General features: G+C 71.5%; 439 protein-coding genes, 1 other RNA gene and 4 pseudogenes (1 of these 444 only partly in view). 203 read left to right on the top strand and 241 right to left on the bottom strand.

Going from position 1 to position 450,432, the window contains the following annotated elements; translation table 11 throughout:
* The 8 genes and pseudogenes from ACLJQE_RS11580 to ACLJQE_RS11615 all read right to left on the bottom strand — a co-directional run.
* Positions 1 to 603 (bottom strand): annotated as a pseudogene (locus ACLJQE_RS11580) (ATPase); the annotation flags it as partial.
* Between the two features lie 3 nt (positions 604 to 606).
* Complete coding sequence (locus ACLJQE_RS11585; protein ID WP_410639184.1) at positions 607 to 1,140, bottom strand: hypothetical protein; 534 nt, start codon at positions 1,138 to 1,140, stop codon at positions 607 to 609.
* A gap of 12 nt (positions 1,141 to 1,152) precedes the next feature.
* Positions 1,153 to 1,419: a hypothetical protein gene (locus tag ACLJQE_RS11590; RefSeq protein WP_247061182.1), complete on the bottom strand. Its 267-nt coding sequence runs from the start codon at positions 1,417 to 1,419 to the stop codon at positions 1,153 to 1,155.
* 457 nt (positions 1,420 to 1,876) lie between these two features.
* The gene (locus ACLJQE_RS11595) at positions 1,877 to 2,731 is read right to left on the bottom strand and encodes an SCO6745 family protein (protein ID WP_410639185.1); all 855 of its coding nucleotides are present in this window, start codon (positions 2,729 to 2,731) and stop codon (positions 1,877 to 1,879) included.
* 225 nt (positions 2,732 to 2,956) lie between these two features.
* An RNA gene (rnpB, locus tag ACLJQE_RS11600) (RNase P RNA component class A) lies at positions 2,957 to 3,351 on the bottom strand.
* Between the two features lie 20 nt (positions 3,352 to 3,371).
* Entirely contained in the window at positions 3,372 to 4,607 is a 1,236-nt protein-coding gene (locus tag ACLJQE_RS11605) for an NAD(P)/FAD-dependent oxidoreductase (RefSeq protein WP_410639186.1), read from the bottom strand.
* Positions 4,604 to 5,416, bottom strand: coding sequence for a ferredoxin (locus tag ACLJQE_RS11610; protein WP_410639187.1), 813 nt, complete (start codon positions 5,414 to 5,416; stop codon positions 4,604 to 4,606). Before ACLJQE_RS11610 ends, ACLJQE_RS11605 begins: the two co-directional genes overlap by 4 nt.
* An 8-nt stretch (positions 5,417 to 5,424) precedes the next feature.
* Positions 5,425 to 6,093: a DUF4142 domain-containing protein gene (locus ACLJQE_RS11615; RefSeq protein WP_410639188.1), complete on the bottom strand. Its 669-nt coding sequence runs from the start codon at positions 6,091 to 6,093 to the stop codon at positions 5,425 to 5,427.
* A gap of 248 nt (positions 6,094 to 6,341) precedes the next feature.
* On the opposite strand from ACLJQE_RS11615, the gene ACLJQE_RS11620 reads away from it, so the two are divergent.
* Genes ACLJQE_RS11620 through ACLJQE_RS11630 form a run of 3 tightly spaced genes read left to right on the top strand, consistent with a single transcriptional unit; the run spans position 6,342 to position 10,208 of the window.
* A complete protein-coding gene (locus ACLJQE_RS11620; protein WP_410639189.1) occupies positions 6,342 to 6,920 on the top strand; it encodes a sigma-70 family RNA polymerase sigma factor in 579 nt (192 codons plus the stop codon).
* A complete protein-coding gene (locus ACLJQE_RS11625) occupies positions 6,917 to 7,324 on the top strand; it encodes a hypothetical protein (protein WP_410639190.1) in 408 nt (135 codons plus the stop codon). Before ACLJQE_RS11620 ends, ACLJQE_RS11625 begins: the two co-directional genes overlap by 4 nt.
* A gap of 31 nt (positions 7,325 to 7,355) precedes the next feature.
* Complete coding sequence (locus tag ACLJQE_RS11630; RefSeq protein WP_410639191.1) at positions 7,356 to 10,208, top strand: AAA family ATPase; 2,853 nt, start codon at positions 7,356 to 7,358, stop codon at positions 10,206 to 10,208.
* Positions 10,209 to 10,279: 71 nt separating this feature from the next.
* Here ACLJQE_RS11630 and ACLJQE_RS11635 read toward each other — a convergent pair whose 3' ends face one another.
* Positions 10,280 to 11,734 (bottom strand): glycoside hydrolase family 43 protein, encoded by a 1,455-nt coding sequence (locus ACLJQE_RS11635; protein WP_410639192.1) that lies wholly within the window; start codon positions 11,732 to 11,734, stop codon positions 10,280 to 10,282.
* Between the two features lie 433 nt (positions 11,735 to 12,167).
* Here ACLJQE_RS11635 and ACLJQE_RS11640 point away from each other — a divergent pair, with 433 nt between their 5' ends.
* Positions 12,168 to 13,409, top strand: coding sequence for an SLC13 family permease (locus ACLJQE_RS11640; RefSeq protein WP_410639193.1), 1,242 nt, complete (start codon positions 12,168 to 12,170; stop codon positions 13,407 to 13,409).
* Here ACLJQE_RS11640 and ACLJQE_RS11645 read toward each other — a convergent pair whose 3' ends face one another.
* The 4 genes from ACLJQE_RS11645 to ACLJQE_RS11660 all read right to left on the bottom strand — a co-directional run bounded on the left by ACLJQE_RS11645 (position 13,410) and on the right by ACLJQE_RS11660 (position 18,057).
* Complete coding sequence (locus ACLJQE_RS11645) at positions 13,410 to 15,152, bottom strand: hypothetical protein (protein ID WP_410639194.1); 1,743 nt, start codon at positions 15,150 to 15,152, stop codon at positions 13,410 to 13,412.
* A gap of 184 nt (positions 15,153 to 15,336) precedes the next feature.
* Positions 15,337 to 16,482: a bifunctional RNase H/acid phosphatase gene (locus tag ACLJQE_RS11650; protein ID WP_410639195.1), complete on the bottom strand. Its 1,146-nt coding sequence runs from the start codon at positions 16,480 to 16,482 to the stop codon at positions 15,337 to 15,339.
* Complete coding sequence (locus ACLJQE_RS11655) at positions 16,479 to 17,216, bottom strand: zinc ribbon domain-containing protein (protein WP_410639196.1); 738 nt, start codon at positions 17,214 to 17,216, stop codon at positions 16,479 to 16,481. The genes ACLJQE_RS11650 and ACLJQE_RS11655 overlap by 4 nt, the downstream gene beginning before the upstream one ends.
* 10 nt (positions 17,217 to 17,226) lie before the next feature.
* On the bottom strand, positions 17,227 to 18,057 hold the full coding sequence (locus ACLJQE_RS11660; RefSeq protein ID WP_410639197.1) for a Nif3-like dinuclear metal center hexameric protein: 831 nt from the start codon (positions 18,055 to 18,057) through the stop codon (positions 17,227 to 17,229).
* A 31-nt stretch (positions 18,058 to 18,088) separates the two neighbouring features.
* Between ACLJQE_RS11660 and ACLJQE_RS11665 the strand changes: the two genes are divergently transcribed.
* From ACLJQE_RS11665 to ACLJQE_RS11675, 3 genes are all read left to right on the top strand, one after another.
* The gene (locus ACLJQE_RS11665) at positions 18,089 to 18,661 is read left to right on the top strand and encodes a chorismate mutase (protein WP_410639198.1); all 573 of its coding nucleotides are present in this window, start codon (positions 18,089 to 18,091) and stop codon (positions 18,659 to 18,661) included.
* A gap of 222 nt (positions 18,662 to 18,883) precedes the next feature.
* Positions 18,884 to 19,345: a low molecular weight protein-tyrosine-phosphatase gene (locus ACLJQE_RS11670; protein WP_410639199.1), complete on the top strand. Its 462-nt coding sequence runs from the start codon at positions 18,884 to 18,886 to the stop codon at positions 19,343 to 19,345.
* Positions 19,346 to 19,405: 60 nt separating this feature from the next.
* On the top strand, positions 19,406 to 20,242 hold the full coding sequence (locus ACLJQE_RS11675) for an SURF1 family protein (RefSeq protein WP_410639200.1): 837 nt from the start codon (positions 19,406 to 19,408) through the stop codon (positions 20,240 to 20,242).
* Positions 20,243 to 20,315: 73 nt separating this feature from the next.
* On the opposite strand, the gene ACLJQE_RS11680 is transcribed toward ACLJQE_RS11675, so the two are convergent.
* Positions 20,316 to 21,200 (bottom strand): cobalamin biosynthesis protein, encoded by an 885-nt coding sequence (locus ACLJQE_RS11680; RefSeq protein WP_410639201.1) that lies wholly within the window; start codon positions 21,198 to 21,200, stop codon positions 20,316 to 20,318.
* A 40-nt stretch (positions 21,201 to 21,240) separates the two neighbouring features.
* Positions 21,241 to 21,954 carry a FadR/GntR family transcriptional regulator gene (locus tag ACLJQE_RS11685; RefSeq protein WP_410639202.1) on the bottom strand — a complete coding sequence of 238 codons (714 nt, stop codon included), beginning with the start codon at positions 21,952 to 21,954 and terminating at the stop codon, positions 21,241 to 21,243.
* Between the two features lie 101 nt (positions 21,955 to 22,055).
* On the opposite strand from ACLJQE_RS11685, the gene ACLJQE_RS11690 reads away from it, so the two are divergent.
* The 4 genes from ACLJQE_RS11690 to ACLJQE_RS11705 all read left to right on the top strand — a co-directional run bounded on the left by ACLJQE_RS11690 (position 22,056) and on the right by ACLJQE_RS11705 (position 24,847).
* The gene (locus ACLJQE_RS11690) at positions 22,056 to 22,550 is read left to right on the top strand and encodes a gluconokinase (protein ID WP_410639203.1); all 495 of its coding nucleotides are present in this window, start codon (positions 22,056 to 22,058) and stop codon (positions 22,548 to 22,550) included.
* Positions 22,547 to 23,914, top strand: a complete 1,368-nt coding sequence (locus ACLJQE_RS11695; protein WP_410639204.1) for a gluconate:H+ symporter — start codon at positions 22,547 to 22,549, stop codon at positions 23,912 to 23,914. The genes ACLJQE_RS11690 and ACLJQE_RS11695 overlap by 4 nt, the downstream gene beginning before the upstream one ends.
* Positions 23,915 to 24,023: 109 nt before the next feature.
* Complete coding sequence (locus tag ACLJQE_RS11700) at positions 24,024 to 24,347, top strand: ArsR/SmtB family transcription factor (protein WP_410607879.1); 324 nt, start codon at positions 24,024 to 24,026, stop codon at positions 24,345 to 24,347.
* Positions 24,344 to 24,847: an SRPBCC domain-containing protein gene (locus tag ACLJQE_RS11705; protein ID WP_410639205.1), complete on the top strand. Its 504-nt coding sequence runs from the start codon at positions 24,344 to 24,346 to the stop codon at positions 24,845 to 24,847. The genes ACLJQE_RS11700 and ACLJQE_RS11705 overlap by 4 nt, the downstream gene beginning before the upstream one ends.
* A gap of 53 nt (positions 24,848 to 24,900) precedes the next feature.
* Here ACLJQE_RS11705 and ACLJQE_RS11710 read toward each other — a convergent pair whose 3' ends face one another.
* From ACLJQE_RS11710 to ACLJQE_RS11760, 11 genes are all read right to left on the bottom strand, one after another.
* Positions 24,901 to 25,869 carry an N-acetylglucosamine kinase gene (locus ACLJQE_RS11710; protein ID WP_410639206.1) on the bottom strand — a complete coding sequence of 323 codons (969 nt, stop codon included), beginning with the start codon at positions 25,867 to 25,869 and terminating at the stop codon, positions 24,901 to 24,903.
* Positions 25,866 to 27,131, bottom strand: coding sequence for a 6-phospho-beta-glucosidase (locus tag ACLJQE_RS11715; protein WP_410639207.1), 1,266 nt, complete (start codon positions 27,129 to 27,131; stop codon positions 25,866 to 25,868). Before ACLJQE_RS11715 ends, ACLJQE_RS11710 begins: the two co-directional genes overlap by 4 nt.
* Positions 27,128 to 28,018 (bottom strand): carbohydrate ABC transporter permease, encoded by an 891-nt coding sequence (locus ACLJQE_RS11720; protein ID WP_410639208.1) that lies wholly within the window; start codon positions 28,016 to 28,018, stop codon positions 27,128 to 27,130. Before ACLJQE_RS11720 ends, ACLJQE_RS11715 begins: the two co-directional genes overlap by 4 nt.
* 70 nt (positions 28,019 to 28,088) lie before the next feature.
* Complete coding sequence (locus tag ACLJQE_RS11725) at positions 28,089 to 29,081, bottom strand: carbohydrate ABC transporter permease (protein ID WP_410639209.1); 993 nt, start codon at positions 29,079 to 29,081, stop codon at positions 28,089 to 28,091.
* Positions 29,078 to 30,436 carry an extracellular solute-binding protein gene (locus tag ACLJQE_RS11730; RefSeq protein WP_410639210.1) on the bottom strand — a complete coding sequence of 453 codons (1,359 nt, stop codon included), beginning with the start codon at positions 30,434 to 30,436 and terminating at the stop codon, positions 29,078 to 29,080. The genes ACLJQE_RS11725 and ACLJQE_RS11730 overlap by 4 nt, the downstream gene beginning before the upstream one ends.
* A gap of 11 nt (positions 30,437 to 30,447) precedes the next feature.
* Positions 30,448 to 31,665 carry an ROK family transcriptional regulator gene (locus ACLJQE_RS11735; protein ID WP_410639776.1) on the bottom strand — a complete coding sequence of 406 codons (1,218 nt, stop codon included), beginning with the start codon at positions 31,663 to 31,665 and terminating at the stop codon, positions 30,448 to 30,450.
* Positions 31,666 to 32,049: 384 nt separating this feature from the next.
* Positions 32,050 to 33,069, bottom strand: coding sequence for an NAD(+) diphosphatase (gene nudC / locus ACLJQE_RS11740; RefSeq protein WP_410639211.1), 1,020 nt, complete (start codon positions 33,067 to 33,069; stop codon positions 32,050 to 32,052).
* On the bottom strand, positions 33,069 to 34,448 hold the full coding sequence (locus tag ACLJQE_RS11745) for a M16 family metallopeptidase (protein WP_410639212.1): 1,380 nt from the start codon (positions 34,446 to 34,448) through the stop codon (positions 33,069 to 33,071). Before ACLJQE_RS11745 ends, nudC begins: the two co-directional genes overlap by 1 nt.
* Entirely contained in the window at positions 34,445 to 35,737 is a 1,293-nt protein-coding gene (locus ACLJQE_RS11750; RefSeq protein WP_410639213.1) for a M16 family metallopeptidase, read from the bottom strand. The genes ACLJQE_RS11745 and ACLJQE_RS11750 overlap by 4 nt, the downstream gene beginning before the upstream one ends.
* A gap of 9 nt (positions 35,738 to 35,746) precedes the next feature.
* A complete protein-coding gene (locus tag ACLJQE_RS11755; RefSeq protein ID WP_410639214.1) occupies positions 35,747 to 37,351 on the bottom strand; it encodes a DUF2207 family protein in 1,605 nt (534 codons plus the stop codon).
* A gap of 2 nt (positions 37,352 to 37,353) precedes the next feature.
* Complete coding sequence (locus ACLJQE_RS11760) at positions 37,354 to 39,063, bottom strand: DUF2207 family protein (protein ID WP_410639215.1); 1,710 nt, start codon at positions 39,061 to 39,063, stop codon at positions 37,354 to 37,356.
* 650 nt (positions 39,064 to 39,713) lie between these two features.
* Between ACLJQE_RS11760 and ACLJQE_RS11765 the strand changes: the two genes are divergently transcribed.
* Positions 39,714 to 40,691, top strand: a complete 978-nt coding sequence (locus tag ACLJQE_RS11765; protein WP_410639216.1) for a neutral zinc metallopeptidase — start codon at positions 39,714 to 39,716, stop codon at positions 40,689 to 40,691.
* A 138-nt stretch (positions 40,692 to 40,829) separates the two neighbouring features.
* On the opposite strand, the gene ACLJQE_RS11770 is transcribed toward ACLJQE_RS11765, so the two are convergent.
* On the bottom strand, positions 40,830 to 41,813 hold the full coding sequence (locus tag ACLJQE_RS11770; RefSeq protein WP_410639217.1) for an RDD family protein: 984 nt from the start codon (positions 41,811 to 41,813) through the stop codon (positions 40,830 to 40,832).
* A 34-nt stretch (positions 41,814 to 41,847) separates the two neighbouring features.
* Between ACLJQE_RS11770 and ACLJQE_RS11775 the strand changes: the two genes are divergently transcribed.
* Positions 41,848 to 42,855, top strand: coding sequence for a stage II sporulation protein M (locus tag ACLJQE_RS11775; RefSeq protein ID WP_410639218.1), 1,008 nt, complete (start codon positions 41,848 to 41,850; stop codon positions 42,853 to 42,855).
* Between the two features lie 19 nt (positions 42,856 to 42,874).
* Here the strand turns inward: ACLJQE_RS11775 and ACLJQE_RS11780 are convergent, their stop codons facing one another.
* Genes ACLJQE_RS11780 through ACLJQE_RS11800 form a run of 5 tightly spaced genes read right to left on the bottom strand, consistent with a single transcriptional unit; the run spans position 42,875 to position 48,086 of the window.
* A complete protein-coding gene (locus tag ACLJQE_RS11780) occupies positions 42,875 to 44,167 on the bottom strand; it encodes a DUF58 domain-containing protein (RefSeq protein WP_410639219.1) in 1,293 nt (430 codons plus the stop codon).
* Position 44,168: 1 nt separating this feature from the next.
* Positions 44,169 to 45,140 (bottom strand): AAA family ATPase, encoded by a 972-nt coding sequence (locus ACLJQE_RS11785; RefSeq protein WP_285988507.1) that lies wholly within the window; start codon positions 45,138 to 45,140, stop codon positions 44,169 to 44,171.
* Positions 45,137 to 46,276, bottom strand: a complete 1,140-nt coding sequence (locus tag ACLJQE_RS11790) for a DUF4350 domain-containing protein (RefSeq protein WP_410639220.1) — start codon at positions 46,274 to 46,276, stop codon at positions 45,137 to 45,139. The genes ACLJQE_RS11785 and ACLJQE_RS11790 overlap by 4 nt, the downstream gene beginning before the upstream one ends.
* Positions 46,273 to 46,914, bottom strand: a complete 642-nt coding sequence (locus ACLJQE_RS11795) for a DUF4129 domain-containing protein (protein WP_410639221.1) — start codon at positions 46,912 to 46,914, stop codon at positions 46,273 to 46,275. The genes ACLJQE_RS11790 and ACLJQE_RS11795 overlap by 4 nt, the downstream gene beginning before the upstream one ends.
* Complete coding sequence (locus ACLJQE_RS11800) at positions 46,908 to 48,086, bottom strand: hypothetical protein (RefSeq protein WP_410639222.1); 1,179 nt, start codon at positions 48,084 to 48,086, stop codon at positions 46,908 to 46,910. The genes ACLJQE_RS11795 and ACLJQE_RS11800 overlap by 7 nt, the downstream gene beginning before the upstream one ends.
* Before the next feature lie 251 nt (positions 48,087 to 48,337).
* Between ACLJQE_RS11800 and ACLJQE_RS11805 the strand changes: the two genes are divergently transcribed.
* Positions 48,338 to 49,360, top strand: coding sequence for a neutral zinc metallopeptidase (locus ACLJQE_RS11805; protein WP_410639223.1), 1,023 nt, complete (start codon positions 48,338 to 48,340; stop codon positions 49,358 to 49,360).
* On the opposite strand, the gene ACLJQE_RS11810 is transcribed toward ACLJQE_RS11805, so the two are convergent.
* Positions 49,353 to 49,778 (bottom strand): hypothetical protein, encoded by a 426-nt coding sequence (locus ACLJQE_RS11810; protein WP_410639777.1) that lies wholly within the window; start codon positions 49,776 to 49,778, stop codon positions 49,353 to 49,355. The two genes, ACLJQE_RS11805 and ACLJQE_RS11810, sit on opposite strands and share 8 nt — an antisense overlap.
* Positions 49,779 to 49,963: 185 nt before the next feature.
* A complete protein-coding gene (locus ACLJQE_RS11815) occupies positions 49,964 to 51,043 on the bottom strand; it encodes a potassium channel family protein (RefSeq protein WP_410639224.1) in 1,080 nt (359 codons plus the stop codon).
* A 79-nt stretch (positions 51,044 to 51,122) separates the two neighbouring features.
* Between ACLJQE_RS11815 and ACLJQE_RS11820 the strand changes: the two genes are divergently transcribed.
* Positions 51,123 to 51,491 carry a hypothetical protein gene (locus ACLJQE_RS11820; RefSeq protein WP_410639225.1) on the top strand — a complete coding sequence of 123 codons (369 nt, stop codon included), beginning with the start codon at positions 51,123 to 51,125 and terminating at the stop codon, positions 51,489 to 51,491.
* Positions 51,492 to 51,690: 199 nt separating this feature from the next.
* Here the strand turns inward: ACLJQE_RS11820 and ACLJQE_RS11825 are convergent, their stop codons facing one another.
* Positions 51,691 to 54,930 carry an ATP-dependent helicase gene (locus tag ACLJQE_RS11825; RefSeq protein WP_410639226.1) on the bottom strand — a complete coding sequence of 1,080 codons (3,240 nt, stop codon included), beginning with the start codon at positions 54,928 to 54,930 and terminating at the stop codon, positions 51,691 to 51,693.
* A 115-nt stretch (positions 54,931 to 55,045) separates the two neighbouring features.
* The gene (locus ACLJQE_RS11830) at positions 55,046 to 58,219 is read right to left on the bottom strand and encodes an ATP-dependent helicase (protein WP_410639778.1); all 3,174 of its coding nucleotides are present in this window, start codon (positions 58,217 to 58,219) and stop codon (positions 55,046 to 55,048) included.
* 172 nt (positions 58,220 to 58,391) lie between these two features.
* Between ACLJQE_RS11830 and ACLJQE_RS11835 the strand changes: the two genes are divergently transcribed.
* A complete protein-coding gene (locus ACLJQE_RS11835) occupies positions 58,392 to 58,715 on the top strand; it encodes an MGMT family protein (RefSeq protein ID WP_410639227.1) in 324 nt (107 codons plus the stop codon).
* A gap of 28 nt (positions 58,716 to 58,743) precedes the next feature.
* Positions 58,744 to 59,601: a siderophore-interacting protein gene (locus ACLJQE_RS11840; protein ID WP_410639228.1), complete on the top strand. Its 858-nt coding sequence runs from the start codon at positions 58,744 to 58,746 to the stop codon at positions 59,599 to 59,601.
* A gap of 17 nt (positions 59,602 to 59,618) precedes the next feature.
* Here ACLJQE_RS11840 and ACLJQE_RS11845 read toward each other — a convergent pair whose 3' ends face one another.
* Complete coding sequence (locus ACLJQE_RS11845; protein WP_410639229.1) at positions 59,619 to 60,431, bottom strand: uroporphyrinogen-III synthase; 813 nt, start codon at positions 60,429 to 60,431, stop codon at positions 59,619 to 59,621.
* Positions 60,424 to 61,392 (bottom strand): helix-turn-helix transcriptional regulator, encoded by a 969-nt coding sequence (locus ACLJQE_RS11850; RefSeq protein ID WP_410639230.1) that lies wholly within the window; start codon positions 61,390 to 61,392, stop codon positions 60,424 to 60,426. Before ACLJQE_RS11850 ends, ACLJQE_RS11845 begins: the two co-directional genes overlap by 8 nt.
* 62 nt (positions 61,393 to 61,454) lie before the next feature.
* On the opposite strand from ACLJQE_RS11850, the gene ACLJQE_RS11855 reads away from it, so the two are divergent.
* Together ACLJQE_RS11855 and ACLJQE_RS11860 are read left to right on the top strand one after the other, a co-directional pair.
* Positions 61,455 to 61,850, top strand: a complete 396-nt coding sequence (locus ACLJQE_RS11855) for a DUF3224 domain-containing protein (RefSeq protein ID WP_410639231.1) — start codon at positions 61,455 to 61,457, stop codon at positions 61,848 to 61,850.
* Positions 61,851 to 61,859: 9 nt separating this feature from the next.
* Positions 61,860 to 62,963: a DNA glycosylase AlkZ-like family protein gene (locus ACLJQE_RS11860; RefSeq protein ID WP_410639232.1), complete on the top strand. Its 1,104-nt coding sequence runs from the start codon at positions 61,860 to 61,862 to the stop codon at positions 62,961 to 62,963.
* Between the two features lie 168 nt (positions 62,964 to 63,131).
* Here ACLJQE_RS11860 and ACLJQE_RS11865 read toward each other — a convergent pair whose 3' ends face one another.
* The 11 genes from ACLJQE_RS11865 to ACLJQE_RS11915 all read right to left on the bottom strand — a co-directional run bounded on the left by ACLJQE_RS11865 (position 63,132) and on the right by ACLJQE_RS11915 (position 77,767).
* Complete coding sequence (locus tag ACLJQE_RS11865) at positions 63,132 to 63,794, bottom strand: DUF4097 family beta strand repeat-containing protein (protein WP_410639233.1); 663 nt, start codon at positions 63,792 to 63,794, stop codon at positions 63,132 to 63,134.
* Positions 63,795 to 63,890: 96 nt separating this feature from the next.
* Positions 63,891 to 64,994, bottom strand: a complete 1,104-nt coding sequence (locus ACLJQE_RS11870; protein WP_410639234.1) for a uroporphyrinogen-III synthase — start codon at positions 64,992 to 64,994, stop codon at positions 63,891 to 63,893.
* Positions 64,991 to 65,335: a nitrite reductase small subunit NirD gene (gene nirD, locus ACLJQE_RS11875; RefSeq protein ID WP_410639235.1), complete on the bottom strand. Its 345-nt coding sequence runs from the start codon at positions 65,333 to 65,335 to the stop codon at positions 64,991 to 64,993. The genes ACLJQE_RS11870 and nirD overlap by 4 nt, the downstream gene beginning before the upstream one ends.
* Positions 65,332 to 67,839: a nitrite reductase large subunit NirB gene (gene nirB, locus ACLJQE_RS11880; RefSeq protein ID WP_410639236.1), complete on the bottom strand. Its 2,508-nt coding sequence runs from the start codon at positions 67,837 to 67,839 to the stop codon at positions 65,332 to 65,334. The genes nirD and nirB overlap by 4 nt, the downstream gene beginning before the upstream one ends.
* A gap of 1 nt (position 67,840) precedes the next feature.
* Positions 67,841 to 69,235: a nitrate/nitrite transporter gene (locus tag ACLJQE_RS11885; protein ID WP_410639237.1), complete on the bottom strand. Its 1,395-nt coding sequence runs from the start codon at positions 69,233 to 69,235 to the stop codon at positions 67,841 to 67,843.
* The gene (locus tag ACLJQE_RS11890; RefSeq protein ID WP_410639238.1) at positions 69,232 to 70,659 is read right to left on the bottom strand and encodes an FAD-dependent oxidoreductase; all 1,428 of its coding nucleotides are present in this window, start codon (positions 70,657 to 70,659) and stop codon (positions 69,232 to 69,234) included. The genes ACLJQE_RS11885 and ACLJQE_RS11890 overlap by 4 nt, the downstream gene beginning before the upstream one ends.
* 73 nt (positions 70,660 to 70,732) lie before the next feature.
* Positions 70,733 to 72,781 (bottom strand): molybdopterin oxidoreductase family protein, encoded by a 2,049-nt coding sequence (locus ACLJQE_RS11895; RefSeq protein WP_410639239.1) that lies wholly within the window; start codon positions 72,779 to 72,781, stop codon positions 70,733 to 70,735.
* 455 nt (positions 72,782 to 73,236) lie between these two features.
* Positions 73,237 to 74,034: a TIGR02569 family protein gene (locus tag ACLJQE_RS11900; RefSeq protein WP_410639240.1), complete on the bottom strand. Its 798-nt coding sequence runs from the start codon at positions 74,032 to 74,034 to the stop codon at positions 73,237 to 73,239.
* 174 nt (positions 74,035 to 74,208) lie between these two features.
* A complete protein-coding gene (moeZ, locus tag ACLJQE_RS11905; RefSeq protein ID WP_410639241.1) occupies positions 74,209 to 75,384 on the bottom strand; it encodes an adenylyltransferase/sulfurtransferase MoeZ in 1,176 nt (391 codons plus the stop codon).
* 109 nt (positions 75,385 to 75,493) lie between these two features.
* Positions 75,494 to 76,648: a DUF3152 domain-containing protein gene (locus ACLJQE_RS11910; RefSeq protein ID WP_410639242.1), complete on the bottom strand. Its 1,155-nt coding sequence runs from the start codon at positions 76,646 to 76,648 to the stop codon at positions 75,494 to 75,496.
* A gap of 81 nt (positions 76,649 to 76,729) precedes the next feature.
* Positions 76,730 to 77,767 carry an alpha/beta hydrolase gene (locus tag ACLJQE_RS11915; RefSeq protein WP_410639243.1) on the bottom strand — a complete coding sequence of 346 codons (1,038 nt, stop codon included), beginning with the start codon at positions 77,765 to 77,767 and terminating at the stop codon, positions 76,730 to 76,732.
* Between the two features lie 113 nt (positions 77,768 to 77,880).
* On the opposite strand from ACLJQE_RS11915, the gene ACLJQE_RS11920 reads away from it, so the two are divergent.
* Positions 77,881 to 78,507, top strand: coding sequence for a TetR/AcrR family transcriptional regulator (locus ACLJQE_RS11920; protein ID WP_410639244.1), 627 nt, complete (start codon positions 77,881 to 77,883; stop codon positions 78,505 to 78,507).
* Positions 78,508 to 78,520: 13 nt separating this feature from the next.
* On the opposite strand, the gene ACLJQE_RS11925 is transcribed toward ACLJQE_RS11920, so the two are convergent.
* Positions 78,521 to 79,504 carry an alpha/beta fold hydrolase gene (locus tag ACLJQE_RS11925; protein WP_410639245.1) on the bottom strand — a complete coding sequence of 328 codons (984 nt, stop codon included), beginning with the start codon at positions 79,502 to 79,504 and terminating at the stop codon, positions 78,521 to 78,523.
* Positions 79,501 to 80,409: an AurF N-oxygenase family protein gene (locus ACLJQE_RS11930; protein ID WP_410639246.1), complete on the bottom strand. Its 909-nt coding sequence runs from the start codon at positions 80,407 to 80,409 to the stop codon at positions 79,501 to 79,503. The genes ACLJQE_RS11925 and ACLJQE_RS11930 overlap by 4 nt, the downstream gene beginning before the upstream one ends.
* Before the next feature lie 55 nt (positions 80,410 to 80,464).
* Here ACLJQE_RS11930 and ACLJQE_RS11935 point away from each other — a divergent pair, with 55 nt between their 5' ends.
* Both ACLJQE_RS11935 and ACLJQE_RS11940 read left to right on the top strand, forming a co-directional pair.
* Complete coding sequence (locus ACLJQE_RS11935) at positions 80,465 to 81,232, top strand: TetR/AcrR family transcriptional regulator (protein ID WP_410639247.1); 768 nt, start codon at positions 80,465 to 80,467, stop codon at positions 81,230 to 81,232.
* A complete protein-coding gene (locus tag ACLJQE_RS11940) occupies positions 81,229 to 81,546 on the top strand; it encodes a DUF4873 domain-containing protein (RefSeq protein ID WP_410639248.1) in 318 nt (105 codons plus the stop codon). Before ACLJQE_RS11935 ends, ACLJQE_RS11940 begins: the two co-directional genes overlap by 4 nt.
* Before the next feature lie 3 nt (positions 81,547 to 81,549).
* Here the strand turns inward: ACLJQE_RS11940 and ACLJQE_RS11945 are convergent, their stop codons facing one another.
* The 3 genes from ACLJQE_RS11945 to ACLJQE_RS11955 form a co-directional block, all read right to left on the bottom strand.
* Positions 81,550 to 81,999, bottom strand: coding sequence for a pyridoxamine 5'-phosphate oxidase family protein (locus tag ACLJQE_RS11945; RefSeq protein ID WP_410639249.1), 450 nt, complete (start codon positions 81,997 to 81,999; stop codon positions 81,550 to 81,552).
* A gap of 110 nt (positions 82,000 to 82,109) precedes the next feature.
* Positions 82,110 to 82,340 carry a DUF3107 domain-containing protein gene (locus ACLJQE_RS11950; protein ID WP_013223016.1) on the bottom strand — a complete coding sequence of 77 codons (231 nt, stop codon included), beginning with the start codon at positions 82,338 to 82,340 and terminating at the stop codon, positions 82,110 to 82,112.
* 119 nt (positions 82,341 to 82,459) lie between these two features.
* A complete protein-coding gene (locus ACLJQE_RS11955) occupies positions 82,460 to 83,113 on the bottom strand; it encodes a ferritin-like fold-containing protein (protein WP_410639250.1) in 654 nt (217 codons plus the stop codon).
* A gap of 554 nt (positions 83,114 to 83,667) precedes the next feature.
* On the opposite strand from ACLJQE_RS11955, the gene ACLJQE_RS11960 reads away from it, so the two are divergent.
* Together ACLJQE_RS11960 and ACLJQE_RS11965 are read left to right on the top strand one after the other, a co-directional pair.
* Entirely contained in the window at positions 83,668 to 85,143 is a 1,476-nt protein-coding gene (locus ACLJQE_RS11960; protein WP_410639251.1) for a DEAD/DEAH box helicase, read from the top strand.
* 26 nt (positions 85,144 to 85,169) lie between these two features.
* Positions 85,170 to 86,483: a hypothetical protein gene (locus ACLJQE_RS11965; RefSeq protein ID WP_410639252.1), complete on the top strand. Its 1,314-nt coding sequence runs from the start codon at positions 85,170 to 85,172 to the stop codon at positions 86,481 to 86,483.
* A 262-nt stretch (positions 86,484 to 86,745) separates the two neighbouring features.
* On the opposite strand, the gene ACLJQE_RS11970 is transcribed toward ACLJQE_RS11965, so the two are convergent.
* From ACLJQE_RS11970 to ACLJQE_RS12000, 7 genes are all read right to left on the bottom strand, one after another.
* Positions 86,746 to 87,201 (bottom strand): hypothetical protein, encoded by a 456-nt coding sequence (locus tag ACLJQE_RS11970; RefSeq protein WP_410639253.1) that lies wholly within the window; start codon positions 87,199 to 87,201, stop codon positions 86,746 to 86,748.
* Between the two features lie 129 nt (positions 87,202 to 87,330).
* Positions 87,331 to 88,182, bottom strand: a complete 852-nt coding sequence (locus ACLJQE_RS11975) for a RecB family exonuclease (protein WP_410639779.1) — start codon at positions 88,180 to 88,182, stop codon at positions 87,331 to 87,333.
* An 80-nt stretch (positions 88,183 to 88,262) separates the two neighbouring features.
* On the bottom strand, positions 88,263 to 90,725 hold the full coding sequence (locus ACLJQE_RS11980; RefSeq protein ID WP_410639254.1) for an alpha-L-rhamnosidase C-terminal domain-containing protein: 2,463 nt from the start codon (positions 90,723 to 90,725) through the stop codon (positions 88,263 to 88,265).
* A 123-nt stretch (positions 90,726 to 90,848) separates the two neighbouring features.
* Positions 90,849 to 91,478, bottom strand: a complete 630-nt coding sequence (locus ACLJQE_RS11985) for a MarC family protein (protein ID WP_410639255.1) — start codon at positions 91,476 to 91,478, stop codon at positions 90,849 to 90,851.
* A 1-nt stretch (position 91,479) separates the two neighbouring features.
* Positions 91,480 to 92,343, bottom strand: a complete 864-nt coding sequence (locus tag ACLJQE_RS11990; protein WP_410639256.1) for a PHP domain-containing protein — start codon at positions 92,341 to 92,343, stop codon at positions 91,480 to 91,482.
* A 47-nt stretch (positions 92,344 to 92,390) separates the two neighbouring features.
* Positions 92,391 to 92,951, bottom strand: coding sequence for a PH domain-containing protein (locus tag ACLJQE_RS11995; protein ID WP_003095467.1), 561 nt, complete (start codon positions 92,949 to 92,951; stop codon positions 92,391 to 92,393).
* 21 nt (positions 92,952 to 92,972) lie between these two features.
* On the bottom strand, positions 92,973 to 93,137 hold the full coding sequence (locus ACLJQE_RS12000; RefSeq protein ID WP_410639809.1) for a hypothetical protein: 165 nt from the start codon (positions 93,135 to 93,137) through the stop codon (positions 92,973 to 92,975).
* Between the two features lie 196 nt (positions 93,138 to 93,333).
* On the opposite strand from ACLJQE_RS12000, the gene ACLJQE_RS12005 reads away from it, so the two are divergent.
* Positions 93,334 to 93,747 (top strand): NUDIX domain-containing protein, encoded by a 414-nt coding sequence (locus ACLJQE_RS12005; protein WP_410639257.1) that lies wholly within the window; start codon positions 93,334 to 93,336, stop codon positions 93,745 to 93,747.
* Between the two features lie 415 nt (positions 93,748 to 94,162).
* Here the strand turns inward: ACLJQE_RS12005 and ACLJQE_RS12010 are convergent, their stop codons facing one another.
* Both ACLJQE_RS12010 and ACLJQE_RS12015 read right to left on the bottom strand, forming a co-directional pair.
* Entirely contained in the window at positions 94,163 to 95,257 is a 1,095-nt protein-coding gene (locus tag ACLJQE_RS12010) for a DUF2332 domain-containing protein (protein ID WP_410639258.1), read from the bottom strand.
* Positions 95,258 to 95,264: 7 nt separating this feature from the next.
* Entirely contained in the window at positions 95,265 to 95,768 is a 504-nt protein-coding gene (locus ACLJQE_RS12015) for a MaoC family dehydratase (RefSeq protein ID WP_410639259.1), read from the bottom strand.
* Between the two features lie 318 nt (positions 95,769 to 96,086).
* Between ACLJQE_RS12015 and corA the strand changes: the two genes are divergently transcribed.
* From corA to ACLJQE_RS12045, 6 genes are all read left to right on the top strand, one after another.
* The gene (gene corA / locus ACLJQE_RS12020) at positions 96,087 to 97,169 is read left to right on the top strand and encodes a magnesium/cobalt transporter CorA (RefSeq protein ID WP_410639260.1); all 1,083 of its coding nucleotides are present in this window, start codon (positions 96,087 to 96,089) and stop codon (positions 97,167 to 97,169) included.
* A 181-nt stretch (positions 97,170 to 97,350) separates the two neighbouring features.
* On the top strand, positions 97,351 to 97,998 hold the full coding sequence (locus tag ACLJQE_RS12025) for a metallophosphoesterase family protein (RefSeq protein ID WP_410639261.1): 648 nt from the start codon (positions 97,351 to 97,353) through the stop codon (positions 97,996 to 97,998).
* A complete protein-coding gene (locus ACLJQE_RS12030; protein WP_410639262.1) occupies positions 97,998 to 98,837 on the top strand; it encodes a chromosome partitioning protein ParB in 840 nt (279 codons plus the stop codon). The genes ACLJQE_RS12025 and ACLJQE_RS12030 overlap by 1 nt, the downstream gene beginning before the upstream one ends.
* Before the next feature lie 136 nt (positions 98,838 to 98,973).
* The gene (locus ACLJQE_RS12035) at positions 98,974 to 99,807 is read left to right on the top strand and encodes a CPBP family intramembrane glutamic endopeptidase (RefSeq protein WP_410639263.1); all 834 of its coding nucleotides are present in this window, start codon (positions 98,974 to 98,976) and stop codon (positions 99,805 to 99,807) included.
* The gene (locus ACLJQE_RS12040) at positions 99,804 to 100,943 is read left to right on the top strand and encodes a sensor histidine kinase (protein WP_410639264.1); all 1,140 of its coding nucleotides are present in this window, start codon (positions 99,804 to 99,806) and stop codon (positions 100,941 to 100,943) included. Before ACLJQE_RS12035 ends, ACLJQE_RS12040 begins: the two co-directional genes overlap by 4 nt.
* Entirely contained in the window at positions 100,940 to 101,599 is a 660-nt protein-coding gene (locus ACLJQE_RS12045) for a response regulator (RefSeq protein WP_410639265.1), read from the top strand. Before ACLJQE_RS12040 ends, ACLJQE_RS12045 begins: the two co-directional genes overlap by 4 nt.
* Before the next feature lie 46 nt (positions 101,600 to 101,645).
* Here ACLJQE_RS12045 and ACLJQE_RS12050 read toward each other — a convergent pair whose 3' ends face one another.
* On the bottom strand, positions 101,646 to 103,145 hold the full coding sequence (locus tag ACLJQE_RS12050; RefSeq protein WP_410639266.1) for an MFS transporter: 1,500 nt from the start codon (positions 103,143 to 103,145) through the stop codon (positions 101,646 to 101,648).
* Between the two features lie 117 nt (positions 103,146 to 103,262).
* Here ACLJQE_RS12050 and ACLJQE_RS12055 point away from each other — a divergent pair, with 117 nt between their 5' ends.
* Positions 103,263 to 103,928, top strand: a complete 666-nt coding sequence (locus tag ACLJQE_RS12055) for a TetR/AcrR family transcriptional regulator (RefSeq protein ID WP_410639267.1) — start codon at positions 103,263 to 103,265, stop codon at positions 103,926 to 103,928.
* 35 nt (positions 103,929 to 103,963) lie between these two features.
* On the opposite strand, the gene ACLJQE_RS12060 is transcribed toward ACLJQE_RS12055, so the two are convergent.
* Positions 103,964 to 104,158, bottom strand: a complete 195-nt coding sequence (locus ACLJQE_RS12060) for a PspC domain-containing protein (RefSeq protein ID WP_410639268.1) — start codon at positions 104,156 to 104,158, stop codon at positions 103,964 to 103,966.
* Between the two features lie 285 nt (positions 104,159 to 104,443).
* On the opposite strand from ACLJQE_RS12060, the gene ACLJQE_RS12065 reads away from it, so the two are divergent.
* Positions 104,444 to 105,319 (top strand): hypothetical protein, encoded by an 876-nt coding sequence (locus ACLJQE_RS12065; RefSeq protein WP_410639780.1) that lies wholly within the window; start codon positions 104,444 to 104,446, stop codon positions 105,317 to 105,319.
* A gap of 43 nt (positions 105,320 to 105,362) precedes the next feature.
* Here ACLJQE_RS12065 and ACLJQE_RS12070 read toward each other — a convergent pair whose 3' ends face one another.
* From ACLJQE_RS12070 to ACLJQE_RS12095, 6 genes are all read right to left on the bottom strand, one after another.
* Positions 105,363 to 106,544, bottom strand: coding sequence for an ABC transporter ATP-binding protein (locus ACLJQE_RS12070; RefSeq protein WP_410639269.1), 1,182 nt, complete (start codon positions 106,542 to 106,544; stop codon positions 105,363 to 105,365).
* A 4-nt stretch (positions 106,545 to 106,548) separates the two neighbouring features.
* The gene (locus ACLJQE_RS12075; RefSeq protein WP_410639270.1) at positions 106,549 to 107,388 is read right to left on the bottom strand and encodes a carbohydrate ABC transporter permease; all 840 of its coding nucleotides are present in this window, start codon (positions 107,386 to 107,388) and stop codon (positions 106,549 to 106,551) included.
* Positions 107,388 to 108,356: a carbohydrate ABC transporter permease gene (locus ACLJQE_RS12080; protein ID WP_410639271.1), complete on the bottom strand. Its 969-nt coding sequence runs from the start codon at positions 108,354 to 108,356 to the stop codon at positions 107,388 to 107,390. The genes ACLJQE_RS12075 and ACLJQE_RS12080 overlap by 1 nt, the downstream gene beginning before the upstream one ends.
* Positions 108,353 to 109,675 (bottom strand): ABC transporter substrate-binding protein, encoded by a 1,323-nt coding sequence (locus tag ACLJQE_RS12085; RefSeq protein ID WP_410639272.1) that lies wholly within the window; start codon positions 109,673 to 109,675, stop codon positions 108,353 to 108,355. Before ACLJQE_RS12085 ends, ACLJQE_RS12080 begins: the two co-directional genes overlap by 4 nt.
* A 243-nt stretch (positions 109,676 to 109,918) precedes the next feature.
* The gene (locus ACLJQE_RS12090; RefSeq protein WP_410639781.1) at positions 109,919 to 110,443 is read right to left on the bottom strand and encodes a general stress protein; all 525 of its coding nucleotides are present in this window, start codon (positions 110,441 to 110,443) and stop codon (positions 109,919 to 109,921) included.
* A 163-nt stretch (positions 110,444 to 110,606) separates the two neighbouring features.
* Complete coding sequence (locus ACLJQE_RS12095; RefSeq protein ID WP_410639273.1) at positions 110,607 to 111,803, bottom strand: acyl-CoA dehydrogenase family protein; 1,197 nt, start codon at positions 111,801 to 111,803, stop codon at positions 110,607 to 110,609.
* Positions 111,804 to 111,943: 140 nt separating this feature from the next.
* Here ACLJQE_RS12095 and ACLJQE_RS12100 point away from each other — a divergent pair, with 140 nt between their 5' ends.
* Together ACLJQE_RS12100 and ACLJQE_RS12105 are read left to right on the top strand one after the other, a co-directional pair.
* Positions 111,944 to 112,345: a DUF4190 domain-containing protein gene (locus tag ACLJQE_RS12100; protein ID WP_410639274.1), complete on the top strand. Its 402-nt coding sequence runs from the start codon at positions 111,944 to 111,946 to the stop codon at positions 112,343 to 112,345.
* A gap of 46 nt (positions 112,346 to 112,391) precedes the next feature.
* Positions 112,392 to 113,087, top strand: coding sequence for a DUF4190 domain-containing protein (locus ACLJQE_RS12105; RefSeq protein ID WP_410639275.1), 696 nt, complete (start codon positions 112,392 to 112,394; stop codon positions 113,085 to 113,087).
* Here the strand turns inward: ACLJQE_RS12105 and ACLJQE_RS12110 are convergent.
* Positions 113,084 to 113,962: an SPFH domain-containing protein gene (locus ACLJQE_RS12110; RefSeq protein WP_410639276.1), complete on the bottom strand. Its 879-nt coding sequence runs from the start codon at positions 113,960 to 113,962 to the stop codon at positions 113,084 to 113,086. The genes ACLJQE_RS12105 and ACLJQE_RS12110 overlap by 4 nt on opposite strands.
* A gap of 95 nt (positions 113,963 to 114,057) precedes the next feature.
* Between ACLJQE_RS12110 and ACLJQE_RS12115 the strand changes: the two genes are divergently transcribed.
* From ACLJQE_RS12115 to ACLJQE_RS12130, 4 genes are read left to right on the top strand one after another with little or no spacing between them, the layout of a single operon-like run.
* Positions 114,058 to 114,966, top strand: coding sequence for an aminoglycoside phosphotransferase family protein (locus ACLJQE_RS12115; RefSeq protein ID WP_410639277.1), 909 nt, complete (start codon positions 114,058 to 114,060; stop codon positions 114,964 to 114,966).
* Between the two features lie 10 nt (positions 114,967 to 114,976).
* On the top strand, positions 114,977 to 116,254 hold the full coding sequence (locus ACLJQE_RS12120) for a magnesium transporter MgtE N-terminal domain-containing protein (protein WP_410639278.1): 1,278 nt from the start codon (positions 114,977 to 114,979) through the stop codon (positions 116,252 to 116,254).
* Entirely contained in the window at positions 116,247 to 116,747 is a 501-nt protein-coding gene (locus ACLJQE_RS12125) for a DUF1003 domain-containing protein (protein ID WP_410639279.1), read from the top strand. The genes ACLJQE_RS12120 and ACLJQE_RS12125 overlap by 8 nt, the downstream gene beginning before the upstream one ends.
* 10 nt (positions 116,748 to 116,757) lie before the next feature.
* Positions 116,758 to 117,903, top strand: coding sequence for an Mrp/NBP35 family ATP-binding protein (locus tag ACLJQE_RS12130; protein ID WP_410639280.1), 1,146 nt, complete (start codon positions 116,758 to 116,760; stop codon positions 117,901 to 117,903).
* A gap of 266 nt (positions 117,904 to 118,169) precedes the next feature.
* Here ACLJQE_RS12130 and tatB read toward each other — a convergent pair whose 3' ends face one another.
* From tatB to sigE, 4 genes are all read right to left on the bottom strand, one after another.
* Positions 118,170 to 118,592, bottom strand: coding sequence for a Sec-independent protein translocase protein TatB (tatB, locus tag ACLJQE_RS12135; RefSeq protein ID WP_410639281.1), 423 nt, complete (start codon positions 118,590 to 118,592; stop codon positions 118,170 to 118,172).
* Positions 118,593 to 118,669: 77 nt separating this feature from the next.
* A complete protein-coding gene (locus ACLJQE_RS12140; RefSeq protein ID WP_410639282.1) occupies positions 118,670 to 120,187 on the bottom strand; it encodes a S1C family serine protease in 1,518 nt (505 codons plus the stop codon).
* A 458-nt stretch (positions 120,188 to 120,645) separates the two neighbouring features.
* Complete coding sequence (locus ACLJQE_RS12145) at positions 120,646 to 121,296, bottom strand: anti-sigma factor family protein (RefSeq protein ID WP_410639283.1); 651 nt, start codon at positions 121,294 to 121,296, stop codon at positions 120,646 to 120,648.
* Entirely contained in the window at positions 121,293 to 121,904 is a 612-nt protein-coding gene (gene sigE, locus ACLJQE_RS12150) for an RNA polymerase sigma factor SigE (protein WP_410639284.1), read from the bottom strand. The genes ACLJQE_RS12145 and sigE overlap by 4 nt, the downstream gene beginning before the upstream one ends.
* A gap of 190 nt (positions 121,905 to 122,094) precedes the next feature.
* On the opposite strand from sigE, the gene ACLJQE_RS12155 reads away from it, so the two are divergent.
* Positions 122,095 to 122,739, top strand: coding sequence for an O-methyltransferase (locus ACLJQE_RS12155; protein ID WP_191314133.1), 645 nt, complete (start codon positions 122,095 to 122,097; stop codon positions 122,737 to 122,739).
* Between the two features lie 135 nt (positions 122,740 to 122,874).
* On the opposite strand, the gene ACLJQE_RS12160 is transcribed toward ACLJQE_RS12155, so the two are convergent.
* The gene (locus ACLJQE_RS12160; RefSeq protein ID WP_410639285.1) at positions 122,875 to 124,062 is read right to left on the bottom strand and encodes an MFS transporter; all 1,188 of its coding nucleotides are present in this window, start codon (positions 124,060 to 124,062) and stop codon (positions 122,875 to 122,877) included.
* A gap of 62 nt (positions 124,063 to 124,124) precedes the next feature.
* Between ACLJQE_RS12160 and ACLJQE_RS12165 the strand changes: the two genes are divergently transcribed.
* Entirely contained in the window at positions 124,125 to 125,024 is a 900-nt protein-coding gene (locus ACLJQE_RS12165; protein WP_410639286.1) for a LysR family transcriptional regulator, read from the top strand.
* Positions 125,025 to 125,087: 63 nt separating this feature from the next.
* On the opposite strand, the gene ACLJQE_RS12170 is transcribed toward ACLJQE_RS12165, so the two are convergent.
* On the bottom strand, positions 125,088 to 125,645 hold the full coding sequence (locus ACLJQE_RS12170; RefSeq protein ID WP_410639287.1) for a GNAT family N-acetyltransferase: 558 nt from the start codon (positions 125,643 to 125,645) through the stop codon (positions 125,088 to 125,090).
* Positions 125,642 to 126,688: a helix-turn-helix domain-containing protein gene (locus tag ACLJQE_RS12175; protein ID WP_410639288.1), complete on the bottom strand. Its 1,047-nt coding sequence runs from the start codon at positions 126,686 to 126,688 to the stop codon at positions 125,642 to 125,644. The genes ACLJQE_RS12170 and ACLJQE_RS12175 overlap by 4 nt, the downstream gene beginning before the upstream one ends.
* Before the next feature lie 272 nt (positions 126,689 to 126,960).
* Here ACLJQE_RS12175 and ACLJQE_RS12180 point away from each other — a divergent pair, with 272 nt between their 5' ends.
* Both ACLJQE_RS12180 and ACLJQE_RS12185 read left to right on the top strand, forming a co-directional pair.
* Positions 126,961 to 127,344, top strand: coding sequence for a hypothetical protein (locus tag ACLJQE_RS12180; protein ID WP_410639289.1), 384 nt, complete (start codon positions 126,961 to 126,963; stop codon positions 127,342 to 127,344).
* Positions 127,345 to 127,351: 7 nt separating this feature from the next.
* Complete coding sequence (locus ACLJQE_RS12185) at positions 127,352 to 127,945, top strand: hypothetical protein (RefSeq protein ID WP_410639290.1); 594 nt, start codon at positions 127,352 to 127,354, stop codon at positions 127,943 to 127,945.
* Here ACLJQE_RS12185 and ACLJQE_RS12190 read toward each other — a convergent pair.
* Both ACLJQE_RS12190 and ACLJQE_RS12195 read right to left on the bottom strand, forming a co-directional pair.
* Positions 127,870 to 129,321 carry a leucyl aminopeptidase family protein gene (locus tag ACLJQE_RS12190; protein WP_410639291.1) on the bottom strand — a complete coding sequence of 484 codons (1,452 nt, stop codon included), beginning with the start codon at positions 129,319 to 129,321 and terminating at the stop codon, positions 127,870 to 127,872. The genes ACLJQE_RS12185 and ACLJQE_RS12190 overlap by 76 nt on opposite strands.
* 90 nt (positions 129,322 to 129,411) lie before the next feature.
* Positions 129,412 to 129,579, bottom strand: coding sequence for a DUF3117 domain-containing protein (locus tag ACLJQE_RS12195; RefSeq protein ID WP_013222969.1), 168 nt, complete (start codon positions 129,577 to 129,579; stop codon positions 129,412 to 129,414).
* Positions 129,580 to 129,777: 198 nt separating this feature from the next.
* Here ACLJQE_RS12195 and ACLJQE_RS12200 point away from each other — a divergent pair, with 198 nt between their 5' ends.
* A complete protein-coding gene (locus ACLJQE_RS12200) occupies positions 129,778 to 130,572 on the top strand; it encodes an enoyl-CoA hydratase-related protein (RefSeq protein ID WP_410639292.1) in 795 nt (264 codons plus the stop codon).
* Between the two features lie 20 nt (positions 130,573 to 130,592).
* Here ACLJQE_RS12200 and ACLJQE_RS12205 read toward each other — a convergent pair whose 3' ends face one another.
* The 5 genes from ACLJQE_RS12205 to ACLJQE_RS12225 are packed head-to-tail and all read right to left on the bottom strand — an operon-like array spanning position 130,593 to position 132,906.
* Entirely contained in the window at positions 130,593 to 131,156 is a 564-nt protein-coding gene (locus ACLJQE_RS12205) for a DNA-3-methyladenine glycosylase I (RefSeq protein WP_410639293.1), read from the bottom strand.
* Entirely contained in the window at positions 131,149 to 131,607 is a 459-nt protein-coding gene (locus ACLJQE_RS12210) for an SRPBCC family protein (protein WP_410639294.1), read from the bottom strand. The genes ACLJQE_RS12205 and ACLJQE_RS12210 overlap by 8 nt, the downstream gene beginning before the upstream one ends.
* A complete protein-coding gene (locus tag ACLJQE_RS12215) occupies positions 131,604 to 131,927 on the bottom strand; it encodes a DivIVA domain-containing protein (RefSeq protein WP_410639295.1) in 324 nt (107 codons plus the stop codon). Before ACLJQE_RS12215 ends, ACLJQE_RS12210 begins: the two co-directional genes overlap by 4 nt.
* Positions 131,924 to 132,592 (bottom strand): permease prefix domain 1-containing protein, encoded by a 669-nt coding sequence (locus ACLJQE_RS12220; RefSeq protein WP_410639296.1) that lies wholly within the window; start codon positions 132,590 to 132,592, stop codon positions 131,924 to 131,926. The genes ACLJQE_RS12215 and ACLJQE_RS12220 overlap by 4 nt, the downstream gene beginning before the upstream one ends.
* Complete coding sequence (locus ACLJQE_RS12225) at positions 132,589 to 132,906, bottom strand: helix-turn-helix transcriptional regulator (RefSeq protein ID WP_410639297.1); 318 nt, start codon at positions 132,904 to 132,906, stop codon at positions 132,589 to 132,591. The genes ACLJQE_RS12220 and ACLJQE_RS12225 overlap by 4 nt, the downstream gene beginning before the upstream one ends.
* 60 nt (positions 132,907 to 132,966) lie before the next feature.
* On the opposite strand from ACLJQE_RS12225, the gene ACLJQE_RS12230 reads away from it, so the two are divergent.
* The 4 genes from ACLJQE_RS12230 (at position 132,967) to cydC (ending at position 138,781) form a co-directional block, all read left to right on the top strand.
* Positions 132,967 to 134,133 (top strand): cytochrome ubiquinol oxidase subunit I, encoded by a 1,167-nt coding sequence (locus tag ACLJQE_RS12230; RefSeq protein WP_410639298.1) that lies wholly within the window; start codon positions 132,967 to 132,969, stop codon positions 134,131 to 134,133.
* 3 nt (positions 134,134 to 134,136) lie between these two features.
* The gene (locus ACLJQE_RS12235; protein ID WP_410639299.1) at positions 134,137 to 135,123 is read left to right on the top strand and encodes a cytochrome d ubiquinol oxidase subunit II; all 987 of its coding nucleotides are present in this window, start codon (positions 134,137 to 134,139) and stop codon (positions 135,121 to 135,123) included.
* 9 nt (positions 135,124 to 135,132) lie between these two features.
* Positions 135,133 to 136,683 carry a thiol reductant ABC exporter subunit CydD gene (gene cydD, locus ACLJQE_RS12240; RefSeq protein ID WP_410639300.1) on the top strand — a complete coding sequence of 517 codons (1,551 nt, stop codon included), beginning with the start codon at positions 135,133 to 135,135 and terminating at the stop codon, positions 136,681 to 136,683.
* Positions 136,684 to 137,143: 460 nt separating this feature from the next.
* A complete protein-coding gene (gene cydC / locus ACLJQE_RS12245; protein WP_410639301.1) occupies positions 137,144 to 138,781 on the top strand; it encodes a thiol reductant ABC exporter subunit CydC in 1,638 nt (545 codons plus the stop codon).
* On the opposite strand, the gene ACLJQE_RS12250 is transcribed toward cydC, so the two are convergent.
* Complete coding sequence (locus tag ACLJQE_RS12250) at positions 138,717 to 139,619, bottom strand: glucosyl-3-phosphoglycerate synthase (RefSeq protein WP_410639302.1); 903 nt, start codon at positions 139,617 to 139,619, stop codon at positions 138,717 to 138,719. The two genes, cydC and ACLJQE_RS12250, sit on opposite strands and share 65 nt — an antisense overlap.
* Before the next feature lie 51 nt (positions 139,620 to 139,670).
* Here ACLJQE_RS12250 and ACLJQE_RS12255 point away from each other — a divergent pair, with 51 nt between their 5' ends.
* Positions 139,671 to 140,345 carry a lysophospholipid acyltransferase family protein gene (locus ACLJQE_RS12255; protein ID WP_410639303.1) on the top strand — a complete coding sequence of 225 codons (675 nt, stop codon included), beginning with the start codon at positions 139,671 to 139,673 and terminating at the stop codon, positions 140,343 to 140,345.
* Here the strand turns inward: ACLJQE_RS12255 and ACLJQE_RS12260 are convergent.
* From ACLJQE_RS12260 to ACLJQE_RS12280, 5 genes are all read right to left on the bottom strand, one after another.
* Positions 140,342 to 141,427 (bottom strand): response regulator, encoded by a 1,086-nt coding sequence (locus ACLJQE_RS12260; protein ID WP_410639304.1) that lies wholly within the window; start codon positions 141,425 to 141,427, stop codon positions 140,342 to 140,344. The two genes, ACLJQE_RS12255 and ACLJQE_RS12260, sit on opposite strands and share 4 nt — an antisense overlap.
* A gap of 138 nt (positions 141,428 to 141,565) precedes the next feature.
* Positions 141,566 to 141,790 carry a hypothetical protein gene (locus tag ACLJQE_RS12265; RefSeq protein ID WP_410639305.1) on the bottom strand — a complete coding sequence of 75 codons (225 nt, stop codon included), beginning with the start codon at positions 141,788 to 141,790 and terminating at the stop codon, positions 141,566 to 141,568.
* 181 nt (positions 141,791 to 141,971) lie between these two features.
* Entirely contained in the window at positions 141,972 to 142,556 is a 585-nt protein-coding gene (locus ACLJQE_RS12270) for a TIGR00730 family Rossman fold protein (RefSeq protein WP_410639782.1), read from the bottom strand.
* Positions 142,556 to 143,341, bottom strand: a complete 786-nt coding sequence (locus ACLJQE_RS12275; RefSeq protein ID WP_410639306.1) for a TIGR00730 family Rossman fold protein — start codon at positions 143,339 to 143,341, stop codon at positions 142,556 to 142,558. Before ACLJQE_RS12275 ends, ACLJQE_RS12270 begins: the two co-directional genes overlap by 1 nt.
* A gap of 9 nt (positions 143,342 to 143,350) precedes the next feature.
* On the bottom strand, positions 143,351 to 145,186 hold the full coding sequence (locus tag ACLJQE_RS12280) for a glycoside hydrolase family 9 protein (protein WP_410639307.1): 1,836 nt from the start codon (positions 145,184 to 145,186) through the stop codon (positions 143,351 to 143,353).
* Between the two features lie 119 nt (positions 145,187 to 145,305).
* On the opposite strand from ACLJQE_RS12280, the gene ACLJQE_RS12285 reads away from it, so the two are divergent.
* The 5 genes and pseudogenes from ACLJQE_RS12285 to ACLJQE_RS12305 all read left to right on the top strand — a co-directional run bounded on the left by ACLJQE_RS12285 (position 145,306) and on the right by ACLJQE_RS12305 (position 153,937).
* The gene (locus tag ACLJQE_RS12285; protein ID WP_410639308.1) at positions 145,306 to 146,592 is read left to right on the top strand and encodes a helix-turn-helix domain-containing protein; all 1,287 of its coding nucleotides are present in this window, start codon (positions 145,306 to 145,308) and stop codon (positions 146,590 to 146,592) included.
* A 633-nt stretch (positions 146,593 to 147,225) separates the two neighbouring features.
* Positions 147,226 to 148,491 (top strand): helix-turn-helix domain-containing protein, encoded by a 1,266-nt coding sequence (locus ACLJQE_RS12290; RefSeq protein WP_410639309.1) that lies wholly within the window; start codon positions 147,226 to 147,228, stop codon positions 148,489 to 148,491.
* A 310-nt stretch (positions 148,492 to 148,801) separates the two neighbouring features.
* Positions 148,802 to 151,066 carry a M4 family metallopeptidase gene (locus ACLJQE_RS12295; RefSeq protein ID WP_410639310.1) on the top strand — a complete coding sequence of 755 codons (2,265 nt, stop codon included), beginning with the start codon at positions 148,802 to 148,804 and terminating at the stop codon, positions 151,064 to 151,066.
* 78 nt (positions 151,067 to 151,144) lie between these two features.
* Positions 151,145 to 152,749, top strand: a complete 1,605-nt coding sequence (locus tag ACLJQE_RS12300; protein ID WP_410639311.1) for a M28 family peptidase — start codon at positions 151,145 to 151,147, stop codon at positions 152,747 to 152,749.
* 144 nt (positions 152,750 to 152,893) lie between these two features.
* Positions 152,894 to 153,937, top strand: a pseudogene (locus ACLJQE_RS12305) (chitinase).
* Here ACLJQE_RS12305 and ACLJQE_RS12310 read toward each other — a convergent pair.
* Both ACLJQE_RS12310 and dapE read right to left on the bottom strand, forming a co-directional pair.
* Positions 153,934 to 154,749: a DUF3152 domain-containing protein gene (locus ACLJQE_RS12310; RefSeq protein WP_410639312.1), complete on the bottom strand. Its 816-nt coding sequence runs from the start codon at positions 154,747 to 154,749 to the stop codon at positions 153,934 to 153,936. The pseudogene ACLJQE_RS12305 and the gene ACLJQE_RS12310 sit on opposite strands and share 4 nt — an antisense overlap.
* A 259-nt stretch (positions 154,750 to 155,008) precedes the next feature.
* Positions 155,009 to 156,079 carry a succinyl-diaminopimelate desuccinylase gene (gene dapE, locus ACLJQE_RS12315; protein ID WP_410639313.1) on the bottom strand — a complete coding sequence of 357 codons (1,071 nt, stop codon included), beginning with the start codon at positions 156,077 to 156,079 and terminating at the stop codon, positions 155,009 to 155,011.
* Positions 156,080 to 156,102: 23 nt separating this feature from the next.
* Here dapE and ACLJQE_RS12320 point away from each other — a divergent pair, with 23 nt between their 5' ends.
* The 3 genes from ACLJQE_RS12320 to ACLJQE_RS12330 are packed head-to-tail and all read left to right on the top strand — an operon-like array spanning position 156,103 to position 158,516.
* On the top strand, positions 156,103 to 156,534 hold the full coding sequence (locus tag ACLJQE_RS12320) for a hypothetical protein (RefSeq protein WP_410639314.1): 432 nt from the start codon (positions 156,103 to 156,105) through the stop codon (positions 156,532 to 156,534).
* Positions 156,535 to 156,562: 28 nt separating this feature from the next.
* Complete coding sequence (dapD, locus tag ACLJQE_RS12325) at positions 156,563 to 157,555, top strand: 2,3,4,5-tetrahydropyridine-2,6-dicarboxylate N-succinyltransferase (protein WP_410639315.1); 993 nt, start codon at positions 156,563 to 156,565, stop codon at positions 157,553 to 157,555.
* A 28-nt stretch (positions 157,556 to 157,583) separates the two neighbouring features.
* Positions 157,584 to 158,516, top strand: a complete 933-nt coding sequence (locus ACLJQE_RS12330; RefSeq protein WP_410639316.1) for a CHAD domain-containing protein — start codon at positions 157,584 to 157,586, stop codon at positions 158,514 to 158,516.
* Positions 158,517 to 158,542: 26 nt separating this feature from the next.
* Here ACLJQE_RS12330 and ACLJQE_RS12335 read toward each other — a convergent pair whose 3' ends face one another.
* The gene (locus ACLJQE_RS12335) at positions 158,543 to 159,949 is read right to left on the bottom strand and encodes an FAD-dependent monooxygenase (RefSeq protein WP_410639317.1); all 1,407 of its coding nucleotides are present in this window, start codon (positions 159,947 to 159,949) and stop codon (positions 158,543 to 158,545) included.
* Between the two features lie 81 nt (positions 159,950 to 160,030).
* Here ACLJQE_RS12335 and ACLJQE_RS12340 point away from each other — a divergent pair, with 81 nt between their 5' ends.
* On the top strand, positions 160,031 to 160,648 hold the full coding sequence (locus ACLJQE_RS12340) for a TetR/AcrR family transcriptional regulator (RefSeq protein ID WP_410639318.1): 618 nt from the start codon (positions 160,031 to 160,033) through the stop codon (positions 160,646 to 160,648).
* Here ACLJQE_RS12340 and dapC read toward each other — a convergent pair.
* The 3 genes from dapC to ACLJQE_RS12355 all read right to left on the bottom strand — a co-directional run bounded on the left by dapC (position 160,642) and on the right by ACLJQE_RS12355 (position 162,357).
* Positions 160,642 to 161,733: a succinyldiaminopimelate transaminase gene (gene dapC, locus ACLJQE_RS12345; protein ID WP_410639319.1), complete on the bottom strand. Its 1,092-nt coding sequence runs from the start codon at positions 161,731 to 161,733 to the stop codon at positions 160,642 to 160,644. The genes ACLJQE_RS12340 and dapC overlap by 7 nt on opposite strands.
* Positions 161,730 to 162,050: a ferredoxin gene (gene fdxA / locus ACLJQE_RS12350; protein WP_003083029.1), complete on the bottom strand. Its 321-nt coding sequence runs from the start codon at positions 162,048 to 162,050 to the stop codon at positions 161,730 to 161,732. The genes dapC and fdxA overlap by 4 nt, the downstream gene beginning before the upstream one ends.
* A 124-nt stretch (positions 162,051 to 162,174) precedes the next feature.
* Complete coding sequence (locus ACLJQE_RS12355; RefSeq protein ID WP_410639320.1) at positions 162,175 to 162,357, bottom strand: hypothetical protein; 183 nt, start codon at positions 162,355 to 162,357, stop codon at positions 162,175 to 162,177.
* Positions 162,358 to 162,415: 58 nt separating this feature from the next.
* Here ACLJQE_RS12355 and ACLJQE_RS12360 point away from each other — a divergent pair, with 58 nt between their 5' ends.
* From ACLJQE_RS12360 to ACLJQE_RS12390, 7 genes are read left to right on the top strand one after another with little or no spacing between them, the layout of a single operon-like run.
* Positions 162,416 to 163,207 carry a GNAT family N-acetyltransferase gene (locus ACLJQE_RS12360; RefSeq protein WP_410639321.1) on the top strand — a complete coding sequence of 264 codons (792 nt, stop codon included), beginning with the start codon at positions 162,416 to 162,418 and terminating at the stop codon, positions 163,205 to 163,207.
* The gene (gene cofD, locus ACLJQE_RS12365; RefSeq protein WP_410639322.1) at positions 163,204 to 164,193 is read left to right on the top strand and encodes a 2-phospho-L-lactate transferase; all 990 of its coding nucleotides are present in this window, start codon (positions 163,204 to 163,206) and stop codon (positions 164,191 to 164,193) included. The genes ACLJQE_RS12360 and cofD overlap by 4 nt, the downstream gene beginning before the upstream one ends.
* Positions 164,129 to 165,532 carry a coenzyme F420-0:L-glutamate ligase gene (locus ACLJQE_RS12370; protein ID WP_410639323.1) on the top strand — a complete coding sequence of 468 codons (1,404 nt, stop codon included), beginning with the start codon at positions 164,129 to 164,131 and terminating at the stop codon, positions 165,530 to 165,532. Before cofD ends, ACLJQE_RS12370 begins: the two co-directional genes overlap by 65 nt.
* Complete coding sequence (locus tag ACLJQE_RS12375; RefSeq protein ID WP_410639324.1) at positions 165,529 to 166,074, top strand: NUDIX hydrolase; 546 nt, start codon at positions 165,529 to 165,531, stop codon at positions 166,072 to 166,074. Before ACLJQE_RS12370 ends, ACLJQE_RS12375 begins: the two co-directional genes overlap by 4 nt.
* Positions 166,075 to 166,101: 27 nt before the next feature.
* Positions 166,102 to 166,599: a hypothetical protein gene (locus ACLJQE_RS12380; protein ID WP_410639325.1), complete on the top strand. Its 498-nt coding sequence runs from the start codon at positions 166,102 to 166,104 to the stop codon at positions 166,597 to 166,599.
* Entirely contained in the window at positions 166,596 to 166,961 is a 366-nt protein-coding gene (locus ACLJQE_RS12385) for a GntR family transcriptional regulator (RefSeq protein ID WP_410639326.1), read from the top strand. The genes ACLJQE_RS12380 and ACLJQE_RS12385 overlap by 4 nt, the downstream gene beginning before the upstream one ends.
* The gene (locus tag ACLJQE_RS12390) at positions 166,961 to 167,290 is read left to right on the top strand and encodes a hypothetical protein (RefSeq protein WP_410639327.1); all 330 of its coding nucleotides are present in this window, start codon (positions 166,961 to 166,963) and stop codon (positions 167,288 to 167,290) included. Before ACLJQE_RS12385 ends, ACLJQE_RS12390 begins: the two co-directional genes overlap by 1 nt.
* Before the next feature lie 25 nt (positions 167,291 to 167,315).
* Here ACLJQE_RS12390 and ACLJQE_RS12395 read toward each other — a convergent pair whose 3' ends face one another.
* Positions 167,316 to 168,212, bottom strand: a complete 897-nt coding sequence (locus tag ACLJQE_RS12395) for a DNA-3-methyladenine glycosylase family protein (protein WP_410639328.1) — start codon at positions 168,210 to 168,212, stop codon at positions 167,316 to 167,318.
* Between the two features lie 4 nt (positions 168,213 to 168,216).
* Positions 168,217 to 169,305, bottom strand: coding sequence for a sugar phosphate nucleotidyltransferase (locus tag ACLJQE_RS12400; protein ID WP_410639329.1), 1,089 nt, complete (start codon positions 169,303 to 169,305; stop codon positions 168,217 to 168,219).
* 141 nt (positions 169,306 to 169,446) lie between these two features.
* Here ACLJQE_RS12400 and ACLJQE_RS12405 point away from each other — a divergent pair, with 141 nt between their 5' ends.
* On the top strand, positions 169,447 to 169,947 hold the full coding sequence (locus tag ACLJQE_RS12405; protein WP_410639330.1) for a hypothetical protein: 501 nt from the start codon (positions 169,447 to 169,449) through the stop codon (positions 169,945 to 169,947).
* Here ACLJQE_RS12405 and ACLJQE_RS12410 read toward each other — a convergent pair.
* Positions 169,944 to 170,804 carry a glycosyltransferase family 2 protein gene (locus ACLJQE_RS12410; RefSeq protein WP_410639331.1) on the bottom strand — a complete coding sequence of 287 codons (861 nt, stop codon included), beginning with the start codon at positions 170,802 to 170,804 and terminating at the stop codon, positions 169,944 to 169,946. The two genes, ACLJQE_RS12405 and ACLJQE_RS12410, sit on opposite strands and share 4 nt — an antisense overlap.
* A gap of 243 nt (positions 170,805 to 171,047) precedes the next feature.
* On the opposite strand from ACLJQE_RS12410, the gene ACLJQE_RS12415 reads away from it, so the two are divergent.
* Positions 171,048 to 171,581 carry a DUF3800 domain-containing protein gene (locus ACLJQE_RS12415; RefSeq protein ID WP_410639332.1) on the top strand — a complete coding sequence of 178 codons (534 nt, stop codon included), beginning with the start codon at positions 171,048 to 171,050 and terminating at the stop codon, positions 171,579 to 171,581.
* Positions 171,582 to 171,694: 113 nt separating this feature from the next.
* Here the strand turns inward: ACLJQE_RS12415 and ACLJQE_RS12420 are convergent, their stop codons facing one another.
* Together ACLJQE_RS12420 and ACLJQE_RS12425 are read right to left on the bottom strand one after the other, a co-directional pair.
* On the bottom strand, positions 171,695 to 172,825 hold the full coding sequence (locus ACLJQE_RS12420) for a glycosyltransferase family 4 protein (protein ID WP_410639783.1): 1,131 nt from the start codon (positions 172,823 to 172,825) through the stop codon (positions 171,695 to 171,697).
* 76 nt (positions 172,826 to 172,901) lie between these two features.
* On the bottom strand, positions 172,902 to 173,978 hold the full coding sequence (locus ACLJQE_RS12425; protein WP_410639333.1) for a glycosyltransferase family 4 protein: 1,077 nt from the start codon (positions 173,976 to 173,978) through the stop codon (positions 172,902 to 172,904).
* Positions 173,979 to 173,987: 9 nt separating this feature from the next.
* Here ACLJQE_RS12425 and ACLJQE_RS12430 point away from each other — a divergent pair, with 9 nt between their 5' ends.
* The 3 genes from ACLJQE_RS12430 to ACLJQE_RS12440 are packed head-to-tail and all read left to right on the top strand — an operon-like array spanning position 173,988 to position 178,596.
* Entirely contained in the window at positions 173,988 to 174,923 is a 936-nt protein-coding gene (locus tag ACLJQE_RS12430; protein ID WP_410639334.1) for a glycosyltransferase family 2 protein, read from the top strand.
* A 33-nt stretch (positions 174,924 to 174,956) separates the two neighbouring features.
* The gene (locus tag ACLJQE_RS12435; protein WP_410639335.1) at positions 174,957 to 177,518 is read left to right on the top strand and encodes a glycosyltransferase; all 2,562 of its coding nucleotides are present in this window, start codon (positions 174,957 to 174,959) and stop codon (positions 177,516 to 177,518) included.
* On the top strand, positions 177,511 to 178,596 hold the full coding sequence (locus ACLJQE_RS12440; RefSeq protein ID WP_410639336.1) for a glycosyltransferase family 4 protein: 1,086 nt from the start codon (positions 177,511 to 177,513) through the stop codon (positions 178,594 to 178,596). Before ACLJQE_RS12435 ends, ACLJQE_RS12440 begins: the two co-directional genes overlap by 8 nt.
* Before the next feature lie 112 nt (positions 178,597 to 178,708).
* On the opposite strand, the gene rfbD is transcribed toward ACLJQE_RS12440, so the two are convergent.
* Positions 178,709 to 179,596, bottom strand: a complete 888-nt coding sequence (rfbD, locus tag ACLJQE_RS12445; protein WP_410639337.1) for a dTDP-4-dehydrorhamnose reductase — start codon at positions 179,594 to 179,596, stop codon at positions 178,709 to 178,711.
* 9 nt (positions 179,597 to 179,605) lie between these two features.
* A complete protein-coding gene (gene rfbB, locus ACLJQE_RS12450) occupies positions 179,606 to 180,595 on the bottom strand; it encodes a dTDP-glucose 4,6-dehydratase (RefSeq protein WP_410639338.1) in 990 nt (329 codons plus the stop codon).
* 139 nt (positions 180,596 to 180,734) lie between these two features.
* Between rfbB and ACLJQE_RS12455 the strand changes: the two genes are divergently transcribed.
* Positions 180,735 to 182,273 carry an LCP family protein gene (locus ACLJQE_RS12455; RefSeq protein WP_410639339.1) on the top strand — a complete coding sequence of 513 codons (1,539 nt, stop codon included), beginning with the start codon at positions 180,735 to 180,737 and terminating at the stop codon, positions 182,271 to 182,273.
* 151 nt (positions 182,274 to 182,424) lie between these two features.
* A complete protein-coding gene (locus ACLJQE_RS12460) occupies positions 182,425 to 183,645 on the top strand; it encodes an LCP family protein (protein ID WP_410639340.1) in 1,221 nt (406 codons plus the stop codon).
* A gap of 8 nt (positions 183,646 to 183,653) precedes the next feature.
* Here ACLJQE_RS12460 and ACLJQE_RS12465 read toward each other — a convergent pair whose 3' ends face one another.
* The gene (locus tag ACLJQE_RS12465; protein WP_410639341.1) at positions 183,654 to 184,490 is read right to left on the bottom strand and encodes an NAD(P)H-binding protein; all 837 of its coding nucleotides are present in this window, start codon (positions 184,488 to 184,490) and stop codon (positions 183,654 to 183,656) included.
* 107 nt (positions 184,491 to 184,597) lie between these two features.
* Here ACLJQE_RS12465 and ACLJQE_RS12470 point away from each other — a divergent pair, with 107 nt between their 5' ends.
* Positions 184,598 to 185,302 carry a TIGR03089 family protein gene (locus ACLJQE_RS12470; RefSeq protein ID WP_410639342.1) on the top strand — a complete coding sequence of 235 codons (705 nt, stop codon included), beginning with the start codon at positions 184,598 to 184,600 and terminating at the stop codon, positions 185,300 to 185,302.
* A gap of 47 nt (positions 185,303 to 185,349) precedes the next feature.
* Here ACLJQE_RS12470 and ACLJQE_RS12475 read toward each other — a convergent pair whose 3' ends face one another.
* Both ACLJQE_RS12475 and ACLJQE_RS12480 read right to left on the bottom strand, forming a co-directional pair.
* On the bottom strand, positions 185,350 to 185,790 hold the full coding sequence (locus tag ACLJQE_RS12475; RefSeq protein WP_410639343.1) for a DoxX family protein: 441 nt from the start codon (positions 185,788 to 185,790) through the stop codon (positions 185,350 to 185,352).
* Between the two features lie 114 nt (positions 185,791 to 185,904).
* The gene (locus ACLJQE_RS12480) at positions 185,905 to 186,720 is read right to left on the bottom strand and encodes a DUF1206 domain-containing protein (protein ID WP_410639344.1); all 816 of its coding nucleotides are present in this window, start codon (positions 186,718 to 186,720) and stop codon (positions 185,905 to 185,907) included.
* 80 nt (positions 186,721 to 186,800) lie between these two features.
* On the opposite strand from ACLJQE_RS12480, the gene ACLJQE_RS12485 reads away from it, so the two are divergent.
* Positions 186,801 to 187,202 carry a hypothetical protein gene (locus ACLJQE_RS12485; protein ID WP_410639345.1) on the top strand — a complete coding sequence of 134 codons (402 nt, stop codon included), beginning with the start codon at positions 186,801 to 186,803 and terminating at the stop codon, positions 187,200 to 187,202.
* Here ACLJQE_RS12485 and ACLJQE_RS12490 read toward each other — a convergent pair.
* Positions 187,199 to 187,624 (bottom strand): hypothetical protein, encoded by a 426-nt coding sequence (locus tag ACLJQE_RS12490; RefSeq protein ID WP_004560633.1) that lies wholly within the window; start codon positions 187,622 to 187,624, stop codon positions 187,199 to 187,201. The genes ACLJQE_RS12485 and ACLJQE_RS12490 overlap by 4 nt on opposite strands.
* 828 nt (positions 187,625 to 188,452) lie before the next feature.
* Positions 188,453 to 188,617, bottom strand: a complete 165-nt coding sequence (locus ACLJQE_RS12495) for a hypothetical protein (protein WP_410639346.1) — start codon at positions 188,615 to 188,617, stop codon at positions 188,453 to 188,455.
* Positions 188,618 to 188,832: 215 nt separating this feature from the next.
* Between ACLJQE_RS12495 and ACLJQE_RS12500 the strand changes: the two genes are divergently transcribed.
* From ACLJQE_RS12500 to ACLJQE_RS12580, 17 genes and pseudogenes are all read left to right on the top strand, one after another.
* The gene (locus ACLJQE_RS12500; protein WP_410639347.1) at positions 188,833 to 190,011 is read left to right on the top strand and encodes a helix-turn-helix domain-containing protein; all 1,179 of its coding nucleotides are present in this window, start codon (positions 188,833 to 188,835) and stop codon (positions 190,009 to 190,011) included.
* Between the two features lie 61 nt (positions 190,012 to 190,072).
* Entirely contained in the window at positions 190,073 to 190,294 is a 222-nt protein-coding gene (locus ACLJQE_RS12505; protein WP_410639348.1) for a hypothetical protein, read from the top strand.
* The gene (locus tag ACLJQE_RS12510; protein WP_410639349.1) at positions 190,291 to 190,644 is read left to right on the top strand and encodes a hypothetical protein; all 354 of its coding nucleotides are present in this window, start codon (positions 190,291 to 190,293) and stop codon (positions 190,642 to 190,644) included. Before ACLJQE_RS12505 ends, ACLJQE_RS12510 begins: the two co-directional genes overlap by 4 nt.
* The gene (locus ACLJQE_RS12515) at positions 190,631 to 190,885 is read left to right on the top strand and encodes a hypothetical protein (RefSeq protein WP_410639350.1); all 255 of its coding nucleotides are present in this window, start codon (positions 190,631 to 190,633) and stop codon (positions 190,883 to 190,885) included. Before ACLJQE_RS12510 ends, ACLJQE_RS12515 begins: the two co-directional genes overlap by 14 nt.
* 1,136 nt (positions 190,886 to 192,021) lie before the next feature.
* The gene (locus ACLJQE_RS12520) at positions 192,022 to 193,260 is read left to right on the top strand and encodes a helix-turn-helix domain-containing protein (protein WP_410639351.1); all 1,239 of its coding nucleotides are present in this window, start codon (positions 192,022 to 192,024) and stop codon (positions 193,258 to 193,260) included.
* A 4-nt stretch (positions 193,261 to 193,264) separates the two neighbouring features.
* Positions 193,265 to 193,825 (top strand): flavoprotein, encoded by a 561-nt coding sequence (locus tag ACLJQE_RS12525; RefSeq protein ID WP_410639352.1) that lies wholly within the window; start codon positions 193,265 to 193,267, stop codon positions 193,823 to 193,825.
* 114 nt (positions 193,826 to 193,939) lie between these two features.
* Entirely contained in the window at positions 193,940 to 194,236 is a 297-nt protein-coding gene (locus ACLJQE_RS12530) for a hypothetical protein (RefSeq protein WP_410639353.1), read from the top strand.
* Positions 194,237 to 194,268: 32 nt separating this feature from the next.
* Entirely contained in the window at positions 194,269 to 194,730 is a 462-nt protein-coding gene (locus ACLJQE_RS12535; protein ID WP_410639354.1) for a hypothetical protein, read from the top strand.
* A gap of 546 nt (positions 194,731 to 195,276) precedes the next feature.
* The gene (locus tag ACLJQE_RS12540; RefSeq protein WP_410639355.1) at positions 195,277 to 195,549 is read left to right on the top strand and encodes an AMED_5909 family protein; all 273 of its coding nucleotides are present in this window, start codon (positions 195,277 to 195,279) and stop codon (positions 195,547 to 195,549) included.
* Positions 195,546 to 195,866 carry a helix-turn-helix domain-containing protein gene (locus ACLJQE_RS12545; RefSeq protein WP_410639356.1) on the top strand — a complete coding sequence of 107 codons (321 nt, stop codon included), beginning with the start codon at positions 195,546 to 195,548 and terminating at the stop codon, positions 195,864 to 195,866. The genes ACLJQE_RS12540 and ACLJQE_RS12545 overlap by 4 nt, the downstream gene beginning before the upstream one ends.
* Before the next feature lie 342 nt (positions 195,867 to 196,208).
* Positions 196,209 to 197,764, top strand: a pseudogene (locus ACLJQE_RS12550) (FtsK/SpoIIIE domain-containing protein).
* Positions 197,761 to 198,150: a hypothetical protein gene (locus ACLJQE_RS12555; protein WP_410639357.1), complete on the top strand. Its 390-nt coding sequence runs from the start codon at positions 197,761 to 197,763 to the stop codon at positions 198,148 to 198,150. The pseudogene ACLJQE_RS12550 and the gene ACLJQE_RS12555 overlap by 4 nt, the downstream one beginning before the upstream one ends.
* Positions 198,150 to 199,781: a replication initiator gene (locus ACLJQE_RS12560; RefSeq protein ID WP_410639358.1), complete on the top strand. Its 1,632-nt coding sequence runs from the start codon at positions 198,150 to 198,152 to the stop codon at positions 199,779 to 199,781. Before ACLJQE_RS12555 ends, ACLJQE_RS12560 begins: the two co-directional genes overlap by 1 nt.
* Positions 199,782 to 199,794: 13 nt before the next feature.
* The gene (locus ACLJQE_RS12565) at positions 199,795 to 199,983 is read left to right on the top strand and encodes a helix-turn-helix transcriptional regulator (RefSeq protein WP_410639359.1); all 189 of its coding nucleotides are present in this window, start codon (positions 199,795 to 199,797) and stop codon (positions 199,981 to 199,983) included.
* On the top strand, positions 199,983 to 201,245 hold the full coding sequence (locus ACLJQE_RS12570) for a tyrosine-type recombinase/integrase (protein ID WP_410639360.1): 1,263 nt from the start codon (positions 199,983 to 199,985) through the stop codon (positions 201,243 to 201,245). The genes ACLJQE_RS12565 and ACLJQE_RS12570 overlap by 1 nt, the downstream gene beginning before the upstream one ends.
* Before the next feature lie 140 nt (positions 201,246 to 201,385).
* A complete protein-coding gene (locus ACLJQE_RS12575; RefSeq protein ID WP_410639361.1) occupies positions 201,386 to 202,495 on the top strand; it encodes a DUF262 domain-containing protein in 1,110 nt (369 codons plus the stop codon).
* 11 nt (positions 202,496 to 202,506) lie between these two features.
* Entirely contained in the window at positions 202,507 to 203,148 is a 642-nt protein-coding gene (locus tag ACLJQE_RS12580) for an MAE_28990/MAE_18760 family HEPN-like nuclease (RefSeq protein WP_410639362.1), read from the top strand.
* Positions 203,149 to 203,320: 172 nt separating this feature from the next.
* Here ACLJQE_RS12580 and ACLJQE_RS12585 read toward each other — a convergent pair whose 3' ends face one another.
* Positions 203,321 to 204,478: an acyl-CoA dehydrogenase family protein gene (locus tag ACLJQE_RS12585; RefSeq protein ID WP_410639363.1), complete on the bottom strand. Its 1,158-nt coding sequence runs from the start codon at positions 204,476 to 204,478 to the stop codon at positions 203,321 to 203,323.
* 106 nt (positions 204,479 to 204,584) lie between these two features.
* Here ACLJQE_RS12585 and ACLJQE_RS12590 point away from each other — a divergent pair, with 106 nt between their 5' ends.
* Positions 204,585 to 206,258, top strand: a complete 1,674-nt coding sequence (locus ACLJQE_RS12590) for a class I adenylate-forming enzyme family protein (protein WP_410639364.1) — start codon at positions 204,585 to 204,587, stop codon at positions 206,256 to 206,258.
* Here the strand turns inward: ACLJQE_RS12590 and ACLJQE_RS12595 are convergent.
* The 7 genes from ACLJQE_RS12595 to ACLJQE_RS12625 form a co-directional block, all read right to left on the bottom strand.
* Positions 206,255 to 206,980 carry a hypothetical protein gene (locus ACLJQE_RS12595; RefSeq protein ID WP_410639365.1) on the bottom strand — a complete coding sequence of 242 codons (726 nt, stop codon included), beginning with the start codon at positions 206,978 to 206,980 and terminating at the stop codon, positions 206,255 to 206,257. The two genes, ACLJQE_RS12590 and ACLJQE_RS12595, sit on opposite strands and share 4 nt — an antisense overlap.
* Before the next feature lie 122 nt (positions 206,981 to 207,102).
* Positions 207,103 to 208,368: a hypothetical protein gene (locus tag ACLJQE_RS12600; RefSeq protein ID WP_410639366.1), complete on the bottom strand. Its 1,266-nt coding sequence runs from the start codon at positions 208,366 to 208,368 to the stop codon at positions 207,103 to 207,105.
* A gap of 99 nt (positions 208,369 to 208,467) precedes the next feature.
* Positions 208,468 to 208,965, bottom strand: a complete 498-nt coding sequence (gene purE / locus ACLJQE_RS12605) for a 5-(carboxyamino)imidazole ribonucleotide mutase (RefSeq protein WP_410639367.1) — start codon at positions 208,963 to 208,965, stop codon at positions 208,468 to 208,470.
* 14 nt (positions 208,966 to 208,979) lie between these two features.
* Positions 208,980 to 210,164, bottom strand: a complete 1,185-nt coding sequence (locus ACLJQE_RS12610; RefSeq protein ID WP_410639368.1) for a 5-(carboxyamino)imidazole ribonucleotide synthase — start codon at positions 210,162 to 210,164, stop codon at positions 208,980 to 208,982.
* 13 nt (positions 210,165 to 210,177) lie between these two features.
* Positions 210,178 to 211,386: a glycosyltransferase 87 family protein gene (locus tag ACLJQE_RS12615; protein WP_410639369.1), complete on the bottom strand. Its 1,209-nt coding sequence runs from the start codon at positions 211,384 to 211,386 to the stop codon at positions 210,178 to 210,180.
* A complete protein-coding gene (locus ACLJQE_RS12620) occupies positions 211,361 to 212,710 on the bottom strand; it encodes a glycosyltransferase 87 family protein (RefSeq protein ID WP_410639370.1) in 1,350 nt (449 codons plus the stop codon). The genes ACLJQE_RS12615 and ACLJQE_RS12620 overlap by 26 nt, the downstream gene beginning before the upstream one ends.
* Before the next feature lie 71 nt (positions 212,711 to 212,781).
* Entirely contained in the window at positions 212,782 to 213,615 is an 834-nt protein-coding gene (locus tag ACLJQE_RS12625) for a GGDEF domain-containing protein (RefSeq protein ID WP_410639371.1), read from the bottom strand.
* Positions 213,616 to 213,884: 269 nt separating this feature from the next.
* Between ACLJQE_RS12625 and ACLJQE_RS12630 the strand changes: the two genes are divergently transcribed.
* From ACLJQE_RS12630 to ACLJQE_RS12660, 7 genes are all read left to right on the top strand, one after another.
* Positions 213,885 to 216,116 carry a sigma-70 family RNA polymerase sigma factor gene (locus ACLJQE_RS12630; protein WP_410639372.1) on the top strand — a complete coding sequence of 744 codons (2,232 nt, stop codon included), beginning with the start codon at positions 213,885 to 213,887 and terminating at the stop codon, positions 216,114 to 216,116.
* A gap of 10 nt (positions 216,117 to 216,126) precedes the next feature.
* Positions 216,127 to 216,636, top strand: a complete 510-nt coding sequence (locus ACLJQE_RS12635; protein ID WP_410639373.1) for a GtrA family protein — start codon at positions 216,127 to 216,129, stop codon at positions 216,634 to 216,636.
* 37 nt (positions 216,637 to 216,673) lie between these two features.
* Positions 216,674 to 217,201, top strand: coding sequence for a GtrA family protein (locus tag ACLJQE_RS12640; RefSeq protein WP_410639374.1), 528 nt, complete (start codon positions 216,674 to 216,676; stop codon positions 217,199 to 217,201).
* 244 nt (positions 217,202 to 217,445) lie between these two features.
* Positions 217,446 to 218,741, top strand: coding sequence for an MFS transporter (locus tag ACLJQE_RS12645; protein WP_410639375.1), 1,296 nt, complete (start codon positions 217,446 to 217,448; stop codon positions 218,739 to 218,741).
* A 14-nt stretch (positions 218,742 to 218,755) separates the two neighbouring features.
* Positions 218,756 to 219,604 (top strand): NAD(P)H-binding protein, encoded by an 849-nt coding sequence (locus ACLJQE_RS12650; protein ID WP_410639376.1) that lies wholly within the window; start codon positions 218,756 to 218,758, stop codon positions 219,602 to 219,604.
* A gap of 19 nt (positions 219,605 to 219,623) precedes the next feature.
* Positions 219,624 to 220,268: a response regulator gene (locus ACLJQE_RS12655; protein ID WP_410639377.1), complete on the top strand. Its 645-nt coding sequence runs from the start codon at positions 219,624 to 219,626 to the stop codon at positions 220,266 to 220,268.
* Positions 220,269 to 220,371: 103 nt separating this feature from the next.
* On the top strand, positions 220,372 to 221,004 hold the full coding sequence (locus ACLJQE_RS12660) for a LuxR C-terminal-related transcriptional regulator (protein WP_410639378.1): 633 nt from the start codon (positions 220,372 to 220,374) through the stop codon (positions 221,002 to 221,004).
* 25 nt (positions 221,005 to 221,029) lie between these two features.
* On the opposite strand, the gene ACLJQE_RS12665 is transcribed toward ACLJQE_RS12660, so the two are convergent.
* Entirely contained in the window at positions 221,030 to 222,313 is a 1,284-nt protein-coding gene (locus tag ACLJQE_RS12665) for an ATP-binding protein (protein WP_410639379.1), read from the bottom strand.
* A gap of 3 nt (positions 222,314 to 222,316) precedes the next feature.
* The gene (locus ACLJQE_RS12670) at positions 222,317 to 223,012 is read right to left on the bottom strand and encodes a response regulator transcription factor (protein ID WP_410639784.1); all 696 of its coding nucleotides are present in this window, start codon (positions 223,010 to 223,012) and stop codon (positions 222,317 to 222,319) included.
* Between the two features lie 42 nt (positions 223,013 to 223,054).
* On the opposite strand from ACLJQE_RS12670, the gene hisN reads away from it, so the two are divergent.
* On the top strand, positions 223,055 to 223,840 hold the full coding sequence (gene hisN / locus ACLJQE_RS12675) for a histidinol-phosphatase (protein WP_410639380.1): 786 nt from the start codon (positions 223,055 to 223,057) through the stop codon (positions 223,838 to 223,840).
* Positions 223,841 to 223,936: 96 nt separating this feature from the next.
* Here hisN and ACLJQE_RS12680 read toward each other — a convergent pair whose 3' ends face one another.
* From ACLJQE_RS12680 to ACLJQE_RS12700, 5 genes are all read right to left on the bottom strand, one after another.
* A complete protein-coding gene (locus tag ACLJQE_RS12680; protein WP_003105220.1) occupies positions 223,937 to 224,197 on the bottom strand; it encodes a hypothetical protein in 261 nt (86 codons plus the stop codon).
* A complete protein-coding gene (locus ACLJQE_RS12685) occupies positions 224,197 to 225,168 on the bottom strand; it encodes a TNT domain-containing protein (protein WP_410639381.1) in 972 nt (323 codons plus the stop codon). The genes ACLJQE_RS12680 and ACLJQE_RS12685 overlap by 1 nt, the downstream gene beginning before the upstream one ends.
* Before the next feature lie 167 nt (positions 225,169 to 225,335).
* Entirely contained in the window at positions 225,336 to 226,265 is a 930-nt protein-coding gene (locus ACLJQE_RS12690) for a hydroxymethylglutaryl-CoA lyase (protein ID WP_410639382.1), read from the bottom strand.
* The gene (locus tag ACLJQE_RS12695) at positions 226,265 to 226,855 is read right to left on the bottom strand and encodes a PH domain-containing protein (RefSeq protein ID WP_410639383.1); all 591 of its coding nucleotides are present in this window, start codon (positions 226,853 to 226,855) and stop codon (positions 226,265 to 226,267) included. The genes ACLJQE_RS12690 and ACLJQE_RS12695 overlap by 1 nt, the downstream gene beginning before the upstream one ends.
* Before the next feature lie 84 nt (positions 226,856 to 226,939).
* A complete protein-coding gene (locus ACLJQE_RS12700) occupies positions 226,940 to 227,737 on the bottom strand; it encodes a biotin--[acetyl-CoA-carboxylase] ligase (RefSeq protein WP_410639384.1) in 798 nt (265 codons plus the stop codon).
* An 81-nt stretch (positions 227,738 to 227,818) separates the two neighbouring features.
* On the opposite strand from ACLJQE_RS12700, the gene ACLJQE_RS12705 reads away from it, so the two are divergent.
* Positions 227,819 to 228,847 carry a C40 family peptidase gene (locus ACLJQE_RS12705; RefSeq protein ID WP_410639385.1) on the top strand — a complete coding sequence of 343 codons (1,029 nt, stop codon included), beginning with the start codon at positions 227,819 to 227,821 and terminating at the stop codon, positions 228,845 to 228,847.
* Here ACLJQE_RS12705 and ACLJQE_RS12710 read toward each other — a convergent pair.
* Genes ACLJQE_RS12710 through ACLJQE_RS12720 form a run of 3 tightly spaced genes read right to left on the bottom strand, consistent with a single transcriptional unit; the run spans position 228,820 to position 231,247 of the window.
* Positions 228,820 to 229,497 carry a DNA alkylation repair protein gene (locus tag ACLJQE_RS12710; protein ID WP_410639386.1) on the bottom strand — a complete coding sequence of 226 codons (678 nt, stop codon included), beginning with the start codon at positions 229,495 to 229,497 and terminating at the stop codon, positions 228,820 to 228,822. The two genes, ACLJQE_RS12705 and ACLJQE_RS12710, sit on opposite strands and share 28 nt — an antisense overlap.
* Positions 229,494 to 230,144: a response regulator gene (locus ACLJQE_RS12715; RefSeq protein WP_410639387.1), complete on the bottom strand. Its 651-nt coding sequence runs from the start codon at positions 230,142 to 230,144 to the stop codon at positions 229,494 to 229,496. Before ACLJQE_RS12715 ends, ACLJQE_RS12710 begins: the two co-directional genes overlap by 4 nt.
* Positions 230,141 to 231,247: a sensor histidine kinase gene (locus ACLJQE_RS12720; RefSeq protein WP_410639388.1), complete on the bottom strand. Its 1,107-nt coding sequence runs from the start codon at positions 231,245 to 231,247 to the stop codon at positions 230,141 to 230,143. Before ACLJQE_RS12720 ends, ACLJQE_RS12715 begins: the two co-directional genes overlap by 4 nt.
* A 192-nt stretch (positions 231,248 to 231,439) precedes the next feature.
* Between ACLJQE_RS12720 and ACLJQE_RS12725 the strand changes: the two genes are divergently transcribed.
* Genes ACLJQE_RS12725 through ACLJQE_RS12735 form a run of 3 tightly spaced genes read left to right on the top strand, consistent with a single transcriptional unit; the run spans position 231,440 to position 232,577 of the window.
* Entirely contained in the window at positions 231,440 to 231,775 is a 336-nt protein-coding gene (locus tag ACLJQE_RS12725; RefSeq protein WP_410639389.1) for a DUF6223 family protein, read from the top strand.
* Positions 231,776 to 231,784: 9 nt separating this feature from the next.
* Positions 231,785 to 232,123, top strand: a complete 339-nt coding sequence (locus tag ACLJQE_RS12730) for a VOC family protein (RefSeq protein WP_410639390.1) — start codon at positions 231,785 to 231,787, stop codon at positions 232,121 to 232,123.
* A gap of 55 nt (positions 232,124 to 232,178) precedes the next feature.
* The gene (locus tag ACLJQE_RS12735; RefSeq protein WP_410639391.1) at positions 232,179 to 232,577 is read left to right on the top strand and encodes a nuclear transport factor 2 family protein; all 399 of its coding nucleotides are present in this window, start codon (positions 232,179 to 232,181) and stop codon (positions 232,575 to 232,577) included.
* On the opposite strand, the gene ACLJQE_RS12740 is transcribed toward ACLJQE_RS12735, so the two are convergent.
* Positions 232,535 to 233,584, bottom strand: a complete 1,050-nt coding sequence (locus tag ACLJQE_RS12740; protein ID WP_410639392.1) for an alkene reductase — start codon at positions 233,582 to 233,584, stop codon at positions 232,535 to 232,537. The genes ACLJQE_RS12735 and ACLJQE_RS12740 overlap by 43 nt on opposite strands.
* A gap of 65 nt (positions 233,585 to 233,649) precedes the next feature.
* Between ACLJQE_RS12740 and ACLJQE_RS12745 the strand changes: the two genes are divergently transcribed.
* The 3 genes from ACLJQE_RS12745 (at position 233,650) to ACLJQE_RS12755 (ending at position 236,109) form a co-directional block, all read left to right on the top strand.
* Entirely contained in the window at positions 233,650 to 234,504 is an 855-nt protein-coding gene (locus ACLJQE_RS12745; RefSeq protein WP_410639393.1) for a sigma-70 family RNA polymerase sigma factor, read from the top strand.
* Positions 234,505 to 234,618: 114 nt separating this feature from the next.
* Positions 234,619 to 235,437 (top strand): class I SAM-dependent methyltransferase, encoded by an 819-nt coding sequence (locus tag ACLJQE_RS12750; protein ID WP_410639394.1) that lies wholly within the window; start codon positions 234,619 to 234,621, stop codon positions 235,435 to 235,437.
* Positions 235,438 to 235,452: 15 nt separating this feature from the next.
* Positions 235,453 to 236,109, top strand: a complete 657-nt coding sequence (locus tag ACLJQE_RS12755) for a TetR/AcrR family transcriptional regulator (RefSeq protein ID WP_410639395.1) — start codon at positions 235,453 to 235,455, stop codon at positions 236,107 to 236,109.
* A 58-nt stretch (positions 236,110 to 236,167) separates the two neighbouring features.
* Here ACLJQE_RS12755 and ACLJQE_RS12760 read toward each other — a convergent pair whose 3' ends face one another.
* Positions 236,168 to 236,551, bottom strand: a complete 384-nt coding sequence (locus ACLJQE_RS12760) for a nuclear transport factor 2 family protein (protein ID WP_410639396.1) — start codon at positions 236,549 to 236,551, stop codon at positions 236,168 to 236,170.
* Between the two features lie 96 nt (positions 236,552 to 236,647).
* Here ACLJQE_RS12760 and ACLJQE_RS12765 point away from each other — a divergent pair, with 96 nt between their 5' ends.
* On the top strand, positions 236,648 to 237,550 hold the full coding sequence (locus tag ACLJQE_RS12765; protein WP_410639397.1) for a LysR family transcriptional regulator: 903 nt from the start codon (positions 236,648 to 236,650) through the stop codon (positions 237,548 to 237,550).
* On the opposite strand, the gene ACLJQE_RS12770 is transcribed toward ACLJQE_RS12765, so the two are convergent.
* The gene (locus ACLJQE_RS12770) at positions 237,507 to 238,391 is read right to left on the bottom strand and encodes a transglutaminase domain-containing protein (protein ID WP_410639398.1); all 885 of its coding nucleotides are present in this window, start codon (positions 238,389 to 238,391) and stop codon (positions 237,507 to 237,509) included. The two genes, ACLJQE_RS12765 and ACLJQE_RS12770, sit on opposite strands and share 44 nt — an antisense overlap.
* Positions 238,392 to 238,413: 22 nt before the next feature.
* Entirely contained in the window at positions 238,414 to 239,412 is a 999-nt protein-coding gene (locus ACLJQE_RS12775) for a GlxA family transcriptional regulator (RefSeq protein ID WP_410639399.1), read from the bottom strand.
* A 70-nt stretch (positions 239,413 to 239,482) separates the two neighbouring features.
* Here ACLJQE_RS12775 and ACLJQE_RS12780 point away from each other — a divergent pair, with 70 nt between their 5' ends.
* Entirely contained in the window at positions 239,483 to 240,259 is a 777-nt protein-coding gene (locus ACLJQE_RS12780; protein WP_410639400.1) for an NAD(P)H-dependent oxidoreductase, read from the top strand.
* Here the strand turns inward: ACLJQE_RS12780 and ACLJQE_RS12785 are convergent.
* Positions 240,243 to 240,992, bottom strand: a complete 750-nt coding sequence (locus ACLJQE_RS12785) for an SDR family NAD(P)-dependent oxidoreductase (protein WP_410639401.1) — start codon at positions 240,990 to 240,992, stop codon at positions 240,243 to 240,245. The two genes, ACLJQE_RS12780 and ACLJQE_RS12785, sit on opposite strands and share 17 nt — an antisense overlap.
* On the bottom strand, positions 240,989 to 241,846 hold the full coding sequence (locus ACLJQE_RS12790) for an NAD(P)-dependent oxidoreductase (protein ID WP_410639402.1): 858 nt from the start codon (positions 241,844 to 241,846) through the stop codon (positions 240,989 to 240,991). Before ACLJQE_RS12790 ends, ACLJQE_RS12785 begins: the two co-directional genes overlap by 4 nt.
* 82 nt (positions 241,847 to 241,928) lie before the next feature.
* On the opposite strand from ACLJQE_RS12790, the gene ACLJQE_RS12795 reads away from it, so the two are divergent.
* Positions 241,929 to 242,294, top strand: coding sequence for a winged helix-turn-helix transcriptional regulator (locus ACLJQE_RS12795; RefSeq protein WP_410639403.1), 366 nt, complete (start codon positions 241,929 to 241,931; stop codon positions 242,292 to 242,294).
* Here ACLJQE_RS12795 and ACLJQE_RS12800 read toward each other — a convergent pair.
* Positions 242,260 to 242,844, bottom strand: coding sequence for a flavodoxin family protein (locus tag ACLJQE_RS12800; RefSeq protein WP_410639404.1), 585 nt, complete (start codon positions 242,842 to 242,844; stop codon positions 242,260 to 242,262). The genes ACLJQE_RS12795 and ACLJQE_RS12800 overlap by 35 nt on opposite strands.
* Positions 242,845 to 242,922: 78 nt before the next feature.
* Here ACLJQE_RS12800 and ACLJQE_RS12805 point away from each other — a divergent pair, with 78 nt between their 5' ends.
* Genes ACLJQE_RS12805 through ACLJQE_RS12840 form a run of 8 tightly spaced genes read left to right on the top strand, consistent with a single transcriptional unit; the run spans position 242,923 to position 248,760 of the window.
* Positions 242,923 to 243,339: a MarR family winged helix-turn-helix transcriptional regulator gene (locus ACLJQE_RS12805; RefSeq protein WP_410639405.1), complete on the top strand. Its 417-nt coding sequence runs from the start codon at positions 242,923 to 242,925 to the stop codon at positions 243,337 to 243,339.
* Positions 243,340 to 243,393: 54 nt separating this feature from the next.
* Positions 243,394 to 244,191 carry an SRPBCC family protein gene (locus ACLJQE_RS12810; RefSeq protein ID WP_410639406.1) on the top strand — a complete coding sequence of 266 codons (798 nt, stop codon included), beginning with the start codon at positions 243,394 to 243,396 and terminating at the stop codon, positions 244,189 to 244,191.
* A gap of 34 nt (positions 244,192 to 244,225) precedes the next feature.
* Positions 244,226 to 245,332, top strand: coding sequence for a sensor histidine kinase (locus tag ACLJQE_RS12815; protein WP_410639407.1), 1,107 nt, complete (start codon positions 244,226 to 244,228; stop codon positions 245,330 to 245,332).
* Entirely contained in the window at positions 245,329 to 245,976 is a 648-nt protein-coding gene (locus tag ACLJQE_RS12820; protein WP_410639408.1) for a response regulator, read from the top strand. Before ACLJQE_RS12815 ends, ACLJQE_RS12820 begins: the two co-directional genes overlap by 4 nt.
* A 34-nt stretch (positions 245,977 to 246,010) precedes the next feature.
* Entirely contained in the window at positions 246,011 to 246,172 is a 162-nt protein-coding gene (locus tag ACLJQE_RS12825; RefSeq protein WP_410639409.1) for a hypothetical protein, read from the top strand.
* Between the two features lie 6 nt (positions 246,173 to 246,178).
* Complete coding sequence (locus tag ACLJQE_RS12830) at positions 246,179 to 246,880, top strand: DUF6338 family protein (protein ID WP_410639410.1); 702 nt, start codon at positions 246,179 to 246,181, stop codon at positions 246,878 to 246,880.
* A gap of 15 nt (positions 246,881 to 246,895) precedes the next feature.
* Entirely contained in the window at positions 246,896 to 248,533 is a 1,638-nt protein-coding gene (locus tag ACLJQE_RS12835; RefSeq protein ID WP_410639411.1) for an acyl-CoA carboxylase subunit beta, read from the top strand.
* Positions 248,530 to 248,760: an acyl-CoA carboxylase subunit epsilon gene (locus tag ACLJQE_RS12840; protein WP_410639412.1), complete on the top strand. Its 231-nt coding sequence runs from the start codon at positions 248,530 to 248,532 to the stop codon at positions 248,758 to 248,760. The genes ACLJQE_RS12835 and ACLJQE_RS12840 overlap by 4 nt, the downstream gene beginning before the upstream one ends.
* Here the strand turns inward: ACLJQE_RS12840 and ACLJQE_RS12845 are convergent.
* Together ACLJQE_RS12845 and ACLJQE_RS12850 are read right to left on the bottom strand one after the other, a co-directional pair.
* A complete protein-coding gene (locus ACLJQE_RS12845) occupies positions 248,751 to 249,209 on the bottom strand; it encodes a MarR family winged helix-turn-helix transcriptional regulator (protein WP_410639413.1) in 459 nt (152 codons plus the stop codon). The genes ACLJQE_RS12840 and ACLJQE_RS12845 overlap by 10 nt on opposite strands.
* Positions 249,210 to 249,218: 9 nt before the next feature.
* Positions 249,219 to 249,770 carry an LLM class flavin-dependent oxidoreductase gene (locus tag ACLJQE_RS12850; RefSeq protein ID WP_410639785.1) on the bottom strand — a complete coding sequence of 184 codons (552 nt, stop codon included), beginning with the start codon at positions 249,768 to 249,770 and terminating at the stop codon, positions 249,219 to 249,221.
* 475 nt (positions 249,771 to 250,245) lie between these two features.
* On the opposite strand from ACLJQE_RS12850, the gene ACLJQE_RS12855 reads away from it, so the two are divergent.
* The 3 genes from ACLJQE_RS12855 to ACLJQE_RS12865 all read left to right on the top strand — a co-directional run bounded on the left by ACLJQE_RS12855 (position 250,246) and on the right by ACLJQE_RS12865 (position 254,181).
* The gene (locus ACLJQE_RS12855) at positions 250,246 to 251,820 is read left to right on the top strand and encodes a TROVE domain-containing protein (RefSeq protein ID WP_410639414.1); all 1,575 of its coding nucleotides are present in this window, start codon (positions 250,246 to 250,248) and stop codon (positions 251,818 to 251,820) included.
* 140 nt (positions 251,821 to 251,960) lie between these two features.
* On the top strand, positions 251,961 to 252,587 hold the full coding sequence (locus ACLJQE_RS12860; RefSeq protein ID WP_410639415.1) for a PadR family transcriptional regulator: 627 nt from the start codon (positions 251,961 to 251,963) through the stop codon (positions 252,585 to 252,587).
* Positions 252,568 to 254,181: a DHA2 family efflux MFS transporter permease subunit gene (locus ACLJQE_RS12865; RefSeq protein WP_410639416.1), complete on the top strand. Its 1,614-nt coding sequence runs from the start codon at positions 252,568 to 252,570 to the stop codon at positions 254,179 to 254,181. Before ACLJQE_RS12860 ends, ACLJQE_RS12865 begins: the two co-directional genes overlap by 20 nt.
* 70 nt (positions 254,182 to 254,251) lie before the next feature.
* Here the strand turns inward: ACLJQE_RS12865 and ACLJQE_RS12870 are convergent, their stop codons facing one another.
* Entirely contained in the window at positions 254,252 to 256,102 is a 1,851-nt protein-coding gene (locus tag ACLJQE_RS12870; protein ID WP_410639417.1) for a glycoside hydrolase family 3 protein, read from the bottom strand.
* 119 nt (positions 256,103 to 256,221) lie between these two features.
* Here ACLJQE_RS12870 and ACLJQE_RS12875 point away from each other — a divergent pair, with 119 nt between their 5' ends.
* Both ACLJQE_RS12875 and ACLJQE_RS12880 read left to right on the top strand, forming a co-directional pair.
* The gene (locus ACLJQE_RS12875) at positions 256,222 to 256,851 is read left to right on the top strand and encodes a Maf family protein (protein WP_410639418.1); all 630 of its coding nucleotides are present in this window, start codon (positions 256,222 to 256,224) and stop codon (positions 256,849 to 256,851) included.
* Between the two features lie 100 nt (positions 256,852 to 256,951).
* Complete coding sequence (locus ACLJQE_RS12880) at positions 256,952 to 258,304, top strand: dicarboxylate/amino acid:cation symporter (RefSeq protein ID WP_410639419.1); 1,353 nt, start codon at positions 256,952 to 256,954, stop codon at positions 258,302 to 258,304.
* Positions 258,305 to 258,402: 98 nt separating this feature from the next.
* On the opposite strand, the gene ACLJQE_RS12885 is transcribed toward ACLJQE_RS12880, so the two are convergent.
* Positions 258,403 to 259,125 (bottom strand): hypothetical protein, encoded by a 723-nt coding sequence (locus tag ACLJQE_RS12885; protein WP_410639420.1) that lies wholly within the window; start codon positions 259,123 to 259,125, stop codon positions 258,403 to 258,405.
* A gap of 112 nt (positions 259,126 to 259,237) precedes the next feature.
* Between ACLJQE_RS12885 and ACLJQE_RS12890 the strand changes: the two genes are divergently transcribed.
* The 6 genes from ACLJQE_RS12890 (at position 259,238) to ACLJQE_RS12915 (ending at position 264,136) form a co-directional block, all read left to right on the top strand.
* Complete coding sequence (locus ACLJQE_RS12890; RefSeq protein WP_410639421.1) at positions 259,238 to 259,513, top strand: SAV_915 family protein; 276 nt, start codon at positions 259,238 to 259,240, stop codon at positions 259,511 to 259,513.
* A 106-nt stretch (positions 259,514 to 259,619) separates the two neighbouring features.
* Positions 259,620 to 261,413: an acetyl/propionyl/methylcrotonyl-CoA carboxylase subunit alpha gene (locus ACLJQE_RS12895; protein ID WP_410639422.1), complete on the top strand. Its 1,794-nt coding sequence runs from the start codon at positions 259,620 to 259,622 to the stop codon at positions 261,411 to 261,413.
* 58 nt (positions 261,414 to 261,471) lie between these two features.
* On the top strand, positions 261,472 to 262,008 hold the full coding sequence (locus tag ACLJQE_RS12900) for a DUF1707 domain-containing protein (RefSeq protein ID WP_410639423.1): 537 nt from the start codon (positions 261,472 to 261,474) through the stop codon (positions 262,006 to 262,008).
* 7 nt (positions 262,009 to 262,015) lie between these two features.
* Complete coding sequence (locus tag ACLJQE_RS12905) at positions 262,016 to 262,411, top strand: DUF1707 domain-containing protein (RefSeq protein ID WP_410639424.1); 396 nt, start codon at positions 262,016 to 262,018, stop codon at positions 262,409 to 262,411.
* 105 nt (positions 262,412 to 262,516) lie between these two features.
* Positions 262,517 to 263,545, top strand: coding sequence for a hypothetical protein (locus ACLJQE_RS12910; protein WP_410639425.1), 1,029 nt, complete (start codon positions 262,517 to 262,519; stop codon positions 263,543 to 263,545).
* Positions 263,546 to 263,605: 60 nt separating this feature from the next.
* Complete coding sequence (locus ACLJQE_RS12915) at positions 263,606 to 264,136, top strand: GNAT family N-acetyltransferase (RefSeq protein WP_410639426.1); 531 nt, start codon at positions 263,606 to 263,608, stop codon at positions 264,134 to 264,136.
* A gap of 216 nt (positions 264,137 to 264,352) precedes the next feature.
* On the opposite strand, the gene ACLJQE_RS12920 is transcribed toward ACLJQE_RS12915, so the two are convergent.
* Positions 264,353 to 266,086, bottom strand: coding sequence for a glycerol-3-phosphate dehydrogenase/oxidase (locus ACLJQE_RS12920; protein ID WP_410639427.1), 1,734 nt, complete (start codon positions 266,084 to 266,086; stop codon positions 264,353 to 264,355).
* Between the two features lie 247 nt (positions 266,087 to 266,333).
* Here ACLJQE_RS12920 and ACLJQE_RS12925 point away from each other — a divergent pair, with 247 nt between their 5' ends.
* Positions 266,334 to 267,083, top strand: coding sequence for an MIP/aquaporin family protein (locus tag ACLJQE_RS12925; protein ID WP_410639428.1), 750 nt, complete (start codon positions 266,334 to 266,336; stop codon positions 267,081 to 267,083).
* Positions 267,084 to 267,117: 34 nt separating this feature from the next.
* The gene (gene glpK / locus ACLJQE_RS12930) at positions 267,118 to 268,632 is read left to right on the top strand and encodes a glycerol kinase GlpK (protein ID WP_410639429.1); all 1,515 of its coding nucleotides are present in this window, start codon (positions 267,118 to 267,120) and stop codon (positions 268,630 to 268,632) included.
* A 48-nt stretch (positions 268,633 to 268,680) separates the two neighbouring features.
* Here the strand turns inward: glpK and ACLJQE_RS12935 are convergent, their stop codons facing one another.
* The 4 genes from ACLJQE_RS12935 to ACLJQE_RS12950 all read right to left on the bottom strand — a co-directional run bounded on the left by ACLJQE_RS12935 (position 268,681) and on the right by ACLJQE_RS12950 (position 272,336).
* Positions 268,681 to 269,484, bottom strand: a complete 804-nt coding sequence (locus tag ACLJQE_RS12935; protein ID WP_410639430.1) for a VOC family protein — start codon at positions 269,482 to 269,484, stop codon at positions 268,681 to 268,683.
* A gap of 80 nt (positions 269,485 to 269,564) precedes the next feature.
* Positions 269,565 to 270,212: a class F sortase gene (locus ACLJQE_RS12940; RefSeq protein WP_410639431.1), complete on the bottom strand. Its 648-nt coding sequence runs from the start codon at positions 270,210 to 270,212 to the stop codon at positions 269,565 to 269,567.
* 183 nt (positions 270,213 to 270,395) lie between these two features.
* On the bottom strand, positions 270,396 to 270,863 hold the full coding sequence (locus ACLJQE_RS12945) for a hypothetical protein (RefSeq protein WP_410639432.1): 468 nt from the start codon (positions 270,861 to 270,863) through the stop codon (positions 270,396 to 270,398).
* Positions 270,864 to 270,935: 72 nt separating this feature from the next.
* Positions 270,936 to 272,336 carry an NAD(P)H-quinone dehydrogenase gene (locus ACLJQE_RS12950; RefSeq protein WP_410639433.1) on the bottom strand — a complete coding sequence of 467 codons (1,401 nt, stop codon included), beginning with the start codon at positions 272,334 to 272,336 and terminating at the stop codon, positions 270,936 to 270,938.
* 126 nt (positions 272,337 to 272,462) lie between these two features.
* On the opposite strand from ACLJQE_RS12950, the gene ACLJQE_RS12955 reads away from it, so the two are divergent.
* Complete coding sequence (locus ACLJQE_RS12955; protein ID WP_410639434.1) at positions 272,463 to 272,915, top strand: gamma-glutamylcyclotransferase; 453 nt, start codon at positions 272,463 to 272,465, stop codon at positions 272,913 to 272,915.
* 62 nt (positions 272,916 to 272,977) lie between these two features.
* Here ACLJQE_RS12955 and ACLJQE_RS12960 read toward each other — a convergent pair whose 3' ends face one another.
* The 6 genes from ACLJQE_RS12960 to ACLJQE_RS12985 form a co-directional block, all read right to left on the bottom strand.
* Entirely contained in the window at positions 272,978 to 273,811 is an 834-nt protein-coding gene (locus tag ACLJQE_RS12960) for a DUF559 domain-containing protein (RefSeq protein WP_410639786.1), read from the bottom strand.
* A gap of 201 nt (positions 273,812 to 274,012) precedes the next feature.
* Positions 274,013 to 275,314 carry an amidohydrolase gene (locus ACLJQE_RS12965; RefSeq protein ID WP_410639435.1) on the bottom strand — a complete coding sequence of 434 codons (1,302 nt, stop codon included), beginning with the start codon at positions 275,312 to 275,314 and terminating at the stop codon, positions 274,013 to 274,015.
* 197 nt (positions 275,315 to 275,511) lie between these two features.
* Positions 275,512 to 275,814 (bottom strand): hypothetical protein, encoded by a 303-nt coding sequence (locus ACLJQE_RS12970; RefSeq protein WP_410639436.1) that lies wholly within the window; start codon positions 275,812 to 275,814, stop codon positions 275,512 to 275,514.
* A gap of 50 nt (positions 275,815 to 275,864) precedes the next feature.
* Positions 275,865 to 276,860 carry a methylmalonyl Co-A mutase-associated GTPase MeaB gene (gene meaB, locus ACLJQE_RS12975; protein ID WP_410639437.1) on the bottom strand — a complete coding sequence of 332 codons (996 nt, stop codon included), beginning with the start codon at positions 276,858 to 276,860 and terminating at the stop codon, positions 275,865 to 275,867.
* A 3-nt stretch (positions 276,861 to 276,863) separates the two neighbouring features.
* Complete coding sequence (scpA, locus tag ACLJQE_RS12980) at positions 276,864 to 279,032, bottom strand: methylmalonyl-CoA mutase (protein ID WP_410639438.1); 2,169 nt, start codon at positions 279,030 to 279,032, stop codon at positions 276,864 to 276,866.
* The gene (locus ACLJQE_RS12985) at positions 279,029 to 280,873 is read right to left on the bottom strand and encodes a methylmalonyl-CoA mutase family protein (RefSeq protein ID WP_410639439.1); all 1,845 of its coding nucleotides are present in this window, start codon (positions 280,871 to 280,873) and stop codon (positions 279,029 to 279,031) included. The genes scpA and ACLJQE_RS12985 overlap by 4 nt, the downstream gene beginning before the upstream one ends.
* Positions 280,874 to 281,059: 186 nt before the next feature.
* Here ACLJQE_RS12985 and ACLJQE_RS12990 point away from each other — a divergent pair, with 186 nt between their 5' ends.
* On the top strand, positions 281,060 to 282,742 hold the full coding sequence (locus ACLJQE_RS12990; RefSeq protein ID WP_410639787.1) for a serine/threonine-protein kinase: 1,683 nt from the start codon (positions 281,060 to 281,062) through the stop codon (positions 282,740 to 282,742).
* Here the strand turns inward: ACLJQE_RS12990 and ACLJQE_RS12995 are convergent.
* Positions 282,739 to 283,365 carry a MerR family transcriptional regulator gene (locus tag ACLJQE_RS12995; RefSeq protein WP_410639440.1) on the bottom strand — a complete coding sequence of 209 codons (627 nt, stop codon included), beginning with the start codon at positions 283,363 to 283,365 and terminating at the stop codon, positions 282,739 to 282,741. The two genes, ACLJQE_RS12990 and ACLJQE_RS12995, sit on opposite strands and share 4 nt — an antisense overlap.
* 113 nt (positions 283,366 to 283,478) lie before the next feature.
* On the opposite strand from ACLJQE_RS12995, the gene ACLJQE_RS13000 reads away from it, so the two are divergent.
* The 3 genes from ACLJQE_RS13000 to ACLJQE_RS13010 are packed head-to-tail and all read left to right on the top strand — an operon-like array spanning position 283,479 to position 285,612.
* Positions 283,479 to 284,420, top strand: a complete 942-nt coding sequence (locus tag ACLJQE_RS13000) for a hypothetical protein (RefSeq protein WP_410639441.1) — start codon at positions 283,479 to 283,481, stop codon at positions 284,418 to 284,420.
* On the top strand, positions 284,417 to 284,836 hold the full coding sequence (locus ACLJQE_RS13005; protein WP_410639442.1) for an ABA4-like family protein: 420 nt from the start codon (positions 284,417 to 284,419) through the stop codon (positions 284,834 to 284,836). Before ACLJQE_RS13000 ends, ACLJQE_RS13005 begins: the two co-directional genes overlap by 4 nt.
* Entirely contained in the window at positions 284,833 to 285,612 is a 780-nt protein-coding gene (locus ACLJQE_RS13010; protein WP_410639443.1) for a purine-nucleoside phosphorylase, read from the top strand. Before ACLJQE_RS13005 ends, ACLJQE_RS13010 begins: the two co-directional genes overlap by 4 nt.
* 92 nt (positions 285,613 to 285,704) lie before the next feature.
* On the opposite strand, the gene ACLJQE_RS13015 is transcribed toward ACLJQE_RS13010, so the two are convergent.
* Positions 285,705 to 286,868, bottom strand: a complete 1,164-nt coding sequence (locus ACLJQE_RS13015) for a glycosyltransferase (RefSeq protein WP_410639444.1) — start codon at positions 286,866 to 286,868, stop codon at positions 285,705 to 285,707.
* A gap of 30 nt (positions 286,869 to 286,898) precedes the next feature.
* Between ACLJQE_RS13015 and ACLJQE_RS13020 the strand changes: the two genes are divergently transcribed.
* The 9 genes from ACLJQE_RS13020 (at position 286,899) to ACLJQE_RS13060 (ending at position 295,693) form a co-directional block, all read left to right on the top strand.
* Positions 286,899 to 288,530: a phospho-sugar mutase gene (locus ACLJQE_RS13020; protein ID WP_410639445.1), complete on the top strand. Its 1,632-nt coding sequence runs from the start codon at positions 286,899 to 286,901 to the stop codon at positions 288,528 to 288,530.
* Positions 288,530 to 288,982 (top strand): flavodoxin family protein, encoded by a 453-nt coding sequence (locus tag ACLJQE_RS13025; protein ID WP_410639446.1) that lies wholly within the window; start codon positions 288,530 to 288,532, stop codon positions 288,980 to 288,982. Before ACLJQE_RS13020 ends, ACLJQE_RS13025 begins: the two co-directional genes overlap by 1 nt.
* A 309-nt stretch (positions 288,983 to 289,291) precedes the next feature.
* On the top strand, positions 289,292 to 289,696 hold the full coding sequence (locus tag ACLJQE_RS13030; RefSeq protein WP_410639447.1) for an XRE family transcriptional regulator: 405 nt from the start codon (positions 289,292 to 289,294) through the stop codon (positions 289,694 to 289,696).
* Entirely contained in the window at positions 289,693 to 290,214 is a 522-nt protein-coding gene (locus tag ACLJQE_RS13035) for a hypothetical protein (RefSeq protein WP_410639448.1), read from the top strand. Before ACLJQE_RS13030 ends, ACLJQE_RS13035 begins: the two co-directional genes overlap by 4 nt.
* Entirely contained in the window at positions 290,211 to 291,335 is a 1,125-nt protein-coding gene (locus ACLJQE_RS13040; RefSeq protein ID WP_410639449.1) for an MAB_1171c family putative transporter, read from the top strand. The genes ACLJQE_RS13035 and ACLJQE_RS13040 overlap by 4 nt, the downstream gene beginning before the upstream one ends.
* Position 291,336: 1 nt before the next feature.
* Positions 291,337 to 292,512, top strand: coding sequence for an amidohydrolase family protein (locus tag ACLJQE_RS13045; protein ID WP_410639450.1), 1,176 nt, complete (start codon positions 291,337 to 291,339; stop codon positions 292,510 to 292,512).
* A 112-nt stretch (positions 292,513 to 292,624) separates the two neighbouring features.
* Complete coding sequence (locus ACLJQE_RS13050; RefSeq protein WP_410639451.1) at positions 292,625 to 293,014, top strand: hypothetical protein; 390 nt, start codon at positions 292,625 to 292,627, stop codon at positions 293,012 to 293,014.
* A 23-nt stretch (positions 293,015 to 293,037) separates the two neighbouring features.
* Complete coding sequence (gene hisS / locus ACLJQE_RS13055; protein WP_410639452.1) at positions 293,038 to 294,327, top strand: histidine--tRNA ligase; 1,290 nt, start codon at positions 293,038 to 293,040, stop codon at positions 294,325 to 294,327.
* A gap of 55 nt (positions 294,328 to 294,382) precedes the next feature.
* Positions 294,383 to 295,693: a hypothetical protein gene (locus ACLJQE_RS13060; RefSeq protein ID WP_410639453.1), complete on the top strand. Its 1,311-nt coding sequence runs from the start codon at positions 294,383 to 294,385 to the stop codon at positions 295,691 to 295,693.
* 116 nt (positions 295,694 to 295,809) lie between these two features.
* On the opposite strand, the gene ACLJQE_RS13065 is transcribed toward ACLJQE_RS13060, so the two are convergent.
* The 8 genes from ACLJQE_RS13065 to ACLJQE_RS13100 all read right to left on the bottom strand — a co-directional run bounded on the left by ACLJQE_RS13065 (position 295,810) and on the right by ACLJQE_RS13100 (position 304,382).
* The gene (locus ACLJQE_RS13065) at positions 295,810 to 297,003 is read right to left on the bottom strand and encodes a sensor histidine kinase (RefSeq protein ID WP_410639454.1); all 1,194 of its coding nucleotides are present in this window, start codon (positions 297,001 to 297,003) and stop codon (positions 295,810 to 295,812) included.
* Positions 297,000 to 297,647 (bottom strand): response regulator transcription factor, encoded by a 648-nt coding sequence (locus tag ACLJQE_RS13070; protein ID WP_410639788.1) that lies wholly within the window; start codon positions 297,645 to 297,647, stop codon positions 297,000 to 297,002. The genes ACLJQE_RS13065 and ACLJQE_RS13070 overlap by 4 nt, the downstream gene beginning before the upstream one ends.
* Before the next feature lie 63 nt (positions 297,648 to 297,710).
* A complete protein-coding gene (locus ACLJQE_RS13075; protein WP_410639455.1) occupies positions 297,711 to 298,991 on the bottom strand; it encodes a cation:proton antiporter in 1,281 nt (426 codons plus the stop codon).
* Complete coding sequence (locus ACLJQE_RS13080) at positions 298,988 to 300,217, bottom strand: cytochrome P450 (protein ID WP_410639456.1); 1,230 nt, start codon at positions 300,215 to 300,217, stop codon at positions 298,988 to 298,990. The genes ACLJQE_RS13075 and ACLJQE_RS13080 overlap by 4 nt, the downstream gene beginning before the upstream one ends.
* Positions 300,214 to 301,338 (bottom strand): alpha-hydroxy acid oxidase, encoded by a 1,125-nt coding sequence (locus ACLJQE_RS13085; protein ID WP_410639457.1) that lies wholly within the window; start codon positions 301,336 to 301,338, stop codon positions 300,214 to 300,216. The genes ACLJQE_RS13080 and ACLJQE_RS13085 overlap by 4 nt, the downstream gene beginning before the upstream one ends.
* Positions 301,338 to 302,873: an NAD(P)-binding domain-containing protein gene (locus ACLJQE_RS13090; RefSeq protein WP_410639458.1), complete on the bottom strand. Its 1,536-nt coding sequence runs from the start codon at positions 302,871 to 302,873 to the stop codon at positions 301,338 to 301,340. Before ACLJQE_RS13090 ends, ACLJQE_RS13085 begins: the two co-directional genes overlap by 1 nt.
* A 133-nt stretch (positions 302,874 to 303,006) precedes the next feature.
* Complete coding sequence (locus tag ACLJQE_RS13095) at positions 303,007 to 303,930, bottom strand: aldo/keto reductase (protein ID WP_410639789.1); 924 nt, start codon at positions 303,928 to 303,930, stop codon at positions 303,007 to 303,009.
* A 50-nt stretch (positions 303,931 to 303,980) separates the two neighbouring features.
* Positions 303,981 to 304,382: a MerR family transcriptional regulator gene (locus ACLJQE_RS13100; protein ID WP_410639459.1), complete on the bottom strand. Its 402-nt coding sequence runs from the start codon at positions 304,380 to 304,382 to the stop codon at positions 303,981 to 303,983.
* Positions 304,383 to 304,466: 84 nt separating this feature from the next.
* Here ACLJQE_RS13100 and ACLJQE_RS13105 point away from each other — a divergent pair, with 84 nt between their 5' ends.
* Positions 304,467 to 305,084, top strand: a complete 618-nt coding sequence (locus ACLJQE_RS13105; protein ID WP_410639460.1) for a TetR/AcrR family transcriptional regulator — start codon at positions 304,467 to 304,469, stop codon at positions 305,082 to 305,084.
* Here the strand turns inward: ACLJQE_RS13105 and ACLJQE_RS13110 are convergent.
* Genes ACLJQE_RS13110 through ACLJQE_RS13130 form a run of 5 tightly spaced genes read right to left on the bottom strand, consistent with a single transcriptional unit; the run spans position 305,057 to position 308,996 of the window.
* Positions 305,057 to 306,331: a hypothetical protein gene (locus ACLJQE_RS13110; RefSeq protein WP_410639461.1), complete on the bottom strand. Its 1,275-nt coding sequence runs from the start codon at positions 306,329 to 306,331 to the stop codon at positions 305,057 to 305,059. The two genes, ACLJQE_RS13105 and ACLJQE_RS13110, sit on opposite strands and share 28 nt — an antisense overlap.
* Complete coding sequence (locus ACLJQE_RS13115; protein ID WP_410639462.1) at positions 306,328 to 306,912, bottom strand: RNA polymerase sigma factor; 585 nt, start codon at positions 306,910 to 306,912, stop codon at positions 306,328 to 306,330. Before ACLJQE_RS13115 ends, ACLJQE_RS13110 begins: the two co-directional genes overlap by 4 nt.
* A 32-nt stretch (positions 306,913 to 306,944) precedes the next feature.
* Positions 306,945 to 307,898 (bottom strand): pentapeptide repeat-containing protein, encoded by a 954-nt coding sequence (locus tag ACLJQE_RS13120; RefSeq protein ID WP_410639463.1) that lies wholly within the window; start codon positions 307,896 to 307,898, stop codon positions 306,945 to 306,947.
* A gap of 34 nt (positions 307,899 to 307,932) precedes the next feature.
* Positions 307,933 to 308,556, bottom strand: a complete 624-nt coding sequence (upp, locus tag ACLJQE_RS13125) for a uracil phosphoribosyltransferase (RefSeq protein WP_091304537.1) — start codon at positions 308,554 to 308,556, stop codon at positions 307,933 to 307,935.
* Positions 308,557 to 308,561: 5 nt separating this feature from the next.
* Positions 308,562 to 308,996: a protein-tyrosine phosphatase family protein gene (locus ACLJQE_RS13130; protein WP_410639464.1), complete on the bottom strand. Its 435-nt coding sequence runs from the start codon at positions 308,994 to 308,996 to the stop codon at positions 308,562 to 308,564.
* 85 nt (positions 308,997 to 309,081) lie between these two features.
* On the opposite strand from ACLJQE_RS13130, the gene ACLJQE_RS13135 reads away from it, so the two are divergent.
* The 4 genes from ACLJQE_RS13135 (at position 309,082) to ACLJQE_RS13150 (ending at position 313,187) form a co-directional block, all read left to right on the top strand.
* Complete coding sequence (locus tag ACLJQE_RS13135) at positions 309,082 to 309,696, top strand: DUF1707 domain-containing protein (protein ID WP_410639790.1); 615 nt, start codon at positions 309,082 to 309,084, stop codon at positions 309,694 to 309,696.
* A 209-nt stretch (positions 309,697 to 309,905) separates the two neighbouring features.
* Positions 309,906 to 310,880, top strand: a complete 975-nt coding sequence (gene deoC, locus ACLJQE_RS13140; protein ID WP_410639466.1) for a deoxyribose-phosphate aldolase — start codon at positions 309,906 to 309,908, stop codon at positions 310,878 to 310,880.
* Entirely contained in the window at positions 310,880 to 312,313 is a 1,434-nt protein-coding gene (locus ACLJQE_RS13145; protein ID WP_410639467.1) for an aldehyde dehydrogenase family protein, read from the top strand. Before deoC ends, ACLJQE_RS13145 begins: the two co-directional genes overlap by 1 nt.
* Positions 312,306 to 313,187: an aldehyde dehydrogenase family protein gene (locus ACLJQE_RS13150; RefSeq protein ID WP_410639468.1), complete on the top strand. Its 882-nt coding sequence runs from the start codon at positions 312,306 to 312,308 to the stop codon at positions 313,185 to 313,187. Before ACLJQE_RS13145 ends, ACLJQE_RS13150 begins: the two co-directional genes overlap by 8 nt.
* A gap of 33 nt (positions 313,188 to 313,220) precedes the next feature.
* Here ACLJQE_RS13150 and ACLJQE_RS13155 read toward each other — a convergent pair whose 3' ends face one another.
* Both ACLJQE_RS13155 and ACLJQE_RS13160 read right to left on the bottom strand, forming a co-directional pair.
* Complete coding sequence (locus ACLJQE_RS13155; RefSeq protein ID WP_410639469.1) at positions 313,221 to 314,063, bottom strand: GH12 family glycosyl hydrolase domain-containing protein; 843 nt, start codon at positions 314,061 to 314,063, stop codon at positions 313,221 to 313,223.
* A gap of 85 nt (positions 314,064 to 314,148) precedes the next feature.
* Positions 314,149 to 314,787, bottom strand: coding sequence for a TetR/AcrR family transcriptional regulator (locus ACLJQE_RS13160; protein WP_410639470.1), 639 nt, complete (start codon positions 314,785 to 314,787; stop codon positions 314,149 to 314,151).
* A gap of 179 nt (positions 314,788 to 314,966) precedes the next feature.
* On the opposite strand from ACLJQE_RS13160, the gene ACLJQE_RS13165 reads away from it, so the two are divergent.
* From ACLJQE_RS13165 to ACLJQE_RS13180, 4 genes are all read left to right on the top strand, one after another.
* Positions 314,967 to 316,190, top strand: a complete 1,224-nt coding sequence (locus tag ACLJQE_RS13165; protein WP_410639471.1) for a cytochrome P450 — start codon at positions 314,967 to 314,969, stop codon at positions 316,188 to 316,190.
* Positions 316,191 to 316,201: 11 nt separating this feature from the next.
* Positions 316,202 to 317,392 (top strand): cytochrome P450, encoded by a 1,191-nt coding sequence (locus ACLJQE_RS13170; protein ID WP_410639472.1) that lies wholly within the window; start codon positions 316,202 to 316,204, stop codon positions 317,390 to 317,392.
* A gap of 35 nt (positions 317,393 to 317,427) precedes the next feature.
* The gene (locus ACLJQE_RS13175; protein ID WP_410639473.1) at positions 317,428 to 317,622 is read left to right on the top strand and encodes a ferredoxin; all 195 of its coding nucleotides are present in this window, start codon (positions 317,428 to 317,430) and stop codon (positions 317,620 to 317,622) included.
* Between the two features lie 174 nt (positions 317,623 to 317,796).
* Entirely contained in the window at positions 317,797 to 318,486 is a 690-nt protein-coding gene (locus ACLJQE_RS13180) for a hypothetical protein (protein WP_410639474.1), read from the top strand.
* 160 nt (positions 318,487 to 318,646) lie between these two features.
* Here the strand turns inward: ACLJQE_RS13180 and ACLJQE_RS13185 are convergent, their stop codons facing one another.
* Positions 318,647 to 321,151 (bottom strand): DEAD/DEAH box helicase, encoded by a 2,505-nt coding sequence (locus ACLJQE_RS13185; protein ID WP_410639475.1) that lies wholly within the window; start codon positions 321,149 to 321,151, stop codon positions 318,647 to 318,649.
* A gap of 152 nt (positions 321,152 to 321,303) precedes the next feature.
* Between ACLJQE_RS13185 and ACLJQE_RS13190 the strand changes: the two genes are divergently transcribed.
* Positions 321,304 to 322,563: a primosomal protein gene (locus tag ACLJQE_RS13190; RefSeq protein ID WP_410639476.1), complete on the top strand. Its 1,260-nt coding sequence runs from the start codon at positions 321,304 to 321,306 to the stop codon at positions 322,561 to 322,563.
* Between the two features lie 172 nt (positions 322,564 to 322,735).
* Here ACLJQE_RS13190 and ACLJQE_RS13195 read toward each other — a convergent pair whose 3' ends face one another.
* Both ACLJQE_RS13195 and ACLJQE_RS13200 read right to left on the bottom strand, forming a co-directional pair.
* On the bottom strand, positions 322,736 to 323,938 hold the full coding sequence (locus ACLJQE_RS13195; protein WP_410639477.1) for an MFS transporter: 1,203 nt from the start codon (positions 323,936 to 323,938) through the stop codon (positions 322,736 to 322,738).
* A 100-nt stretch (positions 323,939 to 324,038) separates the two neighbouring features.
* Entirely contained in the window at positions 324,039 to 325,133 is a 1,095-nt protein-coding gene (locus ACLJQE_RS13200; protein ID WP_410639478.1) for an adenosine deaminase, read from the bottom strand.
* A gap of 212 nt (positions 325,134 to 325,345) precedes the next feature.
* Here ACLJQE_RS13200 and ACLJQE_RS13205 point away from each other — a divergent pair, with 212 nt between their 5' ends.
* Together ACLJQE_RS13205 and ACLJQE_RS13210 are read left to right on the top strand one after the other, a co-directional pair.
* Entirely contained in the window at positions 325,346 to 326,470 is a 1,125-nt protein-coding gene (locus ACLJQE_RS13205; protein WP_410639479.1) for a PA containing protein, read from the top strand.
* 217 nt (positions 326,471 to 326,687) lie between these two features.
* The gene (locus ACLJQE_RS13210; protein ID WP_410639480.1) at positions 326,688 to 327,215 is read left to right on the top strand and encodes a hypothetical protein; all 528 of its coding nucleotides are present in this window, start codon (positions 326,688 to 326,690) and stop codon (positions 327,213 to 327,215) included.
* Here ACLJQE_RS13210 and ACLJQE_RS13215 read toward each other — a convergent pair.
* From ACLJQE_RS13215 to ACLJQE_RS13240, 6 genes are all read right to left on the bottom strand, one after another.
* Complete coding sequence (locus ACLJQE_RS13215; protein ID WP_410639481.1) at positions 327,212 to 328,489, bottom strand: thymidine phosphorylase; 1,278 nt, start codon at positions 328,487 to 328,489, stop codon at positions 327,212 to 327,214. The two genes, ACLJQE_RS13210 and ACLJQE_RS13215, sit on opposite strands and share 4 nt — an antisense overlap.
* Positions 328,486 to 328,875: a cytidine deaminase gene (locus ACLJQE_RS13220; RefSeq protein ID WP_410639791.1), complete on the bottom strand. Its 390-nt coding sequence runs from the start codon at positions 328,873 to 328,875 to the stop codon at positions 328,486 to 328,488. The genes ACLJQE_RS13215 and ACLJQE_RS13220 overlap by 4 nt, the downstream gene beginning before the upstream one ends.
* A 9-nt stretch (positions 328,876 to 328,884) precedes the next feature.
* Positions 328,885 to 330,114 carry an ABC transporter permease gene (locus tag ACLJQE_RS13225; protein ID WP_410639792.1) on the bottom strand — a complete coding sequence of 410 codons (1,230 nt, stop codon included), beginning with the start codon at positions 330,112 to 330,114 and terminating at the stop codon, positions 328,885 to 328,887.
* 32 nt (positions 330,115 to 330,146) lie between these two features.
* Positions 330,147 to 331,238 carry an ABC transporter permease gene (locus ACLJQE_RS13230; RefSeq protein WP_410639482.1) on the bottom strand — a complete coding sequence of 364 codons (1,092 nt, stop codon included), beginning with the start codon at positions 331,236 to 331,238 and terminating at the stop codon, positions 330,147 to 330,149.
* Positions 331,235 to 332,815, bottom strand: coding sequence for an ABC transporter ATP-binding protein (locus ACLJQE_RS13235; protein ID WP_410639483.1), 1,581 nt, complete (start codon positions 332,813 to 332,815; stop codon positions 331,235 to 331,237). Before ACLJQE_RS13235 ends, ACLJQE_RS13230 begins: the two co-directional genes overlap by 4 nt.
* An 80-nt stretch (positions 332,816 to 332,895) precedes the next feature.
* A complete protein-coding gene (locus ACLJQE_RS13240; RefSeq protein WP_410639484.1) occupies positions 332,896 to 334,038 on the bottom strand; it encodes a BMP family lipoprotein in 1,143 nt (380 codons plus the stop codon).
* 857 nt (positions 334,039 to 334,895) lie between these two features.
* On the opposite strand from ACLJQE_RS13240, the gene sdhC reads away from it, so the two are divergent.
* From sdhC to ACLJQE_RS13265, 5 genes are all read left to right on the top strand, one after another.
* Entirely contained in the window at positions 334,896 to 335,339 is a 444-nt protein-coding gene (sdhC, locus tag ACLJQE_RS13245) for a succinate dehydrogenase, cytochrome b556 subunit (protein WP_410639485.1), read from the top strand.
* Between the two features lies 1 nt (position 335,340).
* Entirely contained in the window at positions 335,341 to 335,754 is a 414-nt protein-coding gene (locus ACLJQE_RS13250; RefSeq protein WP_091304567.1) for a succinate dehydrogenase hydrophobic membrane anchor subunit, read from the top strand.
* Positions 335,755 to 335,774: 20 nt separating this feature from the next.
* Positions 335,775 to 337,529: a succinate dehydrogenase flavoprotein subunit gene (sdhA, locus tag ACLJQE_RS13255; RefSeq protein WP_410639486.1), complete on the top strand. Its 1,755-nt coding sequence runs from the start codon at positions 335,775 to 335,777 to the stop codon at positions 337,527 to 337,529.
* Entirely contained in the window at positions 337,529 to 338,299 is a 771-nt protein-coding gene (locus ACLJQE_RS13260; protein ID WP_410639487.1) for a succinate dehydrogenase iron-sulfur subunit, read from the top strand. Before sdhA ends, ACLJQE_RS13260 begins: the two co-directional genes overlap by 1 nt.
* Before the next feature lie 129 nt (positions 338,300 to 338,428).
* Positions 338,429 to 339,343: a hypothetical protein gene (locus tag ACLJQE_RS13265; protein WP_410639488.1), complete on the top strand. Its 915-nt coding sequence runs from the start codon at positions 338,429 to 338,431 to the stop codon at positions 339,341 to 339,343.
* 269 nt (positions 339,344 to 339,612) lie between these two features.
* Here ACLJQE_RS13265 and ACLJQE_RS13270 read toward each other — a convergent pair whose 3' ends face one another.
* Both ACLJQE_RS13270 and ACLJQE_RS13275 read right to left on the bottom strand, forming a co-directional pair.
* Positions 339,613 to 341,010 (bottom strand): S8 family peptidase, encoded by a 1,398-nt coding sequence (locus ACLJQE_RS13270; RefSeq protein WP_410639489.1) that lies wholly within the window; start codon positions 341,008 to 341,010, stop codon positions 339,613 to 339,615.
* A 70-nt stretch (positions 341,011 to 341,080) separates the two neighbouring features.
* Positions 341,081 to 341,320, bottom strand: coding sequence for an SCO4848 family membrane protein (locus ACLJQE_RS13275; RefSeq protein WP_410616209.1), 240 nt, complete (start codon positions 341,318 to 341,320; stop codon positions 341,081 to 341,083).
* 43 nt (positions 341,321 to 341,363) lie between these two features.
* Between ACLJQE_RS13275 and ACLJQE_RS13280 the strand changes: the two genes are divergently transcribed.
* Positions 341,364 to 342,608, top strand: coding sequence for a D-alanyl-D-alanine carboxypeptidase family protein (locus ACLJQE_RS13280; RefSeq protein ID WP_410639491.1), 1,245 nt, complete (start codon positions 341,364 to 341,366; stop codon positions 342,606 to 342,608).
* On the opposite strand, the gene ACLJQE_RS13285 is transcribed toward ACLJQE_RS13280, so the two are convergent.
* From ACLJQE_RS13285 to ACLJQE_RS13315, 7 genes are all read right to left on the bottom strand, one after another.
* The gene (locus ACLJQE_RS13285) at positions 342,605 to 343,042 is read right to left on the bottom strand and encodes a winged helix-turn-helix transcriptional regulator (RefSeq protein ID WP_410639492.1); all 438 of its coding nucleotides are present in this window, start codon (positions 343,040 to 343,042) and stop codon (positions 342,605 to 342,607) included. The two genes, ACLJQE_RS13280 and ACLJQE_RS13285, sit on opposite strands and share 4 nt — an antisense overlap.
* Positions 343,039 to 344,148 carry an acyl-CoA dehydrogenase family protein gene (locus tag ACLJQE_RS13290; protein WP_410639493.1) on the bottom strand — a complete coding sequence of 370 codons (1,110 nt, stop codon included), beginning with the start codon at positions 344,146 to 344,148 and terminating at the stop codon, positions 343,039 to 343,041. Before ACLJQE_RS13290 ends, ACLJQE_RS13285 begins: the two co-directional genes overlap by 4 nt.
* Before the next feature lie 57 nt (positions 344,149 to 344,205).
* Positions 344,206 to 345,216, bottom strand: coding sequence for an inner membrane protein YhjD (gene yhjD, locus ACLJQE_RS13295; RefSeq protein WP_410639494.1), 1,011 nt, complete (start codon positions 345,214 to 345,216; stop codon positions 344,206 to 344,208).
* 306 nt (positions 345,217 to 345,522) lie between these two features.
* Positions 345,523 to 346,023: an AAA family ATPase gene (locus ACLJQE_RS13300; RefSeq protein ID WP_410639495.1), complete on the bottom strand. Its 501-nt coding sequence runs from the start codon at positions 346,021 to 346,023 to the stop codon at positions 345,523 to 345,525.
* Complete coding sequence (trpS, locus tag ACLJQE_RS13305; RefSeq protein ID WP_410639496.1) at positions 346,020 to 347,054, bottom strand: tryptophan--tRNA ligase; 1,035 nt, start codon at positions 347,052 to 347,054, stop codon at positions 346,020 to 346,022. The genes ACLJQE_RS13300 and trpS overlap by 4 nt, the downstream gene beginning before the upstream one ends.
* A 46-nt stretch (positions 347,055 to 347,100) precedes the next feature.
* Complete coding sequence (locus ACLJQE_RS13310; protein WP_410639497.1) at positions 347,101 to 347,463, bottom strand: hypothetical protein; 363 nt, start codon at positions 347,461 to 347,463, stop codon at positions 347,101 to 347,103.
* Positions 347,464 to 347,772: 309 nt separating this feature from the next.
* Positions 347,773 to 348,591: an exodeoxyribonuclease III gene (locus tag ACLJQE_RS13315; protein WP_410639498.1), complete on the bottom strand. Its 819-nt coding sequence runs from the start codon at positions 348,589 to 348,591 to the stop codon at positions 347,773 to 347,775.
* A gap of 285 nt (positions 348,592 to 348,876) precedes the next feature.
* Here ACLJQE_RS13315 and ACLJQE_RS13320 point away from each other — a divergent pair, with 285 nt between their 5' ends.
* The gene (locus ACLJQE_RS13320; RefSeq protein WP_410639499.1) at positions 348,877 to 349,680 is read left to right on the top strand and encodes an MBL fold metallo-hydrolase; all 804 of its coding nucleotides are present in this window, start codon (positions 348,877 to 348,879) and stop codon (positions 349,678 to 349,680) included.
* Positions 349,681 to 350,105: 425 nt separating this feature from the next.
* On the opposite strand, the gene ACLJQE_RS13325 is transcribed toward ACLJQE_RS13320, so the two are convergent.
* Positions 350,106 to 350,402, bottom strand: a complete 297-nt coding sequence (locus ACLJQE_RS13325) for an SH3 domain-containing protein (RefSeq protein WP_410639500.1) — start codon at positions 350,400 to 350,402, stop codon at positions 350,106 to 350,108.
* Positions 350,403 to 350,588: 186 nt separating this feature from the next.
* A complete protein-coding gene (locus ACLJQE_RS13330) occupies positions 350,589 to 351,812 on the bottom strand; it encodes an NADP-dependent isocitrate dehydrogenase (protein ID WP_410639501.1) in 1,224 nt (407 codons plus the stop codon).
* A gap of 257 nt (positions 351,813 to 352,069) precedes the next feature.
* On the opposite strand from ACLJQE_RS13330, the gene ACLJQE_RS13335 reads away from it, so the two are divergent.
* From ACLJQE_RS13335 to ACLJQE_RS13345, 3 genes are read left to right on the top strand one after another with little or no spacing between them, the layout of a single operon-like run.
* The gene (locus tag ACLJQE_RS13335; RefSeq protein ID WP_410639502.1) at positions 352,070 to 352,579 is read left to right on the top strand and encodes a hypothetical protein; all 510 of its coding nucleotides are present in this window, start codon (positions 352,070 to 352,072) and stop codon (positions 352,577 to 352,579) included.
* Positions 352,580 to 352,604: 25 nt separating this feature from the next.
* Positions 352,605 to 352,985 (top strand): DUF2203 domain-containing protein, encoded by a 381-nt coding sequence (locus ACLJQE_RS13340; protein ID WP_410639503.1) that lies wholly within the window; start codon positions 352,605 to 352,607, stop codon positions 352,983 to 352,985.
* Positions 352,986 to 352,994: 9 nt separating this feature from the next.
* Positions 352,995 to 353,609, top strand: a complete 615-nt coding sequence (locus tag ACLJQE_RS13345) for a class I SAM-dependent methyltransferase (protein ID WP_410639504.1) — start codon at positions 352,995 to 352,997, stop codon at positions 353,607 to 353,609.
* Between the two features lie 17 nt (positions 353,610 to 353,626).
* Here ACLJQE_RS13345 and ACLJQE_RS13350 read toward each other — a convergent pair whose 3' ends face one another.
* Positions 353,627 to 354,040, bottom strand: coding sequence for a DUF2000 family protein (locus ACLJQE_RS13350; protein ID WP_410639505.1), 414 nt, complete (start codon positions 354,038 to 354,040; stop codon positions 353,627 to 353,629).
* A 50-nt stretch (positions 354,041 to 354,090) separates the two neighbouring features.
* Here ACLJQE_RS13350 and ACLJQE_RS13355 point away from each other — a divergent pair, with 50 nt between their 5' ends.
* The 3 genes and pseudogenes from ACLJQE_RS13355 to ACLJQE_RS13365 all read left to right on the top strand — a co-directional run bounded on the left by ACLJQE_RS13355 (position 354,091) and on the right by ACLJQE_RS13365 (position 355,984).
* Positions 354,091 to 354,867, top strand: coding sequence for a helix-turn-helix domain-containing protein (locus ACLJQE_RS13355; protein ID WP_410639506.1), 777 nt, complete (start codon positions 354,091 to 354,093; stop codon positions 354,865 to 354,867).
* A 21-nt stretch (positions 354,868 to 354,888) separates the two neighbouring features.
* Positions 354,889 to 355,398: pseudogene (locus ACLJQE_RS13360) on the top strand (DUF2165 domain-containing protein).
* A gap of 4 nt (positions 355,399 to 355,402) precedes the next feature.
* Positions 355,403 to 355,984, top strand: coding sequence for an HhH-GPD-type base excision DNA repair protein (locus ACLJQE_RS13365; protein WP_410639507.1), 582 nt, complete (start codon positions 355,403 to 355,405; stop codon positions 355,982 to 355,984).
* On the opposite strand, the gene ACLJQE_RS13370 is transcribed toward ACLJQE_RS13365, so the two are convergent.
* Positions 355,981 to 356,541 (bottom strand): hypothetical protein, encoded by a 561-nt coding sequence (locus ACLJQE_RS13370; protein WP_410639509.1) that lies wholly within the window; start codon positions 356,539 to 356,541, stop codon positions 355,981 to 355,983. The two genes, ACLJQE_RS13365 and ACLJQE_RS13370, sit on opposite strands and share 4 nt — an antisense overlap.
* A 143-nt stretch (positions 356,542 to 356,684) precedes the next feature.
* Here ACLJQE_RS13370 and ACLJQE_RS13375 point away from each other — a divergent pair, with 143 nt between their 5' ends.
* On the top strand, positions 356,685 to 356,873 hold the full coding sequence (locus ACLJQE_RS13375) for a DUF1918 domain-containing protein (RefSeq protein ID WP_410639510.1): 189 nt from the start codon (positions 356,685 to 356,687) through the stop codon (positions 356,871 to 356,873).
* On the opposite strand, the gene ACLJQE_RS13380 is transcribed toward ACLJQE_RS13375, so the two are convergent.
* Positions 356,870 to 358,048, bottom strand: coding sequence for an MFS transporter (locus ACLJQE_RS13380; RefSeq protein WP_410639511.1), 1,179 nt, complete (start codon positions 358,046 to 358,048; stop codon positions 356,870 to 356,872). The two genes, ACLJQE_RS13375 and ACLJQE_RS13380, sit on opposite strands and share 4 nt — an antisense overlap.
* A gap of 109 nt (positions 358,049 to 358,157) precedes the next feature.
* Here ACLJQE_RS13380 and ACLJQE_RS13385 point away from each other — a divergent pair, with 109 nt between their 5' ends.
* Positions 358,158 to 358,481, top strand: a complete 324-nt coding sequence (locus tag ACLJQE_RS13385; RefSeq protein ID WP_410639512.1) for an ArsR/SmtB family transcription factor — start codon at positions 358,158 to 358,160, stop codon at positions 358,479 to 358,481.
* A 183-nt stretch (positions 358,482 to 358,664) separates the two neighbouring features.
* The gene (locus tag ACLJQE_RS13390; RefSeq protein ID WP_410639513.1) at positions 358,665 to 359,849 is read left to right on the top strand and encodes an MFS transporter; all 1,185 of its coding nucleotides are present in this window, start codon (positions 358,665 to 358,667) and stop codon (positions 359,847 to 359,849) included.
* Positions 359,850 to 359,930: 81 nt separating this feature from the next.
* Here ACLJQE_RS13390 and ACLJQE_RS13395 read toward each other — a convergent pair whose 3' ends face one another.
* On the bottom strand, positions 359,931 to 360,254 hold the full coding sequence (locus ACLJQE_RS13395) for a DUF3017 domain-containing protein (RefSeq protein ID WP_410639514.1): 324 nt from the start codon (positions 360,252 to 360,254) through the stop codon (positions 359,931 to 359,933).
* Entirely contained in the window at positions 360,251 to 361,108 is an 858-nt protein-coding gene (locus tag ACLJQE_RS13400; protein ID WP_410639515.1) for a bifunctional methylenetetrahydrofolate dehydrogenase/methenyltetrahydrofolate cyclohydrolase, read from the bottom strand. The genes ACLJQE_RS13395 and ACLJQE_RS13400 overlap by 4 nt, the downstream gene beginning before the upstream one ends.
* A gap of 223 nt (positions 361,109 to 361,331) precedes the next feature.
* On the opposite strand from ACLJQE_RS13400, the gene ACLJQE_RS13405 reads away from it, so the two are divergent.
* Positions 361,332 to 364,394 carry a glycohydrolase toxin TNT-related protein gene (locus ACLJQE_RS13405; protein ID WP_410639516.1) on the top strand — a complete coding sequence of 1,021 codons (3,063 nt, stop codon included), beginning with the start codon at positions 361,332 to 361,334 and terminating at the stop codon, positions 364,392 to 364,394.
* Between the two features lie 45 nt (positions 364,395 to 364,439).
* On the opposite strand, the gene ACLJQE_RS13410 is transcribed toward ACLJQE_RS13405, so the two are convergent.
* Positions 364,440 to 365,027, bottom strand: coding sequence for a pentapeptide repeat-containing protein (locus ACLJQE_RS13410; RefSeq protein WP_410639517.1), 588 nt, complete (start codon positions 365,025 to 365,027; stop codon positions 364,440 to 364,442).
* A gap of 24 nt (positions 365,028 to 365,051) precedes the next feature.
* Positions 365,052 to 365,519, bottom strand: a complete 468-nt coding sequence (locus ACLJQE_RS13415) for a VOC family protein (RefSeq protein ID WP_410639518.1) — start codon at positions 365,517 to 365,519, stop codon at positions 365,052 to 365,054.
* 79 nt (positions 365,520 to 365,598) lie between these two features.
* Here ACLJQE_RS13415 and ACLJQE_RS13420 point away from each other — a divergent pair, with 79 nt between their 5' ends.
* Positions 365,599 to 366,327, top strand: coding sequence for a class I SAM-dependent methyltransferase (locus ACLJQE_RS13420; RefSeq protein WP_410639519.1), 729 nt, complete (start codon positions 365,599 to 365,601; stop codon positions 366,325 to 366,327).
* Here ACLJQE_RS13420 and ACLJQE_RS13425 read toward each other — a convergent pair.
* From ACLJQE_RS13425 to ACLJQE_RS13440, 4 genes are all read right to left on the bottom strand, one after another.
* Complete coding sequence (locus tag ACLJQE_RS13425) at positions 366,320 to 369,625, bottom strand: error-prone DNA polymerase (protein ID WP_410639520.1); 3,306 nt, start codon at positions 369,623 to 369,625, stop codon at positions 366,320 to 366,322. The genes ACLJQE_RS13420 and ACLJQE_RS13425 overlap by 8 nt on opposite strands.
* Positions 369,626 to 370,120 (bottom strand): hypothetical protein, encoded by a 495-nt coding sequence (locus tag ACLJQE_RS13430; protein WP_410639521.1) that lies wholly within the window; start codon positions 370,118 to 370,120, stop codon positions 369,626 to 369,628.
* Positions 370,121 to 370,122: 2 nt separating this feature from the next.
* A complete protein-coding gene (locus ACLJQE_RS13435; RefSeq protein ID WP_410639793.1) occupies positions 370,123 to 371,685 on the bottom strand; it encodes a DNA polymerase Y family protein in 1,563 nt (520 codons plus the stop codon).
* A 391-nt stretch (positions 371,686 to 372,076) separates the two neighbouring features.
* The gene (locus ACLJQE_RS13440; RefSeq protein ID WP_410639522.1) at positions 372,077 to 372,772 is read right to left on the bottom strand and encodes a hypothetical protein; all 696 of its coding nucleotides are present in this window, start codon (positions 372,770 to 372,772) and stop codon (positions 372,077 to 372,079) included.
* A gap of 240 nt (positions 372,773 to 373,012) precedes the next feature.
* Between ACLJQE_RS13440 and ACLJQE_RS13445 the strand changes: the two genes are divergently transcribed.
* Together ACLJQE_RS13445 and ACLJQE_RS13450 are read left to right on the top strand one after the other, a co-directional pair.
* Positions 373,013 to 373,501: a GNAT family N-acetyltransferase gene (locus ACLJQE_RS13445; RefSeq protein WP_410639523.1), complete on the top strand. Its 489-nt coding sequence runs from the start codon at positions 373,013 to 373,015 to the stop codon at positions 373,499 to 373,501.
* Positions 373,502 to 373,545: 44 nt separating this feature from the next.
* Entirely contained in the window at positions 373,546 to 374,283 is a 738-nt protein-coding gene (locus ACLJQE_RS13450) for a hypothetical protein (protein WP_410639524.1), read from the top strand.
* On the opposite strand, the gene ACLJQE_RS13455 is transcribed toward ACLJQE_RS13450, so the two are convergent.
* The 9 genes from ACLJQE_RS13455 to ACLJQE_RS13495 form a co-directional block, all read right to left on the bottom strand.
* Positions 374,280 to 375,035: a hypothetical protein gene (locus ACLJQE_RS13455; protein WP_410639525.1), complete on the bottom strand. Its 756-nt coding sequence runs from the start codon at positions 375,033 to 375,035 to the stop codon at positions 374,280 to 374,282. The genes ACLJQE_RS13450 and ACLJQE_RS13455 overlap by 4 nt on opposite strands.
* 71 nt (positions 375,036 to 375,106) lie before the next feature.
* On the bottom strand, positions 375,107 to 376,675 hold the full coding sequence (gene purH, locus ACLJQE_RS13460) for a bifunctional phosphoribosylaminoimidazolecarboxamide formyltransferase/IMP cyclohydrolase (RefSeq protein ID WP_410639526.1): 1,569 nt from the start codon (positions 376,673 to 376,675) through the stop codon (positions 375,107 to 375,109).
* On the bottom strand, positions 376,665 to 377,282 hold the full coding sequence (purN, locus tag ACLJQE_RS13465) for a phosphoribosylglycinamide formyltransferase (protein WP_410639794.1): 618 nt from the start codon (positions 377,280 to 377,282) through the stop codon (positions 376,665 to 376,667). The genes purH and purN overlap by 11 nt, the downstream gene beginning before the upstream one ends.
* A gap of 78 nt (positions 377,283 to 377,360) precedes the next feature.
* Entirely contained in the window at positions 377,361 to 378,869 is a 1,509-nt protein-coding gene (locus ACLJQE_RS13470) for a DUF6350 family protein (RefSeq protein WP_410639795.1), read from the bottom strand.
* Positions 378,870 to 379,004: 135 nt separating this feature from the next.
* Positions 379,005 to 379,790, bottom strand: a complete 786-nt coding sequence (locus ACLJQE_RS13475; protein ID WP_410639527.1) for a DUF5336 domain-containing protein — start codon at positions 379,788 to 379,790, stop codon at positions 379,005 to 379,007.
* Positions 379,791 to 379,997: 207 nt separating this feature from the next.
* Positions 379,998 to 380,888, bottom strand: a complete 891-nt coding sequence (gene sucD, locus ACLJQE_RS13480) for a succinate--CoA ligase subunit alpha (protein ID WP_086843519.1) — start codon at positions 380,886 to 380,888, stop codon at positions 379,998 to 380,000.
* A gap of 1 nt (position 380,889) precedes the next feature.
* Positions 380,890 to 382,059, bottom strand: a complete 1,170-nt coding sequence (sucC, locus tag ACLJQE_RS13485) for an ADP-forming succinate--CoA ligase subunit beta (protein WP_410639528.1) — start codon at positions 382,057 to 382,059, stop codon at positions 380,890 to 380,892.
* Between the two features lie 118 nt (positions 382,060 to 382,177).
* Entirely contained in the window at positions 382,178 to 382,570 is a 393-nt protein-coding gene (locus ACLJQE_RS13490) for a hypothetical protein (RefSeq protein WP_410639529.1), read from the bottom strand.
* Complete coding sequence (locus tag ACLJQE_RS13495) at positions 382,560 to 384,218, bottom strand: hypothetical protein (RefSeq protein WP_410639530.1); 1,659 nt, start codon at positions 384,216 to 384,218, stop codon at positions 382,560 to 382,562. Before ACLJQE_RS13495 ends, ACLJQE_RS13490 begins: the two co-directional genes overlap by 11 nt.
* 1,335 nt (positions 384,219 to 385,553) lie before the next feature.
* Here ACLJQE_RS13495 and ACLJQE_RS13500 point away from each other — a divergent pair.
* Positions 385,554 to 386,234: a M23 family metallopeptidase gene (locus ACLJQE_RS13500; RefSeq protein ID WP_410639531.1), complete on the top strand. Its 681-nt coding sequence runs from the start codon at positions 385,554 to 385,556 to the stop codon at positions 386,232 to 386,234.
* A gap of 954 nt (positions 386,235 to 387,188) precedes the next feature.
* Here ACLJQE_RS13500 and pcrA read toward each other — a convergent pair.
* Positions 387,189 to 389,603 (bottom strand): DNA helicase PcrA, encoded by a 2,415-nt coding sequence (pcrA, locus tag ACLJQE_RS13505; protein WP_410639532.1) that lies wholly within the window; start codon positions 389,601 to 389,603, stop codon positions 387,189 to 387,191.
* 162 nt (positions 389,604 to 389,765) lie between these two features.
* Between pcrA and ACLJQE_RS13510 the strand changes: the two genes are divergently transcribed.
* The 7 genes from ACLJQE_RS13510 (at position 389,766) to ACLJQE_RS13540 (ending at position 396,966) form a co-directional block, all read left to right on the top strand.
* Positions 389,766 to 390,191: a DUF1707 domain-containing protein gene (locus tag ACLJQE_RS13510; RefSeq protein WP_410639796.1), complete on the top strand. Its 426-nt coding sequence runs from the start codon at positions 389,766 to 389,768 to the stop codon at positions 390,189 to 390,191.
* Between the two features lie 161 nt (positions 390,192 to 390,352).
* Positions 390,353 to 390,649 carry a chorismate mutase gene (locus ACLJQE_RS13515; protein WP_013222709.1) on the top strand — a complete coding sequence of 99 codons (297 nt, stop codon included), beginning with the start codon at positions 390,353 to 390,355 and terminating at the stop codon, positions 390,647 to 390,649.
* 65 nt (positions 390,650 to 390,714) lie between these two features.
* Positions 390,715 to 391,029 (top strand): hypothetical protein, encoded by a 315-nt coding sequence (locus ACLJQE_RS13520; RefSeq protein WP_086844131.1) that lies wholly within the window; start codon positions 390,715 to 390,717, stop codon positions 391,027 to 391,029.
* Between the two features lie 805 nt (positions 391,030 to 391,834).
* On the top strand, positions 391,835 to 392,881 hold the full coding sequence (locus ACLJQE_RS13525) for a hypothetical protein (protein ID WP_410639533.1): 1,047 nt from the start codon (positions 391,835 to 391,837) through the stop codon (positions 392,879 to 392,881).
* A gap of 260 nt (positions 392,882 to 393,141) precedes the next feature.
* Entirely contained in the window at positions 393,142 to 393,999 is an 858-nt protein-coding gene (locus ACLJQE_RS13530; protein ID WP_410639534.1) for a hypothetical protein, read from the top strand.
* Positions 394,000 to 394,214: 215 nt separating this feature from the next.
* Positions 394,215 to 395,840 (top strand): protein kinase domain-containing protein, encoded by a 1,626-nt coding sequence (locus ACLJQE_RS13535; protein WP_410639535.1) that lies wholly within the window; start codon positions 394,215 to 394,217, stop codon positions 395,838 to 395,840.
* A gap of 16 nt (positions 395,841 to 395,856) precedes the next feature.
* The gene (locus ACLJQE_RS13540) at positions 395,857 to 396,966 is read left to right on the top strand and encodes a serine/threonine-protein kinase (protein ID WP_410639536.1); all 1,110 of its coding nucleotides are present in this window, start codon (positions 395,857 to 395,859) and stop codon (positions 396,964 to 396,966) included.
* On the opposite strand, the gene ACLJQE_RS13545 is transcribed toward ACLJQE_RS13540, so the two are convergent.
* Complete coding sequence (locus ACLJQE_RS13545) at positions 396,963 to 397,871, bottom strand: LysR family transcriptional regulator (protein WP_410639537.1); 909 nt, start codon at positions 397,869 to 397,871, stop codon at positions 396,963 to 396,965. The genes ACLJQE_RS13540 and ACLJQE_RS13545 overlap by 4 nt on opposite strands.
* Before the next feature lie 103 nt (positions 397,872 to 397,974).
* Here ACLJQE_RS13545 and ACLJQE_RS13550 point away from each other — a divergent pair, with 103 nt between their 5' ends.
* Positions 397,975 to 398,886, top strand: coding sequence for a DMT family transporter (locus ACLJQE_RS13550; protein WP_410639538.1), 912 nt, complete (start codon positions 397,975 to 397,977; stop codon positions 398,884 to 398,886).
* On the opposite strand, the gene ACLJQE_RS13555 is transcribed toward ACLJQE_RS13550, so the two are convergent.
* Positions 398,883 to 399,563 (bottom strand): response regulator, encoded by a 681-nt coding sequence (locus ACLJQE_RS13555; RefSeq protein WP_013222701.1) that lies wholly within the window; start codon positions 399,561 to 399,563, stop codon positions 398,883 to 398,885. The genes ACLJQE_RS13550 and ACLJQE_RS13555 overlap by 4 nt on opposite strands.
* 7 nt (positions 399,564 to 399,570) lie before the next feature.
* Positions 399,571 to 400,878, bottom strand: coding sequence for a PspC domain-containing protein (locus ACLJQE_RS13560; protein WP_410639797.1), 1,308 nt, complete (start codon positions 400,876 to 400,878; stop codon positions 399,571 to 399,573).
* 120 nt (positions 400,879 to 400,998) lie between these two features.
* Between ACLJQE_RS13560 and ACLJQE_RS13565 the strand changes: the two genes are divergently transcribed.
* Together ACLJQE_RS13565 and ACLJQE_RS13570 are read left to right on the top strand one after the other, a co-directional pair.
* Positions 400,999 to 402,279 carry a PspC domain-containing protein gene (locus tag ACLJQE_RS13565; RefSeq protein ID WP_410639539.1) on the top strand — a complete coding sequence of 427 codons (1,281 nt, stop codon included), beginning with the start codon at positions 400,999 to 401,001 and terminating at the stop codon, positions 402,277 to 402,279.
* A complete protein-coding gene (locus tag ACLJQE_RS13570) occupies positions 402,272 to 402,511 on the top strand; it encodes a hypothetical protein (protein WP_410639540.1) in 240 nt (79 codons plus the stop codon). The genes ACLJQE_RS13565 and ACLJQE_RS13570 overlap by 8 nt, the downstream gene beginning before the upstream one ends.
* 62 nt (positions 402,512 to 402,573) lie before the next feature.
* Here the strand turns inward: ACLJQE_RS13570 and guaA are convergent, their stop codons facing one another.
* Positions 402,574 to 404,130, bottom strand: a complete 1,557-nt coding sequence (gene guaA, locus ACLJQE_RS13575) for a glutamine-hydrolyzing GMP synthase (protein WP_410639541.1) — start codon at positions 404,128 to 404,130, stop codon at positions 402,574 to 402,576.
* Positions 404,131 to 404,237: 107 nt separating this feature from the next.
* Between guaA and ACLJQE_RS13580 the strand changes: the two genes are divergently transcribed.
* The 3 genes from ACLJQE_RS13580 (at position 404,238) to ACLJQE_RS13590 (ending at position 407,420) form a co-directional block, all read left to right on the top strand.
* A complete protein-coding gene (locus ACLJQE_RS13580) occupies positions 404,238 to 404,786 on the top strand; it encodes a DinB family protein (RefSeq protein ID WP_410639542.1) in 549 nt (182 codons plus the stop codon).
* A 98-nt stretch (positions 404,787 to 404,884) separates the two neighbouring features.
* Complete coding sequence (locus ACLJQE_RS13585) at positions 404,885 to 405,919, top strand: zinc-dependent alcohol dehydrogenase family protein (RefSeq protein WP_410639543.1); 1,035 nt, start codon at positions 404,885 to 404,887, stop codon at positions 405,917 to 405,919.
* 55 nt (positions 405,920 to 405,974) lie between these two features.
* The gene (locus ACLJQE_RS13590; protein WP_410639544.1) at positions 405,975 to 407,420 is read left to right on the top strand and encodes an aldehyde dehydrogenase family protein; all 1,446 of its coding nucleotides are present in this window, start codon (positions 405,975 to 405,977) and stop codon (positions 407,418 to 407,420) included.
* On the opposite strand, the gene ACLJQE_RS13595 is transcribed toward ACLJQE_RS13590, so the two are convergent.
* The 3 genes from ACLJQE_RS13595 to ACLJQE_RS13605 all read right to left on the bottom strand — a co-directional run bounded on the left by ACLJQE_RS13595 (position 407,417) and on the right by ACLJQE_RS13605 (position 411,440).
* Positions 407,417 to 408,922, bottom strand: coding sequence for an FAD-dependent oxidoreductase (locus ACLJQE_RS13595; RefSeq protein WP_410639545.1), 1,506 nt, complete (start codon positions 408,920 to 408,922; stop codon positions 407,417 to 407,419). The two genes, ACLJQE_RS13590 and ACLJQE_RS13595, sit on opposite strands and share 4 nt — an antisense overlap.
* A 72-nt stretch (positions 408,923 to 408,994) precedes the next feature.
* A complete protein-coding gene (locus ACLJQE_RS13600) occupies positions 408,995 to 409,702 on the bottom strand; it encodes a maleylpyruvate isomerase family mycothiol-dependent enzyme (RefSeq protein WP_410639546.1) in 708 nt (235 codons plus the stop codon).
* 10 nt (positions 409,703 to 409,712) lie between these two features.
* Positions 409,713 to 411,440, bottom strand: a complete 1,728-nt coding sequence (locus ACLJQE_RS13605) for an FAD-dependent oxidoreductase (protein WP_410639547.1) — start codon at positions 411,438 to 411,440, stop codon at positions 409,713 to 409,715.
* A gap of 153 nt (positions 411,441 to 411,593) precedes the next feature.
* Between ACLJQE_RS13605 and ACLJQE_RS13610 the strand changes: the two genes are divergently transcribed.
* On the top strand, positions 411,594 to 411,788 hold the full coding sequence (locus ACLJQE_RS13610) for a DUF397 domain-containing protein (RefSeq protein WP_410639548.1): 195 nt from the start codon (positions 411,594 to 411,596) through the stop codon (positions 411,786 to 411,788).
* On the opposite strand, the gene ACLJQE_RS13615 is transcribed toward ACLJQE_RS13610, so the two are convergent.
* The 4 genes from ACLJQE_RS13615 to guaB form a co-directional block, all read right to left on the bottom strand.
* Positions 411,772 to 412,905: a GuaB3 family IMP dehydrogenase-related protein gene (locus ACLJQE_RS13615; RefSeq protein WP_410639549.1), complete on the bottom strand. Its 1,134-nt coding sequence runs from the start codon at positions 412,903 to 412,905 to the stop codon at positions 411,772 to 411,774. The genes ACLJQE_RS13610 and ACLJQE_RS13615 overlap by 17 nt on opposite strands.
* A gap of 76 nt (positions 412,906 to 412,981) precedes the next feature.
* Positions 412,982 to 413,467, bottom strand: a complete 486-nt coding sequence (locus ACLJQE_RS13620; protein WP_410639550.1) for a hypothetical protein — start codon at positions 413,465 to 413,467, stop codon at positions 412,982 to 412,984.
* A 4-nt stretch (positions 413,468 to 413,471) separates the two neighbouring features.
* Positions 413,472 to 414,002, bottom strand: coding sequence for a hypothetical protein (locus ACLJQE_RS13625; RefSeq protein WP_410639551.1), 531 nt, complete (start codon positions 414,000 to 414,002; stop codon positions 413,472 to 413,474).
* A gap of 211 nt (positions 414,003 to 414,213) precedes the next feature.
* Entirely contained in the window at positions 414,214 to 415,725 is a 1,512-nt protein-coding gene (guaB, locus tag ACLJQE_RS13630; RefSeq protein ID WP_410639552.1) for an IMP dehydrogenase, read from the bottom strand.
* 129 nt (positions 415,726 to 415,854) lie between these two features.
* Here guaB and ACLJQE_RS13635 point away from each other — a divergent pair, with 129 nt between their 5' ends.
* Entirely contained in the window at positions 415,855 to 416,250 is a 396-nt protein-coding gene (locus ACLJQE_RS13635; RefSeq protein ID WP_003073549.1) for a DUF5319 domain-containing protein, read from the top strand.
* A gap of 62 nt (positions 416,251 to 416,312) precedes the next feature.
* Here the strand turns inward: ACLJQE_RS13635 and ACLJQE_RS13640 are convergent, their stop codons facing one another.
* The 5 genes from ACLJQE_RS13640 to ACLJQE_RS13660 form a co-directional block, all read right to left on the bottom strand.
* On the bottom strand, positions 416,313 to 417,248 hold the full coding sequence (locus tag ACLJQE_RS13640; protein WP_410639553.1) for an anti-sigma-D factor RsdA: 936 nt from the start codon (positions 417,246 to 417,248) through the stop codon (positions 416,313 to 416,315).
* Complete coding sequence (locus ACLJQE_RS13645) at positions 417,249 to 417,821, bottom strand: sigma-70 family RNA polymerase sigma factor (protein ID WP_026468912.1); 573 nt, start codon at positions 417,819 to 417,821, stop codon at positions 417,249 to 417,251. It abuts the gene before it with no gap.
* A gap of 433 nt (positions 417,822 to 418,254) precedes the next feature.
* Positions 418,255 to 418,851 carry a response regulator transcription factor gene (locus ACLJQE_RS13650; RefSeq protein WP_003073605.1) on the bottom strand — a complete coding sequence of 199 codons (597 nt, stop codon included), beginning with the start codon at positions 418,849 to 418,851 and terminating at the stop codon, positions 418,255 to 418,257.
* 131 nt (positions 418,852 to 418,982) lie between these two features.
* Entirely contained in the window at positions 418,983 to 419,837 is an 855-nt protein-coding gene (locus ACLJQE_RS13655) for a hypothetical protein (RefSeq protein WP_410639554.1), read from the bottom strand.
* 86 nt (positions 419,838 to 419,923) lie between these two features.
* The gene (locus ACLJQE_RS13660) at positions 419,924 to 420,829 is read right to left on the bottom strand and encodes a MerR family transcriptional regulator (RefSeq protein ID WP_410639798.1); all 906 of its coding nucleotides are present in this window, start codon (positions 420,827 to 420,829) and stop codon (positions 419,924 to 419,926) included.
* A 248-nt stretch (positions 420,830 to 421,077) separates the two neighbouring features.
* On the opposite strand from ACLJQE_RS13660, the gene ACLJQE_RS13665 reads away from it, so the two are divergent.
* Entirely contained in the window at positions 421,078 to 421,380 is a 303-nt protein-coding gene (locus ACLJQE_RS13665) for a WhiB family transcriptional regulator (protein ID WP_033261506.1), read from the top strand.
* A gap of 195 nt (positions 421,381 to 421,575) precedes the next feature.
* Here the strand turns inward: ACLJQE_RS13665 and groL are convergent, their stop codons facing one another.
* Positions 421,576 to 423,189 (bottom strand): chaperonin GroEL, encoded by a 1,614-nt coding sequence (gene groL, locus ACLJQE_RS13670; protein WP_410639555.1) that lies wholly within the window; start codon positions 423,187 to 423,189, stop codon positions 421,576 to 421,578.
* Positions 423,190 to 423,287: 98 nt separating this feature from the next.
* Positions 423,288 to 423,581, bottom strand: a complete 294-nt coding sequence (groES, locus tag ACLJQE_RS13675; RefSeq protein WP_004559922.1) for a co-chaperone GroES — start codon at positions 423,579 to 423,581, stop codon at positions 423,288 to 423,290.
* Positions 423,582 to 423,944: 363 nt separating this feature from the next.
* On the opposite strand from groES, the gene ACLJQE_RS13680 reads away from it, so the two are divergent.
* Complete coding sequence (locus ACLJQE_RS13680) at positions 423,945 to 425,813, top strand: N-acetylmuramoyl-L-alanine amidase (RefSeq protein WP_410639556.1); 1,869 nt, start codon at positions 423,945 to 423,947, stop codon at positions 425,811 to 425,813.
* Between the two features lie 21 nt (positions 425,814 to 425,834).
* On the opposite strand, the gene ACLJQE_RS13685 is transcribed toward ACLJQE_RS13680, so the two are convergent.
* Together ACLJQE_RS13685 and xrtP are read right to left on the bottom strand one after the other, a co-directional pair.
* The gene (locus ACLJQE_RS13685; protein ID WP_410639557.1) at positions 425,835 to 427,211 is read right to left on the bottom strand and encodes a glycosyltransferase; all 1,377 of its coding nucleotides are present in this window, start codon (positions 427,209 to 427,211) and stop codon (positions 425,835 to 425,837) included.
* Entirely contained in the window at positions 427,208 to 427,696 is a 489-nt protein-coding gene (gene xrtP, locus ACLJQE_RS13690) for an exosortase P (protein WP_410639558.1), read from the bottom strand. The genes ACLJQE_RS13685 and xrtP overlap by 4 nt, the downstream gene beginning before the upstream one ends.
* A 383-nt stretch (positions 427,697 to 428,079) precedes the next feature.
* Between xrtP and ACLJQE_RS13695 the strand changes: the two genes are divergently transcribed.
* The 4 genes from ACLJQE_RS13695 to ACLJQE_RS13710 all read left to right on the top strand — a co-directional run bounded on the left by ACLJQE_RS13695 (position 428,080) and on the right by ACLJQE_RS13710 (position 430,809).
* On the top strand, positions 428,080 to 428,850 hold the full coding sequence (locus ACLJQE_RS13695; RefSeq protein ID WP_410639559.1) for a choice-of-anchor P family protein: 771 nt from the start codon (positions 428,080 to 428,082) through the stop codon (positions 428,848 to 428,850).
* A gap of 11 nt (positions 428,851 to 428,861) precedes the next feature.
* Positions 428,862 to 429,041 (top strand): LPXTG cell wall anchor domain-containing protein, encoded by a 180-nt coding sequence (locus ACLJQE_RS13700; protein WP_410639560.1) that lies wholly within the window; start codon positions 428,862 to 428,864, stop codon positions 429,039 to 429,041.
* Between the two features lie 100 nt (positions 429,042 to 429,141).
* The gene (gene wecB / locus ACLJQE_RS13705; protein ID WP_410639799.1) at positions 429,142 to 430,287 is read left to right on the top strand and encodes a non-hydrolyzing UDP-N-acetylglucosamine 2-epimerase; all 1,146 of its coding nucleotides are present in this window, start codon (positions 429,142 to 429,144) and stop codon (positions 430,285 to 430,287) included.
* A gap of 42 nt (positions 430,288 to 430,329) precedes the next feature.
* Positions 430,330 to 430,809, top strand: a complete 480-nt coding sequence (locus ACLJQE_RS13710) for a GNAT family N-acetyltransferase (RefSeq protein ID WP_410639561.1) — start codon at positions 430,330 to 430,332, stop codon at positions 430,807 to 430,809.
* A 176-nt stretch (positions 430,810 to 430,985) separates the two neighbouring features.
* On the opposite strand, the gene tsaD is transcribed toward ACLJQE_RS13710, so the two are convergent.
* Genes tsaD through tsaB form a run of 3 tightly spaced genes read right to left on the bottom strand, consistent with a single transcriptional unit; the run spans position 430,986 to position 433,173 of the window.
* Positions 430,986 to 432,032, bottom strand: coding sequence for a tRNA (adenosine(37)-N6)-threonylcarbamoyltransferase complex transferase subunit TsaD (gene tsaD, locus ACLJQE_RS13715; protein ID WP_410639562.1), 1,047 nt, complete (start codon positions 432,030 to 432,032; stop codon positions 430,986 to 430,988).
* Positions 432,032 to 432,511, bottom strand: a complete 480-nt coding sequence (gene rimI, locus ACLJQE_RS13720) for a ribosomal protein S18-alanine N-acetyltransferase (protein ID WP_410639563.1) — start codon at positions 432,509 to 432,511, stop codon at positions 432,032 to 432,034. The genes tsaD and rimI overlap by 1 nt, the downstream gene beginning before the upstream one ends.
* Positions 432,508 to 433,173, bottom strand: coding sequence for a tRNA (adenosine(37)-N6)-threonylcarbamoyltransferase complex dimerization subunit type 1 TsaB (gene tsaB, locus ACLJQE_RS13725; RefSeq protein ID WP_410639564.1), 666 nt, complete (start codon positions 433,171 to 433,173; stop codon positions 432,508 to 432,510). Before tsaB ends, rimI begins: the two co-directional genes overlap by 4 nt.
* Positions 433,174 to 433,272: 99 nt before the next feature.
* On the opposite strand from tsaB, the gene ACLJQE_RS13730 reads away from it, so the two are divergent.
* From ACLJQE_RS13730 to ACLJQE_RS13740, 3 genes are all read left to right on the top strand, one after another.
* Positions 433,273 to 434,697, top strand: coding sequence for an acyl-CoA synthetase (locus ACLJQE_RS13730; protein WP_410639565.1), 1,425 nt, complete (start codon positions 433,273 to 433,275; stop codon positions 434,695 to 434,697).
* The gene (locus tag ACLJQE_RS13735; protein WP_410639566.1) at positions 434,690 to 436,018 is read left to right on the top strand and encodes a carboxyl transferase domain-containing protein; all 1,329 of its coding nucleotides are present in this window, start codon (positions 434,690 to 434,692) and stop codon (positions 436,016 to 436,018) included. The genes ACLJQE_RS13730 and ACLJQE_RS13735 overlap by 8 nt, the downstream gene beginning before the upstream one ends.
* Before the next feature lie 96 nt (positions 436,019 to 436,114).
* Positions 436,115 to 437,077, top strand: coding sequence for a serine hydrolase (locus tag ACLJQE_RS13740; RefSeq protein ID WP_410639800.1), 963 nt, complete (start codon positions 436,115 to 436,117; stop codon positions 437,075 to 437,077).
* Between the two features lie 33 nt (positions 437,078 to 437,110).
* On the opposite strand, the gene tsaE is transcribed toward ACLJQE_RS13740, so the two are convergent.
* The 8 genes from tsaE to glmS are packed head-to-tail and all read right to left on the bottom strand — an operon-like array spanning position 437,111 to position 446,532.
* Positions 437,111 to 437,572: a tRNA (adenosine(37)-N6)-threonylcarbamoyltransferase complex ATPase subunit type 1 TsaE gene (gene tsaE / locus ACLJQE_RS13745; RefSeq protein WP_410639567.1), complete on the bottom strand. Its 462-nt coding sequence runs from the start codon at positions 437,570 to 437,572 to the stop codon at positions 437,111 to 437,113.
* Positions 437,569 to 438,666 carry an alpha/beta fold hydrolase gene (locus ACLJQE_RS13750; RefSeq protein WP_410639568.1) on the bottom strand — a complete coding sequence of 366 codons (1,098 nt, stop codon included), beginning with the start codon at positions 438,664 to 438,666 and terminating at the stop codon, positions 437,569 to 437,571. The genes tsaE and ACLJQE_RS13750 overlap by 4 nt, the downstream gene beginning before the upstream one ends.
* Positions 438,663 to 439,778 (bottom strand): alanine racemase, encoded by a 1,116-nt coding sequence (gene alr, locus ACLJQE_RS13755; RefSeq protein WP_410639569.1) that lies wholly within the window; start codon positions 439,776 to 439,778, stop codon positions 438,663 to 438,665. The genes ACLJQE_RS13750 and alr overlap by 4 nt, the downstream gene beginning before the upstream one ends.
* Before the next feature lie 29 nt (positions 439,779 to 439,807).
* Entirely contained in the window at positions 439,808 to 440,899 is a 1,092-nt protein-coding gene (locus tag ACLJQE_RS13760) for an ABC transporter ATP-binding protein (protein ID WP_410639570.1), read from the bottom strand.
* 3 nt (positions 440,900 to 440,902) lie between these two features.
* A complete protein-coding gene (xylB, locus tag ACLJQE_RS13765) occupies positions 440,903 to 442,333 on the bottom strand; it encodes a xylulokinase (RefSeq protein ID WP_410639571.1) in 1,431 nt (476 codons plus the stop codon).
* On the bottom strand, positions 442,323 to 443,156 hold the full coding sequence (locus ACLJQE_RS13770) for a DeoR/GlpR family DNA-binding transcription regulator (protein WP_410639572.1): 834 nt from the start codon (positions 443,154 to 443,156) through the stop codon (positions 442,323 to 442,325). Before ACLJQE_RS13770 ends, xylB begins: the two co-directional genes overlap by 11 nt.
* Before the next feature lie 56 nt (positions 443,157 to 443,212).
* Entirely contained in the window at positions 443,213 to 444,652 is a 1,440-nt protein-coding gene (locus ACLJQE_RS13775) for an NAD(P)H-hydrate dehydratase (RefSeq protein WP_410639573.1), read from the bottom strand.
* A gap of 17 nt (positions 444,653 to 444,669) precedes the next feature.
* Positions 444,670 to 446,532 carry a glutamine--fructose-6-phosphate transaminase (isomerizing) gene (glmS, locus tag ACLJQE_RS13780; RefSeq protein ID WP_410639574.1) on the bottom strand — a complete coding sequence of 621 codons (1,863 nt, stop codon included), beginning with the start codon at positions 446,530 to 446,532 and terminating at the stop codon, positions 444,670 to 444,672.
* Positions 446,533 to 446,946: 414 nt separating this feature from the next.
* On the opposite strand from glmS, the gene ACLJQE_RS13785 reads away from it, so the two are divergent.
* Complete coding sequence (locus ACLJQE_RS13785; RefSeq protein WP_410639575.1) at positions 446,947 to 447,771, top strand: dienelactone hydrolase family protein; 825 nt, start codon at positions 446,947 to 446,949, stop codon at positions 447,769 to 447,771.
* 34 nt (positions 447,772 to 447,805) lie between these two features.
* Here ACLJQE_RS13785 and ACLJQE_RS13790 read toward each other — a convergent pair whose 3' ends face one another.
* Entirely contained in the window at positions 447,806 to 448,279 is a 474-nt protein-coding gene (locus ACLJQE_RS13790; protein WP_410639576.1) for a hypothetical protein, read from the bottom strand.
* 19 nt (positions 448,280 to 448,298) lie between these two features.
* A protein-coding gene (locus ACLJQE_RS13795; RefSeq protein WP_410639577.1) for a WXG100 family type VII secretion target crosses the window boundary here: on the bottom strand, positions 448,299 to 450,432 show its 3' portion. 389 nt of this gene lie beyond the right edge of the window; only the last 2,134 of its 2,523 coding nucleotides appear in the window; its start codon lies beyond the right edge, outside the window — the gene reads right to left on this strand; the stop codon is at positions 448,299 to 448,301.

Genomic DNA, 450,432 nt, shown 5'->3' on the forward strand with positions numbered 1-450,432 from the left:
GTCCAGCGCGGTCAGCTCGGCGTCGACGGCCTCGGGCAGGATCTTGCGCAGCACCGGCGCGGCCCGCTCGACCGCGCGGTCGACCATCCGCCGGGTCTGCACCTGGACCCCCAGGTAGACCTCTTTTTCGGCCATCGAGCGGCCCATCAGCTGCTGCTGCTCGCCGATCAGGTAGTCGTCGAACGACAACGCGCCCGGGACGTCCTGCGGGCGGCCGTGCGCGTTGTAGACGTGCGCCTCGGCCCACATCCGGATCGGGTACGGGCGGTTCGTCACGCGCAGGTGCAGCCAGCGGCCCTGCAGTTCGGCGTACTGGCCGGCGATGGCGGCGATCAGGTCGCGCCGCTGCGAGTCCGAGCGGAACGACCACCGCTGGGGCGCCAGCCGGTACCAGGCGTAGACCTCGACGCCGGTGCGGACCAGGTGCCCGTCGATGCTTCGCACGGCGATCGACGGGGTATACGCCGGGATCGCCTGCTCACCGGGCAGGCGTGCCTTGTTCCCCGAGCCGTTCCGCGACGCGCGGACCTGCTCGGGCGGTTGCCATGCGCCCGAGTGCGAGTCCCGACCCCGTTTTCCTCGGCTACCGCCGCGACCGAACAACGACTACCTCCCGGCCCGAGCCGCGTTGCCGCGGCTCCGGCGCGCTCGTGGTGTTCCCTGGAAATCCGGCGCAGTGGCGCGCTGCGCCCCCGTCGAGAGCGGCGGGGGCAGGGGTGGAGCGGCGCCCGGCGGGCCGCCGTGGTGCTGGTACTGCCGCCTTCGCCGGTGCTTAGGCAACGGGCGCTCGGCCCGCACCCGGACACGGCTGGCGCTGACCGCGCCGCCGGTGCCCGTGGTCCGTTCTCTCGGCGTGTTGAGCTCGCGCCCGGCCATCGCGACCACGGTGCCGAGCGGGCGCTCGTGGCTGATCTTGGCCGTGAGCAGCCGGGTGATCACGATGGTGGCGACGAACGCCCACGCCGTCGAGAAGAACCCGAAGCTCCACCCCGCCCAGCGTTCGACGCCGAGCACGACGAAGAACGTCGGGATGCCGATGAGCCAGGCGACGTACCGGGCTCTCCAGGGAAAAGTCGCTTTCGGCGGGCCGAGCCACACGGCGTCGACCCGGTAAACCTCGTCATCGGTCCTGATGCGCACGCGGGCCCCGCCTCAGCCGGTGAACAGGCCGGCGATCCACTGGCCCACGTTCACGCCCGCGCCGCTGACCGCGAGACCGATGATGGCGAGCGCGATGACCACGCCGGCGAGCCGGCGCATGACACCGGCGTTGTCGCCCTTTCCGCCGCCCAGCCACAGGAGCAGGAGCGCGACGGACAGCAGCACCAGGGGGATGACGTTGTCAAGCAGCCACTGGCGCACGTTCCCCGTGCCCAGTTCGCCGGCGGCCAGCGTGTCGAGGGTGGTCAAGGTCATCATCGCGATACTCCCGGTGCGCGGTGGGGGCCGCGCGGTTCTGGCTCAGGCGGTGCTTCGAACAACATCATGGGGGCTACGAGGGGTAGTGGTCAAAGTGCACAGCGTAGAGACCGGCTGGCTCGTCAACCGGCGTGGTGCGGATGGCACGCGAAAACTCCACGCCCACCATCATCGCGGCAAGGGCGCTCGGGTTGAACCCCGGCCACCCATACTTCTCAGTGTGCTGACGAACTCACCCCATTGCCCGGGATTTGCTCACTCTGGGTACCGACAGCGGAGCCGTTGTGCGGCCTGGAACAGTGTTGCATGACCCGAACGGCCGCGTCCCGCGAGTCCGTTCCGTGACAGCCGCCCGCCGGTCGGCGCCCATGTCGATCTTGAGCCTGAGTGCTGTCCGTCACGGGGGGCGCGATACTTCACAACTTTTTCACTACATAGCGTGATCTTGATCCGCCGGTCAGGTGGTGGGCCGTCGGAAAACACCCTCCGGGAAGGCGCCCGCCTCGACGATCCGGCGGCTCAGCCCGCGGCACAGTTCTTCGAGCCGGGCCGACCGCTCCGCACCGAGGTGCAGCCACGGTCCCCGCGCCGCGGCCTCGGTGGCGACCTCGACGCGGTCGCGGACGGCGACGCCCGCCTCCGTGAGCCGGCCGTCGGCGCCGAGGATCCCGCGTTCGGTGAGCGCGGCTTCGGCGGCCGTCCACTGCTCGTCGCTCCAGCCGCGGGTCAGCTTGGCCGCGTCGGCGGCGAACCCGCGGCCGGTGGCGACGTGGGTGATCAGGGCGTCCAGGCCGCCGAGGCCGTTCAGGACCAGGGCGGCGATGTGGCCGTCGCCGCGGTATTCGCGGAGCAGGGTGATGGCGTGCCAGAGGACGAGGTGCGGCTCCCCCGGCCAGCCGAGCCCCGCGTGGGCGGCGTACAGCGGACGTCCTTCACCGGTGCACCCGGCGGCGGCTTCGCGCGCGAGTTCGGCGGCCTCGGCGACTTCGTCGCTCTTCACGTGGTCGCCGAGCAGGCGGGTCAGCGCCTTGCCGGTGCCGTCGAGCCGCGCTTCGAGGACCTGCTCCGGCGTCGCCAGGGTCCAGGCGCGCGGGATCACGCGGGCGACGACCTCGGGATTGAAGTTGTAGAAGGTGGCCGCGACGACCTCGGGCCCGACCGCGCCCATGGCCGCCGACCGGCTCGCGAAGTACGGCATCCGGCCCGGCCGGAGACCGGCGCCGGTGAGCGCGGCATCAACTTCGGGCACGAAGTACACGAAGGCGTGCAAGGAATCGAATGCCGACTTGAACCGCTTCTCGTCACCCGCCATGCCCGCACCCTACTACCGGGTAACCAAGCACGGGAACCACGAACCCGGCACCCGGAGGGTCGGCTCGCGTACCCGAAGAGTCGGCTCGCGTACCCGGAGGGTCGGCTCGCGTACCCGAAGGGTCGGCCGGTGAGCCGACCGGCTGGGTACGCGGGCCGACCTTCGGGGTACGCGGGCCGACCGGCTGGGTACGCGGGGCGACCCCCGGGGTCCGGGTTGGTGGGGCGGACGAGCCGGCATGTAAGCCGGATCCTGTTCCCCGGTCGCCTTGCGGCTTCCGGGGCGGCGGCCATCCATCTCGGCCTGCCGTCACCGGCAGGCTCCAGCGGCCTACCCGCAGGCTCGGACGGGCCGTCCTCGAACGCCTGCGCAGGAGCCCGCAGGCTCCCTCTTGGCCTTGCTCCGGGTGGGGTTTACCTAGCCGTCCCGGTCACCCGGGACGCTGGTGGTCTCTTACACCACCGTTTCACCCTTACCCCCGTCCAGGACGGGGGCGGTCTGTTTTCTGTGGCACTTTCCCGCGGGTCACCCCGGGTTGCCGTTAGCAACCACCCTGCCCTGCGGAGTCCGGACTTTCCTCGGGCCGGGTCGCCCCGGCCCGCGACCGCCCTGCCAGCTCGTCCGCAGGCTGGATGGTAGCTCAGTAACCGGCCACCGCCTCGGTGTGGTGGCGGGGCCGGGCTGCGGGCGGCGACTCGGCGGGCACCGGGTGCTGGCGGGCCAGTTCGGCGGTCCAGTGGAGGACGGCGGCGGGGCTGTCGAGGCCGATCAGGCCGACGAGCCTGCCCTGGCGGACGAAGCCGGTGATGGGCCGGGTGCCCGGGACCGGCGATTCGAGCAGCACGGTGTCACTCGCGAGGGACGGCCGGCCGGCCACCTGGATGCGGACGCCGTGCTGTTCGGACCAGTAGCGCGGCACCGGCGTGTAGGACGGCGACCCCTGGGGGCCGGCGAGGAGGTTCTCGGCGGCGGCCCGGCTCATCTCGACGGCGTTGAGCCAGTGTTCCTCCCGGTGGGGCGCGGGGTCGAAGCGGAGGTTGGGCCAGCGGGCGACGTCGCCGGCCGCGACGATCGTCGACGAGCCGACGACGTGGCAGGTGGGCCCGCAGACGACGCCGTCGTCGAGCGGCAGCTTGGCGCCGCGCAGCCAGGACACCGCCGGGACGCTGCCCACGGCGACGACGACGCAGGCGACGTCGAGGGCGCGGCCGTCGGCGAACTCGAGGCCGACGTGCGTGGGCGCGGGCCGCCAGCGGCGGATCGTGGTGCCGAGTTCGAGGTGGACGCCGCGGGCGGTGTGCAGCGCCGTGAGCCAGTCGCCGATGTCGGGCCCGAGGACGTCGGCCAGCAGGGCCCGCGCGCGGCCGAAGAGGACGACCTCGCGGTTCATCTCGCGGAGGCTGGAGGCGACCTCGCAGCCGATGAAGCCGTCGCCGATGACGGCGACCGGGCCGGGGCTGGTGGCGAGGGCGCGCTGCAGCGCGATCGTGTCGGCGAGGGTGCGGACGACGACCACGCGCGGGTGGCCGTGCGGCGCGCCGGGCATCCGGCGCGGTTCGACGCCGGTGGCGATGATCAAGCCGTCGTAGGGGAGTTCTTCGTCGCGGAGGTGGACGACCTGCCGGTTCGGCGAGACCGCGGTGACCGGCGTGCCGAACCGCCATTCGGCGTCGACTTCGAGGGGGTCGGCGAGCAGGGTGTCGGCGCGGCTCACCGCGCCGGTGAGCAGCTGCTTGGACAGCGCCGGGCGGTGGTAGGCGATGTCGGGTTCGGCGCCGAGGACGACGACTTCGCCGTCGAACCCGAGTTCGCGCAGCCGTTCGGCGGCGCGCAGGCCGGCCAGGCCGGCTCCGGCGATGACGATGCGTTCGCTCATCGGGTGGCTCCCAACAGGTGGATGGCTCGCATGGGGCAGGCGCGCGCGGCGGCCTGGACGTGCGGGACCAGCTGGGCACCCGGGCGCCGCTCGTAGGCGAGCTGCCCGTCCTGGCCGAGCTGGAAGACCTGGGGTGCCTCGGACTGGCAGACCCCGTAGGCGTGGCAGCGCTGGCTGTCGACGTCGACGCGCACGGTGGCCGGTTCCGGGTCGTCGCCGGCGGGCGGCGGCGCGACCAGCCCGGCGCGGGCGAGCACTGCCGCGGGCAGCACGCGCAGGACCGACAGCAGCACCGGCGGGACGAGCAGCGTGATCCCGGCGAGCCAGACGACGGACAGGTGCCCGCTCGCGATGGCGCCGAGCCAGGCGTGCCCGGCGAGCAGGCCGATGGCGAGGTACCCGGCCTGGTGGAAGCGCAGCCACCGTCCTTCGCGGGCACTGCGGCGCAGCCCCGCGGTCACGGACACGGCGATGACGAGTTCGAGGCCGACGATGCCCAGTGCGTGCCGCGGGGTGCCGTCGTAGAAGGGGACGAGCAGGTCGGCGACGCCGAAGGGATCCTCCTCCAGGAAGAGGAAGGTCAGCCCGTGCAGGGTGCCGGTGGCGAGGGTGAACGCGGCGAGCACGACGTGCCCGGTGCGGATCGCGTCCTGGCCGCTGAACCGGCGGACCCAGCCGGTCGCGGCGAGGACGCCCCAGCACAGCGTCAGGCACATGCAGAGGTAGGTGAGGCGGCCGGACAGCGCGGCGGCCTCGGCGATCCCGGTGTCGTGCGGCGACACCGGGATCAGCGCGGCGGAAAGGGACATGGGGCGGCTTACCTCCGGGTGCGCGGCGAGGTCCTGCCGGGGGTCCCGAGCAGGCGGAGCAGGCCGAACGTGGCGACGGCGGCGAGGGCCACGAGGACGGCGCCGGCGGCGATGGCGCCGCCGCCGAGGGTGTCGTCCTCGGTGGCGGAGACGAGCAGGGACGTGGTTTCGGCGAGGCCGGTGCTCTCGAGGAGCGTCAGGTGCCCGAGTGAGGTGTCGACGGCGGTCTGGGCGAACGCGCGGACGTCGTCGTCGCGGGTGCCCGCGCGGACGTCGGAGGCGAGCCCGAAGAGCGTGCCGTATTCGGCGCGGAGGCGGTTGACGTAGGTGCGGTCGAACGCGTCGCCGGAGCCGGCGGCGATCTCGTCGGCCCAGTCGCGCTCCTGGCCGGTCGGCTCGCCCGGGAGGGTGACGGCGAGCCGGTCGGCGACCGCGCGCAGGGCGACGTCGAGCCGGGCCTGGTCGTCGGCGATGCGGACGGCGACGGCACGCACGCGCCGGTTGGTGGCCCGCTCGACGGCGAGCCTGCTCGACGGCACGGCCCACAGCGTGTGCTGCTTGAGCCGGGTCAGCAGGGCGCGGTCGGTCTGCTGCAGTTCCCCGGCCGACGCCGGCAGTGCGCAGCCCAGCACGAGCACGGCCGTGGCGGCCAGCAACGCCACGAATCGGAGCGGCATCCCCGTTGTCCCTTCGCAAAGAAGTCTTCACCTCCTGGTACGGGGAGAAGGTGTGATCCGGTTCTCGTCGTCACCCTTTAGTGACCTGTGACGTACATCACAAGTCACATTGTGAACCAGTTCGCGGCGTTCGTGGACGGCACGACGTCGAATTGAGGGGGAAAACTAATGCATATGGCCTATTAAGTCGTTTTGCGCTACGCTCCGATGACCCCACGATCCGTCAGTCAGGTGAGGTTGCGAGCTTTATGGAAGCACCGGGAAGAGAAAGTCGCGGCCACGTCGGCTACGCGTCGTCCGCCACTGCGGTCGACACCGGCCTCGCCGCGGGAGACGACCTCGTCCCCCTGCTCTACAAGGACTTCCGCGCCACCCTGTTTGCGCAGGTACTGGCCTTGACCAACCATGACCGGCAGTGGACCGAAGACGTGGTGCAGGAGACCATGATCCGCGCCTGGCAGCACTCCGACACGCTCGAGCGCGAGCCCGGAATGCTCCGCGGATGGCTGCTCACGGTGGCCCGGCGGATCGTCATCGACGGCTGGAGGAATCGCCGCGTCCGCCCGCAGGAGGTCGCTCTGGAGATCCCGGAAAACGCCGAGTCCAAAGATCGCGCGGACAGCTCGTTAGCGGCGCTAACGATTACTCGGGCATTGCGGGAACTGGACGCCAAATATCAGTCCGTCATCTATGAGACATATCTCGCCGGAAACACCGTTCGGCAAGCGGCGGAAATTCTCGGAATTCCGGAGGGAACCGTTAAATCGCGGTTGTACACGGCGATGCGGCAATTGCGGAAGGCGCTCGGGGAAGTGACGATCCGATGAAGGGCCGGAGGGGCGACGCCGCGGCCTACGGGCTCGGTGTCCACGACGATCCGGAGGGGTTCGAGGCCCACCTGCTCGGCTGCGCCCGCTGCCGGAGCCGGGTCGCCGGGTTCACCCCGGTGACCGGTGCGCTGGCGGAGGCGGTGCGGCTGGGCTACCTGCCCCCGGGTGACGGTGCGGCCCGGCGCCGGAAGCCGGCCGGGCCGGCGGCCCTGCGGGGGCCGGCGGCGGGCCCGCTCCTGCTGCTCGCGCTCGGCGTGGCCGCGATGGCCCTCTGCGCGCATCGGCCGGCCGTCGGGAAGATCGGGTTCGCATCCGCTGCGTCCATCGTCTCCCCTGGTCAGGTCGTCGCCGGTACCGGCCGCGCTCCGCGGTGTCTCCCGTGGTCGGCCGGTTTCCAGTAGTCTGCCCCAACCCAACATGAAAGTCCTTACGGTGGATACCGAAGTAAATCCCGAGCACCCCGCCAGCGGGGCTTCGGTACCGAAGCATCCCGCCCCGCGGCTCCCCGGCCGCGAGCCCGAGCTCGGCCGCCTGACCGGTCTTTTCCCGGTCGTGCTGGACGGCACGGCCGCCAGTGCGGTGGTGGCCGGCGAGTTCGGCATGGGCAAGAGCGCCACCCTGCGGACCGCAGGGGCGCTGGCCGCGGACGCGGGCTTCACCGTCGCGACGGCCACCGGGTCGCGGCTGGAGAGCCACCTGCCGGGCGGGCTCGTCCGCCAGCTGGCCGACGCGCTCGAGGAGCCGGGGGCGCCCCCGCGCCCGCCCGTCACCGAGCTGTGCGGGACGGCGGGCGAGAGCGAAGCGCTCGACCTCTTCTTCCGGATCGTCCGCGACGCCACCGAGCGCGGTCCGCTGTTCCTCGGCATCGACAACATCCACCTGGCCGACGCCTGGTCCATGCGGTGCCTGGCCTACCTCCGCAACCGCGTGCTCGAGCTGCCGGTGCTGCTCGTCCTGACGTCGGTCATCGGCTATCCCCCGCACCGCGAGGTCGCGCTGCTGGACATGGTGGGCAGCACGCCGGTCACGATCACGCTGAACGGCCTCGGCGCCGCGGCCGCGGCGGAGATCCTCGGCCTCGCCCCCGGGGAGCTGGCCTCCGCCTGCCGCGAGGCGACCGGCGGCAACCCGGTGCTGCTGCAGGCGCTGCGGCCGCGGCTGCTGCCCGGCGCGGACCCGCACGAGCTCGGCTCCTCGCTGATCGGGCAGGTGCTCACCACCCGGATCCAGGAGTTCCCGCACGCGCCGGCCATCCTGCACGCGGCGGCGATCCTCGGCGAGGACGCCGGCTTCGACCTGCTGGCCCGGCTGGCCGGCGTCGACGAGCTCGACGCGTTGCAGGCGATCGACACCCTGGTCCGGCTGCACGTGCTGAACAACAGCGACCAGCCGACGCTGACCTACTCGTTCGTCCGCAACTCCCTGCTGAAGGACATGCCGCAGACCACGCGGGCGGTCAACCACTCCCGGGCGGCGAAGCTGCTGACCGAGGCGGGGGCGCCACCCGAGCGCGTGGCCGCCCACCTGCTGGAAGCGACGTCGATCCGGATCCCGTGGGCCGTGGACGTGCTGCGGCTGAGCGCGCGCGACGCGGTGTTCTCCGGACGGCCCGAGCTGGCCGCGCGGCACCTGCGGCGGGCGCTGGAGGAGCGGCTGACGTCCGGGCGCCGGATGGCCGTGCTGCTGCAGCTCGCGCACGCGGAGTTCCAGTTCGACCCGCCCGGCGCGGCGAAGCGGGTGCGGGAGGCCGTCGACACGGTCGGCAACCGCGAGACGGCCGCGTACATCGCCACGGCGATGCTGCTGTCGCTCTGCGGCGGCCAGGACGCCCGGCTCGGGATCAGCGCGGCGGGCCAGATCGCGGCGCGGCTCGACGCGGGCGGCCCGGACGCCGTGTGGCCGCTGCTGTGCATGACCTACCTCGCCGAAGCCGGCAGCAGGCTCGGCCCGCCCCCGGAGTTCCGCGACTTCGAGGAGCAGTGGGCCCCGCTGACCGACCCGGCGGCCCAGCGGAGCCGCTCGGCGCTGCTGGCGCTGGACGCCGTCCGCAGCGGCGAATCGGCGCAGGACGCCGTCGGGCACTTCGCGGACGCGCTGAGTCAAGCCGGGGCTCCGCCCCGCGCCGAGGCCCCCGCTACCCGGAACCCCCGGGAGCTGGTCGGCGACGACGGCGAGCTGTTCGAGCAGCACTACTTCTTCACACTGGCGACGGCGGTGCTCGCGGACGAGCCGGCCCACGTCGACCGGCTGTGCCGGGTCCTCGACGTCGAGCGCGAGCCGTGGGACGTGCACGTCCCGCACGGCGCGCTGCCGACCCTGGCCCGCGGGATCGCGCTGCAGGCCAGCGGCGACCTGCAGCGCGCGAGCGTCCACTTCGAATCGCTGCTGCGCCGCTTCGACGAGCGCGGCGGCACGACGACCTGCCCGGTGGGCGTGCTGTGCGCGGCGAAGCTCGTCGAGTGCTGGGTGGACCTGGGCCGGTTCGAGGCGGCGACGTCGCTGCTGGACCGGATGGACTTCGTCGCCAGCCAGGGCCTGTTCACGCACACGTACCTGCTGTACGCGCGCGGGCGCCTGCGGGTCGCGACGGGGTACACGCGCTTCGGGTTCGAGGACCTGCTGAGCTGCGGGCGCCGGCTGGCGCACCACGGCATGCGGTTCCCGGGGTTCGTGCCGTGGCGCGCGCACGCGGCCCGCGCGGCGCTGGCCCTCGGCCAGACCGACGACGCGGCCCGCCTGGCCGAAGAGGACATGAACGCCTCGGCCCGCTGGGGCGCGGCCCGGCCGCTGGGCACGGCGCTCACGACGCTCGGGCTGGTCCGCGAGGACGACGAAGCGGAGCGAGCACTGCAGAAGGCGATCGCGACACTGCGGTCGTCGCCGTCCCGCCTGCAGCTGGCCACGGCCCTGACGGAGCTCGGCACGCTGCAGGCCCGCCACGGTCAGTCCGAAAAGGCCATCGAGACGCTGCGGCAGGCGGTGGAGCTGAGCGAGCAGTGCGGCGCCCGCCCCCTGGCCCGCCGCGCGGCGGAGGAGCTGCGCTCGTCCCGGCGTGCGTTGACGCCGGCGAAGGACAACGAGCACGGGCTGACCCGCCAGGAGAACCGGATCGCGGTGATGGCGGCGCAGGGGCTGACCAACCGCGAGATCGCCACGGCCCTGCACCTGACGCGGCGGACGGTGGAGCTGCACTTGTCCGGGGCGTACCGGAAGCTCGGGATTCCCGGGCGGGCGGAGCTCGGTGGGGCGCTGGCGAAGTCTTCGCAGCGGGTGGAAGGTCGTTGAGCCGGGGTCGTTGAGCCCTGCCAAAGGGGTGGACGCTGGTGCGTCCACCCCTTTGCCGCTGTTCGGCTTGGTCAGCTGGTCAGGCGGAACGTGGCGTCGCTGCGCGCGATCGCGGTGGTGATCGGGTCGAGCTTGAGCTGGTGGTCGTAGTGGCGGAGGTAGCGGTCGGGGTAGTTGTAGGACTGGAAGGAGCTCCACGTCGAGGACGCCAGCCCGGTGACTTGGCGGAACGTGGCGTCGGCCTGGAACTGCGTGGTGCCGTCGTAGGAGGCGAGCACGAAGTCGTAGTTGAAGTGCCGCAGGTAGTGGCCGGGGTAGTTGACCGACTCGAACGACACCGCCGAGGAGTCGGCCAGGCCGGGCGTGATCCGGAACTGGGAGTCCTGCAGCGGGCTGACGTTCGGGTCGATGCGCACGTCGAAGTTGGCGTGGCGCACGTAGCGGTCCGGCAAGTTGAACGACTGCAGGCGGTTGACCGGCCTGGTCACGCCCCACTTGGCCAGCACGCGGCTCTCCTCGGCGGCGGTCAGGCTCATGATGCCGCCGTGGCGCTTGAGGGTGCTGCCCAGCGCGTAGTCCGACACCGTGCGGAAGTTGTTCGTGCTGCCGAGGTTGGCCGACGTCAGCGGCATGTACCCGCGGCCGGTTTTGAACTGGTCCAGCCACAGGCCCCATTCGGTGCGGCCGTTGATCGGCATCCACATCGGGCCCTCGACCACGTTGCCGTCGTCCGCCCAATCGTTGGAGATGCCCATGTGGGACAGGTCGCCGATCCGCGTCCACGTCCCGAGGATCGCATTGCTGCCCTCGATGGTGATCTGCCCGTCGGCGGAGGCGCGGTAGTAGCGGAAGCCGCCGACGCTGGTGGGCGACTCCACGATCTGGGTGTCGATGATGCCCTGGCCCGCACCCCGGTCGATGTAGAGCGTCGGCGCGGTGACCGTCCGGAAGTCACGGGTCCGCGTGTAGTAGATGCGGTGCTTCTTGACGCCGCCGAGGGTGGCGTTCGTCGCCCAGTAGACAACGTAGTCGCCGGTCGCCGGGTCGAAGATCGCCTCCGGTGCCCACGCGTCACCCGCGCCGGAGATCGCGCCGGCCACGTCGAGCAGGCGCGGCGCGGACCAGTTCACCAGGTCCGCGGACTCCCACACGACGAGCTGCCTGCTGCCCCGGTCGGCCGCGTCGCTCCACGACGTGCCGCTCGCGATGCGCAGGTCGGTCGCGATGATCCAGAACTTGTCGCTGTTGGGCGAGCGGACGAGCGCCGGGTCGCGCACCCCGCCGGTGCCCACGGTGGACAGCAGGACCGGAGCGCCGTTGTTCAGGTCGTTCCAGTGCAGGCCGTCGCGGCTGTGGGCGAGGTAGATCTGCTCACCGGTAGTGCTTTCCCCGGTGAAGTGCACCATCAGGTAGCCGGTGAACGGGTCCGCGGCGGCCGCGCGGTCCACGGCGAACAGGACCTGGGCGCTGATCACCATGAGGATCGCACCCAGCATCGCGCCGATCCGCGACAGTGTTCGTTTCACTGGTTCTTCTCCTCGAACTGCGTTGGTCGGGGCGATCAGCTACGTGCGCCGGAGCGTCACGGGGAGTCTGCGGTTACGCTGGGCGACGACAGAGAGTCGATTCGGGGCCGTTAAGTGAGCGCTAACATCGGTGTCGCGACGGGCACGTGACCACATTGCGTTCATGCCGTCGACTCCTCGCGCCGCTGCGGTTCGCCAGAGTATGCGTGGTGTTCGCGTTAACATCAAGGGGTCGTCACGGCACGGTCCTGGCAGCGCGCAGGACACAGGACCAACCGGACTGCAGACGCCACCCGCGTTTCCGGCGGGCAAACCGCCGCACTCCGCGGCCCGGTCCCGAAGTCCACTTCGGACTCCCGCCCGCGGGGGCGCCCCCCGTTTTCCACGCTACCCGGAGGCACCGACAAGATCGGGGCGCGGTTAGCGTGAACGCGTGAACTTCCTCGCGGGCGCGGCAAGCCTGGCGCTCCTGGCCGGTGTGCTCGTCTTCGCCATTGTCCGGCCGCGGGGCTGGCCGGAAGCGGTCGCCGCCGTTCCTGCCGCGGGGGTTGCTCTGCTGCTGGGGCTGGTTCCGCCGGCCGCGGCCGGGGAGCGGGCCGTGGAAATCCTGCCCACTCTGGGTTTTCTCGCCGCCATTCTGCTTTTGTCCTTTTTGGCCAGTGTCGACGGGGTCTTCGCGTGGCTCGGCAACCGGCTCGCCGAGGCGTGCCACGGCCGGCCGCGGCGGCTGCTGATCCTGACCTTCGCCGCCGCGGGCGGGGTTACCGCGGTCCTCAGCCTCGATGCCACCGTCGTGCTGCTCACCCCCGTCGTCCTCGCCACTGCCGCCAGTCTCGAACTGCCCGCGCGGCCGCACGTCTACGCCTGCGCGCACCTGGCCAACTCGGCGTCGACGCTGCTGCCGGTGTCCAACCTGACGAACCTGCTGGCGTTCGCCGCGTCGGGGCTGACCTTCGCCGGGTTCACCGCGCTGATGGCGTTGCCGTGGCTGGTCACGCTCGCCGTCGAACTGGTCGTGTTCCTGCGGTTCTTCGCCGCCGACCTGCGGCCGCGCGAAACGCCCGAACCGCGGCAGCACCTCGAGCCGCCGACGTTCGCGCTCGTCGTCCTCGGTTTGACGCTCGCCGGGTTCGCGGTCGGGCAGCTCGGGCACGTCGAGCCGGTCTGGATCGCCGCGCTGGCGGCGCTCGTCCTCGGCGTGCGGGCGCTGGCGCGCGGCAAGATCCGGCCGTGGCAGCTGGTCACCGAGGCGGCGCCGCAGCTGTGCCTGTTCGTGCTGGGACTGGCGGTCGTCGTCGAGGCGGTTTCGGAGCACCTCCTCGGCGGCGTGCTGCGCGAGGTCCTGCCGACGTCGACGGGCCTGGCCGACCTGCTGGTGGCGGCCGGGGTGGCCGCCCTGCTCGCCAACCTGGTCAACAACCTGCCGGCCACGCTCATCCTGCTGTCGGTACTGGGCCCGCACCCGGCGCCGGGTGTGCTGCTGGCCGTGCTGCTCGGCGTCAACATCGGCCCGAACGCGACCTACCTCGGCTCACTGGCGACCCTGCTGTGGCGCCGGACACTCCCGGAGCCACCCTCCCCCAGGACGTTCCACGCACTGGGGGCGCTCACCACCCCGCTGAGCCTGGCGGCGGCGACCGTCGCGCTCTGGCTCAGCCTCGGGGTGGCGTCATGATCATTCGGGCAGCTTGATCGTCTGACCCGGGTGCATCGTCGCGCCGCAGTCGTCCAAGGGGCCACCGAAGCGGTCCGCGGCCACCGCCGGGATCGTCTTCGCCGCGTACTCCTGGGCCGCCTTCAGCTTGGCCGGGTCCGGCACCGCGTCGCGGCGGACCCAGTCGCCGTTGCGGAGGCCTTCGATCGGGGAGCTGTAGATCAGCAGGTAGTCGCGGTCGAGACGCGGGTCGAGAGCGATCCCGTTGCCCGCCGCCCAGGGGCCCCACGAGTGGATGAACGTCGGCTTGACCGTGTCGAACACGTAGTCGCGCAGACCGGCGAGGTCGTTGTCGTGCACCAGGTCGGCGATCGGCTTGTTCACCAGGCCGGCCATGTCGACCAGTTCGAGCCTGCTGGTCATCGACGAGCCGCCGAGGTCCGGCAGCAGCAGCGACGCCTTCTGCAGGCCGAGGATGTCGGCGTAGGTGTTGAAGCCGCGGCCGAAGCGGTCGGCCACCAGGCACGCTGTGATGTTCGGGTTCTTCGCGAACTTGTCCGCCGCGGCCGCGAAGCCGACGGCCGACGGGACGAACGCGCCGACCAGCACCACGACGATCCCGGCGCGCAGCAGCGCCCGCCGGTGGCGCAGCAGCTCACCGGCCGACAGCGTGCCCGCGATGACCGCCAGCGCCCAGATCGGGCTGGCGAACCGGTGCTGGTACATCCAGTCGGCGACCATCACGCCGTACGCGACGATCCCGAGCCCCAGCGGCACGAGCAGCGCGATCAGCGGCCGCCGCCAGGGCGCCTTGGCCAGCGCGAACGCGATCACCAGCGCCAGCACGATCACGCCGGCCCAGCCCGCGTAGCCGACCAGCTCGAACGGCCGCTTCACCGCGTCGAACCCGGGCAGGCCCTGCTGCTTGGCCACCGACGGGTTGGCCAGCAGCCGCCCGAACTCCGCGTACCGCCAGACGACGTACGCGCCGAACGGCACGGCGAACGCCGCCACCGACAGCAGCGCGAGCCGGAAGCTCTTCCAGAACAGCCCGGACCGCAGCAGGAACAGCGCCGCGAGCGGGTACGCGCCCGCGTAGATCAGGCCTTCGGGGCGGGTCAGCGCGGCGAACGCCACCATGACCCCGCACCACAGCGCGACCTTCGGCGTCAGCAGCACGTCTCGCTTGACCGAGACGAACAGCGTCACGCCGAGGGTGACGACCGCGAACGCGAACAGCGAGTTCTCCAGGCCGGAGACGACCCAGATGACGTACGACGGGATCGTCGCCAGCGTCAGGCCGGCGATCAGCGTCGCCAGCCACGCGAAGCGGGTGAAGATCTGCTTCGCGGCGATGTGGCAGGCCGTCAGGACGCCGCCGGTGAACAGCAGGCCCAGCGCCTTCGGGAACAGCACGTAGTCCGGGATGCCGAACAGCGCGCCGTGGTCGAAGAGGCCGACGAGCTTGCCGAGGCCGAGCAGCACCATCCACGTCGGGTCGGAGAAGCCCTCGACCGGCGGGGCGCCCGGCTGCAGCACCGGGCCGAGGCCGTCGGCGAAGCTGCGGGCGTAGGCGAAGGTGATGGCGGCGTCGTCGACGATCCAGTGGCCGTAGCGGGTGGCGTGGACGGCGACCGCCGCGACGCCGGCGAGCACGGCCAGCACCGGCGCCAGGCGCGCGCCCCAGCCGCGGGCGGCCGTGGTGGCGGCCGGGTCCTCGGGCACGTCGCTGGGAGAGGTCTCGGTGAGTGCGCTAGCCGTCATGTCCTCGTCACTGTTCCGCCCGCAGGCTTCTGCCGGTGGGATACGCGCGAGCCGGCGCCCCCTGACGGGACCCGGGAGCCGGGTCCGCCACCGCGGCGACGCGGTCGAGACACTGTAGCCAATACCCCATCCGGGGTCCGCCAGGCGTCGGGGTTGAGCGTGATCCGCCCCACATTTCCGCCGGTCAGACCAGGTGCGAGGTGTCGTTGACCAGCCGGACCGAAGCGTTCCCGTCCGGGTAGAACTCGACGATCGACAGCGCCGCCAGGTCCAGGTGCAGCCGGAACAGCAGCTGCGGGCCGGCGTCGAGGCCCATCCGGAGCAGGGTCTTGATCGGCGTCACGTGGCTGACCAGCACCAACGTCCGGCCGCCGTGCTCGGCGATGAGCTCGTCGCGGGCCTTGCGGACGCGCCGGTGGACGACGTCGAAGCTCTCCCCGCCGGGCGGCGGCACCGAGCTGTCGCCCAGCCAGGACCGGTGGAGCTCGGGGTCGCGGTCGGCCGCTTCGGCGAACGTCAGGCCTTCCCACTCGCCGAAGTCGGTCTCGATGAGCCCGGGGTGGGTCTCGACGCGGCCGCCGAGCGCGTCGGCGACGGCCTGCGCGGTCTGCTTCGTGCGGGTGAGCGGCGAAGAGATGATCGGGACGGCCTCGCCGTCGACCACCAGGCCCTCGGTCTCGGCGAGCCGCTTCGCCGCCGCGGCGGCCTGCGTCCGGCCCAGTTCGGTCAGCGGGACGTCGCCGCGGCCGGAGTAGCGGCGCAGCGCCGACATCTCCGTCTGGCCGTGGCGGAGCAGCAGCAGCCGGGTCGGGGTGCCGCGGGCGCCGGTCCAGGCCACCGCCGCGCGGTCGGGTTGCCGGGTCGGCAGCTTCGGCTTTTCGGTCTTCGCGGCCTTGCCCGGCCGGCCGGCGGCGGGCTTGCCGGTGGCCGCGTCCATGGCCTCGTTGGCCAAGCGGTCGGCGTGGGAGTTCTCCGCCCGCGGGATCCACGCGTACTTGACGCGGGAGAAGCCGGAAGCCAGCTCCTTGGCCCGCTCGGCCAGCGGCTGCATGTCCGGGTGCTTGATCTTCCAGCGCCCGGACATCTGCTCCACCACGAGCTTCGAGTCCATCCGGACGTCCACAGTGGACGCTCCGAGCTCGGCCGCGGCGGCGAGACCGGCGATCAGCCCGCGGTACTCGGCGACGTTGTTGGTGACGACGCCGAGGCTTTCCTTGCGCTCGGCGAGCACCTCGTCGGTGACCGCGTCCTTGACGACCGCGCCGTAGCCGGCCGGGCCCGGGTTGCCCCGCGAACCCCCGTCGGCTTCGACCACCACATGCGACGTCACAGACCCGACTCCAGGGTCCGGACCAGGATCGCCCCGCAGTTCTCGCACTGGATGACCTCGTTCTCCGGCGCGGCCTTGATCTCGTTGACGGTGTTGCGGTCCAGCTCCAGCTGGCACGCGCCGCAGCGCCGCGCCCGCAGCAGCGCGGCGCCGATGCCCTTGTGCTCGCGGACGCGCTCGTACAGCTTGAGCAGCGGCTCCGGGAAGCGCGGCAGCAGCTTCACGCGGTCTTCGTCGCGGCGCGCGCGGGTGGTGTCGAGGTCCTTGAACGCCTCGTCGCGGCGGGCGATCGCGGCGGCGACCTCGGCTTCGGCCTTGTCGACCTCGGCGCCGGTGCGCTGCGCGTCCAGGCCGAGGGCCTCGCGCTGCTCCATCAGCTCCAGCAGGTCGTCCTCCAGCGCGCGCTGACGGCGTTCCAGCGAATGCAGTTCGTGCTCGATGTCGGTCATCTGCTTGGAGTTGACCGAGCCGGAGGCCAGGAGCTTGCGGTCGCGGTCCTCGCGGGCGCGCACCGACTCGATCTCCTTCTCCTGGCGGGCGATCTCGCGGTCGAGGTCGGAGGCGGCGGTCTCCACCGACACGAGCGCGTCGCGGCGCTCGCGGGCGGTCTTCTCCCCCGCGTCGATCTCGGCCAGCTCGGGCAGGGTGCGACGGCGGTGCGCGGTGCGCGAGAGCTCGGCGTCCACCTTCGCGAGCTCGAGCAACTGGCGCTGCACGGCGGGTTCGGCCTTCACGGTGCTCCTCTTAGATCGATGTGCGCTCGGCGCGGACGTTCCACGGGTCGGTGCACCGCGTGGAGACGTGAACGTCGACGTTACCCGCAAACGCCTGCGCCACGACCGCCGAGGCTTGCCCGCACCAGGGCCACTCGCTGGCCCAGTGGGTCAGCCCGACCAGCGCGGGGACCGGGCCGCGGCCCGCGAGGTGCTCGCCGGCGGGGTGATGCCGCAGGTCGGCGGTGACGAAGGCGTCGACGCCGGCGTCGGTGGCCTGCTTCAGGTAGGAGTCCCCGGCACCGCCGGACACCGCGACGGTGCGGATCGGGCGGTCCGCGTCGCCCGCGCCGAGCACGCCCGGCACGGTCGCGGGCAGGGCGTCGGCGACGCGCTGGACGAACGCCGCGAACGGCTCGGCCTCGGGCAGTTCGCCGAGGCGGCCGATGCCGGTGACGCCGTCGGCCTTCGGCTCCAGCGGGCCGGTGACGCGCAGCCCGATCGCCTGCGCGAGGGCGTCGGAGACGCCGGGGTCGGCGGAGTCGGCGTTGGTGTGCGCGCAGTAGAGGGCGATGCCTTCGCGGATCATCCGGTGCACGAGCGCGCCCTTGGCGGTGTCGGCGGGCACGCCGTGCACGCCGCGCAGCAGCAGGGGGTGGTGCGCGACGATCAGCTGCGCGCCGAGTGCGGCGGCTTCGTCGACGGTCTCGGCGACGGGGTCGACGCAGAACAGCACCCGGCTCACGGGTTCGGCGGGGTCGCCGCAGACGAGGCCGACGGCGTCCCACGACTCGGCGAGCTCGGGCGGGTAAGCCCGCTCCAGCACGGAGATGACTTCGGAAAGGGCGGAGGGCGCGGACACGCGGTGATTTTCGCATGTACCTTTCCGGATCATGCGCCTTCGGTCCTTGCTCGTCTCGGTGACGGCGGTCCTCGCCGGGTCCCTGCTCTTCGCCGCGCCCGCCTCGGCGTCGGACACGTCCACGTCGTTGTGGCGGCTCACCGATCTGGCGGCGCAGCGCGTCGCGATCGCCGACCAGGTGGCCGCGGCCAAGTACGGCACGCCGTCGCCGATCGACGACCCGGCGCGGGAGCAGCAGATCTACGACTCGGTCGCGGCGCGGGCCCCGCAGCTGGGCCTCGCCCCGGCGGACGCGGTGCGGTTCTTCCGCGCCCAGATCGAGGCGAACAAGCTGGTGCAGCGCGGCCTCTACGCACGCTGGGACGCGCACCCCGCGGAGGCGCCGTCGACCCGCCCGGACCTCGGGCAGATCCGCCCGGTGATCGACGGGCTCAACACGGGCCTGCTGACCGAGCTGGCGGCGACGATCCCGGTCCGGGCGGCGCGATCGTGCCCGCTCCGGCAGCTGGTGACGGCGAGCATCGTGGACGGTTTCCACCGGTTCGGCGCACTGCACGCGCGCGCTCTCGGCGAAGCGACGTCGGCGACCTGTACGGCGGGTTAGGGGCGCCCCGGCGGCGTCGAGCCGCCGCGGGCGCCGGAGCCGGTCAGTTGCAGTTGCCGCAGCAGCCGCAGCCCAGGCCGGTGCACTTCGAGCAGCACCCGTGCATGATCGCTCTCCTTCCGGTTCGCGTCCTCGCCCGATCGACGCTAAGTGCGTGCCGCGCGCCGCGGATACCGCCGAGCGGGCGGGTGACCGGGTGAACCCGCTGGTTACGCTCGGGGCGTGACGCACATCGTCTTCGTCTGCTCCGGCAACATCTGCCGCTCCCCGATGGCCGAGCTGGTGTTCCGGGCCAAGCTCGCCGACGCCGGTCTCGACGGCGCCGTCCGGGTGACCAGCGCGGGCACCGGCCCGTGGCACGCCGGGGAGCCCGCCGACAAGCGCGCCCGCGCGACGCTGAAGGCGCACGGCTACCCGGCCACGCACGTCGCGTCCGAGGTGTCGGACGAAGACCTCGCCGCCGACCTGCTGCTCGCCGCGGACGAGGGACACCTCGATTTCCTGCGGTCGCGGGCCGGCGACCCGGCGAAGGTACGGCTGCTGCGGTCGTTCGACCCGTCGGCACCCGAGGGGGCCGAGGTCCCGGACCCGTACTACGGCGGCGACGAGGGCTTCGAAGACGTCCTCGGCATGATCGAGCGCGCGGTGCCCGGTTTGCTGGATTGGGTGCGTGCACGCGGGTAGGAGTCACCGGTGACGGAGGTCGGCGGGCGGCCCGGACGGGGCACGCCTTACCGTGGTGGGGTGCGGTTGCGGTTCCTGCTCCGGCCCGGCTGGCTGGCTCTGACGGCGGTGGTGTTCACCTTCGCCGTCTGCTGCTTCACGCTGCTTTCACCGTGGCAGTTCAGCCGCAACACCGAGCGCGAGCAGCAGAACGCCTCGCTGGAGACGTCGTTCACCGCGGCGCCGGTGCCGCTGCCGCAGCTGCTGCCGCCGGGGAGCGTGCCCGACCAGCGCACCGAGTGGCACCTCGTCTCGATCACCGGCCAGTACCTGCCGGACAAGGAGGTCATCGCGCGGTTGCGGACGGTCCAGGGCGAAGGGGCCTTCGAGGTGCTGACGCCGATGCGGACCACCGACGGCACGATCGTGCTGATCGACCGCGGCTACGTCCGGCTGGACAGCAAGTCGGCCGCGCTGCCGTTCGCGCCGCCGCCGGCCGGGACCGTCACCGTGACGGCTCGCGTGCGCGCCGACGAAAACGACCCGAAGCACCGCGACGCCTTCGCCGACGCCTCGACCGGCGGGCGGCTGCAGAGCTACGTCGTCGACTCCCGGGTGGTGGCGCGCGCGGGCGGCCTCGACATCCGGCCGGGCTACTTCCAGCTCGACGTCGGCCAGCCCGGCGTGCTCGGCGCGTTGCCGCTGCCGCAGACGGATTCGGGACCGTTCCTGTCGTACGCGCTGCAGTGGATCGCGTTCGGCGCGATGGCGCTGCTCGGCTGGCTGTACTTCACGGTCCGCGAGCTGAAGCCGGGCGGAGCGCTGGACGCGTCCTCCTCGGCGGCCCCTTCGCGCCGGAAGTCGGTCGCGGAGATCCTCGCCGACGACGAACTCGCCGAAAGTGGCCATCAGAAGTAGGCCGGAAATGGCCCTGGGGTGAGGCCACTTGCCGTGGCGACACTGGGGCCAACGACGTCATGAACGGCGAGTGTCAGCGGCGCCCGAAACCCGCCACCACGGCGACCACCACCGCGGTCGCTCCCGCCAGCCAGCCGACCACGCGGGACAGCTCCACCGCGCGCGTCACGTGGCCCGCGTCCGGATTCCGCCCGACGCCCAGCACCGGCAGCTCCAGCACGCCGTGCGGGTACACCGTGCGGCCGCCGACCCGGATCTCCAGCGCTCCGGCGAACGCCGCCTCCACGCGGCCCGCGTTCGGGCTCGGGTGGGCGATCGTGTCGCGGCGCCAGGCCCGCCAGGCGCCGCCCGCCGAGCCGCCGACCACCGGGGCCGCCAGGACCGTCAAGGCCGCCGCCACGCGGGTGGGCACCAGGTGGACCAGCTCGTCCAGTCGGTCCACCGCCCAGTGGCCGGGGCGGCCCGCTCGCGACCGGCGCAGCAGGCTCACCGCCCGCGCGCCCAGCAAGCCCGGCACGCCCGCGAGGGCGCCCCACACCAGCGGGGCCACCACCGCGTCGGACGTGTTCTCCGCCAGCGTCTCCACCGAGGCTCGGGACAGCGCGATCGCGCCCAGGCCGTCGGCCACCCGGGGGTCCAGTTCGGACAGTGTGGTCCGGGCCGGCTCGAAGCGGCACTCCTCCAGGTCGCGGGCCAGTTCCGTGCCCTGCTGAGCCAAGCCCGCCGCGCCGAGGACCGCCCACGTCGTCACCGCCGTCGCCGAGGCCTGCACCAGCGGGCGGCCTCGGCCGGCTCGCTCCAGCAGCGCGCCGCCGACCACCGCCGCGGCCGCGACCAGGACGCTCGAGCGGTGCGGGAGACGGCGGAACGCCGTCACCGGGAGGCGACGGCGGGGGTCGCCGAGGGCGCCGTCGGCCGCCACGCCCAACACCAGTCCGATCGCGCGCGCCGCGCTCACCCGTGCCCCCCGGCGGAAGTAAGTCCAGTTCCCCAGGAGGCTACTCGACCTCGGCCCCCTCCTCCGCCACCAGGGCGGCGATCTCGTCACGGGCCTGGACGACGATGTCGCGCATCGCCCGCTCCGCCCGGTCGGCGTCGCCGTCGGCCACCGCCGCGGCCACCGCGACGTGCAGCGCGACGGCCTCGGGCTGCGGCTCCGGCGGCATCAGGCCGTGCCCGGTCCGCCCGGTGAGCACCTCCGCGACGACCTCCGACAGCTGCCCGAACATCGGGTTCCGGGACGCGGTCAGCAGCAGGTCGTGGAAGGCGATGTCGAACCCGAGGAACGACGAAAGGTCACGCGCCCTGGCCGTCCGCGCCAGCCGCTCCGCCAGCGCACCGAGGCGGCCGCGTTCCTCCGGCGTCGCGCGCAGGGCCGCGAACCGCGCCGCGCACGGCTCGATCGCCGAGCGCAGCTCGTTCAGCGTGGCGAGCGCCGCCGGGCGGGCCGGGCCGTCGAGCTGCCAGCGGATCAGCCGCGGGTCGTAGTGGTTCCACTCCGCCGGCTCCCGGACGGTCACCCCGACCCGGCGTTTGCTGGTGGTCAGCTGCATCGTCTCCAGCACGCGCACGACTTCGCGGGCCACGGTCCGCGAAGCGCCGAAGCGTTCTTGCAGCTCTTCGGAGCGCAGCACGGTGCCCGGCGCCAGCGATCCGTTCGCGATCGCCGCACCCAGCGCGTCCAGCACCTGTTCGTGCCTGTCGGTCCCCACTCCGCGAGGCTAACGTCTGATTCGATTAAGTAGTACTTCATCTTGAATAAGTAGTACTTTTGAGTTTCACTCGCCTGGGCACAACGAAGTGGGAGGTGCGGATGACCGTCATCGTGGTGATGGGGGTGTCAGGCTCCGGGAAGACGACGATCGGCACGGCGCTCGCCGAGGCCCTCGGTGTCGAGTACGCGGAAGCGGACACGTTCCACCCGAAAGCCAACATCGACAAGATGACCGCCGGCACGCCGCTGACGGACGAGGACCGCGCGCCGTGGCTCGAAGCCATCGCCGGCTGGATCCGCGAGCACCAGGCCGCCGGCGGCGTCGTGACGTCGTCCGCGCTCAAGCGCCGGTACCGCGACGTCCTGCGCAGCGGCGGCGACGTCTGGTTCGCCCACCTCGACGGCCCGCGCGAACTGCTGGCCGAGCGCATGAAGACCCGGTCGGGCCACTTCATGCCGGTGTCGCTGCTGGAGTCGCAGCTGGCCACCCTCGAACCCCTGCAGCCGGACGAGCCCGGCGCGATCTTCGCCATCACCGGCACTCCGGAGGAGATCACCGAAGCCGCGCTGGCCGCCTTCCGGGAGCACGCGTGAACGCCGTCCTCGCCGCCGGCTGGACCGGCCACTCCACGCGCCTGATCGTCGCGACCGTCGTCGCGATCGCCGTCATCGTCGTGCTGATCACGAAGGTGAAGCTGCACCCGTTCCTGTCGCTGGTGCTCGGTTCGCTCGCGCTCGGGCTGACCGCCGGGATGCCGGTCGACAAGCTGCTGAAGAGCTTCACGACCGGCGTCGGCAGCACGGTCGCGTCCGTCGGCATCCTCATCGCCCTCGGCGCGATGCTCGGCAAGCTGCTGGCCGACTCCGGCGGCGCCGACCAGATCGTCGACACCGTGCTCGGCAAGGCCCGCGACAAGAGCCTGCCGTGGGCGATGGCGCTCGTCGCGGCCCTGATCGGGCTGCCGATGTTCTTCGAGATCGGGCTCGTGATGTTGATCCCGGTGGTGCTGCTGGCGGTCAAGCGCACCGGGAAGCCGTTGATGCTGCTGGGCATTCCCGCCGTGGCGGGGCTTTCGGTGCTGCACGGCCTCGTCCCGCCGCACCCCGGCCCGCTGGCCGCGGCCGGCGCGCTCAACGCGAACGTGGGTGTCACGCTGGCGTTCGGCCTGCTCGTCGGCATCCCGACGGTGGTCGTCGCGGGCCCGCTGTTCGGACGGCTCGCGGCCCGGCTGGTGCCGGACGCCGTGCCGCCGGAGCGGCTGATCCCGGAACGCGCCGACACGAGCAAGCCGCGGCCGAGCTTCGCCGCGACGCTCACGACGGTGCTGCTGCCGGTCGTACTCATGCTGGCGAAAGCCCTGTCGGACATCCTGCTGGCCAAGGACAACCAGGCCCGCAAGATCCTCGACTTCGCCGGCGACCCGCTGATCGCGCTGCTCGCGGCGGTGCTGGTGGGCATGGTGCTGCTCGGCCGCCCGGCCGGGCTCGGCCGGGACAAACTGTCCACTGTGGTCGGTGATTCGCTCGGCCCGATCGCCGGGATCATCCTCATCGTCGGCGCGGGCGGCGGGTTCAAGCAGACCCTGGTCGACGGCGGCGTCGGCGACGTCATCACCGGCCTGGCCGAGGACGCGAACCTGTCGCCACTGCTGCTCGGCTGGCTGGTCGCGGTGGCGATCCGCCTGGCGACGGGCTCGGCCACGGTCGCGACGGTCTCGGCGGCGGGCATCGTGGCCCCGCTCGCGGCGACCATGGACCCGTCACAGAGCGCCCTGCTGGTCCTGGCGATCGGCGCCGGCTCACTGTTCTTCTCCCACGTCAACGACGCCGGGTTCTGGCTGGTCAAGGAGTACTTCGGGCTCTCGGTCGGCCAGACGCTGAAGAGCTGGTCGGTGATGGAAACCCTGATCTCCGTGGTCGCCATCGCCCTGATCCTCCCCCTCTCCCTCCTCGTCTAAGACGGAGCTTTCGCCGTGAAAGTGTTCCGGAGGACACACCTCCGGAACACTTTCACGGCGAAAGTGACGTCTGTTGACATGTGACCTTTTGGTCACCTATCTTGGGTGGGTGCCCGACGACGACCTGGTGTTCAAGGCGCTGGCGGATCCGACCCGCCGGTTCCTGCTCGACCTGCTCTTCGAGCGCGACGGCCGCACGCTCACCGAGCTGGAGACCCAGGTGGAGATGACCCGCTTCGGCGTCATGAAGCACCTGAAGCTCCTGGAAGAGGCCGGGCTCGTCGTCGCGCGCAAGGAAGGCCGCGAGAAGCGGCACTTCCTCAACCCCGTCCCGATCCGCCAGATCCACGACCGGTGGATCGACAAGTACACCGAGCGCCAGGTCACCGCGCTCCTCGACCTCAAGAACGAGCTGGAAGGCGAAGACCCATGACGAACACCGTGCAGGTCCACCGCGTCTACATCAAGGCCACCCCGGAGCGCATCTGGGAAGCCATCACCAAGCCCGAGTGGACGCAGAAGTACGGCTACACCGGCCTCGTGGACTTCGACCTCAAGCCCGGCGGCAAGCACCGCACCCGGCCGACGCAGGACTTCATCGACGCCGGGTTCACCGGCGACCTCGTCGACGGCGAAGTCCTCGAAGCCGACCCGCCGCGCAAGCTCGTCGTCACCTGGAAGCTGCTGATGGGCCAGGAGGTCGCCGAGGAGCCCTACAGCACCCTCACCTACGACATCGAGGAGACGAAGACCGCGGGCACCCGGCTCACGGTCACCCACGACCTCACCGGCGCCCCGAACACCGCCGCGCTGGTCAGCGGCGAGCTGGAGGACATCAACGCCGGCCCGGGCGAGAACGCGGGCGGCGGCTGGGCGTGGATCCTGTCCGACCTCAAGTCGCTGCTGGAGACCGGCGAGATCCTGGTGCCGTAGGGGTCTGGCGGAGCCTGTCCCGCGCCGCTTCGGGACAGGCTCCGCCAGAGTCTTCAGACGCGCTGGGTCGCCGCCTTGAGTGCCGCCTTCGCGGCCTCCGGCGCCCCCAGCGCGTCGAGGCCGAACAGCGCCGCGCCCACCACGGGGTTGACGTCGACCACCCGGACCACCGCGCGCGGCGCCACCTTGAGGCACCGGCGTTCGATCTCCGCGATCACCGTGGCGCCGACCCCGGTCAGCACCCCGCCGCCGAGGACGATCTCGGGCGCGTCCTCGGTCAGGTCCAGCTCGCGGAGGATCACCGCGGCGAACACGCTGACCTCCTCGACGAACCGCGTCACGATGTCCTGCGCGACCTCGTCCCCCGCCGCCGCGACTTCGAACAGCAGCGGGCACAGGCCGTGGATCGAGGCGGGGTCGATCTCCTCGAAGTGCAGGCCCTGCACCACGTCCAGCAGGGTCGGCTTGGCGAAGTACGCCGCCACCGCCGGCCTCAGTGCCGTCCGCGGGCCGCGGCCGTCCTCGGCGCGCACGGCCCACCACAGGGCCTCTTCGCCGAGCCGGTAGCCGCCGCCCCAGTCGCCGGAGATCTTGCCCAGTGCGGGAAAGCGGTGCACGCGGCCGTCGGGGCCGACGCCGGCGCCGTTGATCCCGGCGCCGCAGACGACCGCGACGCCCACCCCCGCGCTGCCCGCCCGGAGCAGCGCGAGGGTGTCGTTGCCGACGGTCAGCGTGTCGCTCCAGCCGCGGGCCGCGAGGGCCGCGTGCAGGGCTTCCTCCTCGCGCGGGAAGTCGAGCCCGGCCAGGTAGGCGGAGGTGTGGACCGCGTCCGGCCGGGTCCCGGACGCCGGGTACGCCTCGAGCACCAGTTCTTCCAGCGCCGCAACACATCCTGCGACGCCGATGTTCTGCGGCGAAGCGCCGGGACCGCGGGACGACCCGAGCACCACGCCGTCTCCCGAGATCACCAGGACCTCGGTCTTGCTGTTGCCGCCGTCGATCGCGATGACTGCAGGCCTCATCCGCGCGCCCAGGGCAGGTACTCGCGGTTGATCTGCACCAGCGAATCGGCCAGCGTGTCGGCCTTCGTGTACTGCCCGACCAGCGGGTGCGCCAGCAGCGCGTCGGCCACCCGGTCCCGGCCGCCCTTCACCGCCGCCTCCAGCGCCAGGAACTCGTACGCCGTCGTCGCCGCGATCAGCCCGGCGAAGTTCGGCTCCACCGGCGGTTGCGGGATCGGCGTGGCCCCGGAGGAATCCACAGTGGACCGCGTCTCGATGACGGCGTCGTCCGGCAGGAACGGGAAGGTGCCCCCGTTGCGGACGTTCACCACGTGCTCCTCGGCCGGGCCGTCCGCGGTCAGCGCGTGCACCAGCTGCACGGCGGCTTCGGAGTAGTACGCCCCGCCGCGCTTTTCGAGGGACTCCGGCTTGGTCACCTGCTCCGGGTCGAGGTAGATCTTCAGGAGCTCTTCCTCGACGTCGGACACGACGTCCGCGCGCGGCCGCTCGGTGCGCTGCTTGGTGACCTGCTCGTCGTGCGCGTAGAAGTACTTCAGGTAGTACGACGGCACGACGTTCAGCCGCCGCAGCCACTTCTCCGGCACGCTGACCTCGTTGGACAGGTAGTCCAGGTGCTGCTCCAGCAGCTCGGGCAGGCGGTCGACGCCGTCGACGAGCGCGCCGCGCTCCCAGCTCAGGTGGTTCAGCCCGGTGTGGACGAGCTTGACGTCGTCCGCGCCGACACCGAGCAGCTTCCCGAACTGCCGCTGCAGGTTGATGGCGACGTTGCACAGCCCGACCGCGCGGTGGCCCTCGTTGAACAGCGCCCGCGTGACGATGCCGACCGGGTTGGTGAAGTTGACGATCCACGTGTCGTCGCCGGCGATCTTGCGGACGCGCTCGGCGATGTCGAGCACCACCGGCACCGTGCGCAGCGCCTTCGCCAGCCCGCCCGCGCCGGTCGTCTCCTGGCCGACGCAGCCGCAGACGTGCGGGAACGTCTCGTCGGAGCGCCGCGCCCGCTGCCCGCCGACGCGCAGCTGGATCAGCACGGCCGACGCGCCGTCGACGCCTTCCTCCAGCGACTGCGTGGTCCGCACCTCCGCCGGGTGCCCGGCGTGCGCCAGCAGCCGCCTGCTGAACCCGCCGACCGCCTCGACGCGGTAGGCGTCCGGGTCGACCAGCACGATCTCGTCGACGTCCAAAGTGGATCGGCGGCCGGCGATCCCGTCGATCAGCTCCGGCGTGTAGGTGGACCCGCCACCGACGACAGCCAGCTTCATCCCTTGACCCCCGTGAATGTGATGCCCTTGACGAACGACTTCTGCGCGAAGATGAACAGCACGATCACCGGCGCCATGATCAGCGCGGTCGCCGCCATCGTCATGTTCCACTCGACGTGGTGCATGCCGCGGAAGGACGCGATGGCCAGTGACAGCGGCCAGTGGTCCTGGTTTTCGCCGGTGTAGAGCAGCGGCCCGAAGTAGTCGTTCCAGGTGAACAGGAAGCAGAACATGGCGGTGGCCGCGATCCCGGGCTTGGCCATCGGGATCAGCACGCGGTACATCGCCTGGAACTCGTTGCAGCCGTCGATCTTCGCCGCTTCGAGGTAGTCCTTCGGAATGGTGAGGAAGAACTGCCGGAGCAGGAAGATCGAAAACGCGTCGAAGAAGAAGTACGGCACGATCAGCGGAACCAGCGTGCCGGTGAGGCCCATCCGGACCCACAGGTCGTACAGCGGGACGACGGTGACCTGCGGTGGCAGCAGCATCGCCGCCACCGTCAGCATGAAGAACAGGTTCTGCCCGCGCCACCGCAGTTTGGCCAGCGCGTACGCCGCCGGGATCGCCGAAAGCAGCGCGCCTGCCGTCGCCAACGCCGAATACAGCAGGCTGTTGCCGAAGTATTCGAGCAGCGGCGCCTTCTGGAACACCTTGACGAAGTTCTCGAAGTGCCATTCGCTCGGCCACAGGCTCGCCGTCATCGCCTGGTCGCTCTTCATCACCGCGGTGAGGAACACGAACAGCAGCGGCAGCATGAAGATCACGCCGAGGGCGATGCCGATCGCGTGGGTGGCGATGAAGGACAGCCGCTTGTCCCAGGTGCGCTTGAACTTCACCTTCGGTGGCACGCCCGCCGGTTTCTGCGGCGCTTCGGCCAGTGCGGTCATGCCCCCACTCCGATCTTGCGGGACACCCGCACCCGATCGGGGGCATGAACAGGCTGTCGCAAGGGTATGTTCATGCCCCCTCCTCCTGGTGCTGGGACTTCCGGAGCTGCCGCACGAGAATCCACGTGAAGCCCGACGAGACGATGAACAGCAGCACCGCCATCGCCGCCGCGTAGCCCATGTTGAAGTAGCGGAAGCCCTGGACGTACAGCCAGATCGGGTAGGTCAGCGTCGAGTTCTGCGGTGCGCCGATGAGCTTCGAGTTGCCGGCGACGTCGGCTGTTCCCGCCGACGCGGACGCGGCGACGATCGCCTGGGTGAAGAACTGCAGGGCGTAGATGATCGAGTTGACCACGCCGAACAGCAGCACCGGTGAGATCGACGGCAGCGTGACGTGCCAGAACTTGCGCACCGCGCCGGCGCCGTCGAGCTCCGCAGCCTCGTACTGCTCGGCCGGGACGTCCAGCAGCGCGGCGAGGATGATGATCATCAGCTCGCCGGAGCCCCACAGCGCCAGCAGCGTCAGCGCGGGCTTCGACATCTCCGGGCTGTTGAACCAGAGCCCGCCGTCGATGCCGACGAACCGCAGGAACCGGTTGACCGGGCCGAACTCCGGGTTGAACACGAAGACGAACGCCAGCGTCGCGGCCGCGGGCGGGGCGAGCGTCGGCAGGTAGCAGAGCGTCCGGACCAGCCCGACCCCCGACTTGAGCCGCGAGATCACCGACGCGATGCCGAGGGCGAACGTCACCCGGCAGACCGTCAGGACGACCACCAGCCACAACGTGTTGTACGCGGCCGTGCCGACCAGCGGCTCGGTGGTGAACATCCGGACGTAGTTGTCGAACCCGATGAACTGCGGCGGGTTGATCAGGTCGTAGCGGGTGAAGGAGTAGTAGACCGTGGCGATCAGCGGGTAGCCGAAGAAGATCAGGAACCCGAGGAACGCCGGGGCCATGAAGAACAGGACGGTCCGGCGGCGCTTGGCCCGGCGGGCCCCCGCCCGCGCCTTGTCCGGCGCAGGCGAGGAACCGTCGGTTTTCGCAGCAAGAGTCGAGGTCATCCGCCCGCGCCCTTTTGCTTCAGTTCGTCGTCGATCTGCGCGTCCACCTTCTTCAGGCCCTCGGTCAGGTCGGGCACCGAGCCGGCCTGCCACTTCTCGGCGAAGTCGTTGACCGCCTTGAGGTGCGCGTCGCCGATCGGCGTGGTCTGGTTGGCCACCAGCTTGCCGCTGTCGTAGATGTCGAGGAACGTCTTGAACTGCGGCTGCAGGTCCAGGCGCGGCGAGGTGAGCGCCGCCTTGGTGCTGGGCACGTTCTTCAGGCCGTTGGCCATGTCCACCAGGGTGTCGGTGTCCAGGGTGACCTGCTTGATGAGCTCCCAAGCGGCGCCGGGGTTCTTGGCGCCCTTGGGGATCGCGATGATCGTGCCGGTGGTGAAGCCGCCGCCGTAGTGGCCGGCCATGGTGTCGAGCACCGGTGCGGGTGCAGTGGCGTAGTTGAGGCCGGGTGCCTGGTCCTTGAGGAACGCGGTGCGGAACTCGCCGTCGTAGATCATCGCCAGCTTGCCCTTGTGGAAGCCGTTGTCGGCGGAGTACTCGTCACCGAGGCCGGCCTTGAACTGCTCGACCTTGTCGTGGCCACCGAGGAAGTCGATCATCTTCTTCTGGAACTCGAACATCGCCTTCCAGCCGGGGTTGGCGGCGAGGTCCGACTTGCCGTCCGGGCCGAGGAACGGCGCGCCGAAGTTCGGCGCCCAGTACTGGGCCTGGTTGGCGTAGAACGGCATCGAGGGCAGGAAACCGGCGACCTTGATCGAGCCGTCCGGGTTGAACTCGGTGAGCTTCTTGGCGTCCTCGAACCACTCCGTGGTGGTCTTCGGCGGCGAGGTGATGCCCTTCGCCGCGAACATGTCCTTGTTGTAGTAGAGCCCGTAGACGTCGGCGAGCATCGGCATCGCGCACCGCTTGCCCTGGTACTCGGTGTAGTTGCGGACCGCGTCCGGGATCTGGGTCAGGTCGATCTTGTCCCGGTCGATGTAGGGCTTGAGGTCCTGGAAGCTGCCGGTGGAGCACCAGGCACCGAGGTTGTCGGTGTAGAAGGAGATCGCGACGTCAGGCGGGTTGCCGCCGCGGATCGACTGGGTGAGCTTGTCGTCGTCCTGGTTGCCCTCGTGCTTGATCTCGATGTTCGGGAACTTCGCCTTGAGCTTGTTGAGGCCCGCGGTGACCACGCCGTACTCGCGGTCGGTGAACTTGGAGTAGACGGTGAGCGTGAGCTTGTCGTCCTTGCCGGGCGCGGCCGCCGCGTCCGTCCCGCTCGGGGCGGCGGCACCGGAGCAGGCACTGGTCAGCAGGACAGCTGCCGCGGCTGCGACGGCCAACAGGGAGCCGCGGCGGATCCGGGTGGTAGGGGGCATGGCCCTCCTCCTCATCGGTTGGGGCTACTCGGTCGGGGACGGGTGCTGCCGCCCTCGGGCCGGCGCGACCCGAGGAGCGTGGGGGTGACGACGCCGAAGACGTCCTCACGGGTGGTGGCGAGCGCCGACTGGAGCGCGCCCGCGCGAACGGCGTTGCCCTGCACGGACGCGCAGCCGACGGGTGTGCGCGGCAGGACCAGTTCGTGCAGCTTTTCCTGGACGAGCGCGGCGAACTCCTCGCCGCCGGCCCGGCTGGTGTCGCCGCAGAGGAGCACGAGCTGCGGGTCGGCGACCGCGACGAGGTTGGCGACGCCGCCGGCGACCCTTCTGGCGAGATCGTCGAGGAAGTCCGGATTCCCGGCGGCTTTCGCTTGGGTGACGGCATCCCAGGCGGTTTCCGCCGCGATGCCGTGCGCGGCGGCGAGGCGGCAGATGGCGGGCGAGTCGACCAGGTTGCCGAAGCGGGCGCCGGCCTCGGGCCAGACGTCGCCGGTGTCCACAGTGGCCGGATCGGGCACGCGCATCCAGTCGATCTCGCCGCCCCCGCCGGTGGCGCCGCGCAGCAGCCGCCGTCCGATCACGACGGCACCGCCGACGCCCTCGGACAGCCACACCATGACGAAGTCGTCGACGTCCTGGGCCAGCCCGGCGGTCATCTCCTCGACGGCGACGAGGTTGACGTCGTTCTCGATCAGGACGTCGACGCCGAGTTCGTCGCTGAGCTTCTGCGGGACGTCGAAGCCGAGCCAGCCGGGGATGTGCGGGGCGGAGGAGAGCAGGCCGGTCCGCGGATCGAACGCCCCCTGCGCGCCGATCACCACGTGGGCCAGGTCCTCCCGCTTGATCCCGGCTTCCCCGGCCACTTGGCTGAGGGCTTCCCCGAAGGTCCCGACGACGTCGGCACCGGCGTGCACGGGCAGCGGCGTCCGGTGTTCGGCGAGCACGACCCCGGCAACGTCGGCGACGACGAAGTCCGCCACGTGCGGCGTGAGATCGACGGCGGCGACGAAGGCGAGGCCGCCGTTGGCCGCCCAGAGCTGGGCCCGCGGCCCGCGGCCACCACCCCGCACCCCGGCTTTGACGACGAGAGCGTCCTCTTCGAGCCGGGTGAGCAGCTGCGCGGTGGCGGGCTTGGAGAGCCCGATGGCGAGCTCGAGTTCGGCCCGCGTGAGCGGGCCCTCCCGCAGGAGGACCTCGATGGCGGCGCGATCGTTGAGTTCGCGCAGCATCCGCGGGCTACCGGCTCGCACTCGTTCCTCCGGGCTTAATTAGGATACTTTACAGACGGTTTCCGGCGACTGTAGTGAGCCGGGGCACAGCCGTCAACACGGTCCCGCGAAACGGCCAGGTAACGCTTGGGCCGACGTTGGACCAGGTGGCAGGCGTACCGGTGAACGAGTTACGCCGCGGTGCCGGACCCGGCCAAGAATCCCCGCTCCTCTCCAGCGCCCCAATGTGGCCTTGGTTGCGTTGAACGCACCGAAGGCCACCTTGGGTGCGTTCAACGCACCGAAGGCCACATTGGGGCGCTTGGGCCGGGGCACAGGGCGCAACGGAAACGGCCCCGGCGGGTAGCCGGGGCCGTTCTTCGTGGTCGCGCTCGGTGGCGGCGGTTACTCCTCCGCGTCCGCCCAGGCCTTGAGCATCACGCGGGCGATGGACGAATTGCCCGGCAGGATGATCTCCGCCGCGCCGTTCGCGATCGGGGTCGGGCGTGCTCCCTCACCGCGGGCCGAACTGTTCTCGAACGCCGCCCGGACCTCCGCGCGCGAGACCCACAGCGCCTCTTCGATCTCGCCGTCCGCCGGGACCAGCGGCAGAAGCCGGTCCGCCCGGGCCGTGAACCCCAGCATGATCGAGCGCGGGAACGGCCACGGCTGGCTTCCCAGGTACCGCACGTCCGAGACGTCCGCACCCACCTCTTCGCGGATCTCGCGGACCACGCACGCCTCGAGGGACTCCCCCGCCTCGACGAACCCCGCCAGCACCGAATACCGGCCCGACGGCCAGATCGGCTGGCGGGCCAGCAGCACGTGGGAGCCGTTCGTCCCCTCGAGCGAGTGGACCAGGCAGATCACCGCCGGGTCCGTGCGCGGGTACTCCTCGCGCCCGCAACCCGTGCACTTGCTCGCCCAGCCGAACTGGATCAGCTCCGTCGGGTTGCCGCAGCGGGTGCAGAACTTGGCCTGGCGGCGCCAGAACCGCAACGCCTGCGCCGTCGTGAACAGGCCCGCCGACGTGTCGTCCAGCAGGTCGCCGTACCCGCGCAGCTCGACCCAGATCTCGCCGTCCGCGCGCGGGACCTCCTCGACGAAACCCCAGCTGCCCGCCATCTTCACCGTGTCGGCTTCACCCGACGGGCCGCCCGGCAGCGACCAGTAGTCGACGTCCTGCCACTCGCCGAGGAACACCGCGTCCGCGGGCGGGGAAGCCCCGAAGTCGACGGCCTTCCGGAACGCCAACGTCGACGCGCCTTCGACGACCGGCGTGCGCCCGGTGTCGTCCAGGAGGACGACCCGGGCGTCGGCCCACCGCGACGACAGCCGCGACGGGTTGGTGCGCAAACCTTCCTGACGGTCCACTGTGGACCGCGAGAGGGTCGGCAGGGCACCGAGGGAGAACGGGACGGACATCAGGCCGGCTCGCCCACGACGACGTCGCCGAGCGCCAGCAGCTTCCGCTCCAGGATCGCCGCGTCACCGACCACCACGCCCGTGAACCGCTTGGGGGCGAAGTACTTCAGCGCCGCTTCGGCCACGTCGTCGGCGGTGACGGCGGCGACGCGCGCCGGGTGCTCGTTCAGCCACTCCAGGCCGAGGCCCGTCGACGCCAGCGCCAGCACCTGGCCGGCCAGCCCGGCCTGCGACGACGTCGAGGTCAGCAGCGAGCCGATCGCGTACTGCCGCACCGACTCCAGCTCGTCGCCGGACGGCGGGACCTGGCCGAGGCGGCCCAGCTCGTAGCGGGTCTCCAGCAGCGCCGGGGCCGTCGCATCGGTCGCGGTGTCCGCGTCGACGTTGACCACCGCGGTGCCGTCGGTGAACTCGAACCCGGAGTGCGCGGAGTACGTGTACCCCTTGTTCTCGCGGATGTTCTCCACCAGCCGCGACGAGAAGTACCCGCCGTAGGCCAGGTTCGCCAGCTGCAGCGCCGCGTACCCCGGGTCGGTGCGCGGCACGGTCTGCGCGGAAAGGCGGATCTGCGACTGGACGGCGCCGGCGCGCGGCACCAGCAGCACGTCCGGCCCGGTCAGGTCGGGCAGCGGCGGCAGCCGCACGGCGGAGCGGTCCGACGCCCAGCCGCCGAGCACCTTCTCCAGGTCGCCGACGACACCGGCCGGGTCGAGGTCGCCGACCAGCACCATGACCGAACCCCGCGGCAGCACCGACGCCTGGTGCAGCGCCCGGACCTGCTCGGGGGTCACGACGGCGACGTCTTCGGCGCGCGGGACCTCGCGGGTCGCCGGGTGGTCGCCGTAGCGGTGCTTCTGCAGGGCCTCCCGCGCGATCGTGCGCGGCTGGGTGCGCGAGACGGCGATCCGCTCGACCAGCCGCTCCTTCTCGCGCGCGATCTCCTCGTCGGCGTAGGTCGCCCCGGTGAGGACGTCGCCGAGCACGTCGAGGAACGTCGGCAGCTTGTCGGCCAGCGCGGACCCGGTGAGCACCAGGCGCTCCGGGTCGACGCCGGCGCCGATGTCGCCGCCGATGAGCGCCAGCTCGGCGTCGATCTCGATGCGGTTGCGGCGGGCGGTGCCGGTCAGGAGCGTCTCGGCGAGCACCTCGGCGGTCGCCGGGTGCAGCGCGTCGTCACCGGCGAACGGGATCCACAGGCGCGCCTCGACCATCGGCACGGTCGCCTTGCGCACGGCCACCACGCGCAGGCCGTTCGCCAGCTGGGTGTCCACATGGGACAGATCGCCGGCGGCCCGCTGCTCGCCGAGCGGCGGCAGCGGCCGCGGCCCCCGCGCGGTGCGGCCGATCTCCTCGGCGCTGCGGTGCGTTGCTGAAGTCACTGCTCGTTGTTCCCTTCCGAAGCGGGCTTGACCACCAGCACGGCGCGCGCGTCCGGGCGCAGCGCCTTCGCCGCCGCCGACACGGCTTCCGCGGTGACGGCGGACATCCGGTCCGCGAGCCGGTACACCAGCGACGCGTCGCCGTAGAGCAGTTCGAACGAACCGAGGGCCAGTGTCCGGGAGACCAGCCGGTCGTGCTCCGAGTGCAGGCTCGCCGTCCAGCGGGCGGTGACCTTGCGCAGGTCTTCCTCGCTCGGCGGGGTCTCGGCGAGCTTCTCGAGCTCGTCGTCGAGCGCGGCGAGCACGCGCTCGCGGGACACCTCGTGCGGGTGGATCAGGGTGATGGTGAACGTGTCGGGGTCGCGGGCCTCGAACGGGCCGAACAGCCCGGCGCCCGCGCCGATGTCGACGACCAGGGGCTCGCGGTGCACCAGCCGCTGCTGCAGGCGGGAGCCGTCGCCGTCGGTGAGCACGCCGGCCAGCACGAGGTAGGCCAGGTAGCTGTCGACGTCGTTGATCGGGTCCGGCATCCGGTAGCCGATGCCGAGCGCGGGCAGCGGGGCGTGCGCGTCTTCGATCTCGTCGCGCAGCTCGGTGGTCGGCAGCGGCTCGGCGAAGGACGGCCGCTGCGGCGCCGGCCGGTGCGGGACGTCGCCGAAGTGGTCCTCGATCAGCTTCTTGGCGTTGTCCACTTCGAAGTCGCCCGCCACCGTCAGCACGGCGTTCGCCGGCGAGTAGTAGGTGTCGAAGAACGCCGCGCAGTCGTCCACCGTGGCGCTTTCGAGGTCCTCGAAGCCGCCGTAGCCGTTGTGCGCGTTGGGGAACGTCGAGTACAGCACCGGCGGCAGGGTGATCCACGGGAACCCGCCGTACGGCCGGTTCAGCACGTTGAGCCGGATTTCTTCCTTGACGACGTCGATCTGGTTCGCCAGGTTCTCCGCCGTCAGCTTCGGCGCGCGCATCCGGTCGGCTTCGAGGAACAGCGCACGCTCGAGCGCGGCGCTCGGGAGCACCTCGAAGTAGTCGGTGTAGTCGGGGTGGGTGGACCCGTTGAAGGTCCCGCCGCTGGACTGCACGTGCCGGAAGTGCGCGAGTTTCTCCAGGCTCTCGGAGCCCTGGAACATCAGGTGCTCGAAGAGGTGGGCGAAACCGGTGCGCCCCTCCGGCTCGGAACGGAAACCCACGTCGTAGTGCACGCTGACGCCGACCACCGGCGCGGTCGCGTCGGGGGCGAGAACCACGCGCAGACCGTTGTCTAGGGTGTATCGGACGAGCTCGGGATCGGCCATGACCCCACCCTACGACGGCGGGGCGGTCGTCTGCGTCTCGGCTGGCTGGTGAGAACGGGTGTCCCGGCCGACGTCGTCGAGGAGGCGGCCGCGGCGGGTGGCGGCGAACGTCCCGGCCAGCGCCGTCGCGAAGGCTCCGGCCTGGTCAGGCGTGCCGTCCCCGGCGTGCCAGTAGATCGGCGGGGGGTGTTCGAGCCCGTCGAACGCGGCCACCCAGGGCGCCAGTTCGCCCAAAGCGAGCGCGTACGGCAGGCCGCGGGAGAAGACCTGCTCGCGCTGCGGCTTGTCCAGGTCCTTCGCCTTCACCGACGCGAGCATCTCGCCGACGCCCCGCAGACGTCGCGCCACGTCGGCGCCGGCCCGCCGCCGCGCGGGCAGGGCGGCCGAAGTGGCGACGGTGGCGGCCCCGGCCAGCACGACCACGACGCCGAGCTGGGCGTAGCCGACCGTCAGGGCCAGCAGGACGGTGAGGAACACGCCGTAGCAGACGATCCGGACCCCGGCGCGGCCGAGGCGCCGGGGCCGCGGGGCGAGCCAGCCGCGGCGGACGGCGTCGGCGTACAGCTCGGCCGGGCCGACGGTGACGTGCCGCTCCCGCAGTTCGGCGAGGGTCACCGGCTCGTCCGGGACGACGGCCGCGTAGACCGCACGCTCGAAGACGGTGAGGTGCTCGTCGGGCGGGTTGCGGCGGGCCAGCCGCCAGCCGCCGTCCTCGGCGCTCACCCAGAGGTAGTTGCGGACGGCGAGGTCGAGCACGGTGGCGGCCAGGTCGGCGGCCCCGGGGCGGCCGTGCAGGAGGACACCGGTGTGCCCGGGCAGCACGCCCTCGGGCGAGGCGAACTCACCCGTGGCTTTCACGTGAAAGCTCCCACCTGGGCGGGGCACTTTCACGTGAAAGTGCCGCCGGCGGGCGAGGAGGACCAGCGCGGTGAGGGTCAGGAGCAGCGCGGCGAGGGCCGCCCAGGCCCAGCCGACCGGGGCGGTGAGCACGAACGCGCCGGCGATCGTCTTCGACGGCACCAGGACTTCGTTGGCGGGAACCGTGCCCGCGGGCAGCTCGACGGTCGCCGTCATCCGGTCGCCCGCGGCGAGGTTCTGCTGGCTGAACCGGGTCAGCCCGGCGTGGTCGATCTGCGCGGCCCCGCACCGGAAGTCGGAGTCCGGCGGGCCGGCGAGGCAATCGACGGCGGTCGGGATCTCCGGCGCCGCGAAGGAGGCGCGGAGGAACTTCAGCTCGGTGTTCCAGCCGCCGGCCAGCTCCCAGGTGACGCGGTCCCCGGCCACCGCACCGTCCACTGTGTACCGGACGATCGAGGTGCCGGACGGGAGGTGGACGGTGAAGGCGTCTTCGTCGACACTCGCCGTCCCGCGGCCTTCCAGGACGACGTCGCGGATGCCGTAGACGCGGTCTCGGTGGTGCGGTGCCGCGGCCCGCAGCGCGATCCGGCGGTCCATCGTGACGCCGCCGGGGACCGAGATCGCTTCGACGACCGACAGCGAGCCGTCGCGCTGGACCTTCAGCTGGATCTCCGCGCTCTGCGGCACGGTGGGGAGAGGCGGCTGGTCCGCGGGCCCGGCGGTCAGCGCGAGCGCCAGCAGCGCCCCCGCGAGCACGGTCAGCGGGCCGCGGCGGCGGTGAGCACGCCGTCGAGCGCGGTCAGGAAGGACGGGAAGCGCGCGCCGAACCGGCGCAGGTCGGGGTCGGCCTCCATGCCGCCGTACCAGTACAGCCCGGCCGAGCCGTCGGCCGACGGGTTGAGCCCGGCGAAGGCGCCGAGCCAGCGTTCGGTGTCGCCCAGCACCACCGCGTACGGCAGCGAGCGGGAGAACACGAGCTCGCGGTCGGCGGGCGGGATGTCCTCGGCCCTCGCGGTGTGCAGGTAGTCGAGCAGGCCGCGGACCTGGCCGGCCAGCGCCCGGCCGCGGGCGGTGCGGGACGGCAGCAGCGCGGCCACCGCGGCGACCGCGAGCCCGGCGAGCGCGACGGCGACGCCGAGCAGCGCGTACCCGGCGGTGAAGGTGAGCACCGCGGTGGCGACCAGGCCGAGGGTGAACAGGCCGGCGCCGAGCCAGGTCAGCCGGCCGCGGGCGGTGTCCGGGCGGCGGGAGAACCAGCGCTTGGTGACGACGTCGGCGTACATCGCGTCGCTGATCCGGCGGAGGTCGAGGCCGCCGCGGACCCGCAGCTGCGACACGAGCACGGTGTCGGTGCCCGGCGGCAGCAGGGTTTCGCAGACGGCGCGCTCGAAGTCGTGGAGGTGCTCGTCGGGCGGGTTGCGGCGGGCGAGCTGCCAGTCGGGTCCCGGTACTTCCGCCAGCCACAGGTAGTTGCGGACGGCCAGGTCGACCACGGTGGCGCTGATGTCGACGACGTCGACCGTCTCGTCGACGACGGTGCCGACCTGGCCGGGCAGCACGCCGTCGGGGCTGGCGAAGACGACACGGTCGCCGTCGCGCAGGAGGACCTCGACCGGGCCGGTGGCGGTGCGCAGCGCGCCGGCGTCCTGCGTGCGGCGCCGCCACACGAAAAGGGCGGCGGCGACGAGGAAGGCGAGCAGGACGGCGAAGGCGATTCCGATCGGCGGCGTCAGCGCGAAGGCGTTGGCGAGCAGGCCGATGCCGGCGAACTTCGCGTTCGCGGGGGTGGTGCCCGCGGGCAGGCCGACGAGGAGGTCGACGCGGTCGCCGGGGCGGACGTCGTTCTGTTCGAGCCGGACGACGCCGGTGTGGTCGAGCTCGGCGAGGGTGCAGCGCTGGTTCGAACCGACCGGGCCGGCCAAACAGTCCACAGGGGACAATTGGGGCGTCGGGGCGAGCAGCGACGCGGTGAGCTTGGCCAGCGGCGTGTCGAAGCCGCCGGCGACCTGCCAGCGGGCCTGCTGGCGGCCGTTCTGGTCGGCGATGGCGCCGTCGACGGTGAAGGTGACGCGCGCGGTGCCGCCGGTGAAGGTGAGGACGAGCTGGTCGCCGGTGAGCTCGCTGGTGGCCGCGCCTTCGGTCTTGACGTCGCGGACGGCGAAGACGCGGTCCTGGTCGTCGCTCGCGGGCACCCGGAGGGGAACGCGCGAGACGAGCCGCTGCCCGCCGGGGACGGTGACGTGTTCGGTGACGGAGAGGGTGCCGTCGCGCAGGACCTTGAGGGCGACGTCGGCGGTGGGTCCCGCCGGGGGCCGGACGTCCTGCCCGGTGAGCAGCTGGGGTTTCTTGGCCTGGTCGGCGGGCAGGTTCGGCAGGACGGGCCCGGCCGACGGCCCCTGCGCGGCGGCGGGCCCCCCGGTCACCAGCACGGCCGCGACGGCGATCGCGGCGGCGGCCCCCCATTTCATCGACACAGCACCACACCCTAGAGCACTCGATCTATGCTGACGCCCGGAACGGCGCGATCACCGCAGGTACGCCGCTTCCGACGGGGAAATCGCACGGGGGGTTCCACTCGATGACGCACGGCCCGCAGGGTCCCGGTGCCGGGCCTGGTCCTGGTCCTGGTTCTGGCGCTGGTCCGCACGACCCGCGCCGCCCGCAGCCGCCGGGCCGGCCGCAGCCGCCGGGCCGGCCGCCGTTGCCGCCACCGGGCGCGCGGCCGTTGCCACCACCGGGTGTGCGGCCGCTGCCGGGGCGGGGTGGGCCTTCACGGCAGGGTGGGCAGTCCGGCCCGTTCGGCGCGCCCCCGCAACCGCCGCAAGTTCCCGGCGGCACCGGCACTTCCGGGCCGCCGAACCCCTTCGGTGCACCCGCACCACAGCCGCCCGGTTCTCGCGGCGCAGGCCGGCCGGCCCCGGGTGTCCCGCAGCCGCCGCGCGGTCCCTACGGCCCGCCGACCGGGCCCTACGGCCGTCCTCTTCCACCGCCCGCGCGGGCTCCTCTGCCCGCCACCGTCCCGCCCGGATTCACCCCCGGTTACGCCGGGCCGCCGGGTTTCGGTCCGCGGTTCGCGCCCGGCTACACCCCTTACGTCGCCAGGAAGTCGAACGCCGGGGTGATCGTCGCCGTGGCCATCTTCGCGATCGTCGCCGTCGCCGGTGGGCTCGTCGCCGCCGTTGCGCTGTCCGGGAACCACCAGCGGCACGTGGCCGACGCCGGGTACTCCAGCACCTACCCGACCACCACCGAAGAAACCGAAGCGACCATCGCCACCACCTCCTCGGCCGAGGAAACGACCACGCGCCCGAGCCGCACCACCACCGCGCGCGAGACACCGACGTCGCCACCACCGGCCGGGCCCCGCCCGGTCGCCGCCACCGGGAACAACCCGCTCTTCGGCCGCGCGGACTACGGCCTGCAGAACATCCCGTGCTCGCTGAGCCGCTGGGCGACCGACCAGAACAGCGTCACGCGTTTCTTCCAGTCCGGCATCGGCTGTCTCGACGCGATGTGGTCACGCATGCTCGGCGCCGTCGACCTGCCGTTCCGGACACCGAACCTGTCGGTGCCGCGGTCGTTGTCGGAATCGTCGACGCCGTGCGGCAGCGGCGGCACCACCACCGGCGTCACGCCGTTCTACTGCTCGGCGAACAACACGATCTACATGCCGATGGACCGGATCGAGCTCGACGTGTGGGGCAACCACCCCGGCCCGTACCTGTCGATCCTGGCCCACGAATACGGCCACCACGTGCAGAACCTGTCCGGCATCACGGAGGCGTTCGCCGGCCAGCGCTACGACGCGGGCGCCGACTCGGCGGCCGACCTGGAACTGTCGCGGCGGATGGAACTCGAGGCGCAGTGCTTCTCCGGCATGTTCCTCGGCTCGGCCTCGGTCTCCGGCGGCTCGGTCGACAAGAACGTCTACAACGAAGCCTGGAACGCCCAGGACCGCGGCGACGACTACGCCCGCAACGGAAAACGCGACCACGGCAGCGCCAAGCACAACATCAGCTGGTGGCAGCACGGCGCCACGAAGAACCGCAACCAGCAGTGCAACACCTGGCTTTCGCCTTCGGCCGACGTCTCGTAGCGCCTGCCCCAGCGCCCCAATGTGGCCTTGGGTGCGTTCAACGCACCGAAGGCCACATTGGGTGCGTTCAACGCACCGAAGGCCACCTTGGGTGCGTTCAACGCACCGAAGGCCACATTGGGGCGCTCGGGGTGACCGTCAGCTGGGTGGGGTGAACGGGTTGTCGTCGGGTACCGGTGTTCCGGACGGCGGGGTCGGCGGTTCCGCCCCGCCCGCGGCAGCCGGCCAGGGCGGCGGCGCGGCGGGCGGCCCACCGGTGACCATCGCCGACTGAGCCGCGTAGCCCGCCCGCAGGAATCCCGGCTGGTCCGGCCCCGGGGTCTGCGGCAGGTAGCCGGGACGCTGCTGCGCCGCGTACGCCTGGAACGCCCGGGCGTGGTCGCGGTTGCGCCGCTCCGCCAGCACCGCCGCCAGGAACGCCCACGGCGGCACCCCGGGCGGCACCGGCGTGCCCAGCGCGTTGCCCATCTGCTGCGCGAGTCCCCACCCGAGCGCGTGCGACGCCTCCGGCCGCAGTTCGCGGAACCGGGCGAGGAACTGGCGGCTGGCCAGTGCGAGGTCGTCCGGCAGGCGGGTCAGGTCGAGCTGCGCCGCCCAGCCCTCGAGGCCCGGTGGCATGCCGACGGCCGCATACGCGGGGCCCTCCGGGGCGCGCTCGCGGATCACCAGCGTGCCGGCCAGGAAGTCGCCGACGCGGCGGCCGTTCGACGAGCACAGCGACACGATCACCGCGACCGCGCCGAACAGCCCGAGTGCCCAGAAGTCCACGACGAAGCCGGCGAGCCCGCGCACCAGCGCGTGCCGGAACCGGATCGGGCCGCCGTCGACGCGGACCACCCGCAGCCCCACCGCCATCTTGCCCAGCGAGCGGCCGCGCGAGAGCGTCTCGAACACGACCGGGTAGCCGACCATGATCAGCACCACGAACACCAGCATCAGCGCGAGGAAGAGCGACTCGTCGGCGAACGGCACCGCGAACGACAGCACCACGGCCGCCCCCAGCAGCAACGCGAACTGCAGGACCACGTCCAGCGCCATCGCCAGCGCGCGGCTGGCGAGCTTGGCCACGCGCAGGTCGAGAACGACCGCTTCGCCGGTGACCAGCTCCGATTCCTCGTGCACGATGTCCAGCGTATAGACCGATAGGGTGGTCGGCGTGGATGTGGACGTCTTCGTCGCTGCACACGCGGCGGAGTGGAACCGGCTCGGCGAGCTGACCCGGCGCGGCGGCAAGCTGACCGGGCCGGAAGCCGACGAGCTGGTGACGCTCTACCAGCGGACCGCGACGCACCTGTCGATCGTGCGGTCGGTCGCGCCGGATCCGGCGCTGCTCGGCAGGCTCTCGGATCTGGTCGCCCGCGGCCGGTCGGCGGTCTCCGGGTCGCACAACCCGGCCTGGCGCGAGGTCGCCCTGTTCTTCACGCGCCGGTTCCCCGCCGCGGTCTACCTGTCGCGGCGCTGGTGGATCCCGGCCGCGCTGGTGTCGATCGCGGTGATGGCGGTGATCGCCGTCTGGGTCACGCGCGACCCGCTCGTCCGCGCCTCGCTGGGGACCCCGGACGAGCTGCGCGAGCTGACCAAGCCCGGCGGCGAAGCGGAAACCTACTACTCGACCGGGCCGGCGGCGTCCTTCGCGGCGCGCGTGTGGACGAACAACGCGTGGGTGGCGGCGACCTGCCTGTTCCTCGGCGTCGCGCTGGGCCTGCCGGTGATCGCCGCGCTGTGGCTGAACTCGCTCAACGCCGGGGTGATCATCGGCGCGATGAGCGCGGCCGGCCGCGGCGACGTGATGATCGGCCTCCTGCTGCCCCACGGCCTGCTGGAGCTGACGGCGGTGTTCGTCGCGGCGGGCACGGGGTTGAGACTCGGCTGGACGGTGATCGACCCTGGCCGCCGCTCCCGCACGGCGGCGCTCGCCGAGCAGGGCCGGTCGGTGGTGGTGATGGCGCTCGGGCTGACGTGCGTGCTGCTCGTGTCCGGGGTGATCGAGGCGTTCGTGACCCCGTCGGGCTGGCCGACGTGGCTGCGGGTGGGCATCGGCGTGGTGGTCGAGATCGCTTTCCTGGGTTACGTCTTCACGCTCGGCCGGCGCGCGGCGAAGGACGGCGAGGTCGGCGACCTCGACGCCCGTGACGCCGGCGACGCCCTCCCCGAGTCGGGGTGAACCGAAGGCGGCCGACGCGCTACAGCCGGCCGGCGGCTTTCAGGGCCAGGTAACGGTCCGCCAGTGCCGGGGGCAGTTCCTCCGGGACCGCGTCCACCACGCTCACCCCGTGCCGCACCAGCCGCTCGGTCACCCGGAGCCGCTCGGCCGTCGTCCGGGTGGCCGCCGCCGCGTCGTAGACGGCTTCCGCGTTGCCGCGGGCCGTCAGCATCTCCGCCACCCTGGGGTCCGCCACCGAAGCCACCACCAGCTCGTGGCGTCCGGTCAGCGAGCTCAGCACCGGGAACAGGCCCTCTTCCATCGGCGCCGCGTCCAGCCCGGTCAGCAGCACGACCAGCGCCCGGCGGCGGGTCCGCTGCAGCACCTCCGCGATCATGCCGCGGGCGTCCGTCTCGACCAGTGACGGCTCGAGCGGCGCCATCGCGTTCACCAGCGACGTCAGCAACGACGCCCCGGACGACCCCTGCACCGCCGCCCGCAGGCGCCGGTCGTAGGCCAGGAGGTCGACGCGGTCGCCGGCCCGGGACGCCAAGGCCGCCAGCAGCAGGGCCGCGTCCATCGCCGCGTCGAGGCGGGGTGCGTTGCCCACCCGGCCCGCCGAAACGCGGCCCGTGTCGAGGACCAGCACCACGTGCCGGTCGCGCTCGGGGCGCCAGGTCCGGACCATGACGTCCGCCGCCCGCGCCGTGGCGCGCCAGTCGATGGACCGGACGTCGTCGCCGATGACGTACTCGCGCAGCGAATCGAATTCCGTGCCCTGGCCGCGGATCAGCACCGCGTTGCGGCCGTCGAGCTGCTGCAGCCGCGCCAGCCGCGACGGCAGGTGCTTGCGGCTGTGGAACGGCGGCAGCACCCGGACCGTCCACGGCACCGCGTGCGAACCCTGGCGGGCAGCCAGGCCCAGCGGCCCCACCGACCGGACCGTCACGCGCGCCGCCGTCCGGTCGCCCCGCCGGGACGGCCGCAACGCGGTCACCAGCGCCCGCCGCTCCCCCGCCGGGACGCGCACCGGATGCCGGTCGAGCGCGCCCGCGCTCGGCGGCCACGCGTCCCGCAGCTGCCCGCGCACGGCCCGCCGTCCCGGGTTGGCCACCACGAGCGTCACCTCGCACGGCTCGCCGAGCCGGACCGACGTGTCCCCCGAGCGCGCGAACGTCAGCGACCGCACGCTGCCCGCGAGCGCCAGGTCGGCCACGACGAGCACCAGCAGCACCGCGCCGACCGCCAGCACTCCGGCCGCGGACGGCAGGAGCAGCCCGACCACCAGCGCGCCGAACAGCGCCAGCAGCCCGAGCCTTCCGGTGACGGCCATGTCAGCGCGGCACGGGCACGGAGGCGAGCACGCGGTCCAGCACGCCGTCCGCGGTGACGCCTTCGAGCTCCGCCTCCGGCCGCACGTCGAGGCGGTGCCGCAGCGCGGGCCGGGCGAGGGCCTTGACGTCGTCGGGGGTCGCGTAGTCGCGGCCCGCGAGCCACGCCCAGGCCCGGGTCACCGCGAGCAACGCCGTCGCACCACGGGGGGAAACGCCGATCCGCACCGACGGCAGCTGCCGCGTCGCCCGGCACAGGTCGACGACGTACCCGATCACCTCGGGCCCGATCGTCACGCGGGCCACGGCTTCGCGCGCCGCCGCGAGTTCCGGGGCACCGGCGACCGCGCGCAGGCCCGCCGCCGCGAGGTTGCGCGGGTCGAAGCCCTGCGCGTGCCGCCACAGGATGCCGATCTCGTCCTCGCGCGAGGGCGCCGGCATGGTCAGCTTGAGCAGGAACCGGTCCAGCTGCGCCTCCGGCAGCGGGTAGGTGCCCTCGTACTCCACCGGGTTCTGGGTGGCGATCACGATGAACGGGTCCGGCAGCGGCCGCGACTTGCCGTCGAGCGAGACCTGCCGCTCCTCCATCGCCTCCAGCAGCGACGACTGCGTCTTCGGCGGCGTCCGGTTGATCTCGTCGGCGAGCAGCAGGTTCGTGAACACCGGCCCCTCGCGGAAGGAGAATTCGCCGCTGTGCGCGTCGTAGACGATCGAGCCGGTGACGTCGCCGGGCATCAGGTCCGGCGTGAACTGCACGCGGGTGGTCTCCAGGTCCAGCGCCGCGGCCAGTGCCCGCACCAGCAGCGTCTTCGCCACGCCGGGGACGCCTTCGAGCAGCACGTGCCCCCGGCAGAGCAGCGCCAGGATCAGGCCGGTCACGGCGGCTTCGTTGCCGACGACGGCCTTGCCGACCTCGGCGCGCAGCGCGATCAGCGCGTCGCGGGCCCCGGTCGCGTTCTCGGTACCGCTGGTCAAGTTCGCCCTGCCTCTCGTTCCACCTGATCGAGTTCGCCCGCCAGCCGGACCAGCGCGGGGTCGTCCGGCACCGGCGGGCCGTAGAGGACCGCGCCGACGTCGTTCGCCGCCCGGCCCGTCCGCGTGCTCACCGACGCCACCAGGGCCGCCGGATCGGCGTCGCGCGGCAGGCCCAGCGCGGTCCGCAGCCGGGTGCGCGTGCCCTCCCGCAGCGTCTCACCCGCGTGCCCGGCCGCCTTCGCCCGCCGGTAGAGCCGGGCGCGGCCCTCGGCCGTTTCGGCCGCGCGGACGACGATCGGCAGCGGCTCGGTGACCACCGGGCCGAGCCGGCGGGCCCGCCACAACGCCAGCAGGGCGACGGCGACGAACGCCTGCGCGGCCCCGTAGTACCAGCCGTCCGGGATCAGCTCGAAGATCGACCGGCGGGAGTCGTCCAGCGCCGGGTCCGACGTGGTCGGCAGGTACCAGACGAGCTTCGGGTGCGCGCCGAGCAGGCGCAGCCCCAGCGCCGCGTTGCCCTGTTCGGCGAGCCGGGCGTTGGTCAGCGGCGCCGGCGAGCCGAGCAGCGTCGTCGTGCCGCCCCCGTCGGCGAGCTGCAGCAGCGTGCCGCCACCGTCTTCACCCGGGTAGCACGAGCGCGCGCCGGGCGAGGAGTAGCCGATCCCGCCGAGCGTGACCTCGCCCGCCGCGACCGCCGCGGCGACCGTGCACTGCGGCTTCAGGGTTCCGACGTCGCTGCGGCCGGCCGGGCGCACGAGCGGCAGCGAATCACGCAGCGTCGGTTCCCCCGGCGCCACCAGGACGACGTCGGCGGCGCGCTCCCGCAGCGCGTCGAACCGCTTCACCGGGGCCAGATCCGGGGCGGTCACGAGCAGCGTCGCGTCGTCGCCGACTTCGGCGTCCGCTTCGGCGGCCGTGTGCGCGGTCCGGACGTCCACGCCCTGGTCCTTCAGCAGCTGCGCGAGGGCGTGCGCACCGCCGGGTTCGTACGAGCCGGGTTCGAGGGCGCCGTGGGCCTGTTCGCCGCGGCCGAGCAGGAGCAGGGCACCGGCGAGGAAGATCAGGACGAGCAGGGCGAGGGGAATCCGGGCACCGCGCCAGATCCGGCGCAGGTCGGGCGATACCGAGGTGCTCACGGGCCCGCCATCGCGACCGGCCGCTCCCGGCGGCAGCGTTCGTCCAGCTCGGTCAGCGCCTGGTACGCCGCCTCGGAGCCTTCGCGGCCGCCGTAGTGCACGTCGTCGAAGAGCCGCGCCCCCTGCCGCAGCCGGTCCGCGACGTTCGGCAGCAGCAGCCCGGCCTCGGCGGCGGCCTCGTCCGCCGTCCGGCCGGAACGGGTGTCGAGCAGCGCGCGTTCCTCCAGGGCCCGCACGACGGCGCGGAACCGGTCGCGGACGGCGTCGTCGAACCGGCCCGCGGCGGCGGCTTCCGCGGCCGACCGGCGGTAGTCGGCGGCACTCCGGCGCTGCCCGCCGAACACGACGCGATCGGCCCGCGCCGCGCGGGCGATCTTGCCCGTGCGCAGCCGGATCACCACGACCAGCACGATCAGCAGCACGACGATCAGCAGCACCCCGAAGATGCCGCCGGGGACGTCCGAGGACAGGCTGTTCAGCAGCTTGTCCAGCTGCTCTCCAAGCCACCGGCCGATCTCCTGGAGGAGGCTCGGCCGGGCGTCCCGGTACTTCGGGTCCGACAGCTCCTCTTCGGCCGCGCGGCGGGCCGCGTCCCGGTCGATGCCGACCGGGACGTCTTCGAGCCGGAAGGTCACCATGCCTGCGGCGGCTGGACCCCCGCGGCGCGGGCCAGCTCGATGTCCATGCCTTCGCGGCGCATCCGCTGGTCGAGGTAGACGATCACGGTGACCAGCGCGACGAACGGGATCGCGATGGTGCCGGCGATGATCTGCCCGGCCGACGCCAGCAGCAGGTCACCGGTGCTCGGCACGGTCACCTTGCTCGGGTTGAACATCTGGCTGAACGCGCCGCTGCCCAGCGTGAACGGCAGCTGGATGATGTTCTGGAAGAAGCCCTCGATGATCCGCGCCAGCAGCAGCACGCCGAGCACCCGCCAGAACGCGCCGCCGACCAGCTTGACCGAACGCGCGAACGCCGCCCGGAACGTCCCGCGCTCGAGCACGAGCGCCGGCGCGGCCAGCGCCCAGAACACCCACGCGAGCACGCCCGGGATGATGCAGAGCAGGACGCCGATGGTGCTGAGGAGCGCGTAGACGAACGCGAGGCCGAGCAGCGGCAGCAGCCGGGGCTGCACTTCGCGCCAGGCGATGCCGAAGGTGACCTCGCGGCCCAGCGCGGCGCGGCCCATCACCGCGGCCATCAGGCCGGTGGTGACGGTCAGCAGGAACGTCGAGACCAGCGTCGAGGAGATCAGCACGATGAAGACGTCGCCGAACGTGCCGAAGAGAGCGTTGCGCAGCTCCGCTTCGGTCGCCGCGGGGCCGAGCTCGATCGTCGAAGCGAAGCTCTCCAGGTCCGTGAGGATGTACTTCTGCAGGACGAACGTGATCGCGGCGCTGATCACCGCCACCACCGCGCCGATGCCGAGCACCAGCAAGGCGTGCCGGCGGATCGCGGTGATCGCGCCGTCGAGGATGTCGCCGATGTTGAGCGGCCGCAGCGCGATCACGCCGGGCTTGCCGAGCCCGTGCGGGTTCCAGCGCGGCGGCTGGTACTGCGGCTGGTACTGCGGCTGCTGCCCGGTGAACGGCGGCGGGGCGTCCGGCCGGTGGCCGGGCCCGTGCTGCCAGCCCGGGGGCGGTGCCGGCGGGGTCGCCTGCGCGTCCGGCGCCTGCCAGCCCCGCGGCGGCGTCGCTGGTGACGCCGCGTGATCGGGCCGCTTCGGCTCACCCGATCCGGGAGGGGAAGCCGAGGGCACGCCCTGGCTCGGAGTCGGCGTGTCGGCGCCATTGCCGCCGGTGTCTGTCATCGAAGCCCCTCGCCTGCGTCACCTATCTTGACCACACTCTTCCAGAGCCGGTTGCACCCGGCCAGAGCTGGGGTGACGTCGCTGCGCCGTGACACCGCGCGCACGGACGGGTGCGAGACGACCCGTTCCCCCGATATGCTGAATGGCGGGATCGGGTACCCCCGGTCCGTACCGAGACCCTTCGGGACTGCCTAGTGACGCAACCGCCCCCCGGCCAGGTACCGCCTCGCGGAACCGTCCAGCCGCCGCCGGTGCCGGATGCGCAACCGGATCTCCCGTGGCTGGGCCGCCCCCACACCGTGTCCGCACCGAGGCGCCGGTCGCCGGCCGCGGTGATCGGCGTCTGCCTCGGCGCGGTGGCCGTGCTGGTGCTCGGGCTGGTCGCGATCGTGGCCCTCAACCGCGACAACACCCCGCTGGCCAACCCGAACCTCCGCGACGTCCCGTCGTCACAGGACGTTCCCCCGCAGCAGCTGCCGCCCGGCGGCGCGGGTGCCCCGGCGTCGGCGTCGAACCCGCCGGCCGAGCTGTCGACACCCAGCCCCACCGGCCCGCAGAAGGTCCTCAAGCTGGCCGACCACCCGATCCTGCAGGACCCGAACGCCGGCCTGCAGAACCGCGTCTGCACGCTGCCGGCCTGGCAGAGCACGCAGGCCGGCGCGGAAGCGTTCTTCACCTCGGCCAGCAAGTGCCTCGACGCGGCGTGGGGCCCGTTCCTCGCGGCCTACCGCCTGCCGTTCACGCCGCCGTCGCTGCACTTCCCGACGGGCGCGAGCTTCGAGACCGAGTGCGGCACGATCCAGGTCGGCATCGCGACCGCCGCGTACTACTGCGAAAACAACCTGTACGTCCCCTTCCGCGGCCTGCAGACCGACCAGTACGGCAACAACCCCGGCGTCTACCTGGCCCTGTTCGCCCACGAGTACGGCCACCACGTGCAGGAGGTCGCCGGGCTGATGGACGCGGCCTGGCAGAAGATCTACGAGGCGGGCCAGAACAGCCCGGCCGGGCTCGAGATGTCGCGGCGCAAGGAACTGCAGGCCCAGTGCTTCTCGGGGATGTTCCTCGGCGCGCACGTCGACCAGGGCGGCACGATCACCCGCGACATGTACAACAAGGCCTGGAACGACCAGGAGACCCGCGGCGACAACACCTCCCGCAGCCACGACCACGGGACGAACGCGCACTACGCGTCCTGGTGGCGGGCGGGCGCGACGAGCAACCGGATCGCCGACTGCAACACCTTCTCGGCGCCGTCGTCCGAGGTCAGCTAGCCGGTTTGGGTTGGGGACGCAGCGGGATGCTCAGCCAGAGGTAGGCGAACATCCCGCCGGAGAAGCACGCGAACACCAGCAGCGCCAGGCCGAGCGGGCGCCGGGCGTCCGACGCTCCCATCGACGTGTCCGCGACGTGGACGGCGACCGGGCCCTGGTCCGGCAGCACCTCCGGGACGGCGACCTCGACGCGTTCGCCCTGGCCGTGCCCGCAGCCGTCGAGGGTGCCTTCGTGGACCTTGCCGGTGACGGTGAACTTCACGGTTTCCTTGGTGTCCGCCCCGCCGCACGGCGCCGGCTTGGTCACCTCCGCCTGCACCGGCGCACCCAGGACGTCGTTGCCGATGCCCAGCAGCCCGGGCCCGGCCAGCCAGGCGAGCAGCACGACGAGCACACCCGCCGCGGCGGGGATCGCCACCGTGGGCCACTTGAGGGCGAGGGATCGCGGGGGCACCCGGTCATGCTTCCAGATCCCGGGGGCAAAACCCAGGTCCCCTGGTCAGTCCCCCCGAGCGCCCCAATGTGGCCTTCGGTGCGTTCAACGCACCCAAGGTGGCCTTCGGTGCGTTGAACGCAACCAAGGCCACCTTGGGGCGCTGGGGCCTAGCGCTCGATCTTCTCCGCCTGCGTCACCTTCTTGACGTACAGCAGCTTGTCGCCCGGTTCGATGGCGTCGGCCTGCGGGGCGTCGACGCGGTAGAGGACGCCGTCGCGGACCACGCCGAGCACGAGGTCGGACAGGTGCCGCGGCGACCCGCCCTCCTCCGACGGCTCGACCGCCCGCTCGGCGATCGCCAGACCCGATTCGGGGGTCAGCAGGTCCTCCATGATGTCCACGACCAGCGGCGTCGACGTCGCCATGCCGAGCAGCCGCCCGGCCGTCTCGCTGGAGACCACGACCTGGTTGGCGCCCGACTGCTTGAGCAGGTGGACGTTCTCCGCCTCCCGCACCGACGCGACGATGTGCGCCTTCGGCGCCAGCTCGCGGGCGGTGAGCGTGACGAGCACCGCCGTGTCGTCGCGGTTCGGGGCGACCACGACCGCCCGCGCGTGCTGGACCGCGGCGACGCGCAGGACGTCGGAACGAGTGGCCGAGCCGTACACGGCGACGAGGCCGAGCGCGCTCGCCGCGTCGAGGGCCGCCTGGTCGGTGTCGACGACGACGATCTGCTCCGGGGCGATGTTCTCGTCACCGAGCAGCGCGTTGACGGCGGACCGGCCCTTGGTGCCGAACCCGACGACGACCGTGTGGTCGCGCACCTTCGACCTCCACTTCTGGATCTTGAACGCTTGGCGGGAGCGCTCGGTGAGCACCTCCAGGGTGGTCCCGACCAGGACGATGAGGAAAAGCACCCGCAGCGGGGTGATCACCAGGACGTTCACCAGGCGCGCGGACGACGTGGCCGGCGCGATGTCGCCGTAGCCGGTCGTCGACAGCGAAACCGTGGCGTAGTACAGGCTGTCCAGCAGGGACAGGCCGTCGCCGTTGGCGTCGCGGTAGCCGTCGCGGTCGAGGTAGACGATGATCACGGTGGCCAGCAGCGCCAGCGTCGCGCCGATGATCCGCTTGACGATCGCGCGGAGCGGGCTGGTCGTCAGCTCGGGCATCCGCAGGATGCCGACGAGCTCGTGGTCGGGCCGATCGGTGAGGCTGCCCAGCGGCAACCGCCTGAGGGCCTTCATGCTGGCTCGTGTCGAGCGTCACTCACGCCCGGAGGATAGCCGAACCGGACACCGCGCCGCCGCGTGAAACGATGAGTTCATGGCAACCTCGCAACGGCCCGCGCACCTGCTGGCGGGCGCGCTGGGCTTCATGGGCGTCCTGCACTTCGCCGTCCCCAAGCCCTTCGACGGCCTGATCCCCGCTTCGCTGCCGGGGTCCCGGCGGGCGTGGACGTACGGATCGGGGGTGGCGGAACTGGCGGTCGCGGCCGCGGTGGCCACCCCGCGCACCCGTCGTCTCGGCGGGCTGGCGGCGGCCCTGCTGTTCCTGGGCGTGTTCCCGGGGAACGTGAAGATGGCGGTGGACGCCCGCCGCGCCCCGCTCCCGAAGCGCGCGATCGCCTGGGCGCGGCTGCCGCTGCAGTGGCCGCTGATCGCGTGGGCGCTGAAGGTCCGCGACGCCGCCTGATCGTCGGCGGGCGCCACGGTCCGGGCCCACCGCAGCCCCGAACTCCAGCTCCGCAGCACGTGACCGAAGGGTCGGCACGCGTGTTTGGAGCGCCGACTCACGTGATTGACGAGTCGACACGACGCCACCCCGAAGTTCCGTCGTGTCGACCCTCGAATCACGCGTGTCGGCTGTTCAATCACGCGTGTCGGCTGTTCCGTCACGCCTCGGGGATGTCGCGGAGCAGCCCGCGGAGGGCGTCCGGGTCCAGGAGGTCCGCCGGGCGGATCGTGCGGTTCGCGCGGACGTAGTGGAACGCCGCGCGGACCCGCTCCACCGGGACGCCCTTCAGCGCCGCCCAGGCCATCCGGTACGCCGCCAGCTGGACCGACAGGGCCGGGATCCGGGACTCCGGCGGGACCGAGCCGGTCTTCCAGTCGACCACCGTCCAGCCGCCGTCGGGGTCGGCGAAGACCGTGTCCATGCGGCCGCGCAGGGTGATGCCTTCGACGTCGGCCGAGAACGTCACCTCCACCGCCACCGGGACCCGCGACGCCCACTCGCTCTTCTCGAACTCCGTCTGCAGTTCCTCGAAGTCCGCGTCGGGGGCCTCGCCGAAGTCGGCGGCGCCCGGGAGGTCGTCGATCTCGATAAGCTGGTCGCCCGCGAACCGGCGTTCCAGCCAGCCGTGGAACTCCGTGCCGCGGCGGGCGAAGCTGTTGGGCGCCACCGGGAGCGGACGGCGCAGGTCGGCGGCGAGGCGGGCGGCGTCGTCGGCCAGTGCGACCAGCTGGCTCACCGAAAGCCGCGAAGGCAGCGGGACCCGCTTGACGTGGTCGTCCTTGCGCGCCCACTCCTCCAGCAGGACGTCGGTGTCGGTCGTCCACCCGTCCGGGTCGTCCTCTTCGGGCTCTTCCTCGTCCGGTGGTGCGGCGAGCGCCTCGGTCACCAGCTCCACGCCGGTCTGCACGCCGGTGCGCCGGTCGGCCAGCGGGTCGACCGGCCAGCGCCCCGCCCGCGAGTCCGACACCAGCGGGTTTTCGTCGTCCTCGGTGGGTTCCGGCGCCCACTCGGCGAGCTGCCCGGCGCCGGACTCGCGCACGACGTCCGCGATCTCCGTGAGGAACTCCGACGGCCCCTTCACCCGGCTGCTGCTTTCGTTCCACCAGTGCCCGGAGACGATCAGCGCGTGCTCGGACCGCGTCAGCGCGACGTAGCAGAGCCGCCGTTCCTCCGCCTGCTCCCGCTCGACGAACCCGGCCTCGTGCAGCTCCAGTCCTTCTTGGACTTCCTTGCGGTCGTAGCCCTCGGCGATCCGCAGCTCGGGCAGGTCCTCGGCGTCGCCCCGCAGCTTCGCCGGCAGCGACGTCGCCGTCCGCAGCCACGACGACGACCGCCGCCGCCCGGGGAACACCTCGTGCACCAGGTGCGGCACGGCGACGACTTCCCACTCGAGGCCCTTCGCCGAGTGCACGGTCAGCACCTGCACCCGGTCCGGCACCACCTCGACCTCGCCCGGGGTGAGCCCGTCCTCGGCGTGCGCGGCGGTGTTCAGGTAGTCCACAAAGGACAGCAGGGTCGCCGTCGGCGCCGTCTCGGCGTAGTCGGTGACGACCTCGGCGAACGCGTCCAGGTGCGCCCGCCCCGCGGAACCGGGCCGGGCCAGCGATTCGACGTCCAGGAGCATCGTGCGTTCGACGTCGGCGACGAGCTCCGGCAGCGACTGGTCGAGCCGCCGCCGCAGCGCGGCCAGCTCCCAGCCGATCCGCCGGATCCGCTGGTAGCCCTCCTCGGAGTACCGCGCCGGGTCACCCGGCTCGTCGATGGCGTCGATCAGCCCGGCCTGCTCGACGCGCTCGACGACCAGCTCCGGCGTGTCCGCCTTTTCCGGGCTGGACAGCTCGCCGGCGCGCCGCCACAGCGCGGCGACGTCGGCGGCCGAGAGCCGCCAGCGGGCCCCGGTCAGCAGCCGGGCCGCCGCGCTGCCGGACAGCGGGTCCGCGAGCACCTTCAGCGTCGACACGAGGTCCGCGACCTCGGGCTCGTCCAGCAGCCCGCCGAGCCCGACGACCTCGACCGGCAGCCCGCGCGCCCGCAGTTCGGCGGCGATCGGGGCCATGTCGGCGCGGCGCCGCACCAGCACCGCGGCGGTGGGCGGCTTGCCGGCCTGTTCCTGGTGGACGTACCACCGCCGGGCGAGGGCGTCGGCGACCCACGCGCGTTCGGCGCGGATGTCCGGCAGCAGCGCGCACGCGATGTCCGCGGGGCCGGCGCCTTCGCGGGCCCGCAGCCGTTCGACGCCGAGGCCGCGGGCACGCAGTGGTTCGGCGATCGCGTTCGCGAGCTCGAGGATTTCCGGTGGGTTGCGGAAACTGGTCAGCAGCCCGAATTCGTGCGCGGGGACGAGCCGTTCGCCGTCGAAGCGCGGGAAGTCCGTGGTGAACCGGGGCAGGTTCGCCGCGCTGGCGCCGCGCCAGCCGTAGATGGCCTGCGCGGGGTCGCCGACCGCGGTGACCGGCATCGGCGGGTTCTCGACGCCGCCGAACAGTGCCCGCAGCAGCACGCGCTGGGCGTGTCCGGTGTCCTGGTATTCGTCGAGCAGCACGGCGCCGAAGCGGTCCCGCTCACCGCGCACGACCGACGGGTACCCGCCGGCCAGCTGGGCGGCGAGGGACATCTGGTCGGCGAAGTCCAGCGCGCCTTCGTTGCGCTTGCGGCGGTGGTAGTCGTCGACGAGCGGCAGCAGCGCGAGCCGGAAGTGCTGCGCGGCCATGATTTCGGTGAGCTTCTGCGGCAGCGCGGCCCGCTGTCCCTTGGCACGCGGCGCGTTCTCGATGACGCGGCACAGCCACGTCGTGTATTCGGCGAGCTCCTCGGTGGAGACGAGGTGCTCGCCCAGCTCCCCGGCCAGCTGCAGGACGTCCGCGGTGACGGTCGGCGGGACGCGGTCGGTGTCGAGATCGTTGTCCCAAGTGGACACCACGCGGTGCGCGATCTGCCACGACGAGGTCTCGGAGAGGAGCCGGACGCCGGGCTGGACCGGGAGGCGCAGGCCGTGTTCGGACAGCAGCCGGCCGGCGTAGGCGTGGTAGGTCAGGACGGTGGGTTCGCCGGCGACCACGGTGGACCGCAGGCCGCCGGTCGGGTCCAGGCGGTCGAGCAGCCCGGACCCGGCGAGGCGGCGCAGCCGGGCGCGGACGCGTTCGCCGAGCTGGCGCGCGGCCTTGCGGGTGAAGGTGAGGCCGAGGACGCGGTCGGGGCTGACGATCCCGTTGGCGACGAGCCAGACGACCCGCGCGGCCATGGTTTCGGTCTTCCCGGCCCCGGCCCCGGCGACGACGAGCGAGGGTTCGACGGGCGCGGCGATGACGGTGGCCTGTTCGGGCGTGGGCCGGTGCAGCCCGAGCGCATCGGCGAGTTCGGCGGGCTCGACGGGGTTCGCGATGAGGAGCGGGCTCACGGGCGCGCTCCACGGACCCCGCGCACCCACAACGCGGCGACTGAACTCACCAGGTAGTTCACAAACCCACCACCCGGCCACCGCCCCACAGCACCGACCGAACTCACCAGGTAGTTCACGGGCCCGGCACCTGCCGCCCCTCGGGCCGCAGCGGGCAGCACCCCCGCGCCGGGCACCGGTCGCAGTCCGGGTTCTCCTGGGCCTGGTAGTCCGGCCCCGCCGCGGAGGCCGCCGCCTTCTGGACCAGCTCCAGCCACTGCTTGCCGCCCACCTCGTCGAGCGGTGGCTGCGACCGTTCCGTCGATCCCGTCTTGTTGTTGGCCTTCGCGACGTACACCAGCCGCGCGCCGCCCGCCTCGGTGCGGCCCTCGATCGCCCCCAGCAGCACCGCCAGCTGGTACGCCGCCAGCTGCGGGTGCGCCTCGGCCTCCGCGCCGGACACCGGGACCTTGCCCGTCTTGATGTCGACGATCACCGGCCGCCCTTCGGAATCCAGCTCCACCCGGTCGACCCGGCCGCGCAGCAGCACCCGGACCTCGTCGGCACCTCCCGCGGGCAGCTCGACCTCGATGTCCTGCTCGACCCCGGCTTCCTTCAGCTCCGCCCGGCTGCGCTCCAGCCACGTCGTGAAGTTGCGCAGCATCTGCTCGACCCGGCGCCGCTCACGCCGGGAGAACCACGGCGCGCCCGCGTCGACGCGCACCCAAGCCTCGTCCAGCGCCGTCTGCAGCTCGGCGCCGGTGCTTCCCGAAGCGACCGCCTGGGCGAGCCCGTGCACCAGCGTCCCCGTCACCGCCGCCAGCTGGGCCGGGTCGCTGCCGCCGTGGCGCTCGATCATCCAGCGCAGCGGGCACTTCGTCAGAATCTCCACTGTGGACGGTGAGATCCGGATGAGGTCGCCCGGCGGGTGCACCGGCTCGTCGCTCGACGCCGGGAGCAGGCCGTACCACGTGGCGGGGTGCGCGCCGGGCACACGAGCCTCGGCCAGCCGGGCCAGCTGCTTCGCCGCGCGGCGACGGCGCGCCGGGTCGGCCTTGTCGTCGCAGACGACTTCGCGCAGCTCCCCGACCAGTTCGGCGAGCACCAGCGACCGGCCCGGCGGCTTCATCCGCGAGTCGAGGCCGCCGTCGTCGGCGCCGTTCTCCTCCAGGTCGTCGAGGAACCGGGACGGCTGCTCGTCCTCCCCCGACACCGCCGTGACCAGCAGCGTCTGCTTCGCCCGGCTCATCGCGAGGTAGAACAGGCGCCGCTCCTCGGCGAGGATCGGCGCGGTCTGGGAGACGGCGTCGTCGTCGACCCCGGCCATCAGGTCCTTGAGCCGCTCCACGCCCAGCACGGACCCGCGCAGCCGCAGGTCCGGCCACGCGCCCTCCTGGACACCGGCGACGGCGACGACCGTCCACTCGCGACCGGCGGCGGCGTGCGCGGTGAGCAGCGAGACGCCGTCGGCCGGGACGGCCGCCGGGGCCAGGGTGTCGCCCGCGATCCGTTGCGCGCCCAGGTAATCCGCGAAGGAGGCGACGCTCGCGCGGGGCAGCCGGTCGACGTACCGGCCGGCGGCGTCGAACAGCGCGACGACGGCGTCGAGGTCGCGATCGGCCTGCGCGCCCAGCGACCCGCCCCGCTCGGCCTGCTTCAGCAGCTTGTCCTGCAGCCCGCTTTCCCGCCACAGCTGCCACAGCACCTGCTCGACACCCTCGCCGCGGGTCACGGCCTGGTGCGTGATGCGCAGCAACCCGCCGACGCGCCGCACCGGCTCGGCCTCGGCGTCGGCCAGTCCGACGAGGATGTCCCCGCCGCGCAACGCTTCCACGAGCAGTTCGTCGCTCGACCGCTGCCCGCCGCCGGCCAGCTCGAGCCGACGGAGACCGCGCCGCAACCGCCGCAGCGCCAAGGGATCCGCGCCGCCGAGCGACGACGAAAGCAGCATTTCCGCGAGGTCGATGTCGAGCAGTTCGGGTGACGGCGCCAACTTCAGCACGGCCAGCAGCGGCCGCACCGCGGGCTGCTTGGCCAGCGGCAGCTCTTCGGTCGCCGACCCGATCGGGACGCCGGCCGCGCGCAACGCGCGTTGCAGCACCAGGAAAGTCCGCGCGGGCGACCGGACGAGCACCGCGATCTCCGACCACGGCACGCCGTCGACGAGGTGCGCGCGGCGGAGCTGGTCGGCGATCCAGCTCGCCTCGGCGGCCGGGGTCGGCATCACGCGGACGCGGACGTTCCCCCCGGAAGCACCCGCGGGCGGGACGATCTTGCGGTGCGGCGACGCACCCGGCAGCGTCGCCCCGATCTTGGCCACCGCGAGCCGCACGGCCGGGGCCAGCCGGTGCGCGGTGGTGAGCGTGACGGTCCGGCTGCCGTCCGGGTCGGCGTCGGCGAACAGGCTCGCGTCGGCACCCCGGAAGGAGAACACGTTCTGGTCGGGGTCGCCGGCCACGACGAACTCGGCGGCGGTGTGCCCGACCATCCGGACCAGGCCGGTCTGCAGCGGATCGAGGTGGTGGGCGTCGTCGACGAACAGGTGCCGGACGCGGGTGCGTTCGCGTTCCCGCAGCTCGTCGTCGTCCTCCAGGGCGAGCAGCGCGGAGGTGACCAGCTCGGCGGCGTCCAGCGCGGGCGCGCTCGCCACGCCCAGCGCGTTGCCGCCCGCGCCCTGCAGCTGCGTGACCTCTTCGTACTGCGCCCAGAACTGCCCGGCGGCGATCCACTCCTCGCGGCCGCGGCGGCGGCCCAGCTCGGCGAGGTCCTCGGGGCCGAGCCCCCGCTCGGCCGCGCGCATCAGCAGGTCGCGCAGCTCCTCGGCGAAGCCGGGGACCATCAGGGCGGGCCGCAGCTGCTCGGGCCAGTACTCGGCTTCTTCGTCGAGGTCACCGGCCAGGAGTTCGCGGACGACGACGTCCTGTTCCGCCCCGGCGAGCAGCCGCGGCGGCGGCAGCTCTTCGGCCATCGCCTCCAGCCGCAGCAGCGAATAGGCGTAGGAGTGCACGGTGCGCACGAGCGGTTCGCGCACGGTCCGGGGCAGCGGCCGCGCCAGGTCGGGGTCGGCGGTGAGCCGCCGCGTGATGTCGGCGCGCAGCGCGTCGGCGGACTTGCGGGACGTGGTGAGCACGAGCACGCTCTCCGGGTCCGCGCCCTCGGCGATGCGGCGGGTGGCGGCCGAGGCCAGCAGCGCCGTCTTGCCGGTGCCGGGGCCGCCGAGCACGCGGAGGAACCCGCCGGGTGCGGACAGCACGCGCCGGGCGCCTTCGTCCCAGGTGAACGAGGGTGTGGCGGTGTTCGGCGTGCGCACCAGCCGCGCGTTCGCCTGCGCCGTTCGCCTCCCGTTCACCCCGCGATGGAACCACGCCGGGTCCCCCAGGTGGTGCACCGGCACGGCTTAGCGGGGGCGCGTTCGGTGAAGGCGCCCGGCGGTGCGGTGGATGGCTTCCCGAAATGTCGTACCCGTGCGGCAGAGTGTCGGTATGGACGACGTTCTGCACGAGCGCGTGCGGGAAATCATCGGGTCCGTGCCGTCCGGCACGGTCGCGACGTACGGCGACATCGCGGCCCTGGCGGGAGCGCCGTCGCCGCGGATGGTCGGCGCGATCCTGGCCGAGGACGGGCACGACCTGCCGTGGCACCGCATCCTGCGCGCGAACGGCACCCCGGCGCCGCACCTGGTCCACGACCAGCTGGAACGGCTGCGCACGGAAGGCGTGCTGGCCGATGGCCAGCGGGTCGACCTGCGGAAGTACCGGTGGAAGCCGGACGGAGAGGAGGACACCGGACCCGAAGGACTGTTCTGAACCGGCCTTATTAGGTTAGCCTCGCCTAATGACAACTGAGGTGGAGCGGCCGTCCCTGACGTACCACCGGGCGCTGGTGACCGCGGTCCGGCCGGTGACGCCGCACATGGTGCGCGTGACGTTCGCCGCGGAAAGCTTCCGCGACGTACCGGCCGGGGCGCCCGACCAGTACGTCAAGGTGTTCTTCCCGCTGCCGGGGCAGGCGGCGCCGGTGCTGCCGGAGACCGGCTCCGACGTCATGTCCTGGTACCGGACGTACCTGGCGATGCCGGACGACGTCCGCCCGCCGATGCGCACGTACACGGTCCGGGCCCACCGCCCGGAGGCGGCGGAGATCGACGTCGAATTCGTGCTGCACGGCGATTCGGGACCGGCCTCGGCGTGGGCGTCGCGGGCGGAACCGGGCGACCGGGTGACGTTCACCGGGCCGTACGGGCTGTACGCGCTGCCGGAGAGCTGTGACTGGCAGCTGCTCGTCGGCGACGAGACGGCACTGCCGGCGATCGGCGCGATCATCGAGCAGCTGCCGCCGGGCGCGCGGGCCTCGGTGTACGTCGAGCTGGCGGACCGCGCGGATCGGCAGGCGTTCGAGACGAACGGGGCGGTGGAGATCCACTGGGTGCTGCGCGGCTCGCGCCCGCTGGGCGAGGCGCTGCTGGAGGCTCTGCGCGGGGCGAAGTTCCCGGCCGGGACGCCGTACGCGTGGGTGTCCGGCGAGGCGGGCGTGGTCAAGTCGGTGCGGCGCCACCTGGTGCGCGAGCGGGAGGTCGGCAAGCGGCTGATCTGCTTCACCGGGTACTGGCGGCAAGGGATGAGCGAGGAAGCGGCGGGCCGGGAGGCGGTCCGGGCCGCGGAAGCGGGCGAGCTTCCGGCCGACGAGGACTGACGGCTCCCGATCGGACGCTAATCCGGCGGCGCGAGCTTCGTGACCAGCAGCTTCACCAGCGCGCCCAGCCGCTGGCGCTCCGGCTGCAGCGTCCTGACGCCTGCCTCCTCCAGGGGCGCCGCCGTCACCGGGCCGACGCACGCGCAGACCAGCGGGCCGCGCAGGACCGCCATGAGCTCGTCGTAGTGCCCGGACGTGCGGGCCAGCGTCAGGAAGTTCGCCGCCGCCGGGGCGCTCGTGAAGGCCAGCGCGGCCAGGTCGCCGGCCACCGCCGCGTCGATCAAGCCGTACACCGGGGTCACGTCCGGCGGTGAATGCCAGCGGTACGGCTGCACCTCGACCAGCGACGCCCCGGCGTGCACCAGCGGATCGGTGAGTTCCGGCAGCGGCGTTCCGTGCAGCTGGACGGCCACCCGCGCGCCCTCGATCCCGGCCGCCGCCAGCGCCCCGAACAGTTCCGCGTTGCTCTCCGAAGGGGCCGAAAAGGACTCGCGCAGGCCGGCCCCGCGGACCGCGCCCACCGCCTTCGGGCCGCGGGCGTAGATCCGGGACTCCCCCAGCGCCGCAGCGAGCCGGTCACGCAGGCCCCAGGTCTCGGCCGCCTCGAGCCAGCCGCGGAACCCGGCGCCCGTGGTGACCACCGTGAAGCCGACCGGCTCCGCCAAGACCGCCTCGGTGCCCGCGCGCAACGCAGGGTCGCGGTCCAGGGGCACGATGGTGATCGTCGGCGCGTGCCGGACTTCGGCGCCGTAGCGTTCGAGGGCGGCGATGAATTCGCCGGCTCGCCGCTCCGCCGTGACACCGATCGCGATGCCGCTCAGCTCACCCATAGAACGCGCCCATCTCCTCGATCGCTTCGGCCAGTTCCGCCCGCAGCTCCTCCGGTGCCAGGACCTCCAGGTGCGGCCCGAAGCGCAGCAGCTCGCCGATGGCCGGTTCGCCCGGCTCCACCGGCAGCTCCACGGTGAGCCAGCCGTCCGCGTCGGGCTCGTTCCGGCACTCCCGCAACGCGAGGGCGCCGACGGAACCTGCGTAGAACGGTACGAGAGCCTGTGCCCGCGGCGAAAGCCGCACCACCGCGACGCGCGGGAACATCCGGCGTTCGAACTGCTCGGACCACTCCTGCCAGTACCGCGCGAGGTCGAAGCCGGCCGGCCGCTCGAAGACTTCGCCGAGGTCGGTCAGCTCCAGCACGCGCGAAATCCGGTAGGTCCGGTCGGTGCCGTCGCAGCGCCCGGCGAGGTACCAGTTGCCCGCCTTGAGGATCAGCCCCAGCGGCTCCAGCTCGCGCTCGACGACCCGCTGGCCCCAGCGTTCGTAGCGGATGCGGATCCGGTGCGACGACCACACGGCGTCGGCGATCGCCGACAGCACCGGCAGGCTTTCGATGCCCCGGTGCCAGCCGGGGACGTCCAGGTAGAACCGCTCGGCGACACGGCCGGCGCGGTCGCGCAGCTCGGCAGGCAGCGCGGCGTACAGCTTGAGCTGGGCCGCCGCGAGCACCGTGCCGAGCCCCAGCTCGGCCGCCGCCACGGGCAGGCCGGCCAGCGAAAGCGACTGGGCCTCTTCTTCGGTCATCCCGGTGAGCCGGGTGCGGTAGCCGTCGACCAGCCGGTAGCCGCCGGTCCGGCCGCGGTCGGCGTACACCGGGACGCCGGACGCCGAAAGCGCGTCGATGTCCCGGTAGACCGTCCGCACCGAGACCTCGAGCTCGTCGGCCAGCTCCTCGGCCGTCATCCGGCCGCGGTTCTGCAGCAGCAGGAGGACGGACAGGAGGCGGCTCGCGCGCATCATCCGATTCTGGCAGAAATACCTGACACGAGCTGACAGGTATGCCCGGCAGGGTGGTCCCCATGAACGGATTCAAGACGAAGAACTGGGACGAGAAGATCGTCAGCGGCACCGAGGGCGGTCCCCGGGTGGCCTACGCACACGCCACCTTCGCGTACGAAGGGGTCATCGAGGGTGAGTCGATCTGCGACCTTCTGCTGAACTACGTGGGCGAAGGGTACGAAAGCGGCCAGACGACGGCGCCGTCTTTCGAGCGCTTCGAGGGCAAAGTCGACGGTCGCGAAGGGACGTTCATCGTGCGCCACGAGTACACGTTCGACGCCAAGGGCATCGCCTCGACGTTCACCGTCGTCCCCGGCTCGGGCACCGGCGGGCTGGCCGGGCTCACCGGCGGCGGCACCGTCCGCGGCGCGACGGGCGAGGAGAAAATGGGCTACACCTTCAAGTACGCGTTCTAGGAGCCGCACATGGACCGCCGCCAGGTACTGGCCTACCGCATCGCCGAGCACGGCCTGCACCGCTCGGCGCGGGACGTCGCCGGCCTCGCCGTCGTCCGGGCCGGGCTGCAGGACAGCATGCGCGACACCGCGCTGCTCGCCCTCGCCGCCCGGCTCGACGGCCCGGTGTCCCTCGAGGACGACGAGCGGCTGGTCCTGGCCTGGACGTTGCGCGGCGCGCCGCACCACCACCTCCGCACCGACCTGCCGGAGACGATCCGCGCGCTGATCCCGCTCGACGACGCCGACGCGCTGGCCCGGATGCTGTGGCAGCGCAAGGAACTGGCGGCAACGGGGCTGGCCGCGTCCGAAGTGGTGTTCACCGCGGCCGCCGCGCTCCGGGAGGTCGTCACGAAACCGATGACGAAGGGCGCGGTTTCGGCGGCCGTCACCCGGCGCCTGCCCCCGGCGTTCGCGCGCTGGTGCCGCGGCTGCAACGCGACGCACATCCACGAGCAGCTGATGCGCATCGCCGCTCCCCTCGGCGGCCTCCGCCTGGTGGCGGGAGCATCCCCGGCGACCTTGGCTCCGTTGGCGGGTCGTGGCCGGTTGCGGAAGACCCCGGACCCGGCGGCGGCGACGGCGGTGCTCGAGCGGTACCTGCGCCTCAACGGCCCGGCGTCCCCGGGCGAGGCGGCGGAGTTCGCGGGCACGGCCCGGGCGGTGGTCGACCGGACGTGGCCTGCGGGCCTGGCCGAGGTGCGGGTCGAGGGCAAGACGCGCTACCTGCCCGCGGACCGCGTCGCGGCGCTGGAGAACCCACCGGAGCCGGACGTGGTGCGCCTGCTGCCGCCGCTGGACCCGTTCATCCAGGCCCGCGACAAGGCGTTGCTGGTCCCGGACCCGCTGCGGCGCAAGGAAGTCTGGAAGATGCTGGGCAACCCGGGCGTCCTGCTCGCGGACGGCGACGTCGCGGGCACGTGGCGCACGAAGGGCAGCGGCACGAAGCTGACGATCACGCTGACGGCATTCGACCCCCTGCGCCCGTCGGTCCGCGAAGAAGCGGAAGCCGAGGCGGCCCGCGTGGCCACAACCCGCGGCTTCGAGAAGCACACGGTCACCTGGACCGCCTGACCTCACCCGCGGGGCGCCGCCCCCCGATCTCCACACTACCGCCGGGCACCGACAGTTCCGGATCCCCCCAAGCGCCCCAATGTGGCCTTGGGTGCGTTGAACGCACCCAAGGTGGCCTTCGGTGCGTTGAACGCACCGAAGGCCACATTGGGGCGCTCCAGGCCGGCCTCACCGGCTGTGGGCGTCGATGTCGCCGTAGGACGTGGTGGCCTGGATGGTCAGGGCCGCCGTGCCCTCGTTCTTGAGGGCGTTGCGGATCCGGCCGTACGTCGTCCCGGCGTCGAGGGATGCCGAGACGCCGGTGGCCGCGCCGACCGTGATGTCGCCGGCCTGGGTGCTCAGGACCAGGCCGCCGCTCGCCGCTTCGGCGATGCGGATGTCGCCCTTGCCGGTGGTGATCTCCGCGGAACCGGCGAGCCTGCCGACCGACACGTCGCCCGCGTGGGTCGTCAGGCGGAGGGTCGCGGCCTCGTCGAAGACCACCTCGCCGTGCGCGCCGTCGACGGTGACGTCGCCGAGGCGGCCGACGCCCCGCAGCTCGATGCTCGCGGACTTGGCCTCCACGCGGGAGCCGGCGGGCAGCTCGACCGTCACGTCGACGGCGCCGGACGGGCCGAAGTACTGGTTCTTCGCCGCGATCTCGATCCGCAGGACGCCGTCGTCGAAGGACACTGCCGCCTCCGAGGCCGCCTTCACGTCGCGGCTCTTGGCGGGGTCGGCCGGGTCGACCCGGACCGTGGTGTCCTCGCGGAGAGCCGCGACGAGCCGGACGCGCCCGGCGGGGACGTCGAGGACGGTGGTGATCGGGGCGGGGGTGGCGAACTTCTGCATCGGATTCTCCTTGCCGAAGGGGTGGTGTGAAACCACCTTCGCCGGGCCCGCTGACACCGGAAGGCCACCGCACTGACACGGCCGCTGACACGCCGGTCAGGCGTCGACAGCCAGCCGGTATCCCCGCTTCACCACCGTCTGGACGACCTTCCCGCCCCCGAGTGACGTCCGCAGCCTGCCGATCGCCGTCTCCACCGCGTGCTCCTCGCCGCCGCCCGGCAACGCCGAGATCAGCTCGCGCCGCGACACCACCCGCCCCGGCGACGCCGCCAGGGCCCGCAGCAGCGCCATCGGCGCCGGGGCCACTTCGCGCCACTCGCCGTCCACGATGGCCGCCTGGCCGCGGAGCTCGATCGAATGCCCGTCCGCCCGCAGGCGCGGGGAGCGGGCCACCAGGGTTTCCGCCACCGTCCGGGCCAGTGCGCCGATCCGCGCGCGGTGCGGCTGGACCGTCGGCACCCCCAAAGCCGCCAGCGGGCCGGCCGTGATCGGGCCGACGCACGCCGCCACCACCGGGCCGGACAGCGCGGTGACCAGTCCCGGCAGCCGGCCCGTGCGCCGGGCCAGTGCGATGAGCGACGCCGCCGCCGGCGCGCTGGTGAACGGCAGTGCGTGGATCGAGCCGTCCAGGACGCCGTCCAGCAGCCGGTCCACCGGGCCCGGGTCGACCGGGCCGACCCAGCGGTACACCGGGATCTCGATGACCTCCGCGCCGGCCGCGCGCAGCGTGTCGACGAAGTACGGCAGCGGCTCGCCGTGCAGCTGGATCGCGATCCGCAGCCCGTCGACCCCCGACGAGAGCAGGTGCTGCAGCAGTTCCGCGTTGCTTTCCGAAGCCGGCGAATACGACTCCGAAAGCCCGGCCGCGCGCAACGCGCCGGTCACCTTCGGCCCGCGGGCCAGCAGCGACGCCGCCGAAAGCCGCGCCAGCAGAGAATCCCCCAGCCCCCACCCCTCGGCCGCCTCGAGCCAGCCGCGGAAGCCGATGCCCGTCGTCGCGACCACCGCGTCCACCGGCGCCTCCAGCAGCCGCGCCGTCGCCGCGTGCAGCTCGCGGTCGTCGGTCAGCGGCACGATCCGGATCGCCGGCCCGTAGCGGACGCTCGCCCCCTTGCGCACCAGCAGCGCGCCGAGCTCGTCAGCCCGGCGCGCCGCGGTGATGCCGATCACGAAACCGGCCAACGGGAGGACATCTGTCACGGACTCTCCACTTCGACAACGCCTTCCCGCACGCGCACCTCGTAGACCGGCACCGAGACGTCCGAAGCGTCCAGGCACCGGCCGCTGTCGAGGGCGAACCGCTCTTTGTAGACCGGCGAAGCGACCACCGGCACGCCGTCCGCGTCACCGACGATGCCACGCGAGAGCACCGCCGCGCCGCTGCACGGGTCCCAGTTCGACAGGGCGTACCACCGGTCGCCGGGCAGCCGGAAGATCGCCACCTGCACGCCGCCGTCGAGCAGCGCCGCCACCCCGGCGTACTCGGGCACCGCACCGACGGGGCAGACCGCCGTCCAGGTTCGTTCGATCGACGTGGTCATCGCCGCACCTCCGGGACTCCCAGCATGACGGGCACTTTCTGGGCACGCTCTTCGCGGAACGAGATGGCCGGGTCGGGCGCGCCCGGCGCGTTGACGAACGAGGTGAAGCGGGCCAGCTTCTCCGGGTCCTCCAGGACGCCCTTCCACTCGTCGGCGTAGTTGTCGACGTGCTTGGCCATCGCCGCGTCGAGGTCTTCGCAGATGCCGAGCGAGTCGTCGACGATCACCGCGCGCAGGTGGTCGAGGCCGCCGTCGAGCTCCTCGATCCACGGCGCGGTCCGCTGCAGCCGGTCGGCGGTGCGCACGTAGAACATCAGGAACCGGTCGATGGTCCGGATCAGCGTCTCCGTGTCCACATCGGACACGAGCAGGTCGGCGTGGCGCGGGGTGGTGCCGCCGTTGCCGCCGACGTAGAGGTTCCAGCCGTTCTCGGTGGCGATGATGCCGAAGTCCTTGCTGCGCGCCTCGGCGCATTCCCGGGCACACCCCGAAACCGCCGACTTGAGCTTGTGCGGCGAGCGCAGGCCGCGGTAGCGCAGTTCCAGCTCGATCGCCAGCCCGACGCTGTCCTGGACGCCGTAGCGGCACCACGTCGACCCGACGCACGACTTGACCGTCCGCAGCGCCTTGCCGTAGGCGTGCCCGGACTCGAAGCCCGCGTCCACCAGCCGGCGCCAGATCAGCGGCAGCTGGTCCACGGTGGCCCCGAACAGGTCGATCCGCTGCCCGCCGGTGATCTTGGTGTACAGCCCGAAGTCGCGCGCCACCTCGCCGATGACGATCAGCTTGTCCGGGGTGATCTCGCCGCCGGGGATCCGCGGCACCACCGAGTACGTGCCGTTGCGCTGCAGGTTCGCCAGGTACCGGTCGTTGGTGTCCTGCAGGGTCATCTGCTCGCCGCCGAGCACGTGCCCGTTGCCCAGGGTGGCCAGGATGGACGCCACCGCCGGCTTGCAGATCGCGCAGCCGCTGCCCGAGCCGTAGCGGCCGATCAGCTCGCTGAACGTCGTGATCCGCGTGGCCTGGACGATCTCGAACAGCTCCGCGCGCGACTGCGTGAAGTGCTCGCACAGCGCCTTCGACTGCTCGACACCGGCCGCGGTGAGCAGCCTGCCCAGCAGCGGGACGCACGACCCGCAGGCGGTGCCGGCGCGGGTGCAGGCCTTCAGCTTCGGGACGGTGTCGCAGCCGTCCTCGTGGATGGCCTGGGTGATCGTGCCCTTGGTCACCGCGTTGCACGAGCAGATCTGGGCCGCGTCGGGCAGCGCGTCGACGCCGACCGCGGCACCCCCGCCCGCCGGGGCGAGGATCGCGCCCGGCTCGGCCGGCAGCGGACGGCCGACCAGGGCACGGAGGGTGTTGTACTCGGTGGCGTCGCCGACGAGCACACCGCCGAGCAGCGTCTTGCCGTCGTCGGTGACCACGAGCTTCTTGTACGTCCCGGCGACCGCGTCGTTGACGGCGACCTCGAGCGCCCCTTCGGTCGCCGCGTGGGCGTCCCCGAAGGAGGCGACGTCGACGCCCATCAGCTTGAGCTTCGTGGACGTGTCCGGCTCCGGGAACGTCCCGGCCCCGCCGGTGAGCTGGGCGGCGACGATCTCCGCCATCGCGTACCCGGGCGCCACGATGCCGTACACCTTGCCCTCGACCGCGGCGCATTCGCCGATCGCGTAGATCGACGGGTCGCCGGTGCGGCAGGAGGCATCGGTGAGGACGCCGCCGCGCGGGCCCAGCTCCAGGCCGGACTGCCGGGCGAGGTCGTCGCGCGGCCGGATGCCGGCGGAGAACACGACGAGGTCGACGTCGAGCTCCGTGCCGTTGCCCAGCTTGGCCAGCAGCCGCGAGCCGTCGGCCTCGATGGAGCTGGTGGACGTTCCCGTGTGGACGGTGACGTCCAGCGCCGTGATCATCCGGCGCAGCATCGACCCGCCGCCCTCGTCGACCTGCAGCGGCATCAGCCGCGGCGCCATCTCGACGACGTGCGGGGACAGGCCCATGTCCCGCAGCGCCTTCGCGGCCTCCAGGCCGAGCAGGCCACCGCCGATGACGACGGCCGAGCGCCGTCCGCGGCCCGGCTTCTCGACCGCGGCGGCGCGGATCGCGTCGAGGTCCTCGATGGTCCGGTAGACGAAGCAGCCGTCCAGGTCGTGCCCGGGCACCGGCGGCACGAACGGCCGCGAGCCGGTGGCCAGCACGAGCGCGTCGTAGGAAACCGATGCACCGGACGCGGTGGTGACCGTCTTCGCTTCGCGGTCCACCGAAGTGACCAGCTCACCGAGCCGGAGCTCGACGTGCGGGTCGCCCTCGTAGTCCGAGCCGGGGAGCGCCAGCGAAGCCGGGTCCCACGTGTCCACGTAGGACGTCAGCGCCACCCGGTCGTACGCCGGGCGCGGCTCCTCGGACAGGACGACGACGTGCCAGGTGCCTTGTGGGTCTTCCGCGCGCACCGCCTCCACGAGCCGATGGGCGACCATGCCGTGTCCGGCGACGACCAAGGTGGGCATCTCAGACCTCCGCTCCCGCGAGCGCCAGACCGCGCTCACTCGTGGGCTGTTCGGCGGGCTTCCGCAGGTAGACCGCCCAGGTGACGGCGAAGCAGAGCCCGTAGAAGATCAGGAATCCGACGAAGGCGGGCACGCCGCTCTTGGCGTCGGCGAACGACTGCCGGAAGGCGAGGTTGATCAACAGGCCGCCTTCGGCACCGATCGCGCCGGCCAAGCCGATCAGCGCGCCGGACAGCCGCCGGGCCTTGAGCAGCTCGGCCGCCTCCTCGGCGCCGTTCGAGATGGCGATCTTCGCCTTGGCGCGGAAGATCGCCGGGATCATCTTGTACGTCGAGCCGTTGCCGATGCCGGCCAGCACGAACAGCACCACGAACGCGACCGTGAACAGCACCAGCGACTTCGAGGTCGAGGCCAGGATCAGCACGACCGTGGCCAGCGCCATGCCGATGAAGGTGACGAAGGTGATCTTGCCGCCGCCGATCCGGTCGGACAGCCAGCCGCCCACCGGCCGGGAGAGCGAGCCGAGCAGGGGACCGAGGAACGTCACCGCGGCCGCCTGCAGCGGGGTGCGGCCGAACTGGTTCTGCAGCACCAGGCCGAAGGCGAAGCTGTAGCCGATGAACGAGCCGAATGTGCCGATGTAGAGGAACGACATCACCCAGGTGTGCGGCTCCTTGACGACCTCGCGCATCGCCTTGGTGTCGCCCTTCATGCTGGCGAGGTTGTCCATGTAGAAGTACGCGAGCACGGCGGCGACCACGATCAGCGGGACGTAGATGTAGAGCACCAGCCGCGGCGCGGTCGCGCCCGCCGTGCCGATCACCAGCAGGCCGACCAGCTGGATCGCCGCGACGCCGAGGTTGCCCCCGCCGGCGTTGAGGCCCAGCGCCCAGCCCTTGTGCTTCTCGGGGTAGAAGGCGTTGATGTTCGTCATCGACGACGCGAAGTTGCCGCCGCCGACCCCGCCGAGGGCCGCGACCAGCAGGAACGTGCCGAGCGACGTGCCGGGGTGCAGCACGATCGCGGCCAGCACGGCCGGGATCAGCAGCAGCACGGCGGACACGACCGTCCAGTTGCGGCCGCCGAACTTCGCCACGGCGAAGGTGTAGGGCAGCCGCATCAGGCCACCGATCAGCGTCGGCGTCGAGACGAGGAGGAACTTGTCCGCGGCGGAGAAGCCGTAGTCCTTGCCCATGAACAGGACGATGACCGACCACAGCGTCCAGATCGAGAAGCCGATGTGCTCGGCGAAGACGGAGAACCACAGGTTGCGGCGAGCGATCTTCTTGCCCGTGGACTCCCAGAACTCTTCGTTCTCGGGTTCCCAGTGTTCGATCCAGTGCTTTCCTTGGTGGGCCACGGGGTTCTCCTTCGTGCGGCGGTTCGTGGTGGTCATTGCGCGGCGAGCCAGTTGGCGATGCCGCCGACGGCGTCCGTGCACCCGCCGCATCCCGTGGTGGCTCGCGTGGCCCGCGCCAGTGCGGGAGTGTCGGTGGCCCCGGCCTTCCAGGCTTCGATCAGCCGGCCCTTGGTGACGTTGTTGCAGCGGCAGATCACCGCGGCCGCGGGCAGGTCGGCGGGACTGGCCGCGGGGGTGCTGCCGCTGGGCAGCGCGCGGCCGAGCAGGACGGCGAGCCGGTCTTCCGGCAACAGCGTCCCGCGGTCGTGGAACTGGGTGATGGTCGCGGCCGCGTCGGGCAGGCCGAGCAGGATCGCCCCGGTCACGCGGTTTTCGCGGACCACGAGCTTGCCGTACCGGCCGCCCGTCGGGTCGTTGAACGTCAGCACCTCGACGTCGGCGTCCCCGGATTGGAGCTGCGTCTCGCCCAGCGCGGCCAGGTCGATGCCGCGGGCCTTGAGCCGGGTCACCGCGGTCGTGCCGCGGTAGCGGGCGGCCGCGTTGGTGCCGGTCAGGACGTCCGCCAGCACGGACGCCTGCTCCCACGCGGGCTGGATCAGCCCGGCCGGGGCGCCGGGGTGGCGGGCGCAGTCGCCGAGTGCGTGGATCCGGCCGTCGCTGGTGCGCAGCGTGTCGTCGACCAGGATGCCCATGTCGACGTCCAGCCCGGCTTCGGCGGCCAGGCTCGTCTCGGCGCGGACACCGGCGGCCACGACGACCAGGTCGGCCGGGACGAGGCTGCCGTCGTCGAGCTTGAGCCCGTCACCGGGCAGGTACCGGGCGGCGGTGGCGCCGAACTTGAACGTCACGCCCATGTCGGTGAGCTGCCGGGCCAGCACGTGCCCGGCGGCCGGGTCGAGCTGGCGTTCCATGACGTGGCCCAGCGGGTGCACGACGGTCACCTGGTTGCCGCGCCCGGCCAGGCCGCGGGCGGCTTCGAGGCCGAGCAGGCCGCCGCCGAGGACGGCGACCGGCGCGCCGAAGCGGGCGGCGTCGAGGATCTTGGCGCAGTCGTCGAGGCTGCGGAAGGCGACCACGCCGGGCCCGGCTTCGAGGCCTTCGACCGGCGGGATCCACGGGTTGGCCCCGGTGGCGAGCACGAGGGCGTCGTAGTCGACGGCGGATCCGTCGGCCAGCTCGACACAGCGCTTCTCGCGGTCGATGCGGGCGACGTCGACGCCGAGCCGCAGGTCGATGTTGTGGCGCGTGGCCCACTCGTCGTCGTGCAGGCGAACGCTCTCGGCGCTCATGCCCCCGGCGACGACGGCGGACAGCAGCACGCGGTTGTAAGCGGCGTGCTTCTCGGCACCGAGCACGGTCAGCCGGACCCGCTCGGCGATCGGGTCGCGGCGGCGGATCTCGTCGGCCAGGCGGGCACCGGCCATGCCGTACCCGACGATCACAACTTCACGGGGGCTCATGCGCCCACCTCGCTGGCGCTCAGTGCGCCATAAGCCGAAGGCGCAGTGTTGAATGATTCGCTCGCAAGCTCGCTCATGCGGCACCATCCACAGTAGACAGAGACACGGCACACACCTTGAACTCCGGCATCCGGGAGACCGGGTCGAGCGCCGGGTTGGTGAACAGGTTGGCGCGCTGCTCACCGGGAAAGTGGAACGGGAGGAAGACCAGGTCGGGCTTGAGCGACTGGACGAACCGCACCTTCGCGACGGTCTCGCCGCGACGCGATCGGATCCGGGCCGCGTCGCCCTCTTCGAGCCCGGCGCGCTTGGCGGTGTCCGGGTGGACCTCGACGAACACCTCCGGGACGACGTCGTTCAGCTCGTCGATCAGCCGCGTCTGCGCGCCGGACTGGTAGTGCTGCAGCACGCGGCCGGTGGTGGCCTGCAAGGGGAACTCCTCGTCCGGCACCTCGGCGGGGCCGGTGTGCTCGACCGGCACGAACCGCGCGCGGCCGTCCGGGTGGGCGAAGGTGTCGAGGAACATCCGCGGGGTGCCGGGGTGGTCGTCCGACGGGACCGGCCAGTGCAGGGCCTCGCCCGCACGGAGGCGGTCGTAGCTGACGCCGGCGTAGTCGGCGATGCCGCCCTTCGACGCGATCCGCAGTTCCTCGAACACCGTCTCGGCGTCGGCCGGGAACCGGCCTTCGGGCTGGCCGAGGCGGTCGGCGAGACCGTTGAGGACGTCCAGGTCGGACCGGACGCCCGGCGGCGGGGTCAGCGCCTTCCGCCGCAGCAGGATCCGGCCTTCGAGGTTGGTGAGCGTGCCGTCTTCCTCGGCCCACTGGGTGACCGGGAGGACGACGTCGGCCATGGCCGCGGTCTCCGACAGCACGAAGTCGGCGACGACCAGGAAGTCCAGTGAAGCCAGCCGGTCCTGGACGCGCTGCGAGCGCGGTGCCGAGACGACCACGTTGCTGCCGAACACCATCAGCGCCTTCGGGCCGTTCTCCTGCCCGAGCGCTTCGAGCAGCTCGCTGGCCGAGCGGCCGGGGCCGGGCAGGCTGTCGGCGTCGACACCCCACACCCCCGCGACGTACTCGCGCGCGGCCGGGTCGTCGAGCTTGCGGTAGCCGGGCAGCTGGTCGGCCTTCTGGCCGTGCTCGCGCCCGCCCTGGCCGTTGCCCTGACCGGTGAGGCAGCCGTAGCCGGCACCCTTGCGGCCGGGCAGGCCGAGGCTCAGCGCGAGGTTGATCCAGGCACCGACGGTCGCGGTGCCGGTGGCGTGCTGCTCGGTGCCGCGGGCGGTGAGGATGTAGGCGTTGCGGGCGGCGGCCAGCTTTTCGGCGGCGAGGCGCATGTCGGCGGCCGAGACACCGGTGACGCGCTCGGCACGCTCCGGCCACCAGCTCGCGGCGATCCGCCACATCTCGGCGAACCCGCTCGTCCGGTCGTCCACATAGGACTGATCGAGGTGGCCGCCTTCGACGACGGCGTGCAGGATGCCCAGTGCCAGCGCGAGATCGGTACCGGGCGCGGGCGCCAGGTGCAGGCTCGCCAGCTCGGCGGTCGGCGTGCGGCGCGGGTCGACGACGATCAGGTCGGTGCCGCGCAGGTGCTGGGTGAACGGCGGCATCGTCTCGGCCGGGTTCGCCCCGGCGAGCAGCACGACGTCGGCGGTCTTCAGGTCCGTGACGGGGAACGGCATCCCGCGGTCGGCCCCGAAGGCCTTGATCCCGGCGGCGGCGGCCGACGACATGCAGAACCGGCCGTTGTAGTCGATCTGCGAGGTGCCGAGCGCGACGCGGGCGAACTTCCCGAGCAGGTAGGCCTTTTCGTTGGTCAGCCCGCCGCCGCCGAAGATCGCGACCCCGTCCGCGCCGTGGGTTTCCTGCGTCTCACGCAGTTTCCGGGCGACGTGGTCGAGGGCGAAGTCCCAGCTGACCGGCTCGAGCGCGCCGTCGACGCGCAGCATCGGGGTGGTCAGCCGCTTCGGGCTCGTGAGGAGGCTGCCGGACGTCCAGCCTTTCTGGCACAGACCGCCGGCGTTGACCGGGAAGTCCCGCGGCGACACGCGGGTGCCGTCAAGGCTCATCCCGCACTGCAGGGCGCAGTACGGGCAGTGGGTGTCGACCTGCGGCATCGGGCACCTCCTCGGCGTTTCGGGCTTGCCCTGACGCTAAGGAGGCCGTGTTAACCGGATTCGACCGAATGTTTCAGGCAGTTGACATTGCGGCGGTGTTTCCGCCGCCCGCCCGGTGAGATCGGCGTCCACGGACCGGGAGTCCGGAGGTCAGCGGGCCGAAAAGGGGCATGACGCGCAATCGTGCGACGTCGGTCACAAGGGACACTCCAGCACTTTGGCGAGCATCCAGCGGGTGCCGACCGGATCGACCAGGGAGTGCGGGCAGGGGTTCCGGCAAAGTCGTGTCGTTGCAGGCAGCGCCGCAAAGCGCTATCAACCCACCACCCCGAAGCCCGATTGTGACTACGGCCGGTAGCACCGCGTCAAGGCGGGAAAGCGTGCCTTGACCCGGCACCACCGGCCGCGTTCTGGCTTCGTATCGGGGTGGCGGGGGAGTCTGGGTGGGGTGCCGGTCACAAGACTCCGGACACCTCACGCGCCGCCGCGCGCAAGCCGTCCAGTGACGCCTGCGTCGAACGGGGGTTCAGCGCGTTCGACGCGAGCCGGAACAGCACCGCGCGCAGCAGCAGCTGCGGCCACTCCGGCAGGTGCGCCCAGCGCTCCAGGAGGTCACGGCCCGCGCCGCCCCAGGCCAGCGCGTCGACCGCGACGATCGCCGCGCCGTACTCGCCCGGGCGGTAGTACGGGACGAAGTCGACGATGCCCGGCACGTCGTCGCCGTCGAAGAGCAGGCCCGCCAGCAGCTCGCCGTGGGCCACCTGGGCCGGCAGCCGGATCGGGCGGCGGGCGCCGGCCAGCACCTCGAACCAGCGGCCGCCCTTCGTCTCCGCCAGCGGGACGTCGAGCTCTTCCCAGGCGACGCGGTCGGCGACCGCGTCGACGTCGGTGCGCGTGTCGAGGAACTCCGGCCGCGGCAGGCCGACCGTGGCCCGGTGCAGCTTCACCGCCGCCAGCACCGACGCGTCGCCGCGGTGCTCCGGCGTGCCGGGGACGAACCGCGACGCCGTCCAGCCGCCGACGATCCAGCGGCCGTCGGAGGACCGGACCGGCTTGCCGACCCGCAGCCCCGGCTCGCGGACGTAGTCGAGGGCGTGCGCGGTCCACAACGTCCTGGCCTTGTCGGTGACCGGCTTGAGCACGAGGTCGCCGCAGTGCCACGCCGTCGAATCCGGCAGCCGCTCACCGCCGTCGGCGGGACCGCCGAAGGCCGCGCAGACGTGCGCCGGAGGACGTTCGAGGGTTGACCGCACGAGCGTGACGTTACCCGGCCGGGTGTTCCACGATCGAGAAGACGCGCTGGTCACACACCGTTTCCCGGACCACCCGAAGCGCCCCAATGTGGCCTTGGGTGCGTTCAACGCAACCAAGGTGGCCTTCGGTGCGTTCAACGCACCGAAGGCCACCTTGGGGCGCTTGGGCCACTGTCAGTAGGTCGGCAGGCTCGGGTCGATCTGCTTCGCCCAGGCGAGCACGCCGCCGCCGAGGTGCGTCGCGTCCTTGAAGCCGGCCGCGTGCAGGGCGGCGAGGGCTTCGGCGGACCGGGCCCCCGACTTGCAGTGCAGGACGATCGGCTTGTCCTGCGGCAGCTCGGACAGCGCCTCGCCCGAAAGGATCCGGTCCTTCGGGATCAGCGTCGCGCCCTTGATGTTGACGATCTCGTACTCGTGCGGCTCGCGGACGTCGATCAGCGCGAAGTTCTCGCCGCTGTCGAACTTGGCCTTGAGCTCCGCCGGGGTGATGGTGCTGCCCGACGCCGCCGAAGCCGCCTCGTCGGAAACGACACCGCAGAACGCCTCGTAGTCGATCAGCTCGGTGATCTTCGGCGTGTCCGGGTCCTTGCGGATCTTGACCTCGCGGTACTTCATCTCCAGCGCGTCGTAGCTGATCAGGCGGCCGAGCAGCGGCTCGCCGATGCCGGTGATCAGCTTGATCGCCTCGGTCACCATGATCGAGCCGATGGACGCGCACAGCACGCCCAGCACGCCACCCTCGGCGCAGGAGGGAACCATGCCCGGGGGCGGCGGCTCCGGGTAGAGGTCGCGGTAGTTGAGGCCCTTGCCGTTCGGCGCGTCCTCCCAGAACACGCTGACCTGGCCCTCGAACCGGAAGATCGAGCCCCAGACGTACGGCTTGCCGAGGAGCACCGCGGCGTCGTTGACCAGGTAGCGCGTGGCGAAGTTGTCGGTGCCGTCGACGATCAGGTCGTACTGCTCGAAGATCTCCAGGGCGTTCGACGAGTCCAGCCGGTCGGTGTGCAGGTGCACCTTCACGAACGGGTTGACGTCGGCGATCGACTCCTGTGCGGACGCGGCCTTGAGCTTGCCGACGTCGGCCTGGCCGTGGATGACCTGGCGCTGCAGGTTCGACTCGTCCACGACGTCGAAGTCGACGATGCCGAGCGTGCCGACCCCGGCGGCGGCCAGGTACAGCAGCGCGGGGCTGCCGAGGCCGCCGGCCCCGATCACCAGGACCTTGGCGTTCTTCAGCCGCTTCTGCCCGGCCACCCCGACGTCCGGGATGATCAGGTGACGGCTGTACCGGGCCACCTCTTCCTTGGTGAGCTCGGCAGCCGGCTCGACGAGCGGCGGCAGTGCTGACATGGGTCCTCCATCTCGCGCGCGTATCGCGTCCATCCCACTATGCACAACGCGCGCAGGCAAATAAGCCTTCCCGCGTCCGCATGCTGGGACAACCGCGGGCCGATGGCCGCTACGGCGTCGGGTTCGGCCAGGCGTTGGTCTTGCAGATCCGGCCGTCCTTGGCCACCTTGCCCTTGTCCCCGCCGGGGATGTCGTTGAGCATCGCGACGTAGTCGTCGTTGACGCCGAAGGACTGCTGCATCATCACCGGCGCCGGCTGGTCGTTGCCGCCGCAGCCGACGTGCTTGTTGCCCAGCGCGTGCCCGACCTCGTGGTTGATGGCGTACTGCCGGTACCCGGTCATGTCGGCGCCGTAGGCCTTCGCGCCGCGCACCCAGCGGGCCAGGTTGATCAGCACGCGGCCCATGCTCTTGCGGTAGCAGGACGCCTCGAACTTGATCTGGAAGCCGCAGGCGTCGGCGCGGTGCGTCGTGTCCGGCGTGGTGAGGCTCACCCGGAACGAGGGGTTCGGGAAGTTGGCGTCGACGCGCTGGAAGGCGACCTTGCCGTCCCACGTCCAGCTCTTGGGATCGGACAGGGTGCCCTGCACGGCCGTCGCGAAGGCGTCGTCGCCGGCGTAGCTCGACGGGTCGATCCCGTCCTCGACCTCGACGGTGTAGGTGTACAGCGTCCCGCTGCCGATCTTCGGGCCGCTGCCCGGGACGACGTGCCACTTGCCCTGGCCGGTCTGCGTGTACGGGCTGCCGTTCGGCAGGTCCGCCGTCGGCACCTTGAGGTCGACCGGCGTGGCCGGGTTCTCCGGGATGCCCTGGTCCCCGTTGCCGTCGATGGCGCCGCCGGAGGTGTCGCCACCCGCCGACTCGACGCCGGGCACGCCGCCGCCGGCGCCCTGCTCGGCGATCGGCTGGGCCGGGCTGTTGGCGGTGTTGACCACGACGAGCACGGTCAGCACGACCAGGATCGGCAGGGCGTAGACGCGCCAGCCGTAGGTCTTGGTCAGCTGCGCGATGCCCGACTTCGGCGCCTCGGCCTGCTTCTCCCGCGGGGCTTCGACCTGCGGCTTCCAGGAAGCGCTCAACGGCTCGGCGCTGGTCCGGCGGCCGCCGGGGCGGTAGCGGTCCTCGTCGACGCGCAGCGCGGGCGCCTTCGACGGGCGGTACTGCCCGGTGCGGGGGTGGTCCTCGGCGTCCGGCGCCCGGCGGGCCGATGCGCGGTGGGGCGGCCGCCGATCGTCGCCTCGCGCGTCCTGCTTCACCCGGTCCACCGCACCAGGGTGCCACAGCGGCGAGGCGCCGCTCGCGCCGACTGGCGGATCATCGAGTGAACTCGCCATCCCCCGATCGGCCTACCAGGTGCCCGCTTCGACGTGCTCCCACATGCCCAGCACGGCCTTCGCGACGACGACCGGACGCTCCATCTGGGCCACGTGCCCGGTGCGCGGGAGCACCAGCAGCCGGGCCCGCGGGATCGCCCGTGCGGTCCGCACCGCGCGCTTCACGGAGATGACGCGGTCGTCGCGGCCCCAGACGACCAGCGTCGGCGCCTTGACGCGTGGCGCGGTCGACCACAGCGACGCCTTCCCCCGCGTCGACCAGGCCCGGAAGATGGCGAACGTGCTGCGGGCCATCGCGGGCGCGGCCCAGGCGAACCCGGCGCGGGCGCCGTGTTCCTCGGTGAGCTCGTCGAGCCGGCTCTCGGGGAACCGCGACGGGTCGGCGAAGCACAGCTTGATGACCTGGGCGGCGCGTTCCCGCGGCCCGAGCGCGGCCAGCTGGGCCCGCACGCGCGCGCCGACCAGCGGCAGGTAGGCGAACGCCATCCGCGGGTCCGACAGCCGCCGCGGGTCGAGCCGCAGATCCGGCACCGCCGGCGAAATGAGCGTCAGCGTCTTCACCAGCTCAGGCTTCTGGGCGGCGACGAGCAGCGCGATCGCCCCGCCCATCGAGTTGCCGAACAGGTGCACCGGGCCCCCGACGGTGACATCCGGGGTTCCGCCCCGGGCCGGGGGCTCCGCCACCCGGACCCCCGAAAAGCCGGTTTCGATGTGCCGCGTGACGACGTCCGCATGCGCCTGGAGCGTGAAGTCGAAGCCCTCCTCGGGCTCCGAGTAGCCGAAGCCGGGCAGGTCGAGCGCCGTGCCGGCGGCGACCGGCGCGAGCAGCGCGGCCAGGTCGGTCCAGTTCGTCGACGAGCCGCCGAGGCCGTGGACGTACACGGCGGGCACGCCGTCCGGGCCCGGGGTGCGGCGGACGTGGACCCGGGCGGTGCCGACCTCTTCGAAGGTCGCCGGCCAGGGCGGCGGGACCGGGTCGAGCGACGGCAAGTCCCTGGTCGAGAGCGGCACGTGGGTCAGTGGCGGCCGGGCCTGCACGGGGGTGTCCACGGGTCCAGAATGCCCGACCCTTGGCGCGGCACACGTACCGGCGAGTAATCTTCAGGGCGACTTCACGCGGTGGCGACCCCGCCCGTCGAAGAAGCGATGACGGGAGGACGAGCATGACGGAGATGACGCGGGTGCAGCAACGTGGGGTGCGGCTGCCCCGGACCGAGCGCCGGGCCCAGCTCCTCGCCGCGGCGCAGCGGGTCTTCGCCGAGAACGGCTACCACGCCGCCGCGATGGACGAGATCGCCGAGGTCGCGGGCGTCTCGAAGCCGGTGCTGTACCAGCACTTCCCCGGCAAGCTGGACCTGTACATCGCGCTGCTGGAGAGCCACGTCGACGAGCTGGTCAAGCGCGTCCAGAACGCACTGGACTCGACGACGGAGAACAAGCAGCGCGTCCCGGCGACGGTCGGCGCGTTCTTCGACTTCGTCAGCAACGACGCGGGCGCGTTCCGGATGGTGTTCGAGTCCGACCTGCGCGGCGAGCCGGCGGTCCAGGAAGCGGTCGACCGGGCGACGTCGGCCAGCGTGGACGCGATCACGGAGACGATCACGGCGGACGCGGGCCTCGACGAGGACAAGGCGCGCCTGCTGGCGGTCGGCTTGGTCGGGATGAGCCAGGTCAGCGCCCGCTTCTGGCTGGCCCACCACCAGTCGATGAGCCGCGAGGAAGCGGTCGCCCTGACGGCCAACCTCGCGTGGCGCGGCATCGGCGGCGGCTTCCCCCTCAAGGACGGCTGAGGACGCATCTTTCCTAGGGAAAGTGCCGCTTTCGGCCCTCGAAGGCGGAGCTTTCCCTAGGAAAGATGCATTGTTTACCGGGCGTCAACGAGGGGACGGCGGCACGGACCAGGGTGGAGATGCGGCGGGCGACCTCGAAGGGGCGTTCCTGCGGGAGCATGTGACCCGCGCCGGGGAAGCGGACGAACTCCGCGTGCGGCAGCTCCTCCGCGATCACCTTCGCGTGCGCCAGCGGGCAGAGCCGGTCCTTCTCCCCCGCCAGCACCACCGATGGCACGTCGCACAGTGCGCCGAGGCCGCCGACGCCGCGGTGCGACGCGATCGCGTCGAGGAACAGCCCCGCGCTCGCCGGGTGCGCCGCCAGCAGCTGCTCGACGACGCTGTCCACCTGCTCGCGTCCCGGGCGGACGCCGAAGACGAGCCGCCGCGCGCCCGAGCGGACCAGTCCCGGCCGCAGCCGCAGCGTGTCCGACTTCAGCCCGGCCAGCAGGCGGGCCACCCGCGGTTCGAAGCGCGTCACGCTCCGGCCGACCAAGCCCGGGAACCCGAGCGTCAGCTGGTCCATGTCCCCGGACGACGTCGCGACGAACGCCGCGCCCGCCAGCCGCGAGGAGACCAGCGCGGGGTGCCGTTCCGCGAGCACCATCAGCGTCATGCCGCCCATCGAGTGCCCGGCCACCACCAGCGGGCCGGCGGGGACGCGGTCGGCGATCAGCTCGGCGAGGTCGTCGGCGAGCCGGGCGATCGTGGCGCCGCCGGGCCGGGCGGGCGCCGACCCGCCGTGGCCGCGCAGGTCGTAGCGCAGCACGCGCAGGCCGGGGTCGAGGTGCGGCAGCACGAAGTCCCACGTCCGGTGGTCCTGCGTCCAGCCGTGGACGAGCACCAGCGTCACCGCCGAGTCGGCGGGCCCGGACTGCGCAACGTGCAGTGCGGCGCCGTCGCTCGCGACGAACCGGTGCGCGGCCGCCGGGTTCCGCAGGCGCGCGGCGGTCGTCATCGGCCCGCCGGGAGCAGGAACGACTTGCGCCAGAAGTACTTCCCGGGCAGTCCGACCAGGCCGGATTCGGCCAGGAACGGCATGATCTTCTCCCCCGCCCACGCGATCGTGCCCTGCCAGTGCGGGTTGTTCAGCGCCGCCTCGACGCCGTCGCGCGGCCGGATGCCGACCGCCTTGTAGACGTCCGGGTTGATGAACGCCCGCGTCACGAAGTACGAGATGACCGCGATGATGAACTGCTGGTAGGCGATCTCGGCCTTCGACAGCTTCGCCATCCCGCGTGTGACCTCTTCGCGGGCGAAGGTGACGTGCCGGGCCTCCTCGAGCACGTGGATCCGGTTGACCATCCGGACCAGCGGCTGGACGCCGTCGTCGTTCATCTGCTCGCGCTGCAGCCGGTCCAGCACTTCCTCGGCGACGAGGATCGCGCCGTAGCGCGCCGGGCCGTAGGAGATCGACGGCATGAGTTTCGCGAGGCGCCGCAGCCACGGCACCGGGCCGTACGCGGGGCAGCCGATCCGCGACGCCATCCGCGCGAACATCGTCGAGTGCCGGCATTCGTCGGCGATCTCGGTGAGCGCGAACTGGGCGTGCGCGGACGTCGGGTCCTGCTCGTAGACCTCCTTGAGCAGCATCTGCATCAGGAGGATCTCGAACCACAGCCCGGTGGTGGCGACGCTCGCGACCTCGTGCTTGCCCAGCTCGATGCGCTGCTCGGGGGTCAGCTTCTCCCACAGTTCGGTGCCGTAGAGGGAGGACCGCTCGTCGAGGATGAACCGCTTGCCTTCGACCAGCGGCGCGGCCCAGTCGATGTCCACGTCGGGGTCGTAGAACTTGTTCGCCGACGACTTCAGCAGGCGTTCCGCGGTCTTTTCGCGATCCGGTTCCTTCAGCGTCCGCGTCATTGCCGACACCCCTTCCGCCGTGTGTAACTTGAGGTAACAGTTACCTGTGCGTAGCATGACTCTCGTGATCGAACGTGTCAAGCGCACCAAGCAGGCCGGCAAGTCCTCCCGCAGCGACGAGGCGACCGGCGACGCCCGGCGCGACCGCTGGCGCAAGCACCGGATCGCCCGGCGCAAGGAGTTCGTCGAGGCCGCGCTGCGGGCGCTCGACACGCACGGCCCCGACCTGGGCATGGAGGACGTCGCCGCGGAAGCCGGTGTCACCAAGCCGGTGCTGTACCGGCACTTCGACGACAAGGCCGACCTCTACGTGGCGCTCGGCCAGCGCGGCACGGAAATCCTCTTCGAGCGGCTCATCCCGGCGATCAACGCCGAACTCGCGCCGGTGCCGCGGATCCGGATGGCCCTGGACGCGTTCTTCACCGTGATCGAGGAGCACCCGAACCTCTACCGGCTGCTGGCGCACGGACGGCCGGAGAAGCCGGTGTCCTCGGACGTCGTGGCCGAGGACAAGGAGCTGATCGCGACGGCGCTGACCGCGCTGCTCGGCGACTACATGCGGATGTTCAACATGGACTCCGGCGCGGCCGAGCCGTGGGCGCACGGCATCGTCGGCATGGTCCAGAACACCGGCGAGTGGTGGCTGGACCGCCGTTCGATGAGCCGCGACGCGGTCGTCGAGTACCTGACCCAGATCATCTGGGCGGCCATCGACGGGCTGACCCGCCAGAACGGCGTGGTCATCGACCCGAACCTGCCCTTGGAAGCCAACAAGGTGGTCCAGCTGGGCCGCGCCCCGGAGTCGTTGGAGGAAACCTCATGAGCGAGCACGACGAAGACGGCTACAGCGGTCCGGCCACACTGGTGGTCGACGGCGTTTCCCTGCCGGTGACGGTCGAGCTGCGCGGCTACTTCCAGCCGATCGACGGCTACTACCGCTGGTACGGCCGGGTGGCGGTGAACGAGGAGCTGACCCGCCTGGCGGGCGGCAAGAAGAAGGCCGTGACCATCCAGGCGGCCGAGCACACCGCGGACGGCGAGCTGTCGGACCCGGACCCGTGGGGCCGCTACCGGATCACGGGCACGAGCACCCCGCCGTTCCACGTCCCGACGACGCTGGAAGAGCTGAACGCGTAGCCGTCAGGGCCGGCGCGGACCCGGCAGCTCCACACCGGGCAGCAGGCCGTTCGCGACGTCCGTGGCCCGCCACTTCGGCACGGTCAGCCGGACCGCCGTGACCGGTGCGGCCAGGAAGGGCGCGGCCTCCGGGACCTTGCCGACGAGCAGCTCGCGCACCCGCGCGTCCTCGTCGGCGGTGAGGATCTCGGCGACGGCCTGGGCCTGCAGGAACGGCTGCATCGGCGAGCCCGTCGAGACGACGACCGAGACCAGCGGGTTCTCCCGGATGGCGGTCAGCGTCCGGCCGCGGTCCTCGAGGACGAGGTTCAGGGTGAACTCGTCGCTTTCGGCGAAGTACACCCCACCGACCCACGGTCCGGTGCTGCCCGAGGTGGCGAGGAACAAGGACTTGTGCGCGGCGAGGGTGTTCCGCACGAGATCGGCGACGGCGGCCGGTTCGAGAGTGGTCACCGGCCGAAGCTAGGCGGCGGAAAAGCGACACTCCAAGCAGAACACCACAATCCGGTGAAACCGCGAAAGGCCACCTCGAGAGCTCGAGGTGGCCTTTCGCCCGGGATCCGTCAGTCGCCGACGCCGAAGCCGACCTTGCGGACGTCGGACGGGGCGATCTCGACGTACGCGATGCGGTCGGACGGGACGATGTACTTGCGCCCCTTCTCGTCGTTGATGCGGAAGAGCCCGTCACCGGCCGTCAGGGCCTCGGCGACCAGCTTCTCCACCTCTTCGGGAGACTGGCCACTGGACACCACCAGCTCGCGCGGCGTGTCCTTGATGCCGATCTTGACCTCCACGTGGGACCTCCGCTGGAAATTCGTAAGGGATGTGCCGGCCAAGGCTAACCGAACCGGCTCGTTCCGGTGGCGCATGTCCGCGCCCGACCGCGTCGTCACTTCCGGGTACTCCATCGGGTTCAGCCCAGGCCGAGCGCCTGCATGCGCTTGGTGTGCCCCTGTTGCAACCGCCGGAACAGCGCGGCAATTCCGGAGAGGTCGCCCGAGCCGTTGACGATGAGCTCGGCCAGCCCGTCACGCTCGGCGACGACGTACTGCGCCTGGGTCAGTGCCTCGCCGAGCAGGCGGCGGCCCCACAGGGCGAGCTTGTCGCGGCTCTTCGGGTCGGCCTCGATGCCGGCCGCGACCTCGCGTTCGGCGAAGGCCGAGTGGCCGGTGTCGGCCAGCACGGTCAGCACCAGGTCCTTGGTCTCCGGGTCGAGCCAGCTGGCGATCTCCCGGTAGAGGTCGGCCGCGAGCCCGTCGCCGACGTAGGCCTTGACCAGCGACTCCAGCCACGACTTCGGCGGCGTCGACGCGTGCCACGCGTCGACCTGGGCCACGAACGGCGTCATCGCGTCTTCGATCTTGACGTCGTGGGCGGCCAGGTGCTGGGCGAGCAGGCCGTAGTGACCGATCTCGGCGGCCGCCATGGTCGCCAGCGCGGCGCGCCCGGCCAGCGTGGGCGCACTGTGCGCGTCCTCCGCCAGCCGGTCGAACGCGGACAGTTCGAGGTAGGCGATCACACCCAGAAGGTCTACTACGCCCTCGGAGATCTCTTTCGGCTCGGTCACGGGGGCAGGGTATCGCCGAAGCACCCGGGCGTGTCGGGACGAGACCGATCACACTGGCTCCGGCGCGCCGGGTACTGTCGAAAAACTGCTGACCAGGTACACTGCTCTTGATGTAGAAGCTTCCGTACGCCATACCGGCGTCGGGAAACAGGCAGGTCACGCGGCCTGTCGACGTACTGCAATGTGCGTGCACGCCTCTTCCGGCATTCCCGGGACGGACCGGTTCCGCGCCTCCAATCAGCGCCAGGGACCAGGGTTTACTCCCGGTCGAGTGTCGAGCGGACCCACGGCTGTGCGCGCTGGTCACGAGAGAGGCGATCACCCTGACCGCAGAAATTCCCACAACCGAACAGACCCCCGCCGTCGCGCTGGAACACAGCGAGACCGGCCCGGCCGCGCTCGACACGTCGCACCCGCTGCAGGCGGGCGTCGAGGTCGAGCCCGAGGCCCCTACCTTCGCTTCCTTCGGCGTCAAGCCCGAGATCGTCAAGGCCCTCGGCGAAGCCGGCATCGAGCGGACCTTCGCGATCCAGGAGCTCACGCTGCCGCTCGCGATGGCCGGCGACGACCTGATCGGCCAGGCCCGCACCGGCATGGGCAAGACGCTGGGCTTCGGCGTCCCGCTGCTGCACCGCGTGCAGGTGCCGGGCGACGGCACCCCGCAGGTGCTGGTCGTGGTGCCGACCCGTGAGCTGTGCATCCAGGTCGCCAACGACCTCAAGGGCGCCGGCAAGCACCTCGGCATCCGCACGCTGGCCATCTACGGCGGCCGCCCGTACGAGCCGCAGATCGAGGCCCTGCGCAAGGGCATCGACGTCGTGATCGGCACCCCGGGCCGCCTGCTCGACCTGGCCGAGCAGCAGCACCTGGTGCTGGGCAAGGTCCGCGGCCTGGTGCTCGACGAGGCCGACGAGATGCTCGACCTGGGCTTCCTGCCCGACATCGAGCGCATCCTCCGGATGGTGCCGGACGAGCGGCAGACCATGCTGTTCTCGGCCACCATGCCCGGCCCGATCATCACGCTGGCCCGCACGTTCCTGAACCAGCCGACGCACATCCGCGCCGAAGAGAACGACGCGAGCGCGATCCACGAGCGCACCACCCAGTTCGTCTACCGGGCGCACTCGATGGACAAGCCCGAGGTGATCGCCCGCGTGCTGCAGGCCGCCGACCGCGGCCTGACGATGATCTTCAGCCGCACCAAGCGCACCGCCCAGAAGGTGGCCGACGACCTGGTCGAGCGCGGCTTCGCCGCCGCGGCCGTGCACGGTGACCTGGGCCAGGGCGCCCGCGAGCAGGCGCTGCGCGCGTTCCGCTCCGGCAAGGTCGACGTGCTGGTCGCCACCGACGTGGCCGCCCGCGGCATCGACATCGACGACGTCACGCACGTGATCAACTACCAGTGCCCGGACGACGAGAAGACCTACGTCCACCGCATCGGCCGCACCGGCCGCGCGGGCCGGACCGGGGTCGCCGTCACCCTGGTCGACTGGGACGAGATGCCCCGCTGGAAGCTGATCTCGGACACCCTGGGCCTCGACAAGCCGGAGCCGGTGGAGACGTACTCGTCGTCCAAGCACCTGTTCGAGGACCTCGGCATCCCCGAGGGCACCAGCGGGCGGCTGCCGCTGGCCAACCGCACCCGCGCGGGCCTGGCCGCCGAGGAGGAAGAGGACCTGGGCGGCAAGAAGCGCGGCCGTGGCCGTGGCCGGCCGGGCGAGCCTGCCGCGGAGGCGGAAGAGGCGCCGCGCAAGCGCGCCCGGACCCCGCGCAAGCGGACCCGCGGTGGCTCGCGGGCGGCCGAGGCGATCGAGGCCGCGGACAACGCGGCCGAGTCCCCGGCCTCGGAGACCGAGGCTCCCGCGGAGGGGCGCACCCGGACGCGCCGGCGCACCCGCACCGGCAACGCCCCGGAAGCGACCGGCCCGGCCGTCGAGAAGGAGGCCGGCGAGAACGCCGAGCGTCCGGCTCGCCGGCGCCGCCGTCGCCGTCCGGCCGCGACGTCTGATACACCTGCGTCGGCAGACTGAAGCTTCTCCATCGGGGGTTCGGGTACGTGAGCGACGTCGAGAAGGCGGCTGAAGAGGCGCCTGCGTACGGATCCGAGGACGTACTCGAGGACGCTCCCGAAAGCACTCCGCCCGCCCCGCGGGTCAAGGCACGCCGATCGCCTTGGAACCGGGGGCGGGACCGGGTGATCGCCGCGGTGATCGCGGTGGGCGTGGTCGCCGTCGCGCTGGTCGTCGGCGCGACGAGCGACAGCGCGGCCACCGACCACACCAAGGCGGCGCCGCCCCCGCCGTTGCCCGCGGCCCCGGACAAGGTGCCGGGGTCGCTGGCGGAGATCTGGAGCGCCCCCAGCGCCGCGACGCCGGTCCCGGTCGTGGCCGGCGACTCGGTGGCCACCGCGAACGGCGGCGAGGTCGCCGCCCGCGACCCGCTGACCGGGCAGATCCGCTGGCACTACACGCGTGACCTGCCGTTGTGCACGCTCGAGCAGGCGTGGGGACGGCTGAACGCCGTCTACCACAAGAGCCGCAACTGCAGCGAGGTCACGCAGCTGGACCCGGGCACGGGCCGGATCACCGCGCAGCGCAACGGCAACGCGGAGCTGGGCACCCGCCTGATCAGCGACGGCTCGCACGTCACGGCGACGGGCAAGCAGCTCCTCACGACCTGGCGTGACGACCTGGTGCAGAGCGCCGAGTACGGCCAGGTCCCGGCGCTGGTCAACGCGGGCAAGCAGCCCCGCACGGGCTGCACGTACGGCACGGTCGCGACGGCGTCGGGCCGGATCGGCGTGATCGAGCGCTGCCCGGGCGACCCGGCCGACCGGCTGACGGTGTACAAGTCGGCGCCGGAGAAGGACGACGAGCCGCAGGTCAGCTTCAGTTCGGTGCTGGCGGGCAAGCGAGCCCGCGTGATCGCGATGTCGGGTGACCTGACGGCGGTGATCCTCCCGGACCAGAAGCTCCTGGTCACGTTCAACGGCGACGGCACCCAGCGCGCGGCGTACCCGCTGGACGTCCCGGCGGGCGACCTGGCGGCCGACCCGCCGTCGGGTACCGAGGCGACGACGCAGACGGCCCAGAACCTGTACTGGTTCAGCGGGTCGAAGCTGCTGGCCCTGTCCCGCGACGACCTGTCGCCGCGGTGGACGTTGAGCAGCGCGGCGGGCCCGGGAATCACGTTCGCCCAGCAGCTGGTGGTCCCGATCAAGGGCGGCTTGGCGGTGCTGAACGAGAACGACGGATCGACGATCCGCACGGTCGGCGTCGAGCGCCGGGGGTACACGGGAGTGGTCCGCTTGAGCGCGGCGGGCCCGGTGCTGCTGGAGCAGCGCGGCCCGACCCTCACCGCCCTGAAGTAGCACCGCCCCCGACCTCCAAGCAGCCGAGCCGCTGGGCCAACTCGCGAGTTCCGCCTCCAGTCACGCGAGTTCCGGTCTCAATCACGCGAGTTCCGGCCCGGATCACGCGAAGTGAGGCGAGACCTCCGGGACCGAAGGTGCCTCAGCCGTGCTTGGGCGACCTCTCGTGTGCGGGGAGACGGAACTCGCGTGATCGAGTTCGGAACTGGCGTGATTGAAGGCGGAACTGGCGTGATCGGGGGCGGAAGCCGGAGGTTCCGGGTCAGGTGAGCCAGAAGATGGTCGCCGCGGAAACGGCGAACAGCACGACGGCGGCACCCCCACCGGCAGCGGGAAGCCCGCTACGCCGGTCGGCCACCCGCTGCGCCACGAGAGCGAGCACCGCGGCGAGCGGATGCCCGATCAGCGAGGCGGCCCCGGGCCCCGGAGCACCGGTGAAGAGACAGATCACCCCGACGACGAGCACCCCGACCGCGAGAACCACAAGGCCGGCGGCCATTGACCCGGTAAGCCCGCGCCACCACCGGCCCCGGTCTTTCACGGACCCGGCCGGCGTAGCCACGTCGGCCTCCGGCGAGGCACCCTGAGCGGCATCCGGACCGGCATCGGCGGGCGCGATCCGCGTGGGAGCGACCCGCTCTTGCGCCACGACCGGCGCTTCGGCCACGACCGGCAAAGGTTCGGTCTTCCCGGGTTCGACCTGCTCCTGCCGCGCCACCGGCACCTCGCCTGCGCCCTGCCCGGCAACCCCCGCCCGGCCCGAACCCGGCCGTGCCTCTGGTTCCCCCGCCGGCAGCGGGATGGTTGCCAGTTCGTCGGTGTCCGGTGAAGCCACGTTCCCTCCCGTTCAGGGCGCGAGCAGGTCCCAGGGCTGCGCCGCCGGGGCCGCTTCCTGGCCCGCCGCGCAGCTGGGCCTGAAGTCGCACCAAGCGCACCGCCGGTCCGGGCGGGGCGGGAACAGCACGTCCCCGTCGCCGCCCGCGTCCAGGGTATCCGTGGCCAGCCGCAGGTCCCCGGCGGTCTCTTCCGCTCGCAGCAAGTGCCGCTGCAGGCTCTCCGGTGTGTGCTCGGCCGCCGCGATCGTGCCCGTCGGCACGTGGTGCAGCTCCACCGTCGTGCACGGCATCCGCAACGTCCGCGCCGCCGCCACGGCGTACAGCGCAAGCGCTTGCGACGCCCGTGCTTCGTACTCGTCCGGCGGACGGCGGCCCGTCTTGTAGTCCACGATGACCAGCGAGCCGTCGCGTGCGTCGATCCGGTCCGCGCGGCCCTCGATGATCATCGACGGCCGGTCCCCCGGTGTGCCGCTGACCGGCGCCGACACCCAGCGCTCCAACCCGACCGGGTCGTGGCTCACGTCGTTGTCCTCGACGTACTCCGCCACCCATCCCTTGGCCCGCGCCCGGTACCGCGCCGCCTGCTCCTCGCTCTCGAAGCCCGCGTCCTTCCAGAACTCCGCCACCAGCGCCACGGCCCGCTGCGGCACCCGCTTGAGCACCGGCAGGTCGAACAGCGCCCGCAGCGCGTTGTGCACCACCGCGCCCAGCGTGCTGTGCGCCCACGGCCCGGTGCGCTGCGGTGTCGGCCGCTGCAGGTACGCGAGGCGGTACCGGCGCGGGCAGTCGTCGAAGGTCGCCAGCCGCGCCGGCGAGACCTTCGTGAGCCGCACCGGTTGCGCGACGCCGAAGTCGAAGCCCATCTGCTCCTTCACGCCGCCCACGCTACGCACCACCACCGACACTTTTTCCGGGGGCTCGGGTGGCGGGCCCCCACCTCCGGCTACCGCACGACGAGCACCGTGTGCGTCCCGCCGGAGACCGGCAACGCACCCGCGGCACGCACCGCCCGGCCGTCCAGCAGCACCAGCCGGCCGTCGGGCACCACCAGCGACCCGGACGTCCCGCGCGGCGCGGTCACCGTCAGCGAAAACACCGAACCCCGCTGAGACCACGAAGCCGACAACGCGCCCTTCGGCGTCGGCACCGCTCCTCGCGCCCACGAAACCGAGCCCGGGTGCGGCGAAACCGTCCACGTCGCGAAGCCCGGCGAAGTCGGCGAGACGCCCAGCAGCTCGTTCGTCAGCGCCGGCACGACACCGGTCGACCAGCCGTGCGCGGCCGAGGTGTATCCCTGCTGGTAGTGCGAGCCGCCCTCGCCGATGCCCTCCCAGGCCGTGATGCCCGGGTCGTGCGTGGCCATCCAGCCGTACATCCGCTTGATCTGGTCGATCGCCGACGCCGTCTGCCCGGTCCGGAACCGCGCCTGCAGCTCGGGGAACGACGTGAACGCGTACACGCGCTTCGTGCCGTCGCCGACCAAAGTGTCGTTGTCCATGAACGGGTTCCCGTACGGCAGCGCGCCCGCCGCAAGCCGCGCCAGCGCCGAAGTGGCCTGCGCGGGCGAAGCGATCCCGGCGAGGATCGCGTGGCTGTTGCCGTCCTGGCCGTGGCGCACCGCGCCCGTCGCCGAGTCGAGGTACGCGCCCGCCGCCGGGTCCCACAGGTACTGGTTCACCGCCGCCGAGACGCCCGAAGCGCGCGAAAGCCACCGATCCGCGTCGGCCGGGTGCCCCGTCGCGCGCGCCAGACCGGCAGCGCCCTGAAGCGCCCGGACGTACAACGCGTTGTAGTACGTCACTTCGCCTGTACGCGGCAGGAACGCGTAGTCGCCGTAGCCGCCTGTGCCGTTGAGGCCCTTCGAGAGCAACCCGCGCGAATCGGTGACCGACGGGTACCAGCTGTCGAGCGTCTTCACGAGGTGCGAGTAGTACGAAGCCGCGTACGCAGTGTCGCCCGTGTAGAGCACGTAGTCCCAGCTCGAAGTCACCCACCAGAGCGGATAGTCGAACAGCGGCAGCGTGTAGCCGTTGATCGACGCGGGCGGGATCCAGCCGTCGGCGCGCTGGTGATCGGCCAGGTCGGCGAGGACGGTGCGTGCCGCCGTGCCGTCCTGGTGTGTCAGGTACTGCGTCAGGCCGGAGACGGCGACGTCGCCGACGTACGGGTCACGGTCGCGCTTCGCGCCGTCGTGCAGCACGAGCTTTCCGTCCAGCGAAGGCGAGAACGCGCCGCGAGGGTCCACATCGGACTCGCGGAAGGTGTCCATGCCCAGCTCGTTCGTGTAGGACGCCGCGTACCAGTACTCGTTGAGGTCTTCGTCGGACGACTCGAACCAGCCGCGGTAGGTCGACGGCGTGCCGAGGAACGGCGTGAAGTCGAGCGAGACGCCGCTGATGCGGACCTCGCCCGAGGGCTGGGCGAGCGGGGCGTCCGACGCCAGCGCGTCGAGGCTGATCCGCAGGTAGCGGAACCCGTGCAGACCGTCCGCGCACACCTGCGTCCCGCTCAAGCAGCCCTTCGTGTCCCGCCAGACGGTCGGCGCCGCGGGCACGGCGTACTGGTCGGTGCCCGGCCCGCCGGCGAAGTCCGAGCGGGTGAAGTCGGAGCGTTCGCCCAGGTACTGCCGGGTCTCGGAGAACGCGAGCCGGACGCCCGGCCGGTTCGCCGACGCGCCCGCGAACGCGATCTTCGGGTACCCGGCGACGACCTTGCCGAAGTCGATGACCGCCGACGGCACCGGCGGGTCCGCGACCAGGCCGGGCCACACCTCGGCCACGCGGCTGAACTCGCCGGACGGGGTGTTCTGGTCCTTGGTCACGGTGATCCGGACCTGCGCGGTCGTCACCGGCCGGTCGAAGGTCACCGCGCGCTGCACGGCCGTGTTGCCGCTGACCGTCGCGGCCACCCGCCACGCGCCCGCGTCCGGCACCTCGACCGTGAAGTCCTGCGGCACGCCGTCCACATTGGACAACACGGTGACACCGGGCAGCGCGACCGGCGCGACCGCGGTGATCGTCAGGACGTCGGGGTAGGCGCCGATCGTGTCGTCGTTCCAGAACGTCGCGGGGTTGCCGTCGACGGCGTTGCCGGGGTCGTAGGTCCGCGGCTGCCCGTTCCCGCCGTTGTTCGGCGCGTGGAACGACGACGCGGCCGCGGTGGTACCCGCGGGCCACACCGGCTTCGGCGGCGGGGCCTGCCGCTTGAACGTCGCGACCCCGCGCCCGAGCAGGCCGTTCGGGTTCGTGACGTCCCCGGTGGTGGTCAGCACCCGCACCGGGCGGACGTCCCGGCTCGCCGGTGCGACGACGTACTTCTGCCAGCTTGGCGCGGCATCGGCGGGTGCGGCGACCACGCCGCTCGCCACCAGCACCGTCACCGGCAGGACTGCTCTGAGCCACTTCATCGAGGCCTCCGCAAGCGTTGAATCGTTTCAAGCGCTGAGCTGAGATTCAGGCTGCGGGAGCGGTGCCAACGATGTCAACGAACCGGGCGCATCCTGTCCGGCAGGACAACCCGGGCGGCGGTCTCAGCCGGCGCCGGAGATGAACCCCCGGACGGAATTCGCGACGAGCTCCACGGCGATGGCCGCGAGCAGCAGACCGGCCACCTTGGCCAGCAACGTGATGCCGCTTTCCTTGATCAGCCGGATGACGAGGCCGGAGTAGCGCATGCACAGGTAGATGACGAGGTGGGTCGTGACGATCGCCAGCGCCAGCGCGATGTACGCGCCGATGTGCCCGTCGGCCTGCCGGACGAAGACGATGGTCGCGGCGATCGCGCCGGGCCCGGCCAGCAGCGGTGTGCCGAGCGGCACGAGCGCGACGTTGACGTCTTCGGCCGCCGCCTCGGTCTCGTGGCCACTGCCGGTGAGCAGCTGCAGCGCGATCAGCAGGAGCAGCAGCCCGCCCGCGCCCTGCAGCGCGGGGATGCCGATGCCGAGGTACGCCAGGATCGCCTGGCCCGCGACCGCGAACAGGGTGATGACCAGCAGCGACACCAGGACGGCCTGCCGCGCGGCGCGCGCCCGGGTCGCCATCGGCTTGCGGCCGACGAGGCTGAGGAACACCGGCACGGTGCCGGGCGGGTCCATGATGACGATCAGGGTGATCGTCGCGCTCATGAAGAGCTTCGCGTCGAAGACGTCGGCGAGCGCCATGTCAGCCCTTCACGACCTGGAACCCCGTGGCGCGCGCGGCGAGCTCCTCGAACTGCCCGGGGTCGGTGGTGCACTCGCCGAGCGCGATCGTCTTGTTGGTGCCGTGGTAGTCGCTGGACCCGGTGACGAGCAGGCCGAGCTCACCGGCCAGCTCGCGGGTGCGGGCCCGGGTCGGCGCGTCGTGGTTGGGGTGGTCGGCCTCGACGCCGGTGAGCCCGCGGGCGGCCAGCCCGGCGAGGGTGTCCTCGCTGATCGTGGCGCCGCGGCTGAAGGCGAACGGGTGCGCGACGACCGTGACGCCGCCGGCCGCGGCGATCATGTCGATGGCTTCCTCGACCGGCGTGTCGCGCCGGGCGACGTAGTAGCCGCGGCGGGGGCTGAGGTAGTCGGCGAAGGCCTCGTCGACGGACTTGACCAGCCCGGCCCGGACCAGCGCCTGGGCCAGGTGGGGCCGCCCGGGCGGCGAGTCTTCGGGCAGCAGGCCGAAGATCTCGTCGGCGTCGATCGGCAGGCCGTCGGCGGCCATCCGCTCGGCCATCCGCCGCAGCCGGGTGCGGCGCTCGAGCCGCAGCCGGGTCTGCTCGGTGACGATGGCCTCGGACGTCGGGTCGAAGAGGTAGGCGAGCAGGTGGACGCTGATCTGGCGGCCGGTTCCGGGGTCGATCGAGACGGTCGAGAGCTCGGCACCGGGAACGAGCGTCAGGCCTGGTGACACCGCTTCGGAGGCGGGCGCCCAGCCCGCGGTGGTGTCGTGATCGGTGATCGCGACGACGTCGAGCCCGGCTTTCGCGGCCGCGGCGACGAGCCCGGCCGGCGTGTCGGTGCCGTCGGAAGCGGTGGAATGGGCGTGCAGGTCGATGCGCATCGTGTCCATTGTCGACGATGCGGTGCGTCACACGCGCGGCGGGACTGTCAGCCGACCGGCTTCTTGCCCCGGGCAGCCCGCTGAGCCTTGATCATCGAGAAGCGCTCGGCCTGTTTCTGCTTGTCGCCGAAGACCAGCTCGGAGATCGTGTCGTAGAACTCTTCGGGCCGCGGCAGGAAGTCGATCTTGTTCAGCGCCTGGATCTGACCGGCGGACTCGACCACCATCGTGCCGTAGCCCATCATGCGGCCGGTCGCCGTGCGGACGTAGCTGAGGTCGGTGACCTTGCTGATCGGCATCATAAGCACCTTGGTGGTGAAGACACCGGTGGTCATGACGAACCGCTTGTCGGTGACCACCAGGCGCTCGACCCACCACTCCATCACCACGTACGCGAAGCGCAGGACGACGAGCAGCGCGACGTACCAGAGGATGTTCTGGCCGATGTACAGCGCCGGTGGCAGCAGGTAGGACACCAGCACGCAGACGGCCAGCAGGGCGGCCGCCTCGAAGGTGTCCCACAGCAGCACCGCCCAGTGGCGGCGGATCCGGATGACCCGCCGCTCGGTGTCGAGGAGGTACTCGTCGGGATCGCGTGGCGCGAACATGGTTCGAGGGTAACCCCGCGATCAGCCGCTGAACACGTTGCTGACGAAAGTGATCACCGATTCGGCGGAGCTCCGGAGAAATTCGATGATGTTGCCGACGAGGCCGGCAGCCTGCCCAGGCTGGGCGATGACGAAGAACAGCACCAACGCGATACCGGCGAGGCCCGCAATCTTCTTCACGTTCACCGCGATCAAATCCCGTCTCTTACGGTGACACCGGACAACAGCAGAGATCCTGACGTTTTACGTTGTACCGCACCGAACAGGCGCAGGGGAGGAAAGTCCCGCGCTTGGGTCAGCACGCGGTCCGAAGTGTACCGCACGGCTACTCTCCGTGTACAGGACATCCGTTTTCAACTCGGTTACGTCTACCCTTCGGGACATGGACGGCCGCACCACGACCACGATCCGCTGCGTCGGCGGGATCGCGTTCGATCCACGAGGCCGTTTGCTGCTCATCAGGCGCTTGAACGACCCCGGTTCGGGGCAGTGGTCGCTGCCGGGCGGCCGAGTCGAACCGGGCGAAACGGACAAAGAGGCCGTGGTCCGGGAGCTTTTCGAGGAGACCGGCCTCGACGTGATTCCCGGCACACTGATCGGCTCGGTGCGCCGGGGACCGTACGAGATCTTCGACTACGCCTGTGACGTGCAGGGCGGGACACTCACGGCTGGTGACGACGCCTCGGAGGTCCGTTGGTCCGATGCGGCAGACCTTGCGGGCTTGGAGGCGGATGGAGAGCTGGTGGACCTGCTTTTCGTGACACTGCGTGAGTGGGGAGCTTTGCCGCGGGCCTGAGGCCGCCGAAACATCCCCGCCCATCCCCGGCAGGGTCCCGGCGAAGTTGCCTGTCTGCGTTTCGCGTCGTCCGTCGCGGGCCGGGGTGGGGTGGTCGCTGCGGTGTCATGACCGACTCTTTCGCGGCGTCCGATGTCAGAAAGAGTCGTTCATGACGTCGTTGGTGGCAGTTCGGCGGAGTCGGGGCCCTCGCCGACGGCCGGAACGCTCCGGCGACCGCCCGGGCTCGTGGCCAGGGGACGGCCGGACCTGGACTTTGCCGGTTGCGGACCGGGCGGCCCCTGAGGCCGCCGAAAAACATCCCCCGCCCGTCCCTGGGGGGCGTCCCCAAGTCCAGTCTATCGGCCCCCACCGACAAAACCGGCCCGCGCGGCAGGTTGTCCACAGCCCGGCCCGACTGTGGACAACGACCCGGCTACCGCGGCAGCCAGGTCATCCGCTGCCCGTGCGGTGCGGTCCGCGCCAAGGCGTGCGCCTCCGGCTTCCCGTCCTCCCACCGCACGACGCCCAGCGTCGCCAGCCCGTCCGCGCCGGAGAGGTCGGACCGGTCCGGCAGGACGAGCTCCAGCCCAGCGCCGTAGAACTCCTCCGAGACCCACCAGAGCGGCCGCGAAGCCGCCAGCTCGGCCAGCGCCGCCACGAACGCGGCCCGCTTCTCCGGCGAGAAGTACGCCAGCGCGTGGCTGGTCAGCACCACCAGCGGCCCCTCTAACGCCGCCGCCGCCGCGGCCAGGTCGTCGACCCCGTCGCCCGTGATCAACCGGGGGCGGTGGCGGGCCTGCTCGGCCGCCGCCGTGCGGAGGAGCCTGATGCGGTCCGGCTGGTCGGCCCAGACGCAGGCCTCCAGCCACGCCAGCTCGTCCTCGTCCGACACGTCCACCGGTGCCCGGTCGAGGCCGGCCCGGTCGAGGAGCGCGAGTTTCTTCGGCAGCTTGGGCACCGCCGCGCCCGGGGCCAGGTCCAGCGCGCAGTGCAGCCCGACCGCCGCCTTCGCCGGGCCCGCCGTCAGCTGGTCGCCGCCGTCGCACTGGTAGCGGTAGCCGAAGCGGTCCAGGCCCAGCAGCAGCCCCGCGCTGCAGCCGACCTCGAGCAGGGAGACCTTCCCACCCGCTTCCCTGGCCGCCTGGGTCACAGCCGGGTACAGCAACGCCGCCCGGCGGACCTCGTTCGTCTGCGTGTAGCGCGAGGCGATCAACGCCCGCGCCTTGTCCGCCCGCTCCAGCAGGAACGAGCGGAACAGCGGCCACGTGTCGGAGTCGACGCCGTCGAAGCCGCCCAGCGACGGGTAGTACCGCGAGAGCGGGTGGATCGGGTCGGCCTGCACCAGCCGGTGCGCCACCGCCATCAGCAGGGTGCCGCGCACCTCGCCGTCGCGGGCCGAGGCCAGCAGCCCGGCGACGTCGTCGTCCGAGGCGGCCTGCAGCGCCAGGTGCTCGTACAGCGGCGAGACCCCGCGGGCCTCGGCTTCCGCGAACGTGCGGAGTATTCCCTTGATCCGGTCCAGGTCCATCAGCGCCTCATTCGTGCGGCACCGGACGGCCCGGCTGCTCGCCGCCCCGAGTGTCCCCGTACGAGCGTTTCGGCACCATCACCTTGCGCCGGAAGGTGCACACGATCAGGCCGTCCTGCTTGTAGCCGCGCGTCTCGACGTACACCACGCCGCGGTCGTCCTTGGACTTCGACGGCGTCTTGTCGAGCACCTCCGTCTCGCCGTAGATCGTGTCGCCGTGGAAGGTCGGCTTCACGTGCTTCAGCGACTCCACCTCGAGGTTCGCGATGGCCTTGCCGGAGACGTCGGGCACCGACATCCCGAGCAGCAGCGAGTAGACGTAGTTGCCGACCACGACGTTCTTGCCGAAGTCGGTCGTCTCTTCGGCGTAGTGCGCGTCGAGGTGCAGCGGGTGGTGGTTCATGGTGATCAGGCAGAACAGGTGGTCGTCGTATTCGGTGACGGTTTTGCCCGGCCAGTGCTTGTAGACCGCACCGACCTCGAACTCCTCGTAGTACCGACCGAACTGCACTCGTCTCTCCTAGTCGCGTAACACCGCGTGAGGCTGGTACGACACGCTTCCGTGGTGAGGAGTACCCTCAACCATCGGTGTTCGTGCGTCAACGCGAGCCCCGCCACTGTCGCACCCGGCCCGAAGGAGGTGAGGAACTCGATGAGTAGTGGCGATAGTCCGCTCCCTAGTAGTCCCAGCGTTCCCACCTCACCGGCCGGCCGGCTCATCTCCTGGTAGGCCTTCTCTCCCCCGGGAACGCTGGTGTGTCGCCGGGCGGACGCATTTCCGCCCCTGGTCAGTCGTCTCGCACGACCACGCACGACACCAGGAGATCCCATGCCTGCCATTCCCTCGCTCGGCGGCCTTCGCGGCCGCGGCAACAAGGCCGCCGTCCCGGTGCGCCCGGTCCCGGTGCCGCTGTCCGCGTACGTCGTCGACTGCGCGGTGTACGTCGGCGGTGAGCGCCTGCCCGGCCGCTGGACCCACTCCGAGGCGATCAAGGAGGTCCGGAAGCGGCACGAGGGGTTCGTCTGGATCGGCCTGCACGAGCCGGACGCCCAGCAGATCCAGGGCGTCGCGGACACGTTCGGGCTGCACGAGCTGGCGGTCGAGGACGCGCTCGAAGCGCACCAGCGGCCGAAGCTGGAGCGCTACGACGACACGCTGTTCCTCGTCGTGAAGACCGTCCGGTACGTCGAACACGAGTCCCCCACCACGGCGAACGAGATCGTCGAGACCGGCGAGCTGATGGTGTTCCTCGGCCGCGACTTCGTGATCACCGTGCGGCACGGGAACCACTCGGGGCTGGCGCGGCTGCGCCGCGAGCTCGACGAGGATTCCGAGCGGCTGCTGCTGGGCCCGTCCGCGGTCGTGCACGCGATCACCGACCACGTCGTCGACCACTACCTCGACGTCACGGGCCGGATCGAGAACGACATCGACGTCATGGAGGCGCAGGTCTTCGCGCCCCGCTCGCAGGTCAGTGCCGAACAGATCTACCTGATGAAGCGGGAAGTCCTCGAGCTGCGCCGCGCGGTGATGCCGCTGGCGACGCCGATCCAGCGCCTGGCCGAGGGCTACACGCGGCTGGTGCCGGACGACGTCCGCTCGTACTTCCGCGACGTCGCCGACCACCTGACGACGGTGTCCGAGCGGGTCGCGGCCTTCGACGAACTGCTGTCCACCCTGGTCGACGCGACGGTCGCGAAGATTTCCCTGCAGCAGAACACCGATATGCGCAAGATCACGTCGTGGGCGGCGATCATCACCGTGCCGACGATGATCGCGGGCATCTACGGGATGAACTTCGACTACCTGCCCGAGCTGCACTGGAAGTTCGGGTACCCGCTGGTGATCAGCGTGATCCTGGCGATCTGCCTGTTGCTGTACCGAATATTCCGGAAGAACGGCTGGCTCTAGTCCCCTTTTTCCCCACCGGATTTCGTTCGGAGAACCGCCATGTCCAGGCTGCTGTCCAACCTGAAGTTCTGGGCGCTCGCGCTCAGCGTGCTGTGGATCGTCGTCATCACTTTCGTCATCGCCGCCGACCCGGGTTTCGCGCACGGGATGAAATGACGGCCCGGCGTCCTATCCTGGGCGCATGCCGAAAGCGCTGGTCGTCTCCGACGAGGTCGACGAGCGGTTGTGGACCGACGCGGTCCGCAGCCACTCCGTCGACCTCGTCATCGGCGCCGGCGACCTGCCCTACGACTACCTGGCCTTCCTGGCCGGCGCACTCGACGTGCCGTGCGTGTTCGTGCCCGGCAACCACGACCCGGACCTGAGCGGCTACACCCGCTACGGCGGGCTGTCCATGAAGGACGGTTTTCCCACGGTCTGGCCCGGCCCGGCGGGTGGCATCAACGCCGACGGGCGGCTCGTCGACGTCGCCGGCCTGCGGTTCGCCGGGCTCGGCGGCTCGATCCGCTACAACGAAGGCCCGAACCAGTGGACGCAGCGCCAGCAGGCGCGGCGGGCCCGCGGGCTGGTCCGGCGCGCCCGGCTGCGGCGGTGGCGCGACGGGCGCGACGTCGACGTCCTGCTGACGCACTCGCCGCCGCTGAACCTGGGCGACCGCGCGGACCCGCCGCACCGGGGGTTCGCGTGCCTGCACCGGACCATCGAAGCGCTGCGCCCGAAGTGGCTGCTGCACGGGCACATCCACCCGCACGGCGAGCCGGTGCCGGACCGGGTCGTCGGCACGACCCGGATCCGCAACGTGGTGGGCCACCGGATCATGGAGTTCTGATGAAAGAGACGGGATTCCCCCGCGCCGACGCGGAGAACGACTTCCTCCGCGCGCGCCGGGGCCAGGTGCTCTCACGGCTTTCGACGTGGCTGCGGCGTGAGCCCGACGACGTCAACATCATGCTGCCCTTCCACGAGGTGGTGGAGGCGCTCGGCTACCTCGGCGAGCACCGGATCGGACTGCGGGTGATCAAGCTGGAGTCGATCGTCGGCACGGTCGACCGCAGCCGCGACTTCGACCGCCGCTTCCGACCGACGTCCGCCCGCGTCCGCGAACGCTGGGAACGCCTGGCCCTGGCCGCCCGCCGCGGCGAGGAGATCCCGCCGATCGAGGTCTACCGGGTGGGCGAGCTGCACTTCATCATCGACGGCCACCACCGCGTCTCGGTCGCGATCGCCCATGGACTGTCCACAATAGAGGCCGCGGTCACGGTGGTCCGGACCAAGCTGAACCCGGGCGGCATCCGCCACCGCGGCGACCTGATCGTCAAGGACTACCGGCGGCTGTTCCTGGAACGCGTCCCGCTGACCGGCCACGCACGGGCGTCGGTGATCGTGTCGGACCCGTGGGACTACGCGAAGCTGGGCGAGCACGTCGAGGCGTGGGGTTTCCGGTTGATGCAGGACGAAGGCAGGTTCTGCGACCGGGCGAGCGTGGCGCAGCGCTGGTTCGAGGAGGAGTTCGTCCCGGTCGTGGGGATGCTGCAGCAGGCGGGGCTGATCGGCGACCGCACGGACGCCGAGGCGTACATGTGGGTGGCGGCGGAGCGGTACCGGCTGATCAGGACGCACCGCTGGGACGACGACGTGATCGAGGCGCTGCGGTCGCGGCGGCCCTAGCACCGCAACCCGGCGCGGCGTCCCCCGTGCGAGCTACGCGCAGGTGTCCCCTCGATGGTGACGATTCTCCCCCGCCCGCTCCCTAGCGTTCGTGGCAGCCGCGGGGCACCTGCCGCGGGCGAGCGAAGGGGTTTTCATGAGGGTCGTTGGGCAGCTGCTGGCCGTCGCGGCGGTCGCGTTCATCGGTGGTCAAGGTGCCGCGGCGGTAGCGGGCAATCCGTGGCTGACGCTCGTCATCGGCGCGGTGACCGCCGTGCTCGGAGTGGTCGTCTACCGGTGGGTGGTGGCCAAGACCGAGCAGCGCCCGGTCACCGAGCTCGCCGGGCCGGGCGCCGGGCTCGCGCTCGGCCGGGGGACGGTGATCGGGGTCGCGCTGTTCGGGGCCGTCATCGCCAACATCGCCCTGCTCGGGAACTACGAGGTCCGCGGCTGGGGCACCGCGTCGGGCGCCGCCGGGCTGCTCGGCTTCATGGCCGCCGCCGCGGTCACCGAGGAACTGCTGTTCCGCGGCATCCTGTTCCGGGTGGTCGAGAAGCTCACCGGCACGTGGATCGCGCTGGTGCTGACCGGCGCGCTGTTCGGCCTTTCGCACCTGTTCAACCCGCACGCGACGCTGTGGGGCGTGCTGGCCATCGGGATCGAAGCCGGTGGCCTGCTGACCGCCGCCTACATCGCGACGCGGAAACTGTGGCTGCCGATCGGCGTGCACTTCGGCTGGAACTTCGCCGCGGCCGGGATCTTCGGCACGGAGGTCTCCGGCAACGGCACTCCGCAGGGCCTGCTCGACGCCGTGACGTCGGGGCCGACGCTCGTCACCGGCGGCAGCTTCGGCCCGGAAGCCAGCCTCTGTTCGGTGCTGTTCTGCGTCCTGGCGACCGGCGCGTTCCTGTGGCTGGCCCACCGGCGCGGCCGTCTGGTGCCGCGTCGCCGGGCCGAGCGCGTCGCCGACGTCACTACACTTTCCCGGTGATCGATCACCGGGCGGCACTGGCGCGGTGGCGCCGGCTCGACGTCATGGTCCGCGACCTCCCGCTCGGGCTGCTGTTCCTGGCGACGTCGTTCCTGCCGGTGCTGCAGAGCCACGGAACGCAGGTCGGCGGTGTGCCGGAGCGCCCCTTCGACGCGCTGGCCGTCGTGGTGATCGCCGTCGAAAGCCTGCCGCTCGCCGTGCGGCGGCGGTGGCCTGCCGTGTGCCTGACGCTGGTGGCGATCGGGTTCGCCGTCGACCAGCTGCGCGGCTACCACACGGTCGCCGGGACCGCGCTCGGCTTCGCGCTGGTGAGCGCCGGAGCCCACCTGGACCGGCGCCGGGGCCGCACCGCCGTCCTGTTCTCCGCGGCGTACGTGGCGCTGGCGATCGCCCTCGCCCGCTTCGGTTCGGAACCGCCGTCGGAGTTCGTGACGTTCTTCCTGCTGCTGGTGTTCGCGTGGGGCATCGGCGCCTGGCTGCGCACCACCCGCGCCGCGGAAGCCGGGCACCGCCGCCGCGTCGCCGAGAACACCCGGGCCACCGAACGCGCCGCCATCGCCCGCGAACTCCACGACGTCGTCACCCACCACGTGACGGCGATGGTCGTGCAGGCCGAGGCGGCCCGGTACCTCACCGCCGCGCCGGACCGGCTCGAGGCGACCCTGACGGCGATCACCGACACCGGCCGGCGGGCCATCACGGACCTGCGGCACCTGCTGGACCTGCTCAACCCCGGCCACGAGACGAGGACGCCGTCCCCGGGCGGGCTCCGCGCGCTCGTGGAGCAGGCCCGCCAGGCCGGGCAGCCGGTGGAGTTCACCGAGGAGGGCACGCCCGCGGAATCGGCGGGCAGCGCCGACCTGGTGGCCTACCGGGTGGTGCAGGAGGCGTTGACGAACGCCCTCAAGCACGCCCGCGGCAGCCGGACCGCGGTCGAGGTGCACCACGGCGACCGGGAAATCGCCGTCGAGGTCAGCACGGCAGGCTCCGGGAGCACGTCGCCCGGCGGGAGCGGCCGCGGCCTCGCCGGGCTCCGGGAACGGGTCGGCGTCCTGGGCGGCGACTTCAGCGCGGGCGACGGCGACGGCACCGGCTTCGTCGTGCGCGCCCGGATCCCCACGGGGAACCCGTCGTGAGCGCGCCGATCCGGGTCCTGGTCTGCGACGACCAGATGCTGATCCGCACCGGGCTGGTGACGATCATCGGCGCCCAGCCCGGCTTCGAGGTCGCCGGCGAGTGCGGCGACGGGCGCGCCGCGGTCGACCTCGCGCACCGGCTGCACCCGGACGTCGTCGTGATGGACGTGCGCATGCCGGTGCTCGACGGCATCGAGGCCACCCGCCTGCTGGCCGGCGCCGGGGTGCCGCACCCGGTCAAGGTGCTCGTGCTGACGACGTTCAACCTCGACGAGTACGTCTACGAGGCCCTGCGCGCGGGCGCGAGCGGGTTCCTGCTCAAGGACGCACCGCCGGACCGGCTGCTGCACGGGATCCGGACCGTGGCCACGGGCGCGGCCCTGCTGGACCCGGAGGTGACGCGCCGCCTCGTCGGACGGCACGCGGCCCGGATCCGGCCGGCGCCGGACGCCGCACCGGAGGTCTCGCTGACGCCCCGCGAACTGGAGGTCCTCCGCCTGCTCGCGGACGGCCTCTCCAACAGCGAAATCGCGCAGCGGCTGGTGATCAGCCAGGAAACCGTCAAGACGTTCGTGTCGCGCATCCTGACCAAACTGGACCTGCGCGACCGCGTCCAGGCGGTCGTCTACGCCTACCGCCACGGGCTGGTGACGTGAACGGGCCTCCCGGAAAGTCCGGGAGGCCCGTTTCACCCGACAGGAACTACAGGTGCACGGCGCCCGGCGCCGCTTCGCCCTTCGGGACGCCCGGGCGCAGCAGCAGGCCGCTGATGACCGCGCCCGCCACGTAGATCACCGCGGCCCAGGTGAACGCCGTCGTGTAGCTCTCGATCGAAGCCTCGGCCGCCAGCTGCGGGGTCGGGGTCTTGCCCGCGAGGTAGGCCGTGGCCGCGTTGCCGGCCAACGTCGACAGCAGCGCCGTGCCGATCGAACCGCCGACCTGCTGCATCGTGTTCACCGCCGCCGACGCGACGCCCGCGTCGTGCGCCTCGACGCCGAACGTCGCGACGCTCATCGCCGGCGCCATCGCCAGACCGATGCCGAAGCCCATCACCAGGAGCGGGCCGAGGACGCCGGAGGCGTACGTGCTGTCGAGGCCGATGCCGCTCAGCCAGAAGAGGCCGGCGGCGGCGATCGCCATGCCGGTCGGCACCAACGGCCGGGGCCCGAAGCGCGGCAGCAGCACGGCCGTCGCCGTCGTGGCCGACAGCATCAGCGTCGCCACCATCGGCAGGAACCCGACGCCGCTCTGGATCGGCGTGAACTGCAGGTTCTGCTGCACGTAGAAGGTCAGGAACAGGAAGATCGCGAACATCCCGATGGCGAGCAGGAACATCGCCAGGTACGAGCCGCCGCGGTCCCGGTCGAGCAGCACGCGCAGCGGCAGCAGCGGGTGGGCGACGCGCTGCTGCAGCCACACGAACGCGCCCAGCAGCACCACGCCCGCAGTCAGGAAACCCCAGACCGACACCGACGACCACGAGTCCGACTCGGCGTTCGCGAAGCCGTAGACCAGGGCGAACAGGCCGGCCGACGCCGTCACCGTGCCCGGCAGGTCGAGCTTCGGCCGCGGGCCATCGTCCTTCTGGTTGCGCAGCAGGACCGAGCTGCCGGCGAAGGCGATCACCGCGAAGATGATGTTGACGAACATGCACCAGCGCCAGTCGAGGTACTCGGTGAGCACGCCGCCGAGCAGCAGCCCGACCGCCGCGCCGCCACCGCCGATGGCACCGAACACGCCGAACGCGCGGCCACGCTCCTTCGGGTCGGTGAACGTCGTGGTCAGCAGCGCCAGCGTGGCGGGCGCGAGCAGCGCGCCGAACACGCCCTGAGCCGCCCGGGCGGCCAGCAGCATCTCGATGTTGGTCGCCGCGCCCCCGAGCGCGGAGACCACGGCGAAGCCGGCCAGGCCGACCAGGAGGGCGTTCTTGCGGCCGAACAGGTCCGCGAGCCGCCCGCCGAGCAGCAGCAGGCTGCCGAACGCGAGCGCGTAAGCCGTGACGACCCACTGCCGGGCGTCGTTGGAGAAACCCAGGTCGACCTGGGCCGACGGCAGCGCGATGTTCACGACGGTCGCGTCGAGCACGACCATCAGCTGCGCGATGCCGATCATCACCAGGATCAGCCAGCGTCTGGCGTGGTGCGGGTTTTCGCCGGCGCGCGCGTCCCCCGACGGCGCGACGGCGAGTGTGGACTCGGGCATGAATGTCCTCACAGAACGTGATCAAAAGATTATGTGGAGTAGGTATCTCCCCTTACGTCGCCCAAGGTACACAAGAACCGGAGGTGATGCCTCTACTTGACCGGCTAGACTGGTGCCATGGCACGGGACGCTGGTCCCGCCGCACCGGCGCGGCCGCTGCGGCGTGACGCTGAACTCAACCGCCGTCGCATCCTGGCGTCGGCCCGCGAAGTGTTCGGCCTGCGCGGGCTCGAGGCCACGCTGGACGACATCGCGCACCACGCCGGCCTCGGCGTCGGCACGGTCTACCGCCGCTTCCCCAGCAAGGAACACCTGGTCGAAGCCATGTTCGCCGAGCGGATGGAAGAGATCGGCACGCTGGCGGAGGAAGCGCTGAAGGCCGAGGACGCCTGGCAGGCGTTCGTGGACTTCACGTGGCAGGCGGCCGAACTGCATTCCGGCGACCGCGGCCTGCGCGAGATCATGCTGTCCAACAAGTTCGGCCACGACCACGTCGCCGAAGAAAAAGCCCGCATGGTGCCGTTGATCACACAGCTGGTGGAGCGGGCGAAGGCGGCGGGCGGGCTGAGGACCGACTTCGCCCCGACGGACATCCCGCTCGTGCACATGATGATCGGCTCGGTGGTGGAGTTCACCTGCGCGGTGGAGCCGGGGCTGTGGCGCCGCTGCCTGGCGATGCTCCTGGACGGCCTCCGCGCCGAACCGGGCCGGGCCACGGAGCTGCCGCACCCGCCGCTCGACGAGCAAGAGGTGGACGAAGCGATGTCCTGCTGGCGCCGCTGACCCGGGCGGGCGCCCGGGTCAGCGTTCCGCGGAGGTCATTCGGACGGGACGACCGCCCACATGACCACGTAGGCGACGAACTGCGGCCCGGGCAGCAGGCAGGACAGCACGGCCAGCAGCCGCACGGTGCCGGGCTTCATGCCGTACCGCCGCGCCAGGCCCGCGCAGACGCCACCGATCATGCGGCCGTGGTGCGGGCGGGAGAGCCGTCGGGTGACCGGTGCGCTCATCGTCGTTTCCTTTTCCTCGAAGTTCCGATACCTCCACTTCACCACCGGAGTACCCGCTTCCGCATCGCTCGCGGGGTGGATCGCCCCCCTAGGGGACGGCAAATCCGAAAAACGTTCAGCCGACCGGCGAAACCCGCGTGCACCCCGCGAAAACCGCCTGAACTGCCCGTTTGCCGGGAGCGGCGCGAAAAGATTGAGAGATGTCCCCGTCAGGGCTGGTTTTTCGGCGCGATGTGGTGATACTTGCACCCCGTGAACCCGCGTCCGAAAAGCTTGGCCGTCGCGATGCTCTGCGCCCTCCTCGCCGGTGGCTGCACCACCACCCAGGCCGCGCCCGAGCCGGATTCCGGGCCCACGCCGCTGACCGCCGCCGACGCGCTCGGTGACTTCGGCAGCATCGACTACTGCAGCCTGCTGAACGTGCCCGAAGTGGCGCCCGGCGCGGTCGCCGTCCCGACGTTCGAAAGCTGCTACGCCGAAGCCGGGCGGCGCACGATCCTCGTCGGGCCGCTGGCCTTCGACTCCGACCCGAACATCAAGCCCTACGACGACTACCCCGGCCCGGTGCCCGACGGCGTCGCGGTCCAGCAGTCGATGTTCAACGACCGCAGCGCCTGCACCCGCGCCATCACCTTCGCCGACGGCAACCGGCTCGACCTGTCGGTCACCGACGACGCCGGCGACCAGGCCGCCCGCTGCGGCGTCGCGGACGCCGCCGTCGGCTCGGCGCTGGCCGCGATCACCGCGCGCAAGGTCGGGCGGCTGACGTTCCCGGACCGCTCGTGGGGCCGGGTGGCGCCGTGCGTCCCGCTGGACAACCACGCACTCGACGCCGCCGCCGGCCCCGGCAGCCGGCCGGCGATCGGCCTGTCCGGGCACAGCTGCATCCGCGGCAAGGTGAGCTTCAAGCTGACGGTGGAGACGACGGAACCGGCCGGCCCGGCCGAGAAGCTCGGCGGCCGCGACGCCCGCGTCCGGGTGGCCGGCGCGTTCTGCCTGGTCGACGCGACCCAGCCGGCCCCCGGCCTGCCGGGCCGCCGCGAGCTGGCGGAGATCAGCGTGGTCGAGACGGCGGGCACGGCGAGCGACGGCACCTGCACGCTGGCCCGCGGTGCGGCGAACTCGATCCTCCCCCGCCTCCCCACCCCCGGACAGCCGTGAAGGCCACCCAGGTTTCCCGGGATGGCCTTCACGAACTGCGGACTCAGTCCTCGTAGGTGAGGTTCTTGCCGTTCGACGGGTCGAACAGCTTGATCTTGTCCGCGTCGTACCAGACCTCGAGGTCGGCGTTCTCCGCCGCCGACGACTCCGCCGACAGCCGCGCCACGATCTGGGACTCCGCGCCCGGCACGTCCGCGGACCCGCTGTCCGCGGCCAGCTCGGCCAGCTCCGCGGCGGTGGCGGCTTCGCCCTCCACCGTGAAGTGGGCGAACTTCTCCGAGCCCATCGACTCGAGCACGTCGATGTGCGCGGTGAACGTGCCGCCGCCGGTCTTCTGCCCGGCCTCGACCAGCGCCGCGTCCTCGAAGTGCTCCGGCCGGATGCCGACGATGACGTCGCGGGGCGCGTTCGCCCGCTCCACCAGCTGCCGGACCCGGTCCGTCAGCGGCGTCGTGCCCAGCGCACTGCGCAGTTCGTTGTTCTCCAGCGTCGCCGGGACGAAGTTCATCGACGGCGAGCCGATGAACCCGGCCACGAACAGGTTCGCCGGGTTGTCGTAGAGGAACTGCGGCGAGCCGATCTGCTGCACGTACCCGGCCCGCAGCACCACGACCCGGTCGCCCAGGGTCATGGCCTCGGTCTGGTCGTGCGTCACGTACAGCGTCGTCGTGCCGAGCTGCTTCTGGATCTTCGACACCGACGTGCGCATCTGGCCGCGGAGCTTGGCGTCCAGGTTGGACAGCGGCTCGTCCATCAGGAACGCCTTCGGGTTCCGGACAATGGCCCGGCCCATCGCGACGCGCTGGCGCTGGCCACCGGAGAGGTTGGCCGGCTTGCGGTCCAGGTGCGCGGTCAGGTCGAGGATCTTCGCTGCCTCTTCGACCTTCGCCCGCACGGTCTTGTCGTCCACCTTGGCCAGCCGCAGCGGGAAGGCCATGTTCTCGCGGACGCTCATGTGCGGGTAGAGCGCGTAGGACTGGAACACCATCGCGATGTCCCGGTCCTTCGGCGCCTTCTCGTTGACGCGCTTCCCGTCGATGCGCAGCTCACCGGACGTGATGTCCTCCAGCCCGGCCACCATGTTCAGCATGGTGGACTTCCCGCAGCCGGACGGGCCGACCAGCACGAGGAACTCGCCGTCCCCGATCGTCATGTCCACTTCGGACACCGCGAGCGCGCCGTCGGGGTACTTCTTCGACACCTTGTCGAGCACGATCTCTGCCATAGCGCTACCCCTTCACCGCACCGGAGGTCAGCCCCGCCACGATGCGACGCTGGAAGAACAACACGAACACAATGATCGGGATGGTGATCACGACCGCGGCCGCGCTCACCTGCCCGGTCGGGTCCTCGAACTGCGAGGACCCGGTGAAGAACGACAGCGCCGCCGGCACCGTGCGCGACGACGTGGTCGACGTCAGCGAGATGGCGAACAGGAAGTCGTTCCAGCAGAAGATGAACACCAGGATCGCGGTGGTGAACACGCCGGGCGCGGCCAGCGGCGCGATCACCCGCCGGAACGCCTGCGCCGGCGTCGCGCCGTCCATCTTCGCCGCCTTTTCCAGCTCCCAGGGGATTTCCCGGAAGAACGCCGACAGCGTGTAGATCGACAGCGGCAGCGCGAACGTGATGTAGGGCAGGATCAGCCCCGGCCACGTGTCGAACAGCCCCAGGTTCCGCTCGATGTTGAACAGCGGCGTCACCAGCGACACCTGCGGGAACATCGCGATCAGCAGCGAGAGCCCGACCAGCAGCCGCTTGCCGGGGAACTCCAGCCGCGCGATCGCGTACGCGGCCATCGTGCCCAGCACCACCGCGATCACCGTGGAGATGATCGCGATGCCGATGGAGTTGACCAGCGCCAGCAGGAACTCCGAGGTCTGGAAGATGTCCGCGTAGTTCTGCCAGGTCCACGACTGCGGGATGAAGGACCCGTCGGTCAGCGTGTCCTTGGTCTTGAACGACAGCGAAACCACCCAGAGCACCGGCACCAGCGCGAACACCAGCACGAGGATGTCGACCAGGCCCCACCTGACCTTGCGGCCCGTCGTGACGGTTCCCATCACCATCAGCGCTTACCCCCGTTGTCCGAACCCGGTGCGGCCGTGCCGAACACCTTGATGAAGATGAACGCGATGATCGCCACCGTGATGAAGATCAGCACCGCCATCGTCGAGCCGATGCCCAGGTTGAGGCCCTTCACCAGGTTGTTGTAGGTCTGCATGGACACCGACCCGGTGTCCTGCGCGCCACTGGTGAGCACGTAGATGTTGTCGAAGATCCGGAACGCGTCGAGCGTGCGGAACAGCAGCGCCACCAGGATCGCCGGCTTCATCACCGGCAGCATCACCTTCGTGAACCGCTGCCACGCGCTCGCGCCGTCCATCGCGGCGGCCTTGAGCAGGTCGTCCGGCACCAGCGCCAGCCCCGCCATCAGCAGCAGCGCCATGAACGGCGTGGTCTTCCACACCTCGGCGCCGATGATGATGAACAACGACGGCCACTGCTGGGTCAGCGGGGCCGCGTCGGCGGCGAGGAAGTTCGCCAGGTAGCCGGTTTTGGGCGTCCACGCGTAGTACCACGAGAACGCCGCGACGACCGTGACGATGCCGTACGGGATCAGGGCGACGGTGCGGACCAGGCCGCGCCCGACGAGCGTCCGGTGCATGACCAGCGCCAGCGCCATGCCGAGCACGAACTCGATGGCCACCGACACGACGGTCAGGAACATCGTGGTGCCGAACGCCGTCCACCAGTACGAACTGGACAGGACGGCGGCGTAGTTGTCGAAGCCGACGAATTCCTGCTGTGCCGGGAATCTCAGGTCGTACCGCTGCAGCGACAGCCAGACCGAGTACAGGATCGGGTAGCCGGTGACCGCGATCATCACGATGAACGCGGGCGCGCATAGCCACAGCCCGAGCCGCCGCTCGGCCTTCTTCCCTTCAGACAGGACGGGTTTGCCCGGTTTGCGGGCCGTCGCCTCCCCGGCGACCGTGGCCCCGGTGTCGGCCGGGGTCGAGTCCTGGACGGTCACGGGATCACTCCCTTCGACTGGAGCGCGTCACCGAGCTGCTCGCGCAGCTTGGCCGCGGTGGCCTGCGGGTCGATCTCCGACGGCGGCGAAAGGATCTTCGACATGACCGTCGAGGCGTTCTGGTACGCCGGGGTCAGCGGGCGCACCGCGGCGGTCTTGAGCGCGTCGAGGATCGCGTCGCGCATCGGGTACTGGATCGCCATGTTCGGGTTGTCGGCCGAAGCCGGTTTGCCCGGGTCGAGCGGGACGTCGTTGTGGTACACCGATTCGATGCTCGGCGGCACGCCGTCGTTGATCGCCGAGATCTTCTGGCTTTCCGGGCTGCGCAGGCACAGCGCCGCCTCGAAGGCCTCCGGCTTGTGCAGCGAATAGGTGCTCACCGCCAGGTCGAACCCGCCGATCGTGGTCCGGGCGGGCACGCCGGGCGCGGCCGCCGGGTAGACCGCCCACTTGAAGTGCGGGAGGTCCGCCTTCTTGTCCTTGGCGTAGGCGGCGTAGACGTACGGCCAGTTGAGCTGGAACGCGGCCTGGCCGCGCTGGAACGCCTGCCGGATGTCGTCTTCCTTCATGTTGCTCAGCGACGGGTCGGTGAGCCCGGAGGTCGAGATCTTCTTGAGCAGTTCCAACGCCTTCACGGCGCCTTCGTCCATCACCACGGACTTGCCGTCGTCGGACAGGATGTGCCCGCCCATCGACGCGACCAGCGTGTTGTAGAAGACCACCAGGCCTTCGTACTGCGCGCCGGTGAACACGATCTGGTAGGGCTTGCCCTGCCCCTTGAGCTCCTGGGCCTTCTGCATCATCTCGTCCCAGGTCGCCGGCGGTTTCGGCGTCACCCGGTCGTCGTACCAGAGCAGCTGCACGTTGGTGTTCTTCGTGGCCGCGTACAGCTTCCCGTTGTGGGTCGCGGTCTCCAGCGGCCCCTGCAGCACGCCCTCCGTGGCCTCCGCCTTGTTGCGGCCGGTCCATTCCTCGGCCCAGCCGGCTTCGGCGAACTCCGAGACCCAGGTGACGTCGAGGCCGAGGATGTCCATGGCGGTGTCACCCGCGGCCAGCCGGCGCGCCATCTGCAGCCGCTGGTCGTCCGACCCGCGGGGCAGCTTGTTGTAGATGATTTCGTACCTGCCGGCCGCCTTCGCGTTGCAGCCGTCGACCACCTTCTGGAAGTTGTCCTCCGGTGACATGTACACGTTGATCTTGAGTCCGGAACTCGTCGCGCAACCGGCGAGCATGCCGGTCACCAATGCCCCTGCCCCCAGCAGGACGGCGGCACGGCCAGGCGAACGTCCACGTTTGCCCGCGCCGATCCTCTTCCCCATCAGGCCTCCTCACCCGCGTGCACGCCGGTTACCGCGGTACCCGGTGGGCACCGCGACGCGATGAGGCGAAACCGCGCCAGCACCCCGACGTGCTAGTGCTCGGGCCGCCGCGCTGTGGGGCGAGGCCGCCCGACTGGTGTCGGCCAACTTATGCCGGGCGATCACACCCCGCAAGCAGTATCGGTAACGATCCAGTGCACCGCGCGTCGAATCGTGATTCTTCCCTGGTACAGATGCGGTTTTTCAGGGGTTCGCGGACGGCCGTTTCAGGGCCAGCTTCGCGAGCAGTTCCCGGCCCTGTTCGGCCGAGCGCGGCTGGCACAGGACGTCGTAGCGGCCGGCGACGAGCTGGCTCGCCGAGGAGAAGTCCCGGCGGCCCCGCGACATGCCGTAGCCGATCGCGGCGAACGTCAGCCCGGACAGCACCCCGAGCACGAGCCCGGTGAGCACCTGCAGCGCGAACCCCTGGTTGACGAACAACCCGAGCAGCAGCCCCGCGAACAGGCCGAACCAGGCCCCGGACACCGCGCCGGTGCCGAGCACGCGGCCCCAGCTGAGCTTGCCGATCACGCGCTCGACGAGCATCAGGTCCACCCCGACGATCGTGACGTCGCCGACGGCGAACTCGCTGTCGGCGAGGAAGTCGACCGCCTTCTGCGCCTCGCCGTAGGTCGCGTACGACCCGATCGGCCAGCCGGTCGGCGGGGTCGGCAGCCGCGGCAGGCCACCGGGCGCCCGCCCCCCGCCAAAGGGACTACTCACCATCATCACCTGCGCACTCATGGGTCCGGGCGTCCATCTTGTCAAGAACGCCCGGACGGTGCGAGCCGCTTACCCCGAAAGGCCCGAGCAATTTGTCGCCCTGTCGACAAGTCGCTTATCACTTTCCCCACGAAAGCTCCGCCTGGGGCACTTTGACGTGAAAGTGCCCTTACGAGCGGGACTTGTACTCGCGCAGGAGGCCGCGGCTGATGATGGTCTTCTGGATCTCGCTGGTGCCTTCGCCGATGAGCAGGAACGGCGCCTCGCGCATCAGCCGCTCGATCTCGTACTCCTTCGAATACCCGTAACCGCCGTGGATGCGGAACGCGTCCTGCGTGACCTCCGCGCAGTACTCGGACGCGATCAGCTTCGCCATCCCGGCCTCGACGTCGTTGCGCGCCCCGGAGTCCTTGAGGCGGGCCGCGTTCACCATCATCAGGTGCGCGGCCTCGACCTTGGTCGCCATCTCGGCCAGCTTGAACGCCACGGCCTGGTGTTCGGCGATGGCCTTGCCGAACGTCTTGCGCTGCTGGGCGTACTCCACCGCCAGCTCGAACGCCCGGATCGCGATGCCGCAGGCGCGGGCGGCGACGTTCACACGACCGACCTCGACACCGTCCATCATGTACGCGAAGCCCTTGCCCGGCGCCTCGCCGAGCACCATGTCCGCGCCGATCTCGTAGCCGTCGAAGACCGCTTCGGTCGTGTCGACGCCCTTGTAGCCCATCTTGTCGATCTTGCCGGGGATGGTGAGCCCGGGCGCCACCTCGCCGAAGCCCTCCGGCTTCTCGACCAGGAACGTCGTCAGGTTCTGGTGGGGCTTCTCCGCGCCTTCGTCCGTTTTCACCAGCAGCGCGATCAGGTTGGACGAGCCGCCGTTCGTCAGCCACATCTTCGAGCCGTCGATGACGTACCCGTCGCCGGTCTTCTTCGCCTTCGTCTTGATCGCGGCGACGTCCGAGCCGAGGTCGGGTTCCGACATCGAGAACGAGCCGCGGACCTCGCCGGTGGCCATCCGCGGCAGGAAGTGCCGCTTCTGCGCCTCGGTGCCGTGCCGGGAGATCATGTGCGCCACGATGAAGTGGGTGTTGATCACGCCGGACACGCTCATCCAGCCGCGCGCGATCTCCTCGACGACCAGCGCGTAGGTCAGCAGCGACTCGCCGAGCCCGCCGTACTCCTCCGGGATGGTGATCCCGAACAGGCCCATCTCCTTCATCCCCTCGACGATGTCGGTGGGGTAGGCGTCGGCGTGCTCGAGCTCCTGCGCGTGCGGGATGACCTCCTTGTCCACGAACTGGCGGACGGTCGCGAGGATCTCCGACTGCACGTCGGTCAGGCCGGCGGTCTGGGCGAGACGGGCCATCACGGCTCCCTTTCCGGAGTACGACGCCGCTCCCGGCGCTGGGTTACCGGTGAGTATGACCCGAAAGCCCCGACGCTGCTATGAGGGCGCTCACGCTCAGCGGGTCCAGCCCCGTAAAGTGCGCTGGGAGGGGAGAGATCATGACTTATCCGCAGGACCCGAACAATCCGTACGGGCAGCAGCCACCCTCGGGTGGCTACCAGCAGCCCGGCTACGGCCAGCAGCCCGGCTACGGTCAGCAGTACCCGAGCGGCGGCTACCCGCAGTACCCGGGTTACCCCGGAATGCCGGGCCCGCCACGGGAAGGCTCGGGCCTCGCGGTCGGCGCGCTCGTCTGCTCGATCCTCGGCATCTTCCTGTGCTTCCTGGTCGGCATCGCCGGCATCATCATGGGCCACATCGCCCACGGCAAGGCGAAGCGCGGCGAGGCCGACGGCCAGGGCATCGCCATGGCGGCGATCGTCGTGGGGTACGCCGGGATCGTGCTCAACATCGGGTTCGTCGTCCTCGGGTTCACCCTCGGCTACCTCGGCTACGCATGACCGGGGCAGCACCGTTGGCTTCCCACCCGCACCGAGGGGATCCGTCATGACCGACCCGTCCGGGGACAAGGACCGCCCGGCCGCCGACCCGACCGTGGCCTACGACGCACCGCCGGCGGCGGACACCGCGCCGTACGAGCCGGAGAACTACGACCCGCCGTCGCCCGACGCCACGATCGCCGACGCGACGGTATCGGACACCGCGGCCGCCGAAGCCCCCGCTGCCGAACACCCGGCGGCCGGGATCCCGGCCGCCGCGGACACGACGGTCGCCGCGGAGCAGCCCGGGCAGCTGCCGCCCGGGTCGTACGAAACCCCGGCGGCGTACATCCCCGGCACGCCGTACACGCCGCCGGGGCAGCCGATCCCCCAGGCCTACCAGCAGCAGCCGTACCCGCCCGCCTACGGTCAGCCGTACGCGTCGCCGGCACCGTACGGACAGCCCGCGCCGTTCGGGCAGCCCCCGCCGTTCGGGCAGCAATACGCGGCGCCGCGTACGCAGGACAACGCCCTGGCGATCGGCGCCCTCGTGTGCTCGATCCTCGGCTTCTGCTCCGGGCTCACCGCGGTCGCCGGGATCGTGATGGGCCACATCGCACTCGGCAAGACCAACCGCGGCGAAGCGGGCGGCCGCGGGCTGGCCACGGCCGCCGTGATCGTCGGCTACGTCGTGGTCGCGCTGTGGGTCGGCTTCTTCACCACCCTGATCATCCTGGGCAGCAACGGCTACCTGGGCGGCTAGTCCGCCGCCGGCAGCACCGCGTCGCCGGGGCTGCGCGGCGACGGCGTCGCGTGGCCGTTCACCTCCGGCTTCGCCTCGTCCTGCTCGAGCTCGGGTTCGGTTTTCCCGGCCGGGGCCGCCGGCCTCGGCGTCTGCGCGTCGAGGAACCGCAGCAGCTCCACCGGGAACGGCAGCACCAGTGTCGAGTTCTTCTCCGACGACACCTGCACCACCGTCTCCAGCAGCCGCAGCTGCAGCGCCGCCGGGGTGTCGGCCATCTGCGCGGCCGCCTGCGAAAGCTTGTACGACGCCTGCAGCTCACCGTCGGCGGAGATGACGCGCGCACGCCGTTCCCGCTCCGCCTCGGCCTGCCGCGACATCGAGCGCTTCATCGCCTCCGGCAGCGCGACGTCCTTGATCTCGACGCGGTCGATGTGGATGCCCCAGTCCAGCGCCGGGCTGTCGATCATCAGCTCCAGGCCCTCGTTGAGGCGCTCCCGGTTGGAGAGCAGGTCGTCGAGGTCGCTCTTGCCGATGATCGAGCGCAGTGACGTCTGCGCGACCTGGCCGACCGCGGCCCGGTAGTCCTGCACGTTGACCGCGGCGACGACCGGGTCGATGACCTTGAAGTAGACGACCGCGTCGACGCGGACCGTGACGTTGTCGCGCGTGATGCCGTCCTGGGCGGGCACCGGCATGGTCACGATCTGCATGTTGACCTTCTGGAGCCGGTCCGCGAACGGCACGAGCACCGCCAGCCCGGGTTCGCGGACCCGCGGCCGCACCCGCCCGAACCGGTAGATCAGCCCGCGTTCGTACTGCTTCACGACACGCACGCTCGACGCGAGCCAGACCCCGCCCGCGAGGACGACGGCGCTGAGAATCTCCACCACCATGACTGCTCCCGGGGTTGCGTTTCCCCTTGAAAGCCCAGCGTACGCCCGCTGGGCAGCCGACGAAACGCACTGGACGCGGCTGCCAGGCTGAAGGGGTGACCGACCTTCGCATCCCGCCGCTGTTCGCCGCCCGCGCGCCCCGCGTGCTCGGCGACGACGCCGTGCCGTGGCTGGCCGCCCTGCCGGAACTCGCCGCGGAGTACGCCCGGAAATGGGGCCTGACGTTCGAGGGCGAGGCGATGCACGGCTACGTCGGCGTGGTGCAGCCCGCGCGCCTCGCCGACGGCACACCGGTGGTGCTGAAGCTCGGCTGGCGCGACGAGGAGTCCGCCGACGAGCCGCTCGCACTGTCCACATGGGCCGGCCGGGGTGCGGTGCTGCTGCTGGATTCCGCGCCGGACGACGGCGTCCTGCTGCTCGAACGGCTCGACGCCGGGCGCACCCTCGACGACCTCCCGCTGCGCTCGGCCATCCCGCTCATCGGCGGCCTGGCACGGCGCTTGGCCGTTCCCGCGCCGGCGTCGATGCGACGGCGGCTGCGCGCCGAAGCCGAAGCGCTGGCCGGGGAACTGCCACGGCGGTGGGCAGAACTCGGTGAGCCGTTCGAGAGGCGGCTGATCGCCGACGCCGTCGCGATCTGCCGCGAACTCGGGCCGACCGCGGGTGAACTGCTGGTGAACGAGGACCTGCACTTCCAGAACGTCCTGGCCGGCACCCGTGAGCCGTGGCTGGTGATCGACCCGAAGCCCCTCGCCGGTGACCTCGAGTGGGGCGTCATCCCGCTGTTCTGGAACCGCTTCACCGAGTCCACACTGGACGAACGGTTCGCGCTGATCGTCGCTTCGCAGGAACTGGACGCTTCGAAGGCGCGGGCCTGGACGCTGGTGCGGGCCGTGCAGAACTGGATCTGGATGATCGAGGAGTACGAGGAGTCCGGCGAAGACAGCGACGACCCGGCCTTCGTCACAGTGGCGGAAATCGCTCCGTGGGCGGCCAGCCGATAGTGTCAGCGGCATGGCCGTCGTCAACAGGGTTTTCGCAGCTCAGCTGTCCGGGTTGCCGGTTTTCGGCCCCGATGGCGAGTCGATCGGCCGCGTCCGCGACCTGGTCGCCGGGCTGCGCCTGGACGCGCAGCCGCCGCGGATCCTCGGTCTGGTCGTCGAACTGAGCACCCGGCGGCGCGTCTTCGTCCCGATGCTGCGGGTCACCTCGATCGAGCCGACCGCCGTCACGCTCGCGACCGGCTCGGTCAACATGCGCCAGTTCAACCAGCGGCCCAACGAGGTACTGGTGCTCGGCCAGCTGCTCGACGCGCACGCCACGCTGGCCGGCTCCGGCACGCGGATCACCGTCGTCGACGCCGGGATGGAACCGACCCGCACCCGCGACTGGGTGCTGGCGAAGCTGGCCATCCGCGAGCGGCGGGTCGGGCTGGGCCGCCGCCGCGCGGCGATGCAGGTGCTGCCGTGGCCGGAGGTGGCCGGTCTCGGCCTCACCGACCTGACCGGCCAGCCCCAGGGCGCCGGCCAGCTGCTCATGCTGTTCGACACGATGCGCCCGGCCGACATCGCCGCGACCGTGCGCGACCTGCCGCTCAAGCGGCGGCACGAGGTCGCCGACGCGATGGACGACGAGCGGCTCGCCGACGTCATCGAGGAACTGCCGGACGACGACCAGAAGGAACTGCTGGCCTACCTGGCCGAGGAACGCGCGGCCGACGTGCTCGAGGCGATGAACCCCGACGACGCCGCCGACCTGCTGGCCGAGCTCGCCCCGGCCGACCAGAGCCGGCTGCTGGAGCTGATGGAGCCGGAGGAGTCGGCGCCGGTCAGGCGGCTGCTGGAGTACTCGTCGGACACCGCGGGCGGCCTGATGACCCCGGAGCCGGTGGTGCTGACCCCGGACACGACGATCGCCGAGGCACTGGCCCACATCCGCAACGCCGAGCTGCCACCGGCGCTGGCGAGCATGGTGTTCGTCTGCCGCCCGCCGACCGCGACCCCGACCGGGCGCTACGTCGGCGTCGTCCACTTCCAGCGGCTGCTGCGGGAGCCGCCGGCGGAGCTGGTGGCCAGCGCCGTCGACACCGGGCTCCCGCCGCTGAAACCGGGGGCCTCGCTGGCCGAGGTCACGCGGTACTTCGCGGCCTACAACCTGACCTGCGGACCGGTCATCGACGCCGAGGACCACCTGATCGGCGCGGTCACCGTCGACGACGTCCTCGACCACCTGCTGCCCGAGGACTGGCGCGAGACCGGTCTCCACGACACCTTGGAGGAAGACCGTGCCTGAGCTGACGTCAGGACGGCGGCTCGACCAGCCCCGCGGCCAGAACCGGTTCAGGCTGAACATCGACCCGGACACGTTCGGCAGGCTGTCGGAACGGCTGGCGCGGTTCCTCGGCACCGGCAAGTACCTGTTCTGGCAGACGATGCTCGTCATCATCTGGGTCGTGCTGAACATCACGGCGGTGTCGCTGCAGTGGGACCCGTACCCGTTCATCCTGCTCAACCTGGCCTTTTCGACGCAGGCGGCGTACGCGGCGCCGCTGATCCTGCTGGCGCAGAACCGGCAGGACGACCGCGACCGCGTCTCCCTGGACGAGGACCGCAACCGGGCGGCCCAGACCAAGGCCGACACGGAATACCTGGCCAGGGAGCTGGCGGCGCTGCGGCTGGCGATCGGCGAGGTGGCGACCCGCGACTACCTCCGCAGCGAGCTGGACCGGCTGCGGGAGGACCTGTCCATCCAGCCCAGGAAGTCCCGCACTCCTACCGGCTCGTAACATGGACGGGGTGACCAGCACCCAGCAGCTCCCCAGCGTCGACGACGTCCGCAGCGCGCTGAAGAGCGTGCAAGACCCGGAGATCCGGAAACCCATCACGGACCTGGGGATGGTCAAGGACGTGGTGGTCGGCGACGACGGCGTCGTCACGGTCGGGATCTACCTGACGGTCGCGGGCTGCCCCCTGAAGGCGACGCTGACCAACGACACGAAGGCCGCGGTCTCGAAGCTCCCCGGCGTCGCCGACGTGCGGGTCGAGCTGGACGTGATGAGCGACGAGCAGCGCACGGAGCTGCGGAAGTCCCTGCGCGGCGACGCGGCGGAGCCGGTGATCCCGTTCGCCCAGCCGGGCTCGATGACCCGGGTGTACTGCGTGGCCTCGGGCAAGGGCGGCGTCGGCAAGTCGTCGGTGACGGTCAACCTGGCGGCGGCGATGGCCGCGCGCGGGTTGTCGGTGGGGGTGGTGGACGCGGACATCTACGGCCACTCGATCCCCCGCATGCTGGGCGCGCGCGAGAAGCCGACGAAGGTCGACACGATGATCATGCCGCCGCAGTCCCACGGCGTGAAGGTGATCTCGATCGGCTTGTTCACCCCGGGCAACACCCCGGTCGTCTGGCGCGGCCCGATGCTGCACCGCGCGCTGCAGCAGTTCCTCGCGGACGTGTTCTGGGGTGATCTGGACATCCTCCTGCTGGACCTCCCCCCGGGCACGGGCGACATCGCGATCTCGGTGGCCCAGCTGATCCCCAACGCGGAGCTCCTGGTGGTGACCACCCCCCAGCAGGCGGCGGCCGAGGTCGCGGAGCGGGCCGGCGCGATCGCGCTGCAGACGCGTCAGCGCGTGGCGGGCGTCATCGAGAACATGTCCTGGCTGGAACAGGCGGACGGATCCCGCCTGGAGCTGTTCGGCGCGGGCGGCGGCTCGACGGTGGCCGAGTCGCTGTCGAAGTCGATCGGCTCGGAGGTGCCGCTGCTGGGCCAGGTGCCGATGGACCCCCGGATGGTCGCCCAGGGCGACTCGGGAACGCCGTTGGTGCTGGCGGAGCCGGAGGCCCCGGCGTCGCTGGTGCTGAAGGAAGCGGCGAAGAAGCTGACGGTCCGGGCCCGCGGGCTGGCCGGGATGATGCTCAACGTGACCCCGGCGGGCCGCTGAGCGAGTTTCCGGCAGCGGTGTTCGCGGCAGCGGTGTTCGCGGCAGCGGTGTCGGATCGGCCCTGACCTACCGGCGGACCCGGCCCGGCTGAGCCGCCCCAATGTGGCCTTGGGTGCGTCCAACGCACCGAAGGCCACCTTGGGTGCGCTCAACGCACCGAAGGCCACCTTGGGTGCGTCCAACGCACCGAAGGCCACCTTGGGTGCGTCCAACGCACCGAAGGCCACCTTGGGTGCGTCCAACGCACCGAAGGCCACATTGGGGCGCTAGGTCGCGTCCGGGTCGATCGGCGGGCGCTCGCCCGGCTTGAGCGGCTCCGGCGCCGACTGGGTCTGGCCGGCCAGGTAGCCGTTCGATCCGTTGGTCCCGTTCGCCGGGGTGCTGCTGCCGTTGGTGATGCTCTTCAGGCCGAGCGGGTCGGCGTCGCCGTCGAACAGGTGCTGCGTCACGACCCGCTTCGGGTCGAAGTTCCGCAGTCCGCGAAGGTCTTCCAGCGGCTTGCGCAGCTGGTCGAACTCCGGGCCCATCTCCTCGCGGAGCTGCTCCTTCGCGCCGGTCGCGAAGTCGCGGACCTTGCGCAGGCTCTTCGCGAGCCAGGACGCCGCCTCGGGCAGCCGTTCCGGGCCGAGGATGAACAGACCGGCGATGATGAGGACGAGGATCTCCCCCCACCCGACACTCTCGAACACCCGTCTACCTCCACTCGGAACCTACCCGCCCAGGGTACCCGCCGCCCGCCGCACTCCGGCAGGCCGAACACGGGAACTCAGTCGGAAGCCAGGGTTACGTCGACGACGAAACTGGCGCCGTCGCGGGCCAGCTGCACCGGAACGACTTCGCCGACGTCGTGCGCGCGGACCGCGACCGTCAGTTCCGCGGAGTCGCGGACGAGCCGGGTGCCGATCTTGGTGATCACGTCGCCCTCCTTGATGCCCGCGTTCGCGGCCGGGCCGCCCGGGGCGACGTTCTTCACCTGGGCCCCCATCGTGGACGAGCCGGCGACCGTCGACGACGCGTTGATGCCGATGTCGGCGTGCTGGACCTTGCCGTCCTTGATCAGCGCCTTGGCGATCTTGATCGCGTAGTCGCTCGGGATGGCGAAGCCGATGCCGATGCTGCCGCCGTCCGCGCCCGCCGAGCGGATCGACGAGTTGATGCCGACCAGCGCGCCGGTGGAGTCGACGAGCGCGCCACCCGAGTTGCCGTGGTTGATCGCGGCGTCGGTCTGGATGGCCTCGTAGGTGACCGGCGGGGCGCCGTTGTCGCCGCCCGCGGTGATCGGCCGGTTCAGCGCGCTGACGATGCCGGCGGTCACCGAGTTCTGCAACGCCAGCGGCGAGCCGATCGCCATCACGGTGTCGCCGACCTGCAGTTCCGCGGACTTGCCGACCTGCAGCACGGTGGGGTTGGTGACGTTGACCTTCACGACGGCGAGGTCGGTCTTCTGGTCGGCCCCGACGAGCTTGGCCTCGGTGCGGGTGCCGTCGATGAAGACGGCCGTGACCTTGACGCCCGGGTCCGCGGCGGCGGAGGAAATGACGTGTTCGTTGGTGAGGATGTAGCCCTGGGGGTCGATCATGACGCCGGAGCCCTGTTCACCGGACTCGGCGCCGGGCTTGAACACCTCGAGCGAGACGACGGCGGGCGCGACGCGCTTGGCGATTTCGGCGACGGATCCCGCGGGGCGTTCCTTGCCGGCCTCGGCTTCGGAGATGGTGGCGGAGCCGGTGAGCTCGGTGCCGGTGTCGGCGGCCCACCACCCGACGACGCCCCCGGCGGCACCGATGAGCAGCGCGACGACGCCGAGCAGGACGAGCGCCTTCGGCTGCACGCGTCGTCCGAAGATCACCTCGGGCAGGCTGAGCAGCGCGCCGGGTGGCCGTTTGGCGGGCTTTTCCTCGTCTTCGGCGGGCATGGCGGGCCCGGCGAGCACGGCGGCGGCCCCGGGATCACGCCACGGGTCGCGGGTACCGGTCCACAGGTGCGGTTCGGCGTCCGGCACGTCGCCGGTGGCTTCCCGCGGCCGTTCGAGCAGCACACCTTCGGCCCCGGGCGGCCGCCGGAAGGCCTCGGCGAGCGACTCGGGCGCGGGCGGAGCGAGGTTGACGCCGTTGGCCTTCTGCGGGGAGTAGAGCTTGTCGAACGCACCGTCGACCCCCTGCGGCCGCCCGAACACGGCGGCCTGCGCCGGATCGACGGCGGGCCGCGCGAGCGGCCGCGGGCCCAGCCGGTCGGCTTCGCGCGCGCCGGGCTGCTCGGGATTCACGTTCGGCTCGGTCATCATTCCCCGGTGCAGAAGATCAGGTGGCTGGGCGTGACGATACCCAAGCCCAGTGCTCAGAGTCTGCCGGTCCACGGGTGAAGTGGCTGTTTCTTGGGCCCTTGTCCACAGGGCGGAGGCGATGTGGACAAAACGGCCGCACAAGCGCCGTGAACGGCAGTTTCCGTCCGAGGGTGGCGATAGGCTGGACAAGGGCACGCCCCCCAGGGAGGGCGGGGGCTGCGCTGGGGGCGGTTGACCGGAGGCTGCCCAGCCGAGAGGGCTTCTCGCTCACCGGCCAGGCCTTCCAGCCGACGCCGAGCGGTGAAGTCGAACCTCGGGCACTCCCAGCAGGGCTCCTCGGACTCCCCCACCTCGGGATGAAGTCGCCGGGCGGATAACCCCTGGGGGAGGCTCAGCAGCCTCGTCGGACACACCGAAGGCCGCCGCGAAGGGGTTCGCAGCGGCCTTCAAAGGTCAACTCAGCGGATGCCCGCCGGCACCGCCACCGGTGTCGTGCTCGCCGGTGTCGAAACCGGGGCCGGTTGCTGGGGAACCGCCATCTGGGCCGGCAGCAGGTTCGCCGGTTGCGGCACTCCGCCGCCCGTCTCCGGGGATCCGTCCCCGTCCGCCGATGTCCCCACCAGGGCCAGCGCACTCAGCACCAGGCCCGACACCACGACGCCCGCCCCCTGCGCCGCGCGGCGCTTGAAGCGGCCGCCGCCGAGGACGTTCGGCGACTGGCCCAGCGGGGGCGCTGATCCCAACGGCGCCACACCACCCAGCACGCCCGCGTCGCGCAGGCCGGCGACCCGGTCGGGGCGCTGGACCGCGACCAGCTGGCCGTCCGCCGTGATCGCCAGGTTGTCCGGGGCGCTCGGCAGCTCCGTGTGCTGCGGGATCGACTGGAGGCTCGCGAGGAACCCCGCCGACATCGACGGCGCCCCCGCGCGGCGGATCGCTTCGACGGTCTGACGCTGCGCGCGCACCTCCGCCGCGCACGCGCTGCAGCGGGTGATGTGCGACGCCGCGCGGTCGCGCGCGCTGTGGGACAGTTCGCCGTCGACGAATGCCACCACGACGTCCGGCAGCAGGTGCGACTCGGGCAGCGCCCAGCCTCGCGGTGCGGTCATACCGTCACCTTCGCAGACTGCGGTGCGTAAGCGCGGCGACGCTCGAGCGACGCGCGCAGCGCCTGACGCCCGCGGTGGATGCGGCTGCGGACGGTGCCCAGCTTGACACCCAGCGTCGCGCCGATCTCTTCGTACGACAGCCCTTCGACGTCGCACAGCACCACGGCGGCGCGGAACTCCGGGGGCAGCTCGTCGAGCGCCGCCTGCAGGTCCGGGTCCAGGTGGGTGTCCGAGTAGACCTGCTCGGGGCTCGGGTCGTCGCCCACGATGCGGTCGGTGTCCTCGGGCAGGCCTTCCATCCGCACGCGCGAGCGGCGGCGGGCCATGTCCAGGAACAGGTTGGTGGTGATCCGGTGCAGCCAGCCCTCGAACGTGCCGGGCTTGTAGGACGCCAGCGACCGGAAGACCCGGATGAAGGTCTCCTGCGTGAGGTCCTCGGCGTCGTGGGTGTTGCCGGTCAGGCGGTAGGCGAGCCGGTAGACCCGGTCGCCGTGTTCACGGACGACCTCGTCCCAGGACGGTGGCGTCCAGGCCGCCTCGTCCAGGGTCACGGGCTGGGCCCCGGTGTCGGCAACGGCGTTCTGCATCGCGGGAGCAGGCACCTCCATCAGCGTTTCTCCTGTCTGCTCCACCCAACGCGGGCTGTGGCCACGGTGTTCCCGTGTGCTCGGATTTCAGTCTCTCCGGGCTCCTTATGGTTCTAGTGAGACTGGACTGAGAGCAGGCTGAGAACTTCTTCCCGGGTGCTTACCAGGGAGCCTGCGCGGATTTATCGACAACCAACGCTAACCTCCGTGCGTGAACACGCCCACCCCTGCGGCCGCACCGGCCGATTCCGGGTTCGTCGACGGGTACCTGCCCGACGACGAGGTGCTGTCTTCGGCGCGGGCACGGGCCGAAGACCTGGGCTGCACCCCGCTCAGCGCGGGTGCGGGAGCGACGCTGCGGTTCCTGGCCGCGACGCTGTGCGCGAAGGCCGTCGTCGAGGTCGGCACCGGCGCGGGGGTGAGCGGCCTGAGCCTGCTGCGCGGCATGGCCCCCGACGGCGTCCTGACGTCGATCGACGTGGAGCCGGAGTACCAGCGGGCGGCGCGCGCGACGTTCCGCGAGGCCGGCTTCGCGCCGGGCCGCACCCGGCTGATCATCGGCCGCGCGTTGGACGTGCTGCAGCGGCTCACGCCGGGTGGCTACGACCTGGTGTTCGTCGATTCCGCGCACATCGAGTACCCCGGCTGCTACGAGCTGGGCGTATCGCTGCTGCGGCGCGGCGGGATCATCGCGTTCCACAACGTGCTGGCCGGCGGCCGGGTGATCGACCCGGCCCACCGCGATCCGGAGACGATGGCCCTGCGCGAGGTGGCGCGGGCGTTCCGCGAGGACGAACGCCTGGTCCCGGCCCTGCTGCCGGTGGGCGGCGGGCTGCTGGTCGGTGCCGCTACCTGAGTACTTGTCCACAGTCTCGCCGGGCTGTGGACAAGTCGCTGTTCGCGGAGGTTTTGTCGGTGGGGGCCGATAGACTGGAACTGGGGACGCCCCCCGGGAGGGCGGGGGACTTGCCTGGGTTCTGTGGGGCCTGCCTCAGCCCGCCTTGACCAGCTCAAGCCGTTCAGCCCGGACCCGGCGGGTCCCGATCCCCACCCCAGCCACCGCGAGCAGCAGCCACGCCGCCACGACCGCGATCAGCCACGGCCACCCCGCGTGCCCGTACACCCAAGCCCCCGCGGCGCCGCCGACGCTGCTGCCCAGGTAGTACGCCGCCGTGTACGTGCCCCCGACCTGGCCGCGGGCGGTCTCGGGGGCGTCCGCCGCCGCCCAGCCGTTCGCCACCGCGTGGGCTGCGAAGAATGCGCACGTCAGCACCAGGAAGCCGGTGATCACCAGCGGCAACGAGTCCGGCAGTGTCAGCGCCGCGCCGGACGCCGTCAGCAGCAGGGCCCCGACCAGGGCTCGGCGGCGACCCACCCGGGCCACCAGGCGGCCGGCCGCCGCCGAGGACACCGAGCCCGTTGCGTACGCCAGGAAGACCAGGGACGCGATTGCCGGCGACAGACGCAGATCGCCCGTCAACCGGAAGCCGGCCGCGTTGTAGAGGGCCACGAACGAGCCCATCGCGAGCAGCGCCACGCCGTACTGGGCCAGCAGCACCGGTTTGCTCAGCGCCGTGACCAGGCCCCGTCGGACGTCCCGCAGCCGCGCGTTCCCCGGCGGCCGCGTGCCCAGTGGCAGCGCCACGACGGTGACGGCCGAACACACCGCGCCCACGCCCGCCACGACCAGCAGCGCGCCGCGCCAGCCGAGGGGGCCCGCGGTGAACCCGCTGGCCAGCCTGCCGAGCATGCCGCCGACCGTGTTGCCGGCGATCATCGCGCCGACCGCCGCCGCGACACCCGCCCGGCCGAGGCGTTCGGCCAGGTAGGCGGCCGCCACCCCCGGGAACCCCGCGATCGCGACGCCCTGCAGCGCGCGCAGGACGAGCAGTGCCGGGTACGTCGGCATCAGCGGCAGCAGCAGGCCGAACACGACCGACGCGATGACCGACGTCACGATCACCGGACGGCGGCCGACCACTTCGGACAGCGCCGCGATCGGCAGGACGGCGATGGCGAGCGCCCCGGTCGCGACGCTGACCGCGAGCGCCGCGCCACCGGGGTCGAGGTGGAACTGCGCCGCCAGCTGCGGCAGGACCGGCTGCGGCGCGTAGAGCAGGGCGAACGAGGAGATCCCGGCCGCGGCGACGGCGGTCTTGACTCGGCGCGTGGAAGTCACCTCCTGAAAGTAAGGAGCCCTAATCAATACGTCCAATGCGGCCATCGGGCAGAATCGATGCGGTGACGTATGACTCGCTGTCCGCGCAGGTCGCGCCCCACCTTCCGTTGCTCGCCGCCCTCCGGGAGACGAGGAACGTCACACGCGCGGCCGAACTGCTGGGCGTGCCGCAGCCGACCGTGAGCCGCCGGCTCGCGGCGCTCGCGGACGCGCTGGGGGCGCCGCTGACGGTCCCGGACGGCCGCGGCATCCGGCTCACGCGCGCGGCGGAACTGCTGGCCGAGGCGGCCGAGCGCGGGCTGGCGGCGCTCGACACCGGCGTCCGGCTGGCACGCGAGGAGGTGTCGCCGGAGTCGGGGCACGTGGTGCTGGGGTTTCTGCACTTGCTCGGGCGGTCGCTGGTGCCTTCGCTGCTGCGCGGGTACCGGGCGCGTTACCCGGACGTGCGGTTCACGCTGGTCCAGGGCTCGCGGCAGGACATGGTCGACCGGCTGGCGGGCGGCGAGCTGGACCTCGCCCTGGTGGCGCCGCTGCCCGACGTTCCGGCGCTGGCCTGCGCGGGGCTGGTGGACGAAGAGATCCTGCTGTCGGTCCCGGCGGGCCACCGGCTGGCAGACCGGCAGTCGGTGCGGGTGGCGGAACTGGCTTCGGAGGAATTCGTGCTGCTCGAGCAGGGATACGGCGTCCGGACACTGACGGACGAGCTGTGCGCGGCGGCGGGCTTCACACCGCGGATCGCGTTCGAGGGCCAGGAGTCGGACACCGTGCGCGGCCTGGTCGCGGCGGGCCTGGGGGTGGCGCTGCTGCCGCGGTTCGGGCCGGGCACCCCGGCGGGGGTGGCGGAGGTACCGCTGTCACCGCGGCCGTACCGGACGATCGGGCTGGCGTGGCGGGCGGAGGAGCCGATGACGCCTGCGGTGACGGAGTTCCGGGACCACGTCCTGGCCACCGCCAAGGACTGACCTCCGCAGCCTCGGCGGCTTGTCCACAGTTCGGCCGGGCTGGGGAGAACCGGCCGCTCGGGGCTAAGCCTTATGAAGATCAATAACCAGCGACTCGTACACCGGTGCATCCTCGAACGGTTGCAACTGCCCGAATCGCTGCCACCCCCAGGACAGGTAGGCAGTGCGTGCGGGGAGGTTGCCGGGCTTGACGAGCAGGGTGGCTCGTTCCTCCGGGCGGTTGGCCATGAGCGCGTCATGCAGCTGCCCGGCGTAACCACGTCGCTGGTGAGCGGGAAGCACCATCAGCTGCGTGACGGCGAACGTCCGTTCGCCGTCTTCTTCGAGCGCGCCGGCCGGGACGTCGCTTTGGAAGCCGCGCCACCAGGCCGAGGCCTTCGGCAGGGTGTAGCCCAGCGTGTAACCAATGAGGTCATCGCCGAGCCAGCCCGTGACCAAGGCGAAGCCCGGCCACTTGGCATAACTCTCCAGCCGCTGCCAGTACCGCTCCGGCGAGAAGAAAGGGTCCGACAGTAGATCGGCGTAGACCCGGGTATAGACCGCGATAAGCAGGTCGCGCAGCTCATGCATCCCGGCAGCGTCGTGATGATGCAGGATGAGCGGCGGCGGCGCAGCGGTCATCCCGCGATCGTAGTGGCGTAGCGCTCTTTGAGCGGCTCGACGCCGGGCGCTCCGGGGTAGGCCTCCAGCGAGTCCATGACCCGGCTCAGCTCCAGGCTGACGCGCCAGCTGTCGAGGCCGTCCGCGATGGTGTCGAGCACGTCTTCGGCGGCTTCGGTCGCGCCGTCGATGGCTCCGGCCTGGACACGGGCGGCGGCCAGGCGGACCCGGTAGAGCGCGATGTTGCGGGCGAAGCTGTCGCCGTACCCGGCAATGGCCTGCTCCAGCAGTTGCTCAGCGCGGGCCGACTTGCCGACCTCCACCGCACAGGTCGCCTCCACCGCGTCGATCTCCATCGGGCCCATGAAGGCGGCCCACGGAGCAGCCTCCTCGCCCCGGTCGGCATCGAGGGCTTTGCGCGCCCGCGAGATGGCGGCTTGAGCGTCGCTGTAGTCGTCATTCCGGGCGTTGGCCACGGCCAGGTGCAGAAGGGGCACGGCGGTCATCCGCGAGGACGGCCCCAACCGGCGCACCGCGTCCTCGGCGGCCCCGGAGAAACGCCGGCCTTCACGGGGTCGGCCGACGAGGTTGCTGTGGAAGCCCAGCCCGGCGAGCGCGCGGGTTTCAATCTCGGGGTCGCCGGCCTGGCGGGAGATGGTCAAGGCTTCGGTGAAGCTCGTACGGGCAACGCCGTGTTGCCCGATCTGGCCGAAGACTTCAATCCCGAAGCCGGAAGCGGCGGTGGTAGCTACACCCCACTTCATGAGCGTCCGTCGCTTCACGGGGTCGGACGCTACCTCCGCCGTCATGGGTTCGCCGTCTTGCTCGGCGAGCGCGGGCGGTGACGGTTCAGCCTGCCCCTCCGCCAGCAGCTCTTCGAGTTGTTCCCGGCTGACGCCTAGCAGCTTTGCCAGCTTCGGGCGCTTGTACGGCAGGGGTTCGGACCGGCCGCGTTCCCAGTGCCCGACGGTGGTGGGGTCGACGTTCAGGGCACAAGCCAAGGACTCTTGGGTGTAGTAGGCCGCCTTACGAGCCCGGATGAGCCCGTTGCGTCGGCCACCCATGATCGTCTCCTGTCGTCACGCACCGGGATCGACACATTACCGCAGGTCAGACGGCCCGACGCAAGATCTGCCCCGGATTCGGCCCTTGACCACGCCCTGGTGGGGCGGGAGACGGCCCGGCAGGGTCGGTCCTGGCATCCCGGCGGCCGGTCGACACACCTCATTCCTCCCTCCAGGCCGCGGGCGAACTCCCGCACGCATCACCGTTCCCCGCCGGAAATTCCGGTTGCCGGGATGCCACCCATTGCATCCGACCACCAGGACGACACCCCATGACTGCCTCGACATTGCCGGCTCCGCCCCTGCCGGACCCCGAACTCGCCACGCTCGTCACCGCCCCACTGGCGTACGGCTACATGCGGGTACCGGCCCATGTTCCGGACCCCGAAGTGCGCGGGCTGGAGCAGGCCGTGGCCAGGTACGCGAAAAGTCTGGGGCTGTACTTCGTCAGCTTCTTCTTTGAGTTCGACTGCGGGTCACGCGAAGGCTTCGACGAGCTGGCGAGCGAACTCGTCCGAGCCGACGCCCACCATGTCGTGGTGCCGAGCCTGCGGCACCTTGCCCTGAACACGCTGCTGCAAGACGCCATGTGCGAGCGACTGGCGCTGGATGCAGGCGCCGAGGTTCACGCCATGCGCAGCCGGACGGCGGAGTAGCCGGCCGATGGACGAGCAAGCTGCCGAACTGGTGCGGGCGCTCGCCGGGGTCAACAACCACGTGCCCCGGGTCAGCCGCGAACTCCTCACCGGCACCATGCCGCCTGAACGGGAGCGAGCCTTTGCCGCCCTCCTCATGGAGTTGGCCGACGTCCTGGTGACGCACGCCAACGCTCAGGAGGAGCCGACCGCACCTGTCACCCTGGCCGACCGAGTAGGTGTCACTGGCCGCCGGCTGGTGGCGGTCAGTGCCCGGCTCCGGACCGACACAGCGACCGGCGACCAGCTCCACGAGGTGGCCCGGGTGCTCGAAGCGTTGGCCGGAGGGCTCGACCTGTATGCCGGCAAGCTCCCGTCCCGCCGGTCTCCGCGGACCCGCCTGACCCGTCCGAGCCCTCCGGCCCGTGACCGGCGGGGCGCCGGCGTGCTCGTCGTCCTGGCGGTGCCCCGTGGTGTGGGTGGCCGTGCTACTCGTGAGCGACGCGCGGCACCCACCGTGCCCCCGCCGAACCGGGCCCTGGCGCGTCAAGCCAGCGAAGCCGCCAGCTCCACGAGCGTCCGCGCCGCGAAGCCGGTTGCTCCCGGCACCACTTCGTCGTAGTTCTTCTCCGACCGGGCCGGGCCCGCGATGTCCAGGTGCGCCCACGGCAAGCCCGAGGTGAACTCCCGCAGGAACAACGCCGCCGTGATGCCGCCCGGGCCGCCGGGGGTCTGGCGTACGTCGCCGAATTCGCCGCGGACGTTGTCCGCGTAGTCCTCCACCAGGGGCATGCGCCACCACGCCTCGCCCACTCGTGCGCCCGCCGCGGCGACGGCGGCGGCCAGCGCGTCGTCGGAGGCGAACAAGCCGCCCGTGCGCACGCCCAGGGAGACCTTCATCGCGCCCGTCAACGTTGCCGCGTCGACCACGTAGTCCGGGGAGAACCTGCGGATTCCGTAGACCAGCGCGTCCGCCAGGACCATCCGGCCTTCCGCGTCCGTGTTGCTCACCTCGGTCGTCTTGCCGCCGTAGTGGCGGACGATGTCGCCCGGGCGGTACGACGAGCCCGACACGTGGTTTTCCGCGCACGGGACCAGCGCCGTCACTCGCACCCCGAGCCCCAGCGCCGCGATGCCGCGGATCGCCGCGATCACCGCCGCGCCGCCCGCCATGTCCGTGCGCATCAGGTGCATGCCGTCGGCCGGCTTGATCGACAGGCCGCCCGTGTCGAACGTGATGCCCTTGCCGACCAGCAGCAGGTGCCGGGTGGCGCCCGCCGGCTGGTACGCCATCTCGATCAGCCGCGGCGGCCGCGCGGAACCGCCGCCCACCGCCAGGATGCCGCCGAAGCCCTCCGCCGTGAGCCACTTCTCGTCCCGCACCGTCACCTCGACGCCGGGGCCGGCCACGCGAGCAGCCGTGTCCGCCAGCCAGGCCGGGGTCTTCACGTTGGACGGCGTGTTCGCGAGGTCGCGGGTCAGCGCCGTCGCCGCGGCCAGCGCCGAAGCGCGGGCGACCAGCGAGGACAGTGCGGGGTCTTCCGCCACCAGCCGGACCGACCGCACGGACGGCGCGGGGTCCTCGCCGGTCACCTTGAACCGGTAGCCACCCAGCAGCAGGCCCAGCGCGAGCTCGGTGACGTGCTCGCCGGAAGCCTCCTCGGGCAGCGCCAGCTGCACCGAACGGAACGCCTTGCCGCCGTGCCCGACGTCATCGGCCAGCGCCGCGTTCACCACCCGGACCAGCGCCGCGCCGGTCTTGCGGTACTCCTTCGGCTCGCCGCCGCCCAGTCCGGCGATCCAGCGCGGCCCGCCGCCGGGCACCGTCTGGACGTCGCCCGCCTTGCCGGTGATCCGGACGCCCTCGATCTCCAACGGCTCGACGTCATCGTTGTCGGGCGCGGCCACCAGCCGGGCCGTGGGGACGCCGCGGCGGAGCTCGGACGTGACCTCGATGTGGAGCAGGGTAGCCGGAACGGGGGGTAGCGGATTACGCACAGTGAGCAACCTTCAGGCGCAGAGGAACCGCGACCCCGGCCTCCGAAGGGAGACCGGGGTGCGACGGAAGGACGGATCGGGAAGGGCGGCTCAGCCGGTGACCTCCGCCAGTGCGGCGCCGAGGTCCTTCGCCTCTTCCGCGGAGAGTTCGACGACGAGTCGCCCACCACCTTCGAGCGGTACGCGCATCACGAGGCCCCGCCCCTCCTTAGTCACTTCGAGGGGACCATCTCCGGTCCGGGGCTTCATGGCCGCCATAGCGTGCTCCCTCCGTCTCAACCGGCGCGCCCGGGTCGCGCTCGCGTGAAAGCCAGCCGGGTCTGCTGTCCATTGTCCCTCATCAGCGGCCGGGCGCATCAGCGGACCGATCTTTTGCCGTCGTATCGGTGCTGGTATGCGGCCCGCGGGAGGTGAAAGACTCTCGGCCGACCGAAGTTTTCCGCGCAAGGAGAAGACGTGACCACATCCGACGTCCTGTTGACCGCCGACGCCGACGGGGTGCGCACCCTCACCCTCAACCGGCCGCAGGCGTACAACTCGCTGACCGTCGAGCTGAAGGAAGCACTGCTCGCGGCACTGCGCGAGGCGGCGGACGACAAGGGAGTCCGCGCGGTCGTGCTGACCGGTTCCGGCAAGGCGTTCTGCGCCGGGCAGGACCTGAAAGAGCACGTGGGACTGCTGCAAGCAGGTGACCCCGCCCCGCTACACACCGTGAAGGAGCACTACAACCCGATCGTCCGGACGATCGTGGCCATGCCGAAGCCGGTGATCGCGGCGGTCAACGGCACCGCCGCCGGCGCCGGGGCCGCCTTCGCCTACGCCAGCGACCTGCGGATCGCCGCCGAGTCGTCGTCGTTCCTGATGGCCTTCGCCAACGTCGGGCTCGGCCCGGACTCGGGCGCGTCCTGGACGCTGCAGCGGCTGGTCGGCTACGGCCGCGCCGCCGAGCTGATGCTGCTGGCCCGGACCGTCGACGCGGCCGAGGCGCTGCGGCTCGGCCTGGTCGGCGAGGTCGTGCCGGACGAGGAGCTCGCCGCCCGCGCCCAGAAGGTGGCGGCGAAGCTGGCGGCCGGGCCGACCGTCGCCTACGCGAAGATCAAGGGCGTGCTGAACCTGGCCGCGCAGTCGACGTTCGACGAGGCCCTCGACGCCGAGGACGCCGCCCAGACGGCACTCGGCGCGACCGCCGACCACACCGAGGCCGTCGAGGCCTTCGTCGGCAAGCGCAAACCGGCCTTCCAGGGCAGGTGAAGCCGCGGCTGCTTCCGGGCTCAGCCGGCCCGGAAGCAGCCGGCGACGTGGTCGTCGACCATGCCGGTCGCCTGCATCAGCGCGTAGCAGGTCGTCGGGCCGAGGAAGACGAAGCCGCGCTTCTTCAGCTCCTTCGCCATCGCCTTGGACTCGTCGGTGATCGCCGGGACGTCGGCCATCGTCGCGGGACGCCGGTGGGACGCGGGCGCGAACGACCACAGCAGGTCGTCCAGCGGGGTCTCGAGCGAAGCGATCGCCTGCGCGTTCTTGATCGCGGCCAGGATCTTCGCCCGGTTCCGCACGATCGACGCGTCCTGCATCAGCCGTTCGACGTCGGCGTCGCCGAACTTCGCCACCTTCGCCGCCTTGAACTGCTTGAACGCCTTCCGGAAGGCTTCGCGCTTGCGCAGGATCGTGATCCACGACAGGCCCGACTGGAACGATTCGAGGCACAGGCGCTCGTACAGCTCGTCCTGCCCGTGGAGCGGCGTGCCCCACTCCTCGTCGTGGTACGAAGCGTAGTCCGGGGTCGAATTGCCCCAGCTGCAGCGCGCGACGCCGTCGGCGCCGACCCGCTCACTCATCCCCACCCACCGAATAGTTCTCCGCGAACCGCGCGAACCGCCGCAGCGACTGGCGCACCCCCAGCGCGAACGCCGGCCGCACGACCGGCCAGCCGAGCCGGCCCACCGGGCCGAACGGCAGCCGCAGGTGCTCGGCCCAGACGAACGTCGAGCGCGTCGCGCCCTTCGGGACGACCTGGAAGACGCCGGTGCCCTGCACGATGCTGCCGAGGTGCCGGACGCCGCACCGCACCGGCGGCTCCCAGCTGGTGATCTCCATGGTGTCGGTGAAGCCGAGGCCGGCCACGCCGGTGAACGCCGACAGCCGCGACCCGACGCTGCGGCCGTTGCCCTCGACCACCTCGACCTCGGTGCCGAGCATCCACTCGCCCTGGCGCGTCCAGTCCGTCAGCGCGAGCCAGGTCGTCCCCGCCGGGGCGCGGACGTCGACCGAGAGGATCAGGTCCGTCACGGGGACGCCTCTGGCGAGCTCTCCCGCTCGCGTTCGCGCTGCTCCAGCTCGGCGACGCGGGCGCGCAGCTCGTCGAGCTCGACGCCGAGCCGCCGCATCACCCAGTCCACTTCGGACATCTTGTAGCCGCGCAGCACCAGCTGGAAGCGGACCTCGGCCAGGTCCTCGCCGGTGATGTCCTCGGCGGGCAGCCGCGTGGGCGAACTGCCCGGCGGCAGCGGGGCGAGCTCCTCACCCCGGCCGAAGACCACGGCGGCGAGCAGGAACACCACGGCCGCCACCAGCAGCATGACTACGAGGTAGATCAGCGCGGTCGTCACGCAACGATCGTGGCATACCCACCCCAGGATCGTCTCGCGAGCACGACGAGCCGGACGGAAAGCGCCACCCAGGCGACCATCAGCAGCGCGCACGGGACGCTGAGGAACAGCCTCGAAACGTCGACCACGCCGGTCGCCGCGATCAGCATGCCCATCGAGCCGAGGTTCACGCCGACGGCCACGGCGATCAGCACGCCGCAGAACCGGGCGAGCCCGGCGCCGTCGAGGCGGCGGCTCAGCCAGCGGATGCCGAGCAGGGCGAGCACGCCGATCACCGGCACGACGAACACCGCGCCGTGGGAAGCCTGCGCGACGACCTTGTACCACTCGGGCGTCGGCGTCGAGAGCCTCGTCCACTCGCCGAAGGTGAGGATCCGCGCGTAGTCCCAGAGGATCTGCATCGCCGGGACGCCGATGACGAGCTTCCACAGCGTGCGGACGCCGCTGAGCATGCCCAGTTCGGCCTGGTAGTCGTGGGCGACGACCGCCGCCGGGCCGAAGTCGGCGACGGCGCGGCGCTCGGCCTCCTCGTCGTCCCACCCGCCGGCGCGGTAGGCGTCGGCGGCGTCGTTGAGACCGTCGCGGGCCTCTTCGAGGAGGTCGGCTTTGAGACGGCCGCAGCCGTGCAACCGCCGGTCGAGGTCGGCCAGGTATCCCTCGATCATGCTTCCAGCACTCCCCCGATGACCGCGGTGAACTCCCGCCACTCGATGCGTTGGGCGGCCAGTGCCTGCTCGCCGGAGCGGGTGAGCCGGTAGGTGCGGCGCTTGCGGCCGGACACGACGTCCCATTCGCTGGCCAGCCAGCCGGCCCGCTCGAGCCGGCGCAGCGCCGGGTACACGGTGCCGGTGGGCAGGTCGAGCGCGCCGTCGCTGCGCAGCTGGAGCGCCTCGATGATCGCGTAGCCGTGGAGTTTCCGGCCGTCGAGCACGGCCAGCAGCAACGCGTCGAGGTGCCCGCGCAGGTTGTCCGCTTTCATGGGTACGCAGTCTACACGTCGGCTCGCTACATGTAGGCACGCTATGTGTAGCCTGTCTACATGAACGCTCTTCCGATCGCGAGACTCCAGTTCGCGACGACGACTTCGTTCCACTTCCTGTTCGTGCTGCTCACGCTGGGGTTGGTCACCTTGGTGGCCGTGATGCAGACGCGGTGGACGCTCCGCGGCAACCCGGAACTGCTGCGGATGACGCGCTTCTGGGGCCGCCTGTACGTCATCAACTACGCGCTGGGCATCGCCACCGGCATCGTGCTGGAGTTCCAGTTCGGGCTGACCTGGACCGGGCTGTCCGCCTTCGCCGGCGACGTCTTCGGCGCGCCGCTGGCCATCGAGACGCTCGTCGCGTTCTTCCTCGAGTCGACCTTCCTCGGCCTGTGGATCTTCGGCTTCGGGCGGCTGCCCCGGTGGCTGCACCTGACGCTGATCTGGCTGATCACGCTGACCGCGTACGCGTCGGCGCTGTTCATCATGCTGGCCAACTCGTTCCTGCAGAACCCGGTCGGCAGCCGGCTCGAGGGCGGCACGCTGCGCCTCGACGACTTCGGCGCGCTGTTCGCCAACCCGGCGCTGGCCGCGTCGCTGCCGCACGTCGTGGGCGCGGCGATCGTGACCGGCGGCTTCTTCGTCGTCGGTGTCAGCGCCTGGCACTTCCTCAAACGCACCACCGAGGTCGAGTTCTTCCGGCGCTCGATGCGCGTCGGCGTGGTGGCGGCGCTGCTGGGCTCGTTCCTGGTGATCGAGCAGGGCTTCGCGCAGTTCGGCGAGCTCGCGAAGTACCAGCCGGACAAGCTCGAGGACGCCGGCGTCGGCGTCGGCCTGCCGCTCGGACTGATGATCATGCTCGGGTTCGTCATGTTCCTGTGCGCGCTGCTGGGCGCGCTGCTGCTGATCCGGAACTGGATCACGAAGGCCCGGTTCCTGCACTACCTGATGGTCGCGGCGATCCCGCTGCCGTTCATCGCCGCGATCCTCGGCTGGCTGGTGCGCGAGATCGGCCGCCAGCCGTGGCTGATCTGGGGGAAGCTGCGCACCGCCGACGCGATCGCGGGCGTCCCGGCCGGTCAGATCCTGTTCTCCTTCATCGCTTTCTCACTGCTGTTCGCCGCGCTCGCGGTAGCCGACTGGGTGCTCATGGCGCGCGTCGCCAAGCGCGGCCCGGACCCGGTCGACGAGCCCGCCGAGCTGCCCGTCCTGAGCGGAGTCTGACCGATGACGACCTTCTGGTGGTGCTTGCTGGGCCTGCTGACCTGCGGCTACTTCGCGCTGGCGGGGTACGACTACGGCGTCGGCATGCTCCTGCCCGCGTTCGAGTCCGGTGAACGACGGCGGCGGCAGACGCTCGGCGCGCTCGGGCCGTTCTTCCTGGCCAACGAGGTGTGGCTGGTGGCGGCCGTCGGCCTGCTGTTCGGCGCGTTCCCGCACCTGGAGGGCAAGGTGTTCGCCGGGGCGTACGTCCTGGTCGTGACGCTCCTGCTCGGCCTGGTCACCTTCACGGCGTCGATGCAGCTGCGCAGCCGCCGCCCGGACGCCCGGCGCGGTGCCTGGACGGCGGGCATCGTCGGCGGCGCGCTGGTCACGGCGCTGTCGTGGGGCCTGTTCCTCGGCAACCTGGTCGGCGGGCTGCCCCTGTCCCCCGACGGCTCGCCGTCCGGGGACGTCCTCGCGTTGTTCTCGCCCTACGCGGTGCTGTGGGGCCTCGGGTTCGTCGCGCTGTTCTGCCTGCAGGGCGCGGCGTTCCTGGCCGTGCGGGCGCCGGCCGAGCTGACCGGCCGCGCGGTGCGGCTGGCGCGCGCGTTCTCGGCGCCGGTGTTCGCCTTCCTGGTGATCGCGTCGGGGTGGGGGTTCTTCGCGCTCGACGGCGGTTCCGTGCTCGGCGGGGCGGTGGCCGCGCTGGCCTTCGCGGCGTTCGCCGTCACCCGGCTCGGCCTGGCGCGGCGGCGGTACCGGGTCGCGCTCGTCGGGTCGATGGTGCTGTCGGCCTGCCCGGCGCTGCTCGCCGGCACCCTGCGGTTCCCCACGGTGCTGGCTTCGCCGGGGTACACGTTGACGCTCGACCAGGCGGCGACGGCGCCGGAGACGTTCGCGGTGCTGGCCTGGTTCGCGCCGCCCGCGGTGCTCGTGCTGCTGGTGGTGCAGTGGCTGACCTGGCGCGCGCACCGCCGTCCCGTCGACCAGCGCTCGCTGCTGCACTTCTAGGGGGACGCCGTGCCTGCTCTGCCCGGACTCCGGCGGTACCTCGTCGCGCTGAGCTTGCTCGGCGTGCTCACCGCCGCTTCGGTGCTCCTCCAAGCCGAAGGGCTCGCCACGCTGCTCACCGGTGGCGGGGTTTCGCTGTTCCTGGTCGTCGCCATCGCCGCGCGGGCGGCGCTTTCGTGGGGCCACGGTGTCCTCAGTGGACGGTATGCGGCGTCGGTCCGCGGTGCCCTGCGCGTGCGGTTGCTCGGGTCCGCTTCGGACCGCGCGGGCGTCGTCGCGACGCAGGTCACGCGCGGGGTCGACGCCACGGACAGCTACCTGACCGGGTACCTGCCGTCGCTGGTCGTGTCGGTGGTGGTGCCGGTCGCGGTGATCGTGCGGCTGGGCACGGCGGACCTGGTCTCCGCGCTCGTCGTGGCCGGCACCTTGCCGCTGATCCCGGTGTTCGCGATCCTGGTCGGCAAGCACACGCGGGCGTCCACCCAGTGGGAGCTGCTGACCAAGCTGGGTGGGCACTTCCTGGACGTCGTCCGCGGGCTGGGGACGCTGAAGGTGTTCGGCCGCGCGGCGGCCCAGGCGGCGACGGTCCGCGCGATGGCTGCCGCCCACGCCGACGCGACCATGAAGACCCTGCGGGTGGCGTTCCTGTCGGCGCTGGTGCTGGAACTGGTGGCGACGCTGTCGGTGGCGCTGGTGGCGGTGCCGATCGGGTTCCGGTTGCTCTCGGGCGAGCTGACGGCCCGGACGGCGCTGGTGATCCTGTTGCTGACCCCCGAGGCGTACCTGCCGCTGCGGGCGGCGGGCGCGAAGTTCCACGCGGCGGCGGAGGGGCTGGCGGTGTTGCGGGAGGCGGTGCCGGTGACCCCGGCTCGGCCGGGCGTGCGCACCCGGCGGCGGGGCGCACCTTCAGTGGTGTTCGAGCGGGTCTCGGTGACGTACGACGGAGTTCCGGCATTGTCCGAAGTGGACTTTTCCGTGCCTGCCGGCGCGCGGGCCGCGTTGGCCGGCCCGAGCGGGTCGGGGAAGAGCACGGTGCTGGCGGTGCTGCTGGGGTTCGTGACGCCTGCTTCGGGACGGGTCCTGGTGGACGGCGTGGACCTGCGTTCGCTGTCTTCCACGGATTGGCTGGCCGAGGTGGCGTGGGTCCCCCAGCGGCCGACGCTGTTCCGGGGGACGTTGGCCTCGAACATCGCCCTCGGCGCCCCCTCGGCGGACGTCCGCTCGGCGGCCCGCGCGGCGGCGCTGGACACCGTGGCGGCGGGGCTGCCGTCGGGTTTTGCGACACCGGTGGGCGAGCTGGGCGAGGTGCTGTCCGCGGGCCAGCGGCAGCGGGTGGGCCTGGCCCGGGCACTGGCCCGCACGTCGGCCGGTCTGGTGCTGCTCGACGAACCGACGGCCCGCCTGGATTCCCGCACCGAGGACGCGGTGCTGTCGGCAACCCGGCGGCTGCTGCCGGGCCGGACGGCGGTGCTGGTGGCCCACCGCCCGGCGATGGCCGCCCTGGCGGACCGGGTGATCGAGCTCCGCGGCGGCCGGGTCGTTACGGAGGTGAAGGCGTGATGTCAAGTTCGCCATCCACAGGCAGGCAGTTGTCCACAGATCGCCGAGCGGCCGTTGTGGGCGAGCCACCGCCGGTAGGATGGAACTGGGGACGCCCCCCGGGGAGGGCGGGGGCTGCGCTGGGGGTCTGGGGCGTGTCCACAAAGGACTCGATCCGCCCCCTCCGTGCCATCCTCCTCGCCGCCGCAGGCACCCGACGGCGATCGCGGTGAACGGCGAACCACCGCGCGGCGCATTCGCCCGCACCAGCGGCGCACAGGTCCCTCTGCCGTCCGCCCCCGGACTGTGCTTGCCCAGCAGCAGACCGCCCTCGGGAGCAGCGGGACGCGGCCACCGCCGGACACTCGCAACCTGACCAGCGCCGTGGTCACCGCCGACCCCCTGCGCATTGCCGGCCACACCACATCGCTGCGGCACTGCGACACCGACCCGGAACACTCACACGATTCGGAACCGCCACATGATCAGCAAGAACGACTGTGCCGAGGCCCGGCCGGGAAGGGCGGGGACCGACTGGGGCGTGTCCACAAAGGATCGGATCCGCCTCCTCCGTGCCACCCTCCTCGGCGCCGCCGCCGAGCTTGCCGGGCTCGTGCTCATGGCCACCGCGGCCTGGCTTCTCCTCCGCGCCGCCGAACGGCCGCCGCTTGCCGCGCTCACCGTCGCCATCGTGGCCGTCCGGACGCTCGCGCTGCTTCGAGGCGGTCTGCGGTACGCCGAACGGCTTGCCGGGCACGAGGTCGTCCTGCGGTGGCTCGGCTCCCTGCGGACCCGCGTCTACCAGGCCCTCATTCCCGGCTCGCGGTACTCCGGTGGCGATCTCGTCACCCGGGTCGTGTCCGATGTGGACGCTTTGCAGGACGCCGTCCTGCGGTGGCTGCTGCCCGCCGGGGTGGCCGGGCTCGTCGGGGCCGCCGCCGTCGCCGGGACCGCCGTCACCTCGGTGCCGGCCGCCGGTGTGCTCGCCTTGGGGCTGCTCGTTGCCGGGGTGCTGCTCCCGTGGCTGGTCGTCCGCCTCACCGCGACCGCCGCCCGGGAGAGCGCTCCCGCTCGGGCCGAACTCGCCGAACGTGCCGTCGAGCTCGTCACCGGGCACCGGGAGCTCGTCGCCGCCGGCGCGCTGGCCGAGCACCGGGCCCGGGCGACCGGCGTCGTCGACGGGATCGCGGCCCGTGAGCGGGCCACCGCCGGGAAGACCGCCCTGCTGACCGGCGCCGGTGTGCTCGTCCAGCTGGTCACCGCCGTCGGCGTCGGGCTGCTCTGCCACGCCTCCGCGCCCTGGACCGCCGCCCTCACCCTCGCCGCCGTGACGGCCTTCGAGGTCGTCCTCCCGCTCATCGGCGCCGCGCGGCGCGTTCCGGAGATCCGCGCCTCCGCCGCCCGGGTGCGAGCCGTGCTGAGCGAACCCGCCGTCCCGGAGGGGACCCGCACCGCGAGAGCAGGCCGTTTCCGGCTCGAGAAAGCCGGGGTCCGGCACCCCGGCCGGGCCCCGGCGCTCAAGGACGTCGACCTCGACCTGCCACCCGGCAAGCGCGTCGGGATCCTCGGCGCCAGCGGGGCCGGGAAGACGACCCTCGTCCGCCTGCTGCTCGGCAGCCAACCCCCCACGGAAGGCCGGGTCACCCTCGACGGCCACCCGCTCGGCGAGTACGCCGACCTGCCGAAGGTCATCTCGGGTGCCGAAGCCGACGCCCACGTCTTCCACACGACCGTCCGCGAGAACCTCCGGCTCGCCAAGCCGGACGCGACCGACGACGAACTCCGGGCCGCCTGCGCCACCGCCGGGTTCGACCTGGGCCTCGACCGCGGCACCGGCCCGGACGGCGACGCGCTCTCCGGCGGTCAGCGGCAACGGCTGATCCTCGCCCGGGCCGTCCTGGCCGCACCGGACGTGCTCGTGCTCGACGAACCGGTCGAAGGCCTCGACCTGGCGCACGGCGACGCCGTCTTGGCGAGCGTGCTCGCGCAGGCGAAAGGCAGCGTGGTGCTCGTCACCCACCGCCCCGAACACCTCGACGGCTTCGACGAGGTCCTCACCCTCGAGGACGGGCGAGCACTTCCCGCATCGGCGGCCGATCGGCGACGCGGACGTGCGTGATGTCCGGCAGCCACTCCTCGTCCACCTGGACGAACTGCGTGAACGGCGCGTCGGCGGCCGGGACGCCGCAGCGGTCCAGTGCCGTGCCGAGGATCTGCCGGGACATCGCGCCGAGCTGGGGCAGCGACCGGTTCCGGTGCTTGCGGACCCCCAGGTTGACCTGCGCCAGCCCGTCGAGGCCGTACCGCGTCTCGGCGTCGAGCAGCAGCCCGATCTCGACGCCGTAGCCCGCCGCGAACGGCACCGATTCGAGGAATTCGCGGGTGCCCGCGTACTCGCCGCCGAGGGGCTGGATCAGCCCGCCGAGCGCGGGGCGCAGCGCCGAGAGCACCGGCCGCGCCAGCAGCTCGGTCACCCGGCCGCCGCCGCTGCTCTCCAGCCGCAGCGGACGGCGGTAGAAGCCCTTGACCAGGTGGACGCCGGTTTCCGACAGCAGCGGCCCGAGCAGCGACGGCACGAACGCCGGATCCGGGTCGACCAGGTCGGAGTCGAGGAAGACGACGAAGTCGCCGCTGGTCGCGGCCAGCGAGCGCCACAGCACCTCGCCCTTGCCGGGCACCGGCGGCAGGTCCGGCAGGACGTCCTCGCGGCGGACCACCCGCGCCCCCGCGGCCTCGGCGGTTTCGGCGGTCGCGTCCGTGGAACCCGAATCCATGACGACCAGCTCGTCGACGACCGAACCGACCAGCGGCCGCACCGAGGCGACGACGTCACCCACGGTCTGCTCCTCGTCGAGGGCCGGTAGCACGACCGAAACCGTCCGGTCACCCTTCGCGGCGACGATGTCCGCGGGCGTCCAACCGGGTTCCTGCCACGTGCGCCGCTCGAACCAACTCACGAGTAACGATCGTGCCATGCTGGTGGCACCGCCACCGAGGAGGAGGACCACTTGATCGCGCTGCTTGTCCGGTTCGTGCTGGGACCGCTGGTCAGGGCGGTGTACCGGCCCGAAGTGCACGGCGTGGAGAACGTGCCGCCCAGCGGCCCGGTGCTCCTGGCGGCCAACCACCGCGCCGCCCTCGACACCGGTGTGATCACCTTCGCCACCCCGCGGCAGGTCAAGTTCCTGGGCAAGGCGGAGTACTTCGCCGGCAAGGGCCTCAAGGGCAAGGCGCTGGCCGGCTTGCTCGGCGGCCTCGGGTACGTCCCGGTGGAGCGCGGCAACGCCCAGGCCGGGCTCGCCGCGCTGGAGGCGGCCCGCAAGGTGCTCGACGCCGGCGGCGTCTTCGCGATCTACCCGGAGGGCACCCGTTCACTGGACGGCCGGCTGCACCGCGGCCACACCGGCGTCGCGGCACTGGCCCTGGCGACCGGCGCGAAGGTGGTTCCGGTCGCGCTGACCGGCACCGAGCACCTCCAGCCGAAGGGCACGAAGATCCCGCGCCCGGCGAAGATCGGCATCAAGTTCGGCAAGCCGCTGGACTTCTCGCGGTACGAAGGCCAGGACTACGCGCCGGCGATCCGCCGGTCGGTGACCGACGAGGTGATGTACGCGATCCTGGAGCTCTCCGGGCAGGAGTACGTGGACACCTACCACAAGCGCCCGAGCGAAGGCGTCGCCTAGTTCACGAGGTTCGCCGCGTGGCCGTAGCCGATCGTCGGCGACGGCCGGCCCGGCGGCCGGTAGTAGTAACCGATGCCGCGGGCGGTGACGATCACGTCGTTGCCGAGCCCGTGCTCACGCAGCTTCGAACGCAGCACGTTCACCAGGACCGGCAGGATCCGCTTGCGGTCGACCACCGACACCGGGTCCCCCCACACGTGCGCGACGATCGCGGCGGCCGGCTGGGCGACGCCGGCGCCTCGGATCAGCAGTTCGAGGAGCCGGAACTCGCGGTCGGACAGGGCCAGCCCGGCGTCCCCGACGCGGATCTCCCGCAACGCGAAGTCCGCGCGCAGCACGCCGTCGTCGTAGACCGTGTCCGGCCGGGGAGCGCGGTGGCGCAGGACGCTGCGGATGCGGGCGAAGAGCTCCTCGACGTGGAAGGGCTTGACGAGGTAGTCGTCGGCGCCGCAGTCGAGCCCGCGGATCTTGTCGTTGTCCGCGCCGCGGGCGGTTGTGATGATCACCGGCAGGTCGCTGACGTCGCGGAGCTTCCGCAACACCACCAGGCCGTCGGTATCGGGCAGGCCGAGGTCGAGCAGCACCAGATCGGGGCGCCGTTCCAGCGCTTCGCGCAACCCCGTCGCGCCGTCGGGAGCCCGCCGGACCTCGTAGCCCCTGCTCCGCAGAACGACGCCGAGGGCCTCGGCCACGGGGTCGTCGTCTTCGACGAGCAGCACGGTCCCGCGCTCGGTGGGCCGCGGCGCCGGTTCGCGGTCCGGGGTGCCGATGCGCCGGGTCTCGACCGCCGTCGCGGCCGCGCCCTGGCCGACCAGGAACGACAGGGCCAGTTCGCGGCAGGCCGGGCAGACCTTCAGCTCACGCCCGTCCACGGCCAGCGCGAACACCGCTCCACGCGAGCAGCGGCTCCCGGCCACTTCGATCTCGCACCGGCGGGCCAGCCGGGCTTCGGCCCGCCCGGTTTCGCGTTCCCGGGCGCGGTGGGCCTTCGACCGGCACCTGTCGGAGCAGAACTTCCGCGGGCGCCCGGTGTCGGTCGCCCCGGGCAGCGGCTCGCCGCAGACGGTGCAGGAGGTCGTCATCGGGTGGCCCCCTCCCCGATTCGCCGCAACGAAACCACTTTCGTGTCGCTCCCAGGATATCGGCGCTTGGCGCCCGTCCGCCGGTGCTGTTCCCTGGTGGGGGAAGGCCCGGCCGCCTCGCGGCGGCCGGACCCGGGGTCACGATCGCCCGTGCTTGCCGGCGTCGACGATCGTGTCACCCACCAAGATGAGCGCCCTCGCCGTGCCGGCGAGGGCCTCGTCCTTCTTCAGCGGCGCCACGACGGCCTCCACGACCACGAGGACCACGCGCACCGCCCGCCAGGCCGGGCGGACCCGGCCGTGGCACCACTTCGCGACCCGGCGCAGCTTCGACCGGGCCGTCCGGTTCGGGGGAACGACCACTTCGGCGACCTCCTCTCGACAGCGGCCGCGACCATCGCGGGCTGTCGCGACGAGCCCCGCGGCGACGGAAGCTGCGGGAGGAGATCGTCGGTTGTTCCTTCTCGGACCGGGTGGTGGAGCTCACCGTGCCGCGCCGGGAGGCGGGCGCACAAGATCGGGCGAACTACCTAACGAGCGGCGGCTAGATGCCCGGCGCGTCCTTCGCCCACTTCGGCGGCGCGGGCGGTTCGTACGTCTCGAACTTGTCCAGCAACGCGGCCGGGTCGGCGTCGGTGAGCAGGAGCTGCCGGTAGCCGTCCTTGAGGAAGCCCTCGGTGACCATGTGGTCGGCGAAGGCCATCAGCGGCGCGTAGTACCCGTCGACGTCGACCAGGCCGATCGGTTTGCCGTGCAGGCCGAGCTGGGCCCACGTCCAGACCTCGAACAGCTCCTCCAGCGTGCCCGCGCCGCCCGGCAGCGCGAGGAAGCCGTCGGACAGGGCCGCCATCTTCGCCTTGCGCTCGTGCATGTCGGCCACGACGTGCAGCTCCGACAACCCCGCGTGGGCGATCTCGACGCTCGACAGCGCCTCCGGGATCACGCCGATCACCTCGCCGCCCGCGGCCAGCGCGGCGTCGGCGACCACGCCCATCGTGCCGACGCTCGCGCCGCCGTAGACCAGGCCGATGCCGCGCTGGGCCAGCACCTTCCCGAGCGCGGCCGCCTGCTCGGCGTAGCGCGGCGAGAAGCCCATCGACGACCCGCAGAAGACGCAGATCCGCCGCATCAGTGCGTGTCCTCCCACGCCTGGTAGGACTCCTGCACCACGCGGACGGCGTCGTCGATGTCGTCGGTGACGTGCAGCAGGTCCAGGTCGTGCGGGCTGACCTTGCCTTCGGCCTGCACGGTCTTGGCGATCCAGTCGTAGAGCCCGCCCCAGTAGTCGCTGCCGAACAGCACCACCGGGAACTTCGTGACCTTCTTCGTCTGCACCAGGGTCAGCGCCTCGAACAGCTCGTCGAGCGTGCCGAAGCCGCCGGGCAGGCAGATGAAGGCCTGCGAATACTTGATGAACATCGTCTTGCGGGCGAAGAAGTAGCGGAAGTTGACGCCGAGGTCGACCCACGGGTTCAGGCCCTGCTCGAACGGCAGCTCGATGCCGAGCCCGACGGAGAAGCCGCCGGCTTCGGCCGCGCCGCGGTTGACCGCTTCCATCGCGCCTGGTCCGCCGCCCGTCATCACCGCGAAGCCGGCGTTGGCCAGGGCCCCGCCGATCTTGCGGCCGAGCTCGTACTCCGGGTGATCGCGCTTGGTGCGGGCCGAACCGAACACGGTGACCGCGCGCGGGACCTCGGCGAGCGCGCCGAAGCCCTCGACGAACTCGGCCTGGATCCGCAGCACGCGCCACGGGTCGGTGTGCACCCAGTCGCTCGGGCCGCGCGAGTCGAGCAGCCGCTGGTCGGTCGTACTGCCCTGGTCACGGCGGTCGCCGCGCAGCACGACCGGGCCCTTCTGGCGCTCCACCGGGCGTTCGGGGTATTGGCCGTCCGGCCATTCAGACTGATCGCTCACCTCGCCATGCTACGGCCTTCCCGCCAGCGAGAATGCGAGAAGCGCGGTAGAGGTGAAGTCAATGGCGGGCTCGTTACTGGGCCATGAACTCAAGTCGTCGGCGTAGCGGCTTCCCTGGCCGTCGAAGGATTCATACGGACGGGTGCATTCCTTCGCCCCCGCCGGGAACGGCAGGTCGGCGAAGTTGTCCGCGCCGTTGGGGCCGTTGACGACCGCGCCGAAGAGCACTTTCGAAGGTCCGGCAAGGTTCGCGGCCTGGTGGTGCGGGCACTGCGGGAACGTCGTGCCGGCACCGACCACGAGCGACACGCCCCAGGCGTTGGCGCCGAGGGTGAAGTTCCGTTGCCGCGCGCCGAACGCGGCGTACCGCGCATCGCCGGTGACGCGCTGGTAGAGCCGCGCGGTCGCGGCGAAGCCGAAGCTCTTGCTGGCGGCGTCGAAGTCGGTGACGGCGACGGCCGTCCGGAATGGACTCGTCTTCGCCGCGGCGACCCCGGAGTCGAGCTGGCGCCGGAGGTCGGCGGCCAGTTCGCGGACGCCGAGCGCCGCGCCCGGGACACCGGTGCGCAGCAGGACGGCCAGGTCGGCGTGGGCGAGCGCGCTGGTGTCGTAGAGGTTCAACGTGCTCGTGTCGCCGCTGCCGATGTAGGCCTTCGCCCACTTCGCCGCGTCGCGGGCCCAGCCGTTCGCACGCGGGTCCCGCAAGGCCCGCGCCGCCAGGGCGAGCTGCGTCGCGCCCAGCTCCAGGTCGTCCTCCCACGACGATTCCGGGTAGTAGGCGTGCGGGAACGCGGTGACGAGCTCGCCGACGTCCGCCGTCTTGGCCTGCGCGAAGACGGCCGCCGCCTCGGCGAGGTAGTGGCGGGCGAGCCGCGGGTCGCGGTGGGCGTACACCTGCGCGCCCAGCGCGAACGCGGCCGCGACCCGGCCGGCGAGGTTCGGGGACAGCGGCGCGCCCGCCGGGGCCGCGGGGAACACCGGCCGGTGCTTGACGAAGTAGGCCGGGTCGCCGGGCTTGACGGCGAGGGCGTCGTCGTCCTGCGGGTTGCGCCAGACGTCGTGGTCGCCGAGGAAGCCGAACTCCTCGCTGCCCGTGCCGATGCCGACCTGGGCGTAGAGCGTCCGGGTGCGGCCGTCCCAGACCTTGTCGAGCCAGTCGAGGCCGAAGCGGACCTCCTTCGCCAGCACCGGATCGGAGTCCTCGCGCAGTACGAAACCCAGCTCGGCCAGCGAATACGCGGTGTTGGACGTGAACTTGACGAAGTCGCCGGCGTCGAACCAGCCGCCTTCGACGTCGACCGGGCCGCCCTGCGGTTTCAGCGGTTCGACGATCTCGTCGCCGCCTGCACCGGCGAACTTCGGCTCCGCGTAGACGGTCGCCGTCCGGTCGGCCAGGTGCGACGGCTTGCGGTCGAGCCGGCCGGGGATGACGTCGTGGCCGTCGCGCTGGGCCTGGAAGAACTCGGTGGCGGCCCGCACGAGCGGGCGGAACAGCCGTCGCGCGGTGTCGATCCGGAAGGGTGGCGACGTCGCGCCCGCCGCCTTGACCCGATAGGTGCCTGGTCTCTCCAAAGTGGACAGATCGAGGTCGAACACCGCCGGGTAGCGCGCGTTCCAGGCGCCGAGGCTGGCGCCGGTGCGGCCCTGGCGAACGGGGTGCCCGCGTTCGTCGACGACGGTGAACGTGCCCGGTGCGCCGCCGAGCAGGTACGCGTGCTTCGCCTCGCCCAGCGCGTAGCCGACTTGGTCGACCCGTACCTCCGCCGGCGTGGTGGCGGCCTCGGCCGGGATCGCGGCGAGGGGCACGGCGAGCGCGGCCGCCGTCGCGAGGGGAAGCAGGCGCATGATCGGCCTCCGCTTTGTTAGGAAAGTTTCCTATTTAGCGGAGAACGCTAGCCCGCCCACCCCGGAGCGTCAATATGTCCGTTTCCGCAGTGGCCGCACCGATGACCTACCGTGGGGAGATGACCAGCGCCCCCACCGAACCGCTCGGCGCGCGGATCCGGCGGCTGCGCACCGAGCGCGGGTGGACCCAGCGCGAGCTGGCCGAGCCCGGGTACGACCGGGGTTTCCTGGCGAAGGTCGAGACCGGCAGCCGTCCGCCGTCGGAGGAGATGCTGGCGTACCTGGCGCAGCGGCTCGGCCTGACCGTCGACGAGCTGCGGTTCGGCCGCCCGCCCGGCGTCGCCGACGAGCTGCGCGCGGCGCTGGACGAGGGCTACCGCGACCTGGAGCAGGGCCGGATCGCCGCCGCGGAGGAGCGGTTCGCCGCCGCGGGCAAGCAGGCGGCGGGCTACCACCTCGACGACGTCGAGTGTTACGCGCGGTTCTGCCAGGCCGAGGTGAAGTGGCAGCTCTTCGACGTTTCGGGCGCGCAGCGGGCGCTGGAGCACGCGGAGGAACTGGCCGGGGCGGCACCGCCGTGGCTGCGGGCGATGATCGTGCACCGGTGGTCGGGCTGCCGGTTCCAGCGCGGCGACGCCGGCACGGCGATCGCGCGCGTCGAGGCCGAGCTGGCGGCCCGGCCGTCCGACCCGGACGCCGAGTTGTGCCTGCTCACGGCGTTGATCCACCCCTTGGTGGAGATGGGCGGCCTGCACCGCGCCCGCCGCGCGGCCGAGGACGGACGGCGGCTGGCGCGGGCGGCGACGCGGCCGGACTTCGTCGCGCGCTTCCACCGACAGGCGTCACAGGTGTGGCAGGCGACCGGCCACGCGGACCGGGCGGACAAGGACCTGACCGAGGCGTGCCGGCTGTTCGCGTCGGTGGGGTTCGACCGCGACGCGGCCCGCTGCCGCTGGGCGCGCGGCTACCTGCTGCGTCACCTGGGCCGGCTGGACGAGGCCCGCGCGGAACTGACGGCCGCCCGCGACCAGCTGGCGGCGATCGGCGCGGAGGAGGGCTTCGCCGGGGCGACGCTCGAGCTGGCCGAGGTCCGGCTCCGGCAGGGGGCACCGGACGAGGCGGCGTCGCTCGTCGCCGAGGTCCGGGAGCTGCTGTCCCGCGACGTCGAGTCCCTGGGCGAGGCGACGAGCCTGCTCGGCCAGATCGCCTCGGCCCAAGGGGACGTCGAGACGGCGACCCGGCTGCTGCGCGAGGCCTTCGAGATCCAGACGCGGGCGTCCCTGCACGGCGCGGCGGCGTCGACGGCCCTGCGGCTCGGGGACACGCTCCGGCACCGTGGTCACCTCGGCGACGCGGTCGAGGCCTACCGGCGCGGCCTGGACTCGGCGGCAGGCACCGAGCCGTAACGGACCAGCGGGGGCAGTGGTCCGGACCAGACCGGTTCCCTACGAAAGTTGGGTGAATTGGTTCAGACCACGACGTTCTATGCACACCACCTGCAGTTTCCCGCCGATCGCGGAGATCTTCCCGAACGGCCACTGCTCTGTTCGGCCCATTGACCTGTGGGCGGGTGGAACCTTTACTCGGACGCGTCCGGCGCAATAACACCAGTTACTCCGCCGGGCACACGTCTTCGGAAAGGTCCCCATGAGATCCCCACGTGGGCCGGCGATCCCGGCCGCCGCCGCTCCCGCACCTCCCGCCGCCACCCCGCCCGCGGCGCTCGCCGCCCGCGCCGCCGATCAGGCCGCCCTCAACGGCGCCGACCGGCTCGCGAAGGGCACCGGGGAGGCCTTCGCCCGCACCGGAGTCACCCCGGGTGGCGGCGGGCTCTACACCGAAGCCGCGCACACCACTCCCAGCACCGTGGACACGCAACGGCGACCACCCGGATCACCCCGTGGGCCGTGTGGAGCGACGCCGACGCCCGCAACTTTCATAGGGAAAGTGACGTTTTTCGGGGCTGGTGGGACTCGTGGGGCTGAGGGGGTGTTGAGCGCGCGGCTTACCCTGGATGTCCACGGCGGAAAGGCACCTGTGTGAGCGAGAGCGTCGGCGAACGCCTGCGTGAGCTGCGCACCGAACGCGGGCTCACGCAGCGCGAACTCGCCGGGCCGCAGTACTCCGCGGCGTACGTGTCGTCAGTCGAGACCGGCGCGCGGACGCCGTCGGGGGACGCGCTGCGGTTCTTCGCCCAGCAGCTCGGCATCGACCCGGACGAACTGCTCGGCGGCCGGTCCCCGCGCGAGCTGATCGAACTGGACCTCGAGCTGATCGAGACGGCGGAACGGTTCCTGAACGGCGACGCCCGCCGGGCGACCCCGCGGATGCAGCGGATCCGGCGCCGCGCCGAGCGGCTGGACCGGCCGCGGCAGGCCGGGATCGCGCTGCTGTGGCTGGCCGGGTATTCGACCGGCGACGTCCGCACCAAGTACGTCTCGGACGCCGAAACGGCCCTGTCGGGCGAGCCGCCGCCGGTGCGGGCGATGGTCGTGCCGCTGCGCGCGGCGGTGCTGACCGCCTGGGGCGAGGTGCAGTACTCGGTGCACCTGCTGGAAACCTGCCACGCCGAACTGCTGCGCGACGGCTACCCGCAGCCGTCGATGCTGCTGACGCTGCGGGCCTGCCTGGCCGAACGGCACCTGCGCCAGGGCGACCTGGAGCGGGCGGCCGAATACGCCGATTCGGCGTTGCGGCTCACCCGGGGTGGCCCGGCGGTGCTCGCGGAGCTGACCCGCAGCCACGTCGAGGTCTGCCGCAGCCACCTGGCGGCGGACCGGTTCGCCGACGCCGCCGCGTCGGTCGCCGCGGCCTACGACGTCATGCAGGAACGGGCCCTGCACCCGGCGATGGCGTACTGCCTGCTGGCCAGGGCCCGGATCCGCGGCCGCTCGGGTGACGTCGAGGGCGCGCTGGCCGACCTCGGCGCGGCCCGGGAGACGGCGTGGCCGGACGACGTGCCGTCGATCACCGTCGAGCTCGCCGCGGAGTACCTCGCGGCGGGCCGGCTGGAGACGGCGGCGGCGCTGCTCGACCAGATCCGGCCGTCGGTCGTGGCGGGCACGCCGCTGGCCGCCGAGCTGCGGCTGCAGCTGGGTTCCCTGGCCAGGGCCCGCGGCGACGTCCGCCGCGCGGCCGAGGACCTGCGGGCCGCCGTCGAGCTCGCCACCGGCCTGGGCGCCCGCGGGGTGCTGGTCCGCGCACTGCGGCCGTTGAGCGAGCTGCTCGACGAGACCGGGAAGCAGGCGGAAGCGGCCGACGTGCTGCGGAACGGGCTCATCGCGCTGGGCGCGGAAGCCGGCTGAAGCGGTTCTGAGCGGTACTAACGAATCCCGTTGATCGAGATCGTCCGGCGTTCGGATGGTGTCGCCGACAATCCCTACGAAAGTCGTTCCGGCGCGGAACGTGGCGAGAATCCCCTGCTGTAGCGGGGTTTGCACGAATTGATCCCCGAATCCCGAACGTACTGTTGGTCCGTTCGGCGCATTGACGGCCCGATCCGCTGATCCTTTACTCGGATGCGTCCGGACGCATACCTCCTGTTAGCACCCCGGACACGTCTCCCCCTTTCCCCTTACCGGACCTCGATTCTGCCTTCATGGAAGGACGACCTCGATGACCCATCGTGGGTTCAGCACGGGCTTGGCGGCTGCCGCCGGGCTCGCCATGACACTCGCGCTACCGGTGACCCCGGCGAGCGCAGCGTCTCAAGCACAGCCCGCCGCCCCGGAAGCGGCCGCCGCCCGTGCCGCCGACCAGGCGGCCGCCAGCGGTCTCGACGCCCTGCGCCGCGGCGCGGGCGAATCGTTCCAGCGCATCGGCCTGACCGCCGGTGGGGCCGGTCTCTTCTACGGCGCTTACCAGCGCACCTACCAAGGCCTGCGGGTCGTGGGCGGGGACGCGGTGGTCGTCGCCGACGGCGCCGGCCGCGTCCGCGGCACCGAAGCCGCGGAAACCGCGCCGATCTCCGTCGGGACGCAGGCGCTGGTCGACGCGGCGAAGGCCACCGCCACCGCGCGCGCTCAACTGCCCACTGTGGACAGTGTGAGCACGCCGGAGAAGGTGGTGCTGGCCGGGGCGAGCCCGAAGCTGGCCTACGAGGTCGTCGTCGCCGGGCGCACCGCCACGGCGCCGAGCAACCTGCACGTGTTCGTCGACGCGGCGACCGGTGCGGTGCTCGACAAGCGGGACGACGTCCGCACGTTCGACTCGGGGGTGAAGCGGCAGGCCCAGCCCGCCACGGTGAACGTCGCCGGCACCGGCAACAGCTACTACGTCGGCAACGTCTCCATCGACACCACGCAGTCCGGCAGCACGTACACCATGCGCGACCCGGCCCGCACGAACCTCAGCTGCGGCCGCGAAGGCGGATCCGTCTACAGCGGCCCGGACAACAACTGGGGCAACGGCTCCGGCACCGACCTCGAAACCGCCTGCGTCGACACGCTGTTCGGTGCCCAGGCCGAGTGGAAGATGCTGGCGGAGTGGCTGGGCCGCAACGGCATCAACGGCAACGGCGGCGGCTACCCGGCGTCGGTGGGCCTCAACGACGTCAACGCCTACTGGAACGGCTCGTCGACGCACTTCGGCCACTCGCAGGACAACCAGCGCCAGGTCACCCCGATCGACGTCGTCGCACACGAGTACGGGCACGCCATCTTCCAGACCACCCCGGGTGGCGCGGGTTCCGGCAACGAGAACGGCGGCCTCAACGAGTCGACCGGTGACATCTTCGGCGCACTGACCGAGGCGTACGCCAACAACGCCAAGGACACCCCGGACTACGAGGTCGGCGAGGGCGTCAACCTGGTCGGCCAGGGCCCGATCCGCTACATGTACCAGCCGTCCAAGGTCGGCGACCCGAACTGCTACTCGTCGTCGATCCCGAGCACCGAGGTGCACGCCGCGGCCGGCCCGCAGAACCACTGGTTCTACCTGCTCGCCGAGGGCTCGAACCCGGGTGGCGGCAAGCCCGCCAGCCCGACGTGCAACAGCTCGACGGTGACCGGCATCGGCATCCAGAAGGCCGGCAAGATCTTCTACAACGGCCTGCTGAAGAAGACCTCGTCGTGGAACCACAAGGCCGCCCGCAAGGCGACCCTCGAAGCCGCGATCGCGCTCTACCCGGGCAGCTGCGCCGAGTACAACGCGACGAAGGCCGCGTGGGACGCCGTCTCGGTCACCACCGCCACCGGTGAGCCCACCTCGTGCAGCGGCGGCGGGCCGGACTTCTCGGTCGCGCTGAACCCGGCTTCGGGTTCCGTGCAGCCGGGCGCCTCGGCGACCACGACGATCAGCACCGCGATCACCTCGGGCGCGGCGCAGTCGATCACGCTGTCCGCCTCGGGCCTGCCCGCCGGCGCGACGGCGACGTTCAGCCCGGCCACCGTGCAGTCGGGCGGCTCCTCGACGCTGACCATCGCGACTTCCGCGTCGACCCCCACCGGCACCTTCCCGATCACCATCACCGCCGACGGGGCCAGCACCGACCACACCGCGACGTACGCGCTGACCGTGGGCACCACCTCGTCGTGCGCGCCGGTGACCAACTCGACCCGCCTGAACATCCCGGACTACCCGGCAAGCGCGGTCAACAGCACCAGCACCATCAGCGGCTGTGCCCGCAACGCGTCCGGCACCACCAAGGTCGAAGTCCACATCACCCACACCTACCGCGGTGACCTCGTCCTCGACCTCATCGCCCCGGACGGCACCGCCTACCGCCTGAAGAACTCCAGCAGCGACTCCGCCGACAACATCGACACCACCTACACCGTCAACGCCTCCACCGAAACCGCCAACGGCAACTGGCAACTCCGCATCCGCGACGTCGGCCCCGCCGACACCGGCTACCTCTCCACCTGGACCCTCACCGTCTAACCCACCCCCGGGGCGGAGCTTTCACGTGAAAGCTCCGCCCCGGTTCTTTTTCCCCACCCACCGAAGGAATTCACCGCCATGAAGTGGAAGAGCAAACTCGGCGCCGGGGTCACCGCCCTGGCCGCCGTGCTGGGTGTCGTCACCGCGCCGGCGGCCACCGCCGCACCCGCCACGGCGCTCGCCGCGCCGGACATCTCGCTGGCCAACGTCAAGGCCCACCTCAACCAGCTGCAGACCATCGCGGACAACAACGGCGGGACGCGTTCGCCCCGCGGCGGTGGCTACGCGGCCTCGGTGTCCTATGTGGAAAACCTGCTGAAGAACGCCGGCTACACGACGACCCGGCAGACGTGCACCGGCTGCATCGGCCAGTCGCAGAACCTGATCGCCGAGTGGCCGCAGGGCGACGCGAGCCAGGTCATCATGCTCGGCGCGCACCTCGACAGTGTCAACTCGGGCCCCGGCATCAACGACAACGGCTCGGGCAGCGCGTCGATCCTCGAGGTCGCGCTGACGCTGGCCCGGACCAACCCGGCGATGGCCAAGCGCGTCCGGTTCGGCTGGTGGGCCGACGAGGAGTCGGGCCTGGTCGGCTCGAAGCACTACGTCAACAACCTGCCGAGCACCGAGCGCACGAAGATCAAGACCTACCTCAACTTCGACATGATCGGCTCGAAGAACTGGGGCTACTTCGTCTACGACGACGTCGCTTCGGTCAAGGCGGTCTTCGACGAGTACTTCACCTCCATCGGCATCCCGACCGAGGGCGACCGAGAAGGCGACGGCCGGTCCGACCACGCGTCGTTCAAGAGCGCGGGCATCCCGGTCGGCGGACTGGCCACCGGCGCCGGCGCCATCAAGAGCTCTTCGCAGGCGCAGAAGTGGGGCGGCACCGCGAACGCGGCGTTCGACAACTGCTACCACAGCGCCTGCGACACGATCTCCAACATCCCGGACGCGCCGCTGGAGAAGAACGGCGACGCCATCGCCTACGCGCTCTGGAAGCTGGCCGTCGGCACGCCGCAGGGCAACGACTTCTCCGTGACGCTGAACCCGGCGTCCGGGACCGTCCAACCCGGACAGTCGCTGCAGGTGGCCGTCAGCACCGCGACGACGTCCGGCTCGGCGCAGTCGATTTCTCTCTCCGCCTCGGGCCTGCCCGCCGGCGCGACCGCGACGTTCAGCCCGGCCACCGTGCAGTCGGGCGGCTCCTCGACGCTGACCATCGCGACGTCCGCGTCGACCCCCACCGGCAGCTTCCCGATCACGGTGACCGCGGACGGCGCGAACGCCGACCACACGGCGTCGTTCTCCCTCGGCGTCGGCAGCTCGTCGTGCGCGCCGGTGACCAACTCGACCCGCCTGAACATCCCGGACTACCCGGCAAGCGCGGTCAACAGCACCAGCACCATCAGCGGCTGTGCCCGCAACGCGTCCGGCACCACCAAGGTCGAAGTCCACATCACCCACACCTACCGCGGTGACCTCGTCCTCGACCTCGTCGCCCCGGACGGCACCGCCTACCGCCTGAAGAACTCCAGCAGCGACTCCGCCGACAACATCGACACCACCTACACCGTCAACGCCTCCACCGAAGCCGCCAACGGCAACTGGCAGCTCCGCATCCGCGACGTCGGACCGGCCGACACCGGTTACCTCTCCACCTGGACCCTCACCGTCTAACCCACCCCGAGGGCGGCACTTTCACGTGAAAGTGCCGCCCTTGAGTTGTCTAGACCACCCGATCGTAGGTAGTCACCGGTTCCCCGCGGCGCTTATGTTGGGCGGACACGCCGCGTTCGCCCTTCAACGACGATGGGAGCCGGTATGTCCGGTCGTTTGTGCGCAACCCTGCTGGCCACCGTGCTGGCCCTCCCCCTGTTCGTGACAGCTCCCGCGCAAGGGGCGGTGCAGGCCGACACGTGCGCGGTGAAATCGCGGCCCGCGGGCAAAGTCCTGCAGGGCTACTGGGAAAACTGGGACGGCGCCGCGAACGGCGTCCACCCGGGAATGGGCTGAATCCCGATCACCGACAGCCGCATGGCCCAGCACGGCTACAACGTCGTCAACGCCGCCTTCCCGGTGATCCGCTCCGACGGCACCGTGTTGTGGGAGAACGGGATGGACGCCGGGGTGAAGGTGTCCACGCCGGCCGAGATGTGCGCGGCAAAGGCCGCGGGCGCGACGCTCCTGCTGTCCATCGGCGGCGCGGCGGCCGGGATCGACCTGTCGTCGGCGGCGGTGGCCGACCGGTTCGTCGCCACGGTCGTGCCGATCCTGAAGCAGTACAACTTCGACGGGATCGACATCGACATCGAGACCGGGCTCGTCGGCAGCGGGAACATCAAGACGCTCTCGGCGTCGCAGAGCAACCTGATCCGCATCATCGACGGCGTCCTCGCGCGGATGCCGTCGAACTTCGGGCTGACGATGGCGCCCGAGACCGCGTACGTGACCGGCGGCAGCGTCGCCTACGGCTCGATCTGGGGCGCGTACCTGCCGATCATCAAGAAGTACGCGGACAACGGCCGCCTGTGGTGGCTGAACATGCAGTACTACAACGGCTCCATGTACGGCTGCTCCGGCGATTCGTACCAGGCCGGGACCGTGCAGGGTTTCACCGTGCAGACGCAGTGCCTGAACAACGGCCTGGTCGTGCAGGGCACGACGATCCGGGTGCCCTACGACAAGCAGGTCCCGGGCCTGCCCGCCCAGCCCGGCGCCGGTGGCGGCTACCTGTCGCCGAGCCTGGTTTCCCAGGCGTGGCGGTCGGTTCCGGGCCTGAAGGGCCTGATGGACTGGTCGATCAACTGGGACGGCTCGAAGGGCTGGACGTTCGGCGACAACGTCAAGTCCCTGCAGGGCCGCTAGGAGGCGCCGGCCGGGATCGGGTCGTCGTACTCGCCCGGCGGGCCGGTGTATTCGCGGCCGCCGCCGTCCGGGAACGGCCACGGGTTCGGGACGCAGCCGTGCAGCCCGAGGGTCTGCTGCTCCATCACCGGCGCCGGCTTGCCGGGGCCGGGGCACAGCTCGTGGCCCTGACCGAGCCGGTGCCCCGTTTCGTGGGTGACCATGTACTGGCGGTAGACCTCGAGCGGGGCGCCGTAGTTCGGGACGGCGTTGGCCCAGCGGGCCACGTTGAGCACGACGTTGCTGCCGTTGCGGCAGGAGGTGTAGCCGTCCGGCGTGCCGCCGCACAGCTTGTCGCGGCTGGCCGGCGTCGCGAGGTAGAGGGTGAAGTCGGCGCTGTCGGCCGGGCCGACCTGCTGCAGCCGCCACTGCCCGCCGGCGGTCCAGCCACGCGGGTCGCCGAGGATGGCGCGGATGTCCTTGGCGAACCCGGCGGGCCCGACGCCGTCGATGTCGGTCTCGATGGCGATCCGGTAGCGCATCAGCCTGCCGCGGCTGCCCGCGATCTCGGCACTGCCCGGGGTGAACATCCACTGACCGGACCCGGTCCGCGGGAAGGTGATGGCGGCCTCGACGGGCGCGCTCTGCGTGACGGGCTGCTCCCGCACGGGTTCCCGCTCGGCCGGCGGCGGCGGGATGGCGGTGGCCTCCCCGATGGCGGTGATGACCGGCCCGGCCGCCGGCGCGGCCATGGGCTGCCGTTCCCCACCGCATCCGCTCACCGCCAGGGCGAGCACGGCCGCGGCCGCGGCTCGTCTCGCGGTTTTCGGCATGGGTCCTCCCGGGTGCGCGGCTTCAGAAGGACATACGGGCCGCGACCGCGAAAAGTTGCCGTGACCTGCGGTCGCGCAGCGTCACCGCAGCTCAGAGCCCGCCCATGTGACGACCGCCACAACGCCCCAAGGCGGCCTTGGGTGCGTTGGGCCTGAACACCACAAGTCCCACCAGTCCCACAAGTCCCAAAAAACGTCACTTTCCCTAGGAAAGATGCGTCTTTGGGCGCACCGAAGGCCACCTTGGGGCGCTGGGGGCTCAGGTCAGGAACTTGCGGAGGACTTCCGTCACCTGGCGGATCTCCGCCGTCCGGACGTTTTCCTGCTTCGTGTGCGCCAGCGTCGGGTTGCCCGGGCCGAAGTTCACCGCCGGCATGCCGCGGGCCGCGAAGCGCGCCACGTCGGTCCAGCCCAGCTTGGCCGCCGCGCGGCCGCCGGCCGCCGCCACCAGTTCCGCCGCCGCCGGGGCCGACAAACCCGGCAGCGCGCCCGGCGAAAGGTCCACAACGGACAGTTCGAAACCGTCGAATACCTCGCGCAGGTGGCGCTCGGCCGCCGCCGCGTCGCGGTCCGGGGCGAAGCGGTGGTTCACCGTCAGCACGGCCGCGTCCGGGACGACGTTGCCGGCCACGCCGCCGCTGATCGAAGTCGCCTGGAGACCCTCGCGGTAGGTGAGGCCGTCGATGTCGACGATGCGCGGCGTGTACTCCGCCAGCCGTCGCAGCGGCTCGGCCAGCGCGTGGATCGCGTTCTCGCCCATCCACGCCCGCGCGGTGTGCGCCCGCGTCCCGGAAAGACGCAGCTCGACGCGCATGGTGCCCTGGCAGCCGGCCTCGATCACGCCGTTCGACGGCTCGCCGACGATCGCCAGGTCGCCGGCCAGCCACTCGGGCAGCTCGCGCTCGATCCGGCCGAGGCCGTTCTTGACCGCTTCGACCTCTTCGTTGTCGTAGAAGACGAACGTGACGTCGTGCTTGGGCGAGGGCAGCGTCGCCGCCAGGTGCAGGAAGACCGCGTCGCCGCCCTTCATGTCGACCGTGCCGAGGCCGTGCAGGATCTCTTCGTCGCCGGTGCCTTCGCGGCGCGAAGGGAAGTTGCCGTTCTCCGGCACGGTGTCCAGGTGCCCGGCGAGCACGACCCGCGATCCGCGGCCGAGGTTGGTCCGCGCGAGGACGGCGTCGCCGTTGCGGACGACCTCGAGGTGCGGGGCCTGCGCGCGCAGCGCGTCCGCCACCGCGGTGGCCAGCTCCGCCTCGGCGCCGGACACGCTGAAGGTGTCCACGAGCGCTGCGGTCAGGTCCACGGGGTCGGCGTGCAGGTCGAGGCTCATGACCCGCACGCTACCGTGGGGGTGTGCTTAGGTTCCCGGTCGCCGTGGGCGGCGCGTTGCTGGTCCTGGTCCTGTCGGGCTGCGGGACCGAGGCCGGGCCCACGCCCCCGCGCACCCGCGGCGAGCCCAGCCCGGACGCGCTCCCGACGAAGCTGGCCGCGCTGACCGTCGACCAGTGCCACGCGAGCCCGCGCACCCAGCTGCCGAAGGGCTGTGAGAAGTACGTCACGGAGGTCGCCAACGTGCCGGGCGCGGCCCGCAAGCGCGCGGACGACCGCGACCCGCAGCTGACCGCCGAGGCCGCCAAGCTGGAGCAGGCCGTCGGGGCGTTCCGGAGCGCGGGATGCACGACCGTCCCGGCCGCGGGCGGTCCGTGCTCGCAGGCGCTGGTCGACATCGCCGCCGCCCTTTCGGGCCTGAAGAAGCAGGTAGACGCGCGGCCCACGAGTGGTTGATCCGCGTCACTCCACTACGGTGAGGGCCGTGAGCGAGCAGAGCCCGAACCCCGAAACGACCGGCGCCAGCGGCGTCGGGCTGGCCACCGTCACGACCGACGGGACGGTCCTCGACACCTGGTACCCGCACCCCAAGCTGACCGAGAACGACACGGCCGGCACCCAAGGCACGGAACGCCTGAGCGCGGACGAGGCGAAGGAGCTGCTCGGCGAGGCCGCCGCGGCGCTGCTCGGCGAGGACACCGACCGCGGGGTCGAGGTCGTCGCCGTGCGCACCACGATCGGCAAGCTCGCCGACGCCCCGGCCGACACCCACGACATCTACCTGCGGCTGCACCTGCTCTCGCACCGCCTGGTCCGCCCGCACGGCCAGAACCTCGACGGCCTCTTCGGCCTGCTGGCCAACGTCGTGTGGACCAACCACGGCCCGTGCCCGGTCGAGGGCTTCGAGACGACCCGGCTGCGGCTGCGGGCGCGCGGTGCGGTGACCGTCCACAGCGTCGACAAGTTCCCGCGGATGGTCGACTACGTCCTGCCGTCCGGCGTGCGGATCGGCGACGCGGACCGCGTCCGGCTCGGCGCGCACCTGGCGTCCGGCACGACCGTGATGCACGAGGGCTTCGTCAACTTCAACGCCGGCACGCTCGGCGCGTCGATGGTCGAGGGCCGCATCTCGGCCGGTGTGGTCGTCGGCGACGGCTCGGACGTCGGCGGCGGCGCGTCGATCATGGGCACGCTCTCGGGTGGCGGCAAGGAGACGATCTCGCTGGGCGAACGCTGCCTGATCGGCGCGAACGGCGGCGTCGGGATCTCGCTGGGCGACGACTCGGTCGTCGAGGCGGGCCTGTACGTGACGGCGGGCACGAAGGTCGTCGTCGAGGGCAAGGTCGTCAAGGCCCGCGAGCTCAACGGCATTTCGGGCGCGGTGTTCCGCCGCAACTCGGCGACCGGCGCGGTCGAGGTCGTGCCGCGGACCGGGTCCGGCGTCGAGCTGAACGCGGCACTGCACGCCAACGACTGAGGGCGATCGTTCACCTACCATTCGGGGGGTGACCACCGAATCGCTGCGTCGCACGGCGGCCGAGCTGGGGCTGCCGGACGCGCCCGTCGAAGCGCGTCCGGCCGACCCGGCGGTCCACCACGTGCGGGCCAAGCTCGACCGCGAGATCCGCGCGCTGCTGGCGCACGAACCGGGCACGCGCTCGGGCGCGGACCCGGAGGACCTGCACCAGATGCGCGTGGCGCTGCGGCGGATGCGCAGCGTGCTGAAGCTGTCCGGACGGCTGGTCGGCGACGGCGCCGAGCCGGTGCGCGCGGAGCTGGGCTGGCTCGGCCAGTCCCTCGGCGAGGTCCGCGACTTCGACGTGCTGATCGGGCACCTGCGCGAGGTCATCGCCGGTTTCGAGGTCCGCGACCAGGCGCCGGGCCGCCGCCTGGTGGCGAAGTTCGTCCGTGAGCGCGCCACGGCGAAGCGGCGCCTGACGCGGGCGCTGTCGAGTGCCCGGTATTCGACGTTGCTGCGCGAGGTGAGCCTGCTGACGCGGGCGGAGTTCACTCCGGAGGCCGCCCGCTCGCACGACCTGATCGCGGGCCTGGCGAAGCCGCACCGGAAGCTGGCGAAGGCGGTCCACGCGTTGCCGGCGGACCCTCCGGACGACGACCTGCACGCGTTGCGCATCCACGGCAAGAAGCTGCGTTACGCGGCTGAGCTGGCCCAGACGTCGGCGAAGAAGAAGCAGGCGGCCCGGATCAAGCACCTGCTCAAGGCGACGAAGGACTTCCAGACCGTGCTCGGTGACCACCAGGACGCGGTGCTCGCGGCCGAGCGGATGCGCACGGTCCTGGAGTCGGCGGACGGCCCGATGGGGTTCGTCGCGGGCCGCATCGCCGAGCGCGAGCTGACCCGCCGCGCCGAGGCCCGCGCCACCTGGCGAGCCTCCTGGGCCGCGGTCGACGCGGCCGCGAAGGCCCTCCACGCCTGACCCACCCTGCCCTTCGAACGTCGCCGTCAGGAGATCGACCAGACGTAACCGTCCGGCCGGATGAGCACCCGGCGGCCACCCGAAGCCTCGTAAGCCGCGTACGCGTGGCCGCCCTCGTCGACCAGGTCCGTTCCCGTCGCCACGCTCCCCGCCGGCAGGATCCGGTAGCCCGGAGCCGGGCCGTCGCCGAAGAGCAGTTCCGTCGCGTGCGGGCCGCGGAACAGCTCGAACAGCCGCACCGGCTTGCCGTTCGCGTCCACCAGCGGCGCGTCCGGTGCCCGGTCACCCGGCCGCAGCTGCCCCGTCCCCGGCGGCGACAGCGGGCCACCCCGGTACGTGATGTCCAGCTGCTGCGTGTCCTCGCCACGCCGGTGGGCGTCCTCGTCGCCGTCGACGTACTTCTGCAGCAGGCCCGCCGAGACCCCCAGCACCCGGGCCGCGACCGTGCGCCGTTCGATCTCGTAGCTGTCCAGCAATCCGGGTGAACCGTCCGCGAGCTTCCAGCCCAGGTTGTAGCCGTCCTGGACACCGGTGTTCAGGCCCTGGCCGCCCGTCGGCGGGTGGACGTGCGCCGCGTCGCCGGCGAGGAACACCCGGCCGTCGCGGAAGCGGGCCGCCAAGCGGATGTTCGGGCGCCACACCGTCGACCAGGCCAGGTCGGACAGCCGGACCGTGCCGCCGCTCAGCGTGTCGAGCCGGGCCTGGACCGCGGGCAACGCCGTCTCGACGTCGGTCTCGCCGTCGCCGAGGGCCGCGCCGAACTGGAAGTGCGGGGTGCCCGGCAGCGGGCTGAACACCATGCCGCACATCGGCTCGTCCGGAGTCGCGAACCAGTGGCCGTAGTTGCGGTCGAGGCCCTCGGCCCGGACGTCGCCGAGCAGCATCCGGATCGACTCGTCGGTCGTGCCCTCGAACGCGATCCCCAGCGTCTTGCGCACGAAGCTCTTGCCGCCGTCGGCGCCCACCAGGTACTCCGCACGGACGGTCTCGCCCGTGCTCAGCGTCGCCGTGACGCCGTCGCCGTCCTGTTCGAAGCCGGTCAGCTCGGTCGCGAGCTCGACGCGCACGCCGAACTCGGCCAGCCGGTCGCGCAGGATGCCCTCGGTCTGCGACTGGCCGAGGAACCAGCCGGTCGGGTACGGCTTCGACGGCGTCGGCTCGACCGGGTCGAACATCATCCGCTCGCCGACCACCTCGCCGCCGAGGTGGATCTTGATCGGCACCGGCGCCATGCCCGCGGCCAGCACCGCGTCGAGCACGCCCAGGTCCTCGAAGACCTCCAGCGTGCGCGGCTGCATGCCGTCGCCGCGCGAGCCGGCGAAGTACGTCTCGGCCTTGTCGATGATCCGCACGGCGACGTCGCGCCGCGCCAGTTCGATGGCCAGCGTCAGCCCGGTCGGTCCCGCTCCCGCGATCAGCACCCGTGTGTCCATGCCACCCTCTCAGTGAATCTGAATTCAGTGAATCCGAATTCAGAATGGCGCTGCTAGCGTCCCGTGTCAAGGGAGGTGGCGATGACGGCGACGAGCCGCAAGGAGAAGGCCGCGGAGACCGAGGGGGCGCTCAAGGCCGCGGCCAAGCGCGTCTTCGCCCGGAAGGGCTACCTGAACACGAAGATCACCGACATCACCGCCGAAGCGGGCCGGGCCGCGGGGTCGTTCTACAACCACTTCGCGAGCAAGGAGGAGCTGCTCGAGGCGCTCCTGGCCGACATCGCGGCGTCCGGGGACGAGAGTGCCGAGCGCGCCGACCACCTGGCCGACTTCGGCGATCCGGCGGCCGTGCGCTGGCACGTCAAGCAGTACTGGGACTTCTACCGGGAGAACGCCGCGACCATGCTGGCCCTGCGCCAGGCGGCGATGGTCAGCGAGTCGTTCGCGCGCACGATCGCGCAGTTCGGCGCGTCCCAGGCGGCCGACCTCGACGACCACCTCGCGCACATCACCCGCGCCGGGCTCCGGCTCCCGGCGGAACCCGACCGCTGCGGCATGCTGATGTACAACCTCGTCGACTCGTTCGCGGCGACGTGGCTGCACGGCTCACCGCCGGACTGGGCACCGCCGACCGACGAAGAGGCGGTCGAGATGCTCACCCGGTTCATCTACCGGGGCCTCACCGGCCGGGACTACTGAGTCAGCCGCTCCACGGCGGCGTCGACGCGCTCGTCCGTCGCGGTCAGCGCGACGCGGACGTGTTTGCCGCCCTTCGGGCCGTAGAACGTCCCGGGCGCGACCAGGATCCCGCGGCCGGCCAGCCACCGGACCGTCGTGGCGGCGTCTTCGTCGCGGGTGGCCCACAGGTAGAGCCCCGCTTCGGAGTGGTCGATGCGGAAGCCGTTGTCCAGCAACGCCTTCCGCAGGACGAGCCGGCGGCGGGCGTAGCGCTCGCGTTGTGCGTGCAGGGCCTCGTCGTCGGTCAGCGCGGCGACCATCGCCTCCTGGACCGGGCGCGGCACGATCATGCCCGCGTGCTTGCGGACTTCCAGGAGCTGCTTGATCAGGCGGGGGTCACCGGTCAGGAACCCGGCGCGGTAGCTGGCCAGGTTCGCCGACTTCGACAGCGAGTGCACCGCGATCAGCCCGTCGGTCCGGCCGTCGCAGACGTCCGGGTGCAGCACCGACAGCGGGGCGGACTCCCAGCCGAGCGCCAGGTAGCACTCGTCGGAGACCACGACGACGTCGCGCTCGCGCGCCCACTCGACGACCTTGCGCAGGTGCTCGACCGGCAGCACCCGGCCGGTCGGGTTGGACGGCGAGTTCAGCCAGATCATCGCCGGCTTCTGCGGGCCGAGTGCGGTCAGGCCGTCGGTCCGCAGGATCGACGCGCCCGCCAGCAGCACGCCGACCTCGTACGTCGGATAAGCCAGCTCCGGGATGACGACGACGTCGCCGGGCCCGAAGCCGAGCAACCGCGGCAGCCAGGCCACGGCCTCCTTGGACCCGATCGTCGGCAGCACGGCGTCCGGCTCGATGCCGTCGACGCCGTGACGCCGCGAAAGCGCCCCGCGCGCGGCTTCACGCAGGGCCGGGATGCCGTGGGTGGTCGGGTACCCGGGGATCTCCGAGACCGAGGCCAGCGCCTCGCGGATGCCCTCCGGGACCGGGTCGACCGGCGTGCCGATGGAGAGGTCGACGACCCCGCCGGGATGCGCCTGGGCCGTGGCCTTGACCTCGGCGAGCGAATCCCAGGGGAAGTCGGGCAGGGCGATGCGGTTCATTCGCCCTGCGGGGGCAGCGCCTTGATGAAGGCCGGGTCGTGGGCCGTCTTGCCGACCTTGGACGCACCACCGGGCGAACCGAGCTCGTCGAAGAAGTCGACGTTCGCCTTGGTGTAGTCCGACCAGTTGTCCGGGACGTCGTCCTCGTAGTAGATCGCCTCGACCGGGCAGACCGGCTCGCAGGCGCCGCAGTCGACACACTCGTCCGGATGGATGTACAGCATCCGCTCGCCCTCGTAGATGCAGTCCACGGGGCACTCGTCGATACACGCCTTGTCGAGCACGTCGACGCAGGGCTCGGCGATCACGTAGGTCACTGCGCACTCCCGCATATCTCTGCAAAGACAGTCTCTGCAAACAGCCAGTCGGTGCCGACATTACGCGGCGTCGGCACCCGTTCGGTCGGTGAGGCAAGCCTTAGCCATACTCCGGGTATGGCGCTCACCTCGCCCGGCGGCGCGGGGGCGGGGTGGCCCGGGCGTCACCGGTGATGACGAAGCGCGGCTTGGGGGCTTCGTCTGTGTCGATTTCGGGCTTCTTCTCCCCCACGGCTCGGTTGAACCCTTCGGCGATCTCGTCGACGAGCTTCTCGTTGTGCCGCTCGTCCTTGCGCTGGATACCCACGGTCACCTCCTGCCGAAATCCACTCCGCGACTTTCACCGCCTCCGTCACAATCTAGCGGTGAACGCCCCCGAGACGCTCGAAATCACCTGCAGCAAAGCATGGCAGCCCCTGGTGGAGGATCCCTTGGGTGAGTGGCGCTTGCGCTGGGCCGGCGGCTTCACCGGGCGCGCCAACAGCGCGCTCGCCGTAGGCGACCCCGGCCGCCCGGCCGCCGGGGCCCTGCGCGCGGTGTGTGATTTCGCCCACGACCGGGGCATCGCCCCGATGGTGCAGGTGGTCCGCGACAGCCCGAACGAGCAGGCGATCGCCGCGGCCGGGTGGCTCCCGGCCACCGGCCACGGCGCCGGCCACGAGGTCGTCGTCCTCACCGCCCCGCTCGCCGCCGGACGCATCTTTCCTAGGGAAAGTGACGCCTCCGGCCCCTCGGACGCATCTTTCCTGGGGAAAGTGGCGGATGAGCCGGTGCCGGAGTGGTGGGAGCTGGCGCTGCGGCCGGGCGAGGACTCCCCGGCCGCGCGGCAGGTGCTGACCGGCGGGAAGGTCGGCTACGGCGTCGCGGAGCTCGACGGTGCCGTCGCCGGGGTCGTCCGCGGCGCGCTGGTCGACGACTGGCTGCACGTCGGGCGCCTCGAAGTCGCCCCGGCCCTCCGCCGCCGCGGGCTGGCGTCGGCGCTGATGGGCGCGGTGCAGACCTGGGGCGTGGAACACGGGGCGGCGGGCGCGGTGTTGCAGGTGGCGGAGGGGAACTCGGGCGCGCTCGCGCTCTACGCGGGGCTCGGCTACGCCCCGCACCACAGATACCGGTACTGGGTGCCCGCACCCGGCTCGTGCGAGGATTCGACGTCGTGAAGATCGTGGTAGTGGTCGGCGGAGTGGGCGGGGCCCGTTTCCTGCTGGGTGTGAAGGCAGCGCTGGGCATGCCGGCGGAAGGTTCCGGGGACTCGGAGCACGAGGTGACGGCGCTGGTCAACACCGGCGACGACGTCTGGATGCACGGGCTGCGGATCTGTCCCGACCTGGACACCTGCATGTACACCCTGGGCGGCGGGATCGACTCCGAACGCGGCTGGGGGCATTCGGGCGAGACCTGGGTCGTCAAGGAGGAGCTGGCCGCCTACGGCGCCGAGCCGGACTGGTTCGGGCTCGGCGACAAGGACATCGCCACCCACCTGATCCGCTCGCGGATGCTGCGCGCGGGTTACCCGCTCTCGGCGGTGACCGAGGCCCTGTGCGACCGCTGGCAGCCCGGCGTCCGGCTGCTGCCGATGTCCGACGACCGCGTCGAGACGCACGTCGTGATCGACGACCCGGAGCAGGACGGGCAGCAGAAGGCCGTCCACTTCCAGGAGTGGTGGGTGCGCTACCGCGCCGAGCCGAAGGCGCACTCGATCGTCGCGGTCGGCAACGACGAGGCCAAGCCCGCGCCGGGCGTGCTGGAGGCGCTCAAGGACGCCGACGCCGTGCTGTTCGCGCCGTCGAACCCGGTCGTGTCGGTGGGCACCGTGCTGGGCGTGCCGGGCGTGCGGGACGCGCTGCGCAAAACGTCCGCCGGCGTCGTCGGGGTGTCCCCGATCATCGGCGGCAAGGCGCTGCGCGGGATGGCCGACGCGTGCTTGACCGCGATCGGCGTCGAGACCTCGGCCGAGGCCGTCGGCCGGCACTACGGTTCGCGCAAGGACGGCGGCGTGCTCGACGGCTGGCTGATCGCCGAGGGCGAGACGGCCGACGTACCGGGCGTGACCGTCCGCGACGTCCCGCTGCTGATGTCCGATGTGGACGCGACCGCGGCGATGGCCCGCGCCGCCCTCGACCTGGCTGGAGCCCCCGTTGCCTGACACCGCTGACCACGCTGCCCCCAAGCTGGAGGTCCTGCCCGTCACCGGGCTGCCCGAGTTCCGCCCCGGCGACGACCTGACGGGCGCCATCGCGGCCGCCGCGCCCTGGCTGCGCTCCGGTGACGTGCTGGTCGTGACCAGCAAGATCGTGTCCAAGGCCGAGGGCAGGCTCATCCGCGTGCCCAGCGACCCCGAAGCCCGCGACGCCGAGCGCCGGAAGCTCGTCGAGCAGGAGTCCGTGCGGATCGTCGCGCGGATCGCGCGCACGGTGATCACCCAGAACCACCTGGGGATCGTGCAGGCCGCGTCCGGCATCGACGCGTCCAATGTGGCCGGTGACGAGGTCGCGCTGCTGCCCGCCGACCCGGATGCTTCCGCGCTCGCGCTGCGCAACGGGCTGCGGGAGCGGCTCGGCGTCGAGGTCGCCGTCGTCGTCACCGACACCATGGGCCGGGCCTGGCGGGTCGGGCAGACCGACGCCGCCATCGGCTCGTCCGGGCTGCGTGTGCTGCACGCCTACCGCGGGCAGGTCGACAGCCAGGGCAACGAGCTCGCCGTCACCGAGGTCGCCGTCGCCGACGAGCTCGCCGCGGCCGCCGACCTGGTCAAGGGCAAGCTCGGCGGGACACCGGTCGCGGTCGTGCGCGGGGTCGACATCGTCGACGACGGCTCGACCGCGCGGGACCTGATCCGCCCGCTGGAGGAGGACCTCTTCCGGCTGGGGGCCAACGAAGCCGTCGCCCAGGGCCGCCGCGAGGCCGTCCCCGCCCGGCGTTCGGTGCGGCAGTTCGCGGACGAGCCGGTCTCCCCCACCTCGATCCGGCGGGCGGTGGGCTCCGCGCTGACCGCCCCCGCGCCGCACCACACGCACCCGGTCCGGTTCGTCTGGCTGCGCGATCCCGGCGTCCGGACGAAGCTGCTCGACGCGATGCGCGAATCGTGGCAAGCCGACCTGACCGGGGACGGCTTCACGCCGGAGCAGATCGCGAAGCGGCTCGGCCGGGGCGACATCCTGTACCGGGCCCCCGAAGTCGTCATCCCGTTCCTGGTGCCGGACGGCGCGCACACCTACCGCGACGACCGCCGCAACGAGTGCGAGAAGACCATGTTCACCGTGGCCGGCGGCGCCGCGGTCCAGGGCCTGCTGGTCGCGCTGGCGGCCGAGGGCCTCGGTTCGTGCTGGATCGGGTCGACGATCTTCGCCGCCGACGTCGTCCGGGACGTCCTCGGTCTCGACGAACGCTGGCAGCCGCTCGGCTCGGTCGCGATCGGCGTGCCGCTCACCGAGCCGGAACCGCGCGGACCGGCCCTGGCCGGGGAAGGACTGCTGGAGCTGTGACCCTGCACGCGGACGCCGTCGCGACGCTGGCGTCGTGGCGGCCTGCGATCGCCTCCCAGGAGTCGCTGCGCCAGGCCTTCCTGGGCTTTCTGGCCGCGCGTCCGGACAGCTGTGAGCGGTCCTGCGCGGCCGGGCACCTGACCGCGTCGGCGGTCGTGCTGGACCACACCGGCACCCGGGTGCTGCTGACGCTGCACCCGCGGGTCGGGCGGTGGCTGCAGCTCGGCGGCCACTGCGAGCCGTCGGACGCGTCACTGGCCGGAGCGGCGCTGCGGGAAGCGACCGAGGAGTCGGGGATCTCCGGGCTGCGGATTTCCGCCGCGCCGGTGCACCTCGACGTCCACCCGATCACGTGCTCGCTGGGGGTGCCGACCCGGCACTTCGACGTCCGGTTCGCGGTGCACGCCCCGCCGGGCGCGTCGCCGGTGCGCAGCGACGAGTCCGACGACCTGCGGTGGTGGCCGTCGGACGCGCTCCCGGCCGGTTCGGAGGATCTCGCCGATCTGGTGAAAGCGGCCGTTCCTGTCGGTGCCGGGCACTAACCTGGATCGCGGACAGGGAGGGACCACATGGCTACACAGTTCCCGGAGCGGGTGCACTACCACTCCGGCGGTGGCGGCGACACCGGCGTGTTCGGGTACATCGTGCTCGGGCTGATCATCCTGGGCATCATCGTGTTCGTCATCGCGGTGGCGGTGCGGGTGTCGAAGATGCGCCGCGAAGAGGCGATGAAGAAGAGCGGGCAGTTCCCGCCCAACCCGGGTTTCCCGCCGCAGCAAGGGTTCGCGGGGGCGCCGCAGGGCTTCGCGCCGGCGGGTTCGCAGGGTTTCGCGCAGCCGGGCTTCGCACCGGCCGGGGCTGCGCCGCCGTCGCCGGGATTCGCGCAGCCGGGGTTCGCGCCGCCGTCGCAGCCGGGGTTCGCGCCGGGTTACCCGCCGCCGTCGCAGCAGCAGGGGTACCCGCAGCAGCCGGGGTATCCGCCGGCGCCGCAGCAGTACGCGCCGCAGGGTCCGTCGTTCCCGCAGCAGCCGTTGCCGGGGCCGGGAGCGGGCCCGCAGAGCTGGTGATCGTCCCCTTCGACAGCGGTTCGCCGGTCCCGCCGTACGAGCAGGTCCGGTCCGGGCTCGCGACGCGGATCAACGACCGGAGCCTGGCCGTCGGCACGAAGCTGCCCACGGTCCGCCGGCTCGCGGCCGACCTGGGCATCGCCCCGAACACGGTGGCGCGGGCGTACCGCGAACTGGAGGAAGCGGGCCTGATCGAGACCCGCGGCCGCGCGGGCAGCTTCGTCGCGGCGGCGGGCGACCAGACCCGCCGCCGCGCCCAGCAGGCGGCGGCGGAATACGCGAAGACCACCCGTAAGCTCGGCCTCGACGACGCCGAGGCGCTGTCGATCGTCCGCGCGGCACTCGACGAGGGGAACGGCTGATGCTGAGCGTCCTGACGCTGCTGATCCTGCTGGTGGTGATCGGCGGCGTCGCGGCGGTGGTGCTGCTCGTCGTGAACGGGAACAAGCCGAAGCAGCCGCCGTACCCGCCGCAGTACCCGGGGTACCAGCAACAGCCGGGATATCCGCCGCAGCAGGGCTTTCCCGGGCAGCAAGGTTTTCCCGGGCAGCAGGGTTTTCCGGGGCAGCAGCCGCCGGGTTACCCACCGCAGCAGGGGTATGGCGGGCCGCAGCAGGGTTACCCCGGCCAGCAGCCACCGCCGGGTTTCCCGGGCGAGCAGCCGCCGTACCCGCCCCCGCCGCAGCAGTAGCCAACCGCCGGAAGGCGCCGGCTCCTCACATCGCGCGGTAGTCGCGCAGCTCGATCCGCGGGCCGAACCGCGGGCGCGTGTGGCCCGCCGCCGCCAGGTAGCGCACCGCCCGCTGCCGCTGAGGCGCGTACGGTGCCAGCACCTCGGCCATCCCCGCGTCGTCGAGCTTCGTGCCCAGCACCGCGTTGCCCACCATCGACGGGATGTTGTAGTCGCCGAAGCTCACCGCGTCCGGGTCGCCCCAGGCGCGCTGGGCGATCTCCGCCGCCGTCCACACCCCGATGCCCGGGACCTGGCGCAGCCAGTGCCGGCCCTCGAGCCCGCGCAGTTCGACCGCGCGTTCCAGGTGCGGCGCCACCCGGGCCGCGTTCAGCAGGGCCGTCCGGCGCTTGATGTCGACTCCCGCGCGGTGCCAGTGCCAGTCCGGCAGCGCCCTCAGCACCGCCGGTGTCGGCGGCACGCGCAGCCGCTCGGGTGCCGGGCCGGGCGGGCGGGCGCCGAACCGGCGGCACAGCTCGGCCCACGAGCGGATCGCTTCCTTGCCTGTCACCTTCTGCTCCAGCACGGCGAGCACGAGCCAGTCCCACACCACCCCGGTCGCGCCGAGCCGCAGGCCCGGATGCGCCCGGCGGGCCCGCGCGACGACGTCGTGGTGCGCGACGAACCCCGAATCGTCGTCGTCTGCCCCGAGCAGGGCAGGCACCCCGGTGAGCAGGCGGTCCTTCGCCTCGCCCCAGGCCGCGGCCTCGATGCGGCCGTCGGACAGGCGGCGCAGGGCGAGCGTGCCGGGGCCGTCGGGCGTGTTCGTCGCGAGCCAGGTGATGCCGCGCTCGTCGGTGAGGATGTTGAGCGACCCGCGGCCGCGCTTCAGCGGATCCAGGACCCGGCCCAGGTCGACCTCGAACGCGGGACGCCAGAACACCGGGCTACGCGTCGCTCGAGAACCGGATGGAACCGTCGGGCAGGACGACGTCCGGCCACACGCGGGCGCCGTCCAGGAGCTCGCAGCCGGCCCCGACGGACACGCCGTCGCCCAGCACCACGCCGCGCAGCACCGCGCCGGCGCCGACGCGGGCGCCGTGCCCGAGCACCGAGCGCTCGACGATCGCGCCTTCGGACACGGCCGCGCCGTCGAAGAGCACCGAGCCGTCGATCTTCGCGCCCGAGCCGACCACAGCGGCGACGCCGATCGTCGAACCGCCGCTGAGCTGGGCGTCCTCGGCCACCGACGCACCGTCGAGGACCAGGAAGTCACCGGGACGGCCGGGCAGCGCCGACGTCGGCGCCAGGCCGCGCACCAGGTCGGCCGAGCCGCGCACGAACGCTTCCGGCGTGCCGACGTCCAGCCAGTAGGAGCTGTCGACGAACCCCTGGATGTGCGCGCCCTGCTCCAGCAGCTGCGGGAACGTCTCCCGCTCCACCGACACCCGCCTGCCGGTCGGGATGGCCTCGATCACCGGGCGGCGGAAGACGTAGCAGCCGGCGTTGATCTGGTCGGTCGGCGGGTTCGGGCTCTTCTCGAGGAACGCCTGGACGCGGCCGGTCTCGTCGGTCGGCACCGACCCGAACCGGCTCGGGTCCGGGACGCGCTGCAGGTGCAGCGTGACGTCGGCGCCGGACTCGCGGTGCACGCGCAGCTGCTCACCGAGGTCCGAGCCGGAAATGATGTCGCCGTTGAAGACGATCACCTGCTCGGCACGCAGCTTGTCGTGGACGTTGCGGATGGCGCCCGCGGTGTCGAGCGGCTCCTCCTCGACCACGTACTCCAGGTCCAGGCCGATGGACTTGCCGTCGCCGAAGTACTCCTCGAACACCTCCGCCCGGTAGCTCGTGCCCAGCACGACGTGCCGGATGCCGGCCTCGCGGATGCGGGAGAACAGGTGGCTCAGGTAGGGCGTCCCGGCTGTGGGGAGCATCGGCTTCGGCGCCGACAGGGTCAATGGCCGGAGGCGCGTGCCCTTGCCCCCGACCAGCACGACGGCGTCGACAGCGTCGGTTCGGACCTCGGACGTCACGGAAATCTCCTCTTTTATCACGCACCGCTGAGCGACAAGCCGCGGGAAACCCTGACGGAGGTCGCCCGGAGGGCCTACCCTAGACAGGAAACAGGCGGGCCTTTCCCCAGAGGGCCCCGGGTCAGTCGGGAGGCCGAGGGGATGGACCCCCGCGATCGGGCGGACGCCCTGCTCGCACGAGCCCAGGCGCGCGGTGTGTTCGTCGTGACACCCGACAGCGCAACGTCACCGATGGACTCGGCGAACACGCAGCAGATCCCGCGCGCGCAGATCGACGGGCTCGACCGCAGCCGCGACCCCGACACGACCACGCAGCTGCCGGCGTCGCTGATCGAGGAGAACGACCACCCGCTGGCCGGCTCGGCGCCGACGCGGCGGATGGAGGTCCAGGGCGGCCGCCGCCCGCAGCAGACCACGCCGCTGAAGACGCCGGCACCGACCACGCCGTTGATGACGCCGTCACCGACGACGCCGTTGATGACGCCGTCACCGACGACGCCGATGCCGCTGTCCCGCCGGCCGCAGGCCGAGCCGATCACGAGCCCGCTGAAGGAGCCCGATCCGGAGGACACCGGCCTGGTGCCGACGGTGACGCAGAACATCGGCAAGTCCGACCTTTCGCGCCGGCTCGACGGGATCTAGCGGGTTTCCAGCTTCAGCCGGAGCGCGAGGCCGAGCTTGACGGCGGCCAGCACCGGCTTCCAGGCCAGCCCCTGGTGGCGGTCGGCGAGGTAGCGGTAGGCGCTGGCGTGGTGCGCCGCGAGCATCTTCTTCGACGCCTGCGACGTCGAGTGCCCGCCTTCGTGCGTGACGCGCGAGGACGGCGCGTAGACGTTCAGCCAGCCCGCCTTCGCCAGCCGGTCGCCGAGGTCGACGTCCTCGAAGTACATGAAGTAGCGCGTGTCGAAGCCGCCGACGGAGTCGAACGCCTCCCGGCGGAACAGCTGGCACGAGCCGGACAGCCAGCCCGCGACGCGCTCGACCGGGGTGCCGGTCTCCTGCCGGTACTGCTTCGTCCAGGGGTTGCCGGGCCAGACCTTCGCGAAGAGGGCGTGCCCGATCCCGCGCCCGAAGGACGGCAGCAGCCGCGCCGAGGGGTAGACCGTGCCGCCGAGGTCGTGGATCAGCGGCCCGAAGGCACCCCCGCGCGGCCAGCGCCCGGCCGCCTCGAGAAGCGCGTCGAGCGACCCGGGCTCCCATTCGAGGTCCGGGTTGACGACGACGACCCAGCCGTAGCGGTCGTCGAGCTCGGCGACGCCCCGGTTGGCAGCGGTCCCGTAGCCGACGTTCTCCCCGATGCTGAGCAGCTGCACGTTCTTCCGGCCGGCGGTGGCCTGCTCGAGGGCACCCTCGACGGACGCGTTATCCGCGACGACCACCTTGACCTCGCGCTCGGTGGCCTTCTCGAGGGTGTCGAGGAACCGCTCGATGGTGTCCTCGGAGAAGTAGGTCACGGTCACGACGCCGACATCGTCGCCATAGCGGGAGTGCTCAGTCACCCGGCCATTGTCCACGCGTCACCGAGGGTGAATCGGGTGCCCCGGCCCAGCAGCACGACGGAAGAAGTCACCGGGAGATCCGGCGACGGAAGCGCCGGCATGTGTGAGCCGGAAGCCGACACACGTGATTGCGGGGTCGACACACCGCACGAGGTTGCCCGGCGGCCGCCCGGATCCCGGGTGTGTCACGGAAGGTGCGAGCCCGATCGCAGAACGTACATTGGGTCACGAGATGATGACTCGATGACGGTGCACGCCTTCGTCGATGAATCAGCCCGCGGCGGCAGCTATTTGCTGTGCGCAACGATCGTGGAACCTGCACATCTGAGCACCACGCGACGCGCATTGGCATCGCTCCTGCTCCGAGGAGCGCGCGAGCTGCACTTCAAGAAGGAAAAGGAACCTCGCCGCAGGATGCTCATCGACCGGATGGCCGGAATGCCGGTCACTACGCGGCTCTACCGCGGAGCATGCACCCCCAAGACCGAGGAGGCCGCCCGCCAACGCTGTCTCACGCTGCTCGCGGAGCACCTCCTCGGGCTGCAGGCTCACCGGTTGGTCCTCGACTCGCGCAACCACCGCGACGGACACGATCGCCAGACCCTGCAGCGGGCGCTGGGCTTCCGGCCGTCGAAAACCGAGCTCACCTACGAACACGTCGACTCGACCGCCGAACCCCTTCTGTGGGTTTCGGACGCGGTGGCCTGGTGTTTCGGCGCGGGCGGCGACTGGCGGCGACGTGCCTGCCCGGTGATCGCGGAGTGCTTCGACCTCTAAAGACAGCGAAAAGCCCGTGAGACGACCGTCCGGACGCGTCACGGGCTTTCATACTCGGCCCCACCGGGGCCTCGCACACTCAGCCTACCATCGCCGATCACGGCCCGTGCCCGTCAGCGGGTGCGGAGGTGGCGGGACCAGGCCTTGGCGTACGCCTCCCGGTGCCGTTCCGCGGTCGTCGCCCACGAGAACTCCTTCGCGCGCTGCTGCGCCGCCGTCGCCAGCTCGGCTCGGCGTCCCGGGTCCGCCAGCAGCTCGGCCAGTGCCGCCGCGACGTCTCCCGCGCCCACGCCGCAGTACGCCACCGCGTCGCCGCCCACTTCCGGCAGGGACAGCCGGCGCGTGGTCAGCACGCACGCGCCGCACGCCATCGCCTCCAGGACCGGCAGCCCGAACCCCTCGCCCAAGGACGGGTACGCCACCAGCTCCGCCCCGCCGAGGAAGCCCGCCAGCGTGCCGAACGGCAGGTAGCCCGCGCGGATCACGCGCAGGCGGTGCGGGACCGCGTCCAGCGCCCGCTCCACCTGGGTGTCCCAGCCCGGCTGGCCGGCCAGCACCAGCGCCGGCGCGTCCGGGCGGCCCGCGACCGCCCGCGCGAACCCGCGGATCAACGCGGGCACGTTCTTCCGCGGCTCCAGCGCGCCCAGGAAGGCCACGTACGGTGTCCGCCCCAGGCCGATGGCCGCGCGGGCCGCCGCGATCTCCGCCGGGGACGGCGGGTGGAAACGCTCGGTGTCGACGCCGTGGTGAATCACTTCCAGCGAAGCGTGCCGCACCGGGCCGACGCGGGCCAGCTCCGTGGCCGTCGCCGCCGAAGGCACGACGCACAGCGTCGCGCGGCGAAGCGCCGTCGCCGTCCACGCGCGGAAGAAGCGGGCCTTCACCGACGAGTGCAGCACGGCGTCGGTGAAGAACGTCGCGTCGTGCAGCGTGACCACCGAGGCGGCCGGCGTCGCGAGCGGCATCGTGTAGTGCGGCGAGTGGACGACGTCCGCGCCGAGGCGGCGGGTCAGCCGTGGCAGCGTCGCTTGTTCCCAGGTCAGGCGGGCGGTGCGGGTGGTCGTGGCCGGTGAAGCGGGCACGACGCGCGATCGCGGCGCCAGCTGATCGTAAAGCTGCAGGTCGCGGGGCTGGCAGACGACGGTGATCCGCGCCCCGTCCGCGTCGAGGGCGGCGACGAGCGAATCCACGTACCGGCCGACACCGCCGCGGTCCGCGGGAACCGCGGTCGCGTCGATCAGCACCCGGGGGTCGTCGCTCACCCCTGCAGGGTACGGCGGCACCCCGGCGTCATGGTGGGGAACTGGCAAACCGGCCTGGTCAGTCGTGCGCCCGCCGGTGGATCGCCCAGACGGCCTCGGCCGCGCGACGCCAGGTGAACGCCTTCGCCCGCTCCCGTCCCGCCCGGATCAGCTCCGCCGCCCGCGACGGCGAACCGAGCACCTCCCGGAGCGCGGAAGCCAGCGCCGCGGCGTCTCCGCGGGGCACCACGAGCCCGGCTCCGCCCGCCACTTCGGCCAGCGCCGGGACGTCGGTGTGCACCACCGGCACCCCGGCCGCCATCGCCTCCAGCAGGCCCAGCCCGAACCCCTCGGCGAGACTCGGCACGGCCAGCGCGCTCGCGTGCCGCAACGCGGTCGCCAGCTCCGCGTCCGACACCTTCCCGAGCACCCGCAGCCGATCCGCGGGCAGACCGCGCTCGCGCGCCAGCGCCACCGGATCGACGCCACCCCAGCCCGGCTGGCCGGCCAGCACGAGCACCGTGCCCTCCAGCGCCGCGACCGCGTCGACCAGCACGTCGATGCCCTTGCGCGGCTCGATCGTGCCGACCGCCAGCACGTACTGCGCCGGCAGCTCCAGGTCCGCGTCGCCGGCTGGCACCCGCGCGCCGTGCGGCACCACGCGCACCGGGACGTCGACGTCGATGAGCACCGCGAGCTCGTCGGCGACCGCCCGGGTCGGCACGACCAGCCCGGACGCCCGCCGCGCCGCCCGCGCGATCATCGACCGGTGCCAGCTGACGCCGCGCGCGGTGAGTGTTTCCGGGTGGGTCCACGGCACGGTGTCGTGCACGGTCACGCTCAGCGTCTTCCCGGCCGGGGCCCGCGGCGGCGCGAACGGCGTCGGCGCGTGCACCGCGTCGCCGCCCGGCCACCAGCGCAGGCCCAGCTGCCACGCGGCGACCAGCGCCCGCGGCGGGATCCGCAGCACCCGGGGCCCTTCGACACCGTCGAGCCGGGCCGCGGACACGTCGGCGTGCCGCGCGACCACGCTGGACACCGTCCAGCCCGGTGGCGCGGTCTTCGCGAGCGCGGGGAGCAGCTCGGCCGTGTAGCGCCCGGTGCCACCGGGCACGGGCGCGAGGAGCTGCTCGGCGAGCACGACCAGTTCGGGCACGCGGCTATTGTGCGGGACGTGACCGCGAATCCCGCCACCACGGTGGTAGTCGTGACCTGGCGGGGCGCCGGGCACATCACGGCCTGCCTCGACGCGCTCGCCGCGCAGACGCGTCCACATCGGACGCTCGTGGTCGACAACGCCTCCGACGACGGCACCGCCGCCCTGCTCGCGGCCCATCCTTCGCATCCGGAAGTAATTCGCCTGCCACGCAACGCCGGCTACGCGGGCGCCCTCTCCGTCGCGCTCGAAAAGGTCCGGACCCCGCTCATGGCGTGGCTGAACGACGACGCCGAGCCCGCGCCGGACTGGCTCGCGACGCTGGAGGACACCCTCGAGAAGGCGCCGCTGGCCGCCGCGGCGACGCCCCTGCTCGTGCGCTCCGACGGCAGCACGCAGTCCGCCGGCGTCCGGCTGACCGCCGACGGCCACGGCGCCGACGTCACCGAGCCCGCCGTCGAGATCTTCGGCTTCTGCGGCGGTGCGGCCCTGCTCCGCACCGACGCCCTGCGCGACGTCCACGGCGTCCCGGCGGGTTTCTTCTGCTACTACGAAGACACCGACACGGCGTGGCGGCTGCGCCTGGCCGGGTGGGACGTCGTCGCGGCACCGGACGCCCGCGTCCGGCACGCCCACGGCGTCAGCAGCGAGCTGGGCTCGCCGGAGTTCCACCGCTGGAACGAGCGCAACCGGCTGCTCATGCTGCTGCGCTGCGCGCCCCGCGGCGTCGCGGTGAACCAGCTGGTCCGCTTCGCCGTGTTGACGGCGGTACTGCCGCTGCGCCCCGGGCGGTCGGCGGCGGCGAACTTCCGGTTCGGCCTGCGCTGCCGCGTGCTGGCCGAAGTGGCCTTGCGGTTACCGGCGACGTTGCGGACCCGGCGCGAGATCACCCGCCGCGCGGCGCTCGGCCGAGGCGCGGTCTGGGAGGCATGGGCAGGCCTTTAAGCTTGCGCCAGGATCGACGACGAGGAGCTGGCTTTGGCGCAGGGGGATCCGCAACCGCTCGTCTCGGTGATCGTGGTGAACTACCACGGCGCCGACGACACGATCACCTGCCTGCGCGCGCTCGCCGAGCACGACTACCCCGAGCTCGAGCTGATCTGCGTCGACAACTCGGACGAAGCCGCGCGCATCCGCGAAGCCGTGCCGCAGGCCCAGGTCGTCGAGGCCGGCCGCAACACCGGCTTCGCGGGCGGCTGCAACCTCGGCGCGAAGCACGCGAAGGGCACCGTCCTCGGCTTCCTCAACAACGACGCCCGCCCGGCACCCGGCTGGGTCTCCGCCGCCGTCGCCGAGCTGCGCGCCCAGCCCGGCGTCGCCGCCGTGGCCAGCAAGGTCCTCGACTGGGACGGCACCGGCACCGACTTCGTCGACGGCGGCCTGACCTGGTTCGGCATGGGCTACAAGCGCCACGCGGGTGCGCCGCTCGCCGACGTCCCGGCGGCCGAACACGAGGTCGCGAAGGACGTCCTGTTCGGCACCGGCTCGGCCCTGTTCGTCCGGGCGGGCGTGTTCGCCGAGCTCGGCGGCTTCGACGAGCGGTTCTTCATGTTCTACGAGGACGTCGACCTCGGCTGGCGGCTCAACCTGCGCGGCTGGCGCGTCCGGTACGTCCCCGGCTCGCTGACCTACCACCGCCACCACGCCACGATGGCGTCGGTCGACGCCCCCGAAACCGGCCGCGAGACCTTCCTGCTGGAGCGCAACGCCCTGGCCGCGCTCTACAAGAACCTCTCCGACGACACCCTGGCCCGCGCGCTGCCCGCGGCGCTCGCGCTGGCCGTGCGCCGGGCCACCGCGCGCGGCGAGCTGGACGCCACCCAGCTGGACCTCGAGCGGGGTGTCGGCCCGATCGAGTCCGGCGAGGTCGCCGTCCCGCGCACGACGCTCGCCGGGCTGCTGGCCATCGACCAGTTCGTCGAGCTGCTGCCCTCGCTGGCCGAGTCACGCGCGGCCGAGCAGGCGGCCCGCGTCCGCACCGACGCCGACCTGCTTCCCTTGCTGCGCAAGGCGTTGGAGCCCGCGTACCCGCTGCCGCGGTACCTGGCCGCGCACGACATCCTCGTCGAGGCGTTCGGCATCGAGAAGGCGTTCGGGCAGCGCCGGAAGATCCTGGTGATCACCGGCGACGCGCTCACCGAGCGGATGGCGGGTCCGGCGATCCGCGCCTGGAACATCGCGCTGGCGCTCGCCGCCGAACACGACGTCCACCTCGTCACCACCAACCCGCTGGCCACACCGCCGCCGGCGCCGTTCCGGGTGAGCGGGGGCAAGCACCGCGAGCTGGACGCGCCGATCGCCTGGGCCGACGTCGTCGTGCTGCAGGGGCACGTGCTGGAGCTGGCGCCGTCGCTGAAGAAGCAGCACAGCGGCAAGATCGTCGTCGCCGACCTGTACGACCCGATGCACCTGGAGCTGCTGGAGCAGGGCAAGGGCGTTGCCGACGACAAGCGCACGGCCGACCTCGCCGGCGTCACCCGCGTCCTCGACGCGCAGCTCGAGCGCGGCGACTTCTTCCTCTGCGCGTCCGAGCGGCAGCGGCACTTCTGGCTGGGGCACCTCGCCGCGATGGGCCGGCTTTCGCCGCGCCTCTACGACGCCGACCCGACCACGCAGTCGCTGCTCGCGGTCGTCCCCTTCGGCCTGCCGCCGGAGCCGCCGGTGCGCACCGGGCCGGGGCTGCGCTCGTCGCTGGGCATCGGCGGCACCGACCACGTCGTGCTGTGGGCGGGCGGGGTGTACAGCTGGTTCGACCCGCTGACCCTGGTCCGCGCGATCGACAAGCTGCGGCGTCGCCGCGGCGACGTCCGGCTGGTGTTCCTCGGCATGAAGCACCCGAACCCCGAGGTCGCCGAGATGGACATCGGCACGCGGACGATCCGGCTGGCCGATTCGCTGGGGCTGACCGGCAAGCACGTCTACTTCAACGAGCAGTGGGTGCCCTACCACGAGCGCCAGAACTGGCTGCTCGACGCGAACTGCGGCGTCACCACGCACTACGAGCACGTCGAAACGACGTTCGCCTTCCGCACCCGCGTCCTGGACTACCTGTGGGCGGGGCTGCCGATCGTCACCACCGACGGCGACGCGTTCGCCGACCTGGTCCGGGCCGAGCGGCTGGGCGTCGTCGTCCCGGCCGAAGACGACGCCGCCCTGGCCGACGCGCTCGAAAAGGCGTTGTACGACGAGGAGTTCGCCGCGGGCTGCGTGGAACGGCTCGCCGTCGTCGCGCAGCGGTTCGCGTGGCCGGAGGCGCTGAAGCCGCTGGTGGAGTTCTGCCGCGACCCGCGCCCGGCGGCCGACCGGCTGCCCGGATCGGCGGACCTGGTGACAACGCCGCCGGTGCGCGGCCGGGCGATGGTGCGCCGGGACGTGGACCTCGTCCGCGAGTACCTCGCCGCCGGGGGCGCCGGTGAACTGGCCCGGCGCGTCGGCGGCCGGGTGCTCAAGGTTGCGCGCCAACGCTTGTCGGGGGGTCCAGGGGGGCTTGTCCCCCGGCTGGGGTCCGGGGCTCGGCCCCGGAGGTCACCGCGTGGCTAGGTCGCTGCGCGTCCTCCTCGACGGCACCCCGCTGCTCGGCACGCGGACCGGGATCGGCCGGTACACGGCGGCGCTGAGCGAAGAACTGGTGTCGATCCCCGAGGTGGACACGCGCGCGGTGGCGTTCACGCTGCGCGGCTGGCGGCGGCTGCGGCACGTGCTCCCGTACGGCGCGCGCGCCCGCGGGATGCCGGTGTCGGCGCGGCTGCTGCGGATGGCGTGGCTGCGGTCGGACTTCCCGCCGGTGGAGCTGTTCGCCGGCTCGACGGACGTGGTGCACGGCACGAACTTCGTGCTCCCGGGCCGGTTCCGCGCGGCGGGCGTGGTGACGATCCACGACCTGGCCTTCCTGGACAACCCGGAGGAACTCGCCCCGGGCGACAAGGACCTCCCGGCCCTGGTCCGCCGCGGCGCCCGCCGCGCGAACGTGGTCTGCACCCCGACGGCGGCGGTGGCGGACGCGGTGGCGGAGCGCCTCGACGTCGCACGCGACAAGATCGTGGTGACACCGCTGGGCGTGAACCCGGCGTGGTTCACCGCCCGCCCCCCGGACGACGACCGCCGGGCCCGGCTCGGCTTGCCCGCGCGTTATCTGTTGTTCGCGGGCGCGGCAGGCCCGCGGAAGGGCCTGGACTGGCTGGCCAGGGCGCACGACTCGGCCCCGGACCTCCCGGACCTGGTGTTCGCGGGCCCGGGCCCGTTCCCCCGCGGCGCCAGGAGGTGCCAGACCGGCTATCTGTCCGATGTGGACCTGCGCACGGTGGTGGCCGGCGCGTCGGCCCTGGTCCTGCCTTCGCGCGACGAGGGGTTCGGGCTCCCGGTGCTGGAGGCGATGGCCTCGGACGTCCCGGTGGTCTGCACGGACATCCCGGCCTTGCGCGAGGTGGCGGGAGAGTGCGCAAGCTTGGTCCCGTACGGCGACGTGGACGGCTTGGCCGAGGCCCTGCGCACGGCCGTGACGGACCCGCACGCGGTGGCGACATCGGCATCAAGACGAGCCCACGCGGCCAACTTCACGTGGCGAACCTGCGCGGAGCTGACAGTCGGCGCCTACCGCCTCGCTTCCGGCCGCCACTGAAGCGCCCGCCCCCAGCGCCCCAATGTGGCCTTCGGTGCGTTCAACGCACCCAATGTGGCCTTCGGTGCGCTCAACGCACCCAAGGCCACATTGGGGCGCTTGAGTCTGGGTCCTACTCAGCCGCGAAGTAGGCGTCCAGGGCTTCGTCCCACGGCCGCAGGGGGGTCAGGCCCGCCGCGAGCCAGGATGCCGGTGACAGCACCGAGTACGCCGGGCGCGGTGCCGGGCGCGGGAACTCCGCCGTCGTGCACGGGTGCACCCGCTCCGGGTCCGCGCCCAGCTTCTTGAAGACCGCGCGCGCGAACCCGCACCAGCTCACCGCACCCGCGTTCGTGCAGTGCAGGATCCGCTGCGACGGCCCCTCCCCCGCGGCCACGCGCGAAGCCAGCTCCAGCAGGCCGGCGGCCAGGTCGGCCGTCCACGTAGGACCGCCGACCTGATCGTCCACAACGGACAACGTGTCCCGGGAAGACTCCAGCGCGGCCATGGTCTTCACGAAGTTCGAGCCGGACCGCCCGTAGAGCCACGCCGTCCGCACCACCCACGACGACGCCCCGGAGCCGAGCACCGCGTCCTCGCCCGCCGCCTTCGTGCGGCCGTACGCCGATCGCGGTCCCAGCTCGTCCGAAGGCTCGTACGGCGTGGATGCGTCGCCGGGAAACACGTAGTCCGTCGACACGTGGATCAGCGGCACCCGCCGGGACGCGCAGGCCGCCGCCAGCACCCGGGGGCCGTCCGCGTTCACCGCGAACGCGCGCTCCTCATCGGTTTCCGCCGCGTCGACCGCCGTGTACGCCGCCGCGTTGACGACCACCGGGTTCGAGCCCGCTTCCCTGGCCCGGTCGGCCAACGCCCCGACCGCCGCCAGCACCTGGCCCGTCGCCGTCACGTCCAGCTCGGCCGAACCGGGGGCCACGACGTCCACCGAAGGGGACGCCAGCGCGGCGAGATCCCGGCCGAGCTGCCCGGAACCCCCGGGCACAAGCACCGTCAGCGGCACAGAAAACCCCTACTTCTTCAGCGCCGCCCGCTCGGCCAGCGGCTCCCACCACGCACGATTGTCCCGGTACCAGGCCACTGTCTCGGCCAGCCCATCCTCGAAGGAGACGCGCGGAGCGTACCCCAGCTCCTCGCCGATCTTCGTGATGTCCACCGAATACCGGCGGTCGTGGCCCTTGCGGTCTTCGACCGGTTCGACGCTGTCCCAGCCCGCGCCGACCGCGGCCAGCAGCTTCTCCGTCAGCGTCCGGTTCGTCAGCTCGGTGCCGCCGCCGATGTTGTAGATCTCGCCCGGCCGCCCGCCGTCGGCGACCAGCTGGATGCCGTGGCAGTGGTCGTCCACGTGCAGCCAGTCACGGACGTTGAGCCCGTCGCCGTAGAGCGGCACCTTCCGCCCGTCGAGCAGGCTGGTGACGAACAGCGGGACGACCTTTTCCGGGAACTGGTACGGACCGTAGTTGTTGGAACACCGGGTGATGCACACCGGCAGCCCGTGGGTGCGGAAGAACGACCGCGCCACCAGGTCGGACGACGCCTTGGATGCCGAATACGGCGAGTTCGGCTCCAGCAGGTGGTCTTCGGTCCACGAACCGTGCTCGATCGAGCCGTACACCTCGTCGGTGGACACGTGCACGAACTTGCCGACGCCGGCTTCCAGGGCCGCCTGCAGCAGGTTCTGCGTGCCGAGCACGTTCGTCAGCACGAAGTCGGCGGCGCCGAGGATCGAGCGGTCCACATGCGACTCGGCCGCGAAGTGCACGACGAGGTCGACGCCTGCCATCACGTCGACGACCAGCGCCGTGTCGCAGATGTCGCCGCGGACGAACCGCAGCCGCGGGTCGGCGGCGACCGGGGCCAGGTTGGCCTCGTTGCCCGCGTAGGTGAGCTTGTCCAGCACGACCACCTCGGCATCGCGCAACGCCGGATAGGCGCCGGTCAGCACCTGCCGGACGTAGTGCGACCCGATGAAGCCGGCACCACCGGTGACCAGGACCCGCATCTTCCCGCCTTTCCCCACGCCCCCGGGCGGGGCGATCCGCCCCCAGCCTACGGAGGTCCCACAACACCCTCAGTAGAGTCTGTGGTGGAGACACACAGGTGTCCTGGGGGATGCACGGGGTTCACAGGGGAGGAAGCGCGTGACCGAGCGGGCTGCGCCGACCATCCCGGCGCGCCGGAGGCAGGACATCAGCCACGGTGCCACGGTCTTCGCCCGCCGCGGCGGCAAGGTCGTGGTTTCCCTGCTGTCGGTGGCCATTCTGGCCCTGACCTGGTACGGCTGGCACTACATCGGCGACCCGAACACCGGCCTGACCACCACGAACGTCTTCGCCGACACCGAGGCGCACGCGAAGCCGCTCGACGGCGCGATCGACATCCTCCTGGTCGGCCAGGACAGCCGCACCGACGCGCAGGGCAACCCGCTGCCCCGCGAAGTGCTGGACATGCTGCACGCCGGCGTCTCCGACGGCGAGCTGAACACCGACACGATGATCCTGGTGCACATCCCCCAGAACGGGAAGCACGCGATCGCGGTCTCGTTCCCCCGTGACTCGTGGGTCGAGCTGGCCGGCGGCTTCGGCAAGCACAAGCTCAACAGCGCGTTCGTCTACGCGTACACGGACACTTACCGGACGTTGCAGCGCCAGGGCATGACCGACCTCAGGGAGGCCGACGCGCAGGCGAAGGTCGCCGGGCGCAAGAACCTCATCGCCACGCTCGAGAAGTTCATCGGCAAGCCGGGCATGATCGACCGCTACGCCGAGGTCAACCTGGCGAGCTTCTACGAGATCACGAAGTCGATCGGCGGCGTCGAGGTCTGCCTCAACGGCCCGGTCAAGGAGACGAAGTCCGGCGTGGACCTGCCGGGCGGGCGCCAGACGATCGAAGGCGTGCAGGCGCTCGCGTTCGTGCGGCAGCGCTACGGCCTGCCCAACTACGACCTCGACCGGATCGCGCGGCAGCAGGCGTTCCTCTCCGGCCTGGCCCGCAAGGTGATCTCGACCGACGTGCTGACCAGCCCGGTGAAGATCGCGGACCTGGTGACGGCGGTGAAGAAGTCCGTCGTGCTGTCGCAGGGCTGGGACCTGACCGAGTTCGCCGAGCAGATGCGCGGCCTGACCGGCGGCAACATCGAGTTCCACACCATCCCCACGCTGGGCAACGCGAACATCGGCGGCGCCGACGTGCTGCGCGTCGACCCGGCCCAGGTGGCGGCCGAGGTGGCGCGGCTGACGTCGGACGGCGACACCCCGCCGGCGCCGTCGCCGGCGCAGCTGCCCGGCGCGAAGGCCGTCACGGTCGAGCTGTTCGACGGCTCGGGCTCGCCGTCGCTGGCCGGCCAGACGCACACGATGCTGCAGGGCAAGGGCTTCACGCTCGCCGCCGACCAGCGGCTGAGCACCCGCAACAGCACCGTCGTCCGGTACCACCCGGGCGACGACGCCGCGCTGGACCTGGTCAAGCAGGCGCTGGGCGCGAACGTGCAGGCCGAGCCGGACCGGGACGTCCCCACCGGGCACGTGCGCGTCCTGCTGGGCAAGGACATGCGGAATTCGGCCGCCGGCGCCGGTGGCGCGCCGACGCCGACCGCGGCCAAGCCGCCGACGGTCTCTTCCACCCCCGCCACTCCCGCCGCACCGCCGATCACGGCGGGCGACGTTCCCTGCGTCAACTAGACTGCGTACGCAGGGTGTTCGGGGGAGGTAGGCCAGCGTGGCAGACGAGCAGGAAAAACCGGAGGCGAGCGGCGATCCGGTAACGCAGAGCGACGACGACCGCTCTCGGGGGTCCGGGTGGCGAAGCCCCCGGCTCGGGGCGAAGCCCCGAATGACACAGAAGCCGTCGCCGTTTCCGCGGCAGGCTCCTGCGACGCCGTCGCGGGTGCGCCGCGTGGGCCGAGTGAGCCGTCGCGTGGCGGTCGGCCTGGTGTCCCTGCTCGCGCTCGGCGCCAGCGGCTACGTCTACGTCACGAAGGACCAGCTGCAGAGCACGGTCCCGACGACCGACGCGCTCACGCCGCGGGCCGGCGAACCCGCGCCACCACCCGCGGACGACGGCGCGGAGGACATCCTGCTCGTCGGCAGCGACGCGCGCACGGACGCCCAAGGCAACGCGCTGCCGGCGCGGGTGCTGCGGCAGCTGCGCACCGAAGCCAACGACGGCGCGGTGAACACGGACACGATGATCCTGCTGCGGGTCCCGAAGAACGGCGGCAAGCCGTCGGCGGTCTCGGTCCCGCGTGACACGTGGACGGCCGTCCCGGGCCGCGGCGAAGCGAAGATCAACTCGGCGTACGGCATCGCCAAGGCGCACTTCGCGCAGGCGTTGCGCGGGCAGGGCGAGCGCGACCAGGCGAAGATCGAGCGGGACTCCGACACCGAGGGCCGCCGGGTCTTGGTGCAGGCGGTGCAGGACCTGACGCAGGTGCGGATCGACCACTACGCGGAGATCAACCTGCTGGGGTTCTACCTGATGACCGAGGCGCTCGGCGGCGTCAAGGTGTGCCTGAACCACGCGACCGAGGACAAGGATTCGGGCGCGAACTTCCGCCGCGGCGAGCAGACCGTCTCCGGCGGCGAGGCCCTGTCGTTCGTCCGGCAGCGCAAGAACCTGCCGCGCGGCGACCTGGACCGGATCGTCCGGCAGCAGGCGTTCCTGTCGTCGGCACTGCGCCAGCTGCTCTCGGCGGGCACGCTGACCAGCCCGGGCACGCTGAACGACCTGATGGACGCGGTGCACCGGTCGCTGACCCTGGACCCGGGCCTCGACCTGCTGCAGTTCGCGCAGCAGGCGAAGGGGATCGCGTCGGGCGACCTCACGTTCGCGACGATCCCGGTGGTGACGGCCAACGGCCGGAGTGCGGACGGGCAGAGCATCGTGCAGATCGACCCGAAGGCGGTCCGCGAGTTCGTGGCGGGTCTGGCGGGCCGCTCGGCCCCGGCGCCGACCACCACCCAGGCGCCGGCGGGCGGCGGCTCGGGCAGCGGCGCCGCCCCCGCCGCGGCGCCGCTACCCCAAGCCTCCCCCGGCGTCCCCTGCGTCAACTGACCCCTTCGTCAGGCGAAGTCGGCCCGATGCTCCTCCGCCCACTGGCGGAACGTGCGCGGGGCGTGGCCGGTCACCTCGCGCACGACGTCCGTCACCGCCGACGGCTCCCGCGTCGTCCGCTCCACCGCCCGCAGGACCTCCGGCGGGACCTCGGGCGGCCAGCCCAGCGCGGCCATCCGTTCGGCCGCCTGCTCCGGCGACAGCTCCTCGACCCGCAGCGGCCGGCCGAGGACGTCCGCCAGCACCGCCGCCTGCTCGCGGAAGCTGATCGGCTCCGGTCCGGTCAGCTGCAGCGCCTGCCCCGCGTGCGAACCGTCCGCCAGGATCTTCGCCGCGACCTCGCCGATGTCCCGCTCGTGGATCGAGCCGACCCGCGAATCCGGGTACGGCGTGCGGACCACGCCTTCGGCGATGTCCGCGCGCCAGCCCAGGGTGTTCGTCGCGAACGAGCCCGGGTTGAGCAGCGTCTCCGCGAACGGCGCCGCGATCAGCGCCTCCTCCACCACGCGGTGCAGCCGCGCGATGCGGCTCTGCGCCGCCTGCGGTTCGAGCGTCGCGCCGGACGACAGCAGCACGACGTGCCGCACGCCGGCCGCCTCGGCCACCTTCACGAATCCCTCGATGCCCTGCGGGCGCACGTAAAGGAAGACCGCGGAGACGCCGTCGAGCGCGGGCTCCAGTGTCGAGGCGTCCTCCAGGTCCGCGCTCACCTTCGCGACGCCGTCCGGCACGTCGAGCTTCGTGGCGTCACGGCTCGACGCGCGGACGTCCTGACCGGCGGCGACGAGTGCGTCGAGCACCGCGCGCCCGACGTGCCCGCCGGCTCCGGTGACGAGGATCGTCATGGTTCCCCCAGCCTCCGAGATGGATTTGCTTTCAAAGCAAACATACTGAGGGCGGTGATCGCGTGTCAACCGGCGCCGCGCGTGGTCCGCGCTTTAGCCTTGTCCCCATGAGCCTGACCGACGAGCTGCTGCGCCCGCTGCCGGCCGCCCAACCGTTGATCACCCACTACGACGACCAGCTGGGCAGCCGCGTCGAGCTGTCCGTGGCGACCACCGCCAACTGGGCGGCGAAGACGGCCAACTGGCTGACCGAGGAGTTCGACGTCGAGCCGGGCGACGCCGTGGCCGTGCAGCTCCCGGCGCACTGGCAGACCGTCGGCGTGCTGCTCGGGGCGTGGTGGTGCGGGGCGCACGTCGTGACCGAGGGCACCGGCGCGCGGGTGGCGTTCGTCGGGCCGGACGACCCGGAACCGACCGGTGCGGCGGCCACCGCAGTCGTGACGCTGGACCCGATGGGCCGCGGCCTCGCCGAGCCGCCGGGCGGCGGGGCCTTCGACTACCTGACCGAGGCGCGGCTGGCGGGCGACCAGTTCAGCCCGCTCTTCCCGGTCCCGGGCAGCACGGCCGCGCTCTTCGGGTCCACTGTGGACGATGTGCTGGCCGAGGCCAGGGCGCGCGCGGCGAAACTCGGCCTCACCGCGGGCGACCGGGTGCTGTCCACCCGGGACTGGAGCGGACCGGAGGGCATCCTCGACGGTCTGCTCGTCCCCTTGGCCGCGGGCGCCCACCTGGTCCACGTCAGCAACGCGGACCCGGCGAAGCTGGACGCCCGCCGTGACGCGGAACGCACCACGGCGGACCTCCCGGCTTGAACGCGTGAAGGCCACCTCGCCGAGGTGGCCTTCACGCAACTTACAGGTCAGGCGTTCTGCAGGTCCCCGACCTCGGCGTCGCGGCGGGCGCGCTTGCGGCCCCACAGCAGGTGGTCGAGCGAGAGCCGGCCGCCGTTGAAGCCGAGGGCGAGCCCGGCGAGCGCCAGCACCAGAACCAGCTCGTAGCCACCCTGGCCGGTCAGGCCGTTGTCGATGTGCACCGAGAGCAGCGCGCCGACCGAGATCACGACGTAGCCGAGGCCGACGAGCGGCAGCAGGAAGCCCACGATGAACGCGATGGAGCCGAGGATTTCGACCGCGATCGCGAAGATCGCGGCCACCGTGGACAGCGGGACGCCCGTCATCTCGAAGAACTTCGCTGTGCCGTCGATGCCGTTGTTCCACTTCTGGAGCCCGTGCGCGAGGAAGACGACCGCGACGCCGATCCTCCCCAGCAACAGGGCCACGTCCTTGAATCGTCCGAACATCCGGTTTCAGCTCCCAGGTAGGTGAAATTTCAACTGACCCGATCCAAAGTAGGGCACCGGGCACCTCGAGCCGAAGCTCCGGACGGTGATCGACAGGAAACCGACAGGCACCAATCAGCGCTTGTGCGCCCACGCCGCCGCGAAGCTGTAGACGCCGAAAGCCGCGAGCCCCAGTGCCACCACGGTCAGCAGCACGGTGCCGAAGGGCTGCGCGGCGAGCGTCTTGAGCGCGGCGTCCAGGCCGCCCGCCTGGTGCGCGTCGGCGTTGAACCCGGCGATGGCCAGCAGGATCGCGACCACGGTGAACACCACGGCCTTGGCGAGGTACCCGGTGGTGCCCAGCCAGCCGACCCAGCGACGCGACTTGCCCGGCAGTTCGCTCGCGTTGAGGTCTTCGAGGAACTTCTGCTTGACGCCCTTGACCCCGGCGGCGATCGCCACGCCCAGGATGGCCGCCGCGACGAGGACCACCAGAACGGGCCCGGCCGGCAGCGACAGCAGCTTGCCGGTGAACTCCTGCTGCTTCTGGCTGCTCGAGCCGCCCCCGCTGCTGCCGATGGCGAGCCGGACGGCGGTGAAGGCGAGCACGAGGACGACGACACCACGGGCGGCAGCGCCGAGCCGCTTGCGCGTCCGCTTCCCGCCGCTGACCCAGTCGTAGCCGGTGGCGGCCATCAGGAACTGCCACAGCCCGAAGGCGACCAGCCCGATGGCGACGATCCAGAGCAGGATCCGCCCGAACGCCGACGAGCCGATCTGCTCCAGTGCCCCCTTCTGATCCGCCTGCTCGCTGCTGCCGAAGGCGACCTGCAGGGCGAGGTAGGCGAGCACGAGGTGCACGACGCCGTAGCACGCCATGCCGGCCCGGCCGAGCCATTGCGCGGTGTTGCTCTTCTCGCCTCTTTCGGCGGTGGCCTCTGTCCGGTTCATGCCTTCTGGGTACCCAGCCCGCCCTCGATCCGCTGGGCCAAGCGGCCTAATCACTTGCTGTGCCCTGGGATGATCGCGCTGTGGATCCGCGGTTGATCGGCTACTGGTCGGACCAGGAAGTCCACCCCGGCTCGCCCGAGTACACCGACCTCGGCTTCCGCGCCGACGGTTCGGGCTGGCTGTACTGGGCGAGCTGGAGCACGGAGTTCGTCGTCCACCGGTTCCGCTGGCACGTCCCGGCGCCCGGCGTGCTGGCCGCCCGGCTGCACCTGACCATCAGCGGCACGTGGGCGCTGGACGGCCCGGACGTCACGCACCTGGCCGAGGAGCGGGAGCACGTCGACACCGTCGTCGAGCTCGGCTGGGCGATCGAACCGGGCCCGGAGCTGACCTTGGACCGCCCGCTGGACGACGCTCTCGGCGGCACGCGGTTCCGGGCCGTCGAAGAAGGCGGCACCGATCCGACGACGGCCGGATCCTAGGCGGGGCGGCGCCGCACCTCGTCGAGGCCGGCCCAGCCGCCGTTGACCGCGAGCAGCGTCAGTACCTGTTCCGCCTGCTCGGCGAACCGGGTGAGGTCCTCGTGCAGCAGGGCGGCGCGCTCGCCGTCGAGCTGGTCGAAGTCGTCGAACCACAGTGAAATCGCCGAACCCGCCGTGACGGCGAGCCCCTGTGTCAGGCTCAGGAACCCGGGCGAGGGCTCGTCGGCGGCCGCGCGGTAGGCGGTCTCGATTTCGTCGCACGCGGCGAGCAGGTCACGGAGCTGGCGAACGGCGCCGGCCGGGGTCCCGTCCCAGGCGGCGGTCGGCCAGGCGCGATCGGACAGCTCGAGCCACAGCCGCCAGCCGGCGACCAGCTCGGCTTCGTCGTGGGGCGTCCAGGACGCCGGAACCGGCCAGTACATGCTTCGAGAGTGACACCGCCGGAGCGAAAATCCGCCCCGGCGGTGGGTTATGTCTCATGTGGCGAAATTCAGCTGATGACGAGCGGCACAACAAGGCGGTGTCTTGGCGTGCGCGCCACCATGGCGGCGGCGGCCGTGAGCCGGGTTCTTCAAACCTGCCGCCAGTGGATCATTTTCCGGCCCCAGCCACCCAGCAACCACGGCGGAACCCGAACCTCCCGCAACCCCGATCCGAAGCCAAAACACGGACGGCGGCACCGGGTCAAGGCACGCTTTCCCGCCTTGACGCGGTGCCGCCGTCCGTAGTCACAATCGGGCTTCGGGGTGGCGGAAAACCAACCGCGGATCAGCCCCTCAACAAAGCCCGGGCCATGACAACCTTCTGGATCTGGTTGGTGCCTTCGTAGATCTGCGTGATCTTGCGGCCGGCCTGGGCCGACCTGGCGATCTGCGGCCAGACCAGCCTTTAAGCAGGCCGAACAACGTTTGTCGACGTTGGTCGAAAACTGCTCTCGTCAAGGGTTCGACGGAACAGAGACGGAACACGGGCGCGTGCTCCGTGCGGTATCCGTGCTCCTCGTCCTGGCGCTCGTCGCCGGCCTACTCGTTGGCCTGGCCCCCGCGCACACGCCCGCGTCGACGAGTTGCGACCGCGGCGCGCTGGTCGCCGGGCGGCTCGCCGAGCTCGGCCGGTTCGGAGTCGAGTGGCGCGGCGGCTGCTCTCTGCGGCCGGCCGCAGAGCGACGTGACGCAGGCAAGGTCCTGAGACAGCGGAAGCCCCCTACGTTGCCACGACGGTCGGGTAGGGGCTTCCTCGTCCTTACGGGGTTACTGCTGCTCCGGAGCGGCCTTCTTCGCCGCCTTGTGCTTGTACAGACGATCCCCGAGCGAACCTTCGGGATACGGGCTCACCACGAGGCCCTGCGCTTCGGCCTGCCGACGCTGGATCTCGGTCTGCTTGGCGATGTTGCGACGCTTCTTCCGGCCGAACACGGCACCTCCCTGATTGGCTACCCCGCTCCACAGGCGCGGTCCGTCGTACATGTCGCCCGCTGAAGACACGCTGTTACTGGCTGGACGCCGTCCGATGGACGGAGCGATTCCGTCCCAGCCGGTAAGCTGGTCCTGCACCTCTTCGCGGAGGAACGCCCCCGGGTAGCTCCCGGGGGCACGCGAAGAGTCGCAGCCCCGCGAAGAGGAGTACGGCCATGTCCTCGGCGATCGGCGACACCCTGCGCCAGATCCGCCATGCCCGCGGCAAGTCTCTGGCCGTCGTGGCCGGCCTGGCGGGCATCTCCCCGTCCTACCTCTCCCGCCTGGAGTCCGGGGACCGCGCCCTTGACCGCAGGTCGCTGATCGTGAGCCTCGCTCACGCGCTGGAGGTCGCGCCGAGCGAGATCACCGGCAGCGCGCTCACCACGCCGGGCGAACTCGAAGAGGATCGTTCGCTAGACGGGGTGCGTCTGGCCCTGCTCGCTGTCAGCATGGGACAGCCACGGGGCCAGGTGGTCTCGGTCGAAACCCTGACGCCGCGCGTAACGGCGATCCTCACCGCTCAGCGTGACTGCAACTACAGCCTGGTCGGCCAGCAGCTACCGAGCCTGATTCGCGACCTGCACAGCACCTTGAAGGCGCACCGCGACGAACGCGAGGTTCTGCGGTTGCTGGTGCTCACCCACGTGCAAGGCACCCAGGCATGGCTCGGCGACATCGGTGCCAGCCTGGACTTGGCGTGGCAAGCGGCCATGCTCGCCCAGCAGGCAGCCGAGCGGCTCGACGAGCCACTTTTCACGGCCGTGAGCGCGTTCGGAACGGCCTTCGGCCTGCTGGCGGCCGGCGGGTTCGACATGGCCGAGGACACGCTGAGAGAAGCCATGCCAGGCACCGAAACACCGGAACAGACGCAGCTCGCCGGGATGCTGACGCTCACGTCGTCGCTGGTCTCCGCCGCGCAACGCAACAACACCGAGCGGTTGGCCGCGCTCGATCACGCCGACGAGCTGGCCAACCACACTGGCGAGAGCAATGCGCTGTGGTTCGGATTCGGGCCATCGAACGTCGGCGTGTGGCGCATGTCCGTCGCGCTGGAGGCTGGCGAGCACGCGGAGGCCGCGAAGATCGCCGAGACAGTGAACCCGGACGCCCTGCCGTCGCCGACACGCCGCTCCGCTTACTACCGCGAGTACGGCCGCGCGCTGGCCCGGGTGCCGAAGCGGCGCGACGACGCCGTGATGATGCTGCGTCAAGCCGAGCTAATCTCGCCGGCGCGGATCCACCGACACCCGTTCATGCGCTCGATCCTCGCCGAGTTGGTGGCGAAGGCGAAGCGGGACGCCGTCGGCCGCGAGCTGCGTGGCATGGCGTACCGCGCTGGTCTGCACGTATAGCCCGTTCGGGTGTTTGCCTGGGTGGCAAATTCTGGACAACGAACTGCCCGATGCTGATCATGTGACGACGCGAGATGGTGAGACGCCCTCCGTGGACGAGGGCTACGAGAGCAACCGCGTTCCTCTTCAGGACCGGGGCGACGACAACCGCACCCACTCCGCGCCGTCACACCTCGACGAGAAGCCGTTCCGGCCGGTGTCCTCAATGACGGCGCGGGAGTGGGAAGCGGCCGCCCGCGACGTGCGGCGCCACTGGCCGCGGCAGAACCGGTTCAGCTGGTGACCGCGCTCGACGACCGGCCGACGAACCCGAACCAGCCGCGGGGACTGGACCCGTGGGAGTGGCACGAGTTCGACGCTGACGGCTGGGCGCACCTGTACCGGGTCGCCGAACTCGACAACCGGCGCCTGGAACTGCTGCTGCCCTGGTGCCTGCTCCGCGCACCGTTCCCGCTTGAGCACGACCGGGCCAGCATCAGCCAGCGGGTCGTGACCCCGCAGCGCGGCCGGACGTGCCCGGCGTGCGCGGCGCACGTCTGGGCCCGCGTCCCTCATCCCCGCGCCGGTAGCCCGGCCGTCGGCGAGTTCGCCGGCGACCTCTACGAAGTGGTGACCCGCGATGCACGCGCGTGACCGCCAGCTGCTCGCCGGCCTGTCGAAGGTCAACACCCGCATCGGCGCCGCAGTCATCGAACTGCTGACCCTGCAGCCCGACGATGCCGCCTACGCGGCCGGACTCCGACGCCTCGGCGTCGACCTGGTGCACATCGGCACCACGATCCTCGACCGCGCCGAGGAACTCGACGGCCAAGCCCTCGACCCTGTGGAACTGCTGCGGCACCCGGAACGCCAGGACGAGCAGCCACCCCCATGACCCCCCGGCCGGCGCGTCCTGTCCTATCCCCCCGAGGACGGCGAACCGGCCGGGGTTCCAATGCACTCCACTCCCTGAGAGGAAGGGCAGACAGTGCAGCAGTACTGGAACGAACCCGATCCGGTCTATCCCACGACCCCCTGCCGCCGCACACACCCGCGACACCGCAGACCCCCATGACCGACCCCGACGAGGACGAATAGCGAAAGCCTAGTTGCCGGATAACGATTACTCACCGGCGCCCGATGCATGAAAGATGTGCGCATGAATCACTGACTCCCGGCCGGGGCGTCCGCCCCAACCTCTCCCTCGTGGCGGGCGCACCGGCCGGGTTCCAGCTTCGCGGCAGAGTCGGCACCCCAGGTAGCTCGGCCGCGAAGACGCCTGCCGGGACCCGTTGGCGCGGGTATTTCGCCGGAAAATCACCACCTTATACCGGTTCTTATCGATCGACAAGATTGATGATAGTTATATATTTCCGGAGTCTTGGAGAACTAGGGCGCGGATTGATGCCGGCACCACACAGGTGGAGAGGATCAAGGTGCAATGGTCTGAAGGATCCGAGGTTGAAGTCGAGAATACAACCAAGAATACAGCTAGTTTTGGACTGGGGAGAGATGATAAGCTGAAGCTAACGGCCGCATTGCAATCAGAAGTTGCAAAACGCGTCAAGAACAAGGTTACAGTCAACTCGGCAACGGAAATCGAAGTTCAGCGGACGTTAGCCTTGACCGCCGAGCCTTCGGACCCCGATCAGTTACACGTCAAAGCACGGGCCTATCAGATTGCACCCGTATATGCACGAGTGTCCGCAAGGGTTGCGTCTACGTGCAGTTGTTGCGGAACTAGCTCAGTCATCAAATTGATCACGTATATCCCAGTGAAGAAGTATGCGACACGTCAGGTCGACTACTTAAGTAACAACTCCGATAAAGTTATCGACACTGGCATCCAGGATATCATCTAGCACATTAGGTTGCCAATCCGAGTTCTGCCAAATTTGAGAACTACTTTCCGATAATTGACTATCCGCACAGAAGCAATGCGCGCCGCCGAACCGGCTGAGCGCAAGAGGGGTCGAGCTTCTAAGACGCATGGTCAGGCACTCTAAGCCTGTCACCGTATAGTCTGTGGGTATGCGTGGTGCGGGTGATCAGCTCAGCATCGGGGAGCGTATTGCCTTCTACCGGCGGCGGCGCGGATTGTCGCAGGCGGTGTTGGCTGACCTGGTGGGCCGGTCCGAAGACTGGCTGAGCAAGATCGAGCGGGGCGAGCGCGATATCCGCAGGTTGGACGTGCTCGCCGACGTAGCGCGAGGGCTGCGCGTCACGCTGGGCGACCTCCTCGGTGAACCCGTTCTCCTGGAGGACCAGGACGAGAACGACGACGTCCCGGCCATCCGTGACGCGCTTATGGCTCCTCGGCGCCTGTCCCGGACGCTGTTCTCCTCGTCGATGTCGCCGGAGTACATCGACCCGGCTCCGGTGGCGCAACTGGTGGAAGGCGCCTGGTCGAGCTACCAAAAGGGCGACCTCGGCCGCGTCGTGACCGCTCTCCCTGGGCTGATCAAGACCAGTCAGGGGATGGAAGCGGCGTCGACGGACGACCAGGCATATCGACGCGCTTGCGCGGCGGTGTCAGCACGGGTGCATCACCTGGCGGCGACAACTCTGAGCAAGATCGGTGAGGCTGACCTCGCCTGGATCGCGGCGGAACGCGCTATGCAAGCGGCGGACGAAGCGGATGACCCGCTGGTTCTGGCCTCGGCCGCCCGGTCAGGCACACACGCCTTGCTGGCGGTCGGCCGGTTCGACGACGCCCTTGAGCTGGGTGATGTCGCCGCGAAGTGGCTGCTCCCGAGGATGGCGGCCGGCGATCCAGCGGCGCTGAGCCTGTACGGGATGCTCTACCTGCGGACGGCCGTGGCTGCGGCCCGGCACCAGGACCGCTCGACGGCGAACGAGCTGCTGTCGCACGCCAACCGCGCGGCTGATCAGCTCGGGGTGGACGCGAACTACTGGCAGACCGGGTTCGGCCCGGCGAACGTCGAGTTGCACCGGCTCTCGGCCGCGCTTGACCTGGGCGACGTCTCACAGGTGATCGAATCCGCACCCCGGATCAACGTCGACCATCTGCCGGTCGAGCGACAGGTAACGCACCTGATCGACTTTGCGCGGGCGCTGAGCCTGGTCGCGAAAGACGAAGAGGCTCTTCAAACCCTGCTGGCGGCGGAGCAGAAAGCGCCGACGATCGTTCGACACAGCACCCTGGTTCGCGAGGTCGTGCGGTCGATGTATCGGCGCGCCCCGGCGACGGGCGGCAAGAAGTCGTCGCTCCTCCTCGCCCTGGCTGAGCGCTGCGGCGCGGTGAGGTAGTCGGATGGGCACTCGCGTTCTCGGACTGGTCGGCTCGGGCGCCGGTGGCGTCGAAGAGCTGGTTCCCCGGCTGATCAAGCCTGCCCAGCAGGACGGCTGGACCGTCGCGGTGACCTTGACTCCGACTGCCGGCCGCTGGCTGGCCGAGTCAGGAGGTCTCGCCGAGCTTGAAGAGGTCACCGGATACCCGGTCCGGGTCGAGCCGCGCTCACCCAGCGGCACCAGCCCGCACCCCGCGCCGGACGTCTACCTGGTGGCTCCGGCCTCAGCGAACACGGTCGCTAAGCTCGCTCTCGGCATCGCAGACAACCAGGCGCTCACGCAGGTCAACGAAGCAATCGGGACCCGAAACCTCCCCGTCGTCGTCTTCCCGCGTGTCAACGCTGCACACGCCCGTCACCCGTCCTGGGACATGCACATTGAGGCGTTGCGTCGCGCGGGTGTGCATCTCGTCTACGGTGACGACGTCTGGCCGCTGCACGAGCCGCGGAGTGCTCCGGGGCGAGAACTGCCCTGGTCAGCGGTGCTCGACGCTGTGAATACGGCCGTCTCCCCCTCGCGCTAGCCCCCTCTGGCACCTACCCGGACAGTTTGTCCGGGGTGATCCACGTAACCGGGTGTCTTCTGGTTCCAGCGCGCCCAACCGGGCACGCCGAGACCGAGGACATCTGGAGTGCAGATGGGCATTCACGTGGTGATTCAGCCCCTCGTCGGCTACGGCGCGGCGGTGGTTTCACCATCACCGGGCGTTCGCCAGCTCGTGGCGGGCAGCGAAGAGACCTCGTTCATCGTCCAAGTACCGGCCCGCATCGGCGGGCTGATGGACACGGCGCGGTTCGCGCGCAGTCTGGCCGTTGCCGCGAATGAGTTCGGCGAGTGGTGCGAGGCCCAGAACCGCACCCGTTCGTATTCCTCTTCCCTCGAACAGCAGTGGTCCGGCGCGATCGATGACGCCACGCCGGGCGAAGGTGACTGACTTCAGAAACACAACAGACACAGGGACTAAAAATGGCTATTTACAAGGGTTTCCGCTTCCCGATCGAGTTCGACGACGCTTTCGCTCAGGGTTTGGTGATGGTCGGTGAGGTCTCTCCGGACAACGAGTACCAGACCCGGGAGGACAGGGCGGCCGGTCGCCCGGCTCGGCAGCGTGTGGATGAGGTGACCGGTAAGCGGCAGTGGAAGGTGACGGTCACGGACCCGGACGAGACGAAGGCGAAGCGTGCGTCGTTCGAGATCACGTTGCTTGCTGATGTGCAGCCGGTTCCGGCGACGTCGGAAGTGCTGCCGCGGATGCGTCCGATCGAACTGGAGGGGCTGACGGCCGAGCCGAAGGTCGCGGGGCAGGGCGAGTTCAAGTACCAGTCCTATGTCTTCCGTGCGACTGGGTTCAAGGCGGCGGCCAGCGGCTCCGGCACCAAGGCCACGCGTTCGACGTCGGCCGGTGAAGGGGCGGCGAAGGCGGCATGAGGGGGACGAACACGTCCGGGCCGGTTCGCGACGCCAAGGCGTTTCAGGAGCTGGTCCGGGCGTGGGAGGCGGCGTACCGCGACTACATGGCGGCGTGGGAGCACGGAACACGAGTGCTGTCGCCGGGGGCTTCGTTGAACACGGCGAATGCGGCGCGGCGGTATCGCGGACGTGGCACGAGCTGGCCAAGTCGCGAGGACTGCCGTGGTGGTGCGTGGCAGCGCTGGAGTCGGCGGCCGAAGGGTTCGCGGAACTGGCAAGGGATTGGGCGAGTAAGGCAGACGGCGATGCAACTTCGGGTCGACGGGTTCGGCGTGACATGGACGGTCGAGTCTCGGGATTCGGTAACGGTGGAGGAAACCGGGCCGCATCCGGCCAGTCCGCCGATGCTGGTCGTGACCGGCACGACGTCGGTGGCGACTCTGGCGCTGCCAGGGGATCTGGAGGAGTGGCCGGCATGCGTGGCATTCCTTCTCCGGCTCCGCGACGGGGTGGACGACCTGGCGGCGCTGCTGGCTGCGCGCGTGGCGACTCCGGTCGGTCCTGATGGAGGCCGAGACGGTGGTCAAGTCGTATCGCGAGGTCGCGACGCTGGCTGACGCGCGGGAAGCCGTGTTCGTTCTCCGGCCCGAGTCGGACGCTGACCAGTCGGTCTGGGTTGAGTTCCACCGGGCGAACGCGGCGATGTATGAGCGGGTCGCCGAGCTGGACCAGCGTCACCACTGGGAAGCGCTGTACTGGGTCGGTTACGAAATGCGGCAGATCGAGAAGCTGACGCAAAAGCCGGAGTGGAAATCGGGCTACGGGGATGCGCCGTGACGGTCGAGATCGATCCGGCGATGGTTGCTGAGCTTGTTGGCCAGTACACGGCTGGTGAGACTCTTGAAGGGCTGGTGGCGCGGTATCCGTTTAGCTATCGGAAGATTCGAACCACCCTGATCGACGAGGGTGTCACGCTTCGACCTCCGAAGATCCCGCTTCCTCCGACACCGCCGGGCCTCGTCAATGCCTACCACTACGGCCAGACGATCCGGCAACTCGCTGCCTCGTATGGCCTGAGCTACAACCAAACCCGCAACATCCTGCTCGCTGAAGGTGTCCAGCTCCGCTCGCGCGGACAGTACTCGACCCGATAGGAGGACACGGGAGCGGCGCCCACAAGAAGAACTGAATATCGACAATTCGCACGGGGGACGTGCGACGTAGAAACGCGTCCCCGTACACCTGGAATTGATCCTTAGAACGCAGAACCGGGTCCCTGGCTACCAACCTTTTCGCCGGTTCTGCGTCTGTCCACTGGAGAAGTGAACAATGCAGACGATAAATGATGACAACCGACGCCAGTCAACCGGGGTCACTCGGATGCGCTGCGCGGAATGCAAGCGGTTCGCTCGGCTGCTGCCGGGTGAGACCAAGTGCGCCTCATGCCTGGGCGCGTTGCCGCTGGATCTCTCGGCGGTGCTGCGAGGTGGTCGGCGATGACCTCCCCCGGAATGCTCGTGATCGCCCTGGCCGGCCTCGGCCTCGGCGTATGGGTCCTGGCCAAGATCGGACGCGCCTTGGCGTCGATGGCTGAGGCCTTGGCCGCGATGGTGGTCGTGTTCGTCGGCCTGTGGTGGGCCTGCAAAGTCGTGTTCTGGCTGTTCTCCCAGGTCGTGATCCACTGGCGGACCAGCTTGACGGTGATCGCGGTCTACCTGTGGTGCGTCTGGGTCGGCTGGGTCTGGCTTGTGATCAACCTCGTCGGCCTGGCCCTGCTTCTCGGCGTCTGGCGGCTGCTCGACGTCACCTCATTCGACCAGTGGTGCGGCCGGTTGCTGGGTCGTGGGTGATCCGCTGGGCCGTCTACCACCGCAAGCTGCCCGGTTGGCTGCACGCCTGCGGCCTGAGCGTCCGCGATGACGCGATGCCGGTGGAGGTGACGGTCAACCTGGTCGGCCGCCGCAAGGCCACCCGCGCCACCGCCCGACAGTCCGGGGCGCAGATTCCCAAGGTTCTCGGCGTCCGGTCCGGCCCGTCGTGGGATGAGGTCCGGGTGCAGCTCGTGCCCGGCCAGAAGCCCGAAGACTTCGACGACGCTACACGCGCGCTCGCGTCGGCGCGGAAGGTCGCCCGCTGTCAGGTCCGAGAACTGGAGCCGAACGTCGTGTCAGTCGACTTCCAGCGTCGCGACCAACTGGCCACGGTGGTTCCCCCTCCGGCAGTTCTCGAGTTGCCCGATCGGTCTTCTGTGGATCTGCGGCGGGTGTGGGCCGGTCGGACCGAGTACGGGCAGGACTGGCGGGTGCCGCTGCTCGGCTCGGGCGCGCACTGCCTCACTGCCGGTGCCTCGGGTGCGGGGAAGAACAGCGTGATGTGGTGCCCGCTGGTGTCGGCGGCCCCGGCGATCCGCTCCGGGCTGGTGCGCATGTCCGGGATCGACCCCAAGGGTATGGAGCTGGCCTATGGGCGCGGGATCTTCTCCCGCTACGCGGTGTCCGGGAAGGACGCTGTGGAGATCCTGGACGGCCTGGTGGAGGAGATGGAGGCCCGCAAGCGAGAGTTCGCCGGCCGCGTCCGCACCATCCCGCTGTCCACGGAGTATCCGTTGGAGCTACTGGAGTTCGACGAGATTGGCGCCCTGACCAAGTACACGGATCGCAAGACCCGCGAACAGATCGTCGAGCGGGTGGCGCTGCTCAACACCCAAGGCCGCGCCCTGAACATCTCGGTACGCGGCTATGTGCAGGAACCGACCAAGGACACCGTGCCCGTCCGCGAGTTGTTCACTCGCCGCGTATGCCTGCGGGTGACTTCCAAGACGCACGTGCCGATGGTCCTCGGCGACGGGGCGTACGAGCGGGGCGCGTGGGCCAACCGCATCGGCGACTCGGAAGCGGGCGTGGGGTTCGTGTGGGGCGAGGGCATCCGCGAACCCCTGCGCATCCGCGCCGGGTGGGTGTCGGACGAGACCGTCAAGGCGCTGGAGCACTACGTCACCAACGGCGGCACCCTGGACCGGCCTGTCCCCGGCGGCGAAGGGACGGCGGCATGAACACGACCATGGTCTTCCTCGACGCCATCCGAGACCACCTCGACCTGCACGGCTTCGGTCCAGTCGCCTCCGTGCTCGTGACCTCCGACTCCGCCCCCGTCACCGTGCAACTCGGTGCACCGCGCGAGCTGCCCGAAGTCGCCTCGGCCTTGATGACGTGGGCGGGGACGCTCGACGACGTGTCGGCGCAGGTCTGGCGGACGCCCACCACCAAGTCGGTACACCTGATCGTCAACGGCCGGATGCCCTGCGGGGTCCCGGTCCACGTCTACGGCGCGGTCGACTTCTCTGAGGACGTGTTCCCGGACCTGCCCGCCGGGGTCCGGCAGGACATGCCCGTGTTCGTGCTGCGGCAATGGTCTCGCCTTGGGGAGGTGGCTGCCTGATGCCCGACCAGGAACAGGCCCGGCCGGCCGGAACCCGGGCCGAACGGATGCGGACACCGCTGGCTGCCGACGTCATCCGGGCGACGGCGGAGAAGCACGGCGTCTGCGTCCGCCCCTTCACGATGGAGGTCGGCGACACGGAGACCGGCGAACTCCGCTACGTCCCGGTCCCCTGCGGGGCCACCGTGGAATCCGTCTGCTTGCCGTGCGCCCGGAAAGCGAAGGCGCTTCGGCAAGCGCAGTGCCGCGAGGGCTGGCACATGACCGAAGAACCCAACCTCATCCCGGCGCCTCCTTCGGAGGACCACAAGGAGCTGCTGACCTACCGTGCCGACCTCGTCGCCGCCTACCGGGACGTCGTCGACCACGACCAGGCCGAGGCCGAGGAGTTGCGGGAGGAGATCAACGGGGTCGACGCGGAACTTCGGCAACTCGGCATGCGGGGCCGGCTGCCCGCCCTCGACGTCCCGACCAAGCGCGCCGTGAAGCGGTCGACCCGGCGGCGGCAGGACGCGCCCAACCTGCCCCGGCGGAAGGTCGCGAAGACCACGGTCGGCCGGGAGTACGCGGGCAAGTTCCGGCCGTCGATGTTCGTCACCCTGACCTGCGACACCTACGGCCCGGTCCGTGGCGACGGCTCGCCGGTCGACCCGGTCCGCTACGACTACCGGCGGGCGGCCCGGGACGCGGTGCACTTCTCCGCGCTGGTGGACCGATGGTGGCAGAACCTGCGCCGGGTCGTCGGCTGGGACGCGCAGTACTTCGCCACCGTCGAACCGCAGAAGCGGACCGCGCCGCACCTGCACGCGGCGATCCGCGGGGCGATCCCGCACGACGTCATCCGCCAGGTCACCGAAGCCACCTATCACCAGGTCTGGTGGCCCAACCACGACCAGATCGTCTACACAGAGCGGCTGCCGGTCTGGGACGGCGACATCCGGATGTTCCTCGACCCGGACACCCGCGAGCCGCTGACCAGCTGGGACGACGCCGTGGACCAGGTCGAGGACCCGGCGCACGTCGCCACCTTCGGGCAGCAAGTGCACTCCAAGGGCATCCTCGGCGGCACCGAAGAGGCCGGCCGTCACATCGGCTACCTCACGAAGTACCTCACCAAATCCACCGGCGAAGTGGTCGAGGCAGACACGGCGCGGCTGCGGGAACACCACGACCGGCTGCACGCCGAGCTGTCCGTGACGCCGTGCTCGCCTCGGTGCGCGGTCTGGCTGCTCTACGGGGTCCAGCCCAAGGGCGCGGGCAGCAAGACCACCCCGGGGCACTGCAAGGGACGGGCTCACCGGCGGACCACGCTCGGACTGCCCGGCCGCCGGGTGCTGGTGTCGCGGAAGTGGTCGGGCAAGACCCTCGACGACCACAAAGCCGACCGCAAGGCCTTCGTCCAGCAGGCCTTGGCCGCCATCGGGATCGAGAAGCCACAACCGGCCCCGGCCCGGCTCGTATGGCGCAAGGTCGAACTGGGAGACCCACAGGTCCCGCCCCGCCCGCACCTGGTGATGCGTGCGATCGCGGAACGGATCACGTGGAAGGCCGAGTACGACCGGGCGCTACTCGCTGCTGCCGGACCACCCGGGGACGGTCCGGAAACTTCGGCAACTCAGCAGGCAGCCTGACCAGGGGGAACAGATGAACATCAGCAACATCGACCGACTCTGGTCGGTTGACGACGTGTCCACCTACCTCGGCGTCCCGGTCAAGACGCTGTACCAGTGGAAGTGGCGCGGCGAAGGCCCGCCGGTCCGCAAGATCGGCCGGCACCTCCGTTACGACCCGGCCAAAGTTCAGGCGTGGGTCAACGGGGAGGTGGCGGCCTGATGGGACACATCCAAGATCGCTGGTATCGCCCCGCTCGTGACAAGGAGACCGGCAAGGTCCTCTTGAACAAGCGGGGCAAGCCCGTGCTCGAAAGGACCGAGCTGTACGGCATCGGACTGCGTTACAAGGTGCGCTACCTCGACCCGGACAACGAGGAGCGCTCAAAGTCCTTTCCAGACAAGCAAAAGAAGCGCGCGGAAGACTTCCTCATCGGGGTGGAGTCGGACAAGCGTGAGGACAAGTACATTGACCCGCGCTCGTCGTCCAAGACGTTTCGGCAACAGGCTGAGAACTGGCTCAAAGCGCAGTCGCCTGACCCGGCAACGCGGGAGATCCTGCGTAGCCGACTCGAAAGCCAAATCTACCCCGCGTTCGGGCACCTGAAGTTCAGTCAGATCAAACCGTCGACCATTCGTGACTGGCTCGGCGTGATGGAGGAGAAGCGGCTCGCTGCCAACTACCAGGTCGTGCTGTTCACCATCGTGACCGGCGTCCTCGACTCGGCGATCGACGACAAGCTGATTCGGGAGAACCCCTGCCAGGCGAAGACCGTTCGGCGGCCGGTGGGCAGCAGTCCGCAGGTCGTGGTCTGGCCGGAAGAGCGGGTACACAAGGTACGGGCCGGACTCGGTGAGCGGTTCCGCGTTGTCGTCCCGCTCGGATCCGGGCTCGGGCTGCGTCAGGGCGAGATTCTGGGCTTCTCGCCGGACGACATCGACCGGGAGGAGTTGGTGGTCCGCGTTCAGCGGCAGATCAAGACCGTCAAGGGTGTGATGATGTTCGCCCCGCCGAAGGGCGGCAAGACGCGAACGGTCCCACTCTCCCCCGCCCTGCTGGCGGAGATCGACGACCACGACGACCGATTCCCGGCGACCGCCGTCACGCTGCCGTGGCAGAAGCCCGACGGCGATCGGGTGACGGCTCGGCTGCTCGTCACCGGCGAGGCCGGCCGCCTGTACACCGGCGACCTCTTCACCAAGGTCGTCTGGCAGGGCGGGTTCAGGCAGGAGAAGATCACCCACCGTGGCCGAGCCGACGGCATGCACGCGCTGCGGCACTTCTACGCCTCGACGCTGCTGTCCCGGGCGGTCTCGATCAAGGAACTGGCCGAGTACCTGGGGCACGCCGACGCGGGCTTCACGCTGCGGACGTACACCCACCTGGTCCCGTCGAGCCACCAGCGGGCCCGGGAGGCCATTGACGCCGTGTTCGGGCGACCAGATAGGTCACAGCGGGATGCGAACGTCAAGCTTTCCGCCTAGCCCAATTAGTCAACCTACCTGCAGCAATCACCGATCAGTCGAGCGCCTGACTCGATCAAGTATCAGCTGCCAAGAATCTAACAGCATGCCTATACTGTGGTCACGCAGCCGTACAGCCCGAGCAAAGTTGAAGGAGCAGAGTGGACGAGAATTTAAATGAAGCAATCGCCTTGCGGCGACGGGAAATATCTACGGACGCCTATAGCATGTCACTGGGCGAACTAACAAACCTTTATCGAGATGGAGAACTGGACGTCCATCCCGAGTTTCAGCGAGTATACCGGTGGACCGACGAGCAGAAAAGCAAGCTGATAGAGAGTATCTTGCTTGGCATTCCCCTGCCATCCATATTCGTCGCACAAAATACCGATGGCACATGGGACGTCGTTGATGGAGTACAGCGAATATCGACAATTCTTCAGCTACAGGGACTTCTTGTGGACGAGGACGGACGGCCACTACCTAAGCTAACCCTTCGGCCAACCAGATACCTTCCTCAGCTTGATGGAAAAGTCTGGGAAGACGCCGACCCAGACAAGTCGCTCGATCAGGCACAAAGGCTCGACATCAGGCGCGCCAAGGTGGACCTCAAGATCATAAAAAGGGATTCCTCTCCAGGCGCCAAGTACGACCTATTTCAGCGCCTCAATGGGTTTGGAACACTTCTTAGCCCCCAAGAACTCCGAAGCTGCATGGTAATTGCAACAGATAGGAATTTCTACCAGTGGATCGAGAGGTTAAGCAAGCACGAATCTTTCGTAGAAACGACGTCACTAACCGACCGACTTAAGGACGAACAGTACGACCTCGAGTTAGTTCTACGCTACCTCGCTTTTCGCTCTATCCCGGAGGATGACATCAGGCGAATTGGGGCACTTGGGGACTACTTGAACGATAAATCAGTGAAAACCGCCGAGGATGGTATCGACTACTCAGTGGAAGAAGAGCGTTTCAAGACCACTTTTGACCTGCTCAGCGACTCGCTCGGCGACAACAGTTTTAGGACCTTCAACCCTAGCAAGGGACGTTTTCAGGGGTCGTTCTCAAATACCGCATTTGAAATTGTCGGCCTAGGCTTGGCTTATCACATAGACCACTACATAACCAACCAAGAAGGTCTCGATCTAGAGAACCGAGTCAAGAAGATCTGGAAGGAAGGGAACTTTGGGCGCGGATTCGCCACTGGCAAGAGTCCTGACGAGCGACTTCGACGGACAATACCTGCCGGCCGCACCCTCTTCGCTCCCTAAGGTGTCCAATAGTGGTAACAAGATTGGAACTAGTAGCCGAGAAATTGGACGGCGAGTTAGCCCTACGTCGACGCGAACTGTCGGATATTAATCTGTCAGCCCAGTCGTCAGCCGGCAACAAGGCGGCCACACTGCGCCGAGCCGGACACGTAATGGCCTACGCGCATTGGGAGGGCTTCATAAAGCTCGCACTAACAAGTTATGTAGCCGAAGTTTGTCGGCAACAAAGAGCAATAGGCGAACTCAGAGATGGATTGCGAGCGGCCATGCTCTCGACCCGAATAAATGTCAGCGCCGCCGAGAATCCGTTCACCCTCGCGATTGAGATTGTAGAGTCGGTCCGCGGGCACGCGACCGAGAAGTTTACCTTAACACCAGAAACTCTACTGAAGACTGGAAATCTGACGTCCAAGAAGTTTCGCGGCATGCTGTCTATATGCTCACTAGACTACCTTGATTACTACGCCACCAAAGAGAATTTTATCGACGAGGTGCTGTGTGGCAGGCGACACAGAATTGCACACGGCGGACCTCAGCCCATCAGCGCGGACGACCTGCCAAAGACCATCAAACGTGTACTTAGTCTCTGCCAGATGGTTAACGACCAGGTGATCGAGGCGCTGCTATACGAGCACTACTTAGCCAGTAGCTGAAAGAAGCAGACCACGATCACGAAGCCAGGCTAGCTCGACTCACAACTCGACGTTCCACACGCGAGAGGCAGGCCGTTGACGCGATGTTCGGGCGGCCTGGTGCCGATGACGGCCTGGAGGCGGCCTGATCATGGACCACCAGGGCCACCCGAACTACCGGATCAAGATCAATCTAGCCCTTGAGCAGGGCCCTTGCCATGACGACCTTCTGGATCTGGTTGGTGCCTTCGTAGATCTGCGTGATCTTGGCGTCCCGCATCATCCGCTCGACGGGGAAGTCCCGGGTGTACCCAGCCCCACCGAAGAGCTGAACAGCATCCGTGGTCACCTCCATGGCGATATCGGACGCGTACGCCTTCGCAGCGGAAGCCATGAACCCGGCCCGCTTGTCGCCCCGCTCGGAAGCCGCGGCCGAGGCATACACGAGATGCCGGGCAGCCTCGATCTTCGTCCCCATGTCGGCCAGCATGAACTGCACGCCCTGGAACTCGGCAATCGACTTGCCGAACTGCTTGCGGTCCTTGACGTACGCCAACGCCGCGTCGAGGGCCCCCTGGGCGATCCCCAGCGCCTGAGCGCCGATGGTCGGCCGGGTGTGGTCGAGCGTCCGCAGCGCCGTCTTCAGCCCGGTACCCGGCTCACCGATGATCCGGTCCTCGGGAATGGTGCAGTTCTCGAAGTAGATTTCCCGGGTCGGCGACCCCTTGATCCCGAGCTTCTTCTCCTTGGGCCCCACCGAGAAACCGGGGTCGTCCTTGTGCACGACGAAAGCCGAAATCCCGTTGGCCTTCTTCTCGGCCTCGGGATCGGTCACGGCCATCACGGTGTACCAGGAAGACTCGCCGGCATTGGTGATCCACGCCTTGGTGCCGTTGAGCACCCAGTGGTCGCCGTCGAGCCGGGCGCGCGTACGCATGGACGCGGTGTCGGACCCGGCCTCACGCTCCGACAGCGCGTAGGACGCCGACGCCTCGCCGGAGGCGATCGAGGGCAGCACCAGCTTCTTCAGGTCCTCAGAAGCCGACAGGATGATCGGCTGCGTGCCCAGCTTGTTCACCGCCGGGATCAGCGACGCCGACGCGTCGACCCGCGCGACCTCTTCGATCACGATGCAGGCACCGACGGCGTCGGCACCCTGGCCGTCGTACTCCTCACCGATGTGCACGGCGTTGAAACCCGACTTGACCAGCGCGTTGTAGGCCTCGATCGGGTAGCGCTCGTTCTCGTCGACCTCCGCCGCGTACGGCGCGATCTCCTTCTCGGCCAGGGCCCGGACCGCGGCCCGCAGCTCCTCGTGCTCCTCGGCAAGCTGGTACAGGCCGTCGGTCACTTCCGGTCACCTTCTCTGCAACGTCGGGAGGGGGTCCATCGATGTTAGCGCTCGTTCACCTGGGTCGTCCTTGTGGCGTGGCCCGCACCATTCGTATGGTCGGGTGATGCCGCTCACCGCGCCGACGCCGCCGCCCGGTCTGCCCGCCTCCCTCGACTACCCCGAAGTCCCCGTCGGTTCGCTCCTGGCGGCGGGTGCCGCACGCTGGGGCGACCGGACCGCCTTCGCCCACGACGGCCACAGCCTCACCTTCGCCGAGACCCACCGAGCCGCTTGCCGCTTCGCCAATGCCCTGCGCGAACGCGGCATCGGCCGCGGCGACGTCGTGGCGCTGCACCTGCCGAACTGCCTGGCCTTCCCCGTCGCCTACTACGGCACGCTGCTGGCCGGGGCCACCTTCAGCCCGACCAACCCGCTGCTCCCCCCGGACGACCTCGCGTTCCAGCTCACCGACTGCGAGGCCGCGGCCGTGGTGACGTTCGGCCCGGTCGCGGGCGCACTGGCGAGCGTCGCCGACCGGATCCCGGCGCGGTTCACCGTCGTCGTCCAGCCGGCCGCCGGCCTGCCCGAGGGCGCCGTCGAGTTCGAGGCGTTCCACGCCGCGCAGCCGGAGACTCCCCCGGCTGTCGCCTTCAACCTCCACGAGGACCTGGCCCACCTCGCCTACACCGGCGGCACCACCGGCCGCTCCAAGGGCGTGCGGCTGTCGCACCGCAACGTCGTGGTCAACACGCTCCAGCACGCCTGCTGGGGCACCGGCTCGGTCCCGGCGCTCGACGCGCGCGGCGACGTCACGATCGACCAGCTCGGCAGCGAGGACGAGTGGCCGTCACGCCTGGGCACCGGCGTCGCGATCAACCTGACGCCGTGGTTCCACGCGATGGGCATCATCGGCGGCCTCAACGCGGCGGTGATCGCCGGGACGACGCTGGTCCTGCACACGCGCTTCGACCCGGCGGCGTACGTCGCCGACGCCGAACGGCTCCGCATCACCGGCATCGGCGGCGCGCCGGCGCTGTTCGCGGCCCTGCTCGCGACGCCGTCGTTCCACACCGCCGACCTGTCTTCGGTCCGCTCGATCGGTTCGGGAGCGGCGCCGATGAACCACGCGATGATCAACGCGCTGCGCACCCGGTTCCCGGACGTGGTGGTCGCCGAGGGCTACGGCCTCACCGAGGCGACGATGGGCGCGGTGATCTCGCCGACGTACCGGTCGGGCACGCGCAAGGTCGGCTCGGTGGGCCTGCCGATCTTCGACACGGAGGTCAAGATCGTCCCGGCCGAGGGCGGCGAGGACTCGCTGCCGCCGGGTGAGAAGGGCGAGGTCTGCCTGCGCGGCCCGCAGATCATGCTCGGCTACCGCAACCGCCCCGAGGAGACGGCGGCGGCCTTGGTGGACGGCTGGCTGCACACGGGCGACATCGGCATCCTCGACGCGGACGGCTACTTGTCCATTGTGGACCGCAAGAAGGACATGCTGCTGTACAAGGGGTACAACGTCTTCCCCCGCGAGCTCGAGGAACTGCTCGTCACGATGCCGGGCGTGGCGGCGGCCGCGGTCGTCGGCCGTCCCGACCCCGAGGTCGGCGAGCTGCCGGTGGCGTTCGTGGTGCCCCGGGGATCCCTGGACGCCGACGAGCTGATGGCGGCGGTCAACGAGAAGGTGCTGCCGTACAAGCGCTTGCGGGAGGTGCACGTGGTCGACCAGATCCCGGTGTCCGCGGCGGGGAAGGTGCTCAAGCGGGAGCTGAGGCAGCAGCTGATCGGCGACCTGGACTAGGACGCGGGCTTGAACCGGCAGGACGCGGGCGAGGTCTTGCAGTCGTACCGCTGGGGGCCTTCGGTGCGCATGTTGTACTCGACTCGGTGGGGCCCCCACGCGGTCGTCGCGAAGGCCGGCTGCCCGGCGGGTGGCACGACGACGGTGTGCCGGTCACCGCGGTAGGAGTACTGGATGCGGACGCGCCACAGGCAGAAGCACCGTTCGGTCTTCGCGCGGATCACCAGGTGCTCCGGCTTGCCCTGCTCGACGAACCGGATCTTGCCGTCGGAGAGGTAGGGCCGCGCACCGGCGGCATCGTCCGGGACGAGGGCGGGAATCTCGACGCCCGCACCGGAATCGAGCCGGAACTCGACGAGAGCGGTCTCCTCGCTGCCCTGCGGATCGGCCACGAAGGCGGTCCCCTCCAGCGGCTTCCGCCGCTCCTCGACAACGGCGGTGATGGTTTCGATGTCGATCCGCCCCGATCGGTGGCTTACCAGGGTCACCTGCTGCCCGGAGGTGCCCAGCTGGGCATGGGTGTGCTGCCGGACTTCGTCGAGTACCGGGCCCGAGGGGGGCCCGGTGAGCACGGCATCGGTGGCCCAGTACTGCCCGGCAACGAGTTCCGGGTGGTTGTCCCCGCGAACGGAAAGGACCTCATCCGAGAACAGATCCCGAGTCCGATCGGCGACCAGCGGAGCAACCCCGGGCACGGCAACGGCGAGGACAAGCGGAGTCACGGTGGCAAGAAGCCATTTCGGCGCCCGCCCAAGCCCCCGCCACCAGGCAAGTCCGCGATTCGGCCGCGGAGCGGGCCGAAGAGTGGTACTCCGCCCGGCGACGACGGGTTTCCGCTTTCGGGTCACGCCTGGGTACCTTTCTGCTTCGGGCTGTCGGCGGACGCCACCCGGGGCTCGGCTTGGGGCTCGGCCTGCGGCTTTCGCTCCGCTTCCGGCACCGGCACCATCGCCGGCTCAGCCTCGGACTCGCCTTCCGGTCCGGCTGCCCGCCCGGCCGCCCCCTCCGCGCCCGGCCCGGCCGTCGGCTCGGTGCCCTGCGCCCGTGCTGCCTCCGGGTGCAGGCCGGACTCCGCGCCCGGCCCGGCCGTCGGCTCGGTGCCCTGCGCCGGTGCTGCCTCCGGGTGCGGGCCGGGCTCTGGGGCCGACCCGGCCGTCGGCTCTCCGTCCGAGGGCTCGGTGATGCGCGGTCCCACCACTATCGCCAGCAGCGGTACCGTCGCCAGTGCCGCGAAGAAGCCCAGTCCCAGTGCCAGCTCGGTGCGCTGGGCGCTGAGGCGGTCCGCCATGCCGCTCGGGTCCCACAGCAACCACGCGTTGATCAGCAGCACGCCGTACAGGCCACCGCACACGTACAGGGCCGCTGTGCGTGCGGTGGCTCGGGGCCAGCCCGTTGTCACCGCCGTGGTCACCAGGAGCACCAAGATGGCGATCAGGCCGGCTCGGTAGATCCCGGGCCAGCCCGTGACCACCGCCGGGAGCTCGTTGCCGGGGTTGTCGATCTCGAACCAGGGCAGTGCCTGGGACAGGACCACCAACGGGACCGCCAGGACCAGGGCCGTCAGCCGGAGCACCGGTGGGCGCCGGGCCGGGGGCACGTCCGGGGTTGTCGCGAGCGGGATGCGGGTTGCCGCGGGGGCGCCCGCGATGGCCACTCCGAGCCCGATGAGCAGCAGGCCGGTCGTGTAGAACACCAGTCCCTGGGCCGCGGTCACCAGGAGGTCCGGGCGCAGCTGCTCCGGGTCCACGCTGGTGGACGGCAGGCTGGTGCGCAGGTCGGCCGCGTTGGCGCGCAGCCCGACGACCAGGGCGGCCAGCGCGGGCAGCGGCGCGCACACCACGACCGGCAGCCAGCGGATCCCGGCCCGGCGGCGCGCGGCCGAGAACGCCAGCACCGCGCCCATCGCCGTGAGCACCAGCAGCACCGCGAACGTCGGGCCCTGCCGCTCGATGCTCGTCACCGTCAAGGGGAACGGCGGGTAGCGGGAATCGACCCGGGCCGCAACCCACGGGAACGTCAGCGCGACGACGGCCAGCCCGGCGCCGATGCCCGCCAGGACCACCCCGGCGAGCCAAGGCACCGCGACGCCGTCCGACCGGGAATCCGCCATGTCTCGCCCCTCGAACGCTCCGGAAATCGGCGTCCGGACCTTAGCGGGTTCTCCCGGGCACCGGAGGGCAATCCGGACAGGACGCCACGAACGGACCGGTCAGTGACCGGTCTTCTCGCGCAGCGCCGCGTCCTTGTCCAGGACCAGCTTCTCCAGATCCGCCTGGAACTTCGCCACCTTCGCGCGCAGGCCCTCGTCGGACGCCGCCAGGATGCGGACCGCCAGCAGACCGGCGTTGCGCGCGCCGCCCACCGAGACCGTGGCCACCGGGATGCCCGCCGGCATCTGGACGATCGACAGCAGGGAATCCAGGCCGTCCAGGTACTTCAGCGGGACCGGGACGCCGATCACCGGCAGCACCGTCGCCGACGCCACCATGCCCGGCAGGTGGGCCGCGCCGCCCGCGCCGGCGATGATCACCTTCAGCCCACGAGACGCCGCCGACGTCCCGTAGTCCAGCATGCGCTGCGGGGTCCGGTGCGCCGAATAGACGCCGACCTCGTACTCGACACCGAACTCGTCCAGGGCCGCGCCCGCCGCCTCCAGCGTCGGCCAGTCCGAGTCACTGCCCATGATCACGCCCACCTGCGGCGCCATACCGACCTCTCCCGTCAGTGGATTTCGTAGCCGTCGAGCCAGACGGCGTGGGACAGCCAGTGCGCCGACAGCAGCGCGCGGTTGCGCAGGTCCTCCATGCGCTCGCCGGTGAAGTTGACGTGCCCGAGCTTGCGCCCCGGCCGCTCCTGCTTGCCGTAGAGGTGCACCCGCGCCTCCGGGTACCGCGCGAACAGGTGGTGCAGCCGCTCGTCCGGCCCCATTTCGGGCAGCTCCGGCGCACCCAGCACGTTCGCCGACACGCACGCGGGCGCGACCAGGTCCGTCCGGCCGAGCGGGTAGTCGAGCACCGCCCGCAGGTGCTGCTCGAACTGCGACGTGCGCGAGCCGTCCATGGTCCAGTGCCCGGAGTTGTGGGGGCGCATGGCCAGCTCGTTCACCAGCAGCCCGGTGTCGGTCTCGAACAGCTCGACCGCGAGCAGCCCGGTGACGTCCAGCGTGGCCGCGATCCGCAGCGCCAGGTCCTGGGCCTCGTGCACCCGCGAGTCGTCGAGCCCGGGCGCCGGGGCGAGGACCTCGGTGTTGATGCCGCCGGTCTGCACCGTCTCGACCACCGGGTACGCCGCGCCCTGGCCGAAGGGCGAGCGGGCGACGAGCGCGGACAGCTCCCGCCGCATCGCCACCTTCGCCTCGACCAGCAGCGCCGTGCCCGCTTCCAGGAGCTCCGGCACGGTCTCGCGGGCGTGCTGCGCGGTGTCCAGCATCCAGACGCCGCGGCCGTCGTACCCGCCGGTGGACGCCTTGAGCACGACCGGCCAGCCGTGTTCGCCGCCGAACGCCACCACGTCATCCACAGTGGACACCTCGGCGAACGCCGGGCCCGGCACGCCGAGGCCGGCCATCATCTCGCGCATCACGAGCTTGTTCTGCGCGAAACCCAGCGCGCTCGCCGCCGGCCGGATGACGTGACCTTCCACCGCCAGCGTCAGCAGGTGCTCCCCCGGCACGTGCTCGTGGTCGAAGGTGAGCACGTCGACCGAGGCCGCGAACTTCCGCAGTGCGTCGAGGTCGGTGTGGTGTCCCAGCGTGACGTCGCCGGCGACCAGCCCCGCGGCTTCGTTCTCGCCCGCGGCGAGCACGCGCAGGGACTGGCCGAGGGAGATCGCCGCCTGGTGGGTCATCCGGGCGAGCTGGCCGCCGCCCACCATGCCCACGATGGGCAGACCGGTGTGTTTGTCCATAGCGCCGATCAGACTAGACGGTGACCACCTGGAGTGACCGCCGGACCAGGCGAAGCTCACGCGCCGCCAGCCCGAGGATCCCGGCCGCCGCCGCGAGCACGTAGCCGTTGCCGAGGGCCGACCAGCCCAGGCCCCAGCCGAATTCGGTGTCCCCGCCGTTGGGCACCAGCATCACGACCTGCGAGACGAACAGCAGCGCGACCGCCGTCGCGGCCCACCACCGCGCCTTGACCACGAGCAACGTGAGCAACGGCACGCACCAGACCCAGTGGTGCGACCACGACACGGGCGACAGCAGCAGCCCGTAGAACGCCGTGACCAGCAGGGCCGCCGCGTTCTCGCCACGCCGGTGCAGCCGCACGACCAGCCACACCGCGGGCACCGCGAGCACCGCCGCCACCCCGACCGCCACCGCCAGCGACCAGGGAGCCAGCGCCGAAGCCCGGTTGACCAGCCCGTTGAGCGACTGGTTGAAGATCCAGTGCACCGACCCGACCCGGCTCGGGTCGGTCGCCGAATCCCGCCAGAACCGCACCGCGTCGACCGGGATGATCGCGAACATCACCGCTTCGAGCGCTACGAAGGTGCCCAGTGCCCGCAGCCCGTCCTTCCACCGACCCGTGAAGAACAGGTGCGGCACGAAGATCAACGGGGTGAGCTTGATCGCCGCTGCCACGCCGATCGGAACGCCCGCCCAGCGCGACCCGCCAAGAGAGAGCACCAGGACGTCCAGCACCACGAACGCCATCAGTATCAAGTTGATCTGGCCCAGGAACAGCGTCTTCCACACCGGTTCCAGCGCCAGCGCGATGGCCGTTCCCGCCGGCAGCGCCCACCAGCTTCTTCCCAGAAGCGGTGCGTGCCCCGTCGACGACGAAACCACCGTGATCACGACGATAAGGGCGACCACCGACAAAAACGCGATCACGCCCCAGACCAGGCCGGACGGCACCAGCGCGAGCGGCAGGAACAGCGGCGCGGCGGCCGGCGTGTAGGTGAACGGCAGCCGCACCCAGTCCGGCAGCGCGGTCAGCACGTCCCGCGTGTAGAGCGGGTCGCCGTGCAGCAGGGTGAGCGCCCCCGCGCGGTACACGGCGCTGTCGGCGCCCAGGTGCCAGCCCGCCAGCCAGCCGACCACCCCGAAGGCGAGGACGAGGAGCGCGAGAACCCCGGCGAGAACGCGGCCGGTGCGCGCCTCAGACGCCGGTCGGGACGTCGACATGCTCGTCCGGGGCGGCCTTGTTCCGCGCCCGCCGCTGCAGGCCCCAGCGCACCGCGAGCGCGAGCGCCAGCACGACCGGCATCAGGATGTAGGCGTCACCCAGCACGTTCTGCCACACCTTCCAGTGCAGCTCGACGTTGCGGCCGTTCGGCAGGATCAGCAGCACGCAGCTGACGAACACGAACCCCACCAGCCCGGTCCCGACCCAGCGCTTCCACGCCGTCTTCGGGGTGGTCTTCGGCAGCCGCGAGACCAGCAGCACGATCAGCGGGATGACCCACACCCAGTGGTGGGTCCACGAGATCGGCGAGATCAGCAGCGTCCAGAACGCGGTGACGAGCAGCGCGGCCAGCGCCTGGCCCTTGCGGTGGAAGCGCACCAGCAGCCACAGCGCCGGGATCGCGAGCACGAAGCCGATGCCCATCGCCGCCTTCGACGCCCACGGCGCCAGGTCGGTGGCCCGGTTCATCAGCGCGTTCAGGGACTGGTTGCCCGCCCAGTGCACCGGCCCGATCCGGCCGGTGTCCGGCAGCGTGACGGTCCAGTACTTGGCCGCGTCGTGCGCGTTGACCAGGAACATCAGGCCCTGGAGCAGCACGAACGTCGCGAACCCGCGGATGGCGTCCATGCGCCGGCCGGTGACGAACAGGTGCCCGAGGAACACCAGCGGCGTCAGCTTGATCGCCGCCGCGACGCCGACCAGCACGCCGCCCCACCGGCTGCCGCGGGCGCCGATGACCAGCATGTCCAGCATGATCAGGGCCATCAGGATGAGGTTGATCTGGCCGAGGAAGATCGTCCGCCACACCGGCTCGAGGGCCAGGAGGACCAGGAAGAACACGATGGTCGAGCGGGCGGGCGAGGCCCACCAGCGCGGCCCGTCGGTGGCGGGACGCGGCAACGCGCCGATCGCGATCCGGATCGACAGCGCCATCGCTCCCAGCGAGACGGCCGTGATCAGGCCCCAGGAGACCTGCGTCGGGAACGCGGCGAGCGGGACGAAGATCAGCGCCGCCGTCGGCGGGTAGGTGAACGGCAGCAGCGCCCACCACGGCTCGTCGGGCAGGGTGTTGGCGTCGTAGAGCGAGTCGCCGTGCAGCAGCGTCAGCGCGCCCGCCCGGTAGACCGCGCTGTCGACGCCGAGCACCCAGCCGTGCTGCCAGCCGTAGATGCCGTACCCGATCGCGACCAGCGGAATCACCGACAGGATCAGGATCGACCGCGGGCGGACGGACAGCCGGGCGAGTGATTTCCGCAGGGCCAGGCGGTGCTGGCGTCTGGCCGCGACTTCGCCGTCGACGTCGGTGGGTACGGTCCGGGTCACCGCACCAGGAAATCATGACCGGCCCGGTCGCGGTCGGAAGGGTCCGGGCGAAACCGGACTTTTCCGGTGTTCTACGCGCGCGCCAGGTGGGCCATCAGGTCGCAGGCGAGCTCGTGGGTGGCGGGCAGCCGCACCGCCGAGACGCGGGGCCTGCCGATGTCCGCCAGCTGCGCGTCGACCGCCAGCCGCTCGTGCAACGCCCTTCGCAGCGCGACGCCGTGTGAAGCGACCCGCTCGTCCTTCGGGACCAGAGCCGCGACGACGGACGGCCCCAGCGAAGCGACGCTCTGGCCGCTGTCGAACACCGACCGCATGGCGTCCGCGACCAGGATCATCCCGGTCAACCGCGGGAAGCCGGCGACGGCGCTGAGGTCGAGCGAGACGACGAGCAGCACGTGGTCGTCGGCGGCCGGCCGCTCGCGCGCGGCGGCGGCGCGGTAGACCTCCTCGAGCCGGGTCCGCAGGTAGGCGGCCGACGGGAGGCCGGTGAGCGGGTCGGTCACTTCGGTGTGCACGAGCTGGTCGGTGGCGACGTCCGCCCAGGCCAGCGCGGTGGTCCGGAGCAGCCGCGCCGGGGTGGCGTCGACGTCCGGGGCGACGAACCCGTCGTTGCCGTGACCGAGCACCGCGTGCAGCGCGGCGAGGTCGGCGAGGGTTTCCGCGAGCCCCGCACCGGCCGCCGCCCGTGCCCTGGCCAGCCCGGCCAACGCGGTTTCGGCGGCTTCGACGCGGCCTTTCGCCATCACGGCCGCGCAGACGGCGTCGACCTCGGGCAGGGCCCAGTCGCTGGGAAACCGCCAGCCGGCGGCGAGGCTGGCCGTGCGCCAGCGGGCCCGCAGCCCGCGCAGGGAGGCCTGCGTGGGCGGGGCGTCCTCGGAATCGGGCCGCGCAGCCGGAACATCCACTGGCCACCCGCCCTTTCGTCCGGTTCGCAACGATCTTGTCCGGTGCTTCACGATGAGGACGTGCACCGGGGGACACCGTGACGCGTACTGACCAGTTTTTGTCGTGAAGCTTTTCCCCGCCCCGGCACGGGGGTGGGTGATTTTGCTCCGCCGTCGGAGTCATCAGGCCGACCACGACGTGACCGCCGGAGGGAGGTCAGTCACACTGGTCTCGCGTCCCGGATCGGCCCATATTGGCAGGTCCTGGCTCTAGCCGACCGAGGAGTGCCGTGTCCACCGTTCCCGCCGATCTCAGCGGAAAGAGTGACGCCGAGCTGATCGCGGAAGTCCGCTCCGGGAAGATCGCGTCGTACGGCACGCTCTACGAACGGCACACCGGCGCGGCCCGCAATCTGGCCCGTCAGCTGGCCCGCTCCAGCTCCGAAGCCGACGATCTCGTGTCCGAGGCGTTCGCCAAGGTGCTCGACACGCTCCGTGGCGGCAAGGGGCCGGACACAGCCTTCCGGGCGTACTTGCTGACCGCGCTGCGTCACACTGCGTACGACCGCACCCGCAAGGAACGCCGGGTCGACCTCAACGAGGACATGACCGAGGTCGGCGGCGCGGCCGCCGAGGCGCTGACCGTGCCGTTCTCCGACACCGCGGTCGCCGGGCTCGAGCGGACGATGGCCGCGAAGGCGTTCGCCCGGCTGCCGGAACGCTGGCAGGCGGTGCTCTGGCACACCGAGATCGAGCAGCAGAGCCCGGCCGAGGTCGCGCCGCTGCTGGGCCTGACCGCGAACGGCGTCTCCGCACTCGCCTACCGCGCCCGTGAAGGACTCCGCCAGGCCTACCTGCAGGTCCACCTGCAGGAGAACGCCGGCGAACGCTGCCGCGCCTGCGCCGAGCGGCTCGGCGCGTGGACCCGCGACGGACTGTCCAAACGGGAACGCGCCCAGGTCGAGAGCCATCTCGACGAGTGCGACCGGTGCCGCGCGCTGGCCGCGGAGCTGGCCGACGTCAACGGCGGGCTGCGCGCGATCATCGCCCCGATCGTCCTGGGCGGCGCCGCGCTGGGCTACCTGGCCACCATCGGCGCCGCGAAGGCGAGCGCGGCCACGGCGGCCACCGCGGGCGCGGCCGCCGCCGGTGCCGCGGCGGCCGGCGGCAAGGCCGGTGCGTCCGCGGGGGCCGCTTCGGCGGGGCCCCGCCAGTTCGCCGGGGTCGCCGCCTCGGGCACGGCGATCGTCGCGGCCGTCGTCATCGCGCTCACCGCGGGCGGCGGGACGCAGGAGATCCCGGTCGCCGCCTCGGTGCCGCCGCCGGCCCAGCAGGTCGAACCGCCGGCCCCGAAGCCCCAGCCACCGGCACCGCCCGCGCAGCCACCGGCACCGCAGCCACCCGAGCCCCCCGCACCGCCCGCGGCTCCGCCGGTCGAGCCCGCCCCGCCGCCGGTGGCCCCGCCCGCCCCGGCCCCGCCGGCCCCGCCCGCGCCGGCGCGGCCGTCGATGTCCGCGACGACCCCGCCGGAGGGCGTCGAGCTCAGCCCGGGCACCGCGGCGAACCTGCCGATCACCGTGCGCAACGACGGCGGCAGCGTGTCCGAGCCGGTGGCGGTCGCGCTGAACCTGCCGCGCGGCGTGCGCGCGATCGACACCGGTGGTGGCGGCGCGCCGGGGGCCCGCGCGCAGGCCCCCGGTCCGGTCTCGGTGAACTGCCCCGGCGGCGAAGGCGTGGTCACCTGCAGAACCGGCGCCGGCCTGGAGCCCGGCCAGAGCGCGACGCTGAACTTCCGGCTGCAGGCCGACGAAGACGCCGAAGGCGGCACGGTGACCGGGTCGGTCACCGCCGGCGTGCAGATCTCCGTCGACGTGAGCGTCAAGGTCTCCGTGAAGGTCCCGCCGGACGCCGTGGTCCTGGAAGCGCAGGGCGACGGGCTCTCGGCGTTCCCCTGGAACCACCACCCGCTGGTCTACGTGCGGGTCCGCAACACCGGCGAGACGACCAAGCCGGTCACGGTCACCTTCGACCACCCGCTCAAGCAGTGGTGGAGCCTGCGCGGCTTCCCCTGCACGACCACCGGCGACGGCGCGAGCTGCACGACGAAGAGCGCGGTGGCGCCGGGTCAGCACGTCAACCTGTGGGTGCGGCTGATGGGCCGTTCCAACGAGGGTCGCGTGACGATCACCGCGCAGCTCGGCCGGGCGACGGCACCGCCGGTGACCGTGGACTTCGGCTGCTGGCGCCACTGGTGCGGCAAGGACCCGCTGCCCACGCCGACGCCCCCGTCGATCCCGAAGCCGTCGATCCCGAAGCCGTCGATCCCGACGCCGTCGAAGCCCTCGAAGCCGACCCCGTCCAAGCCGACGCCGAAGCCACCGGTGACGACGACGGAAGAGCCGACCGGCCAGCCGACGGTGTCCTCGACCACGACGAGCGCACCGCCGCGGTCCGGCGGGAAGCCGGGGGCCAAGCCGCCGACGGTCAGCCCCGAGAAGGCTTACCGGTGGCTCACCGGGTAGCGTCCGCGCGGTGCGCGAGCTGCTGAACAAGCATCGCGAGCTCCTCCGCTTCGCCGTCGTCGGCGGGATCAGCTTCGTGATCACGATGTCCGTCAACTACGGCCTGAAGTTCACCGTGCTGCGGACCCACCCGGTGACGGCGCTGATCGTCGGTGTCCTCGTCGCGACGATCTTCTCCTACGTCGCCAACCGCGAGTGGTCGTTCCGCACCCGCGGCGGCCGGGAGCGGGCCCACGAGGCGGCGCTGTTCTTCCTGTTCAGCGGCATCGCACTGGGCCTGAACGCGCTCCCGCAGTGGTTCTCGCGGTACGTGCTGGACCTGCAGGCGCCGCGGTTGCCGCCGTTCGGCGTCGAGGTGGCGGACTTCGTCAGCGGCATGGTCGTCGGCACGCTGCTGGGCACGCTGTTCCGGTGGTGGGCCTTCAAGAGGTGGGTCTTCCCGGACGCCGGTGGCCGCCCGCACGCGGTGCCCGCCGCAACCTCGGAAGATCCGGACATTCACGACAGCAAGGCCGCCTGAACCACAGGTCAACGCGTGTTCTCCTAGACTGCACGGTGTGACCGTTGTGGAAACCGTGCTCAAGCGCACGCCGGAGCCACTGCGTTCGGTGCTGATCAAGCACCGGGAGCTGCTGAAGTTCGCGATCGTGGGCGGCACGACGTTCCTGGTCGACAACGGCGTCTGGTACGCGCTCAAGCTGACGGTGCTGGAGCCGAAACCGACGACGGCGAAGGCGATCGCGATCATCGTCGCGACCATCGTGTCCTACATCCTCAACCGCGAGTGGTCGTTCCGGACCCGCGGTGGGCGGGAACGGCACCACGAAGCCGCGTTGTTCTTCGTCATCAGCGGCATCGCGGTGGGCGTCAACCTGGTCCCGCTGATCGTCTCGCGGTACGTGCTCGACCTCGAGGTCCCGCACGTGACGTTCCTGGTGCAGGAGATCGCGGACTTCGCGAGCGGCTCGATCATCGGCATGCTGCTGGCCATGTTCTTCCGCTTCTGGGGTTTCAAGAAGTGGGTCTTCCCGGACGAGCTGGGTGAGCGGCGGCGGGACAACGACCAGGTCACCCGCCTGCCCTGACCGGCACCGCAAAAGTACTTGTCTTTTGACATGTAGTTGTCTACTGTCATCCTCGTCAGTGTTCCTGCGCAATGGACGCCGTCCGGGTTCGGCCGGGCGAGCGGGACGATTCGAGGTGGTTTCCGAGCGCGAAGAGGTCGCATCCGTTCGCGGATGACGATGGAGCCTTTTCCCGACTCGACGTCGGCGTGTGTTTTCCGCACGTCCGCATCTCTCGTCCCTTCTGGCGAAACAAGGATTCTTCTTGAGCACGATCGCGCCTCCGCGCGCCCTGAAACCTGCCCTCACGGGCCTGTTCCTGTCCGTTTTCCTCGCGATGCTCGACGCCCAGGTCGTCGCCACCGCGCTCCCCCGGATCGCCGCCGAGTTCGGCGGAACCGGCGCCTACGCCTGGGTCACCACCGCCTACCTGCTCGCCGGCAGCGCCACCGCGCCGCTGTACGGCAAGCTCGGTGACGTCTTCGGCCGCAAACGCGTGCTCCTGGCCGCGCTCGCCCTCTTCCTGCTCGGCTCGCTCGCGTGCGGCCTGGCGCCGTCGGCGGCGTTCCTGATCGCCGGGCGCGTGCTGCAGGGCGCCGGTTCCGGCGGCCTCTTCGTCTCCGTCGGCGCTTCGCTGGGCGAAATGTTCTCGCCGCGCGAAGGCGCGAAGTACTTCGGCTGGTTCTCGATCTGCTTCGCCGTTGCTTCACTCGCCGGTCCGGTCGTCGGCGGCCTGCTCACCGGGCTCGCCGGGTGGCGGTCGATCTTCCTGGTCAACCTGCCGCTCGGACTCGTCGCCCTGGCCTGCCTCAGTGCTCTCGACCTGCCGAAGCGACGCCGTGAAGCACCGTTCGACTTCGCCGGCGTCGTCCTGCTGGGCACGGCGATCACCGGGTTCACCCTGCTGACGCCGTGGTCGATCGCGCTCGGCGCGGGCGCGGCCGGGGTGTTCGTGTTCGTCGAACGGCGGGCCCCAGCGCCCGTGCTGCCCCCACGGCTGTTCCGCGACCGGACGTTCAGCGTGTCCGTGCTGCTCAGCGTGCTCGCCGGGTTCGCCTTCCTCGGCTCGGTGAACTACATCGCGGTGCTCCTGCAGGCCGACGCCGGTCCGGCCGAAGGCGGGCTGCGGCTGCTTCCGATGACGATCGCCGTCGCGGTTTCTTCCGCCGTTGCGAGCAAGGTCATCGCCCGCACCGGCGCGTACCGCTGGGCGCCGCGGCTGAGCATGGCGCTCGGCCTGCTCGCGGTGCTCGGCCTGCTCACCCTGGACGACCTGCCGTCCGTTCTCGGCTGCCTGGTCGTCTTCGGCTTCGCGGCCGGGCTGAACCTGCAGGTGCTCGCCATGGCCACGCAGAACACCGCACCCGCCGCGGACCGCGGCGCGGTCGCCGCCGGCGTCAACCTCGCCCGCGCGCTCGGGTCGGCCCTCGGCCCGGTCGCGCTCGGCTTCGCCTACCACGCCGGCACTCACGGCGTGTTCCTCGCGCTGCTGCCCGTGCTCGCGCTCGGCCTCGTCACGGCGCTGGCGCTCCCCCACGTCCCGCTTCGCACCCACCACTGAGAAGGAGAACCAGGATGATCTTCGTCCTCGGCGCCACCGGCAAGGTCGGCCGCCACCTCGTCCCCGCCCTGCTCGACACCGGCACCGGAGTCCGCGCGCTGACCCGCGACCCGGCGAAGGCCCGGATCGACCCGCGTGCCGAAGTGGTCCGCGGTGACCTCGACACCTCGGACCTGCCCGCCCTCCTGGACGGCGCCGACCGCGTGTTCGTGCTGACCCAGGGGCACAGCGCCGACCGGGAAGCGGCGGTCGCGCAGGCCGCCGCCCGGTCCGGCGCCACCCACCTCGTCAAGCTGTCCACCACGGGTGTCCACTTCGGACAGAAGGACCCGATCTCCCGTGCGCACGCCGAAGCCGAGCAGGCGGTCCGCGAAGCCGGGCCGGCGTGGACGATCCTGCGGCCCGGTGCCTTCATGGACAACCGGTTCTCCTGGATCGGCTCGATCCGCGAAGAAGACACCGTCTACGTGCCCGAAACCGACCCGCCTTCGGCACTCGTGCACGTCCGGGACATCGCCGCGGTCGCGACGCTCGCGCTCACGACGTCCGGGCACGAAGGCGCGACCTACGAGCTCACCGGCGGCGAATCCCTCACCGCCGAGCGGCAGGTGGCGATCCTGTCCGAAGCTCTCGGCCGTCCGCTGAAGTACGTCGAAGAGACCGAAAGCGCCGCGAAGGACCGCCTGATCCGGATGTACGGCTGGCCCGCGAAGGCCATCGATGGTCTCTTCGCGCTCAAACGCGAGTCGGCCCCGCACGAGCACGTCGTCTTCGACACCGTCGAGCGGCTCCTCGGCCGGCCGCCGCTGAGCTTCGCGGCCTGGGCACGGGAGAACGCGTCCGCGTACCATCACCAGGAGTGACGACGGGGAGGTGAGGCGGATGAGCGACCTGCGCGTCCTCGTCGTGGACGACCATCCCCTGTTCCGGATCGGCGTGGGAACGCTGCTCGCCGCCGAACCCGGGATCGAGGTCGTCGGCGAGGCCGCCAGTGGAGCCGACGCGGTCACCTCCGCCGCCGCCCTGCGGCCGGACGTCGTGGTGATGGACCTGCACCTGCCCGACCTGTCCGGGATCCAGGCGACCCGGCACATCGTGGCGGCGAACCCGGGCACCGGCGTGCTGATGCTGACGATGGCCGACGAAAGCGAGTCGGTCTTCGCGGCGATGCGCGCCGGTGCCCGGGGCTACCTGCTCAAGGACGCCGAGCCGGACGAGATCATCCGTGCCGTCCAGGCGGTCGCCCGGCGGGAGGCGATCTTCGGCCCGGACATCGCGAACCGCGTGCTCGCCTTCTTCAACCAGCCGCCGGCCAGCGAGCCGGTGTTCCCCGAGCTGACCGGACGCGAGCGCGAGGTGCTCGCCCTGATCGCGGCCGGGCACAGCAACAGCCTCATCGCGAGCACGCTGTGCCTGAGCCCGAAAACGGTGCGCAACCACATCTCGAACGTCTTCGCCAAGCTGCACGTGGCCGACCGGGCCGAGGCGATCGTCCGGGCCAGGGACGCGGGCCTCGGCCGGTCCTGACGCACCGTCCACCCGGGCAACATCGGGACGCCGGTCCCATGCGCCCGGGACACGCGAGCGGGCAGGCTGGGCAACCTGCACCGTTCGAGGGGAATGGGGAACGATGTTCGAAACCGAGCGGACCCCGGTGGTGGTCCGCGCCACCGATCCGATCCTGCACAACGGCGTCTGCATGGCGCTGCGTTCGCGCGACGACGTCCGGGTGGTCGACGGCGACGCGGCCGACCCGGCCCTGGTCGCCCTGCTGGTGACCGACCGGCTCGACGAGCCGATGACCCAGCTGCTGTCCGCGTTGCACCACCAGGGCTTCACCCGCATCGTGCTGGTCGCGGGCGAAGTCGACGACAACGAGATCCTCAACGCGGTCGAGCACGGGGTCTGCGCGGTCGCCCGCCGCGCGGACGCCGGACCCGAGGTGCTCGTCCGCCTGATCAAAGCCGCGGCGGCCGGGGAAGGCGCGTTGCCGCCCGACCTGCTCGGCCGGTTGCTGAGCCGCGTTTCGCGCCTGCAGCACCAGGTGCTCCAGCCGCGCGGTCTGCGCCTGGGCGGCATGAGCGACCGCGAGACGGAGGTGCTCAAGCTCGTCGCGGCCGGGTATTCGACGCAGGAGATCGCCGGCGAGCTGTGCTATTCGCAGCGCACGGTGAAGAGCATCCTCCACGACGTGACCAACCGGTTCCAGCTGCGGAACCGGTCGCACGCGGTCGCTTACGCGTTGCGGGAAGGGCTGATCTGACCGGACGGCCGCGGCCCGCGCTTCTCTAACGCGGGACGCGCTCGGCCGGCCAGCGCACCTCGGGGACGTCGCTCGGCCGCGGCACCTTGAGGAACAGGCTGAACACCGCCGGACGGCGGTTCGACAGCTCCAGGCGGCCGCCGTCGGCCTCGGCCAGCGCCCGCGCCAGCGCCAGCCCCACGCCGGTCGAGCCGCCGCCGGAGAAACCGCGTTCGAAGATGTGCGGCGCGAGCTCGTCGGGGACACCGGGGCCGGTGTCGCTCACCTCGATCACCACCGTGCCCTCGGTGTCGCCGCGGCGGGCGGCGATCGTCACCGTGCCCGCGCCGTGGCGCAGCGCGTTGTCCAGCAGCACCCCGACGACTTCCCGGAGCCGTCCCGGCGTGGCCCGGGCCATCAGGCCGTCGGCCACGCGCGTCCGCAGGTTGCGGCCCTCCGCGCGGAGCAGCTCCCGCCACTCCTGCGCCATCTCGGGCAGCTGCGTCGGCAGGTCCACCGGTTCCGCGCCCACCTCGCGCGCCGCGCGGGCGGCCGCCAGCAGCTCGTCCAGCGCCTCGGCCAGCCGGTCGGCCTGCTCCTGGGCCGCTTTCGACTCGACGGCCACTTCGTCGTCCGGGTGCACCGTGAGCGGTTCCAGCCGCAGCTGCAACGCCGTCAGCCGGCTGCGCAGCTGGTGCGAGACGTCGCCGACGAGCTGGCGTTCCCGCTGCACGAGCTGGGCCAGTGCGGTGCCGGACGCGTCCAGCGCTTCGGCGACCATGTCGAGCTCGCCGACGCCGTAGCGGCTCGGGTCGGGCCGGAAGTCGCCGCCGCCGAGCCGGGCCGCGCGTTCGGCGACGTGCCGCAGTGGTTTCGCGAGCCGCCGGGCCGTCGCGATCGCGACCACCGCGCCGGTGCCGATCGACAGCAGCACCAGCAGCAGCACGACCAGCGTCACCGTCGTCTGCCGCTGGTGCATCGGGCCGGCCGGGACGGCGATCTCGACCTTGCCGTCCCGGGCCAGGTCGGCCGTCTCGGTGACGGTGTCGGGACCGGGATTGCTGCCGTAGCGCTTCTCTTCCTGGCCGCTGGCCCGCACGGTGAGCAACCCGTTCGCCGGGACGGCCGCGCGCACCTGGTCGAGGTCGATCTCCTGGCCGTTGGCGATTTCGGTGTCCAGGATCGCCGCCGCCGCGCGGGCGTTCTCGGCGAGCGTCTCGCGGTAGCTCGACTCGATCTGCCAGCTCGCCACGATGCCCAGCGGGATGCCGAGGACTGCCGCGGTGACGGCGACGGCCAGCAGGATGGCCAGCAGGATGCGGCGGCGCACGGCTTATTCGGCGTTGAAGCGGAAGCCGACACCGCGGACGGTCGCGATCCGCCGCTCGCCGTCGTGGGTCTTGCTGGTCCGGCCGGCGGCCTCGTCGGCGGCGATGGCGAGCTTCCGCCGCAACCACGACATGTGCATGTCGAGCGTCTTGGACGTCTTCGACTCGAGGTCGTTCCAGACCTCGGCGAGGATCTCGTCGCGGCTGACGACCTGACCGGCGCGGGTCATCAGCACGCGCAGCAGCTCGAACTCCTTGTTCGCCAGCTGGACCTCGTGGTTGTCCACGGTGACCAGCCGGGCACCGAGGTCCATCCGCACCCCGCCGGACTCCAGCACCTCGGGCGCCCGGCGGCGCAGCAGCGCGCGGATCCGGGCCAGCAGCTCGGCGAGCCGGAACGGCTTGGCGACGTAGTCGTCGGCGCCCGCGTCCAGGCCGACGACGAAGTCGACCTCGTCGGTGCGGGCGGTGAGCATCAGGACGGGCAGCTCGGTGCCCTGCGCGCGCAGGCGGCGGCAGACCTCCAGACCGTCCATTCCGGGCAGGCCGAGGTCCAGCACGAGCAGGTCGACGCGGTGCGCGGCGGTGGCGTCGAGCACCGAAGGGCCGTCAGTGACGACGTGGATCTCGTATCCCTCACGTTCGAGGGCGCGGGAGAGCGGTTCGGCGATAGCCGGATCGTCTTCGGCGAGTAGGACCATGCTCACCTGGCCAACTCTACGGCTCGCGGGCGTGAAACCATCGTGACCGTGCCTGGCTACGAAGATGATCTGGCTCTCGCCACCCGGCTGGCCGATGCCGCCGACGCGATTACGACGGCGCGGTTCCGCGCCCTGGACCTGACGGTGGAGCGCAAACCCGACCGCACGCCGGTGACCGACGCCGACACCGCGGTGGAAGACGCGATCCGCGCCCTGCTGGCTTCGGAACGTCCCGGCGACGCCGTGCTCGGCGAGGAGCGCGGCGGTTCGGCGGCGACGGGCCGCGCGTGGGTGCTCGACCCGATCGACGGGACGAAGAACTTCCTCCGCGGAGTACCCGTTTGGGCGACCCTGATCGCGCTGGTTTCGGACGGCGACCCGGTGGTCGGCATGATCAGCGCGCCCCTGCTGGGCCGCCGCTGGTGGGCGGCTTCGGGGGCCGGGGCGTTTTCTTCGGACACCGCCGGGACCCGGCAACTGTCCGTTTCGAAGGTTTCGTCCCTTTCGGACGCCTATCTGTCCACAACGGACCTCAACTCGTGGACCGAGTACCACTCCCGCGAGAAGTACCTCGGCCTGGTGGACGCGTGCTGGGAGACCCGCGCGTTCGGCGACTTCTGGCACCACGTGCTCGTGGCCGAAGGCGCCCTGGACGTAGCGGCGGAGTGCATCGTCAACCCGTGGGACGTCGCGGCCGCGCAGGTGATCGTGACGGAGGCGGGCGGCCGGTTCAGCGATCTGGACGGCGTCGGGCGCTACGACAACGGGAGCGCGCTCTCCACGAACGGCCGTCTCCACGACGAGGCGCTGGCCATCCTCAAGCGCTGACCCCGAGCGCCCCAATGTGGCCTTGGTTGCGTTCAACGCACCGAAGGCCACCTTGGGTGCGTTCAACGCACCGAAGGCCACATTGGGGCGCTTGGGTCAGGAACCCGGGAGCAGGCCGACGGCGCCGCGGGCGACCTGGGCCCAGGCCAGCCGGCCGAACAGGTAGTGGCACGCGACCTGTTCGCTGGTGAACCGCGCCCAGTCGTAGCGGTTGCCCTGCTCGCGCCAGAACACCTCCCACGCCTCGTCTTCGCCCTGCATCAGGCACCAGGCGTTGTCGACCTCGGCGCCGAGCGAGACGACCTCCGGGGGCACGCCCAGCACGCCGAGCCACCGCTGGATCGACTGGGTGTTCATCAGTCCTCTTCCCCCTTGGCCTCGGCGAGGTAGCCGAGAGTCACCAGTTCGTCGGCCGCCAACAGGGCACGGTACCGGGTGCCGCCGCCGACCTGGCCGAACCAGTTCGCGGTCTCCGAGCGCCACATCGGCACCGCGCGCACCACGACGTACCGGCGGTACTCGGCGTCCAGCGTCGCGGGCGGCAGCGAGCGTTCCGCGAACGGCGTGCCGTCGGCGAAGAGGACCCGCCCGTAGGCCGGGCCGAAGCGGTCGAGGACCGTGTCGGCCGGGACCATCACCGGCTCGGGCCACTCCACGCTGCACTCGGGGAACTGCTCGCCCGGCGGCCACGCGTACTCGGGACCGAGCTCGCTGTGCCCGACGACGAACCGGCGGATCCACACCGCCTGCGTCGCCCGCGCATACGGCACGTACCCCTCGGTCAGGTGCCGTGGCACCGGCCGCGACGGCGCGGTCGGCGACCGGCGGAAACCCGCGGTGACGTTGGTCAGTGCCTGGTCGTCGAAGATCAGCCGGGCGTCCGGGTGGTCGTTCGGCGGGAAGCCGTCCGGGTCGTCGGGCAGCGGCAGCTGGCGTGCGGGCTTGTCCATCGCCACCGGCAGGTGCCCGATCGGGAACATGTGCACCAGGAACAGGGCGACGATGCTTTGCCGTTCCGTGCGCGGCGAGCCGAGCGGCGGCAGCGGTACGGGCGCCCCCGGGTTCGGCGGCGGCCCCGCCACCGGCGGAGGTGGCCCGGCCGGCGCCGGCGGGGGCGGAGGGGCGGGGGCGGGCGGGGCCGGGGGCAGCGGGAACGGCGGCAGCAGCGGCGACACCGCGTGCGGCCACGCCGCGGGGTTGCCCGAGGGCGGGGTCGGCGCCTCTTCGAAGGCGCCCGAATCCGCCAGGCCGTACCCGGGCAGCTGCACCGGCCCGGTGTCGAGGTCGGCCTCGACCGGTTCGGAGCCCGCCTCGGAAGGCTCGGTCACACCCATCCTCCGGCTCGGTCGGTGCCCGGGGGCACACGCAGTTCGACGCGGCCGCGGCGCTGCCGGTCCCCCTTGATACCGCACCCCTTCCCCCAGGGCGCGACGAGGTCAGTTTCTCTTTCGGGGGCTCCGGGTGGCGGAGCCCCCAGCCCGGGGCGAAGCCCCGGTCAGCACAGCGCGGCCACCACGCGGGACGGGCTCGGGCGGCCGAGCTGTCCCGCCATCCACGCGCTGGCCGCCACCAGCGCGTCCAGGTCGACGCCGTGGGCGACGCCGAGCCCGTCGAGCATCCACACCAGGTCCTCGGTCGCCAGGTTGCCGGTGGCCGATTCGGCGTAGGGGCAGCCGCCGAGCCCGCCCGCCGAGGAGTCCACAGTCGACACTCCACATCGGAGCGCGGTCAGGGTGTTGGCGAGAGCCTGGCCGTAGGTGTCGTGGAAGTGCACGGCCAAAGTACCGACGTCGTCGAACAGCCCGACGAGCGTTTCGACCTGCCCGGCCGTCGCGACGCCGATGGTGTCGCCCAGCGAAAGCTGGGAGCACCCCATGTCCAGCAGACGGCGGCCGGCGTCGGCGACCTGCTTCGCCGGCACGACGCCTTCCCAGGGGTCGCCGAAGCACATCGAGAGGTACCCGCGCACGTCGAGACCCGCTTCGCGGGCCCGCGTGACGACCGGCTCGAACATCGCGAACTGTTCGTCGAGCGACGAGTTGAGGTTCTTGCGCGCGAACGTCTCCGTCGCGCTGGCGAAGATCGCGATGTGCTCGACGCCGGCGTCGAGAGCCCGGTTCAGGCCCTTCTCGTTCGGCACCAGCACCGGGTACCGGACGCCTTCGCGGCGGTCGAGCCGGGCCAGGAGCTGCTCGGCGTCGGCCAGCTGCGGCACCCACTTCGGGTGAACGAAGCTGGTCGCCTCCAGCGTCGTGAGCCCGGCGCCCGCGAGCCGGTCGAGGAACTCGAGCTTGACCTCGACCGGGACGATCGCTTTCTCGTTCTGCAGCCCGTCGCGCGGGCCGACCTCCCAGATGGTGATCCGGTCCGGCAGTTCACCGGCCGAGGGGACCCGTTCGGGCAGGCCCAGTTCGCGGGTGCCCATCAGCGGCGTCGCTCGCCGCGCGGCGGGCGTCCGCCGCCCTGTGGCGGCAGGGGCGTGGTCTGCTGGGGCTGTTGCGGAGCGGCCTGCCGGTAGTCGTCGTACGGGTTGTCGTTGACCTCGCGGTAGATCACCGTGTGCACCTTCTCCACGTGCGGGATGTCCTCGAAGCGCAGCGGCTCGTCGGAGGCCGACTCGATGAGCAGCGTGCCGCAGCCGAAGATCCGGTCGAGCAGGCCGTGTTCGAACTGGACGCTGTTGATCCGGCCCATCGGGATGTCGATGCCGGTGCGCTTGAGCACGCCTTCGCGGGCGATCAGCCGGTCGGTCGTCACGATGAAGTGGGTGGTGCGCCAGCGCACGAGCGGCGCCAGGAACAGCCACACGACCACCACGAGCACGACGACCCCGATGGCGATCAGCCCGACCGAGTTCCACGGCGCCGCGGCGTCCTTGGTCATGAGCACGCCCCAGATGCCCGCGCCCAGGGTGACCAGCAGCGCGAGCGTCGGGAAGATCAGCATCTTGAAGTGCGGGTGACTGTGCACCACGACGTGCTCGTGCTCGCTGAGCAAATCGTCCGGATAAGCCACGGCGGACGCTCCCAAGGTCGGTGCGGCGGTGTCGTCTCACCGTACCGGCGACGCGACGGGCGGTGGGCGCAACGCCCCGAAGAATCAGGCCGGACGCACGTGGACCACGTCACCGGCGAAGACGGTGTGCCGCTGCCCGCCCGCCACGTCGACCTGCAGCTGGCCGGCGGCGTCGATGCCGGCCGCGCGGCCGGTCAGCGTCGTCCCGTCCGGCAGCTGCACCTCGACGTCCTGGCCGAGGGTCGCGCAGTGGGCGCGGTAGTCGCCGAGCAGCCCGGCCTCGGTGAGGTCGCCGCCGGCCAGGCGCCAGCGGCGTTCGAGGTCGGCGAACCCGGTGAGCAGCGCAATGGCGACGTCGGTGCGGTCGGTGTTCGTGGCGCCCTGCTCGGCCAGCGACGTCGCGGGCAGCCCGCCCGGCCCCGGCCGGACGTCGCCGAGCGGCAGGACGTTGAGGCCGATGCCGAGCACGATCGACGGGTTGTCCCCGGCGACGGCTTCGGCGAGGATGCCGGCGCACTTGGCGCCGTCGACGAGGACGTCGTTGGGCCACTTGAGCACGGCGTCCACCCCGACGGAGGCAGCGGCGGCCCGGACGGCCAGCCCGGCGACGACGGACAGTGAGCCGAGCACCGCGAAGGGGACGCCCGGCCGGAGGGCGACGCTCAGGTACAGCCCGGCGCCCTTCGGCGAGCTCCACGACCGAGCCCGCCTGCCGACGCCGGCGGTCTGCTCCTCGGCGAGCAGCACGGTCCGGTCCGCGGCGCCTGTTTCGAGCGCTTTTCGCAGGTCAGCGTTGGTGGAGCCGGTGCGCTCGACGACGTCGACCCGCGCGTACCGGTCTTGGAGCGCGGCGGTGAGCCGGGCAGCATCGATCTCCGACATGCGTCCACAATATGGGAGTCCCCCTAACGTGCAAGCTCCTCACTCGTTCACCAAGAGGTGCGCTCTTCTAAGTTGGAACCTGTGACGACGAAGCCGACCTCCTGGGCCCGCGGCGCGGCGCTGCGCGCCCTGGTCGCGCTGCCGCTCGTCGCCGGGCTCGTCACGGCGGGCTGGCTGCTGGCCGACCGGTCGCCGGAACCCGCGCCCGCCCCGGCCGCCGTGCCGGTGGTGCGCGACGCGGTGGCGGGTCCGTCGGTTCTCGAAGTCAGCGCACCGGTCAAGGCGCAGGAGCCGGGTCAGGGCGCGTCCGGGCAGGGCGGCAAGAGCCCGTTGCAGCAGTGGGCCGAGCAGCTGGCCGGGCCCCTCGACATCCCCGCGGACGCGCTGATCGGCTACGCGAACGGCGAACTCGTGCTGCGCGCCGAGGACCCGTCGTGCCACCTCTCGTGGGTCACCCTGGCCGGCGTCGGCTCGGCGGCCTCGAACCACGGCCGCGGCGGCGGGAACCTGCTGGGTCTCTCGGCGGCGCAGGCCAAGAAGTACGGCTCGGACGCGGCGGTGGCGGCCGGGCGGGTGCTGTGCGCGGGCGGTACCGACCTGGGCGCCGGACCGGGCTGGTGGAAGGCGATCGCGGCGTACCACCCGGGCGGCGAGACGGAACTGTTCCGCCAGCGCGTGCTCGGCATGGCGCAGCTGTACGCGACGCTTTCGCTCGACCCGGCGGCGGCGGACTCCCCGCGGGTCCGCGCGACCCGCTTCGCGCTCGGCCAGCTCGGCCTCCCGTACGTCTGGGGCGGCAACGGCCCGGACGCGGGCGCGGCGGGCTTCGACTGCTCCGGCCTGACGAAGGCGTCGTACGACAGCGCGGGCGTGGCCCTGCCGCGGACGGCGGACAGCCAGTTCCGCGCACTGCCGCCGGTGCCGGCTTCGCAGGAGCCGCGTCTGGGCGACCTGGTGTTCTACGGCAACCCGGCCACCCGCATCCACCACGTCGGCCTGTACCTCGGCAACGGCCTGATGATCAACGCGCCGACCGAAGGCCAGGCGATCCAGATCCACACGTACCACTCGAAGGGCGACGACTACACGGGCGCGGGCCGCCCGGCCTGACGGCGCACCACCTCGGCGATCCACACGGGCGCGAACGGCGAGGTGCAGCCCGGCGGCGTCGGGTAGTCCTTGAGCACCTGCAGGCGCTCGCCGATGGCGACGGCCCGGGCCCGGTGCCCGGCGTGCCCGATCCCGATCTGCGCCAGGCAGCTGTTCATCGCCCACTGCAACCGGCCGGGGGCGGTCTTCAGCCCGGCTTCGATGACGTCGAGCAGGCCGTCGAGGTCGAGGCCCTCGGGCCGCTTGGCCACGCGTTCGGTGGTCAGCGCCCAGCCGGCGCTCGCCACCACCGGATCCGGGTCGGCCGACCAGGCCAGACGCAGCTCTTCGGCGTGCGGGCTCTTCTTCACCACGTAGTTCACGAGCCAGTCGAGCGCCTTGGGGGTGCGGGCCTCGCGCAGCATGGCGTCCAGCTCGGCGCGCTCGAACGCCTTCGGGCGGCAGATCAGGGTCGCCAGCAGGCGCGCGGCGGTGTCACCCGTCGCCCAGAGCCCGCGCGAGAGCTCCTGCTGCGTTTTCAGCCGCTTCGCCAGCGCGCGCAGCTTGCCGAGGTTCACCCCGTGGTCGTCGCCGTGGTTTTCGTTCACCGCGCGGATCCTGGGGTCTTCGAGCGCGGCCAGCTCGGCCAGCACCTCCGTCGTTTCCGTCACCGCGGCACCACCAGTCCCGACTCGTAGGCGAACACCACCAGCTGCGCGCGGTCGCGCGCGTGCAGCTTCATCATGGCCCGGTTGACGTGCGTCTTGGCGGTGAGCGGGCTGATCACCATCCGTCCGGCGATCTCCTCGTTGGACAGCCCCCGCGCGACGAGCGTGACGGCTTCGCGTTCCCGGTTCGTCAGTTCCGCCAATCCCGCGCCGGGGACGAGCGGCTGGGTCACGTACCGGTCGATCAGCTTGCGGGTGATCGACGGCGCCAGCAGGGCATCCCCCCGAGCCGCGACCCGCACCGCGTGCAGGAAGTCCTCCGGCTGGATGTCCTTGACGAGGAACCCGGCCGCGCCCGCGCGCAGTGCTTCGAAGACGTACTCGTCCAGGCCGTAGTTGGTCAGGATGACGACGTGCACCGCGGTCAGCGCCGGGTCCGCGGCAATGCGCCGGGTCGCCTCGATGCCGTCGACTCCGGGCATCTGGATGTCGACGAGCGCGATGTCCGGCAGGTGCTCCAGGGCCAGCCGCACCGCCGCGCCGCCGTCACCGGCTTCGGCGACGACCTCGATGTCGTCCTCGACGTCGAGGAGCGCGCGGAACCCGCTGCGGAGGAGTGGCTGGTCGTCGGCCAGCAGGACGCGGATCACGCCGGGACCACCGGAAGTTCGGCCTGGACGCTGAACCCGCCTTCGCGGCGGGGCGCGGCGTCGAGCCGGCCACCGAGGGCGGTGACGCGTTCCCGCATGCCCAGCAGGCCGACGCCGGGCTCCGGCGCGGTGTCCACTGTGGCCCGGCCGTCGTCGTCCACCCGGATGACCAGCGCGCCGGGCCGGTGGTCGATCCGGACGGACGCGGTCGCCGCGGCGGCGTGCCGGACGACGTTGGTCAGCGACTCCTGCACGATCCGGTAGGCGGTCCGGTCGACCGCGGCCGGCACCGCGTCGCACCGGCCCTCGACGGTCAGCTGCGCGTCGAGGCCGACGGCGCGGGCGCGGCGCACGAGGTCGGGGACGTCGCCGAGCCCGCGCGGCGGGTCCTTGTCGTCGTCGCGCAGCGCCTCCAGGGTCGCGCGCAGTTCCCGGGCCGCCTCGCGGCCGGCGTCCCGGATGGCCAGCAGCGCGTCGGGCACGTCTTCGCCGCGCTTGCGGGCCAGGTGGACGGCGACTTCGGCCTGCACCTTGATGACGGAGATCTGGTGGGTGAGCGAATCGTGCAGCTCCCGCGCGATGTGCAGCCGTTCCTCGTCCGCGCGCCGCCGCGCGGTTTCCTCGCGGGTGCGCTCGGCTTCGTCGGCCCGGCGCTCGGCCTGGCGCAACGCCTCCCCCGCCGCTCCGGCGGCGATCAGCCACGCCAGCTGGAGAACGTCCCGCGACTGCGTGAACGCCGCACCGGTGTCGTGCACGCCCGAAGCCAGGAGCGCGAGCGGGATCGCGGCCAGCATCAGCACCGACGCGCCGACCGCGGCGATCCGGTGTCCCGCCCGGACGGCGGCGTACACGGCGAAGAGGTAGGCGACGACGGGCACTTCGAACCCGGCGACCTGGTAGGCGAGCGCGCAGACCGCGGTCGCGGCCAGCACGGCGATCGGCGCCCGGCGGCGCGCGGCCAGCGCCAGCCCGCCTGCCGCCAGCGCCGCGTACCCCAGGACGTCGAGATCGGGGCTCCGGTGCGGGCCGGACAGCCCGGCGATCACCAGTGCCGCCGCCACTCCGACGGCGACCACTCCGTCCACGACGTGCGCACGCTTCACCCCTGAACCCTAACCGGCTGTTTGCGCGGCGAAGTCCCGCGCGGAGCGCATTTCCGGGCTACTGCGTCCGCGGTAGTCCCCCGGTTCCTGCGACACCCGCGGCAGGGCGGAGTGCCTGCCCGCGCACGACGACGGGCGCGGGGTCCGGCGGACATGCTTCCGGCGTCCGATCCGGAACCGAAGGAGCACCTGATGAACGTCCACGTCCTCGCCGCTGCCACTGCTGCCACTGCCTACGACCTGACGCCGGGACGGCTCTGGTCCCTGATCGCCGTCGTGTTCGGCGTGGCGGGGGTGGTCGCGGGCGTGCTGGCCCTGCGCCGCGGCCGGGGAGCCGTCGTGGCGCTGGCCGGCGGCCTGACCGCGGTGGTCATCGGCGGGTGGGTCGTGGCCGCCGCGAAGGGCGGGCCCGGCGCCGGCTACGGGATCGTCGGCGGCTACCTGGACCTGGTGATCGGCGCGGTCGCCCTCGTCCTCGGCGGGCTCTCGATGGCCCGCTCGCGCGGTTTTGTCGGTGGTCGCCGCTAGCGTCTGGGCATGTTCGAAATCGACTTCGCCGAGTTCCCGTCCACGTCCGCCGCGGCGTCCGGGCGGTTCTTCGAGCGCGCGTTCGGCTGGCCGGTGACACCGTACGGCGCGGACTACGCCGACGTCCGGGGCGACGGCCTCACCTTGGGCTTCCAATCGGACCCGGCCCAACAGGCCGGCGCACCCCTGCTCACGATCCGCACGGACGACCTGGCGGCGGCCCGCGAGGCGGTGGCGGCGGCGGGCGGCGTGGTGACGAGGGAACCATTCGCCTTCCCGGGCGGCCGCCGGTTCCACTTCCGCGAGCCCGGCGGGAGTGAGCTGGCGGTGTGGTGCCCGGAGGACTAGCGCGACGGCCGGTTTCCGCCGGTGCCACGCCCGCCGAAGCGCCATGGTGATCATCATGAGCGTCTCCGTCCTCGAAGGCATGTACGCCGCCGAAGCCGAGTACTTCGCCACCGGCGACTTCGCACCACTGAAGCCGTTCTTCGCCCCGGACTTCGTGCTGCACCAGGCCGAGGGCCTGCCGTACGGCGGTGTCTGGCGCGGCCACGACGGCCTGCGGCGGTTCTTCGCGGCGATGAGCCGCACGTGGGCCACCTTCGGCTTCGTGGACCAGACGTTCCTCGCCACGACGTCCCCGCTCGTCGTGCTGACGAACGTGCGTGCGCGTGCCCGCGCCACGGGCCGCGAGCTCGAGTTCCCGATCCTCCAGACGATCACCGTGGCCGGTGGGCGCATCACCGAAGTCCGCCCGTTCTACTGGGACAGCGCGGCCATCGCGGCCGCCTGCTCGACGTAACCGGCGGCCCCGCCGCCGTAGAACGTCGCGGGGTCGGCCGGCGCGAGCGGCAGGTCGAGCGCGAACCGCGTCACCAGGTCCGGATTGGCGACGAAGTGCCGGGCGTAGGACACCGCATCGGCGATGCCGGCCTCGATCACCGCGTTGCCCGTCTCGCGGTCGAAGCCGTTGTTGACGATCAGCGAGCCCCCGAACAGTTCCCGGTAGCGGGCGAAGGCGGCGAAGTCCGGTCCCGTGTCGGGTCCCCGGAGGTGCAGGTAGTCCGCGGCGAGGCCGGCGACCAGTTCGTCGTACTCGGCGCGCAGCCGATCGTCCACCGTGAACAGTCCGCCGGTCCACCACGGCGAAAGCCGGACGCCGACGCGTCCGTGGGCGGCGGCCGCCTCGACGACCTCGGCGAGCAACCGGCGGCGGGCGGCCGGGGAGCCGCCGTAGGCGTCGGTGCGGCGGTTGAGCCGCGGGTGCAGGAACTGCGCGAGCAGGTACACGCCGTTGGCCGCGATCTCGACGCCGTCGAAGCCGGCGCGGCGCGCGTTCTCCGCCGCCGTGCCGTAATCCGCGACCGTCGCCCGGATCTCGGCCATGCTCAGCTCGCGCGGCGTGCTCGTCGGGCACCGCCCCGACGCGGGATACACCGGCTCGTCCGGGTTCACCGCCGACGGCCCGGCCGGGCGGCCACCGAGGAAGCCCGGGTGCGAAACCGCGCCGGTGTGCCACAGCTGCAGCACGATCCGGCCGCCGAGCGCGTGGACGACGTCGGTGACCTGCCGCCACCCGGCCACCTGCGCTTCGGTGTACACCCCGGGAACGTTCGAGAAGCCGATCGCCTTTTCGCTCACCCAGGTGCCTTCGGCGACGATGAGCCCGGCGCCGGCACGCTGCGCGTAGTAGGCGGCCTGGAGGGCGCCGGGCACCCCGCCGGGCACGCGCGCCCGGGTCGTCGGCGCCACGACGACGCGGTTCGGCAGGCGCCATCCGTCCAGGTCGGCAGGGGTCAGCAAGCTCATCCGGTCACCTCCGGTCGCGGGAACACGTCGAGGAGGCGACGGTGGACACGGGCGAAAGGTGACCGATGGACGAGCTGGCGGCGGACTTCGAGGCCGAACGCGGCCGGCTGCGCGGGCTGGCCTACCGGATGCTCGGCTCGGCGGCCGAAGCGGACGATGCCGTGCAGGAAGCCTGGCTGCGGCTGAACCGGGTGGACTCCGTCGACAACCTGGCGGCCTGGCTGACGACGGTCGTTTCCCGCGTCTGCCTCGACGTCCTGCGTTCGCGGAAAGCCCGCCGCGAGGACCCTTCCGAGGTCTTCCCGGAGCCGATCGACGACACCGACCCGGCGGACGAAGCCGCGCTCGCCGACTCGGTGGGCCGCGCGCTGCTCGTCGTGCTGGACGCGCTCGGGCCCGCCGAACGGATCGCGTTCGTGCTGCACGACCTGTTCGCCGTGCCGTTCGACCGGATCGCCCCGGTGCTGGACCGCACGCCGGTGGCGGCCAAGAAGCTGGCGAGCCGCGCGCGGCAGCGGATCCGGGGCGCCTCCCCGCTGCCCCCGGCCGACCTGGCCCGGCACCGCCGGGTGGTCGACGCGTTCCTGGCCGCGGCCCGCGGCGGCGACCTCGCCGCGCTGCTGGACGTGCTGGCCCCGGACGTCGTCCGCCGCGCCGACGCGGCCGCATTGCCGACGGGAGTGGCGCTCGAGACCCGCGGGGCCCGTGCGGTGGCCGAGGAGACCCAGGTGTTCGGGAAACGGGCACGGTTCGCCGAAGCGGCCCTGGTCGACGGCGCGCTCGGCGTCGTCGTCGCGCCCCGCGGACGGCTGGTGCTCGCACTGGCGGTGACGGTCGACGGCGAGCGGGTGGCGGCGTATGAGGTGGTCGCCGACCCCGCCCGCCTCGCCGCGCTGCACGTCACGCTCCTCGGCGCTTGATCCGGTAGGGCAGCCCGAGCGCAGCATCTTCGCGCCGGCCTTGACAGTGGCCGATCGCGGCGGCACCATGAACATGTGTTCATGAACGCGTGTTCATAACGAAGGGGGATGGGGATGACCGGGATCGTCAACACCGCGCAGGCCGAGGCGTGGAACGGGTACGAGGGCGAGCACTGGGCAGCGCACGCCGATCGCTACGACGCCGTGAACAGCGGCTTCAACGGCTACCTGCTCGATCGGGTGGGCGCGGACGACCGCGTGCTCGACATCGGCTGCGGCAACGGCCAGCTGACCCGGCTCGCCGCGGCGCGGGCCCGGTCCGCGACCGGCGTCGACCTGTCCGGGCCGATGCTCGCGACCGCGCGGACGCGGGCGGCGGAGGTGCCGAACGTGACGTTCGAACAGGGTGACGTCCAGGTCCACCCGTTCGCCGAAGGCGGGTTCGACCTGGCGATCAGCCGGTTCGGGGTGATGTTCTTCGCCGACCCGGTGGCGGCGTTCGGCAACGTCCGGCGCGCGCTCGCCCCCGGCGGGCGGCTGGCGTTCCTCTGCATGACCGCGCTCGCCGGCACCGATCTCGGCCGGGTGTTCGGCGCGATGGCGGCTTACCTGCCGCAACCGACCGGGCCGGACGGCAGCGGACCGACGTCGTTCGCGGACCCGGACCGGAGCCGGGCGGTGCTGACCGAAGCCGGCTTCGAAGACGTGGCGTGCGCACGCGTCGAGGCCGACCAGGTCTGGGGCCGCGACATCCCCGACGCGGTGCGGTTCATCTCGGACTGGGGCCCGGTCCGCCACCACCTGGGCCTGGTCGACAGCGCGAGGGCGGCCAAAGCGACCGAAGCCCTCGAGGTGGCGCTCGCGCCGTTCGCGAGCCAGGACGCGGTCCGGCTGCGTGGCACGGCGTGGCTGGTCACGGGAAGGAGGCCGTAGCGGGGCGCCCGTACGATGGCGCTGATGTCACCGAGGAAAGCCGCCGCCCAGCGGGACGGGCAGTCACTGCACGACCTGCTGCTCGAGACCGCGCAGAAGATGATCGCCACGCACGGCACCACCGGGATGACCGTGCGCGAGATCGCGCGCATGGCGGGCGTCGCCGACGGCGTGCTCTACAACCACTTCTCCGACAAGGAGGAGCTGGTGGCCCGGGCCCTGCTGGAGCACGTGCGCACGACGGAAGCGGAGCTGGGCGAGCTGCCAGTGCCCGGCGAAGGCACCCTGACCGGGAACCTCCGCCGCCACGTGGAGTTCGGCCTGGCCCTGCACAAGGCACTCGTGCCGGCGTTCAGCGGGCTGGTCGCGCAGCCGAGGGTGCTGGAGCGGTTCGCGGAGATCAGCGAGCGGTCCGGCTACTGGCGCGAACGGCTGGTGGCCTACCTCGAAGCGGAACGAGCGCTGGGCCGCCTCCGCGTGGAGTCCGAAGTGGACGCAACGGCGGCCATGCTGGTCGGCTACTGCCACGCCTCGGTCCTGACGGCGGTCTTCCCCCACACGGCGCCCCTCGACCCACCCCCGGTGAACGCGGTGGTGAACGCCGCACTGCACGGCATCGCACCAACGGAGCCCGAACCGACGGACGAGCCCGGCGCGCCCACCAAGCCGTGACGGTCGAGCGGGCGCGGGCGGGTGCCCCGGGAGGCGCCGCCATCCCGGGACGACTCGCCTAGATCATCGGGTTGCCGCTCACCGTGGTCTCCGGGACCTCCTGCACCACGTCCCAGTGCTCGACGATCCGGCCGTCCCGCACCCGCATCACGTCCGCGATCGCGCTGCCACGCGAGCCGGGCGTCAGGCGCAGCAGGCTGTGCGTGCAGACGAGGTCGTCCTCGGCGATCACCCGGTGCACGTCCAGGCTGAGCTCCGGGAACCGGGCCACGAAACCGGCCAGGTAGCGGGCCGAGGCCTCCGCGCTCGCCGGGGCGTGGGGGTTGTGCTGGAGGTAGCCGTCGCCGACGTACTCGGCGAAGGCGTCGGCCGGGCGCTTCTCGGTGAAGGCCAGCCGGAGGAAGGCGAGGACCACCTTCTTGTTGTGCTGTGCTTCCGTCATCGGTGTCCGTCCTTTGTGGAGTTATCGACACCAAGCCCACCATGCGCGAAACAGAAAGGGAAAGACCTGTGGACTCTGCCGCGATACTCTCCCGGTATGGACGATGTCGAGGTCCGTGAGCTGCGGTACTTCCGCGCGGTCGCCGAAGAGCTGAACTTCTCCCGCGCCGCCGAGCGGCTCGGGATGGCGCAGCCACCGCTGTCGCGTGCGATCCGGCTGATGGAGCGGCGGCTCGGTGTGCAGCTCTTCGAACGCACCAGCCGGCACGTCTCGCTGACCCCGGCCGGCGCCGTCCTCTTCACCGAATCGGCGAAGGCGCTGGACGCCGTCACCGCGGCGGTGCGGCGCACGCGGCGGGCGGCGCAGCGGACGCCGGCGCTCGTCGTCACCGCGAAGCCGGGTGTCGCGACCGATCTGCTGCGGCGGATCGCCGATGCGCACCCGGATCCGGTCGACGTCCGGATCAGCGGGTTCGGCGAACAGGCGGAGATGCTGCGGGACGGCCGGGCCGACGTGGCCGTGCTCGGCTGCCAGGGCGGCACCCACCACGGTCTGGACGTCGAGGTGCTGTTCAGCGAGCCGCGGGTGGCCGCGCTGCCGTCCGGCCACGAGCTCGCCGGCCGGTCCGTGCTGACCTGCGCCGACTTCGCCGGGCAGCCGACGCCGTGCTGGCCGCTGTCCTCGGCCGCGGACCGGGCCTACTGGTCCGGGCAGGACGTGACCGGCGGGCCGGTGACGCCGGGGCCGATCGTGCACGACAGCGCCCAGCTGCTGGAGACGGTCGCGCTCGGGCAGGCGATCGCGCTGTTGCCGGCGTCGGTCGCCGACCTGAGCTCGCGGGACGACGTCGTCTACCGGCCGGTCGTCGACGCGACGCCGTACTCGCTGGCCCTCGTCTGGCCGGCCGGGGCGCGGGATCCGCGGATCGCGCGGTTCGTGCGGACCGCCGCCGAGGTCAGCGAAGCACTACCTCGACCGGGAGCTGTCCCGGCGGGGTGACCGTGTGGATCACCGGCGGCACCCGGACGTCGGCGGCTTCGAAGGCCACGCGCAGCTGCTCGACGTCCGCGTCGGCCATCAGCTCGGCCAGGTCGTCGGCGCGGGCGACGGTGGCCGGGGCGAGGGTAACCGTGTCGTCTAGTGCGCCCCAGGTGTCCCACTGGAGCATCTCGTGCTTGTTGAGCGCGGCGAGGTCGAGCACGAGGTTGTGCCACGCGTACGGGATGCCCCGCAGGAACGGCACCTCCAGGTCCGGCGAGACGACCAGCCGGGCCGGATCGAGCCGGCCCGAGCGGGCCGCGGTCCACGCGTCGGGGCCGGTCAGGAACCGGTCGCGGGGGACGTCGAGGAGGTCGAACTCCACGTCGTCCACCGGGTCGCGGAAGCCGGGTGACAGCTGGGGCTCGACCAGGCGCCAGCCGTCGCCGTCGCGGACCTCGGCGACGACGTGGTCGAGGTACCAGCCGGGCGTCAGGTAGCTCGCGAAGCCGACGCGGGCGCGAGCCGGCAGGCCGTGGTGGCGTGCCATCGAGACGAACAGGAGGGTGAAGTCGCGGCAGCAGCCGACGATCCGGTGCAGCGGCGGCCGCGGCGTGCCGGGTGGCGCCGGGTCGAGCTCGCGCAGGCGGGCCCACATGTCCGTGGCGTACCGCAGGGTGATCTCGTCGTTGCGGGCGGCCGGGAATCCGTGTTCCGTGATCGGGCCCGCACCCCAGTAGTGGAACACCAGCTGGGACGCCGCTTCGCGCAGGGCGGCGAGGTCGCCCGGGGTGGTGTCGAGCCAGTCCGCGTGCGGGCCCGGGTCGGTGAAGCGGCTTTGGCTGACGTAGAAGTCGTCCATGCCTGCCGACGCTAATGGAATTTTAGCCGGCCTGAACAGCCAGCTCTCCGCGGAACGTCGACCGGTACGCGCTCGGCGACACCCCCAGCGCCGCTTGGAAGTGCTGCCGCAGCGAGGCCGCCGTGCCGAAGCCGGCTTCGGTGGCGACGCGGTCGACCGGCAGATCTGTCTCCTCGAGGAGCTGGCGGGCGCGCTCGATCCGTTGCTGGGTCAGCCACTGCAACGCCGAAATGCCGACCTCTTCGCGGAAGCGGCGGGTGAACGTCCGCGTGCTCATCGCCTCGCGGGCGGCGAGCTCGCGCAGGGTCAGCGGCCGGTGCAGGTTCTCCAGCGCCCACGCCCGGGCCGCCTTGGTCGACGACGTGCGGGGCTCGGGCACCGGCCGCCGGACGAACTGGGCCTGGCCGCCTTCGCGGTGCGGGGACACGACCGTGCCGCGGGCGACTTCGTTGGCCACCGCCGCGCCGTGGTCGCGGCGGATCATGTGCAGGACCAGGTCGATCCCGGCGGCCACGCCCGCCGACGTCAGCACGTCGCCGTCGTCGGTGTAGAGGACGCACGGGTCGACGTCGACCTCCGGGAACCGGTCCTGCAGCTCCTCCGCGGAGCGCCAGTGGGTGGTGGCGCGGCGGCCGTCGAGCAGGCCGGCCGCGGCGAGCACGAACGCGCCGGTGCAGATCGACGCGATGCGCGCGTCCGGCGGAATGCGGTCGAGAGCGGCTTTGAGCGGCGGGGTCAGCACGCGCGCCATCGGCTCGTACTCGACCAGGGACGCCGGGACGATCACCGTGTCGGCCTCGGCCAGCACCTCGGGGCCGCGGTCGACCGGGAAGGCGACGTCCGCGTCGGTGCGCACCAGCCCCGGCTCGAGCGTGCAGGTGACGACCTCGTACAGCGGCTCGCCTGCCGCCGAGCGGGCCTGGCCGAACAGGCGGTGGACGATGCCGAGTTCCATCACCAGCATGCCGTGGCGGACCAGGACGGCAACGTGGTGGCGGTCCGGGTGCAAGAATTCGGCCATGGCTCGATTCTTGCACATGATGGCCATCAGGCCACTCGATCGAGCCACGCGGCCACGTGATCATCGAGGCATGAACGTGTTGTGGGTATTCGCGCATCCCGAGCCGCGCTCGCTGAGCGGGGCCCTCCGCGACGACGGGCTCCGGACGCTGCGGGAGCTCGGTCACGACGTCCGGCAATCGGATCTGTACGCGATGAAATGGAACCCGGTGGTCGACGCCGCGGACTTCGGCGCCGAAGCCGGGGACGGCCGGCTGGTCGTCGGGGCGACGTCGGCCCGGGCGCACGCGCGCGGCGAGCTGAGCGCGGACATCGTGGCCGAGCAGGACAAACTCCGGTGGGCGGACGCGGTCGTCGTGCAGTTCCCGCTGTGGTGGTACGGCCTGCCGGCGATCCTCAAGGGCTGGTTCGACCGCGTCTTCGTGAAGGGCTTCGGGTACGGCGTCCAGGCCGAGGACGGCCGGACCCTGCGCTACGGCGAGGGACGGCTCGCGGGCAAACGCGCGATGGTGGTGCTCACCGCGGGTGCCCGCGAGCCGTCCATGGGGCCGCGCGGGGTGAACGGCGCGCTGGACGACGTCCTCTTCCCGCTGCACCACGGAACGCTCTTCTACACCGGGATGTCGGTGCTGCCGCCGGTCGCGGTCCACGGCGCCGACCGTCTGCCGGACGGCGAGTTCGCCGCAGCGCGAGACCTGCTTCGCGAACGCCTGCGGACGCTCGGAACCGCGGAGCCCATCCCGTTCCGCACGCAGAACGGCGGCGATTACGACGACGATCTCGTCCTGCGCCCCGACCGCTCACCGGGAGGCGCCGGCCTGGGCGTGCACCTCACGCGGGCAAGGTGAGGCGCTGGCCGAGGCCACCGTCCACGGGGAGGTCGGCGCCGGTGGTGAACGTCGCGTCGAAGGCCAGGAACAGCACCGCCGCCGCGACCTCCTCGACGGTGGCGTGGCGCTTCAACGGCGTGATCTCGTCGCCGATCGCCTTGAACTCCGCCAAGACGGACTCCGGTACGCCGGACACGCCCATCGACGGCGTGTCGGTGTAGCCGGGGCTGACCACGTTGACCCGGATCCCGCGCGGTGCGAGCTCGGCCGCGTACGTGCGGGCGAACGAGCGCACCGCCGCCTTCGCCGCCGAATACAGGCCCATCCCGGCGATCCCCGCCTCGGCCGCGACCGACGTCGTGAAGACGAACGAGCCACCGGGCCGGACCAGCGGGGCGAGCCGCCGCGCCGTGAAGTACGCGCCCTTGGTGTTGACGTCGAACGTCCGGTCGTAGAGCTCGGGCGTCGCGTCTTCGTACGGCGTCAGCGTCGAGAACCCGACGTTGACGAACACCAGGTCCACCTCGCCGAGCCGGTCCGCGGCCACCGCGCCCAGCTCGGCGACGTCGTCCAGGCGAGCGGCATCCGACGACAGCAGGTGCGCCTTGCCCGGCAGCGTTCCTTCCAGCGGCGAGACGTCCCGGCCGGTCAGCAGCACCTCCGCGCCGCCGTCGAGCAGGGCGCGCACCACCGCCAGCCCCATGCCGTGCGTGCCGCCGGTGACGACGGCCTTCTTTCCCAGGTACTTCACCGGATCTCCTCGATGACACTGGCGATCGCGTGCGAGCCGTGGCCCGCGGCGACCGCGCGGTCGAACAACTCCCGCAGCACGGCGGGCACCGCCGTGCCGATCCCCTGCGCGCGGCTCGTCTCCACCAGCATGGCGAGCCCCGCGGCGTTGATGTCCAAAGCGGACACATCGGTGGCGTATTCCCCGCTGGCGACCTGCTCGCCGATGCCCGGCAGGAACCCGCCGACAGCCGAGTGCCACGCCGACGCCATCGGCGTGAACTGCTCCGGCGTGACACCCTCGGTCCCGACGAGCGCGAGCGCGTGCAGGTAGCCGGCCATGGTCGACCACATCATGCCGAGCAGCGCCAGGTCGTACAGCGCCGCCAGCCCGGCGTCCTCGCCGAGGAACACCGGCGTCCCGAGCACTTCCAGCACGTCGCGCTGCGCCGCGAACGCCGGTTCGGAGCCGCCGTAGAGGATCTGGGCCACCGGCGTCCCGATTCCCTGCGGCACGGCCATGATCACGCCGTCCACGTACTCGACGCCCTCGGAGGCGGCCCACTTCGCGACGCCACGCGCCTGCTCCGGCGTCCCGGACGTGAGGTTGACCAGCGTCCGGCCGGACAGCGCCGCCGCGTCGAGCACCGGCTGCTGAGTGTCGTATGTGGACAGACAGCTGAGGACGACACCGGCCGAAGCCGCTTCCGCCGGCGTTGCCGCGAGCCGGGCGCCGCGGTCGAGCAGCGGTCCCGCCTTGAGCGGCGACCGGTTCCACACCACGACGTCGTGGCCCGCCCCCAGCAGCGCCCCGGCGAGGGCGGCGCCCATCCGCCCCAGGCCGAGCACGCCCACCTGTTTCTTGCTTTCTCCCATGGCTTCCATGCTGCGGGCACGCTTTACACTGGACAAGTACCGACTAATAAGTCAGGTACCCACCAAAACGTAAGGATCCTGGATGCAGCCTCGAACGTACCGCTGCGGTTTGGACGCGGCCGTCGACGTCATCGGCGGCCGGTGGAAGGCCCTGATCCTCTGGGCACTGCACGCCGAGCCGCTGCGGTTCGGCGAGCTGAAGCGGAAGGTGGCGGGGATCAGCGAGAAGATGCTGATCCAGGCCCTGCGGGAGCTGGAGGCGGATGAGATCGTGCACCGCGAGGTGTTCCACGAAGTCCCGCCGAAGGTCGAGTACTCGCTGACCGGGCTGGGCCAGCGGCTCAACACGGCATTGCTGCCGCTGGGCGACTGGGGCGAGGAGAACATGGCCGGCATCGCGAAGCGCCGCGGCGTCACGCCGGCGCCACCGCATGTGGCTTCGGCGTGATCGCGGTTGCGCCGAAGAACGTCTGCGCGGCCGCCGTCGCGTCGGCGTCCAGGAGCACGTCACCCGGGCGGCTGCCGTTGCCGAGCAGCACCCCGCCCCAGTTCATCCCCAGGTACTCCGCGCACAGTTCCAGCGTGCCGATCAGCGGCTGGGCCTCGCGCGCGGTCTCGCTCAGGACGCTCACGCCCCACAGCGTCTTGCCGCGCATGCGCGGCTTGAACTCCACCGGCAGCCGCATCCAGCCCGACCAGTAGTCGAGGTAGAGCTTCACGCTCGCCGAAACCGAATACCAGTACACCGGCGACGCGATCACGATGTCCGTCGCGGCGAACGTGGCGTCCATCAGCAGCTGTTCGTTCTCCCCCGGCGGCGGGTGTTCGCCGGCGCCGTGGCGGCGGTCCTCGAACGGCGGCAGCGGCACCTCCGGCAGCCGGATCCACCGCTGTTCGACGTCGCCGGGCAGTTCCTTGGCCGCTCGCCGGGCCAGCATTTCGGTGTTGCCCCCGGCCCGCGCGGCGCCCACCAGGAACAGGAAACTGCGATCGCTCATGTCTGCCCTCTCGATGTACTTGCATGTACATATAAATACTGTCCCTGGACTATCCTGGAGTCAAGAGGAGGCCGGAAGATGACCGTCGACGAACAGGCTTGGGGCCGCGTTCTGGTACTGCACGCCCGGATCGAGCAGGAACTCGCCAAAGCCCTCCAGCGGCGCCACGGGCTCGGCCTGTCCGAGTACCGCGCGCTCGGCAAGCTCGTCGAGGGTCCCCGCGGCGGCCTGCGGATGCAGGAACTCGCCGACGCGATCGGCCTCAACCAGAGCTCGGTCAGCCGGATGTGCGCCCGCCTCGAAGACGCCGGCCTGACCCTCCGCGACCTGTGCGAAGACGACCGCCGCGGCGTCTACTCGGTGATCACCGACGCCGGCCGCAAGCGGTACGCCGAGACCGAGCCGACGTACTGCGCGGTGCTGCGGACCGCGCTCGACAAGGCCGCCGGCGACCCGGAACTCGCCGCCGCCGTCGCCGCCGTCCGCGGCGCTTGACGCGTATATTCCGCGGTGGTTATATACCGGCACAGGCAACCCACGGGAGGGCACGTGTCCGGACGAGCGAAGCTGCAGACCGTCGGTGAGCGCCCGGTGCTCCGGCTGGAACGCCGTCTGAAGCACGCGCCCGAGAAGGTCTGGCGGGCGATCACGGACCCGGCGGAGCTCGAGCACTGGTTCCCCGCGAAGGTCGACGTCGAACTGCGGGACGGCGGCGCGATCCGGTTCACCTTCCCCGGCGAGGACAGCTCGACCTCCGGGCGGGTCGTCACCGCCGACCCGCCGCGCGAGTTCACCTTCGTCTGGAACGACGACACGCTGCGCTGGCTGATCTCCCCCGACGGCGAGGGCAGCATCCTGGAGTTCACCCACACCTTCGGCCGCGGCGACCCGGCGATCGCGAAGCTCGCCGCCGGCCGCACCGCCGCCGGCTGGGACAGCTGCCTCGACGCGCTCGCCGCACGCCTGGACGGCCGGGACTTCGAGCAACCGCCGGAGTGGCACGAGCGGATGACGTCCTATGTGGAGGAATTCGGGCTGGCCGACGGCGAAGTCCGCGAAGACGGCACGATCCGCTTCCGCCGCGACCTCGGCTGGAAGCCGGCGGCCGAGCTCCGGCCGCTGCTCCCGGACGAACCCGGCTGGGAGCTGGTCCACGATCCGCTCGAAGGCACCCGCGTCGAGTTCACCGAGGCGGCCGGGGACGACGTCCCGGCGCAGCTGGCCCGGCGGCACGAGCAGCTGGACAGGCTGTTCGCCGCCGGCCACGGCGTCGACCTGCCCGCCTGGCCGCCCGACCGCGTCGAAGCCGTGCAGAAGCATTACGCGGAGCATCCGACCCAAGGTTGACGCGCGGGCGGGATGGCCGCATTACGGTCTGATCATGCGCATTCGCGTCGTCTTGGACGTCCTGGCCGTCCTGGTGCTGACCCTGGGGGCCGGCGGCAACCTCGCCGCCGGCGCGTGGTCGCTGCCGCCGTGGCTGCCCACCTGGCTCGGCTGGGCCATTCTCGTGTTGAGCGTCGTGCCGATCGTGCTGCGGCGCTGGTGGCCGCGCCCCGCCTACATCCTGTCGCTGGTGACGACCGCGGCGGCGGTGCCGATCGGCGGGCCGGTGCTGGCGATCGCCGTCGTGGCGGCGGGCTGTGCACTGTTCACCTTCGTGGTGGCCCACGGCAGCCGGGCCGCTCGGGTCGGCTTCGCGGCCGGGCTCGTCGGCGTCGGCGTGATCGGCATCGCGGTGCCGAACCCGAGCACGGCGACGACGGTCAACTTCGGTGTGTCGGCGCTGATCGTCGGGTTCGCGCTCGGCATCGCCGTCCACGGCCGCCGCGAGCACGCCGCGATCGAGCGGGAAACCCATGCCCAGCAAGCGGTTTCGGCGGAACGGCTGCGGATCGCCCGCGAAATGCACGACGTCGTCGCGCACAGCATGAGCCTGATCGCGGTCAAGGCGGCGGTCGGCAACCACGTCGCCCTCGAACAACCCGACCAGGCCCGCGATGCGCTGCGCGTCATCGAAGACACCAGCCGCGAGACCCTGGCCGAGCTGCGGCGCATGCTCGGCGTGCTGCGCGACGGCACCGGCGTCCCGGCGCTGGCGCCCGCCCCGTCGCTCGACGACCTGCGGGCGCTCGTCGAACGCGCGCAGCAAGCGGGGCCCGCCGTCGACCTGGTCGTCGACGGCCTCACCGAACTGCCGAGCGGCGTCGGCCAGTCGGTGTACCGGATCGTCCAGGAGGCACTGACCAACGTGGTCAAGCACGCGGCCGCGGCGAAGTGCCGGATCCACGTCACCGGCGGCGACGGCGAGGTGACCATCGAGGTGCTCGACGACGGCCGCGGCGGCGAGGCCGTCCCCGGCCACGGGCTGATCGGGATGCGCGAACGCGTCGCGGTCTACGCGGGGGAGTTCTCCGCGGCGCCCGCCGAAACCGGCTTCCGCGTGTTCGCGCGGCTGCCCTACGAAGAAACGGTGACCGCCCGATGACCCGCGTCCTGATCGCCGACGACCAAGCGCTGCTGCGCGGGAGCTTCCGGGTGCTGGTCGACAGCGCACCCGGCCTCGAGGTCGTCGGCGAAGCGTCCGACGGCGCCGAGGCCGTGGCCCTGACCCGCGTCGAGCGGCCGGACGTCGTGCTCATGGACGTCCGGATGCCCGAGATGGACGGCATCGAAGCCACCCGCCGGATCTGCGCGGAGACCGACGTCCGGGTGCTGATGCTGACCACGTTCGACCTCGACGAGTACGTCTACTCGGCCCTGCGCGCGGGCGCGAGCGGCTTCCTCCTCAAGGACACCCGCCCGGCAGACCTCTTGGCGGCGATCGAGGTCGTGGCGTCCGGCGACGCACTGCTGGCGCCCTCGGTGACCCGGCGACTGGTGGCGGAGTTCGCGCGGCTGCCGTCGGGCCCGGTGACCCGGCTCGACGGCGTGACGGCCCGCGAGCAGGAGGTCCTGACGCTGATCGCGCGGGGGTTGTCGAACGACGAGATCGCGGCCCGCCTGCACCTGGGCATCGCCACGGTGAAGACCCACATCGGCCGCCTGCTGCACAAGCTGGCGGCCCGCGACCGGGCGCAGCTGGTGATCGCCGCGTACGAATCCGGGCTGGTCCGGCCGACGGCGTCCTGAGTAAGGTGGAGCGGCCGATCAAGAGGGGAACCCGATGAGCACGCCTTGGCCGGACGACCGCGTCCCGGAAGAGCCGGCGGACGAAGACTGGGGATCGCCGGTCGGCGATCCCCCGCCCGGCGGCCCGTACACGCCGAAGCCCGAACTCGACTCCGAGGACGGTCCCCCGCCCCGGCGCGGCGGCCCGACCGGCTGAGCCGTGGTGATCCCCCAGACCCTCGGTGCCCTGGCCGCGTTCCTGGCGCTCGTCGCGCCGGGCATCGTGTTCGAGCTGCGCCGCGAACGCCGCCGCGGCCGGCACCAGGAGACGGCGTTCCGCGAAGCTTCCCGCGTCGCACTGGGCAGTCTCGTCTTCACGCTGGTGTCCGTGCTGCTCATGACGGCGGTGCAGGCGACCGGTGCCCGGTTGTTCGTCAGCCCGGCCGACTGGCTGGCCCGCGGCGGGGCCTACGCGCGTGAGCACCTGACGCTGATCGTCGTCAGCGTCGCGGTCGAGCTGGCCGTGGCGTGCGCGCTCGCGACGGGATTCGAGGCGTTCTTCGCCCGCCGGCGAGGCGAAGCGGCCACGGTGCAGCAGCGCTCGGCGTGGGCCCAGGCGTTGCGCGCGGACCGGCCGAAAGGGAGCCGCGCATGGGCGCACGCCCAGCTGGAGAACGGCACGTCGTTCTACGGGTACGTCCGCTCGTACACCCCCTCGGGCCCGCAGGCCGAGCGTGAGCTGGTCCTCGAAGGCGACGCCTTGACCTGCGAGAACGACCAAGGAAAGAAGGTCATCGGCGAGGACTGGCGCCGCGTGGTGATCCCGGGCACGAAGATCGCCTACCTGCGCGTCACCTACCTCGACGCCGTCACCGGGGAACCCGTGGACGTTGCCTACGCCACACGCGAAGTGACCGGCAAGTAGCTAAGCTCCCGTGGCATGAGCAGTGCGACGGAGCCGCTCGGGACGCCGCCCGAGGACGAACCGGACATCCACACCACGGCCGGCAAGCTGGCCGACCTGTACCGCCGGTACGACGAGGCGGTGCACGCCGGCTCGGCCCGTGCGGTGGAGAAGCAGCACGCCAAGGGCAAGAAAACCGCGCGCGAGCGGATCGAGCTGCTGCTCGACGAGAACTCGTTCGTCGAACTCGACGAGCTGGCCCGGCACCGCTCGACCAACTTCGGCCAGGAGAAGAACCGCCCGTACGGCGACGGCGTCGTCACCGGCTACGGCACCGTCGACGGCCGTCCGGTGTGCGTGTTCAGCCAGGACGTCACCGTCTTCGGCGGCAGCCTCGGCGAGGTCTACGGCGAGAAGATCGTCAAGGTGATGGACCTGGCGATCAAGACCGGCCGTCCGATCATCGGCATCAACGAGGGCGGCGGCGCGCGCATCCAGGAGGGCGTCGTCTCGCTCGGCCTCTACGGCGAGATCTTCAACCGCAACGTCAAGGCGTCCGGCGTCATCCCGCAGATCTCGCTGATCATGGGCGCGAACGCGGGCGGGCACGTCTATTCCCCCGCGCTGACCGACTTCGTCGTGATGGTCGACGAGACGTCGCAGATGTTCATCACCGGCCCGGACGTCGTCAAGACGGTCACCGGCGAAGACGTCACCTTCGAGGAGCTCGGCGGCGGCCGCACCCACAACACGAAGTCCGGCGTCGCGCACTACCTGGGCTCCGACGACGAGGACGCCATCGCCTACGTCAAGGAACTGCTCTCCTACCTGCCGCAGAACAACCTGTCCGACGCACCGGTGTTCGAAGTGTCGGACAACCCGCCCGGCTTCTTCGAGGACGTCACCGACTCCGACCGCGAGCTGGACACGATCATCCCGGACTCGCCGAACACCCCGTACGACATGCACGAGGTGATCAACCGCGTCGTCGACGACGGCGACTTCCTCGAGGTCCACGAGCTGTTCGCGCCGAACATCATCGTCGGCTTCGGCCGCGTCGACGGCCACAGCGTCGGCGTCGTGGCCAACCAGCCGACGCAGTTCGCCGGCTGCCTCGACATCGACGCGTCCGAGAAGGCCGCGCGGTTCGTCCGCACCTGCGACGCGTTCAACATCCCGGTGCTCACCTTCGTCGACGTCCCGGGCTTCCTCCCGGGCACCGACCAGGAGTGGAACGGCATCATCCGCCGCGGCGCGAAGCTGATCTACGCCTACGCGGAGGCGACGGTCCCGCTGGTCACGGTGATCACGCGCAAGGCCTACGGCGGCGCGTACGACGTCATGGGCTCGAAGCACCTCGGCGCCGACATCAACCTGGCCTGGCCGACCGCCCAGGTCGCGGTGATGGGCGCCCAGGGCGCGGCGAACATCGTCCACCGCAAGACCCTCGCGAAGGCGGCTTCCGAAGGCCAGGACGTCGACGCGCTGCGCGCCGAGCTGATCCAGGAGTACGAGGACACCCTGCTGAACCCGTACGCGGCGGCCGAGCGGGGGTACGTCGACTCGGTGATCGTGCCGGCGCACACCCGCGGGCACGTCGCACGGGCGCTGTCCCTGCTGCGGAACAAGCGGGAATCGCTCCCGCCCAAGAAGCACGGGAACATCCCGCTGTGAGCGAGGAAAGCCGTCCCCTGCTGAGGGTGGTCCGCGGCAACCCGAGCGACGCCGAGCTGGCGGCGCTGACGGCGGTCGTCGCCGCGGCGACGACCGCGACGACCGCGAAGACACCGGAGAAGCCGAAGCCGCGTTCGTCGTGGTGGGGTGATCACGCAGCTTCGCTGCGCAGGCCGCTTCACCCCGGCGAAGGTGCTTGGCGCGCTTCGGGTCTGCCTCAGGGCTGAAGGGCGTCGAGGAAGACCGTCGGGGCTTCGTTCTCCCGCACGATCGTGCCCAGCAGCGCCGCGAGCCGGTCGCGGTCCGGCGTGCTCAGGCTGGCCGCCAGCTCGTCGACCCGGCGGCACGTCGCCACGTAGAAGTCCTCCGCGAGCTCGTGACCTTCGCCGGTCAGGAGGACGTGGACGGCCCGGCGGTCGTCCGGGTCGGGTTCGCGGCGCACGAGCCCGCGCCGGACCGCGCGGTCGACCAGGCCGGTGAGGCTCGACTTCTCGAGGCCGAGTGTCGCGCCCAGGTCGCCCATGCCGTAGGGACGGCCCATCAGCACGCACAGCAGCTGGCCCTGCTGCACGGTGAGCCCGTACTCGCGGGCGGACTCGGCGTAGACGGCGTTCACCAGGAACGACGCCCGCACGAGCCCGGCCACCACACCGAGGTCCGCCCCGCTCTTCCCCATCGCGCCAGCCTACTTCCCGACGGCCGCCCGCACGGCGGGCACGATCTCCTCGGCCCACCGCGCGGTGGCGGCCTCGTCGGGCGTGCTGCCGCCGGGCCCGAAGAGCACGAACCCGGCGGCGTCGTGCTCCAGCACCGCGCCGGTCAACTCCTCGATCCACTGGTCCGGCGAGCCGCCGATCCAGCGGCCGTCGCCGGCGCGGGTCTTCGCCAGCGGCGCCGCCGTGATGCGGCCCGGGAAGTTGTAGACGGTGGCGATCTCGGCGGGATCCCGCCCGGCGTCCACCGCGGCCTCGTCGATCACCGGGCGGGAGGTGCGGTACCGCTCGCTGAGCCAGTCGGCGGCGTGCCCGGGCATCCACCCGTCGGCCACCCGCCCGGTGACGGCCAGTGACTTCGGCCCGACCGACCCGGTCCACACGGGAGGCATCTCTTCGCCGGCCGGCTCCAGGTTCGTGACCTGGTAGAACTCGCCGTCGAAGGTGACCGGCTCACCACCCCCGCCGAGCAGCTTCACCAGCCGGATCCCCTCCTCGAAGGCGCGAACGGCCTGCCCGGTCAGCCTGGACGGCCAGCTTCAGGGTGTCGGGGACGGCGGCGACCGCTGTCGAGACGCCGATACCGAAGTGCACCATGATTCCTCCCGGTTAGTTCGTACTACGAACATAGCACATATAGTTCTTGATACGAACTACCTGCGCGCGTCCCCCGGGGCACCTCCGCGGAAATTCGGTTTGCCCACCGCGGCCTGGGCGTTAACGTGGACCACGCACTCCCGGTGCGACGCCCGCGGTTACTTCTTGCTGTAAACGAGACCCCGCGGGCAGCGAAGATCTCGGGAGCCACGGCTTCACCGATGCCCGGTGCGCAGGCGAGGGTTACTTCCACTCCGAATGGGCAGGTCGGGGGTTCGAATCCCTCCCGGACCACCACCCGGTCCGGTAGCTCAGCGGCCTAGAGCAGCAACCGTACCTTCACCGACTTCGATCTCGGGCATCGCTGTGGCCGTGGCTCCCCGAACAACCATGGGGGGAGAAATGAGCAAGTTCAACACCGCACGAGCGCCCGCCGCGACCTCTCCGGTCCGCGGCGAGGCCACGCCGTCCACCGTCACCCACCAGGGCGGGGCCGGCTACGCGCGCGACACCAAGTCCGCGCTCTTCCTGCTCGCCGTCACCAACATGGTCGGCGAGCACACCTTCTACGAGTCCGCCGGCACGCGCGACACCCGGTACGCCGAGCTGATCCGCCAGTCCACCTTGGATGATCCACAGTGGACCGCACGGTTCCTGCGCTGGCTGCGCTCCGGCGCGCACCTGCGGACGGCGTCGCTCGTCGGTGCCGCCGAGTTCGCCAAGGCGCGGCGGGACGCCGGTCTCGACGGCGTGAGCCGTCAGGTCGTCGCCGATGTGCTGCAGCGCGCCGACGAGCCCGGTGAGCTGCTCGCCTACTGGACGTCCGTGCACGGCCGCGCCATTCCGAAGCCCGTCAAGCGCGGTGTCGCCGATGCCGCGGTGAAGCTCTACGACGAGCGGTCCTTCGTCAAGTGGGACTCCGCCGCGCGGGCGTTCCGGTTCGCCGACGTCCTCGAGCTGACCCACCCGGCAGGCGGGGGCGAGCTGTTCAAGCACATCCTCGACGAGCGGCACGCCTGCGGCAACGCGATCCCGGACTCCCTCACCACCCTGCGCGCCCGCGCCGAGTTGCTGTCCTGGGACGTCGGCCGCCGTCGTGAACTGTTCGCTCGGCCCGATGCCGCGGACGTGCTCCGCGCCGCGGGCATGACGTGGGAGTCCGTCGCCGGGTGGCTGCAGGGCCCCCTGGACGCGCGTGTCTGGGAGGCGCTGATCCCGTCGATGGGCTTCATGGCCCTCTTGCGAAACCTCCGCAACTTCGACGAGGCCGGCGTCTCGGACGACGTCGCGCAGCGGGTTGCCGAGCGGCTCGCCGATCGCACACAGGTCGCCAGGTCGCGGCAGCTGCCGATGCGGTTCCTGGCCGCCTACCGGGCGGCGCCGTCGCTGCGGTGGGCGTGGGCGCTCGAGCGGGCGATCGGGCACGCGCTCGCCAACGTGCCCGTGCTGGCCGGCCGGACGCTCGTCCTCGTCGACACGTCGGCGTCGATGAACGACCGGTTCGGCAAGGACGGCAGCCTCATGCGCTGGGACGCGGCCGCGGTGTTCGGCCTGGCGCTCGGCCGGCGCTGCGCGAAGGCCGACGTCGTGTCGTTCTCGGACGGCTACTGGGACCGCCGTCAGGGCACCAAGGCGTTCAAGCTGCGCCGGGGCGGGTCGCTGCTGGATGACGTCGAGCGCTGGAAGTCCGGCGGGTACTTCATCGGCGGCGGCACCGACACGGCGGGCGCGGTGAAGAAGCACTTCGCGCACCACGACCGCGTCGTGATCCTCACCGACGAGCAGGCCGCGCACGGTGACGTCGGGCAGGCGCTGCCCGCGCACGTGCCGCTGTACACCTGGAACCTGGCGGGTTACCGGGCCGGCCACGCGCCGTCCGGCGGCGCGCACCGGCACACGTTCGGCGGGCTCACCGACCAGGCGTTCCGGATGATCCCGCTGCTCGAGCGGGGCCGGAACGCCGACTGGCCCTTCTGAAAAGACGCCGTGAAGGCCCTCATGCCGGGAGCATGGGGGCCTTCACGCGGTGCGTGGACGGTCACAGGAATGACCGTGGACCCGTCGCTAGCCCACGTCGTATAGTCCACGTGGAATAAACGACATGGAGGGATCTGGCCATGGCCTCGGCCAAGCTGACGCCACTCGGCATCGCCGTGCTGGAACTGCTGCACGAGAAGCCCATGCACCCGTACGAGATGACCACGCTGATGCGCGAGCGGTACGTCGACACCCGGGTCAACGTGAAGGCGGGCTCGCTCTACCACACCGTGGAACGGCTGCACCGCAGCGGTTTCATCGAGGTCGTCGACACCCAGCGCGACGGCAGGCGGCCCGAACGGACCGTCTACGGCATGACCCAGACCGGGCTGGACGAGTTCAACCGGCGTGGCCGCGAACTCCTGGGGGACGTCGCCACGGAGTTCCCCGCCTACCTGTCCGGGCTCGCCGTGATCGACGAACTGGGGCGCGAGGCGACGCTGAACGAGCTCGAAACCCGGCTCATGCGGCTGCGTGCCGCGGTGGCCTCGGACCAGGCCGTGCTGCAGCACCTCGCCGAGGAAAAGACGCCGGAGATCTACTGGCTCGACTGGCGCTACAGCTGTGACCACCGGTTGTTCGAACTCGAGTGGACCGAACGCCTCGTCGAGGACCTGCGCTCCGGGCGGATCCCGTTCCAGGACCACCAACCACCCAAGCTCACGCTCATCACCAGGAAAGACGACGATGAACGCCAGACAAGCTAATCCGTGGGCCGCGCTGGGCGCGCTGTGCCTCGGCTTCTTCATGATCCTGCTCGACACGACGATCGTGTCGATCGCGATCCCGACCATGCTGCGTGAGCTGAACGCCGGGCTGAACTCGATCGTCTGGGTGATCAGCGTCTACCTGCTCACCTACGCCGTGCCGATGCTGTTCACCAGCCGGCTCGGCGACCGCTTCGGCCCGAAGCGCGTGTTCCTCGCCGGGCTCGTCGTGTTCACCGGCGCGTCGCTGTGGTGCGGCCTGTCGGGCAACGTCGAGATGCTGATCGCGGCGCGGGCCGTGCAGGGGCTCGGCGCCGCGCTGATGACGCCGCAGACGCTGGCGTTCATCACGCACCTGTTCCCGCCGGCCAAGCGCGGCCCGGCGATGGGCATGTGGGGCGGGGTCGCCGGGCTGGCGACCATCGCGGGGCCGCTGCTCGGCGGCGTGCTGGTCGACCACCTCGGCTGGGAGTGGATCTTCTACGTCAACGTGCCGATCGGCGTGATCGCCGTCGTGCTCGCGCTGCTGCTGGTGCCGGACTGGCAGCCGAAGCACTCGCACTCGTTCGACCTGCTGGGGATCGTGCTCTCCAGCGCGGCGCTGCTCTGCATCGTGTTCGGCGTCCAGAACGGGCAGCAGTACGACTGGGGCACGGTCTTCGGCGGCATCACGGTGTTCGAGATCATCGGCGCCGGCGTGGCGCTGCTCGTCGCCTTCGTGGTGTGGCAGCGGTTCAACAAGCGCGAGCCCCTGCTGCCGCTGCAGGTGTTCTCGAACCGGAACTTCTCGGCCGGGACGCTCACCGCGGCCACCGTCGGCTTCGCGATGACCGGCATGTTCCTGCCGCTGGTCATCTACATCCAGTCGGTGCTCGGGCTGAGCCCGACCATGGGCGGCCTGCTCACCGCGCCGATGTCGCTGCTGTCGGGGATCGTGGCGCCGTTCGTCGGGCGCGCGTCGGACAAGGTGAACGGCAAGTACCTGGTGATGTTCGGCCTGGCGGCGCTCGCGGCCGGGCTCGGGATCATCGCGCTGCAGGCGGCGCCGGACAGCAACCCGTGGACGTTCGTCCCGGCCCTGCTGGTGTGCGGGCTCGGCATCGGCTGCATCTTCTCGCCGATGAGCAACCTGACGATGGGCTCGGTCGAGCCGCGGCTGACCGGCACCGCGTCCGGCATCTTCAACACCGCGCGCCAGGTCGGCGGGGTGCTCGGCAGCGCGGCGATCGGCGTGCTGCTGCAGGCGCGGATCAGCGCGTCCATCGCGGACGAGGCCACGAAGGCGGCTTCTCAGCTGCCGGAGCAGTACCGGGCGCCGTTCGCCGAAGGGATCGCGCACGCGGCGGCGAGCACCGGCGAGTTCGGCTCGGCGGGCGATCCGGCGCCGATGCCGGGGCTGCCCGCGGAGATCGCCGCGCAGGCCGGGAAGCTGGCGACCGAGGCGGTCCACAGTGGACTGACCGACGCGGCCCGCGTGACGATGCTGCTGCCGATGGGTGTGCTCCTGCTCGGGGTGGTTTCGGCGGCGGTGATGCAGCGGGTGAAGCCCCGCCGGCCGACCCCGTCCCCCGCTCCCGAAGCGGCCGCGGCCTGAAACCGGGCAGGCCCCCGCACCGGTGTCGGGTACCGGAGCGGGGGCCTGCACGGACCGCGGGAGCGGTGGCCTAGCGGTGACGGCGGTAGGACAGGCCGTACCCGTACGGGAACAGGCCCTGCTTGCCGTCACCGACGTTGATCGGTTCCTGGGCCGAGCTCTTCGGCCAGGTGAAGCTCAGCTTCCCGGTCGGGTTGTAGTCGCCGTACAGCACGTCCGCGACGCCGGCGCCTTCCGAGCCCGGCAGCCAGGCCGCCACCAGTCCCTTGACCGACGGCAGCTGCGCGGCGAGGTCCAGCGGCCGCCCGGAGACGGTCACCAGGACCACGGGCACGCCCGAAGCCTTCAGCTTGCCGATGAGGGCGACGTCTTCGGCGTCGAGGCCGAGGCCGCCGGGGCGGTCACCCTCCCCTTCGGCGTACGGCGTTTCGCCCACCACGGCGACCGCGACCTTGTAGCTGGAGTCGATTCCGCCACCCGCACGGTCATAGGTCACCACCGTGCCTTTCCCGGCACCGGCCTTGATGCCGTCGAGGATCGTCGTGCCCGGGATCACCCGCTCACCGCTCTGGCCCTGCCAGGTGAGCGTCCAGCCGCCGGCCTGGTTGCCCAGGTCGTTGGCGTTCTTGCCGGCCACGAAGATCTTGTTGTTCCGCTTGGCCAGCGGCAGCACGCCGTCGTTCTTCAACAGCACCTGCGACTCGCGCACCGCCTGCCGCGCCACCGCGCGGTGCGCCGCGCTGCCGAAGTCCCTCAGCAGCGAGCGGTCGGTGTACGGGCGCTCGAACAGGCCGAGTTCGAACTTCTTCGTGAGGATCCGCCGGTTGGCGTCGTCGATCCGCGACATCGGGATGTTCCCGTTGAGGACTTCGGCCTTCAGCGTGCTGACGAACTTCAGGTAGTCGTAGGGGACCATGATCATGTCGATCCCGGCGTTGACGGACTGCTTGACCTCGGCGGCGGTGAACCCCTCCTGGCCGTCGATCTGGTCGATGCCGTTCCAGTCGGAGACCACGAAGCCGGAGAAGCCCAGTTCACCCTTGAGCAGGTCGGTGATGAGGAACTTGTTGCCGTGGTCCTTGACGCCGTTCCAGCTGTTGAAGCTGATCATCACCGAGCCGACGCCGTGGTCGATCGCGGCCCGGAACGGCGGCAGGTGGATGCGCCGCAGCTCCTCCAGGCTGATCTGGGTGTTGCCCTGGTCGTCGCCGCCGGTGGTGCCGCCGTCGCCGATGAAGTGCTTGGCCGTGGCCAGCACGGACGTCGTGTCGCCGAGTGCGCGGCCCTGCAGGCCCTTGATGACTCGTGAGTTCGCGACGGCGTTGGCGGGGACTTCGCCGAAGGACTCGTACGTGCGGCCCCAGCGGTCGTCACGGGCGACGCACAGGCAGGGCGCGAAGGCCCACTTGACGCCGGTGGCCGCGGTTTCTTCGGCGGTGATCGCGCCGATCTTCTCGACCAGCCGCGGGTTGTTCGCCGCGCCGAGGCCGATGTTGTGCGGGAAGACCGTCGCGCCGTGGACGTTGTTGTGGCCGTGCACGGCGTCGGAGCCGTAGATGATCGGGATGCCGAGACCGGTCGACGTCGCCGCCTTCTGGTAGGCGTCGATCATGTCCGCCCAGGCTTGCGGGGTGTTCGGCGTCGGTGTGGAACCGCCACCGGAGAGGATGGAGCCGAGCCGGGCGGCGGCGGACTGGGCGGGTGTCGCGGAGCCCCGTTCGCCCTGGGTCATCTGCCCGACCTTGTCGTCGAGCGTCATCCGCGCCATAAGATCGGTGACGCGGTCGGCCACCGAAGCGCGGGGGTTCTTGTAGAGCGGCGTCGCGGCCGCCGACGCCATCGGGACGAGGGCCGTACCCGCGAGCAGCAGGCCGGCCAGAGCGGTGGTTCGCAATGATCTCGTGGTGCGGAGGAGCGGCATTGGTTCTCTCCGTGACGATCCGTCGATCCATAAGTTGCGAGCCACAACAAAATAGCCGCCCTTCCGGGTGACGCCGGTCACAATTCGATCACGACCGCCTGGTCAAGTAAGTTTCAGTCGTGCAGTTCGTCCTCGCTTCCCAGTCCCCCGCCCGGCTCGCCCTCCTGCGCTCCGCGGGCCTCGACCCCGCCGTGTTCGTCTCCGGCGTCGACGAGGACGCCGTCGCCGCCTCGCTGACCGATCCGTCTCCGTCCGAGCTGGTCGCGGCCCTCGCCGCGGCCAAGGCCGAAGCGGTCATCGACCAGGTCGCCGCGGCGCACCCGGACGCCGTCGTCGTCGCCTGCGATTCGATGCTTTCGATCCACGGGCAGATGGTCGGCAAGCCCGGGTCGCCGGACGTCGCCCGCAACCGCTGGGCCGCGATGGCGGGAACATCCGGTGAACTCCTCACCGGGCACGCGGTCGTCCGGCTCGACGGCGGGACGCGCGCGAAGGAGGCCGCGGGCTGGGAATCGACCACGGTCCGGTTCGGCACGCCGAGCCCGGCGGAAATCGACGCCTACGTCGCGAGCGGCGAGCCGCTCAACGTCGCCGGCGGCTTCACGATCGACGGCCTGGGCGGCTGGTTCGTCGAAGGGCTCGACGGCGGCCACACGAGCGTCATCGGCATCAGCCTGCCGCTGACGCGCCGGCTGCTGGCCGAGGTCGGCGTGAGTGTCGTCGACCTCTGGCGGCCTCCCGCATCCTGAGAAAGGCGCCACACCATCGGGTGATCCGGAAGAGTCCTCGCTTGCCTAACGTTCTCGTTACCCGGCAAGACAAGATACTTTCGAGCTCCGGAGTCGCCCCGTGTCTTTTGTACGGACATACACCAAGCCGCGGGTGTTCGCGGCCGCGGTTCTCGGCTCGCTCGTCGTCGGCGCCCTCCTGGGTGTCGTCGCGCGGCAGACCGAGGCCGGCTGGCTGACCGATCTCCTCGACCAGATCGGCACCATCTTCACCACGCTGCTCCAGATCGCGGTGATCCCGCTGGTCTTCACGGCGATCGTGGTCGGCATCAACAGCCTCCGCGGGCTCGGCGGCGGCCGCACCGCCGCGCGCCTCGGCGGCAAGACGGTGCTGTGGTTCGCGATCACGTCGTTCATCGCCTCGCTGATCGGCATCGCGGTGGGCCGGATCTTCAACCCGGGCGCCGGCGGGCTCGGCGGCGTCGAAGCGACCGCGAAGAACGCCGACAAGGCCGCGCAGAGCGTGGACCACTGGGGCTCGTGGAGCGCCTTCGTCAACGGGCTGCTGCCGGAGAACTTCGTGAAGGCGTTTGCCGACGGCGAGACGCTGCAGGTGCTCTTCCTCGCGCTGGTGATCGGCGCCGCGGCGTACAGCCTCGGTGACAAGGCGAAGCCGTTCGTCGACTTCACGACGAGCGTGTTCGAGATCATCCAGCGCTACCTCGGCTGGATCGTCCGGCTCGCCCCGATCGGCATCATCGGCCTGATCGGCGCGGCGGTGGCCAACTACGGCGACGCGCTGTTCCGGCCGCTGTTCTCCACCACGCTCGCGGTGTACGTGGGCTGCCTGGTCGTGCTGTTCGTCGTCTACCCGACCCTGCTGCAGTTCGTGGCGAAGGTCAGCCCGCTGACGTTCTTCGCCAAGGCGGGCACGGCGATCCAGTTCGCGTTCGCCTCGCAGTCCTCGGCCGCGACGCTGCCGCTGACCCGCCAGTCCGCGGTCAACCTCGGCGTCCAGCCGGCGTACGCGGCCTTCGCGACCCCGCTCGGCAGTGCGACGAAGATGGACGGCTGCGCGGCGGTGTTCCCGGCGATCGCGGCGATCTTCGTCGCCAACCTGGCCGGGGTGTCGCTGAACTTCTGGCAGTACGCGGGCATCGTCCTGGTCGCCGTGGTCGGTGCACTGGCGACCGCCGGGACCACGGGCTGGCTGACGGCGTTCACGCTGACGACGTCGTTCATCGGCCTCGACGCCAAGCAGGTGGCACTGGGCCTGGCGCTGATCTACTCGGTCAACCCGATCATGGACATGATGCGGACGGCCACGAACGTGGCGGGCCAGATCGCGGTCCCGACCATCGTGGCGCGCGGCGAAGGCCTCCTCGACGACGAGGTCCTCAACACCCCGACCGACCGCCCGGAGCACTCCGACGACGGCTCCGCGGCCCGCCACACCGAGCCCGCCCCCGCCTGACGCCAAGCGCCCCAATGTGGCCTTGGTTGCGTTGAACGCACCGAAGGCCACCTTGGGTGCGTTCAACGCACCGAAGGCCACATTGGGGCGCTGGAGACTCAGGCGGGGCAGGTGCGGAGGTCGGCGCGGGTGAGGCGGATGTCCGGCCAGCCGCGCAGGTCCGACGGCGACGTCACCCGCCGCGTGCAGCCCACCGACCGGCCCGCCAGGTCGTACACCTCGCCCAGCACCGGTGCTGCCGCGCACTTCGGGGTGCCGGACGCCGAGTCCGGGCAGTCGTGGCGGACCACGATCACGTCGGGGCTGGCGTCGGCCGTGACGTCGTAGAGCGACAGCGTCCCGGCGTCCGCGTAGAACGGCTTGCCCGGGTCGCGCCACACTCCCCCGCTGCCGACGAGCAGTTCGCCGTACGCGGCCGTGCCGTCGTCGCCGACGTCGCCGCGGACCAGGCAGGCCGGGGCCGGGCCGTCGATGCAGCGCAGCGAGTTCTGGTCCAGGCGCACACCCAGCTGGGCGATCGACAGCTCGAACACGGTGCCCGGCTCCGGCCCGACGCGCAGGCGGGCCGAACCACCCGCCGCGTCGGTCAGCAGCACCACCGGCGTGCCCCCGACCGTCACCGCCGCGAGCTGGCGGCACGGGCCGCCGCCGCAGGTCACCGCGGGCGGCACCGGCGCGGCGGCGGGTTCGGCCAGTCCCGGGGCCGGCTCGGGCCGCGGCCGCAGCAGGAACACCGCACCGATCGCGCCGACGGTCACCACCGCGGCCAGCACCGCGGTGAGCAGCGCCGACCGGGGCGTCCGCGCTGCCGTAGTCCGCATAAGACAGAGCGTAAGCCGCTTCGCGACCGCGCGTCGGCAGCCCCGTCGCGATGTGGCCGGTTCAACCCCACTGGGTCACCAGTAGCGGAACGTGTGCGTCTATGTTGTCCGGGTGACGAACCCGAACCTGCCGCCCGCCCTGTACCTGCCGACCGGCCCGGCCAGCGCGGAAACCGAAGGCGCGTCGATCGAGCTGCGCCGCACACCCGACGGCCGCACCGCGCTGGTCGCCTTCACCGCGCTGGACCGGCTGATCGACTGCTGCGGCGAGCACCAGCCGTGGGTGCTGGTGAACACCGAGCACCTGCCGAAGGTGCACAACGCGAACCCGTACGACGTGATCGTGCTCGATTCGCCGCTGCCCGAGGAGCTGCGGCACCACGTCTGAGCGTGGTTCACCTCTCACTCAAGAGACTCGCGACGTCATATCCGTAGACTTCCTCAATGCCGCGTGGGCGGTCAGCGATGCAGCTGTCGGACGCAGGAGGTGCGGGGTGGCCGAGCAGGTCGGCGAATCCACGGGTGGTCCGGTGACCAAGATCCTGGTCGCCAACCGTGGCGAAATCGCGGTACGCGTCATCAGAGCCGCCAAGGACGCCGGTTTGGCCAGCGTCGCGGTGTACGCCGACCCGGACCGCGACGCGCCTCACGTGCGCCTGGCTGACGAAGCTTTCGCGCTGGGCGGCACGACGGCCGCCGAGAGCTACCTCAACTTCGACAAGCTCCTCGAAGCCGCCAAGCGGTCGGGCGCCGACTCCGTGCACCCGGGCTACGGCTTCCTCTCCGAGAACGCGGACTTCGCCCAGGCCGTCCTCGACGCCGGGCTGACCTGGATCGGGCCCAGCCCGCAGGCCATCCGCGACCTCGGCGACAAGGTCACCGCCCGCCACATCGCCATGCGCGCGGGCGCGCCGCTGGTGCCGGGCACGAAGGAGCCGGTCAAGGACGCCACCGAGATCGTCGCCTTCGCCGACGAGCACGGCCTGCCGGTCGCCATCAAGGCGGCGTTCGGCGGTGGCGGGCGCGGCCTGAAGGTCGCGCGCACCCGCGACGAGATCCCCGAACTGTTCGAGTCGGCCACCCGCGAGGCCGTCGCCGCCTTCGGCCGCGGTGAGTGCTTCGTCGAGCGTTACCTGGACAAGCCGCGGCACGTCGAGGCGCAGGTGCTGGCCGACATGCACGGCAACGCGATCGTCGTCGGCACCCGCGACTGCTCGCTGCAGCGGCGGCACCAGAAGCTGGTCGAAGAGGCGCCCGCGCCGTTCCTGTCCGACGATCAGCGCAAGCGCATCCACGAGTCCGCGAAGGCGATCTGCAAGGAAGCCGGCTACTACGGCGCCGGCACGGTCGAGTACCTCGTCGCCGTCGACGGCACGATCTCCTTCCTCGAGGTCAACACGCGGCTGCAGGTCGAGCACCCGGTGTCGGAGGAGACGACCGGGCTCGACCTGGTTCGCGAGATGTTCCGCATCGCGCGCGGCGAGAAGCTGCGGATCACCGAGGACCCCGAGCCGCGCGGCCACTCGATCGAGTTCCGCATCAACGGCGAGGACGCCGGCCGCGGCTTCCTGCCCGCGCCGGGCACGGTGACGAAGTTCGTCGCGCCGAGCGGCCCGGGCGTGCGCGTCGACTCCGGCGTCGAGTCGGGCAGCGTGATCGGCGGGCAGTTCGACTCGATGCTGGCGAAGCTGATCGTCACCGGTTCGGACCGCAACAACGCTCTCGAGCGCAGCCGTCGCGCACTGGCCGAGATGGTCGTCGAAGGCATGGCGACGGTGCTGCCGTTCGACCGCGTGATCGTCGACGACCCCGCGTTCATCGGCGACGAAACCGGCTTCAGCGTGCACACGCGCTGGATCGAGACGGAGTTCGACAACAAGATCGAGCCGTTCGTGGCGCCGGACGTCGAAGCCGGCGAAGAAGAACCGCGGCAGAACGTCGTCGTCGAGGTCGGCGGGCGGCGCCTCGAAGTGTCGCTGCCGGGCGGGTTCGCGCTCGAAGGCGGCGGCGGGGGCGGCACCGCCGTCAAGGCGAAGCCGCGCAAGCGCGCCGGCGGCACCAAGGCCGCGGTGAGCGGCGACGCCGTCACGGCGCCGATGCAGGGCACGATCGTGAAGGTGGCCGTCGAAGAGGGCCAGACGGTCGAAGCCGGTGAGCTGATCGTCGTCCTCGAGGCGATGAAGATGGAGAACCCGGTCACCGCCCACAAAGCGGGCACCGTCACCGGGCTTTCGGTCGAGGTCGGCGCCGCCGTGACGCAGGGCACACAGCTGCTCGAGATCAAGTAGCCAGGTTCGTTGCAGATGTCGTGGTGGGCCGCCCCCGGGGCGGCCTACCATCGACTACGTGACCGAAGTCCCGTCTCCGCAGCTGCGGATCAGCGACCAGAACCGTGAGTCCGCGCTGTCCGCTCTTGCGGAGCACATGACCGCGGGGCGGATCGACATCGACGAATACGGCGAACGCTCGGCCCGGATCACCGCGGCGAAGACACGCGGCGAGCTCGCCGAGATCTTCGCGGACCTGCCGGCCCCGCACCCGCAGTACGAGGACGTTCCCCAGGCCGTCGCGGCTTCGCCCGAGCCGTCGGCCGCGCCCGCGCCACAGTCGCCCGCGCCACCCGAGAACTGGTCGCCGCCGCAGCGGTTCCTCGCCGCGATCGTGCCGGTGGCCTTCATCGCCGCGATCGCGCTGATCGCCACGGGCACGCTGGCCTGGCCGATCATCTTCGTCCCGATCGGGCTGACCGTGTTCGGCAAGTCGATGTGGGGCCACGACTGGAACCACGACCAGCGCCACCACGACCGCCGGAACCGGCACCTGCGCGACCGGGAGCGCCGCCGCGAGCTGCGTGACTCCTACCGGCGCGAGCTGGGCCGCTGATCCCGCCGTGGGCGACATGCGGTTGAGCGACGACGAACGCCAGGACGCCCTGGACGTTCTGGAGGAGCACGTCCGCACCGGCCGGCTCGACATCGACGAGTACGGCACCCGCTCCGCGAAGGTCACCGCGGCGAAGCGGGTGAGCGAGCTCGTCCCGCTGTTCGAGGACCTGCCGTCGCCCCGCCCGAGCGCGTTGCTCAACGGGGTTTCCGCGCCCGGCGTCCCGGTCGCGTCGTCGGAGGACAACGCGCTGGTGCGTTTCCTGACCGCGGGCGCGGTGCCGATCGCGATCGTGCTCGCGATCGCCGTGCTGATCCTGTCCCGCGGCAGGCTGCTGATCATTTCGATCGCGTTGCCGCTGGTCGTCGCGATGATCGCCGGGGCCCGCCGCCGTCGTCGCTGAGCCGGCGGCACGGCCGGCGCCGTTCCGGAGGATTGATCCCTTTGCCGGACACCGGCCCCCTCCCGCCGTTACGCTCACACCACCGAGGGGGGAACGGAGATTCTGATGGGCAACTGGGGGAAACGAGTGGGGGCGCTCGCCACCGTGGCGATCGCGCTCACCGCACTGGGGGTTCCGGCGGCCGAGGCCGGGACGCACCGACCGGCCTGGCAGCCGACGCTGCTCCCGCTGCCGGCGGGCGCGGATCCGGCCGGTCGCGGGTACCTGACCAGCACGAACGGGCACGGCGAGTACACCGGCTCGTTCGTGGTCGACGGGAAACTGCAGGTGGTGAGCTGGCGCGGCGGGAAGCCGGTGCTGCGCGGCGTGCCGGCCGGCTACGAGTCGGCCATGGCGGCGGACGAAAACCGCGTCGGCACCGTCGTCGGCACGGCGACCGACAACGACACCGGGGAAATCCGCCCGTTCGTGCTGGACGCGAGGGGTTTCCGCTTCCGCGTGACACCGGCCGGTTACCAGTCCGCGCGCGGGGTCGACATCAACAGCCGCGGTGACGTGCTGGGCCAGGTGACCCACGCGGATCCGGCGAAGAACGGCTCGATCGTCTGGCCCGCGAACGGGTCGGCGCCGGTGATCATCCCGAAGTCGCACGAGATCGAGTTCCCGATGGACATCGACGACGACGGCACCATCCTGTTCATCGGTTCCGAGAGCGTCCTGCTGTGGAAGAACGGCCGGTACCTGCAGCGCACAGCGCCCGGCTTCCGGTACGCCGAGGGCAGTGCGCTCCGCGACGGCGTGGTCGTCGGCTCGGTTTCGGACGGGACCATCGCGGGCACCCGCGCCGGCCGCTGGGACGCGGCGGGCCGGTTCACCCTGCTCCCCGGAGGTATCGGCGCGTACGCGCTCAACCGGTTCGGCCTGATCGCCGGGGCGACCCCGGCACCGGACGCGATCCAAGGGCCGCCGATGGCCTGGTGGGGCACCACGGCGGTCGGCGCGTTGAAGCAGCCCGGCGCGTACAAGCAGTACCAGGCGTCGCAGGTCTCCGACGACGGGACGATCCTGGGTGTGGCGTCGGACAGGCCGGTTTACGAGGGTGGGGTGCCGGTGATGTGGCGGTTCCGGGGGTAGTCCGCCCGGCGGCCGCCGGGCCGGGAGCGACGTGCTCCCGGCCTGGCTAGGCTGGGTGGAGTGGAACCGGTGGAGATCAACGCGGGCACGTACTACCTGCGCCAGCTGCGCGCGGACCGGCACATCGACGACCGGCCGGTGCTGATGGAGGCGTTCGCCGACCCGACGCACCGCAAGTACGTATTGAACTACCGGCTGCGCACGCTGGACGAGGCCACGGAGTACGTGGCCCTCCGGGCGGCCCAGTGGGCCGGCGACGAGCGCTGTTCCTGGGCGATCGCGGAGCCGACCTCGGGCAGGCTGCTGGGCGAGGTCGGGCTGCGCGAGCTGAACCTGGACGCGTCGTACGCGGAGGCGACGATCTGGGTCCATCCCACGGAGCGGGGCAAGGGAATCGCGACGACGGCGCTGAACGCCGCACTGCGGTTCGGCTTCGGGGGGTTGGGGTTGACCGAGGTGAGTTACCGGTACGAGGAGAGCAACACGGCCTCGGCGATCGTGGCGGAGCGCTGCGGGTTCACGTTGGTCGGCCCCGAGGCGGAGCGAGCGCCGACGGGTGAGAAGCTGATCCGCTGGCACCGGACTTCCTGACCGCAGCCGAACATTCCCGGCCATTCCCGGCCGCCGAACTCGGCGAGCAGCCCGCCATTTCGACCGGACAAGCCAAGGTGCCGTGCCCCCGCCACTCCCAGGGGGGCGGCCCCGAGGCCAGTCTATCGGCCCCCTCGGACAAAACCCGTCCGTAACCGCTCAACCGCACCCGTTGTCCACAACCCAGCCGCGTTGTGGACAACCCCCTCCCGGCCCTCAGCTCACCGGCTCGATGATGCCCGCGCGGGCCTCCGGGGCCGCCGATCGCAAAGCGTCCGCCGCTTCGTCGCTCGGCTGGGACTGGGACTTGCGCTCCGCCTCCACCCGCGCGCGGTAGACCTCGATCTCGTGTTTCACCGTTTCGGGTGACCAGCCCAGGACCTCGCCCACCAGGGCCGCGACCTGCGAAGCGCAGTCCACTCCCCGGTGCGCGTACTCGATCGAAATGCGCGTCCGGCGGGCCAGGACGTCCTCCAGGTGCAGCGCTCCCTCGTGCGAAGCCGCGTACACCACTTCCACCCCCAGGTAGTCCGGGGCGTGCTCGATCGGCTTCAGCAGCTCCGGGCGGCCCTCCGCCGAGGCCAGGACCTCGTGGACGAGTGAGCCGTAGCGGTCCAGGAGGTGCCTCACCCGATACGGGTGCAGACCGTGCTCCGCCGCCAGGTGGTCGGCCTGGTTGACCAGCGCGTGGTAGCCGTCCGCGCCCAGGAGGGGGACCTTGTCCGTGATCGACGGCTGGGAACGACCCGGCAGGTCCACCGCCGCCGCGTCGACCGCGTCCGCCGCCATCACTCGGTACGTCGTGTACTTGCCGCCCGCGATGGCCACCAGGCCTGGGGCCACGCGAGCCACCGCGTGCTCGCGCGACAGCTTCGACGTCTCTTCGCTCTCCCCCGCCAGCAGCGGGCGAAGGCCGGCGTACACGCCTTCGATGTCGTCGTGGGTCAGCGGGGTGGCCAGGACCGTGTTGACGTGCTCGAGGAGGTAGTCGATGTCGTGCTTCGTCGCCGCCGGGTGAGCGAGGTCGAGGTTCCAGTCCGTGTCCGTCGTGCCGACGATCCAGTGGTTGCGCCACGGGATGACGAACAGCACCGACTTCTCGGTGCGCAGGATCATCCCCGACTCCGAGACGATCCGGTCGCGCGGGACGACGATGTGCACGCCCTTGCTCGCGCGCACCCGGAACCGGCCGCGGCCGCCCGACAGCCGCTGGAGCTCGTCCGTCCACACGCCGGTGCAGTTGATCACCGCGGCCGCCGAAATCTCCGTTTCGCGCCCGTCCTCGACGTCGCGTACGCGCACGCCGGACACCCGGTCGGCTTCGCGCAGGAATCCGACGACCTGGGTCGACGTCCGCACGACCGCGCCGTAGTGCGCTGCCGTCCGCGCCACCGTCATCGTGTGGCGGGCGTCGTCGGACTGCGCGTCGTAGTAGCGGATCCCGCCGATCAGCGCCGAGCGCTTGAGCGCCGGCACCATCCGCAGCGCGCCCGCGCGGGTGAGGTGCTTCTGCCCCGGGACGCTCCGGGCGCCGCCCATCGTGTCGTACATCAGCAGGCCCGCCGCGGTGTACGGCCGCTCCCACACGCGGTGGGTCAGCGGGTAGAGGAAGCTGACCGGTTTCACCAGGTGGGGCGCGATGGTCGTCAGCATCAGCTCGCGCTCGCGCAGCGCTTCGCGGACCAGGCCGAACTCGAGCTGCTCCAGGTACCGCAGGCCGCCGTGGAAGAGCTTGCTCGACCGGCTCGACGTCCCGGACGCGAGGTCACGAGCCTCGACGAGCGCGACCCGCAGCCCGCGCGTCGCGGCGTCCAGCGCCGTGCCCGCCCCGACCACGCCGCCGCCGATGACGACGAGGTCGAACGTCTCCTTGCCGAGCCGTTGCCAGGTCTCTTCCCGCTTGAGCGGGCCCAGTCGAGCCGGGTTCGTCTCCGCTGCGTGCTGCGCCACGTGACAGTCCTCCTCGTGCCGGCGAGGCCTCCAGCATCGCACGACCCGGTGATCATCCGCCCGTCCACGGATGACACTTGTGGCGTAACCCTCCGCGATCTTGACCGGGATCTTGAAAGAATTCGACTGCCCGGTGCTTGGAAGTAGCTTCTACGCCCCGGTAACGTCGCGCGGACGTGGGTCGGCAACGGTGCCGTGGCACGCCGTGATCGACCCTGCGCAGAGTGTCCAGTGTGGAGGTGCAGCGGTGAGTGCTGGAGCAATAATCGTCTGGGAACTATTGGGAACGGCGACGCTGATCCTGCTCGGCAACGGCGTGGTGGCCAACCACGTGCTGCGCAAGAACAACGGGTACAACGCGGGATTCCTGTTCATCAACCTCGGCTGGGCCTTCGCCGTCTTCACCGGCGCCAGCATCGCCGCGCCGAGCGGCGCGCACCTCAACCCGGCGGTGACCCTCGGGCTCGCCATCGCCGACAAGACGCCGTGGGCCGACGTGCCCTTCTACTTCATCGGGCAGATGGCAGGCGCCATCATCGGCGCGGTGCTCTGCTGGGCCACCTACAAGCTCCAGTTCGACGACCACCCCGAGCCCGAGAACACCCTCGGCATCTTCTCCACCGGACCGCAGATCCAGAACACCGCGTGGAACCTCGTCACCGAGATCATCGGCACCTTCGTCCTGGTCGTGTGGATCCTGCTCAGCCCCACCTACGCCATGGGCGACGGCGGGACGCCGAACTTCGGCAACTCCGCGCTGGGCTACGCGGGCGTGTCGTTCGTGGTCCTCGTGATCGGTGCCTCACTCGGCGGGCCGACGGGCTACGCCATCAACCCGGCGCGCGACCTCGGCCCGCGCATCGCGTACGCGTTCCTGCTGCCGATCCGCAACAAGGCGAACGCCAACTGGGGCTACTCGTGGATCCCGGTCGTCGGCCCGCTGGTCGGTGGTGCCCTCGCCGCGCTCGTCTACCTCCTCGTGCACAACCTGACCTGATCGCCTCCTCCGACGCCGAATTCCGGGAGCACACATGACTTCGTACGTAGCAGCGATCGACCAGGGCACCACCTCCACCCGCTGCATGATCTTCAACCACGAGGGCCGCGTCGTCTCGGTCGACCAGCGCGAGCACGAGCAGATCTTCCCCCGCGCCGGCTGGGTCGAGCACAACGCGGAAGAGATCTGGGAGAACACGCGCCGGGTCGCGGCGGGCGCACTGGCCAAGGCCGACCTCACCGCCAAGGACATCGCCGCCGTCGGCATCACCAACCAGCGCGAGACCGCACTCGTCTGGGACAAGACGACCGGCAAGCCGGTGTACAACGCGATCGTCTGGCAGGACACCCGCACCGACAAGATCGTCACCGAGCTCGGCAACCTCGGCGGCGGCCAGGAGCGCTACCGCGACAAGGTCGGCCTCCCGCTCGCGACCTACTTCTCCGGCCCCAAGGTCAAGTGGATCCTGGACAACGTCGAGGGCGCCCGCGAGAAGGCCGAGGCCGGTGACCTCATCTTCGGCAACATGGACACCTGGGTGCTGTGGAACATGACCGGCGGGGCCGACGGCGGCGTGCACGTCACCGACCCGACCAACGCCTCCCGCACCATGCTGATGGACCTCGACACCCTGCAGTGGGACGCCGAGATCGCCGGCGAGATGGGCATCCCCCTTTCGATGCTGCCGGAGATCCGCTCCTCGTCCGAGGAGTACGGCAAGGTCCGCGAGAAGGGCGCGCTGGCCGGCGTCCCGATCGCGGGCATCCTGGGCGACCAGCAGGCCGCGACGTTCGGCCAGGCCTGCCTCTCGCCCGGCGAGGCCAAGAACACCTACGGCACCGGCAATTTCATGCTGCTCAACACCGGCACCGAAAAGGTGATGTCGCAGAACGGGCTGCTCACCACGGTCTGCTACAAGATCGGCTCGAACGACACGATCTACGCGCTGGAAGGCTCCATCGCCGTCACCGGTTCGCTGGTGCAGTGGCTGCGCGACAACCTCGGCATGATCACGACCGCGGCCGAGATCGAAGAGCACGCGCGCAGCGTCGAGGACAACGGCGGCGCGTACTTCGTCCCGGCGTTCTCGGGTCTGTTCGCTCCTTACTGGCGATCCGACGCTCGCGGCGCGATCGTCGGGCTCACCCGGTTCGTCAACAAGGGCCACCTCGCCCGCGCGGTGCTGGAGGCGACGGCTTTCCAGTCGCGCGAGGTCATCGACGCGATGAACGCCGACTCCGGAGTTCCGCTGAAGTCGCTCAAGGTCGACGGCGGCATGGTCGTCAACGAGCTGCTCATGCAGTTCCAGGCCGACATCCTCGGCGTGCCGGTGATCCGCCCGGTGGTCAACGAGACCACCGCGCTGGGTGCCGCCTACGCCGCCGGTCTCGCCGTCGGGTTCTGGAAGTCCGAGGACGACATCCGCACCAACTGGGCCCAGGACAAGCAGTGGGACCCGTCGATGGACGACGCCCGCCGCGAGCGCGAGTACCGCAACTGGAAGAAGGCCGTCACCAAGACCTTCGACTGGGTCTCCGAAGAGGACTGACCGGCCAGGGCCGGGGGTGCCGCCTCATGGCGCTCCCGGCCCGACCGCTCACACTTCCCAGCCCTCCGGCTCGCCCGACTGCTCGTTCGGGGCCACGACCACGAACGGCACGCCCTGGTCGTCGGTGACCCGCACCTGCCGCCCGTACGGCGTGTCGAACGGCTTCCCGTCGACTTTGCCGCCGAGTTCGGTCACCTTGGCCGCGGTCGCGTCGGCGTCGGCCACGAAGAAGTACGCCGACCAGTACGACGGCACCTCCGGTGGCTCCGATCCGGGCACCGTGCCGAGCCCGCCGACCGGACGCCCGTCGAGCAGCAGCACCGCGTACGTGAAGTCGTCACCGGAGATGTCCTGGAAGCCGAAGCCGAAGACCTCTTCGTAGAACGGCTTCGCCGCCGCGTAGTCCCGGCTCAGGCACTCGTTCCAGGCCAGGGTGCCCGGGACCGCGGTGACCTGCGTGCCGATGTGCTTGCCGGCCTCCCAGAGCCCGAAGACGGCGCCCGCCGGATCGGCCGCGATGGCCATCCTGCCCTCATCCATGACCGCCATGACGGGCATGACGATCTGCCCGCCCGCCTCGGTGAGGACCGCGGCCGCGCGGTCCACATCGGACACCGCGAGGTACGTCGTCCAGGCCGGTGGGATGTCCTGGCCCGGTGGCCTCCGGCCGATGCCGGCGACCGGGCGCCCCCGCAGCTCCGCCATGCCGTAGAAGCCGGTCTCCTCACCGCCCCGGTGCACGTCCCAGCCGAACAGGCTGCTGTAGAAGGCAATCGCCTTCGCCTGATCGGGCACCATCAGGTCCACCCAGCCGGGCGTACCGTCGGGCCATCTTTCGTCCCGGAACACCATGCCGACTCCCAACCCTCGTCTGCGCCGCCTCTGGTGACGACCGGCACAGTGTTGCACCGGGCACCGACAAAAACCGAAAATCAGGCCTGGACCAGGCGGGCGTAGACGACGATGTTGTCGACGTAGTTGCGCGCGCTCCGGTCGAAGACGCCGCCGCAGGTGATCAGCCGCAGCTCGGGACCGGCCGTGTCGTCGTAGACGCCTTCGCCCTCGAAGTCCTTCTTCGGCACTTGGTGCACCTTCGTCACCTCGAACACCGCCGTGGTGCCGTCCTTGCGGGCGATCGAGACCCGGTCACCGGCGGCCAGTTCCTTGAGCCGGAAGAAGATGCCCTTCTGGTGGTTGCCGTCGACGTGCCCGAGGACGACGGCCGGACCGGTCTCGCCCGGCGTCGGCGCGTAGGTGTACCAGCCGGCCTGCAGCGGCGTGGTCACCGGCGGCACCTCGACGGTGTTGTCCGGGTTGAGCCCCAGCGGGATCAGCGACGAATGCGCGCCGATCTTCGGGACGTCGATCGAGACGGGCTCGGACTTGGGCAGCGCCGCGAGGGCGTCCGGGCTGCTTGCCTGCGGCGCGGGAACGACCGCGGCCGGCTGGGCGGACGGGGGCTGCGCGGTGCCCGGGCCGGGGCCACCGCCGAGAGTCAGCACCAGCACCGCCACCACGGCGAGCAACACCACGACGACGGCGATCAGCACACCGCGTCTGTTCGTGATCCTCCTGGTCATGTTCTCCCCCTGACTGGCGCCTGCAAGTTCACACGTCCGAGTGGTCCTTCCGGTTGAGCCCCGACGGTACCGCCGCCCAGGGCGAGCAAACCGAAAGACGTCTTACCTGCGAAAAGGGTTGCCTCGAGGCATGAAAACCACCCCGGAGCGCGGCTCCGGGGTGGTCGTGGCGTTTTCGGGAAATCAGCCCGCCATGCTGCCGTCGCCCGCCTTCGCGGCGCCGGACGGCACCTTCGCGACCTGGGAGGCGGGCACGGTGAACTGCGCGGAGTAGGTCTGGCCGCCGCACGTCACGGTCAGCGGGTACGTCCCCGCCGTCGTGCCGGGCTTCAGCTCGACGTCGGCGCTGATGTTCGCGTCGACGCCCATGAAGGGGCCGGGGGTGTAGTTGGTGAAGGTCAGCACCGGCGAGGAGAACGCCGGCGAAGGGCCTTCGCACTTCGCCAGCGCGACGTTCGGCGCGTCACGGACGTACTTGTCGACCAGCGACTGGTTGATCGCGGTGTTCACGTTGAGCTGAACCATGCCGGCGGTGGTGCGCGGGGCCGGGCTCGCGCTCGACGTCGGGCCGGTGCTCTGCGCCATCGCCGGTCCCGCCAGCGCCGTCGCCCCGATCACCGCTGCCGCAACGAAAACCACCGTCTTGCGCACGTTCGCACCCTTCGCGTCCTTCGGCCTTACAACCGACAAGACGCGACGGGTGCGCCCGGGTTGCGTGCCGGATCAGTCGAGATCGTCGTGGCGCATGAGCTGGCGCCCGGCCTCGGTGATCGAGCCCGACAGCGACGGGTACACCGAAAATGTCAGTGCCAGGTGGTCCACTGTGAGCTGGTTCTGGACGGCGAGCGCGATGGGAAGGATGAGCTCACTCGCCTGCGGCGCCACGACGACTCCACCGACGACCACGCCGGTGGCGGGGCGGCAGAACAGCTTCACGAAGCCTCGGCGGAGGCCCTCCATCTTCGCGCGCGCGTTGGTGGCCAGGGGCAGCATGATGGTGCGCGCGGGCACCTCGCCGGAGTCGATCGCCTGCTGGCTGATGCCGACGGTGGCGATCTCCGGGTGGGTGAACACGTTGGCGGCGACGGTCTTGAGCTTGATCGGCGCGACGCCTTCGCCCAGCGCGTGCCACATCGCGATGCGGCCCTGCATGCTCGCCACCGAGGCGAGCATGAGCAAGCCGGTGCAGTCGCCGGCGGCGTAGATACCGGGAACGGAGGTGCGCGAAACGCGGTCGACGGTGATGAACCCGCCGGGGCCGGGCGAGATGCCGACCTTGTCGAGGCCGATGTCCTTGGTGTTCGGGACCGACCCGACGGTCATCAGCGCGTGGCTGGCTTCGATCACGCGGCCGTCGGCGAGGAAGATCTCGACGCCCTTTTCGGTGCGCTCGACGCGGTCGGCGCGCGCCTGCTTCGCGACGGTGGTGCCGCGCTGCGAGAAGACCTCTTCGAGCACTGCGGCGGCGTCGGCGTCTTCGTGCGGGAGGACGCGGTCCCGGCTGGAGACGACGGTGACCTTGACGCCCATCTCGGTGTAGGCGGAGGCGAACTCGGCGCCGGTGACGCCCGAGCCGATCACGGCGAGGTGCTCCGGCAGCTCCTGGAGCTCGTAGAGCTGGCGCCAGTCGAGGATGCGCTCGCCGTCGGGGACCGCGCCGGGCAGGACGCGCGGAGTGGCGCCGGTGGCGATGAGGACGACGTCGGCGGGCAGCTTCTCGGTGCCGTCCTTGGTCGTGACGGCGACCTTGTGCGTCGCCAAGCCGGGCTCTTCGTCGCAGAAGCGAGCTTCGCCCACGATGACGCGGACGCCTTCGCGCTGGACGCGGGCGCGGATGTCGGCGGACTGGGCGAGCGCGAGGCCCTTCACCCGGCCGTGGACGGTCGGGAGGTCGATGCGGGTGTCGGCCAGGTCGGTGTTGACGCCGAGCTCGCTGAGGTCGTGCATCTTCGCCAGCGCGCCGGAGCTCGCGATGAACGTCTTCGAGGGAACGCAGTCGTACAGGACGCAGGCGCCGCCGAGGCCGTCCCGCTCGACGATCGTGACGTCGGCTCCGTGCTGGGCCGCGACCAGCGCGGCTTCGTAGCCGGCCGGGCCCCCGCCCATGATCACGATCCTGGTCACCTGGGTCCTCCTCTGGCTGTCCGTGCGGTGCTCTCACCGTACGCGGCGAAGGTGACCAGACACTGAAGTGGGCGAACACGGCGAGTGCGTCCACTCGGGTGAGGGAGGTGTCGCTACGCTGTCGGCGTGCCGTTGTATGCCGCTTACGGATCGAACATGGAGCCCGCCCAGATGCTGGAGCGCGCGCCGCACTCACCGATGGCCGGCAGCGGCTGGCTGGAGGGGTGGCGCCTGACCTTCGGCGGCGAGGACCTGGGGTGGGAAGGTGCCCTGGCCACGATCGTCGAGGACCCGGCCTCCCGGGTGTTCGTCGTGTTGTACGACGTGACGCCGCTGGACGAGACGGGCCTGGACCGCTGGGAAGGCGGCGAGCTGGGGATCCACTCGAAGATCCGCCTCCGCGTCCAGACGATGGACGGCTCGGTACTGGCCTGGCTGTACGTCCTGGACGCCTACGAAGGCGGCCTGCCCTCGGCCCGCTACCTGGGCGTCCTGGCCGACGCCGCCGAGGCGGCCGGCGCCCCCGCCGACTACGTCGACGACCTCCGAACCCGCCCCTGCTCCGGCATAACCGGCTAACCGACCCTCCAGGTACGCGAGCCGACGTTCCAGGTACGCAAGCCGACCGCCCAGGCACCCAACTACCCTGCCCGGGTCCGGAGTGCCTCGTGTAACTCACGGAGCACCCGGGCGGGATCACGCAGGTCGGCGGCGGCAGCGCGGATGGTGATCCACCCACGACCTGCCATGCGTCGATCCCGCTCGGCGTCTGCGTCCTTCCGGTCCTCGTGCGCGGCGAACCCGTCGTATTCGAGTGCGACGCGCCGTGCGGGCCAAGCCATGTCGAGCACGTACAGCAGCTTGCCTTCAATGTCGTTGATCGGGTACTGCACCTCCGGAACCGGCAAGCCAGCCTCGACCACGATCAGCCTCAGCATGCTCTCGGGCGGCGATTCTGCCTTGCCGTCGGCCAGAGCCAGCATCGACAGGGCCCTGTGGATACCTTGGCGGCTCGCACGATCGACAATGCGGTCGCGCACGTTGTCACGGAGCTTCTGAAGGTGCTCCGGAGGGAGCCCGCGCATGGCCTCTTCGACAGCGGCGAACGCGGTTGACTTGTCACCTCGGCAGAGAAAATCGGCCAGCGCGAGGTCCAGGCTGAAGGCTGGCAAACCGTCGATTTCGAGCACGTCGTGCGGCTCGTAATCACTCTGGTGCACGACCAGACCGGGCTTGGATCTGACCCGCCTTGAGTAGGGGACGGTGAGGTGGATATCTGCACCATCGACCACCGAAATCCCATGCAGCGCAAGAGAAGTCGCGCCCGAAAGGACAGCCGGCGGGCCGGCCAGAAGCAGCGCGGCCTCGGCGCGGGTCGCCATCTTGAGCGAGTCCGTGGCCGGCACCACGACGCCTCGCCAAGGCTGCGCGAGCAGCCCGCCGACGAGCGCTTGGCGGACCGCTCGTTGACCCAGCACCTTGACGGCTTCGCTACGCAGAGCCGCCCCGTGTCTTCCTCCCCAATTGATCACAGAATCGAGCATGAGGGTCTTCCGTCGTCGGCGAAAGACCCTCACGCTCGACCTGTGGACAACTCGGCGCTTCTGTGGACAACTCCGTACCCGAAGGGTCGGTTCGCGTACCTGGAGGGTCGGCTTGCGTACCTGGAGGGTCGGCTAGGCGAGGGTGGTTAGGGCGGTGTGGACGAGGGTGCGGACTCCGCAGAGGAGGGCTCGCTCGTCGAGGACGAAGGTGGGGCGGTGGATGTCCGACTGGGGGGCCGGGGGGCCGGACCAGACGCCGAGGCGGGCGAAGGCTCCCTGGACGTGCTCCAGGTACCAGCCGAAGTCCTCGCCGCCGGATGACTGCTCTGTCGCGGCCACCGCGCCCTCGCCGAGGGCTGCTTCGGTGCCCGCGCGCATCAGGGCCGTCGACTCCGGGTCGGAGACCACCGGGGGGACTCCGCGGCGGTAGTCCAGCTGGAAGCCGACGCCCGTCGGGGCCAGGAGGGACTCCACCGAAGAGGCGACCAGCGGCTCCAGGGCCGTCCAGACCTCGTGGTCGGCCGTGCGCAGCGTGCCGCGCAGGACGCCGTCCTGCGGGACCGCGTTGGCCGCCTGGCCCGCGTGGACCGCTCCCCACACCAGGACCGTGCCGGACCGCGGGTCGACGCGACGGCTGAGCACCGCGGGCAGTGACGTGATCACCGTGCCCAGCGCGTGCACCAGGTCCGCCGTCAGGTGGGGCCGGGACGTGTGGCCGCCCGGCGACGTCAGGCGCAGCTCGATCAGGTCCGCGGCCGACGTCAACGCGCCGACGCGCAGGCCGACGGAACCCACTTCGAGGCGCGGGTCGACGTGCAGGCCGTAGATCCGCTCGACGCCGTCCAGTGCGCCCGCCGCGATCATGTCCAGCGCGCCGCCGGGCATGACCTCCTCGGCGGGCTGGAAGATCAGCCGCACCCGGCCCGGCAGCTCCGGCGCGCCGGCCAGCGCACGGGCCGCGCCGAGCAGGATCGCCGTGTGGGCGTCGTGGCCGCACATGTGCGCCGCGCCCTCGACGGTCGACGCGTACGGCAGCCCGGTCGCCTCCGTCAGCGGCAGCGCGTCCATGTCCGCGCGCAACGCCACGCACCGCTCACCACTGCCGATGTCGCAGACGACGCCGGTGCCGCCCGGCAGCACCCATGGCTTGAGCCCGACCGAGCGCAGCAGCGTGATGACCAGTTCCGTGGTCGCGAACTCGTGCCGCGACAGCTCCGGGTGCGCGTGGATGTGCCGGCGCCAGGCCAGCACGTCGGTCGCGTTGGCGCGCAGCCAGTCGTCCAGCCAGAACGGGCCGCGGCCCGCACCAAGGTCCTCCACGGGAGCCATGCTTACGCCGGCTTCGGAAATCAGCGCCTCGGACCCCTCCATGGGGTTGATGATGCGCCCTTGGGGGTCGCCTGGAACGTCCGGCCGTGAGTCGAGCACCGTCACGCCGCACCTCCTCCCGCAACACGGGTAACCCGCGCAGCGGCTGGGGTCACGCGTCGTGCCGATCGATCTGTCGTACGCATTTGCAGACGATCGTGCACCATGCAGGCGGCAAGCCGCGCCTCGAAAACGGCCGTCCTAGACGGCCGGTACCGGATCTGCGTTGAACGGCGTGCACTAGTTCGGCAAAGCCGAAAACCTCAGGACTTCTTGGCCTTCTTCGAACGGATCTTGCGCCCCCAGATCACGATGCCGAGCAGGACGGCCGCGATCAGGCCCGCGACCAGCTTGTTCCTGGTCTTTTCGGTGTTCGCCTTGTCCGTCTGGGCCGGGTCGAGGACCGGGCCCGGAGGCTGCGTCTGCGCCGGGAGCAGCGCGGCGGACGCGTGCGCCACGCTCACCGTGACGGCGGCCGGACGCGTCGGCTCGGCCAGTGCCGGCGACGCCGTGAACAGCACCGATCCCAGCAGCCCGGCCAGGACCAGACCCCGCAGTTTCGCCATGTCATCCTTTCGCCACGACCAGGCATTCTGCCCACGGACCGCCCCGCGTGTCAGCCACCACGCGGTGGACCGAACGCGTCGAGGATCCGCTGCGCACCGAGGGTAGCCGTCAGTTCACCGTCGCGCACCGCCCGCTCGACGTCGGGAACGACCGTTCGCACCTCCGGATGCGCCGCCAGCCGACCCAGCAGCTGTTCGCGAACCATCGCCCAGGTCCAGTCGACCTGCTGCTGCCGCCGCCGCGCGTCGAGTTCGCCGGACGCCGTGAGCGTGTCGCGGTGCTGCTCGATCGCGCCCCAGACCTCGTCGAGGCGCAGGTTGTGCAGGCCGCTGCAGGTCAGCACCGGCGGCGTCCACGACGCTTCCGGCCCGTAGATCATCCGCAGCGCGCCCGCCAGCTCCCGCGCGGCGCGGCGGGCGTCCCGCTCGTGGTCGCCGTCGGCCTTGTTGACGGCGATGACGTCGGCGAGCTCGAGGACGCCCTTCTTGATGCCCTGGAGCTGGTCGCCGGTGCGGGCCAGGGTCAGGAAGAGGAAGCAGTCGACCATGTTGGCCACGGTCACCTCGGACTGCCCGACGCCGACCGTCTCGACCAGCACGATGTCGTAGCCGGCCGCCTCCATCAGCACGATCGTCTCGCGGGTCGCCCGCGCGACGCCGCCCAGCGTCCCGGACGTCGGGGACGGCCGGATGAACGCCCGCGGGTCGACCGCCAGCCGCGCCATCCGGGTCTTGTCGCCGAGGATCGACCCGCCGGTCCGGGTCGACGACGGGTCGACGGCCAGCACGGCCACCCGGTGCCCGGCCGCGGTCAGGTCGGTGCCCAGCTGGTCGATGAAGGTCGACTTGCCGACTCCGGGAACGCCGGTGATGCCGACGCGGCGCGCGCCGCCTGCCGACGGCAGCAGCTCGACCAGCAGCTCCTGTGCCAGCGCCCGGTGGTCCTCCCGCTGCGACTCGACCAGCGTGATCGCCTTCGACAGCGTCCCGCGGTCACCCGCCAGGACGCCCTTGGCGTAGGCGGTGACGTCGATCTTGCGCGGCAACGGTCAGGACTCCTGCGCCGACAGCTGGCCGAGCAGGTCGATGGCGGCGTCCGCGAGCACCGTGCCGGGGCCGAAGATCGCGGCGGCGCCGGCCTCGCGCAACGCCGGGTAGTCCTGCGGCGGGATGACGCCGCCGACGACGACCATGATGTCCTCGCGGCCCAGCTCGGCGAGCTCGTGGCGCAGCGCCGGCACCAGCGACAGGTGCCCGGCGGCCAGCGACGAGACGCCGACGACGTGCACGTCCGCCTCGATCGCCTGCCGCGCCACCTCGGCCGGGGTGGAGAACAGCGGGCCGACGTCGACGTCGAAGCCGAGGTCGGCGAAGCCGGTGGCGATCACCTTCTGGCCGCGGTCGTGGCCGTCCTGGCCCATCTTCGCGACGAGGATCCGCGGGCGGCGGCCCTCCTCCGCGGCGAACTCGTCGACCAGCTGACGGGCCTTTTCGACGTTCTGCGTCTTCCCCACCTCCTCGCGGTACACCCCCGAGATGGTCCGGATCTGGCCGGAGTGGCGGCCCCAGATCTTCTCCAGCGCGTCGGAGATCTCGCCGACCGTGGCCTTCGCGCGGGCCGCGTCGATGGCCAGTTCCAGCAGGTTGCCGCCGTTCCCCGCGCCCTCGGTGAGCCGCCGCAGCGCGTCTTCGGTCGCCGCGGAGTCACGCTCGGAGCGCAGCCGCCGCAGCTTCTCCAGCTGCTGGGCGCGGACACCGGCGTTGTCGACCTTGAGGACGTCGATCTCTTCGTCCGCGGTGACCTGGTACTTGTTCACGCCGATGACCGGCTGCCGCCCCGAGTCGATGCGGGCCTGCGTACGGGCCGCGGCTTCCTCGATGCGCAGCTTCGGGATGCCCGCGTCGATCGCCTTGGCCATGCCGCCGGCCTGCTCGACCTCGCTGATGTGGCCCCACGCCTTGCGCGCGAGGTCGTAGGTCAGCTTCTCGACGAAGGCGCTGCCACCCCACGGGTCGATCACGCGCGTGGTGCCGGACTCCTGCTGCAGCAGGAGCTGGGTGTTGCGGGCGATCCGCGCGGAGAAGTCGGTCGGCAGCGCGAGGGCCTCGTCGAGGGCGTTCGTGTGCAGCGACTGCGTGTGCCCCTGGGTCGCGGCCATCGCCTCGACGCAGGTCCGGACGACGTTGTTGTAGACGTCCTGCGCGGTCAGCGACCAGCCCGACGTCTGGGAGTGCGTCCGCAGCGACAGCGACTTCGGAGACGCCGGGTCGAAGCCCTTCACCAGCTTCGCCCACAGCAGGCGCGCGGCCCGCAGCTTCGCGACCTCCATGAAGAAGTTCATGCCGATCGCCCAGAAGAACGACAGCCGCGGCGCGAACTTGTCGACGCCCAGCCCGGCGTCGACGCCCGCGCGGAGGTACTCGACGCCGTCGGCGAGGGTGTAGGCGAGCTCGAGGTCGGCGGTCGCGCCGGCTTCCTGCATGTGGTAGCCGGAGATGGAGATCGAGTTGTACTTCGGCATGTGCTGCGAAGTGAACGAGAAGATGTCGGAGATGATCCGCATCGACGGCTGCGGCGGGTAGATGTAGGTGTTGCGGACCATGAACTCCTTGAGGATGTCGTTCTGGATGGTCCCCGCGAGCTGCTCGGGTTTGACGCCCTGCTCCTCGGCCGCGACGACGTACAGCGCGAGCACCGGCAGCACCGCGCCGTTCATCGTCATGGACACCGACATCTTGTCCAGGGGGATGCCGTCGAAGAGCTGGCGCATGTCGTAGATGGAGTCGATCGCGACGCCCGCCATGCCGACGTCGCCGGAGACGCGCGGGTGGTCGGAGTCGTAGCCGCGGTGGGTGGCCAGGTCGAAGGCGACCGAAAGCCCTTTCTGGCCGGCGGCGAGGTTGCGCCGGTAGAAGGCGTTGGACTCCTCGGCGGTGGAGAACCCGGCGTACTGGCGGATGGTCCACGGCTGGTTGACGTACATCGTCGGGTACGGGCCGCGCAGGAAGGGCGCGATGCCGGGGTACGTGCCGAGGAAGTCCACGTCGGACAGGTCGGTGGCGGTGTAGACGGGTTTGACGCCGATGCCCTCGGGCGTTTCCCAGGCCAGGGCGTCGGGGCCCTTGCCGGTGGCGCTCTCCACCGCGCGTGCCCACGTGTCGCGGTCACCCGGCGACGGCGTGCCGAGGTCGAGACCGGCGAAGTTCGGGATGGTCATCGCGCTACTCCCAGCTTGGCGTGCAGGCCGTCGAGGACTTCCAGGGCGTCGCAGCCGGCGAAGACGTTCCCGTCCACGCCGTCGTAGGCGCCCTTCCCCGCCAGCAGGACGTACTCGGCGCCGAGGGCCGCGGCGACGTCGGCCGCCTGGGCCGCGTAGGCGTCGTCGGTGCCGCAGAGGCAGGCGATGCGAGCGCCGGACGCGCGGAACGCGCCGGGCAGGTCGTCGGTCGCACCCGGGTTGACGGCTTCGATCCCGCCCGCCTGGAACAGGTTGGCGGCGAACCCGGCCCGCGCGGTGTGCGCGGCGACGGGGCCGAGCGTCGCGAGGAAGATCTTCGGCCGCTCGCCGTGCGAAGCGAGGTACGCGTCCGAAGCGTCCCGCAGGGCTTCGAAGCCTTCGGCGTACCGGTGCCGCGGCAGGCCGCCGTCCACCGTGGCCTCGACGGGCTCCCGGACCACCGGCTTCTCGGCCAGGTTCGGGTACTCGCTGACGCCGGTGAGCGGGTCGCGGCGGGTGGCGATCCGCTTCGAGCGCTTCTCCCACGTCGAAGCCAGCCGCCCGGCGAGCGCGCCGGACGCGAGCTCGGCGACCAGGCCGCCCGCGCCTTCGATGGCGGTGAACTCGGCCCAGGCCGCGTGCGCGAGGTCGTCGGTGAGCTTCTCGACGTACCAGGAGCCGCCCGCCGGGTCGGCCACGCCGGCCAGCTTCGACTCCTCCAGGAGCACGGCGTGGGTGTTGCGGGCGATCCGCGCGGAAAAGGCAGAGGTGTTCTCGGGACGGCCGATCGCCGCGTCGAACGGCAGCACGGTGACCGCGTCCGCGCCGCCGACGCCCGCGCCGAAGCAGGCGACGGTCGTGCGCAGCATGTTCACCCAGGGATCGCGCCTGGTCAGCATGGCCGGCGACGTCACGGCGTGCTGGCGCATGGGCGAGGTGAAGCCGCAGACCTCGGCGACGCGGGCCCACAGGCGACGCGCCGCGCGCAGCTTCGCGATGGTGGAGAACTGGTCGGCGGTCGCGGCGAGCCGGAACTCCAGCTGCCCGGCGGCGGCTTCGACGGCCAGCCCCGCGTCGGTCAGCGCGCGCAGGTAGGTGACGCCGGCGGCGACCAGTGCCCCCAGCTCCTGCGCGTCCGAGCCGCCCGCTTCGTGGAACGGGAGGCCGTCGGCGACGATCGTCCGCACGTTCGGGTACTTCCCGGCGACACGCGCCGCGAGCGCGGCCGCCGGTTCCAGCGCCACGGCGGAACCGGACCGGGCCGCCAGCCCGATCGGGTCGGCGCCCAGCACGGCGGCGGCTTCGCTCGCCGGGATCTCCCGCTCGGTGAACAGCGCCAGCAACTCGGAAGCGGCGGCCTCGTACTGCGCACCCGCGTCCAGGACCACGGGCGCGAGGTCGAGGTAGACCTCGTTCAGCGCGTCGGCCAGCGCCGGCGGCGGCACCGAGAGCCAGACCGACGTCACGCCGCCTTCGAGGTCGGCGAGGATGGCCTTGTTGACCGCCCGGCCGTCTTCGCCGGCGAACCGGGCGCGGACGTCCCAGCCGGTGCCGACCTGGCCGTCCGGCCGCGAGCCGCGCACGTACGGCGGCAGGCCCGGGAAGCCGATGTCGCCGGGGACGTCCTCGGCCGTGTACAGCGGCTGGATCTCGATCCCGTCGTAGGTCCGCGTGACGAGCTTGCTCTCCGGGGCGCCCGCGAAGTCCTCCGGCAGCTTCCCGCTCTTGCGCAGCACGCCCGCGACCAGCTCTTGCCACTGCGCACGCGTCGCCTGGGGAAACTCCGCCGCGAGGTCGAGCTCGGAGATCGGCACCGACTCCGGACCGGCCACATCAGTCATAACCTGTGATGGTAGAGGCACTCGCCGCGTTCGACCTGTGAGTCTGGTCGCGCCAGGGGGACGGCACGGGCAGGTTAGGGGCCGGGGGCGGGGGTACGCCACAATTGGCGGGTGCCCCCCTCCAGCGAAGAGACACGAGTGGTCGCCGGTCGCTACCGGCTGCGTTCGGTGCTCGGCTCCGGATCGATGGGCACCGTCTGGTCGGCCTACGACGAGTTCCTGCACCGGCAGGTGGCCGTCAAGGAGATGAAGGTGCCGCCGGGCATCCCGGCGTCGCAGGCGGACGAGCTGCGGGAGCGCACGCTGCGCGAGGCACGCGCGATCGCCGTGCTCTCCCACCCCAACGTGATCATCCTGCACGACGTCGCCCGCGAGGACGACCAGCCGTTCGTGGTGATGGAGCTGCTGCCCTCGCGCAGCCTGGCGCACATCCTGCGCGACCACGGGCCGCTGACCGTCGGGCAGGCCGCCGCGGTCGGCATCGCCGTGGCGTCCGCGCTGGAGGCCGCGCACGCGGCCGGGATCACCCACCGTGACGTCAAGCCGGGCAACGTCCTGGTGGCCAGCGACGGCCGGATCAAGCTGACCGACTTCGGCATCGCCCGCAACGTCTCCGAGGCGACCATGACCCGCACCGGGATCATGCTCGGCTCGCCCGCCTACATCGCGCCGGAAGTGGCCTCCGGCGGCGCCGTCACGCCGGCCGCGGACTTGTGGGGCCTCGGCGCGACGCTGTTCGCCGCGGTCGAGGGCGCGCCGCCGTACGACGCCGACGGCGATCCGCTGGAGACGGTCGGCAAGGTCGTCAACGGGAAGGTGCCGCAGCCGAAGGCCGGCCCGCTGGCCGACGTCATCGGCGCGCTGATGAAGAAGGAGCCCGCCCAGCGGATCACGCTGCGCGAGGTCCGGCACCGGCTGTACCCGCTGCAGACGAAGACGCCGCTCGACCTGTTCGGGCCCGAGCTGTTCCACACCCCGGACGGCAAGAAGACGTCCGCGCAGCCGGACGCGACCGACACCCAGGTGATCAAGACCGTCCTGCCCGAGAAGGCGCAGGGCAAGGCGGAGAAGAAGGCCGAAGCGTCGAGCAGCGAGCTGGCCGCCGATCCGGGCCCGCTGCCGTTCCTGCGCCCGCCCGCCCCGGCGCCGGCCTCGGGTCCGCCGACGGTGTTCGTCGCGCCGCCGCGGCCGGCGCGACGCAGCTCCACGGCCACTGCCGTGCTCATCGCGGTGGCGATCCTGCTCTTCCTCCTCGCCGCGGGCGGCGGGTTCGCGCTGGCCAGGACGGTCGGCGGCCAGTCGCTGCTGCCGCCGGACGCCGCCCCGCGCGGCACGTCGAACGGCCCGACCGACGTCCCGCCGCCGTCGCTGGTGCAGCAGTCCGGCGACGCGAGCTACGTGACCGGCAACGGCGGGCAGTTCGGCCTCCAGGTGCCCGAGGGCTGGCAGAAGTTCGTCGCCCCGCACACGACGACGAAGTTCGGGGCCAGCACGGCCGTCCAGTACGTCTCGCCCGACGGCCGCCGGTCGCTGCGGGTCGAACGGCTGGCGGCGTACTTCGCCAAGTTCCCCAGCGACGACGAGTACATCGGCTGGCTGAAGGGCTCCTACCCGGGCAACGCGTTCTTCCTGTTCCCGCCGTCGCCCTTGCCGGGGGGCAAGGGCACGACGCTGACCTACCGCCTCGCCGAGGGCGGCACCCTGCCGGAAAGCGACGGGGGTGGCGGCACCCGCGTGACCTTCATGAACCTGACCCAGGCGGGCACCAGCCTGTGGATCCTGTCGGTCACCGTGCCCGCCGAGCAGGAGAACTCGGGCCGCCAGGACGTCTTCGACCGGGTCGCCCCGACGCTGAGCGTCTCGGACTAACCGCCGAGCACCGTGCGGGAGACCTGCTCCTGCGCGAGGTGGCGCAGGCCGGCGAAGATCCGGTCGCCGAGCACGGTGGCGACCACCCCGGTCTCGATGATCTTGTCCAGCGAGGTCAGCCCGGCCACCACCTCGACGTCGAGTTCGGCGATGCGCATCGCCAGGCCGGCGTACTCCTCCAGCCGTTCGGTCAGTGTCTCCTGCCCCAGCTCCTTGGCCGTCGCCAGCGCCGCGACGAGGTTCGCCATCGTGCGGTGTTCCGGCGGGTGCGCCTTCCAGCCGTGGCGCCGCACGAGGTCCGCCAGCCGCCCGGACGCCCATTCGGCGGCCTCGCCGGACACCTTCGGCGGGGGCCCGGCCAGTTCCTGCTGGACGACGCCCATCGTCCGGTGCGGCGTCTCGTCGCCGTCGATCGCGCCCAGCACGACGCCGACCGAGGCCAGCGGCAGCCCGCCGACTTCGGTGAGCGCCTTGATCAGCCGCAGCCGCTGCACGTGCGCGGCGGAGTACCGCGCCTGGTTCGGGCTGGTGCGCTCGCCGGGCGGGAGCAGGCCCTCGCGCAGGTAGTACTTGACGGTCGCGACCGGCACCCCGGACTCGGCGCTCAGTTCGGCCATCCGCATGCGTTTCCGCTCCGATCCCGGGTCCGTCTCGGGGGACAACCCTGAAGATTTCTCAGCATGGATAGTTTAACTTCCCATAACGGAGAGCTTGACTATCCGTTCTGGGAGGAACCATGACCATCCTTGCCGATCTCCGGAGCAGAACGAACAGGTGGCACCGGCCGTCCACGCTCGCGGCCGCTGTCTACGGGGTGCTGGCGGTGCTGTGCGTCGCGGCCCTGCTGCTCGACCAGCGGACCCTGGCGGGCGCGCCGATCTGGGCGAAGCCGTTCAAGTTCGCCGTCTCCGGAGCGCTGTACTTCGCCACCTGGAGCTGGCTCGTCTCGCTGCTGCCGAAGTTCCACCGCACGGCGAACCGGCTCACGAACCTGCTGATCGTGATCTTCGCCGCCGAGTACGTCCTCCTGGTCTTCCAGGCCGTGCGCGGCCGCGTGAGCCACTTCAACGTCTCGACCCCGCAGGACGCCGCGATCTTCGGCACCATGGCCGTGCTGATCGCCGTGCTCTGGGGCGCCACCCTGGTGCTCACGGTGCTGGTGCTGTTCACGAAGGTGCCCGACCGCGCGTCGTTCTGGGCGGTGCGCACCGGGGCGGCGTTGTCGCTGGTGGGGATCACGCTCGGCCAGCTGATGACGAGCCCGACCGCGCAGCAGCTCGCGCAGTGGCGGATCGGCGAACCGCAGGACATGGTCGGCGGGCACACCGTCGGGCTCGAAGACGGCGGCCCCGGCCTGCCGATCCTCGGCTGGAGCACGGTCGGCGGCGACCTGCGGATCCCGCACTTCGTCGGGATGCACGCACTGCAGTTCCTGCCGCTGCTCGCCATCGCGCTGGCGGCGCTGGCCTCGCGGTTCCCGCGGCTGCGTGACGACGTCGTGCGCGCTCGGCTCGTCCTGGTCGGCGCGGCCGGGTACGCGGGCCTGATCGCGCTGGTCACGTGGCAGGCGCTGCGGGCGCAGTCGATCGTGCACCCGGACGCGGCGACGCTCTGGGCGTTCGCGCTGCTGGCCGCGGTGACCGGGCTGGGTTCGTGGGCCGCGGTGCGCGTCCGATGAGCCTCTTCGACCTGGCCTTCCCGCTGGCGGTGCCGTTCTGGGCGCTGCTGATCCTGGCCCCGAACTGGCACCGGACGGCGCGGATCATGGCGTCGCCGTGGGTGCCGCTGCTGCCGCTGGTGTGCTACTTCGGGCTGGTGCTGCCGCACTTCGCCGAGTGGGGGCAGGCGATGCTCCGGCCCGACCTCGGCGTCCTGCAGACACTGCTGGCCACGCCGTGGGGTGCCGGGCTCGTCTGGGCGCACCTCATCGCGTTCGACCTGTTCATCGCGCGGTGGATGTACTTCGAAGGGCGCTCGCTGGAGATCTCGCCGTGGATCGTGAGCCCGATCCTGCTGGTGACGATCTTCCTTTCGCCGTTCGGGCTGGTGGTGTTCCTGGTGGTGCGGAGCGTCCGGATACGCTCCCTCGCATGAGTGAACACGAAGCCGCGGCCGCCATCGCCAAGCGCACCGGCGTGGACGCGCACGACATCGCGGTGGTCCTGGGTTCGGGCTGGCGCCCGGCGGCGGACGTCATCGGGGAGTGCGAAACGGAGATCCCGTTCGCCGAACTGCCCGGCTTCACCACGCCCGGCGCGGTGGGCCACGGCGGCACCATCCGCTCGCTGAAGGTCGGGGACAAGAACGTACTGGTGATGCTGGGCCGGACGCACTTCTACGAGGGCAAGGGCGTCGACCGAGTGGTGCACAACGTGCGCACCGCGGCGGCGGCCGGCGTCCGGTCGGTGCTGCTGACGAACGCCGCGGGCGGCCTGCGCGAGGGCTTCCACGTGGGTCAGCCGGTGCTGATTTCGGACCACCTGAACCTGACCGCGCGCTCGCCGATCGTCGGCGCGAACTTCGTCGACCTGACGGACCTGTACTCGGCGCGGCTGCGGGACATCGCCCGCGAAATCGACCCGTCGCTCGAAGAAGGCGTCTACGCGGGCCTGACCGGGCCGCACTTCGAGACGCCGGCGGAAATCCACATGCTGCGCACGCTGGGCGCGGACCTGGTCGGCATGTCGACGGTGCTGGAGGCGATCGCCGCCCGCGCGGCCGGCGTCGAGGTCTTCGGCCTGTCCCTGGTGACGAACCTCGCCGCGGGCATGACCGGCGAACCGCTGAACCACGAAGAAGTCCTGGAAGCCGGCCGAGCGGCGGCCATCCAGATGGGCACCCTCCTCCGGGAGCTCGTCACCCGCGCCTGACCCCGAGCGCCCCAATGTGGCCTTCGGTGCGTTGAACGCACCGAAGGCCACCTTGGGTGCGTTGAACGCAACCAAGGCCACATTGGGGCGCTTCAGGCCAGCGCTGGGAGTTCGGCGGCGACGTCGGCCGGGGACGGCATGGCCGCGACTTCGGCGGCCAAGGTGCGAGCCGCGTCGCGGACCGAGGTGTCCGTGAGCAGGTGACGGGCCTTGGTGGCGACGGCCTCGGCCGTGACCTCGGTGCCGAGCAGGCGGTCGCCGACGCCGGCCGCGAACACCGCCTCCGCGTTGGTGAACTGGTCCGCGCCCTGGGGCAGCAGGAGCTGGGGCAGGGCCGCGGCGAACGCGCCGAGCGTCGTGCCGCTGCCGCCGTGGTGGACCACCAGGTCGACGTGCGGGAGCAGCGCCGCCTGCGGGACCCACGCCTCGAGCCGGACGTTCGCCGGGACCTCGCCCAGCGCGTTCTCGGGCAGCGACGGGCCGGTGGCGACCAGGACGTCGACGTCCAAACCGGACAGACCGGTGATCGCCTCGGTGAGCACACCCGCGTGCCCCATCGCCGTGCCCAGCGTCAGGTAGACCAGCGGACGCCGCTTGCCGAGCACGCCCGGCGGCAGCTCGCCCGGCTCGCTCCAGCCGACCGGGCGCAGCGGCACCCGGCGGGTGCGGGCCAGGAAACCCGGGTCCTGCACCGACTCCGGGCAGATGTCGACGAACGGGCCGCCGAAGGTCAGGTCGTCGTCGACCTCGAGGCCCAGCGAAGCGCCGTGCTCGCGGACCGCGTCCCGGATCTGGCCGGTCATCGGGTCGTCGGTCGAAACGCGGCCGAAACCGTGGGCCACCACCGGGAGCCCGGCCTTCATGGCGGCGAACGCGCCGCCCGAATTGCCCGCCTCACTCACCACCAGGTCGGGGCGGACGTGCTCGAACAGCGGCAGCAGGTCGGCGACGAACCGCTTCGGCATCACCTCGCCGAACACCTTCGCGACGACCGGGAAGAGCACCTCCCGCGGGATTTCCCCCGGCGGGCCGGGCGGGCCCGCCTCGCCGAACACCTCGCCGAACGCCTGTCCGAACGCGTCCTTGATGGCGAGCCCGGCGGCCGCCGTTTCGAGCCCGGCTTTCGTCAGCTGCGGCAGGAAGTCTTCCGAGGTGGCGAAGACGACGTCGTGGCCCGCCTCGCGCGCGGCGACCGCCAGCGGGACGAGCGGGAAGGTGTGGCCGAAGGACCCCAGTGAAGTGAAGAGTAAGCGCACCTACCCGACCATAGCCCGTAGGCTGGCGCGGTGACATCGGATTCCACCCTGCATGACGCCGCTTCCCGCTGGATCGCCGCCGATCCGGACCCCGCCACCCGCGCCGAACTCGAGGCCGTGCTGGCCCGCGCGGACAGCGACCTCCAGGCCGCCGAAGACCTGGCCGACCGGCTGGCCGGGCCGCTCGAATTCGGCACCGCCGGCCTGCGCGGCCCGGTGCGTGCCGGGCCGAACGGGATGAACGTCGCCGTCGTCACCCGCACGACGGCCGGGGTCGCGGAGTGGCTGAAGGCGCACGGGCACGCCGGTGCGCTGGTCGTCGTCGGCCGCGACGCGCGCCACGGGTCGGAAGCCTTCGCGACGGCCGCCGCCGAGGTGCTGACCGCGGCCGGCTTCGACGTCAAGGTCTTCCCCCGCCCGTTGCCGACGCCGGTGCTCGCGTTCGCCGTCGGCCGGCTCGGCGCGGTGGCCGGGATCCAGATCACCGCGTCGCACAACCCCCCGGCGGACAACGGGTACAAGCTCTACGACGCCACCGGCGGCCAGATCGTCCCGCCGTCCGACGGCGAGATCGAGCGCGCCATCGAGGCCGCGCCGTCCGCCGCCGACGTGCCGCGGGCGCCCGGTGCCGAGGTCGTCGACCTGCTCGACCGGTACCTCGACGAGGTGGCGACGCTGCCGTTGGGCCACGAGCGCGCGGTGCGGGTGGCCGCGACGGCGTTGCACGGCGTCGGCGCCGGCACGCTGCAGGCGGCGTTCGAGCGGGCCGGCTTCACCGACCTGCACCTGGTCGGCGCCCAGGCCGCGCCGGACCCGGACTTCCCGACCGTGTCGTTCCCGAACCCCGAAGAGCCGGGCGCGACGGACCTGCTGCTGGCGCTGGCGTCCGATGTGGACGCCGACCTGGCCGTCGCGCTCGACCCGGACGCCGACCGGTGCGCGCTCGGCGTGCGCGAGCGGGACGGGCGGTGGCGCATGCTGCGCGGCGACGAAACCGGCGTGCTGCTCGGCTCGCACGTTTTATCCACAGTGGACCGCACGGTGCTGCCGGACCCGCTGGTGGCCACCACGATCGTGTCGTCGTCGATGCTCGGCGAAATCGCGAAGGCCGAAGGAGCCCGGTACGCCGAGACGTTGACCGGCTTCAAGTGGCTGGTCCGAGCCGGCGAAGAATTGGTGTTCGCCTACGAAGAGGCGCTCGGGCTGTGCGTGAACCCGGGCTTCGTGCGCGATAAGGACGGCATCGCCGCCGCGACGCTCGCCGCGGGGCTCGCCGCGCAGCTGAAGGCGCAGGGCCGCACGCCGCTGGACGTGCTCGACGAACTGGCGCAGCGCCACGGCGTCCACCTGACCGACCAGGTTTCGCTGCGGGTCACCGATCTCGCCGTCCGCGGGCAGCTGATGGCGAAGGTGCGGGCGACCCCGCCGCCGCGGCTCGGCGGCGTCGAGGTCGGTCTCGAAGACCTGCTGCCCGGCGCCGATGTCGTGCGGCTGACCGGCGACGGCGTCCGCGTGGTCGTGCGGCCGTCCGGGACCGAGCCGAAGCTGAAGGCGTACCTGCAGGTGGTGGCCCCGGTGACGGACGCACTGGCCGACGCGCGCGAGGCGGCGCAGGAGCGGCTGACCGCGTTGCGGGCGGACGTCGAGGAGCTGCTCGCCTGATGCCGAGGCTGCTGATCGTGCACCACACGCCGTCGCCGTCGACGCAGGCGCTGTTCGAGGCGGTCGTGGCCGGGGCAACGCACCCGGACGTCGCAGGGGTGGAGGTGGTCCGCCGCGCGGCGCTGGCGGCCACCGCCCCCGACGTCCTGGAGGCGGACGGCTACCTGCTGGGCACGCCGGCGAACCTGGGCAGCATGAGCGGCGCGCTGAAGCACTTTTTCGACACGATCTACTACCCGTGCCTGGACGAGACGCGAGGCCGCCCGTTCGGGTACTGGATTCACGGCAATAGCGACACTTCGGGCACGGAACGGCAACTGCTGGCCATCACGACGGGTCTGGCGTGGGCCAAAGCGGCGGAATCCGTCATCTCCACGGGTGAACCGGGCAAAAGCACCCTCGACGCGTGCACCGAACTGGGCGGCACGCTGGCCGCCACGCTGCTGGATTGACCGGACAGGCCGGAAAAAGTAAGGGGCCTGTCACCGGAAGCCCTGGGGGTCGACCTCCGGCAACAGGCCGTGGCCAAGGGTTCGCCCGAGGGCGATCAACCTTGACGTATGAAGCGTACTACAGACGGCCGATCATGACGAGTCGAGGGCGCGACAACCTCTCGCCTGAGCCGTTCCGTGCACCCCCAGGGCACGGAGGGTCAGGCGAGAGGCGAGCCAACTGTAAACCACTGCATACAGCAACTGTCAACATGTGCGTACAGTGGTTTTCCGGCTAGAATTCCCGCGGCTGGATTCCAGGGGGTGGAGATGGCACGGGAACGCACCTTTGCCGAGCGGCTGGGCGCCCTGATCGAGGCCGCCCGGGCGGACGGCCGCGCACCGCACAGCTACCGGGAGATCTCGGCCGCCGTCGAGCGGGCGGGCGGCCCGGCGATGTCACCCGCCTACCTGCAGCAGCTCGCGACGGGCAAGCGGGTCAACCCGAAGATCCACTACGTCGAGGCGCTGGCGAGGCTGTTCGGCGTACCGGTGACGTACTTCTTCGACGAAGAGGTGGCCACGCCGCCCGCGGGTGAGGCCCAGCTGATGGCGATGCGCGCCCAGGAGCTGTCCCCGCAGGGCCGGCGCCAGGTGATGGACCTGCTGGAGCTCGTCGAGCGCTACGAGCGGGCCGAACGCGAGGGCCGGGGCCCGGGAAGCACCCTGCAATGAAGGAGCGCGAGCTGCGCCGCCGCTGCCGGAAGCTGCTCAAGGACCTCGACATCGAGCCACCGCTGGACGTCGAGGTGCTGTGCGCGCGGCTGGGCGAGCGGCGCGGGAAGCCGATCCGGCTGCTGGCGTACCCGCTCGAAGTGCCGGGGCCGTTCGGCTGCTGGATCGCGACGTCGTCCGCGGACTACATCTTCTACCAGGCCGAAACGACGAAAACGCACCAGGACCACATCATCCTGCACGAGCTCGGGCACATGCTGGCCGACCACCACCCGCACGGCGACGCCGCACCGGCGGACTTCCTGCGCGGCCCGGCTCCCGATCTCGACCCGGATGCCGTGCACCGCGCGCTGCGCCGCTCGTCCTACGATGACGCGCACGAGTGGGAAGCCGAAACGGTCGCGACGATCATCCTCGAATGGGCGTCGGTCCTGAACTACACGATCCCCCGGCGCGCCGCTGACCGGGATCTCCGCCGGATCCAGGGTGCGCTCGGCGATCATCAAGGGTGGTTGTGAACACACTTCTCAGCCCGGTGAACCTGATCGCGCTGGTGCTGTTCGCCGCCGCGCTCGCGTGGCGGATCTACCAGGTGACGCGCGCGCCGACCGTGCCGAACTGGGCCGTCACCGCGTGCGTGGCCGGGTTCGCGGCGGCGTTCCTGCTGCAGCAGCCGGTGCTCGCCGACGAAGTCGACGCGCTGCTGGGCCGGGGTGCGGCGCGGGTGGTGAACAACGCGCTGCTGGCGTGCGCGCTCTGCGCGCTGGTGATCTTCTTCCTCGGCTCGACGCTCGGCCCCCGCCGGTACCGCCGGGTGGTGGTCGAGCTGATCCCGCTGGCGGCGGCGATCGTCCTGATGGTCGTCGCGATGAGCTCGACCCGGCCGGAGCTGCGCGGGCTGCCGCTGGGGCCCTCGACCATCCACGACAGCGGGATCGCGGTCTTCTACCTCGGCGCCGGGCTGTACCTGATCTACGGCCTCATCGCCTGCACGGCCTGGATCGTGCGGTACCTGCGGGTGGCCGACCGGAACCTGCGGATCGGCCTGCGGCTGGGCGCGCTCGGGATGGCCAGCGCGGCCGTCGGCAGCATCTGCCGCGCGCTGTACATCGCGGTGGCGTGGGTGTTCGGGCCCGTCGTGAAGATCCTGCTGCTGCTCGGCGTGCCGTTCGTGATCGTCGGCGGGATGCTCTTCCTCGCCGGCGTCACCTACCCGGGGGTGCGGGCCCGGGTCTCGGCGTTGCGCCGCCGACGCCAGCACCGGCGCGAGCACGAGGCACTGGGTCCCTTGTGGACGGTCCTGGTCGAGGCGTTCCCCAGCATCGTGCTGCGGACCCCGCCGCGTCGCGGCGACCGGCTGTCCCCCCGCGGCACCCACCGCGTGCGCTACCGCCGGGTGATCGAGATCCGGGACGGTCTGGTGCAGCTGTCGCCGTACCTGGACGCGGACTTCGGCGAGGTCGTCGCCGAAGATCCCGGCGCCGCGGCGGCCGCGCTGAAGGCGGCGCTGCGGCGGCACTCGGAGGGCGAGGCCAGCGACGGCCGCGCCAAGCAGGTCCTGCCCGCCGGGGCGGACGACATCGAATCCGACGTCCGGCCGCTGCTCGCGCTGTCGGCCGCGATGGCGGACGGGAAGTGACGTGGACACCCTGATCACCGCCGGCCGGGTGCTGCCGCGGCCGGCCACCCCGATCGAAGACGGCGCCGTGCTGGTGCGCGACGGCGTGCTCGTCGCGGCGGGTCCGCGCGCGGACGTCGTCGCGCAGGCCGCACCGGACGCGTCCCGGCACGACTTCCCCACCGGGACCGCGCTGGCCGGGCTGTTCAACGTCCACGTGCACCTGGCGTTCGACGCGTCCCGCGAGATGCTGGCTCACTTCTCCGAAAGCGAAGACCTCCTGGACGGCGCGCGCTCGCGGCTCACGGCGATGCTGCGCAGCGGCGTCACGACCGTGCGGGACCTCGGCGACCGCGGGCACCTCGGCGCGGCCGTCCGGCGCTCGTTCGGGGGTTCCCCCGCGCCGCGGCTGCTGGTGTCGGGCCCACCGATCACCGTGCCGGGCGGCCATGGTCACTTTTTCGGTGGCGCAACGGCTTCCGACGACGAAATCCGCGCCCTGATCGACGCCAACGCCGCCGCGGGCGCGGACGTGATCAAGGTGATGGCCAGCGGCGGGCAGCTCACCGAAGGCGGCGCCGACATGTGGGAGTCGCAGTTCGACGCCCGGCAGCTGCGCGTGGTCGTTTCGCATGCGGCTTCGCACGGACTGCCGGTGGCGGCGCACGCCCACGGCGCCGACGCGATCGAGGCGGCCGTCGAGGCCGGGGTTTCGACGGTGGAGCACTGCAGCTTCCTGACCGGGCCGCGCTCGTTCGACCGCCGCTCGCACGTGGCCGAGCGGATGGCCGCGGACGGCATCTCGGCGTGCTCGACGAGCAGCCGCAACTGGCGGGTGATCGTCGAGAAGCTGGGTGACGACGTCGCGCAGGCGATGTACGGGCGGCTGCCGTGGCTCGAGGAGCACGGCGTCCGGCTGCTGTCCGGAACCGACGCGGGCCTGCCCGGCTCGGTGTTCGACGACCCCGTCGGCGCGCTGGAACTCTACGAATGGCTCGGCTTCCCGCGGCGCCGGATCCTCGAGATCGCGACCGAGGACAGCGCCGCCGGCCTGGGCCTCGCCTCGGTGACCGGCCGTCTCGGAGCCGGGCTCGCGGCGGACGTCCTGGTCGTCGAAGGCAACCCCCTCGCCTCCCTGGCCGCCCTCCGCAACCCCCTCCTGGTCCTCGCCCAGGGCCACTCGTCACTTTCCCTGTGAAGGTGATCCGGAGGTAGCTCCTCCAGGTCACTTTCACGTGAAAGCAGCTGGTTTAGTGACGGTGTTTTAAAACAGTGTTATGGTGAGGGTGCCTACTTGTGAAGGAGTTGCGATGCACGGACCGATCCAGGTGTTCACGGTGATTGCGCTGGTCTCGCTGCCGACCGTGATGTACGGCGGCTACGCGCTCATGGGCGTCCTGCGCGACCGCAAGCTGACCGAACACCAGCGCGCGATGTTCCGCGCCGGCCACGCCCACGCCGGTGTCCTGCTGGTCCTCGCCTTGGTCGCGCTGCAGATCCTCAGCCGCACGACGCTGCCGGACACGACGTTGTGGATCACGTGCTTCCTGTTGCTGGTCGGGATCCTCGCCCAATCGGGTGGATTCTTCGTCCACCTGCTCCCCGGCCGCGGCAAGCTGGGCGGGCGGGTGACGTCCGCCGGCGCGGTGCTCCTGGGCGCGGCCACGCTGCTCACGGCGTACGGGGTGGCTTTCGCCTGAGCGCCGGTCGTTAAGCTGACGACGTGCCTGAATACCTGCCGACCGCGCCCTACAAGGGGACCCGGGACTTCCTGCCCGCCGAAATGTCCGTGCGTACCCAGGTGTTCGGTCATCTCTACGACGTCCTGGAACGCCGCGGTTTCCTCCGCTACGACGGCCCGATCCTCGAATCGGCCGAGATCTACGAGCGGAAGTCCGGCCAGGAGATCGCGGACAAGCAGCTGTACACGCTCACCGACAAGGGCGGGCGGCGGCTGGCGCTGCGGCCGGAGATGACGCCGTCGGTGGCGCGGATGATCGCCGGCAGCGCGAAGTCGCTGTCGTTCCCGGTCCGCTGGTACAGCCACCCGAACTGCCACCGCTACGAGGCGCCGCAGCGCGGCCGCGTGCGCGAGCACTGGCAGATCAACGCCGACATCTTCGGGTCGGACAGCGCCAACTGCGAGATCGAGATCTTCGAGCTGGTGCACGACATGATGGCCGCGCTGGGCGCGACGCCGGACATGTTCGTGCTGCGCGTCAACGACCGGAACCTGCTGACGTCGGCGCTGACCGACGTCGCGGGGGTGTCGGCGGACCACCTGTCCCAGGTGTTCGCGCTGGTCGACCGCTGGGAGAAGTACCCGCGCGAGAAGCTGGCCGAGAGCGCCGGGGAGATCGGGCTCTCGGACAAGCAGTTCGAGAAGCTCGCCGAGACGCTCGACGCGGGCGAAGCGCTGCTCGACGAGCTGCCGGCCGCGGTGCGGGAGCAGTCGAACCTGGTGCGCGTGCTCGAAAGCAGCGCGGGCAGCCTGGTGAAGTACGAGCCGATCATCGTGCGCGGGCTGGCGTACTACACGTCGACCGTGTTCGAGGTCTTCGACACCTCGCCGGAGAACCGCCGCGCCCTCTTCGGCGGCGGCCGCTACAGCGACCTGGCGTCGATGTTCACGCCGCAGCAGATCCCGGGCATCGGGTTCGGCATGGGCGACGTGACGCTGATCGACTTCCTCGACACCCACGGCCTGACCCCGGCCCCGCGCAGCGAGGTCGACGTCATGGTGATCCCGGTGACCGAGGACCTCGCGGACGCGGCCCGTTCGGTGGCGGGCTCGCTGCGTCAGGCCGGGCTGCGGACGTCGACGCCGATCGAGCACCGCAAGCTGGGCAAGGAGCTGACCCGCGCGGACAAGGCGGGCGCGGTCGCGGTGGTGATCGTCGGCCAGGAGGACTGGGCCGCCGGCAACGTGACGGTCCGGAGCCTGGCGACGCGCGAGCAGAACCCGGTCGCGATCGCGGACGCCCCCGCCGCGGTGCGCGCGCTGCTGGCGTAATCGGTTCGACTCCCCTCCGGCGCCCGGGCATCCTGGGCGGCGGGAGGGGAGGCCGGTGTTCGAAACAGGAGTGCCCGATCTCGACACGTTCGCCGCCGGTGACGTCCGGCGGTGGGCGGAGTTCGACGTCGAAGTCCGCAACGCGTGGTGGAGCAACCAGCTGTGGTCCCGCTTCCCCGGCCACGAGGCGCGTGACCTCGGCCGGAACCCGTCGCGGGAGGTGCTGGCCGAAGCCGCGTGCCACGGCAACGGGCGCATCCGGGAGATCGCCGTCGAACGGCTGGGCGCCGCCACCGGCCCGGAAGCGCTGCCGCTGCTGCTGATCCGGTGCGTCGACTGGGTGCGGCCGATCCGGGAGCGCGCCCGGCGGGCTGTTCTGTCCAAACTGGACGAACCCGCGTTCCGGGCGGCGCTGCCGCTGATCGGCGTGCTGCGCCGGCGCGCCGTCGACGACTGGATGACCACGCTGTTCCGGCGGGCGCTGACGCCCCGGTTCGTCGACGACGCGTTGGCCCTTCAGGACCGGGAAACCCGCCGGTGGGTCCACGCGGAGGCGATCGGGCTCCTGTCGCGCGAGCGGCTGCTGGCCATCGCGGTGCGGGACCCCGACTTCGTGGTGCGCGCAACCTGCGGCAACGCGCTGCTCGACCGCGGCGAGTGCGTCGAGGAGCTGCTGGCGGCCGGGGCGCCGAAGGTCCGGATGCGGGCGTTGACGCTGCTCGGCGCCGACGCCGCCGTGGCCTGCCTGGCCGACCGTTCGTCGGCGGTCCGGTCGATGGCGCAGGCTCTGGTGCGGAAAGCGGGCGACGACCCGGCGGCGCACTACCGCGCGATGCCGGTGTCGTTCGGCGCGGTCGCCGGGCTCGGCGAAACGGGGACCGCCGCCGACACCGCGTTCCTGGAGCGGCAGCTGGCGGACGGCCGGCCCCGGATCCGCCGGGCGGCGGTCCGCGGGCTGCGCCGGATCGCGCCGGAGTCGGCGGCGGTGCGGCCGCTGCTGACGGACCCGTCGCCGTCGGTGACCCGCCAGGTGGTGACGTTCCTGCGGGGCAAGCCCCCGCTCGTCGGCGTCCCCACGTTGCGGGCCCTGCTGGCCCCGGCCCGCCCGGTCCACACCCGCCGGGCGGCCGCGGCCCTCCTCCGCGACCGCGACACCTGGCTGCGCCTGCACACGGACCTCGCCCTGCTGCCGGACCCGGACCTGGCCGCCGACGCCCACCAGGACATCCACGCCTGGCTCCAGCACTCGGCCACCACCTACACCACCCCACCCCCGGCACTGGCGGCCGAAATCGAAGCCGCCTGCACCGCCCTCGACCCACCCCTGGCCCGCCGAATCCGCTTCGCCCTCCCGAAACTCACGTGATCAAGGCCGGAACTCGCGTGATTGGAGCCGTGACTCGCGTGATTGGAGCCGGATCTCGCGAGTTCCGGCTTCAATCACGCGGGATCCGGGCCCAGTCACGCGAGTTCCGGCTCTGATCACGAGGGGTCGGCGCGGAGGAGGCGGAGGGTGAAGGTGGCTCCGGCTCCGGGGCGGGCCGCGGCCGCGATCGTGCCGCCGTGGCCCGTCACCACTTCGCGGACCAGGGCGAGGCCGATGCCGAAGCGGCGGCCGTCGCCGTCGGAGCCGCGGGCGAAGCGCTCGAAGATGCGGTCCGCGTCGGCCTGGGGGAAGCCTGCGCCCGTGTCACGGACCCGCAGCTCCACGTGCCGCTCGTCGGGGACGCCGAGCCACACCTCGATCGAGCCGCCCGGCGGCGTGTGGCCGAGCGCGTTGTCCAGCAACGCCGACAGCACGCGGCGCAACGCCGTCGGCACGCCCTGGACGACGTACGGCCGCCGCTCGCGCGTCACCGCCAGGCGGACCTGCTTCTCCTCCGCGCGCACCGCTTCCGCCGCGACCGCCTCCTCGGCGAGCACGCCCAGCTCGACCAGTTCCAGCGACGGCCGTTCGCCGCACGCCTGCGCGGACAGCAGCAGGTCCTCGACGACCTCGCCGAGTTCCCGCGTGCCGCGCACCAGCTGGCCGAGCTCGGCCGCGTCGCGGCCGGACGCCCGCCGGGCCAGCAGCTGCGCGCGCGTGTGCAGCCGGGTCAGCGGGGCCCGCAGTTCGTGGGACGCGTCCGCGACGAACGTCCGCTGCCGCCGCAGGGCGTCCTCCAGCGGCCGGATCGCCCGGCGGGCCAGCACCCGCCCGCACCCCAGGGCCGCCAGCAGCGCGAGCACCTCGGCGACGCCGAGCCCGAACACCAGCGTCGAGCGGTCCTGGATGTGGTACCGCTCCTCGAAGAACGCCTGCGAGACGACGCCGCCGCGGTTCTCGACGCGGATCGTGTGCGTCATCCCGCCGATCGGCCGCCGTTCGGTGTGGACGTCGCCGGGCGACGGCACGAGCGCGTCCAGCCCGGGGATCGGCATCCCCGGCGGCGGCGGTCCCGAAGGTGCGTGCGCCCCCGGCGTGAACAGCCAGACGCAGCCGGGCGGGGTCGTGGCGGGACCGAGCTGGATCGTCCTGGCCAGCAGCCGGTCCGCGTCGGCGTGCTGGCCGGACAGCAGGATCCCGTACGCGATCGCGCCCGCGACGGCCACGAGCAGCGACACCACCACGGCGATCTGCGCGGTGATCACCCACCGCGCCCGCCGCAGGACCCGCTCCTCGGGATCGGGACTCATACCACGCCGATCTGGTACCCCAGGCCGTGCACGGTCCGCACGGCGTCCCGGCCGAGCTTGCGCCGCAGGTAGTACACGTAAGTGTCCACTATGGACTCGCCGGTGGAGTCGGCGAACACGCGCGTGCGCAGCGCCGCCCGCGGGTGGATCGCCTTGGGCCGCTGGGCCAGCGTCCGCAGCAGCTCGAACTCCCGCCCGGACAACGTGATCCGCTCGCCGCGCGGCAGCACGACCTCGTGGCGCTGCAGGTCGAGGGCCGCCGTGCCGAGTGGCAGGCATTCGGCGCCGTCGAGGTCGCGGCGGCCCAGCGCACGCAGCCGCGCGAGCAGTTCCTCGGCCTCGAACGGCTTGACGAGGTAGTCGTCCGCGCCGGCGTCGAGGCCCGCCACGCGGTCGGCCACCTCCCCCAGCGCCGAAAGCACCAGGACCCGCGTGGTCACCCCGCGGGCCCGAAGCCGCCGAAGCAGCTCCAGCCCGTCGAGCACCGGGAGGCGGCGGTCGATGACCATCACGTCATAGCGTCCGGTGAGCCCCAGGTGCAGGCCGCGCTGGCCGTCGTGCGCCGCCTCCGTCTCGTAGCCTTCGTCCGCGAGCAGCTCTCCCAGCATGCCCGCCAGTTCCCGGTCGTCTTCGACCAGCAGCACTCTCGGTTTTGCCACCGCATCGCGCACGGATCCATCTTGACAGTTATTTCCGAACCTGAAGAATCAACTTTTCCCGGTCACCGGCACGGGTTCGGCCGTCAGGAGTACGTCGGTGCTCCCCTTGCGGGCATCGCGCCGGTCGAGCCAGCCGAGGACGGGCGCGGTCATGATCGTGGTGACCAACGCGACGAGCACCAGCACCGTGAACAACGCCGGCGAGACGATCCCGGCGGCCAGCCCGATGTTGAGCGCGATCAGCTGCATCAGGCCGCGCGCGTTGACGAGCACGCCGACGCGGGACGCGATCTCCGGCGGCTCTCCCGCCAGCCGGGCCGCACCCCAGGACGCGCCCAGCTTGCCGATGATCGCGACGACCACCGTGACCAGCGCGAACGCGAGCAGCTTCGGGTCGGCGAGCAGCGCGAACCGGGTGTTGAGGCCGGAATAGGTGAAGAACAGCGGGACGAACACGATGCGGCCGATCGGCATGATCTTCGCGATCACCGCGTCGGACGCTTCCCCGCGCGGGAAGGCCACGCCGACGGTGAACGCGCCGAACACCGCGTACAGCCCGATGATGTCGGTGAACCAGGCGGCCGCGAACAACGTCATCGCGGTGACGAGCACACGCTGGTCGACGGTCACCCGGCCGCTGCCCATCATCCGGTTCAGCAGGCGACGGCCGACGATGAACACCAGCAGCGCGAACAGCAGCCCGCCGCCGAGCGCCAGCGCGACCGGCCCGGCCGACCCCGCGTGCATGCCCAGCACCACCGCCAGCAGCAGCCACGCGAGCACGTCGTCGAGCGCGCCGCAGGCCAGCGCCAGCGAGCCGAACCGCGTCCCCGCGATCCCGCGTTCGGTGATGATCCGGACCATCATCGGGAACGCCGTGATCGCCACCGCCACCCCGACGAACGCCGCCGAGGTGACCAGCGAAACGCCGTCCTTGCCGATGTCGACCCACGACGTGCCGAGGACCGCGATCCCGATGCCGAGCGCCAGCGGCACCAGCGTGCCGGCCGAGGAGATGGCCGCGACCGACTTCCGCGACTGGGCGATGCTCCTCAGGTTGAACTCGTAGCCGGCGCCGAACATGTAGATGACCAGGCCGATCTGGCCGCCGACGTAGAGCAGCGAGCGGATGCCGTCCGGGAACAGCGCCGCCTGCACGTCCGGCAGCAGCAGCCCGAACAGGGACGGGCCGAGCAGGACGCCGGCGATCATCTCCCCGACCACCGGCGGCTGGCCGAGCTTGACCGCGGCCAGGCAGACCAGCCGGACCACCACGAGGATCACCACGACGGCGAGGAAGAAGACCGGTGCCGCTTCGGACGGGCTCATCGGTTGCCTCCGGCGAAGTAGGTGGAGCACAGGGCTTGGTGACGGGCGTCGAGGACCATGTACGTGCCGAACACGAGCTGGGCGAAGCTGCGCCAGACGTCTTCCCAGCGGTCGCGGACCGCGAGCCACCCCAGGGGCGCGCGCCGAGGGCGGGCGCCGCGGGGGGTGAGCAGCGCCGGGCCGCGGTTGGGGATCGAGCGCGTGTGGGCGGCCGTCGAGGCGAGGCTGAAGCGGCGCAGCACTTCCCCCGTCACGACCCGCATCGTCGGCGGCGCGAGCCCGCGCGCCGGGCAAGCGCGGTTCTGCGTGACGCCGAAGGGGATGAACTCGTCCCTTGTGGACTGTGCGGCGAAGTCGGGGTAGCTGAAGCACAGCACCGTCCCGGCCGGGATGGTGAGGTCGTCCAGCTCGATGTCGGCGGTGGAGATCCGGTGCGCGATGCCGAACAACGGATACGCACGCAACCCGTCGTCGATGACGCGGTCGATGTCCTCCGGGTGGTCGGCGAGCCGCTGCTGGAGGCCGGCGTCCCGCGCGATGATCATCAGCAGGTGCGCCATCGCCTCCGACATCTGCACGACGGCCGTGGTGAAGAACGTGCCCTGCAGGTAGTAGACCTGCTCCGCCGGTGTGAGGGACTCCGGAAGCGGGTGCGGGACGTCGGCGAGGCGCTGCCTGAGGTACTCCGTCAGCCGCGCCCGGCGGCGCATGTTCCGCGGCCGCACACACTTCAGCGCCGAGGCGACGTCGTCCGCGTGCGCCACGATGAGGTCACGCGCTTCCGGCGGGCACGGCTCCTCGAACACCAGCTCGTAGTACAGCTCGGCCCAGATCGGCAACATCTCGTCGCGCAGCCGGACGAGCCCGGGGCGGACGCCGTCGAGGACGTGGCGGGCGACGCGCCGGGTCAGCTCTTCGGAGTCCTTTTTGGACCGGACCAGGATGTGCCGGGTGCACTTGGCGACCTCGTCGTAGCGCGGCCCGGCTTCGAGGTGTTCCTGGTGCACCTCGGGCCCCGGCGACAGCCAGTACCAGAACAGGTCGGACAGCGCGGCGCCGCGGCTGCGGCCGTTCGCCGCCGGGTCGGCGTAGACGCGCTTGAAGTCGGCGACGCCGACCTGCGGACCCGGGATCGTCACCACGTCCTGGCCGTTGACCAGCGCGAAGATCCTCATCCGCAGCGCGACGACGCGGTCGGGTAGCCAGGTGAGCACCTTGCCGATCACCGCCGCACCTGGTCCGGGGTGAGGTCGGCCGGCAGCCGCCCGCCGCACAGCGCGAGTGCCTGGTCGAAGTCGGCCCGCAGCAGTTCCAGCACGTCCGAGACGCCTTCGCGGCCGCCCGCGGCCAGGCCCCAGACGATCGGCCGCCCGATCCCGACGGCGTCCGCGCCGAGCGCCAGTGCCTTGACGATGTCGGTGCCGCGGCGGATCCCGCCGTCCAGCAGCACCGGCAGCGCTCCCCCGATCGCCGCTGTAACACTGGGCAGCACGTCGATGGTGGCGGGTACGGTGTCGAGCTGGCGGCCGCCGTGGTTGGACACGACGATGCCGGCGACGCCGTGGTGCACGGCCAGCCGCGCGTCTTCGGCGTGGAGCACGCCCTTGATCAGCACGGGCAGCTTGGTCTTCGAGCGCAGCCAGGCGACGTGGTCCCAGTTCAGCCCGGCCGACATGACGATCTCACGAACGTGGCTGCGGCGCGAAGCGCCTCCGTTGAGGGTGGTGGCGGGGGCATGGATGGAATGGCTGGCGTTGCCGCCGCTGCGGTTCTCGCCGAGGTTGCGCAGGTTCTCCACGGCCAGGCCCGGCGGCAGGTCGTGGAAGGCGTTGCGGTCGTCGCGGTCGCGGCGGCCGAGCACGGGCGAATCGACGGTGACGACGAACGCCTTGACGCCCGCCGCCTCGGCGCGTCGCACGATCGCCTCGGTGAACTCCAGGTCCGGCTGCAGGTAGAGCTGGAACCACAGGCCCGGATCCGGCGCGACCTCGCGGGCCGCCGCGGCGATGTCCTCGATCGCCGTGGTCGAGGCCATGCTGACGATCATGATCGTGCCCGCCCGCGCCGCCGCCCGCGCGGTGGCGAGCTCGCCGTCGGGGTGCGCGAGCCGGTGGAACGCCGTGGGCGCGACGAGGATCGGCATCGACGACGGCGTCCCGAGCAGCTCGATGCTCAGGTCCCGCTTGTCGCTGCCGCGCAGCACCCGGGGCACCAGCCGCAGCCGCTGGTACGCTTCTTCGTTCTCCCGCAGGGTGATCTCGTCCTGCGCGCCGCCCGCGAAGTAGTCGTAGTGCGCCGGATCGAGGCGCTCGCGGGCCACGGCTTCGAACTCCGCGACCGTCCGCATCAGAGCTCCCGCGTGAAGAACGCGGTCAGCGGCTCGACGTGCACCTCTTTGTCCCACTCGTTCTCGAGGTTCTCGGTGACGTGGTGGGTCGCGACCAGCTCGCCGCGGCGGTAGTGCCGGACGATCGGGTGCAGGTAGTGGCCTTCGCCGTGGTCGTTGGCCTTGTCCTGGGCGGCACGGGCGACGAAGTCGAACGGGTCGACCTTGTCGTGGTCCGGGCCGTAGTCGAGGGTGACGACGTAGGCGTCGTCCGGCGGGTCGGCCAGCACCCGGCCGACCGGCACCTCTTCGAGGTAGCGGGCGCTGTCGCCGTCCACGACCACGACGTCGCCGAGGAAGCCGAACTGCTGGTACAGCGCGGAAGTCCGGTTGATCCGGGTGATCACCGCGCCGGTCAGCGCGTCCGGCTTGGCGGGCAGCTCGGTGTGCGGCCACGGGACGCCGTGGTACCGCTCGTCCAGCACCTTCGCCAGCGCGCGGACGCCGTAGCGGAAGCCGTGGATGAAGGCGCTGGTGGCCTTCTTGAAGTCGCGGACCTGCGTGATCGTGCCGGCGAAGTAGAGACCGGGCACGTTGACCGACTCCCAGTTCGGCGTCTGCGCCGGGAACCGGTCGTTGATGGTGAGGGCCGGGCGGCAGTCCTCGTCGAAGACCTCCGCGTCGAACCGGAAGCCCGTGCAGCAGATCACGCGGTCGTACCGGATCTCCTTGATCACTTCGTCGGCGCGGGCGAAGGCGAACTTGACGTGGTAGCCGTCGGCGTCCTTGCGGACTTCGCGCACGTCGCCGTCGAGGATCGCGTGCTGCAGCTTGAGCTGGTACATGTCGAGGATGCCCGCGTTGTAGGCACGCAGGTGGCCGACGAAATGCGTGCGCCAGGCCAGCTTCACCGGCCGCGGCCCGCCGACGTGCACGACGGCGGCCTGCTCGATCAGGTTGTCGGCGGTCTCGAAGGCGGAGTTCCCCTTGCCGAGCACGAGAACGCGCTGATCGGTGAAGCCCTTCGGATCGACGTCGACGTCCACGTACTGGTCGATCAGCTCGACACCGGGGAAGTCCGGGAGGTACGGCTTGGTCACACCGGTGGCCATGACCAGCCGTCGGGTTCTGAATTCTTCGTCACCGGCGGTGAGAACGAAGATCTCCCGCTCGCGGCGGATGCGCGTCACCCGGGTGTCGTAACGGATGTTGAGCTCGTGCTTCGCCGCGTAGTCGGCGAGGTAGCGGAGGAGGTCTTCGGCGTCCGGGAAGAGCTTTTCGCTGTAGTCCGTGAAGAGCAGCGGGTTGTCGTCGCCGTCGGCGAGGATCGAGTTCCAGTCCATCCGCAGGCGCAGCTCCGGGTCGGCGTACCCGGTGTGCTTCTTGTTGATGGAGATGAGGGTCCGGTGCCGCGGGAAGGTTTCGAAGAAGTGCCCGGGCGCGGATCCGGCCTCCAGCACCAGGTACCGGCGCCCGGCCCGGCCGAGGAACTGCGCCAGCTGCAACCCGGCGGGCCCGGCCCCGACGACCAGACAATCGAGCACTTCCTCCGCCACGACGACCTCCTGAGGCTCGGCACCGACCACATGATCGGCGCCGAGCCTGCTCCGAAGATCTCAGAAAAGCCTCAGAGGGCACTTTCACGTGAAAGTGCCCCTCCCGAGCGGAGCTTTCACGTGAAAGCTCGGGCTACTTGCCTGCCGCGCGGGCGAGGCGCTCCGGGTAGCGCTCTCCCGCGATCGCGTCGGCGGGCGCGGCCGCCGCGATGGCGGCCAGGTCTTCGGCGGTCAGCTCCAGGGAAGCCGCCGCCACGTTCTCCTCGAGGTACTTGCGGCGCTTGGTGCCCGGGATCGGGACGACGTCCTCGCCCTGGGACTGGACCCACGCCAGCGCCAGCTGACCGGCCGTGACGCCCTTCTCCTCGGCCAGCTTGCGCAGTGCCTCGACGATCGCCATGTTCCGCTCGAAGTTGCCCTCGGCGAAGCGCGGCAGGCCGCGGCGCAGGTCGTCCTCGGGGAGGTCCTGCACCGACGTCACCGCGCCCGTCAGGAAACCGCGTCCCAGCGGCGAAAACGGGACGATCCCGATGCCGAGCTCGCGGCACGTGCCGAGGATCTCGCCCTCGATGCCCCGGGTCCACAGCGACCACTCGCTCTGCAGCGCCGTCACCGGGTGCACCGCGTGCGCGGCCCGGATCGTCGCCGCGCTCGCCTCGGAAATCCCGGCGTACCGGATCTTTCCGGCCTCCACCAGCGAAGCCAGCGCACCCCAGGTCTCCTCGATCGGCGTGTCCGGGTCGACGCGGTGCTGGTAGTACAGGTCGATGTGGTCGACGCCGAGCCGGCGAAGCGACTCGTCGCACGACTGCTTCACGTACGCGGCGTCACCGCGGGCACCCATCGCGCCGTCGGTCCACACGATGCCGAACTTCGTCGCGAGCACGACCTCGTCGCGGCGGCCGGCGATCGCGCGGCCGACCAGCTCCTCGTTGACGCCGTTGGCGTAGACGTTCGCGGTGTCCAGCAGCGTCACGCCGAGTTCGAGCGCGCGGTGGATGGTCGCGATCGACTCGTCGTCGTTGTCGCGGACGCCGTAGGCCTGGCTCATCCCCATGCAGCCGAGCCCCTGGGCGCCGACTTCCAGGCCGCCCAGCTTCCTGTTCTTCACGCGGAAATCTCCTCCACACCGGGTTCCACGCCGAGCACCTTGCGCTCGACCTGGGCGTAGTTTTCGATCTTGTAGTCGAGGATGTCGAGACAGCCCTGCAGCTCGGCGATCCGCTCGGCGACCGACCGGCGCTGCTCGACCAGCAGGGCCTTGCGGCGGCCCGCGCTCGCGACGCCGTGACGGCGCAGCGACGCGTACTCGCGCATGCTCTTGATCGGCATCCCGGTGGTGCGCAGCTTGGTCAGGAAGCCCAGCCAGTTGAGGTCGTCGTCGGAATAGGCCCGGCGGCCCGCGGTGTCCCGCGCGGGCGGGTCGAGCAGTTTGATGCGCTCGTAGTACCGGAGAGTGTCGATGGACAGTCCGCTACGTCGCGCGGCTTCCGCTATCGAGTAGCTCATGGGCCCGACAGTACGACCTGGAGTGCACTCCAGGTCAAATCCTTCCGCTGGTCATCCATAACACTGTTCCGATACGCTGGGTGCATGGCGCGACCCCGTACGCACGACGAAGCGCTCCGGCTCAAGCTGCTCGACCGGGCCGGCGAGCTCCTCGCGGCCGACGGGCCGAAGGCGCTTTCCCTGCGCAAGCTGGCCGCCGACGCCGGGACGTCGACCACCGCCGTGTACTCCCTCTTCGGCAGCAAACCCGACCTGGTGAACGCCCTCTACACCGAGGGCTTCCGCCGCTTCGGCGCCCGGATGGCCGGGACGCCGCTGACCGGCGACGCCGTCGAGGACCTCGTCGCGCTCGGCAGCGCCTACCGCACGAGCGCGCTGGCCGACCCGCACCTCTACGGGATCATGTTCACCAAGTCGGTGCCCGGGTTCGAGCCGAACGAAGACGCCGAGAAGCTCGCCCGCGAGACGCTCAAGCCGCTGGAACGGATCATCCGCCGCGCCATCGCCGACGGCGTCTTCCTCGACGTCCCACCGGAAACCGTCGCGGTCGGCTGCTGGGCCATCGTGCACGGCCTGGTGTCGCTGGAGCTGACCGGCAACCTGCCGGAGAAGTTCGACGTCACGGGCTCCTACGAAGCGGCCCTGCGCGCGAACGCCTCCGGCTGGCTGCGACCTCAGACCAGCGGCAACGTCCCGTCGTAGACGACCGTGCCCCGCACGTCACGCGCCGTCACGTGGACCGTCGTCTCCGGCAGGACCGGGATGCCGGCCGGGGCCCACGCGACGACCATGCCGTCGACGACGCCGGCCTCGACGCTCGTCCCGATCCCGAAGTCGATGGTCGCCTTCGCCGCGGTCGCGGGCAGCACCGCGGCGAACGGACGGCGGGCCTTCCCCGCCGGAGCACCCGTTTGGGGATGGCCCAGGGTGTCGGCCCCCAAGGTGTGCACCGGCGGTGTGTGCGAGCCGGCGATGTCGGCGAAGGCGCGCGACTTCGTCTTCCCCGGTCGCCGGTAGTCGGGCTCGGTCGTGCACACCACGAACCGGTCGCCGTGGCGGCCGAGGACCACCCGGTAGTCGTCCGTCTTCAGCAGCGGCCCCGGCGCGTAAGCCGCGGCGTCGGGGACCGCCTCCATCTCCGCCGCCGCCAGGCAGTCGCCCAGCGCCAGCCCGGCGGGTGACGTCCGGTCGGCGGTCACCGGCCGGTCGACGACCGCGAGCAGCGGCGGCGGCGCGGCGGGCAACGTCTTCGCGCCGGGTTCCATCGGCCTGCCGATGGTCAGCGTCGTCCGCGCCGGGTCGCTCCCGGTCACCTGGACGAACTGCCGGGTCACCGGGGAGAAGTAGATGGCCTGCGACTGGTTCTCGCCGCTCTCGGTCCGGGAGTCGAGGAACAACCCGTACCCGTCCGGGGCGAGGATGCCGCCGACCATCCCGGTCGTGCTGTGCAGCAGCAGGCCCGTGCGAGTGCCCGGTGCGTAGGCGGGCGTGGCCGCCGGGTCCGACAGCGTCACGGTCGTCTCGGTGGTCTCGCAGAACATCGGCTTGCCGGCGGCGGTGGCCGCGACCACCGCGTCCGCCTGCCTCACCTCCGTGAACAGCGGGATCCACTCCTGGCGTGGGGGCACGCGGTACTCCTTGCCCGCCGCCCGCACCGCGGCCCAGCAGCGGTCCAGCGACGAGGTCGCCACCGGCACGTCGAGGGTGAGCTGGTTGGGGACGTCCTGGCTCGGCGGCGGTGCCGGCGCGGGACCGGCCACGGGCTGCCGGATCACCTGCGTCGCGACGACCGCTCCCGCGGCCAGCACGACGACGGCCGCGGCGGCGGCGTACCAGACGTGCTTCGTCCGCCGTGGTTTCACGAGGCCCTGGCGGACTTCGGCCCGCAACCGCGCCCGGACGTCGTCCGGCAGCATCCGCCGGGCCGGCAGGCCCAGGTCGTCGCTCATTTCTCCTCCAGCAATATGCGCAGCCGGGCGCGGGCCCGGGACAGGTGGGCGCGGACGGTGACCTCGGCCACGGCCAGCAGGGCCGCGGCGTCGGCGGCGCTCAGGTCGCCGAGCAGGCACAGCTCGACGACCTCCCGCTGGGCCTTGGGCAGCGTCCGGACGGCCTCGACGACCTCGCGCAGCCGCTGCTCCCCGTCGAGCCGGTCGGCGACGGCGTCGGCGTGGTCGGACACGACCGGCGCGTCCGGCATCTTCCGCAGCAGCCGCAACCGCCTCCGCGCGCCGCGGTACTCGTCGCGGGCGGCGTTGCCGGCGACGGTGTAGAGCCACGGCAGGGCGCTGTCACACACCAGCGTCACGTCGGCGCGGCGGCGCCAGGCGGTGAGGAAGGTGTTCGAGGTGAGGTCCTCGGCCGCGCTCCACGACCCGGTCAGCCGGTAGGCGTGGTTCCAGACGGCCTCCGCATGGCGTTCGAAGAGCTCGCTGAAAGCTGCTTCGTCGCCCTCGGCTGCCCGGTCCCACAGTGTTCGATCGGGTGGTCGGTCATCGGGTGGTCGGTCATCCGGTGCCCGGTCACCCACCGGCGCCCCCGTCGCTTGGTTGGTCACACCCCTCAGTGGCCGACAGCGCCGGAGTTGTTGCGCGGCCGATCGGCTTCCCTCGCGAACGAGGTGTCTTCGAGGTCGAACTCGTGCTTGCTGCGCTCGAACACCGCCTCGGCCTCGAACCGCGCGTGGTGGAACCGCAGGCCGCCGATCGAGGACGTCCGTGCGAAGCGGGCGGCGCCGCGGAACCGTGCCCAGGAGAAGAAGGCACCCCCGGCGAAATCCGACCGGTCGAAGTTCGCCAGCGCGGTGAACTCCGTGCCGTAGAAACCCACCCGCTGGTGGAAGGTGGTTTTCTGCATGTGCACCGCGCCCACGAACCGGGCGTGGCTGAAGTCCGCGGCCTGGACTTCGCAGCCGCTGAACCGGAAGTCGACCAGGTCCGCGCGTTGCAGGTCGATCGACATGCTCGGCCAGAACGCGGGGTCGTCGCAGCGCAGATGCGTCCGCAGCAGCTCTTGCACGGCGAGCCGGACCTGCAGCTCCGCCCCGTCGTACCCGGGCGGCCCGTCCTTGCGCCGCACCGCGTCGGCACCGCGGATGCCTTCTTGCGGGCCGTCGAACGGCATCCGCAGGTACGCGCACCACACGTTGACGATCGTCTGGCGCTGCTTGGGGTTGTCCTGCCCGAGCCGCTCCAGCGCGTACAGCCCGCCGAGCCGCACCGGCGCCTTGTCGCTGCCGACCTGCTCGATCGCCTTCGTGTACAGCTCGGTGACCCGGCGCTCCTCGAGGTCCCGCTCGGTCACGCCCGCGAGCCGGGTCGTCTCGGCCAGCTGCAGCTCCAGCGTGCGCTGGCGGCGCGTCGCCAGCCACAGCGCGAACACGCCGCCCGCGCCGGCGCCGATGCCGAACGCCGTCTTGACCGCGTCGATCCGGACCGGCGCCTCCGGCCGCCCGGACCAGGCCAGGAACAACCACAGCAGCGCCCCGGTGACGGCCGCGACCGCGACCGCGGTCACGGCGATCCACCGCCACCTCAGTACCGGCACCGGCTCAGACGGCGCCGTACTGGCGGTCGCCCGCGTCGCCGAGGCCCGGGACGATGAAGCCCGAGTCGTTGAGGCGCTCGTCGATGCTCGCCGTGACCACCCGGACCGGCAGGCCCGTCTTCTCCAGGTGAGCCAGGCCCTCCGGTGCGGCGAGCGCGCAGATCGCCGTCACGTCGTCGGCGCCGCGGTCGGTGAGCAGGCGGATCGTGTACTCCATCGAGCCGCCGGTGGCGAGCATCGGGTCGAGCACCAGCACCGGCCGGTCGGCGAGCGATTCCGGCAGCGACTCCAGGTACGGCGTCGGCTTGAGCGTCTCCTCGTCGCGCGCCAGGCCGACGAAGCCCATCTGCGCGTCCGGGATCAGCTTGTGCGCCTGGTCGGCCATGCCCAGCCCGGCCCGCAGCACCGGCACCAGCAGCGGCGGCTTCGCCAGCTTGTAGCCGTCGGTGCGGGCCACCGGCGTGTGGATCTTCTCGATCTTCACCGGCACGTCGCGCGTGGCTTCGTAGACCAGCATCACGGTGAGCTCGTGCAGCGCGGCCCGGAACGCGGCACTGTCCGTGCGCGCGTCGCGCATCGTGGAGAGCCGGGCCTTCGCGAGGGGGTGGTCGACGACGTGCACATCCATGCGGGTCAATCTAGCTGTTTCGCGAAGCTCTTCGCCCAGCCGCGCTGCCAGGGCGTTTCGACGGCTCGTTCGTGGTAGTGCGCCCGCACCCAGGCGACGGCGTCCCCGGCCGGGACGCCGGACAGCGTGGCGAGGCAGGCCATCACCGTGCCGGTCCGGCCGGCGCCGCCGTAGCAGGCGACTTCGACGGTCTCGGTCTTCGCTCGTTCGTGGAGGGCCTTGATCTGCCGGCGGGCTTCCGCGGGCTTGGCGGGCAGCAGGAAATCGGGCCAGGTGACCCATTCGTGCGGCCACGTGATGCCCCCGCCGTGCTTGCGCCGAAGCCGGCTCGTTCCCAGGTAAAGCCCGAAGTCGGGCTCGGCTTCGGCCGGCCGCGGGCGCCCCAGGCCGCGGCCGCGGACCCGGACGCCGTCCGGGAATTCGACCTCCGTTGATCCCATCCGGCCAGTGTCCTCCAGAAGAGGGACACGCCGGGTGGTTTTCGCCGATAAGCTCCGCCGGGTGAGCGAACTGACGCCCGACCAGATGCGGGCTTCCGACGCGGACCGCGAACGCGTCGCCCAGGTGCTGCACAACGCCCTCTCGGAGGGACGGATCACGGTCAACGAGCTGGAAGAGCGGCTCACCACGGTCTACGCGGCGAAAACGCTCGGCGAGCTGAAGCCGGTGACGGCGGACCTGCCGGTCGCTTCGGCGGCCGTCGAGCCGGCGACCACGCGGGCACTGGGCTTCCCGGACCAGCGCATCGGCGGCCACCCGGGCTCCCCGGTGTCGATCGGCGTGCTGTCGGGCGCGGTCCGCAAGGGCAGCTGGGTCCTGCCCCCGCAGCACAACAGCTTCGCCTTCTGGGGCGGCGCGGAGATCGACCTGCGGCAGGCACGCTTCGCCGACCGGCACTGCACGATCACCGCCGTGGCGATCATGGGCGGCATCCAGATCACGGTCCCGGACGACATCAACGTGGACGTGACGGGCCTGGGCCTGATGGGCGGCTTCGTGCTGGAGGACAAGTCGGGCGCACCACCGGCCTCGCCGACGGCCCCGACGGTGAAGATCAACGGCCTGGCGTTCTGGGGCGGGGTCGTCGTGTACCGGAAACCGGCGAAACGAGCCGAACCACCGCAGATCGAAGGCACCTGACCGACCCCGGCCCCAGCGCCCCAAGGTGGCCTTGGTTGCGTTGAACGCACCGAAGGCCACCTTGGGTGCGTTCAACGCACCGAAGGCCACATTGGGGCGCTGGGGGGTCAGGTGACACGAAGAGCCTGAAGCGTCACACCGGGTGACCCGCCTCCGGACCCCGCGCTGTCGGGACAACACTGTCGGACCCGCCGCCTAGACTCAGGCGCATGACAGCCACGACCAGCACGTCAGCGGCGCCGGCCACCCCGGCACCGCTGGCGGACGCGACTCGCGATGACGCGAGCCTGCGCCGCTTCCTGCTCGGGCTGCCCGGTGTCGACCAGGTCGGCGTCGAGCAGCGCGCGGCGGGCCTCGGCACGCGCAGCATCAAGAAGGACGCCAAGCGGTGGGCCATCGACACCGCCATCGCCATGGTCGACCTGACCACCCTGGAGGGCGCGGACACCCGGGGCAAGGTCCGGGCGCTGGCCGCGAAGGCCGTCCGTCCCGACCCCGAACGCCAGGACACCCCGCGCGTCGCCGCCGTCTGCGTCTACCCGGACATGGTCGCCACGGCCGTCGAAGCGCTCGAGGGCAGCGGCGTGCACGTCGCCAGCGTCGCGACCGGCTTCCCCGCCGGGCGCACCAGCCGTGAGATCAAGCTGGCCGACACCAAGATCGCCGTCGACGCCGGCGCGCACGAAGTCGACATGGTGATCGATCGCGGTGCCTTCCTCGAAGGCCGGTACATGGCCGTCTTCGAGGAGATCCAGGCGATCAAGGCCGCCTGCGGCGAGGCCCACCTGAAGGTCATCCTCGAGACCGGCGAACTGGCGACCTACGACAACGTGCGGCGCGCTTCGTGGCTGGCGCTGCTGGCCGGCGGCGACTTCATCAAGACCTCCACCGGCAAGGTCTCCCCCGCCGCGACGCTGCCGGTCACGCACATCATGCTGCAGGCCGTGCACGACTGGCACCGGCAGACCGGCGAGCTGCGCGGCGTCAAGCCCGCCGGCGGCATCCGGACGACGAAGGACGCGATCAAGTACCTGGTCGCCGTGCACGAGGTCGCCGGCGAGCAGTGGCTGACCCCGGACCTGTTCCGCTTCGGCGCGTCCAGCCTGCTCAACGACCTGCTGCTGCAGCGCCGCACCCAGGTGGACGGCCACTACAGCGGCCCCGACTACGTGACGGTGGACTGATGCCTGTTTTCGAGTACGCACCGGCGCCGGAGTCGCGCGCCATCGCGAACCTGAAGGATTCCTACAAGCCGTTCGTCAACGGCGAGTTCGTCGACGGCTCGGGTGAGCCGCTCAAGACGATCAACCCGGCCACCGAAGAGGTCCTCGCCGAGGTCGGCACCGCGTCGAAGTCCGATGTGGACACCGCGGTCAAGGCCGCGCGCAAGGCGTACGACTCGGTGTGGTCCAAGATGCCGGGCACCGAACGCGCGAAGTACCTCTTCCGCCTCGCGCGGCTGATCCAGGAACGCTCGCGTGAGCTGGCGGTGCTGGAAACCCTCGACAACGGCAAGCCGATCAAGGAGTCGCGCGACTCCGACGTCCCGACGGCGGCCGCGCACTTCTTCTACCACGCGGGCTGGGCCGACAAGCTGGCGTACGCCGGTTACGGCCCCGACCCGAAGCCGCTGGGGGTCGCGGGCCAGATCATCCCGTGGAACTTCCCGCTGCTGATGCTGGCCTGGAAGATCGCGCCGGCGCTGGCCACCGGCAACACCGTGGTCCTCAAGCCGGCCGAGACGACGCCGTTGACCGCGCTGGTCTTCGCCGAGATCTGCCAGCAGGCCGAGCTGCCGCCGGGCGTGGTGAACATCCTGCCGGGCGCGGGCGACATCGGTGCGTCCATTGTGGAGCACGGTGGCATCGACAAGATCGCCTTCACCGGCTCCACCGAGGTCGGCAAGGCGATCCAGCGCCAGGTCGCGGGCACGGCCAAGAAGCTGACGCTGGAGCTGGGCGGCAAGGCGGCGAACATCGTCTTCGAGGACGCGCCGCTCGACCAGGCCGTCGAGGGCATCGTCAACGGCATCTTCTTCAACCAGGGCCACGTCTGCTGCGCGGGTTCGCGCCTGCTGGTCCAGGAGTCGATCGCCGAAGAGGTGCTGGAGAAGCTGCACCACCGCGTCTCGACGCTGCGCATGGGCGACCCGCTGGACAAGAACACCGACATCGGCGCGATCAACTCCGCCGAGCAGCTCGCCAAGATCCGCGGACTCGTCGAAGCGGGCGACGCCGAGGGCGCCCAGCGCTGGACCAGCCCGTGCCCGGTCCCGGACCGCGGGTTCTTCTTCGCGCCGACGGTGTTCGCGAACGTCCACCAGTCGATGCGGATCGCGCGCGAGGAGATCTTCGGCCCGGTGCTGTCGGTGCTGACGTTCCGCACGCCGGACGAGGCCGTGGCGAAGGCGAACAACACGCCGTACGGGCTTTCGGCGGGCATCTGGACCGAAAAGGGCTCCCGGATCCTGTGGATGGCGAACCAGCTGCGCGCCGGCGTGGTCTGGGCCAACACCTTCAACCGCTTCGACCCCGCCGCCCCGTTCGGCGGCTACCAGGAATCCGGCTTCGGACGCGAAGGCGGCCGCACCGGGCTGGAGGCGTACCTCAGTGTTTGATTCAACGCAGTCTGAACGAATCTCCGTCGCCAAGACGTACAAGCTGTACATCGGCGGCAAGTTCCCGCGCTCGGAGTCCGGCCGGGTGTACCCGGTGACGGACGCGAAGGGCAAGTTCCTGGCGAACGCGGCGCACGCGTCCCGCAAGGACGTCCGCGACGCGGTGGTCGCGGCCCGCAAGGCGTTCCCCGGCTGGTCGTCGGCCACGGCGTACAACCGCGGCCAGGTGCTCTACCGGGTGGCCGAGGTGCTGGAGGGCCGCCGCGGCCAGTTCGTCACGGAGGTCGCGGCGTCGGAAGGCCTGTCCGCGAAGAAGGCCGAGTCCGTGGTGGACGCGGCGATCGACCGCTGGGTCTGGTACGCGGGCTGGACGGACAAGATCGCCACGGTCCTCGGCGCGGCGAACCCGGTGGCGGGCCCGTACTTCTCGTTCACGGTCCCGGAGCCGACGGGCGTGGTGGGCGTCCTGGCGCCGCAAGGCTCGTCGTTGCTGGGCCTGGTCGAGGTCCTGGCCCCGGTGCTGGCCACGGGCTCGACGGCGGTGGTGGTCTCCAGCGCCGAGCGCCCGCTGCCGGCGATCACGCTGTCGGAGGTCCTGGCCACGTCCGACGTCCCGGGCGGCGTGGCGAACATCCTGACCGGCCACGCGGCCGAGCTCGGCCCGTGGCTGGCCTCGCACGGCGACGTCAACGCCCTGGACCCGACGGGAGCCGCCCCGGCGGACCGCCCGGGCCTGGCGCGCGAAGCGGCGAATACGGTGAAGCGGGTGTTGACGGTCCCCGACGCGGAACCGGACTGGACGACGGCGCCGGACCTCACGCGGCTGCGGCGGTACCTGGAGGCGAAGACGGTCTGGCACCCACTGGGCGTCTGACCCGGAGCCGGGGGGCCACCGCGGGGTGGCCCCCTAGCTCATCGTCACCGAGAAGTCCGACAGCGTGAACCGCGCCTTGCCGCCGCCGGTGGAGCAGAACTCGATGCCGTAGCCGATCTGGTTGACCGTCGGGTTCGGCGGGATGAGGCCCTTGCCGATCGCCCACGCGATCATCGCCTTCAGGTCCACGCTGCCCGAATACTGCGTCGACCGGGACACGAACGCCACGTACCCCTCGTCTTCCGCCCAGACGTCGTAGGTGAAGCCGCCCGCCGTGTACGTCGTCAGCTTTTCGCCCGCCGGGACCTGCTTGCGGTTCTCCGTCCAGACCATCAGCTCGCTGACGCCGTCGCCGTTGCCCACGCCGTTCAGCCAGAGGTCGTACGCCACGTCGTAGATGCCCGTACCCGGGCCGCGGCCGGCGAAGGTGGATTTGATCACCGAATAGTCGTTGAACGGTTTGCCGTTCTGGTCGTTGATGTCCTTGTGCACGTTCGGATAGGTTTTCACCGACGTCGAATCGGGTTGGGTTGATTCGACGTACCAGTTGTCGTACGCGCACGCCCGCAGCGTTTCCGGACCCGCTTCCGCGGCGTTCCACATGTTGTTGTGGACGTAGTAGCCGCCGTCCGACCAGCCGCCGTCGGGGTCGCTCGTGGTGAACTCCGGCGTGCGGCAGTTCCGCACCGGGGTGGTCGAAGGCGGCGCCGGAGTGGACGAAGGTGCAGGTGGCGAGCTCGACGTCGGCCCGGACGAAGCGGCGACAGCCGGAGACGTCGGCACCGGGGCCGGCCGTGACGCCGGCGCGGCCGCCACGCCGTCCACCGGCGCGCCCCCGCACCCGGCGAGCACCGGGAAGGAAATCGCCAACAACACGGCCAGCGTTCTTCGTCGCATTTTCCCGCCCGCAGCTGCAATTCCGGCAGAACGAGGCGGAACCCTAACACGGAAATGCAGGAATTCAGGCGGGGTCGAGATCCTGGGACGTGATCGGACGGCCGGGCAGTTCGCTGCCCGGCCGCGCGCTGAGGCCGTCGATCATGATGCCGACGCACCGGCGCGCCGCCAGCTCCGCCACTTCCGGGGACTTCGCGCGCATCTGGCGCAGCAGCGTCGCGAACAGGATCGCGATGTCACCGGCGCCGACGTCCTCGCGGAGCTTGCCCTCGGCCTTCGCGCCGTCGACGAAGCCGTCGAGGACCTCGAGGATTTCGTCGCGCAGCCGGCGGACCTCGGGATCGGTCTTGAGGATCACCAGCGCCCGGTGCGACATCATCGTCAGCTGCACGCTCAGCTGCAGTTCCACCGACTGCCGCAGCAGCCGGTCCAGCGCGCGCCACGACGACGTCTCCTCGGCGGCGATCACGCGCGCGTCGATCAGCACCCGCTCGAAGTTGTCCATCGCGACCGCGCGGATCAGCGCGTCGCGGTCCGGGAACCGGCGGTAGAGCGTGCCGACGCCGACCCCGGCCGCGCGGGCGATCTCCTCCATCGGCACCTCGGGACCGGAAGTGGCGAAGATGCTCTTCGCGGCAGCCAGGATCTGGTCGCGGTTGCGCCGCGCGTCCGCCCGCAGGGTGGTCTCGGGGTCTGCCGTCATGCCGTTCGCCTTCCGCTGAATCGCGCGGGGTGATTCTCGCACGGCCGGCAGGCCACGCACCGCCTCCTCGAATGGGTAGGCGGCACCTAGTGGACGACTTCCTTCCGCTTCGGTACCTTGGATCAGAGAACCGGAATGTAATCCTCCGCATACTTTCCGTCCGACCCAGGGGGTCCGAAATGACTGAATTGGCCGAGCCCGCCACGCGGGACGAGATCTTCCCGCTGGTCCGCACCTGCCCGTTCGCGCCACCGCCCGCCTACGAGAAGCTGCGCGAAGCCGGTCCGGTCCAGCGCGTCAAGCTGCAGTCCGGCCAGGAGGCGTGGGCGCTGACCCGGCTCGAGGACGTCCGGCAGATGCTGACGGACCCGCGGTTCAGCTCCGATCGGTTCAACCCCGGCTTCCCGTTCCTTACGCGGGACGGCCGCCCGATCCGGCGGAACAACTTCACCGCGTCGCTGATCAACATGGACCCCCCGGAGCACGGCGCGGCCCGCCGCGAGGTCGTCGGCGAGTTCACCGTCAAGCGCATGAAGGCGCTGCAGCCGCGCATCCAGCAGATCGTCGACGAGCACATCGATGCGATCCTGGCCGGCCCGAAGCCCGCGGACCTGGTCTCGGCGCTGGCCCTGCCGGTGCCGTCGCTGGTCATCTGCGAGCAGCTCGGCGTCCCCTACGCCGACCACGACTTCTTCCAGGTGCGCAGCTCGACGCTGCTCAACCGGGAGGTCGACCAGGAAACCCGGGTGAAGGCCGTCGACGAGCTGCAGGAGTACCTCGACCGGCTCGTCGCCGCCAAGGAGGCCGAGCCGACCGACGACCTGCTCGGCCGCCAGATCCTCAAGCAGCGCGAAGAGCACGGCGACGTCGCCCACGACGAGCTCGTTTCGCTGGCCTTCCTGCTGCTCCTCGCCGGGCACGAGACGACGGCGAACATGATCTCGCTCGGCACCGTCGCGCTCCTGGAGAACCCGGACCAGCTCGAAATCATCAAGAACGACCCCGGCAAGACCCTCGACGCCGTCGAGGAGCTGCTGCGGTACTTCACCATCGCCGAGTTCGCGACCTCGCGCGTCGCCACCGAGGACGTCGAGATCGGCGGGCAGCTGATCCGCGAAGGCGAGGGCGTGCTCGGGCTGAGCTACTCCGGCAACCGCGACGAAACCGCGTTCGAAAACCCCGACGACCTCGACCTCGAGCGCGGCGCACGGCACCACGTCGCCTTCGGCTTCGGCCCGCACCAGTGCCTCGGCCAGAACCTCGCCCGGATGGAACTGCAGATCGTCTTCGACACCCTCTTCCGCCGCATCCCGGAGCTCAAGCTGGCCACACCGGTGGACCAGCTGCCGTTCAAGCACGACTCGTCGATCTTCGGCCTCTACTGCCTGCCCGTGACCTGGTGAAGGGGAACGCCATGACCGCCGTCCACGAGTTCCCGATGACGCGGACGTGCCCGTTCGCCCCGCCGCCGGCGTACGCCGGGATCCGCGAGGAGGAGCCGGTCACCCGGGTGCGGCTGCCCGAGGGCAGGCAGGCCTGGGTGGTCAGCAGGCACGAGGACGTCCGGACCGTGCTGAACGACCGGCGGTTCAGCGCCGACCGGCAGCACCCGGACTTCCCGCAGCTGGTGCCGGGGTTCCGGCGGCCGGACGACGAGCGCACCATGATCACCATGGACGCGCCGGAGCACGGGCCGGCCCGCAAGGCCGTGCTCGGCGAGTTCACCGTGCGCCGGATGGAGGCGCTGCGGCCGCGGATCCAGGAGATCGTCGACGAGCGGATCGACGCGCTGCTGGCCGGCCCGAAGCCGGGTGACCTGGTCGAGGCGCTGTCGCTGCCGGTGCCGTCGCTGGTCATCTGCGAGATGCTCGGCGTGCCGTACGCCGACCACGACTTCTTCCAGACCCACACGGCGAAGCTGATCAACCGCGACACGCCACCGGAGCAGCGGCGGAACGCGGTCGAGTCGGTGCGCATCTACATGAGCGACCTCATCGCCGAGAAGGAGGCGAATCCGCCGGACGACCTGCTCGGGCGGCAGATCGTCAAGCTTCGCGAAGAGGGCACCTACCGGCGGCCCGCGCTGGCCGCGCTCGGGTTCCTGCTGCTCGTCGCCGGGCACGAGACGACGGCGAACATGATTTCGCTGGGCACGGTCGGGCTGCTGGAGAACCCGGACCAGCTGGCGCTGGTCAAGAACGACCCCGGCAAGACCCTCGACGCCGTCGAGGAGCTGCTGCGGTACTTCACCATCGTCGACGCCGCCACGGCCCGGCTGTGCGTCGAGGACGTCGAGGTCGGCGGGCAGCTGATCCGGGCGGGCGAGGGCGTGCTGGCACTGGGCTACGCGGCCAACCGCGACGAAACCGCGTTCGAAAACCCCGACGACCTCGACCTCGAGCGCGGCGCGCGCCACCACGTCGCCTTCGGCTTCGGCCCGCACCAGTGCCTCGGCCAGAACCTCGCCCGGATGGAACTGCAGATCGTCTTCGACACCCTCTTCCGCCGCATCCCGGAGCTCAAGCTGGCCACACCGGTCGACGACCTGCCGTTCAAGGACGACGCGGCCATCTTCGGCCTGTACCGGTTGCCGGTGACCTGGTAGAGACGAACTGGCAACCACCACAGGAGAAGAAGACCATGAAGATCATCGCGGACACCGGCAAGTGCGTCGGCGCCGGTCAGTGCGTACTCACCGAGCCCTCGCTGTTCGACCAGAGCGAGGAGGACGGCACGGTCATCGTGCTCGACGACCAGCCGGAGGGCGAGCTGGTCGAAAAGGCCCGCGAAGCGGCGCACGTCTGCCCCAGCCAGGCCCTCTCCCTGCAGGAATGACCCCCTGGTCGTGAGCGGTGATGCGGTTCCAACCCGTGTTACCGCTCACGACCCGGGTAGTACGGCCGGCGCGGTGGCGTACTCCACCGGGAGTAGGCGGGCGCGGCCGGGGTCCGGGGCGAAACCCGGGTCGCGCCCGATGTGCGCGCGGATCTTCTCGGCGAGCCTGATGCCGTGACCACAAAGACTTCTCCCCGCTGGCGCCAGGCCGTCGTCTGGCTGCACGTCGTGTCCTCGGTGGCCTGGATGAGCCAGGCCCTCGCCCTCGTCGTGCTGATGTCGCTGGCCTTGACCACCCCCGCCCAAGCGCCTGCCGCGACCTCGATGGCCGAAAAACTCGACTCCGTCCTGCTCGCGCCGATGGCGAACGCGTCCGCCTTCACCGGCCTCCTGCTCGCCGGCGCGACCGCGTGGGGCTACTTCCGGCACTGGTGGGTGCTCACGAAGTTCGTCCTGACGCTGGCCCAGCTCTACGCCGGGATCTTCCTGCTCTCTCCCCGGCTCCACGACGTCGCCGATGGGGCCGCCGAGGTCGCCTGGCCGCAGATCGCCGGGACGTCGCTCATGGTGAGTGCGCTGGCGTTCCAGGTCTGGCTCTCGGTGGCGAAGCCGGGCAAGAAGACGTCGTGGTCGCCGTCCGTGAAGCCGCCGACCGCGCCGACCTGGGTGTTCGTGGCGGGCCTCGGCGCGCCGGCCGTCGACGTCACCGCCGGGCTCGCCCTCGGCTTCCCGATGCCGGCGGCGGAGCTGATCATGCTGATCGGGTTGCTCGGGTTCGAGCGGCGAGGACGTCGTCGCCGTGCTCAGCGGCCCAGCGGCCGAACCCCTCGATCGGCGCCGGCAGCGTCGAGCCCAACGGCGTAAGCGCGTACGTGCCTTCGCGCTGATGCCGCCGAGGGTGCGCCGCAGGTCGACGTGCCGCTGCGGGCCGGTCCGCAACGCCCACAGCACCACCGGGTTCCACGTGTTGGCGACCAGGAGGACGATGCTGGAGGCCACGGCGGCGTTCGCCATCGGGCTGTGGTCAGTGCGCGCCCACCTCGGTCACCCGGACCACCGCCATCCCGGCCTCGTCGGAGGCGGCCAGGTCGACCTCGGCGCTGATGCCCCAGTCGTGGTCGCCCGCCGGGTCGTCGAAGATCTGGCGGACCTTCCAGACGTCCGGCTGCTGCTCGATCAGCAGCAGCTGCGGGCCGCGCGCGTCCGGGCCGGTGCCGAGCGTCTCGTACTCCTCGAAGTAGTCCTCGATGGCTTCCTGCCACGCGTCGGCGTCCCAGCCCGAGGCCGCGTCCAGCTCGCCGAGCACGTTCCACGCCCGCCGCCCGAACAGCTCGACCCGGCGGAACAGCTCGTTGCGCACCAGGACGCGGAACGCGCGCTCGTTGCGGGTGACCGCCGGCGGCTCGGGCGGCGGCCGGTGCGGCACCGGGCCTTCTTCCGACGGGTGCCGCAGCGCCTCCCACTCGTCGAGCAGGCTCGAGTCGACCTGGCGGACGAGCTCGCCGAGCCACTCGATGAGGTCCTGCAGCGGCTCGGTCTTCGCCTCGTCCGGGACCGTGTGGCGCAGCGCGTCGTAGACGTCCGCGAGGTAGCGCAGCACCAGGCCCTCGGACCGGGCGAGCTGGTAGAAGCCGATGTACTCGACGAAGTTCATCGCGCGCTCGTACATGTCCCGCACGACCGACTTCGGCGACAGCTCGTAGTCGTCGACCCACGGGTGGCCCTGCCGGTAGCTGTGGAAAGCACCCTGCAGCAGCTCTTCGAGGGGCTTCGGGTACGAGACGTTCTCGAGCAGCTCCATCCGCTCGTCGTACTCGATGCCTTCGGCCTTCATGGCGTTCACGGCCTCGCCGCGCGCCTTGAACTGCTGCTGCGACAGCACCGGCCGCGGATTGTCCACTGTGGCCTCCACAGTGGACACGACGTCGAGCGGGTAGCTCGGCGATTCGAGGTCGAACAGCTCGATCGCGGCCAGCGCGAACGGCGAAAGCGGCTGGTTGAGCGCGAAGTCGAACTGCAGGTCGACGGTGAGCCGGATGATCCGGCCCTGCTCGTCCGGTTCGGGCAGCCGTTCGACGACGCCCGCGGCGAGCAGCGCGCGGTAGATCGCGATGGCGCGCAGGATCAGCTTGCGCTGCGACGCGCGGTCCTCGTGGTTGTCCTCGAGCAGGTGCCGCATCGAGTCGAACGCGTTGCCCGGCCGCGAGATCACGTTCAGCAGCATCGAGTGCGTGACCTTGAAGCTCGACGTCAGCGGCTCGGGCTCGGCCGCGATCAGCCGGTCGAACGTGCTCTCGGTCCAGTTGACGAACCCCTCCGGGGCCTTCTTCCGGACGATCTTCTTTTTCTTCTTCGGGTCGTCGCCCGCCTTCTCGAGGGCCTTGGCGTTCTCGACGACGTGGTCGGGCGCCTGCACGACGACGTAGCCGTCGGTGTCGTAGCCCGCGCGCCCGGCACGGCCGGCGATCTGGTGGAACTCGCGTGCCTTGAGGTGCCGCTGGCGGACGCCGTCGTACTTCGTGAGCGCGGAGAACACGACGGTCCGGATCGGGACGTTGATGCCGACGCCGAGGGTGTCGGTCCCGCAGATCACCTTGAGCAGCCCCGACTGGGCCAGGGTCTCGACCAGCCGGCGGTACTTCGGGAGCATCCCGGCGTGGTGGACGCCGATGCCGTGGCGGACCAGCCGCGAGAGCGTCTTGCCGAAGCCGGCGGCGAACCGGAAGCCGCCGATCAGCTCGGCGATGGCCTCCTTTTCGGCCTTGGTGGTCACGTTGATGCTCATCAGCGTCTGCGCCCGCTCGATGGCCGCGGCCTGCGAGAAGTGCACGACGTAGACGGGGGCCTGGCCGCCGTTGAGCAGCTCGGACATGGTCTCGTGCAGCGGCGTCAGCGCGTACCGGAAGGTCAGCGGGACCGGGCGCTGCGCCGACGTGACCACCGCCGTCGGCTTGCCGGTGCGGCGGGTGAGGTCCTTCTCGAAGAAGGACACGTCGCCCAGCGTCGCCGACATCAGGACGAACTGGGCGTTCCGCAGTTCCAGGATCGGCACCTGCCACGCCCAGCCGCGGTCGGGCTCGGAGTAGAAGTGGAACTCGTCGGCCACCACCTGCCCGACCGGGGCGTCCGCGCCGAACCGCAGCGCGATGTTCGCCAGGATTTCGGCCGTGCAGCAGATGATCGGGGCGTCCGGGTTGACGCTGGAGTCGCCGGTCATCATCCCGACGTTGTCCGCGCCGAAGATGTCGATGAGCTGGAAGAACTTCTCCGACACGAGGGCTTTGATGGGCGCGGTGTAGTAGCTGCGGCGGCCCTGGGCGAGCGCGGTGAAGTGCGCGCCCACGGCGACCAGGCTCTTCCCGGAGCCGGTCGGCGTCGAGAGGATGACGTTCGATCCGGAGACGACCTCCATCACCGCCTCCTCCTGCGCCGGGTACAGCTCGATGCCCCGTTCGGCCGTCCAGGTGGTGAAGGCTTCGAACAGGGCGTCGGGGTCGGGATCCGCAGGCAGGAGGTCTGTGAGAGTCATCAGGCGTCCATCGTGCCATCCGCTCGTCGCAAAGTCGGCAGGGGCGATCGCATCGCGAGTGCGAAACCCGTAGGCTTCGCGGTACCGCGCGTCGACTGGAGTGATACTTCCGGTCCCGCGCGCACACGGGCGGTACTCCGGAGGGCTTAGGAATGGCACAGGACATCATCCCGATCGAACTCGGGCTGCCTCAGGGCGACGTCGTCACCCTGTGGGCGCCGCGCTGGCGGGAAGACGGCGAGGAGTGGGAAGCGTTCCTCGGCGATGAGGACGACCTGTACGCCTTCGCCGACGCAGCACACCTGGCCGCTTTCGTCCGCACGTCCGAGCGGCACGACCTGCTCGACCACCCGGCCTGGGACGCGGTGCCGTCGCTGAACGTGCCCGAGCTGATCCCGGACGAGGACCACACGTACGACCTCGTCGGCGTGCCGGAGCTCGTCGCCGAGGAGCCGGACGTCTGGCACATCGCGGAGCTGGCGGAGATCGTCGGCATCGTGCGGTCGCTCGCCGACGTCTGCGACCTCGAAGAGGTCCACGAGATCCTCGACTCGACCGAGGGCTTCTCGCTGCTCGACCAGGGCACGCTGCCGTTCACCGGTAGCGTCGGCGTCCAGGTGTGGAACGACCTGTCCGAGACGGTGTCGCAGAAGTGGGACACCGTGCTCGACGCGATCGACGGCCTGGTGACCCAGCCCGAGGTCGACGAGAAGGTGCTGGAGCAGACGGCCGAGGAGCTGGCGGCGTTCCACGAGGAGTCCGCGGAGGCCGAGGCCGGCGCGGAGGGCGTCGAGGACCTCGAAGCGATCGACTCCGTCGACGCCTCGGACGACGAAGACGAGGAAGACGACGCTCCGGTCGGGTTCTGGGCCGAGGTCGGCATCGACCCGATCAAGATCATCACGTCCGGCGCGGAGTACTACACGCTGCGCTGCTACCTCGACGACGCGCCGGTGTTCCTCGGCAGCGAGGGCGAGATCGACGTGTTCACCTCCACGGGTGCGCTCGCCCACGCCCTCGCGGACGGCAACCTGGCCGACACCGACCTCGCGGACGTGTCCACGTGGGACGAGGTACTGACGAAGGCGACGGCGGGCGAACTCGAGATCGACGTCGACCCGGAGAACACGTACGTGCTGACGGGCCTGGACGCGGACATCGCGGAAGGCCCGGAGGCGATCGACCCGACGCAGCTGGAGCTGGCGGTCGAGCTGATCACGGACGCGGCGGAGTGGGCGGGCGACGACTCGGCCGAGACGGCGCTGGCGGGCAACGAAAGCCTGGGCTGGCTGGTGTCGTTCGTGCTCCGCCCCGACCCGTCGCGCCTGGAGCCGAGCGCCCCCTTCGACGCCGAGCAGGGCGCATGGCGGAAGCTCGTGGAGACGTTCGAGAACCGCCTCACGGTGGCTTGATCTTTGGTTCGGCGAAGGCCGCCTCCCGCACGCCGGGAGGCGGCCTTCGCCGTGTCGACCCTCCAGACACGCGAGTCGACCCTCCGATCACACGTCGTCGGCCCGGTTCCGTGCGTGAAGGGTCGACTCGCGTGATCAGGGGGTCGACACGCGTGATCGGGGGGACGACACGTCAGTCTTGTTCGGCGCGGACCGGGACCACCAGCACCGCCAGGGCCGGGAAGATCGCCGCCACGCAGAAGGCGAGTGCGTACCTGCTGTCGCCGATCACCAGGCCCAGCAGTGGCGGGGTCAGCGAGGCCGCGATGTTCTGGCCGGTGTTCTGCGTGCCCATCGCGCGGCCGGACCACGCCAAGCCCGCCAGTTCCGCCGAGGCCGTGAAGCCCAGGCCGTTGTCCGCCACCGTGATCACCCCGGCCAACGCCAGCGCCAGCAGCACCAGCCACGGCCAGGTGGCGTCGCCCAGCGCCACCAGCAGCACCACCGAGCAGCTGGCAAAAGCCAGCAGACGCATCGGGCGCAGGCGGCTGCCCACCCGGTCCGACCACCAGCCCGACCCCAGCCGGCCCGCCGCGCCCAGCACCTGGACCACGGCCAGGTACCAGCCCGCCGACAGCGGGCTCCAGTGCTGCACCGCCACCAGGTACACCGGCGCGAACGCCGACACCGCGAACTGCGGCACCACCAGCAGCGCGCTCGCCCCGTGCACCCGCCACAGCGCCGCGTGCCGGTACGGCGACGGCGGCTTCACCCCCGAAGCCGGCTGAGGCGGCCGAGGCGGGTCCGTCACCAGCCACGCCACCAGCAGCGCCACGGCGATCGCCAGCCCGGCCGGCAGCAGCACCGCCGCCCGGAAGCCGAAGTGCGCGGCCAGCGGTGGCAGCCCCAGCGCGGCCACGCCCACGCCGAGCGGCTGGGCCGTCTGGCGGATCCCCATCGCCACGCCCCGCTCGGACTTCGCGAACCAGCCCATCACCACGCGGCCGCTCGCCGCGTTCACCGAAGCCGTACAGGCACCGGCCGCCAGAAACACCCCAAAGAGGAGCCCGACCGGGTGATTTCCTGTCCCGGCGTACACCAGGAGTAACCCCGAGACGCCCAGGCCAAGGGCCATGATCAGGCGCTCTCCGTAACGGTCCGCAGCCGCGCCCCACACGATCAGGGTGAACAACAACCCGATGCTCGGGGCCGCGACGACCGTGCCGGCCTCGGCCAGCGTCAGTCCCTCGGCGGCGCGCATGGCCGGGACCAGGAACGGGATGCCGTAGAGGAACGAGCAGCTCGCGGTCTGCGCGGCGAGGCCGAGGGCGAGGATGAGCCACCGCCGTGGACTCGCCTGAAGCTGCTCACCCGCACCGCTCGCGACCTGCGCCATCATCGCCACCGTCTCAAGTACTGAGAAGTTGTTCCTACATGGTGAACGATAGTTGGCATAGCTAAGGACCGCAAGCGAGTTGCGGTCCTCAGCGGGAAGGTCAGGCCAGCGCGGCGTACCCGGGCTTGATGACGTCGTCGATCAGCGCGAGCCGGGCGTCGAAATCGATGAACGCGGATTTCATCGCGTTGATGGTGAACCAGCGGAAGTCGTCGATACCATAGCCGAACGCCTCGTGCAGCGCGGCGAATTCGCTGGTCATCGTGCATCCGCTCATCAGCCGGTTGTCCGTGTTCACGGTCACCCGGAAGCGCAGCTTGGCGAGCAGGCCGATGGGGTGCTCGGCGATCGAGCGGACCGTGCCTGTTTGGACGTTCGACGTCGGGCAGATCTCCAGGGGGATGCGGCGGTCGCGGACGTACGCGGCCAACCGTCCAAGGTGGACCGTGCCGTCCGCGCCGGTCTTGATGTCCTCGGCGATGCGCACGCCGTGCCCGAGCCGCTCGGCACCGCAGTGCTGAATCGCTTCCCAAATGGACGGTAAACCGAAGGCTTCACCCGCGTGAATGGTGAAATGCGCATTGTTCTGACGCAGGTATTCGAACGCGTCGAGATTGCGGGTCGGCGGGAATCCGTCCTCGGGCCCGGCGATGTCGAACCCGGCGACGCCGGCGTCCCGGTAGCGGATGGCCAGGTTCGCGATCTCGAGCGCCCGGGCGTGCTGGCGCATCGCGCAGAGCAACGTCGCGACGCGGATGGTGCCGCCGTTCGCGGCCACCCGCCGGGTGCCCTCCGTGAACCCCGCCTGGACGGCCTCGACCACCGCATCGAGTGACAGACCGCGTTCGACGAACAACTCCGGTGCGTAGCGCACCTCGGCGTAGACGACGCCGTCGGCGGCCAGGTCCTCCACGGCCTCGGCGGCGACCCTGACCAGCGATTCCTCCGTTTGCATCACCCCGCAGGTGTGCGCGAAGGTCTCGAGGTAGGACACGAGCGAGCCGGAATCGGCCGCTTGGCGGAACCAGCGGCCCAGCTCGGCCGGGTCGGTGGTGGGCAGACCGGCATAGCCGGTGGCGTCGGCGAGCTCGGCGACGGTCGCCGGGCGGAGGCCGCCGTCGAGGTGGTCGTGCAGCAGCACCTTGGGTGCGCGGCGGAGTGTCTCGGTGGGCAGAACAGGGCTTTCGTCAGGCATCCCCCAACGGTAACCTCGTTGTCATTCCCCTACATGGCCGTAACTCTCAGGTTCGGGTTCACCCTCAGCGTTGACGATCATGTGACGAATCGGCCATCCGGGGGCGGCCTCCGCAATACGCACTTCACGGGGGCCATACGCACAGCAATTTCGCAATCGATAAGCTTCGTGGCACGTCCCTCCATTTCCCCGCCGACGAAGGACACACAGCAGTGACCACTGACAACCACATTGCCGCCCCGTCCTTCGACCGGATGCGCAACATGCTGGTGCGCGCGGCCGAAGTGCGTGAGAGCGAGCAGCAGCAGATCTTCGACGCGCTCGACGACATCTACGCCCGCCTCGCGCCGGTGGACTCGCTGGGCGCGGTCCGCAAGCGGCTGTCCGAAATGCCCGACCGCACCGAAGTCAGCGTCCTGGCCGAGCGCCTCGACGAGACGATGTCCCGCCTCGAGGCCCAGGACAACGCGATCGCCGCCCTGACCCGTGCCGTCGAGAGCATCGTCGACAAGCTGGCCAAGCCGTTCGCGCAGCTCGACGGCCGTCTCGACGGCGTCGCCGCGCGCTTCGAGGGCGTCGCCGGGCGGATGGACGGGCTCGAGGACAAGCTCCAGAACATCCACCGCCGCATCGACGAGGTCGGCGGCCACCTCGACAAGCAGGACACGAAGCTCGACGCGCTGCCGCAGTCGGTGCACGGTCCGGTCCGCGAGCGGATCGAGCAGGCCGAGTCGTCGCTGCGCGACCGCGTCGACCACGCCGACCACGAGCTGCGGAACAAGGTCGACGAGCTGAGCCGCGTCTCGCAGGAGCGCATCGGCGAGCTGGGCCGCACCACGCACGAGCGGATCGACGCCAACACCGAGGCGATCAAGGTCGCGCTGACCGAGACCGGCGAGATGATCGACGCGTCCGACCGGCTGGAGAACCTGGGCAACCGCCTCGAAACGGTCACCACCCGCCTGGACGACCTGGCCTCCCGCCTCGACAAGGTCGAGGACGGCTTCCTGTCCGGCATCGGCGACCTCGACGGCGCGCTCAAGGCGGGCCTGTCGAAGGTCGAGGGCACGCTGTCCAAGCAGCCGGACACCGACTCGGTCGACTCGCTGGTCCGCAGGAGCAACGACGAGAGCGTCCGCCGCATCGGCGGCCAGCTCGACGAGGCGATGGCGACGTTCGCGGAGCTGATGCTCGGCGGCGGCCCGGCCGTCCAGCAGATCTCCCCGCCGCCGCCGGCCCCGCGCCAGCCGCGCCGCAGCTCCCGCAACGGCCGCGCCCCGAAGCCGGCCGACGCGAAGGCCAAGACGGGCGAAGGCTCGGAAGAAGCCACGGAGTAGGCAAGCCTGCCGACCGAGGCCCCGCCGGTTCGCCGGCGGGGCCTCGTCGTATCCGCTCACCGCCGCGGAAGCCCGGAGGTCGTGAGGGGCATCTTCAGAAGATCACTCAATCGGGTGATCATCTTGCCGGGGGAACGGATCAAGCCCGGCATTCTGGGAGACGTCCCCGCGTCCCGGCTCACGCCATCCTCGGAATCCGACACCCGAGGGGGATTTCGTGCTGAAGGTACTGCGCAAGAAGATCGGCAAGACCGTGGCCGTGGTGGCCGTCGCCGCCGGGGTGGGGGTGTTCGCCCCCGCCGTGGCCGAGGCCGGGACCGTCTCGGTCACCTGGGGTTGCGGCAGCATCGGCGGCCCCTCCGGGACCAAGACCTTCGAGATCACCGTGACCGCACCCGCGACGGCGACCGTCGGCCAGACCGTCACCGTGCAGGCCGACCTCAAGCAGGTCGCGCCGGCCTGGGGTTCCACCGAGCCCGCCGGGAAGTACACCGGCTCGATCGTGCTCGCACTCGGTGGCGCCGCCTCGGGCCGGGCCGACGCCACCGGCATGACCAACCCCGCCATCCAGCCCGGCACGCCCTTCCGGATGACCGGGGGCACCGGTCAGGTCACCCTGCCCACCGCCGGTCAGGTCACGCTGGCGACGAGCAGCTACATCCTCTACTACAGCACCGGCACCTTCATCATGTCCTGCGGTGGCAGCGGCGCCAAGCCGGTCGCCGCCACCATCCAGGTGTCCTAGCCCCGCACGGTCTCCCGGACGATCGGTCCCGGCGCGGGCGCCTCCGAAGCGATCGAGAACCCGCCTTCGAGCGCCGCCAGCGCCGCCGGGACCGCGTCCGGGGTGTCCGTGTGCAGTTCCAGCAGCGGCTCACCCTCGGAGACGTCGTCGCCCGGCTTCGCCAGGCACAGCACGCCCGCCGCCGCCTGGACCGGATCCTCCTTGCGAGCCCGCCCGGCGCCCAGCCGCCAAGCCGCGACACCCACCGCGTAGGCGTCCAGCGAGGCCAGGACGCCCGAAGCCGGAGCAACGACCGTGTGCACGTGCGCAGGAGAAGGCAGTGGCGCCGAAGGGTCCCCGCCCTGCGCGGCGATCATCCGGCACCAGACCTCGTACGCCGCACCGGAAGCCAGCACCGCGGCCGGGTCGGCGTCCAGACCGGCCAGAGCGAGCATCTCCCGCGCCAACGCCACCGTCAGCTCAACCACGTCCGACGGCCCGCCGCCCTGAAGCACGTCGACCGACTCCGCGACCTCGACCGCGTTCCCGACCGCCCGCCCCAGCGGGACGTTCATGTCCGTCAGCAACGCCGTCGTCGGGACGCCGTGATCGGCGCCGATCGAGGTCAACGCCCCGGCCAGCACCCGCGCCTGGTCCAGTGTCTTCATGAACGCGCCCGAACCGAACTTGACGTCCAGGACCAGCCCCGACGCGCCTTCCGCGATCTTCTTGCTCATGATCGAGCTGGCGATCAGCGGGATCGACTCCACAGTGGACGTCACGTCCCGCAGCGCGTACAGCTTCTTGTCCGCCGGTGCCAGCCCGGACGTGGCCGCGCAGATCACCGCGCCGACGTCCTCCAGCTGCGCGGCAATCTCCGAAGTGGACAGTGCGGCCCGCCAGCCCGGGATCGACTCCAGCTTGTCGAGCGTGCCGCCGGTGTGCCCGAGCCCGCGGCCGGACAGCTGCGGCACCGCCGCGCCGCACGCGGCCACCAGCGGCGCCAGCGGCAGCGTGATCTTGTCGCCGACCCCGCCCGTCGAGTGCTTGTCCACCGTCGGGCGCGACCCCGAAAGCGACAGCCGCTCCCCCGACGCGATCATCGCGTGCGTCCAGCGGGAAGTCTCGGCCGAGGTCATCCCCCGCAGGAAGATGGCCATGGCCAGCGCCGACATCTGCTCTTCGGCGACGTCACCCCGGGTGTACGCGTCGACGACCCAGTCGATCTGCTCGTCGGAAAGCGTGCCGCCGTCCCGCTTCACGCGGATGACGTCGACCGCAGCGAACCCGGTCACGGGAGGTCGTCCGGGCCGAACGCGTCCGGCAGGACGTCGGACATCGGCAGCACCCCGCGCGGCGTGTCCACCAGGCACGACGACCCACCGAGCTCGAACAGGATCTGCCGGCAGCGCCCGCACGGCATCAGCAGGTCACCGGCACCGCTGCGGCACGCGACGGCGACCAGGCGGCCGCCGCCGGAGAGCCGCAGCTGCCCGGCCATCGTGCACTCGGCGCACAGCCCGAGCCCGTAGGACGCGTTTTCGACGTTGCACCCGGTCACGACCCGGCCGTCGTCGACGATCCCGGCGACCCCCACGTGCAGCCCGGAATAAGGCGCGTACGCATGGGAAGCCGCTTCGATCGCCTGGGAACGCAGAGCGTCCCAGTCCACAGTAGACAAAGTAGGCACTCAGTCCTCCCCGCGCCGGTACGGCTGCCCGTCGGCCTTCGGCGGCCGCAGCCGCTGCGACGCCACGGCCAGCACGATCAGCGTCACGAAGTGCGCGGTGTACGGGATCAGGTCCGACGACAGCGTGTCGTTGGCCCAGTAGATCGCGTACAGCACACCCGCGCCGACGACGCCGAGCCCGGCCGCGATCCACTGCTTCCGGAACAACTGCACGACGACGATCACGGCGACCAGGATCACCGCGCCGTAGAGCAGCGCGAGCACCGCTTCACCGCCGCCGGCGAGCTGCAGGCCGTCCGCGTAGCCGAACAGCGCCGCGCCGCCGAGCAGGCCGCCCGGCCGCCAGTTGCCGAAGATCATCGCCGCGAGGCCGATGTACCCGCGGCCGTTCGTCTGGTTCTCCAGGTAGTCCGCGCCGCCGCGCAGCAGCACCAGCGAAGCGCCACCCATGCCGGCGAAGGCACCCGAGATGATCACCGCGACGTACTTGTGCAGGTACACGTTGACGCCCAGGGATTCGGCCGCCACCGGGTTCTCGCCGCAGGAGCGCAGCCGCAGGCCGAACCGGGTGCGCCAGAGCACCCAGAAGCTCACCGGCACCAGGATGATGGCGAGCATCGTCAGCGGCGCCACCTCGGTGACGAGCCCGCGCAGGATGCCGGCGACGTCGGAGATGCCGACGCGCTGCTCCTTCTCGAGGTCGCCCAGCCAGTCCGAGAGGAACGTGGCCGAGTAGGTGTCGAACTTCGGCACCACCGGCGACTGCCGCGGGTTGCCGGAGATCGGCGCGAAGATCAGGTTCGCCAGGTACTTGGTGACGCCGAGGCCGAGCAGGTTGATCGCGACGCCGGAGACGATGTGGTTGACGTTGAACGTCACCGTCGCCACCGCGTGCAGCAGGCCGCCCAGCGCGCCGAACGCGAGCGCGGCCAGCAGGCCGGACCACACGCCGCCGTAGTACGAACCCCAAGCGGCGCCCCAGGTGCCGAGGATCATCATGCCCTCGAGACCGATGTTGACCACGCCGGCGCGTTCGGCCCAGAGGCCACCCAGCGCGCAGAGCAGGATCGGCAGGGCCAGGCGCAACGCCGTCTGGGCGGTGTTCGACGACGTCAGCGCGGCGACGCCGGTCGAGTAGGACGCCGTCGAGATGACGGCGATGGCGACCACGGCCCAGATCACGCCGCGCAGCCAGCCGGGGAGCCTGCCCCGCTTGCGCTGCACCGGCATGGTCGAGCCGGATCCGGGAGCGACGTCGGTGATCACACCGCACCCCCTTCGGTGACCGAAGAACCCTTGCGGCCGGCGAGCGCACGCCCGACCCGGCGTTGTTCGGCCGCGAGGTCGGCCCGGCGCACGATCTCGTACGCCACGACGACCGACAGCACGATGATGCCCTGCATGATCGTCGCGATCTCCTTGGACACGTTGATCTGCTCCAGCGACACCGCGGAGGTGTCGAGGAACGCCCACAGCAGCGCGCCGAGCGCGATGCCGCCGGGGTGGTTGCGGCCGAGCAACGCGACCGCGATGCCGGTGAAGCCGTACATCTGCGTCGCGGTGATGCCGTAGCTGAAGTCGCGGCCGAGCAGCTCCGGCATGGCGACCAGACCGGCGACGCCACCGGAAAGCAGCATCGCGATCAGCGTCATCTTCTTGGCGTTGACCCCGCCGGCGGCGGCCGCCGTCGTCGACTCGCCGGACGCCTTCAGCTCGAAGCCGAACCGCGTGCGGTTGAGCATGAACCAGTAGGCGGCGCCGACGATGGCGGCGATGAACACGAACCCGAAGAGCGTGCCCGAGCCGAGCGGGATGCCGGGGATCCGGCCCGAGGGCTCGATGATCCGGGTGCCGATGTTGTTGCCGCTCTGCACGCCGAACTGGTCGGCGTTGATGAGGTAGGCGATGATCCCGGCGACGATCGCGTTGAGCATGATCGTCGAGATGACCTCGCTGACCCCGCGGGTGACCTTGAGGATCGCCGGGACCGCCGCGTAGGCCATGCCCGCGACGACCGCGACCACCAGGATCGCCAGTACGTGGAGCACCGGCGGCAGCTGCATCGCGCCGCCGGCGATGGCCGCGACGACGGCGGCGAACCGGTACTGGCCCTCGACCCCGATGTTGAACAGGTTCATCTGGAAGCCGATGGCGACGGCGAGCCCGGACAGGTAGTAGACCGTCGCGAGGTTCACGGTGTCGACCGCGGTCGAGCCCTTGAACATCTGGCCGATCATCGTGCCGTACGCCTGCAGCGGGTCCGCGCCGGAAATGATCAGCGCGATCGCCGACAGCAGCACGGCGAAGACGATCGCCAGCAGCGGCGGCAGCAGTTTCGTGCGCCAGGAGGTCATTCTTCGTCACCCACTGTGTCGTCTTCGGCGCCGGTCATCGCCGAGCCCAGTTCCTGCGGCGTCACGGTGGCGGGGTCGGCCTCGCTGACGAGCCGGCCGCGCAGCATGACGCGGATCGTGTCGGACAGGCCGATCAGCTCGTCGAGGTCGGCGGAGATGAGCAGCACGGCGAGGCCGGCCGCCCGGGCCTGGCGGATGTTCTCCCAGATCAGCGCCTGCGCGCCGACGTCGACACCGCGCGTGGGGTGCGACGCGATGAGCAGCACCGGGTTGCCCGACAGCTCGCGCCCGACGATCAGCTTCTGCTGGTTGCCGCCCGAGAGGGCCGCGGCCGGGACGTCGATGCCCGGCGTGCGGACGTCGTAGTCGCGCACGATCCGCTCGGTGTCGGCGCGGGCGCCCGCGATGTCGAGCAGCTGTCCTTTGGAGACCGGTTCGCGGGTCTGGTAGCCGAGGATCCGGTTGACCCACAACGGTTGCGTGAGGAGCAGGCTGTGCCGGGTGCGGTCCTCGGCGATGTAGCCGATGCCGGCCTCGCGCCGGGCCAGCGTGCCCGCCTTCGTCAGATCGCGTGCCTTTCCGTCGACGTCGACCAGCTCGATCGTGCCGTCGGACGGCTTGCGCATGCCCATGATCGTCTCGACGAGCTCGGTCTGGCCGTTGCCCTCGACGCCGGCGACGCCGAGCACCTCGCCCGCGTGCACGGTGAAGGAGACGTCGTCGAGCGCGTTGCGGTCCGAACCCTCGGCGCGCAGCGTCAGCCCGGTCAGCCGCAGCACGTCCCGGTCGGTGACGGTCGACTCGCGGGTCTCCGGGCTGGGCAGCTCGGACCCGACCATCATCTCCGCGAGCTGGCGGGAGGTGATGGTCTTCGGGTCGGCGGTGCCGACGGTCGTCCCGCGCCGGATCACCGTGACGGTGTCGGCGATCGCGCGGACCTCGTCGAGCTTGTGCGAGATGAAGAGGAACGTGTAGCCGTCGTCCTTCATCTCCCGCACGGTCTCGAAGAGCGCGTCGACCTCCTGCGGCACCAGCACCGCGGTCGGCTCGTCCAGGATGATGATCTTCGCGCCGCGGTAGAGCACCTTGACGATCTCGACGCGCTGGCGGTCGGCGACGCCCAGCTCTTCGAGCAGGGTGCCGGGCTCGGCGCGCAGGCCGGTCCGCTCGGCGAGCTCGGCCAGCCGCGCGCGGGCGGCGCGGCCGATGCCGTGCAGGGCCTCGGCGCCGAGGAAGACGTTCTCGCCGACGGTGAGGTTGTCGGCGAGCATGAAGTGCTGGTGCACCATGCCGATGCCGGCGCGGATGGCGTCCTGCGGGTTGCGCAGCCTCACCTCTTCGCCGTTGATCGCGATGGTGCCCTCGTCCGGCGGCTGCATGCCGTACAGGATCTTCATCAGGGTGGACTTGCCGGCGCCGTTCTCGCCACAGATGGCGTGCACCTCGCCGGCGGCGACGGTGAGGTTGACGTCGGAGTTGGCCACCACGCCGGGAAAGCGCTTGGTGATCCCGGTCAGCTGGACGGCGGGGGCGCCCCGGTCGGGGACGGCCTCGGCCGGGGCCTCGGCTGTGCTCATGGGCGGGAGAATTCCATATCTCGTCCAAACGCGTGAGGGGCCCGGAGGAAAAAATCCTCCGAGCCCCGACACGTTCTCAGTTACTTCTGCGGCTTGTCCGAAACGGTGATGGCGCCCGAGATGATCTGGGCCTTGTAGGCTTCCAGGACGTCCTTGATGTCGTCGATCTTGCCACCCGAGGTGGAGTAGCCGACGCCGTCGACCTTGAGGTCGAACCGCTTCGGCAGGGTCGTCAGGTCGCCCTTGGCGACGGCCTGCACGTAGTCGAAGACGGCGACGTCGACGCGCTTGAGCATGGACGTGATGATGATGTCCTTGTCGGCCTCGACGGTCTTCTGGTTGTACTGGTCGGAGTCGACGCCGATGGCCAGCGCGTTGCCCGCCTTCGCGGCGTCGAAGACGCCCTTACCCGAGGCACCCGCGGCGTGGTAGATGACGTCCGCGCCCTTGGCGATCTCGGCCGCGGCCTTCGCGTTGCCCTTCGGCGGGTCCTGGAACCCGGAGAAGTCACCGGCCGGGGTGAGGTACTCGTCCTCGATCTTGATCTTGTTCGAAACGGTCTTCGCGCCCTGCAGGAAGCCGGCCTCGAACTTCTGGATCAGCGGGGTGTTGACACCACCGACGAAGCCGATGTGGCAGTTCTTGCTCTTGTACGCGGCGGCGACGCCGGCCAGGAACGAACCCTGCTCCTCGGCGAAGACCAGCGACGTCACGTTCGGCAGCGTGATCGAGTCGTCGTCGACGATGGCGAACTTCGTGTTCGGGAACTTGGCCGCGACGACCTTGACCGCCGGCGCGTAGGCGAAGCCGACCGCGATGATCGGGTTCAGGCCCGAGGTGGCCATCTGGTCGAGGCGCTGCTGCTTGGCCGACTCGGCCTCGGTGGCGCCGGCGGTGCTTTCGCTGACCGTCGTCACGCCGAGGTCGGACTTCGCCTTGTCGGTGCCCGCGGCGGCGGCGTCGTTGAACGACGCGTCACCCCGGCCGCCGACGTCGAAGGCCAGGCCGATCTTCAGCTTGCTGCCGTCGACCTTCGCCCCGGCGGCGGTCGAGCTGCTCGCCGCGGCGGGTGCCGCGGGCGGCTTCGGCGCGGTGACGCAGTCGGAACCGCCCGTCGAGGCCGCGGTGTTGTTCGAGCTGTTACCACCGCCGGAATCCTTGGCGCACCCGGCCAGGGTGAGCACCCCGGCCATGGCCGCGGCGGCCAGCGCGGTTCCACGCATGCGACGCAACGTGTGTCTCCCTCCCCGCTGATCCAGCGGATGGTCAAGGGCACGACCCGGCCCTACTGCCGGGTCGACCGCCAGACCGTACCCGCCGGACAGGAATGCGCCATAGGAAAGGCACGCTACGTAACACAAACGTTTACTCACGAGTCGCACGTGCGACGAACTGGACACTGAACGTGATCCCCGCGACGACGCAGCGCCCCTTTCCCCGATCTTTCCCTGATTAAGTGCGGGGGCCGGGCACCCGAACGGCCGGTTGGGGTCACTCAGTGTGCCGGGCCGACCGAAGGGTGGACCGGCCCGGTCACTCTGTGAGATGACGGAAATCAGCCGCAGGTGCGCCGGGCAAGGGGCCTTGAGTCCTTTGTCGACGAAGATGCCGGCGGTGCCGGTGCGGGCGTGACCGACACCACGGGCAGCAGGGCCGCGATGGCGATCACCAGGCCGGGCCTTCGCGCCAAAACATCACCCCATCGTGAGAGATCCGATGTTTGGCCGACTAATGCTGGAGAAAGCCTGGCAGCGGGTTGACAACGGTCCCGTGTCACCAGCCCTTATCCGAGGACATCAGATATCAGATCTCGCAGAGATCAGATCTCCGGGCAGTGGGCCGGTCGATTGCCCGACACCGCCGAGTGCGCTGCACCACACCGCCGGGTGGCGGCGCGGGAGTGCCGGTGTCTGGTCCATCACAGAGAGGAACCCGGAGGTGAGCCGCTGTCCGGGTGCGGGTCTAGCATCCGATTCATCCACGCTCGATGACGTTGACTTCGGCACAGCCGCCGTTCCCGCGGCAACTGCGGACCTCACGGCCACCGGGCACATAGTCAGACGTTGGAGGCCGTTCACCGATGTCCACCACGGCGAGCACTGCCCCCGAGGCAGGCGCGAGCGATCGGGCGGGTGCCTCACGCCGGCAGGGGACCTTCTACCGGGGTGACCCGGGCATGTGGTCCTGGGTGCTGCACCGCATCACCGGCGTGCTCACATTCTTCTTCCTGTTCGTGCACGTGCTCGACACCGCGCTGGTGCGCGTGTCGCCGAACACCTACGACCAGGTCATCGAGACCTACAAGACGCCGATCGTGAACCTCCTCGAGGTCGGCCTGGTCGGCGCCGTGCTGTTCCACGCGCTGAACGGCATCCGCGTCATGCTGGTCGACTTCTGGTCGAAGGGCCCGAAGCTGCAGAAGGCCATGACCTGGGTGATCGGCGTGGTCTGGGTCGTGGTGATGGTCCCCGGTGCGTTCTTCATGCTGAAGCGCACCGCCGAGATGCTCTTCGGGGGTAACTGACATGGCCGACCTCGCGCTCGCCAACCCCCGCGCCCCCAAGCGCCCGGCCGCGCGCCGGAGCAACTTCGAGCTCTACAGCTGGCTGTTCATGCGGATCTCCGGGCTGGCGCTGGTCATCCTGGTGCTCGGCCACCTGCTGATCATGAACATCCTCGACGGCGGCGTGCACCGGATCAACTGGGGCTTCGTGGCCGGCCGCTGGGCCTCGCCGTTCTGGCAGTTCTGGGACCTCTCGATGCTCTGGCTCGCCGAGATCCACGGCGGCAACGGGCTGCGCACGATCATCGACGACTACGCCCGCAAGGACAGCACGCGGTTCTGGCTGAAGATCCTGCTCTACGTCTCGATGGTGCTGATCCTGGCCGTCGGCACGATGGTGATCTTCACGTTCGACCCGAACATGCCCGCGAACTGAAAGTCTCGGAGCTTCCCACCATGCAGTTCCACAAGTACGACGTGGTGATCGTCGGGGCCGGCGGCGCCGGCATGCGCGCGGCCATCGAGTCCGGCCAGCGCGCCCGCACCGCGGTCCTCACCAAGCTCTACCCGACCCGGTCCCACACCGGTGCGGCCCAGGGCGGCATGTGCGCTGCGCTGGCGAACGTCGAAGAGGACAACTGGGAGTGGCACACCTTCGACACGATCAAGGGCGGCGACTACCTGGTCGACCAGGACGCCGCCGAGATCATGGCGAAGGAGGCCATCGACGCGGTCCTCGACCTCGAGAAGATGGGCCTGCCGTTCAACCGCACGCCCGAAGGCAAGATCGACCAGCGCCGCTTCGGCGGGCACACGCGTGACCACGGCAAGGCCGCGGTCCGCCGCGCCTGCTACGCCGCGGACCGCACCGGGCACATGATCCTGCAGACGCTGTACCAGAACTGCGTCAAGTACGGCACGGAGTTCTTCAACGAGTTCTACGTGCTCGACCTCGTCACCAGCCCCGACGAGAACGGCAACCCGGTCGCCTCCGGCGTCGTCGCCTACGAGCTGGCCACCGGCGAGCTGCACGTCTTCCAGGCGAAGTCGATCGTGTTCGCCACCGGCGGCGCGGGCAAGATCTTCAAGACGACGTCGAACGCGCACACCCTCACCGGTGACGGCCTCGGCATCATCTTCCGCAAGGGCCTGCCGCTGGAGGACATGGAGTTCTTCCAGTTCCACCCGACCGGCCTCGCGGGCCTGGGCATCCTCATTTCCGAGGCCGTCCGCGGCGAGGGCGGGATCCTGCGCAACGCCTCCGGCGAGCGGTTCATGGAGCGCTACGCCCCCACCATCAAGGACCTCGCGCCGCGGGACATCGTCGCCCGGTCGATGGTGCAGGAAGTGCTGCAGGGCCGCGGGTGCGGCCCGAACAAGGACTACGTCGTCCTGGACGTCACGCACATCCCCGAGGAGACGCTGAACGCGAAGCTCCCGGACATCATGGAGTTCTCCCGGACCTACCTGGGCGTCGACCCGGTCAAGGAGCCGGTGCCGGTCTTCCCGACCTGCCACTACGTGATGGGCGGCATCCCGACCAACATCCACGGCGAAGCGTTGCGGGACAACGAGAACGTCATCCCCGGCCTGTACGCGGCGGGCGAGGTCGCGTGCGTGTCCGTGCACGGCTCGAACCGGCTGGGCACGAACTCGCTGCTCGACATCAACGTGTTCGGCCGCCGCGCCGGTATCGCGGCCGCGGAGTACGCGCTGGCGCACGAGCACGTCGAGCTGCCGGAGAACCCGACCGCGCTGGTCGAGTCGCAGCTCGCGGGCCTGCTGTCGGAGCACGGCGACGAGCGCGTCGCCGACATCCGCAAGGAAATGCAGCAGACGATGGACTCGCACGCGTCGGTGTACCGGACCGAGGACACGCTGAAGCAGGCGCTGACCGACGTCCAGGCGCTGAAGGAGCGGTACCAGCGGATCACCGTGGCGGACAAGGGCAAGCGGTACAACACCGACCTGCTCGAAGCCGTCGAGCTCGGCTTCCTGCTGGAGCTGGCCGAGGTGCTCGTGGTGGGCGCGCTGGCGCGCAAGGAGTCCCGCGGCGGCCACGCCCGCGAGGACTACCCGAACCGCGACGACACGAACTTCATGCGCCACACCATGGCCTACAAGCAGGGCACCGGGCTGAACTCCGACATCCGGCTCGACTACAAGCCCGTGACCTTCACCCGCTACGAACCGATGGAGCGGAAGTACTGATGACTGCGGCCACCACCGAAGACGCTCCCGCCGCGTCCGACCAGCACACCCCGATCACGGTCACGCTGAAGATCCTCCGGTTCAACCCGGAGGTCGACACCGAGCCGCACTGGGAGTCCTACGACGTCCCGGCCCAGCGCACCGACCGGCTGCTGAACCTGCTGTTCTACGTCAAGGACTACATCGACGGGACGTTCTCGTTCCGCCGCTCGTGCGCCCACGGCGTGTGCGGGTCCGACGCGATGCAGATCAACGGCATCAACCGGCTGGCGTGCAAGGTCCTGATGAAGGACCTGCTGGCGAAGGACGGCAAGAAGACCACGATCACGATCGCCCCGATCAAGGGCCTGACGACGTTGAAGGACCTCTACGTCGACATGGACCCGTTCTTCGAGGCGTACCGGGCGATCAAGCCGTACCTGATCACCTACGGCAACGAGCCGACGCGCGAGCGGATCCAGTCCCAGGCCGACCGCGACCGCTTCGACGACACGACGAAGTGCATCCTGTGCGCCTGCTGCACGTCGTCCTGCCCGGTGTACTGGAACGACGGCTCGTACTTCGGCCCGGCGGCGATCGTCAACGCCCACCGGTTCATCTTCGACTCCCGCGACGAGGGGGCGGAGGAGCGCCTGGACATCCTGAACGACGGCGAAGGCGTCTGGCGCTGCCGGACGACGTTCAACTGCACCGACGCCTGCCCGCGCGGGATCCAGGTGACCAAGGCGATCCAGGAAGTGAAGCGCGCCCTGCTGTTCAAGCGCGTCTGAGTTTTCGCAACACCCGAGGGCCCTCCGGCGACTTCTGCCGGAGGGCCCTTTCGCCATTCTTTTGTCCTGGGCAACGGTCTGGGGCTCGGCTAGCCTGAAGGGTCGACGCCGATCACAGGATGCGAGCGCATGGGTGCAGGTTCGGATATCCGCAGGATTGTTTCCCGCAGACTGACCCCCCTCGTCGCAGAACTCGAAGAACTCGTCTTCCGCTACGGCTATTTCCGTACCCTTGGCGGGACGCTCGCCTCACTCGGCACCGTCGGCCTGCTCGGCCAGGTCCTCGGCCTGACCTGGTTGCGCGTCACCTTCGCGACGCTGGCCGCCGGCCTGTTCGTGTTGGTGAGCGCGCTTTCCTTCGCGGGCACCCAGCGCCTTCGCGGCAAGCTGAAGCACATCGAAGAGCTCCTGCACACCTACGCCGACCAGACACGTTCCGCCTCGCCGTTGTCGGTGCGAGAATGGCGGCAGGAAGTGACCATCGAAGAAAACGGGGACGCGCACTGCCGCCGGGACCTGGTGCTCGACGCGGCGTCCAACGGCACCCTGCGGTACGTCTCGGTCAACCTCGTCTACTACGGCACCACGCGCCTGACCAACCGCGACCGGCGCAAGGTCCGGTGCCACGCCTACCACGCCGGTGAGGACGACGTCGACCAGCGGACCCGGGCCGACGGCACGTCGGTGTGGACGTTCACCGCGGACGGGAAGCCGAAGCTGGACATCTACATTCACCTGGGTACGGTGGTCCAGGCCGGCGATCTGATCACCGTCGAGTGGGACTGGCCGGGCTATTCGGCCGACCTGATGAACGGCACCGCCCCGGAGGGCTTCGACGTGCTGTTCAACAAGGAGATCGGCAAGTTCGAGCACCGGGTCGTCTTCCGCAACGTCCGGAACCCCGCCGCCTTCAAGGTCCGCAACCAGAACGCCCAGAACCTGCAAAAGCACCGGCTCGGGCAGGACGTCGTCGTCGATTTCTCGGCGGAATCACCGGCGCTGCACACCCGGATGGGGTTCATCGCCGACTACTCGCAGGGCTGAAAAGAAACGCCCGGACCCGCCATTGGCGGTCCGGGCGAAAGTGGCTGATCGGCCGATCAGTTGCCACCCGTCTCGGAGCCGCCTGACATGGAGATCCATTCCCGGGCCGCCGGTGCGGCGGCCCATTGCTAGTTGGTCCGGTCAGGCTACACCGAGGCACCGACGACGTCTTCTCTTGTATACACCCGGTCCAGTGAATGCAGCGGTACGTACGCCAAACGGGAAAGGGCCCCTCCGCTCGGCGAGCGGAGGGGCCTTTTTGGTGACTCCTAGCGCACCGCGTCCAGGGCGTTGACCAGCCCGTGGCCGTAGTACGAGTTGTTCTTCGCGGGGCCCGTGCACGTCGTCTCCGTGGCCGCGCACTGCACCACGTCGGCTTCGTTCTCCAGGAACTTGGCCAGCAGCTGCGGCGGGATCCCCCGGAACCGGGACGCGATCAGCGCCGCCACGCCCGCCGCGTGCGGGGAGGCCATCGAGGTGCCGCACTTCGCGCCGTACTGGCCGCCGACCACGGTCGACAGCGGGCACGCCGGGCCCTCACCGGCGGGCGGCGTCTGGACGAAGTCGCCGCCCGGGGCCGTCACGTCGATCTGGCCGTAGTTGCTGAAGCTCGACTTCGTGCCCGCGTAGCCGACCGACGACACGTTCACGACCCCGTCGATCGCCTTCGGGAGGATGCCGCACGACGAGTCCACCGGGTGGGGCCGGTTGGGGTCGGTCTCCGGCTTGGTCGTGTCGAGGTTGTCGTTGCCCGCCGCCGCCACGTTCAGCACGCCGCGGCGCGTCGAGAACTCCACGGCCCGGCGGACCGCTTCGAACGCCGCCGCGTCGCCCGGCTGCTTCGGGCAGTAGAACAGGCCCGGGTCGATGTAGTAGCTGTTGTTCGTCACCGCGAACCCGTGCCGGGCCGCCCAGACGAACCCGCACACCGCCGACTCCGGGAAGATGTAGCCCGCGTCGTTGACGACCTTCACCGAGGCCAGCCGCACGCCGGGCGCGACGCCCGTGAAGCCCGTCGCCGGGTCCTTGCCCGCGATCGTGCCCGCCACGTGCGTGCCGTGGTCCGACGTCGTCGGTGCCCAGGACGCCGGGGAAAGGTCCGGCGCGCCCGTCACGCAGCCCGCCGAGTCCGCGGGCGAGACGGCCGCCTTCAGCGCCGGGTGCGTCGCCTCGATGCCCGAGTCGAGCACGCCGACCGTCACCGCACGGCTGCCCTGGAAGATCTTGTTCGCTTCCGGCGCGTGGATCGCCTTCATGTCCCACTGCTGCGCCGAAAGGTCACCCGCGACCGTGACGGACCGCGTGTCCTCCAGCGTCCGCACCGCGCCCAGCGAGCGGGCCGAGGCCGCGGCGCCCTGGGAAGCCACGTCCTTGCTGCCCGAGTAGGCCCGGAAGACGCCGATCTTCTGCTGGAAGTCCGCGTTGCGCGAACTGGCAATGGCGACGCCGATTTCGGCGTAGTAGGCGACCTTCGTGCCGCACTTGGCCGCCAGTTCCTTGTCGACGGCCGACTCGCGGGTGCCCGGCTGGTACGTCACGACGTAGGTGTACGGCGTGCTCGCCGTGTCGCAGGCGACCGGCGCGGCCTCCGCGGCCGGGGCCGCCGCGAACAGGCCGCCTCCGACGGCCAGCACGAGCGGGGCCGCCATTCGACGTAAACGGGACATTCAACCTCCAGGTTCGGTGGCGCCAACCTAAACCGGGCTGCCGGACCGCGCCACCGACCAAGGAGGGGATTCAGGCGTCGACGCGTGAACTCGCGCGTACCCCGCGCCAGCCGAGCACGCCGATGATCGTGCCGAGCACGAACGACACGACGGTCAGCACGGCGTGCACCACGAAGTACGCGGTGGGCGAGCCGTCGGGGGTCCAGGCCCGGTCGCTGTCCCAGAGGTTCTTGGCGAAGGTGATCCAGATGATCCACGACCACACACCGAAGGCCAGCAGGAACAGCGAGGTGCCGCGTGAAATGCGCATGCCCCAGAGTATGCGGCGGCGGTCGCGGCGCTAGATTGCGTGGGTGCACTCCGTTGTCTCCCGGTCGCTCAAGGTCTTCACGACGACGCTCGCCGCCGCCCTCCTGGCCCTGAGCACGCCGGCACTGGCGGCCGCGGCGCCGCAGCAGGGCCAGTGCGCGAACCGCCTGGCTCCCCCGCCGCCGGTCGACACCTCGGAGAGGCCCGCGCCGGGCCAGCAGGCCCCGGCGCCGCTGGCCGTGCCCGCGGTCCCGGTCGGCGGCGACCGGATGGCCGAGTGCGGCCTGATCACCCCGGACGGCGCGCTCAACCCGCCGGACGGCAACACCGCGGCGTCGTGGCTGGTGCAGGACCTCGACACCGGCGCGGTCGTCGCGGCGAAGGACCCGCACGCCCGGCAGCGGCCCGCGTCGCTGATCAAGACGCTGCTCGCGCTGGTCGTCGTCACCCAGCTGGACCCGCTGCAGCCGATCGTCGCGACGAAGGAGGACACGGAGCAGGAGTGCACCTGCGTCGGCCTCGTCGCCGGCGGCCGGTACAGCGTCGACCAGCTGCTGCACGGCCTGCTGATGCACTCGGGCAACGACGTCGCGCACGCGTTCGCCACGGCGCTCGGCGGGGTGGACGCCACGGTGGCGAAGATGAACGCGCTGGCGGCGAAGATCGGCGCGTTCGACACGCGCGCGGCGACGCCGTCGGGCCTGGACGGGCCGGGCATGTCGACCTCGGCCTACGACATCAGCCTGATCTTCCACTACGCGATGAAGCAGCCGGAGTTCGCGAAGGTCGTCGCGACGAAGAACTTCGAAATCCCGGCGATCGGCGGCAAGCCGGCCATCCCGGTCTACAACGACAACAAGCTGCTCGGGGTCTACCCCGGTTTCCTCGGTGGCAAGACCGGCTTCACCGACGACGCCCGGCACACCTACGTCGGCGCGGCGCAGCGCAAGGGCAAGCGGCTCGCGGTCGTCATGCTGCGTGCCGAGCAGAAGCCGACGAAGGTGGTCGACCAGGCGGCGAAGCTGCTCGACTACGGCTTCGCGCTGGAGGCCGACCGGGCCGTGCCGGTCGGCCAGATCACCTACCAGCCGCCGGCCGCGACGTCGGTGGACAGCGACCCGTCGGTGCTCGCCGACGGCGACACCGGCAACAGCGGCACCTCCTCGGCCGCCTCGGCCGCGAAGGAAGACCCGTTCGGCGTCACCGGCTGGATCATCACGCTGGTGGTGTTCCTGATCATCATCGGCGGGTTCGTGGTCGGGCACCAGCGCAAGAGGGCCGCGCGCTAGCGGAAACCGGGCCCCGGCTCCGGGGTCACCCGGTCGGTGGCGATGGCGCCACCGCAGTGCCCGCAGGCGACGTACGTCCCGGCGATCTCCCCGCAGTCGTGGTGCCGCAACAGGATCGGCGGCCCGTCCGGGCCGGCGAGGTGCTTGTCACCCCACTGCATGAGCGTGACGACGGCGCCGAAGAGGTCGCGGCCGGCGGCGGTCAGCACGTACTCCGGCACCGAGCCGACGCGCTCGAGCACGCCGGCGTCGACGAGGGTCTTCAGCCGGGCGGACAACGTCGGGCGCGGGATGGACAGGGTGCGCGCGAACTCGCCGTAGCGGCGCACGCCGAAGAAGGCTTCGCGCAGGATCAGCAGGCTCCACCGCTCGCCGACCAGGTCGAGTGCGCGGCCGACCGAGTCCGCTGTGAACCGGTGGCCGAGGCCGGTCACAGCTGGTCCGTCCGGGCCGGGACGCCCAGCAGCAGCTTGCCGGACAGTTCGTGGCTGGCCGGGTTGACCTGGAAGTGGGCGGTCGCGGTGTGCGCGTCGCGGAACCGGCGCTGCAACGGCGAAGTCTCGTAGATCGCCGCGCCGCCACCGAGGTCGTACATGCTTTCGGCGACCTTCGCGGCGGTGCGGGTCGCGTGCGTGGCGGCCAGCCGGAGGCCCAGCTTGAGCGCGTCCGGGACCGGCTCGGTGCCCTGCGCGGCCTGCCAGGCGTCGTCGATGCTGCCGTAGAAGAGCAGCCGCGCGGCGCGCAGGGCCGCTTCGGCCTCCGCGACGGCGGCCTGGGTTGCCGGCCGCTCGGCCAGCGACCGGCTGGAGCCGAGTGGTTTGCGCGTCGAAGCGAGTTCGGCCAGGTCGTCGATCGCGCCGCGCGCGTTGCCCAGTGCGGCGGCCGCGACCGACAGCGCGAAGAAGCCGAAGAGCGGGAACCGGTGCAGCGCAACGGCTTCCGGCGGCGGCCCGGCCAGCACCGAGAAGACGCGGTGGTCCGGGACGAACAGCTCGTCGGCCACGCAGTCGTGGCTGCCGGTGCCGCGCAGGCCGGTGGTGTGCCAGGTGTCGAGCACCTCGATCCCGGCCTTCGGCAGCGCGGCGACGTAGAGCGCTTTCTCGTGCACGAACCCGGCGAAGAGCCAGTCGGCGTGCGGGATGCCGCTGCAGAACGCCCACCGGCCGGTCACGACGTACCCGCCGTCGGCCTTCCGGCCGGTGCCCCGCGGCGCCCAGACCCCGGCGGCGACCGTGCGCGGGTCCCCGAAGACCTCCTCGGCGCACTTCCGCGGGGCGTAGGCCGAGAGCAGGCTGCTCGTCACGGCGATCGAGACGCACCAGCCGGCCGAGGCGTCCCCGCGCGCGATCGTCTCGGCGGTTTCGAGGCTGACGGCGGGCGGCGCTTCGGGGCCGCCGAGGTAGCCGGGGACGCCGGTGCGGAACAGCTGGGCGTCGGTGAGCTTCGCGACCAGCTCGGGTGGCAACGCCCGCTGCCGCTCGGTGACGGGCGCGAGGGTCCTGGCGAGGTCGGCACACTCGCGGGCGGCGTCCAGCAGCACGAAACCCTCCGGTTCAGTTTTCTTACCGGTTCAGTTTCTTTACTGGTTGCGCGGGTGTCAAGGCTTGCGGCGGCCACCCAGCCACGCGAGCAGCGCACCGGCGCTGAAAGCACCCGCGACGGTGCCCAAGCCCGGTCCGCGCTGCACGGTGACGTTCTGCTCGAGCCGCACCGGCGGCGGAGGGGCGATGACCTTGCGCTCGTTCTCCTTGGCCGTCGCCGTCCACGCGGTGATGAGCAGGAGGAAGCGCGAGACGAGGTTGGCGAACACGAGCAGCCCGATGACCGGCCCGAACAGCGCGGCCGACGGCGACTTCGTGACACTGGCCAGGTAGATCGAGCCGACCTGCTGCAGGATGACGAACCCGACGGCGGCGACCACGGCGCCCTTGACGGCGCTGCGCAGCGCGACCTGCTCCCGGGGCAGGCGGGCGATCACCCAGACGAAGACGAGGGTGTTCGCGGCCAGCCCGAGCACGATGGTCGCCCCGCGGAGCAGCACGATCGCCCAGGTGGCGTGTTCGAGCCCGACGAGTTCGAGCAGGAACTGCCCGACCCCGCCGCCGACCGCGGTCAGCGCGAAGGAGACGACGAGGGCAATGCCGAGCCCGATCAGGGCAACGAGGTCCTTGAGCGTCTGCTTGACGATCGGCTGCGCCTGTTTTTCCTGGCCCCACTGCGCGGTGAGCGCGTCCCGCAGGTTCGACATCCAGCCGATGCCGGAGTAGAGGGCGATGAGCAGGCCGAACACCCCGATCCCGCCGCCGGAGTCGAGCGCGCCCTTGACGATGCCGTTGACGAGGTCTTTGAGGCCTTCCGGCACGGAGTTGTTGATGCCGTCGGTGATCTTCGTGATGATCGTCTGATCGTGGTTGACGACCAGCCCGACCACGGCGAAGGCGACCATGAAGAGCGGAAAGACGGAAAGCACGCTGAAGTAGGTGATGGCGGCGGCGTAGTGGTTGCCGTACCGCTCGGTGAAGGCGTCGTTGGCCCGGATCAGGTGATCGAGCCACGGGTACTTCCGCCGCAGCCGCGGCAGGAGCTTTTCCTTCTCTTCGTTCGCCACCGTGAAACGCTAACCACGCTTGGTGAACCCCGCAACGCGAGCGGCCCGGGTGAGGGAGGGCGGCGAGTTCCTCCTGGCCTGCGGGCGACCGCTTCCCCAGCGCGGCTCAGCGCGCTTCCGTACTCCGCTGGGGACGTGACCGCGGCACGTTGTCCACAGCGTCGGCCGGTTGTGGACAGGTCGCTCGATTCCGGCCACGAAAACCGGGTTCGCCGGTGGGGGCCGATAGACTGGACTTGGGCACGCCCCCCAGGGAGGGCGGGGGAGTTTTCGGGTCTGCGCCCCGCCCGGCAGCGCGGGGATTGCTCAGGCGAGGGCCGCCAGCAAAGCGGGGTAGGCGTCCGCCGCGGTGAGTGCCGGGGTGCGGCGGCTCGCGGCGAAGGTGGCGACCGCTTCGTACGCGCGGTTCAGCTCCGGCTCGGTCAGCGGAGCCGCGGTCTCGATCTGCGATGACCCGCGGGCGGCGAACCGGCGCCGGACCACCTCGCGGCCCGGCAGCAGCACCACCTCGTGGAAGCTTGCCCCGCATTCGGTCGCCAGCGCTTCGAGGCGTTCGGGGAAGCCCGCGCGGGCCACCAGCTGCGGCACCACCACGTCGTGCCCGGCGGTCAGGTGGGTGCGCGCCGCTGCCACCGCGATGTCCCGTGCCAGCAGACCGGCTTCGCCGGGGGACGCGCGCCAGCCGCCGAGCATGGCGCGTACCCGGTCCACGTCCAGTGCCAGTGCCGGCGGGTGGTTGTCGGCGTAGCGCCGGGCGAGCGTCGACTTGCCGCTGCCCGGCGGGCCGTTGAGCAGGATCAGCTTCACCGCACCGGCGGCAGGAACCCGATCCGCTGGTACGTCTTCGCCAGCGTCTTCGACGCCACCTCGCGGGCGCGCTCGGCGCCGGCGGCGAGGACCTTGTCCAGCTCCGCCACATCGTCCAAATAGGACTTCGCGCGGTCCTGGATCGGGGTCACCCACTCGACGAAGACCTCGCCGAGGTCCTTCTTCAGGTCGCCGTAGCCCTTGCCCTCGTACGCTGCTTCGAGGTCCGGGATCGTGCGGTCGGTCAGGGCCGAGTAGATCGTCAGCAGGTTCGAGACGCCCGCCTTGTTCTCCACGTCGAACTTGACCTCGCGCCCGGTGTCGGTGACCGCCGAGCGGATCTTCTTCGCCGAGCGCTTCGGGTCCTCGAGCAGCTCGATGATCCCGTTGACGTTCGACGCCGACTTGCTCATCTTGGCCGTCGGTTCCTGCAGGTCGTAGATCTTCGCCGTGTCCTTGATGATGTACGGCTCCGGCACCACGAACGTCTTGCCCAGCCGGTTGTTGAAGCGCTGCGCGAGGTCGCGCGTCAGCTCCAGGTGCTGGCGCTGGTCCTCGCCGACCGGGACGGCGTCCGCCCGGTACAGCAGGATGTCCGCCGCCTGCAGGACCGGGTACGTGAACAGGCCGACGCTGGAGCGGTCGGAGCCCTGCTTGGCCGACTTGTCCTTGAACTGCGTCATCCGGCCGGCCTCGCCGAAGCCGGTCTGGCACTCCAGGACCCAGCTCAGCTGGGCGTGCTCCGGGACGTGGCTCTGCACGAACAGTGCACTGCGCTGCGGGTCGATGCCGATGGCCAGCAGCTGCGCGGCCGAGACGCGGGTCCGCTGCCGCAGCACCTTCGGGTCCTGCTCGACGGTGATCGCGTGCAGGTCGACCACGCTGTAGAACGTCTCGTGCGTGTCCTGCAGCCGCACCCACTGGCGCAGCGCGCCGAGGTAGTTGCCGAGGTGGAACGAGTCGGCGGTGGGCTGGATCCCGGACAGGACCCGCGGGCGGCGCTCTGCTGCGACGGTCTGCTCTTCGGACACGTCAGGATTGTTCCAGGCCGGGACGACCGGCGGACGCCGAGGGCCCTCAGGCGTTCGGGCGTGGCGTGAGGAACGGGCGCGTCGGCGCGACTTCGGGGTCGGCGAGCACGGCTTCGGCCATCGCGGTGACCGGGCCCGGGAGGTCCGGCACGACCGGGGTGACATCGGCGAGCGTCGCGGCGGCCCGGGTCTTGCGGCGCTGGCGCAGCACACCCAGCGTCATGCCGACGATGCCGAGCGCGACCGCGACCAGCCCGACGGGGCCGAGCAGGCCGAAGCTCTCCGCGGTGGCGTCGGCCTGCGCGGTCGTCGTGACGGCGGCGAACGCGCTGCCGCCGGCCAGGAGCAGGCCGGCCGGGACGAGCGCGACCACCACGGCCGCGCGGGAACCGCGCAGGGTGGACCGCAACAGGGTTCGACCTGGGTTGCGCACCGGAGTGCCTCCCGCGAGTAACGCTCACCCATCCGAGTGAGGCGTTGCGTGCTACTTGGTCAGAAAACTACCGAGCGTGTCAAGGCCTGTCGGTCCTGATCAACTCGGAAGCGAGGGTAGCGCTCAATCCGTAATACGCCGCGGGCGCCCCCAGGGTTCACTTGCGCCACCCGGTGGGGTGACGCCGCTACTACCTGGAGTAGAGCGTGCCCGGAGCGTGTCCGATCAGAGCGCGATGAGCGCGCTCGCCACGGCTGCTGCCTTCCGGCTCGCGATTTCCGCGATCTACCGGGGGAAGTCGATGTCGTAGGTCGCGGTGACGGGCGCGTGGTCGGACCAGCGCTGGTCGTAGGCGGCCGCCCGCTCGACCACGACGTCGACGACCTTCTCGGCGAGACCGGGCGTCGCGAGCTGGCAGTCGATGCGCCAGCCGGAGTCGTTGTCGAAGGCCTGGCCGCGGTAGGACCACCAGGTGTAGGGGCCGGGGCCGTCGGGGTCGAGGCGGCGCTGGACATCGGTGTAACCGGCCTCGGTGTAGACGCGGCCGAGCCAGGCGCGTTCCTCGGGCAGGAAGCCGGAGTTCTTGCGGTTGCCGCGCCAGTTCTTGAGGTCGACGGTGTCGTAGGCGATGTTCCAGTCCCCGGCGACAACGGCCTCCCGCCCGGCCGCGGCGGCCTTCGCCCGCAGCTCGGCGAGGTAGGGCAGGAACGCGGCCATGAAGCGTTCTTTTTCGTACTGGCGTTCGGTGCCGACGTCCCCGCTGGGCAGGTAGAGACTGGCGACGACGACGTTCGGCAGGTGCACCTCGAGGTACCGCCCGCTGTCCTCGAACTCGGGCTCCCCGAAGCCGACGCGCACCTCTTCGGGCTCGACGCGGCTGTAGACGGCAACACCGTTGCGCCCCTTGACGGCCGAGGGCGCGTGCACCGAGAACCACCCGTCGGGCTCGACGACCTCCGCGGGCAGCTGACTGGCCTCGGCCCGCACTTCCTGACAGGCGACAACATCCGCCTTCGTGGCGGCGAGCCACTCGACGAAGCCCTTTTTGGCGGCGGCGCGGAGGCCGTTGACGTTCACGGTGGAAACGGTCAGCACGCAGTGCACGCTACCTCCCGGCTCGGCGCGGCCGAGGTGTCGGGGCCGGGCGCCGGGGCCGGCCGCTGGGAGGGCGGAGTGCCGTCGCGATGGTCGCCGCGGCGGGGCGCGGTGCTGGTCGCCGCGGCGCGCACGGCGGCAGCCACCGCCGAGGCAGCGGAGTGCCGTCGCGATGGTCGCCGCGGCGGGCGCGGGTGGCAGCGCCGCTGGGGCCGGTCGCGGTCGTGGTCGCCCGGGCGGGTCGGCGGTAAAACCCGTGCGGGGAGCCGCGGGTGCTCTGCCAGACTTCCGCGCATGGGCGAAGCCGGGAGCCGATTGACCGTGCTGGGCAGCTGTGGTGCGTGGCCGGAGCCCGGGCGGGCCTGCGCCGGGTTCCTGCTCTCGCACCACGGCTTCCGCGTGGTTCTCGACCTCGGGTTCGGCGCCGCGCCGCGGCTGTTCACGCACTGCCGGGGCGGGCTGCCCGATGCGGTCGTCGTGACGCACGAGCACCCCGACCACTGCGCCGACGTGAGCGCGCTCGGGCGCGCGTGGCACTACACCGTCCAAGCCGCTTCACCCGCAGCACGGCTGCCGCTGCACTGCACGCCCGGCACGGTCCGCCGGCTCGAGGCGATGGAGCCCCGGCCGCACCCGGCGACGCTGTTCGAGGTGCACGACCTCGCCGAGCCGTCCGCTGCCGAACCGGCCGATGCCGAACCGTCCGCCACCCAGCCGTGCGATGTCGGGCCGTTCCGGTTGACGTCGTACGCGCTGCCGCACCACCAGCCGAACTTCGGGGTGCGGCTCACGGCGCCCGGGCTGACCGTGGCGTACACCGGCGACACGGGCCCGTCGCCGCGGCTGGCCGAACTCGGCCGCGACGCCGACCTGTTCATCTGCGACGCCACCCTCCGCACCCCACCGCCGGAGGGAGAGCCCCGCTACCTGATGACGGCCGCGGAAGCGGGCCACTGGGCGGAGAAGGCCGGCGCCCGGCGGCTCCTGCTCACCCACTTCTGGCCCGGCACCGACCGCGCCGCGGCCGCCGGCGAAGCCCGCGCCGAGTTCGGCGGCGAGGTGCTGGTCGCGGAAGAGGACCTCACGATCGCGCTCTGACGCCCGCGCGAGACCGGCCACCGACCGGTTCACCACCGACCCGGACGGTGCAAGAGCCGGCCGGCACCCCCGCCGGTCCTCGAAAGGATCTTCCCCATCGCGCTCCGACCCCCGTCCGAGCGCGGTCCCCGGGGTTCGATCCTCCGCCGACCCGCACACCGCCGGCCACCACGCCCGCGAGACTCCCCCTGGAGACCCCACGGACACTCCGGCTCGTGCCGCGATTCAGTTGTCGCCCGCCCCCGGACGTTCCCTCCTTCCCGGCGACCCGACGCCGCCACCTGCGTTTTTCACCGTGCTCAGTTCTAGCACCGCCCACCGACAAAAACCGGGCCCCCGGGCTCGAGGCCTCCGGCGGCTTCGGGCGCGCCGAAGACATCGGCGAAAGCGGTGCTCAAAAGATGTGGCTGAAAGCGCCTGCGGCCTCAGCAGGCGGAGCCGGCGACGGGCTGGGTGAATTCGGCCGCCACCCACTTGTCGTCGGCCACCTTGCGGAAGCCGTTCTGCACGCCTGGCACGGCGTCGAACTCGGCGTCACGCAGGTACTTGCCGACGATCTTCGCGTTGCCGTCGGCCGCCTCGCGGGCGTTCAGGACGTCCGCGGTCACGGTCACCTTGCAGCCGGTGGCCGAGGCCCCCGACGCCTGCTTGTCCGTGTTCATGGCGTAAACGACGACGACCAGGACGAGCGCGCCCAAGATGAGCAGAGTCTTCTTCGACATGCCTTCCTCCAACTCGCGAGCCCCGTCCCCCCGCCAGGGTAGGCAATCCTTTACCCGGATGGCAGCGCCGGACGTCGCAACCACCCGGAGGCGCCAGCGGGGCACGCGCGAGGTGACAACGCGTGATCAAAGCGAATGCCCCCTCCCCGGCGAACCGGGAAGGGGGCATTCGGAACAGCGGAAAACTCAGCCCTGGGCGATCTTCTTCGCCAGGTTGTCGTCCAGCGTCGCGAGGAACTCCTCGGTCGTCTGGAACGGCTGGTCCTTGCTGATCAGCAGCGCCAGGTCCTTCGTCATCTGACCGCTCTCGACGGTCTCGACGACGACCTCTTCGAGCTTGTTCGCGAAGCCGATCAGCTCCTGGTTGCCGTCCAGCTTGCCGCGGTGCTCGAGGCCGCGGGTCCAGGCGTAGATCGACGCGATCGGGTTCGTCGACGTCGGCTTGCCCTGCTGGTGCTGGCGGTAGTGCCGGGTGACCGTGCCGTGCGCGGCCTCGGCCTCGACGGTCCGGCCGTCCGGCGTGCGCAGCACCGACGTCATCAGGCCCAGCGAGCCGAAGCCCTGCGCGACCGTGTCGGACTGGACGTCACCGTCGTAGTTCTTGCACGCCCAGACGTAGCCGCCCTCCCACTTCATCGCCGCGGCGACCATGTCGTCGATCAGGCGGTGCTCGTAGGAGATGCCCTTGGCGTCGAAGTCGGCCTTGAACTCGTTCTGGAAGATCTCCTCGAACACGTCCTTGAACTGGCCGTCGTAGGCCTTGAGGATCGTGTTCTTGGTGGAGAGGTAGACCGGCAGGCCGCGGTCCAGGCCGTACTGCAGGGACGCGCGCGCGAAGTCCTCGATCGACTTCTTGAAGTTGTACATCCCCATGGCGACGCCGCCGCCCTCGGGGAACTGCGCGACCTGGAACTCCATCGGCTCGGAGCCGTCGTCCGGGGTGTAGGTGACGGTCAGCTTGCCCGGGCCGGGGACCTTGAAGTTGGTCGCCTTGTACTGGTCGCCGTGGGCGTGGCGGCCGATGATGATCGGCTTGGTCCACGTCGGCACCAGCCGCGGGATGTTCTGGATGACGATCGGCTCGCGGAAGATCACGCCGCCGAGGATGTTGCGGATCGTCCCGTTCGGGGACAGCCACATCTTCTTGAGGCCGAATTCTTCGACGCGCGCCTCGTCCGGGGTGATCGTGGCGCACTTGACGCCGACGCCGTGCTTCTTGATGGCGTTCGCGGAGTCGATCGTGACCTGGTCGTCGGTGCGGTCCCGCTCCTCGATACCCAGGTCGTAGTAGTCCAGGTTCACGTCCAGGTACGGGTGGATCAGCTTGTCCTTGATGAACTGCCAAATGATGCGGGTCATCTCATCGCCGTCGAGTTCGACGACGGTGCCCTGGACCTTGATCTTGGCCATGAGCAGCGGTGCTCCTTCCGCGGATCTTCGCGTTGCTTCATACGTCTCGCCGGTAGCGGTACAAGCGTACTGCTTGACGGAGCTGGATGGTTCCAGTGGTGGTCAGCATCAAGTTTCCACCCGGGCTTTGTGGCCGGGATCACCGGGCGGGAACCCGCCGGTCAGCCGATCCGACCGCTCACCGAGTGACAGTCGCGCTCGGCGGTGAACCAAGGCACGATGCCACCCGTGAACTCAGCACGAGGGAGGTGACGGCCATGTCGACCCATCGGTACGCCGATTACGAAGACGACTACGAGAACTCCGGTGACACCGGCGACGTGCTCGACGAGCGGCCGCGCCGTGGCGCCGCGCACGTCGTCAGCGCGCTCGGCGGGCTCGTGCTCACGCCGATCGCGCTGGGCCTGGTGAGCTGGGGCGGCCTGCGCCAGCAGCAGCTGATCCAGGCCACGCTCAGCACCAACCGCGACGCACTCGGCATCGCGCTGCTGGCCGGCGGGGCGATCCTGCTGCTGGTCGTCGCCGCGCTCGGCGCCCTGTCGGCGGTCGGCCCGATCCTCGGCGGGCTGATCTACGGCGTGCTGCCCGGCGTCGCCGCGATGGCGATGCCCGAATGGGGGTTCCGGCTGGTCAACCTGATGCCGAAGAGCGACATCGCCTACGGCGTCATGGACTTCCTCTTCATCGGCGGCCTGCTCGCCGTCGGCTTCCTGCTGGTCGGCAGCGGACTGGCCAACGCGCTGGTCCGGCGGCGGCGCGAAGGCTGACGAACGCCGGTGGCATCATCGGCGGATGGGACTGTTCACCGTCGCCGAGGCCCGCGACGAACTGGTGCGGCTGCGGCCGGTCCTGGACGAACTCGTGCGCGTCCGCGCCGACGCCGCCGAGCTCGCGGCGTCGCTGCGGCCGGGTGGCCGGGCCACCGAGCTGGGCGGGCTACCCGAATGGAAGGCCGCGCAGGCCCGCCTCGACGACCTGATGACGACGGTGCAGCGCACCGGCGCCGAACTCAAGGGGATCGCGCCGCTGCTGGTCGACTTCCCGGCCGAGCTGGACGGCACCGACGTGCTGCTGTGCTGGCTCGAAGGTGACCGCGACCTGGGCTGGTACCACCGCGCCGACCTCGGGTTCGCGGGCCGCCGTCCGCTGAAAACCCCTGGCAGCCCCGGCTAGGTTGGGTCCGTGGACCACGACGTGAGGGCCGCCGTCTTCGACGGCACGGCCGAGCACTACGACGACGACACCTTCCACGCCCGGGTGGCGGAAGCCCTGGTCGAGCCGCTGCCCGGCGGCCCCGGGCTCGTCCTCGACGTCGCCACCGGAACGGGCTTCGCGGCGTACGCGGCGCTACGGCTGAAGCCGGCTCGCGTGCTGGCTGTCGACTTGTCGCCGGAGATGCTCGCGCGGGCCGAGGCCAAGGCGGACCTCGACCCCGAGCGGCGGATCACCTGGCAAGTCGCGCCCGCCGTGCCGATGCCGGCCGAGGACCACTCGGCCGACGTCGTGCTGTGCGCGTCCTCGCTGCACTTCCTGGGGGCCGCCGCGTTCCCGGACTGGCTGCGCCTGCTGCGGCCGGGCGGACGGCTGGCGTTCTCGGTGGTCTCGGGCGCGCGATTCAAGCCCTCCGGACCGTTCGCGGAGCTCGTGCCCGGCGATCTGGAGTTCCCGCACGACGAGGCCGGGGCAGCGGCACTGGCCTCGTCGGCGGGCTTCGTCGACGCTTCGGCGCGGACGTTCACCGTCGACGACGGCGAGCGGGTCCGCAGCGTGTTCCTGGTGCACGCGACGGCGCCGTGACTCAGCGGTGCAGTGACTCAGCGGTGCAGTGACGCGCCCTTGAGGATCTTGTCGACGGCGTTCTTCGGCCCGTGCACCGCCAGCCCGGCCAGTGCCAGCTTCTCCCCCGGCACCTCGCGGACCGCCGCGCGGTTGTCGGCGTCGTTGCCGGTGTGGAACAGCTCGTCGGTGAAGATCGAGAACCGCAGGCCGCGGCCCAGCGCCCGGCGGTGCGCCGTGGTCAGGACGTCCGCCTGGCCGGCGAAGACCAGCACCGGCTGGCCGAACATCGGCAGGTACTGCGTGCCGTCGGCGTCGGCGTAGGGCTCGCCCATCAGCTCCGGTGTCACGTGGGCGATTCCGCTCACCAGGAACGCCGTGACGTTCAGCCGCTGCCAGGACGCCAGGTCGTCGCGGAGCAGGACGGCGATCTTCGTGTCGAAGGAACTCATGCCGCGAAGACTCCCCCGGCGGCCACCGGCGCGTCTTGTACGTTCTTGACATGGCGGACGTCGAAGCTTGGCGGCCGGCGGTCCCGGGGATCGCCGAGGTCTTCCACGCACGCTTCACGACGCACGCCTACCCGCTGCACACGCACGACACGTGGACGCTGCTGATCGTCGACGACGGCGTCATCCGCTACGACCTCGACCGCCACCACCACGGCGCGCTCGGCCCGGCGGTGACGCTGCTGCCGCCGAACGTCGCCCACGACGGCCGCGCCGCGACCAGCCACGGCTTCCGCAAGCGGGTGCTCTACCTGGACACGCCGGTGCTGGGCGAGGACCTCATCGGCGCGGCGGTCGACCAGCCGAGCGTCGCCGACGGGCTGCTGCGCACCCGGATCCACCAGCTCCACGAGTCCCTCGCCGAGCCCGGCGACGCGCTCGAGGCCGAGAGCAGGCTCGTGCTGGTCGCCGACCGCCTGCGCACCCACCTGGGGAAACCGGTGTCGCACGAGCCGAAGCGCGGCCTCGCCGACGACCTGAGAGACCTCCTCGACGCTCACCTCCCGGAGGCGCTGACGCTCGCCGAAGCGGGCGAGACGCTCGGCGCGCACCCGGCGTACCTCGTCCGCTGCTTCGGGACGCGGTTCGGCCTGCCACCGCACCGGTACCTGACCGGCCGACGGGTGGACCGAGCCCGCCGTCTGCTGCTCGACGGCGTCCCGGCCGCCCAGGTCGCGGCCGCGGCCGGGTTCACCGACCAGGCCCACCTGACGCGGCACTTCAAGCGCTACCTGGGCACGACCCCGTCGCGCTACGCGAAAACCCGGTGACGGCGTCGTTACGATCCGGACATGGGGTTCCTCGCCAGGATCGGCGGCCTGCGGTTCGCGGTCACCGTCCTCACCGGCATGACCGCGCTCCAGATGGCGCTCATCGCGTTCGGCAACATCACCGACTTCGGCACGAACCAGGCGTTCGTCCAGCACGTGCTCGCGATGGACACGACGTTCCGCTCGCCGGACACGATGTGGCGCGCGATCACCAGCCCGGGGCTGCAGAACACCGCCTACGTCGTGATCATCGCGTGGGAGGTGCTGACCGCGGTGGTGCTGACCGCGGCGCTGGTCCTGTGGATCCGCGCGAGGGACACGGCGGCCTGAACAACACTGTCGACCCTCGGCTGGGTGATGTGGGTGCTGCTGTTCGGCGTCGGCTTCCTCGCCATCGGCGGCGAGTGGTTCCAGATGTGGCAGTCGGACAAGTGGAACGGGCTGCAGCCGGCGCTGCAGAACTTCCTGATTGCGACAGTTGCGCTGGTCGTCGCGCACGTGCCGGAAAAGCAACAAGCTGTGTCAAGATGACGGCATGCTGCGCGAACTGCACCTGACCGGCGACCCGGCCGCCGACAAGCTGCTGAACGACGACCCGTTCGCCCTGCTCGTCGGGATGCTCCTGGACCAGCAGTACCCCATGGAGCACGCCTTCGCCGGCCCGCGGAAGATCGCGGACCGGATGGACGGCTTCTCCCTGGCGAAGATCGCCGCGGCCGACCTCGAGGAGTTCGTCGAGCTCTGCGTGATCCCGCCGGCCATCCACCGCTACGGCGGATCGATGGCCCGCCGCGTCCACGCACTCGCCCAGCACATCATCGAGAACTACGACGGCCGCACCGAGGGCATCTGGCTCGACGGCCGCCCGAAGCCGAACGGCCCCGAAGTCCTGAAGCGGCTGAAAGCCCTGCCTGGCTTCGGGGAACAGAAGGCGAAGATCTTCCTGGCGCTGCTGGGCAAGCAACGCGGGGTCGCGCCGAAGGGCTGGCGCGAAGCGGCCGGCGCCTACGGAGACCGCGGGGCGCGACGCTCGATCGCCGACGTCACCAACGCCGAGACCCTCGCCCAGGTCCGCGCGTTCAAGAAGGCCGCCAAGTCGGCGGCTGAGACGGGCTAACGCACCCAGACGCGCAGCGGGCCCAGCGGCCGCGCGCCGTGGTCCAGCGCGACGCGCAGTTCGTCGCCGTGTTCGTAGCCGACCACCGGGACGTCCGGGAACGCCGAGGCCACCGCGGCCACCGCGCCGGGCCAGGCCCGGGCCGGTCCCGAGAAGTTCGACAACCCCACCACGCCGTCGCCGCGGTGGGCGACGACGGTGGCTGCCGCGCCGCGGGACAGCACCGCCACCGAGGCGTCGGCCGGGAAGGCGTGGCCGGCCGCCCGCCGCCAGCCCGGCTCGGGCACCCCCGGCCCGCACGCGATCCACGTGGCTTCGAACAGCACCGAGAACCCCGGCAGGTCCAGGGTCGCGAAGCTGTCCTTGACGGAACACCCCGCGGAGCCGTCGACGAACGGGAGGATGTCGGCGGCGGTGGCGTCCGGGGTCAGCGTCACCGCGTCCGGGTAGTACTCCGGGGTGCGGCGCGGGCTCGTCCACGCCCGCGGGCCGAACCGCCCGCCGCACACCAGATCGCACCAGGCGGCGTTTTCCGCGACCGTCCACTCAAGACTCACGATTCCCCTTCTCGCGGCCGACCGGCTGTCGAGCAGATCGAGGCCCGCCGAGACACGCGCAGGTGCGACGGAGGGTATCCAACCCGTTCGCGGGGTCCACGGGAGGAGTTCTCACTCCTACCCTGGACATGGAGGTGAAGCCCATGCACGCAGGAGTAGGAGACGAGATCCAGGTGCACGGCCGGACGGTCGGGTCGGCCGAGCAGCGTGGCGAGATCCTCGAAGTCCGTGGCCCCGACGGCACGCCGCCCTATCTGGTGCGGTTCGCCGACGGGCACGAGGGGCTCGTCTACCCCGGGCCCGACTGCGAGGTCCAACCGCACGCCGATTAGCCGGCGGCGACCGGTTCCCGAGGCCCGCGGACGCGCCCCCACGCCGAGCCCACCAGCAGCAGGGCGACGAGGGTCAGCGCGGCCGCGACCTCGGGCAGCAGCAGCGGGCCACCCGAAGCGAGCACCGCGCCCCCGACCACGCCGGACAGGCCGACGCCGAGGTAGATCGCGGACGCGTTGAGCGAGAGCACCAGGCCGGCGTGGCCCGGCGAGAGCTCGATCAGGCGGTGCTGCACCGGCGGGTTGAACGACCACGTCGCCAGCCCCCAGACGAACAGCGAGATCCCGGCCGCGACCGGCGTCACCGTGGTCAGGGGCAGCAACGCCATCACGGCGGTGATGGCCACGGTGACCACGAGCAGCGGCGTCCGCGAGCCCCAGCGGTCGGTCGCCCGGCCGCCCGCGAAGTTGCCGATCGCGCCGCCGACGCCGTAGCAGAAGAGCAGCACCGTCACGGTCGTGCCGTGCACGCCCGCGGTCGCGGCCAGCAGCGGCGACACGAACGTGTAGACCATGAACGCGGCGAGGCAGGCGAGGACCGTCGTGGCCAGCATGACGAGCACCCGCGGGTCGCGGCCCACGGCGAACCGCTCGGCCAGGCCGACCCGCGGCGGCGCGGCGACCGTGGGCAGCGCGAACCGCACGGCCAGCGCGCTCACCAGCGAGAACGCGGCGACCAGCGCGAACGCCGCCCGGTAGCCGAGGTGCTGCGAAAGGAGACTTCCGAGCGGGACGCCGAAGATGAGCGCGACCGTCAGGCCGCCGAACACCAGCGCGACGGCGCGGCCCCGGCGCTCCGGCGCGGTCAGCTCGGCCGCCACCGCGCTCGCCGCCGGGGTGAACACCGCGGCGCCGACCGCGGTCACCACCCGGGCGACGAGGAGGGAGCCGTAGCCGGGCGCGAGCGCGGCGAACAGGTTGCCGGCGCCGGTGACGGCGAGCGCGGCGACCAACAGCGTCCGGCGTTCCCAGGTGCCGGTGGCGGCGGCGAACAACGGCGAGCCGATCGCGTACGCGATGGCGAAAGCGGTCACCAGCTGCGCCGCGGCCGTGGCCGAGACGTGCAGCTCGCCGGTCAGCGCGGGCAGCAGCCCGGCGACGATGTAACCGCTGGTCCCGACGCCGAAGGCGCCGAACGCGAGGACCGAGATCCTCGAAGGAGCAGGTGCGGACATGGGCGGAGCCCCCAAGCGAAGCAGGGATTGGTTCGACGAACGTCGTAGTTCGACAGTCACCGTACTACGACTCGTCCCGTAATTTCGACCGGCGTCGTACCATGGACGCATGGCCAAGCACGGGACCCTGCCGCCGCTCTCCTACCCGGCACGGGATGAGATCACCGTCGAAGGCGTGCTCCGCGCCCTCGCCGACCCGGTGCGGCTGGCCATCGTCCGCCAGCTGGCGGCGACCGACGGGGAAATTTCGTGCAGCGGCCTGACCGTGCCGGTGACGAAATCCACAATCACCCACCACCTGGCCATCCTGCGCCAGGCCGGCGTGGTCGCCGGCCGCCAGGAAGGCACCACCCGGTTCAACTCGTTGCGCCGCAACGATCTCAACGCGCTGTTCCCGGGCCTGCTGGACGGCGTTCTGGCCGCTCCGCGCTGATCATCGCGTTACGGTGTGGATCGTCACCCGATATCGGGATGACAACCGCCCCCTTCGCTTGTTGGACTGGGACGTAGGCAGCTCACGGCGCTGGGGCCGAATGGCTGCCTCTCTTTGTGCCCCCTGACTGAACCGATCCAGAGATCGGCTCGGTAATCGTTTACCCACCCTGGAAGGAGTGCCGTGCCCGTCGCGCTGCTCGCGCTCGCCATCGGAGCTTTCGGCATCGGGACCACCGAGTTCGTCATGATGGGCGTGCTGCCCCAGGCGGCCGCCGACTTCGGCGTCGACATCCCGACCGCCGGCCACCTCATCTCCGCTTACGCCCTCGGCGTCGTCGTCGGCGCCCCGCTGCTCACCGCGGTCGCCGTCCGGCTGCCGCGCAAGACCATGCTGCTGGCCATGATGGGCCTGTTCACGCTGGGGAACGCCCTGTTCGCGCTGTCGCCCAACCAGGAGTTCGGCATCGCGTTCCGGTTCCTCGCCGGCCTGCCCCACGGCGCGTTCTTCGGCGCCGGCGCCGTCGTCGCCTCCAGCCTCGTCGGCCACGGCGAACGCGCCAAGGCCGTGTCGATGATGTTCCTCGGCCTGACCCTGGCGAACGTCATCGGCGTGCCGCTGGGCACACTGCTCGGCCAGCAGGTCGGCTGGCGCGCCACCTTCGGCGTCGTCGCCGTGATCGGGCTGGTCGCCATCGCGGCCATCGCGAAGCTGGTGCCGCACCAGGGCAAGCCCACCGCCGAGGCGTCGCTGCGCAACGAGCTCGGCGCGTTCAAGCGGCCGCAGGTGCACCTCGCGCTGGCCATCGTCACGTTCGGGCTGGGCGGCGTGTTCGCCTGCTTGTCCTACATCACGCCGATGCTGACCGACGTCGCCGGCTACTCGCCGTCGAACGTCACCCTGCTGCTGTCGCTGGCCGGTGTCGGCATGACGATCGGCAACCTGCTCGGCGGCCGGCTGGCCGACCGCGCGCTGATGCCGAGCCTGTACATCGCGCTGCTCGCGCTGGCGTCCGTGCTGGGCATCTTCACCATCACGGCCCAGGGCAAGATCGGCGCCGCGATCACGATCTTCTTCGTCGGCGTCGCCGGGTTCATGATCGGCCCGATGATGCAGGCGCGGATCATGGAGAAGGCGGGCGGCACTCCGTCCCTGGTGTCGGCCGCCGTCCAGTCCGCGTTCAACATCGCCAACTCGATCGGCGCCTACCTGGGCGGCCTGGTGATCGCCGGCGGCCTCGGCCTGGTCGCCCCCAACTGGGTCGGCGCCCTGCTCGCGGTCTTCGGCCTCACGCTGGCCATCGTCTCGGGCACGTTGGACCGCCGCGAAGCCCGCGCCGAACGTCGCGAACTCGCCCTCGCGTCCTAGCCGGTCCCAAGCGCCCCAATGTGGCCTTCGGTGCGTTCAACGCACCCAAGGCCACATTGGGGCGCTCCTCGTCCTGGCGTCCTAAGAAGAGCCGAGGGGGCCGCCGATGATCGTCAGTGCGACGTACAGCACCGCCGCCGCGAGGGCGGTGAACGTCACGACGTCGACGAGCTTGCCGCGGATCGCCAGGAGGCCGGCCCTGGCCGTCGGCAGCACCGCTCGCAGCACCGCGGCGAGGAGGAGCGCGGCGCCGATCAGCGCCGCACCCTCCCGCCAGTGGTACTGGAAGATCCGCAGCGCCGCGACGGCCACCACCAGCAGCACCGCCGCGAACGGCAGCTGGGCGAACCGGGCCGGGCCGGGCCGGCGGTCGTGGACGTCCCGCCGGTCCTCGGTCATCGTCATCGGCCCTGTACCGAGCGTTCCGCCGCTTCGACGACGTTGCTGACGAGCATCGCCCTGGTCATCGGGCCGACCCCGCCCGGGTTCGGCGAAATCCAGCCGGCCACCTCGGCGACTCCCGGGTGGACGTCGCCGGTGAGCTTGCCGTCCACATGGGACACACCGACGTCGAGCACCGCGGCGCCCGGCGCCACCATGTCCGGCGTGATGATCCCCGGCACCCCGGCCGCGGCGACCACGACATCGGCGCGGCGGACCTCGGCGGCGAGGTCGCGGGTGCCGGTGTGGCACAGCGTCACGGTGGCGTTCTCGCTGCGGCGGGTCAGCAGCAGGCCCAGCGTGCGGCCGACGGTGATGCCGCGGCCGACGACGGTGACGCGCGCGCCGTTCAGCTCGACGCCGTGGCGCTTGAGCAGCTCGATGATCCCGTACGGCGTGCACGGCAGCGCTCCCTGCTGGCCCAGCACGAGCCGGCCGAGGCTGACCGGGGCGAGACCGTCGGCGTCCTTCTCCGGGTCGATGCGCTCCAGCACGCGGTTCGCGTCGAGGTGCTTCGGCAGCGGCAGCTGGACGATGTAGCCGTGGCAGGCCGGATCGGCGTTCAGCTCGTCGACGACGGCTTCGAGCTTCTCCTGGGTGATGTCGGCAGGCAGGTCGCGGCGGATCGAGTTGACCCCGATCTTGCCGCTGTCGGCGTGCTTCATCCGCACGTACGAGTGCGACCCCGGGTCGTCGCCGACCAGGACGGTGCCGAGGCCGGGCGTCACCCCCTTCGCGGCGAGGGCCGCGACGCGGGGCTCGAGCTCCGCGAAAATGGCGTTCTTGGTGGCCTTGCCGTCGAGAATCTTCGCCGTCACGCGCCCCATTCTGGCAAAGCGACCCCCGCGCGTCGCTTCCAGGCGCGCGTCGTCGCAGCCCGTAGAGTGATCGCTACCCCACACGGTCCACTCGCGACGATGGCCGCGATCAAGCTGTGATCTACCGCACGTCGCATCGCCCGAGGTCAGGCACTGTGCCACCGGGTGACCGGGCGGCAAAAACCACATGCGGGGTGCACTCGCGCGCGCGAACAGTCAAAATGTGCGGGTGGCACAACCGACGACGCAGCTGAACGCGACCGAGCAGGACACCCTGGTCAAGCAGATCGGACTTGCCCTGCTCCGTGCCGCCCCGCGGGACTGGCGCAAGGTCACCGCGGAATACCGAGCGGTCGGCAGGTACCACGAGCTGACCGGCGAGATCGTCACCGAGGACGGCACGGTGCACGAGTGGCTCGCCACCCACGACATCGCGACCCTGTTCGGCAGGCTCCGCGGCGGCATGTACCGCGACGGCCGCGGAACGTGGTTCAACGCGCGCTACCAGCTCGACCACCCGTCCAGTTACAACCTCGAGTACAACCGCGACGAACCCGTGTGGAACCTCGCGCCGCCGCCGCAGGCCTACTCCGACGAGCTGCGGATGTTCCCGCGGACCGAGGAGAACGTGCCCGAATGGCTGATCCGGCGGATGTCCGGGCTGGGCCCGGAGCAGCCGGGGCCGCACTTCCGGATCGCCCGGATCTTCGACACCGTCGGCCCGGCGGGCCGCCCGGTGATCAACCGCCCCGACCTCGAGGTCGAGGAGCAGGACCGGCTGCTGGAGTACCTCGAGCACGCACCGCTGGTGGTGCCCGAGCGCGGCTACGACATCGACCGGCTGGCCGCGACGCCGGAAGCGACCGTCCCGGTCGCCTTCCACAGCGACGGCCAGTGGATCTGGCCCGCCGCCGTCAACTTCTACCTGCACAAGTACGGCGTCTCGCCCGAACCGGACCTGGTCGAGCACATCCGCGCGGTCGGCTTCGCGCCGCCGCCGGTGGACGAGCCGACGCTGCAGGCCGCCGCCGCGTACCTCACCCGGGGCAACCAGCCGCCGCAGCAGCGCCCGGCCGGGCCGCCGCCCCAAGGTCCCCCGCCGCCTCATGGCGCGCCGCCGCAGGGGCCGCCGGTGCAGCAGCAGGCGCCCGCGGGCCCGCCGCCCGCCGCACCCCCGCCCGTCGCGCCGCCGCAGGAGCCGCCTGCGCCGGTCGAGGTGCCGCTGTCGGTGCACGCCCCGGCCGAGCCGGAGGCACCGGCCGAAGAACACGAATACGCCGAAGAAGGCCAGTACGCCGAAGAGGGCTACGACGAGCAGGAGTTCGACGACCGCTTCGCCGAAGAGGACCACCAGTACGGCGAAGAGGAGTACGCGCAGCAGCCCGAGCAGGCGACCGGGACGAACGGCTCGTCGCCGGAGCCGGGCCGGGTGCCCGACCTCGAGGAGACCGCGGAGTACGTTCCCGACCAGCCGATCGGGCAGGAGCCCCAGCCCCCGCGGGACGGCGAGCCCTTCCCGCGGCGCGAAGACGAGCACGCGGCGTTCCAGCCCGCCGAGGAGGAACCGGCGGGACACCGGGAGGACGAGCCGTCACACGCGGCGTTCGACTCGGGTCTGCCCGGACGGGACGACGAGGCAGGGCACGCCTTCGACACCGGACGGCCGGACGAACCGTCGCACGCCTTCCAGTCCCCGGGTCAGCCGCACCAGGACGACGAGCCGTCACACGCGGCCTTCCAGCCGCGGCACGAGGACGAGCACGCCTTCCAAGCCCCCGGCCAACCGCCGCGGCACGAAGACGGACACACCTTCCAGCCCCCGGGCCAGCCGCCCCACCGCGACGACGAACACGCCTTCCAGGCCCCCGGCCAGCCGCCGCGGCACCAGGACGGACACACCTTCCACCCTCCGGGGCAGCCGCCCCACCGCGACGACGAACACGCCTTCCAGGCGCCGGGTCAGCCGTCGCGGCACGAGGACGAACACGTCTTCCAGGCCCCGGGCCAACCGCCGCGGCACGAGGACGAACACGCCTTCCAGGCCTCGGGCCAGCCGCCTCGGCCGGACGACGAGCCGCCGTTCCAGCCGCCGCGGCGTGAGCAGCCCGCGTTCGATCCCGGGCCGCCGACCATGATCACCCAGCCCGAGGTGCCCGGTGTGCTGCCGGTGCCGGAGCCGCCGGCCCCGCAGCCCGTGGCCCAGGCGGAGCCGCCCGCTCCGCCGCGTCCGGGCCGCCGGGCGCTGCGCCGCGAAACCCCGGACCACCCGGTGCTCGCCGGCCTGCAGGCCAAGCTCGACGAGCTCGACGTCCCCGAAAGCGGCTACAAGCTGGGCGAACCCGCCGAGCACGGGTGGAGCGTCGAAGAGGTCGACGGCGGCTGGCGAGTCGGCTGGTACGACGGCAAGCTCAGCAACCCCGCGGTGTTCGGCGACGCCGAAGACGCGGCCGCGTTCATGCTCGGCAAGGTGCTGCTCAACCCGGAGGGCCACCTGCCCGCCGAGGAGCCGCCCGCACCGGAGCCGGAACCCGAGCCGGAACCGGCGCCGCAGCGGGTCGTCGCGACGCTGTCGCCGGAGATCGCGACCGGCTCGTACCCGGTCCGCAAGCCCGAGCCGGTGCCGCCGCAGGAGCAGACGGCGTTCACCAGCGCCGACGAGCTCTTCGGCGACCTCGAAGACGACGAGCCCCCGGCTCCCCCGCGCCAGCCCGCACCGGTCCCCGCCGGGCCGGGACCCCAGCAGGCCGGTCCGCCGCCCCCGGCACCCGCGCCGCCCCGGCGCGAACCGCCATCGGCGCCGACCGTCCTGGCCCCGGCGCCGCAGGGTGTCCTGCCGGTGCCGCCGCCCCCTCCGGCGGCCCCGCCCGCGCCGCCGCGCCGGGACGAACCGGCCCGCCCGGCCGTCAACGGCGGCGGGGGTGGTGGCCAGCAGCAGTGGCCGATCGGCCCGCTGGCCGGCGAGCCGCCGCTGACGCTGTTCCGCGGCAAGGAGCTGCGCGAGCTGCCCGCGGGCAGCGAGCTGGACCGCTTCGGCGGCCCGAACGGCAACCTGACGTACGCGGCGGGCACGCCGTTCGCCGAGCGGTCGCTGGTGCCGGAGTGGGTCAACCGCCCGTACCACGTCTACCGGGTGCAGCGACCGCTGGAGGCGCTGGCCGGCGTCGCGATCCCGTGGTTCAACCAGCCGGGCGGCGGGTCGGCGTACCTGCTGCCGGCGTCGATCGAGGAGCTCCTCGCCGAGGGCGACCTGATCGAGCTCGACCCGGGCGAACCCCCGATCGACTGAGTGCTTCGAAGGCCCCGGCAGCGCGCTGCCGGGGCCTTCGTCGTTTCAGCGGATGACCAGACCGTGGGCGGCGGCGAAGGCGATCGCCGTTTCGACGTCGACCTCCGCGCCCCTCAGGTCGGCCTGGACCATGGCGTTCGCGTCGAGACGCGCGCCGCGCAGATCGGCGCCGTCGAGCTTCGCGCCCTGCAGGCGGGCGCCGGTCAGGTCACTGCCGCGGAGATCGGCACCGGTGAGGTCGGCTTCCATCAGGTTGGCTTCGCGCAGCCGCAGACCCGACAACCCGAGCTTGCGCAGCCGCGCCTTCGCCAGCGACGCCAGGGAGAGATCGCATTCGGTGAGCGCGATCCCGCCGAACCCGCAGTCGGTGAACGACGTGCCCAGCAGCGAGCACGCCGTCCAGCGGCTCTCGGCGAGCACCGTCCGGTCGAAGGTGCACGACCGGAACGCCGACGCGTCGTGCCGGGACCGCGCCAGGTCGGCCCGGCTGAACACGCAGTCGTCGAAGGTGCAGCCGCGCGTCCGCAGCCCGCTCAGGTCCGCGCCGGTGAAGTCGCAGCCGGTGAACCGCCGCTTTTCCCACCACTGCCCCGACAACACCGCTTCGCGGTAGTCCTCCCCGGTCTCCAGCACGGCCCCAGGGTGCCACACCGCCGGCTAGGGCTTTCCACCCTGGACGTAGTTCATCGCCTCGACGTACTCCGGCAGCTGCGCGCGGCGCGCCAGCTCGGCTTCGTCGAGATCCTCCAGCCGCGTCTGGATCCACCAGAGGTTGCCGAAGGGGTCGCGCACGCGGCCCACGCGATCGCCGAAGAACAGCACCGTCTGCCGGGTGACCTCGGTGGCGCCCGCTTCGAGCGCGCGCCGCTGGGTTTCCTCGCTGTCCGGCACGTAGAGCCGCAGGAACGCGGGGGTTGCGTCCCAGCCGTCCGGAGAGTCGAACGCCATCACGACCGCGTCGCCGATGCGGACTTCCGCGTGGCCGATCTTGCCGTCTTCGCCGACCACCCGGAAGAGTTCCTCGGCGGCGAAGGCCCGCTTCAGGAAGTCGAGCAGGCCGTCGGTGTCGTGGCCGATGATCCACGGGGTGACCGTCGTGTAGCCGTCGGGAACGGGCTTGACCATGTTTCCTCCTCGGTTCGCGGCTCCGAACCTAAGCCGAAAATAGGTCGATTTCCGACCGCTTGGGTCATACCGTGACGCCATGCCCGACGAGCAGTTCGCCGACGCCGGCCTCGCCTCGCTGTACGACGCGCTGAACCCGCGGGAGAGCGGCGGCGACTACGCGTTCTACCTGCCGATGATCATGGCCGCGGAGTCCGTCCTCGACGTCGGCTGCGGCACCGGCTCCCTGCTGCACTGGGCGCGCGAGTCCGGTCACGAAGGGCGGCTCGTCGGGCTCGACCCCGCCGAGGGCATGCTCATCCCGGCCCGCCGCCGGGCCGACATCGAATGGCTGCAAGGCGATTTGTCGACCGTCTCCTGGGACGGCGAGTTCGACTTCGCGGTGATGACCGGGCACGCGTTCCAGGTGCTGCTGACCGACGACGAGCTGCGCACGGCGTTCGCGGCGATCCACCGCGCCCTGCGCCCCGGCGGCCGGTTCGGCTTCGAGACCCGCAACCCGGCTGCCCGCGCTTGGGAGCGCTGGACACCGTCGAACGTTTGGGAGGCCGGGGACGTCCGCTCGTGGAACGACGCCGGGCCGTTCGAGAACGGGTACGTCACCTTCAAAGCGACGTACGAATGCCCGTCTTGGGAAGCGCCGAAGTACAGCGAGAGCACCCTGCGCTTCCTCGACGTGCCGTCGTTGAACGCGTTCGTTGCAGAAGCCGGGCTGGTCGTCGACGAGCAGTACGGCGACTGGGACCGTTCGCCGGTGACCGCCACCAGCCCGGAGATCATCACCCTCGTCCGGCGGCCCCTCACCTGAAGTCCCGCGACTTCGCCTTGATGCGCATCGGCAGCGGCTCGACGCGGTGGGCGAGCACGCTGATCACGCCGTCGGCCTTTTCGACCACCCCGCGGATCAGCAGCGCCGGGCTGGTGCGCGCCACCCGGTGGTAGCGCTGCCAGAGGCCGAGCGTGCAGATCACGTTGACCATCCCCGTTTCGTCCTCGATGTTGAGGAAGGTGACGCCGCCCGCGGTCGCGGGGCGCTGCCGGTGCGTGACCGCGCCGCCGACCAGCACGCGCGCGCCGTCGTCGAGGTCGGCCAGGCCGCTCGCCGGGACGACGCCGAGCTCGTCGAGGCGGTCGCGGATGAACTCCGTCGGATAGCTGTCCGGCGAGACCCCGGTGGCCCAGACGTCCGCCGCGGCGACGTCGAGCCCGTCCATCCCGGGCAGCACCGGCGCCGCCGCGCCGACCAGGCCGGGCAGCCGGTCCGGGCGTTCCCCGGCGACGGCACCCGCGGTCCACAGCGCCTGACGGCGATCCCCGCCGAAGCCGGCGAACGCACCGGCCGTGGCCAGCGCCTCGATCTGGGGTGTGGTCAGCCGCACGCGGCGGGCGACGTCGGCCATGTCGCGGTACTCGCCGTTGTCCGTCCGCTCGGCCACGATCCGCTTCGCGAGGTCTTCCCCGATCTTCCGCACGGTGCTCAGCCCGGTGCGCACGTCGTGGAATTCCCCGCTGCCCGGCTCCAGGGTGGCGTGCGGCAGGCTGCGGTTGATGTCCGGGCCGTGCACGGTGACGCCGTGGCGCCGCGCGTCGGCGACGAGCGACTGCGGTGAGTAGAACCCCATCGGCTGCGCGCGCAGCAGACCCGCGAGGAACGCGTCCGGGTGGTAGAACTTGAAGTAGGCACTGGAAAAGACCAGGTGCGCGAAGCTCAGCGCGTGGCTCTCCGGGAAGCCGAAGTTCGCGAACGCCTTGAGCTTCAGGAAGATCTTCTGCGCGAGCTCGTCGCCGACCCCGTTCGCGGCGGCGCCCTCGAGGAACCGTTGCCGCAGGCGGTCCATCTTCCGGTCCGACCGCTTCGACCCCATCGCGTGCCGCAGCTGGTCGGCCTCCGCCGCGGTGAAGTTCGCGACGTCCAGCGCGATCTGCATCATCTGCTCCTGGAACAGCGGCACGCCCTTGGTCTTGTGCAGGGCCTTCTCCAGCAGCGGGTGGTCGTAGGTCCACGTCTCGCGCCCCTGCTTGCGGCGGATGTACGGGTGCACCGAGCCGCCCTGGATCGGACCGGGCCGGATCAGTGCGACCTCGACGGCGAGGTCGTAGAACTCGCGGGGCTGCAACCGCGGCAGCGTCGCCAGCTGGGCGCGGCTCTCCACCTGGAAGACGCCGATCGCGTCAGCGCGGCACAGCATGTCGTAGATCTTCCCGTCGGCGAGGTCCAGCTCGGCGAGGTCGACCGTTTCGCCCTTGTACTCCTCGACGAGGTCGATCATGTAGTGCAGCGCGGAGAGCATGCCCAGGCCGAGCAGGTCGAACTTGACCAGCCCGGCGGCGGCGCAGTCCTCCTTCTCCCACTGGATCACGCTGCGATCGGCCATCCGCGCCCACTCGACCGGGACGACCTGGCTCACCGGCTCGGCGCACATGACCATCCCGCCGGAGTGGATGCCCAGGTGCCGCGGGAAGTCCTCGAGCGCGAACGCGAGCTGCAGGACCTCGTCCGGGATGTCGTGGTCGTGGTCCTTTTCGGTGCTCTGCAACGAGCCCCAGCGGTCGATCTGCTTGCTCCAGGCGTCCTGCTGGCCCGGGGAGTAACCCAGCGCCCTGGCGGCGTCGCGGACGGCGGACCGGGCGCGGTAGGTGATCACGTTCGCGACCTGGGCGGTCCGCAGGCGGCCGTGTTTCCGGAAGACGTACTGGATGGCCTCCTCGCGGCGATCGGACTCGATGTCGAGGTCGATGTCGGGGTAGCCGTCCCGGTCCGGGGCGAGGAAGCGTTCGAAGAGCAGTTCGTAGGCGACGGAGTCGACCTTGGTGATGCCGAGCGCGTAGCAGACGGCCGAGTTCGCGGCCGAGCCGCGGCCCTGGCACAGGATGTCGTGCTCGCGGCAGAACCGCACGATGTCCCAGACGATGAGGAAGTAGCCGGGGAAACCGAGCTCTTCGATGATGGCGAGCTCGTGCTTGATCTGTTCGTTCGCCTTTTCTTCGTGCGGCTTGCCCTTGAAGCGCTCCTTCGCGCCTTCTTCGGTGAGTTCGCGCAAGTAGGTCGTTTCGGTGTATCCCTCGGGGATGTCGAAGGGCGGCAGCTCGGGGGCGAGCAGCTTCAGCGGGAACGCGCATTCCATGCTGAGCAGGGCGGAGCGGCGGACCGCACCGGGGTACCGCCGGAACAGGACGTCCATTTCGGCGCCGCTGCGCAGGAACGCCGTCCCGGCGGCGGGCAGCCAGCCCTCGAGTTCGTCGATCCCCCGCCGGGCCCGGATCGCGGCGAGGGCGTCGGCGAGCGGGGCGCGTTCGGGCCGGGCGTAGTGGGCGGCGGTGGTGGCGACGGTCGGCAGGTTCAGTTCGCGGGCGAGCTCGGTCAGGAGGTCGTTGTGGGTGCTGTCCAGCGGCTGGCGGTGGTCGGTGAGCTCGACGTAGACGTTGTCGCGGCCGAAGCGGTCTATCAGATCTTCGAGTTTCTCCGCGGCGGCCGCCGGGCCGTGCGTGACGAGGGCCGAGCGCACCGCGCCTTTGCGGCAGCCCGTCAGCACCACGCACTGCCCGGCGACCTCCTCGGCGACCGCGCCGAGGTCGTAGACGGGCCGTCCCTTTTCGGCCCGGTGGTGGATCTGGCCGGCGGTGATGGCGCGGCACAGGGCCCGGTAGCCCTGGTCGCCGCGGGCGAGCAGGAGGAGGTGCTCACCTTCCGGATCGGGAACGCCGTTCTGCGGGCCCTGCAGGCCGAAGCTGAGTTCGGTGCCGAAGACGGTGTCCACGCCGAGTTCCCGCGCGGCCTCGGCAAACCGCACGACGCCGTACATGCCGTCGTGATCGGTGAGGGCGATGGCGTCGAGCTGCAGGCGCGCGGCCTCTTCGACGAGTTCTTCGGGATGGCTGGCACCGTCGAGGAAGCTGAAGTTGGAGTGGCAGTGCAGTTCGGCGTAGGGCACGCGGACGGCCTCGGCGCCATCGTCGTTGCGACGGGCGGGAAGGTCGCCGGGCCGCCGGTAGCCGTCACGGTGCCGCCCCCAGGCGGGACTGTCACCGTGGTCGCCGCGCGGCAGCCCGCCGGCGAGGGTGCGGGCGAGATCCTTCCAGCGGACGGGTGGGTTGTTCCAGCCCATTCAGCGGCTCCCGGGATCACGCCGGCGCCGCTCTTCGGCAGCGCGGCGACGGTGCCAGTTGCTGGGGTGGTTCCAGCGGCTGCGGGCCTCGGCATCGGTCATGGGGGCCGGTGTCTCGGTGCGGTGGTGGTCCGCGTTCGCCGGGTGGTTCCAACGGGAACGGGCCTCGGCATCGGTCGTCGGGGCCGACACCTCCGTGCGGTGGTCCTCGTTCGCCGGCGGGCTCCAGCGGACCTCGATCCCGCTGATGCGGCAGCCGTTCTCCCGCGACGAGCGCGGAACCGGGAGCGTGATCACCGGGCAGACCCAGTCGTCGTCGGCGGGCTGCGGAAGCCGGCCGCGGACCGTCCACCTGTCGGGCGTGTCCGCCCGCTCTTCCGGTGCGGGCTCGGGAATCCCGCGCAGCCACTCGCGCTCCTCCGACGCCTCGCGGGGCGTGGCCCCCGGCTCGGCTCGCAGCCAGTTGCGCAGCTTTCGTGCGTAGTCCTCGTCCATGCTCAGTCGTACACTCCCTCGACCGTCCACAGTGGATTTTCCGTGCCTGCGCAGTGCACCAGCACCGCTTCGGGTGGTTCGTCGCCCTCGCCGGCCAGCACCAGCTGGAGCCGCGCCCGCCGGGGACCCGGCCGCCGTCGGTCGCCCGCCAAGGGCCACGGGCCCGCCCAGCCCACGATCGCCCGCCCCGCGGCGCCGGCGATGCTGAGCCGTCGCGGGGGCGACGTCACCCGGTCGCGCGCGGTGATGCCGACGGCGCGGCCGCCGTCGTCGAAGACCTGCGCCGGGACCGGCCGGGCGAGGACCGTCGCCGGAGACGGAGACGGCAGCCGTCCCGGCCAGGTCGCGTCCGGCGGCGTCGTCCGCTCGCGCGGGTCGCCCCAGGGCACCAGCCGGACCCGACCCACGGGGTCGCGGCCGCCGTCGAGCACCGGGGTGAGCACGCCCTCGGGCCCGAGCAGGCCCTGGACCCGCACGAACGCGCGGGCCGCACGCTCGTCTTCCTCGTCGGAGCTGCCGTTCCGCCAGAGGTCCAGCTGCAGCGACCGGCCTTCGACGACCTCTTCGGGTTCCAGCCGCAGCCGCACGACACCGGACGTCGGACGCTCCCCCGGTGCGGCACGCAGCCAGCCCTCGAACTGCCAGCGCACGCGGTCGGCGACGCCGGCCGGGGTCAGCGGTTCGGCGCACCGCCACGCCCGGCCGAGGTGTTCGCCTTCTTCGGTGACCGCGTAGATGCCGAGCCGGGTGCAGGCGAGGCCGTGTCCGGCGAGGGCCGCGCAGAACCGCGTCGCCAGGCCCTTGGCGAGGAACGCCGCGACGTCGACCCGCTCGACAACGGGGTCGAACTCCTCCGCCAGTGCCAGTTCGGGCGGCGGCCGGCGACGCAGCGGCGGCCGTTCGGAACGGCCGCGCGCCAGCCGGTGCGCGAGCAGCCCGGCCGCACCGAAGCGGTTGGCGACGTCGCGTTCCGGCAGGGCGGCGAACGCGCCGAGCGTCTTCAACCCGAGGCGGCGCAACAAGTCGACCAGCTCCGCGCGGTCGGCACCGGGCTGGTCGAGCACGGTGATCGGAAGCGTCGCGAGGAACTCGGCAACCCGCCCGGGCGCGACGAACTCGCCGCACCGCGCGGCGAGCGTCGCGGCGAAGAGTCCCTCGGCGACGCCGACCTGACACTCGACCCCGGCCGCGGCGGCGACCTCGTCGAGCAGCCGTTCGACCAGAGCGTGTTCCCCGCCGAAGTACCCGGCGGCACCGTCGACGGGAACGGCGACCAGCCCGGGCCGCACGACTTCCACCCCGACAACGAGCCCTTCGACCGCCCGCGCGACGGCTTCGAACAGCCGCGCGTCCCGCCCGTCGTCGGCCGGGAAGACGGCGAGTTCCGGACAGTTCGACTGAGCGTCCCGCCGCCGCATCCCCCGCCGGACACCATTCCGCCGCGCGACGGCATTGCAGGCGACCACCCGGTTGGCGGTAAAGACGGCGACGGGCAGTGCGGCATCAACGTTGTTGACGGCCGCAGCGGCGACGGCGGGCCAGTCCGGACACCACAGGACGAGCATCCGGGTGGGGGCGTCGGCCGCACTGCGTTGGGAAGGGACGGTCATGTGACCTCCCGGGCCCGACCGCCGCCCCGGCTCGGGCGGAGGTGACGGAGTGGTCGGCCCGCGTACCGGGAGGGTCGGTTCGCGTACTTGGACAGTCGACTCGCGTACCCAGACGGTCGGCCCACGTACCTGGACGGTCGGCCCGCGTACCCAGACGGTCGGCCCGCGTACCCGGAGGGTCGGCCCGCGTGATCAGGGCCCGATCCCGCGTGACTGGAGGCGTAACTCGCGTGATTGGGGGCGTAACTCGCGTGATTGGAGGCGGATCCCGTGTGATTGGCGGGTCGACTCGCGTGATTGGGGGGTCGACACGGGTGGGGGTGGGGGGCTGTCTGGTGGGGTGGGGTCATGCGGTGGCCTCGCGGAGCGAGGGGGCCGGGAGGGCCTGGGTGACGCCGCCGTCGGGCGACGGGAGGTGGAGGTCGGCCGCGATCGGGCGGGCCGCCGCGCCGCGGCCGTGGGCTCGGACCTGGACTCGGCGTGACTGGAGGTGACCGTAGCCCTCCGACGGGCCCGCCCAGGGCCCGCGGCGGCACGACAGCTCCACGTCCGCCGCGGGCCACGCGCCGGCGGCCAGGAGCACCGCACCTCGGTGCCGGGCACGGGCCGACAGCCGCCGCGCCACGTGCGGCTGGACCGTCTCGGCCTGGACCGCCACCAGGTCCACGCCGTCGAGCAAGGCCGCGACCACCGACGGCAGTTCCGCGCCCGGGTGCGGAACCAGGGCCAGGCGGGCGACGTCCACGCCGTACTCGGCCGCCGCCGTGATGCCCAGGGACGGCATGCCGACCACCGCTGCCCACGAACCCGAGGTCGCGGCCGCGGCGAGGAGGGCGAGCAGCAACGACGTGCCCCCGTGGACCGCCACCGTGCTCCCGCGCCGGAGCCCGGCGCCGGGCAGCAGCCCGGCCAGCGCCGGGACGACCGGGAGCACCCTTCCCGTCGCCCTGGCTCGCTCGGCCTGGGCCGCCACGCGGCTCGCCGTGCTGACCCCGGGCAGGGCCGCCAGCCGGGCCACCGGCGGCTCCACCACAGCAGTCACCGCACGCACCTCCCCACCACGGACTAGGGCCGGCGGCCGAGCCTCTCCCAAGAACGCGACCGACGGCACTGGTTCGCCGCGGGGAAGGCGGCGGTTCCACGTCGAACACCTGTTCGACGTGATCCAGTCAACCGCGAACCCCTCGAGGTGTCAAGTCACCCACTGGTGGGAACGGCCGGGCCCGCGGCAAGGGAGGAGAATGAAGTTGCCCCCGCAAGGACCGGTCAGTAGACAGACGGCGTGGAGCTCACCGACGCCCGCCCCGAAGACGTCCCGGAACTGCTGGTCCTGCAGCGTTGCTGCTGGGTGCAGGAGGCCATCCTCAACGACACCCTCGACATCCCCGCCCTGCACGAAACCCTCGAAGACGTGCGCGACTGGACGAAGACGTGGTCGGTGTGGGTGCTGCGGCAGGATCACCGGCTGATCGGTGCCGTGCGCGCCCGCATGGACGAGGACCGCTGGGAGCTCGGCAGGCTGATGGTCGCGCCGGACCTCGCCGGGCGGGGGCTGGGCCGTCGGCTGCTCGCCCACGCCGAAGCCCACGCACCCGCCGAAGCCCGCCGGTTCGCCCTCTTCACCGGGGCGCGCAGTGCCCGCAACATCGCGCTGTACCAGCGGGCCGGCTACCGGCTCACCGACGCGCCGGCGGCCGGCGGGCACATCCGCGGGGCGGTCTACCTGGAGAAGGACGTCACACTGCGCGAAAAACCCGGTCCGGCCGCCTGACGCTGCGGCGTCGGCTAGATTGCCGGTGGACTTTGGGGGTGGCGATGACCAGACCGCGGAGACGGTCGATCCTGGGGGTCGTCGGCGTGCTCGTGGCGGTGGGCGCGGTGGCCTGCGGGGTGCCCGGCGCCACGGCCGCGGGCCCGGGACCCACGACCATCGGCGCGGAGTGGCGCTCGTTCCGCGCCGACGTCACCGGGATCCGCCCCGGCTCGGACGACCACAGCCTGTTCGTGCAGGTCGCGTTGCCCGGCAAGGATCCCGGCTGCGTCCGCGAGCCGCGGATCGAACAGGTCGTGGAGGCGAAGACCGACATCCGCGCCGACGTCGTCTACTCGACCCGGCCCGCGGCGGGTGGCTGCCAGGACAAGGTGCCCGCCGAGGTGCGGCTGACGACGGCGGACCCGATCGCGGACCGGACGGTCATCTTCAACGCCGACACCGGCAACGCCTGGCGCAAGCTCGGCGCGGGCTGGGGCCACTGCGACCGCCAGGGCACCTGCGCCCCGCCCGCCGATCACTGCGACCCCGCGTGGATCGGTGCCGCGGCGTCCGCCGCCGGCGCCGAGAGCCCGGGCACGACCCGCACCTGCGAGCCGGGCTGGCTGATCCTCGACCTCCGGAAGCACCAGGGCGAGCCGCCGGCCCGCACCGCCTTCCGCTGGGGCAACCCGGGCTGGACGGCGTTCGCGCAGGCCCGGTCCGGCGGCTGCGCGGAGATACTGGCGGCCGAGCCGAAGTTCCCGGTCGCGCTGTGCAAGGCGCTGCCCGCGCCCGCCTAGCGCGGCAGCTTCTTGACGATCTCCGCGCCGACCGCCTGCACGGCGGCGTCGGTCTCCTCCTGCGGCATCGGCGAGTTCGAGAAGAACCCCTTGTCCCAGCCGGACACGTCGAGGACGACGACGGTCGTGCCCTTCAGGACGTGCAGCTCGGACCCGCTGAACGCGCTCTGGGTGGCCAACCGGACCAGCACCGCCTTGTCGCCGATGCCGCGCACCTCCGTCGGCGGGATCGGCGGCGCCTTCGGCGTGAACAGGTCGTTCGCCTGCTCGCGCGCGTTCTCCCCGGAATACCGCGTGATCTGGACGTGCATGGTGGCGTCGCGGACGTTCTCGTCCGGCCCCGGCTTCCAGCTGCAGCCCTGCTGCTTGATGCCCGGCAGGTTCTGGTCGCCTTGGCCGCCCAGGACGAAGCTCGGGAAACCCGCCTTCTCCAGCACCGGCGCCGGTACCTGGCACTCGGCGGGCACCGGCGACGACGACGGCGCCGCGCCGGTGCTCGCGTAGTAGTCGCTCGCGAAGATGCCCAGCGGAATGCCGGCGCCGAGCAGCACCACGACACCGCCGACGATGCCGAGGATCAGCCCGGTCCGCTTCTTCTTCGGCGGCGGCACCGGCGCGCCGTAGCCGGGGGGCGGATACCCGGGCGGCGGATACCCGGGCTGTTGCGGATAACCCTGTTGCGGGGGGTACCCGGGCTGCTGCGAGTGGCCCGGGTACCCCTGCTGACCGTGGCCGTACGGCGGCTGCTGCATCGAGCCCTCCCTCTCGAAGCGCGGGTCGGTAACATCGGGGGGGCTCCGCCACCCGGAGCCCCCGAAAGCGGTCAGTGCGCGAAGTGGCGCGTCCCCGTCAGGTACATGGTGACGCCCGCCTTCTCCGCGGCCGCGATGACCTCGGGGTCGTGGACCGAGCCGCCGGGCTGCACGATCGCGCGCACGCCCGCGTCGGTCAGCACCTCGAGGCCGTCCGGGAACGGGAAGAACGCGTCCGACGCGCCGACGGCGCCCTTGGCCCGGTCACCCGCCCGGGTCACCGCGAGCCGCGACGAGTCGACCCGGTTGACCTGGCCCATGCCGACGCCGACGGTCGCGCCGCCGGCGGCGAGCAGGATGGCGTTGGACTTGACCGCGCGCAGCGAGCGCCACGCGAACTCGAGGTCGCGCAGGGTCTGCTCGTCGGCCGGGGCGCCGGTGGCGAGCTTCCAGTTGGCGGGGTCGTCACCGGAAGCGTCGATCGCGTCGGCCGTCTGCAGCAGGACACCGCCGGAGATCGGCCGGAACTCGACCGGGAACGCCGGGGCCGCCGGCAGCTTCAGCAGGCGGATGTTCTTCTTGCGCTGCAGGATTTCCAGGGCTTCGGCGTCGAAGTCCGGGGCCAGCACGACCTCGGTGAAGACCTCGGCGATCTGCTCGGCGGCTTCGCGGCTGACCGGCCGGTTCGTCGCGATGACGCCGCCGTAGGCCGAAACCGGGTCGCACGCGTGTGCCTTGCGGTGCGCTTCGGCGACGTCGACGCCGACCGCGAGACCGCACGGGTTGGCGTGCTTGATGATCGCGACGGCGGGCTCGGCGAAGTCGTACGCGGCGCGGCGCGCGGCGTCGGTGTCGACGTAGTTGTTGTAGGACATGGCCTTGCCGTGCAGCTGCTCGGCGTGCGCCAGGCCGGGCCGGTCGCTCTTGTACAGCGCGGCCTTCTGGTGCGGGTTCTCGCCGTAGCGCAGGACGTCGGCGCGCTCCCAGGTGGCGCCGAGGAAGTCCGGGAAGCCGGCGTCGACAGTGTCCTCGTCGGGGGCGTACGCGCCGGCGAACCACGACGCGACAGCCGTGTCGTACGCCGCCGTGTGCGCGTACGCCTGCGCCGCGAGGCGCTTGCGGTCTGCGAAGCCGAAGCCGCCGTCGGCGACGCGCTCGAGCACCCAGCCGTAGCGGGCCGGATCGACGACGACCGCGACGCTGCCGTGGTTCTTCGCCGCCGCGCGGACCATGGCCGGGCCACCGATGTCGATGTTCTCGACGCAGTCCTCGGCGCTCGCGCCGGACGCCACCGTCTGCGCGAACGGGTACAGGTTGACGACGAGCAGGTCGAACGCCGCGATGTCCAGCTTGCGCAGCTGCTCGACGTGGTCCGGGTTGCCCTGGTCGGCCAGCAGCCCGGCGTGGACGTGCGGGTGCAGCGTCTTCACCCGGCCGTCCAGCGACTCCGGGAAGCCGGTGACCTGCTCGACCGGCGTGACCGGGACGCCGGCGTCGGCGATGGCCTTCGCCGTCCCGCCGGTGGAGACGATCTCGACGCCGGCCGCGTGCAGGCCGGTCGCGAGGTCCAGGAGGCCCGCCTTGTCCGAGACGCCGATCAGCGCCCGGCGGACCGGGCGCCGTCCCAGGTCAGTGCTCACGAAATGTCACCTTTCGTCCGTCCACGGTGCAGCCACCGCGGCCGAGTCGCTCGATCGTTTCCACCAGCAGCCTGCGTTCGACGGCCTTGATCCGTTCGTGCAGGACGTTTTCGTCGTCGTCGCTCTCCACGACGACCGCCTCCTGGGCGATGATCGGCCCGGTGTCGACCCCGGCGTCCGCGAAGTGCACGGTCGAGCCGGTGACCTTGACGCCGGCTTCGAGAGCGTCGCGGACCGCGTGCATCCCGGGGAAGGACGGGAGCAGCGCCGGGTGCGTGTTGATCACCGTGAAGCGGCTGAGGAACTCGCTCCCGAGGATCTTCATGAACCCGGCGGAGACGACCAGGTCGGGCCGGTACGCCGCGACGGCCTCGGTCAGCGCCTTGTCCCACGCGGCGCGGTCCGGGTGGTCGGCGACGCGGACGGCGAACGACGGGATGCTCAGCCGCTCGGCGCGGGTGAGGGCTTCGATGCCGGTGCGGTCGGCGCCGACGGCGACGACCTTCGCCGGGAAGCCGGACCGCCCGGTGGCGTCCAGCACCGCCTGCAGGAGGGTGCCGGAGCCCGACGCGAGCACGACGAGCTTCACCGGAGTGGGCAGGTCCAACCGTTGAGACAGAGCGAGCTCCTTGCCGCGGGCGGTGCGCAGCCGGGGCGCACGGCGCTTCACCAGGTCACGTAAACCCTAACGGTCGCCCTCGCCCGGCTCGACGTCGCCGCAGGTCTCGGTGCCTCCGGTCACAGCATCGCCGGTGCCGGGGGCACTTTCACGTGAACGTGCTCCCTCCGCTCCCGGGGCACTTTCACGTGAAAGTGCCGGGTCGGCCAGGCCGAGTTCGGCGTCGGCCTCGGCTTCGAATTCCGCGTCCTCGGCGGAGATCTCCTCGTCCACTTCGGACGCTGCAGCCGCTTCGAGCTCTTCGACGGCTTCGGACGCTTCTTCGGGGTCGACGTCGTCGGCGTCTTCGAAGGCTTCGTTGTCTTCGAGGGCTTCGGGCGGCGGCGCGGGCGGCTCGTGCTCGCCCGCGAAGAACGCGACGAACGAACCCGGGATCACGATCCAGCAGAACGCGACGATCGAGGCGACGCCGACGGGGACGCTCACCGGGTCGAACGGGCCGTCGCCGAGCCGCCCGCCGGCCAGCGTGCCCAGCACGACGCAGCCGAGCGCGACGACCGCGCCGGCGACCGCGACCGCGCGGATGCGCTGCGCCGGATCGGCGTCGGCCCGGCGCAGCGACCAGCCGGCCAGCGCGCCGGCCGCCGCGGGCAGCACCAGCAGCGCCGGCCACCACGCCGCGTGGTGCTCGGGCAGCCCGCCGAGCAGCGGGACGGCGGGCACGGCGCCGCCGCGGTAGCCGAACATGCCGACGGTCAGCGGCCCGATCGAGAACCCGGGCCCGGTGATGAAGGACAACGCGGCCGTCACGGCGTTCGGCAGGTACAGCAGCGAGAGCAGGAAGAGCCCGGAACTCGTGCCGAACCCGGGTTCGTAGGTGTCGGACACCGTCGCCCACGACACCCCGGTCGCGACGGTGAAGACGGCGGCACCGCAGGCCACCAGGACCGCCAGGCTCGTCGCGCCGGTGCGCAGCCCGCGCAGCGCGAGCGGGTCGAGGCGGTCGGCGACGGCGTCCGGCAGCCCGCACGACCGGGTGATACCGGCGACCGAGGCCGCCGCGGCGAGCAGCCCGGGGACGACGCAGGCGAGGACCGGGTTCGCCGTCACGGCCGAGCCCTGCGCGCAGAGCGCCACGACGAGCCCGGCCACCGCGTGCGCGCCGGTGATCGCGATCAGCACCGGCCGGGCTTCGCGGAACGACCGGCAGCCGAGGCGGCGGGCGGCGGCGGACGCCGTCCGCGCGGCCAGCGCGACCACGCCCAACGTCGGCAGCAGCGGCAGCACGCCGAGCGGGTGACCGCCGATGCCGAGACGCACCTGGTGCGCGGCGAGCCAGCCGGGCCCGGCGGCCAGCAGCACGCCGGTGCCGGAGAAGGCGGTGCGGCCGGCGGTGAGGGCGACCAGGGCCAGCACGGTCGCGACGGCGGCGTAGCCGGTGACCAGCGGGCCGAGTGCGGCGGTGAGCAGCACCCGCGGCCGGGACGCCGTCGCCCGCTCGACGCCGGATCCCTGGTCACCCACCGCTTCACCCGGCCGGCGGGGGTCGTCGGTGAGCAGGTCCATGATCCGCACCTTGACATCCGGGTTGCTCCGTCCGGGTGAGCCACGCCGCCGCCGGACGGACTGGCTCACCCGGTCGGGTCACCTCCCACGCAAAACACCCGCTGTGACACCGAGAGTCACAGCGGGTGTTCGAAACGGACTGCGTCAGTTGGTCTTGCCGAAGCCGCCGGGCGGCGTGCCCGGGTTCTCCGGCGGCGGCTGCTGGAAGAACTGGCCCTGCTGCGGGGCGTACGTCGTGGCCTGCGGGCTCGGCGGCGGAGTGGTCGACGGCGGGTTCGGCGAGCCGTACTGCCCCGGCTGCGAGAACGGCGCCGACGGCTCACCGGTGGCGGCGACCGGCCCCGGCCCGTGGCCGGGCTGGCCGAACTGCTGACCGGGCGGCCCCTGCTGGCCGTACTGCTGCTGCTGGCCCGGCTGGCCGTACTGGCCGCCGTAGGACGGCGGGGCGGCGGGCTTCGGCGACGGCGGCTTGATGATGCCGTGCTCGATCAGCAACGCACCGACCGCGACGAGCATCTGCAGGATCCCCAGGATCAGGATGACGGTGACGATGCCCGGCGAAGTCTGCATCCCGACCAGCGCGTCCAGGACCTCGAGCGCGCCGAGGACGCTCAGCAGCGCCGCGAACGGCAGCGTCTTCGGGCCCTTCGGCAGCGCGTGCATCGCGGCGAGCAGACCACCGGCCAGCAGGAGCGTTCCGCCGAGGCCGACTTCGCCGTTGTCGGAGAAGCCGAGGAAGTACTGCACGAGGCTGAGGCCGGCGACGCCGAAGGCGAGCAGCAGCGGCAGGTTCTGCGTCAGGCCCGCCGCGCCGGACGGCGCCTGGTGCGAGTGCTGCTGCTGCGACGGGAAGCTGCTGGACGGGGGGCCGGGGGGCTGCTGGCCGCCACCCTGCTGGGGGTAGCCGGGCCCACCGCTGGGGAAGGTCATCGGATGCACTCCTGTCGGTTCGACCGGCACTCCGGGCGCGCGGGCGCCCGGAAGAAAGACGAGGCGGCTTGTGTGCGCAGAACGCTAGCGCACTCCACGGCCGTCAGCCCACCAGACGTGTGAATCCCCCGCCCGGTTTCGCACCGAACGGGGAAGGGCCGGGCACCGTGTGTGGTGCCCGGCCCGACCAGGAGTTACGCCTCAACCTCAGCCGAGGTTGTTGTACAGCTCACGCGCGAGGACGGCGGTCTCGCTCGGGGTCTTGCCGACCTTGACGCCGGCGGCCTCGAGGGCCTCCTTCTTCGCGGCGGCCGTGCCGGAGGAACCGGAGACGATGGCGCCGGCGTGGCCCATGGTCTTGCCCTCGGGCGCGGTGAAGCCCGCGACGTAGCCGACGACCGGCTTCGTCACGTTCTCCTTGATGTAGGCCGCGGCGCGCTCTTCGGCGTCGCCGCCGATCTCGCCGATCATCACGATGACCTTGGTCTCGGGGTCGGCCTCGAACGCCTCGAGGGCGTCGATGTGCGTGGTGCCGATGATCGGGTCACCGCCGATGCCGACCGCGGTCGAGAAACCGATGTCCCGCAGCTCGTACATCATCTGGTAGGTCAGCGTGCCGGACTTCGACACGAGGCCGATGTTGCCGGGGCCGGTGATGTCGGCCGGGATGATGCCGGCGTTCGACTTGCCGGGGCTGATCACGCCGGGGCAGTTCGGGCCGATGATCCGGGTCGTGTTGCCCTTCGCGACGGCGTGGGCCCAGAAGTAGGCCGAGTCGTGCACCGGGATGCCCTCGGTGATCACCACGGCGAGCGGGATCTCGGCGTCGATCGCCTCGATGACCGCGTCCTTGGCGAACTTCGGCGGCACGAAGATGACCGACACGTCGGCGCCGGTCTCCTTGATCGCCTCTTCGACGGTGCCGAAGACCTTGAGGTCCTTGCCCTCGATGGTGACGGTCTGGCCGGCCTTGCGGGCGTTGACGCCGCCCACGATGTTCGTGCCGGACTTCAGCATCTTGGTGGCGTGCTTCATGCCCTCGGAGCCGGTGAGCCCCTGGACGATGACCTTGCTGTTCTCGTTCAGGAAGATCGACATTTCACGCACCTGCCGCGGCGAGCTCGGCAGCCTTGTCGGCCGCGTTGTCCATTGTGTCCACCACGGTGACCAGCGGGTGGTTCGCGTCGGCCAGGATCTGGCGACCCTCGACGACGTTGTTGCCGTCCAGGCGGACGACCAGCGGCTTGGTGGCCTCGTCGCCCAGGATCTTCAGGGCCTCGACGATGCCGTTCGCCACCGCGTCGCAGGCGGTGATGCCGCCGAAGACGTTGACGAAGACGCTCTTCACGTCGGTGTCGTTGAGGATGACGTCCAGCCCGGCCGCCATGACCTCGGCCGACGCGCCGCCGCCGATGTCGAGGAAGTTCGCCGGCTTCACGCCGCCGTGCTTCTCACCCGCGTACGCCACGACGTCCAAAGTGGACATCACGAGGCCCGCGCCGTTGCCGATGATGCCGACCTGGCCGTCGAGCTTGACGTAGTTGAGGTTCTTGGCCTTGGCCTTCGCCTCGAGCGGGTTCTCCGCTTCCTTGTCCACCAGGGCTTCGTGGCCCGGCTGGCGGAAGTCCGCGTTCTCGTCGAGGGTGACCTTGCCGTCGAGGGCGATGATCTTGTCCTGCGGGTCGCGGACCAGCGGGTTGACCTCGACCAGGGTGGCGTCCTCGGAGACGAAGGTCTCCCAGAGCTTCACCACGACGTCGGCGGCCTCGTCGATGATGTCGGCCGGGAAGTTGCCGGCCTTCAGGATCTCGAGCGCCTTCGCCTTGTCGACACCGGTGATCGAGTCGACCGGGATCTTGGCGAGCGCCTCGGGGCGCTCGACGGCGAGCTGCTCGATCTCCATGCCGCCCTCGGAGGACGCCATCGCCAGGAAGGTCCGGTTGGACCGGTCCAGCAGGAAGGAGAAGTAGTACTCGGACGCGATGTCCGAGGCTTCGGCCACGAGCACGCGACGCGTGATGTGGCCCTTGATGTCGAGGCCGAGGATGGCTTCCGCCTTCTCCTTCGCCTCGTCGGGCGTCTGGGCCAGCTTGACGCCGCCCGCCTTGCCGCGGCCGCCGACCTTCACCTGCGCCTTGACGACGACCTGGTTACCGATCTGCTCCGCGGCGGCCTTGGCTTCTTCGGGGGTGCTAGCCACGGCACCCGGCAGAACCGGTACTCCGTGGGCGGCGAAGAGATCCCTCGCCTGGTACTCGTAGAGGTCCACTACTCCAGTCTCCTGACGACACGCCACTGCAGGTGGTCCGCGACCGGACCGCGCTGTCGGACCAGTCGAGGTTAGCGACCTGCGCAGGAGCAGGGGACTCCGCACCTGGTGAAGTCGGTCACCGTACGCGGTCAGACGGTGCTTCACCGGTGTGAGACCGCCCACCGGCAAGCCGTTTCACCGCTTCCGCGGCGGTCTCGGAGGTGAAGACGGGGACGCCGCCGAGGGCGGCTTCGAGGTCTTCGGGCGGCGCGGCGCCGAGCACGCCGACCGCGTCCGGGTCCTCCTGTTCGGCGGTGCGCAGGATCTGCTCGACGCTGTCGACGGGACCGGCGTGGACGACCTCCACGCCGTCGTCGCGCAGCACGCGGCCGAGCACGACGGCAGCCGGATCGGGCCGGGTGAACTCGACGAGCAGCACCCGCAGCCGGTCACGGCGCACGGCGTGCTCCGGGTTGTCCGGCGGCCGGTCACCGCGCACGGCGTCGTCCGGCAGCCGATCACCGAGCACGGCGTGCCCCGGCGGCCGACATGGCGGCGGCGGTGAGCAGTGCGGCCGTGGCGGCGAGCGCGACCCAGAACCCGGTGGCCGGGCTCGCGCCGCCGAGCGTCCCGCCGACGAGCGGCAGTTCGGCGGCGTGCAGCGCGGTGAGCAAGGCGGCGCCGGCGAGCAGGGCGGCGGCCGGCTTCGGCCGTGACCGTGTCGCGAGCGCGGCCGCGCCGACGACGACCAAGGCGGCGGTCAGCAGACCCCACGAAGGCGTGTCGAGGTGGGACCAGAGGCCGGGGGCGACGTAGCCGGGGACGGCGAAGACGGGCAGCCCGAACGCGGCCACGGCCAGGATCGCCCCGGCCGCGACGGGCGCGAGTGTCTTCTGGTCCGGCTCGGTGCTCTCCGCGGCGTCCTCGCGTTCGACGACGCCGGTCCCGGCGGCGGCGAGCGCGGCCAGTGCGGCGAGGACGAGCGCGGCGAACGTCCAGGCGGCGCCGGCACCGAGGTCGTAGGTGAAGACGGGGGCGGCCGCGCCGCCGAAGCCGGCGAGGTTGCCGGCCTGGGTGGCGGTCAGCGCGGTGTTGAGGACGGCGGTGCCGGCCAGGACGATCCCGGCCCAGGCAACCCCGAGGACCGGCCGCGCGACGGCGGCGGTCTTCGGGACGAGCACCCCGGCGGCGGGAACGGCGAGCACGAGCGCGGCGGCGAGCAGGAACCAGCGGGCGGGACTGTCGGCGGCGGCGCTGACCGGCGTGTCGGCACCCGGGTTCAGCGCGGTGACGGCGACCTGCGGGGCGAAGGCCCCGATGAGCGCGGCGAGCGCGGTGGCCAGGCCGAGCAGGCCGGTGGTGAGCCGCCACCAGAAGAGGCCGGGCAGTTTCGCGCTGCCGGCGAGGTCGGCTTCGGCCTGGTGGGGGCGCTCGGTCAGCCGCGTGCCGGCGAGGCCCGCGACGGTGGCCGTCGCGATGAGCGCGACCACGGGTCCCCAGGTGACGTGCAGATCGTCCCGGTAAAGCCCGGCGAGAACGGGGGGCACGGCCACCCCGAAGGCCGCGGCGGCCAGCCCGCCGAGCGCTCCCCGGGCCACGTGCTCGGCCGGAGCGGCGAGGGCGAGCGCGGCGGCCAGCGGCAGGGCGGCGGCGAGCAGGAGGTACCCGCCGAGCGCGGGCCACGGCCCTTCGAAGGAGGCGCGGGCGAGCAGGAAGCCGCTGTCGGAGTGGACGGGAGCGGTGAGCAGCCCGGCACCGGCGACGACGGCGAGCAGCGGGACGAGCAGCCGCCAGCGCCGTCGCTCGGGTTCGTCGTGGCTGCGGAGGGCCCGCCAGGCAACCACCCCGGCGGCCCCGGTCAGGACGTGCCCGGCGACGAGCAGCCAGAACCCGCCGCCGACGGGGGAACTGCCGAGGAACCGGTCGGGCAGGTAGAGCTCCGGCCGGATGGTGAGGGGGCCGTTGACGGCGAACTGGAGGTCGAGGACCAGCCGCCCGGGAGCGAGCGCGGCCAGGCCGAGAACGAGCCCGCCACCAAGCCCGGGTTTACCGGTGGCGGCGAACCAGACGGCGGCGACGGCGGGACCGAGCGCGAGCAGGGCAAGCCACGGCCAGCCGGCAAACCCGGGAGCAGCGGCCGGCGAGACGGGAACCACGGCGGCGGCGGTGAGGGCCACGGCACCGAGCGCGGCCAGGACGAGGGCGACGGTCAGGGGGCGGTTTCCGGTGTCGTCGGCCCAGAGTTCGGCCGCTGGTTCGGCCGCTGATCCGGCGGTTGGTTCGGCGGTTCTGGGTGCGACGAAGGGGCTGGTCGGCGGCTCGGGGCGCGCCTGTTCGCCGGAGCGGGGCGCGGAGTCTCGCGCACCGGCGGCAGGCGCGGGCTGCCGCGGCCCAGCGGAGGCTGGCGTGGCCGGGACGGCGCTCGAGGGCTCACTCGAACCGGCCGCGGCACCTCGCGGTCCACCGGCTGACTCGGGGCGCGGCGGCTCACCAGGCCCTTCGGCAGCTCGGCCGCCGGCGAAGGGCTCGGTCGGGGGCTCAACCGCGGAGTCGGCGGCCCAGCCGCGCGCGCCGGCGGCCGGCTCGGAGCGCGAAGCGTCGCCGGGCCCTTGCGCAGCTCGGCCGCTGGGGAACGGCTCTGTCGACGGCTCCCTCGGACCACCCGCAGAGTCGGCTCCACTGCCACGCGCGCCGGTGGCCGGCTCGGGGCGTGCCGACTCGCCGGCCCCTTGCCCAGAGCCGCCAGCGCTGGGGAAAGCCGAGGTGGGCACGCCCGGATCACCCGCGGGTGCGCCTCCGGAGAGGGATGGCCGGGCGGGCTTCTGGGGCCGGCCGGCGGCGTCCGGGGGGCTGGGGGTGGAGGCGGGGCCGGCTGCGCCTCGCGCCTCTGGTTCTCGGCGGGGGCCGGGGGTGCTTCCGGTGGGGGGCTCTGCGCGTGGGGGCATATTGCCCGCGACGCTAGCAAGTTCGAGCCACCCGGGAGCCGTTGGCGGGGCCGCGAGTCCGCGGGAGTCGTCGGAGGCGCTTCAACCCTCCTTCGCAGTCCGTTATTCCGGCCATCGGCGGCCTCGGAAGGCCCCTTGGGCCCTTTGGCGGGCCTTCACCATCCTTTCAGCCTGTAAGGCAAGTCACACCGAACGCCGTAAACCCCCTCTAACTTTGGGTGATTTCCACAGGTGAGGGAGATGCCGGTTCCACTCGAACGGCCGACAGCGGGGGCACGTCTTGCCGACAGAGGTACCCCTTCGTTACTGTCCCGAGGTCCCCATTACAGTCAGGTCACGAAGTAGGACACCGAGCAAACCACCCCCGAGGTTGGCTCACCGGGTTCCCCCGCCCGCAGTCCTCGACCCGGCTCCCCGACGATGGAAGGCCCTGTCTTGGCTTCACACCGCTCCCCCGGCGGCCAAGCTCCTTCCCCGGCATTGAAGGACGCACTGGAAGGTGCGGTCGTTCGTGTCCGGGGTGCGCACCGCATCGCCCCGCCCTCTTCGGCCCTTCGCGGCCGTGTCGTGGTTGCCGCCGTTGCGGCTGGTGCGTTCGCCGCCGCCGCTGCGGGCTCGACCCTCAAGACAGTCACGGACTCGAACACCGCCGTCACCCCCCTGGCCAACACCCAGGACGTCAGCGCATCGCTGACCGCGGGAGGTGCGGGCTCCGGGGGCGCCCCGGAACTCCTGCCCACCGGCCACGCCGTCGACGCCTCCGCCGAGGCCGCCAAGCTCGCCGACAGTGCCTCCGTCACCCAGGCCCGCGAGCAGCGCGAAGCCGACGCCGCCAAGAAGGCCGCCGAGGAAGCCGCTCGCCCCAAGACCTGCCTGCCCGCGCACGGCACCTTCACCTCGGGCTTCGGTGCCCGGTGGGGCACGAGCCACCTCGGCATCGACATCGCCAACTCGATCGGCACCCCGATCTACGCCGCCTCCGACGGCACCGTGATCGAGGCCGGCCCGGCCAGCGGTTTCGGCCTCTGGGTCAAGATCGAGCTCGACGACGGCACCGTCCAGGTCTACGGCCACATGAACAGCTTCATCGTCAAGGCGGGCCAGAAGGTCAAGTGTGGCCAGCAGATTGCCGAGATCGGCAACCGCGGCCAGAGCACCGGTCCGCACCTGCACTTCGAGGTCTGGCAGAACGGCACCAAGAAGATCGACCCCCGGCCGTGGCTGGCCGCGCGCGGCGTCGTCGTCTGATCCGTTCGCTCCCCGCCCGGGCGCAGGCAGCACCAGCACGCGCGACAGCGGACACCCGGCCGTAGAGCACTCACCTGCTCCGGCCGGGCGGACGCGCTCAGCCGCAGCCGGCCAAAAGCGCTGAAGGCCCGCCGCTCGGGCACTGGAACCGGTCACAAGATCCAGGTTCACCACTGCGGGCCGAACACAAACACAAACACCCGGATCGGGTAAGTCTTCGCTCGCCGACGAGGGCCTCCGGACGGCACCGAGCGGCTCCGGCAAGATCGCCGGGCCGTGCGAACCCGCCGCGCGGGAACCCCGCCCGTCCGGATCGAGCTCGCGGCCCAGCACGCCTGCCATCGGAAGCGCCCCAGGCCGCGCCAAGACCCGCCGGACGACCGAACCCACTACCCCGCCGGGAAAAACCGCACACAGGCGCCTCAGCGCCCGCCACCGCCTATCGCTGTCCGCCCGGTAAACGCCGGATGAAGTACGCCACCGCGACCTGCCACACCGTGCACAGCTCCGCCGGACGGCGGACCGGCAGTCAGCCCCAGGGCACAGCTCCCCCTGCACCCCCCGCGGAGCGGACACGCGCGGCACTCCGGGCCCTGGTCGTCCAGCGGCGTCCCCGGCCGCAGGTGACACAGCGCCCGTCCGCGCCGAGCTCGTGCTGCTTGAGCAGCGCTCGCCAGGCGGCGGCCAGCCGACACGCCTCCGCTCCCGCACGCGAAGGAACTCCTGAAGTCCCCGCAGGTTCCCGACCCCGATCCGGAACCGTCGTCCCCAGGACTCCTCGCAGGTATTTTTGTACCCCTTCGGCCAACAGCCCAAACAGCACCGGGTCCACACCACACTACCCCCCTCTGTCGAACCTATGTTCGATTGCAGGGTCAGTTGTACCGGGTGGGTACGACGATTCCGGCGGCGATCGGGGAGATCGCCGCCGGATTCACTCGGACGGGTTGCGGACTAGAGCTTCACCATGGGAACGCTGCCGATCAGCATCAGGCGGACCTTGCCAGCCGCGCCGAAGTCGATCGTGGCCGTCGCGCGCGGGCCGACGCCGTCGCAGGAGATCACCGTGCCGAGGCCGTACTTGTCGTGGCTGACGCGGTCGCCGACGTCCAGCTTCAGCGCCACCGTGTCCTTCCAGCCCTTGCCGAACGACGGCGTGCCCTGCGAAGACGGCGACGAAGACCGCCGGCCGCCCCAGGTGGTCGCCGCCCGCGGGGTGCCGCGCGAACCGGAACCGAACGAGCCGAAGCCACTGCTGGACGGCTCCAGCCGCCGCCAGTCGACGAGGTCCGGCGGCAGCTCGTCGAGGAACCGCGAAGCCGGGTTCATCGACGGCTGGCCCCACGCCGAGCGCGTGATCGCGCGCGAGACGTACAACCGCTTCCTGGCGCGCGTGATCGCGACGTACGCCAGCCGACGTTCCTCGGCCAGCTCGGTGGGGTCGCCCAGCGCCCGCATGTGCGGGAAGACGCCGTCCTCCCAGCCGGTGCAGAACACGACCGGGTACTCCAGGCCCTTAGCGGTGTGCACGGTCATCAGCGTGACCACGCCCGCACCGCCGTCGCCTTCCTCGCCACCGTCGGGCGACGGCACCGAATCGGCGTCCGCGACCAGCGACACGCGCTCGAGGAACGCCGGCAGCGAGCCCGGCGCCGGGACGCCCTCGTCCACGACCAGCTCGGCGTTCTCGTCCGCGACGACCGCGGCGGTGATCTCGGTGAACTCGCGCGCCACGGTGACGAGTTCGTCCAGGTTCTCCACGCGCGTGTGGTCCTGCGGGTCTTCCGACTCCTCGAGCTCGACCCGGTAGCCGGTCTTCTCCAGCACCGCTTCCAGGACGTCGTGCACCTCGGCGCCGTCCGCAACCAGCGTCCCCAGCTCGTCGAGCAGCGCCACGAACCCGCCGATGGCCTTGACCGACCGAGGGTTCAGCAGCGGCACCCGGCCCTCCACTGCGTCCCGCAGCGCCTGCGCAAAGGAGATCCGCTCGCGCTCGGCGTGCGTCGCCACGACGGCCTCGGCGCGGTCGCCGATGCCGCGCTTGGGCACGTTCAGCACGCGCCGCAGGCTGACCGTGTCTTCGGGGTTCGCCAGCACCCGCAGGTACGCGATCATGTCGCGGACCTCGCGGCGCTCGTAGAACCGCACGCCGCCGACGACCTTGTACGGCAGGCCGAGCCGGATGAAGATCTCTTCGAAGACGCGGGACTGGTTGTTGGTGCGGTAGAAGACGGCGACGTCGGAGTAGTCCGCTTCGCCCTTCTCCGCCAGCGCGTCGATTTCCCCCGCCACGAACGCGGCTTCGTCGTGGTCGTTGTCCGCGACGTAGCCGACGATCTTCTCGCCGTCGCCCGAATCCGTCCACAGCCGCTTGGCCCGGCGGTTCGGGTTGCGCTCGATGACGGCGTTGGCCGCGTTCAGGATCGTTTGCGTGGAACGGTAGTTCTGCTCCAGCAGGATGGTGCGCGCGTTCGGGAAGTCCCGCTCGAACTCCTCGATGTTGCGGATCGTCGCGCCGCGGAAGGCGTAGATCGACTGGTCCGCGTCACCGACGACGACCAGCTCGGCCGGCTCGACGCCCGCCTCGTTCGGCGCGGTCCCGGCCAGCTCGCGGACCAGCGTGTACTGCGCGTGGTTCGTGTCCTGGTACTCGTCGACCAGCACGTGGCGGAAGCGGCGCCGGTAGTACTCGGCGACGTCCGGGAACGCCTGCAGCAGCGAGACCGTGCGCATGATGAGGTCGTCGAAGTCGAAGGCGTTGGCCTGGTTGAGCCGCCGCTGGTACTCGCCGTAGACCTCGGCGACGCGGCGCTCGAGGTCGTTGCCCGCGTTCGCCGCCGCCGTCTCCGGGTCGGTGAGCTCGTTCTTCAGGTTCGAGATGTGCACGGCGAGCGTGCGGGCGGCGTACCGCTTCGGGTCGATGTCGAGATCCCGCGCCACCAAGGTGATCAGCCGCTTGGTGTCGTCGGAGTCGTAGATGGAGAAGCTCGACGACATGTCCAGGGTTTTGGCCTCGCGGCGCAGGATCCGCACGCACATCGAGTGGAACGTCGACACCCACATCGCGTTCGCGCGGCGCCCGACGAGCGCGGCGACGCGATCGCGCATTTCGGCGGCGGCCTTGTTGGTGAACGTGATCGCCATGATTTCGCCGGGGTGCACCCGGCGTTCGCCGAGCAGGTAGGCGATCCGGCGGGTCAGCACCCGGGTCTTGCCCGATCCCGCGCCCGCCACCACCAGCAGCGGGCCACCGGCGTGGGTGACGGCTTCGCGCTGGGCGGGGTTGAGGTCGTCGAGCAGCTCGGCCTGCCCGCCGGCGGCGGGCTTGCGCACAGGGGTCGCGGCGGGGAGATCGAAGAGGGTGTCCATCGTGGCGTCCACGCTACCCCGGGCGGGTGGGAGTGCGGCACAGCGTGCCGCGCCCGCGAGCCGGTGCTTCGGCGAGGCACTCGGGTACGGCGGAGGGCGTAGCGCCGGTTGTCGCCTGCCGTCCGACGCGGTGCCGCCTTGCTGCGCGGAGCATCGGTGGACATGGAAGACACCAGCTCCGCCCGGATCCGGGCCGCCGACGCCGATCGGGAACGCGTCGCCACCACCGTCCAGACCGCCGGTTCCGAAGGCCGGCTCACCCTCGATGAGGTCGAAGAGCGCCTCAGCCGCGTTTACGCCGCGCGGTTCACCGACGAACTCGCCGCGCTCACCACTGATCTGCCGCGGCCCGCGCCGCCGACGCCCGGGTTCGCGCTGAGCCGGGAGGCGCTGCGGCGGCATCCCGCGCTGCGCGTCCACCTCGCCGTGGTGGCCGCGGTCGCCGTTCTGGTGATCGTCCGCTGGGCGGTGCTGGGGGCCGGGTTCTTCTGGCCCGCCTTCCCGCTGTTCTGGCTCGCAGTCAGCCTCCTGGTGCACGCCGGGGGGCGCTCGGCACGGGAACGGCCCCGTGCCGCTGTGCCATACTGACCGCATGCGGCACCTCGTGAAGCGATTTTTCTACGGGACCCGGACTCCGGCTCCCGTGATCGCGTAGTGCCCGAACCGCCATCACGCCAGCCCCGGAGTCCACGGACCCGGGGCTGTCGCCGTCCCTGGGGCCTGGTCCGGGCTTCAAGGAAGAGGTCCCGATGAACGCACACGCGACGAACGCCGACGGCCAGCCCGCCGAGCACACCCCCGCGGGCGACGACATCGCGTCGCTCCGGGAGGAGATCGACTGGCTGGACAAGGAGATCCTGCGGCTGGTCAAACGCCGGGTCGAAGTGTCCAAGACGATCGGGGCCGCGCGGATGGCCGCCGGCGGCACGCGCATCGTCTACAACCGCGAGATGGACGTGCTCGCGCGCTACCGCGAACTCGGCCCGGACGGCCGGCAGCTGGCCATGGCGCTGCTGAACCTGGGCCGCGGGCGGCTCGGCCGGTAACGGTTGCGGTGAATTCGGGGACTTCCCCGAGGCACTGGTGGCCCCGGTGCAGGCAGACTGGGGTCATGGACTGGCTCGTGAACCTCATCGCCGTCATCGTCGCGCTCGCGAGCGTGCTGGCCGCGCTGGGCCATGTGGGGTATCTGGCGCTGCTCAACAACGCAGCGGGTAAGCGGGCCGGAGGCGCTCCGGTCGCGCAGTACGTCAAGAGCAGGTGGGCGGTGGCCGGCGGTACCACCGCGGCTTCGCTGTTCGCCTGGTTGCTCACGGCCGGGGGACCGACGCTCGACGTCTTCGCGATCATCGTCGCCGCCGGTAGCGGGGTCGTGGCGACGAAGGCGCTGCAATCCACGCGGGACCGTTACCGCACGGGAGGCTGAACTTCCTGATCAGGGTCGATGGCGCTGGGTGGAACTTCGCAGCGTCACCATCGCCCGTTCGGTCGCGCCCTACCGGGTGAAACCTCTGCAACTTGCAGGTTTGGGGGCGACTTTCTCCGCCGGATGCTCTTAGGGTTGACGCCGTGAGGACCCTTGCGTCTGGGTCGGGCGATGCCCGGCGGACGCGCGGGGGCATCGGCCCCGCGCGTCTGTCTTCGCGTGCGCGTGCATCTGCGCAGGATTCCGAACAGGATTCCGCGCGTGAGGGTGCTCCGATCGGGTCGTCCCGCCGCCGGATGGCGTCAGGACCGCACCGCCGGGTGGTCGAACTCACATGAGCCAAGGCACGGAGTTCCACGGACGCGCTGCCGCACCCGCGCATCCCGGGCGGCACCGGCGCGGCAGCGCGGAGAGCTGGACGCCGCCGCTGCCACAGCACCGCCCGGTGCGGCACCACGCGGCCGGCGTCGCGCCGGAACCCGCCTCGCCTTCCGTGCGGCACTACGCGCCGGGCGAGCCGACGGAGAGCCGGGCCCCATCCCGGCAGTACCGCGGACCAGGCGAACTACCGGAGAGCGGGCCCCATCCCGTGTGGTACCGCGGACCGGACGAACGGCGGGAGGGCGGCGCCCATCCCCTGCGGGGCGGCGCGCACCCCGGGCAATACCGCGCACCGGGCGAACCGCCGGAGAGCGGAGCCCATCCCCTGCGACACAGCGGGCCGATCGAGCCGGCGGAGGTGGGCAGCCGCCCTTTTCATCGGCAACCCACCGAAGCCGCCCCGGCCGATACGCGCGTTTCCGGGTTGCTTCCGCTGCCGCAGCCGCGTGACCGGCGGCCCGGGGCGCCGCTTTTCCCGGTCGCGCACGGCAGTCTCCCGCTCGATGCCCCGGACGACCCGGCCGTCCTCGAAGACGACGACCTCGAGGCCGCCGCGGACGAAGCGCCGGTTGCCGAGAGCCACGCCGAGCGGGTGGCCCGGCGGATGCGCGTCTCGCTGGCCGCGCCCGCGCCGCGGTGCGTGGACCTCGACGAAGACGACGTCCGCGTCTACTCCGCTCCTCCCATCGATGGCCTGGGTGGCTTCACCATCGGGTCCGTGCCCGCGTCGGTGACACCGCCGAAGACGTGGCGGAAGGCGGCTTGGTTCGCCACCGGGGCGTCCGGGGCCGTCGTCGTCGGGCTGCTGTGCGCCGGCTCCTTCCTCGTCGGGAAACCGCCGATGGACCAGGCCGTGCAGGGTGCGTGGCCGGGCTACCAGGGCGTGCCGGCGATCGTCGACCCCACCGGCGAGTACCGGCCGCCCACGCAGGGCGGGTCCGCGGCCGGACCGGACTCCTCGTCGCGGCCGGACGACGACGCCAGCGCCGGGAAGACCGACAGCGGCGGTGGCGCCGGGCCGGTCGACGGCGTCGCTCCCCCGCCGTCCGCGAACACCCCCGCGCCGGAGACGACCACCACCGGCCCGGCCGCCCCGAGCGCGACGCCGCGGAAGCCGCCGGTCACGCCCGCCCAGCGCGAAACCCCGGTCAAGCCGCCGTGGTGGTACTCCTTCCCGCCGGACGCCCAGACCATGGGGGACAACTCGGAGAAGTTCTTCAACACCGTCACCACCGACCCGTCCGCGGCGTCGTCGGTGACCACCGGCCACCTGCACGACCAGGGGCCGCAGGCGCTCGCCGAGCGGTACGCCGGCATCGCCTACTTCGAGGTCAAGAAGGTCAGCATCGACCAGCAGCGCGGCGTCACGGTCAACACCGTCGAGGTCACCCACACCGACGGGACCAAGACGCTCGAGGAGCGCATCTTGACCTTCGGCGACGGCGACAAGATCACGGCTGACGGCCAGTAACCAAACCTGCACGTGCGGTTCGCCCGTTCTGATGCACGTGCGGTGCGCTGAGCGGTAATGCCTGGTCCGGGTGGGTGACATAAGCTGCCGCTCGTCGTGTGGCGACGGCATTCCGGCGACAGAGCCTGGTGATCGCCGTCCGCACAGGGTTACCTGACGACAACGAATCCGGAAACCCGGCCACGAGCCGACCAACCGGACCAGCGGGCGCCCGGCCGAACGGCCGGGTGACCGTCCCGGAACCCAGAGCGAGGACTTTCGTGCTTGATCGGCAGCGCACACGCCGTGAGTCACCTCACGCCGTCCGCGTCGAGGACGTCATCCCGGCCGAGATCCTGGTCGGCGTCGCCGACGCCGACCGCGACCATCTCGAGCAGGTCTTCCGCGACCCGCAACGGTTCCTGCCGACGCGGACCGAGCCGGCCCGCGAGCCGGAGCAGACCGAAGACGGCGGCGAGCCGGAAAGCCGGTTCGCGCGCCGCGCGAAGCTGACCGGGCTCGTCGCCGCGGGTGCGCTCGTCGCCGGCGCGGTGATCGCCGCGCCGATGCTGACCGGCTCCCACCGCGTCGCCGCCTCCGGTGGCCAGTCCACGCCCGCCGGGTTCAGCGGCGCGGCGGAACTCGGCGGCCTCGCCGTCCCGCAGCACCAGGCCGGCGGCAGCGCGCCGGAGCGGCACAGCCCGGCGACGCCGGGCACGCACCCCGAAGACACTCCGGCCGCCCAGCAGGCGAACGGCACCCCGCGGGCCCAGCCGACGCCGGCCGCGGCCACCCCGGTCCCGGACAAGGCCGCCGACGCGCGCAGCGCCAGCCGCAAGATCCAGGCCGTCAAGGACTTCTACGCCAAGATCGCCCGTGACTCGGCGGGCGCGCTCGCCCTGCTGAGCCCGGCGCTGGTCGACGGCACGGCAGGCGAGCTGGTCCGCACCTGGAGCGCGATGGACGCCATCGACGTCCAGGAAGCCGACACGCGGATCAAGCCGGACGGTTCGATCCTCGCGGTCGCGACGCTGCACCGGCCGGACGGCGCGCTGGTGCGCGTCACCCAGCTGTTCCGGGTCGCCGACACCGGCGGGCTGATCACCGAAGCCGAGCTCGTCTCGGCCCAGTACATGTAGCCCACCGCGATCACCCCTTCACCCCTGGTTCAAGTGCCCGTGCCGATTTCGTGTGCGCAGAGTGAGCGCCTAGCCTTGTCACGGGCCGGTCTCGGAAAAGCCGGCTCAGAGCCCACGACATGTGCATACGCTCCAGCGAAGCGGCGTGCTCGTGGCCGCGCCACCAGGCACCGATCCGCACGCCCTGGTGTAGCGGGAGCCCAAAGGGAGGTCGCGTGAGCGACGAGGGTCGTCTGGTCGCCGATCGATACCGCATCGTCGGGCGGATCGGCACGGGCGCGATGGGGGCCGTCTGGCAGGCGCACGACGAGGTCCTGGGCCGCACGGTGGCCATCAAGCAGCTCCTGCTCCAGCCGCACCTGGACCAGCACGACGCCGAGGACGCCCGCCAGCGGACGATGCGCGAGGGCCGGATCGCGGCCCGGCTGCACCACCCCAACGCGATCTCCGTCTTCGACGTCGTCACCGACGACAACGGCCAGCCGTGCCTGATCATGGAGTACCTCAACTCCACCAGCCTGGCCGCCGTCCTGCAGGAGCGCCGCACGCTGCCGCCGACCGAGGTGGCGCGCATCGGCGCCCAGGTCGCCGCGGCGCTGCGCGAGGCACACGCGGTCGGCATCGTGCACCGGGACATCAAGCCGGGCAACATCCTCCTCGGCGGCAACGGCGTCGTGAAGATCACCGACTTCGGCATCTCCCGCGCCAAGGACGACGTCACGGTCACCAAGACCGGGATGATCGCCGGCACCCCCGCCTACCTGGCCCCCGAAGTCGCCATCGGCGGCGATCCCGGGCCGGAGTCCGACGTCTTCTCCCTCGGCTCCACGCTCTACGCGGCGTGCGAGGGCCAGCCGCCGTTCGGGCTGTCCGAGAACACGCTGAGCCTGCTGCACGCGGTCGCGGCCGGGCAGATCAACCCGCCGCGCCAGTCCGGGCCGCTGGCCAGCGTGCTGGCCGTGCTGCTGCACCCGGACGTCGACCACCGGCCGACCGCCGAGGAGTGCGAGGAGCTGCTCGCGGCCGTCGCCCGCGGGGAGACCCCGCTCGGCGGCCCGGCGGACGAGACCATGATGGCGCCGTCCGCCGGCGTGCTCGGCGCCGCCGCCGTGGCCGACCCGAACGCGACGCAGATGTTCGACGGGATCTCCGCGGGCCACTCGGGCACGCTGCTCGGCGGCGGGGCGGCCCCGACACAGGCCGTGCCGTACTACGACGAGGACGACTACCCGGAGGCCACCGGCTACCCGGAGGACGACTACGACGGGTACGGCCGCTACGGCGACGACGACCACGCGGCCGGGGGCGTGCCGCCCGGGCTGGCCGCGACCCGCGCCGTGCCGGTGCCGCCGCACGAGCAGGGCGGGTACGAGGACGACTACGACGATTACGACGACGAGCCCGCGCCACCGCCGCCGCGGTCGCGTCCGCAGATGAGCCCGGTCGACGATGACGACGAGAAGCCCGGCGCCTGGAAGCGCCCGGCGATCATCGGCGGCATCGTGGTCGTGGGCCTGGTGGCGCTCGTCGTCTGGCTGCTGAGCCCGAACAACCCGGAGGCGCCTGCCGCGCCGGTGTCCAGCACCAAGCCTTCGCCCGTCGCGACGTCGGAGACGCCGCCGACGACGTCGGAGGAGCCGGTCAGCACGGCCGATGTGCCCCCTCCGGTGACCGAGACGACCTCGTCGTCGAAGCGCGCGACGACCTCGCGGAACACCGAAGCGGCGACGACCACGCCGAGGTCGACGACACCGAAGACGACAACGCCGACTTCGGAGGCTCCCCCGAGCTCGACGCCGGAACAGCCGACCACGTCCAGCTCGGCCGCAACCAACCCCTGATGCCCCGAGGTCAGTTTTGAGTTCTGAAGGCACCATCGTCGGCGGCCGGTTCCGGCTGGACCAGCCGATCGGCCGTGGCCGCGCCGGCATCGTGTGGCTGGCGTTCGACACGCGGCTGTTCCGGACCGTCGCGATGAAGCGGATGTACCTGCCGGTGGGCGCGGGCGAGCGGGCCGAGCAGGCACGCGCCGCCGCCATGCAGGAGGGCAAGGACGCGGCGCGGATCGAGCACCCCTGCGCGATCAAGGTGTTCGACGTGCTGCCGGACGGCCAGGACGTCTGGCTGGTGATGGAGTACATCCCGTCGCGCAGCATGGCGACGTTCCTCGCCGAGCACGGCAGGCTCACCCCCGACCAGGCGGCGCAGCTGGGCATCCAGCTCGGCAACGCGCTGGCGGCCATCCACGCGGCCGGGTTCGTGCACCGCACCCTCGAGCCGGGCACGGTGCTGCTGGCCGACGACGGCGGCGTCAAGCTCACCGACATCGGCATCAGCGGCGGCGGGCCGAGCCCGGCGTACGTGGCGCCCGAGGTCGCACGCGGGTTGCCGGGCACGCCGGCCGCGGACGTCTTCTCCCTCGGCGCGACGCTCTACACGGCCGTGGAAGGCGTGCCGCCGTTCGGGGACGACGGCCAGTCGTCCGAGCGCCCGCCGCACAACTCGGGTGTCCTGACCGAAGCGCTGCGCAAGATGCTGCGCGCGGACCCGAACACGCGCCCGACGATGGCGGACACCGTCCACTCGCTGAAGGCGATCACCGAAGGCCGCGAAACGGCGTTCATCCCCCCGACCGCGCCCGCGATGCCGACCATGCCCGTCGGCTGGCCGGCGGGGCCGGGCGGCCCCCCGATGCCGCCCCCGGGGCCGCAGGGGCCGCCGATGCCGTCGGGCCCGCAGTTCCAGCAGCAGATCCCGCTGACGCCGCCGCCCGGCTACCCGCAGGGTGCGACGCAGCAGATCCCGCCGGTCCACCAGGCAACGCAGTACGTGCCGCCGCCCGCTCCCGCGCCGCAGCAGGCCGAGGCGTGGAACCTGCCGGTGTCGAAGAAGACGCTGATCACCGTGGCCGCGATCCTCGCGGCGGTGCTGGTCGGCATCCTCGTCGCGGAGCTGTTCTTCGTCTAAGCGACCTTGGCGGTCGCCGCGCGCATGGCTTCCAGCAGGGTGCGGACGGCCGGGTGCCCCCAGGCCCGGGACGCGACCGCGGCGTGGATCGCCCGGACCGGCTCGGGGTTGCGGATCCGGCGGACGACCACGCCGGGGTGCTGCGCGCCGACCCCCAGCCCGAGCTCCGGGATCAGCCCGACGCCGATGCCGGCGGCGATGAAGCCCAGCGCCGTCTGGTAGTCCTCGGATTCGACGGCGACGTTGGGTGCGAAGCCGGCGGACGCGCAGGCGCTGTCCAGGATGTCGCGGCAGACACCCGGGAGGCCGTCGACGCCGACCCACGGCTCCTCGGCGAACTCCGTCAGGTCCAGCACGCGTTTGCGCGCCAGCGGGTGGGTCCTCGGCAGCACGGCGCGGTACGGGTCGTCCAGCAGGTGCACCAGCTCGACCCCCTTGCCGGGCGGGGTACTGCGCGGGAACACGGTGATCGCGACGTCGGCGTTGCCCGCTTCGACGTCCATCATCGGGTCGTCGGGTTCGACGAGCTTGAGGTCGAGGCGGACGCCGGGGTGCTCGCGGCGGACCGCGGCGATCGCGGGCGGGACCAGCGACGCGCCCGCGGTGGCGAAGTAGCGGATCGAGACGCGGCCGATCCGGCCCTCCTTGAGCTCGGTCAGCGCGGCTTCGGCCTTGGCGAGCTCGGTGCTGAGCGTCTCGGCGTGCTCGGACAGCAACGCGCCCGCCGGCGTCGGCCGGACGCCGCGCCCGACGCGTTCGAGCAGCGCGGTGCCGGCCTCGCGTTCCAGCGCGGACAGCTGCTGGCTGATCGCGGACGGCGTGTAGCCGAGGTTGCGCGCCGCGGCCGTGATCGACCCGCTGGTGATGACGGCACGGAGGACCTGCATGCGGCGGACGTCGAGCATGCCCCGATCGTACAGCTCAGCTTAAGTGTTCATGCAGTTAATTTCGCTTGTCCTTACGTCTGGGCCGGGTAAAGCTCGTGGCGGCTGTCGAAGGAGGACTGGGGTGGGCGAGACGAAGACCCTGCTCAGGATCGGTGCGCTGGCGCTGATGTGGGGCTCGAGCTTCTTCTGGATCAAGCTGGGACTGGGGATGTTCTCGCCGGTGCAGCTGGTGCTGGCGCGGCTGGTGCTCGGCGCCGCGATGCTGCTGGTGCTGTGCCGCCTGCAGCGAGCGCGGCTGCCGCGGGACCGCCGGATGTGGGGACACCTGGCGGTCGCGGCGTTCTTCCACAACGCGCTGCCGTTCCTGCTGTTCGCGATCGGCGAGACGACGGTCGATTCGGGCATCACCGGGGTGCTGAACTCGACCACGCCGCTGTGGGTGCTGCTCGCGGCGCCGATGATGGGGACGTCGTCGCGGATGACGGGGGCACGCGTGGCCGGCCTGGTCGTCGGCCTCGGCGGGATCCTGCTGATCTTCGCGCCGTGGCAGGCATCGGGCCTGCTGAGCTGGGGCGCCCTGGCGTGCCTCGCGGCGGCGGCGAGCTACGGCTTCGCGTTCGTCTACGAGGGCAAGCACCTGTCGGACCCGTCGCTGTCGCCGTACGCGACTTCGGCGGGCCAGATGCTGCTCGCCAGCGGGATGCTGGTGCTGGCGATGCCGGTGGGCGGGCTGACGCCGGTGCACGTGTCGACGGGGCCGCTGCTGGCCGTGCTGGTGCTGGGCATCGGGTCGACGGGGTTCGCGTTCGCGCTGAACTACCAGCTGCTGGCCAGCGAGGGCGCGGTGGCGGCTTCGGTGGTGGGGTACCTGCTGCCGGTGGTTTCGGTGCTGCTCGGGGCGGTGTTCCTGGGCGAGCAGCTGCACCTGCGGGTGATCGCGGGCATGGTGGTCGTGCTCGGCGGCGTGGCGCTGACCCGGCTCCCGGTGCGGGTGGCCGCACCGGCGCCGGTCATGGCCGAGGAACGCGTCTAGACGAGACGGCGGTCGGAGGCCCAGCGGGAGAGCTCGTAGCGGTTCGACAGCTGGGTCTTCCGCAGCACGCTCGACACGTGCGTCTCCACCGTCTTCACCGAGATGAACAGCTCCGACGCGATCTCCTTGTACGCATACCCGCGGGCCAGCAGCCGCAGGACGTCGCGCTCGCGGGGCGTCAGCAGGTCGAGCTCCGGGTCGTTGATCGGTGCCGAACCCGGGCGGTCGGCGAACGCGTCCAGCACGAACCCGGCCAGCCGCGGCGAGAACACCGCGTCGCCGTCCGACACGCGGACCACCGCGCGGACCAGCTCCTTCGACGAGATCGTCTTCGTCACGTAGCCGCGTGCGCCCGCGCGGATGACCGCGATGACGTCCTCCGCCGCGTCCGACACCGACAGGGCCAGGAACACCACGTCCGGCAGCTCCGGGCGGACCCGGCGCAGCACCTCGGCGCCGCCGCCGTCGGGCATGTGGACGTCGAGCAGCACCACCTGGGGCTTCGTGCGGGCGATCCCCGCCACCGCTTCGGCGACCGAGCCGGCTTCGCCGACCACGCGGACCTCGTCGGTGATCGAATCGAGCTCGGTGCGCACCCCGGCGCGGAACAACGCGTGGTCGTCGACGAGGAACACCTTGACCGGTTCACGCTGGTTGTCCGTCACGTCGTCGAGCATAGCCGCCTCACGCCGCTCCCTTACCCGCTTTCACCGGCATGGCGAGCTGCACTTCGGTGCCCTCGCCCGGCGCGGTCCGGACCTTGCACGTGCCGCCGTGGCGGGTCATCCGGCCGCGGATCGAGTCGGCGAGGCCGTGGCGGTCGTCCGGGACGACGTCGGGGTCGAAGCCCTTGCCGCGGTCGCGGACGAACACCGTCACCGCCGTCGGCTCGACCTCGGCGAAGACGCTGACCTCCTCGACGCCGGCGTGCTTGGCCGCGTTGACGATGGCCTCTCGCGCGGCCTGGACGAGCGCGACCAGCGACTCGTCCAGCTCGGCGTCGCCGACGACGACCTGGCCGACCGAGATGGCGAAGGTGTCCTCGACCTCGCCGCACGCCGTCGCGAGCGCTTCGGACAGCTGGCCGGTCGCTTCCTCGACGTTCTCGGCGGGCTTGCCGTAGCCGCCTGCGCCGTAGAGCCAGCCGCGCAGTTCGCGTTCCTGGCTGCGGGCCAGCCGCGCGACCTCACGCGGCGACTCGCTCTGCTTCTGGATCAGCGCGAGCGTCTGCAGCACGGAGTCGTGCAGGTGGGCGGCGATTTCGGCGCGTTCGTCGGTGCGGATGCGGGCCTTGCGCTCGTCGGAGAGGTCCCGGACCAGCCGCAGCCAGAACGGCACGGTCAGCACGGCGACCCCGATCAGGGTGGCGATGACCGCGATGAGCGCGAACTGGACCTGGTCGAGGCTGCCGCTGCGGAGCACGACGACGCCGATGCCGGTGATCACCAGCGCGACGCCGGCGACGATCCGGATGGCGGCCGACCAGCCGCCCCCGCCGAGGAACGCCCCGGCGAAACCGTCCTTCGCGCCGACCTTCCAGCGGCGGCGCTGCGACTCGTCGGCCTCCCGCCAGACGACCGCGGCACCGATCATGGCGACGGCGAGGGGCACCGCGACCCAGCCGCTGATGAACCCGGTGAGCGTCCCGCTGGCGACGGCGAGGCCGACGCCCAGCGCGATCAGGCCGAACGCCTGCTGCCGTTCCTTCGGGGTCGGTGCCTCGGTGGCTTCTTCGGACTGCTGCTGGACGAAGACCCAGAGGAGGCCGTACGCGAGCAGGCCGGCGCCGTTGAGCGCGGCCAGCAGCGCGAAGGCCGTCCGCACCCAGACGACCGGCACGCCGAGGTGGTCGGCGAGCCCTCCGGCGACACCGGCGATGGCCCGCCCGGACCGGCGCCGGAACATCTTGGGCGCGGCCGGTTCCGTGGTGGCCGCGATCGCCTTCTCGGCGGTGACGTGGTCGAGGGACTCCTGCACGCCGTCCATCGTCACACGCACGGGGGCGCGCTTCCATCGGGGAAACCCCTGATCCATCGGGTACCCCTGGGCCAGGGGAAACCTCAGGGACCATCCCCGATGTCCCGCCGCCGCGGGTGCCGCATGCTTCTCGGTATGAGTGGTGCGAGCGAAACCCGGTCGCCGAAGCCGGGTGCCCTGAACGGCTTCGAGGAGACCGTCAAGGACTTCTGGGTCAGCCGGCCCCGGCGGCCGCACTCCGGGCGGAAGCTGGCCGGGGTGGCCGCCGCCATCGGGCGGCGGTACGGGATCGACCCCGTCGTCGTGCGGATCGCGCTGGTCGTCACGACGATCTTCGGCGGCTTCGGCGTTCCCTTCTACCTGCTGGGGTGGCTGTTCCTGCCCGGCGACGGCGACGAGGTCTCCGGCTTCGAAAGCCTCATCGGGCGCGGCCGGTCTTCGGTGTCACCCGCGTTCGCCATCGTCCTGATGGTCCTCACCGTCGTCAGCACCGGTGGCTCGATCAGCGGGTCGTGGTTCGACGGCGGCGGGCTCATCAGCTGCGCCCTCATCGCCACCGCCCTCTACCTGCTGCACCGCAGCCGCGGCCACGAGAACCGTCCCGCACCGGTCGCCGCGCGGACGTCGTACCCGGCCTTCACCGGAAACGGAGCCTTCACCATGACCGACACCGCCGAGGCGCCGTCGCCGGCGCGCGGCTGGGATCCGCTGGCCGCCGACCCGGCAGGCTGGGACCTCCCCGATGCCCCGCCCACCCAGCAGCCGCCGACGCCGCCGCCGTCCTACCAGGCCCCGCAACGGCGTCACCGGTCGAAGATCGGCTCGGCGACGTTCGCGCTGGCCGTGCTGACCGCGGGCGCCGGCGTGCTGGCGGCCCTCAACGGCGCCGGCTGGTTCTCCGCGCAGCACATCATCGGCCTGGTGCTCGGTGTGGTCGGGATCGGCCTGGTCGCCGGTGCGTTCGCCGGCGGCGGGCGCGGCCTGGTCGGGCTCGCCATCCCGCTGGCGATCGCCGGGATGGTGCTGACGACCACGCCGTTCCACGACCTCAACCTCCGCGGCGGTGTCGGCGACCTCAATCCGACCCCGCAGGCGCTGACCGAACTGCAGCCGCTCTACCAGCACGCGGCTGGCGACATCCGGCTCGACCTGACCAAGCTGCCCGCCGGAACGCCGTACTCGACGACGGTGTCCAACGGCGCGGGCGACACCACGGTCATCGTGCCGGAAACCGCGGACGTCACCTTCGACTGCCGCACCGGCGCGGGCGAGGCGTCGTGCCTCGGCCGCTCGAGCGACGGCGTCGACCAGGACTCGCTGATCGGGACCGACCTCGGTGCCGACGGTGCCGGCGGCCAGAAGATCACCCTGAACGTCTCGAACGGCGTGGGCAACGTGGAGGTGCGGCGTGACTGACCAGAACCCTTACGCCTACGACAACCCGGCCGGAACCCAGCCCGCCAAGCGCGGTTTGGACGTCTTCACCCTGATCGTCGGGATCGCGACGCTGCTGGTGTCGGCGTACGTCCTCTCGGACGGCGCGAGCTGGCTGCCCTCGTTCGACTTCCGCTGGGTGATCGCCGGCGGCGCGGTGTTCGTGGGGCTGCTGCTCCTCGCGGCGTCGTTCCGCGGCAAACGGCGACACTGAACGACCGAATCTCTCGAGGCCCCGGATCCCACGCCGGGGCCTCGAGTCCGTTCAGGGGCCGGTCACTCCCACTCGATGGTGCCCGGCGGCTTGGACGTCACGTCCAGCACCACCCGGTTGACCTCCGCGACCTCGTTGGTGATGCGCGTGGAAATCCGCTCCAGGACGTCGTAGGGCAGGCGCGTCCAGTCCGCGGTCATCGCGTCCTCCGACGACACCGGCCGCAGCACCACCGGGTGCCCGTAGGTCCGGCCGTCGCCCTGGACGCCGACGCTGCGGACGTCCGCGAGCAGCACCACCGGGCACTGCCAGATGCTGCGGTCCAGCCCGGCCGCCGTCAGCTCTTCACGGGCGATCAGGTCCGCCGCGCGCAAGGTGTCGAGGCGCTCCTGGTCGACCGCGCCGATGATGCGGATGCCCAGGCCGGGACCGGGGAACGGCTGGCGCTGCACGATCGTCTCGGGCAGGCCCAGCTCGGTGCCGACCTTGCGGACCTCGTCCTTGAACAGCAGCCGCAGCGGTTCGACCAGCTCGAACTGCAGGTCGTCCGGCAGGCCGCCGACGTTGTGGTGGCTCTTGATGTTCGCCGTGCCCTCGCCGCCGCCGGACTCGACGACGTCCGGGTACAGCGTGCCCTGGACCAGGAACCGGTAGTCGCCCGCGGCCTTGAGGTCGCGCTCGGCCTGCTCGAACACGCGGATGAACTCGCGGCCGATGATCTTGCGCTTCTGCTCCGGGTCGGTGACGCCGGCCAGCGCGTCGAGGAAGCGTTCCCGCGCGTCGATCGTGACGAGGTTGACCCCGGTGGCGGAGACGAAGTCCTGCTCGACCTGGGTGCGCTCGCCCGCGCGCAGCAGGCCGTGGTCGACGAACACGCAGGTCAGCCGGTCGCCGATGGCGCGCTGGACCAGCGCGGCCGCGACCGCGGAGTCGACGCCGCCGGACAGGCCGCAGATCGCGCGGCCGTCGCCGATCTGCTCGCTGATCCGCTTGACCTGCTCTTCGACGATCGACGTCGTCGTCCACTGCGGCGTGATGCCGGCGATGTCGTGCAGGAACCGGCGCAGGACCTCCTGGCCGTGCGGCGAGTGCGCGACCTCCGGGTGGTACTGGACGCCGGCGAAGCGGCGCTCGACGTCTTCGAAGCCGGCAACCTCGGCGCCGTCGGAGGAGGCGGTGACGACCGAGCCCTCCGGGGCCTTGGTGACGCTGTCGTTGTGGCTCATCCAGGCGGGTTGGTGCGCGGGCAGGCCGGCGTGCAGGACACCGCCGTCCCCCGTCACGCGGACGTCGGTGCGGCCGAACTCGCGGACCCCGGTCGGCTCGACGACGCCGCCGAGCGCGCTGGCCAGCAGCTGGTGTCCGTAGCAGATGCCGAACATCGGCACGCCGGCTTCGGTGAGCTTCGGGTCCATGCCCGGCGCGCCTTCGGCGTACACGCTCGAAGGGCCGCCGGAGAGGATGATCGCCGCGGGGTTCTTCGCGAGGATCTCTTCGGTCGACGCGGTGTGCGGGACGACCTCCGAGTAGATCTGCGCCTCGCGGACGCGCCGGGCGATCAGCTGCGCGTACTGCGCCCCGAAGTCCACGACGAGAACCGGACCGGTGGGGTTGGGCACCTGGCGCCTCCAGACGAGAAGTGGGTTCCCCGCCATCGTCCCAGGTGGGCCGGGTCACCCGGGATTCAGGGCCGGTCCTGTCCTGAATCGCGCCTACGGTGCCCGGTATGGCTGTGAACTGGACCAAGGAACTGACCGATCAGCTCGACTTCCACTGGAAGGTGCTGGTGCGCCCGAAGCTCGAGGGCCTCACCGACGACGAATACCTCTGGGAACCGGTCGCGGGCTGCTGGACCGTGCGGCCGCGGAAGTCGGACGACGAGCCCGGCACGGGCCCGTTCACCATCGACTTCGCCTTCCCCGAGCCGACGCCGCCGCCGGTCACGACGATCGCGTGGCGGCTCGGGCACATCCTCGTGGGCGTGCTGGGCGCCCGGATCGGATCGCACTTCGGCGGCGCGCCGATCGGCTACGACACCTACCCGTACCCCGGGACGGCCGCCGAGGCGCTGGAGCAGCTCGACGAGCTCTACGCGCAGTGGGTCGCCGGGGTGCAGTCACTCGACGAGGACGCCTTGGCGCGGCCGTGCGGGCCGGCCGAGGGGCCGTACGCGGAGTACCCGATGGCGACGCTGGTGCTGCACATCCACCGGGAGATGATCCACCACTGCGCCGAGGTGCTGCGGCTGCGCGACCTCCACCGCAACCGGTCGTGAGTGGCCCGCCCGGCCGCCGTCTGTCACGGTGAACACACCTCGGAATGCCTGTCCCCTCGCCGCCGGTCTTACTTAGGGAAGCTAACGAAAGGACTGGCATGCGAGCGACAGTGATCTACGGCGCCGGCGACGTGCGGGTGGAGACCGTCCCCGATCCGAAGCTGGTGGAGCCGGCCGACGTCATCCTGCGGGTCGTCCGGTCCTGCATCTGCGGCAGCGACCTGTGGCCGTACGCCGACATGGCGCCGAGCGAGCACGGCCGCCGCATCGGGCACGAGTTCCTCGGGATCGTCGAAGAGACCGGCGCGGACGTCACCACCGTCGCCAAGGGCGACCTCGTCATCGCGCCGTTCGTCTACTCCGACAACACCTGCCGGTTCTGCCGCGAAGGCCTGCAGACGTCCTGCGTGCACGGCGGGTTCTGGGGCGCCAACGGCGTCGACGGCGGTCAGGGCGAGGCCGTGCGCGTGCCGCAGGCCGACGGCACCCTCGTCAAGGTGCCGCACACCGAGGACGACGGGCTGCTCGCGTCGCTCCTGACGCTGTCCGACGTCTTCCCGACCGGGCACCACGCCGCGACGAAGGCGCGCGTCACGAAGGGCCAGAACGTCACCGTGATCGGCGACGGCGCCGTCGGCCTGTCCGCCGTCCTCGCCGCCAAGCGCCTCGGCGCCGAGCGGATCGTCCTCATGGGACGCCACCAGGCGCGGACCGACCTCGGCCGCGAGTTCGGCGCGACCGACGTCGTCGCCCAGCGCGGCGAAGAGGGCATCGCGAAGGTTCGCGAGCTGACCGGCGGCGAAGGCACCCACGCCGTCCTCGAATGCGTCGGCACGAAGCCCGCCTTCGAGATGGCCGTCGGGGTCGTGCGCGCGGGTGGCGCGGTCAGCCGGGTCGGCGTCCCGCAGTACGAAGAGGGCCCGATCGGCCCCGCGCTGTTCCGCCGCAACATCACCGTCACCGGCGGCGTCGCCCCGGCGCGGCACTACATCCCCGAGCTGCTGCCGGACGTCCTCGACGGCAGGTACCAGCCCGGCAAGGTCTTCGACCGCACGATCGGCGTCGAAGGAACCCCCGGTGGCTACCGCGCGATGGCCGACCGCGAAGCGCTGAAGGTGCTCATCAAGCCGTGACCCGTCCGGGTGGGGGTACACCGGTCGTGTCCCCACCCGGATTACGTTGGTACGCATGGACATGATCACCCCCGAGCCGCGCCCCGCCTGGATCGCCGGCCGCCCGGAGCCGGGCGCCACCACCCTCGTCGTGCACCACCCGTACGACGGCAGTGAGGTCGCCACGGTCGCCGTGCCCGGGCCGGACCAGGTCGAACGCGCGGTGGCCGCCGCGGCCGCGGTCGCCAAGGAGTTCCGGCGCAGCCCCGCGCACCTGCGCGCCGGGGCGCTCGACCACGTCTCCCGCGTGCTCGCCGCGCGTGCCGAGGAGATCGCCGAGGTGATCACCGCCGAAAACGGCAAACCGCTCAAGTGGGCCGAAGCCGAGGTGAACCGCGCGGTGTCGGTGTTCCGGATCGCCGCCGAGGAGGCCCGCCGCTTCACCGGCGAAGTCCAGCGCCTCGACACCGACCCCGCGGGCGAGGCGCGGCTGGCGCTGACCCGCCGCGTCCCGCGCGGGCCGGTGCTCGGCATCGCGCCGTTCAACTTCCCGCTCAACCTGGTGGCGCACAAGGTCGCGCCGTCGCTGGCGATCGGCGCGCCGATCGTCGTCAAGCCCGCGCCGCGGACCCCGTTGGCGGCCCTGGTCCTCGGCGAGATCCTGGCCGAGACGGACCTGCCGGAAGGCGCGTTTTCCGTGCTGCCGCTGGGGAACGAGCAGACACAGGCACTCGTCGCCGACCCGCGGCTGCCGGTCGTGTCGTTCACCGGCTCCGGCCCGGTCGGCTGGTCGCTCAAGGACGCCGCACCGCGCAAGCACGTCGTGCTCGAACTCGGCGGCAACGCGGCGGCCGTCGTGCTGCGCGACTGGCCCGACCCCGAAGGCGCCGCGCACCGCATCGCCACCTTCGGCAACTACCAGGCCGGCCAGTCCTGCATCGCGGTGCAGCGGGTGATCGTGGACGCCGCCGTGGCCGGGGAGTTCGTGCCCGCGCTGCGGGAGGCCGTCGAGGCCCAGCGGACCGGCGACCCGTACGACCGCAACACCGACGTCGGCCCGGTGGTCGACGAAGCCGCCGCCGAGCGGATCGTCGCGTGGGTCGACGAGGCCGTGGCGGCGGGCGCGAAGCTGCTCACCGGCGGCACCCGCGAGGGCGCGACGGTCGCCCCGACGCTGCTCACCGACGTCCCGCCGGACACGAAGGCCTGGAACGAGGAGATCTTCGGCCCGGTGCTCGCGGTGTCCGTTGTGGACGGTGTGGACGCCGCCTTCCGCTCGGTCAACGAATCGGCGTACGGCCTGCAGGCCGGCGTCTTCACCACCGACGTCCAGCTGGCCTTCCACGCGTCGGCGGAGCTGGAGGTCGGCGGCGTGATCATCGGTGACGTCCCGTCCTACCGCGCCGACCAGATGCCCTACGGCGGCGTGAAGGGCTCCGGCGTCGGCCGCGAAGGCGTGCTGGCGGCCATGCACGACCTGACGGAGGAGCGCGTCACGGTCTTCACCGGCATCGACCTCTAGCTGATCACGCCCTGCCCGAACCGGAAGACGTTCTGGGGGTCGTACTTGCCTGCGACGTCCACGAGGCGTTTGGCGTTGTCGCCGTAGTAGGCGGTCTTCCAGTCGGGCAGGGCTGGGTCGATGTAGTTGACGTACCCGCCGTCCGCACCGGCCGCGGCGAGTCCGGCGACGACCTCGCCGACCGTCTGCGTGACCTTCGCGCGGGTCTTCGCCGTCGCCTGCGCGTAGACCTGGACGCCGGCCAGCGCGTCGCGGTGCCAGAACGCGGTGGCGTCCTTGGCCGGCCCGGCCACCGCGCCGCCGAGGCTGTCGATGAGCAGGTCAAGACCCGGCCTGCCGTCGGCGACCGCGACGACCTTCGCGGCGTCGACCGGGGTGGTGATGATCCGCGACGACGCGATGAACGACTGGCGGTTCGAGCCGCCCTCGAAGTACTTCATGGCACCGAGGTAGTCCACGGTTCTCACCACCCGCTGCGTCGGCCGGGCGCCCGCGTTCGTGGTCAGGTTGTTGAGCAGGGTGGTCAGCCCGGCGACGCCCCCGACGTAGCAGCCGCTGACGCGGCACTGGACCGGCGACCCGCCCGAGAGCACCAGGTTCGCCCAGAGCTCCGGCGGCATCGCGGCGATCCACTGCTGCCACGCGGCGAGCACGCCGGCTCCGGAACCGGCCGGGAATTGCAGCGAGAAGACCGTCAGCTCCGGCGGCGCCGGATCGGTGTCGAAGGTGAACTCGGTGACAACGCCGAAGTTGCCGCCGCCCCCGCCGCGCAGGGCCCAGAACAGGTCCGGTTCGGAGCCCGCGGACGCGGTCAGCGCCCGGCCGTCGGCGGTGACGACGCGCGCGGAGCTCAGGTGGTCGCAGGTCAGGCCGTACTTGCGGGCGAGCACGCCGATGCCGCCACCGAGGGTCAGCCCGGCGATCCCGACCGTCGGGCAGGACCCGGCCGGCAGCGCGCGCCCGGCCCGCGCGAGCGCGGCGTAGACGTCCTTCAGCTTCGCTCCGGCACCGATCACGGCCTTGCCGCCCTGGACGTCGATCTTGTTCAGCGCGGCCACGTCGATGACCAGCCCGCCCTGGGGCACCGAGTAACCGGCGTAGCTGTGGCCGCCGCTGCGCGCGGCGATGGTGACGCGCCCGGCGGCCGCCCGGACGCAGGCCTGGACGTCCTCGGCGGTGGACGCGGTCGCGACGGCGACCGGGTTGTTGCCGTCGAAGAGCTGGTTGAAGCCGTGCTTGGCGGTGTCGTAGCCGTCGGTGCCCGGGCGCAGCAGGCTGCCGGTCAGCTGGGAGCGCAGGTCGTCCCAGTTCGGCGGCCCGGTGGGCAGCCGGGTGGCGGGCGGCGCGGACGTCGTGGCCGCCGGGGCGGTCGAGGCGACCGGCGCCGCGGGGTTCTCCGGCGCGCACGCGGCAACGACGGCGCCGGCGGCCGACACACCCGCGACGCGCAGGAACGTCCGCCGCGGGACGCCGGGCCGCCCCTGGTCGTGCTCACTGTCCACAGCGGACTCCTCGGTGCCGGGAACGCCCAGTGTAGAGCGGGCGCAAGGCGATCACCGGGTGCAGCGGAACGGTCACGACCAGGCCGGGATCCGGGGCACGGCACCGTCCAGGGCGGCCCCGTCGGAGCGCCCGGTGAGCCAGGCCAGCAGCGCACCGGCCGACCCGCGGACGGTCGTCTTCGGGGCGGCACCCATCGTCCATTCGAACCCGTCGGCGGCCAGGCGCAGGGCGGGCAGGTGGGCACCGCGCGAAGTGATGGCGTGCTGGACGACGTCCTCGGTGAGCGGGCCGAGCAGGGCGAGCACGCGATCGAGGTCGTAGCCGCGGTCGAGGTCGGCGAGGTGGATGGTCAGTTCGGACAGCCGCATCCGCGCCACGACGGCCCCGGTGACGGGCGCGCCCTGCCGGTTGCGGGCCTCCCGCGCCCAGGCGTCGTCCGGCATCGCGGCGGCGTACTGCTCGAACCGCCCGGCCGACGCGACGAAGTCCGCGAGCAGGTCGGCGGCGGCGCGCTGGGCGCCGGTCTCGATGTCCCGGTCGCGGGCCTCGGGACTCGGGTACATCGGGGTCTCGACGCCGGTGTTCGCCCAGACCAGCAGGTTCTGCAGGCCATCGGCGTTGCGGGCGAGGTGCGTGAGGACGTGGGCGCGCGACCAGCCGGGCAACGCGCTGGGGGCGCGCAGCTCGGGTTCGCCGAGGCCGCCGATGGCCCGCGCCCATTCGTCGTCGAGTTTCCGGATGCCCTCGAGCAGTGCGTGTGCCTTCTCGGATGCCGTCACGGCCCCGATTCTAGGAGGAGAGGCCCTGGGAGGATCGATACAGCGCGGCCGGCGCTTCCGCGGGGACGGCCGGGTTCTTCGGCGCGATCGGCTCCAGCCGGGCGTACGCCGCGTCCTGGGCCGGCCGCAGGTCCTCCTCGCCCTTGTTCGGCCACAGGGAGAACGCGCGCTCGGCCTGGGCCGTGATCGTCAGTGACGGGTTCACGCCGAGGTTGGCGGTGATCGCCGCGCCGTCCACCACCGACAGGCCCGGGTAGCCGAAGACGCGGTGGTACGGGTCGATCACGCCCTCCTCCGCCGTGGCCCCGATCGGGACGCCGCCGATGAAGTGCGCGGTCAGCGGGATGTCGAAGATCTCGCCCCACGTGCCGCCCGCCATGCCGCCGATGCGTTCGGCCGTGCGTTCGTTGGCTTCGTGGCCGGCCGGGATGAAGCTCGGGTTCGGCTCGCCGTGGCCCTGCTTCGACGTGTACTTGCGGCGGCCGAACAGCCCGCGCTTCGTGTACGTCGTGATCGAGTTGTCCAGGCTCTGCATCACCAGCAGGATCACCGTGCGCTCGCTCCAGCGGTAGCCGTTGAGCAGCTTCGCCGCCTGGACCGGGTGCTTGAGCATGAACGTGACGGCCTGCCGCCAGCGCGGCACCGGCGAGGCGCCGTCCGTCGCGATCGTCTGCAGCAGGCTCATCGCGTTGCTGCCCTTGCCGTAGCGGACCGGCTCGATGTGGGTGTTCTCGTCCGGGTGGATGGACGACGTGATCGCGACACCGCGGCTGAAGTTCCGGCTCTCGTCGACGTCGGTCCGGGCCGCGCCGATGATGGCCTCGGAGTTCGTGCGGGTCAGCTCGCCGAGCCGCCGCGACAGCTTCGGCAGCGTGCCGGTGTCCTTCATCCGGTGCAGCAGGTTCTGCGTGCCCCAGGTGCCGGCGGCGAAGACGACCTTCCCGGCCGTGATCGTCGTCCGGAACTTCTTCGAGGTCGTCCCGGTCTTCTTGAGGCTGACTTCGTAGCCGCCGTCGATCGGCTTCACCGAAGTCACCGTGGTGAGCGGGATGACCTGCGCGCCGTCCTGCTCGGCCAGGTAGAGGTAGTTCTTGACCAGCGTGTTCTTCGCCCCGACGCGGCAGCCGGTCATGCACGAGCCGCACTCGGTGCAGCCGGTGCGCTCGGGGCCGGCGCCACCGAAGTACGGATCCCCGGCCCGCTCACCGGGCTTGCCGAAGTAGACGCCGACGGGCGTCGGGTGGAACGAGTCCGCGACACCCATGTCCTTGGCGACCTCGCGCATCACGACGTCCGACGGGGTGATCGTCGGGTTCGTGACGACGCCGAGCATGCGGCTCGCCTGGTCGTAGTGCGGGGCGAGCTCGGCCTCCCAGTCGGTGATGTGCGCCCACTGCCGGTCGCGGTAGAACGGCTTGAGCGGCCGGTACAGCGTGTTCGCGTAGACGAGCGAACCGCCGCCGACACCGGCGCCCGCCAGCACCATGACGTCGTTGAGCATGTGGATGCGCTGGATGCCGTAGCAGCCGACCTGCGGGGCCCACAGGTAGCGCTTGAGATCCCACGACGTCTTCGCGAACTCGTCGTCGGCGAACCGGCGGCCCGCCTCGACGACGGCTACCCGGTAGCCCTTTTCGGTGAGCCGCAGCGCCGCGACGCTGCCGCCGAACCCCGACCCCACCACGACGACGTCGTAGTCGGGGCCACCCGCGCTGGTGGTGGTGTTACTGGCAGTCACACCTGGAGCGTAGCTGCGGCTCCGCGTTCTGACCAGAGGTAAGTTACTCGCCGGTTAGGCTTGCCCGTGACAATTGTGGGTAACCTTCGGTGAGTTTGATGTCCACGTCGGCGAATCACCGCCGATCGGGACACAATCGCGGGAGACACCACGATGAGCCCACGAACGCTCACCGGTTGGCGCAAGTCGAGCCACAGCCACTTCGAAGAGAACGCCTGCGTCGAGATCGGCACCGGCCCCGGCGTGGTCGGGGTCCGGGACACCAAGCAGGCGGCGCCCCGGCCGGTCCTCGTCTACTCCGCGACCGCCTTCGCCGCGTTCCGCGCGCACCTCACCGCCGGACGGTGAGGCCCACCCGCTGGAACTCCTTCAGATCCGAGTAACCCGTCTTCGCCATCGCGCGGCGAAGCGCCCCGAAGAGGTTCACCGCGCCTTCCGCGTCGGACGACGGCCCGAACAGCAGGGTCTTGAGGTCGACGGCGTAGTCGGGGCCGGCCGCCACGCGCGAGCGCGGCAGTGACGGGTGCGCCGCGGCCGCCGTCCAGTACAGGCCCTGACCGGGCGCGTCGGACGCGGCGGCCAGCGGGGAGCCGAGCATCACGGCGTCCGCGCCGCACGCGATGGCCTTGGCGATGTCGCCCGACACCGTCATGCCGCCGTCCGCGAGCACGTGCACGTACCGGCCGCCGGTCTCGTCGAGGTAGTCGCGGCGGGCGGCCGCGGCGTCGATGATCGCGGTGGCCATCGGGACACCGATGCCGAGCACGCGGTCGGTGCTCGTGACGCCCGGCGTGTAGCCGTGGCCGACGATGACCCCGGCCGCGCCGGTGCGCATGAGGTGCATCGCGGTGCGGTAGTCGCTGACCCCGCCGGCGATGACGGGGACGTCGAGCCGGCCGATGAAGTCCTTGAGGTTCAGCGGCTCGGCGTCGCGCTGGACGTGTTCGGCGGAGATGATCGTGCCCTGGACGACGAGGATCTCGACGCCGGCCGCGACCAGGTCGGGGGTCAGCTCGGCGGCGTGCTGCGGGCTGACGCGGGCGGCCACCGTGACGCCGGATTCCCGGACGGTCTTGATCGCCTCGGTCAGCAGGTCGAGCCGGATCGGCGCGGCGTGCAGCTCCTGCAGCACGCGGCCGACGGCGGTCGGGTCCTCGAGGTCCTCGGCCGCGCGGACCAGCTGGAAGATGGCGTCTTCGACGTTGGCGTGCCGCGCCCACAGCCCTTCGGCGTTGAGCACGCCGAGGCCGCCGAGCTCGCCGACGGCGACCGCGGTGCCGGGCGAGACGATCGCGTCCGTCGGGTGCGTGACGAGCGGCAGGTCGAAGCGGTAGGCGTCGATCTGCCACGCGGTGGACACCACCGAAGACGAGCGAGTCCGCCGCGACGGCACGATCTCGACGTCGTCGAGGTCATACGCCCGCCGCGCGGTGCGGCCCATCCCGATTTCGACCAGGTCCCGCACGTGAAGCCTCCTCCGCCGACGACAATCTGCCGTGCCCCATTGTCGCTAGGCCGCGTGGGTGACCCACGCACGGGGGTTAGAACAGCAGGACCACGGGCAGTGCGCCCGCCAGGAACCCGGCTGCCGCGCTCAGCGCGGCCAGTGCGGGCCGGTCCGCCTGCGTGACGCAGATCAGCGTGAAGACCAGCGTCATGACCGCGATCAGCACCGCGAAGACGCCGACGGCGACGGGCGAATTCCCCACCCCCACCCGGTGACCGCGTGCCTCCACGGCCTGCACCGACCGCCCGACCTCGGAAATCTCCAGGCGGACCGGCGATCCCGGCTCCAGGTCGAGGGTCGCGTCGGGCGAGCTGACCTCGAAGTGCTCGCCGGACGCCGTGCGGAGGACGAGGTCGTACAGGCGGCCTGTCGTCCTCTCCACGTGCTGGCCCCGCGTCTGGACGGTGGCTTCTTCCCACCCGGCCGGTCCGCCCGCGTCGAGGACCCCGTACGTCCCGAAGGCCAGCGAGGTCCCGACGAAGGCCGCGCCCAGCGCGGCCGCGAACCGATTCCCGGCCACGGCTTCACACCCGCACGAACACGGCGACCGGCGCGAGCAGCGCGCCCAGCGCGAGGGCCAGCCAGGTCGCCACCGGCGGGTAGACGTTGAGCCGGACCGCGCCGAAGTACACCGCGCCGAGGGCCAGCAGGCTGGCCGCGATCAGCAGGACCGGCCGGACCACGCCCGGGCGCAGGTCGACGACGCTGCCGCCCGCACGCAGGTACGCGATGCTCCCGTCCGCCGTGGAGACGTCGAGCGTCACCGGCTGGCCGGCCGGGAGTTCCAGGCCCGGGGCGACCGCCGTGACGCGGTAGTGCCGGCCTCCGGCGGCGGCCACCTCGACCGTGTGGCTCTCCACGTCCTCGTCACCGCCGACCGGGAGCGCGCCCTGCGTGTGGGACACGACCTGGCCCTCCACGCGGTACGTCGGCGCGTCCCGGCCGGCCAGCACCTGGCACATCAGGCACACCACGCCGCCGAGCAACAGGGACACCAGGGCGACGGCGGTGAAGAACACCTTGCGCAGCACCTGGGTGAGCCTGCCGACCGTCATGCGTCCCAGTGCACACCACGACTGCCACGCAAGGCGATAGGCCGATTACCGTAAGCACGCTAGGTCACCGAAACAGACCTTCTCCACGGAGACTCGGCGAGGACCGGCCACCAGCGCCCCAATGTGGCCTTCGGTGCGTTCAACGCACCCAAGGTGGCCTTCGGTGCGTTGAACGCAACCAAGGCCACCTTGGGGCGCTCGGAGCCGGGAGCTAGCGGGTCGTGTAGTTCGGGGCCTCGACGGTCATCGTGATGTCGTGCGGGTGGCTCTCCTTGAGCCCGGCCGCGGTGATCCGGACCAGCTGCGCCTCCTGCAGCTGCGCGATCGTCTCGGCACCCGCGTAGCCCATCCCGGCACGCAGGCCGCCGATCAGCTGGTGCACGACGTTCGACAGCGGCCCGCGGAACGGGATCCGGCCCTCGATGCCCTCGGGGACGAGCTTGTCCTCGTTGAGCACGTCGTCCTGGGCGTAGCGGTCCTTGGAGTAGGACTTGCCCTGGCCGCGGGACTGCATCGCGCCCAGCGAGCCCATGCCGCGGTAGACCTTGTACTGCTTGCCGCCGACCAGGATCAGGTCACCCGGCGACTCGGCGGTGCCGGCGAGCAGGCTGCCCAGCATCACCGTGGACGCGCCGGCCGCGATGGCCTTGGCGATGTCGCCCGAGTACTGGATGCCGCCGTCGCCGATCACCGGGATGCCCGCCGGGCGCGCGGCCTGGTCGGCCTCGTAGATCGCCGAGATCTGCGGCACGCCGACGCCCGCCACGATCCGGGTGGTGCAGATGGAGCCCGGGCCGACGCCGACCTTGATGCCGTCCGCGCCCGCGTCGACCAGGGCCTGCGCGCCGGCCCGGGTCGCGACGTTGCCGCCGACGATGTCGACCGAGTCGCCCAGCTCCTTCTTCAGCAGGGAGACCGTGTCGACGACCGCGCGGGAGTGCCCGTGCGCCGTGTCGACCATCAGCACGTCGACGCCGGCTTCGGCGAGCGTCATCGCGCGCTTGTGGCCGTCGACGCCCACGCCGACCGCGGCGCCGACGATGAGCCGGCCGTCCGGGTCCTTCGTCGCCTTCGGGTACTGCTCGGTCTTCACGAAGTCCTTGACCGTGATCAGGCCACGCAGCTTGCCCGCGCCGTCGACGATCGGCAGCTTCTCGATCTTGTGACGGCGCAGCAGGCCGAGCGCCGCGTCCGCGGACACCCCGACCTGCGCGGTCACCAGCGGCGGCTTCGTCATGACCTCGGACACCGGGCGGCTGTGGTCGACCTCGAACCGCATGTCGCGGTTGGTGATGATGCCCACCAGCGTCCCGGCCGCATCGGTCACCGGCACGCCGGAGATGCGGAACTTCGCGCACAGGGCGTCGACCTCGGCCAGCGTCGCGTCCGGCGCGCAGGTGACCGGGTCGGTGACCATGCCGGCCTCCGACCGCTTGACGACCTCGACCGCGGCGGCCTGCTCGTCGATCGGCAGGTTGCGCTGGAGCACGCCGATGCCGCCCTGGCGGGCCATGGCGATGGCCATCCGCGCCTCGGTGACGGTGTCCATCGCCGCGGACACCAGCGGGACGCCGAGGGTGATGTTCCGGGTCAGCCGGGAGCTCGTGTCGACGGCGCTGGGAACGACGTCCGATTCGGCCGGCAGCAGCAGCACGTCGTCGAAGGTCAGGCCGAGCATGGCGAACTTGGCCGGAACGGGGGCGGTGATGCCGTCGCTGGTCATAGCGGGTGAAGGGCCTTCCTGGCGCGGGATGAGCGTGTCGCTGTGGCGACTCGGAGCCTTCCCCTCATCTTATCCGCCGCCCGCCGCCCGCCCCGGGCGGTGGGCGGGCCGGCGGGGCCGCCCGGTACCGTGCAGGCCGTGGCGCACGATGTCCTGCCTCCAGACCCGTTCGCGGACGACCCGGATGACCCGGCCCGCGCATTCGGAGACCCCGAGGACCGGCTGGACGAGCCGATCAGCGACTCCGAACGCACCGAGCTGCTGGCCGATCTCTCGGATCTGGCCGTCTACCAGGCCCTCCTCGAACCCCGCGGAGTTCGCGGGATCGTCGTCGACTGTGGCGAGTGCGACGAACCGCACTACCACGACTGGCACCTGCTGCGGGCCAGCCTCGAGCAGCTGCTGGCCGACGGGCGGATGCGTCCGCACGAGCCGGCCTACGACCCGAACCCCGGCGACTACGTGAGCTGGGACTACTGCCGCGGGTTCGCCGACGGCGTGACCGCCAACGAAAGCGCCTACTGAGCGCTCCCAAGACAGCGAAAAGCCCTGGTGAGTTTCCTCACCAGGGCTTTTCTCCGTCTGTCCTACGGCGTTTCGCCGACGCCCTGCGACTGACCGCCGGCGGACTCGCTGCGCGGCGTGCCCGGGTCGTTGCCGCTGGCGACCGTGCTGGTCGGCGGCGGGGTGGGCGTCGGGGTCGGGCTCTCGGAGGTCGGCGGCGGGGGCGTCGGGGTCGGCGTTCCGCTGCCGGGCAGGCTCGTGGTGCCGCTGCCGCTGCCGGGGATCGACGTCGCCGAACCGGCCGGCGGCACCTGCGACGACGGCGCGCCGGGGACGACCGCCGGCACCGAGGTCTGGATCGGGCCCTGCACCGGCGCTTCCGGGTTCTGCAGCTGGGCGGCGAGCTGCCGGTGCTGCTCCATCAGCTGGTCGCGGTTCTCCTCGTCGGTGACCTGCGTCAGGGCGGCCTGTGCGTCCTGGAGGGCCTGACGGGCGGCGTCGAGGTTGCCGCCGGCGATGGCGAGGTTGGCCTTCTCGAGGTCGAGCTTCGCGGTCGCGGCCGCCTCGACGGAACGGGTGTGGTCGGAGTAGAGGACCTTGGCGAGGCCCCACAGCGTGTCTCCGGGCTGCGCGGAGCGCGCGGCCAGCCCGGTCCCGGTGAACGCGATCGCCAGCACGGCGGCGGCGACGGCGACGGGGACGAGCAGCCTGCGGCGGCGTCCGCTCGAGGCGTGCCGCTTCGCGAGAGCGGCGGTGCTGACGGTGCGCACGGCGGTGTCGACGTCGACGAGTTCGGCCAGGGGCTCACTGTCGATGTCTCTTCGCCACGCCACCAGCAACGCGTTGAGCTCCTGGTCGCCGAGACCGTCGGCCAGTGCCGGGTCGGACCCGCCGAGCGCGTCGAGCAGCGCGTCGTCGGCTTGCACCGCCGACAGGTCGGCGGCGAACTCCGCCTCCGACGCCGTCAGGCCACTGGCGAAAACGTCGTCCGGCTCGAATCTCTTCTCGTGACCGGTCACTCAGATCACCTCCTCCGCGGCCAGGACCTTTCTCAGCCGCGCGAGGGCGCGGTGCTGGGCAACGCGGACGGCGCCGGGGGTGGAGCCGACCGCATCCGCGGTCTCCTCCGCCGACAGGCCGACGACCACGCGCAGCACCACGATCTCCCGCTGCTTGTCCGGCAGCACCTGCAACAACTGGGACATCCGCTCGTTCAGCTCACCTTGCAGCGCTCGCTGCTCGGGACCGACCCCGCCTTCGACCTCGTCGGGGATCTCGGCCACCGGCTCGGCGCGGTTGCGTGCCGCCGCGCGATGCGCGTCGGCCACCTTGTGCTGGGCGATCCCGTAGACGAAGGCCAGAAACGGGCGGCCTTGATCGCGGTACGAGGGCAATGCCGTTAGCACCGCGAGACACACCTCCTGCGCAACGTCGTCCGCCGAAGCGAAGGATCGCTCCTGCCTGCCAACCCGGGCGCGGCAATACCGCACTACCAGTGGACGGATAGCAGCCAGCAGCCGCTCCACTGCCTGGGGATCTCCCTCGACAGCAGCGGCGACCGGTTCATCCAGTCCATCCCCCACATTGGCCATCGCAGACAACAGTCCCAGTGTTACGTGTAGGTGTGCAAAGAACCCGGCCCGTGGTCGCCTCCACCGCGTACCGGAGACCGCTACCGTACCGTCGGCTCGCTCCGGACCGGCGCGCGCGGTAGGCCCGGGCGCGCCGCGGCGGCGAGAGCCGCGAAAATACGGTTCTTCAGGGGTTCCGGGTGGCGGAGCCCCCGGCCCGGGGCGGAGCCCCGGTTGTTGCGGGTCGTCCTGCAGACCCGCGGTCGAAGTCGCTGATTCAACGAGCGAGCCCGGCTGCGGGTACGAGATCCGCCGGAGGGGCGGGTGGCGTAGTGGATCCGCCACATCGAACGCCGGAATGTGATGGGGACCACATAGGTGCGGGCCAGGGCGGTGCGCCCTGGCCCGTCGTCACCTGTGAACCGGCCGTGTCAGGAACGGGGAGAGCGGCAGGTCAGCTGACCAGACCGCGGCGGAAGCCGTGGGCGACGGCCTGCGCACGGTCGCGCACGCCGAGCTTGCGGAACAGCCGGCGGGCGTGGGTCTTGACCGTGTCCTCGGACAGGTAGAGCTCGCGGCCGATCTGGCCGTTGCTCTTGCCCTGGCTCATCCCGCGGAGCACCTGAAGCTCGCGCTCGGTCAGCTGGACGCCCGGGTCGGACGGCTGACGGGGCGCGGGCACCGAGGTACTCGCCAGGGTGTGGGCCAGTGCGGCGACCAGCTCCGGCCGGGACGCGTCCCAGCGGAGGTAGCCGCGGGCACCACCGGCGATCGCGGCGGCGATGCTGCCCGCGTCGTCCGGGGCACCGAAGACGATGACGTTCGCCTGGGGGTTGGCCGAGACGAGCCGCCGGGTGGCTTCGACACCCGTCGGGACCGCGCGTTGCGTCCCGACCAGCACGACGTCGACGGGCTGACGGGAGTACCGGGCCAGCAGCTCGTCACCGTGCGCTACGCAGTCGATGCGACTGACCCCAGGGACCGCGGACATCACTCGGGTGAGCCCTTCACGGACACTGCGTCGGTCGTCGCAGATCAAGACCGTCGTCACGGGGTTTCCTTCCTGCAGCCGGGTGACATTCCTCTTCCCCTATCGGACGCTTTAGCCCGAACCTTGACACGATCCGGTGGCTTTTTTTGAACTTTCTTAGCCCGGATGCCGGAACACCCCATTCCGACGGCTCAACCACCCGGGACGGGGACCCATGGTGATTCCCCCGCAACCCTCCTCCCGCAAGGATCTGCGCTTCGTAACACTGCGTGCAACACCTGAGCCACTCTGAATCGATACTCCTCGGCGTGTCCTGGGCGCAGATCGGCCGCCACGAGCGCCGCCGGCCACGAAAGTGAAAGGAATTCGCATTCCTCCGCGGTCGCCATTGCATTTCCGACAAGGTCGTCCGAAATCTTCCGGTGATCGGGGGCTCCGGCCGCCCGCAGCGCCACAGCCAGCACAATCCCGGATTTCACGGTGTGCCGCCGCGCACCCCGGGCGAGCGCGGTTTCGAAAGCGAGTTCGGCGTGCGGCACGGCGGCGGCGCCCTGACCTGCGGCGAGGGCGATTTCGGCGCCGACCCAGCCGCCGCGGACCCGCGCCCGCCACCCGGCGTCTTCGGCGGCCGCCCGCCCGGCGAGCCTGCGGGCGGCGGTGAGGCGGCCGAGGGCGAGGTTGTCCGCGGCCAGGCCGAGCAGGGCGTCGGCACGGGCGCCGTGCGCGTCGAGGCCGTCGGGGTCGGGAGCGGTATCGAGGGTGGCGGCCCCGGCGAAGGCCTCGCCGTCGAGCGCGCGGGCCCGGTGGTGGCCCCCCAGCTGCCGCCGGTGCGACGCGAGGGCGCTGGCGGCCAGGGAGGCCAGGAGGGGGTCGTTCCCGCGCCGGAGCGCGTCGAGGAGGGTCGCGGCGGCGGCGTACCGGCCCTGCGCGCCGAGGACGACGGCGGCGAGCAGCCGTTCCCGCGGGCTGCCGGGACCGCGCGCGACGGCGGGATCGGGCAGCGGGCCGCTCCCGAACGCGGCGGCCCTGAGGGCGGGTTCGTGCACCCGTCCTTTCTAGCGGGTGGGTCCGACAAAAACAGGTTCGCCCCGGACGTCGTGAACGAGTCGTTCACGACGTCCGGCGAGGGCAGCTACCGCCGCGCGCCGACCAGGACGTGCTCGATGCGGTCCGCCGCCGACGGGAGGTCCGTCAGCAGCTCCACCCGGTCCGGCAGCCCGGCCCGGTCCCAGCCCGGGCCGCAGGCGAACAGCCTGCTGCGCTGGCGCCCGCGGGACACCCTGGCGAACAGCCGCCCGTCCGCCCCGCCGCGCGCGTGTGCCCACAGCACCACCGCCGCGGGCGCGCTGCGGCGCACCGCGACCGCCAGCACCTCGGCCGGCAACGGCACCCCGAACAGCTGCGCGCCGATCCGGCGCCCGGCCAGGGACGCCGCCAGTGCGTACATCGGCATCGAGTCGCGCTCGCCGGGGACGCAGCCGAGGAGGACCGGGCGGGTGTTGCGGGGCTCGTCGAGCACCGGGGTCGCGCGGACCAGCGCGGCGAACACGCACTCCGCGAGCAGGTACTCGACCTCCGCGCCCGCGGTCGCGCCCCGCCACCGGGCCCCGAGCGCCGACAGCACCGGCTCGATCACGCCGGTCCACGCGGGGAGCACGCCGAGCTCGGCGATGGTGTCCGCGAGCATCCGCTGGACCGCGCCGACGTCCATGGCCAGCGCCGCCGTGCTCAGGCGGCGGGCCAGGCGGGAGCGGACCTCCAGGCCGTCGTCGGCCGCCTCGGGCCCGGGTGGCGCGCCGGACCCCTCCGGCTGGGGCGGTCCGGAGCGGGGCATCTGCTCGAGGGCGTAGCGCGCCGCCTCGGCCGTCGACGCGCCGCTCAGCAACGCGCGCTGCATCAGTTCGAGCCTGCCGATGTCGGAGGTGCCGTAGCGGCGGTGACGGCCGTCGGTGTGCCTGCTGGGGCCCAGTCCGTAGCGGCGGTCCCAGGTTCGGAGGGTGGACGGCGCGACCCCGAGCCGGCGGGCGACCGAGGCCACCGGCAGGGTGGGTTCTTCGGTGCCCGACCCAGCTCCCACGAGCCTCAATATCCAGGCACCCAGCGCAGTCGGCAACCGGAGGCGAAAGCCCTGCTCACACATCCGGGGGATGCCTAACGGCTGAATCGACCCGAATCGCTTGAACAACTATTGGCGCGCTTCTAACGTTACCGCCGTTGCACCGAATGGAGTATCGGCACCACCGCAGAGCAGGTAGCGGCATCGACCGAATGACGGAGGCGGTCAGGATGGCAGACACGCGCAGGCTCCCAGGCCCCAACGCCGACATGTGGGACTGGCAGCTCGAAGGGTCGTGCCGGGGGATGGACAGCGCGTCCTTCTTTCACCCGGACGGCGAGCGCGGCCCGGCGCGGGCACGGCGGGAGGCCAGGGCGAAGGCCGTCTGCCTGAGCTGCCCGGTCTTGGAGATGTGCCGCAGCCACGCGCTGGCGGTGCACGAGCCGTACGGCATCTGGGGCGGGCTCTCGGAGTCCGAGCGGGAACACATCATCAAATCGGACAAACGCGCGCTCAGCATGTCCGGCGGCTGAGCGCGCCACAGACCTCGGAGGGCGGCACCGGGTGGGGTGCCGCCCTCCGTGCCGTTTCCGGGGTCGTCACTTTCACGTGAAAGCTCCGGAGCGTCGCCTCCGGAGGGCACTTTCACGTGGAAGTGCCCTCCCCGGGTCGGGGACGAGAACGGGGCGGCACCTCCGGAGAGGTACCGCCCCGCTTTGCGTACTGCGTCAGTGCGAGTGGCCGTGGCCCGCCGCGGCGGGCTCCTCCTCGGCCGGCTTCTCGACGACAGAGGACTCCGTCGTCAGCACCAGCCGGGCGATGGAGGCGGCGTTCGCCACCGCGGACCGGGTCACCTTGACCGGGTCGACGATGCCGGCGGCCAGCAGGTCGGTCAGCTCGCCGGTGGCGGCGTTGAAGCCGTGGCCCCAGCCCTGCTCCTGCACCTTGTTGACGATGACCGCGCCCTCGTGGCCCGCGTTGGTCGCGATCCAGAACAGCGGGGCGGTCAGCGCGTCCTTCACGATGCGCACGCCGGTGGCCTCGTCGCCTTCCAGGCCCAGGCCGCCTTCGAGCTCCTTGACCGCGTGGACCAGCGCCGAACCACCGCCGGGCAGGATGCCCTCCTCGACGGCCGCCTTGGTCGCGGCCACGGCGTCCTCGATGCGGTGCTTGCGCTCGTTCAGCTCGGTCTCGGTGGCCGCGCCGACCTTGATCACCGCGACACCGCCGCCGAGCTTCGCGAGCCGCTCCTGCAGCTTCTCGCGGTCCCAGTCGGAGTCGGTGCTCTCGATCTCCTTGCGGATCTGCGCGATCCGCGCCTGGGTGGCGTCCTTGGTGCCGGCGCCGTCGACGATCGTGGTGTCGTCCTTGGTGACGACGATGCGCCGCGCGCTGCCGAGCGAGCCGAGGTTCGCGTCGGCCAGCTTCATGCCGATCTCCGTGGAGATCACCTCGCCGCCGGTGACGACCGCGAGGTCGTCCAGGAACGCCTTGCGGCGGTCACCGAAGAACGGCGCCTTGACCGCGACGGCGGTGATCGTCTTGCGCAGCGAGTTCACCACGAGGGTGGACAGCGCTTCGCCGTCGACGTCCTCGGCGATGATCAGCAGCGGCTTCTTGGCCTCGACGACCTTCTCGAGCACCGGCAGCAGGTCCGCCAGCGACGAGATCTTCTCGCGGACGAGCAGGATGTAGGCGTCCTCGAGGATCGCCTTCTGCTCCTCCGGGTTGGTCGCGAAGTGCGCCGAGAGGAAGCCCTTGTCGAACTGGACGCCCTCGGTGATCACCAGCTCGGTCGCCAGGGTCGACGACTCCTCGATGGTGATGACGCCGTCTTCGCCGACCTTCTCGACGGCTTCGCCGAGCAGGGCGCCGATGTTGGCGTCACGGGAGGTCACGGTGCCGACCTGGGCGATGTTCTCGCGGCCCTTGACCGGGGTGGCCTTGGCCTTGAGGACCTCGATGACCTTCTCCGCGGCGGCCTCGATGCCGCGGCCGATCGAAGAGGGGTTGGCACCGGCCGCGACGTTGCGCAGGCCGACCTTCACCAGCGACTGGGCGAGGACGGTCGCGGTCGTGGTGCCGTCGCCGGCGACGTCGTTGGTCTTGGTGGCGACGCTCTTGGCGAGCTGCGCACCGAGGTTCTCGAAGGGGTCGTCGAGCTCGATCTCACGGGCGACGGTCACGCCGTCGAGGGTGATGGTCGGGCCGCCGAACTTCTTGTCGAGCACGACGTGGCGACCGCGCGGGCCGAGGGTGACCTTGACCGCGTCGGCGAGCTTGTTCACCCCACGCTCGAGCGCGCGACGAGCGTCCTCGTCGAATTTGATCTGCTTGGGCATAGCGTTTTCCGCTTACCTTCCGGTGGGTCTGGAACGCAAGAACGCCCCGCTCCCCGGCGTTGTGCGGGGCCCGGGGCGTCATGCGCTGCGAGCGGACGTCAGTTGATGACGGCCAGCACGTCGCGGGCGGAAAGGATCAGGTAGTCCTCACCGTTGTACTTGACCTCGGTGCCGCCGTACTTCGAGTAGATGACGACGTCGCCGACGTTCACGTCGAGCGGGACGCGGTTGCCCTTGTCGTCGATCCGGCCCGGGCCCACGGCCAGAACCTTGCCCTCCTGGGGCTTCTCCTTGGCGGTGTCGGGGATGACGAGGCCGGAAGCGGTCGTCTCCTCGGCCTCACTCGTCTGGACAACGATCTTGTCCTCGAGCGGCTTGATGTTCACGCTCACCGGGTTGACCTCCACGGTCGTCGAAAGCGTTGGCAGGATGTGGTTACGGCTCTACCACCCCCGCCGTCGCGGGTGCCGGGGCTGTCGGGCCGTGCAATTAGCACTCTAGCCACGTGAGTGCCAGTCGTGCAAGGAGGGTCCACCCGACGTGGGAAAAAGCCCCCGCAAGTGTCCTGACCGGCGGTTTCACCCGGCGCCCGGCTCGAGCAAGCAGACCACCACCCCTACACCTCCCTCGCCGACCGGTCGCCGGCGAGGAGCAGGAACCCCCCAAGGGACACCACCCGGTCCAACCCTTACCCCCGGCGTGAGTTTCTGGTTAGGTTCTCACCTCTGGCACCTGCACCCTGGGGGTTCATGCCCATGTCCCGCCCCATCCCGAGAACGGTGGCCATCGCCGCCGCCGTCGCCCTCCTCACCGGCCTGGCCACCCCGGCACACGCCGACCCCACGAGCCAGCGCCAACGCGACTTCACCGCGGCGGCAGCCGAGTTCGAAGTCCCGGAGAACATCCTCCTCGGCGTCTCCTACCTGGAGTCCCGCTGGGATTCCAACGCGGGCACACCCAGCACGTCGGCCGGTTACGGCCCGATGCACCTCACCGACCTCCGCGAAGCCGGGGTCGCCGGTACCCACCACGACGAAGGCACCGAAGACCCCCGGGGCGACGACGCCCGCCCGGCCCCGCACCCGCAGGCCGGCCCGGCCGCCCCGCCGCCCACGCTGCAGACCGTCGACGAGGCCGCGCAACTCCTCCGAACCGACGCACGAACGCTGCGCACCGACCCCGCCCAGAACATCCGCGGCGGCGCGGCCCTCCTCGCGAAGTACCACGCCGGCACGAGCGACTGGTACACCGCGGTGGCCCGCTACAGCGGCTCCGCCGACCAGGCGGCCGCGCAGACGTTCGCCGACGAGGTCTTCGACACCATCAGGACCGGCGTCACGAGGACGACCGACGACGGCCAGCAGGTCACGCTGAGCCCGACGCCGGACCTGACCGTCCCGCAGCACGCCGAGACGAGCCCGCCGAACGTCGAATGCCCCCGCAAGGTCACCTGCGAGTCGGTCCCCGCGCCGTACCAGCAGCTGCCGAAGGACGACTACGGCAACCACGACCTCGCGAACCGGCCGTCGAGCCAGAAGATCGACCACATCGTCATCCACGACACCGAGGGCTACTGGGCCAACGTCCTCGACCTCGTCCAGGACCCGACGTACGTCAGCTGGCACTACAGCATCCGCTCGGCCGACGGCCTGATCGCGCAGCACGTGCCGACCAAGGACGTCGCCTGGCACGCCGGCAACTGGTACGTCAACGCGAAGTCGATCGGCATCGAGCACGAGGGCTTCGCCGCGAAGGGCACCTGGTACACCGAGGCCATGTACCGCACGAGCGCGAAGCTCGTCGGCTACCTCGCGCGCAAGTACGGCATCCCGCTCGACCGCGCGCACATCATCGGCCACGACAACGTGCCGGGCACGACGCCGGCGACCATCCCCGGCATGCACTGGGACCCGGGCCCCTACTGGGACTGGGCGCACTACTTCGACCTGATGGGCGCCCCGCTCGGCGGGTTCGGCCTGCCCGGCTCGTCGCTGGTCACCATCGACCCGGACTTCGCGAAGAACCAGCCCGCGTTCACCGGCTGCGGCGGCCCCGGCACCACCTGCGTGCCGCGTGGCTCGGAAGCCGTCGTGCTGCACTCGGAGCCGTCCGGGTCCTCGCCGCTGCTGGTCGACGTCGGCCTGCACCCGAAGGGCACGGCGTCCACGATGGAGGTCTCCGACATCGGCAGCCGCGTCGCGACCGGGCAGCGGTACGCCGTCGCCGAAGTCCGCGGTGACTGGACGGCGATCTGGTACCTCGGCCAGAAGGGCTGGTTCCACAACCCGCGCAACGCCCGCGTCGCGAAGCCCGCGATCGGCTGGGTCGTGACGCCGAAGCCCGGCCTCGCGACCGTGCCGGTGTACGGCCGCGCCTACCCCGAGCCGGAGGCCTACCCGGCGAACGTGACCGTGCAGGCGATCACGCCACTGCCGTACACGCTCTCCGCCGGCCAGAAGTACTCCTCAGGCGGCGTGGTCGGCTCCGAGTACTACTGGGCGACCACGTTCGACCCGGCGAACCACGTGGTGGTGAAGGGCAAGCTCAAGTACGTCCAGATCCAGTTCGGGCACCGGATCGCCTTCGTCAAGGCCGACGACGTCCGGATCGTGCCGGCGTTCTGACCCGCCGGGTGGGGGTCGCGCTCACGCGTCGAGCGCGACCTTCACCCCGGCCGCCTGCTCGGTGTTGCGGCGCGTCTTCGCCCAGCCGTTGCGCCCGCGGACGAGCCGGAACAGCGCACGCCACGACGTCACGTAGAAGGTGTAGATGTACGCGGCGTACGCGAAGCCCATGCCCAGCCCGCGCAGGATGTTCTTGCTGCGCAAGCACTTCAGCTGGTAGATCGGGCCCCAGACGAGGAACGGCAGCAGCCCGAACGAGCCGTAGATGGCGAACAGGATCCACGCGCCGCCGGTGAACCACGTCCACATCTGCGCCGGGTCGCCCGCGGTGCCGAGCACCAGCAGCACGAACGGGATCGGGTACAGCAGCGAGCCCAGCAGCTGCAGCCACGGCTGGGCCAGGTAGTACATCATTTCCGCCGCGCCGAGGGTGCTGACGTGCGGTGAATCCCAGATCCGGCGCAGGTAGCGGGCGCACTGCATGGTGCCCTGGCCCCACCGCGTGCGCTGCACGAGGAACCGCCGCAGGCTGTACAAACCTTCTTGCGACACGTGGGAATCCGGGGTGAACCCGGTGCGCCAGCCCGCCGTGAGCAGGTGGACGCCGAGCTCGAAGTCCTCCAGCAGCGAGCCACGCCACGGCTGTCCGGCATCGCCGGCGATCGAGTCCAGCGCGGTGAGGCGGGTGAACTGGCCGTTGCCGCCCATGGAGATCGTGCCGGTGAACCCGCGGGACGTCTGGATGGCCGCGATCGCCGTGCGGAACTCCAGGTCCTGCAGCTGCGCGAGCTTGAGGCCGAACCAGCGGCCCACCGGGTTGCGCGACGGCGGCGGCGTCCCGGCGTTGCCCATCCGGACGTCCAGCTGCACCGCGCCGATCTCCGCGTCGCCGAACAGGTGCGGCGCGGCGCAGACCTCGAGGCAGTTCGGCGCCGGGCGGCCGTCGGCGTCGACGACCACGACGACGACGTCGTCACGGCTCGCGGCCGGGCCCATCCAGTCGTCCAGGGCGCGGTAGGCCGCGTTCAGCGCGTCGCCCTTGCCGGTCCGGGCTTCGGGGCGCACGCGCGGCACCAGGTGCAGGTACGGGTCGTAGCCGCCGTGCCGCCGCCACAGCATCCGGACGACGCGAGCGGTGCGGTCCTCCGAGTCGTCGTCGACGACCCAGACGTGCGCCCGGCGGAAGGTGGTGCGCAGGTAGCGGACCGTCTCGCGGATGACTGTCTGCTCGTCACGGCACGGCACGAAGAAGTGCCAGGTGAAGCCGTCCGGGTCGCCGACCGGTCCGGGCTTGCGGCGCAGGTACGGCACCACGATCACCACGACGTAGACGAGGAACGCGACGCTCATCGTCAGCGCGAACGCCTGCGTGATCGCCAGCAGGACCTTGACGCTCATGCCCGCTTCTTTCGCGTGGACAGCCAGACGAAGAGGACGATCGAGACGGCGCCGCCGAAGACGCTCACCATCGAGCCGAGCAGCGTGTGGCCCCAGTAGTAGCCCTCGTCCGTGCCGAACCGGTGTACGAGCCCGACGATCGTCAGAATGCGCAACTGGTTCACCAGTACGACGACGACCGCGGAAATGCCGAGCGAAAAGAAGAGCCGCCGCGCATTCGACGGCCGGAAGTACAGCATGACCATCGTCACAACGAGCAGCGGGAGCAAAAGGAACGCCGAAGAACATTCCGGCGTCATTCTCAACCCGAACGGAGCAGCACTGGTCAACCCAAAGTAAACGGACTCCCGATCGGGTGCCACATAAACACCCGATGTAGTGAACAGATCGAGGATCGTACCGGCGAGCCGCACTTCCAGCTCGCGGTAGAACCGCTCGGCCAGCACCACCACGACACCCGCCGCCAGCAGCGCACTCAACGCCATGACCAGCGAAAACCTTGTCATTCCTGAGTTCGGAGCGCTCGCTACCGCCACAACGTTCCTCTCGGTGCCGATTTCCCGACCAAGCCGCGGACCCCGGGCGAGCGTAGGACATGTGTGTCACGCCTTTCCACTCGGAGGGGTGGAAAGTTCGCCCCAATCGGCTGGTCGTTCTCCGGACTTGTTACGCCATCCGAGTGACGTCGGAAATGACCTGCGGAAATAGCGCCGAGACTTACCCGATCCGGTGATTGGGGAAATTTTTGGTGCTATTCGGCTCGCTCTTCGCGATAGTCGATCCGCGTGCCGAGTCGAGGCAAGCCGGTTCGATCCGCGCCGCCGTCACGCGAACCCCGGACAATCCAGCGAATTCGGAGGACCACTTGATGAAGAGCTCCCTCGTGCGCCGTGGCGGGCTGCTCGCCGCGGTCGTGGCGAGCGTCGTGCTCGCCGGCGCGGCCCCCGCTTCGGCGGCCCCCGGCGACGGGTCCGCCTACGGCGTCAAAGCCGACGTCAAGCTGCTCGGCCAGGACGCGGTGAAGGCGGGCCCGTTCGCGGCCGCGAACACCGCGGGCCCGACGAGCAGCAGCCTGGCGAAGGTCGACCTCCCCGGCATCCTCACCGCCGGCGCGATCAACACCGAAGCCAAGCGCGACGAGAACTCCGGTGCGGTGACGGCGAAGGCGAGCACCGCCGACGTCGGGCTGCCGCTGCTCAAGGCGGCGCTCGGCGACGTCGGCATCAAGCTCGTCGAGGCCGTCTGCACCGCAACGCAGAAGGGCGTCGAAGGCAGCACGAAACTGGTCGGCGCGAACCTCGGCAGCGTCGGCGCGGTCGATGCCACCCCGGCCGCGAACACGCAGATCAAGGTCGGCCTCGGCGCGCTCAACGTCGCGACGATCGTCCTCAACGAGCAGATCAAGAACAAAGACGGCAGCCTCACGGTGAACGCCGTCCACGTGAAGCTGCTCGGCGAAGGGCTCAAGGCACTCGGCTCGGGTGACGTCATCGTGTCGTCGGCGACCTGCGGCCCGGCCGCGCCGCCGATGCCGCTGGCGTCCGGCGCCGGGCTCTGGATCGGGCTCGGGCTGCTCGCGGCCGTCGCGGTGCCGGTCGGCACCCGCATCGTCCGCCACCGCCGCACCGCACAGGCCTGAGCGAGGTCCGGATGTACAAGATGCCGGGCGCGGGCGTCGGCGTGGCCGGGGGCGGGGTCGGCACCCTCGCCGCCACCGGTGCCGACATCGGGTGGTGGCTGGCCGTCGGCGTGCTCCTGGTCCTGCTCGGGACCGGCGCGCTGATCGCCGTCCGCCGCCGCAACCGCCGTCTTTCCCAGGCGCGGGACTGAGGCGGTGACCCGGGCCGCCGGCGTGTGCCCCTCGCACGCCGGCGGCCCGCGGGCGGAAATTTCCTGGAAGATGTGTGACGTGGAGAAGGGGCACCGCGAGGTGGACGTGATGTTGCTGGCCGGGACGCGGCCGGAAGCCGTCAAGCTCGCGCCGCTGGCGCTGGCGCTGGCGGCCCACCCGGTGCTGCGCCCGGTCGTGGTCCACAGCGGCCAGCACCCGGGCATGGTCGAGCAGGCACTGGAGCCGTTCGGGCTGGCCGTGGACGGGTGGCTCGACGTGCCACCACGGGTGACCGGCGGCCAGGCCGAGCTGATGGCGGGGATGCTGCCGCCACTCGACGACGTGCTCCGCCGCCACGCGCCGGCCGCGCTGGTCGTCCAGGGCGACACGACGACGACGCTCGCCGGCGCGCTGGCGGCGTTCTGGCTGGGCGTCCCGGTGGTCCACCTGGAAGCCGGGCTGCGCACCCACGACCTGGCGGCGCCGTTCCCGGAGGAGGGCGCGCGGCAGATGGTGTCCCGGATCGCGGCACTGCACCTGGCACCCACGCTCGGCGCGGCGGCCGCGTTGCGCTCGGAAGGCGTTGCGCGCCAGCAGATCGCGGTCACGGGCAACACGGTCGTCGACGCCGTGCTGGAGATCGCGGCCCGTGACCTGCCGGCCCGTGACACGGCGCTGGCGCTGCTGGAGATGGAACTCGCGGAGGCCGGCGAGCGGCTGGTGCTGGTGACGTCCCACCGCCGGGAGTCCTGGGGCGAGCCGCTGGAGCGGACGCTGGCCGCGGTGCAGCTGATCGTGGCCGAGCACCCGGACGTCCAGGTGCTGTTCCCGGCGCACCCCAACCCGCAGGTCCGCGCCCAGGTGGAGGCGGCACTGGCCGGCCTGCCCCGGGTGACGGTGACGGACCCGCTGGAGTACCCGGACCTGGTGCGCGCGTTGCGGCTGGCGTCGCTGGTGCTGACGGATTCGGGCGGCATCCAGGAGGAGGCCCCGACGTTCGGCACCCCGGTGGTGGTCCTGCGCGACGTGACCGAGCGCGTGGAGGTGGTGGCGGCCGGGTGCGCGTGGCCGGCGGGCACCGATACCGAGCGCATCGCGGACACGGCGGCCCGGTTGCTGAGCGGCGAGCTGCAGCCGGCCCAGGTGGAGAACCCCTACGGCGAGGGAAATGCGGCGGCGTTGGCGGTCGCGGCGATCGAGGAGCTGCTGGGCGTCCGAGCCACCGCACCGGCGACGGCTTCGTAAGTCGGTCGCGGACCCGCACCCGGGTCGGCGACACTGGCGCCCGTGGACGTCGAACTTGTGACCGCCGCCGAGGCGGACAAGCCGGTGCTGGCGAACCTGCTCCAGCTCTACCAGTACGACTTCTCCGAGATCCGCGACCTCGACCTCACCCCGCACGGCACGTTCACCTACCGCTACCTGGATTCGTACTTCACCGAGCCCGGCCGCGAGGCGTACTTCATCACCGTCGACCGCACGCTGGCCGGCTTCGCCCTGCTGCGCGCCGACGTCGACGACGACGGGTCGTGGAACGTCGCCGAGTTCTTCGTGGTCCGCGGCCACCGCCGCCGCGGCGTGGCCCGCCGCGCGGCCCGGCTGCTGTTCGCCCACCACCCCGGCGAGTGGACGCTGTCGTTCGACCGGAACAACCGACCCGCGGCCGCCCTGTGGCGATCGGTCGTCGCCGAGGTGGCCACGGGCGGGATCACCGAGACCGAACGCCCGCCGCCCATCGCGGGAACCCGCCTGCGGTTCACGGCCTAGCGTGGCGACGGCTTCGCGGAGACCGCAACACGCGGCCCACACCCCCCGCAACCCCGATCCGAAGCCAGAACACGGCCGGCGGCGCCGGGTCAAGGCATCTTTCCCGCCTTGACGCGGTGCCGCCGGCCGTAGTCACAATCAGGCTTCGGGGTGGCGGGGAAATGCCGGCTCAGTAGCTAGAGCGACACCACGTTCACCGGCAAGGCCGGGTTAGCGCTGAAGTCCAGCCGGGTCGTCGGACGCTTCGCCGCCACCACGTGCGCCCCCAACGCCGCGATCATCGCGCCGTTGTCCGTGCACAACCTCGGCCGAGGAACCCGCAGCTCGATGCCGGCCGCCGCGCAGCGCTCGGCGGCCAGTTCCTTGAGCCGGGAGTTCGCCGCCACACCGCCGGAAATCACCATCGTGCCGATTCCCTGCTCCTTCGCCGCGCGGATGGCCTTCGCCGTCAGCACGTCCGCGACCGCCTCCTGGAACGACGCCGCGACGTCGTCCACCGGAATCTCCTCGCCGCGCCGAGCTGCACCTTCGACCCAGCGGGCGACCGCCGTCTTCAAGCCCGAGAAGGAAAAATCAAACGCAGCGTCGCGCGGGCCCGTCATGCCGCGGGGGAACGCGATCGCCGCCGGGTTGCCGTTCTTGGCCGCCTTGTCGATCGGCGGGCCGCCCGGGTACGGCAGGCCGAGCACGCGCGCGACCTTGTCGTACGCCTCCCCCGCCGCGTCGTCCACTGTGGACCCGAGCTCGGTGATCGACGACGCGATGTCGTCGACGCGCAGCAGCTGCGTGTGCCCGCCGGAGACCAGCAGCGCCAGGCACGGCGTGGGCAGCGGCCCGTGCTGCAGCGTGTCCACCGCGATGTGCCCGGCCAGGTGGTTGACGCCGTACAGCGGCACGTCCAGCGCCGTCGCGTACGCCTTCGCCGCCGAGACGCCGACGAGCAGCGCGCCCGCCAGGCCCGGCCCGGCGGTCACCGCGATGGCGTCCACATCGGACATCGACAGCCCGGCCTTCTCGAACGCCCGCGAGGTGGTCGGGACCATCGCCTCCAGGTGGGCGCGGCTGGCGACCTCGGGCACCACACCGCCGAAGCGGGCGTGCTGCTCGACGCTGGAGGCCACCTCGTCGGCCAGCAGCTCGACCGTGCCGTCGTCGTGCAGGCGGACCAGGCCGACGCCGGTCTCGTCGCACGAGCTCTCGATGCCCATGATGATGCGTGCCATCAGCGCGCCACCCCGTCTCGCGTCCGCGCCGGGCGGACCATCGTGTACGCGTCGGCGCCGGAGGGCTGGTAGTAGCGCTTCCGGATGCCGAGCCGTTCGAAGCCGTGGCGCTCGTACAGGGCGAGCGCGGTGGTGTTGTCCGTGCGGACCTCGAGGAAGACCGGTGCCTCGAACTCGTCGGCCCGCACCAGCAGCGCCTGCAGCAGCGCCTTGCCGATGCCACGGCCCTGGTGTTCGGGTGCGACGCCGATGGTGTGCACGGTCGCCTCGTACTCGCCGCGGCGGCGCCCGACGACGGCCAGCCCGGCGTAGCCGAGCAGCTCGTCGCCCTCGTCCGGGCGCGCGGCGAGGTAGAAGTTGCCCGCGTCCAGTTCGGAGTGGAAGGCGCGGGCGCTCCACGGGTCGTCGCCGGGGAACAGGATCTTCTCGATCTCCACGCACCGGGCGATGTCCATGCGGCGCAGCGGTTCGAGTCTCACGGAGCGGTCACCCGTTTCGGCGCGGCGGGCTCGGCGGCGTCGGGACGGCGCAGGTACAACGGCGTCAGCGGGGCCGGCGGTGCCGAAGCGAGCAGGGCGCTCCGAGCGGCCTTCACCAGCCCGGCGGGCGACGGGAAGCGCGGCTCGACCGGCCGGACGCCGAGGACGTCGGCGTAGAGGACCGCGCCGTCGCCTGCCGCCACCTTGACGTCGGTCTCGAGGTCGGCGGGGCGCTGGACGTGCGGGCCGTCGGTGCGCTGCCCCGCGGCGTCGTAGGCGGCCCAGTAGACCTCGCGGCGGCGGGCGTCGGTCAGCACGAGGAAAGCGTTCTCCCCCGGCGCGACGTCGGCGGCCAGCGCGTCGAGGCTGCAGACCGGGTACACCGGGATGCCCAGTGCGTGGCCGAGGGCGGCGGCGGTGGCCATCCCGGCACGCAGGCCGGTGAACGGCCCGGGACCGACGCCGGCGACGATCGCGTCGAGGTCCTTGAGGGTCACGCCGGCGGCTTCGGCGGCGGCCAGCGCGTGCGGCGTGATCAGCTCCCCGTGGGCGCGGGGGTCGACCGTGACGCGGTCACCGCGCGTCTCGACCGAGTCGCCGTCCAGCGCGACGACGCCCGCTGTCACCGCCGGGGTCGAGGTATCGATCGCCAGTACCAACACGGTGTCCCAGCCTACGACCAGCGCTTTGGGCTGCTTGCTGCAGGGGACGGATCAGCACGGTAACGTCCCACTGGAGTCCGACACTGGGAGGTCCCCGCGGTGCCCGACCCCTTGTTCCCCACGCTCGTCGCCGGTGCCGCGAAGGAAGCCTTGCGCTTCGGCGACCACACTCTGACCTACGACGACCTCGCCGCCGTTGCCGCCGGTCTCGCCCGCGAGCTGCCACCCGGCCGGGTGGCGGTGTGGGCGACGCCGACCGTGCACACGAGCGTCGCGGTCGTCGCCGCGCTGCTCGCCGGGGTGCCGGCGGTGCCGCTCAACCCGAAGATCGGCGAACGCGAGCTCGCCCACATCCTCGCCGACAGCGAACCGGCGCTCGTCCTGGCCGAGCCCGGCGCCGAGCTGCCCGCCGGGCTCGCGGCCCTGCCGCGCCGCGACATCCCGCTCACCGGCGAGGCCACGGCCATCCCGGCCGAACCGGACGCCGAGTCGCCCGCCCTGATCGTCTACACCTCGGGCACCACCGGCCCGCCGAAGGGCGTCGTGCTCCCCCGCCGGGCGCTCACGACCACACTGGACGCGCTGGAGGACGCCTGGGGCTGGACCGGCGCCGACGTCCTGGTGCACGCGCTTCCCCTGTTCCACGTGCACGGGCTGATCCTCGGCATCCTCGGTCCGCTGCGCCGCGGCGGTTCGGTGCGCCACCTCGGCCGGTTCTCCACCGAGGGTGTCGCACGGGAACTGGCGAACGGCGCCACGATGCTGTTCGGCGTCCCGACGATGTACCACCGGATCGCCGGCGAGGTCGGTGCGGACCCCGCGCTGGCGGCGGCGCTCAAGAGCGCGCGGCTGCTGGTCTCCGGGTCGGCGGCGCTGCCGGTGCACGACCACCAGCGGATCACCGCGGCCACCGGCCAGCAGGTCGTCGAGCGCTACGGCATGACGGAGACGCTGATGAACACCAGCGTCCGCGCGGACGGCGAGCGCAAGCCCGGCACGGTCGGCGTGCCGCTGCACGGCGTCGAACTGCGGCTGGTCGGCGACGCGGGCGAAGTGCTCGAGGACGTCGAAACCGTCGGCGAGATCCAGGTCCGCGGCCCGAACCTGTTCACCGAGTACCTGAACCGGCCGGACGCGACCGCGGCCGCGTTCGACGGTGGCTGGTTCCGCACCGGCGACATGGCGACGCGCGACACCGACGGGTACGTCAAGATCGTCGGGCGCAAGGCGACCGACCTGATCAAGAGCGGTGGCTACAAGATCGGCGCGGGCGAGATCGAGAACGCGCTGATCGAACACCCCGGCGTCGCCGAAGCGGCCGTCACCGGCGAGCCGGACGACGACCTCGGCGAGCGGATCGTCGCGTGGATCGTGCCGACCGGCGAGCCGCCGGACGCCGTCGAGCTCGCCGACCACGTCGCGAAGCTGCTCGCGCCGCACAAGCGCCCGCGGGTCGTGCGGTACCTGGACGCGTTGCCGCGCAACGACATGGGCAAGGTCATGAAGCGGGCGCTCGGTGCCTAGGCTGCCGGCGCGCGAGGTCGTCGGCGCGATCGGAAGCGGTTTCACGGAGTTCCCGACCCCGCTGCGCGAGGAGCCCGCCGACGGCCCGATCGGCTGGCCGGGTTACCGGGAAGCGCGTTCCGCGGCGGAAGAGCGCACCGGCGAGAAGGAGTCGGTCGTCTGCGGGACGGCGAAGATCGGCGACGTCGAAGCCGTGCTGATCGCCTTCGAGTTCGGGTTCCTCGGCGGGTCGCTCGGGCAGCGCACCGGCGACCGGATCGAAGCGGCCTTCGCGCACGCCCGCGACGTAGGGCTGCCGGTGGTGTCGCTGATCGCCACCGGCGGCAGCCGGATGCAGCAGGGCATGCGGGCGTTGATGCAGCTGCAGCGGGTGGCGCGGGCGTCGGCGTTGACGCGTTCGGTGGGCGTCCCGCAGATCTCGGTGCTGCGCGACCCGACGACCGGCGGCGGCTGGGCGACGCTCGGCGCGGGCGCCGACGTCATCCTCGCGCTGCCGGACGCGCAGGTCGGCTTCGCGGGCTCGCGGGTGCGCCCGCCCGGCTCGCCGGAGGCCTACACCGCCGAGGCGCACTTCGGCTGGGGTCAGGTCGACGCCGTCGTGGCCCCCGAGGAACTCGGCGCGACGCTGGAACGGTGGCTGCAGTTGCTGACCGCGCATTCGTCGGCCGCGGCACCGCCGCCTGCCGCGCTGCGGGCCGCTCCCCTGCCCGCGACGGGCTGGGAGGCGGTCCAGGCAGCGCGGTCGCCATCGCGGCCCCGGGCGGCGGAGTACCTCGACGCGTACTTCGACTGGCGGGAAGACATCAGCGGCGACCGCGTCGGCGGCACGGATCCCGGCGTCGCGTGCGGCTTCGGCTGGCGCGACGGGCGGACGATCGCGTACGCGGCCCAGTGCGGCACGGCGGCTTCGCCGTCGGGCTTCCGGACGGCGGCACGTCTCGTGCGGCTGGCGTCCCGCCTGGGCATCCCGGTGCTGACGCTGGTCGACACCCCGGGCGCGGCCAACGACGCGGCGGCGGAGCAGGCGGGCGCGGGCGGGGCGATCGCGGAGATGTTCGAGGCGGTGGCGACGGCCTCGGTCCCGGTGACGACGCTGGTGATCGGCGAAGGCGGCTCGGGCGGCGCACTGGCGTTCGCCGCGGCCGGCTCGACGTGGGTGACGCCGGACGCCTACTTCTCGGTGACGTCACCGGAGGCCGCGGCGGCGATCCTCAAACGCCCGGCCGCGGAGGTGCCGGAGATCGCCAACCAGCTGCACCTGCGGCCACAGGACCTGGTGGACCTCGGCGTCGCCAGGGCCGTCGTGAGCCCGGCTCGGTGATCGACGTCCGATCAGGACTGCTGGGAGAAATGCGGCAGCCATCCGTGGTTGGATCTTGCGATGGGGTATCGACTCAACAGGCGAGCGGCGTTCGGTTTGGGAACCGCTGTCGCCGCTGGAAGCATTCTGGCCGGCTCTCCCGCGTTCGCGCAGGAAGCAGACATCGAGGCCAGCCCGGCCACACCGGAGCGGGCCAGGCAGAAAGTCAAGCGCGTCTACGACGACGCGGCCGCTGAGGCAGGCGGCAGCTGGAACTCCTACATCAGCGTGGCCGGCCAGGTGGCCGTCGACGTGGCGTCCGACGAGATCGTCGAGGCGTACAGCGTCAACAAGGTGGCCGTCGCGGTCGCCTTGATGGACAAGATCGACCGTGGCCTGCTCACCCTGGACCAGCAGGTCCAGGTGCCGGCGAGCATCGTCGTGCCGGGTGGCGACGGCATCATCATCCTGGACAAGGCGTACCCGAGCGCGTTCACGCTGGGGCACGTCCTGTCGCTGTTCCTCACTGTTTCGGATGACACGTGCGTCCGGCTGGTGGGGCTCGTGGTTCCGGCGGCCGAGATCAACGAGATCCTGGTGACCAAGGGCTTTCCCAAAACCCAGGTCACGCCGGTGGCCAACCCGAACCGCTACTTCCTCGGCAAGACCACTCCGCGCGAGACCCACGACCTGCTGAAGGCGCTGCTCGCGGGCACGTTGCTGAGCCCGGCGTCGACGGATTACCTGCTGTCCATCCTGCGGTCGCAGGTCGCGTTCACCGACGGTGTCCGGCGTGAGATGTCGTCCGTCGACCGGGCGAGGATCGCCACGAAGGCGGGCTGGCTGAACGACGGCCGCAACGAGGCGGGAATCATGTTCGACGCCGCGGGTAAGCCGGTGTTGATCTACTCGATGTTCGCGCACGGCCAGGCGAACCCGGAGGACTTCGGGGCCACGCACCCGGTCCGGCAGGCCACCGCGAAGATGGGGCCGAAGTTCCTGCGCGCGGTCGACAAGATCGCGGGCGCCGGCACCAGGGCCTTCCGGGCACCGGCCTACCAGCCGTCCAACGGCGGCTGAGGCCGGCCACAGAGGACAGGACCTGGTGCGGACTTACGCCCGCACCAGGTCCGGAGTGCGGTCGGCCCAGGTGCCGTGCGGCTCCAGGGTGAGCTCGCGGACGTCGTCCTCGCGGCGGTCCAGCCGGACCACCAGGTAGTCGTCAGACAGGCGCTCCGCCGAGCCCTCGCCCCACTCGACCACGATCGCCGAGCGCTCCAGGTCGGTGTCCAGGTCCAGGTCGTCCAGCTGGGACAGGTCGCCGCCTAGGCGGTACGCGTCCACGTGCACCAGCGGCACGCCCGCGGTGCCCGCCGGGTGGACGCGGGCCAGGACGAACGTCGGGGAGCTCACGCGGCCGCCGACGCCGAGGCCGTCCGCGATGCCGCGGGTCAGTGTCGTCTTGCCCGCGCCGAGCGGCCCAGCCAGGAGCACCAGGTCGCCCGCGCGCAGGACGCGGCCGAGCGCCCGCCCGAACTCCATCGTGTCGTCGGGGGTCGGGAACACGAAACTCAACGCTGCCACCACCAGGTTCGCCGGGACGAGGTCACGCCGTCCGCACCGGAACAGCGTTGCAGGAGATCGATCAGATGGCTGTTCACCAGCTCGGGCTGCTCGAGCAGGACCATGTGCCCGGCGCCGCGGACGCGCACCAGCTCGGCGCCGGGCAGCTCGGCCGCGATCCGCTCGGCGTGCGCGAACGGTGTGAACCGGTCCGAATCGCCGCCGATGACCAGCACTTCCGCGTGCTTCAGGCCGGCCAGCGCGGCGTACCGGTTGTGGCTGCCGAGCGTGTCGACGAAGTTGACGAGCCCGCGCACCGGCGTCACTTCCAGCATTTCGAGCATGAAGTCGACGAGCCGCGGCGCGACGTCGCGGCTGCCGAACGCCAGCCGGCGCACGGCCTGCCGCGTCAGCTGGCCGCCCGCCGCGCGGACGAACTCGACCAGCCCCGGCTGCCAGCCGGCCAGCCCGCCGGCGGCGCGCGTCAGCGGGTTGTACTTCGAGAGCAGGGAACGCGGCAACCCGCGTGCCCCGACTTCGCCCGCCGCCGTCGCGATGAAGGCGACCGCGCACACGCGGTCTTCGAACAGCTCGGGGAACTCGGCGGCCAGCTCCATGATGACCATGCCGCCCATCGAGTGCCCCATCAGCACGATGGGCCCCTCCGGCACCACGGACCGCAGCACGCAGTCCAGGTCCCGTGCCAGCTGTTCGATGGTCGACGTCTCGGCCGAAGCCGCGCCGGACAGCCCGTGGCTGCGGTGGTCGAAGTACACCTGCCGCACGCGGGGCAGCCGAAGCGACGCGAGGTCGCGACGCTGGAAATGCCAGCATCGCCGCGAAAGCGCGAAGCCGTGCACTCCCACGACGGTCAGTTCCGGTTCGCCGCCGTCTTCCGGGTCGATCTCCTCGACCGAAAGCGGCGTGCCGTCCTCGGCCGCGACCGTCGAAGTGCGGTCGGGCTTCAGCTCCCCCAGCGGCTCGTCCACGTACGGATCCTCACTGTGCCGCCGCTGCTGCGCGGCGACGATGGCGGCGGCGGCCGTCCCGGTGGCGATGGCCCCGACCCCGCCGGCGATGGCCAGCAGTCGACGTGAAGGTGTCATGAGCGCGCCCCCAGATACCGGCGCCGCACCCGCGGCCGGTACATCGAGGTGACGATTTCGTAGTCGATGGTGCCCAGCTTGTCGGCCCATTCCCGGGCGGTCGGCTCGCCACGGGTCCCCGCGCCGAACAGGACGACCTCGTCGCCGACGGCCGGTTCGTGGTCACTGCAGTCGACCACCAGCTGGTCCATGCAGACCCGCCCGGCGACCGGCCGCCGCTGCCCGCCGAGGAGGACGTCCATCCGGCCGGAAAGGGAACGCGGGACGCCGTCGGCGTACCCGGCCGGCACCAGGGCGAGGTTCGTGTCGCGTGACGCGGTCCAGGTGTGCCCGTAGGACACCGATTCCCCGGCTTCGATGCGCTTGACCAGCGCGACCGCGGACCGGAACGTCATCGCCGGGCGCAGGTCTTCGGCCTGCGGCACCGGGTTGAGCCCGTACATGGCGATACCGGGCCGGACGACGTCGAAGTGCAGGTCGGGCCGGGTGAGCAGGGCCGCGGAGTTCGCCAGGTGCCGCATCGGGTCGAGCCCGGCGGCGCGGGCGGCGTCGTAGGCCTCGGCGAACCGCTTGGCCTGCAGGTCGGTCGCCGGGTGGTCCGGCTCGTCGGCGCACGCGAGGTGGGACCAGATCGCGACGACTTCGACCCGCGGTTCGGCGGCCGCCGCTTCGACCAGTTCGGCCCAGGCGGACGGCGGGCACCCGTTGCGCGAGAGCCCGGTGTCGATTTTGAGGTGCACACGCGCCCGGGTACCCGGTTTCGCGGCGGCCGCGATGCGGCGAAGCTCACCCAGCGAGCCGGTACCCAGGTCGACGTCCGCCTCGACGCCGGCGGCGAAGTCGACGTCCGGGGTGTCCAGCCAGCTGAACAGCCGGGTCCCGAGGCCGGCTTCCCGCAGGGCGAGGGCCTCGCCGAGCGAGCAGGTGCCCAGCCAGGACGCGCCGGCCTCGACCGCGGCGCGCGCCACCGGCAGCGCGCCGTGGCCGTAGGCGTCGGCCTTCACCACGGCCATCACCTGCGAGCCGGGCGCGCGGGCGCCCAGCAGGGTGAGGTTGTGGCGGATCGCGTCGAGGTCGATGTCGACCTGGGCGCGCGGGGAACTGGGAGTCATGACGACTCCCAGTTTCCCATGACCCGAGGTCAGGGCAGGCGTGCCCCGGTCGTGGCGGAGAACACGTGCAGCTCGTCGGGCCGGATCCGCAGGTGGATGGTGTCCCCCATGGCGGGCGGCGTGCGCGGGTCGACGCGGGCGACGACGTTGGACTTCGTGCCTTCGGCGTCGGTCTCGGCGAGCTTGCCGTAGACGTAGGCGTCCGAGCCGAGCTCCTCGACCAGGTCGACCTTGATCGGCACCGAGCTGTCGCCCTCGCTGACCACTTCCAGTGACTCCGGCCGGAAGCCGAGGGTCACCGTGTCGCCGTCGGCCGCCTGGATGACCTCGCGGGTCAGGGGCACGCTGCCGCCGCCCAGCTCCGCGCCGTCCGCCGTCAGCTTCGCGGTGACCAGGTTCATCGCCGGCGAGCCGATGAAGCCCGCGACGAAAGCGTTGGCGGGCCGGTCGTAGAGGGCGCGCGGGGTGTCGCACTGCTGGAGCAGGCCGTCCGACAGCACCGCGACGCGGTCACCCATCGTCATGGCCTCGACCTGGTCGTGCGTGACGTACACCGTCGTGACGCCGAGGCGGCGCTGGAGCGCGGCGATCTGCGTGCGCGTCGACACGCGCAGCTTGGCGTCGAGGTTCGACAGCGGCTCGTCCATCAGGAAGACCTGCGGCTCGCGGACGATCGCGCGGCCCATCGCAACGCGCTGGCGCTGACCACCGGAGAGCGCCTTCGGCTTGCGGTCGAGGTAGTCCACGATGTCGAGCAGCTTCGCGGCCTCGAGGACCTTCTGCTTGATCTCGGACGCGGGGCGGCCGGCGATCTTCAGCGCGAAGCCCATGTTCTGCGCGACCGTCATGTGCGGGTACAGCGCGTAGTTCTGGAACACCATCGCGATGTCGCGCGAGCGCGGCGGCAGCTGCGTGACGTCGCGGTCGCCGATCCAGACGGCGCCGTCGTCGATGTCCTCGAGGCCGGCGAGCATGCGCAGGCTGGTCGACTTGCCGCAGCCGGACGGGCCGACCAGCACGAGGAACTCGCCGTCGGCGATCTCCAGGTCCAGTGCGTCCACAGCGGGGCGCTCCGAACCCGGGTAGCGCCGGGTCGCCTTGTCGTAGGTGATGGAAGCCATCGGTCAGTCCTCTCGGTTCTCTCGCCGGACCCCGTAAGCCGCTTCACGGGCTTCGAGGTGGCGCTGCTGGATCCGGTGGCCCTCGGCGCGCTGCGCCTCGGTCGGCTCGTCCAGCTCGAGCCGAAGCTTCTGGTTCTCCTGCCAGGACGGGGGTTCCGCACTGGCGGCCGCCGCCCACGCCGCCTGCCGCGCCGCGCCGAGCGCGACGTACTCGGCGACTTCGGGCAGCTGCACCGGCACGCCGAACACCAGCGGCGCGACCGCGCGGACGGCCCGCGACTGCGCGCCCCCGCCGATCAGCAGCACGCGCTGGACGTCGAGGCCGTGCGTGCGCACGGCGTCGAGGCCGGCGGCCAGCCCGCAGAGCATGCCCTCGACCGCGCTGCGGGCGAGGTTCTCCGGGGTCATGTTTTCCCTGGTCAGCCCGGCCAGTGAGCCGGTGGCGCCGGGCAGGTTCGGGGTGCGCTCGCCGTCGAGGTACGGCAGGAACGTCAGCCCGCCGGCACCCGGTTCGGCGGCCAGGGCGAGGCGGTCGAACTCGCTGAGCGTCGCGCCGAGCATGACGGCCGTCGAGGTGAGGACGCGGGCGGCGTTGAGGGTGCAGGCGAGCGGCAGGAAGCGGCCGGTCGCGTCGGCGAACCCGGCGACCTCGCCGCTGACGTCGGCCGCGCCGGTCTCGGCGACGCCGAACACGGTGCCGCTGGTGCCGAGCGAGACGACGGCGTCGCCGGGCCGCAGCTCCAGCCCGAGCGCGGCGGCCATGTTGTCCCCCGTGCCGGCGGAGACGAGCACGCCGTCCGGGGTGTGGCCGGCGGTGTCGGCCGGGCCGAGCACGGTGGGGAGCTCCGGAGTCCGGCCGCCGAAGGCGTGGCTCAGCACGTCGAGGCGGTAGGCGTTGTCGGACGGCGAGAAGTAGCCGGTGCCGGAGGCGTCGCCGCGGTCGGTGACCGGGTCGCCGCCGGTGAGCTTCCAGGTCAGCCAGTCGTGCGGCAGCAGCACGCGCGTCACGCGGTCGGCGAGCTCCGGCTCGTGCTCGGCCAGCCAGCGCAGCTTCGTGACGGTGAAGCTGGCGACCGGCACCGAACCGACGGACTTCGCCCAGGCCGACGGCCCGCCCAGCTCGTCGATGAGGTCGAGCGCCGCCTGCGCGGAACGGGTGTCGTTCCAGAGCAGCGCGGGCCGGACCACGTCGTTGTTTTCGTCCAGCGTGACCATGCCGTGCTGCTGGCCGCCGACGCCGATGGCCGTGACGCCGTCGAGCAGGCCGTTCGTGGCTTCCCTGAAGGCGTCCCACCAGGCGGCGGGAGCGACCTCGGTGCCGTCGGGGTGCGGCGCGCGGCCGGTGCGGACGATCTCGCCGGTGCGGGCGTCGCACACGACGACCTTGGTCGACTGCGTGGACGAGTCGATGCCGGCGACCAGTTCAGCTGTCATAGGGCTGCCCCTCTGCGACGTGTTCGACGATCTCGATCGCGGTGCCCGCGTTCAGCGCGGCCTCGATCTCCTCGGTGGGCGTGGCCTGGCCCGTGATCAGCAGGTCGTAGTCGCCGACGTCGCCGTGCGCGTAGGTGGCGGTGCGGCCGAACTTCGAGTGGTCGACGACGAGGACGGTGTGGTTCGCGACCTTCAGCGCGGCCTTCTTGAGCTCGGCGTAGTCGCGGTCGGGGTGGAACAGCCGCCCGACGGCGACGGCGGTGACCGAGACGAACGAGACGTCGGCGCGGATCGAGTCGAGCAGGTTCAGGACCTCGGGGCCGGCACAGGAGTCGTACTCGTGGCTGTAGCGGCCGCCGGCGAGGACGACCTCGACCTTGGGCCCGAGCAGGCGGGCCGCGTGCAGCGAGTTCGTGACGACGGTGAGCGCGTCGATCTCGGCGAGCCGCTTGACCAGCGGGAGGAGGGTGGTGGAGTCGTCGACGAAGACCGTCTGGCCGGGCTGGACGTGGTTCGCGGCAGCCTGGCCGAGGGCTTCCTTCTCACCGTGGTGCAGGGTGTCGCGGAAGCGGGCGGCGCTCTCGATGGTGAGCGCCGGGTAGGCCTCGACCTTGCCGCGCAGCTTGCGCAGGAGCCGGCGTTCGGCCAGGTCGTCGAGGTCGCGGTGCATGGTCATCAGGCTGACCTTGAAGCGCGCGGTGAGATCGTCGATCCGGGCCTCGCCCTGCTCGATGACGTGGTCGAGGATGTCCTGCCGCCGCTGCTCGACGACGGCATCGGACGGCCGGGTCTTCCGGTCTCCGGGTGCTGTGCCGCCGCTCACACGGCATTCTTACCAGATCTGATCCGCGAAGTTAACAAAAAACTCGGTAAGTCTTCTCAGGACGTTAGCGATCGGACCGAGCGGATGGCCTCCGGGATCGCGTGGACCAGGGCGGAGGCCGAGGTCGGGGCGTTCTGGGCCGCGATCGCGCCCGCCAGTGAGTGGACGTGGGCGGCCGCGGCGGCCGCCAGCCACGGGTCCAGGCCGGCCGCGAGCAGGGAGCCGACCAGGCCCGAGAGGACGTCGCCCGAGCCCGCCGTGGCCAGCCACGCGCCGCGCGGGGTGTTCACCGCGACCCGGCCGTCCGGGGCCGCGATCACCGTGCAGTGCCCCTTCAGCAGCACCACGGCGTTGTACTTCTTCGCGGCTTCGCGAGCGGCCGTGACGCGGTCCGGGCCGGGCGCCCGGCCCATCAGCCGCTCGTACTCCCCCGCGTGCGGGGTCAGGACCAGTGGCGTGTCCGGATCGCGGGCGTCGAGGACGTCCGGGGACTTCGCGATGATCGTCGTCGCGTCGGCGTCCGCGCAGACCGGGACGCCCTGGCCGAGCACGTACCGCAGCACGTCGCGGCCCTCCGTGCCCGTGCCGATGCCGGGACCGACCGCCCACGCCTGGACGCGCCCGGCGTCCGCGGCCGTGCCCGTGGCGATGATCTCCGGCCACTGCGAGCGGACGACGTCGGCCGCGTGGCCCGCGTAGCGCACCATGCCCGCCGTCGCGCGAACCGCCGAACCCGCCGCGAGCACCGCCGCGCCCGGGTACGTCGCCGAGCCCGCCGCGATGCCGACGACGCCCTGGCTGTACTTGTCGTCCTCCGGTCCGGGCACCGGCCACGCGGCCGCGACGTCGGCGATGTCGAGCCGCCGCAGGTCGGGGTCGGTCAACTCGAGACCGATGTCGACCAGCACGACCTCGCCGCACCACGACGGAGCCAGCGCGTGCACCGGCTTGAGAGCGCCGAACGTCACCGTGCGGGCCGCCTTCACCGCCGGGCCGTCGACCGCGCCGGTGTCCGGATCGACGCCGCTGGGCAGGTCGACCGCGACGATCGGCGCTTCCACCAGGGAAACCAGCCGCGCGGCGTCGGGCCGCAGCGAGCCGCTGGCGGAGATGCCGACGATCCCGTCGACCACGACGTCGGCCCGGGTGATCCACTGTGGACCGTCCTCGGCGGACACCACGCGGCCGCCGGCCCGCTTCAGCGCTTTGAGCCCGGCGGAGTGCGCCTTCTCGGGCTTGAGCAGGATCGCCGTCACGGCCACTCCGCGACGACGCAGGAACGCCCCGGCCCACAGCGCGTCGCCGCCGTTGTCGCCGGAGCCGACCAGCAGGACGACCCGGCGGCCGGAAACGCCGCCGGAGTGGTCGTCGAGGAAGTCCGCGACCTGCACCGCGAGCCCGAAGGACGCCCGCCGCATCAGCTCGCCGTCGGGCGTGACGGCGAAGAGCCGCCCCTCCGCCTCGCGAATCCGTTCCGTGGTCCAGATTCCCTGCACGGCGGGACCTCCCGCGGTTACTCGACGGTGACGGACTTCGCCAGGTTACGCGGCTTGTCGACGTCGTACCCGCGGGCGCGGGCGATCTCCGCGGCCAGCACCTGCAGCGGCACGGTGGACACCAGCGGCTGCAGCAGCGTCGGCACCGCGGGGACCTCGATGAGCTCGTCGGCGAACGGCCGGACGGTCTCGTCGCCCTCTTCGGCGATGACGATCGTGCGGGCACCGCGTGCCTGGATCTCGCTGATGTTCGACACGAGCTTCGAGTGCAGCACCGCGCGGCCCTTGGGCGACGGCATCACGACGACGACCGGCAGGCCGTCTTCGATCAGCGCGATCGGGCCGTGCTTGAGCTCGCCGGCGGCGAAGCCCTCGGCGTGCATGTACGCGAGTTCCTTGAGCTTCAGCGCGCCTTCGAGGGCGACCGGGAAGCCGACGTGCCTGCCGAGGAACAGGATCGCCTTCGAGTCGGCGATCCGGCGGCCGAGGTCCCGCACCTGGTCCACAGTGGACAGTACCTTCTGGACGGCCGCGGGCATGGCCTCGAGCTCGGCGAACTCACGCGCGACCTCGTCCGGGTACTTCGTGCCGCGGGCCTGCGCCAGCGCCAGGCCGACCAGGTAGTTGGCCGCGATCTGGGCGAGGAACGCCTTGGTCGAGGCCACGCCGATCTCGGGCCCGGCGTGGGTGTAGAGGACGGCGTCGGACTCACGCGGGATCTGCGCGCCGTTGGTGTTGCAGACGGCGAGAACGCGCGCCTTCTGCTCCCGCGCGTGCCGGACGGCTTCGAGCGTGTCCGCCGTCTCGCCGGACTGGGAGACGGCGACGACCAGCGTGTCGCGGTCGAGGACCGGGTCGCGGTAGCGGAACTCCGACGCCAGCTCGACCTCGACCGGCAGCCGCGTCCAGTGCTCGATGGCGTACTTCGCGACCAGGCCCGAGTGGTAGGCCGACCCGCAGGCGACGACGAAGACCTTGTCGACGTCGCGGAGGTCCTGGTCGGAGATGCGCTGCTCGTCGAGGATGATCCGGCCGGACTCGAAGTGCCCGCGCAGCGTGTTGGCCAGCGCCTCGGGCTGCTCCTCGATCTCCTTGAGCATGAAGTACTCGTGGCCGCCCTTCTCGGCGGCGCTGAGGTCCCAGTCCACGGTGAACGGCTTCGCCTGGGCGGCGTCGCCGTGGAAGTCCAGGACGTCGTAGCCCTCGCGGGTGATGACGACGAGCTGGTCCTGCCCGAGCTCGACGGCCTCGCGGGTGTGCTCGATGAAGGCGGCGACGTCGGAGGCGACGAAGTGCTCGCCCTCGCCGACCCCGACCACCAGCGGCGACGACCGGCGCGCGGCCACGATCGTGTCCGGGTGGTCGGCGTGCGTCACGACCAGGGTGAACGCGCCTTCGAGGCGGCGGCAGACGGCGGCGACGCTGGCGGTGAGATCGCCCTTGGTGTCGCCTTCGGTGTACGCGCGGGCCACCAGGTGGGCGGCGGTCTCGGTGTCGGTGTCGCTGGCCATCTCGACGCCGTCGGCTTCGAGCTCGGAGCGGAGGGCGGCGAAGTTTTCGATGATGCCGTTGTGCACGACGGCGACGCGCTGCGAGGCGTCCCGGTGCGGGTGCGAGTTGCGGTCGACGGGCGCGCCGTGGGTGGCCCAGCGGGTGTGCCCCATGCCGGCGGTGCCGCCGAAGTGCTCGCGGCCGACCTCGTCGAGCCGGCCTTCCAGGTTGGCCAGCCGGCCCGCCTTGCGTTCGACGGTCAGCGCACCGGCGCCGTCGAGGACCGCAACACCGGCGGAGTCGTAACCGCGGTACTCCATGCGCCGGAGCCCACCGAGGACGACGTCCAGAGCCGGGCGGTGCCCGACATATCCCACGATTCCACACACGCGCACCAGCCTAACGAGGGATATTCAGCCGGTTGACGGGGTCCGCAAACCGTCCTCGACCTGCACAGACGCACCCACGGTGGTTCGAACCATTGCCACGCACCCGAAGAGTCGGCCCACGCACCCAGAGCGTCGGCCCGCGTACCCAAAGGGTCGGCCCGCGTACCCGGAGCGTCGGCTCACCCGGCACCTCGAGCGCCCCAATGTGGCCTTGGTTGCGTTGAACGCACCGAAGGCCACCTTGGGTGCGTTCAACGCACCGAAGGCCACATTGGGGCGCTGGGGGCCGGGGCGGGCGGGGTGGGGCGAGGTGGGTGGGGCGTGGGTGGGTGGGTGGGTGGGTGGGTTCGAGGGTGGCGGCGCGCCGGGGCGGTGGGCGAGCCGTGGGCCGGGTCGCACAGTAGGGTTCCGGCCATGGCCAGCAAGCCCAAGCAGCTGCTCGCGGAGTTGACGCACCCGGGTCCGCACGAGGTCCTGCGGGGCAACCTCGCCCTCGTCGGGCTGCCCGGCGTGGTCTTCACGCCGCGCGCCGGGCTCGGGTTGCCCGCCGTCGCCTTCGGGCACGGGTGGCTGCAGCCGCCCGATCGGTACCGGGAGCTGCTGCGCCACCTCGCGAGCTGGGGCATCGTCGCCGCCGCGCCTGCCACGCAGCGGGGGCCGCTGCCCTCGCACCGGCTGCTCGCCGCCGACCTGCTGACCACCCTCGACGTCGTGACCACCGTGCGGCTCGGCCCGGACGGCATCAGCGTCGACCCCGGCAAGCTCGGCCTCGCCGGCCACTCGACCGGCGGCGGCTCCGCCGTGCTCGCCGCGGCGCAGGACGCGCGAAGCGAAAGCCCGCGGATCAAGGCCGTCGCCACGATCACCGCGGCCCAGACGCTCCCGCCCGCCTCCGAGTCGGCGAAGGCGATCACCGTTCCCGGCCTGCACCTCGCCGCCGAAGACGACCTGGTCGCACCCGCCGTCGCGCACGCCGAAGCCATCGCCGGCGCCTGGGGCGGTGACGACGTCCAGCTGCGGTTCCTCGGCAAGGCGTCCCACCTCGGCGTCACCGAGGGCAGGCACTGGTCGCAGCTGTTCATGCACGGCAAGCCGCACCGCAGGACCCAGCAGCTCACGCGCGCGCTGTTCACGGCGTTCTTCCTGACCCACCTGACCGGCACCGACAAGTACCGGCCCCTGCTCGAGGCGGACGTCAAGCGCGCCCCCATCGAGCGGGAAGAAGAACCCGCCCACTGACGCGAAAAGGGCCCGGCCGGAGCCGGGCCCTTCCTCAGACCAGCCAGCTGGTGCTGGAGAAGTCGTCATCGTCGTCGGGCTGACGCGCGTGCCGTCCACGCCGCGGCGGCTCGGGCGCCGCGGCCGCCGCCGGCGGCGGTTCCGGCGCCGGTTCCGGGCGTGGCGGGACCGCCACGGCCGGGGTTCCGTAGTTCGGCGTCGGGTAGTTCGTGTAGCCGGTGGCGGCCTCCTCGTCGGCGACGCCGAACTCCATCAGCGACTCGCGGGACTTGTCGGCCAGCGTCTTCTCCGTCGCCCAGCCACCCGCGCTCTGCTTGCGCTTGTTGAGCTCGTCCATGTGCTCGGCGTACTTCTGCGCGGCGGCCAGCTCCTTCTGCATGCCCTCGCGGGCCTGCTGCTGGGCCTCGGCGAGCCGGCGTTCGCGCAGCCCGCGCTGTTCGTCCTGCTCCCGCGCCGCCGCGTCCATCGTGGAGATCGCCGCCCGGTACCGGTCTTCGGCGCTGCTCATCGGCCCTCCTCGGCCCTCGTCACCGGTCGTACCGGATCGAACGGTCACCCTCGTCGTCGAGCGAGCCGCTGATCCGGCCCTTCGCGCCGCTTGTCTCGAACACGCCACCCTCGATGCGGTACTGGCTGGGCCCGCGCTGCTGGTCGCCACCACCGCCACCGGGCGCGCCGCCCATCCCGCCCATCATCCCCATGCCACCCATGCCCGACATCGCGCTCGACGAGCTCGCGGCGGCCCCGTGCACGCCGGGATCGACCGGAGTCGCGCCGAGCCCGCCGCCGCCGTCCGACATCGGCAGCGAAGCGTCGCTGCCCGTGTGGGCACCCGGGTCGAGCGAGACGGCGCCGGCGAAGTCCGGCGACCCGCCGCCGGTGACGGCCGAGCCGAAGCTGCTCGCACCGGCCGTCGTGGTCGCGTCCGCGGAGCCGCCGGCCCCGGCACCCGCGTCGGCCGTGGCCACCGCGGGCTCGGCTCCGACGCTGCCGCCGCCGAGGTCACCTTCGAAGCCGCCGGGCGTGGTGAACCCGCCGCCGCCCGAAGCCGCTTCGCCGCGGGTGAAGCCCGGGTCGGGGGTGGCCGGCGCCGGATCCTTCGTCAGCGGGGACTCGGCGTTCGCGTCGTGCCGGATGTCCGCGCCGACGCCGTCGGCCACCGGCTTGACGTCCGCCTTGAGCCCGTCGGCCTTGAGGTCGCCCGCCTTGGGGTCGTCCTTCTCGTCCAGCGTGTAGGTGGTCGGCTCGCCCTTGCCGTCGTCGACCGTCACGATCGTCGGGCCGTCCGGGCCCTCCGGCCGCTCCGCGGTGATCTTGAGGTTGCCGTCCTGGATGTGGATCTTGCCGTCCGGGCCCGGCTTGTAGGAGCCGTCGGCCGAGGGCTGGCCCTCCTTGACCGCCTGCTGGCTGCCCTGCGGCCCGAAGGCGGCCTTGTCCGCGGCGGCGCCGTCCTTGCCGGCGCCGTCCTTGCCGGCCTCGGCCTTGTCGTCGTCACCCCAGTCGAGGTGGTAGTCCTTCTTGTGGCCCTGACCGTCGTCCACGGAGATGTCCTGCTTGCCCTGCGCGTCGGGCTCGGACATCGTGATCGTGTTGTCGCCCTTCTTGACCGACACCGTGTCCGTGTCGTCGGCGTCCTTGATGGCCTCGCCGGTCTTCGGGTCGATCGGGTACGGCTCGCCGGTCGCCGGGTCGACCTCCAGGGGCTTCCCGGTGATCGGGTTCTTGCCCTCTTCGGGCTTCGCGGGCTCCTCGGCCTTCGGCGGCTCGGTCGCCGACGGCGTCGTGGAGCCGCTCCCGGTGCTGCCGGTGCTGCCGGTCCCGGTGCTGCCCGTGCTCCCGGTCCCGGTGTTCCCGGTGTTGCCCGTGTTCCCCGTGTTGCCGGTGTTCCCGGTCTGGTCGCCGCCGCCCTCGCTCTTGGCCTCGGTCAGCTGGTTGCGGTAGCCGTCCATGTACCGCGCCAGCGCGCCGAACTGCTGGTCGATCGTGTCCTTGGCGGTCTTGCAGGAGCCGTCGAAGGCGGTGATCAGGCTGTTGTACTCCTTCGAAAACGCACCGTCGCGCCAGTACCGGCAGACGTTCCGGCCGTATTCGATGTTCTCGTCGTTGAAGCAGCCGTCGTCGTTCTGCAGGCGCTCGGCGAGGTTCGACTGGTTGCCGTTCTTCGCGTTGACCGCGTCGATCCAGCCGGCGACCTTCATGAAGTCGTCGAACTCCTCGGTTTCGCCGTTGGCGATCTTGAGGACGTCCTTGGCCATCGGGATGTCGGCCTCGGCGATCACCGGGCGGTGCAGCTGCAGGACCTCGTCGACCTTCTTCTTGACCGCGGTGTAGACCTGCGTCACGGTCTGCGGGATCAGCTTCGCCGCCCCGTCGATCTGCTGCGAAAGCTCTTTGGCGTGCGGCTTGATCGCCTCGTCGTACTTGATCTCCGCCGCGTTGGCGCCCTTGCCCTTCCACGCGTCGAAGAGGGTCTGGAGCTCGGTGTCGCTCTTGGTGAGCGCCTCCTCGACGACCTTGTGGGCCTTGCTCAGGTCGTCGGCGTCGGTGAGGAACTTCTGGTACTGGATCCCGCGGTTCTCGTGGAACTTGTCCTTGAGGTCCTTCTGGGAATCCTTCTTCTGGCCGCCCTTGATCTGGTTCCAGACCTCGTCGGTCCACTTC

The organism is Amycolatopsis sp. lyj-346, from assembly GCF_046548975.1.
Lineage (GTDB): Bacteria > Actinomycetota > Actinomycetes > Mycobacteriales > Pseudonocardiaceae > Amycolatopsis.

Bases quoted from the DNA above. Each gene is read 5' to 3' on its own strand.
- ACLJQE_RS13420 (WP_410639519.1), top strand. From the start codon at position 365,599: ATGCCCGACGAGCAGTTCGCCGACGCCGGCCTCGCCTCGCTGTACGAC.
- ACLJQE_RS12475 (WP_410639343.1), bottom strand. From the start codon at position 185,790: ATGTTCGGACGATTCAAGGACGTGGCCCTGTTGCTGGGGAGGATCGGC.
- ACLJQE_RS12180 (WP_410639289.1), top strand. From the start codon at position 126,961: ATGACTGCCTCGACATTGCCGGCTCCGCCCCTGCCGGACCCCGAACTC.
- ACLJQE_RS11985 (WP_410639255.1), bottom strand. From the start codon at position 91,478: ATGGCGCTCGCCGACGTCTTCGACGCGAAGCTCTTCATGAGCGCGACG.
- ACLJQE_RS12025 (WP_410639261.1), top strand. From the start codon at position 97,351: ATGCCGAAAGCGCTGGTCGTCTCCGACGAGGTCGACGAGCGGTTGTGG.
- ACLJQE_RS13455 (WP_410639525.1), bottom strand. From the start codon at position 375,035: ATGCAGCAGCCGCCGTACGGCCACGGTCAGCAGGGGTACCCGGGCCAC.
- sucD (WP_086843519.1), bottom strand. From the start codon at position 380,888: ATGTCGATCTTCCTGAACGAGAACAGCAAGGTCATCGTCCAGGGGCTC.
- xrtP (WP_410639558.1), bottom strand. From the start codon at position 427,696: ATGGCGTTGAGTGCGCTGCTGGCGGCGGGTGTCGTGGTGGTGCTGGCC.
- ACLJQE_RS12120 (WP_410639278.1), top strand. From the start codon at position 114,977: ATGGCCGTCGTCAACAGGGTTTTCGCAGCTCAGCTGTCCGGGTTGCCG.
- ACLJQE_RS13100 (WP_410639459.1), bottom strand. From the start codon at position 304,382: ATGAGCTACTCGATAGCGGAAGCCGCGCGACGTAGCGGACTGTCCATC.
- ACLJQE_RS12680 (WP_003105220.1), bottom strand. From the start codon at position 224,197: ATGAACACCCAGTCGATCCAGCGGTGGCTCGGCGTGCTGGGCGTGCCC.
- ACLJQE_RS12035 (WP_410639263.1), top strand. From the start codon at position 98,974: ATGAGGGTCGTTGGGCAGCTGCTGGCCGTCGCGGCGGTCGCGTTCATC.
- ACLJQE_RS12480 (WP_410639344.1), bottom strand. From the start codon at position 186,720: ATGAACCGGACAGAGGCCACCGCCGAAAGAGGCGAGAAGAGCAACACC.
- ACLJQE_RS12970 (WP_410639436.1), bottom strand. From the start codon at position 275,814: ATGGCGAAACTGCGGGGTCTGGTCCTGGCCGGGCTGCTGGGATCGGTG.
- ACLJQE_RS12765 (WP_410639397.1), top strand. From the start codon at position 236,648: ATGGACGATGTCGAGGTCCGTGAGCTGCGGTACTTCCGCGCGGTCGCC.
- ACLJQE_RS11625 (WP_410639190.1), top strand. From the start codon at position 6,917: ATGAAGGGCCGGAGGGGCGACGCCGCGGCCTACGGGCTCGGTGTCCAC.
- ACLJQE_RS13135 (WP_410639790.1), top strand. From the start codon at position 309,082: ATGCGGGCTTCCGACGCGGACCGCGAACGCGTCGCCCAGGTGCTGCAC.
- ACLJQE_RS13130 (WP_410639464.1), bottom strand. From the start codon at position 308,996: ATGGGATCAACGGAGGTCGAATTCCCGGACGGCGTCCGGGTCCGCGGC.
- ACLJQE_RS13580 (WP_410639542.1), top strand. From the start codon at position 404,238: ATGGCTGTGAACTGGACCAAGGAACTGACCGATCAGCTCGACTTCCAC.
- ACLJQE_RS12860 (WP_410639415.1), top strand. From the start codon at position 251,961: ATGGCCTCGGCCAAGCTGACGCCACTCGGCATCGCCGTGCTGGAACTG.
- ACLJQE_RS11890 (WP_410639238.1), bottom strand. From the start codon at position 70,659: ATGAGCCCCCGTGAAGTTGTGATCGTCGGGTACGGCATGGCCGGTGCC.
- ACLJQE_RS11780 (WP_410639219.1), bottom strand. From the start codon at position 44,167: ATGGCCGTCACCGGAAGGCTCGGGCTGCTGGCGCTGTTCGGCGCGCTG.
- ACLJQE_RS12565 (WP_410639359.1), top strand. From the start codon at position 199,795: ATGAACATCAGCAACATCGACCGACTCTGGTCGGTTGACGACGTGTCC.
- ACLJQE_RS13555 (WP_013222701.1), bottom strand. From the start codon at position 399,563: ATGCTCGACGACGTGACGGACAACCAGCGTGAACCGGTCAAGGTGTTC.
- sigE (WP_410639284.1), bottom strand. From the start codon at position 121,904: ATGGAGGTGCCTGCTCCCGCGATGCAGAACGCCGTTGCCGACACCGGG.
- ACLJQE_RS11840 (WP_410639228.1), top strand. From the start codon at position 58,744: ATGACAACTGAGGTGGAGCGGCCGTCCCTGACGTACCACCGGGCGCTG.
- ACLJQE_RS13085 (WP_410639457.1), bottom strand. From the start codon at position 301,338: ATGCGGACGGTCGCGGAGTTCGAAGCCGTGGCCCGCGAGCGCCTCGAT.
- ACLJQE_RS11735 (WP_410639776.1), bottom strand. From the start codon at position 31,665: ATGCTGCGCGAACTCAACGATCGCGCCGCCATCGAGGTCCTCCTGCGG.
- ACLJQE_RS12520 (WP_410639351.1), top strand. From the start codon at position 192,022: ATGCGTGGTGCGGGTGATCAGCTCAGCATCGGGGAGCGTATTGCCTTC.
- ACLJQE_RS12555 (WP_410639357.1), top strand. From the start codon at position 197,761: ATGAACACGACCATGGTCTTCCTCGACGCCATCCGAGACCACCTCGAC.
- ACLJQE_RS12070 (WP_410639269.1), bottom strand. From the start codon at position 106,544: ATGGCAGAGATCGTGCTCGACAAGGTGTCGAAGAAGTACCCCGACGGC.
- ACLJQE_RS12085 (WP_410639272.1), bottom strand. From the start codon at position 109,675: ATGGGGAAGAGGATCGGCGCGGGCAAACGTGGACGTTCGCCTGGCCGT.
- ACLJQE_RS11605 (WP_410639186.1), bottom strand. From the start codon at position 4,607: ATGAGCGAACGCATCGTCATCGCCGGAGCCGGCCTGGCCGGCCTGCGC.
- ACLJQE_RS12225 (WP_410639297.1), bottom strand. From the start codon at position 132,906: ATGAAAGCGGACAACCTGCGCGGGCACCTCGACGCGTTGCTGCTGGCC.
- ACLJQE_RS11895 (WP_410639239.1), bottom strand. From the start codon at position 72,781: ATGCCGCAGGTCGACACCCACTGCCCGTACTGCGCCCTGCAGTGCGGG.
- ACLJQE_RS13105 (WP_410639460.1), top strand. From the start codon at position 304,467: ATGGCGCGACCCCGTACGCACGACGAAGCGCTCCGGCTCAAGCTGCTC.
- ACLJQE_RS12310 (WP_410639312.1), bottom strand. From the start codon at position 154,749: ATGCCGAAAACCGCGAGACGAGCCGCGGCCGCGGCCGTGCTCGCCCTG.
- ACLJQE_RS12885 (WP_410639420.1), bottom strand. From the start codon at position 259,125: ATGCGGACTACGGCAGCGCGGACGCCCCGGTCGGCGCTGCTCACCGCG.
- ACLJQE_RS12405 (WP_410639330.1), top strand. From the start codon at position 169,447: ATGGACCCCCGCGATCGGGCGGACGCCCTGCTCGCACGAGCCCAGGCG.
- ACLJQE_RS13110 (WP_410639461.1), bottom strand. From the start codon at position 306,331: ATGAGCGACGACCTGGGCCTGCCGGCCCGGCGGATGCTGCCGGACGAC.
- ACLJQE_RS12590 (WP_410639364.1), top strand. From the start codon at position 204,585: ATGCCGCTCACCGCGCCGACGCCGCCGCCCGGTCTGCCCGCCTCCCTC.
- ACLJQE_RS12220 (WP_410639296.1), bottom strand. From the start codon at position 132,592: ATGATCGAGGGATACCTGGCCGACCTCGACCGGCGGTTGCACGGCTGC.
- ACLJQE_RS12760 (WP_410639396.1), bottom strand. From the start codon at position 236,551: ATGACGGAAGCACAGCACAACAAGAAGGTGGTCCTCGCCTTCCTCCGG.
- ACLJQE_RS13350 (WP_410639505.1), bottom strand. From the start codon at position 354,040: ATGAGTTCCTTCGACACGAAGATCGCCGTCCTGCTCCGCGACGACCTG.
- ACLJQE_RS12650 (WP_410639376.1), top strand. From the start codon at position 218,756: ATGATCTTCGTCCTCGGCGCCACCGGCAAGGTCGGCCGCCACCTCGTC.
- ACLJQE_RS13275 (WP_410616209.1), bottom strand. From the start codon at position 341,320: ATGCGCATTTCACGCGGCACCTCGCTGTTCCTGCTGGCCTTCGGTGTG.
- ACLJQE_RS12795 (WP_410639403.1), top strand. From the start codon at position 241,929: ATGCAGCCTCGAACGTACCGCTGCGGTTTGGACGCGGCCGTCGACGTC.
- moeZ (WP_410639241.1), bottom strand. From the start codon at position 75,384: ATGTCAGCACTGCCGCCGCTCGTCGAGCCGGCTGCCGAGCTCACCAAG.
- ACLJQE_RS11940 (WP_410639248.1), top strand. From the start codon at position 81,229: ATGAGCGAGCACGACGAAGACGGCTACAGCGGTCCGGCCACACTGGTG.
- ACLJQE_RS12065 (WP_410639780.1), top strand. From the start codon at position 104,444: ATGCTCTGCGCCCTCCTCGCCGGTGGCTGCACCACCACCCAGGCCGCG.
- ACLJQE_RS12935 (WP_410639430.1), bottom strand. From the start codon at position 269,484: ATGGTGTTCCGGGACGAAAGATGGCCCGACGGTACGCCCGGCTGGGTG.
- ACLJQE_RS13625 (WP_410639551.1), bottom strand. From the start codon at position 414,002: ATGACGGTCGGCAGGCTCACCCAGGTGCTGCGCAAGGTGTTCTTCACC.
- ACLJQE_RS12530 (WP_410639353.1), top strand. From the start codon at position 193,940: ATGGGCATTCACGTGGTGATTCAGCCCCTCGTCGGCTACGGCGCGGCG.
- nirB (WP_410639236.1), bottom strand. From the start codon at position 67,839: ATGCCCACCTTGGTCGTCGCCGGACACGGCATGGTCGCCCATCGGCTC.
- sdhC (WP_410639485.1), top strand. From the start codon at position 334,896: ATGTCCACCACGGCGAGCACTGCCCCCGAGGCAGGCGCGAGCGATCGG.
- ACLJQE_RS11610 (WP_410639187.1), bottom strand. From the start codon at position 5,416: ATGTCCCTTTCCGCCGCGCTGATCCCGGTGTCGCCGCACGACACCGGG.
- ACLJQE_RS13520 (WP_086844131.1), top strand. From the start codon at position 390,715: ATGGACTGGCTCGTGAACCTCATCGCCGTCATCGTCGCGCTCGCGAGC.
- ACLJQE_RS12790 (WP_410639402.1), bottom strand. From the start codon at position 241,846: ATGGGAGAAAGCAAGAAACAGGTGGGCGTGCTCGGCCTGGGGCGGATG.
- ACLJQE_RS13375 (WP_410639510.1), top strand. From the start codon at position 356,685: ATGCACGCAGGAGTAGGAGACGAGATCCAGGTGCACGGCCGGACGGTC.
- ACLJQE_RS12835 (WP_410639411.1), top strand. From the start codon at position 246,896: ATGAGCAGTGCGACGGAGCCGCTCGGGACGCCGCCCGAGGACGAACCG.
- ACLJQE_RS11855 (WP_410639231.1), top strand. From the start codon at position 61,455: ATGAACGGATTCAAGACGAAGAACTGGGACGAGAAGATCGTCAGCGGC.
- ACLJQE_RS13695 (WP_410639559.1), top strand. From the start codon at position 428,080: ATGAAGAGCTCCCTCGTGCGCCGTGGCGGGCTGCTCGCCGCGGTCGTG.
- ACLJQE_RS13095 (WP_410639789.1), bottom strand. From the start codon at position 303,930: ATGGGGATGAGCCAGGCCTACGGCGTCCGCGACAACGACGACGAGTCG.
- ACLJQE_RS12140 (WP_410639282.1), bottom strand. From the start codon at position 120,187: ATGATGACCGAGCCGAACGTGAATCCCGAGCAGCCCGGCGCGCGCGAA.
- ACLJQE_RS12230 (WP_410639298.1), top strand. From the start codon at position 132,967: ATGAACGCTCTTCCGATCGCGAGACTCCAGTTCGCGACGACGACTTCG.
- ACLJQE_RS13515 (WP_013222709.1), top strand. From the start codon at position 390,353: ATGAACGCACACGCGACGAACGCCGACGGCCAGCCCGCCGAGCACACC.
- ACLJQE_RS13335 (WP_410639502.1), top strand. From the start codon at position 352,070: ATGTCGACCCATCGGTACGCCGATTACGAAGACGACTACGAGAACTCC.
- ACLJQE_RS12030 (WP_410639262.1), top strand. From the start codon at position 97,998: ATGAAAGAGACGGGATTCCCCCGCGCCGACGCGGAGAACGACTTCCTC.
- ACLJQE_RS13645 (WP_026468912.1), bottom strand. From the start codon at position 417,821: ATGGCCAATGTGGGGGATGGACTGGATGAACCGGTCGCCGCTGCTGTC.
- ACLJQE_RS13235 (WP_410639483.1), bottom strand. From the start codon at position 332,815: ATGAGCACAGCCGAGGCCCCGGCCGAGGCCGTCCCCGACCGGGGCGCC.
- ACLJQE_RS13030 (WP_410639447.1), top strand. From the start codon at position 289,292: ATGGCACGGGAACGCACCTTTGCCGAGCGGCTGGGCGCCCTGATCGAG.
- dapE (WP_410639313.1), bottom strand. From the start codon at position 156,079: ATGAGCCTCGACCTGCACGCCGACCCCGTGGACCTGACCGCAGCGCTC.
- ACLJQE_RS13240 (WP_410639484.1), bottom strand. From the start codon at position 334,038: ATGCGTGGAACCGCGCTGGCCGCCGCGGCCATGGCCGGGGTGCTCACC.
- ACLJQE_RS11990 (WP_410639256.1), bottom strand. From the start codon at position 92,343: ATGCGCATCGACCTGCACGCCCATTCCACCGCTTCCGACGGCACCGAC.
- ACLJQE_RS12525 (WP_410639352.1), top strand. From the start codon at position 193,265: ATGGGCACTCGCGTTCTCGGACTGGTCGGCTCGGGCGCCGGTGGCGTC.
- xylB (WP_410639571.1), bottom strand. From the start codon at position 442,333: ATGACAGCTGAACTGGTCGCCGGCATCGACTCGTCCACGCAGTCGACC.
- corA (WP_410639260.1), top strand. From the start codon at position 96,087: ATGCCTGCCATTCCCTCGCTCGGCGGCCTTCGCGGCCGCGGCAACAAG.
- ACLJQE_RS13585 (WP_410639543.1), top strand. From the start codon at position 404,885: ATGCGAGCGACAGTGATCTACGGCGCCGGCGACGTGCGGGTGGAGACC.
- ACLJQE_RS11865 (WP_410639233.1), bottom strand. From the start codon at position 63,794: ATGCAGAAGTTCGCCACCCCCGCCCCGATCACCACCGTCCTCGACGTC.
- ACLJQE_RS12940 (WP_410639431.1), bottom strand. From the start codon at position 270,212: ATGACCAGGAGGATCACGAACAGACGCGGTGTGCTGATCGCCGTCGTC.
- ACLJQE_RS12075 (WP_410639270.1), bottom strand. From the start codon at position 107,388: ATGGTGATGGGAACCGTCACGACGGGCCGCAAGGTCAGGTGGGGCCTG.
- ACLJQE_RS13760 (WP_410639570.1), bottom strand. From the start codon at position 440,899: ATGGCTTCCATCACCTACGACAAGGCGACCCGGCGCTACCCGGGTTCG.
- ACLJQE_RS12725 (WP_410639389.1), top strand. From the start codon at position 231,440: ATGAACGTCCACGTCCTCGCCGCTGCCACTGCTGCCACTGCCTACGAC.
- ACLJQE_RS11620 (WP_410639189.1), top strand. From the start codon at position 6,342: ATGGAAGCACCGGGAAGAGAAAGTCGCGGCCACGTCGGCTACGCGTCG.
- ACLJQE_RS13185 (WP_410639475.1), bottom strand. From the start codon at position 321,151: ATGACTCTCACAGACCTCCTGCCTGCGGATCCCGACCCCGACGCCCTG.
- ACLJQE_RS12865 (WP_410639416.1), top strand. From the start codon at position 252,568: ATGAACGCCAGACAAGCTAATCCGTGGGCCGCGCTGGGCGCGCTGTGC.
- ACLJQE_RS12260 (WP_410639304.1), bottom strand. From the start codon at position 141,427: ATGACGACCTCCTGCACCGTCTGCGGCGAGCCGCTGCCCGGGGCGACC.
- ACLJQE_RS13365 (WP_410639507.1), top strand. From the start codon at position 355,403: ATGCTGCGCGAACTGCACCTGACCGGCGACCCGGCCGCCGACAAGCTG.
- ACLJQE_RS13025 (WP_410639446.1), top strand. From the start codon at position 288,530: ATGCCGAGGCTGCTGATCGTGCACCACACGCCGTCGCCGTCGACGCAG.
- guaB (WP_410639552.1), bottom strand. From the start codon at position 415,725: ATGACCAGCGACGGCATCACCGCCCCCGTTCCGGCCAAGTTCGCCATG.
- ACLJQE_RS12105 (WP_410639275.1), top strand. From the start codon at position 112,392: ATGACCGACCCGTCCGGGGACAAGGACCGCCCGGCCGCCGACCCGACC.
- ACLJQE_RS12560 (WP_410639358.1), top strand. From the start codon at position 198,150: ATGCCCGACCAGGAACAGGCCCGGCCGGCCGGAACCCGGGCCGAACGG.
- ACLJQE_RS12745 (WP_410639393.1), top strand. From the start codon at position 233,650: ATGGACGAGCTGGCGGCGGACTTCGAGGCCGAACGCGGCCGGCTGCGC.
- deoC (WP_410639466.1), top strand. From the start codon at position 309,906: ATGACAGCCACGACCAGCACGTCAGCGGCGCCGGCCACCCCGGCACCG.
- scpA (WP_410639438.1), bottom strand. From the start codon at position 279,032: ATGACCATCCCGAACTTCGCCGGTCTCGACCTCGGCACGCCGTCGCCG.
- ACLJQE_RS13010 (WP_410639443.1), top strand. From the start codon at position 284,833: ATGAGTGAACACGAAGCCGCGGCCGCCATCGCCAAGCGCACCGGCGTG.
- ACLJQE_RS12670 (WP_410639784.1), bottom strand. From the start codon at position 223,012: ATGGTCCTACTCGCCGAAGACGATCCGGCTATCGCCGAACCGCTCTCC.
- ACLJQE_RS13680 (WP_410639556.1), top strand. From the start codon at position 423,945: ATGTCCCGCCCCATCCCGAGAACGGTGGCCATCGCCGCCGCCGTCGCC.
- ACLJQE_RS11750 (WP_410639213.1), bottom strand. From the start codon at position 35,737: ATGGCCGATCCCGAGCTCGTCCGATACACCCTAGACAACGGTCTGCGC.
- ACLJQE_RS13510 (WP_410639796.1), top strand. From the start codon at position 389,766: ATGGAAGACACCAGCTCCGCCCGGATCCGGGCCGCCGACGCCGATCGG.
- ACLJQE_RS12690 (WP_410639382.1), bottom strand. From the start codon at position 226,265: ATGGGCACCCGCGAACTGGGCCTGCCCGAACGGGTCCCCTCGGCCGGT.
- ACLJQE_RS13075 (WP_410639455.1), bottom strand. From the start codon at position 298,991: ATGAGCCCGTCCGAAGCGGCACCGGTCTTCTTCCTCGCCGTCGTGGTG.
- ACLJQE_RS13700 (WP_410639560.1), top strand. From the start codon at position 428,862: ATGTACAAGATGCCGGGCGCGGGCGTCGGCGTGGCCGGGGGCGGGGTC.
- ACLJQE_RS11595 (WP_410639185.1), bottom strand. From the start codon at position 2,731: ATGGCGGGTGACGAGAAGCGGTTCAAGTCGGCATTCGATTCCTTGCAC.
- ACLJQE_RS13790 (WP_410639576.1), bottom strand. From the start codon at position 448,279: ATGAGCAGCGCCGAAGACCGGTACCGGGCGGCGATCTCCACGATGGAC.
- ACLJQE_RS12615 (WP_410639369.1), bottom strand. From the start codon at position 211,386: ATGTCGACGTCCCGACCGGCGTCTGAGGCGCGCACCGGCCGCGTTCTC.
- ACLJQE_RS11930 (WP_410639246.1), bottom strand. From the start codon at position 80,409: ATGACGCGGACGCTGAAGGAACCGGATCGCGAAAAGACCGCGGAACGC.
- ACLJQE_RS13000 (WP_410639441.1), top strand. From the start codon at position 283,479: ATGACCATCCTTGCCGATCTCCGGAGCAGAACGAACAGGTGGCACCGG.
- ACLJQE_RS11885 (WP_410639237.1), bottom strand. From the start codon at position 69,235: ATGACCACCACGAACCGCCGCACGAAGGAGAACCCCGTGGCCCACCAA.
- ACLJQE_RS12090 (WP_410639781.1), bottom strand. From the start codon at position 110,443: ATGATGGTGAGTAGTCCCTTTGGCGGGGGGCGGGCGCCCGGTGGCCTG.
- ACLJQE_RS12145 (WP_410639283.1), bottom strand. From the start codon at position 121,296: ATGACCGCACCGCGAGGCTGGGCGCTGCCCGAGTCGCACCTGCTGCCG.
- ACLJQE_RS12825 (WP_410639409.1), top strand. From the start codon at position 246,011: ATGAGCACGCCTTGGCCGGACGACCGCGTCCCGGAAGAGCCGGCGGAC.
- dapC (WP_410639319.1), bottom strand. From the start codon at position 161,733: ATGAACCGCATCGCCCTGCCCGACTTCCCCTGGGATTCGCTCGCCGAG.
- ACLJQE_RS11690 (WP_410639203.1), top strand. From the start codon at position 22,056: ATGACCGTCATCGTGGTGATGGGGGTGTCAGGCTCCGGGAAGACGACG.
- ACLJQE_RS12730 (WP_410639390.1), top strand. From the start codon at position 231,785: ATGTTCGAAATCGACTTCGCCGAGTTCCCGTCCACGTCCGCCGCGGCG.
- ACLJQE_RS12820 (WP_410639408.1), top strand. From the start codon at position 245,329: ATGACCCGCGTCCTGATCGCCGACGACCAAGCGCTGCTGCGCGGGAGC.
- ACLJQE_RS11760 (WP_410639215.1), bottom strand. From the start codon at position 39,063: ATGAAATGGGGGGCCGCCGCCGCGATCGCCGTCGCGGCCGTGCTGGTG.
- ACLJQE_RS12010 (WP_410639258.1), bottom strand. From the start codon at position 95,257: ATGGACCTGGACCGGATCAAGGGAATACTCCGCACGTTCGCGGAAGCC.
- ACLJQE_RS12740 (WP_410639392.1), bottom strand. From the start codon at position 233,584: ATGAGCTTGCTGACCCCTGCCGACCTGGACGGATGGCGCCTGCCGAAC.
- nirD (WP_410639235.1), bottom strand. From the start codon at position 65,335: ATGACCACGTCGATCGAACGAACCTGGACGGCGGTCTGCCCCGTCGGT.
- ACLJQE_RS13380 (WP_410639511.1), bottom strand. From the start codon at position 358,048: ATGTCCGCACCTGCTCCTTCGAGGATCTCGGTCCTCGCGTTCGGCGCC.
- ACLJQE_RS12870 (WP_410639417.1), bottom strand. From the start codon at position 256,102: ATGCCGCTCCTCCGCACCACGAGATCATTGCGAACCACCGCTCTGGCC.
- ACLJQE_RS12540 (WP_410639355.1), top strand. From the start codon at position 195,277: ATGGAGGCCGAGACGGTGGTCAAGTCGTATCGCGAGGTCGCGACGCTG.
- ACLJQE_RS12780 (WP_410639400.1), top strand. From the start codon at position 239,483: ATGAACGTGTTGTGGGTATTCGCGCATCCCGAGCCGCGCTCGCTGAGC.
- ACLJQE_RS12170 (WP_410639287.1), bottom strand. From the start codon at position 125,645: ATGACCGCTGCGCCGCCGCCGCTCATCCTGCATCATCACGACGCTGCC.
- groL (WP_410639555.1), bottom strand. From the start codon at position 423,189: ATGCCCAAGCAGATCAAATTCGACGAGGACGCTCGTCGCGCGCTCGAG.
- ACLJQE_RS12280 (WP_410639307.1), bottom strand. From the start codon at position 145,186: ATGCGCCTGCTTCCCCTCGCGACGGCGGCCGCGCTCGCCGTGCCCCTC.
- ACLJQE_RS13250 (WP_091304567.1), top strand. From the start codon at position 335,341: ATGGCCGACCTCGCGCTCGCCAACCCCCGCGCCCCCAAGCGCCCGGCC.
- ACLJQE_RS12655 (WP_410639377.1), top strand. From the start codon at position 219,624: ATGAGCGACCTGCGCGTCCTCGTCGTGGACGACCATCCCCTGTTCCGG.
- ACLJQE_RS12985 (WP_410639439.1), bottom strand. From the start codon at position 280,873: ATGACTGATGTGGCCGGTCCGGAGTCGGTGCCGATCTCCGAGCTCGAC.
- nudC (WP_410639211.1), bottom strand. From the start codon at position 33,069: ATGTCCGTCCCGTTCTCCCTCGGTGCCCTGCCGACCCTCTCGCGGTCC.
- ACLJQE_RS13685 (WP_410639557.1), bottom strand. From the start codon at position 427,211: ATGAGCGTCAAGGTCCTGCTGGCGATCACGCAGGCGTTCGCGCTGACG.
- ACLJQE_RS13565 (WP_410639539.1), top strand. From the start codon at position 400,999: ATGAGTGGTGCGAGCGAAACCCGGTCGCCGAAGCCGGGTGCCCTGAAC.
- ACLJQE_RS13170 (WP_410639472.1), top strand. From the start codon at position 316,202: ATGACCGCCGTCCACGAGTTCCCGATGACGCGGACGTGCCCGTTCGCC.
- ACLJQE_RS11800 (WP_410639222.1), bottom strand. From the start codon at position 48,086: ATGACAGACACCGGCGGCAATGGCGCCGACACGCCGACTCCGAGCCAG.
- ACLJQE_RS11615 (WP_410639188.1), bottom strand. From the start codon at position 6,093: ATGCCGCTCCGATTCGTGGCGTTGCTGGCCGCCACGGCCGTGCTCGTG.
- ACLJQE_RS13665 (WP_033261506.1), top strand. From the start codon at position 421,078: ATGGCAGACACGCGCAGGCTCCCAGGCCCCAACGCCGACATGTGGGAC.
- ACLJQE_RS11725 (WP_410639209.1), bottom strand. From the start codon at position 29,081: ATGACCTCGACTCTTGCTGCGAAAACCGACGGTTCCTCGCCTGCGCCG.
- ACLJQE_RS13230 (WP_410639482.1), bottom strand. From the start codon at position 331,238: ATGACCTCCTGGCGCACGAAACTGCTGCCGCCGCTGCTGGCGATCGTC.
- ACLJQE_RS12205 (WP_410639293.1), bottom strand. From the start codon at position 131,156: ATGAGTGAGCGGGTCGGCGCCGACGGCGTCGCGCGCTGCAGCTGGGGC.
- ACLJQE_RS13425 (WP_410639520.1), bottom strand. From the start codon at position 369,625: ATGGGCTGGAACAACCCACCCGTCCGCTGGAAGGATCTCGCCCGCACC.
- ACLJQE_RS12750 (WP_410639394.1), top strand. From the start codon at position 234,619: ATGACCGGGATCGTCAACACCGCGCAGGCCGAGGCGTGGAACGGGTAC.
- ACLJQE_RS12770 (WP_410639398.1), bottom strand. From the start codon at position 238,391: ATGGACGACTTCTACGTCAGCCAAAGCCGCTTCACCGACCCGGGCCCG.
- ACLJQE_RS11820 (WP_410639225.1), top strand. From the start codon at position 51,123: ATGGCAACCTCGCAACGGCCCGCGCACCTGCTGGCGGGCGCGCTGGGC.
- ACLJQE_RS12995 (WP_410639440.1), bottom strand. From the start codon at position 283,365: ATGCGGATGGCCGAACTGAGCGCCGAGTCCGGGGTGCCGGTCGCGACC.
- ACLJQE_RS12700 (WP_410639384.1), bottom strand. From the start codon at position 227,737: ATGTCGGAGATCGATGCTGCCCGGCTCACCGCCGCGCTCCAAGACCGG.
- ACLJQE_RS12610 (WP_410639368.1), bottom strand. From the start codon at position 210,164: ATGGACAAACACACCGGTCTGCCCATCGTGGGCATGGTGGGCGGCGGC.
- ACLJQE_RS11710 (WP_410639206.1), bottom strand. From the start codon at position 25,869: ATGAGGCCTGCAGTCATCGCGATCGACGGCGGCAACAGCAAGACCGAG.
- ACLJQE_RS13200 (WP_410639478.1), bottom strand. From the start codon at position 325,133: ATGCCTGACGAAAGCCCTGTTCTGCCCACCGAGACACTCCGCCGCGCA.
- ACLJQE_RS13590 (WP_410639544.1), top strand. From the start codon at position 405,975: ATGGACATGATCACCCCCGAGCCGCGCCCCGCCTGGATCGCCGGCCGC.
- ACLJQE_RS12005 (WP_410639257.1), top strand. From the start codon at position 93,334: ATGGACGGCCGCACCACGACCACGATCCGCTGCGTCGGCGGGATCGCG.
- ACLJQE_RS12990 (WP_410639787.1), top strand. From the start codon at position 281,060: ATGGGCACCGTCTGGTCGGCCTACGACGAGTTCCTGCACCGGCAGGTG.
- alr (WP_410639569.1), bottom strand. From the start codon at position 439,778: ATGACTCCCAGTTCCCCGCGCGCCCAGGTCGACATCGACCTCGACGCG.
- ACLJQE_RS12095 (WP_410639273.1), bottom strand. From the start codon at position 111,803: ATGGCCCGTCTCGCCCAGACCGCCGGCCTGACCGACGTGCAGTCGGAG.
- ACLJQE_RS12600 (WP_410639366.1), bottom strand. From the start codon at position 208,368: ATGGCGGATTCCCGGTCGGACGGCGTCGCGGTGCCTTGGCTCGCCGGG.
- ACLJQE_RS13545 (WP_410639537.1), bottom strand. From the start codon at position 397,871: ATGCTCGACGTCCGCCGCATGCAGGTCCTCCGTGCCGTCATCACCAGC.
- ACLJQE_RS13320 (WP_410639499.1), top strand. From the start codon at position 348,877: ATGGGCGAAGCCGGGAGCCGATTGACCGTGCTGGGCAGCTGTGGTGCG.
- ACLJQE_RS12380 (WP_410639325.1), top strand. From the start codon at position 166,102: ATGGCTACACAGTTCCCGGAGCGGGTGCACTACCACTCCGGCGGTGGC.
- ACLJQE_RS13225 (WP_410639792.1), bottom strand. From the start codon at position 330,114: ATGCCGGTGCAGCGCAAGCGGGGCAGGCTCCCCGGCTGGCTGCGCGGC.
- ACLJQE_RS12800 (WP_410639404.1), bottom strand. From the start codon at position 242,844: ATGAGCGATCGCAGTTTCCTGTTCCTGGTGGGCGCCGCGCGGGCCGGG.
- ACLJQE_RS13430 (WP_410639521.1), bottom strand. From the start codon at position 370,120: ATGGACGAGGACTACGCACGAAAGCTGCGCAACTGGCTGCGAGCCGAG.
- ACLJQE_RS12335 (WP_410639317.1), bottom strand. From the start codon at position 159,949: ATGGACACACGGGTGCTGATCGCGGGAGCGGGACCGACCGGGCTGACG.
- ACLJQE_RS11705 (WP_410639205.1), top strand. From the start codon at position 24,344: ATGACGAACACCGTGCAGGTCCACCGCGTCTACATCAAGGCCACCCCG.
- ACLJQE_RS11860 (WP_410639232.1), top strand. From the start codon at position 61,860: ATGGACCGCCGCCAGGTACTGGCCTACCGCATCGCCGAGCACGGCCTG.
- sdhA (WP_410639486.1), top strand. From the start codon at position 335,775: ATGCAGTTCCACAAGTACGACGTGGTGATCGTCGGGGCCGGCGGCGCC.
- ACLJQE_RS13340 (WP_410639503.1), top strand. From the start codon at position 352,605: ATGGGACTGTTCACCGTCGCCGAGGCCCGCGACGAACTGGTGCGGCTG.
- ACLJQE_RS11730 (WP_410639210.1), bottom strand. From the start codon at position 30,436: ATGCCCCCTACCACCCGGATCCGCCGCGGCTCCCTGTTGGCCGTCGCA.
- ACLJQE_RS12490 (WP_004560633.1), bottom strand. From the start codon at position 187,624: ATGTACTGGCCGGTTCCGGCGTCCTGGACGCCCCACGACGAAGCCGAG.
- ACLJQE_RS12270 (WP_410639782.1), bottom strand. From the start codon at position 142,556: ATGCGGCGGATCTGCGTCTTCTGCGGGTCGTCGATGGGCTTCTCGCCG.
- ACLJQE_RS13330 (WP_410639501.1), bottom strand. From the start codon at position 351,812: ATGGCCAAGATCAAGGTCCAGGGCACCGTCGTCGAACTCGACGGCGAT.
- ACLJQE_RS13325 (WP_410639500.1), bottom strand. From the start codon at position 350,402: ATGTCGAAGAAGACTCTGCTCATCTTGGGCGCGCTCGTCCTGGTCGTC.
- ACLJQE_RS13475 (WP_410639527.1), bottom strand. From the start codon at position 379,790: ATGACCTTCCCCAGCGGTGGGCCCGGCTACCCCCAGCAGGGTGGCGGC.
- ACLJQE_RS12110 (WP_410639276.1), bottom strand. From the start codon at position 113,962: ATGGTGGTGGAGATTCTCAGCGCCGTCGTCCTCGCGGGCGGGGTCTGG.
- ACLJQE_RS13145 (WP_410639467.1), top strand. From the start codon at position 310,880: ATGCCTGTTTTCGAGTACGCACCGGCGCCGGAGTCGCGCGCCATCGCG.
- ACLJQE_RS13195 (WP_410639477.1), bottom strand. From the start codon at position 323,938: ATGGCGCAGGTCGCGAGCGGTGCGGGTGAGCAGCTTCAGGCGAGTCCA.
- ACLJQE_RS12775 (WP_410639399.1), bottom strand. From the start codon at position 239,412: ATGGCCGAATTCTTGCACCCGGACCGCCACCACGTTGCCGTCCTGGTC.
- ACLJQE_RS12295 (WP_410639310.1), top strand. From the start codon at position 148,802: ATGACCCATCGTGGGTTCAGCACGGGCTTGGCGGCTGCCGCCGGGCTC.
- ACLJQE_RS11590 (WP_247061182.1), bottom strand. From the start codon at position 1,419: ATGATGACCTTGACCACCCTCGACACGCTGGCCGCCGGCGAACTGGGC.
- ACLJQE_RS12390 (WP_410639327.1), top strand. From the start codon at position 166,961: ATGCTGAGCGTCCTGACGCTGCTGATCCTGCTGGTGGTGATCGGCGGC.
- ACLJQE_RS13750 (WP_410639568.1), bottom strand. From the start codon at position 438,666: ATGACACCTTCACGTCGACTGCTGGCCATCGCCGGCGGGGTCGGGGCC.
- ACLJQE_RS11920 (WP_410639244.1), top strand. From the start codon at position 77,881: ATGACGGAGATGACGCGGGTGCAGCAACGTGGGGTGCGGCTGCCCCGG.
- tsaD (WP_410639562.1), bottom strand. From the start codon at position 432,032: ATGGCACGCATCATCATGGGCATCGAGAGCTCGTGCGACGAGACCGGC.
- ACLJQE_RS12370 (WP_410639323.1), top strand. From the start codon at position 164,129: ATGTGGACGCGACCGCGGCGATGGCCCGCGCCGCCCTCGACCTGGCTG.
- ACLJQE_RS12460 (WP_410639340.1), top strand. From the start codon at position 182,425: ATGACACAGAAGCCGTCGCCGTTTCCGCGGCAGGCTCCTGCGACGCCG.
- ACLJQE_RS12735 (WP_410639391.1), top strand. From the start codon at position 232,179: ATGAGCGTCTCCGTCCTCGAAGGCATGTACGCCGCCGAAGCCGAGTAC.
- ACLJQE_RS11925 (WP_410639245.1), bottom strand. From the start codon at position 79,504: ATGACGACCGCCGCGCGCCTGCGGAACCCGGCGGCCGCGCACCGGTTC.
- ACLJQE_RS11845 (WP_410639229.1), bottom strand. From the start codon at position 60,431: ATGGGTGAGCTGAGCGGCATCGCGATCGGTGTCACGGCGGAGCGGCGA.
- ACLJQE_RS11975 (WP_410639779.1), bottom strand. From the start codon at position 88,182: ATGGGCTTCGACTTCGGCGTCGCGCAACCGGTGCGGCTCACGAAGGTC.
- ACLJQE_RS12570 (WP_410639360.1), top strand. From the start codon at position 199,983: ATGGGACACATCCAAGATCGCTGGTATCGCCCCGCTCGTGACAAGGAG.
- ACLJQE_RS13435 (WP_410639793.1), bottom strand. From the start codon at position 371,685: ATGCTCGTCCTGTGGTGTCCGGACTGGCCCGCCGTCGCCGCTGCGGCC.
- ACLJQE_RS12815 (WP_410639407.1), top strand. From the start codon at position 244,226: ATGCGCATTCGCGTCGTCTTGGACGTCCTGGCCGTCCTGGTGCTGACC.
- ACLJQE_RS12805 (WP_410639405.1), top strand. From the start codon at position 242,923: ATGACCGTCGACGAACAGGCTTGGGGCCGCGTTCTGGTACTGCACGCC.
- ACLJQE_RS11850 (WP_410639230.1), bottom strand. From the start codon at position 61,392: ATGCGCGCGAGCCGCCTCCTGTCCGTCCTCCTGCTGCTGCAGAACCGC.
- ACLJQE_RS13165 (WP_410639471.1), top strand. From the start codon at position 314,967: ATGACTGAATTGGCCGAGCCCGCCACGCGGGACGAGATCTTCCCGCTG.
- ACLJQE_RS12500 (WP_410639347.1), top strand. From the start codon at position 188,833: ATGTCCTCGGCGATCGGCGACACCCTGCGCCAGATCCGCCATGCCCGC.
- ACLJQE_RS13160 (WP_410639470.1), bottom strand. From the start codon at position 314,787: ATGACGGCAGACCCCGAGACCACCCTGCGGGCGGACGCGCGGCGCAAC.
- ACLJQE_RS12060 (WP_410639268.1), bottom strand. From the start codon at position 104,158: ATGAGCGCACCGGTCACCCGACGGCTCTCCCGCCCGCACCACGGCCGC.
- ACLJQE_RS12055 (WP_410639267.1), top strand. From the start codon at position 103,263: ATGGCACGGGACGCTGGTCCCGCCGCACCGGCGCGGCCGCTGCGGCGT.
- ACLJQE_RS12100 (WP_410639274.1), top strand. From the start codon at position 111,944: ATGACTTATCCGCAGGACCCGAACAATCCGTACGGGCAGCAGCCACCC.
- ACLJQE_RS12470 (WP_410639342.1), top strand. From the start codon at position 184,598: ATGAGCCTGACCGACGAGCTGCTGCGCCCGCTGCCGGCCGCCCAACCG.
- ACLJQE_RS11720 (WP_410639208.1), bottom strand. From the start codon at position 28,018: ATGACCGCACTGGCCGAAGCGCCGCAGAAACCGGCGGGCGTGCCACCG.
- ACLJQE_RS13065 (WP_410639454.1), bottom strand. From the start codon at position 297,003: ATGAGTCCCGATCCCGAGGAGCGGGTCCTGCGGCGGGCGCGGTGGGTG.
- ACLJQE_RS13415 (WP_410639518.1), bottom strand. From the start codon at position 365,519: ATGGTCAAGCCCGTTCCCGACGGCTACACGACGGTCACCCCGTGGATC.
- ACLJQE_RS13355 (WP_410639506.1), top strand. From the start codon at position 354,091: ATGGCGGACGTCGAAGCTTGGCGGCCGGCGGTCCCGGGGATCGCCGAG.
- ACLJQE_RS12285 (WP_410639308.1), top strand. From the start codon at position 145,306: ATGACCAGCGCCCCCACCGAACCGCTCGGCGCGCGGATCCGGCGGCTG.
- ACLJQE_RS12535 (WP_410639354.1), top strand. From the start codon at position 194,269: ATGGCTATTTACAAGGGTTTCCGCTTCCCGATCGAGTTCGACGACGCT.
- ACLJQE_RS13385 (WP_410639512.1), top strand. From the start codon at position 358,158: ATGGCCAAGCACGGGACCCTGCCGCCGCTCTCCTACCCGGCACGGGAT.
- ACLJQE_RS12185 (WP_410639290.1), top strand. From the start codon at position 127,352: ATGGACGAGCAAGCTGCCGAACTGGTGCGGGCGCTCGCCGGGGTCAAC.
- ACLJQE_RS13035 (WP_410639448.1), top strand. From the start codon at position 289,693: ATGAAGGAGCGCGAGCTGCGCCGCCGCTGCCGGAAGCTGCTCAAGGAC.
- ACLJQE_RS11715 (WP_410639207.1), bottom strand. From the start codon at position 27,131: ATGAAGCTGGCTGTCGTCGGTGGCGGGTCCACCTACACGCCGGAGCTG.
- ACLJQE_RS11835 (WP_410639227.1), top strand. From the start codon at position 58,392: ATGGACGACGTTCTGCACGAGCGCGTGCGGGAAATCATCGGGTCCGTG.
- ACLJQE_RS13270 (WP_410639489.1), bottom strand. From the start codon at position 341,010: ATGTCCCGTTTACGTCGAATGGCGGCCCCGCTCGTGCTGGCCGTCGGA.
- ACLJQE_RS13785 (WP_410639575.1), top strand. From the start codon at position 446,947: ATGGCCAGCAAGCCCAAGCAGCTGCTCGCGGAGTTGACGCACCCGGGT.
- upp (WP_091304537.1), bottom strand. From the start codon at position 308,556: ATGGATGTGCACGTCGTCGACCACCCCCTCGCGAAGGCCCGGCTCTCC.
- ACLJQE_RS11960 (WP_410639251.1), top strand. From the start codon at position 83,668: ATGGCCGGCGACGACCTGATCGGCCAGGCCCGCACCGGCATGGGCAAG.
- ACLJQE_RS11645 (WP_410639194.1), bottom strand. From the start codon at position 15,152: ATGACGGCTAGCGCACTCACCGAGACCTCTCCCAGCGACGTGCCCGAG.
- ACLJQE_RS12175 (WP_410639288.1), bottom strand. From the start codon at position 126,688: ATGGGTGGCCGACGCAACGGGCTCATCCGGGCTCGTAAGGCGGCCTAC.
- ACLJQE_RS13050 (WP_410639451.1), top strand. From the start codon at position 292,625: ATGCACGGACCGATCCAGGTGTTCACGGTGATTGCGCTGGTCTCGCTG.
- ACLJQE_RS11980 (WP_410639254.1), bottom strand. From the start codon at position 90,725: ATGAAGTGGCTCAGAGCAGTCCTGCCGGTGACGGTGCTGGTGGCGAGC.
- ACLJQE_RS12415 (WP_410639332.1), top strand. From the start codon at position 171,048: ATGACGGTGCACGCCTTCGTCGATGAATCAGCCCGCGGCGGCAGCTAT.
- ACLJQE_RS12235 (WP_410639299.1), top strand. From the start codon at position 134,137: ATGACGACCTTCTGGTGGTGCTTGCTGGGCCTGCTGACCTGCGGCTAC.
- ACLJQE_RS12845 (WP_410639413.1), bottom strand. From the start codon at position 249,209: ATGGGGAAGAGCGGGGCGGACCTCGGTGTGGTGGCCGGGCTCGTGCGG.
- ACLJQE_RS12300 (WP_410639311.1), top strand. From the start codon at position 151,145: ATGAAGTGGAAGAGCAAACTCGGCGCCGGGGTCACCGCCCTGGCCGCC.
- ACLJQE_RS13265 (WP_410639488.1), top strand. From the start codon at position 338,429: ATGGGTGCAGGTTCGGATATCCGCAGGATTGTTTCCCGCAGACTGACC.
- ACLJQE_RS11995 (WP_003095467.1), bottom strand. From the start codon at position 92,951: ATGTTCGCGCCACGCGATCCCGACGAGTACCTCCTCGACACCGAGCGG.
- ACLJQE_RS12660 (WP_410639378.1), top strand. From the start codon at position 220,372: ATGTTCGAAACCGAGCGGACCCCGGTGGTGGTCCGCGCCACCGATCCG.
- ACLJQE_RS13260 (WP_410639487.1), top strand. From the start codon at position 337,529: ATGACTGCGGCCACCACCGAAGACGCTCCCGCCGCGTCCGACCAGCAC.
- ACLJQE_RS12755 (WP_410639395.1), top strand. From the start codon at position 235,453: ATGGCGCTGATGTCACCGAGGAAAGCCGCCGCCCAGCGGGACGGGCAG.
- ACLJQE_RS12910 (WP_410639425.1), top strand. From the start codon at position 262,517: ATGGGCAACTGGGGGAAACGAGTGGGGGCGCTCGCCACCGTGGCGATC.
- ACLJQE_RS11795 (WP_410639221.1), bottom strand. From the start codon at position 46,914: ATGGTGACCTTCCGGCTCGAAGACGTCCCGGTCGGCATCGACCGGGAC.
- ACLJQE_RS13005 (WP_410639442.1), top strand. From the start codon at position 284,417: ATGAGCCTCTTCGACCTGGCCTTCCCGCTGGCGGTGCCGTTCTGGGCG.
- ACLJQE_RS11935 (WP_410639247.1), top strand. From the start codon at position 80,465: ATGACTCTCGTGATCGAACGTGTCAAGCGCACCAAGCAGGCCGGCAAG.
- ACLJQE_RS13610 (WP_410639548.1), top strand. From the start codon at position 411,594: ATGAGCCCACGAACGCTCACCGGTTGGCGCAAGTCGAGCCACAGCCAC.
- purE (WP_410639367.1), bottom strand. From the start codon at position 208,965: ATGGCGCCGCAGGTGGGCGTGATCATGGGCAGTGACTCGGACTGGCCG.
- cydC (WP_410639301.1), top strand. From the start codon at position 137,144: ATGATCAGCAAGAACGACTGTGCCGAGGCCCGGCCGGGAAGGGCGGGG.
- ACLJQE_RS12195 (WP_013222969.1), bottom strand. From the start codon at position 129,579: ATGGCGGCCATGAAGCCCCGGACCGGAGATGGTCCCCTCGAAGTGACT.
- glpK (WP_410639429.1), top strand. From the start codon at position 267,118: ATGACTTCGTACGTAGCAGCGATCGACCAGGGCACCACCTCCACCCGC.
- ACLJQE_RS12340 (WP_410639318.1), top strand. From the start codon at position 160,031: ATGACGGCGACGAGCCGCAAGGAGAAGGCCGCGGAGACCGAGGGGGCG.
- ACLJQE_RS13175 (WP_410639473.1), top strand. From the start codon at position 317,428: ATGAAGATCATCGCGGACACCGGCAAGTGCGTCGGCGCCGGTCAGTGC.
- rfbB (WP_410639338.1), bottom strand. From the start codon at position 180,595: ATGCGGGTCCTGGTCACCGGTGGTGCCGGCTTCATCGGGTCGCACTAC.
- ACLJQE_RS13450 (WP_410639524.1), top strand. From the start codon at position 373,546: ATGACCAGACCGCGGAGACGGTCGATCCTGGGGGTCGTCGGCGTGCTC.
- ACLJQE_RS12515 (WP_410639350.1), top strand. From the start codon at position 190,631: ATGCACGCGCGTGACCGCCAGCTGCTCGCCGGCCTGTCGAAGGTCAAC.
- ACLJQE_RS13190 (WP_410639476.1), top strand. From the start codon at position 321,304: ATGGCACAGGACATCATCCCGATCGAACTCGGGCTGCCTCAGGGCGAC.
- ACLJQE_RS13395 (WP_410639514.1), bottom strand. From the start codon at position 360,254: ATGACGATGACCGAGGACCGGCGGGACGTCCACGACCGCCGGCCCGGC.
- ACLJQE_RS12465 (WP_410639341.1), bottom strand. From the start codon at position 184,490: ATGACGATCCTCGTCACCGGAGCCGGCGGGCACGTCGGGCGCGCGGTG.
- ACLJQE_RS12050 (WP_410639266.1), bottom strand. From the start codon at position 103,145: ATGCCCGAGTCCACACTCGCCGTCGCGCCGTCGGGGGACGCGCGCGCC.
- ACLJQE_RS11665 (WP_410639198.1), top strand. From the start codon at position 18,089: ATGCGCCTTCGGTCCTTGCTCGTCTCGGTGACGGCGGTCCTCGCCGGG.
- ACLJQE_RS11815 (WP_410639224.1), bottom strand. From the start codon at position 51,043: ATGAAGGCCCTCAGGCGGTTGCCGCTGGGCAGCCTCACCGATCGGCCC.
- ACLJQE_RS12855 (WP_410639414.1), top strand. From the start codon at position 250,246: ATGAGCAAGTTCAACACCGCACGAGCGCCCGCCGCGACCTCTCCGGTC.
- pcrA (WP_410639532.1), bottom strand. From the start codon at position 389,603: ATGGACACCCTCTTCGATCTCCCCGCCGCGACCCCTGTGCGCAAGCCC.